General features: G+C 59.8%; 441 protein-coding genes, 2 tRNA genes, 2 pseudogenes and 2 riboswitches (2 of these 447 only partly in view). Of the genes and pseudogenes, 235 read left to right on the top strand and 210 right to left on the bottom strand.

Translation table 11 applies throughout. The features are described from left to right. From ABOK31_RS11915 to ABOK31_RS11905, 3 genes are all read right to left on the bottom strand, one after another. A protein-coding gene (locus ABOK31_RS11915) for an ABC transporter permease (RefSeq protein WP_349956176.1) crosses the window boundary here: on the bottom strand, positions 1-278 show its start. Its footprint begins 616 nt before the window's first position; the window shows 278 of its 894 coding nt (coding positions 1-278); it begins with the start codon at positions 276-278; its stop codon lies beyond the left edge, outside the window. Then, positions 271-1,278, bottom strand: coding sequence for an ABC transporter permease (locus ABOK31_RS11910; protein WP_349956175.1), 1,008 nt, complete (start codon positions 1,276-1,278; stop codon positions 271-273). The genes ABOK31_RS11915 and ABOK31_RS11910 overlap by 8 nt, the downstream gene beginning before the upstream one ends. A gap of 247 nt (positions 1,279-1,525) precedes the next feature. Further along, positions 1,526-3,061 (bottom strand): ABC transporter substrate-binding protein, encoded by a 1,536-nt coding sequence (locus ABOK31_RS11905; RefSeq protein WP_349956174.1) that lies wholly within the window; start codon positions 3,059-3,061, stop codon positions 1,526-1,528. Between the two features lie 357 nt (positions 3,062-3,418). Here ABOK31_RS11905 and ABOK31_RS11900 point away from each other — a divergent pair, with 357 nt between their 5' ends. The 3 genes from ABOK31_RS11900 to ABOK31_RS11890 all read left to right on the top strand — a co-directional run bounded on the left by ABOK31_RS11900 (position 3,419) and on the right by ABOK31_RS11890 (position 8,550). Next, the gene (locus ABOK31_RS11900; RefSeq protein ID WP_349956173.1) at positions 3,419-5,572 is read left to right on the top strand and encodes an indolepyruvate ferredoxin oxidoreductase subunit alpha; all 2,154 of its coding nucleotides are present in this window, start codon (positions 3,419-3,421) and stop codon (positions 5,570-5,572) included. Between the two features lie 9 nt (positions 5,573-5,581). Next, positions 5,582-7,141 carry an indolepyruvate oxidoreductase subunit beta family protein gene (locus tag ABOK31_RS11895; RefSeq protein ID WP_349956172.1) on the top strand — a complete coding sequence of 520 codons (1,560 nt, stop codon included), beginning with the start codon at positions 5,582-5,584 and terminating at the stop codon, positions 7,139-7,141. Between the two features lie 98 nt (positions 7,142-7,239). Then, positions 7,240-8,550: an MFS transporter gene (locus tag ABOK31_RS11890; RefSeq protein ID WP_349956171.1), complete on the top strand. Its 1,311-nt coding sequence runs from the start codon at positions 7,240-7,242 to the stop codon at positions 8,548-8,550. Positions 8,551-8,581: 31 nt separating this feature from the next. Here the strand turns inward: ABOK31_RS11890 and ABOK31_RS11885 are convergent, their stop codons facing one another. The 3 genes from ABOK31_RS11885 to ABOK31_RS11875 form a co-directional block, all read right to left on the bottom strand. Continuing rightward, the gene (locus ABOK31_RS11885) at positions 8,582-9,088 is read right to left on the bottom strand and encodes a MarR family transcriptional regulator (protein ID WP_112340509.1); all 507 of its coding nucleotides are present in this window, start codon (positions 9,086-9,088) and stop codon (positions 8,582-8,584) included. Positions 9,089-9,112: 24 nt separating this feature from the next. Then, positions 9,113-10,702, bottom strand: a complete 1,590-nt coding sequence (locus tag ABOK31_RS11880) for an NAD(P)/FAD-dependent oxidoreductase (RefSeq protein ID WP_349956170.1) — start codon at positions 10,700-10,702, stop codon at positions 9,113-9,115. A gap of 72 nt (positions 10,703-10,774) precedes the next feature. Then, on the bottom strand, positions 10,775-11,557 hold the full coding sequence (locus ABOK31_RS11875) for a cyclase family protein (RefSeq protein ID WP_174172057.1): 783 nt from the start codon (positions 11,555-11,557) through the stop codon (positions 10,775-10,777). Positions 11,558-11,956: 399 nt separating this feature from the next. Between ABOK31_RS11875 and ABOK31_RS11870 the strand changes: the two genes are divergently transcribed. Further along, a complete protein-coding gene (locus ABOK31_RS11870; RefSeq protein ID WP_349956169.1) occupies positions 11,957-13,525 on the top strand; it encodes an NAD(P)/FAD-dependent oxidoreductase in 1,569 nt (522 codons plus the stop codon). A gap of 97 nt (positions 13,526-13,622) precedes the next feature. Continuing rightward, positions 13,623-14,138, top strand: a complete 516-nt coding sequence (locus ABOK31_RS11865) for a MarR family transcriptional regulator (RefSeq protein ID WP_174172059.1) — start codon at positions 13,623-13,625, stop codon at positions 14,136-14,138. Positions 14,139-14,201: 63 nt separating this feature from the next. On the opposite strand, the gene ABOK31_RS11860 is transcribed toward ABOK31_RS11865, so the two are convergent. The 7 genes from ABOK31_RS11860 to ABOK31_RS11830 form a co-directional block, all read right to left on the bottom strand. Then, positions 14,202-14,876: an amino acid ABC transporter permease gene (locus ABOK31_RS11860; protein WP_174172060.1), complete on the bottom strand. Its 675-nt coding sequence runs from the start codon at positions 14,874-14,876 to the stop codon at positions 14,202-14,204. A 94-nt stretch (positions 14,877-14,970) separates the two neighbouring features. Next, entirely contained in the window at positions 14,971-15,768 is a 798-nt protein-coding gene (locus ABOK31_RS11855) for an ABC transporter substrate-binding protein (protein WP_349956168.1), read from the bottom strand. Positions 15,769-15,850: 82 nt separating this feature from the next. Next, positions 15,851-17,059: a pyridoxal phosphate-dependent aminotransferase gene (locus ABOK31_RS11850; protein WP_349956167.1), complete on the bottom strand. Its 1,209-nt coding sequence runs from the start codon at positions 17,057-17,059 to the stop codon at positions 15,851-15,853. Between the two features lie 194 nt (positions 17,060-17,253). Continuing rightward, positions 17,254-18,030, bottom strand: a complete 777-nt coding sequence (locus ABOK31_RS11845; protein ID WP_349956166.1) for an aldolase/citrate lyase family protein — start codon at positions 18,028-18,030, stop codon at positions 17,254-17,256. A gap of 164 nt (positions 18,031-18,194) precedes the next feature. Next, positions 18,195-19,475, bottom strand: a complete 1,281-nt coding sequence (locus ABOK31_RS11840; RefSeq protein WP_349956165.1) for a cysteine desulfurase-like protein — start codon at positions 19,473-19,475, stop codon at positions 18,195-18,197. 101 nt (positions 19,476-19,576) lie between these two features. Then, positions 19,577-20,293: a GntR family transcriptional regulator gene (locus ABOK31_RS11835; protein WP_349956164.1), complete on the bottom strand. Its 717-nt coding sequence runs from the start codon at positions 20,291-20,293 to the stop codon at positions 19,577-19,579. 84 nt (positions 20,294-20,377) lie between these two features. Continuing rightward, complete coding sequence (locus ABOK31_RS11830) at positions 20,378-21,325, bottom strand: DMT family transporter (protein WP_349956163.1); 948 nt, start codon at positions 21,323-21,325, stop codon at positions 20,378-20,380. 139 nt (positions 21,326-21,464) lie between these two features. On the opposite strand from ABOK31_RS11830, the gene ABOK31_RS11825 reads away from it, so the two are divergent. After that, the gene (locus ABOK31_RS11825; RefSeq protein WP_349956162.1) at positions 21,465-22,226 is read left to right on the top strand and encodes a helix-turn-helix transcriptional regulator; all 762 of its coding nucleotides are present in this window, start codon (positions 21,465-21,467) and stop codon (positions 22,224-22,226) included. 110 nt (positions 22,227-22,336) lie between these two features. On the opposite strand, the gene ABOK31_RS11820 is transcribed toward ABOK31_RS11825, so the two are convergent. Further along, on the bottom strand, positions 22,337-23,221 hold the full coding sequence (locus ABOK31_RS11820) for a sigma-70 family RNA polymerase sigma factor (RefSeq protein ID WP_349956161.1): 885 nt from the start codon (positions 23,219-23,221) through the stop codon (positions 22,337-22,339). A 133-nt stretch (positions 23,222-23,354) separates the two neighbouring features. Between ABOK31_RS11820 and ABOK31_RS11815 the strand changes: the two genes are divergently transcribed. Beyond that, positions 23,355-23,813 (top strand): carboxymuconolactone decarboxylase family protein, encoded by a 459-nt coding sequence (locus ABOK31_RS11815; RefSeq protein ID WP_174172069.1) that lies wholly within the window; start codon positions 23,355-23,357, stop codon positions 23,811-23,813. Positions 23,814-23,867: 54 nt separating this feature from the next. Here ABOK31_RS11815 and ABOK31_RS11810 read toward each other — a convergent pair whose 3' ends face one another. Then, complete coding sequence (locus ABOK31_RS11810; protein WP_174172070.1) at positions 23,868-24,779, bottom strand: LysR family transcriptional regulator; 912 nt, start codon at positions 24,777-24,779, stop codon at positions 23,868-23,870. Positions 24,780-25,012: 233 nt separating this feature from the next. Here ABOK31_RS11810 and ABOK31_RS11805 point away from each other — a divergent pair, with 233 nt between their 5' ends. The 6 genes from ABOK31_RS11805 to ABOK31_RS11780 all read left to right on the top strand — a co-directional run bounded on the left by ABOK31_RS11805 (position 25,013) and on the right by ABOK31_RS11780 (position 35,353). Beyond that, positions 25,013-25,825, top strand: coding sequence for an alpha/beta hydrolase (locus ABOK31_RS11805; protein WP_174172071.1), 813 nt, complete (start codon positions 25,013-25,015; stop codon positions 25,823-25,825). Between the two features lie 171 nt (positions 25,826-25,996). Further along, a complete protein-coding gene (locus ABOK31_RS11800) occupies positions 25,997-27,187 on the top strand; it encodes an efflux RND transporter periplasmic adaptor subunit (RefSeq protein WP_349956160.1) in 1,191 nt (396 codons plus the stop codon). A 119-nt stretch (positions 27,188-27,306) separates the two neighbouring features. Continuing rightward, the gene (locus ABOK31_RS11795) at positions 27,307-30,504 is read left to right on the top strand and encodes an efflux RND transporter permease subunit (protein WP_349956159.1); all 3,198 of its coding nucleotides are present in this window, start codon (positions 27,307-27,309) and stop codon (positions 30,502-30,504) included. A 257-nt stretch (positions 30,505-30,761) separates the two neighbouring features. Next, positions 30,762-31,646, top strand: a complete 885-nt coding sequence (locus tag ABOK31_RS11790) for an NAD(P)-dependent oxidoreductase (protein WP_174172074.1) — start codon at positions 30,762-30,764, stop codon at positions 31,644-31,646. Between the two features lie 7 nt (positions 31,647-31,653). Beyond that, a complete protein-coding gene (locus ABOK31_RS11785) occupies positions 31,654-33,438 on the top strand; it encodes an IlvD/Edd family dehydratase (protein ID WP_349958935.1) in 1,785 nt (594 codons plus the stop codon). Positions 33,439-33,583: 145 nt separating this feature from the next. Further along, positions 33,584-35,353 (top strand): EAL domain-containing protein, encoded by a 1,770-nt coding sequence (locus ABOK31_RS11780; RefSeq protein ID WP_349956158.1) that lies wholly within the window; start codon positions 33,584-33,586, stop codon positions 35,351-35,353. Positions 35,354-35,378: 25 nt separating this feature from the next. Here ABOK31_RS11780 and ABOK31_RS11775 read toward each other — a convergent pair whose 3' ends face one another. Further along, complete coding sequence (locus tag ABOK31_RS11775) at positions 35,379-36,401, bottom strand: YeiH family protein (protein ID WP_349956157.1); 1,023 nt, start codon at positions 36,399-36,401, stop codon at positions 35,379-35,381. 116 nt (positions 36,402-36,517) lie between these two features. Here ABOK31_RS11775 and ABOK31_RS11770 point away from each other — a divergent pair, with 116 nt between their 5' ends. Next, complete coding sequence (locus tag ABOK31_RS11770) at positions 36,518-37,399, top strand: LysR substrate-binding domain-containing protein (protein WP_349956156.1); 882 nt, start codon at positions 36,518-36,520, stop codon at positions 37,397-37,399. Positions 37,400-37,471: 72 nt separating this feature from the next. On the opposite strand, the gene ABOK31_RS11765 is transcribed toward ABOK31_RS11770, so the two are convergent. Next, on the bottom strand, positions 37,472-38,281 hold the full coding sequence (locus tag ABOK31_RS11765; RefSeq protein WP_174172078.1) for a DeoR/GlpR family DNA-binding transcription regulator: 810 nt from the start codon (positions 38,279-38,281) through the stop codon (positions 37,472-37,474). Between the two features lie 312 nt (positions 38,282-38,593). Between ABOK31_RS11765 and ABOK31_RS11760 the strand changes: the two genes are divergently transcribed. Together ABOK31_RS11760 and ABOK31_RS11755 are read left to right on the top strand one after the other, a co-directional pair. After that, positions 38,594-39,472 (top strand): choline kinase family protein, encoded by an 879-nt coding sequence (locus tag ABOK31_RS11760; RefSeq protein WP_349956155.1) that lies wholly within the window; start codon positions 38,594-38,596, stop codon positions 39,470-39,472. 6 nt (positions 39,473-39,478) lie between these two features. Then, a complete protein-coding gene (locus ABOK31_RS11755; protein WP_349956154.1) occupies positions 39,479-41,929 on the top strand; it encodes an FAD-dependent oxidoreductase in 2,451 nt (816 codons plus the stop codon). A gap of 28 nt (positions 41,930-41,957) precedes the next feature. Here ABOK31_RS11755 and ABOK31_RS11750 read toward each other — a convergent pair whose 3' ends face one another. Continuing rightward, the gene (locus tag ABOK31_RS11750) at positions 41,958-42,287 is read right to left on the bottom strand and encodes a hypothetical protein (RefSeq protein WP_349956153.1); all 330 of its coding nucleotides are present in this window, start codon (positions 42,285-42,287) and stop codon (positions 41,958-41,960) included. A gap of 38 nt (positions 42,288-42,325) precedes the next feature. On the opposite strand from ABOK31_RS11750, the gene ABOK31_RS11745 reads away from it, so the two are divergent. Further along, complete coding sequence (locus ABOK31_RS11745; protein WP_174172082.1) at positions 42,326-42,796, top strand: hypothetical protein; 471 nt, start codon at positions 42,326-42,328, stop codon at positions 42,794-42,796. 68 nt (positions 42,797-42,864) lie between these two features. On the opposite strand, the gene ABOK31_RS11740 is transcribed toward ABOK31_RS11745, so the two are convergent. After that, on the bottom strand, positions 42,865-43,404 hold the full coding sequence (locus tag ABOK31_RS11740) for an AAA family ATPase (RefSeq protein ID WP_174172083.1): 540 nt from the start codon (positions 43,402-43,404) through the stop codon (positions 42,865-42,867). Between the two features lie 380 nt (positions 43,405-43,784). Between ABOK31_RS11740 and ABOK31_RS11735 the strand changes: the two genes are divergently transcribed. From ABOK31_RS11735 to ABOK31_RS11720, 4 genes are all read left to right on the top strand, one after another. Next, on the top strand, positions 43,785-44,426 hold the full coding sequence (locus ABOK31_RS11735; RefSeq protein ID WP_349956152.1) for a septation protein IspZ: 642 nt from the start codon (positions 43,785-43,787) through the stop codon (positions 44,424-44,426). A gap of 89 nt (positions 44,427-44,515) precedes the next feature. After that, positions 44,516-45,217, top strand: coding sequence for a uracil-DNA glycosylase (gene ung, locus ABOK31_RS11730; protein ID WP_349956151.1), 702 nt, complete (start codon positions 44,516-44,518; stop codon positions 45,215-45,217). A 166-nt stretch (positions 45,218-45,383) separates the two neighbouring features. Further along, complete coding sequence (locus ABOK31_RS11725; protein ID WP_349956150.1) at positions 45,384-46,316, top strand: VOC family protein; 933 nt, start codon at positions 45,384-45,386, stop codon at positions 46,314-46,316. A 14-nt stretch (positions 46,317-46,330) separates the two neighbouring features. After that, the gene (locus ABOK31_RS11720) at positions 46,331-46,942 is read left to right on the top strand and encodes an alpha/beta hydrolase (RefSeq protein ID WP_349956149.1); all 612 of its coding nucleotides are present in this window, start codon (positions 46,331-46,333) and stop codon (positions 46,940-46,942) included. A 53-nt stretch (positions 46,943-46,995) separates the two neighbouring features. On the opposite strand, the gene ABOK31_RS11715 is transcribed toward ABOK31_RS11720, so the two are convergent. Then, positions 46,996-47,580 (bottom strand): hypothetical protein, encoded by a 585-nt coding sequence (locus ABOK31_RS11715; RefSeq protein ID WP_234910090.1) that lies wholly within the window; start codon positions 47,578-47,580, stop codon positions 46,996-46,998. A gap of 86 nt (positions 47,581-47,666) precedes the next feature. Here ABOK31_RS11715 and ABOK31_RS11710 point away from each other — a divergent pair, with 86 nt between their 5' ends. The 5 genes from ABOK31_RS11710 to rutF all read left to right on the top strand — a co-directional run bounded on the left by ABOK31_RS11710 (position 47,667) and on the right by rutF (position 51,094). Further along, positions 47,667-48,563: a DMT family transporter gene (locus ABOK31_RS11710; RefSeq protein ID WP_349956148.1), complete on the top strand. Its 897-nt coding sequence runs from the start codon at positions 47,667-47,669 to the stop codon at positions 48,561-48,563. Positions 48,564-48,624: 61 nt separating this feature from the next. Then, on the top strand, positions 48,625-49,014 hold the full coding sequence (locus ABOK31_RS11705; RefSeq protein WP_349956147.1) for a RidA family protein: 390 nt from the start codon (positions 48,625-48,627) through the stop codon (positions 49,012-49,014). After that, a complete protein-coding gene (locus ABOK31_RS11700) occupies positions 49,014-49,520 on the top strand; it encodes a VOC family protein (protein ID WP_349956146.1) in 507 nt (168 codons plus the stop codon). Before ABOK31_RS11705 ends, ABOK31_RS11700 begins: the two co-directional genes overlap by 1 nt. Positions 49,521-49,644: 124 nt before the next feature. Further along, positions 49,645-50,373: a class I SAM-dependent methyltransferase gene (locus tag ABOK31_RS11695; RefSeq protein ID WP_349956145.1), complete on the top strand. Its 729-nt coding sequence runs from the start codon at positions 49,645-49,647 to the stop codon at positions 50,371-50,373. A gap of 181 nt (positions 50,374-50,554) precedes the next feature. Beyond that, on the top strand, positions 50,555-51,094 hold the full coding sequence (gene rutF, locus ABOK31_RS11690; RefSeq protein ID WP_174172092.1) for an NADH-dependent FMN reductase RutF: 540 nt from the start codon (positions 50,555-50,557) through the stop codon (positions 51,092-51,094). A gap of 18 nt (positions 51,095-51,112) precedes the next feature. Here rutF and ABOK31_RS11685 read toward each other — a convergent pair whose 3' ends face one another. Genes ABOK31_RS11685 through ABOK31_RS11675 form a run of 3 tightly spaced genes read right to left on the bottom strand, consistent with a single transcriptional unit; the run spans position 51,113 to position 52,845 of the window. Then, positions 51,113-51,886: an alpha/beta hydrolase gene (locus tag ABOK31_RS11685; protein WP_349956144.1), complete on the bottom strand. Its 774-nt coding sequence runs from the start codon at positions 51,884-51,886 to the stop codon at positions 51,113-51,115. A 28-nt stretch (positions 51,887-51,914) separates the two neighbouring features. After that, complete coding sequence (locus ABOK31_RS11680; RefSeq protein WP_349956143.1) at positions 51,915-52,214, bottom strand: AzlD family protein; 300 nt, start codon at positions 52,212-52,214, stop codon at positions 51,915-51,917. Continuing rightward, on the bottom strand, positions 52,207-52,845 hold the full coding sequence (locus ABOK31_RS11675; protein ID WP_349956142.1) for an AzlC family ABC transporter permease: 639 nt from the start codon (positions 52,843-52,845) through the stop codon (positions 52,207-52,209). The genes ABOK31_RS11680 and ABOK31_RS11675 overlap by 8 nt, the downstream gene beginning before the upstream one ends. 253 nt (positions 52,846-53,098) lie before the next feature. On the opposite strand from ABOK31_RS11675, the gene ABOK31_RS11670 reads away from it, so the two are divergent. Next, positions 53,099-53,557 carry an Lrp/AsnC family transcriptional regulator gene (locus ABOK31_RS11670; protein WP_349956141.1) on the top strand — a complete coding sequence of 153 codons (459 nt, stop codon included), beginning with the start codon at positions 53,099-53,101 and terminating at the stop codon, positions 53,555-53,557. A gap of 46 nt (positions 53,558-53,603) precedes the next feature. On the opposite strand, the gene ABOK31_RS11665 is transcribed toward ABOK31_RS11670, so the two are convergent. Beyond that, the gene (locus ABOK31_RS11665) at positions 53,604-54,608 is read right to left on the bottom strand and encodes an NAD-dependent epimerase (RefSeq protein ID WP_349956140.1); all 1,005 of its coding nucleotides are present in this window, start codon (positions 54,606-54,608) and stop codon (positions 53,604-53,606) included. A 71-nt stretch (positions 54,609-54,679) separates the two neighbouring features. Beyond that, positions 54,680-56,002: a UDP-glucose/GDP-mannose dehydrogenase family protein gene (locus tag ABOK31_RS11660; protein WP_349956139.1), complete on the bottom strand. Its 1,323-nt coding sequence runs from the start codon at positions 56,000-56,002 to the stop codon at positions 54,680-54,682. Positions 56,003-56,329: 327 nt separating this feature from the next. Here ABOK31_RS11660 and ABOK31_RS11655 point away from each other — a divergent pair, with 327 nt between their 5' ends. From ABOK31_RS11655 to ABOK31_RS11640, 4 genes are all read left to right on the top strand, one after another. Then, the gene (locus tag ABOK31_RS11655) at positions 56,330-57,187 is read left to right on the top strand and encodes a GNAT family N-acetyltransferase (protein WP_349956138.1); all 858 of its coding nucleotides are present in this window, start codon (positions 56,330-56,332) and stop codon (positions 57,185-57,187) included. 191 nt (positions 57,188-57,378) lie between these two features. Beyond that, entirely contained in the window at positions 57,379-58,176 is a 798-nt protein-coding gene (locus tag ABOK31_RS11650; protein WP_234910091.1) for a methyltransferase domain-containing protein, read from the top strand. 204 nt (positions 58,177-58,380) lie between these two features. After that, positions 58,381-59,676, top strand: a complete 1,296-nt coding sequence (locus ABOK31_RS11645) for an adenylosuccinate synthase (protein WP_174172100.1) — start codon at positions 58,381-58,383, stop codon at positions 59,674-59,676. Between the two features lie 61 nt (positions 59,677-59,737). Further along, complete coding sequence (locus tag ABOK31_RS11640) at positions 59,738-62,128, top strand: hypothetical protein (RefSeq protein WP_349956137.1); 2,391 nt, start codon at positions 59,738-59,740, stop codon at positions 62,126-62,128. Positions 62,129-62,213: 85 nt separating this feature from the next. On the opposite strand, the gene rpoH is transcribed toward ABOK31_RS11640, so the two are convergent. Both rpoH and ABOK31_RS11630 read right to left on the bottom strand, forming a co-directional pair. Next, a complete protein-coding gene (rpoH, locus tag ABOK31_RS11635; RefSeq protein ID WP_015340865.1) occupies positions 62,214-63,122 on the bottom strand; it encodes an RNA polymerase sigma factor RpoH in 909 nt (302 codons plus the stop codon). Positions 63,123-63,489: 367 nt separating this feature from the next. Further along, the gene (locus tag ABOK31_RS11630; protein WP_349956136.1) at positions 63,490-64,521 is read right to left on the bottom strand and encodes an RluA family pseudouridine synthase; all 1,032 of its coding nucleotides are present in this window, start codon (positions 64,519-64,521) and stop codon (positions 63,490-63,492) included. A gap of 50 nt (positions 64,522-64,571) precedes the next feature. Between ABOK31_RS11630 and ABOK31_RS11625 the strand changes: the two genes are divergently transcribed. Then, entirely contained in the window at positions 64,572-64,949 is a 378-nt protein-coding gene (locus ABOK31_RS11625; RefSeq protein WP_174172103.1) for a hypothetical protein, read from the top strand. 10 nt (positions 64,950-64,959) lie between these two features. Next, positions 64,960-65,790: an RNA methyltransferase gene (locus ABOK31_RS11620; protein ID WP_349956135.1), complete on the top strand. Its 831-nt coding sequence runs from the start codon at positions 64,960-64,962 to the stop codon at positions 65,788-65,790. A 19-nt stretch (positions 65,791-65,809) separates the two neighbouring features. Here the strand turns inward: ABOK31_RS11620 and ABOK31_RS11615 are convergent, their stop codons facing one another. Together ABOK31_RS11615 and ABOK31_RS11610 are read right to left on the bottom strand one after the other, a co-directional pair. Further along, positions 65,810-67,021, bottom strand: a complete 1,212-nt coding sequence (locus tag ABOK31_RS11615) for a hypothetical protein (RefSeq protein WP_349956134.1) — start codon at positions 67,019-67,021, stop codon at positions 65,810-65,812. Positions 67,022-67,205: 184 nt separating this feature from the next. Continuing rightward, positions 67,206-67,817 carry an EipA family protein gene (locus tag ABOK31_RS11610; RefSeq protein WP_174172204.1) on the bottom strand — a complete coding sequence of 204 codons (612 nt, stop codon included), beginning with the start codon at positions 67,815-67,817 and terminating at the stop codon, positions 67,206-67,208. Between the two features lie 302 nt (positions 67,818-68,119). On the opposite strand from ABOK31_RS11610, the gene chpT reads away from it, so the two are divergent. After that, positions 68,120-68,776 (top strand): histidine phosphotransferase ChpT, encoded by a 657-nt coding sequence (gene chpT / locus ABOK31_RS11605; RefSeq protein WP_174172106.1) that lies wholly within the window; start codon positions 68,120-68,122, stop codon positions 68,774-68,776. 202 nt (positions 68,777-68,978) lie between these two features. Then, complete coding sequence (locus tag ABOK31_RS11600) at positions 68,979-69,341, top strand: response regulator (RefSeq protein ID WP_174172107.1); 363 nt, start codon at positions 68,979-68,981, stop codon at positions 69,339-69,341. 138 nt (positions 69,342-69,479) lie between these two features. Here the strand turns inward: ABOK31_RS11600 and ctrA are convergent, their stop codons facing one another. Beyond that, positions 69,480-70,181: a response regulator transcription factor CtrA gene (ctrA, locus tag ABOK31_RS11595; RefSeq protein WP_004116994.1), complete on the bottom strand. Its 702-nt coding sequence runs from the start codon at positions 70,179-70,181 to the stop codon at positions 69,480-69,482. A gap of 441 nt (positions 70,182-70,622) precedes the next feature. Between ctrA and ABOK31_RS11590 the strand changes: the two genes are divergently transcribed. Continuing rightward, positions 70,623-70,979 carry a flagellar export protein FliJ gene (locus tag ABOK31_RS11590; protein ID WP_174172108.1) on the top strand — a complete coding sequence of 119 codons (357 nt, stop codon included), beginning with the start codon at positions 70,623-70,625 and terminating at the stop codon, positions 70,977-70,979. Between the two features lie 233 nt (positions 70,980-71,212). On the opposite strand, the gene ABOK31_RS11585 is transcribed toward ABOK31_RS11590, so the two are convergent. From ABOK31_RS11585 to cysQ, 3 genes are all read right to left on the bottom strand, one after another. Continuing rightward, the gene (locus ABOK31_RS11585) at positions 71,213-71,494 is read right to left on the bottom strand and encodes a GNAT family N-acetyltransferase (protein WP_349956133.1); all 282 of its coding nucleotides are present in this window, start codon (positions 71,492-71,494) and stop codon (positions 71,213-71,215) included. 306 nt (positions 71,495-71,800) lie between these two features. Next, complete coding sequence (locus ABOK31_RS11580) at positions 71,801-72,076, bottom strand: DUF1153 domain-containing protein (protein WP_004107124.1); 276 nt, start codon at positions 72,074-72,076, stop codon at positions 71,801-71,803. 302 nt (positions 72,077-72,378) lie between these two features. Continuing rightward, complete coding sequence (cysQ, locus tag ABOK31_RS11575) at positions 72,379-73,173, bottom strand: 3'(2'),5'-bisphosphate nucleotidase CysQ (RefSeq protein ID WP_349956132.1); 795 nt, start codon at positions 73,171-73,173, stop codon at positions 72,379-72,381. Between the two features lie 327 nt (positions 73,174-73,500). Here cysQ and ABOK31_RS11570 point away from each other — a divergent pair, with 327 nt between their 5' ends. From ABOK31_RS11570 to ureG, 24 genes are all read left to right on the top strand, one after another. Then, complete coding sequence (locus tag ABOK31_RS11570; protein ID WP_349956131.1) at positions 73,501-74,751, top strand: sarcosine oxidase subunit beta family protein; 1,251 nt, start codon at positions 73,501-73,503, stop codon at positions 74,749-74,751. A 13-nt stretch (positions 74,752-74,764) separates the two neighbouring features. Next, positions 74,765-75,040 carry a sarcosine oxidase subunit delta gene (locus ABOK31_RS11565; protein ID WP_174172112.1) on the top strand — a complete coding sequence of 92 codons (276 nt, stop codon included), beginning with the start codon at positions 74,765-74,767 and terminating at the stop codon, positions 75,038-75,040. After that, a complete protein-coding gene (locus tag ABOK31_RS11560) occupies positions 75,037-77,994 on the top strand; it encodes a sarcosine oxidase subunit alpha family protein (RefSeq protein WP_349956130.1) in 2,958 nt (985 codons plus the stop codon). The genes ABOK31_RS11565 and ABOK31_RS11560 overlap by 4 nt, the downstream gene beginning before the upstream one ends. A 7-nt stretch (positions 77,995-78,001) precedes the next feature. Then, positions 78,002-78,556 carry a sarcosine oxidase subunit gamma family protein gene (locus tag ABOK31_RS11555; RefSeq protein ID WP_349956129.1) on the top strand — a complete coding sequence of 185 codons (555 nt, stop codon included), beginning with the start codon at positions 78,002-78,004 and terminating at the stop codon, positions 78,554-78,556. 219 nt (positions 78,557-78,775) lie between these two features. Then, complete coding sequence (locus ABOK31_RS11550; protein WP_174172115.1) at positions 78,776-81,202, top strand: FAD-dependent oxidoreductase; 2,427 nt, start codon at positions 78,776-78,778, stop codon at positions 81,200-81,202. 307 nt (positions 81,203-81,509) lie between these two features. After that, positions 81,510-82,412 (top strand): branched-chain amino acid ABC transporter permease, encoded by a 903-nt coding sequence (locus tag ABOK31_RS11545; protein ID WP_075851394.1) that lies wholly within the window; start codon positions 81,510-81,512, stop codon positions 82,410-82,412. Between the two features lie 4 nt (positions 82,413-82,416). Further along, positions 82,417-83,808, top strand: a complete 1,392-nt coding sequence (livM, locus tag ABOK31_RS11540) for a high-affinity branched-chain amino acid ABC transporter permease LivM (RefSeq protein WP_349956128.1) — start codon at positions 82,417-82,419, stop codon at positions 83,806-83,808. Continuing rightward, the gene (locus ABOK31_RS11535) at positions 83,808-84,680 is read left to right on the top strand and encodes an ABC transporter ATP-binding protein (protein ID WP_174172118.1); all 873 of its coding nucleotides are present in this window, start codon (positions 83,808-83,810) and stop codon (positions 84,678-84,680) included. The genes livM and ABOK31_RS11535 overlap by 1 nt, the downstream gene beginning before the upstream one ends. Beyond that, entirely contained in the window at positions 84,680-85,408 is a 729-nt protein-coding gene (locus ABOK31_RS11530) for an ABC transporter ATP-binding protein (protein ID WP_174172119.1), read from the top strand. Before ABOK31_RS11535 ends, ABOK31_RS11530 begins: the two co-directional genes overlap by 1 nt. Positions 85,409-85,432: 24 nt before the next feature. Continuing rightward, positions 85,433-85,786, top strand: coding sequence for a DUF6867 family protein (locus ABOK31_RS11525; protein WP_174172120.1), 354 nt, complete (start codon positions 85,433-85,435; stop codon positions 85,784-85,786). Between the two features lie 185 nt (positions 85,787-85,971). Further along, positions 85,972-87,093, top strand: coding sequence for a branched-chain amino acid ABC transporter substrate-binding protein (locus tag ABOK31_RS11520; RefSeq protein ID WP_075851389.1), 1,122 nt, complete (start codon positions 85,972-85,974; stop codon positions 87,091-87,093). Between the two features lie 148 nt (positions 87,094-87,241). Next, a complete protein-coding gene (locus ABOK31_RS11515) occupies positions 87,242-88,213 on the top strand; it encodes a D-glycerate dehydrogenase (RefSeq protein WP_349956127.1) in 972 nt (323 codons plus the stop codon). Positions 88,214-88,322: 109 nt separating this feature from the next. Then, positions 88,323-89,018 (top strand): class I SAM-dependent methyltransferase, encoded by a 696-nt coding sequence (locus ABOK31_RS11510; protein WP_349956126.1) that lies wholly within the window; start codon positions 88,323-88,325, stop codon positions 89,016-89,018. Between the two features lie 188 nt (positions 89,019-89,206). Next, on the top strand, positions 89,207-90,028 hold the full coding sequence (locus ABOK31_RS11505; RefSeq protein WP_349956124.1) for an urease accessory protein UreD: 822 nt from the start codon (positions 89,207-89,209) through the stop codon (positions 90,026-90,028). Positions 90,029-90,166: 138 nt separating this feature from the next. After that, the gene (locus ABOK31_RS11500; RefSeq protein WP_349956123.1) at positions 90,167-90,469 is read left to right on the top strand and encodes an urease subunit gamma; all 303 of its coding nucleotides are present in this window, start codon (positions 90,167-90,169) and stop codon (positions 90,467-90,469) included. A 7-nt stretch (positions 90,470-90,476) separates the two neighbouring features. Next, positions 90,477-90,731 (top strand): DUF1272 domain-containing protein, encoded by a 255-nt coding sequence (locus ABOK31_RS11495; RefSeq protein ID WP_349956122.1) that lies wholly within the window; start codon positions 90,477-90,479, stop codon positions 90,729-90,731. 10 nt (positions 90,732-90,741) lie between these two features. Beyond that, positions 90,742-91,047 carry an urease subunit beta gene (locus ABOK31_RS11490; RefSeq protein ID WP_174172125.1) on the top strand — a complete coding sequence of 102 codons (306 nt, stop codon included), beginning with the start codon at positions 90,742-90,744 and terminating at the stop codon, positions 91,045-91,047. 27 nt (positions 91,048-91,074) lie between these two features. Further along, positions 91,075-91,500 carry a lysozyme inhibitor LprI family protein gene (locus tag ABOK31_RS11485; RefSeq protein WP_174172205.1) on the top strand — a complete coding sequence of 142 codons (426 nt, stop codon included), beginning with the start codon at positions 91,075-91,077 and terminating at the stop codon, positions 91,498-91,500. Between the two features lie 17 nt (positions 91,501-91,517). After that, positions 91,518-92,141, top strand: a complete 624-nt coding sequence (locus ABOK31_RS11480) for a Urease operon accessory protein (RefSeq protein WP_174172206.1) — start codon at positions 91,518-91,520, stop codon at positions 92,139-92,141. 3 nt (positions 92,142-92,144) lie between these two features. After that, positions 92,145-93,857 carry an urease subunit alpha gene (gene ureC, locus ABOK31_RS11475; RefSeq protein ID WP_349956120.1) on the top strand — a complete coding sequence of 571 codons (1,713 nt, stop codon included), beginning with the start codon at positions 92,145-92,147 and terminating at the stop codon, positions 93,855-93,857. Positions 93,858-94,132: 275 nt separating this feature from the next. Further along, positions 94,133-94,993 (top strand): GGDEF domain-containing protein, encoded by an 861-nt coding sequence (locus tag ABOK31_RS11470; protein ID WP_174172127.1) that lies wholly within the window; start codon positions 94,133-94,135, stop codon positions 94,991-94,993. A 78-nt stretch (positions 94,994-95,071) separates the two neighbouring features. Continuing rightward, entirely contained in the window at positions 95,072-95,557 is a 486-nt protein-coding gene (gene ureE, locus ABOK31_RS11465) for an urease accessory protein UreE (protein ID WP_349956119.1), read from the top strand. A 6-nt stretch (positions 95,558-95,563) separates the two neighbouring features. Beyond that, entirely contained in the window at positions 95,564-96,250 is a 687-nt protein-coding gene (locus tag ABOK31_RS11460; RefSeq protein ID WP_349958932.1) for an urease accessory protein UreF, read from the top strand. Positions 96,251-96,356: 106 nt separating this feature from the next. Next, entirely contained in the window at positions 96,357-96,968 is a 612-nt protein-coding gene (gene ureG / locus ABOK31_RS11455; protein ID WP_174172130.1) for an urease accessory protein UreG, read from the top strand. Positions 96,969-97,006: 38 nt separating this feature from the next. Here ureG and ABOK31_RS11450 read toward each other — a convergent pair whose 3' ends face one another. The 7 genes from ABOK31_RS11450 to ABOK31_RS11420 all read right to left on the bottom strand — a co-directional run bounded on the left by ABOK31_RS11450 (position 97,007) and on the right by ABOK31_RS11420 (position 106,101). Continuing rightward, positions 97,007-100,327, bottom strand: a complete 3,321-nt coding sequence (locus ABOK31_RS11450) for an efflux RND transporter permease subunit (RefSeq protein ID WP_349956118.1) — start codon at positions 100,325-100,327, stop codon at positions 97,007-97,009. A gap of 13 nt (positions 100,328-100,340) precedes the next feature. Next, the gene (locus tag ABOK31_RS11445; protein WP_174172132.1) at positions 100,341-101,531 is read right to left on the bottom strand and encodes an efflux RND transporter periplasmic adaptor subunit; all 1,191 of its coding nucleotides are present in this window, start codon (positions 101,529-101,531) and stop codon (positions 100,341-100,343) included. Positions 101,532-101,919: 388 nt separating this feature from the next. Further along, complete coding sequence (locus tag ABOK31_RS11440) at positions 101,920-102,888, bottom strand: ABC transporter substrate-binding protein (protein WP_174172133.1); 969 nt, start codon at positions 102,886-102,888, stop codon at positions 101,920-101,922. A 56-nt stretch (positions 102,889-102,944) separates the two neighbouring features. Next, the gene (locus ABOK31_RS11435; protein WP_349956117.1) at positions 102,945-104,078 is read right to left on the bottom strand and encodes an ABC transporter permease; all 1,134 of its coding nucleotides are present in this window, start codon (positions 104,076-104,078) and stop codon (positions 102,945-102,947) included. Continuing rightward, a complete protein-coding gene (locus ABOK31_RS11430) occupies positions 104,075-104,962 on the bottom strand; it encodes an ABC transporter permease (protein ID WP_349956115.1) in 888 nt (295 codons plus the stop codon). The genes ABOK31_RS11435 and ABOK31_RS11430 overlap by 4 nt, the downstream gene beginning before the upstream one ends. 2 nt (positions 104,963-104,964) lie before the next feature. Further along, entirely contained in the window at positions 104,965-105,300 is a 336-nt protein-coding gene (locus tag ABOK31_RS11425; RefSeq protein WP_174172136.1) for a hypothetical protein, read from the bottom strand. Positions 105,301-105,309: 9 nt separating this feature from the next. Next, the gene (locus tag ABOK31_RS11420) at positions 105,310-106,101 is read right to left on the bottom strand and encodes an ABC transporter ATP-binding protein (RefSeq protein ID WP_174172137.1); all 792 of its coding nucleotides are present in this window, start codon (positions 106,099-106,101) and stop codon (positions 105,310-105,312) included. A gap of 124 nt (positions 106,102-106,225) precedes the next feature. Here ABOK31_RS11420 and ABOK31_RS11415 point away from each other — a divergent pair, with 124 nt between their 5' ends. Continuing rightward, positions 106,226-106,639 carry a cupin domain-containing protein gene (locus ABOK31_RS11415; RefSeq protein WP_349956113.1) on the top strand — a complete coding sequence of 138 codons (414 nt, stop codon included), beginning with the start codon at positions 106,226-106,228 and terminating at the stop codon, positions 106,637-106,639. Positions 106,640-106,774: 135 nt separating this feature from the next. Here the strand turns inward: ABOK31_RS11415 and hydA are convergent, their stop codons facing one another. Together hydA and ABOK31_RS11405 are read right to left on the bottom strand one after the other, a co-directional pair. Beyond that, the gene (hydA, locus tag ABOK31_RS11410; RefSeq protein WP_174172139.1) at positions 106,775-108,229 is read right to left on the bottom strand and encodes a dihydropyrimidinase; all 1,455 of its coding nucleotides are present in this window, start codon (positions 108,227-108,229) and stop codon (positions 106,775-106,777) included. Between the two features lie 48 nt (positions 108,230-108,277). Then, positions 108,278-109,531, bottom strand: coding sequence for a Zn-dependent hydrolase (locus ABOK31_RS11405; protein WP_349956112.1), 1,254 nt, complete (start codon positions 109,529-109,531; stop codon positions 108,278-108,280). A gap of 308 nt (positions 109,532-109,839) precedes the next feature. On the opposite strand from ABOK31_RS11405, the gene ABOK31_RS11400 reads away from it, so the two are divergent. Then, positions 109,840-110,484, top strand: a complete 645-nt coding sequence (locus ABOK31_RS11400; protein ID WP_174172141.1) for a TetR family transcriptional regulator C-terminal domain-containing protein — start codon at positions 109,840-109,842, stop codon at positions 110,482-110,484. An 88-nt stretch (positions 110,485-110,572) separates the two neighbouring features. On the opposite strand, the gene ABOK31_RS11395 is transcribed toward ABOK31_RS11400, so the two are convergent. The 5 genes from ABOK31_RS11395 to ABOK31_RS11375 all read right to left on the bottom strand — a co-directional run bounded on the left by ABOK31_RS11395 (position 110,573) and on the right by ABOK31_RS11375 (position 116,084). After that, complete coding sequence (locus ABOK31_RS11395) at positions 110,573-110,659, bottom strand: SEC-C metal-binding domain-containing protein (protein WP_349958930.1); 87 nt, start codon at positions 110,657-110,659, stop codon at positions 110,573-110,575. A 285-nt stretch (positions 110,660-110,944) separates the two neighbouring features. Continuing rightward, positions 110,945-112,258: an NAD-dependent dihydropyrimidine dehydrogenase subunit PreA gene (gene preA, locus ABOK31_RS11390; RefSeq protein ID WP_174172142.1), complete on the bottom strand. Its 1,314-nt coding sequence runs from the start codon at positions 112,256-112,258 to the stop codon at positions 110,945-110,947. 13 nt (positions 112,259-112,271) lie between these two features. Further along, positions 112,272-113,630, bottom strand: coding sequence for an NAD(P)-dependent oxidoreductase (locus tag ABOK31_RS11385; protein ID WP_174172143.1), 1,359 nt, complete (start codon positions 113,628-113,630; stop codon positions 112,272-112,274). 480 nt (positions 113,631-114,110) lie between these two features. Then, entirely contained in the window at positions 114,111-115,061 is a 951-nt protein-coding gene (locus tag ABOK31_RS11380; RefSeq protein WP_174172207.1) for a sensor histidine kinase, read from the bottom strand. A 228-nt stretch (positions 115,062-115,289) separates the two neighbouring features. Further along, positions 115,290-116,084: a response regulator gene (locus tag ABOK31_RS11375; protein WP_174172144.1), complete on the bottom strand. Its 795-nt coding sequence runs from the start codon at positions 116,082-116,084 to the stop codon at positions 115,290-115,292. A 261-nt stretch (positions 116,085-116,345) separates the two neighbouring features. Here ABOK31_RS11375 and ABOK31_RS11370 point away from each other — a divergent pair, with 261 nt between their 5' ends. Continuing rightward, entirely contained in the window at positions 116,346-116,552 is a 207-nt protein-coding gene (locus tag ABOK31_RS11370; RefSeq protein WP_174172145.1) for a NepR family anti-sigma factor, read from the top strand. A gap of 12 nt (positions 116,553-116,564) precedes the next feature. Continuing rightward, positions 116,565-117,116, top strand: a complete 552-nt coding sequence (locus tag ABOK31_RS11365) for an RNA polymerase sigma factor (RefSeq protein ID WP_004107036.1) — start codon at positions 116,565-116,567, stop codon at positions 117,114-117,116. A gap of 96 nt (positions 117,117-117,212) precedes the next feature. Here the strand turns inward: ABOK31_RS11365 and ABOK31_RS11360 are convergent, their stop codons facing one another. The 7 genes from ABOK31_RS11360 to ABOK31_RS11330 all read right to left on the bottom strand — a co-directional run bounded on the left by ABOK31_RS11360 (position 117,213) and on the right by ABOK31_RS11330 (position 122,241). Then, the gene (locus ABOK31_RS11360; protein ID WP_174172146.1) at positions 117,213-117,617 is read right to left on the bottom strand and encodes a hypothetical protein; all 405 of its coding nucleotides are present in this window, start codon (positions 117,615-117,617) and stop codon (positions 117,213-117,215) included. Positions 117,618-117,626: 9 nt separating this feature from the next. Beyond that, a complete protein-coding gene (locus ABOK31_RS11355) occupies positions 117,627-117,977 on the bottom strand; it encodes a hypothetical protein (protein WP_349956111.1) in 351 nt (116 codons plus the stop codon). 169 nt (positions 117,978-118,146) lie between these two features. Next, on the bottom strand, positions 118,147-118,938 hold the full coding sequence (locus ABOK31_RS11350; protein ID WP_349956110.1) for a heme ABC transporter ATP-binding protein: 792 nt from the start codon (positions 118,936-118,938) through the stop codon (positions 118,147-118,149). Positions 118,939-118,945: 7 nt separating this feature from the next. Further along, a complete protein-coding gene (locus tag ABOK31_RS11345) occupies positions 118,946-120,019 on the bottom strand; it encodes an iron ABC transporter permease (RefSeq protein ID WP_349958928.1) in 1,074 nt (357 codons plus the stop codon). Between the two features lie 37 nt (positions 120,020-120,056). Continuing rightward, the gene (locus tag ABOK31_RS11340; protein ID WP_349956109.1) at positions 120,057-120,992 is read right to left on the bottom strand and encodes a hemin ABC transporter substrate-binding protein; all 936 of its coding nucleotides are present in this window, start codon (positions 120,990-120,992) and stop codon (positions 120,057-120,059) included. Between the two features lie 10 nt (positions 120,993-121,002). Further along, positions 121,003-122,058: a ChuX/HutX family heme-like substrate-binding protein gene (locus ABOK31_RS11335; protein ID WP_349956108.1), complete on the bottom strand. Its 1,056-nt coding sequence runs from the start codon at positions 122,056-122,058 to the stop codon at positions 121,003-121,005. Between the two features lie 9 nt (positions 122,059-122,067). Next, positions 122,068-122,241, bottom strand: coding sequence for a hemin uptake protein HemP (locus ABOK31_RS11330; protein ID WP_174172209.1), 174 nt, complete (start codon positions 122,239-122,241; stop codon positions 122,068-122,070). 193 nt (positions 122,242-122,434) lie between these two features. Between ABOK31_RS11330 and ABOK31_RS11325 the strand changes: the two genes are divergently transcribed. From ABOK31_RS11325 to ABOK31_RS11305, 5 genes are all read left to right on the top strand, one after another. Further along, entirely contained in the window at positions 122,435-122,902 is a 468-nt protein-coding gene (locus tag ABOK31_RS11325) for a hypothetical protein (protein WP_174172151.1), read from the top strand. Between the two features lie 4 nt (positions 122,903-122,906). Then, positions 122,907-124,157, top strand: a complete 1,251-nt coding sequence (locus ABOK31_RS11320; RefSeq protein WP_349956106.1) for a TonB family protein — start codon at positions 122,907-122,909, stop codon at positions 124,155-124,157. A gap of 201 nt (positions 124,158-124,358) precedes the next feature. Continuing rightward, positions 124,359-124,757, top strand: coding sequence for a DUF2325 domain-containing protein (locus ABOK31_RS11315; protein ID WP_349956105.1), 399 nt, complete (start codon positions 124,359-124,361; stop codon positions 124,755-124,757). Continuing rightward, positions 124,754-125,032, top strand: a complete 279-nt coding sequence (locus ABOK31_RS11310; protein WP_349956104.1) for a hypothetical protein — start codon at positions 124,754-124,756, stop codon at positions 125,030-125,032. Before ABOK31_RS11315 ends, ABOK31_RS11310 begins: the two co-directional genes overlap by 4 nt. Before the next feature lie 18 nt (positions 125,033-125,050). Next, a complete protein-coding gene (locus ABOK31_RS11305) occupies positions 125,051-125,365 on the top strand; it encodes an antibiotic biosynthesis monooxygenase (protein ID WP_349956103.1) in 315 nt (104 codons plus the stop codon). A 39-nt stretch (positions 125,366-125,404) separates the two neighbouring features. On the opposite strand, the gene ABOK31_RS11300 is transcribed toward ABOK31_RS11305, so the two are convergent. From ABOK31_RS11300 to ABOK31_RS11290, 3 genes are all read right to left on the bottom strand, one after another. Then, a complete protein-coding gene (locus ABOK31_RS11300; RefSeq protein WP_349956102.1) occupies positions 125,405-125,782 on the bottom strand; it encodes a DUF423 domain-containing protein in 378 nt (125 codons plus the stop codon). A gap of 7 nt (positions 125,783-125,789) precedes the next feature. Next, the gene (locus ABOK31_RS11295; protein ID WP_349956101.1) at positions 125,790-126,179 is read right to left on the bottom strand and encodes a group II truncated hemoglobin; all 390 of its coding nucleotides are present in this window, start codon (positions 126,177-126,179) and stop codon (positions 125,790-125,792) included. 90 nt (positions 126,180-126,269) lie between these two features. After that, the gene (locus tag ABOK31_RS11290) at positions 126,270-127,313 is read right to left on the bottom strand and encodes a substrate-binding domain-containing protein (protein WP_349956100.1); all 1,044 of its coding nucleotides are present in this window, start codon (positions 127,311-127,313) and stop codon (positions 126,270-126,272) included. Positions 127,314-127,448: 135 nt separating this feature from the next. Here ABOK31_RS11290 and ABOK31_RS11285 point away from each other — a divergent pair, with 135 nt between their 5' ends. From ABOK31_RS11285 to ABOK31_RS11220, 14 genes are all read left to right on the top strand, one after another. Next, positions 127,449-128,492, top strand: a complete 1,044-nt coding sequence (locus ABOK31_RS11285; protein WP_349956099.1) for a Gfo/Idh/MocA family oxidoreductase — start codon at positions 127,449-127,451, stop codon at positions 128,490-128,492. A gap of 4 nt (positions 128,493-128,496) precedes the next feature. Further along, the gene (locus ABOK31_RS11280; protein WP_349956098.1) at positions 128,497-129,390 is read left to right on the top strand and encodes a sugar phosphate isomerase/epimerase; all 894 of its coding nucleotides are present in this window, start codon (positions 128,497-128,499) and stop codon (positions 129,388-129,390) included. Between the two features lie 236 nt (positions 129,391-129,626). Beyond that, complete coding sequence (locus ABOK31_RS11275; RefSeq protein ID WP_349956097.1) at positions 129,627-130,895, top strand: extracellular solute-binding protein; 1,269 nt, start codon at positions 129,627-129,629, stop codon at positions 130,893-130,895. A gap of 71 nt (positions 130,896-130,966) precedes the next feature. Then, positions 130,967-131,872, top strand: coding sequence for a sugar ABC transporter permease (locus ABOK31_RS11270; protein WP_349956095.1), 906 nt, complete (start codon positions 130,967-130,969; stop codon positions 131,870-131,872). 1 nt (position 131,873) lies between these two features. Further along, positions 131,874-132,749 carry a carbohydrate ABC transporter permease gene (locus tag ABOK31_RS11265; RefSeq protein WP_349956094.1) on the top strand — a complete coding sequence of 292 codons (876 nt, stop codon included), beginning with the start codon at positions 131,874-131,876 and terminating at the stop codon, positions 132,747-132,749. 93 nt (positions 132,750-132,842) lie between these two features. After that, positions 132,843-133,931 (top strand): sn-glycerol-3-phosphate ABC transporter ATP-binding protein UgpC, encoded by a 1,089-nt coding sequence (gene ugpC / locus ABOK31_RS11260; RefSeq protein ID WP_349956093.1) that lies wholly within the window; start codon positions 132,843-132,845, stop codon positions 133,929-133,931. A gap of 94 nt (positions 133,932-134,025) precedes the next feature. Continuing rightward, on the top strand, positions 134,026-134,589 hold the full coding sequence (locus ABOK31_RS11255) for a TetR/AcrR family transcriptional regulator (RefSeq protein WP_349956092.1): 564 nt from the start codon (positions 134,026-134,028) through the stop codon (positions 134,587-134,589). Between the two features lie 18 nt (positions 134,590-134,607). Further along, entirely contained in the window at positions 134,608-134,949 is a 342-nt protein-coding gene (locus ABOK31_RS11250; RefSeq protein WP_095435559.1) for an SMR family transporter, read from the top strand. A gap of 164 nt (positions 134,950-135,113) precedes the next feature. Next, on the top strand, positions 135,114-135,899 hold the full coding sequence (locus ABOK31_RS11245) for a ThuA domain-containing protein (protein ID WP_349956091.1): 786 nt from the start codon (positions 135,114-135,116) through the stop codon (positions 135,897-135,899). An 8-nt stretch (positions 135,900-135,907) separates the two neighbouring features. Next, positions 135,908-136,951, top strand: coding sequence for a Gfo/Idh/MocA family oxidoreductase (locus ABOK31_RS11240; RefSeq protein ID WP_174172161.1), 1,044 nt, complete (start codon positions 135,908-135,910; stop codon positions 136,949-136,951). Between the two features lie 142 nt (positions 136,952-137,093). Further along, positions 137,094-137,921 carry a methyltransferase domain-containing protein gene (locus ABOK31_RS11235; RefSeq protein WP_349956090.1) on the top strand — a complete coding sequence of 276 codons (828 nt, stop codon included), beginning with the start codon at positions 137,094-137,096 and terminating at the stop codon, positions 137,919-137,921. Positions 137,922-137,964: 43 nt separating this feature from the next. Beyond that, positions 137,965-138,054, top strand: a riboswitch (Fluoride riboswitch). Positions 138,055-138,169: 115 nt separating this feature from the next. After that, complete coding sequence (locus ABOK31_RS11230) at positions 138,170-139,540, top strand: voltage-gated chloride channel family protein (protein ID WP_349956089.1); 1,371 nt, start codon at positions 138,170-138,172, stop codon at positions 139,538-139,540. Between the two features lie 23 nt (positions 139,541-139,563). Then, entirely contained in the window at positions 139,564-139,953 is a 390-nt protein-coding gene (gene crcB / locus ABOK31_RS11225; protein WP_349956087.1) for a fluoride efflux transporter CrcB, read from the top strand. Between the two features lie 298 nt (positions 139,954-140,251). Next, a complete protein-coding gene (locus ABOK31_RS11220) occupies positions 140,252-141,097 on the top strand; it encodes an aspartyl/asparaginyl beta-hydroxylase domain-containing protein (RefSeq protein WP_174172165.1) in 846 nt (281 codons plus the stop codon). Between the two features lie 82 nt (positions 141,098-141,179). Here the strand turns inward: ABOK31_RS11220 and ABOK31_RS11215 are convergent, their stop codons facing one another. From ABOK31_RS11215 to ABOK31_RS11195, 5 genes are all read right to left on the bottom strand, one after another. Continuing rightward, complete coding sequence (locus ABOK31_RS11215) at positions 141,180-142,898, bottom strand: flotillin domain-containing protein (RefSeq protein ID WP_174172166.1); 1,719 nt, start codon at positions 142,896-142,898, stop codon at positions 141,180-141,182. After that, positions 142,895-143,548: an OB-fold-containig protein gene (locus ABOK31_RS11210; RefSeq protein WP_174172167.1), complete on the bottom strand. Its 654-nt coding sequence runs from the start codon at positions 143,546-143,548 to the stop codon at positions 142,895-142,897. The genes ABOK31_RS11215 and ABOK31_RS11210 overlap by 4 nt, the downstream gene beginning before the upstream one ends. 3 nt (positions 143,549-143,551) lie before the next feature. Then, a complete protein-coding gene (locus ABOK31_RS11205) occupies positions 143,552-144,697 on the bottom strand; it encodes a PspA/IM30 family protein (protein ID WP_349956086.1) in 1,146 nt (381 codons plus the stop codon). Between the two features lie 258 nt (positions 144,698-144,955). Then, positions 144,956-148,279 (bottom strand): thiamine pyrophosphate-dependent enzyme, encoded by a 3,324-nt coding sequence (locus ABOK31_RS11200; RefSeq protein ID WP_349956085.1) that lies wholly within the window; start codon positions 148,277-148,279, stop codon positions 144,956-144,958. A gap of 222 nt (positions 148,280-148,501) precedes the next feature. After that, the gene (locus tag ABOK31_RS11195; protein ID WP_174172170.1) at positions 148,502-149,497 is read right to left on the bottom strand and encodes a sterol desaturase family protein; all 996 of its coding nucleotides are present in this window, start codon (positions 149,495-149,497) and stop codon (positions 148,502-148,504) included. Positions 149,498-149,630: 133 nt separating this feature from the next. Between ABOK31_RS11195 and aac(6') the strand changes: the two genes are divergently transcribed. Continuing rightward, complete coding sequence (gene aac(6'), locus ABOK31_RS11190) at positions 149,631-150,071, top strand: aminoglycoside 6'-N-acetyltransferase (protein WP_349956083.1); 441 nt, start codon at positions 149,631-149,633, stop codon at positions 150,069-150,071. Positions 150,072-150,095: 24 nt separating this feature from the next. Here aac(6') and ABOK31_RS11185 read toward each other — a convergent pair whose 3' ends face one another. Then, positions 150,096-150,758, bottom strand: coding sequence for a GNAT family protein (locus ABOK31_RS11185; RefSeq protein ID WP_349956082.1), 663 nt, complete (start codon positions 150,756-150,758; stop codon positions 150,096-150,098). 91 nt (positions 150,759-150,849) lie between these two features. Next, positions 150,850-151,533, bottom strand: coding sequence for a pyridoxamine 5'-phosphate oxidase family protein (locus ABOK31_RS11180; RefSeq protein ID WP_349956081.1), 684 nt, complete (start codon positions 151,531-151,533; stop codon positions 150,850-150,852). A gap of 94 nt (positions 151,534-151,627) precedes the next feature. On the opposite strand from ABOK31_RS11180, the gene ABOK31_RS11175 reads away from it, so the two are divergent. Beyond that, complete coding sequence (locus ABOK31_RS11175; RefSeq protein ID WP_349956080.1) at positions 151,628-153,055, top strand: PLP-dependent aminotransferase family protein; 1,428 nt, start codon at positions 151,628-151,630, stop codon at positions 153,053-153,055. Here ABOK31_RS11175 and ABOK31_RS11170 read toward each other — a convergent pair. Next, positions 153,045-153,908, bottom strand: a complete 864-nt coding sequence (locus ABOK31_RS11170) for an AraC family transcriptional regulator (RefSeq protein ID WP_349956079.1) — start codon at positions 153,906-153,908, stop codon at positions 153,045-153,047. The two genes, ABOK31_RS11175 and ABOK31_RS11170, sit on opposite strands and share 11 nt — an antisense overlap. A 134-nt stretch (positions 153,909-154,042) precedes the next feature. Between ABOK31_RS11170 and ABOK31_RS11165 the strand changes: the two genes are divergently transcribed. After that, the gene (locus tag ABOK31_RS11165; RefSeq protein WP_349956078.1) at positions 154,043-154,978 is read left to right on the top strand and encodes a phytanoyl-CoA dioxygenase family protein; all 936 of its coding nucleotides are present in this window, start codon (positions 154,043-154,045) and stop codon (positions 154,976-154,978) included. 88 nt (positions 154,979-155,066) lie between these two features. Here ABOK31_RS11165 and ABOK31_RS11160 read toward each other — a convergent pair whose 3' ends face one another. The 6 genes from ABOK31_RS11160 to ABOK31_RS11135 form a co-directional block, all read right to left on the bottom strand. Further along, positions 155,067-155,648: a histidine phosphatase family protein gene (locus ABOK31_RS11160; RefSeq protein ID WP_349956077.1), complete on the bottom strand. Its 582-nt coding sequence runs from the start codon at positions 155,646-155,648 to the stop codon at positions 155,067-155,069. Positions 155,649-155,881: 233 nt separating this feature from the next. After that, positions 155,882-156,088 (bottom strand): hypothetical protein, encoded by a 207-nt coding sequence (locus ABOK31_RS11155; protein ID WP_349956076.1) that lies wholly within the window; start codon positions 156,086-156,088, stop codon positions 155,882-155,884. Continuing rightward, entirely contained in the window at positions 156,085-156,831 is a 747-nt protein-coding gene (locus tag ABOK31_RS11150) for a COG4280 domain-containing protein (RefSeq protein WP_174172179.1), read from the bottom strand. The genes ABOK31_RS11155 and ABOK31_RS11150 overlap by 4 nt, the downstream gene beginning before the upstream one ends. After that, positions 156,828-156,968, bottom strand: coding sequence for a hypothetical protein (locus ABOK31_RS11145; protein ID WP_349956075.1), 141 nt, complete (start codon positions 156,966-156,968; stop codon positions 156,828-156,830). The genes ABOK31_RS11150 and ABOK31_RS11145 overlap by 4 nt, the downstream gene beginning before the upstream one ends. Next, complete coding sequence (locus ABOK31_RS11140) at positions 156,965-157,864, bottom strand: MurR/RpiR family transcriptional regulator (protein WP_349956073.1); 900 nt, start codon at positions 157,862-157,864, stop codon at positions 156,965-156,967. The genes ABOK31_RS11145 and ABOK31_RS11140 overlap by 4 nt, the downstream gene beginning before the upstream one ends. 145 nt (positions 157,865-158,009) lie before the next feature. Then, complete coding sequence (locus tag ABOK31_RS11135; protein ID WP_349956071.1) at positions 158,010-159,047, bottom strand: LLM class flavin-dependent oxidoreductase; 1,038 nt, start codon at positions 159,045-159,047, stop codon at positions 158,010-158,012. A 203-nt stretch (positions 159,048-159,250) separates the two neighbouring features. On the opposite strand from ABOK31_RS11135, the gene ABOK31_RS11130 reads away from it, so the two are divergent. Next, positions 159,251-159,628: a cupin domain-containing protein gene (locus ABOK31_RS11130; RefSeq protein ID WP_174172182.1), complete on the top strand. Its 378-nt coding sequence runs from the start codon at positions 159,251-159,253 to the stop codon at positions 159,626-159,628. Between the two features lie 60 nt (positions 159,629-159,688). Here ABOK31_RS11130 and ABOK31_RS11125 read toward each other — a convergent pair whose 3' ends face one another. After that, positions 159,689-161,368 (bottom strand): phosphoethanolamine--lipid A transferase, encoded by a 1,680-nt coding sequence (locus ABOK31_RS11125; protein ID WP_349956068.1) that lies wholly within the window; start codon positions 161,366-161,368, stop codon positions 159,689-159,691. Between the two features lie 231 nt (positions 161,369-161,599). On the opposite strand from ABOK31_RS11125, the gene ABOK31_RS11120 reads away from it, so the two are divergent. Then, the gene (locus ABOK31_RS11120) at positions 161,600-161,986 is read left to right on the top strand and encodes a response regulator (protein WP_349956066.1); all 387 of its coding nucleotides are present in this window, start codon (positions 161,600-161,602) and stop codon (positions 161,984-161,986) included. A gap of 12 nt (positions 161,987-161,998) precedes the next feature. Here the strand turns inward: ABOK31_RS11120 and ABOK31_RS11115 are convergent, their stop codons facing one another. Together ABOK31_RS11115 and ABOK31_RS11110 are read right to left on the bottom strand one after the other, a co-directional pair. Next, positions 161,999-162,709, bottom strand: coding sequence for a phosphatase PAP2 family protein (locus tag ABOK31_RS11115; protein WP_349956064.1), 711 nt, complete (start codon positions 162,707-162,709; stop codon positions 161,999-162,001). A 270-nt stretch (positions 162,710-162,979) separates the two neighbouring features. Further along, a complete protein-coding gene (locus tag ABOK31_RS11110; protein ID WP_174172185.1) occupies positions 162,980-163,357 on the bottom strand; it encodes a VOC family protein in 378 nt (125 codons plus the stop codon). Positions 163,358-163,719: 362 nt separating this feature from the next. Here ABOK31_RS11110 and ABOK31_RS11105 point away from each other — a divergent pair, with 362 nt between their 5' ends. Further along, on the top strand, positions 163,720-164,112 hold the full coding sequence (locus ABOK31_RS11105; protein WP_174172186.1) for a YciI family protein: 393 nt from the start codon (positions 163,720-163,722) through the stop codon (positions 164,110-164,112). Positions 164,113-164,143: 31 nt separating this feature from the next. Next, positions 164,144-165,415, top strand: coding sequence for an RNA polymerase sigma factor (locus ABOK31_RS11100; RefSeq protein ID WP_349956062.1), 1,272 nt, complete (start codon positions 164,144-164,146; stop codon positions 165,413-165,415). A gap of 32 nt (positions 165,416-165,447) precedes the next feature. On the opposite strand, the gene ABOK31_RS11095 is transcribed toward ABOK31_RS11100, so the two are convergent. Continuing rightward, positions 165,448-166,848 (bottom strand): MFS transporter, encoded by a 1,401-nt coding sequence (locus tag ABOK31_RS11095; protein WP_174172188.1) that lies wholly within the window; start codon positions 166,846-166,848, stop codon positions 165,448-165,450. A 120-nt stretch (positions 166,849-166,968) separates the two neighbouring features. On the opposite strand from ABOK31_RS11095, the gene ABOK31_RS11090 reads away from it, so the two are divergent. Together ABOK31_RS11090 and ABOK31_RS11085 are read left to right on the top strand one after the other, a co-directional pair. Beyond that, positions 166,969-167,964 carry a LysR family transcriptional regulator gene (locus ABOK31_RS11090; RefSeq protein WP_174172189.1) on the top strand — a complete coding sequence of 332 codons (996 nt, stop codon included), beginning with the start codon at positions 166,969-166,971 and terminating at the stop codon, positions 167,962-167,964. A gap of 21 nt (positions 167,965-167,985) precedes the next feature. Continuing rightward, positions 167,986-168,504: a GNAT family N-acetyltransferase gene (locus ABOK31_RS11085; RefSeq protein ID WP_349956061.1), complete on the top strand. Its 519-nt coding sequence runs from the start codon at positions 167,986-167,988 to the stop codon at positions 168,502-168,504. Here ABOK31_RS11085 and ABOK31_RS11080 read toward each other — a convergent pair. Beyond that, complete coding sequence (locus ABOK31_RS11080; RefSeq protein WP_349956060.1) at positions 168,501-168,962, bottom strand: cupin domain-containing protein; 462 nt, start codon at positions 168,960-168,962, stop codon at positions 168,501-168,503. The two genes, ABOK31_RS11085 and ABOK31_RS11080, sit on opposite strands and share 4 nt — an antisense overlap. Positions 168,963-169,317: 355 nt before the next feature. On the opposite strand from ABOK31_RS11080, the gene ABOK31_RS11075 reads away from it, so the two are divergent. After that, complete coding sequence (locus ABOK31_RS11075) at positions 169,318-170,418, top strand: porin (RefSeq protein ID WP_174172192.1); 1,101 nt, start codon at positions 169,318-169,320, stop codon at positions 170,416-170,418. 302 nt (positions 170,419-170,720) lie between these two features. Beyond that, entirely contained in the window at positions 170,721-171,032 is a 312-nt protein-coding gene (locus ABOK31_RS11070; protein ID WP_234910094.1) for a hypothetical protein, read from the top strand. A gap of 162 nt (positions 171,033-171,194) precedes the next feature. Here ABOK31_RS11070 and ABOK31_RS11065 read toward each other — a convergent pair whose 3' ends face one another. From ABOK31_RS11065 to xylF, 5 genes are all read right to left on the bottom strand, one after another. Continuing rightward, positions 171,195-172,307: a DUF2806 domain-containing protein gene (locus ABOK31_RS11065; protein ID WP_349956059.1), complete on the bottom strand. Its 1,113-nt coding sequence runs from the start codon at positions 172,305-172,307 to the stop codon at positions 171,195-171,197. 265 nt (positions 172,308-172,572) lie between these two features. After that, positions 172,573-172,646, bottom strand: a tRNA-Arg gene (locus ABOK31_RS11060). A 161-nt stretch (positions 172,647-172,807) separates the two neighbouring features. Continuing rightward, complete coding sequence (locus tag ABOK31_RS11055; RefSeq protein WP_174180699.1) at positions 172,808-173,590, bottom strand: ATP-binding cassette domain-containing protein; 783 nt, start codon at positions 173,588-173,590, stop codon at positions 172,808-172,810. 15 nt (positions 173,591-173,605) lie between these two features. Then, a complete protein-coding gene (locus tag ABOK31_RS11050) occupies positions 173,606-174,934 on the bottom strand; it encodes a sugar ABC transporter permease (protein ID WP_349956058.1) in 1,329 nt (442 codons plus the stop codon). Positions 174,935-175,220: 286 nt separating this feature from the next. Beyond that, positions 175,221-176,261: a D-xylose ABC transporter substrate-binding protein gene (gene xylF / locus ABOK31_RS11045; RefSeq protein ID WP_349956057.1), complete on the bottom strand. Its 1,041-nt coding sequence runs from the start codon at positions 176,259-176,261 to the stop codon at positions 175,221-175,223. Between the two features lie 224 nt (positions 176,262-176,485). On the opposite strand from xylF, the gene ABOK31_RS11040 reads away from it, so the two are divergent. After that, positions 176,486-177,727 carry an ROK family transcriptional regulator gene (locus ABOK31_RS11040; RefSeq protein ID WP_174180693.1) on the top strand — a complete coding sequence of 414 codons (1,242 nt, stop codon included), beginning with the start codon at positions 176,486-176,488 and terminating at the stop codon, positions 177,725-177,727. Between the two features lie 54 nt (positions 177,728-177,781). Here ABOK31_RS11040 and ABOK31_RS11035 read toward each other — a convergent pair whose 3' ends face one another. From ABOK31_RS11035 to iolG, 4 genes are all read right to left on the bottom strand, one after another. After that, on the bottom strand, positions 177,782-178,405 hold the full coding sequence (locus ABOK31_RS11035; RefSeq protein WP_174180691.1) for an ATP-dependent Clp protease proteolytic subunit: 624 nt from the start codon (positions 178,403-178,405) through the stop codon (positions 177,782-177,784). Between the two features lie 44 nt (positions 178,406-178,449). After that, on the bottom strand, positions 178,450-178,809 hold the full coding sequence (locus ABOK31_RS11030; protein ID WP_349956056.1) for a hypothetical protein: 360 nt from the start codon (positions 178,807-178,809) through the stop codon (positions 178,450-178,452). Further along, entirely contained in the window at positions 178,806-179,120 is a 315-nt protein-coding gene (locus ABOK31_RS11025) for a metalloregulator ArsR/SmtB family transcription factor (protein WP_174180763.1), read from the bottom strand. The genes ABOK31_RS11030 and ABOK31_RS11025 overlap by 4 nt, the downstream gene beginning before the upstream one ends. A 157-nt stretch (positions 179,121-179,277) precedes the next feature. Next, on the bottom strand, positions 179,278-180,270 hold the full coding sequence (gene iolG, locus ABOK31_RS11020) for an inositol 2-dehydrogenase (protein WP_349956054.1): 993 nt from the start codon (positions 180,268-180,270) through the stop codon (positions 179,278-179,280). 231 nt (positions 180,271-180,501) lie between these two features. Here iolG and ABOK31_RS11015 point away from each other — a divergent pair, with 231 nt between their 5' ends. Further along, positions 180,502-180,765 carry a hypothetical protein gene (locus tag ABOK31_RS11015; RefSeq protein WP_174180685.1) on the top strand — a complete coding sequence of 88 codons (264 nt, stop codon included), beginning with the start codon at positions 180,502-180,504 and terminating at the stop codon, positions 180,763-180,765. On the opposite strand, the gene ABOK31_RS11010 is transcribed toward ABOK31_RS11015, so the two are convergent. Continuing rightward, complete coding sequence (locus ABOK31_RS11010; RefSeq protein ID WP_349956053.1) at positions 180,766-181,227, bottom strand: hypothetical protein; 462 nt, start codon at positions 181,225-181,227, stop codon at positions 180,766-180,768. Positions 181,228-181,288: 61 nt separating this feature from the next. After that, positions 181,289-182,296 (bottom strand): LysR family transcriptional regulator, encoded by a 1,008-nt coding sequence (locus ABOK31_RS11005; protein WP_349956052.1) that lies wholly within the window; start codon positions 182,294-182,296, stop codon positions 181,289-181,291. Between the two features lie 273 nt (positions 182,297-182,569). On the opposite strand from ABOK31_RS11005, the gene chvE reads away from it, so the two are divergent. From chvE to ABOK31_RS10965, 8 genes are all read left to right on the top strand, one after another. After that, positions 182,570-183,634 carry a multiple monosaccharide ABC transporter substrate-binding protein gene (gene chvE, locus ABOK31_RS11000; RefSeq protein ID WP_174180679.1) on the top strand — a complete coding sequence of 355 codons (1,065 nt, stop codon included), beginning with the start codon at positions 182,570-182,572 and terminating at the stop codon, positions 183,632-183,634. A 105-nt stretch (positions 183,635-183,739) separates the two neighbouring features. Continuing rightward, the gene (mmsA, locus tag ABOK31_RS10995) at positions 183,740-185,278 is read left to right on the top strand and encodes a multiple monosaccharide ABC transporter ATP-binding protein (protein WP_349956051.1); all 1,539 of its coding nucleotides are present in this window, start codon (positions 183,740-183,742) and stop codon (positions 185,276-185,278) included. After that, the gene (gene mmsB, locus ABOK31_RS10990) at positions 185,275-186,483 is read left to right on the top strand and encodes a multiple monosaccharide ABC transporter permease (protein WP_092711890.1); all 1,209 of its coding nucleotides are present in this window, start codon (positions 185,275-185,277) and stop codon (positions 186,481-186,483) included. Before mmsA ends, mmsB begins: the two co-directional genes overlap by 4 nt. Positions 186,484-186,601: 118 nt before the next feature. Further along, positions 186,602-187,600, top strand: coding sequence for an AraD1 family protein (gene araD1, locus ABOK31_RS10985; protein ID WP_349956050.1), 999 nt, complete (start codon positions 186,602-186,604; stop codon positions 187,598-187,600). Positions 187,601-187,666: 66 nt separating this feature from the next. Further along, positions 187,667-189,100 carry an aldehyde dehydrogenase family protein gene (locus ABOK31_RS10980; RefSeq protein ID WP_349956049.1) on the top strand — a complete coding sequence of 478 codons (1,434 nt, stop codon included), beginning with the start codon at positions 187,667-187,669 and terminating at the stop codon, positions 189,098-189,100. 63 nt (positions 189,101-189,163) lie between these two features. Then, complete coding sequence (araD, locus tag ABOK31_RS10975; RefSeq protein ID WP_174180672.1) at positions 189,164-190,909, top strand: L-arabinonate dehydratase; 1,746 nt, start codon at positions 189,164-189,166, stop codon at positions 190,907-190,909. A gap of 135 nt (positions 190,910-191,044) precedes the next feature. After that, complete coding sequence (locus tag ABOK31_RS10970) at positions 191,045-191,290, top strand: type II toxin-antitoxin system prevent-host-death family antitoxin (protein WP_174180670.1); 246 nt, start codon at positions 191,045-191,047, stop codon at positions 191,288-191,290. Beyond that, entirely contained in the window at positions 191,287-191,697 is a 411-nt protein-coding gene (locus ABOK31_RS10965) for a type II toxin-antitoxin system VapC family toxin (protein WP_174180668.1), read from the top strand. Before ABOK31_RS10970 ends, ABOK31_RS10965 begins: the two co-directional genes overlap by 4 nt. 10 nt (positions 191,698-191,707) lie before the next feature. Here ABOK31_RS10965 and ABOK31_RS10960 read toward each other — a convergent pair whose 3' ends face one another. The 3 genes from ABOK31_RS10960 to ABOK31_RS10950 are packed head-to-tail and all read right to left on the bottom strand — an operon-like array spanning position 191,708 to position 194,896. Further along, complete coding sequence (locus ABOK31_RS10960) at positions 191,708-192,526, bottom strand: transglutaminase family protein (protein WP_349956048.1); 819 nt, start codon at positions 192,524-192,526, stop codon at positions 191,708-191,710. 12 nt (positions 192,527-192,538) lie between these two features. Next, complete coding sequence (locus ABOK31_RS10955) at positions 192,539-193,480, bottom strand: alpha-E domain-containing protein (RefSeq protein ID WP_349956046.1); 942 nt, start codon at positions 193,478-193,480, stop codon at positions 192,539-192,541. A 6-nt stretch (positions 193,481-193,486) separates the two neighbouring features. Then, positions 193,487-194,896: a circularly permuted type 2 ATP-grasp protein gene (locus tag ABOK31_RS10950; RefSeq protein WP_349956045.1), complete on the bottom strand. Its 1,410-nt coding sequence runs from the start codon at positions 194,894-194,896 to the stop codon at positions 193,487-193,489. A gap of 398 nt (positions 194,897-195,294) precedes the next feature. Between ABOK31_RS10950 and ABOK31_RS10945 the strand changes: the two genes are divergently transcribed. Continuing rightward, positions 195,295-196,188, top strand: a complete 894-nt coding sequence (locus ABOK31_RS10945) for a DMT family transporter (protein WP_349956044.1) — start codon at positions 195,295-195,297, stop codon at positions 196,186-196,188. A 71-nt stretch (positions 196,189-196,259) separates the two neighbouring features. Next, positions 196,260-196,802, top strand: coding sequence for a GNAT family N-acetyltransferase (locus ABOK31_RS10940; protein WP_349956043.1), 543 nt, complete (start codon positions 196,260-196,262; stop codon positions 196,800-196,802). 39 nt (positions 196,803-196,841) lie between these two features. On the opposite strand, the gene ABOK31_RS10935 is transcribed toward ABOK31_RS10940, so the two are convergent. The 3 genes from ABOK31_RS10935 to ABOK31_RS10925 form a co-directional block, all read right to left on the bottom strand. Further along, positions 196,842-198,560, bottom strand: a complete 1,719-nt coding sequence (locus tag ABOK31_RS10935; RefSeq protein ID WP_349956042.1) for a DEAD/DEAH box helicase — start codon at positions 198,558-198,560, stop codon at positions 196,842-196,844. A gap of 330 nt (positions 198,561-198,890) precedes the next feature. Next, positions 198,891-199,205 (bottom strand): hypothetical protein, encoded by a 315-nt coding sequence (locus ABOK31_RS10930; RefSeq protein ID WP_095435501.1) that lies wholly within the window; start codon positions 199,203-199,205, stop codon positions 198,891-198,893. A 147-nt stretch (positions 199,206-199,352) separates the two neighbouring features. Further along, entirely contained in the window at positions 199,353-200,939 is a 1,587-nt protein-coding gene (locus ABOK31_RS10925) for a trimethylamine methyltransferase family protein (protein ID WP_349956041.1), read from the bottom strand. A 216-nt stretch (positions 200,940-201,155) separates the two neighbouring features. Between ABOK31_RS10925 and ABOK31_RS10920 the strand changes: the two genes are divergently transcribed. Then, entirely contained in the window at positions 201,156-203,984 is a 2,829-nt protein-coding gene (locus ABOK31_RS10920; protein ID WP_349956040.1) for a response regulator, read from the top strand. 52 nt (positions 203,985-204,036) lie between these two features. Here ABOK31_RS10920 and ABOK31_RS10915 read toward each other — a convergent pair whose 3' ends face one another. Then, positions 204,037-204,864, bottom strand: a complete 828-nt coding sequence (locus ABOK31_RS10915) for an oxidoreductase (protein WP_349956039.1) — start codon at positions 204,862-204,864, stop codon at positions 204,037-204,039. Positions 204,865-204,947: 83 nt separating this feature from the next. Between ABOK31_RS10915 and ABOK31_RS10910 the strand changes: the two genes are divergently transcribed. Continuing rightward, positions 204,948-205,877 (top strand): AraC family transcriptional regulator, encoded by a 930-nt coding sequence (locus ABOK31_RS10910; protein WP_349958926.1) that lies wholly within the window; start codon positions 204,948-204,950, stop codon positions 205,875-205,877. A gap of 44 nt (positions 205,878-205,921) precedes the next feature. Here the strand turns inward: ABOK31_RS10910 and mnmD are convergent, their stop codons facing one another. Then, complete coding sequence (gene mnmD / locus ABOK31_RS10905) at positions 205,922-206,656, bottom strand: tRNA (5-methylaminomethyl-2-thiouridine)(34)-methyltransferase MnmD (RefSeq protein ID WP_349956038.1); 735 nt, start codon at positions 206,654-206,656, stop codon at positions 205,922-205,924. Between mnmD and ABOK31_RS10900 the strand changes: the two genes are divergently transcribed. The 8 genes from ABOK31_RS10900 to ABOK31_RS10865 all read left to right on the top strand — a co-directional run bounded on the left by ABOK31_RS10900 (position 206,655) and on the right by ABOK31_RS10865 (position 212,380). Continuing rightward, positions 206,655-207,839, top strand: a complete 1,185-nt coding sequence (locus tag ABOK31_RS10900; RefSeq protein WP_349956037.1) for an FAD-binding oxidoreductase — start codon at positions 206,655-206,657, stop codon at positions 207,837-207,839. The two genes, mnmD and ABOK31_RS10900, sit on opposite strands and share 2 nt — an antisense overlap. Positions 207,840-207,942: 103 nt before the next feature. Then, positions 207,943-208,650 (top strand): DUF1045 domain-containing protein, encoded by a 708-nt coding sequence (locus tag ABOK31_RS10895; RefSeq protein ID WP_349956036.1) that lies wholly within the window; start codon positions 207,943-207,945, stop codon positions 208,648-208,650. Between the two features lie 116 nt (positions 208,651-208,766). Further along, positions 208,767-209,690, top strand: coding sequence for an allantoinase PuuE (gene puuE / locus ABOK31_RS10890; RefSeq protein ID WP_349956034.1), 924 nt, complete (start codon positions 208,767-208,769; stop codon positions 209,688-209,690). Between the two features lies 1 nt (position 209,691). Beyond that, entirely contained in the window at positions 209,692-210,189 is a 498-nt protein-coding gene (gene uraD / locus ABOK31_RS10885) for a 2-oxo-4-hydroxy-4-carboxy-5-ureidoimidazoline decarboxylase (RefSeq protein ID WP_349956033.1), read from the top strand. 223 nt (positions 210,190-210,412) lie between these two features. Then, positions 210,413-210,775: a HepT-like ribonuclease domain-containing protein gene (locus ABOK31_RS10880; protein ID WP_349956032.1), complete on the top strand. Its 363-nt coding sequence runs from the start codon at positions 210,413-210,415 to the stop codon at positions 210,773-210,775. Positions 210,776-210,782: 7 nt separating this feature from the next. Continuing rightward, positions 210,783-211,283, top strand: a complete 501-nt coding sequence (locus tag ABOK31_RS10875; RefSeq protein ID WP_349956031.1) for an ureidoglycolate lyase — start codon at positions 210,783-210,785, stop codon at positions 211,281-211,283. After that, positions 211,280-211,636, top strand: a complete 357-nt coding sequence (gene uraH, locus ABOK31_RS10870; protein ID WP_349956029.1) for a hydroxyisourate hydrolase — start codon at positions 211,280-211,282, stop codon at positions 211,634-211,636. The genes ABOK31_RS10875 and uraH overlap by 4 nt, the downstream gene beginning before the upstream one ends. A gap of 3 nt (positions 211,637-211,639) precedes the next feature. Beyond that, positions 211,640-212,380 (top strand): metallophosphoesterase family protein, encoded by a 741-nt coding sequence (locus ABOK31_RS10865; RefSeq protein WP_349956027.1) that lies wholly within the window; start codon positions 211,640-211,642, stop codon positions 212,378-212,380. On the opposite strand, the gene ABOK31_RS10860 is transcribed toward ABOK31_RS10865, so the two are convergent. Genes ABOK31_RS10860 through ABOK31_RS10850 form a run of 3 tightly spaced genes read right to left on the bottom strand, consistent with a single transcriptional unit; the run spans position 212,377 to position 216,109 of the window. Next, positions 212,377-213,516, bottom strand: coding sequence for an alpha-hydroxy acid oxidase (locus tag ABOK31_RS10860; RefSeq protein ID WP_349956025.1), 1,140 nt, complete (start codon positions 213,514-213,516; stop codon positions 212,377-212,379). The genes ABOK31_RS10865 and ABOK31_RS10860 overlap by 4 nt on opposite strands. Before the next feature lie 47 nt (positions 213,517-213,563). After that, a complete protein-coding gene (gene guaD, locus ABOK31_RS10855; protein ID WP_349956024.1) occupies positions 213,564-214,871 on the bottom strand; it encodes a guanine deaminase in 1,308 nt (435 codons plus the stop codon). Beyond that, positions 214,868-216,109, bottom strand: coding sequence for a urate hydroxylase PuuD (locus ABOK31_RS10850; protein ID WP_349956023.1), 1,242 nt, complete (start codon positions 216,107-216,109; stop codon positions 214,868-214,870). The genes guaD and ABOK31_RS10850 overlap by 4 nt, the downstream gene beginning before the upstream one ends. A gap of 214 nt (positions 216,110-216,323) precedes the next feature. On the opposite strand from ABOK31_RS10850, the gene ABOK31_RS10845 reads away from it, so the two are divergent. Further along, the gene (locus ABOK31_RS10845) at positions 216,324-216,659 is read left to right on the top strand and encodes a hypothetical protein (RefSeq protein ID WP_174180453.1); all 336 of its coding nucleotides are present in this window, start codon (positions 216,324-216,326) and stop codon (positions 216,657-216,659) included. A gap of 3 nt (positions 216,660-216,662) precedes the next feature. On the opposite strand, the gene ABOK31_RS10840 is transcribed toward ABOK31_RS10845, so the two are convergent. Further along, the gene (locus ABOK31_RS10840) at positions 216,663-217,559 is read right to left on the bottom strand and encodes a LysR substrate-binding domain-containing protein (protein ID WP_349956022.1); all 897 of its coding nucleotides are present in this window, start codon (positions 217,557-217,559) and stop codon (positions 216,663-216,665) included. Between the two features lie 102 nt (positions 217,560-217,661). On the opposite strand from ABOK31_RS10840, the gene ABOK31_RS10835 reads away from it, so the two are divergent. Then, on the top strand, positions 217,662-217,865 hold the full coding sequence (locus tag ABOK31_RS10835; protein ID WP_174180450.1) for a hypothetical protein: 204 nt from the start codon (positions 217,662-217,664) through the stop codon (positions 217,863-217,865). Positions 217,866-218,027: 162 nt separating this feature from the next. Here the strand turns inward: ABOK31_RS10835 and xdhB are convergent, their stop codons facing one another. The 3 genes from xdhB to ABOK31_RS10820 all read right to left on the bottom strand — a co-directional run bounded on the left by xdhB (position 218,028) and on the right by ABOK31_RS10820 (position 222,689). Next, on the bottom strand, positions 218,028-220,367 hold the full coding sequence (gene xdhB, locus ABOK31_RS10830) for a xanthine dehydrogenase molybdopterin binding subunit (RefSeq protein ID WP_349956021.1): 2,340 nt from the start codon (positions 220,365-220,367) through the stop codon (positions 218,028-218,030). Positions 220,368-220,370: 3 nt separating this feature from the next. Then, a complete protein-coding gene (gene xdhA / locus ABOK31_RS10825) occupies positions 220,371-221,840 on the bottom strand; it encodes a xanthine dehydrogenase small subunit (protein WP_174180447.1) in 1,470 nt (489 codons plus the stop codon). A gap of 72 nt (positions 221,841-221,912) precedes the next feature. Next, positions 221,913-222,689, bottom strand: a complete 777-nt coding sequence (locus ABOK31_RS10820) for a 3-hydroxybutyrate dehydrogenase (RefSeq protein ID WP_174180445.1) — start codon at positions 222,687-222,689, stop codon at positions 221,913-221,915. A gap of 233 nt (positions 222,690-222,922) precedes the next feature. Between ABOK31_RS10820 and glpK the strand changes: the two genes are divergently transcribed. From glpK to map, 9 genes are all read left to right on the top strand, one after another. Then, positions 222,923-224,425 (top strand): glycerol kinase GlpK, encoded by a 1,503-nt coding sequence (gene glpK, locus ABOK31_RS10815; protein ID WP_349956020.1) that lies wholly within the window; start codon positions 222,923-222,925, stop codon positions 224,423-224,425. A gap of 178 nt (positions 224,426-224,603) precedes the next feature. Further along, the gene (locus ABOK31_RS10810; RefSeq protein ID WP_349956019.1) at positions 224,604-225,413 is read left to right on the top strand and encodes a membrane-anchored protein; all 810 of its coding nucleotides are present in this window, start codon (positions 224,604-224,606) and stop codon (positions 225,411-225,413) included. 166 nt (positions 225,414-225,579) lie between these two features. After that, a complete protein-coding gene (locus ABOK31_RS10805; RefSeq protein WP_234910128.1) occupies positions 225,580-226,419 on the top strand; it encodes an LD-carboxypeptidase in 840 nt (279 codons plus the stop codon). 79 nt (positions 226,420-226,498) lie between these two features. Beyond that, a complete protein-coding gene (locus tag ABOK31_RS10800) occupies positions 226,499-226,873 on the top strand; it encodes a YciI family protein (protein WP_174180439.1) in 375 nt (124 codons plus the stop codon). Next, complete coding sequence (locus ABOK31_RS10795) at positions 226,870-228,126, top strand: RNA polymerase sigma factor (RefSeq protein ID WP_349956018.1); 1,257 nt, start codon at positions 226,870-226,872, stop codon at positions 228,124-228,126. Before ABOK31_RS10800 ends, ABOK31_RS10795 begins: the two co-directional genes overlap by 4 nt. A gap of 100 nt (positions 228,127-228,226) precedes the next feature. Continuing rightward, on the top strand, positions 228,227-228,697 hold the full coding sequence (locus ABOK31_RS10790) for an SRPBCC family protein (RefSeq protein WP_349956016.1): 471 nt from the start codon (positions 228,227-228,229) through the stop codon (positions 228,695-228,697). 30 nt (positions 228,698-228,727) lie between these two features. After that, positions 228,728-229,156, top strand: coding sequence for a DoxX family protein (locus ABOK31_RS10785; RefSeq protein ID WP_349956015.1), 429 nt, complete (start codon positions 228,728-228,730; stop codon positions 229,154-229,156). 149 nt (positions 229,157-229,305) lie between these two features. Beyond that, positions 229,306-229,818, top strand: a complete 513-nt coding sequence (locus tag ABOK31_RS10780) for a GNAT family protein (protein ID WP_349956013.1) — start codon at positions 229,306-229,308, stop codon at positions 229,816-229,818. Between the two features lie 171 nt (positions 229,819-229,989). Further along, positions 229,990-230,742 carry a type I methionyl aminopeptidase gene (map, locus tag ABOK31_RS10775; RefSeq protein WP_349956012.1) on the top strand — a complete coding sequence of 251 codons (753 nt, stop codon included), beginning with the start codon at positions 229,990-229,992 and terminating at the stop codon, positions 230,740-230,742. A gap of 9 nt (positions 230,743-230,751) precedes the next feature. Here the strand turns inward: map and ABOK31_RS10770 are convergent, their stop codons facing one another. Beyond that, positions 230,752-231,336, bottom strand: a complete 585-nt coding sequence (locus tag ABOK31_RS10770) for a PadR family transcriptional regulator (RefSeq protein ID WP_349956011.1) — start codon at positions 231,334-231,336, stop codon at positions 230,752-230,754. Positions 231,337-231,763: 427 nt separating this feature from the next. Between ABOK31_RS10770 and sbmA the strand changes: the two genes are divergently transcribed. After that, positions 231,764-233,029: a peptide antibiotic transporter SbmA gene (gene sbmA, locus ABOK31_RS10765; RefSeq protein WP_349956010.1), complete on the top strand. Its 1,266-nt coding sequence runs from the start codon at positions 231,764-231,766 to the stop codon at positions 233,027-233,029. Between the two features lie 177 nt (positions 233,030-233,206). On the opposite strand, the gene ABOK31_RS10760 is transcribed toward sbmA, so the two are convergent. Beyond that, the gene (locus tag ABOK31_RS10760; protein ID WP_349956009.1) at positions 233,207-234,187 is read right to left on the bottom strand and encodes a polysaccharide deacetylase; all 981 of its coding nucleotides are present in this window, start codon (positions 234,185-234,187) and stop codon (positions 233,207-233,209) included. A 179-nt stretch (positions 234,188-234,366) separates the two neighbouring features. On the opposite strand from ABOK31_RS10760, the gene ABOK31_RS10755 reads away from it, so the two are divergent. From ABOK31_RS10755 to der, 3 genes are all read left to right on the top strand, one after another. Continuing rightward, positions 234,367-234,948, top strand: coding sequence for an NnrU family protein (locus ABOK31_RS10755; protein WP_349956008.1), 582 nt, complete (start codon positions 234,367-234,369; stop codon positions 234,946-234,948). A 98-nt stretch (positions 234,949-235,046) separates the two neighbouring features. After that, a complete protein-coding gene (locus tag ABOK31_RS10750; RefSeq protein ID WP_174180419.1) occupies positions 235,047-235,730 on the top strand; it encodes a tetratricopeptide repeat protein in 684 nt (227 codons plus the stop codon). Between the two features lie 11 nt (positions 235,731-235,741). Beyond that, entirely contained in the window at positions 235,742-237,172 is a 1,431-nt protein-coding gene (der, locus tag ABOK31_RS10745; protein WP_174198166.1) for a ribosome biogenesis GTPase Der, read from the top strand. 39 nt (positions 237,173-237,211) lie between these two features. Here the strand turns inward: der and ABOK31_RS10740 are convergent, their stop codons facing one another. Further along, complete coding sequence (locus tag ABOK31_RS10740) at positions 237,212-237,652, bottom strand: MarR family transcriptional regulator (protein WP_174180415.1); 441 nt, start codon at positions 237,650-237,652, stop codon at positions 237,212-237,214. A 191-nt stretch (positions 237,653-237,843) separates the two neighbouring features. Here ABOK31_RS10740 and ABOK31_RS10735 point away from each other — a divergent pair, with 191 nt between their 5' ends. Continuing rightward, positions 237,844-239,247: an FkbM family methyltransferase gene (locus tag ABOK31_RS10735; protein WP_349956007.1), complete on the top strand. Its 1,404-nt coding sequence runs from the start codon at positions 237,844-237,846 to the stop codon at positions 239,245-239,247. Positions 239,248-239,308: 61 nt separating this feature from the next. On the opposite strand, the gene ABOK31_RS10730 is transcribed toward ABOK31_RS10735, so the two are convergent. The 7 genes from ABOK31_RS10730 to ABOK31_RS10700 form a co-directional block, all read right to left on the bottom strand. Continuing rightward, the gene (locus ABOK31_RS10730) at positions 239,309-240,418 is read right to left on the bottom strand and encodes a glycosyltransferase family 1 protein (protein ID WP_349956006.1); all 1,110 of its coding nucleotides are present in this window, start codon (positions 240,416-240,418) and stop codon (positions 239,309-239,311) included. Between the two features lie 123 nt (positions 240,419-240,541). Next, complete coding sequence (locus ABOK31_RS10725; protein WP_349956005.1) at positions 240,542-241,459, bottom strand: sugar kinase; 918 nt, start codon at positions 241,457-241,459, stop codon at positions 240,542-240,544. Positions 241,460-241,558: 99 nt separating this feature from the next. Then, positions 241,559-242,545, bottom strand: a complete 987-nt coding sequence (locus ABOK31_RS10720) for an oligopeptide/dipeptide ABC transporter ATP-binding protein (protein WP_349956004.1) — start codon at positions 242,543-242,545, stop codon at positions 241,559-241,561. Further along, on the bottom strand, positions 242,538-243,533 hold the full coding sequence (locus tag ABOK31_RS10715) for an ABC transporter ATP-binding protein (protein WP_349956003.1): 996 nt from the start codon (positions 243,531-243,533) through the stop codon (positions 242,538-242,540). The genes ABOK31_RS10720 and ABOK31_RS10715 overlap by 8 nt, the downstream gene beginning before the upstream one ends. 1 nt (position 243,534) lies before the next feature. Further along, the gene (locus ABOK31_RS10710; RefSeq protein WP_075851149.1) at positions 243,535-244,452 is read right to left on the bottom strand and encodes an ABC transporter permease subunit; all 918 of its coding nucleotides are present in this window, start codon (positions 244,450-244,452) and stop codon (positions 243,535-243,537) included. Continuing rightward, positions 244,449-245,372, bottom strand: coding sequence for an ABC transporter permease subunit (locus ABOK31_RS10705; protein WP_174180404.1), 924 nt, complete (start codon positions 245,370-245,372; stop codon positions 244,449-244,451). The genes ABOK31_RS10710 and ABOK31_RS10705 overlap by 4 nt, the downstream gene beginning before the upstream one ends. A gap of 51 nt (positions 245,373-245,423) precedes the next feature. Beyond that, a complete protein-coding gene (locus ABOK31_RS10700; protein ID WP_349956002.1) occupies positions 245,424-247,004 on the bottom strand; it encodes a peptide ABC transporter substrate-binding protein in 1,581 nt (526 codons plus the stop codon). A 292-nt stretch (positions 247,005-247,296) separates the two neighbouring features. Between ABOK31_RS10700 and ABOK31_RS10695 the strand changes: the two genes are divergently transcribed. Continuing rightward, entirely contained in the window at positions 247,297-248,943 is a 1,647-nt protein-coding gene (locus ABOK31_RS10695; RefSeq protein ID WP_349956001.1) for an alpha-glucosidase family protein, read from the top strand. Here ABOK31_RS10695 and ade read toward each other — a convergent pair whose 3' ends face one another. The 7 genes and pseudogenes from ade to ABOK31_RS10660 all read right to left on the bottom strand — a co-directional run bounded on the left by ade (position 248,944) and on the right by ABOK31_RS10660 (position 256,661). After that, complete coding sequence (gene ade / locus ABOK31_RS10690; protein WP_349956000.1) at positions 248,944-250,641, bottom strand: adenine deaminase; 1,698 nt, start codon at positions 250,639-250,641, stop codon at positions 248,944-248,946. It abuts the gene before it with no gap. 93 nt (positions 250,642-250,734) lie between these two features. Then, complete coding sequence (locus tag ABOK31_RS10685; protein ID WP_174180396.1) at positions 250,735-252,063, bottom strand: aspartate aminotransferase family protein; 1,329 nt, start codon at positions 252,061-252,063, stop codon at positions 250,735-250,737. 354 nt (positions 252,064-252,417) lie between these two features. After that, positions 252,418-252,735 (bottom strand): metalloregulator ArsR/SmtB family transcription factor, encoded by a 318-nt coding sequence (locus ABOK31_RS10680; protein ID WP_015340680.1) that lies wholly within the window; start codon positions 252,733-252,735, stop codon positions 252,418-252,420. A gap of 394 nt (positions 252,736-253,129) precedes the next feature. Beyond that, positions 253,130-253,594 (bottom strand): annotated as a pseudogene (locus ABOK31_RS10675) (pyridoxamine 5'-phosphate oxidase family protein); the annotation flags it as partial. A 36-nt stretch (positions 253,595-253,630) separates the two neighbouring features. Continuing rightward, complete coding sequence (gene choV / locus ABOK31_RS10670) at positions 253,631-254,680, bottom strand: choline ABC transporter ATP-binding protein (RefSeq protein ID WP_174180392.1); 1,050 nt, start codon at positions 254,678-254,680, stop codon at positions 253,631-253,633. Next, positions 254,677-255,522, bottom strand: coding sequence for a choline ABC transporter permease subunit (choW, locus tag ABOK31_RS10665; protein ID WP_092712785.1), 846 nt, complete (start codon positions 255,520-255,522; stop codon positions 254,677-254,679). The genes choV and choW overlap by 4 nt, the downstream gene beginning before the upstream one ends. Positions 255,523-255,704: 182 nt before the next feature. Continuing rightward, a complete protein-coding gene (locus ABOK31_RS10660; protein ID WP_092711776.1) occupies positions 255,705-256,661 on the bottom strand; it encodes a choline ABC transporter substrate-binding protein in 957 nt (318 codons plus the stop codon). Between the two features lie 234 nt (positions 256,662-256,895). Between ABOK31_RS10660 and ABOK31_RS10655 the strand changes: the two genes are divergently transcribed. The 4 genes from ABOK31_RS10655 to ABOK31_RS10640 all read left to right on the top strand — a co-directional run bounded on the left by ABOK31_RS10655 (position 256,896) and on the right by ABOK31_RS10640 (position 260,377). Further along, the gene (locus tag ABOK31_RS10655; RefSeq protein ID WP_174180390.1) at positions 256,896-257,477 is read left to right on the top strand and encodes a thymidine kinase; all 582 of its coding nucleotides are present in this window, start codon (positions 256,896-256,898) and stop codon (positions 257,475-257,477) included. 82 nt (positions 257,478-257,559) lie between these two features. Further along, positions 257,560-257,946 carry a cytochrome c family protein gene (locus tag ABOK31_RS10650; protein WP_349958924.1) on the top strand — a complete coding sequence of 129 codons (387 nt, stop codon included), beginning with the start codon at positions 257,560-257,562 and terminating at the stop codon, positions 257,944-257,946. A 69-nt stretch (positions 257,947-258,015) separates the two neighbouring features. Further along, complete coding sequence (locus tag ABOK31_RS10645) at positions 258,016-259,038, top strand: hypothetical protein (RefSeq protein ID WP_349955999.1); 1,023 nt, start codon at positions 258,016-258,018, stop codon at positions 259,036-259,038. Between the two features lie 199 nt (positions 259,039-259,237). Next, positions 259,238-260,377: a DUF2333 family protein gene (locus ABOK31_RS10640; protein WP_174180383.1), complete on the top strand. Its 1,140-nt coding sequence runs from the start codon at positions 259,238-259,240 to the stop codon at positions 260,375-260,377. A 101-nt stretch (positions 260,378-260,478) separates the two neighbouring features. On the opposite strand, the gene ABOK31_RS10635 is transcribed toward ABOK31_RS10640, so the two are convergent. Continuing rightward, entirely contained in the window at positions 260,479-261,210 is a 732-nt protein-coding gene (locus tag ABOK31_RS10635; RefSeq protein WP_174180381.1) for a LuxR C-terminal-related transcriptional regulator, read from the bottom strand. 565 nt (positions 261,211-261,775) lie between these two features. Here ABOK31_RS10635 and ABOK31_RS10630 point away from each other — a divergent pair. Then, positions 261,776-262,741 (top strand): hypothetical protein, encoded by a 966-nt coding sequence (locus tag ABOK31_RS10630; RefSeq protein ID WP_174180379.1) that lies wholly within the window; start codon positions 261,776-261,778, stop codon positions 262,739-262,741. Positions 262,742-262,759: 18 nt separating this feature from the next. Here the strand turns inward: ABOK31_RS10630 and ABOK31_RS10625 are convergent, their stop codons facing one another. Next, positions 262,760-263,272 (bottom strand): TIGR00645 family protein, encoded by a 513-nt coding sequence (locus tag ABOK31_RS10625; RefSeq protein WP_113347606.1) that lies wholly within the window; start codon positions 263,270-263,272, stop codon positions 262,760-262,762. 168 nt (positions 263,273-263,440) lie between these two features. Between ABOK31_RS10625 and ABOK31_RS10620 the strand changes: the two genes are divergently transcribed. Both ABOK31_RS10620 and ABOK31_RS10615 read left to right on the top strand, forming a co-directional pair. Next, entirely contained in the window at positions 263,441-265,123 is a 1,683-nt protein-coding gene (locus ABOK31_RS10620) for a formate--tetrahydrofolate ligase (RefSeq protein WP_174180377.1), read from the top strand. A 160-nt stretch (positions 265,124-265,283) separates the two neighbouring features. Continuing rightward, positions 265,284-266,129, top strand: a complete 846-nt coding sequence (locus ABOK31_RS10615) for an rRNA adenine N-6-methyltransferase family protein (RefSeq protein ID WP_349955998.1) — start codon at positions 265,284-265,286, stop codon at positions 266,127-266,129. Between the two features lie 43 nt (positions 266,130-266,172). Here the strand turns inward: ABOK31_RS10615 and ABOK31_RS10610 are convergent, their stop codons facing one another. After that, on the bottom strand, positions 266,173-266,973 hold the full coding sequence (locus ABOK31_RS10610; RefSeq protein ID WP_234910127.1) for an extensin family protein: 801 nt from the start codon (positions 266,971-266,973) through the stop codon (positions 266,173-266,175). A gap of 319 nt (positions 266,974-267,292) precedes the next feature. On the opposite strand from ABOK31_RS10610, the gene ABOK31_RS10605 reads away from it, so the two are divergent. The 5 genes from ABOK31_RS10605 to ABOK31_RS10585 all read left to right on the top strand — a co-directional run bounded on the left by ABOK31_RS10605 (position 267,293) and on the right by ABOK31_RS10585 (position 275,486). Then, positions 267,293-269,506 (top strand): TonB-dependent hemoglobin/transferrin/lactoferrin family receptor, encoded by a 2,214-nt coding sequence (locus ABOK31_RS10605; RefSeq protein ID WP_349955997.1) that lies wholly within the window; start codon positions 267,293-267,295, stop codon positions 269,504-269,506. Positions 269,507-269,925: 419 nt separating this feature from the next. After that, a complete protein-coding gene (locus ABOK31_RS10600) occupies positions 269,926-271,449 on the top strand; it encodes an ABC-F family ATP-binding cassette domain-containing protein (protein ID WP_174180371.1) in 1,524 nt (507 codons plus the stop codon). A gap of 254 nt (positions 271,450-271,703) precedes the next feature. Continuing rightward, positions 271,704-273,893, top strand: a complete 2,190-nt coding sequence (locus tag ABOK31_RS10595) for an anthranilate synthase (protein ID WP_174180369.1) — start codon at positions 271,704-271,706, stop codon at positions 273,891-273,893. 131 nt (positions 273,894-274,024) lie between these two features. Next, entirely contained in the window at positions 274,025-274,732 is a 708-nt protein-coding gene (locus ABOK31_RS10590) for a TIGR02117 family protein (protein WP_349958922.1), read from the top strand. Between the two features lie 118 nt (positions 274,733-274,850). Continuing rightward, positions 274,851-275,486, top strand: coding sequence for a glyoxalase superfamily protein (locus tag ABOK31_RS10585; RefSeq protein WP_349955996.1), 636 nt, complete (start codon positions 274,851-274,853; stop codon positions 275,484-275,486). Between the two features lie 38 nt (positions 275,487-275,524). On the opposite strand, the gene bluB is transcribed toward ABOK31_RS10585, so the two are convergent. Then, positions 275,525-276,265: a 5,6-dimethylbenzimidazole synthase gene (bluB, locus tag ABOK31_RS10580; protein ID WP_349955995.1), complete on the bottom strand. Its 741-nt coding sequence runs from the start codon at positions 276,263-276,265 to the stop codon at positions 275,525-275,527. A 406-nt stretch (positions 276,266-276,671) separates the two neighbouring features. On the opposite strand from bluB, the gene ABOK31_RS10575 reads away from it, so the two are divergent. Continuing rightward, positions 276,672-277,586, top strand: a complete 915-nt coding sequence (locus ABOK31_RS10575) for a cation diffusion facilitator family transporter (protein ID WP_174180362.1) — start codon at positions 276,672-276,674, stop codon at positions 277,584-277,586. A gap of 1 nt (position 277,587) precedes the next feature. Further along, positions 277,588-278,052, top strand: coding sequence for a preQ(1) synthase (queF, locus tag ABOK31_RS10570; protein WP_015340658.1), 465 nt, complete (start codon positions 277,588-277,590; stop codon positions 278,050-278,052). A 56-nt stretch (positions 278,053-278,108) separates the two neighbouring features. Here the strand turns inward: queF and ABOK31_RS10565 are convergent, their stop codons facing one another. Then, positions 278,109-278,909 carry a DUF2076 domain-containing protein gene (locus tag ABOK31_RS10565; protein WP_174180361.1) on the bottom strand — a complete coding sequence of 267 codons (801 nt, stop codon included), beginning with the start codon at positions 278,907-278,909 and terminating at the stop codon, positions 278,109-278,111. A gap of 231 nt (positions 278,910-279,140) precedes the next feature. On the opposite strand from ABOK31_RS10565, the gene ABOK31_RS10560 reads away from it, so the two are divergent. Then, complete coding sequence (locus ABOK31_RS10560; RefSeq protein WP_349955994.1) at positions 279,141-279,728, top strand: ATP-dependent Clp protease proteolytic subunit; 588 nt, start codon at positions 279,141-279,143, stop codon at positions 279,726-279,728. A gap of 208 nt (positions 279,729-279,936) precedes the next feature. Here ABOK31_RS10560 and ABOK31_RS10555 read toward each other — a convergent pair whose 3' ends face one another. Genes ABOK31_RS10555 through ABOK31_RS10545 form a run of 3 tightly spaced genes read right to left on the bottom strand, consistent with a single transcriptional unit; the run spans position 279,937 to position 282,293 of the window. Then, positions 279,937-280,320: a VOC family protein gene (locus tag ABOK31_RS10555; RefSeq protein ID WP_349955993.1), complete on the bottom strand. Its 384-nt coding sequence runs from the start codon at positions 280,318-280,320 to the stop codon at positions 279,937-279,939. Next, positions 280,286-281,485: an MFS transporter gene (locus ABOK31_RS10550; RefSeq protein ID WP_349955992.1), complete on the bottom strand. Its 1,200-nt coding sequence runs from the start codon at positions 281,483-281,485 to the stop codon at positions 280,286-280,288. The genes ABOK31_RS10555 and ABOK31_RS10550 overlap by 35 nt, the downstream gene beginning before the upstream one ends. A gap of 22 nt (positions 281,486-281,507) precedes the next feature. Then, the gene (locus ABOK31_RS10545) at positions 281,508-282,293 is read right to left on the bottom strand and encodes a DeoR/GlpR family DNA-binding transcription regulator (RefSeq protein WP_349955991.1); all 786 of its coding nucleotides are present in this window, start codon (positions 282,291-282,293) and stop codon (positions 281,508-281,510) included. Positions 282,294-282,491: 198 nt separating this feature from the next. Here ABOK31_RS10545 and ABOK31_RS10540 point away from each other — a divergent pair, with 198 nt between their 5' ends. Together ABOK31_RS10540 and leuA are read left to right on the top strand one after the other, a co-directional pair. Then, positions 282,492-283,676, top strand: coding sequence for a benzoate/H(+) symporter BenE family transporter (locus ABOK31_RS10540; RefSeq protein ID WP_349955990.1), 1,185 nt, complete (start codon positions 282,492-282,494; stop codon positions 283,674-283,676). Positions 283,677-284,004: 328 nt separating this feature from the next. Beyond that, positions 284,005-285,711: a 2-isopropylmalate synthase gene (leuA, locus tag ABOK31_RS10535; RefSeq protein WP_349955989.1), complete on the top strand. Its 1,707-nt coding sequence runs from the start codon at positions 284,005-284,007 to the stop codon at positions 285,709-285,711. A gap of 69 nt (positions 285,712-285,780) precedes the next feature. Here the strand turns inward: leuA and ABOK31_RS10530 are convergent, their stop codons facing one another. The 5 genes from ABOK31_RS10530 to ABOK31_RS10510 form a co-directional block, all read right to left on the bottom strand. Next, positions 285,781-287,625, bottom strand: coding sequence for an ABC transporter ATP-binding protein (locus ABOK31_RS10530; protein ID WP_349955988.1), 1,845 nt, complete (start codon positions 287,623-287,625; stop codon positions 285,781-285,783). 273 nt (positions 287,626-287,898) lie between these two features. Next, a complete protein-coding gene (locus ABOK31_RS10525) occupies positions 287,899-288,102 on the bottom strand; it encodes a hypothetical protein (RefSeq protein WP_174180334.1) in 204 nt (67 codons plus the stop codon). A 100-nt stretch (positions 288,103-288,202) separates the two neighbouring features. After that, positions 288,203-289,042 carry an anti-sigma factor gene (locus tag ABOK31_RS10520; protein ID WP_349955987.1) on the bottom strand — a complete coding sequence of 280 codons (840 nt, stop codon included), beginning with the start codon at positions 289,040-289,042 and terminating at the stop codon, positions 288,203-288,205. A 3-nt stretch (positions 289,043-289,045) separates the two neighbouring features. After that, positions 289,046-289,558 carry an RNA polymerase sigma factor gene (locus ABOK31_RS10515; RefSeq protein WP_349955986.1) on the bottom strand — a complete coding sequence of 171 codons (513 nt, stop codon included), beginning with the start codon at positions 289,556-289,558 and terminating at the stop codon, positions 289,046-289,048. 400 nt (positions 289,559-289,958) lie between these two features. After that, positions 289,959-290,897, bottom strand: a complete 939-nt coding sequence (locus ABOK31_RS10510; RefSeq protein WP_174180328.1) for a metallophosphoesterase — start codon at positions 290,895-290,897, stop codon at positions 289,959-289,961. A 50-nt stretch (positions 290,898-290,947) separates the two neighbouring features. Here ABOK31_RS10510 and ABOK31_RS10505 point away from each other — a divergent pair, with 50 nt between their 5' ends. After that, complete coding sequence (locus tag ABOK31_RS10505) at positions 290,948-291,439, top strand: NUDIX domain-containing protein (protein ID WP_349955985.1); 492 nt, start codon at positions 290,948-290,950, stop codon at positions 291,437-291,439. A 15-nt stretch (positions 291,440-291,454) separates the two neighbouring features. On the opposite strand, the gene ABOK31_RS10500 is transcribed toward ABOK31_RS10505, so the two are convergent. After that, positions 291,455-292,444, bottom strand: coding sequence for a glutathione S-transferase family protein (locus tag ABOK31_RS10500; RefSeq protein ID WP_349955984.1), 990 nt, complete (start codon positions 292,442-292,444; stop codon positions 291,455-291,457). Between the two features lie 350 nt (positions 292,445-292,794). Here ABOK31_RS10500 and ABOK31_RS10495 point away from each other — a divergent pair, with 350 nt between their 5' ends. After that, the gene (locus ABOK31_RS10495; protein ID WP_349958920.1) at positions 292,795-293,391 is read left to right on the top strand and encodes an N-acetyltransferase; all 597 of its coding nucleotides are present in this window, start codon (positions 292,795-292,797) and stop codon (positions 293,389-293,391) included. 33 nt (positions 293,392-293,424) lie between these two features. Here ABOK31_RS10495 and ABOK31_RS10490 read toward each other — a convergent pair whose 3' ends face one another. From ABOK31_RS10490 to ABOK31_RS10470, 5 genes are read right to left on the bottom strand one after another with little or no spacing between them, the layout of a single operon-like run. After that, complete coding sequence (locus tag ABOK31_RS10490) at positions 293,425-293,850, bottom strand: GNAT family N-acetyltransferase (protein ID WP_349955983.1); 426 nt, start codon at positions 293,848-293,850, stop codon at positions 293,425-293,427. A gap of 2 nt (positions 293,851-293,852) precedes the next feature. Further along, the gene (locus tag ABOK31_RS10485; RefSeq protein WP_349955982.1) at positions 293,853-295,925 is read right to left on the bottom strand and encodes a hypothetical protein; all 2,073 of its coding nucleotides are present in this window, start codon (positions 295,923-295,925) and stop codon (positions 293,853-293,855) included. A 1-nt stretch (position 295,926) separates the two neighbouring features. Then, positions 295,927-298,752 (bottom strand): DUF4159 domain-containing protein, encoded by a 2,826-nt coding sequence (locus ABOK31_RS10480; RefSeq protein ID WP_349955981.1) that lies wholly within the window; start codon positions 298,750-298,752, stop codon positions 295,927-295,929. After that, positions 298,749-299,669: a DUF58 domain-containing protein gene (locus tag ABOK31_RS10475; RefSeq protein ID WP_349955980.1), complete on the bottom strand. Its 921-nt coding sequence runs from the start codon at positions 299,667-299,669 to the stop codon at positions 298,749-298,751. The genes ABOK31_RS10480 and ABOK31_RS10475 overlap by 4 nt, the downstream gene beginning before the upstream one ends. A 26-nt stretch (positions 299,670-299,695) precedes the next feature. Next, the gene (locus ABOK31_RS10470; protein ID WP_174180298.1) at positions 299,696-300,709 is read right to left on the bottom strand and encodes a MoxR family ATPase; all 1,014 of its coding nucleotides are present in this window, start codon (positions 300,707-300,709) and stop codon (positions 299,696-299,698) included. Between the two features lie 167 nt (positions 300,710-300,876). On the opposite strand from ABOK31_RS10470, the gene ABOK31_RS10465 reads away from it, so the two are divergent. Genes ABOK31_RS10465 through ABOK31_RS10455 form a run of 3 tightly spaced genes read left to right on the top strand, consistent with a single transcriptional unit; the run spans position 300,877 to position 303,388 of the window. After that, a complete protein-coding gene (locus ABOK31_RS10465) occupies positions 300,877-301,500 on the top strand; it encodes a DUF1285 domain-containing protein (RefSeq protein ID WP_349955978.1) in 624 nt (207 codons plus the stop codon). After that, complete coding sequence (locus tag ABOK31_RS10460; RefSeq protein WP_349955976.1) at positions 301,497-302,132, top strand: CoA pyrophosphatase; 636 nt, start codon at positions 301,497-301,499, stop codon at positions 302,130-302,132. Before ABOK31_RS10465 ends, ABOK31_RS10460 begins: the two co-directional genes overlap by 4 nt. After that, positions 302,129-303,388, top strand: a complete 1,260-nt coding sequence (locus tag ABOK31_RS10455) for a CCA tRNA nucleotidyltransferase (RefSeq protein ID WP_349955975.1) — start codon at positions 302,129-302,131, stop codon at positions 303,386-303,388. Before ABOK31_RS10460 ends, ABOK31_RS10455 begins: the two co-directional genes overlap by 4 nt. A gap of 39 nt (positions 303,389-303,427) precedes the next feature. Here ABOK31_RS10455 and ABOK31_RS10450 read toward each other — a convergent pair whose 3' ends face one another. From ABOK31_RS10450 to hemF, 3 genes are all read right to left on the bottom strand, one after another. Next, the gene (locus tag ABOK31_RS10450) at positions 303,428-303,613 is read right to left on the bottom strand and encodes a DUF1059 domain-containing protein (protein ID WP_075851104.1); all 186 of its coding nucleotides are present in this window, start codon (positions 303,611-303,613) and stop codon (positions 303,428-303,430) included. 131 nt (positions 303,614-303,744) lie between these two features. After that, positions 303,745-304,023 (bottom strand): hypothetical protein, encoded by a 279-nt coding sequence (locus ABOK31_RS10445; protein ID WP_349955974.1) that lies wholly within the window; start codon positions 304,021-304,023, stop codon positions 303,745-303,747. 195 nt (positions 304,024-304,218) lie between these two features. After that, complete coding sequence (hemF, locus tag ABOK31_RS10440) at positions 304,219-305,130, bottom strand: oxygen-dependent coproporphyrinogen oxidase (RefSeq protein WP_349955973.1); 912 nt, start codon at positions 305,128-305,130, stop codon at positions 304,219-304,221. Between the two features lie 171 nt (positions 305,131-305,301). Here hemF and ABOK31_RS10435 point away from each other — a divergent pair, with 171 nt between their 5' ends. Further along, the gene (locus ABOK31_RS10435; protein ID WP_075851865.1) at positions 305,302-305,562 is read left to right on the top strand and encodes a hypothetical protein; all 261 of its coding nucleotides are present in this window, start codon (positions 305,302-305,304) and stop codon (positions 305,560-305,562) included. Positions 305,563-305,650: 88 nt separating this feature from the next. Here the strand turns inward: ABOK31_RS10435 and ABOK31_RS10430 are convergent, their stop codons facing one another. Together ABOK31_RS10430 and ABOK31_RS10425 are read right to left on the bottom strand one after the other, a co-directional pair. Beyond that, positions 305,651-306,802: a hypothetical protein gene (locus ABOK31_RS10430; RefSeq protein WP_349955972.1), complete on the bottom strand. Its 1,152-nt coding sequence runs from the start codon at positions 306,800-306,802 to the stop codon at positions 305,651-305,653. Positions 306,803-306,896: 94 nt separating this feature from the next. Continuing rightward, complete coding sequence (locus ABOK31_RS10425; protein WP_174180286.1) at positions 306,897-307,376, bottom strand: tRNA (cytidine(34)-2'-O)-methyltransferase; 480 nt, start codon at positions 307,374-307,376, stop codon at positions 306,897-306,899. A 396-nt stretch (positions 307,377-307,772) separates the two neighbouring features. On the opposite strand from ABOK31_RS10425, the gene ABOK31_RS10420 reads away from it, so the two are divergent. After that, positions 307,773-309,623 carry an ABC transporter ATP-binding protein gene (locus ABOK31_RS10420; RefSeq protein WP_174180284.1) on the top strand — a complete coding sequence of 617 codons (1,851 nt, stop codon included), beginning with the start codon at positions 307,773-307,775 and terminating at the stop codon, positions 309,621-309,623. A gap of 108 nt (positions 309,624-309,731) precedes the next feature. On the opposite strand, the gene ABOK31_RS10415 is transcribed toward ABOK31_RS10420, so the two are convergent. Beyond that, on the bottom strand, positions 309,732-310,343 hold the full coding sequence (locus tag ABOK31_RS10415; RefSeq protein WP_349955971.1) for a LysE family translocator: 612 nt from the start codon (positions 310,341-310,343) through the stop codon (positions 309,732-309,734). A gap of 361 nt (positions 310,344-310,704) precedes the next feature. Between ABOK31_RS10415 and ABOK31_RS10410 the strand changes: the two genes are divergently transcribed. Then, a complete protein-coding gene (locus ABOK31_RS10410; RefSeq protein WP_349955970.1) occupies positions 310,705-312,567 on the top strand; it encodes an ABC transporter ATP-binding protein in 1,863 nt (620 codons plus the stop codon). A gap of 21 nt (positions 312,568-312,588) precedes the next feature. Here the strand turns inward: ABOK31_RS10410 and ABOK31_RS10405 are convergent, their stop codons facing one another. After that, entirely contained in the window at positions 312,589-313,536 is a 948-nt protein-coding gene (locus tag ABOK31_RS10405; RefSeq protein WP_349955969.1) for an endonuclease/exonuclease/phosphatase family protein, read from the bottom strand. A gap of 469 nt (positions 313,537-314,005) precedes the next feature. On the opposite strand from ABOK31_RS10405, the gene petA reads away from it, so the two are divergent. From petA to ABOK31_RS10385, 4 genes are all read left to right on the top strand, one after another. Next, positions 314,006-314,584: a ubiquinol-cytochrome c reductase iron-sulfur subunit gene (gene petA / locus ABOK31_RS10400; protein WP_075851094.1), complete on the top strand. Its 579-nt coding sequence runs from the start codon at positions 314,006-314,008 to the stop codon at positions 314,582-314,584. Positions 314,585-314,598: 14 nt separating this feature from the next. Continuing rightward, on the top strand, positions 314,599-315,873 hold the full coding sequence (locus ABOK31_RS10395) for a cytochrome b N-terminal domain-containing protein (protein WP_174180275.1): 1,275 nt from the start codon (positions 314,599-314,601) through the stop codon (positions 315,871-315,873). Between the two features lie 22 nt (positions 315,874-315,895). After that, positions 315,896-316,762, top strand: coding sequence for a cytochrome c1 (locus ABOK31_RS10390; RefSeq protein ID WP_174180273.1), 867 nt, complete (start codon positions 315,896-315,898; stop codon positions 316,760-316,762). 116 nt (positions 316,763-316,878) lie between these two features. Then, positions 316,879-317,421 carry an adenine phosphoribosyltransferase gene (locus ABOK31_RS10385; RefSeq protein ID WP_349955968.1) on the top strand — a complete coding sequence of 181 codons (543 nt, stop codon included), beginning with the start codon at positions 316,879-316,881 and terminating at the stop codon, positions 317,419-317,421. A gap of 47 nt (positions 317,422-317,468) precedes the next feature. On the opposite strand, the gene ABOK31_RS10380 is transcribed toward ABOK31_RS10385, so the two are convergent. Both ABOK31_RS10380 and ABOK31_RS10375 read right to left on the bottom strand, forming a co-directional pair. Continuing rightward, entirely contained in the window at positions 317,469-317,936 is a 468-nt protein-coding gene (locus tag ABOK31_RS10380; RefSeq protein ID WP_174180269.1) for a MaoC family dehydratase, read from the bottom strand. Further along, positions 317,933-318,397 (bottom strand): MaoC family dehydratase, encoded by a 465-nt coding sequence (locus ABOK31_RS10375; protein ID WP_174180267.1) that lies wholly within the window; start codon positions 318,395-318,397, stop codon positions 317,933-317,935. The genes ABOK31_RS10380 and ABOK31_RS10375 overlap by 4 nt, the downstream gene beginning before the upstream one ends. Before the next feature lie 184 nt (positions 318,398-318,581). Between ABOK31_RS10375 and ABOK31_RS10370 the strand changes: the two genes are divergently transcribed. Next, on the top strand, positions 318,582-319,703 hold the full coding sequence (locus ABOK31_RS10370) for a hypothetical protein (RefSeq protein WP_174180265.1): 1,122 nt from the start codon (positions 318,582-318,584) through the stop codon (positions 319,701-319,703). 121 nt (positions 319,704-319,824) lie between these two features. Here the strand turns inward: ABOK31_RS10370 and ychF are convergent, their stop codons facing one another. Beyond that, positions 319,825-320,928 carry a redox-regulated ATPase YchF gene (gene ychF, locus ABOK31_RS10365; RefSeq protein WP_349955967.1) on the bottom strand — a complete coding sequence of 368 codons (1,104 nt, stop codon included), beginning with the start codon at positions 320,926-320,928 and terminating at the stop codon, positions 319,825-319,827. 228 nt (positions 320,929-321,156) lie between these two features. Between ychF and clpS the strand changes: the two genes are divergently transcribed. Continuing rightward, entirely contained in the window at positions 321,157-321,468 is a 312-nt protein-coding gene (gene clpS / locus ABOK31_RS10360) for an ATP-dependent Clp protease adapter ClpS (protein ID WP_112334317.1), read from the top strand. 15 nt (positions 321,469-321,483) lie between these two features. Here the strand turns inward: clpS and ABOK31_RS10355 are convergent, their stop codons facing one another. From ABOK31_RS10355 to ABOK31_RS10335, 5 genes are all read right to left on the bottom strand, one after another. After that, on the bottom strand, positions 321,484-321,957 hold the full coding sequence (locus tag ABOK31_RS10355) for a GNAT family N-acetyltransferase (RefSeq protein WP_174180261.1): 474 nt from the start codon (positions 321,955-321,957) through the stop codon (positions 321,484-321,486). A 1-nt stretch (position 321,958) separates the two neighbouring features. Continuing rightward, the gene (gene pth / locus ABOK31_RS10350; RefSeq protein ID WP_174180259.1) at positions 321,959-322,675 is read right to left on the bottom strand and encodes an aminoacyl-tRNA hydrolase; all 717 of its coding nucleotides are present in this window, start codon (positions 322,673-322,675) and stop codon (positions 321,959-321,961) included. A gap of 73 nt (positions 322,676-322,748) precedes the next feature. Continuing rightward, positions 322,749-323,480: a transporter substrate-binding domain-containing protein gene (locus ABOK31_RS10345; RefSeq protein WP_174180255.1), complete on the bottom strand. Its 732-nt coding sequence runs from the start codon at positions 323,478-323,480 to the stop codon at positions 322,749-322,751. Positions 323,481-323,494: 14 nt separating this feature from the next. After that, entirely contained in the window at positions 323,495-325,861 is a 2,367-nt protein-coding gene (locus tag ABOK31_RS10340) for an EAL domain-containing protein (RefSeq protein ID WP_349955966.1), read from the bottom strand. 245 nt (positions 325,862-326,106) lie between these two features. Further along, on the bottom strand, positions 326,107-326,724 hold the full coding sequence (locus ABOK31_RS10335; protein ID WP_349955965.1) for a 50S ribosomal protein L25/general stress protein Ctc: 618 nt from the start codon (positions 326,722-326,724) through the stop codon (positions 326,107-326,109). A 301-nt stretch (positions 326,725-327,025) separates the two neighbouring features. Here ABOK31_RS10335 and ABOK31_RS10330 point away from each other — a divergent pair, with 301 nt between their 5' ends. The 3 genes from ABOK31_RS10330 to ABOK31_RS10320 all read left to right on the top strand — a co-directional run bounded on the left by ABOK31_RS10330 (position 327,026) and on the right by ABOK31_RS10320 (position 331,300). Continuing rightward, complete coding sequence (locus ABOK31_RS10330) at positions 327,026-328,468, top strand: hypothetical protein (protein WP_349955964.1); 1,443 nt, start codon at positions 327,026-327,028, stop codon at positions 328,466-328,468. A gap of 110 nt (positions 328,469-328,578) precedes the next feature. Next, positions 328,579-330,039 carry a hypothetical protein gene (locus ABOK31_RS10325; RefSeq protein WP_349955963.1) on the top strand — a complete coding sequence of 487 codons (1,461 nt, stop codon included), beginning with the start codon at positions 328,579-328,581 and terminating at the stop codon, positions 330,037-330,039. Between the two features lie 25 nt (positions 330,040-330,064). Then, positions 330,065-331,300, top strand: a complete 1,236-nt coding sequence (locus ABOK31_RS10320; RefSeq protein WP_349955962.1) for an MFS transporter — start codon at positions 330,065-330,067, stop codon at positions 331,298-331,300. A 14-nt stretch (positions 331,301-331,314) separates the two neighbouring features. Here ABOK31_RS10320 and ABOK31_RS10315 read toward each other — a convergent pair whose 3' ends face one another. From ABOK31_RS10315 to lgt, 6 genes are all read right to left on the bottom strand, one after another. Then, positions 331,315-332,247: a ribose-phosphate pyrophosphokinase gene (locus ABOK31_RS10315; protein ID WP_075851078.1), complete on the bottom strand. Its 933-nt coding sequence runs from the start codon at positions 332,245-332,247 to the stop codon at positions 331,315-331,317. A gap of 105 nt (positions 332,248-332,352) precedes the next feature. Next, positions 332,353-333,237, bottom strand: a complete 885-nt coding sequence (locus tag ABOK31_RS10310) for a hypothetical protein (protein WP_349955961.1) — start codon at positions 333,235-333,237, stop codon at positions 332,353-332,355. A 55-nt stretch (positions 333,238-333,292) separates the two neighbouring features. Next, the gene (locus tag ABOK31_RS10305; RefSeq protein WP_174180239.1) at positions 333,293-334,444 is read right to left on the bottom strand and encodes a Xaa-Pro peptidase family protein; all 1,152 of its coding nucleotides are present in this window, start codon (positions 334,442-334,444) and stop codon (positions 333,293-333,295) included. A gap of 1 nt (position 334,445) precedes the next feature. Beyond that, positions 334,446-335,228 (bottom strand): peptidoglycan editing factor PgeF, encoded by a 783-nt coding sequence (gene pgeF, locus ABOK31_RS10300; RefSeq protein ID WP_349955960.1) that lies wholly within the window; start codon positions 335,226-335,228, stop codon positions 334,446-334,448. Positions 335,229-335,364: 136 nt separating this feature from the next. Then, a complete protein-coding gene (locus ABOK31_RS10295; protein WP_349955959.1) occupies positions 335,365-336,462 on the bottom strand; it encodes a class I SAM-dependent methyltransferase in 1,098 nt (365 codons plus the stop codon). A 76-nt stretch (positions 336,463-336,538) separates the two neighbouring features. Beyond that, positions 336,539-337,426, bottom strand: a complete 888-nt coding sequence (gene lgt, locus ABOK31_RS10290; protein WP_174180746.1) for a prolipoprotein diacylglyceryl transferase — start codon at positions 337,424-337,426, stop codon at positions 336,539-336,541. A 264-nt stretch (positions 337,427-337,690) separates the two neighbouring features. On the opposite strand from lgt, the gene ABOK31_RS10285 reads away from it, so the two are divergent. The 4 genes from ABOK31_RS10285 to ABOK31_RS10270 all read left to right on the top strand — a co-directional run bounded on the left by ABOK31_RS10285 (position 337,691) and on the right by ABOK31_RS10270 (position 340,046). Next, entirely contained in the window at positions 337,691-337,951 is a 261-nt protein-coding gene (locus ABOK31_RS10285; RefSeq protein ID WP_069612652.1) for an accessory factor UbiK family protein, read from the top strand. A gap of 390 nt (positions 337,952-338,341) precedes the next feature. Then, complete coding sequence (locus ABOK31_RS10280) at positions 338,342-338,842, top strand: YbjN domain-containing protein (protein ID WP_041677603.1); 501 nt, start codon at positions 338,342-338,344, stop codon at positions 338,840-338,842. Between the two features lies 1 nt (position 338,843). Next, positions 338,844-339,683, top strand: coding sequence for a pyrroline-5-carboxylate reductase (proC, locus tag ABOK31_RS10275; protein ID WP_349955958.1), 840 nt, complete (start codon positions 338,844-338,846; stop codon positions 339,681-339,683). A gap of 21 nt (positions 339,684-339,704) precedes the next feature. Further along, a complete protein-coding gene (locus tag ABOK31_RS10270; RefSeq protein WP_349955957.1) occupies positions 339,705-340,046 on the top strand; it encodes a tRNA-binding protein in 342 nt (113 codons plus the stop codon). A gap of 33 nt (positions 340,047-340,079) precedes the next feature. Here the strand turns inward: ABOK31_RS10270 and ABOK31_RS10265 are convergent, their stop codons facing one another. From ABOK31_RS10265 to ABOK31_RS10240, 6 genes are all read right to left on the bottom strand, one after another. After that, the gene (locus ABOK31_RS10265) at positions 340,080-340,661 is read right to left on the bottom strand and encodes a DUF1349 domain-containing protein (protein WP_174180229.1); all 582 of its coding nucleotides are present in this window, start codon (positions 340,659-340,661) and stop codon (positions 340,080-340,082) included. Positions 340,662-340,673: 12 nt separating this feature from the next. Further along, positions 340,674-342,056, bottom strand: coding sequence for an ATP-binding protein (locus ABOK31_RS10260; RefSeq protein ID WP_174180227.1), 1,383 nt, complete (start codon positions 342,054-342,056; stop codon positions 340,674-340,676). A 24-nt stretch (positions 342,057-342,080) separates the two neighbouring features. Further along, entirely contained in the window at positions 342,081-342,782 is a 702-nt protein-coding gene (locus ABOK31_RS10255; protein ID WP_174180225.1) for a response regulator, read from the bottom strand. Between the two features lie 76 nt (positions 342,783-342,858). Continuing rightward, positions 342,859-343,329: a MarR family transcriptional regulator gene (locus tag ABOK31_RS10250; RefSeq protein WP_174180744.1), complete on the bottom strand. Its 471-nt coding sequence runs from the start codon at positions 343,327-343,329 to the stop codon at positions 342,859-342,861. 470 nt (positions 343,330-343,799) lie between these two features. After that, positions 343,800-344,063: a hypothetical protein gene (locus ABOK31_RS10245; protein WP_092711633.1), complete on the bottom strand. Its 264-nt coding sequence runs from the start codon at positions 344,061-344,063 to the stop codon at positions 343,800-343,802. Positions 344,064-344,310: 247 nt separating this feature from the next. Next, entirely contained in the window at positions 344,311-344,949 is a 639-nt protein-coding gene (locus ABOK31_RS10240) for a DUF1236 domain-containing protein (protein ID WP_174180223.1), read from the bottom strand. Between the two features lie 246 nt (positions 344,950-345,195). On the opposite strand from ABOK31_RS10240, the gene ABOK31_RS10235 reads away from it, so the two are divergent. Continuing rightward, a complete protein-coding gene (locus ABOK31_RS10235; protein WP_174180221.1) occupies positions 345,196-345,840 on the top strand; it encodes an MBL fold metallo-hydrolase in 645 nt (214 codons plus the stop codon). A gap of 63 nt (positions 345,841-345,903) precedes the next feature. Here ABOK31_RS10235 and ABOK31_RS10230 read toward each other — a convergent pair whose 3' ends face one another. From ABOK31_RS10230 to ABOK31_RS10215, 4 genes are all read right to left on the bottom strand, one after another. Further along, positions 345,904-346,341: a BA14K family protein gene (locus ABOK31_RS10230; protein ID WP_174180219.1), complete on the bottom strand. Its 438-nt coding sequence runs from the start codon at positions 346,339-346,341 to the stop codon at positions 345,904-345,906. A 148-nt stretch (positions 346,342-346,489) separates the two neighbouring features. Next, positions 346,490-346,705 (bottom strand): cold-shock protein, encoded by a 216-nt coding sequence (locus ABOK31_RS10225; protein WP_004116423.1) that lies wholly within the window; start codon positions 346,703-346,705, stop codon positions 346,490-346,492. 498 nt (positions 346,706-347,203) lie between these two features. After that, positions 347,204-348,094 carry a DMT family transporter gene (locus ABOK31_RS10220; RefSeq protein WP_349955952.1) on the bottom strand — a complete coding sequence of 297 codons (891 nt, stop codon included), beginning with the start codon at positions 348,092-348,094 and terminating at the stop codon, positions 347,204-347,206. A gap of 99 nt (positions 348,095-348,193) precedes the next feature. Beyond that, complete coding sequence (locus tag ABOK31_RS10215) at positions 348,194-349,354, bottom strand: PQQ-dependent sugar dehydrogenase (protein WP_349955950.1); 1,161 nt, start codon at positions 349,352-349,354, stop codon at positions 348,194-348,196. Between the two features lie 520 nt (positions 349,355-349,874). Here ABOK31_RS10215 and ABOK31_RS10210 point away from each other — a divergent pair. After that, complete coding sequence (locus ABOK31_RS10210; protein ID WP_349955949.1) at positions 349,875-351,077, top strand: pyridoxal phosphate-dependent aminotransferase; 1,203 nt, start codon at positions 349,875-349,877, stop codon at positions 351,075-351,077. Positions 351,078-351,219: 142 nt separating this feature from the next. Here ABOK31_RS10210 and ABOK31_RS10205 read toward each other — a convergent pair whose 3' ends face one another. Further along, the gene (locus ABOK31_RS10205; protein WP_349955947.1) at positions 351,220-352,323 is read right to left on the bottom strand and encodes a calcium:proton antiporter; all 1,104 of its coding nucleotides are present in this window, start codon (positions 352,321-352,323) and stop codon (positions 351,220-351,222) included. 229 nt (positions 352,324-352,552) lie between these two features. On the opposite strand from ABOK31_RS10205, the gene ABOK31_RS10200 reads away from it, so the two are divergent. Then, positions 352,553-352,834 (top strand): DUF2188 domain-containing protein, encoded by a 282-nt coding sequence (locus ABOK31_RS10200; protein WP_092711617.1) that lies wholly within the window; start codon positions 352,553-352,555, stop codon positions 352,832-352,834. Here the strand turns inward: ABOK31_RS10200 and ABOK31_RS10195 are convergent. Continuing rightward, complete coding sequence (locus tag ABOK31_RS10195; RefSeq protein WP_349958918.1) at positions 352,831-353,346, bottom strand: GrpB family protein; 516 nt, start codon at positions 353,344-353,346, stop codon at positions 352,831-352,833. The two genes, ABOK31_RS10200 and ABOK31_RS10195, sit on opposite strands and share 4 nt — an antisense overlap. Beyond that, positions 353,346-354,254 (bottom strand): LysR family transcriptional regulator, encoded by a 909-nt coding sequence (locus ABOK31_RS10190; RefSeq protein WP_349955945.1) that lies wholly within the window; start codon positions 354,252-354,254, stop codon positions 353,346-353,348. Before ABOK31_RS10190 ends, ABOK31_RS10195 begins: the two co-directional genes overlap by 1 nt. A 92-nt stretch (positions 354,255-354,346) precedes the next feature. Between ABOK31_RS10190 and ABOK31_RS10185 the strand changes: the two genes are divergently transcribed. Next, the gene (locus tag ABOK31_RS10185) at positions 354,347-355,324 is read left to right on the top strand and encodes an SDR family oxidoreductase (protein ID WP_349955943.1); all 978 of its coding nucleotides are present in this window, start codon (positions 354,347-354,349) and stop codon (positions 355,322-355,324) included. 133 nt (positions 355,325-355,457) lie between these two features. On the opposite strand, the gene ABOK31_RS10180 is transcribed toward ABOK31_RS10185, so the two are convergent. From ABOK31_RS10180 to trxB, 4 genes are all read right to left on the bottom strand, one after another. Next, positions 355,458-356,570, bottom strand: coding sequence for an alkene reductase (locus ABOK31_RS10180; RefSeq protein WP_349955942.1), 1,113 nt, complete (start codon positions 356,568-356,570; stop codon positions 355,458-355,460). A gap of 133 nt (positions 356,571-356,703) precedes the next feature. Beyond that, the gene (locus tag ABOK31_RS10175) at positions 356,704-356,997 is read right to left on the bottom strand and encodes a metalloregulator ArsR/SmtB family transcription factor (protein ID WP_174180204.1); all 294 of its coding nucleotides are present in this window, start codon (positions 356,995-356,997) and stop codon (positions 356,704-356,706) included. Between the two features lie 564 nt (positions 356,998-357,561). Then, the gene (locus ABOK31_RS10170; protein ID WP_174180202.1) at positions 357,562-358,458 is read right to left on the bottom strand and encodes a LysR family transcriptional regulator VtlR; all 897 of its coding nucleotides are present in this window, start codon (positions 358,456-358,458) and stop codon (positions 357,562-357,564) included. A gap of 23 nt (positions 358,459-358,481) precedes the next feature. Next, entirely contained in the window at positions 358,482-359,456 is a 975-nt protein-coding gene (gene trxB, locus ABOK31_RS10165; RefSeq protein WP_174180200.1) for a thioredoxin-disulfide reductase, read from the bottom strand. Between the two features lie 238 nt (positions 359,457-359,694). Between trxB and ABOK31_RS10160 the strand changes: the two genes are divergently transcribed. From ABOK31_RS10160 to ABOK31_RS10150, 3 genes are read left to right on the top strand one after another with little or no spacing between them, the layout of a single operon-like run. Then, positions 359,695-360,162 (top strand): Lrp/AsnC family transcriptional regulator, encoded by a 468-nt coding sequence (locus ABOK31_RS10160; protein ID WP_015340578.1) that lies wholly within the window; start codon positions 359,695-359,697, stop codon positions 360,160-360,162. Between the two features lie 4 nt (positions 360,163-360,166). Further along, positions 360,167-361,075 (top strand): glycosyl transferase, encoded by a 909-nt coding sequence (locus tag ABOK31_RS10155; RefSeq protein WP_174180198.1) that lies wholly within the window; start codon positions 360,167-360,169, stop codon positions 361,073-361,075. Between the two features lie 55 nt (positions 361,076-361,130). Further along, the gene (locus ABOK31_RS10150) at positions 361,131-362,054 is read left to right on the top strand and encodes a glycosyltransferase family 92 protein (protein ID WP_349955940.1); all 924 of its coding nucleotides are present in this window, start codon (positions 361,131-361,133) and stop codon (positions 362,052-362,054) included. 9 nt (positions 362,055-362,063) lie between these two features. Here the strand turns inward: ABOK31_RS10150 and ABOK31_RS10145 are convergent, their stop codons facing one another. From ABOK31_RS10145 to ABOK31_RS10120, 6 genes are all read right to left on the bottom strand, one after another. Further along, entirely contained in the window at positions 362,064-363,143 is a 1,080-nt protein-coding gene (locus ABOK31_RS10145) for a glycosyltransferase family 4 protein (RefSeq protein ID WP_349955939.1), read from the bottom strand. Between the two features lie 6 nt (positions 363,144-363,149). Beyond that, positions 363,150-363,626: a transcription elongation factor GreA gene (gene greA, locus ABOK31_RS10140; RefSeq protein ID WP_075851048.1), complete on the bottom strand. Its 477-nt coding sequence runs from the start codon at positions 363,624-363,626 to the stop codon at positions 363,150-363,152. 252 nt (positions 363,627-363,878) lie between these two features. Further along, positions 363,879-367,364 (bottom strand): carbamoyl-phosphate synthase large subunit, encoded by a 3,486-nt coding sequence (gene carB, locus ABOK31_RS10135; RefSeq protein ID WP_349955938.1) that lies wholly within the window; start codon positions 367,362-367,364, stop codon positions 363,879-363,881. 230 nt (positions 367,365-367,594) lie between these two features. Next, complete coding sequence (locus tag ABOK31_RS10130; RefSeq protein ID WP_174180183.1) at positions 367,595-368,764, bottom strand: glutathionylspermidine synthase family protein; 1,170 nt, start codon at positions 368,762-368,764, stop codon at positions 367,595-367,597. A gap of 11 nt (positions 368,765-368,775) precedes the next feature. Then, the gene (locus ABOK31_RS10125; RefSeq protein WP_349955937.1) at positions 368,776-369,357 is read right to left on the bottom strand and encodes a DUF1190 domain-containing protein; all 582 of its coding nucleotides are present in this window, start codon (positions 369,355-369,357) and stop codon (positions 368,776-368,778) included. A 355-nt stretch (positions 369,358-369,712) separates the two neighbouring features. Continuing rightward, a complete protein-coding gene (locus ABOK31_RS10120) occupies positions 369,713-370,531 on the bottom strand; it encodes a LytTR family transcriptional regulator DNA-binding domain-containing protein (RefSeq protein ID WP_174180179.1) in 819 nt (272 codons plus the stop codon). A gap of 86 nt (positions 370,532-370,617) precedes the next feature. On the opposite strand from ABOK31_RS10120, the gene ABOK31_RS10115 reads away from it, so the two are divergent. Both ABOK31_RS10115 and ABOK31_RS10110 read left to right on the top strand, forming a co-directional pair. Further along, on the top strand, positions 370,618-371,109 hold the full coding sequence (locus tag ABOK31_RS10115; RefSeq protein WP_174180177.1) for a DUF2306 domain-containing protein: 492 nt from the start codon (positions 370,618-370,620) through the stop codon (positions 371,107-371,109). Positions 371,110-371,202: 93 nt separating this feature from the next. Continuing rightward, complete coding sequence (locus ABOK31_RS10110; RefSeq protein WP_174180175.1) at positions 371,203-372,123, top strand: neutral zinc metallopeptidase; 921 nt, start codon at positions 371,203-371,205, stop codon at positions 372,121-372,123. 51 nt (positions 372,124-372,174) lie between these two features. Here the strand turns inward: ABOK31_RS10110 and ABOK31_RS10105 are convergent, their stop codons facing one another. Beyond that, complete coding sequence (locus ABOK31_RS10105) at positions 372,175-373,167, bottom strand: aldo/keto reductase (protein WP_174180173.1); 993 nt, start codon at positions 373,165-373,167, stop codon at positions 372,175-372,177. A 123-nt stretch (positions 373,168-373,290) separates the two neighbouring features. On the opposite strand from ABOK31_RS10105, the gene ABOK31_RS10100 reads away from it, so the two are divergent. The 4 genes from ABOK31_RS10100 (at position 373,291) to ABOK31_RS10085 (ending at position 377,831) form a co-directional block, all read left to right on the top strand. After that, positions 373,291-374,202: a LysR family transcriptional regulator gene (locus ABOK31_RS10100; protein WP_349955936.1), complete on the top strand. Its 912-nt coding sequence runs from the start codon at positions 373,291-373,293 to the stop codon at positions 374,200-374,202. A 161-nt stretch (positions 374,203-374,363) separates the two neighbouring features. After that, positions 374,364-375,620 (top strand): TCR/Tet family MFS transporter, encoded by a 1,257-nt coding sequence (locus tag ABOK31_RS10095; protein ID WP_174180170.1) that lies wholly within the window; start codon positions 374,364-374,366, stop codon positions 375,618-375,620. Positions 375,621-375,768: 148 nt separating this feature from the next. Continuing rightward, on the top strand, positions 375,769-377,166 hold the full coding sequence (locus tag ABOK31_RS10090) for an MATE family efflux transporter (RefSeq protein ID WP_349955935.1): 1,398 nt from the start codon (positions 375,769-375,771) through the stop codon (positions 377,164-377,166). Between the two features lie 92 nt (positions 377,167-377,258). Further along, the gene (locus ABOK31_RS10085) at positions 377,259-377,831 is read left to right on the top strand and encodes an EVE domain-containing protein (protein ID WP_349955934.1); all 573 of its coding nucleotides are present in this window, start codon (positions 377,259-377,261) and stop codon (positions 377,829-377,831) included. Positions 377,832-377,949: 118 nt separating this feature from the next. On the opposite strand, the gene carA is transcribed toward ABOK31_RS10085, so the two are convergent. Further along, on the bottom strand, positions 377,950-379,158 hold the full coding sequence (gene carA, locus ABOK31_RS10080) for a glutamine-hydrolyzing carbamoyl-phosphate synthase small subunit (protein ID WP_174180740.1): 1,209 nt from the start codon (positions 379,156-379,158) through the stop codon (positions 377,950-377,952). A gap of 128 nt (positions 379,159-379,286) precedes the next feature. Between carA and ABOK31_RS10075 the strand changes: the two genes are divergently transcribed. Both ABOK31_RS10075 and ABOK31_RS10070 read left to right on the top strand, forming a co-directional pair. Further along, complete coding sequence (locus ABOK31_RS10075) at positions 379,287-379,454, top strand: hypothetical protein (protein ID WP_349955933.1); 168 nt, start codon at positions 379,287-379,289, stop codon at positions 379,452-379,454. A gap of 4 nt (positions 379,455-379,458) precedes the next feature. Further along, positions 379,459-379,911, top strand: a complete 453-nt coding sequence (locus tag ABOK31_RS10070; protein ID WP_174180163.1) for a GatB/YqeY domain-containing protein — start codon at positions 379,459-379,461, stop codon at positions 379,909-379,911. On the opposite strand, the gene ABOK31_RS10065 is transcribed toward ABOK31_RS10070, so the two are convergent. Together ABOK31_RS10065 and ABOK31_RS10060 are read right to left on the bottom strand one after the other, a co-directional pair. After that, positions 379,886-380,794 carry a hypothetical protein gene (locus tag ABOK31_RS10065; protein WP_349955932.1) on the bottom strand — a complete coding sequence of 303 codons (909 nt, stop codon included), beginning with the start codon at positions 380,792-380,794 and terminating at the stop codon, positions 379,886-379,888. The genes ABOK31_RS10070 and ABOK31_RS10065 overlap by 26 nt on opposite strands. A 349-nt stretch (positions 380,795-381,143) precedes the next feature. Further along, a complete protein-coding gene (locus ABOK31_RS10060; protein WP_174180159.1) occupies positions 381,144-381,377 on the bottom strand; it encodes a hypothetical protein in 234 nt (77 codons plus the stop codon). 569 nt (positions 381,378-381,946) lie between these two features. Between ABOK31_RS10060 and dnaG the strand changes: the two genes are divergently transcribed. Both dnaG and recQ read left to right on the top strand, forming a co-directional pair. Further along, positions 381,947-383,932 carry a DNA primase gene (gene dnaG, locus ABOK31_RS10055; protein ID WP_174180157.1) on the top strand — a complete coding sequence of 662 codons (1,986 nt, stop codon included), beginning with the start codon at positions 381,947-381,949 and terminating at the stop codon, positions 383,930-383,932. Between the two features lie 7 nt (positions 383,933-383,939). Continuing rightward, positions 383,940-385,820, top strand: a complete 1,881-nt coding sequence (gene recQ / locus ABOK31_RS10050) for a DNA helicase RecQ (RefSeq protein ID WP_349955931.1) — start codon at positions 383,940-383,942, stop codon at positions 385,818-385,820. Positions 385,821-385,846: 26 nt separating this feature from the next. Here recQ and ABOK31_RS10045 read toward each other — a convergent pair whose 3' ends face one another. After that, the gene (locus tag ABOK31_RS10045; protein ID WP_349955930.1) at positions 385,847-386,617 is read right to left on the bottom strand and encodes an SDR family oxidoreductase; all 771 of its coding nucleotides are present in this window, start codon (positions 386,615-386,617) and stop codon (positions 385,847-385,849) included. A 261-nt stretch (positions 386,618-386,878) separates the two neighbouring features. Here ABOK31_RS10045 and ABOK31_RS10040 point away from each other — a divergent pair, with 261 nt between their 5' ends. The 10 genes from ABOK31_RS10040 to ABOK31_RS09995 all read left to right on the top strand — a co-directional run bounded on the left by ABOK31_RS10040 (position 386,879) and on the right by ABOK31_RS09995 (position 399,584). Next, positions 386,879-388,066 carry a glycine C-acetyltransferase gene (locus tag ABOK31_RS10040; RefSeq protein WP_349955929.1) on the top strand — a complete coding sequence of 396 codons (1,188 nt, stop codon included), beginning with the start codon at positions 386,879-386,881 and terminating at the stop codon, positions 388,064-388,066. Positions 388,067-388,087: 21 nt separating this feature from the next. Continuing rightward, positions 388,088-389,125 carry an L-threonine 3-dehydrogenase gene (tdh, locus tag ABOK31_RS10035; RefSeq protein WP_174180149.1) on the top strand — a complete coding sequence of 346 codons (1,038 nt, stop codon included), beginning with the start codon at positions 388,088-388,090 and terminating at the stop codon, positions 389,123-389,125. A 449-nt stretch (positions 389,126-389,574) separates the two neighbouring features. Then, positions 389,575-391,635: an RNA polymerase sigma factor RpoD gene (rpoD, locus tag ABOK31_RS10030; protein ID WP_349955928.1), complete on the top strand. Its 2,061-nt coding sequence runs from the start codon at positions 389,575-389,577 to the stop codon at positions 391,633-391,635. 99 nt (positions 391,636-391,734) lie between these two features. Then, on the top strand, positions 391,735-392,535 hold the full coding sequence (locus tag ABOK31_RS10025) for an APH(3')-II family aminoglycoside O-phosphotransferase (RefSeq protein WP_174180146.1): 801 nt from the start codon (positions 391,735-391,737) through the stop codon (positions 392,533-392,535). Between the two features lie 236 nt (positions 392,536-392,771). Then, positions 392,772-394,214, top strand: a complete 1,443-nt coding sequence (locus tag ABOK31_RS10020; RefSeq protein ID WP_174180144.1) for a DUF930 domain-containing protein — start codon at positions 392,772-392,774, stop codon at positions 394,212-394,214. Positions 394,215-394,352: 138 nt separating this feature from the next. Then, entirely contained in the window at positions 394,353-395,330 is a 978-nt protein-coding gene (locus tag ABOK31_RS10015) for a DMT family transporter (protein ID WP_174180142.1), read from the top strand. Positions 395,331-395,425: 95 nt separating this feature from the next. Continuing rightward, entirely contained in the window at positions 395,426-396,232 is an 807-nt protein-coding gene (locus tag ABOK31_RS10010; protein ID WP_174180141.1) for an AraC family transcriptional regulator, read from the top strand. An 80-nt stretch (positions 396,233-396,312) separates the two neighbouring features. Continuing rightward, a complete protein-coding gene (locus ABOK31_RS10005) occupies positions 396,313-397,044 on the top strand; it encodes a phenylalanine--tRNA ligase beta subunit-related protein (protein ID WP_349958829.1) in 732 nt (243 codons plus the stop codon). A gap of 95 nt (positions 397,045-397,139) precedes the next feature. After that, on the top strand, positions 397,140-398,369 hold the full coding sequence (locus tag ABOK31_RS10000) for an MFS transporter (RefSeq protein ID WP_349958826.1): 1,230 nt from the start codon (positions 397,140-397,142) through the stop codon (positions 398,367-398,369). A gap of 288 nt (positions 398,370-398,657) precedes the next feature. After that, positions 398,658-399,584, top strand: coding sequence for a LysR substrate-binding domain-containing protein (locus tag ABOK31_RS09995; protein ID WP_349958825.1), 927 nt, complete (start codon positions 398,658-398,660; stop codon positions 399,582-399,584). Between the two features lie 14 nt (positions 399,585-399,598). Here ABOK31_RS09995 and ABOK31_RS09990 read toward each other — a convergent pair whose 3' ends face one another. Next, entirely contained in the window at positions 399,599-399,991 is a 393-nt protein-coding gene (locus ABOK31_RS09990) for a GNAT family N-acetyltransferase (protein ID WP_349958824.1), read from the bottom strand. Between the two features lie 144 nt (positions 399,992-400,135). Between ABOK31_RS09990 and ABOK31_RS09985 the strand changes: the two genes are divergently transcribed. The 4 genes from ABOK31_RS09985 to ABOK31_RS09970 all read left to right on the top strand — a co-directional run bounded on the left by ABOK31_RS09985 (position 400,136) and on the right by ABOK31_RS09970 (position 402,060). Further along, complete coding sequence (locus ABOK31_RS09985) at positions 400,136-400,489, top strand: DUF1428 family protein (protein ID WP_174180132.1); 354 nt, start codon at positions 400,136-400,138, stop codon at positions 400,487-400,489. A gap of 83 nt (positions 400,490-400,572) precedes the next feature. Then, positions 400,573-400,998, top strand: coding sequence for a secondary thiamine-phosphate synthase enzyme YjbQ (locus ABOK31_RS09980; protein WP_349958822.1), 426 nt, complete (start codon positions 400,573-400,575; stop codon positions 400,996-400,998). Positions 400,999-401,165: 167 nt separating this feature from the next. Continuing rightward, positions 401,166-401,471 carry a hypothetical protein gene (locus tag ABOK31_RS09975; protein ID WP_174180127.1) on the top strand — a complete coding sequence of 102 codons (306 nt, stop codon included), beginning with the start codon at positions 401,166-401,168 and terminating at the stop codon, positions 401,469-401,471. Positions 401,472-401,721: 250 nt separating this feature from the next. Next, positions 401,722-402,060, top strand: coding sequence for a hypothetical protein (locus ABOK31_RS09970; protein WP_092711544.1), 339 nt, complete (start codon positions 401,722-401,724; stop codon positions 402,058-402,060). Positions 402,061-402,185: 125 nt separating this feature from the next. On the opposite strand, the gene ABOK31_RS09965 is transcribed toward ABOK31_RS09970, so the two are convergent. Then, positions 402,186-402,929, bottom strand: a complete 744-nt coding sequence (locus tag ABOK31_RS09965) for an SIMPL domain-containing protein (protein WP_349958820.1) — start codon at positions 402,927-402,929, stop codon at positions 402,186-402,188. Positions 402,930-403,091: 162 nt separating this feature from the next. On the opposite strand from ABOK31_RS09965, the gene ABOK31_RS09960 reads away from it, so the two are divergent. Both ABOK31_RS09960 and ABOK31_RS09955 read left to right on the top strand, forming a co-directional pair. Beyond that, positions 403,092-403,167 (top strand) — tRNA-Ile (locus ABOK31_RS09960). A gap of 179 nt (positions 403,168-403,346) precedes the next feature. Continuing rightward, positions 403,347-403,862, top strand: coding sequence for a hypothetical protein (locus ABOK31_RS09955; RefSeq protein WP_349958818.1), 516 nt, complete (start codon positions 403,347-403,349; stop codon positions 403,860-403,862). Between the two features lie 115 nt (positions 403,863-403,977). Here ABOK31_RS09955 and ABOK31_RS09950 read toward each other — a convergent pair whose 3' ends face one another. Beyond that, the gene (locus ABOK31_RS09950) at positions 403,978-404,478 is read right to left on the bottom strand and encodes an N-acetyltransferase (protein ID WP_349958816.1); all 501 of its coding nucleotides are present in this window, start codon (positions 404,476-404,478) and stop codon (positions 403,978-403,980) included. Between the two features lie 12 nt (positions 404,479-404,490). Further along, complete coding sequence (locus ABOK31_RS09945; protein ID WP_349958815.1) at positions 404,491-406,410, bottom strand: hypothetical protein; 1,920 nt, start codon at positions 406,408-406,410, stop codon at positions 404,491-404,493. 117 nt (positions 406,411-406,527) lie between these two features. Between ABOK31_RS09945 and ABOK31_RS09940 the strand changes: the two genes are divergently transcribed. The 7 genes from ABOK31_RS09940 to ABOK31_RS09910 all read left to right on the top strand — a co-directional run bounded on the left by ABOK31_RS09940 (position 406,528) and on the right by ABOK31_RS09910 (position 413,030). Then, positions 406,528-406,782, top strand: coding sequence for a hypothetical protein (locus ABOK31_RS09940; RefSeq protein ID WP_174180117.1), 255 nt, complete (start codon positions 406,528-406,530; stop codon positions 406,780-406,782). A 344-nt stretch (positions 406,783-407,126) separates the two neighbouring features. Beyond that, positions 407,127-407,357 (top strand): hypothetical protein, encoded by a 231-nt coding sequence (locus ABOK31_RS09935; protein WP_174180115.1) that lies wholly within the window; start codon positions 407,127-407,129, stop codon positions 407,355-407,357. A gap of 96 nt (positions 407,358-407,453) precedes the next feature. Then, positions 407,454-409,214, top strand: a complete 1,761-nt coding sequence (locus ABOK31_RS09930) for an ABC transporter permease subunit (protein ID WP_349958814.1) — start codon at positions 407,454-407,456, stop codon at positions 409,212-409,214. A gap of 21 nt (positions 409,215-409,235) precedes the next feature. Further along, on the top strand, positions 409,236-410,567 hold the full coding sequence (locus ABOK31_RS09925) for a nitrate/sulfonate/bicarbonate ABC transporter ATP-binding protein (protein WP_174180111.1): 1,332 nt from the start codon (positions 409,236-409,238) through the stop codon (positions 410,565-410,567). A 176-nt stretch (positions 410,568-410,743) separates the two neighbouring features. Continuing rightward, positions 410,744-411,103 (top strand): hypothetical protein, encoded by a 360-nt coding sequence (locus ABOK31_RS09920; RefSeq protein ID WP_349958812.1) that lies wholly within the window; start codon positions 410,744-410,746, stop codon positions 411,101-411,103. Positions 411,104-411,311: 208 nt separating this feature from the next. Next, a complete protein-coding gene (locus tag ABOK31_RS09915; protein ID WP_174180107.1) occupies positions 411,312-412,376 on the top strand; it encodes an ATP-binding protein in 1,065 nt (354 codons plus the stop codon). 3 nt (positions 412,377-412,379) lie between these two features. Next, positions 412,380-413,030: a response regulator transcription factor gene (locus ABOK31_RS09910; protein WP_349958811.1), complete on the top strand. Its 651-nt coding sequence runs from the start codon at positions 412,380-412,382 to the stop codon at positions 413,028-413,030. 69 nt (positions 413,031-413,099) lie between these two features. On the opposite strand, the gene ABOK31_RS09905 is transcribed toward ABOK31_RS09910, so the two are convergent. From ABOK31_RS09905 to ABOK31_RS09895, 3 genes are all read right to left on the bottom strand, one after another. Further along, a complete protein-coding gene (locus tag ABOK31_RS09905; RefSeq protein ID WP_349958810.1) occupies positions 413,100-413,495 on the bottom strand; it encodes a DUF4440 domain-containing protein in 396 nt (131 codons plus the stop codon). 46 nt (positions 413,496-413,541) lie between these two features. After that, the gene (locus ABOK31_RS09900) at positions 413,542-414,066 is read right to left on the bottom strand and encodes a hypothetical protein (protein WP_234910122.1); all 525 of its coding nucleotides are present in this window, start codon (positions 414,064-414,066) and stop codon (positions 413,542-413,544) included. A gap of 184 nt (positions 414,067-414,250) precedes the next feature. Then, positions 414,251-415,039 (bottom strand): S24 family peptidase, encoded by a 789-nt coding sequence (locus ABOK31_RS09895; protein WP_349958809.1) that lies wholly within the window; start codon positions 415,037-415,039, stop codon positions 414,251-414,253. 361 nt (positions 415,040-415,400) lie between these two features. Here ABOK31_RS09895 and ABOK31_RS09890 point away from each other — a divergent pair, with 361 nt between their 5' ends. The 4 genes from ABOK31_RS09890 (at position 415,401) to ABOK31_RS09875 (ending at position 417,095) form a co-directional block, all read left to right on the top strand. Further along, positions 415,401-415,607, top strand: a complete 207-nt coding sequence (locus ABOK31_RS09890; RefSeq protein ID WP_174180100.1) for a hypothetical protein — start codon at positions 415,401-415,403, stop codon at positions 415,605-415,607. Positions 415,608-415,699: 92 nt separating this feature from the next. Further along, a complete protein-coding gene (locus tag ABOK31_RS09885) occupies positions 415,700-415,984 on the top strand; it encodes a hypothetical protein (protein WP_349958808.1) in 285 nt (94 codons plus the stop codon). Between the two features lie 54 nt (positions 415,985-416,038). Further along, positions 416,039-416,455 (top strand): hypothetical protein, encoded by a 417-nt coding sequence (locus tag ABOK31_RS09880; RefSeq protein WP_174180096.1) that lies wholly within the window; start codon positions 416,039-416,041, stop codon positions 416,453-416,455. Beyond that, positions 416,430-417,095, top strand: a complete 666-nt coding sequence (locus ABOK31_RS09875) for a DUF6362 family protein (protein WP_349958807.1) — start codon at positions 416,430-416,432, stop codon at positions 417,093-417,095. Before ABOK31_RS09880 ends, ABOK31_RS09875 begins: the two co-directional genes overlap by 26 nt. A 61-nt stretch (positions 417,096-417,156) precedes the next feature. Here ABOK31_RS09875 and ABOK31_RS09870 read toward each other — a convergent pair whose 3' ends face one another. Beyond that, positions 417,157-417,855, bottom strand: a complete 699-nt coding sequence (locus ABOK31_RS09870) for a 50S ribosomal protein L11 methyltransferase (protein WP_349958916.1) — start codon at positions 417,853-417,855, stop codon at positions 417,157-417,159. Between the two features lie 549 nt (positions 417,856-418,404). Between ABOK31_RS09870 and ABOK31_RS09865 the strand changes: the two genes are divergently transcribed. From ABOK31_RS09865 to ABOK31_RS09845, 5 genes and pseudogenes are all read left to right on the top strand, one after another. Next, the gene (locus ABOK31_RS09865) at positions 418,405-418,752 is read left to right on the top strand and encodes a hypothetical protein (protein WP_349958805.1); all 348 of its coding nucleotides are present in this window, start codon (positions 418,405-418,407) and stop codon (positions 418,750-418,752) included. Continuing rightward, a complete protein-coding gene (terL, locus tag ABOK31_RS09860) occupies positions 418,709-420,193 on the top strand; it encodes a phage terminase large subunit (RefSeq protein ID WP_349958803.1) in 1,485 nt (494 codons plus the stop codon). The genes ABOK31_RS09865 and terL overlap by 44 nt, the downstream gene beginning before the upstream one ends. Positions 420,194-420,240: 47 nt before the next feature. After that, positions 420,241-421,155: pseudogene (locus ABOK31_RS09855) on the top strand (phage portal protein); the annotation flags it as partial. 67 nt (positions 421,156-421,222) lie between these two features. Next, positions 421,223-421,552, top strand: a complete 330-nt coding sequence (locus ABOK31_RS09850) for a hypothetical protein (RefSeq protein WP_349958915.1) — start codon at positions 421,223-421,225, stop codon at positions 421,550-421,552. 118 nt (positions 421,553-421,670) lie between these two features. Beyond that, entirely contained in the window at positions 421,671-422,528 is an 858-nt protein-coding gene (locus tag ABOK31_RS09845) for a TIM barrel protein (protein WP_349958802.1), read from the top strand. Between the two features lie 93 nt (positions 422,529-422,621). On the opposite strand, the gene ABOK31_RS09840 is transcribed toward ABOK31_RS09845, so the two are convergent. From ABOK31_RS09840 to ABOK31_RS09830, 3 genes are all read right to left on the bottom strand, one after another. Further along, positions 422,622-422,828: a hypothetical protein gene (locus ABOK31_RS09840; protein WP_174180083.1), complete on the bottom strand. Its 207-nt coding sequence runs from the start codon at positions 422,826-422,828 to the stop codon at positions 422,622-422,624. Positions 422,829-423,138: 310 nt separating this feature from the next. Further along, positions 423,139-423,435, bottom strand: coding sequence for a hypothetical protein (locus ABOK31_RS09835; RefSeq protein ID WP_075850977.1), 297 nt, complete (start codon positions 423,433-423,435; stop codon positions 423,139-423,141). A gap of 132 nt (positions 423,436-423,567) precedes the next feature. Next, positions 423,568-424,455: a polysaccharide lyase gene (locus ABOK31_RS09830; protein WP_349958913.1), complete on the bottom strand. Its 888-nt coding sequence runs from the start codon at positions 424,453-424,455 to the stop codon at positions 423,568-423,570. Between the two features lie 415 nt (positions 424,456-424,870). On the opposite strand from ABOK31_RS09830, the gene ABOK31_RS09825 reads away from it, so the two are divergent. Continuing rightward, positions 424,871-426,031, top strand: coding sequence for a polysaccharide biosynthesis protein GumK (locus ABOK31_RS09825; RefSeq protein WP_349958801.1), 1,161 nt, complete (start codon positions 424,871-424,873; stop codon positions 426,029-426,031). A gap of 4 nt (positions 426,032-426,035) precedes the next feature. Here ABOK31_RS09825 and ABOK31_RS09820 read toward each other — a convergent pair whose 3' ends face one another. Continuing rightward, positions 426,036-427,544: an oligosaccharide flippase family protein gene (locus tag ABOK31_RS09820; protein ID WP_349958799.1), complete on the bottom strand. Its 1,509-nt coding sequence runs from the start codon at positions 427,542-427,544 to the stop codon at positions 426,036-426,038. A gap of 92 nt (positions 427,545-427,636) precedes the next feature. On the opposite strand from ABOK31_RS09820, the gene ABOK31_RS09815 reads away from it, so the two are divergent. Together ABOK31_RS09815 and ABOK31_RS09810 are read left to right on the top strand one after the other, a co-directional pair. Beyond that, complete coding sequence (locus ABOK31_RS09815) at positions 427,637-428,575, top strand: ATP-grasp fold amidoligase family protein (RefSeq protein WP_349958798.1); 939 nt, start codon at positions 427,637-427,639, stop codon at positions 428,573-428,575. A gap of 59 nt (positions 428,576-428,634) precedes the next feature. After that, complete coding sequence (locus ABOK31_RS09810; protein ID WP_349958797.1) at positions 428,635-429,123, top strand: heme-degrading domain-containing protein; 489 nt, start codon at positions 428,635-428,637, stop codon at positions 429,121-429,123. A gap of 45 nt (positions 429,124-429,168) precedes the next feature. Here ABOK31_RS09810 and ABOK31_RS09805 read toward each other — a convergent pair whose 3' ends face one another. After that, a complete protein-coding gene (locus ABOK31_RS09805) occupies positions 429,169-430,425 on the bottom strand; it encodes an AGE family epimerase/isomerase (RefSeq protein ID WP_174180071.1) in 1,257 nt (418 codons plus the stop codon). A 267-nt stretch (positions 430,426-430,692) separates the two neighbouring features. Between ABOK31_RS09805 and metH the strand changes: the two genes are divergently transcribed. Then, positions 430,693-434,469, top strand: a complete 3,777-nt coding sequence (metH, locus tag ABOK31_RS09800; RefSeq protein WP_349958795.1) for a methionine synthase — start codon at positions 430,693-430,695, stop codon at positions 434,467-434,469. Positions 434,470-434,598: 129 nt separating this feature from the next. Here metH and ABOK31_RS09795 read toward each other — a convergent pair whose 3' ends face one another. Together ABOK31_RS09795 and ABOK31_RS09790 are read right to left on the bottom strand one after the other, a co-directional pair. Beyond that, complete coding sequence (locus tag ABOK31_RS09795) at positions 434,599-435,363, bottom strand: GntR family transcriptional regulator (protein WP_015340412.1); 765 nt, start codon at positions 435,361-435,363, stop codon at positions 434,599-434,601. Then, on the bottom strand, positions 435,360-436,244 hold the full coding sequence (locus tag ABOK31_RS09790; RefSeq protein WP_349958911.1) for a BadF/BadG/BcrA/BcrD ATPase family protein: 885 nt from the start codon (positions 436,242-436,244) through the stop codon (positions 435,360-435,362). The genes ABOK31_RS09795 and ABOK31_RS09790 overlap by 4 nt, the downstream gene beginning before the upstream one ends. Before the next feature lie 544 nt (positions 436,245-436,788). Here ABOK31_RS09790 and ABOK31_RS09785 point away from each other — a divergent pair. The 5 genes from ABOK31_RS09785 to ABOK31_RS09765 all read left to right on the top strand — a co-directional run bounded on the left by ABOK31_RS09785 (position 436,789) and on the right by ABOK31_RS09765 (position 442,131). Next, positions 436,789-438,048, top strand: coding sequence for an ABC transporter substrate-binding protein (locus tag ABOK31_RS09785; RefSeq protein ID WP_349958792.1), 1,260 nt, complete (start codon positions 436,789-436,791; stop codon positions 438,046-438,048). Between the two features lie 201 nt (positions 438,049-438,249). Next, the gene (locus tag ABOK31_RS09780) at positions 438,250-439,203 is read left to right on the top strand and encodes a sugar ABC transporter permease (protein WP_349958790.1); all 954 of its coding nucleotides are present in this window, start codon (positions 438,250-438,252) and stop codon (positions 439,201-439,203) included. 12 nt (positions 439,204-439,215) lie between these two features. Next, positions 439,216-440,055, top strand: a complete 840-nt coding sequence (locus ABOK31_RS09775; protein WP_174180061.1) for a carbohydrate ABC transporter permease — start codon at positions 439,216-439,218, stop codon at positions 440,053-440,055. After that, complete coding sequence (locus ABOK31_RS09770) at positions 440,052-441,116, top strand: Gfo/Idh/MocA family oxidoreductase (RefSeq protein ID WP_349958787.1); 1,065 nt, start codon at positions 440,052-440,054, stop codon at positions 441,114-441,116. Before ABOK31_RS09775 ends, ABOK31_RS09770 begins: the two co-directional genes overlap by 4 nt. 10 nt (positions 441,117-441,126) lie before the next feature. Next, positions 441,127-442,131: an ABC transporter ATP-binding protein gene (locus ABOK31_RS09765; RefSeq protein WP_349958785.1), complete on the top strand. Its 1,005-nt coding sequence runs from the start codon at positions 441,127-441,129 to the stop codon at positions 442,129-442,131. Between the two features lie 65 nt (positions 442,132-442,196). On the opposite strand, the gene ABOK31_RS09760 is transcribed toward ABOK31_RS09765, so the two are convergent. Beyond that, complete coding sequence (locus tag ABOK31_RS09760) at positions 442,197-442,802, bottom strand: TetR/AcrR family transcriptional regulator (RefSeq protein WP_349958783.1); 606 nt, start codon at positions 442,800-442,802, stop codon at positions 442,197-442,199. A gap of 120 nt (positions 442,803-442,922) precedes the next feature. On the opposite strand from ABOK31_RS09760, the gene ABOK31_RS09755 reads away from it, so the two are divergent. The 4 genes from ABOK31_RS09755 (at position 442,923) to phnF (ending at position 445,333) form a co-directional block, all read left to right on the top strand. Then, a complete protein-coding gene (locus ABOK31_RS09755) occupies positions 442,923-443,369 on the top strand; it encodes a Tautomerase enzyme (protein ID WP_174180053.1) in 447 nt (148 codons plus the stop codon). A gap of 70 nt (positions 443,370-443,439) precedes the next feature. Then, positions 443,440-443,832 (top strand): VOC family protein, encoded by a 393-nt coding sequence (locus ABOK31_RS09750; protein ID WP_349958909.1) that lies wholly within the window; start codon positions 443,440-443,442, stop codon positions 443,830-443,832. An 84-nt stretch (positions 443,833-443,916) separates the two neighbouring features. Beyond that, positions 443,917-444,603 (top strand): class I SAM-dependent methyltransferase, encoded by a 687-nt coding sequence (locus ABOK31_RS09745; RefSeq protein ID WP_349958780.1) that lies wholly within the window; start codon positions 443,917-443,919, stop codon positions 444,601-444,603. Between the two features lies 1 nt (position 444,604). Then, positions 444,605-445,333: a phosphonate metabolism transcriptional regulator PhnF gene (phnF, locus tag ABOK31_RS09740; protein WP_349958779.1), complete on the top strand. Its 729-nt coding sequence runs from the start codon at positions 444,605-444,607 to the stop codon at positions 445,331-445,333. 21 nt (positions 445,334-445,354) lie between these two features. Here phnF and ABOK31_RS09735 read toward each other — a convergent pair whose 3' ends face one another. The 7 genes from ABOK31_RS09735 to ABOK31_RS09705 all read right to left on the bottom strand — a co-directional run bounded on the left by ABOK31_RS09735 (position 445,355) and on the right by ABOK31_RS09705 (position 451,574). Further along, positions 445,355-445,705, bottom strand: a complete 351-nt coding sequence (locus ABOK31_RS09735; RefSeq protein ID WP_349958777.1) for a VOC family protein — start codon at positions 445,703-445,705, stop codon at positions 445,355-445,357. A gap of 58 nt (positions 445,706-445,763) precedes the next feature. Continuing rightward, positions 445,764-446,240, bottom strand: coding sequence for a 6,7-dimethyl-8-ribityllumazine synthase (locus tag ABOK31_RS09730; RefSeq protein WP_075850959.1), 477 nt, complete (start codon positions 446,238-446,240; stop codon positions 445,764-445,766). A 90-nt stretch (positions 446,241-446,330) separates the two neighbouring features. After that, a riboswitch (FMN riboswitch) is annotated at positions 446,331-446,477 on the bottom strand. A gap of 106 nt (positions 446,478-446,583) precedes the next feature. Beyond that, entirely contained in the window at positions 446,584-447,645 is a 1,062-nt protein-coding gene (locus tag ABOK31_RS09725) for an ABC transporter ATP-binding protein (RefSeq protein ID WP_174180044.1), read from the bottom strand. Positions 447,646-447,656: 11 nt separating this feature from the next. After that, positions 447,657-448,445, bottom strand: coding sequence for an ABC transporter permease (locus tag ABOK31_RS09720; RefSeq protein WP_174180042.1), 789 nt, complete (start codon positions 448,443-448,445; stop codon positions 447,657-447,659). Then, positions 448,442-449,335, bottom strand: a complete 894-nt coding sequence (locus ABOK31_RS09715; RefSeq protein WP_349958775.1) for an ABC transporter permease subunit — start codon at positions 449,333-449,335, stop codon at positions 448,442-448,444. The genes ABOK31_RS09720 and ABOK31_RS09715 overlap by 4 nt, the downstream gene beginning before the upstream one ends. Before the next feature lie 73 nt (positions 449,336-449,408). After that, complete coding sequence (locus tag ABOK31_RS09710; protein WP_174180038.1) at positions 449,409-450,512, bottom strand: extracellular solute-binding protein; 1,104 nt, start codon at positions 450,510-450,512, stop codon at positions 449,409-449,411. Between the two features lie 189 nt (positions 450,513-450,701). After that, positions 450,702-451,574, bottom strand: coding sequence for a MurR/RpiR family transcriptional regulator (locus tag ABOK31_RS09705; protein WP_095435308.1), 873 nt, complete (start codon positions 451,572-451,574; stop codon positions 450,702-450,704). Positions 451,575-451,754: 180 nt separating this feature from the next. On the opposite strand from ABOK31_RS09705, the gene ABOK31_RS09700 reads away from it, so the two are divergent. Continuing rightward, positions 451,755-452,522: an N-formylglutamate amidohydrolase gene (locus tag ABOK31_RS09700; protein WP_349958772.1), complete on the top strand. Its 768-nt coding sequence runs from the start codon at positions 451,755-451,757 to the stop codon at positions 452,520-452,522. A gap of 126 nt (positions 452,523-452,648) precedes the next feature. Continuing rightward, positions 452,649-453,728: the 5' portion of an amino acid permease gene (locus ABOK31_RS09695; protein ID WP_174180034.1), read on the top strand. Its footprint extends 492 nt past the window's final position; 1,080 of the gene's 1,572 nt are visible here — the first part of the coding sequence; the start codon lies at positions 452,649-452,651; its stop codon lies beyond the right edge, outside the window.

Genomic DNA, 453,728 nt, shown 5'->3' with positions numbered 1-453,728 from the left:
AAGATGGCGCGGGAGAGCACGTCGCGGCCGAGATCGTCCGTGCCCAGCAGGAAGCCGGGATCGGAGCCCTCGATCCATGCCGGCGGCAGGGTGCCGGACATCAGATCCTGCTCCAGCGGATCTTTCGGCGCGATGTAAGGCGCAAAGATCGCGAGCACGAGGAGGATGAGAATGAAGCCGCCGCCGAAGATCACCTTCGGCTCGGACAGCAGCGCCCGGATGCGTTTCGCCATTCTGGAGGGCGAGCGCGGCATGGCGGGCGAGGTGACGTCAGCCATGGGCGAGCCTCGGATTGAAGGCCGCGACCAGAAGATCGACCGCCAGATTGACGAGAATGAAGAGAGCGCCGAAGACCAACACCAGCCCCTGGATCAGCGGCAGGTCGCGGTTGATGACGGCATCGATCGCCATATTGCCGATGCCGGGATAGGCGAAGATGCGCTCGACGATGACGGTGCCGCCGATGAGGAAGGTAAATTGCACGCCGGTCAACGCGATGGTCGGACCGACGGCATTGCGCAGCGCTTCCTGCAGCACCAGCCGCAGCTCGGACATGCCCTTCAGCTTGGCGAGCAGGATATAGTCCTGCACCATGGCCTCGGAGAGTGCGGCTTTCAGCACGCGGGCGATGATGGCAGCCAGCGGCAGGCCAAGCGCCAGGACCGGCATGACCATATGCGCGCAGATATCGGCGAAGATATTGAAGCGAAGCGTCACCAGGCTTTCGAGGAGATAGAAAGGGGTCGCAAACTGTGCGTCGATGCTCGGATCGATGCGGCCGGAAAGAGGGAAAAGCGGAAAGAGCACCCCGAGGACGAGAACCAGCGCGAGAGCCCAGACGAAATCCGGCACGGCAAGGAAAAGGCCGTTGAGGCTGTCGATCACGGGCTCGAAAATCGTGCGGCGGGCAAGGGTGCCGACGATGGCGACAGCGCCGCCGAGAAGAACCGCCAGCGCCAATGCTGCGAAGGCCAGTTCCAGCGTTGCGGGGAGACGCTCGCCGAGCAGGGACAGCACATCGCGTTTCAGAGAGATCGATGTCCCGAAATCACCCGTCAGAACTGCTTTCAGCCACAGCCAGAATTGCGTGGTCAGACTGGCATCGAGGCCATAATGGGCGCGGAGTGCTGCGATATCAGCTGGGCTTGCACCCGGCGAGATCATCATCGCGATCGGATCGCCCGGCACGACGCGCAGCAGGACGAAGACGATCACCGCTACTCCGAAGAGTGTGATTGCGGCCATGATCAGCCGGTTGAGAATGGAGACTGCTATCATGCGTTATGAGTTCCGATCGCACGGCTATGGCGATAACAAGTCCTATGCCCCTCATCCGCCCTCCTGAGCGCGTGTCGAAGGGCTGGCACCTTCTCCCCGCTTTGGCGAGGAGAAGGGGATAGACGCACCCATAGCCTTCCTTCCGACTACCGTCTCAGACGAGGATGTAGAGGTCGTCCCCTCTCCCCGCTCCTTCGACAAGCTCAGGACGGGGAGAGGGGTAGCCACATAATCAAAGCCCGACGCATCAAGCCTTCGACACGAGCGTCGGCTGCAGGGCGCCGGAGACGTTCGGCGTGACCTTCAAGCTCGATTTGTAGACGATCGGCTGGGCATATTGCAGCAGCGGGATCACATAGCCCTGTTCGGCAATGTATTTGATCGCCGCTTTCCACCCGGCAATGCGTTTCGTCTCGTCCTTTTCCACCCAGAGCGGTCCCAGCATGTCATCGACATCCTTGGTCTTCCAGGCCGAGTGCGGCGAGGGGCCGAACATGGCAAAGCCGGTCGAGGTCGTCGGATCGCCGATGGCGTTGCCCCAGTTATAAAAGGCGGCCGGGCCGAGCTGATGAGCGGCGCGCAACTCGTAGTGCTTGGCGATCTCGTAGACTTCGATTTCAGCCTGGATGCCGACCTTGCGCCACATGCCGACGATCGCCTGGATCATCTCATAGTCCTTCGGCTTGAAGCCTCGGGTCGTCTTGATGCCGAATTTGACTGGCTTTTCAGGCGAATAGCCGCTGGCGGCCAGAAGCTTCTTCGCCTGTTCCGGATCGTAAGGGATTTTGACGGAGGCGTCGTAGGCTTCGTATTCCGGCGCTTCCAGTGTCGAAAGCGGATTGCCGTAGCCGCGCAGGAGCCGCTTGATGATCGCGTCCTTGTCGATCGCCATGTTGGCGGCCAGGCGGACATTCTTGTCGAGCATCGGATCGACGTTGCTGATGAAGATCATGCCGATGTCGGAGATCGGGGTGGCGACGCCGGCCAGGCCGGATTTTTTCTTCAACCGGTCGAAATCCTCATAGGGGATTTCCAGCGTCACGTCGGATGAGCCGGATTCGATTTCCGCGACGCGGCTCGTCGTATCCGGCACGAACTTGAAGATGACGGTATCGAAGGCAGGCTTGCCGCCGAAATAGTTGGGGTTTGCCTTCAGGCGCAGATAGGAGTTGCCCTCATAGGCATCCACCATATAGGGGCCAGTGCCGATCGGCTTCTTCTCGAAGCCCTGCGCGCCCACCTTGGTGTAATAGTCCTTCGGCAGGATATAGCCGGTGAGGAATGCCATCCATTTGAAATAAGTCGGCTCGAAACGGACGACATCGCCGGTGATGCGGTTGCCTTCCACCTTGTAATTATTGGCCGTCGACCAGATGAACTGGATCGGGTTGCCGGTGTCCTGCTTGGCGGCGCGCTCCAGCGACCAGACGACATCATCAGGCGTGAACTTGGAGCCGTCGTGCCAGGTCACGCCTTCGCGAACATCCATCCAGACCTTGGTCTTGTCATCGTTCCAGCCCCAGGCGGTCAGCAGGCCGGGCTGGAATTTCAGATCCGGTCCCTGGCCGATATACTGGTCGAAGATCGAGCGGTAGATCGCCTGGATCGTCGGGTTGACGGCAGACGGGCCGGTCGTCGGGTCGAAGGATGGCAGGTTGACGTTGAATGCGATGGTCAGCGTGCCGGCTTCTCCTGCTTCCACAGGCGTTCTGCCGGCTAAAATCCCAGTAATGAATGCTGCTGCGCCGAGGCTCAGGGCCTCGCGCCGAGTAAGCGTTGTCATGGTCACTCCGTTCCCCTGTTAAGCGACAGAAAAGCATGACGCCCGACTGCCGCTGGCGATTTATTGTCGGAATGTTTTAATCTTAAAATACGTCTTTCAGAGCGGCAAGCGCTTTCTCTGGTGCTTTCAAAGAATCCGGCATCTATTTTGCGCCTAAATTCCATGCGTGTGCATATATCTATGTTGCTGGCTGCCGTTCGAAGCTTCTGATCTCGGAAAACGGATGCGCTGGCACCACCGTGGATCGGCAATCCATTCAGCTGCATCTCATATTTGTTCGTTGACAGTTCAAGGAAGTTCAAAATATGATTTTGCAAATGATTTAAAACAAGCCCACAAGGGTAAAGGGGTAACGTCATGGCCGAGCGATCGTTTGCGCGCGAGGTCGAGGATCTGAAGCTCGGGGAAGGTGATATCTTCCGCGGCGAGGGTATTCTCGCGATCACCAAGGCACTTCTGCAGTCCGGTGTTTCCTATGTCGGCGGCTATCAGGGCTCGCCGATCTCACATCTCATGGACGTGCTGGCCGACGCCAAGGACGTGATGCAGGATCTGGGGGTTCACTTCGAGACGTCGGCCTCGGAGGCGGCTGCGGCCGCCATGCTGTCTGCCTCCGTCATGTATCCGGTGCGCGGCGCCGTCACCTGGAAATCGACGGCCGGCACCAATGTCGCCTCGGATGCGCTGTCCAATCTGTCTTCGGGCGGGGTGACGGGCGGCGCGCTCATCATCATCGGCGAGGATTATGGCGAGGGCTCTTCCATCATGCAGGAGCGCAGCCATGCCTATGCAATGAAATCGCAGATGTGGCTGCTCAATCCGCGCCCGAACCTGCCCTCGATCGTGCAGGCGGTCGAAGAAGGGTTCGAGCTTTCGGAAGTATCGAACACGCCCGTCATGCTGCAGGTGGGTATCCGCAGCTGTCATGTGCATGGCCAGTTCGTCGCCAAGGACAACAAGAGGCCGGCCTATACGCTGAAGCAGGCGCTTGAAAATCCGGTTCGCGACGTCAACCGCATCGTGCTGCCGCCGGCCTCCTTCATGCACGAGAAGGAGAAGCTGGAGAAGCGCTGGCCTGCTGCCGTCGATTTCATCAAGAGGCGTCAGCTCAACGAGTATTTCGGCCCCTCGGAAGGCGATGTCGGCATCATCCTGCTTGGCGGCATGTATAACGGCGTGCTGCGCGCGCTGCAGCAACTCGGGCTTGCTGATGTCTACGGCAACTCCGCCGTACCGCTTTACGTCCTCAACGTCGCCTATCCGCTTGTTGATGACCAGATCGCCGAATTCTGCGCCAACAAGAAGGCGGTACTGATGGTGGAGGAGGGGGCGCCGGAATATATCGAGCAGTCCCTGAATACCATCCTGCGCCGCCGCGATATCCAGACCAAGGTCGCGGGCAAGGACGTCCTGCCGATGGGTGGCGAATATACAGCACCCGTGCTGATGAAGGGCATCAAGAATTTCCTGGAAATCCATCAACGCGTATTGCTCGGCAACCAGCCGCCGCTGCCGGACCCGACGCCGGTCCTCAACGATCCGAAGATCAAGGCGTTGGCCGAAGTGGTGCCGCCGCGGCCGCCCGGCTTCTGCATCGGCTGTCCGGAGCGGCCGATCTTCGCCGCCATGAAGATGGTCGAGAGCGAACTCGGCCAGCATCACATCTCCGGCGATATCGGCTGTCACCTCTTCTCTATCCTGCCGCCTTTCAATATCGGCAGCACGACGATGGGTTATGGGCTTGGGCCGGCGGCAGCGTCTGCTTTCAATGTCGCGGCCGACAAGCGCGTGATCTCGGTCATGGGCGACGGTGGCTTCTGGCACAACGGCCTTGCGACGTCAGTCGGCAATGCCGTCTTCAACAAGCAGGATGGCGTCATCCTCGTCGTCGACAACTATTATTCGGCGGCGACCGGCGGGCAGGACATACCGTCCTCGCGTGCGCTGAACCCGCGCCGCAAGACCAACAATTCCATCGTCAATGCCGTCAAGGGGATCGGTGCGACCTGGGTACGCCAGATTGACCGCACCTATGATGTCGCCAAGATGCGCGATACGCTGCGCGAGGCTTTGACCTCGAAGGAACCGGGGCCGAAGATCATCGTCGCCTCCTCGGAGTGTATGCTCAACAAGCAGCGCCGCGTGAAGCCGCAATTCGCCAAGGCCGTCAAGGACGGCAAGCGCATGGTCAAGGAGCGCTTCGGCGTGGACGAGGACGTCTGCACCGGCGATCACGCCTGCATCCGTCTTTCCGGCTGTCCCTCGCTCTCCGTCAAACATACGGATGATCCGCTGAAAGATGATCCGGTGGCGGCGATCGACAATAATTGCGTCGGCTGCGGCAATTGCGGCGAGGTTTCCGAGGCGGCGGTGCTCTGTCCCTCCTTCTATCGTGCCGACATCATCCACAATCCGACGGGTTGGGATCGCTTCGTCGCCCGCATGCGCTCCAGTATTATCGGCTGGTTGCAGGCGCGTCGCCGCGCCGGCCGCATCGTCTTTTCAGATTGAGAGGGCGATATGAACGAGCATGTGAGCATGAGTGATCTCGGTACCAGCAGACTTTCCACGGATAAGCCGCTGTCGCTTGCCATCCTCGCCATGGGCGGGCAGGGCGGCGGCGTGCTCGCCGACTGGATCGTCGGTCTTGCCGAGGCTGAGGGCTGGATGGCGCAGACGACGTCCGTGCCTGGTGTTGCCCAGCGAACGGGCGCGACGATCTACTATATCGAGATGCTGCCGGCTCGCGACGGGCACGAGCCGATCTTTTCGCTGATGCCGACGCCTGGCGATGTCGATGTCGTCATGGCCGCCGAGTTGATGGAGGCTGGCCGCTCGGTGCTGCGCGGTCTCGTCACGCCGGACAAGACCTTGCTGATCGCATCGACGCACCGCTCCTTTGCGGTTGCGGAAAAGGAAAAGCCCGGTGATGGCATCGGCAATGCCGAGGTGGTGGTCGATGCCACGGATTTCGCCGCCAAGCGCACCATCGCTTTCGATATGGAAACGATGGCCGTCAGGAACGGCAGCGTGATTTCGGCCTCCATGTTCGGCGCTCTGGCCGGCTCCGGTGCGCTGCCGTTCGGCAAGCAGGCTTTCGAGGCAATGATCCGCGCCGGCGGCAAGGGCATCGAGCCAAGTCTCAAGGCCTTCAATGCCGCCTTCGATAGGGTCAAGGAAAAGCCGCGCGATGCGGTTTCAGCAACGCCGCCGAAGCATTTCGACGCGCTGCCTGACACGGCCGGTCATCCGGCACTTGACCGGCTGGTCAATCGTATTCGTGCCGAATTTCCGGAAGTTGCCTGGCTGCTGCTGTTTGCCGGTGTTAAAAAGCTGACCGACTATCAGGACCCGGCCTATGCCGACGAATATCTGAGCCGTGTCGCGGCACTCCATGCGCTTGATCGCAAGGCCGGCGCCGCCAGCAAGGATTTCGCCTTCACCGTGCAGGCGGCGAAATACGTCGCGGTGGCGATGGCTTACGACGATGTCATTCGCGTTGCCGATCTTAAGGTTCGCGGCTCGCGCTTCGAGCGGGTGCGCAAGGAGGTCGGCGCCAAGGACGACCAGATCGTCTACATGACCGAGTACATGCATCCGCGCATGGATGAGGTCTGCGGTACGATGCCGAAAGGCATGGGGCTTTGGATCGAAAACCGGCCGCGCCTGTTTGCCCGGCTCGACCGCTTCATCAACAAGGGAAGGCGCGTTCAGACCGGCACACTGTTCTGGTTCCTCGGCCTCTACATGGTCTCGGCACTGCGCCGCATCCGTCGCGGCACGCTGCGGCACGCACGCGAGGTGGAGCATCGCGAGGCCTGGCTGACAGCGGCATGCAATCTGCTGACGGTGAATTACGATCTCGCCGTCGAGGTGCTCGGCAACCGCCGCCTCGTCAAAGGCTATTCCGATACGCATGCGCGCGGGCTTTCCAAGTTCAATCGTGTCATGTCCGCCTTGCCGCTTCTTCGCGATCGCGAGGATGGAGCCGCCTGGATGAAGCGGCTGCGCCAGGCCGCACTTCTGGACGAAAACGGCACGGCGCTCGACGGCGCGCTGAAGACGGTCGGGACGCTGTGACACGGTCAAGTCGACGGACGGCGCAAGAATCAACCCGCGCTCACTCCGGACGCAAATAATATCGGCCAAGACCGATAATTCCAAAAGGGAACAGTCGCATGGACACTCTTCGAAATGGCGCTGCGAAGGACCTTTCGAGTCCTCGCGGCGTAGAGATCTCGCATGCCAAAAGCCTTGTCGTCGTGCTCATCTGCTGGCTGGCGATCTTTGCAGAGGGCTATGATGTCGGCGTTCTCGGCGCCATTCTGCCGGCGCTGTCCACGGACAATGTCTGGCACCTCACGCCGCTTCAGCTCGGCGCGTTGGGCAGCTACACCGTCTTCGGCATGCTTGTCGGCGGCATCGTCGTCGGAACGCTCAGCGAGCTTTATGGCCGCAAGCCGATGTTTCTTGCCTGCCTCTCGCTGTTTGCCGTCTGCACGGCTATCACCGCATGGTCTCCGACCCCGACATGGTTCGGCGTCAGTCGTTTTGCCGCCGGTCTCGGCCTCGGCGGCATCATTCCTCTGGCTGCGGCACTGACCATCGAATATTCGCCGACCGCGAAGAAGAATCTCAATTATGGCATCATGTATTCCGGCTATTCGCTCGGCCTGTTCGCCGCCGCGCTCGTCGGCAGATGGCTGCTGCCGGACTATGGATGGCGGCCCGTCGTCCTCGTCGGCGCGCTGCCTGTGCTGTTCGTGCCCATCATGGCGTCGTTGCTGCCCGAGTCGCTTGATTTCCTCGTCGCGAAGGGGCGCAGCGAGAATGCGAAGCGGCTTGCTGCCCGGCTTGGCGTTTCCGTTCCTGCGGGAAGCGCGCCCAGGGAAACCGGCCTCGGCTGGCGCGCAGTGTTGGGTGAGATCTTTTTGCCGAGAAACGCCTTCGCCACCGCCTGCTTCTGGATCGCGCTGTTCATGGGGTTGCTCCTCGTCTACGGGCTGGCCCAGTGGCTACCGCAGATCATGCGCAAGAGTGGCTATGATCTGGGCGACAGCCTGCTGTTTCTGGCGGTCTTCAGCTTCACCTCGGCGATTGGCGGCATCGTGCTCGGTCAGTGGGCGGATCGTTTCGGCGTGCGGCTGACCGTGACGCTGTCCTATCTGCTAGGCGCCGTCGGCATCGCGCTTCTCGCCTTCAAGGGTCCCATCTGGCTGAACTATACGGTCGTCGCCATTGCCGGTTTCGGTACGGTCTCGGCATCGCTGATCCTCACCGGCTATCTTGCCGCTTACCTGCAGCCTTTCGTGCGAGCGGCCGGCACCGGCTGGGCGTTGAGCTTTTCGCGCATCGGCGCGCTATCCAGCCCGCTGATGGGCGGATACATCGCCAGCCTCAATGTCGGCCCGGAATGGAATTTTTACGTGTTCGCGATCGTTGCCGCGATCGCCGCACTGGCGACGTCGCTCATTCCGAACAGGCGATAATTCGATCGAGAGGAGTGCCGTTTGGGCCGGCTCAAATCTCGTGCTTGCGGATGTTGTGCAGCACTTTATGCAGGGTCGAGATGAAGGTGCGATATTCGGCTTCATCGACACCGTCGAACATCTGCAGGAACAAGTCGTACATGGTCGGCCAGACCTTTTCGAAGGCCGCACGGCCTTCCTCGGTGATCGAGACATCGCGGATGCGCATGTCTTCGGCTCGGGGCTGGCGACGGATATAGCCCTGCTGTTCGAGAGAGTCCAAGGTGCGGCTCATCGTCGATTGCTCGGTGACGGCAAAGACGGAGAGCTCGTTGATGGTGACGCTGGAGGAGACGCTGAGGACGGCGAGCGCACGCATTTTGGCGGTCGTCATATCGTATTCGCGCAGCTCTTCAGAAAGATTGGCGTTCCAGCGCGCCATCAGCCGGTTCATGAGATAGGGCGCGAAGTGATTGAGGCCGATTTCGCCCATGGTCGGGCGCTTTGCGTTCTCATCCCGCTTGCGCCTCAAAACGGTGCCTGAAAACCGTTCCTCCATCGACGATACTCCTCCGGAAACGTTTTACTTCAGCGACGATGCGAGCAGGAAGCCGGAGCCCCCACCAAGGCCTGGACCGGGATGCGCCGAAGCGCCGATGTGGTAGAGGCCCGATATGTGGGTGCGGTGGTTAACAGATGACTTGAATGGACGCCAGATGAAAAACTGGTCGAGGCCGCAATAGCCGCCGTAAGGGTCGCCGCCGACGAGGTTCATGTTCATCGCTTCGAGATCACCCGGCGAATAGGCGCGACGTGCGAGCCTTATGCTCGCAAAATTCTCGATGTGGCTCGCAAGCAGCGCTTCGATACGGTCGGCGTAGAGCTCGCGCACATCTTCCGTCCAGCGGCCATCCTCCGGCGTTGCGATTTGGCCTGCGGCATCGCCCTTGATATGGCGCGGCGCTTCTGGCAACTGCAGCCAGAGGATCGATTTTCCGTCCGGCGCGCGGCTGGGATCGAGCGCGACGGGCTGGCCGACGCAGACGGTGGGCTCGGCTGGCAACAGCCCGCGTTCGCATTCGTTGGCGGCGCGCGATACGCCGTCGAGGCCGGGTGTCAGGTGCAGCAGCGCCACCTTCCCGAGTTCGGCATTGGCTTTCCAGCGCGGCGGCTCGGAAAGCGCGTAGTGTATCTGCATGTCGCCCTTGCCATAGCGATAGCTGGCAACGCCCGATTTGACCTCCGGCGGCAGCGGATCCGGCCAATCCTTCATCAGCCGTTCGTAAAGCTGGTTGGGGGTTGTCGAGCAGATTACCCCGGCCTTCGCCTTCAACGTTTCGCCATTTGCAAGACGCACGCCATCGGCACTGCGATTGTGGTCTGGAATGATGGCCGCGACATCGGCATTCACACGAATTTCACCGCCATTGTCGGAAATCAGTCGTTCGAAGGCCGTCAGCAGTTTGTCGGCACCGCCCTTGACGATCGGCGCGCCGCCCAGCTCCAGCGCAAAGCCGATCACCTTCAGCATTTCGGCGGAATAGGCGCTTTCGGGGCCGAGGCCGCAATGAAGCACCCAGGGCGCCCACAGAGCGTGAATATCCTCGGATCTGTAACTGGTTTCGAGATAGCCGCGCGCCGGCGTCAGGGCGTCGCCAAACCAGGCCGCAAGCTTGCGCAACCCGCGGTTCCAGCCCTGCTTTGCAACGGTCTTCAGGGTCGAGCTCGACCATAGCGCGCCGCCGAGCAGGGAAAACAGGAATGGCGCCTCGGCGGCAAGCGCTTCCATCTCACGCGAGAAGGTCTGCCCGTCGCCGAGCGACAGTTCGTCGAAGGTAGCGATATTTCGCCGCCGGTCCTTGGAGAAGATCACATGCGAACCGTCGGGCCGCAGCACGCCTGTCGGAAGGTCGGCATGGGCGAACTCCAGGCCCCGCGCTTCCAGATCCTTGCCGATGGCGCCATAGGCCGGCGAGGTGAGGAACAGCACCATGGTCGTCGCCATGACGTCGTGAATGAAGTCAGGCTCGGTGATCTCCTCGGTGCGAAGACAACCGCCTATGCGGTCGTTGCGCTCGAGAACGAGCACCTTGTGACCCTTTTTGCCGAGCATCGCGGCGGCGACAAGCGCATTTATGCCGCTGCCGACGATGATGTAGTCATGATCGCCCATTGCTGCCGCCCCTCATTGGCAAGATGAACGGAAAGGAGGAGCCCGCCCTCAGGCTCCTGCCTCTACAGCCTGTCATGCAATCAATGCCAGTGCGCGAACCGGCGAACCGGTGCCCTTGACGAACTTCAGCGGAGCGGCGATCAGGACGGCGCCCTTGGCCGGAAGCTGATCGAGGTTCGAGAGGCTCGCTAGGCCATAGCGATTGGCCTTGTGCATGAGGTTGTGCGCCGGGAAAGGTGGGTTCATGCCGCCGGCGGAACCGGCATCTGTGCCGATCGTTTCCGAACCCCAGCCGATGATGCCCTTGGTGAGCAGATATTCGATCGCCTCGGCCGTCGGGCCGGGAGAATGCGGGCCGTTCTCATCGGCATTCAGGAAGGTTTCGGTCGAGCCGTTGCGCTTGTACCAGTCGGTGCGTAGCAGCACCCAGCTGCCGGGCTCGATCGCGCCGTGCTGGGCTTCCCATTCCTTGATGCTGTCGACCGTCAGCAGATAGTCGGGATTTGCCGCGGCTTCCTTCGAGCGGTCGATGACATTGACCGGCGCCACGAAGTTTTGCGGCGGGATGGTGTCGGTCGTGTTGTTCGGGTTGTCCTTGCCGGTGATCCAATGGCAGGGCGCATCGAAATGCGTGCCGGTGTGCTCGCCGAGTTCCAGCCAGTTCCAGGCCCAGAACGGGCCATCCTGGTTATATTCGGAGATCGTATGGACCTTGACGTTGGGCGTGTTCTTGCCGAACTGTGGCGGCAGGTAGAGCACCGGCGTATCCGGGCCGAGCGGCGCGGTTAGATCGACGACCTTGACGGAGCCCGAAAGCAGGGCCGAGGCGAGGCTGGCGAGTGTGGTAGCGGTCATATTTTTGAGTTCCCCTTGTTGTCGCGTGATCCCATGCAAAGAGCCTTTTTGCGGGTCTTTTGTTCAGGATCAGGCATGAAGTCGGTATCGCCAGGCGCGGGGTGCCTTTCCTCCTGGCACCGGCTCCGCGCGGCGGCGGAATGAAGGGAGCCTATGTCACAATATATGATATTGCAAGCATTCTGACATACTCCCGAAGGGCAAAATGGGTACGTCTTCCAGTGATAACAGGGCGCGCGTAAATGGCTGAAAATAAAGAAATAATCTCAATGAAATTTGGTAGGAATCCATTTTGGGTTGCGCTTCTCTGCGGCTATTCGTGCCAATAGGTGCTTGAAGCTTAAAGCTCAAGATGTATGCATGTGACAATAATAATAACCGACGAAAGAGGGGCAAGCGATGAGCTATGATGCGATCATAGTGGGAGCCGGTCACAATGGCCTGGCGGCGGCGGTGCATTTGGCCGCCAAGGGCTGGAAAGTCGCCGTCATCGAGGGCAATGCGGAGCCTGGCGGTGCAGTTAAAACCCGTGAGGTGACGCTGCCCGGTTTTCGGCACGATCTCTGCGCGATGAACCTCTCCATGTTCGCCGGCTCGGCCTTTTTTGCGCAGTATAAGAACGAGCTGCAGGCCGAGGGGCTGGGCTTCGTGCCGGCTGCGGATTGCTTCGCCAGCGTCTTCCGTGACAACACCTATCTCGGCGTCAGCACCGATCTGGAAAAGACCGCCGGCGCGATCGCCGATATCTCCCCGCAGGATGCCGCTGCCTGGCGTCATATGCTCTCGCAGTTCGGTGCGGATGCCCCGCATATCTTCGGTCTGCTCGGCTCGCCTATGCCTTCCATGGCCGCCGTCAAGGTCGTCTGGAAAGCCTGGCGGGAGAAGGGGATGGGCTGGGTCTACGACACGGCGTGCATGCTCTTTGCCTCGCCTCGCGATTTTCTTGATGCCCGCTTTCAGAACACCAAGCTCAAGACGATGATGGCCGCCTGGGGGCTGCATCTCGATTTTGCCCCCGATGTCGCCGGCGGTGCGCTGTTTCCCTATCTCGAATCCATGGCCAATCAGGCCTTCGGCATGGTGATCGGCAAGGGTGGGGCCGATATCATCATCAACTCGATGGCGGCCGTGCTGAAAAGCAAGGGCGGCGAGCTGATGCTCGGCACGCGCGTCGACAAGATCGTCACGGCGGGCGGCAAGGCGACGGGCGTGGTCCTTGCCGATGGCCGCCGCTATGAAGCAAAGCGCGCCGTCATCGCCAATGTCCACCCGCAGATCCTGTTCGGCAAGCTCCTGGATCAGGACCCGGCGCGCCGGGAGTTCGACGGCAAGGTCAAGCGCTTTCGCGCCGGACCCGGCACGATGATGATCCATCTGGCGCTGTCGAGCCTTCCGGACTGGACGGCGGGCAAGGCACTGCAGAATTTCGCCTATGTGCATATCGCGCCCGATCTCGAGATGATGTCGCGTGTCTATGCCGAGGCGATGGGCGGCCTGCTGCCGGTCGAGCCTGCCTTGGTGGTCGGGCAGCCGACGGCGATCGATCCGTCGCGCGCGCCGGCCGGCCAGCATGTGCTCTGGATACAGGTGCGTGTTCTGCCGGCGGAATTCCATGGCGATGCCGCCGGCCAGATCAGCGGCGCGGGCTGGGACGAGATCAAGGATGCCTATGCTGAGCGCGTCCTCGACATCGTCGAGCGCTATGCGCCGGGCTTGCGTGGCAAGATACTGGGCCGCTCGGTCTTTTCGCCGGTCGATCTCGAACGCGAGAATCCGAATCTTGTCGGCGGCGACAACCTTTCGGGCAGCCATCATCTCGACCAGAATTTCCTGTTCCGCCCCGTTGCAGGCTATTCGCGATACAAGACGCCGGTGGCATCGCTCTATATGTGCGGTGCCTCGACATGGCCGGGCGCGGGGACGGGTGCCGGTTCCGGTTTCATGTTGGGGAAAATGCTGGCCAAGTGACGGTCACATGACTTGACGCTCGAACCTTTGACATTTCAAATATCGTTCCCTAGATCGCTTAGATTGATGATGCGGAACGATAGGCCGAGGCGACGTCATGACAGAGTCCGAGAGTGCAACCGTTGATCTGGAGATCATTGTTCAGGGAGCGCAGGAAGGCAAAAAGCTCGAATTGCGGCTCTGGCTGCGTATGCTGTCGACAACCAAGCTGATCTCGCAGGAAATCCGCCGTCGGCTGCGCAATGAGTTCGGCGCAACCCTGCCGCAATTCGACCTGATGGCGCAGCTCTATCGCGAACGCGAGGGATTGCGGCTCGGAGAGCTGTCGAAGCGCACCATGGTCACCAACGGCAATGTCACCGGGCTTGTCGAACGGCTGGAAGCGGACGGCCTCGTGCTGCGCGTGACGCCCGACGGGGACAGGCGGGTGACGGTCGCGAAGCTGACGGAGAAGGGTGAGACGTCGTTCAGCGCCATGGCTGCGGCCCATGAAGGCTGGCTACGCGACATGATGGCGGATGTCGATCCCGCCATCGTCAGCGAGCTGTGGCGGGATATCGGCGCGGTGAAGTCATCGGTGAGCAACCATCTTTCAGGCAGCGATTTCGATTGATGTAAAGCATGTCGCGCAAAAGTGTATAGCGGTTTTGCGGTAACGACAGGCTTCAACGAGGACCTATCTGGCGCGCTCGTTCTTGAACTTCTTCTCGAGCACGCTGACGAGGCGCACCATCGGCCAGAGCAGGATGATGTAGATCAGCGCGGCCATGATGAGCGGCGAGGGGTTGGCGTAGAAACCCTGAGCATTCTGTCCCTCTTTCAGCAGTTCGGGCAGCGCCACGGTCGAGGCGAGCGACGTATCCTTGAACATCGACACGCAGTTGCTCGTCGTCGGCGGAATGACGATGCGGACCGCCTGCGGCAGAACGACCTTATAGAGCGTAATCAGGAACGGAATGCCGAGGGCTGCGGCGGCCTCGAACTGGCCGCGCGGCACGCTTTCGATGCCCGAGCGAAAGACTTCGGCCGAATAGGCGGCAAGCACGATCGAGAAGCCGAGGATCGCCGACCACCAGGCCGAAAAGCTGATGCCGACGAAGGGCAGCGCGTAATAGATCAGGATCAGCACGACCAGCATGGGCATGGCGCGCATGATGTCGATATAGGCGATCATCAGAAGCTGCAGCGGCTTCGGGGCATAGAGGCGAATCAGACTAACGACGAGGCCGCTGGTCACGCCGATCAGGATGCTGACCACGCCGAGCGCGATAGTCATCCAAAGCCCGCGCAGGAGCTGCGGGAAAGCCGAGATCATGACGTCGGAATTGAGGAAGGTATCGACGAAAGACATTGGCGCTCCCGTGTGCAGGACGAAGATGAGATTTGCTTACATTTACGCCGGCCGTGGTGGCCGGCGTAAAGTCATATCGAGGATGATCTTTTGATCACGCCTTGGGGATTGGCAATTCGGTGACGGTGGAGGAGCCTGCCGGTGCCTTGCCGCCGAACCACTTCTCGTGGATCTTTTCGAGCGTGCCGTCCTTCTTCATCGCAGTGATGGCATCGTTGATCTTGGCGACGAGCGGCGAATCCTTGGTCATCATCAGGCCGTACTGCTCTCCGGTCTTGATGCGATCCTTGATGGCGAAGCCCTTGGTCTTGACGAAGAGATACTGCATGCCGGGGATGTCGCTGACGACGGCGTCGATGCGGCCGGCGCCGAGATCGAGGAACATATCCTGCTGCGAATTGTAGCCCTTGACGTCGGCAAAGCCTTGTGCGGCCCTGTTATCGTTGACCCATTTCTCACCCGTCGAGCCGGAGAGGACGCCGACGGTCTTGCCCTTGAGATCGGCGAGCGTCTTGATCGAGCTGCCTTCCTTGGTGGCGACACCCATGTCGGAGTCGTAATAAGGCTGCGTGAAGGACTGCGACTTCAGTCGTTCCGGTGTGATCGTGATGGACGAGATCGCCACGTCGATGCGCTTCGAGCTGGTTGCCGCGAATAGGGCCTGGAAGCCGTAGTCGGCGATGTTGGTCGTCATGCCGGCGCGCTTGGCCGCTTCGTTGACGATATCGACCTCGAAGCCTTCGAAGCCGCCATTTGCGGTCTTGTATTCGAAGGGCGGGTTGTTCGGATACGAGCCGACATTCAAGACATCGGCGGCATAGGCAAAGTGGCTTCCGCCGGCCAGGCCAACGGCGGTCACAAGGACCAGCAGACTGCGACGAGTAATGGGCATTTTCTTGGTCTCCCTCTGGTTATGGCTGCGGGCTTTTCCTCTCACCCGCGGTATTCCCCGTCCGCCCGCACGGGCGGCCGTATCATGTCATCGCGTTGACCATGCGATCGAGCGCGATGCGCATCTGCTCGGTTTCGCGGAAGGTGCACATGCGCAGGAAGGCTCGGGACGCATCGCCGAAGTGATATCCAGGCGCCAGGCCGACGCGGGCCGTTTCGAGGATGCGCTCGCAGAGCGCCGTCGCATCCGGTTCGCCCTGTAGCGCGAAGAAGGCGTACATGCCGCCGCGCGGCTTCTCCGGCAGGATCATGCCCGGTATCTTCGGCAGCTTCTCATAGGCCAGATCGAGGCCGGCCTTGATGCGTGCGCGGATTTCTGAAACCAGCGGCTCGCCTTCACGCAGAGCGGCGGCGGCACCGGCCTGAACCATGGCCGAGGTGCCGCTGTTGATATATTGCGTCATGGCGCCGAGCTGGTCGGCAATGGCAGACGGGTGCGTCAGCCAGCCGACGCGCCAGCCGGTCATCGCCCAGGCCTTGGAAAAGCTGTTGATCGCGATCACACGATCGCCATCCTCGGCCACCTGGAGGATCGAAGGGGCAATCTCGCCGTCGAAATAGAGGCGGGCATAGACCTCGTCGGAGATGATCCAGATGCCGGTGCGGCGGCCGAAATCCAAGAGCGCCTGCATTTCTTCGCGTGAGGCTGTCCAGCCAGTCGGATTGGAAGGCGTCGAGAGGAAGATAGCGCGGGTGCGGGCATCGCAACGGGCAAAAAGCTTGTCGAGGTCGAGGCGCCAGTCGGTGTCGAAATCGAGCGACACGGCGCGGGGCTCGCCGCCGATCAGGTGGATGGCGTTGTGGATGTTCGGCCATTGCGGCGCGACATAGACGACGTTGGTGCCGACATCGACGAGCAGTTCGAGCGCCATATAGAGCGCCTGCATGCCACCGGGCGCGACCGTGGTGCGCTCGATCGGGATGGGGCGGCCGTGCCAGTGCGTCTGATAGTCCGACAGGGCTTCGTTCAGCGTCGCGAGCCCCCGCATATTCGGAACGTAGAAGGTGGCGCCGTCGTCGAGCGTCTTCTTAGCAGCATCGCGGATGAACTCCGGCGTCACGATATCGCCTTCGCCGAACCAGAGCGGAATGACGCCGCCAAGTTCGCGGGCGCGTTTGGCCAGGACGGCGATGTTGTCGGTGCGCATGTCGCGGATCTGAGCGCGAATGCCTTCGAGGGCATCGCGGCCTGATATCGCGTTCGGCAGGTTATGCTGCGGTAGAAGAGACAAGGAATTTCCCCTGGGAATTCGGTATTGAAGGGTTCAAACGGCTGCGGCAGCTTTCACTTGAGCAACCCCTCAATTTCGAATGGTTATCCAAAAACAACTGCATTTCAAGGACAAATTTTAAGCTTAAAAAGTCTACCTTCCTGCTCGGTTTTCCGTTGCCCTTCCATGCGGTAACTCTCTGATAAAAATCAGCTTTATTTCTTCGCTCCGCCATGTTTTCCCGCTCTTGCGGCATCGACGCCGGCAGCCAGGCTTGCACCGAGAAACATCGTGTCGCTTGCCAGCATGAAGAAGCTTATGCCGGCTTCCGACCATGCGCCGATATCGTCCGCCGAAGGGCGGAAGATGCCGACCGTTCGGTCGGCAGACAGGGCGGTCTTTGTGATTGTGTTGATCGCCGCGTCGAGCCTGTCCTTGCCCGCGGGACCCATAGCATCGATCGAGACGGAGAGATCGCCGGGGCCGATGAAGATCAGGTCGATGCCATCGACGGCCGCGATCTCGGCGATATTGGCAAGCCCCTCGGCCGTTTCGACCTGGATGGCAAGCACGAGTTCGGCGTTGGCCTTGGCGAGGTAATCCGTAATGCGGTAACCATAAGCGGCCGCACGACCCGGACCGACGCCGCGCGCGCCGAGCGGGGGATAGCGCGTGGCCTTGACGGCGGCGCGGGCCTGCTCCGCCGTCGAAACGCGGGGCACGAGAACGCCTGCGGCACCCGCATCCAGAACGGCCGCGATATCTTCAGCCGCATGGCCGGGTACGCGAACCATTGCGGGAACGCGATGGACGTCGGCTGCGCGGATCAGATCCTCGATGCGCTCGCGGCTGATCTGCGAATGCTCCCAGTCGATGCAGAGGAAATCGACGCCGGAGGCTGCCGTGACTTCGATGGCGACGGGATGCGGAATGGCCGCAAACGTGCCGACGAGCAGCTTCTGTTCCATACAGTTCCGGCGGAAATCGCTCATCGGCATCCTCATATTTCAGCGGCCCTCCCCACGAGGGATAGGCCGAAAAGACACAGGGCAATCTGCCCCGAATTTCGGGGCAGCTTCCGTGCCGATCTGGCACCGGCACGGAGGCATTGCGGTGGCGGAGTTGTTCGGGCGCCGCCACCGCTCACAGGCACGGCTTACTTGCGCCGCGCCATGATCTCGGTCAGGGCCGCGTCGAACCGAGCGATCTCTTCGACCTTGTTATAATGCACCAACGACACGCGGATGGCACCTGTTTCCATGGAAAGGCCAAGGCGCTTCATCAGGCGCGGCGCAAACATGTGGCCGTCACGCAGGCCAATGCGTTGCTTGCCCATCTCGTCGGCAAATTCCTGTGGCGTGATGCCTGGCATGTTGAAGCAGATCGTGGGAACGCGCTGCTCAAGGCGGCTCTCGTCGGAGATGCCGTAGATCACCGCGCCGTGACGCTTGAGCACCGCGATCATCTCGCGCGAAAGCATCAGTTCGTACCGGCGGATCGCGCCCATGGCGGCGGCGAGCGCCTCACGGCGGCTATGGTTGCCATCACGCAGGAAACGGCGGCCGAGACCTTCCAGATATTTGACCGCGGCATTCATTCCGGCGACGTTCTCATAGGTGAAGGTGCCGACCTCGATCTTGTAGGGCGGTACATCCGGAATGAAATCCTCCTTGAATGTGGGAAGCTTGACCAGCGCGTCATAGCGGCCCCACAGGAAGCCCATATGCGGCGAGAAATTCTTGTAGCCGGAGCAGACGAGGTAGTCGCAGCCCCAGGCCTGCACGTCGATCAGGCCATGCGGGCCGTAGTGGACGCAATCGAGGAAGGTTTCGGCGCCGGCGGCGGCGGCCAGTTTGCAGACGGCGGCGACATCGACGATCGTGCCGATGGAATGGGCCGTCACGGTGCAGGCGACGAGGCGGGTCTTGTCGTTGAGCAGCGGCTTCAGATCTTCCACATGCAGCGTGCCGTCCTCGCGCATACGCCACCAGACGATCTTGGCGCCATCGGCTTCCAGCGCCATCCAGGTGGCGATGTTGGCGTCGTGATCCATGTCGGTGACGACGATTTCGTTGCGATTGCCGAGCAGCTTGGCAATGCCGAGGCTCACAAGCCGAATGAAGGATGTGGCGTTCTGGCCGAAGGAGATTTCTTCCGGGCGATAGGCATTAACAAGCATGGCGACGCTTTCGCGCGCTTCTTCCAGATTGCGGTCGACGCCCTGGCTATGCTGGTATTTCGCCATACGCTGGACGTTGAAATCGATCAGGTGGTTGGCAACCGCATCGACCACCGTCTGGGGCACCTGTGCGCCGCCCGCATTGTCGAGAAAGACGAAATCGCCGGCCTTCTGGATGGCCGGGAACATGGCGCGGACCTCGTCGACCGGGAAGCTGTTGTGACCGACGAATTGCGATGCGGAAGCGGCGGAGCTCATGGGGATCTCGCTCTGGATGTTGGGATTGAAACCTCTATTTTGATCATTTGATCACAAAATACTTTAAGGTTCAATCAAATTTCTCGCTTTCTTTTTTGGGTTTAGCGGCGGGCCGAGCCCTTGCGCGGCTCGTCCTGCGTGGCCGGACAATAATCCTGCAGGATTTCATGGGTACGCCTGATATCGGCGACGACGCCGTCCCGGGCTGCGGTGAAGTCGCCGGCTTTCAGAGCCTTGACGATGGCAACATGCTCGCCGGCAGGGTCGAGCTCGCCGCTGCGCATCAAAGGCTCCACGGAGGCGGAGAGCATGCGCATGTAGGGGCCGAAACGCAGCCACAAGGTTTCGATGAGCTGCAGCAGCACTTCGGAGCCGGAGGCGCGGTAGATGGTGAAGTGGAACTGCTGGTTCTTGGCCATCAGCTCGTAGACGTTGGCGCCGAGGCCGATCACATGCTGCTCGCCGGCGATGCGCTCGAGCGTTGCAATGTCCGTCGGGGTGAGGTTCGGTATGCCCAGTTCGGCGGCCAGGCCTTCGACGGCGATGCGGGCGCGGCAGAGATCGTCCAGGCGGCCGAGGGTGACGATCGGAATGCGGGCCGAGCCGTTGGCCGCGACCTCCAGGGCATTTTCAGCGGCCAGCCGGCGCAGAGCCTCGCGCACCGGCATGTTGCTGGTTCCGAAGGTTTCGGCGAGCGAGGCTATGGTCAGCGTCTGGCCGGGGTCGAAATTGCCGGCCATCAGCGCGTTTCGCAGCTGCTGATAGACGCTCTCCTGGATCGTCGTTCTGGAGGACACCGGTTCCAGGGCTATGCGCACGCTCGCTTCCTTTTCGCTTCGCAGGACTCGTTCATGGTAGAACGAAGGGCAGGCGAAAGGAAAGAGGACTCCCGGATCGGGCGATCAGGCTTCCTCCGCTTCCCAACCTGCCTCATCGACCGGCCCATCCTTCACCGGAGCCTTGCGTAAGCCAAGGACGACGCCGATGAGGGCGAGCGCGCCGCCGATCGCATGATAGAAATGCAGCTGTTCTCCGAGAAGCGCCCAGGCCAGAGCCGCAACGATGATCGGCAGAAGATTGATCAGCAGCGAGGTGCGGCTGGCTCCAAGCTTGTGGATGCCGATCATCCAGCAGAAAGGGGCGACCAGCGAAGTCGGGATCGCGGCATAGAGGATCAGCGGCAGATTTGTCGTCGTAATCGGCGAGATATCGCCCATCAGGAAGATCGGGATCAGCAAAAGGGTCGAAAAGCCGATCTGCCAGAAGAGCTGCTGCCACATCGAAAGCGGCATTGCCCAGCGCCTTAGCATGACACCGTAGAGCGCATTCGAGAGAACAGCGACGATCATCAGGCCGTCGCCGATGTGGAAGCCGCCATCGACCAGCCGCATGGGCTTACCTTGCGAGGTCAGATAGATGAGCCCGATCAAAGAGATGGCGCCACCTGCAATGCTTGCTGCGGTCAATTTTTCAGAGGCCAGCAGGCTTGCGAAAAACGTCGACAGTAACGGCATCAGGGCGAGCATGACACCCATGTTGACGGCGGAGGTGGTCTTGGCCGCCTCATAGGCGAGGCTCTGATAGATCACCATGCCGAGCGCGCCGAGAATAGCGAGTTTCAGCGAATGCTCACGCAATAGTGCGCGGTTACGCCATGCCGCGCGGCCAACGAAGGGCAGGAGCACGACGAAGGCGAGCAGCCAGCGATAGAAGGAGATGGAGCCCGGCGAAATTACGCCGGCGGATGCCTTGGTGACGACGGTATTGCCGGACCAGATCAGCACCGTCAGCAGCGGCGCAAGTCCGGCCGCACTGATTATGGATGCGGAAGCGTTCGGCTGGGTGCTCATGTGAATGGTCTCTCGTCGTCTTCTGACTTGGGGCGAAACGAAGGAGGGCGAATAGGGTTCGCCATCCCAAAGACTTTGTACTGCCTGTCCGAATTCTGGTATATAGCGATAATAAGACAAACAGTAGCGAAATGAGGACATGTCCAGCAGGCCTCCACGCATCGAGGGCGATCCGCCGAACCCGGTTTCCTTCCGCACCGAGAATTACAGAGCGGGCACGGTTTTCCCCAAAAAGAGCCAGCCCTGGGGCGAGCTCAATTATGCGATTACCGGCGTTGCCGATTTCGACATCGAGGGCGTGCGCTATCTGTCGCCGCCGCATTACGCCATCTGGCTGCCGCCGGAGACGATGCACGGCGCCGCGATCCAGCACGATCTGCGCTACGCGACCGTCTATGTCGAACGCGCTCTTTGCGCGAACCTGCCGTCCAAGCCTTCTACGCTCAGCATCAGTCCGCTGCTGAAGGCGATCCTGGCGGATTTCGCGGCGCGCGATGTCACCATGCCGGAAACGGCGGAGGACCTGCGGCTCGCGCGGGTTCTGGTCGATCAGATCCGACTGGCGCCGCGCTGCGAGAGCTATTTGCCGATTTCCGACGATCCGTTGCTCGGCCCGGTGCTCAATGCCCTGCAGTCCGCTCCCGGCGACCGACATTCTCTTGCGGAGTGGGCACGCAGAATGGGGACGACGGAACGTACGCTGTCGCGCCGGTGTCAGGACGATCTAGGCCTTTCCTTCAACGAGTGGCGACAGCGATTGAAGCTCGTTGCCGCGCTGTCGATGGTCGAGGCCGGCGAGCCTGTACACCGGATCGCAACGCAGCTGGGCTACAGCAACGCATCGGCCTTCATCGCCATGTTCCGCCGGATGACCGGCACGAGCCCGACGCGGATGCGATAGATCTTAGCGCATTTCCAGGAAAGTGCGCGGCGGTTTTCCGTCCGGAATGCGCGGGGAAATAAGAAGATAAGATAGAGCGTTTTCGCGTTCCGGAGAACAGCGGAAATACTCTACGGCTCGATCAAAACGATCTCCAGCTTGCGCAGTTCTTCCGGATCGGCCATCGCGTCGATGATAGTAATCATGCCATCTGCATTGAGGGTGCAGCGAAGGGCGATACGCAGCTGCCCGCCGATAACAACGATGGCACCGACTGCGCCGTTGATGACCGCCAGCCGGGCTCCCCGTGCGCGGCCCTGGAAGGTCTTGGCAACGTCGGCGCGCCCGCGGATTTCGCCGGCAGATCCCATACTGGCCGCAACCGCATCCGGCCGGAAGACGGCTTCGGGATCGAGGACGGCGAGCAGTGCCTGCAGGTCGCCGTCACGCGAGGCGGTGAAAAAGGCGTCAACGACGTGGCGCTGGCGGGTGAGATCGGCCTCCGTCGTCGATGGCGTGTCCTGCACGCGGCGGCGGGCACGGCTCGCGAGCTGGCGCGTCGCGACCGTAGTGCGTCCCAGAATCGGAGCGATATCGTCGAAGGACACGTCGAACATATCGTGCAAGACAAAAGCAAGCCGTTCGGCCGGATTGAGCTTTTCCAGGACCACCAGCAGAGCGAGGCCGATGGAGTCCGCCAGCAGAGCGTCCTGTTCCGGGTCGGTGCCATTGCCGGCCTCATGCACCACCATGGGCTCGGGAACATGGATGGTCAGTGGCTCCTCGCGGCGGGATTTGCGCGACCGCAGCAAATCGAGGCAGATGCGGGCCGTCACCGTCGTTAGCCAGCCGCTCAGATTTTCGACGTCGGACGTATCGCTCCTCATCAGGCGCAGCCACGTCTCCTGCACCGCATCTTCCGCCTCCGTGCGCGAGCCGAGCATGCGATAGGCGACGGCGCGCAGATGCGGCCGGTTCGCCTCGAATTTCTCCGCCTGCCATTTTTTTTCGTCCATCGGTCACATCTCCTCATCCTGCTCCGTCAAACCCATGACGAACGAAATCCGGCCGGTGTGACATCGGATCGGCAGGAAAGTGCATCGTCGGGAGATGAGCCGCAACAGGCTCTCGCAACAAGAGGAAAGAAACATGCAAGCTCGTATGAAGAACCCCGCCCTTGTCCTGCCCGAAACCCTGCAGGCTCTTTTGGCTGTCAGCAATTCGATTAAGGATCGCGGCCTCTCGGAAAATACTATGGACCTCGTGCATCTGCGCGTGAGCCAGATCAATGGCTGCAGCGTCTGCACCGACATGGGCTTTCGCAAGCTGCAGAAAGCCGGTGAGACGGTGGAACGCATCGTCGGTGTCTCCGCCTGGCGGGAGATGCCCTATTTTTCCGATGCCGAACGCGCCGCTCTGGCGCTCGGGGAAGCCATCACCCGGCTCGCCGACCGGCCAGACGCCGTCACCGACGAGATCTGGAACGAGGCCACGCGGCACTACGACGAGAAGGCACTCTCTGCCCTCATTGTTGCGATCGCGATCGACAATGTCTGGAACCGGCTGAACTCGACGGTTCGTCAGCCGGCGGGTGCTTCCTGGAACTGATTGTCCGCAACTGGCGCCACCTTCTTCCGAGAGGGAAGAAGGTGGTCTGCTTTTTCAAGCTTCGCCGACCCGCGAGGTTGCCAGCAGCTTCGCTAGCCAGTCGACGAAAACGCGGACCTTGTTGCTCAGGTGCCGGTTGGGTGGATAGACGATATGCATGGGCAGCGTCGGCCGTGTCCAACTGGAGAGGACGGGCACGAGATCACCTTTGGCAAGGGCATCCCGCGCCATGAAGCTTGGAACTTGCGCGATGCCGAGGCCGGTCATGGCTGCTTGCAGATAGCTGCGGCTGTCATTGACCGAGAGGATGTAGCGCGGGGTAATTTCCAGCGACTCGTTGCCGTGTTCGAACAGGAAAGGAATCGTTCGGCCGGTTTGCGCGCGGAAATAGCTGACCGCGTAGTGACTGGTTTCCAGCTCTTCCGGCCGCTCGGGGATGCCGTGCTTCTCGATATAGAGCGGAGCCGCGCAGGTGACGAGATGGATCTCGCCGACGCGACGGGCGATCAGCGACTGGTCGCTCGGCATGCCGGCGCGCAGCGCGCAGTCGACATTCTCGGCGAGATAGTCGACCAGCCGGTCGCCAACGCCGAGGTCGATATGAATATCGGGATAGCGCTGATGGAAATCGCAAAGCGCCGGCATGACGATCTTCTCGGCGAAGGCGCCGGCCATTTCGACACGCAGGCGGCCGCTCGGCAGGCTCTGCGAATTGCTGATGCTGCCGTCCAGTTCCTCGATTTCAGAGAGGATCTGAATGGCGCGCTCATAATAGAGGGCACCATCCGTCGTCACCATGACGCGGCGGGTGGTGCGATTGAGGAGCTTGGCATGCAGATGCGCTTCCAGCGACTGGATGAGCGTCGTCACCGTCGCCTTCGGCATGGAGAGGGCTGCTGCGGCGCGGGTAAAGTTACCCGTCTCCACCACGCGCGCGAATGCCCGCATTGCTGATAACTGGTCCATTCCATGATGTCCCTCGACCTTGATGAAAAGAGGTCGATTGTTTGTAATTGTGAATAGTCTGATCGAATATAGGCTACTTATTCTCAGAGCGGAATAACAATATGTTGTTTCGTAAGTTGTTGCAATGCGGCACGGGGGGCGCTGAACCGCATAATCGGGAATATGGTTGCAAAGCACGTCAAACGGCTTTTGGATTGGGTCATATTCGCTGAAACAGACAGGGATTTGGGTCGATGAGTGCGCCGTGGAAAGATGTTGTGCTGGAAAACGTGCCTACGGGGCCGGTGGCAGCTCGGATCTACAACGGTGAAGGTTTGAAGAAGGCAGCACCCCTCGTGCTTTATCTGCACGGCGGCGCCTTTCTCGATACTGATCATGCGACCAACAGACCGGTGGCGGCAAGCCTCGCAGAGGCCGGGGCCATCGTGGTTGCGGCGGATTATACGAGCTGCAATCAGAATGCTTTTCCGAAGGTGCTGGAATGCGCCTACGGGCTTCTCGCTTACCTCAGCAACAAGCGGAACATGCTTGCGCTGGGTGGAGCGAAAAAATCGCTGCTGTTTGTCGCCGGAGAGGAATCGGGTGGCAATGTTGCAGCGGGCGTCGCTTTAAAGGCGCGCGATCAGATACCCGGTTCGTTGGACGGACAGGTGCTGATTTCGCCTTTACTCGATCCATTCATGGGATCGAAATCTTTCCTCCAGGCGGAGGAAAGCGGCATGCGCGAGCGCTGGACAGAGGGTTGGAACCGATACCTGGGTTTCCTGGGCGGTGTCTGTCACCCTTATGCAGCGCCTCGATACTGTTCGCGGCTTTCGGGCCTCGCGCCGGCATTGGTGCTCACGGCCGAGGACGACCCGCTCCGCGACGAGAGCATGGAATACGGCAGTCGGCTGAAAGCGGCTGGCGTCCGTGTTCGCCAGCAAGTCCTCCCCGCCGGGACAGGCTGGCCCACTCTCTACGGCGGGCAGTCGAAGGACAGGGCTTCGTGGCAGCAGGATATCTGCTGTTGTTTCAAGGGTTTTGTCGAAGACGTGCAGGCTTGATCGACTAAGAAATCCAGTCCGCAAGGGTTAAATGCGGGATTGGACTGACGTCGAAGGCATGAGACCGAAGCGATGGTCACGCGGATGCGCGGTGCTTCGGCCCCTGATTTTATAGAGACGACAGGAATTTGCGGTCCCGTGTCCCAAGACGGGGCCAAAGGAGAGACTAACATGAAGTCCAACGGTAAGAGCTGGGCCCTGTGGGGCGCCGGCATGGGTGTTGCTGCGGCTGTTGCAGGCGCGGCCTTCTATCTGGAGCTGCCGCGCGGCGCTCAGGCAACCGAGGCGGCGAGCCAGGCGGCACCGCCGGCTGTCCCCGTTACGGTTGCTGCCGTCGAGCCGCGCGACATCACGTCCTGGCAGGAGTTTTCCGGCCGGCTCGAGGCCATTGACCGCGTCGAGATCCGGCCGCGCGTGGCTGGTGCAATCCAGTCCGTGCATTTCCGCGAAGGCGCCCTGGTCAAGCAGGGCGACCTGCTTGTCACGATCGATCCCGCTCCCTATGAGGTGGCCGTCGCTCAGGCACAGGCGCAGGTTGGCGCGGCGAAGGCCACTCTTAATCTGACCAAAGTCGAGGTCGATCGCGGCCAGAAGCTCTTCGACAACAAGACGATCTCGCAGAGCGATATGGACACACGCGCCAGCAATTACGCTGCGGCGGAAGCCAATCTGAAGGCGGCGCAAGCAACCTTGCAGACGGCGCAGTTAAATCTCGACTATACGCAGGTCCGTGCCCCGATCGCTGGTCGTGTCGGCAAGATCGCCGTTACAGTCGGCAACCTTGTTGCTGCCGGCGCCTCCTCCACGGCGCTGACGACGCTCGTTTCGGTCGATCCGATCTATGCGAGCTTCAGCGCCAATGAGCAGACCGTGACCCAGGCTCTCTCCGAACTGCCGGCTACCGGCGGCGCGGTTCCGCCGGTCGAGCAGATTCCGGTACAGATCGGCACGGCAAGCGATAATGGCACGCCCATCAAGGGCAAACTGCAACTGATCGACAACGAAGTCGACGCGGCAAGCGGCACCGTCAGCGTTCGCGCCGTGTTCGACAATCCCGGTGGCCGCCTCATCCCCGGCCAGTTCGTGCGGGTCCGCATGGGCCAACCGAAGGCCGAGACCAAGCTCGTCATCAGCGACCGCGCAGTCGGCACCGACCAGGACAAGAAGTTCGTCTTCGTGGTTGATGGCGACAACAAGGTCAATTACCGGCAGGTCCAACTCGGTTCGCTGGCCGATGGCGAGCGCGTGATCGAGGACGGCCTGAAAGTCGGCGAAAAGGTCGTTGTCAACGGGCTGCAGCGCATCCGTCCCGGTGCGGTCGTCGCACCGCAGTTGGCAGAGAAGGTCGCGACCGCTCAGTAAGACTTTGCCTTCTGCCCGTGGGGAGAAGGCCGACATCCGAATTCACATGATCCGCCGGCGGCTCCTAGCTCGCCGGGCAGGGATTTTGCATCCGCTTTCACCCCGTAGAGGGCTTTGATATGAACATCTCCAGATTCTTTGTCGACCGCCCGGTCTTTGCCGGTGTTCTTTCGGTCCTCATCGTGGTCGCCGGCCTGATCGGCCTCAGGGCGCTGCCGATCTCCGAATATCCGGAGGTCGTGCCGCCGTCGATTGTCGTGCGCGCCACCTATCCTGGCGCCAACCCGACCGTTATTGCGGAAACGGTGGCGACGCCGCTCGAAGAGCAGATCAACGGTGTCGAGGGCATGCTCTACATGTCCAGCCAGGCAACGTCCGACGGCGTTCTCAACGTGACGGTAACCTTCAAGCTCGGTACCGATCCCGACAAGGCGCAGCAGCTCGTGCAAAACCGGGTTTCGCAGGCTGAGCCACGCCTGCCCACCGAAGTGCGTGCCCTCGGCATCACGACCGTCAAGAGCTCGCCCGACTTCATCATGGTCGTCAACCTCGTCTCGGACGGGGCCGACCACGACATCACCTATCTGCGAAACTACGCAACCCTGAACGTCAAGGATCGGCTCGCCCGCATCGAAGGCGTCGGGCAGGTGCAGGTCTTCGGCGCCGGCGACTATTCCATGCGCGTCTGGATCGATCCGCAGAAGGCGGCCGAGCACAATCTTGCCGCCAGCGACATCAGCAATGCGATCAGCTCGCAGAACGTCCAGGCTGCGGCCGGCATCATCGGTGCCTCGCCCAGCCGGCCGGGCGTGGATATGCAGCTCAACGTCAATGCTCAGGGCCGCCTGCGCACACCCGAGGAGTTCGGCAACATCATTGTCAAGACGGGGGCCAATAGCGAGATCACTCGCCTTCGCGACGTCGCTCGCGTCGAACTGGGTGCGGAAGACTATACGCTGCGTTCGCTGCTCGACGGCAAGCCGGCCGTCGCCGTTGCGGTTCTCCAGGCACCCGGTTCGAATGCGATCGAGATCGCGAACAATGTGCGCTCGACCATGAACGAGCTGCAGAAGGCCATGCCGGCGGGCGTCAAGTACGATATCGTCTACGATACGACAAAATTCGTCCGCGCCTCGATCGAGAAGGTGATCGACACGCTGCTCGAAGCCATCGCGCTAGTCGTCCTCGTCGTCATCCTGTTCCTGCAGACATGGCGCGCCTCGATCATCCCGCTGATCGCCGTTCCGGTGTCGATCATCGGCACCTTTGCGGTGATGTACGTCTTCGGATTCTCGATCAATGCACTCAGTCTGTTCGGCCTGGTGCTGGCGATCGGTATCGTCGTGGACGACGCGATCGTGGTCGTGGAAAACGTCGAACGCAATATCGAGAACGGGCTCAGTCCGCGCGACGCCACCTACAAGGCCATGAAGGAAGTCTCCGGTCCGATCATCGCGATCGCGCTGGTGCTCGTCGCGGTCTTCGTGCCGCTCGCCTTCATCTCCGGCCTGTCCGGCCAGTTCTACCGCCAATTCGCGCTGACGATCGCCATCTCGACCGTCATCTCGGCCTTCAACTCGCTTACCCTGTCTCCGGCACTGGCATCCCTGCTCCTGAAGGGTCATCATGCGCCGAAGGATCGGTTGACGCGGGTCATGGACGCGGTCTTCGGCTGGTTCTTCCGTGGTTTCAACCGGGCGTTCGGAGCCGGTTCGAAATACTACGGCAAGGGCGTCGGCGGCCTGCTGTCGCGCAAGAGCATCGTAATGGTGATCTATCTCGCGCTGGTGGGAGCGACCTATAGCCTGTTCACAACGGTTCCAGGCGGTTTCGTGCCGTCACAGGACAAGCAGTATCTGATCGGCTTCGCACAGTTGCCGGATGCCGCAAGCCTCGACCGCACGGAAGACGTGATTAAGCGCATGACTGATATCGCGCTGAAGCAGCCGGGCGTCGCCAATGCGATCGCCTTCCCGGGCCTGTCGATTAACGGCTTCACCAATTCCTCGAATGCCGGTATCGTTTTCGTCACGCTGAAGGACTTTGATGAGCGCAAGACGCCCGACCTTTCGGGCGGGGCGATTGCCATGGCGCTAAACCACAAGTTCGGTGCCATCCAGGATGCCTTCATCGCCATGTTCCCGCCGCCGCCAGTCAACGGTCTCGGCACGACAGGCGGCTTCAAGCTGCAGATCGAGGATCGCGCCGGCCTCGGCAACCAGACGCTCGACCAGGCGGCCAAGGCAGTGATCGCCAAGGCCTACCAGACACCGGAACTCGCCGGCATCTTCTCGAGCTTCCAGATCAACGTGCCGCAGCTTTTCGCCGATCTCGACCGCGCCAAGGCCGAGCAACTCGGGGTCTCCGTCACCGACGTCTTCCAGACGCTGCAGATCTATCTCGGTTCGCTCTATGTGAACGACTTCAACGCCTTCGGCCGCACCTACAGCGTCCGCGTGCAGGCCGATGCCAAGTTCCGCGCCCAGCCGGAAGATATCGGCCAGTTGAAGGTTCGTTCGGCATCGGGTCAGATGATCCCGCTTTCGGCTCTGCTGAAGGTCGATGCCACCACCGGTCCAGAGCGTACGAACCGCTATAACGGCTTCCTTGCCGCCGACATCAATGGCGGCCCGGCGCCCGGCTTCTCGTCGGGTCAGGCACAAGCGGCGATCGAGAAGATTCTGCATGAGACGTTGCCCGCCGGCATAGACTTCGAGTGGACGGATTTGACCTACCAGCAGATTCTGGCTGGCAATTCCAGCATCGTCGTCTTCCCGCTGGCGCTGCTGCTGGTCTTCCTGGTGCTGGCCGCCCAATATGAGAGCCTGACCTTGCCGCTCGCCATCGTCATGATCGTGCCGATGGGTGTATTGGCAGCGCTGACCGGCGTTTGGCTCATGGGTGGGGACAACAACATCTTCACCCAGATTGGTCTGGTGGTGTTGGTGGGCTTGTCGGCGAAGAACGCGATCCTGATCGTGGAATTCGCTCGCGAGCTGGAGTTCGAAGGCCGCACGCCGGTTCAGGCAGCGATAGAGGCCAGCCGCCTGCGTCTGCGTCCGATCCTGATGACTTCCATGGCCTTCATCATGGGTGTCGTGCCGCTGGTCACCTCGACCGGCGCTGGTGCCGAGATGCGCGCCGCCATGGGTATCGCGGTGTTCTCGGGCATGATCGGCGTCACCTTCTTCGGCATCTTCATGACGCCGGTGTTCTACGTGCTGATCCGCCGCGTCACGGGCAACCGTCCGCTGAAGCAGCACCCGCACAACGACAACGAACATTCGGCGGAGGTACTCCCGATCGCCGCCGAATAGGGGCCGTGCCGACAGTACTCCAGTGCTCGACAGGCCATGGGCGGGACCGAAAGGTCCCGCCTTTTCCTTATTCGGCCTTTGAAGAATCTGCCGCAAGCATGCCGATTTCCTTTGCATGCTGGCACCATAGGTTTATCAAGCTCTTGGACGATTTGATTGACGTACATCGGGCGTGAGGAGTGGCCCGTTGGCGCAAGGGCCGAAAGAGCGATAGCATGCAGATGCGAGGCCCGCGCGTTCCATTCGGAGGATAGGCTATGAGCGGCAGGAAGATCGCTTTTCTCGGTACGGGATTGATGGGAGCGCCGATGGCACGGCGGCTGCTGGCCGCCGGTTTTGCCGTGACGGTCTGGAACCGCGACCGGAGCAAGGCGGAACCTCTGGCCGCCGATGGCGCGACCGTTGCGGATACCGCGGTGGAGGCGGCGCGGGGAGCCGAGGTGGTTTTCACCATGCTCACCAATGGCGGCGCCGTCGGTGAAGTCCTGTTCGGCAGCGGCGTGGCCGATGTGCTGGAGTCTGGAACGGTTGTTATCGACAACAGCTCGATATCGCCGGCTGTTGCCCGCGAACATGCCTTCAAACTCGCCGAGCGCGGCATCCGTCATATCGATGCGCCGGTCTCCGGCGGCGTGGTCGGCGCGGCTGCCGGAACGCTCGCAATCATGGCGGGCGGCGATGCCGGCGTCATCGACAGTGTGCGCGATATCATGGCGCCTCTCGGGCGCGTAACCCGCGTCGGCCCAAGCGGGACAGGCCAGCTCGCAAAACTCGGCAATCAGCAGATCGTTGCGGTGACTATCGGTGCCGTCGCGGAAGCGATGCTACTGGTCGAGGCCGGCGGGGGCTCGCGCGAAGCGTTTCGTGACGCCATTCGCGGCGGCTTTGCCGAAAGCCGGATTCTGGAGCTGCATGGCCAGCGCATGATCGAGCGCAATTTCGAGCCGGGCGGAACCGCCCGCAACCAATTGAAGGATCTCGATACGGTGCTGGCGGCGGCGCAGAACCTGTCACTTCATCTGCCGTTGACCGAGGTCGTTCGGGCCGAGTTTGCCGAATTCGTGGAGAATGGCGGCGGCGAGCAGGATCACAGCGGCCTGCTGCAGCATCTGGAAGACAAGAATGCCCAAGGAAAGGCGTGAGGAAGAGATGAGCGACAAGGGTGCATCCAAGCGTCGTCTGCGTTCGCAGGACTGGTTCGACAATCCGGATCATATCGATATGACGGCGCTGTATCTCGAGCGCTTCATGAACTACGGCATTACCCCGGAAGAGCTGCGGTCCGGCAAGCCGATCATCGGCATCGCCCAGAGCGGTAGCGATCTCACGCCCTGCAATCGCCATCACCTCGATCTCGCCAAGCGCGTGCGCGACGGTATTCGCGATGCCGGCGGCATTCCGATCGAGTTTCCGACGCATCCGATCTTCGAAAACTGCAAGCGCCCGACGGCGGCGCTCGACCGCAATCTTGCCTATCTCGGCCTGGTGGAAGTGCTCTATGGCTATCCGCTCGACGGCGTCGTGCTGACGACCGGCTGCGACAAGACCACGCCGTCGGCGCTGATGGCGGCCTCGACCGTCAATATCCCGGCGATCGTTCTCTCCGGCGGCCCGATGCTCGATGGCTGGCATGAGGGCGAGCTTGCCGGCTCTGGCACCGTGATCTGGCGCTCGCGCCGCAAGCTCGCGGCTGGCGAGATCGACGAGGAAGAATTCATGGAGGCGTCGCTCGCCTCGGCGCCCTCGATCGGTCATTGCAACACCATGGGAACGGCTTCGACGATGAATGCCATGGCCGAAGCGCTCGGCATGTCGCTGACCGGCTGTGCCGCCATTCCCGGCGCCTATCGCGAGCGCGGGCAGATGGCCTACCGCACCGGACGGCGGGCGGTCGAACTGGTTCTTGCCGATATCAAGCCTTCTGACGTGCTGACGCGCGAGGCCTTCCTCAATGCTATCAAGGTCAATTCCGCTATCGGCGGTTCGACCAATGCGCAGCCGCATCTGGCCGCCATGGCCAAACACGCCGGCGTCGAGCTTTATCCCGATGATTGGCAGGTGCATGGCTTCGACATTCCGCTGCTTGCCAATGTGCAGCCGGCGGGTGCCTATCTCGGCGAGCGCTTCCATCGTGCCGGCGGCGTTCCGGCCATCATGTGGGAGCTGCTGCAGGCCGGCAAGCTGGATGGCAGCTGTCCGACGGTGACGGGCAGGACGATGGCGGAGAATTTGAAGGACAGAGAAGCGACCGACCGCGAGGTCATCCGCCCTTTTGCAGAGCCGCTGAAGGAGCGTGCCGGCTTCCTGGTGCTGAAGGGCAATCTGTTCGACTTCGCCATCATGAAGATGAGCGTTGTCTCCGAGGAGTTCCGCAGCCGCTACCTGCAGGAGCCAGGCCACGAAGGTGTGTTCGAGGGCAGGGCGGTGGTCTTCGACGGCTCCGAGGATTATCACAAACGCATCAACGATCCAGATCTCAGCATCGACGAAAAAACCATTCTCGCCATCCGCGGCGCCGGACCGATCGGCTGGCCGGGATCGGCCGAAGTCGTTAACATGCAGCCGCCGGATCATCTTCTTAAAAGAGGCATCAAGAGCCTGCCGACGATCGGCGATGGCCGTCAGTCGGGCACGGCCGACAGTCCCTCCATTTTGAATGCCTCGCCGGAAAGTGCTGCGGGCGGCGGGCTTGCCTGGCTCAGGACTGGCGATATCATCCGCATCGATTTCAATCAGGGACGCTGCGACATGCTGGTGGACGAGGCAGAGATCGCGCGTCGCAAGGGCGACGGCATCCCGGCGGTGCCGCCGGATGCGACGCCGTGGCAGCGCATCTATCGCCGTTCGGTCACGCAGCTTTCCGACGGAGCCGTGCTGGATGGCGCCGCCGATTTCCGCGGCATCGCCGCCAATCCGCCGAGGCACAATCATTGACAGGCGTCGGCCGCCGGCAAGGATTGGAGCTCTGCTGTTAATTTGGGTAGCTTGCGCAGCCATTAAAGTTCGCGAAAGGGAGTAGTGCAACTATAATTGGCTGCGATTAGTTAGTCTCTTCAGTTTCCGAAGGGGGTGGTGCTCTTTGGCAGGGACGACATCAGGACGAAGCGAAGAAGAGTTCCAGGACCTTTTGAGGAGGCTGGAGCTGGCGCTGGAGGCGTCTCAAATCGGTGTCTGGCAGCATAATGTCAACGAGCAGGAACTGCTTTGGGACTCGCAGATGCACAAGCTCTACGGGACCGGGCTTCATGAGCGCAGGGTTTCCTCCGACGTCTGGATGAATGCGCTGCATCCCGAGGATATCGAAGGGGCTATCCACGATTTCGATATCGCGCTGGCCAGGAAGGGTTTCTACAATTCCCAGTTCCGCATCATCCTGCCGGGAGGCGAGGTACGCCATCTGCGTTCGCGCGCGCATTATTATGAGGATGCCGAAGGGGCGCCTTCCTTCATCGGCGCGGAATGGGACGTCACTGCTGACGTCCTGCTCAATCGCGAGTTAACCGGCCAAAAAGCCATCGCCGAAGCCCGCGCCGTTGCATTGGAGCACAGTCGTGCGCGCATAGAGCATGCCGCCGACCACGATTATCTCACAGGCCTTCCAAATCGCCGCTATTTCGACCGGCGTCTGGCCGAGTTGCACAACGATGCATCTGTCGGGACCTTGGCGATCCTCCATATCGATCTCGATGGGTTCAAGGAGATCAACGACAAATGGGGCCATGCGGCTGGTGATGCCACGCTGCAGAGCGCAGCCGCCCGCATTTCCGGAGCGATAACCGCCAACGACATCGTCGCCCGCATCGGCGGCGACGAGTTTGTGGCCGTGCTGGTCAATATCGGCAGTGTCGAAAGGCTTCAGGCCATCGCCGACGATATTTTATCGCGATTGCGTCGCGAAGTGCGTTTCGGCAACGAGATGCTGAAGATCGGCGCGTCCATCGGTGTGGCGATAGGCCAGACGAGCGGCGCAGGCAATCTGTTGGCAGAATCCGATGTCGCCCTTTTTCAAGCCAAGAAACTCGGTCGCAACCGGGTGGAGTTCTTCACGCCGCAGCTCCAGTCCGATCTGCATGCAGAACGCCGTCTGGCCGACGAGTTGCGATTGGCGCCGGTGCTGCGGCAGATCGAGCCCTTCTATCAGATTCAGGTGGATGCGCAGAGCCGCCGCATCGTCGGACTGGAGGCGCTGGCACGTTGGCGGCATCCGGGAAGGGGATTGCTGAGCCCCGTGGCCTTCCTCAAGGTCGCCGATGAATATGGATTTACCGCGGAGATCGATGCGGCTGTGCTGAAGCGCGCACTGGCGGATCGGGCAGCCTGGGTTTCGCAGGGCCTTTCACCGCCGCGTATTGCCGTGAATATCTCCGGTCGCCGGCTTGCCGATCCCGACCTGATCGACGGTTTGAAGGCGCTCAGAATACCGCGCCACGCCATCGCCTTCGAGCTGGTGGAGACCATCTTTCTGGATGAGCCCGATGAGGCGGTGCTTGCCAATATCGCCGGTATCAAGGAAATGGGAATCGATATCGAGATCGACGATTTCGGCTCTGGTCATGCTTCGCTGATCGGCCTCGTCAAGCTGAAACCGAAGCGACTGAAGATAGACCGGCAGCTGGTGACTGCCGTAACGGTGTCTGCGGAGCAGCGTCGTCTTGTCGGCTCCATTATCGAAATCGCACGCACATTGAATGTCGAGGTGGTCGCCGAAGGGGTCGAGACCGAGGATCATGCGCGCGTTCTGGCTGAAGTCGGCTGCGACGAGCTTCAGGGCTATGCTATCGGCTATCCTTCTTGCGAAAGCGAGACCGCGGCTTTGCTGAAATCAGCCGAGGCATCGAGCCTGAGCTGATCTTCCGCCAATCTTGTGGCGTATGCTACTGAATCTGCAGGGCGAGGATCAGACCATAGCTGATGGCGCCCAGCGTCAACAGCGATAGCGTCGCTGCCGCGATCACCCGACCGCCGGCATGGGCGACGGAGCGGATGTTGACCGACAGGCCAAGCGCTGCCATGGCGATGACGGTCAAAATGCCGGAAACAGTTTCCATCGGCGTCACCAGCGCATCCGGGATCAGCCCGAAGGAGCGTAGCGCCATCAACCCCAGGAAGCCGCAGATGAACCAGGGGACCAGCGAATGGTGGTGGCCGCTGCGTCCATCCGTTCCTGCCGCCTCTGTCTTGGTGATGATGCCGAGTAGGAAGATGACCGGACCCAGCATCAGGACGCGGACGAGCTTGACGAGCGTCCCGGTCTGGACAGCGAGCAGGCCGACTGGCGCGGTCGCTGCCAATACTTGCGGTACGGCATAGACTGTCAATCCGGCGAGGGTTCCGTATTGCGGCACACTCATGCCGAAGTGGAAGTAGAAAAGCGGCAGCAGGAACACGGCGGCGATGCCAAGCACAGCGGTGAAGGCGAGTGCCGCGGCGATCTCGCGCGAATCGGCCTCGATCACCGGGGCAACGGCGACGATCGCCGAGTTGCCGCAGATCGAATTGCCGCAGGCGATCAGCGTCGCGAGCTTCGGCGGCAGGCCGAGCGCCCGGCCGATCATATAGGTGGCGGCGATCGACAGCACGACGACGATGGCAATGCCCGCGATCAGCCAGACGCCGGCGCCGCGAATCGCCGAGAGGCTGATCGAGGCGCCGAGAAGCACGATGGCGATTTCCAGAAGGAACTTGGCGCTGAAATCGATGCCCGGCTTCATCGCCGGCTTCAGCGGCTTGATCGTGCAGACGGCGATGCCGAGCGCGATGGCAAGCACCAGGCTTTCGATCCAACGGCCACCGAGGAGGCTGGTTTCAACATGCTCGGCGGCATAGGCCAGAAGGGCCACGGCCGAGGTGAGTGCAAGGCCGGGAAGGATGGTGTTTGCGCGTTGAGCAAGGGACATGGCGTGCCGTCATTCGTTTCTTGTAATTTGGTGACGGCTGGAAAGTCTCATCTGTCGATGTCGACATCCATCGAATATTATCCTATGTTTTGTTCGATAAATTAGAATGATTTCCCATGACCTTTGAACAACTCGCCATTTTCGTCGCCGTTGCTGAGCGAGAGCATCTGACCAATGCTGCCGAAGCGATCCATCTGACTCCCTCCGCCGTCAGCTCGGCGATCAAGAACCTCGAAGCTTATTACGGCGTCGAACTTTTCCATCGCGTCGGGCGGCGCATCGAGCTGACGGAGACGGGCCGGTCCTTTCTCGGCGAAGCCAAGGCGACGCTGGCGCGCGTGCGATCCGCTGAACTCATGCTCTCGGAATTGGGCGGGCTGCAGCGCGGCCGGCTCAGCCTCTATGCCAGCCAGACAATCGCCAGTTACTGGCTGCCGCCTCTGCTGATGCGGTTCCATCGCGATTATCCCGGCATCGAGCTGGATCTGACGATCGGCAATACCCGCACCGTCACCGAGGCTGTCATTGATGGTGCGGCCGAACTGGGTTTCATTGAGGGTGAAGTGGATGCGCCGGCGCTGTCGATGAAGGTCGTGGCACAGGACGCGCTCGTCATCGTCGTGCCCCCGCATCACCCCTGGGCAGATGGTCGGCAGCTGACTGCCGCCGACCTTGCTACCGGCACATCCTGGGTGATGCGAGAGGAGGGTTCTGGCACGCGTTCGGAATTCGAAAATGCGGTCGCGAGGCTCGGGGCTTTGCCGCGCGATCTTGAGGTGGCGCTTGTCCTCCCCTCGAATGAAGCCGTGCTGTCCGCGGTCTGCACCGGGCAAAGTGCCGCTGCCATTTCCAGTGCCGCAGCAAGAGCCTATTTGGGGCAGGGGCTGCTGGTTCAGGCAATATTCGATCTACCCGCCCGCAGTTTCCGGCTGCTACGGCACAAGGAGCGCCATGCGAGCAAGGCCGCCCAGACGCTTGAGGCGATGTGCAAGGGCTGACGCCAGTTCGGTCAATTTATTCCTTAACGCTTTGCGGACGGAAAACCGCTGCGCGCTTTTCCTGAAAATGCTCTATCGCCGCTCCCCACCTTGCCGGTTGGCGATGACGAGCTCGATCTCGTTGCGTTCCAGCATAGCGCGAATGTCTGATGGCGGGGCATCGTCTGTGACCAGCGTGTCGTAGGTTGCGGGTTCGCTGAGGACGATGGGTGCGGTGCGGCCGAACTTGGCGCTGTCGGCGACGACGATGCGGTTTTCGGCGCGGCTTGCCGCTTCCCGTGAATATTCCGCTTCCTCGAGATCGTGCAGCATGAAGCCCGAGGTCGCGTTGATGGCGCCGACGGAAAGGATGGCGTGGCGCACGTTGAAGCGACGCAGGAAATTGGCAGCTTCCATACCGAAGGTGCCGCCGTCGTGACCGCGCAGTTCGCCACCCGCAAAGAACACGCGGTTGCCATTACGGGTCGCAAGCGCATGGGCGACGGCGACGGCATTGGTGACGACGAAAAGGTTCTGATGCTTCTGCAGCGCGACGGCAATGAAGGCGGTGGTCGAGCCGACGTCGAGGAAGAGCGCATCGCCATCCTCGATCATCGAGGCGACTGTGGCGGCGATCATCCGCTTGGCTTCGGCATTCTCGTTCATCCGCAGATGCAGCGGCGGCTCGTTCATGGAGTCCTTGATGTGGACCCCGCCATGCACTTTCGTTACGAGGCCGTTGGCTTCCAGGCTGCGGATGTTGCGGCGGATGGTCTCCTCGGAAACGCCCAGCCGCTCGGCCAGGAACTGGATGCGGCTCGCACCGCCGGCCAGGCGCAATTCTTCCAGTATCTCGCGCTCGCGATGATTGGCGTGCAGCGGTGGTTGGGATATGCCCGACATGGTTCCTGATCCTGTTGTGGGTATTGATCCCAAACTTCCGTGGCTCTCGACTGGCTAGTCCTGTTGCCGCCGGAGGCCATAATCCGCGCAACCTTTGTCCGGTTGCCTCGCGCCTGAGTTTTTAAGACAAATCTCACCTACGGTGAAGCGCAGTCTTTAGGATATCCATAGCTCATCCAATTGGAGATGGTCGCTCGATTCCAACAAAAAACCAAATATTCGTTTCATTTTGTGGGGTGGTTCTTGACAGCTTTGTTTTTGTGGGGAACCCTCCGCATTTAAAGGATGCTCAGCAGCAGGACCGGAGGGGGAATGACTGCGACGGCGGAAGACAGGATACATTCTCTCAGCATCTGGCGCGGGCCGATCGACATCGAACCGCTCGTGGGCGGCATTACCAATCGCAACTATCTGGTCGGCCATGACGGTCGACGCTTCGTCGTGCGGCTGGGGTCGGACATTCCCGTTCACCACATCAGCCGCGCCAACGAGGTGGCGGCGAGCAGGGCTGCGCATGCAGCCGGTCTTTCGCCTGCTGTAATCCATCATGAGCCGGGCATACTGGTGCTCGACTATATCGATGCCAAGCCGCTGTCTGCCGAGGATGTAAGTCACCCCTCATTCGTGGTGCGGGTCGTTTCGCTCGTTCGCTCCTGCCATCGCGATGTAGCGAGGCACTTTCGCGGGCCGGCGGCGATTTTCTGGGTCTTCCATGTAGTCAGGGATTACGCGGCTGTGCTGGAGGCTGGTGGCAGTCGGCATAAGGCACTTTTGCCTTCCTTTCTGGAGATTGCCGAACGTCTTGAAGGCGCAGCCGGCCCTTTCGAGATCGCCTTCGGCCACAATGATCTGCTGGCGGCGAATTTCCTCGATGACGGCAAGCGGCTGTGGTTGATCGATTGGGATTATGCCGGCTTCAACACGCCGCTTTTCGATCTCGGCGGCCTTGCCTCCAACAATGAATTCTCGGAAGTGCAGGAAGAGGCGATGCTGGAGGCCTATTTCGAGGCCGGCGTCAGCGAAGATCTGCGCCGGCGCTATCGGGCGATGAAATGCGCTTCGCTTCTGCGCGAGACGATGTGGAGCATGGTTTCGGAAATCCATTCCGACATCGAATTCGATTATTCTTCCTATACAGCTGAAAACCTGCGGCGGTTTGAGAGTGCCTGGCAGGATTTTCGCAATTCTTGAGGTGACGTGATGAAGGAACTGCCTGCTACCGCAAAAACCGTCGTCATCGGCGGCGGCATCATCGGCTGCTCGACCGCTTATCATCTCGGCAAGCTTGGCTTTACCGATACCGTGCTTCTGGAGCGCAAGAAGCTGACCTCGGGCACGACGTTCCACGCCGCCGGTCTCGTCGGCCAACTGCGCACCAGCGCCAATATCACGCAGATGCTTGGTTACTCCGTCGATCTCTACAAGAAGCTCGAGGCGGAGACGGGGCTTGCCACCGGCTGGAAGATGAATGGTGGCCTGCGTCTTGCCTGCAACGAGGAGCGCTGGACAGAGGTGAAGCGGCAGGCGACGACCGCACAATCTTTCGGCCTGCAGATGCATCTGCTGACGCCCAAGGAGGCTTTCGATCTCTGGCCGCTGATGGATGTCGACGACCTCGTCGGTGCCGCGTTCCTGCCGACCGACGGGCAGGCCAATCCCTCCGATATCACTCAGGCGCTCGCCAAGGGCGCCCGTATGAGCGGCGTGTCGATCTTCGAGGATACCGAAGTTCTCGATCTGGAGATCGACAAGGGCCGTATTCGCGCCGTCATCACCGAGAGCGGCCGTATCGAATGCGAGCGCGTCGTCGTCTGTGCGGGGCAGTGGACGCGGACCTTCGCCGCCCGTTTCGGGGTCAACGTGCCGCTTGTCTCGGTGGAGCACCAGTATCTCATCACCGAATCCTTCGGCGTGCCCTCCAACCTGCCGACGCTGCGCGATCCGGACCGGCTGACCTATTACAAGGAGGAGGTCGGCGGGCTGGTCATGGGCGGCTACGAGCCCAATCCCATTCCGTGGGCGCTCGATGGCATCCCTAGGGATTTCCATTACACGCTGCTCGACAGCAATTTCGATCATTTCGAGCAGATCATGGAGCAGGCGCTGGTGCGCGTGCCGGCGCTGCAGACGGCCGGCGTCAAGCAGCTGCTTTGCGGGCCGGAGAGCTTTACGCCCGACGGCAATTTCATTCTCGGTGAGGCACCGGAACTGAAGAATTTCTTCGTCGGCGCCGGCTTCAACGCTTTCGGTATCGCCTCTGCCGGCGGTGCCGGCATGGCGCTTGCCGAGTGGGTTGCCAAGGGCGAGCCGCCTTACGATCTTTGGCCCGTCGATATCAGGCGCTTCGGCCGTCCGCATTTCGACACCGACTGGGTGCGCACCCGCACGCTGGAGGCCTATGGCAAGCATTACACCATGGCATGGCCTTTCGAAGAGCATTCCAGCGGCCGGCCCTGCCGCAAGTCGCCGCTTTACGATCGGCTGAAAGCGCAGGGCGCCTGCTTCGGCGAAAAGCTCGGTTGGGAGCGGCCGAACTGGTTTGCCGATCTCTTCGCCGGCGAGGAGCCAAAGGACGTCTACACTTACGGCCGGCAGAACTGGTTCGATGCCGTCGGACGGGAACATAAAGCCGTTCGTGAGGCGGCTGTTATCTTCGACCAGACCTCCTTTGCCAAATTCGTGCTGAAGGGCAGGGATGCCGAGGCGGCTATCTCGTGGATCGCCGCTAATGATGTGGCAAAGCCCGTCGGTGCTTTGACCTATACCCAGATGTTGAACGACCGGGGCGGCATCGAATGCGATGTCACCGTTGCCCGCATCGCCGAAAACGAATTCTACATCACCACGGGCACGGGCTTTGCCACGCATGATTTCGACTGGATCGCCCGCAATATTCCGTCCGAGATGCATGCGGAGCTGGTGGATGTCACCTCCGCCTATTCCGTACTGTCGCTGATGGGGCCGAAGGCGCGCGTGATCTTGCAGGCCGTGACCTCGGCCGATGTTTCGAATGCGGGATTCCCCTTCGGCAAGGTGAAGACCGTCGGTATCGCCGGTTGCCCGGTGCGGGCGCTGCGCATCACCTATGTCGGCGAGCTTGGCTATGAGCTGCATGTGCCGGTGGAATATGCCGCGACCGTCTATGACGTGCTGATGGCCGCCGGCCGCGAGCACGGCCTCGTGAATGCGGGCTATCGCGCCATCGAAAGCTGCCGTCTGGAGAAGGGTTATCGAGCCTGGGGTTCGGATATCGGGCCGGACCATACGCCGGTCGAGGCCGGGCTTGCCTGGGCGGTAAAGACGAAGAAGGATATCGCCTTCTGCGGCAGGGAGGCGATCGAGCGCCAGCTGGCCTCCGGGGTGAAGAAGATGCTCGCCTGCTTCGTGCCCGACGATCCAGAGATCGTGCTTCTCGGTCGGGAGACGATCTATCGCGATGGGCAGCGCGTCGGCTGGCTGTCGAGCGGCGGCTACGGCTACACGATCGGCAAGGCGATCGGCTATGGTTATGTCCGAGACCCCAACGGCGTCACGGAGGATTTTGTGCTGTCCGGCCGCTATGAGCTCGATGTCGCGCAGAGCCGCGTGCCGTGCCAGGTGTCGCTGAAGCCGCTTTACGATCCACAGATGGTGCGGATCAAGGGGTGATTGCGGAAGGTGCGAAGAAGTTGCTGCTTCATTGTTGTTCCGGCGTGTTCCCGCCGTGGAATTTGCCGAAGTGACGTGCGGCAAACAAGGCGAGTGCAAGCGCGCCGAGGCCAATGGCGAGCGCATCCAATCCGTTGTTCCAATTCAATGAGCCCGGCCGGACGAGAAGCAGGTACGCGACCACGAGATTGGCGAATCCCCACAACACATTGACGGTCGATGAGGAAAGTCCCACGCCACGCGGTTTGGCGAAAGGTGATTGAAACGGTCTGCCGAGAACGCCGCTCACCAGATGCGGAACCGCGTTCATGAGAAAGCCGCCGCCGCCGAACAGAAGCAGATAGTGGAGCAAATTCATGTTGAAGGTTCCGCTTGGCAAGTTCGTGGGTGATAGTCTTGGTTACGGCGATGTGGAGCTGTCCCAGACAATATCCGGCAGGAGGTCTTCGTTCGCTTGCAGAAACGGCCTTAGGCGGCTGGGCTCTGCGCGACTGGCTCGATCGGCAGATCGGTGCCGGAAACATCAGCGCCGGGACCCATGACAACGATGCCTTCACCGGCGATCCGCCCCGCAAGCTGACCGTTGAAAACGAGATTCCCGTCATTGACGACGTTGCGACCGATCCGGCCGGAAACGACGGCGTTCCCCCCGGCTTCAATAATCAATCCGCCGAGCAGGCCACCGGATGCAATCAGTTTCCCACCTGGTTTGACATGGGTAACTCCGGTGACGGTGTTGCCGACAATCATAATCTTGGTCACAACCAGGTCACCAATATGCTGGCCCATTTCAGCTACTCCCTCGACGTTATCGAACAGATAGTCAGCGGAGCTTACGGTTTTTCATGGCTCTCGCAATGGGTTTGATTGGCCGTCATCGCAAGTAAGCTTGCCAAATCAAGCGCAGCCTCAGATCGACTCGAATGTTTCTGCGCCTATTGTCTCGTTGGCAAATCCCAGGCCTGATAAAGGCCATTGAGAGCCTCCGCCGTATGGCATTCTACCGTTGGCAACTCGGATTCCTGCAGGATTTTCGCGTATTTGACGCCGCTGTTGCGGGTCTTCACGAGTATCCAGTGGATCATCTCCCATTTGATGCTGTCTTTGGCGCCTTCGAGATGGCCTGCGCGGTTCGCGCTGTTGATGAGCGTGCGCTTGAGATAGCGCGAAAAGCGTAGCCAGTGATTGGAGCTGATGAGGATCGCTCCGGTGGCTCGGGCAAAGCGCTGCGGCATGAGGCGCGTATAATTGCCTTCCATAATCCACTGCTCGCCAAGAATGGCCGCATCGTGCAGCGCGGCGAATTCTGCTTCGGGACGCTGCTTCCAATCGGTGTTAGGCAGATGATGAAGCTGATCGAGATGGATCGTTGGAAAGCCAAGCTTTTTGGAGAGCGCAACCGCAAGGGTTGACTTGCCAGCATTGGAAGGGCCGAGCACGACGATGCGCTCGCCAAGGGAATGCAAGGGAAGCATGGGGCACCGGTCGAAAAATTGGGATGGCCTCCAATGGCTGAACTAAGTGCGGTTGTCAACGATCTGCAACCTTGTCGCTGCTATTGGTAGCAATCGTCGAGTACGATCAAACCCAAGCCGGTTCGTCCGCCAGGAATTGTGATCTCGCCATTTCCTGACCACATCGCCGCACTCCCGCAGTCGACATGCCGACAACAGGCCGAGTAGGGAGACGATGGCGGAAGCGGGCGGCACGCTGGAGAAGGGCTGGAAAGAGGCGCTGCCTGGCGTCAGGCTCCAGCGTTTGTCTCTGTACTGAGGGTGATCTCGTGGATGTCCTTGATCGAGGCAATCCGGCGCTCTATGAATTTTCTCAGATGTTGCAGTGAGGCGAGGATGCGGTGAGAAACTTTTTCGATGCCGCCAGGCTGTTGCTTGCCGATCTGGCCTCCAGTCTGTTGTTCGTCATTCTGCTGTCGTTGACGCACAATGCCACGCTTTCGACCTGTCTGGCGATTGCGCTTGGTCTTCTCCAGATCGGAATTCAGTTCATTCGCGGCAAGCCTATCGAGGTCATGGAGTGGCTCAGTCTTTTTCTGGTCATTGCGGCCGGCATGGCGACACTGCTGACGAATGATCCACGTTTCGTGCTGTTCAAGCCGAGCGTGATCTATGCGATCATCGGTGTAGTGATGCTGAAGCCGGGCTGGATGAACCGCTATCTGCCGGCGATTGCACGCACGGTCGCGCCCGATGTTGCCACTTATGTGGGTTTTGCCTGGGCCAGCCTGATGTTCCTGTCCGCTGCGCTCAATGCGCTCATTGCAATTGCGTTTACCCTATCCACATGGGCGGTCGTCATGCCGGCCTTCGGTATCGGCAGTAAAGTGGTGCTGATGCTGGCCGGGTTTGCTGCGATCCGTTTCACGGTGCGGCGACGCGTGCGCGCCATGCCCGAGGCCGAACGGGACGCTTTGTTGATATCGACGGGAGAGAAGGCACAATCGCGGTCGCTGGCGACGTCAGCCGCCGGAAAGCTGTGATCTGCTTGCGGCAGCGGAAGTCCTTTCCTTGACACGTCGGTACTTTCGTCCTCAATCGGCATGCTGACAACTGACGGAGGCGAAGGACGATGGCGGAGGCGAACATCAAGCTTGAGGAAAGCTGGAAAGAGGCGCTGTCTCCGGAGTTCGAGAGTCCCTACATGCAGCAGCTCAAGGCGTTTCTCGTCGAGGAAAAGCAGCGTGGCAAGGTGATCTTCCCGCGCGGTAGCGAATATTTTCGGGCGCTGGATCTGACGCCCTTGGATGAGGTGCAGGTCGTCATCCTCGGGCAAGACCCTTATCACGGTTTCGGACAGGCGCATGGGCTTTGCTTCAGCGTGCGCCCCGGCGTGCGCATTCCGCCGTCACTGGTCAATATCTACAAGGAGCTGGAAACCGATCTCGGCATTCCGCCGGCGCGCCACGGCTTTCTGGAAAGCTGGGCGAAGCAGGGCGTGCTCCTGCTCAACAGCGTGCTGACGGTCGAGGAATCGCAGGCCGCATCGCATCAGGGCAAGGGCTGGGAGCGTTTCACCGACGCGGTCATCCGCAGGGTCAACGACGAATGCGATGGTGTCGTCTTCATGCTCTGGGGCTCCTACGCGCAGAAGAAGGCCGCCTTCGTTGATACCGAGCGCCATCTGGTGCTGAAATCCGTCCATCCTTCGCCGCTGTCGGCCCACAATGGCTTCTTCGGCTGCCGGCATTTTTCCAAGGCCAATGCCTATCTCGCCGAGCACGGTCGAGAGCCGATCGACTGGGCTTTGCCGAGCAATCCTGAGGCTCAATAAGCATTTTTCTTTAAGTTCTGCGATGTATCAGTGAACAAATCGAGTTTATCGTTCACTCTTTGAAGACAATCCGTTTGGCACTTGAGGGCTATCGGAGCACCGCCTGTGAGACCATCTTCTGCCCATGAGAAACGCCTGCCGGTGCAGGCGAGACAAGGGGTTTAAGATGCTCAACCAGATCAAGGGTCTTCACCACGTTACCTCGATGGCGGAAGACGCCCGCACCAACAACAAGTTCTTCACGGATACGCTCGGCCTTCGCCGCGTGAAGAAGACCGTGAATTTCGACGCTCCCGATGTCTATCACCTCTATTATGGTGACGAGGTCGGTACGCCCGGCACGATCATGACCTACTTCCCGTTCCCGAAGATGGCGCGCGGCCGGCCGGGTACCGGCGAAGTCGGCAATACCGTCTACTCCGTTCCGGAAGGCGCCATCGGCTACTGGACCGAGCGGCTCGGCCAGCATGGCGTCGAAGGCCTGAAGGCCGACGAATCCTTCGGCCAGAAGCGCCTGCATTTTGCCGGCCCGGATGGCGATGGCTTCGCTCTCGTCGAAGTCAAGGACGACAATCGTCTGCCCTGGACGCATAACGGCGTCGATGCCGAACACGCCATTCGAGGCTTTCATTCCGTTGCGATGCGGCTCAGGGATGAGGGCGCCACGGCCGAACTGCTGAAATATATGGGCTATGAAGTCGTCGATACGCATGAAGGCGTCAAGCGGCTTGCCATCCCCGGCGGCAACGGTGCCGACTATGTCGATCTCGAGACCATGCCGAACATCAACCGGGCGCTTCCGGGTGCGGGCTCCGTCCACCATGTCGCCTTTGCCGTCGAGAACCGTGCAAAGCAGCTTGAAGTGCGCAAGGCGCTGATGGGCACGGGCTATCAGGTGACCCCGGTCATCGACCGCGACTACTTCTGGGCGATCTACTTCCGCACGCCAGGCGGCGTGCTGTTCGAAGTCGCAACCAACGAACCCGGCTTCAACCGCGACGAGGATACGGCTCATCTCGGTGAAGCGCTGAAACTACCCGAGCAGCATGCGCATCTGCGCGGCCTGATCGAGCAACATCTGGAGCCGCTGGAAGGCTAATCGGAGGAAGGTCTATGACTGATACGAGTTATGTGCACCGGCTGAAGGCCGGTGCATCCGGAAAGCCGATTTTCTTCACGTTCCACGGCACCGGCGGCGATGAGAACCAGTTCTTCGATTTTGCTGCCCGGCTGTTGCCCGAGGCGACGATTGTCTCGCCGCGCGGCGATGTCTCGGAATATGGTGCGGCGCGTTTCTTCCGCCGCACGGGCGAGGGGGTCTATGACATGGCCGATCTTGCCCGCGCGACGGAAAAGATGGCGGCCTATGTCTCGGAACTGGCGGCTGAGTACAGCGCATCGCAGGTGCTTGGCCTCGGCTTTTCCAACGGTGCGAATATTCTCGCCAATGTTCTGATCGAGCATGGGGGTCTCTTCGATGCCGCCGTATTGATGCATCCGCTGATCCCGTTCCAGCCGAAGGACAATACGAGGCTGGAGGGCAAGCGGGTGCTGATCACGGCAGGCGAGCGTGACCCGATCGCGCCCGCTCCAGTCACGAAGGCGCTGGCCGATTATTTTACCAGGCAGGATGCTGAGGTCACGCTCGAATGGCATTCGGGCGGCCACGACATCAGGCCCAACGAGATCGAAGCAATCCGCGCTTTCCTTGCGCCTTACGCCTAGGACCTGCGCAAAACACCGGGCCGCGCGGCAGACGACCTCTGATGCACGGCCTGCTATTTGCCGATTAGACGTATCATCGCTTTTGCTTGCGAGGCGGCCGAGAGTTTTCCCTTTTGGTCGATATAATCGGTTCCGCAGAAGCGGTTGAGATTGGCGAAATCCATGCTGTCCGGTTGCGCATGTCTTGCTTCGGCAATGACCATGCGCCAGGCGCAGCCGAGCATTTTGTCGGGCTGGATTGCCTGATCGCAGCCTGTGCTCAGGCATAGAGCGACATGTTTCTGTGCTCGGTATCCGCCTGCTATGGCTTCTTCGTAATCGGCCTTCCAGCTATCGCGGGTGTGTTCGCAGCGGGCGGGATTGCTGCTCTGGCTGCATTGCACAGTCTTGTCGACATAGGTTTGCGCCGGCGGCCAAAGCGGACCGTCGACCAGGCTGACGCAGCCGCACGCAAACAAGGTGGCTGACAGCAGACGCAATTGATTCTCCTTCGACGAAGCCGCCAGAACCGTAGAGCGATCGCAAATATGTGCAAGATCAATGTGATCTTGCCAACAGCGACGGGGAGACGGTACCCCTTGATTGCTTGCAGCAACGTGTAGCGTGACCTTCCTGCAACCCTTGCCATCTTCCGGCATCCGCGACGCGCAACGGCGCAAGCTTTGCTTGTGGGCATCATTGCCGCCCGCTAATGCTCTGCCGCTATAGGGCGGGGGATTTCATCGTGACGCTGGCGGAACAGCAACAATACAGGCTCGGTGTGATTTATGTGGCGCTTTCGGCGCTCGCCTGGTCGACGTCTGGTCTCTTTGTGCGTGCAATCCATGCCGATCTGATGACTATCCTGTTCTGCCGCGGCATCGTCTCCGGTCTCGGCGTGTTCGCGCTGTTTTTCTATATCGAGCGTCGCAACGCCCTTCGCGTCCTGAGGTCCATGCGCGGGCCCTCATTGGCGGCGACGATCTTTTCCACCGCCTCGATGATCAGCGGCATCGGTTCGATCTATTATACGTCGGTTGCGGATGCCATGGTCATCTATGCGACCGTGCCTTTCGTCACGGCCGGTGTCGCCTTTCTCTTCATCGGCGAGCGTCCCAATATGAGGACGCTGGTTGCCAGCGGCATCGCCTTCATCGGCGTGCTCGTCATGCTTTCCGGGCATGGGAATGACGGCGGCAGCTGGCTCGGTAAGGGGCTTGCCGCCATCATGACGCTGACGGTCGCCGGCCTTGCCGTCGTCATGCGCCAGCATCGCAATGTGCCGATGCTGCCGGCCATGGCGCTTTCCGCCTGGCTGTGTTCCTTCATTACCTTCTGGTTTGCCTCGCCGCTTTCGATCTCCGGTCAGGATCTCGGCCTGATCATCGCTTTCGGTATTATCCAGAACGCCATGGGCCTCAGCCTCTACACTTTCGGGTCGCGGCTGGTGCCGGCCTCGGATGCGGCTCTGCTGACCGCGCTTGAAGTACCGCTGACGCCGCTCTGGGTCTGGATGGTCTTTGCCGAGCGCCCTTCGACGGCGACACTCATTGGCGGTCCGATCGTGCTTGCCGCGCTGTTCGGACATATCCTGCTGGAAGTACGGCGAAATCGCGCGGTGACATCGACACGGGCGCACTGACCGTCTTGCCCCTTTCATCTCAAAATGCTGAAATCGGCTCAGTCATCAGGAGTCGGAATCGATGAAAAAGGTCTTCAATCCCGCATCCGTCCGCCGCCCTTTCGGCAATTACAATCATGGCCTGCTGGTGCCGCCGGGCGCCAGCCTTCTGGTTACCTCCGGGCAGCTCGGGATCGGTCTTGACGACCGTATCCCGCATGATGTCACGGCCCAGGCGGAGCTGTGCTTCCAGGCAATCAATGCCATCCTTGACGATGCCGGCATGAGCTTTGCCGATGTCATCCGCATCGCCGGGTTCGTCACCACGCGCGAGGATTTTCCCGCCTATATGGCCGTGCGGGACCGCTATATTCAGGATCCTAAACCGGTTTCTACACTGCTGATCGTCGGCGGGTTTACCCGGTCCGAGTTTTTGGTCGAGGTCGAGGTCACGGCGGCGAAGGTGATGTGATGACGAGCGGTCATCCCGAGCATTCGGCCGATCCGTCCATGCCTCGCATTCTGGGGCTTTACGAGACGCATCTGACGGTCGCTGATCTCCAGCGCTCGATCGCATTCTATCGCGACCTCCTGAAGCTGGAGGTCGCGACCGTCATCGAGAACAGGAATGTCGCTTTCCTGTGGATCGACGATAAAAGGATGGGCATGCTCGGTCTCTGGGAAACAGGCAGCGCTCCGCTTAGAATGCGTCTCCACATCGCGTTCAGAATCTCTCTCGACGATGTCCTTCGCTCCGCCGTCACTTTGAAGGCCCATGGCGTTCAGCCGAAGGGCTTCAATGGCGAGCCGCTCGATGAGCCGGTCGTTATCGGTTGGATGCCAGCTATCTCGCAGTATTTTTCCGACCCTGACGGGCACTCGATCGAGTTCATCCATGTGCTTGAGGATGAGGCTGATCCGGGTTTCGGTGTGAAGCCATACTCGCAATGGCTGTCGCGGCCGAAGCCGGCAGTTTGATCGGCACCGGCCGAACCCCTGGTAACCGGCTCTTCGCCGGTCTCCTTATCGTCTATGCGGGGGAGACGAGCAAATACCGCCGATACGGCCAATCGCAGGCCGTGCAGAGGCATGGAAGACGAGCATGACACAGAATATCTACGACGATCCGGGTTTCTTCGAAGGCTATAGCCGCCTGCAGCGTTCCATCGACGGGCTGGCGGGTGCGGCCGAGTGGCCGGCGATCCGTGCCTTGATGCCTGCCATGAAGGGTCTCGATGTTGTCGATCTCGGTTGCGGTTTTGGCTGGTTCTGCCGTTGGGCGGCCGAGCAGGGGGCGGCCAGCGTGTTGGGGCTCGATGTCTCCGAGAAAATGCTGGAACGTGCCCGCGCGGAGACGACGGATGCGCGTGTTCGCTATGATCTAGCCGATCTGGAGAGGCTCCAGCTTCCCAAGGTTGGTTTCGATCTCATCTACAGTTCGCTCGCCTTCCACTATATCGAGGGTTTTGCCGGATTGCTGGCGACGATCCGTCAGGCACTGAAGCCCGGCGGCCGGCTGATCTTTTCGATCGAGCATCCGATCTACATGGCGCCACGGCAACCGGCATGGCTCGATGATGCCGAGGGAGGTCATATCTGGCCGCTCAGCGCCTATCAGATCGAAGGGCCGCGGGTGACGAACTGGCTTGCCGAGGGTGTCGTCAAGCAGCACCGCACCATGGGCACGACACTCAACCTCCTGATCGGGTCCGGCTTTACCATCGGCCATGTCGAGGAATGGTCTCCAAGCGATGAGGATCTCGCTGCTCATCCGGATTGGGCGATCGAGCGCGAACGGCCGATGTTCCTCCTGATCTCCACCCGGACCTGACGTGTGCTTCAGCATGTCGTGGCCGCTTCGAATCCGGGGACGGTCTATTTTTCTTTTTGTTGATAGATTTTATAGAAAATTAATTGCTCGCGAAGGACCACTTCCGCAAAATGTCGTTTCTTGAGGAGCATCCTCCCCGTCGATAGTGTGGGTTGACCGGCGCGAGTTAGGGGACAGTGCGATGAACATGAAAACCTCCGTGGCAATCGAGAAGGCGGTGCCTGTGGCCGATCCCGATATCGCGCGCACCGAGTTTCGCAATGCGATGGCGCGCATGGCGGCGGCGGTGAATATCGTCACGACCAATGGCCCGGCCGGACTTGCCGGCTTTGCCGCGACCGCCGTCTGCAGCGTCACCGACAGTCCGCCGACCTTGCTCGTCTGTCTCAATCGAGGCGCTTCCGTTCATCCCGCCGTCACGCAAAACGGCGTGCTCTGTGTCAATGTCCTGTCGGAGGCGCATCAGGATCTGTCGCGGCTTTTCGGCGGCAAGACCCCGGTTGCGGAGCGCTTTGCCGCTGCCGCATGGTCTGAATTGTCGACTGGCGCGCCGGCGCTTGAAGATGCTCTCGTCTCGTTCGATTGCCGCATTGTCCGACAGGCCGATGGCGGGACACATGATATCCTGTTCTGCGAGGTCGACGCGATCCGCCAACGCAACAGCGGCCAGGGGCTCATCTATTTCGACCGAGCCTATCATCCTGCGGGTCAGGCCGAGTAAGCCGGCTTTCCCGTCGTTTCACGCCAGAAAGTTCTCGATCGCCTTTATGACCAGGGCTGGGTGTGCGCGATGCGGAGAATGGCCGGTATCCGGGAGGATATAGACCGATCCGCGCTCTGCAGCGATACGGTGTGGATGAGCTTCGGAGCCATACTCGTCACGCTCTCCATGAATGGCAAGTACCGGGCAATGCAGCTTTTCAAGGGCCGGATCGAGAGTCCACTCGGCGCGTTCAGGAGCAAGCCAGGTGTCGATCCACGCATGCAACACCCAATCGGTCTTGCTGCCGTGATATTTGGCAAGCCGGGCGAAGGTCTCCGCCGACGCGAATTCCCCTTGTGCAGCTCTGATGCCCTCCAGGGTCCTCTCCTCGACGAAAGCCTGAGCGGCAATTGTGATGACCGCCTGGCAGCGCTGGCTAAAGCGCGCTGCCGTTTCGACCGCCATGCCGCCGCCGACGCTGTGCCCGCAGGCGATGAACTCTCGAATGGAGAATTGCTGGCACAGCAACGGCACGACCTGCTCGGCCTCTAGCGCAATGAAGTTCTGCTGCAAAATGTCCTTGCGGGCATCGGACCGGCCGAAGCCCAGTCGATCATAGGCGATCACGCGGCGATTAAGGGAATGCGCGAGTTGCCTCGGAAAATCCCTCCAGAGCGTGACGCATCCGAGTGAGTCATGAAACAGGATGATCGGGTGCCCAGTGGTCGGGGCGCGTGGTGTCCATGAGGCGGCGTAGAGACGTCCGGCAGGACTCTCTATCCAATGTTCCTCTTCCACGAATTCTTTCATTGTTCACATCACCTAAAGAGTGCCGGTGTCAGGCCAGCATGTGTCGAAGGATGCCCGCCGAAGCAATAGCGATTACCACGGTCGGCAGCACGGGCAATCGGGTTGCCGCCAACATCGTGATGAAAAGGGCGATCAGATCTGCTGGCCGCCCGGTGACGAAGTCCGGTGCGATGACCGTAATCAGGACGCAGCCCGGGGCGTTCTCCATGACGGTCCGCAAACGAGGGCTGAGGGTCCGGTTGCGCAGGAAGAGATACCCTCCGACACGCGTAAGGTACGTGACCATCGCCATGCAGACGATGGCGCTGACATATAAAGGATCAAGCATCGGTTCGCGCCAACAGAAATGCAGAGAAGACACCGGAGAGTGCCCCGGCGGGAACATACCACGCCCCCGGAAGTACGAGGTATGTGGTCGCCGCAACCAACAGGCTGACCAGCCAGGGAAGGGCAGCCCTGGTGCCTTTCCACATCCCGGCAAGCATCACGAGAAATACGGCGGGGAAAGCCATATCAAACCCGTATCGCGTGACATCGCCGAGAACGGGGCCTACGAGTGCGCCTATGGTCGTGAAGATGATCCAGCTGAAATAGAGGCCGAGAGCAACGCCGAAGAAATAGCCAGGGCTCAAGCTCCCGCCGGACTTCTTCGCGTCGGCCAGGCCTATTGCCCAGCTCTCATCGCACATGAAAAACAAAGCCGTCAGCGCTTTTCTCTTCGAGAAGTGGCGGATGAAGGGGGCGAGCGCCGCGCCCATCAGGAGATGGCGGCTGTTGATCAGAAATGTGATCGCGACAATCAGCAGGATGTGCGGGGGAGACGTCCACAGCTCGACGGCTGCGAATTCCGACCCGCCGCCGAAGTTCAATCCCGTCATCAGGGGCACCTCCGCGGCGCTGAAGCCTTTGGCGGTCGCCTGTGCTCCGAGCACGAGTGCGAAGGGCACGAAGCCCAACATCACCGGTATCGAATCCCTGAAGCCTCGCCATCCTTCCGAGCCTCTTTGGGATCGGATACTGGCATCACCGGAAGCATAGTCCGTCACCTGCAAAACCTTCTGATCTCGAAATGTTGTCGCCTTTGGCATTGGCGGCGTTGAAGGGCGGACAATAGCGCAGTAACCCGCGATTTTGGTTGCGTTTTACCGTCAAAATTCTCAAAGATTGGCATAGCGTGCCAACAATAGTGAATTTCGTAGCGGAGAAGTCCAAGTGAAGCTTGATTCCCTTGATCGTGCCATACTGCGCGTTCTGCAGCAGGATGGCAAAATCCAGAACACCGAGCTTGCTGCCAAGGTGGGTTTGTCTCCCTCTCCCTGTCTGAGACGGGTCAAACTGCTGGAAGAGGCCGGTATCATCAAACAGTACGTTGCTATCCTCGATGCTGCGAAGCTCGATATGGGCTTCACCGTTTTTGTCCGCATATGGCTTTCCAGCCAGGACGAGGAGACGACGACGGCGTTCTATGAGGCGGCGGAAAAGCTGTCGCAGGTGGTCGAGTGCCATCTGATGGCGGGCGACTGCGATTTTCTTCTACGGGTCGTCGCGCCGGATCTGGAGGGATATAGGCGGTTCCAGATGGAACATCTCGGCCGCATCAAAGGGGTCAGGAACATCAAGACCGAAATTCCGATGCAGAAGATCAAGCAATCATGGCAAGTGCCGATTTGATGGCGATGCCCTGTTCAGTGCAGGGAGCCGCCCTTGGCGGCATTTCTCAGTAATTTTCCTGATACCACTCGACAAAGCGCTTTACGCCTTCGTCGACTTCGATCTGCGGTTTGAAGCCAGTCAGCGCCACCAGCAGGTCCGGAACGGCATAGGTGTTGTGGACGTCGCCGGGCTGCATCGGCAGCATCTTGCGGATCGCCTTCTTGCCGAGCATCGTCTCGATGGTCTCGACGAAGGTCATGAGTCCTACGGGCTGTCCGCCGCCGATGTTGACCACCCGGAAGGGGGCGTTTTTCGACAGTGTGTCGATGATCGTCTCCGATATGATGCGGTTTTCCTCCGACGGCACGACACCGATGAGGCGGACGATGCCTTCGACGAGATCGTCGATATAGGTGAAATCGCGGCTCATCTTGCCTTCGCCGTAGATTTCGATCGGCCTGTCATTGCGGATGGCGTCCACGAACTTGAAGAGAGCCATGTCCGGGCGGCCCCAGGGGCCGTAGACCGTGAAGAAGCGGAAGGCAGTCGTCGGCACATTGAAGAGATGGGCGTAGCTGTGGGCCATCAACTCCATGCTCTTCTTGGTGGCCGCATAGATCGTCATCTGCTCGTCGGCCTTGTCGCTTTCGGCAAAGGGGATCTTTTCGTTGGCGCCGTAGACAGACGAGGTTGAGGCCAGCAGCAGGTGCTTCGGCTGCAGGTTTCTCGCCAGTTCCAGGATGTTGAACGAGCCGACGAGGTTGGAATCGACGTAGGAACGCGGATTTTCGAGGCTGTAGCGCACGCCGGCCTGGGCGGCGAGGTGGACGATCACGTCGGGTTCGGCAAGTTCGGCCGCATGATCCAGCGCCGCCTTGTCCTCCAGCATGCCCGTCACGGCCTTGAAGCCGTTGGAGCGTGCGAGGATTGCGGTGCGCTTCTCCTTGAGCTTGATGTCATAATAGGGCGTCATGCCGTCGAAGCCGACGACGAAATGACCCTCGTCAAGCAGGCGCTTGGCAAGGTGGAATCCGATGAAGCCGGCGGTGCCGGTGATGAGGTAACGCATTGATCGGCCTTTGCTTAAAGCATTTCCAGGAAAAGTGCGCAGCGGTTTTCCGTTCGGAATGCGTAGACGCCCTAAAGTGTGTCGTCGCTCGAGGGTCTGCCGACGCTTGTATAGGCAAAGCCGTGCTTTGTGACCTCGTCATGGCGATAGATGTTTCTGAGGTCGACGAGGACTGGCGCCTTCATGACGGACTTCAGCCGGGCAAAGTCGAGTGCGCGGAATTGGTTCCATTCTGTCACGATGACGAGCGCGTCGGCGTCGCGGGCAGCGCCATAGGCATCCTCGGCATAGGCGATGTTGTCGATCACCAGACGGGCATTCTCCATGCCTTCCGGATCGTAGCCCGTCACGGTGGCGCCGGCATCCTGCAGCGTCTGAATGATGGAGATTGCCGGGCTGTCGCGCATGTCGTCGGTGTTTGGCTTGAAGGTCAGGCCGAGGACTGCGACCGACTTGCCTCGGATATCGCCGCCCATGGCCGTGACTACCTTGCGGCCCATGGCGCGCTTGCGGTTGTCGTTGATCGACACGGTCGTTTCGATCAGGCGCACGGGGCTGTCGTAATCCTGCGCCGTCTTGGCGAGCGCCAGCGTGTCCTTCGGGAAACAGGAGCCGCCGTAGCCGGGACCCGCATGCAGGAACTTTGAGCCAATGCGGCCGTCGAGGCCGATGCCGCGCGAGACCTCCTGCACATTGGCGCCGACCTTCTCGCAGAGATCGGCCATCTCGTTGATGAAGGTGATCTTCATGGCGAGGAAGGCGTTGGCGGCGTATTTGATGAGTTCGGACGTCCGGCGGGAGGTAAAGAGCAGCGGCGCCTGGTTGAGGTAGAGCGGCCGGTAGACTTCGGTCATGACGCCGCGGGCGCGTTCGTCGTTGAGGCCGATGACGATGCGGTCAGGACGCTTGAAGTCCTCGATGGCGGCGCCTTCGCGCAGGAATTCTGGGTTGGAGACGATGGCGACATCGGCATCCGGATTGGTTTCACGCACGATGCGTTCGACCTCGTCACCAGTGCCGACAGGCACGGTCGACTTGGTCACGATGACGGTGAAGCCCTTGACGTGCTCGGCAATTTCGCGAGCGGCGGCATAGACGTAGGAGAGGTCGGCATGGCCGTCGCCGCGGCGTGAAGGCGTGCCGACGGCGATGAAGACGACGTCGCTGGCGGCAACGCTGGCCTCTACCTCCGTAGTAAAGGAGAGGCGGCCGGCGCGGACATTGTCTGCAACGAGCTGCTCGAGGCCCGGTTCGAAGATCGGTATTTCGCCGCGCCGCAGCGCTTCGATCTTGCTCGTGTCCTTGTCGACGCAAATGACATCATGGCCGAAATCGGCAAAGCAAACACCCGATACGAGCCCCACATAACCCGAGCCGATCATCGTGATGCGCATGAAATTTCAATCCTTTTGCTGGCGCCGGGCTTCGCGTCGAAACGCAAAGGCGGCATGGGCGATCGTCTGCGCTTATACACAGGATCGTGGGTGACGCCTATATGCGATGCCCGGTTTAGGAGAATTGCGACAGAAGTGTCACAAAAGCTTGTTTGTTTTCCTGTTGTGCTATTGGCGCGTTTGCCTCTTTTCTCAAGTGAAACGAAGCCTTTGTACTTTAAGCTTATGATTGCCTATTGCTTGTGATTGGTAGCATGTTGCCACATGATGAATTGGGCGCGGTCGCTCTGCGGGGTGACGGTGTAGTGGGCGGTTCGGGACTATTGCATGAAATCGACTTTTGCCGTGCGGACAATGCGGGCTGGCGAGCTGGAGCTTGCTCTGGAATGGGCTCGGCAAGAGGGCTGGAATCCCGGTATTGACGATGCGCTTGCCTTCTGGGAGGCGGACCCGTCCGGCTTTCTGATCGGCGCCATCGGCGAGGTGCCTATCGGCTGTATCTCTGTCGTCCGCTATGGCGAGGCTTTCGCTTTTCTTGGCCTTTACATGCTTCATCCCGAGTATCGTGGGCGGGGATATGGCAAGCAGCTTTGGAACAAGGGCATGATGCTTGCCGGCAATCGCACCGTCGGGCTGGATGGCGTCGTCGCGCAACAGGAAAACTACCGGCGGCACGGTTTCGAGATGGCCTATCGGACGCTGCGGTATGGCGGCATCCCCAAAGTGCCCGAGGTGGATGAACAGCAGGCAAAGCAGGTGGTGCCGGTTGCTGATGGCAAGCTCGATGGGCTGGTGCACTATGATGCGGAAATCTTCCCTGGCCTGCGTCATTCCTTCATCCGGGCCTGGTGCGGTGCTCCCGAAAGGCGCGCATCCTTCATCGTTGGCGGTGGCAGCAGGGTTCGCGGCTATGGCACGATCCGCCGCTGTTTCGAGGGTTACAAGATCGGTCCGCTGTTCGCCAACAAGCCGGAGGTCGCGCTTGCGTTGATGAGCAAGCTGCTGGCAAAGACCAAGGGCGCTCCGGTCTATCTGGATGTACCGGTCGATAATGTCCAGGCGATCAGGCTCGCGGAAAATTGCGGTCTGTTACCGGTCTTCGAGACGGCGCGCATGTATCGCGGCCAGGCGCCGGCAATCCCGCTCGATCGTGTGTTCGGCGTCACGACGCTGGAACTCGGATAGCGGCTCCTGCGCCGTCATCTACGGCCTTCGCGGATATTAACCTTAATAGATGATTACTGGATCAGTTGGAGGTTAACTCAGCCTTGGCAGGCTGCATGTTCAGTATAGCTGTTGTATAGATCATTGGGGGCGCCAAGGGGGAATTGAACAATGAATGTTCATTTTCTTGTTGGAGTCCGGCTATGCATGTCATGGAAAGTATTAACCGGCAGACCTGGCGTAATCCCTGGGCCTTGCGCGACTATCGCCGCAGCAGCGGCTATCTCAATGAAGGCGAGCGCACCGCCTTTACTATCGCTGCCCCGCAGACGGGCAGGGGGCGCATTCTCGATATCGGTGTCGGCGGGGGCCGCACCGCCCAACTCTTGCGTGGTTTCGCAAGCGATTACATCGGCGTCGACTACACGCCGGAGATGGTCGAGCTTTGCCGAAAGAACCATCCAGACCTTCGTTTCGAGCATATGGACGCTCGCGATCTCTCAGCATTTCGAGATGCCAGCTTCGATATGATCGTCTTCAGCTACAACGGCATCGATTCCGTCGATGCGGCGGGGAGGCTAACCATCCTGAACGAGGTGGCGCGCGTTCTTGTTTCGGGCGGTGCTTTCGTCTTTTCGACCTTCCACCGCGGCTGGGGTGGCTTCGATCACCGCGTCGACTATCGCCGGCTGGAATGGACGTCCAATCCGGTGCGGCTCGGGCTGCGAACCCTGCGCTATGTCGAAGGCCGCATTTCCGGCACGCTGCGCCAGCGTCGGCTAAGGCCGCTCGAGGAGCGAGATGGCGAACATGCGATCCTGCTGCATGGCGCTCATGATTTCGGCGTCATGGTCTATGCGACGACGCCGGCGCAGGTGCAGTCGCAGCTTGCCGACGCGGGCTTTGCCATGCCGGTGCTGCTGCTTGATCTCGATGGCAAGTCGATCGGTGCGGTGGCATCGGCCGAACACGAATATTTCCACGTCGTCGCCCACAAGCCGGGCCTTTGACAGGGACGGGCATCGGTCGGATAAGGGCAACCAAGAGGCTCTGTCCGGCCGATAGCCGGGAAAATTCCTGTTGGAGGTGCTGATTCGTCATGCAAAAAGCCGAATCTCCTGAGACAACAGGGTCGCTTTCCCAAAAACAAAGCTTTATAGATGCGCGGGTTTGAGCAAGGCGCGCCGCCGCGCGCAGGAAGCGGGAATGGATAAATGACGAATGTTGTAGTGATCGGCTCGCAATGGGGTGACGAAGGCAAAGGCAAGATTGTCGACTGGCTTTCGGAACGCGCCGATGTGATTGTACGCTTTCAAGGCGGCCATAATGCCGGTCATACGCTTGTCGTCGATGGCGTCAGCTACAAACTCGCGCTGCTGCCTTCCGGCCTCGTGCGCGGCAAGCTCAGCGTCATCGGCAATGGCGTCGTCGTCGATCCTCATCACTTCGTCGCCGAAGTGGAAAAGCTGCGCGCCCAGGGCATTGCCGTCACGCCTGATGTTCTGCGCATCGCTGAGAATGCGCCGCTGATCCTGTCGCTCCATCGCGATCTGGATGCCATGCGCGAAGATGCTGCTTCCAACAGCGGCACCAAGATCGGCACGACACGCCGCGGTATCGGCCCGGCCTATGAAGACAAGGTCGGCCGCCGCGCCATTCGCGTCATCGACCTTGCCGAGCCGGAAACGCTGCCGGCCAAGATCGACCGGCTCCTGACACATCACAATGCACTGCGCCGCGGCATGGGCGTCGATGAAATCTCCTTCGATGCCCTGCACACCGAGCTGAGCTCTGTTGCAGAGCATATTCTTCCCTATATCGATCAGGTCTGGCGCCTGCTCGACGAGCAGCGCAAGGCCGGCGCCCGCATCCTTTTCGAAGGTGCGCAGGGTGCGCTGCTGGACAACGACCACGGCACCTATCCCTTCGTGACCTCCTCGAACACAGTTGCCGGCCAGGCCGCAGCCGGCTCTGGCCTCGGCCCAACGGCTCTCGGCTATGTGCTCGGCATCACCAAGGCCTACACGACCCGCGTCGGCGAAGGCCCGTTCCCGTGCGAGCTGCATGACGAAATTGGCAAGCACCTGTCGACCGTCGGCCGCGAAGTGGGTGTCAATACTGGCCGTCCGCGCCGCTGCGGCTGGTTCGACGCCGTGCTGGTACGCCAGACGGTAAAGACCTCCGGCATTACGGGTATCGCACTCACCAAGCTCGACGTTCTCGACGGCTTGGACGAGCTGAAGATCTGCGTCGGCTATAAGCTCGACGGCAAGGAAATCGACTACCTGCCGGCAAGCCAGGCAGCGCAGGCCCGCGTCGAGCCGATCTACATCACGCTCGAGGGCTGGAAGGAATCGACCGTCGGCGCCCGTAAGTGGGCCGATCTGCCGGCACAGGCGATCAAGTATGTGCGTCAGGTGGAAGAGCTGATCGGCGCGCCGGTGGCGTTGCTTTCGACCAGCCCGGAGCGCGAGGACACCATACTTGTGACTGACCCTTTTGAGGGCTAAAGTTGCGTATCTATGACGAATCCCGGCCCGGCTGCACACCGGGCATCATGAGAAAGTACTGATGGCGGATTTTGTAGCAGTTATTCGACGGGCCGTTGATGGCCTGACGGACAATACTCCCGAGATGCGGGTCAAGGTTTACGATAGAGCTCGTGGTGCCGTGCAACGGCAGCTTGAGAGCATGAAGCCGCGCCCGCCCGAGGAAATGCTGCGCCGCCAGCTCGACAAGCTTGAGGCCGCGATCGTGGAGGTCGAGGCCGAACATGCCGAGGCCCTGCCGGGCGGTGAGGAGCCAGCGGTTGCCGAAGCGCCGGTGCCGCCTGAGGAGGTTGCTCCCGAACCCGTTCAGGACCATCACGCGGCCGAGGATGTGCATCCAGAGCCGCATGCGGAAGAGCCTGCACCAGCTCCGGCCGAAGCGCATGCTCATGAAGAACCCGGCGTCGCGCAAGCCGACCACGAGCAACATGCTTATGAGGAGCCGGCTGCACATGTCGAGCCGGATCATGCGCATGAGCATCAGCCGGCAGAGGAATGGCGCGAACCGCATCACGAAGAAGAGCCCCATGCTCCGGTTGCGGAACATGCAGCCGTCGAACATCACGCCGAGGTTCACGAGGAGCCGACCCCCGACCCGGTTTATCATGAAGAGCCGAAGGGCCATGGGAACGAGCCGCAGCACCATGTGGAAGAGGCGCCGGCAGTCGTTGCCGAGCCTGCGCCCGTGCAACCTGTGCCGCCGAAACCGGCCGACGATGTCATAAGCCAGGTCGAGCAGATTTGGGCCGAAGTCGATGCGCCGTCCTCCCATGTCGCACCCGAGCCGGCCGCCTCGCATGACAACGAGCCGGTTATGCCGGCCGCGGCTTTTGCGGAGGCACCCTTCGGCCAACCCGTCGAGGGACCTGTCAACGCTAAGGCGGCTGCCACCAACACGGGCTTTGCCTGGGACGCAGATGTCTTCGAGGAAATGCAGTCTGCACCGGCTGCTTCCAAGCCGGCACAGCAGCCTGCTCGGCAAATGCCGGAGAATGCCTTTGACGATGTCGATCTCTTTGCGGATGTGCATCCGTCCAGGAAGCCGGCGTCCGAGGTGGATGCAGCCAATGATGGCTGGCGCGAGCTCAAGGAGCTTGCGGGTTTCGACAAGCGCGCTGAAGACGAACGAGGCGGCGGCCCTGCTGTTCCGCCCGATCTCGACCAGGCGATGGCGGCGAAGCTGCAGGGCCGCAGCTTCCGCATGGAGCCGAAGCGCCGTCGTATCAATGTCACCGGCATCATCGTTACGCTCGTCGGCCTTGCGGTCGTCGGAGGCGGCGGCTACGCAGCCTGGCTGAACCGCGATGCGCTCAACAACATGGTGACGAAGCTCGTCAGCTCCGCTCCGAAGAATGCGACGACACCTGCGGCTTCGGATACGGCAAGCAGCAATCCCCCCCCGAGCAACGGCAATGCCGCAGCTCCCGCCCAGCAGGCGGCTGCACCGCAGCAGACCAACACGGCCGCTCAGCAGCCGACAGGCGCCGGCAACACGGATGTCGCGGCATCGGGTAGCGACCCGAATACGGTCAATACGAAGTTCACGCAGCGTCTTCTGGCCAACGGCACGGAAGAGGATGAAGGGCCGGCTCCGAACGGGCAGCCCGGCGTCGTGGAAGGCAAGTCCGTAGCCGAACAGAACGTTGCCTCTGCGGCACCCGCTGCCACAGCAACGCCGCCGGCCGCCAACAATGCCGGTGCCGCCGCTCCGCAGACTCAGACGCCCGCCACCGCCGCGCCGAATACGCCATCTGCCTCGACGGATCAGCAGGCACCCGCTGCCAACCAGCAGCAACAATCCGCCGCCAACCAACCGCCACCCGTGACACAGCAGGCGGCTCCGGCGACCGACGGGCAGAAAGTTTTCCTCTATGAGGAGCGCCTCGGACAGACGTCGCCCACGGCTTTCCAGGGCACGGTCACCTGGTCGCTTCAGGAAGGCAAGGGGCCTGACGGCCGGCCGGAGCCTTCGGTGCAGGGTCTTATCACCGTCCCGGATCGTGGCCTGACGGCGACGATCACGGTCTCGCGGAATTCGGACTCCTCGTTGCCCGCCAGCCATCTGATCGAGCTTGCCTTCCAGGTGCCGCCGAATTTCGAAGGTGGCGCGATCGATAACGTTCAGCGCGTAGCATTGAAGGCGACCGAGCAGGATCGCGGCGATGCGTTGATCGCGGTTCCGGCCAAGGTGACTGACGATGTCTACATGGTGGCGCTCAACGATTTCCCGGATGCGCGCAAGACCAATCTCGATCTTTTGAAGAATCGCAACTGGATTGATATCCCGGTCGTCTATCGCAACGGCCGTCGCGCCTTGCTGACCATGGAAAAGGGGCCGACCGGCACGGATGCCTTCAACAAGGCGATTTCGGAGTGGCAGGCGCTTGGCGGCGTCGCGTCGAGCGGCCAGTAAGCCAACCGGACATCAATGGATATGGAAAAGGCGGGCTTTCGGCCCGCCTTTCTTTTATCGGTCAAAATCTTTTGTGAAGGAAACGTTACGCAGTCGCTTCGACAACGCGCAGTGCCTTGGCGCGTTCCAGCGCATCCTTCTGGACGGCTTCCTGCACCTTTTCGAAGGCGCGAACCTCGATCTGGCGCACGCGTTCGCGGCTGATGTCGAACTCGGACGACAGGTCCTCCAGCGTCACCGGTTCTTCGGCAAGGCGGCGTGCCTCGAAGATGCGGCGTTCACGGTCGTTCAGGACACCCATGGCGCGCGCCAGCATGCGGCGGCGCGTGTCGAGCTCGTCCTGTTCGATCAGCACGTCTTCCTGGCTGTCGTGGTCATCGACAAGCCAATCCTGCCACTGGCCGGAATCACCTTCGGAAGCCTTGATCGGTGCGTTCAGCGAAGCGTCGCCGGACAGGCGGCGGTTCATCGAAACGACTTCCTCCTCGGAGACGTTCAGCTTGGTGGCGATCTCGGTGACGTGTTCCGGCTTCAGGTCACCGTCGTCGATGGCCTGTATGCGGCCCTTCAGGCGGCGCAGGTTGAAGAACAGGCGCTTCTGGTTGGCCGTCGTGCCCATCTTCACCAGCGACCACGAGCGCAGGATATATTCCTGGATCGAGGCCTTGATCCACCACATGGCGTATGTTGCTAAACGGAAGCCGCGTTCCGGGTCGAACTTCTTGACGGCCTGCATCAGGCCGACATTACCTTCCGACACGACTTCGCCGATCGGCAGGCCATAGCCGCGATAGCCCATGGCGATCTTCGCCACGAGGCGCAGATGGCTGGTGACGAGCTTATGCGCAGCCTGACGGTCGGCATGTTCCGCATAGCGCTTGGCGAGCATGTACTCTTCCTGCGGTTCCAGCATCGGGAACTTGCGGATCTCGTCGAGATAACGATTGAGGCCGGCTTCTCCGGCTGCGATGGACGGTAAGGTATTACGGGCCATGATTGTGCACCCTCCTATTCGAGATTTGGTTCCTTCTGGGGGCGTATTTTGCGCGCCTTCTGCGAAGCGGACCAAGGCGTACGGGTCCGGGGACCCCGCACTGAACCAATGTAAAGATAAGTACGGCGAAACGGTGATTCAAGGAGGTGGTCACGCAAGTGTTATAGCAGCGTGACCGCAGGTCTCGCCGTGACATCGCCCTTGGGGTTATCCTCCCGAATAGTCCGATGCCACGTGGCATGACCACATCGACCTCCCAAACGCGGTCGCGTTTCCGGTCAGCACAGGCGCTCGGACTTCGGTCCTTCATAGTTGTTATTATAAGGCGATAGGCTGCGGCCGTCCAGCCACGACGCTGCAAAGCCTATTAGCTATTCCCTCTAAGCGTCTCAACCAGCTCTTCCATATCATCAGGCAGCGGTGCCTCGAAATGCATGACCTCGCCGGTGCGCGGATGTTCGAATTGCAGCATGTAGGCATGGAGCGCCTGGCGCGTGAAGCGATGGACGGCCTGCTTTGCAGCGTCCGGCAGGAGATTGGCCTTGGTCTTGAAGCCGCCGCCATAGACGGCGTCGCCGAGCAGCGGGTGGCCGATATGGGCCATGTGCACGCGGATCTGGTGCGTGCGGCCGGTTTCGAGGTGACATTCGATCAGCGAGGCAAGCGCGATCGCGTCCTGTCCTTCGTGAAAGCGCTCAAGCACCTCGTAGTGCGTGATGGCTTCATCGGCATCGTTTGAATCCGGGCGCTTCACCGCGCGACGCGTGCGGTCGCTGCTCGAGCGACCGAGAGGCGCGTCGATCGTGCCGACGAGCTGACGGGGGCGACCCCAGACGATTGCCTGATAGGCACGCTCGAGCGAGCTCGTGCGGCCATGATCGGCAAATTGCTGCGAGAGATGCCGGTGGGCGACATCGTTCTTGGCGACGACCATGACGCCGGTCGTATCCTTGTCCAGACGGTGAACGATCCCCGGCCGGCGTACGCCACCGATGCCGGAAAGGCTGTCGCCGCAATGGTGGATCAACGCATTGACCAGCGTGCCCGTCCAATTGCCGGCGGCGGGATGAACGACCAGTCCGGCGGGCTTGGAGATGACGATGACGTCCTCGTCCTCGTAAAGCACGTCGAGAGGAATATCCTCGCCTTGTGGCGTCGGATCTTCCGGCTCGGGCAGGGTGATCTCATAGACGTCGCCGGGACGCACCTTGCGCTTGGCATCCGTCACCGGGGTGCCGTTGAGTGTGACGGCGCCGTCCTTGATGAGGCCCTGCACGCGGCTGCGGGAAAATTCCTCGCCAATCTCGGCCGTCAGCCATGAATCGAGCCGTCCTTCGGCAGTTTCATCGGCGGTTAGGACTTTTCTATTGCTCGCGGCTTCTTTAAAGGGGTCGCTCAAACATATTTCTCCGGCGCACAAAGCGCTCTTCAGGAAGCAAGGACGCATCGATGACGAATCTCGAGCCAGACGATCAAGAGGAAAAGCCCCTCGATCCGGCCCTGGAGAAAGTCCGACGCAAGATGATCCGCCTGCAGATCGTCTCTGCGGCTGTCATGGTGGTGAGCCTTATGGCTGTCTTCGGCGCCGTTGTCTACAAGACGATGAAGCCGGCGACCAAGCCCGCAGGGCAGGCGGCTTCCGGCATCCCCTCCGATGCTCCTGTTGCCGTCACGGCTCTGCTGCCGGCTGGCTTTACTGTCCAGTCCACGGCGCTGTCGGGCAATCAGGTGTTGTTCTACGGTACGCTTGCCAGCGGCCAGCGCCAGGCGATCGTCTTCGACTACAGCGTCGGCCGCATCGTGTCGACCATATCGCTGTCGAACTGACGGCCCGACGATGACGAGCGCGCGGCTCATCGAGATCACACATCCCGACGATCCGCGCATCGCCGAGTTCCGGGATATCCGCGAACGCGATCTTACGGGCCGCGACAGCCGCTTCATAGCGGAAGGGACCGTCGTGCTGCGGCTTCTGGCCGGCGCGCATGCGGCGGCTGGGGATTTCGTTGCTGAGAAAGTGCTGCTGCTCAAAAACCGGGTTGCCGGCTTGAGTGACATTATCGACACTTTCCCATCGGATGTCCCGATCTATGTCGCCGACGCCGAGGTGCTCGATGGCATTGTCGGCTTCCATCTCCATCGCGGTGTTCTGGCCTTGGGGCGCAGAACAGCAGAAGACGGGGTGAGCAGCCTTCTCGACCGTCTCCCGCAGCAAGCGCTGGTGCTCGCCGGCTGCGGCATTTCCAATCACGACAATATGGGCTCGATGTTCCGCAATGCAGCGGCCTTCGGTGCGGCTGCAGTGCTGCTGGACGAAAGCTGCTGCGATCCGCTTTATCGCAAGGCGCTGCGGGTTTCGGTCGGTTCGATCCTGACCGTGCCCTATCGCCGGCAATCAAGCGGCGTCCAGCTGCTTGCGGCGCTTGCCCAGCGCGGCTTTGCGATCTGGAGCCTGTCGCCGCGGGGGAGAGTCGACATTCGCGATGTGCCGGCTTCAGAGCGCATGGCGCTCGTGGTCGGTACGGAAGGGGATGGCCTGCCCGAAAGCATTCTCTCCGCTTTCGGCAGTGTGCGGATTCCGCAGGCGCCGGGATTGGACAGCCTCAATGTCGCGACGGCGAGCGGCATCGCCCTTTTCGAGATGGCCGTGAAAAACGGGCGCATCTGAGCAGGTTGAACCTCAGCGCCTAGGGATGCTTCGGCAGTATGGCGACGACGCGGTCGGCAAGGCTGATGCGTGCGCCCGGTTCAGCGGGATTTCGATCCTTCGGCAGCAGACCGAAGATCGGCGAGCCGTCTCCTTCCTTGAGCGCCGTCAGCGCCACCATGTTGGCGGCGATCTTGGCGATCTCCTCGCGCATGGCATCGTCTTGCGCTGGCGTACGGGCCTTCAGCAGGCGGTCCGACAGGGCTGCTGCCCGATTGCGAACCTCTTCCGTCATTTGAGCGATTTCGTCTTCCACTGTTCGTTCCGGTTCCGCCGCCTGCGCCGGCTCGGCTATGGCCCCTTGCTCATCAGCGCTGCCCGCAATTATCGATGCGGCAGCAAGCTTCGGCGTTCTTGCCGGCTTTTTCGGCGGCGTCAGGCCGGCGGCACGCAGAGCCTTGCCGGCTTCTTTCGATTCCTTGACAGCGGCCTCCAGCCGCTCCCTGAGGCGAACGACATCCTGGGCGTGGCGTTCGATCGCGGTTTCCTTATCGGCACTGCCGGCGATCTCGCGGTTAAGGCGTTCCTCGAGCCGCTTGTTCTTGTCGTTTTCCTGCCGCAGCGATTGTTCGGCATCGGCGGCGCGCAGGCTTGTCGCGTTCAGATCCTGGCGCAGCGTATCCCGCTCGTCCCGCAACGTGTTGATGCGCAGCTTCAGGCTCTCAATCTCGGTTTCGCGCGTTGCGAGATCGATCCTGAGATTGTCGGCGTCGGCGCCCATTTTCGTCATCCGTTTGCGCAAGCCGTCGATATCGGCTTCCTTCTCGGCGCTGGCCTGCTCGGCGGTATGGATGCTCGATTTCAGCTGGCTGATATAACTTTCTTCATGGCGCAGGCGTGAGCGCAGTTCGCCCGCTTCCACCTCCAGATCGTCGATGCGCGTCTGCAGCTCCGCGCCTCCAGCTGAGAGCCGGCTCGCTTCCTGCTGAAGCTTGCCGTTCTGGATCTGCAGCGCGACGGTCTTGTCGCGCTCCTGCGTCAGGGCATGTTCGGTCCGGGCGTTTTCGGCGGCGAAGAGGGCACGCGCCATGTCTTTCTGCGCACGCACTTCCTGCGGGCTCAAGGGCATGGTCGCCTTCAGGCGTTTCTCAGTGAACCAGACGATGCGACGATGGATTGCCGGCGCGATGAGAAAGACCAGTAGAGCGGCCGTCAGAAAGCCCAATCCGAACAAGAGAGCAAATTGAATCACGGCGCAGCCAGTATCCTGGAGTTATGTTCGATCTTGGTGAAATGATTAATCATGGGTTAGCCATGCGGGCAAGCGTTTAACGCGGATATGGTTTATCGGCGGGGAGACGAATTTACGGAAAGAAAAGGCCCGCGATCCGGCGGGCCAAGTCTGCGCTGCTTGGGAGACGATATAATCAGCAGGATCAGAAGGGATTCCAGGTCGGGTTCGGCGTGACCTTCAGATAACCCATGTTGATGCCGAGGCGTGCGCCGAGGCCGGTGCGGATCGGAACGAGCACGATGTTGTTGTTCTTCAGGACCGTCATGCCGAAGCCTGCGACCACGAAGGCCTGGCCACTGACGCCGCCGAAGCGGGTATAGACGCTGTTGATGCTCGGCAGATCATAGACCAGCATCATGACGCGGGTGCCCTGGCCACCGTAGTCGAAGCCCAGCGAAGGTCCCTGCCAGTAGAGCGGATGCTCGCCGGCATTCTTGGTGTTGAGCTGACCTTCGCCATAGGTCAGGCCTGCCAGGAACGCGCCGGAGCCTTCCTGGCCGAGGATATAGCCGTTCGGCAGGCCATATTGCTGGAACGCCCGCTCGATCACCTTGGCAAGGCCGCCGCTGGTGGAGCCGAAGAAGGAGTGGCCGGCATCGACGATTTCCTGCGCCGAATATTGATTGGTGGGCGCGGCAGAGGCCTGACGGACCGGCAAGGCGAAGCTCACGAATGCGACAATGGCCAGGATCAGGCCGAGGCCGAGCGTCCTGGTGCCGGGGCTTGGCATTCTCTTGAGGAGTTCATAGCGCATGAAAGTCATCCGTTCATCATGGTCGGTGCAACAGAGATGAGCGATCGACGCATTCGCCTTGAATGCGTCAAGCATGGCACATCCCCATTTTCAGACCATTCCGCCCATCTATCGCAGTCCGAATCGCGTGCGAAAAAGTCTGATGGTGATGAATGCATTTTGCGTCGATGGTCTTAACAATCGGTTTACCAAATATGGTGTCATTATGGCGCGCGGTACACTGGCTGCGAAACCCTCGGGCAACCTTACCGTGGCAAGGTGGAACTACTCGCTTTGCCCTGTCAGCATTCAGGAGACAATGAATGTCGAAAAATCCCAATCTCACTCTGACCGGTCCGGATCTGGCCGCGCTGCTGTGCAGCCGCGTCTGCCATGACGTGATCTCGCCGGTCGGGGCGATCAATAATGGCCTGGAGCTGCTCGACGAGGGTGGTGCCGATGCCGACGCGATGGACTTGATCCGCACGAGTGCGCTCAACGCTTCCGTCCGCCTGAAATTCGCGCGCCTTGCTTTCGGCGCATCCGGTTCGGTCGGTGCTTCGATCGACACCGGCGAAGCGGAACGTGCTGCCAAGGATTTCGCCGCGGCCGAAAAGAAGACCGAGGTCAGCTGGGTTGGGCCGCGCGCCATCATCGCCAAGAACCGCGTGAAGCTGCTGCTCAATCTCTTCCTCGTTGCTTATGGCGCCATCCCGCGCGGCGGCAATATCGAAGTGACGCTCGAAAATCCGGAATTCGATGCGAAGTTCACGATCACCGCCAAGGGGCGGCTGATGCGTATACCGCCGAAATTCGCCGAGATTTGCTCCGGCACGCTGGAGGAAGCCGTCGACGCTCATTCGATCCAGCCTTACTACACGGTGCTTCTGGCCGACGAGAGCGGCATGGAGCTTTCCTATACCGCGACGCCGGAAGAACTGACTTTCGTGGCGAGCATGGCTGCTCAAGCTGCTCAATAAGCGAATCGATCCGCTCGCATTCTTGCCCGCAGTCGACCGTCGGCTGCGGGTTTATTTTTTCGTGTATCGAAAATTCGGTGCAATCTTGGGGTTGTCCGCTCAATTGATAATGTAGCGGTAACGAATCCTTAGCTTGCTGCTCCTATCGTTTCAATTTGAAGCCGACGTCGGAGGATGACGGCTGATGCCAGGGAGCTCACACATGCAGCGGTTCATGATAACGGATACATCGGATGTCGTACGCAAGGTCGGCAAACGGATCCTGTCCGAGCTGGATTTTCTCGTGAGCGAAGCCGGCGACGCCCGCGAAGCGTTGATGCGCTGCCAGGCCGAAATTCCGGACTATCTGATCGTCGATGCCGGCATGGAAGGGGCGCTCGAGCTCATCACCAGCATTCGCGCCATGCCGAATGGCAAGAACGTGAAGATCTATTATTGCGTTGTCGAGGCCGATCTTCGCAAGCTGATGGCCGGAAAACGCGCGGGCGCCACGGATTTTCTGCTGAAGCCCTTCGATCGCAAGATCCTGACCGCCATCTTCGGAAATCGCGCCGCGGCCGCCTGATTTCAGCGAGACATATCGGACGAGGATAGCCGCCCTTTCGAGGCGGCTATTATTTTGCGCTTCATTTTGAGGCCAATAAAAAATCCCGCCTCAAGAGGCGGGATTTCTGTATGCCGGCGGTAAAGACGGGGAGGCGGCTCAGGCGCTTTCGGCGAAATCGTTGCTATCGGGCTCGCGCAGCACGTAGCCGCGACCCCAGACGGTTTCGATGTAGTTGGCGCCGCCGGCAGCATTTGCCAGCTTCTTGCGGAGTTTGCAGATGAAGACGTCGATGATCTTCAGTTCCGGCTCGTCCATGCCGCCATAGAGATGGTTGAGGAACATTTCCTTGGTGAGCGTCGTGCCCTTGCGCAGCGAGAGCAGCTCCAGCATCTGATATTCCTTGCCGGTCAGATGCACGCGCTGGCCGCCGACTTCGACGGTCTTGGCGTCGAGGTTGACGATGAGTTCGCCGGTCATGATGACAGACTGGGCATGGCCCTTGGAACGGCGGACGATGGCATGAATACGGGCGACCAGCTCATCCTTATGGAAAGGCTTGGTCATATAGTCGTCGGCGCCGAAGCCGAGGCCGCGAACCTTGTCCTCGATGCCGGCCATGCCGGAGAGGATGAGGATCGGCGTCTTGACCTTCGAAAGGCGCAGAGTGCGCAGCACTTCGTAGCCAGACATATCGGGAAGATTGAGATCGAGAAGGATGATGTCGTAATCGTAGAGCTTTCCGAGATCGACGCCTTCTTCACCGAGATCGGTGGTGTAGACGTTGAAACTTTCGGATTTGAGCATCAGCTCGATGCTCTGCGCTGTCGCGCTATCGTCTTCAATGAGTAGAACCCGCATAATTGTCCCCTTTACCGCCGCCGAAAGGTCGTCAGCCCCTTAACGCGATACCGATCAAATCACTGCTTGATTTGGAAGCTGCCATGTAATGGTTAACAAATTCTGATTCACTCTGGCAAGTCGTATCGAATTTATTAAATAATTTTTCCATTGCACTGTTTTCCAACGACAATCAGTAAAATCGACTCCTAAAGTATTGCATTAACAACCAACGCCAAGTGATTCATCCGACTCACCAATGCCGATATGCCGAATTCCGACCACAACATTTACCGAGCCTTAAATCATTGCGCCTATCATTAACGATGCCCGTAAACGAAAGGTTACCAGCGGTAGGCTTTTATTAAGATCGCTGGAAATTTTTTTAACCAAGCCGTCTCAAAGCGGTTCGGCGGGCGCGAATATCGAGAGCCGGGGTCTCGCATCACGGGAGTAATGCGTATGAAGTCACGTGAGAGCCTTGTTCGCCTGAAAGAGTTTCAGGTGAACGAAAAACGCCGTCAGCTGCAGCAACTGCAGATGATGATGGCGGAGTTTGACCGCATGACGAAGGAACTGGAAAGCCAGATCGTCGTCGAAGAGAAGAAGTCCGGCATTTCCGATCCGAGCCACTTTGCCTACCCGACCTTTGCCAAGGCTGCCCGCCAGCGTGCGGACAATCTGCAGGTGTCGATCCGGGAGCTGCAGGTTCAGGAAGAAGCGCTGGAAAATTCGCTCGAGGAAATGCAGGCCGAATATGCCAAGGCCGCTGCGCTCGAAGAGCGTGATGGTTTGGGTCCGGCACGGGCCCGCGCCTGAGATCGCAATTCCGTCTCCTCCTTCGGATCAAGCATTATTGCGTTCCGGTACGGGGTCCATCTTCGGAATGCGAGGGGTATGATGGAAGCGCATGAAAGCTGCGCATGACTGGCCGTGACGGGGCCGGCCATGCGCAGCTTTTGCGTTTTCGAAGATCAATCCGACCGAGTGGACGGATTGCTGTGCCCGATTCGTGTCGGTGAGCTGCGCGAAAGCGCTCTGTCCTGTCGATGCTAGATATTGACGACGTCGCGCCAGTCATCATGACGTTGCGCTTGGGCCTTGAAGAAGGGGCAGAGCGGGATGATCTTCCAGCCGCCATGCCGCGCCTCCTCGACGGCGTGAAGCGCCAGCGCCTGGCCAACCCCCTTGCCGCGCAAGGCGTCCGGCACGCCGGTATGATCGATAATGATCAGCTTCGGGGATGTGCGGGAAAAGGTCATCTCCGCCTCGTGGCCCTCGACCATTGCGACGTAACGGCCGCCGGATGCGTTGTTTTCGTTGCGGATATCCATGATTTTCTCCCTTGTCGCGTCTGATGCAACAAGGATTGCATGTGCTTCGACGTCTGCCAACCGCCGAGATTGTTAACGGATCGTCTCCGTTTAAGCTGGTGCCAGAAATACGGACCGGCCAAGCTGCTAGGCGACTGGGCGCTGAGAACGCCCCTGCTTCTGGGCCTGCACCAATAAGTCCATTCTTGAAACGTCGTCGGAATGTGACATCGCATCTTCGAGATGCGCTGCTCCAAATAATTCGGGCCTCTTTTTAGAAAAGAGGCCCGAACACAAAGTCGAATTAAGGTGGTGCTGTCGCTGCTGTCAGTGGCGATACTGCTGTATGCGGGTCGTCCGGAGGCCAGCCAGGCCATGGGTATTGATGGACGACTGCCAGGAGAGGAACTCTTCGACGGTCAACGTATAACGTTCGCAGGCTTCTTCCAAGCTGAGCAGACCACCACGCACGGCGGCGACAACCTCAGCTTTACGACGAATGACCCAGCGGCGCGTATTCGGCGGCGGAAGGTCTGCTATCGTCAGCGGGCTGCCATCGGGGCCGATGACATACTTCACTCGGGGACGTATCATTTCGGTCATTGGACTCTCTACACACACTCAAGACCACGTGTGGCACTCTAGCTCGCCACATTTAAAAATTGCCTAAGCACATGGTAAGACTTTGCTAAGAATTTTAATGAATGTGGCGGAGGGCTGATTTGCGTATGTCCTGCCTGAGCAAAATGCCCAAAAGCCCCTGTTATTTCAGGGTAAATCGCATTCATTCTATGATTTTTCGTCAGTAAGAACTTACGTTTCCGGGCCGAAATCTCAGGGGACGGTATACTGCTCTCAGACTCGGGAGCAGGCGCAAAAATTGTTTTTTACTTGCAAAAATAAACTTACGCCGACACGCCGTGCTTCTGTCCGCCCCAGCAGATGAAGTGCGGATTGGCGAAGTCGGCGTCCTCACTCTGGTCGGTCTTGCCATAGGTCAGAAGGCCACCTTCGACCGTGACCGTCTTGCCGCCCGCCGCCCGCAGCACGGCATCGCCGGCTGCCGTATCCCATTCCATGGTGCGGCCGAAACGTGGATAAACATCGGCCTTGCCCTCGGCGAGCAGACAGAACTTCAGCGACGAACCGATCGATGTGCAGCCGGAGACCGCATTGTCGGTGAGAAAGCCTTCGGTTTTCGCATTGCTGTTGCAGCGGCTGGCAAGCGCCGTCAACTTGGCCGGAGGTTCGCGCACGGCGATGGTCAGGCGGTCGGCAACGGAAAATTGCTCGTCGACGATCAGCTTGCGGGCTCTGCCGGGCTCGCCGGTAAAGGCGACACCGAGCGCCGGTGCGTAGACGATGCCGATCAGGGGGATGCCGTCCTCGACGTAGGCGATGTTGACGGTGAACTCGTCGCGGTGCTCGATGAATTCTCGGGTACCATCGAGCGGGTCGACCAGAAAGAAGGCGCGGCCTCGCACATCGGGAATCTTGCCAGCGGAAACCTGCTCCTCGGCAATGGCCGGGATATGGGGAAAATCGCGTTCGAGGTGCCTGAGAATGATGTGTTCGGCGCGCTCGTCGGCCAGCGTGACGGGGCTCATATCCTGCTTCAGGGCAACCGCGTAGCCGGCACGGTAGACCTCCAGAATGGCCTTTCCTGCTTCAAGCGCCGCCTTTTCGAATGTTGCAAGCATTTGCGTCTTCGTCTTCCGCGCGCTGTCCGCGCCTGAACTCTCCGGACATTATATATAGGAAGTTGCGATTGCGAAGTTTAGACTTCCGATGCCCCGGCTTTCTTCGCCTTAACGCTTGAGCGAGGGTTTAGCAACAGAGCTTTGTCCGACTTTCCAGGCAGGCTGGATTCTCGGCGGTCCGGCGACATATTTGTGAGGGCAAGCGTCGCTTGTCACTGCGCATTCGGAAAAGATCATGTTCTGTTTGCGAAGCTTTTTCGCTCTTTCGGGACTTGTCGTTTTTATTGCATGTGCGAATGTGCCGCCGGGTAGTATCGGGATGAATGCATGCGATATTCGGCATATCAGCTTCTAAAACAGGCGTTTTCGGGCAATCGTCATTGGCAGCCGGTGTGGCGGACGCCGGAGCCGAAGCCACATTACGACGTCATTATCGTCGGCGGCGGCGGACATGGCCTCGCAACGGCCTACTATCTCGCCAAGGAATTCGGCATCACCAACGTCGCCGTGCTGGAAAAGAGCTATATCGGCTCCGGCAATGTCGGCCGCAACACGACGATTATCCGTTCCAACTACCTGCTGCCCGGCAACGAGCCATTCTACGAGTTTTCGATGAAGCTCTGGGAAGGGCTGGAGCAGGACTTCAACTATAATGCCATGGTGTCCCAGCGCGGCATCGTCAACCTGTTCCATTCCGATGGCCAGCGCGACGCCTATGCCCGGCGCGGCAATGCCATGCGCATGCACGGGGTCGATGCGGAGCTTCTGAACCGTGAGCAGGTTCGGCGCATGATGCCGTATCTGAACTTCGATCATGCCCGCTTCCCGATCCTCGGCGGCCTCTTGCAGCGTCGCGGCGGCACGGCGCGGCACGATGCGGTTGCCTGGGGCTATGCGCGCGGCGCCGACAGCCGCGGCGTCGATCTCATCCAGCAATGCGAGGTGATCGGCATCCGCCGTGAAAACGGTATCGTCACCGGCGTCGAGACCAATCGCGGCTTCATTGGCTGCAACAAGCTGGCGCTTGCGGCGGCCGGCCACACATCGATCCTCGGCAACATGGCCGATCTCGAGCTGCCGATCGAAACCCATGTGCTTCAGGCTTTCGTGTCCGAGGGGCTGAAGCCCGTCATCGACAATGTCATTACCTATGGCGCGGGACACTTCTATATCTCGCAGTCCGACAAGGGTGGTTTGGTCTTCGGGGCCGATATCGACTACTACAGCTCCTATGCGCAGCGCGGCAATCTCGCCACCGTCGAGCATACGATGGAGGAGGGGGTGGCGCTCATCCCCGGCCTGTCGCGCGTCCGCGTGTTGCGCACCTGGGGCGGCGTCATGGACATGAGCATGGACGGCTCGCCGATCATCGATCGCACGCCCATTGAAAATCTCTATCTGAACTGCGGCTGGAACTATGGCGGCTTCAAAGCGACGCCGGCCTCGGGCTTCTGCTTCGCGCATCTGATCGCCAAGAACGAGAGCCACGATGTCAGCCGTCTTCTGCGTCTCGACCGCTTCGAGCGCGGCTTTGCGATCGACGAAGGCGGCAAGGGTCCGCAGCCGAACCTGCATTGAGGGCACAATACCAATGGCAAGCTTGATCAACTGCCCGCATTGCGGCGTGCGACCCAAGGAAGAATTCTCCATTCGCGGCGCCTCCGTCGTCCGCCCGGCGCCGACCGCGCCGGACGAGGACTGGAACCGTTACGTCTTCATCCGCGACAATGAACGCGGCCGTATTGAGGAATATTGGCATCACAGCGCCGGGTGTCGCCGCTGGCTGGTCGTCGAGCGCAGCAATGTCACCCATGAGGTCTTTTCCGTTACCGACGCCGAGGACAAGGCGAAGGAGGCGGCACGATGACGGCCTATCGTCTGTCGACCGGCGGTCTCGTCAATCGCAGCCGGCCGCTTTCCTTCCAGTTCGACGGCAAGGAGATGAAGGGACTGGAGGGTGATACGCTCGCCGCCGCTCTGCTCGCCAACGACCAGCTGCTGGTCGGGCGCAGCTTCAAATATCATCGGCCGCGCGGCATCCTGACAGCTGGGTCGGCGGAGCCCAACGCGCTCGTCACCATCGGCAAGGATGGCCGCACCGAGCCGAATACGCGCGCCACCGTCGCCGAGCTCTATCAGGGCATGGCGGCCGTGAGCCAGAACCGCTGGCCGTCGCTGAAGCACGACTTCGGCTCGGTCAACAGCCTGTTGTCGCCGTTCCTCGGGGCGGGCTTCTACTACAAGACCTTCATGTGGCCGGCCGCCTTCTGGGAGAAGGTTTATGAGCCGATCATCCGGCGCGCTGCCGGCCTCGGCAAGGCCGTCATGCAGGCCGATCCGGACCGCTATGAGAAGGTTTGGGCACATTGCGACCTGCTTGTCATCGGTTCCGGTCCGGCGGGCCTGATGGCGGCTCTGACCGCTGCCCGCGCCGGCTTGCGCATCGTGCTGGCGGATGAAGGTTTCCGTCTCGGCGGCTCACTGCTTTCGGAAAGGCTGACGATCGGTGGTGCTCCTGCCGATATCTTCGTCCAGGCGACGCTTGAAGAACTGCAGAGCTTCGAGAACGTGACCTTGATGCCCCGCACTACCGTGTTCGGCTGGTATGATGGCAATGTTTTCGGCGCCGTCGAGAAGGTTCAGAAGCATGTGGCGATGCCATCGCCGGATCTTCCCGTGGAGCGTCTCTGGCGCATCGCCGCCAAGCGCGCCATTCTTGCCTCCGGTGCCGAAGAGCGGCCGCTGGTGTTCGGCGGCAATGATCGTCCGGGCGTGATGATGGCCGGCGCCATGCGCAGCTACCTTAACCGTTATGGCGTCGTTGCCGGGCAGAAGGTTGCCGTCTTCACCAATGGCGGCTCGGGCTATCGCACTGCGGCCGACCTCGCCGCCGCAGGCGTCGAGATTTCGGCGATCCTCGATACGCGCGTCGCATCGGCCGACGCTGCTCCCCAGGGTGTCCGCGTCGTGCATGGAGCAAGCGTGCATGCGACCAAGGGTAAGCATCGCATCAGCGGTGTCATTGCCGATCGCGGCGGACTTGATGAGTTGATTGTCTGCGATGCGCTGGCCATGTCGGGTGGTTGGTCGCCGATCATCCATCTTGCCTGCCAGCGCGGCGCCAAGCCGATCTGGTCGGACGAAAAGCAGGCGTTCATGGCGCCGATCATCGGCGGCGAACTGGAGATCGCCGGCTCGGCTGGTGGTATCGAGAGCGTTTCAGGCTGTCTCGCCGATGGTGCGGAAAAGGCACGGCTGATCGTCGAAAGCCTCGGCCGCGCGGCGCATGCTGCCGATCTGCCCGAAGTCGAGGGAGACTATGATCCGTCTTTTGCTGCGATCTGGCATGTGCCTGGCGCGAAGGACAAGGCATTCGTCGACTTCCAGAACGACGTCCATGCCAAGGATCTGGGCCTCGCCCTGCGCGAGGGCTTCGGCCATGTGGAACATGCCAAGCGCTATACGACGAGCGGCATGGCGACGGATCAGGGAAAGCTCGGCAATGTCAACGCCGCCGGCATTATCGCCGGCATGCGCGGCGTCAGCCCGGCTGCCGTCGGCACGACGACCTTCCGGCCGTTCTATACGCCTGTCTCCTTCGGTGCGCTTGCGGGCACGGCGCGCGACAAGCACGCGCAGCCGGTCCGGGAATCGCCGCTGCATGGCTGGGCGAAGAAGAATGGCGCGGCCTTTGTCGAGGCCGGCCTCTGGTATCGTTCGTCCTGGTTTGCCCGACCGGGCGAGAAGGGCTGGCGCGACAGTGTTGACCGCGAGGTGCTGAACGTCCGCAACAATGTCGGCATCTGCGACGTGTCGACGCTCGGCAAGATCGAGATTTTCGGCAAGGATGCGGCGGAGTTCCTCAACCGTCTATATTCCAACGCTTTTCTGAAACTGCCGATCGGCAAGGCACGCTATGGCCTGATGCTGCGCGAAGACGGCATGGTTTTCGACGACGGCACGACGAGCCGGCTGACACCAGACCATTTCTTCATGACGACCACGACGGCAATGGCCGGCGAGGTGATGACGCATATGGAATTCTCAGCGCAGACGCTTTGGCCGCAGCTCGATGTTCGCTTCGTCTCCTCCTCCGATCAATGGGCGCAGATGGCGATTGCCGGTCCAAAGGCACGGCTGGTGCTGGAGCAGATTGTCGAGGATGATATTTCCGACGCCTTCTTCCCGTTCCTCGCCGCCGCCGAAGTGCTGTTGAAGGGTGGGCTTAGGGCGCGTCTGTTCCGCATCTCCTTCTCGGGCGAACTGGCCTATGAGTTGGCGGTGCCGGCCGGCTATGGCGAGGCGGTTGCGGATGCGATCATGGAGGCGGGCAAAGCGCACGGCATCTGCCCTTACGGCGTCGAAGCGCTCAACGTGCTGCGTATCGAGAAGGGGCATGTCACTCATAGCGAGCTCGATGGGCGTACGACGCCCGACGATGTCGGGCTTGGCCGCATGCTGTCGACGCAGAAGCATGATTTCATCGGCAAGAGGCTGTCGACACGCTTTGGTCTGACCGCCGCCGACCGCGGCCAGCTTGTGGGCCTGAAGCCGATCGACACCGCGAAAGAGTTCCATGCCGGCGCGCATATTTTGAAGGAGGGCGCCCGACCCTCGACCGTGAACGATCAAGGCTATGTTTCCTCGGTCTGCTTCTCGCCCATTCTCGGTCACTCGATCGCGCTGGCTTTCCTGAAGTCGGGCCGGGAGCGCATCGGCGAGCGCGTGACAGTCTGGGACGGATTGCGCGGCGAGGAAGTGGCGGCAGAGGTCTGCAGCCCGGTCTTCATCGATCCGGACAACAAGAAGCTTCAGGGATGAGGGATCGATGAGCGTCGCTTTTCAGAACAGGCATGTGCTGGAAGATCATATTTCCGGCTTCGAGGCTGCAGCCAATCCGAATCATCTCGCGGTGGTGCGCCGCCCGGCCATCTTCTCCGTGCTTGGCAGGGCGGGAGATCAGGACGGCGTTTTGGCAAGCCTGAAGGCGTTGAAGGACGTATCGGTTCGCGATGCCGGACCTAGAGAATGGTTCGTGGTATCGGAGACGCTCGGCGCCGATAGTATGGCGCGGGATCTCTTCACGCTCGATCCGGCTCGTGCCTCCTTCTTCGAGCAAAGTGACGGGCGCGTACTGCTCCACATTTCCGGCCCCAACGTCCGTCGCATCCTCGCCAAATGCGTCGCCGTCGATTTGCATCCGCAGGTTTTTGCCGAGGGCCATTCGGCCAATATGCTCTGCTGTCATGTCAGCGCCAATGTTGCGCGCACTGGCCCCGATCGCTTCGAAATCATCGTGCCGCGTTCCTATGCCGGCAGCGTGTTCGAAGAGATCATGGAGATGGGCCGCGAGTTCGCGCTTACGGCGGGCTTCACCGACTGAAAAGCCTTATGTTGCCTGATGTCGAATGCCTTGCTGGCCAGCTTGCGCATGTGATGGCCGATGGCGCGATCCGAACAATTGCGATGGCGCAAACAGGCATATCGGTTTCGCAGTTCGGGCTATTTGGCCTATCGGATAGTCTCTAGGTTTCCTCTCAAATACGGCCGGTCGCACGGGAAGACACCCGACGGCTTCGTGCCGAAAACAGGGGATTCCCAGATGAAAAGCCATGCCAAGGTCGTCGTCATCGGTGGCGGTGTCGTCGGATGTTCGGTGCTCTATCACCTGACGAAATTCGGCTGGAAGGATGTGGTGCTGCTCGAGCGCTCCGAACTGACATCCGGCTCGACCTGGCATGCCGCCGGCGGCATGCATACGATCAACGGCGATCCAAACGTTGCCAAGCTACAGAAATATACGGTCGAGCTCTACAAGGAGATCGAGGAATATTCCGGCCAGGACATCGGTCTGCACCTGACCTCCGGCCTGATGCTGGCCGCCACGCCGCAGCGCTTCGACTGGTTGAAGTCCATTCTCGCCAAGGGCCGCTACAATGGCCTTGAAGCGACGCTGCTGACGCCGAAGGAAGCGCATGAGATGATGCCGCTTCTCGACCCCGATCAGTTCGTTGGCGCGCTTTACGATCCCGTCGAAGGCCATCTCGACCCCTATGGCACCACACATGCCTATGCCCGTTCGGCCAAGAAGAACGGTGCCGAGATCTACCTGCATACCAAGGTGGAAGAGCTGGTGCAGCGCGAGGATGGCTCCTGGCGCGTCATCACCAACCAGGGCGAGATCATCGCCGAGCATGTGGTCAACGCCGCCGGCCTCTGGGCGCGCGAAGTCGGCCGCATGGTGGGGCTCGAGCTGCCGGTGCTCGCCATGGAGCATATGTACCTCATTACCGAGGACATGCCCGAGGTCATCGACTTCAACAAGACGACAGGCAAGGAGCTGATGCACTGCGTCGACTTCGACGGCGAGATCTATCTGCGCCAGGAGCGGCAGGGCATGCTGATGGGCACCTATGAAAAGGCATGTCGCCCATGGTCGCCGGTGACGACGCCCTGGGATTTCGGCCACGAGTTGCTGGCCGAGGATATCGAGCGCATCACGCCGGAGCTGGAAGTCGGCTTCCGCCATTTCCCGGCCTTCAACAATGCCGGTATCAAGCGGATCATCAACGGCCCGTTCACCTTCTCGCCGGATGGTAATCCGCTTGTCGGCCCGGTGCGCGGGCTTCGCAATTACTGGTCGGCCTGCGCCGTCATGGCCGGCTTCAGCCAGGGCGGCGGCGTCGGTCTCGCGCTCGCCAACTGGATGATCTACGGCGATCCGGGCTTCGACGTCTTCGCCATGGACGTTTCCCGCTATGGCGACTACGCGACGCTCGCCTATACGAATGCCAAGGTGCGCGAGAACTATGCCCGCCGCTTCTCGATCCGCTATCCGAACGAGGAGCTGCCGGCCGCGCGCCCGCTGCTGACGACACCGATCTACGACAAGTTGAAGGAGGCCGGCGGCGTCTTCGGTGCTTACTACGGTCTCGAACAGGCATTGTGGTTCGCGCCGAAGGGTGAGGTCGATCAATTCTCCTGGCGCCGTTCCAACGATTTCGATGTCGTCGGCGCCGAAGCCAAGGCAGTGCGCGAGAGCGTCGGCCTGATGGAGACCTCGGGCTTTGCCAAATATTCGGTCAAGGGACCGGGCGCCGAAGCCTTCCTCGACAGGCTACTGACCTGCCGTATCCCGGCCGTGGGTCGCATGACGCTGGCGCCGATGTTGAAGCATGACGGCAAGCTGATCGGCGATTTCACGCTGGCGAAGCTCGGTGAGGGGGATTTCCTTCTCATCGGCTCCGGCATTGCCGAAGCCTATCATATGCGCTGGTTCGAAAGCCTGTTGCCGAAGGATGGTTCGGTCGAGCTGAAAGCACTCGGTCTTTCGCTGCTCGGCCTCTCGATTGCTGGTCCGAACGCCCGCAAGCTGCTGCAGAAGCTGACCCATCAGGATCTCTCGACTGCCGTGTTCCCCTTCATGTCGATCCGCCGCATGGATATCGGCATGGCGCCCGCGATTGTCGGCCGCGTCTCCTATACGGGCGATCTCGGCTATGAGATCTGGATGAAGCCGGAGCATCAGCGTTATATCTTCGACCTTCTGATGCAGGAAGGCGCCGAGTTCGATATCCGCCTCTTCGGGCTGAGAGCGCTGAATGCGCTGCGCCTCGACAAGTCCTATGGCAGCTGGGCACGCGAATACCGGCCGCTCTACGGGCCGTTCGAGGCCGGTCTCAACCGATTCGTGGCGCTGTCCAAGGAAGCTGATTTCATCGGCAAGGCGGCTGCCGCCAAAGAGAAGGCGGAGGGTGGCACCTTGCGGCTGCGCACCTTCATCCTTTCGGCGGGGGATGCCGACGTCATCGGCGACGAGCCGATCTATCACAATGGCGCGGTTTGCGGCTGGGTGACGTCGGGTGGCTATGCGCACGGCTCCGGCCTTTCGGTCGCCGTCGGTTATGTGCCGAAGGAAATCGCCGACGAGACGCAGGGATGGTCGATCGAATTGCTCGGCGAACTCTTGCCGGCAAAGCTGCAGGCCGAGCCGCTGTTCGATGCGGATGGCGCCAGGATGCGCGCGTAAAGTCGCGGTTCAGACGACTATTATGGCGGGCCTGACGAGGTCCGCCTCTGACAAAAGCTCTTCAAAGCGCACGCGTCGCTTGACGGTTTTGGCTAATTTTGAGCCACGACCTGCCGCTTTCGTGTCATTTTTGGTCGGATTCGCATCAGCGCACGGCGATTTGAAAAGAATTTGTCAATTTCTCGCCTTTTTGGCTTCACATTTCCTTCGAAACCAGTATGGAATCGCGGCCATAGGCCTCTAGAAGGAACCTAAAAAAGTAATAAGAGATGTGGTCGTATGACGCCGCATCCAGGGGAAATGACATATGGATTATTTTATCCAGCAGCTCTTAAACGGGCTGACTCTCGGGTCGATCTACGGCCTGATCGCCATTGGTTATACCATGGTTTACGGCATCATCGGCATGATCAACTTTGCCCACGGTGACGTTTTCATGCTCGGCGGTTTCGCTGCTCTCATCACCTATCTGGTTCTCGTTTCGCTCTTCGCCGGCCTGCCGGTTGCGATCATGCTGCTTGTCATGCTGATTGTCGCCATGCTGATGACGAGCCTGTGGAATTGGGTGATCGAGCGGGTGGCTTATCGGCCGCTGCGCGGTTCGTTCCGCCTTGCGCCGCTGATCACGGCGATCGGCATGTCGATCGTTCTGTCGAATTTCATCCAGGTCGCACAGGGTCCGCGTAACAAGCCGATCCCGACGCTTGTGGGTGATGTCTACAACTTCGGCGGCGTCTCGCTGTCCCTGAAGCAGATCATCATCTTCATCGTTACCGTCGTGTTGCTGGCCGCCTTCTGGTATATCGTCAACAAGACGGCGCTTGGGCGTGCTCAGCGGGCGACCGAACAGGACCGCAAGATGGCGGCGCTGCTCGGCATCAATGTCGATCGCACCATCTCGATCACCTTCATCATGGGTGCGGCATTGGCTGCCGTCGCCGGCACGATGTATCTGATGTATTATGGCGTCGCCAACTTCACGGACGGCTTCGTGCCGGGTGTCAAGGCCTTCACGGCTGCGGTTCTGGGCGGCATTGGCTCGCTTCCGGGCGCTGTTCTCGGTGGTCTGATGATCGGCTTCATCGAGTCGTTCTGGTCTGGCAATTTTCCCATCGCGTATAAGGATGTCGCGACATACGGCATCCTTGCTTTCGTTCTGATCTTCAAGCCGACGGGCATCCTCGGGCGGCCGGAAGTCGAAAAGGTATAACGCCATGGCAAATTCAAACTTCGTTGCAGGCAAGACCGCACCCGGCCTTGTCCAGAAGGGGATTACGGACGCCCTCTGGACCGCTGTCATCGCCTTCGGCATGTTCGTCCTCTATATCGGTCTCAAGACCGATCAGAACATGGACAACAAGCTGATCATCGTGCAGCGCTGGGGCCTTCTGGCGATCATCGTTGCAATCGCTGCCGTCGGCCGCTTTATCATGACGGTCTTCGTTCAGCCTTACCTGGCCGCGCGAAAGGCCGCCAAGGCCAAGGTGGTTGAGGTGGAGGGCGAACCCAGCTTCGCCGCCAGGCATTTCAACAAGATCGCGCTCGTGCTCCTGCTCATCTATCCGTTGGCGGCAGTGGCGATCTTGGGTCCGCAGGGGTCGCTGACCTATGTCGACAATTTCGGCATTCAGATCCTTATCTACGTGATGCTCGCCTGGGGTCTGAACATCGTCGTCGGCCTCGCCGGCCTGCTCGACCTCGGTTATGTTGCCTTCTACGCGGTCGGTGCCTATTCCTACGCGCTGTTATCGATGCATTTCGGCCTGTCCTTCTGGCTGCTTCTGCCGATATCGGGCCTTCTTGCAGGGCTCTGGGGCATGATCCTGGGCTTTCCGGTCCTACGTCTGCGAGGTGACTATCTGGCGATCGTCACGCTGGCCTTCGGCGAAATCATCCGCATCGTGCTGACCAACTGGACCGATGTGACACAGGGCAGCTTCGGCATCTCCAACATCACCAAGGCGTCGCTCTTCGGCATCTATACCTTCGATATGAAGGATCCGCACAACTTCGTCCGCAGCTTCGGTCTGCCGATCTCGTCTGCCTGGTACAAGATCTTCCTGTTCTACGTCATCCTGTTGCTCTGCATGCTGACCGCCTATGTGACGATCCGCCTGCGTCGGATGCCGATCGGACGTGCGTGGGAAGCGCTGCGCGAGGATGAAATCGCCTGCCGCTCGCTCGGCATCAATACGGTGACGACGAAGCTCACGGCTTTTGCCACCGGCGCGATGTTCGGCGGCTTCGCAGGGTCGTTCTTCGCGGCACGTCAGGGTTTCGTCTCGCCGGAATCCTTCGTCTTCCTCGAATCCGCCGTGATCCTTGCCATCGTCGTTCTCGGCGGCATGGGATCGCTGAAGGGCATCGCGATTGCCGCGATCGCCATGGTCGGCGGCACCGAGCTGCTGCGCGACATGGATTTCCTCAAGCTGATCTTCGGGCCGGACTTCACCCCGGAACTCTACCGCATGCTGATCTTCGGCCTTGCCATGGTGGTCGTGATGATCTTCAAGCCGCGCGGCTTTGTCGGCACGCGTGAGCCAACCGCCTTCCTCAAGGAGCGAAAAGCGATCTCCGGCAGCTTTACCAAGGAGGGCCACGGCTGATGAACGCTGTGACCACAACCCCCGACGACATTCTGTTGAAGGTCGATCACCTGTCGATGAAGTTCGGCGGCCTTATGGCGATCAACGACTTCTCGTTCGAAGCGAAGCGCGGCGACATCACGGCGCTGATCGGCCCGAACGGCGCCGGCAAGACCACGGTGTTCAACTGCATCACCGGCTTCTACAAGCCGACGATGGGTATGATCACGCTCAACCAGAAGGCCGGCAAGGAATACCTCCTGGAGCGGCTTCCGGATTTTCGGATCACGCGCGAAGCCAAGGTGGCGCGTACCTTCCAGAACATCCGCTTGTTTTCGGGCCTCACCGTGCTCGAAAACCTGCTGGTCGCGCAGCACAACAAGCTGATGCGTGCCTCCGGCTATACGATCCTCGGTCTGCTCGGCATCGGCCGCTATCGTTCCGAGGCGAAGAATGCGATCGAGCTGGCGCGTTTCTGGCTGGAAAAGGCTGATCTCATCGATCGCGCCGACGATCCCGCCGGCGACCTGCCTTATGGAGCGCAACGTCGCCTGGAAATTGCCCGCGCCATGTGCACGGGTCCGGAACTTCTTTGCCTGGACGAGCCGGCCGCCGGTCTCAATCCTCGCGAGTCTCTGGTCCTGAACGAATTCCTGCGCAGCATCCGCAAGGACACCGGCACATCGATCCTGCTGATCGAACACGACATGTCCGTGGTCATGGAAATTTCCGACCATGTCATCGTGCTCGAATATGGGCAGAAGATTGCCGACGGCACGCCGGATGAGGTCAAGAACGACCCTCGAGTGATCGCTGCCTATCTGGGCGTCGAAGATGAGGAAGTGGAAGAGGTGATTGCCGAAGTCGAGCACCTCCAAGAGGGTGAACATTGATGGCGGCGCAACCACTTCTGAAAGTCGCGGGTGTCGAAACCTATTACGGCAATATCCGCGCTCTTGCCGGCGTCGACATCGAAGTCAACAGCGGCGAGATCGTCAGCCTGATCGGCGCCAACGGTGCCGGCAAATCGACGCTGATGATGACGATCTGCGGCAGCCCGCAGGCGCGCACCGGCTCGGTCACCTTCGACGGCCGCGATATCACGCGCATGCCGACGCATGAGATTGCCCGGCTTCGCATCGCGCAGTCGCCGGAGGGGCGGCGCATCTTCCCGCGCATGACGGTCTACGAAAACCTGCAGATGGGGGCGAGCCTCGACAAGCTCAAATACTTCAGCGAGGACGTCGAGAAGATCTTCACGCTCTTCCCGCGCCTGAAGGAGCGACAGTCGCAGCGCGGCGGTACGCTTTCGGGTGGCGAGCAGCAGATGCTCTCGATCGGCCGTGCGCTGATGGCACGCCCCAAGCTGTTGCTTCTCGACGAGCCGTCGCTCGGTCTGGCGCCGCTGATCGTCAAAGGCATTTTCGAAGCCATCAAGGTCCTGAACCAGACTCAGGGGCTGACCGTGTTCCTCGTCGAGCAGAACGCCTTTGCGGCGCTGAAGCTTTCAGACCGCGCCTATGTGATGGTCAACGGCCGGGTGACGATGAGCGGTTCGGGCAAGGAACTGCTCGCCAATCCGGAAGTGCGCGCCGCCTATCTCGAAGGCGGACATCATTGAGTTTCGTTTCGCGGAGAATTTGAGATGCAGGGACTTCTCTTCGACAGCGATACCGGCGGCCGCATGGTCATCCGCGCTGTTATCGTCATCCTGGGTTTCTGGACCGCATGGCGCGCCGGCCGCGCCGTCGCGTCCAACTGGGAAACCTATCCGCTTGTCGTCATCTACAGCTTTCTGATCGGCCTTGGCCTGCAGTTTCTGCATCATGCGCTGTTCAGCGGCCCGGTGTTCGACGTCACTATCTACATCATCGACGTCGTACTTCTGCTCGTCTTTGCGACGGCGGGGTACAGGTATCGGCGTACCGATCAGATGGTGAATAATTATTACTGGCTCTATGAAAAGACCTCGGCCTTTTCTTGGAAGAAGAAGAATTGACAGTGCGCCTAAACTAGGCACAGTCTGCGTACAACCAAGAGCGTCACCCAGCCCATAAAAAACAGACGGGAACGGGCCGGGTCATGCTTCCAGAGTTCGGAATGCAAGCGTTACCGGCGTGATGATTGGTGGGTATCGCGCAGGGCAGATCAAACGGAACCCGCTTAAAAATTGGGAGTAATAATATGAAGAAGTATCTTCTGTCGGCGGTGGCTTTGTCGGCGATGATCGCTTTCGGCGGCGTTGCGAAGGCAGACATCATTGTTGGCGTTGGCGGTCCGTTGACGGGCCCGAATGCTGCGTTTGGCGCGCAGCTTCAGAAGGGTGCAGAGCAGGCAGCTGCCGACATCAATGCAGCCGGCGGCATCAACGGGGAAAAGATCAAGATCGAACTCGGCGACGACGTCTCCGACGCCAAGCAGGGTGTTTCGGTTGCCAACAAGTTCGTCGCTGACGGCGTCAAGTTCGTTGTCGGTCACTTCAACTCGGGCGTTTCCATTCCGGCTTCGGAAGTCTACGCTGAAAACGGCATCCTGCAGATCACTCCCGCTTCGACCAACCCGCAATTCACCGAACGCGGCCTGTGGAACACCTTCCGTACTTGCGGTCGTGACGACCAGCAGGGCGAGGTTGCCGGCAAGTATATCGCCGACAATTTCAAGGGCGCCAAGGTTGCCGTCGTTCATGACAAGACCCCGTATGGTCAGGGCCTGGCTGACGAAACCAAGAAGAACCTCAACGCCGACGGCGTGAAGGAAGTTCTTTATGAAGGCATCACCCCCGGCGACAAGGACTACTCGGCCCTCATCGCCAAGATGAAGCAGGCTGGCGTCGACTTCGTATACTACGGCGGTCTGCATACCGAAGCCGGCCTCATCATGCGTCAGATGGCCGACCAGGGCGTGAAGGCTCACTTCATGTCGGGTGACGGTATCGTCTCGAACGAGCTGGCCTCGATCGCTGGCGATGCGGTTGACGGCACGCTGATGACCTTCGCTCCGGACCCGCGCAAGAACCCGGCTTCCGCCGATCTCGTCGCGAAGTTCCGCGCTGCCGGCTACGAGCCGGAAGGCTACACGCTCTACTCGTACTCGGCTCTGCAGGTTATCGCTGCCGCCGCCAAGGCTGCGGGTTCCAACGATCCGATGGCAGTTGCTGACGCGATCAAGGCAAAGGGTCCGTTCAAGACCGCTATCGGCGACCTCGGCTTCAATGCCAAGGGCGACATCACCCGCCCGGACTACGTCATGTACAAGTGGTCCAAGGGTTCTGACGGCAAGTACAACTACGCCGAAATCGCGAAGTAAGCTTTGCGATGCCGGTTTTCCGGCATAGGCAAGATCTGGAAAGCCCGGCCATTGGCCGGGCTTTTTCACATTCGCGATATCGGTTCGCCATTTCCTTCATGCCGAAGCTGCTTTAAGTCTGCCCCCGTATCGGCAGGAGGATCACAGTATGAGCAAACCCCGTATTCTTGTGACCCGGCGCTGGCCGTCGGCGGTCGAGGCGGTGCTTTCGGAGCGTTTCGACACCACTCTGAACAAGGATGACGTAGCGCTGGACGCGGCGCAGCTGCGCGAGGCGTTGCTCAGCTATGACGCCGTCCTGCCGACCGTTTCCGACAAGCTTCCGGCCCCGCTTTTCGAGGGAGAGGCGATCCGGACGAAGATCCTCGGCAATTTCGGCGTCGGCTTCAATCACATCGATATCAAGGCTGCCAAGGAAAAGGGCGTAGTCGTCACCAACACGCCAGGCGTGCTGACGGACTGCACGGCCGATATCGCCATGCTGCTGCTTCTTTCGGTTGCCCGGCGTGGCGGCGAAGGCGAGCGCGAAGTCAGAGCCGGCGGCTGGAGCGGCTGGCGACCAACGCATCTGGTCGGTACCAAAGTGACGGGCAAGACCGTCGGCATCATCGGCTTCGGCCGTATCGGTCGTGCCTTCGCGCAACGTTGCCATTTTGGCTTCGGCATGGATGTCGTTTTCTACAACCGCTCCGCCATCGATCCCATGGAGGCCGCACGCTATGGCGCCGTGCAACTGCAGACGGTCGAGGATGTTTTGGACGTCTCCGATTTCGTCTCTCTGCATTGCCCCGGCGGCGCCGAGAACCGCCATCTGATGAATGCGGACCGCCTTGCCGCCATGAAGCCCGGCGCCTTCCTGATCAATACCGCAAGGGGCGATGTCGTCGACGAGACGGCGCTGATTGCGGCGTTGGAGCAGGGAACGATCCGCGGCGCCGGCCTCGATGTCTATGAAGCGGAGCCGCATATTCCGGAGCGGCTGCGGGAAATGGACAATGTCGTGCTCCTGCCGCATCTCGGCAGCGCCACGGAAGAAACGCGCACGGCCATGGGCATGAAGGTCGTCGACAATATCACTGCTTTTTTTGCCGGAAGGGAGCTGCCGGACCGCGTGGTCTAGGTGGGACCGCGGCGATACAACATTGCCCGAGAGGTCGCGCGTCCATAAGGTGACGGCGCCAACCACCTGAAGTGCTGTCATGCATGCCGCTTTCCGGCAAGGAGGAACAGTGTCTGAGAATGACTATGATGCGTTCGCAGCCGCCTATCAGGCCGACAACGAGAACAATGCCTGGAATGCCTATTATGAGCGGCCCGCAATTCTCTCGCTTGCCGGCGACGTTGCCGGACTTCGCGTCCTCGATGCGGGTTGCGGAGGCGGTGCTCATGCGGCAGCTCTGGTCGATCGAGGAGCGATCCTGACCGGTGTCGATGCGAGTGCCGGCTTGCTCGAAATCGCACGGCGTCGCCTGGAAGGGCGGGCGCGATTGTTGCTGGCTGATTTGAACGAGCGGTTGCCTTTCGAAGACGGCGCGTTCGATTTGGTCATGGCCTCACTTGTCATGCATTACCTGCACGATTGGTCGCGGCCTCTTTCGGAATTCCGACGCGTCTTGTCCGATGGCGGTCGTCTGATTTTTTCGACGCATCATCCGTTCATGGATCATGATCCGGCCAGCGGTGAGAGCTATTTCGAGACCTATAATTTCAGCGAGACGTGGCATCGCGGCGGCAAGGACATCACCATGCGGTTCTGGCACCGGCCGCTCCACGCCATGTTCGATGCGTTGAAATCGGCTGGATTTCGGATCGATGTCGTGAGCGAGCCGCAGCCGGACGCGAGGGTCAGCACTCTTTTCCCGGACGCATTCAAGAGCCTGACGACCAAGCCACGCTTCCTCTTCTTCATGGTGGTGAAGGCATAGTGCGACTCTTTCGGCAGCGGTGACGATCATTGCCTTTCTTTTCGGCGTTTGACGAAAAATGCGGCTGACGCGATCGGCGTCGGGCCGATATTGCGGGAGATCGCATAAGGCACAGGAATTGCTTGCATTTATTCCTTGCCGGGCTTCAATGGCCGGGCTTTGGCATGATGTGATATGTGGAGAAGCTGATGGCAATGACGGCGGCAAGCACAAGACCGCAGAGGGCGCGAGGTCGCGGCCATCTTGCGGCCAAGTCGCTTGGCGGTCGCACGCGCCTTGCCGAGCTCTTCCAAGAGGGGGCGGCGAAGATCAGGCTGCCAGAAACCTTCGATCATTCCATGGAGGCCGTCATCATCAACACTGCCGGCGGTCTGACCGGCGGCGACCGGATGGACTGGAGCATTGTCGCCGCGCCGGGCACGCGCATCGATGTGACGACGCAGGCCTGCGAAAAGATCTATAAGGCGTCGACTGGCACGGCCGAGGTTGAAACCTCGATCAGGGTCGGTAGCGGCGCTCGGGTCGATTGGCTGCCGCAGGAGACCATCCTGTTCGACCGCGCCTCGCTTTCGCGTTCGCTAAATGTCGAGCTTGACGATAGGGCCGAATTCCTCGCCGTCGAGGCGATCTTGCTCGGGCGGAAAGCCATGGGTGAGGCGATGGAGCAGGGGTTGTTCCGTGATCGTTGGCGCATTCGCCGTGGCGGGCGGCTTGTTCACGCCGAGGAACTGCGGCTGGATGGCGATGTGGCCGCCTTGACGGCGAAAATGGCGGTGCTTGGAGGGCAGGTGGCCTTTGCGACCTTGCTCTATGTCGGCCCGCTGGCCGAAACCTACCTCGGCCGGATCAGGCCGCTCCTCGAAACCCATATGGGAGGCGCCAGCCACTGGGGCGAGAAGCTCGTCGTGCGGCTTGTCGCTGCTGATGGTTTCGCGCTCAGAAAAATCCTCATTCCGATCATTTCCGCCTTGCGCAATGGAGCGCCTGTGCCGAAAGTCTGGAACCTATAGTCCCTGGAGCTGGATGATTTTAGGTCTGCTTGACCTAAAATCATCCAGCTCCAAAATCAAAGAAATAGAGCATGATGCCGAAAACCGCTCACACCTTTCGGCATCATGCTCTGACAACAGCAATCACATAGGTAGGCGATGAACCTCACTCCGAGAGAAAAAGACAAGCTGCTGATTTCCATGGCGGCGATGGTGGCGCGGCGGCGGCTGGAGCGTGGCGTCAAGCTCAATCATCCCGAAGCCATCGCGCTGATCACGGATTTCGTAATCGAGGGCGCGCGGGACGGACGGCCGGTCGCCGAACTGATGGAGGCCGGCGCCCATGTCATCACCCGCGATCAGGTGATGGAAGGCATTGCCGAGATGATCCATGATGTTCAGGTCGAGGCGACATTTCCCGACGGCACCAAGCTTGTGACCGTCCACGAACCCATTCGGTGAGGTTGCCATGCTGGAGCTGAGGCCCAATTGCGAATGCTGCGACAGGAATTTGCCGCCGCAGAGCAAGGAAGCGATGATCTGCACTTTCGAGTGCACCTTCTGCGCCGATTGTGTCGACAGCGTATTGGGCGGCGCTTGTCCGAATTGCGGCGGCGACTTCGTCCAGCGTCCCATCCGCCCGATAGCCTTGCTCGTCAAATATCCCGCTTCGACCAAGCGTGTTCTAAAAGCAGAGGGATGCGCGCCCGTCCGGGTCGCATGAGGAGAAAACCATGATCCCAGGCGAAATCATCGCTGCGAGCGGCGACATCGAACTCAATGCCGGAGCGCCGACCGTGACGCTCGAAGTTTCCAATACCGGTGACAGGCCGGTGCAGGTCGGCAGCCATTATCATTTTGCCGAAACCAATGCCGGGCTTTCCTTCGACCGCGACCAGGCGAGGGGCATGCGGCTCGATATTCCCGCTGGAACCGCCGTGCGTTTCGAGCCGGGTCAGACACGCTCGGTGACGCTGATCCCGCTATCGGGCAAGCGCGAAGTCTACGGCTTCCGTCAGCAGGTCATGGGCAAGCTATAGCTTTTGGGGGGTTTGACGTTGATTAAAATGCTTGCGCCCGCTGCAGCTCTTGCTGCGGCCCTGATTTGTGGTCCTGCCTTTGCGCAGAACAATCCGGATGAACCGAAGGTCGATTGCGCCAAAGCAGAGGCGCAGACGGATCTGAATATTTGCGCTGCGCTCGATTTCGACACGGCCGACAAGGCGCTGAACGCGCAATACAAGAAGACGCGTGCTGCGATGGTCGCCATCGACGCGGATCTGGACGACGACATGAAGGGCGCCGAAAAGGCGCTCATCAAGGCGCAGCGTGCCTGGGTGGACTATCGCGACGGCGAGTGCGAGGCACAGGGATTTCAGGCGCGAGGCGGCTCGATGGAGCCCATGCTCGTTTCCGGCTGCAAAGCGGATCTGACCAAGAAGCGCACCAAGGAGCTGAAAGACCTCGCCGATGGACCGGAGGGTGATCAGTGATTTCCAGGCGTAGCGTGATGATCGTCGGCAATGGTGAGGTTGCGGCAGGCGCCGCAGCTGTCATCGATGCCGCCGATCTTGTGATCCGTTTCAACGATTGCCGCTCGATGGGCGCCGGCGGCAGCCGGACCGATGTCGTTGCGGTGTGCAACACAGGCCGGCCGGCGCGCGCCATGCTCGGCTCGGCCGAGTGGCGCAAGAGCCCTGCCGTTGCTTCCGCGTCGGAAATCTGGAGCGTGCGCGATCCGATCAAATTCGAGGCGCTGCGAGCACCGCTGGCGATCTCGCATCCTGAACTCGACGATTTCTGCGACGATTATACCGACCAGTTCACCGCCTTCTGTCAGGCAACCGGCAAGCGACATGTCGTGATCGGTCAATCCATTCACGAAGGTGTCGATGCGGCGCTCGCAGAGCATGATCCCGGCTCCTACGTGGTACCGAGCAGCGGCCTGATCGTGATCGCCGAAGTGATGGCACGTTATCCAGACGACGATATCGCCATTACCGGCTTCAGCCACACGGGCTGGGAAGAGCATCCCTTTGCCGCCGAGAAGCGGCTGGTGGACGCCTACATATCCCTCGGCCGCCTGCGGCGACTTACCGATACGAACCTCCTCTCTGCCTCCCAAGGAGATTGATTGATGCCCTACAGGATTTCCCGCGCCGCCTATGCCAGCATGTTCGGACCGACCGTCGGCGACAAGGTGCGTCTGGCCGATACCGAATTGTTCATCGAGGTGGAGAAGGATTTCACCACCTATGGCGAGGAGGTGAAGTTCGGCGGCGGCAAGGTCATCCGCGACGGCATGGGGCAGAGCCAGGTGACCCGGGCAAACGGTGCCGTCGATACCGTCATCACCAATGTGCTGATCCTCGACCATTGGGGGATCGTCAAGGCGGATATCGGCTTGAAGGACGGCCGCATTGTCGCGATCGGCAAGGCCGGCAATCCGGACATGCAGCCCGGTGTCAACATCATCGTCGGACCCGGCACGGAGGCAATCGCCGGCGAGGGCAAGATCGTGACTGCCGGCGGCATGGACAGCCACATCCATTTCATCTGCCCGCAGCAGATCGAGGAAGCCCTGATGTCGGGCGTCACCACCATGCTTGGCGGCGGCACCGGGCCGGCGCACGGAACGCTGGCAACGACCTGCACGCCGGGGCCTTGGCATCTGGCGCGCATGATCGAATCCTTCGACGCTTTTCCGATGAATATCGGCCTGTCCGCCAAGGGCAATGCATCCGTGCCTGCCGCCCTGGAGGAAATGGTGCTCGGCGGAGCCTGTGCGCTCAAGCTGCATGAGGATTGGGGCACGACGCCGGCCGCGATCGACTGCTGCCTCAGCGTTGCCGACGAATACGACGTGCAGGTGATGATCCACACGGATACGTTGAATGAAAGCGGTTTCGTGGAGGATACGATCGGTGCCATCAAAGGTCGCACGATCCACGCTTTCCACACGGAAGGAGCGGGTGGCGGTCACGCACCTGACATCATCAAGATCTGCGGCCAGTCGAACGTCATCCCTTCTTCGACCAATCCGACGCGACCCTATACGGTTAATACAATAGCCGAGCATTTGGACATGCTGATGGTCTGCCATCACCTGTCGCCGTCGATTCCCGAGGATATCGCCTTTGCCGAAAGCCGTATCCGCAAGGAGACGATCGCGGCGGAGGATATTCTTCACGATATCGGCGCCTTCTCGATCATTTCGTCCGACAGCCAGGCCATGGGGCGTGTCGGTGAAGTGGCGATCCGCACCTGGCAGACCGCCGACAAGATGAAGCGCCAGCGCGGCCGCCTGGCGCAGGAGACGGGCGACAACGACAATTTCCGTGCGAAACGCTATATCGCAAAATATACGATCAACCCGGCGATCGCGCACGGCGTCAGCCATGAGGTCGGCTCGATCGAGGTTGGCAAGCGTGCCGATCTGGTACTCTGGAATCCGGCCTTCTTCGGCGTGAAGCCGGAGATGGTTCTGCTCGGCGGCTCCATTGCAGCTGCTCCCATGGGCGACCCGAATGCCTCCATCCCGACGCCGCAGCCGATGCACTACCGGCCGATGTTCGGTGCCTATGGCAAAAACCGGACGAATTCCTCCGTGACCTTCGTTTCGCAGGCGGCTTTCGATGCCGGGCTTGCCGGCAAGCTCGGGGTCGCAAAGACGCTGCTGCCTGTCAGGAACACCCGCGGCGGCATCTCCAAGGCATCGATGATCCACAACAGCCTGACGCCGCATATCGAGGTGGACCCGGAAACCTACGAAGTGCGGGCCGATGGCGAGCTTCTGACCTGCGAGCCGTCAACCGTGCTGCCGATGGCACAGCGCTATTTCCTCTTCTGAGGATATTTCAGTCATCGATTATTGGCAGATACGAAAAACCCCGGTTTCCCGGGGTTTTTCGTATGCTGCACGCTGGACGCAACAATATCAATGACATGACGCGTCGGTGCTCCCGCCACCCATTTCTATCGGCAGGCCGGATTTTGTGCATGCATTTCCCCGGCTGTTCACAACTTGGGAAATGCACCACATTTTAATCATTCCGTTAAAGACCTGGAAGCGTCTTAGCCCCTATCTCACATGACTGAAATGATGGGCTGAGGAAGGTGAATCGCATGAAGCAATGGATTTCGCTGCAGGCCGAGCTCGGTAATTTTCAGCAGCGACGTGCGATTTTTATTTTCGCGCTTAAGATGAGTTTCGTTGCGGTCATCATGTCGCTGGGAATCATCCTGGTGCTGCTTTTTGTGCTGCAATGGCTCGATCTTCTGCCGCTGCCGATCTTCGAGGCGTTGCGCTTTGGTGTTCTGCTGGCATGGATTATCGGAGGCACCGTATCCGGCGCGCTCGCGGTGCTGGCAGGCTTTTCCATCCATAGGCTCGCGGTCTCCCGCGCTGAATTCGAGCGGTTGAGCCGCACCGACATGCTGTCCGGCCTGCTCAATCGCCGTGCCTTTACCGAGGCGTTGAATATGGCCGGAGACGGTGCTTCGCTGGCGATTTTTGATCTGGATCGATTCAAGACGATCAACGATCGGTTCGGGCATGCATCTGGCGATGCGGTAATCGTTGCGGTGTCGCGGTTATTTTCCGATACCTTCACCGGAGAAGACGTGATTGCACGGCTCGGCGGTGAGGAATTTGGCGTCATCATCCACGGCGGAGATACGGCCGAGCGCATCGCGCGCGTTGAGGAGATCAAGGAGCAGATTGCCGAACATCCGATCGCCATTGAAGGCGGATCGGTGAAGATCACCATCTCCGCCGGGATTGCCGATATCGGCAAGGATCGCAAGACGGAGACCGTCTATGCCGCCGCCGACAAGGCACTTTATCTTGCCAAGACGCTCGGCCGCAACCGCGTTATGCACGAGCGCGAGCGTCTGTCGCAGGTCTGGCATCGCTGTGCCACCGAGCAGGAGCAGGAGGCGACGACGGATGTCAGGGAGCTGCAACGCTACGTGCAGCGGATGTGAGGCGCCCGCGCGTCATTGATGCTTGCGCGGGAGGCGACTATTTTGCATGGTCCGATAAAGTATTAAACTGGAACAGTCATGCTACGCGTCACCTCCTATCTGCCGGCCGGCACCCCTTCCTCCAATCCGATCGATCGTGTCGTGCTGCCGCATGATCTCAGGCATCTGCGCCGCAAGCTGCTGCATCTCGAAAACGGAGAGATGGTCATGCTCGATCTCAAGGAGCCGGTGCTGTTTGCGAGCGGCGATCTGCTGGTGCGCGAGGATGGCGAGCTGATCGAGATCGTTGCCGCCGACGAGAAGCTTTTCGAGATCCGCCCGCGCGATCGCAGGCATCTGATCGAGCTTGCCTGGCATCTGGGCAACCGGCATCTTTCGGCTCAGATCGAGGAGGAACGTATCCTGATCCTGCGCGATCATGTGATCCGCGCCATGCTCGAGGGACTGGGGGCTGTCGTGACCGAGGTCAGCGAGCCCTTCCAGCCCGCTCGCGGCGCCTATCACTCCCATGGCAGCCATTCGCATGGCCACGGGCACGATCACCACAACCATTCCCACGATTGAACCGTGATGACCAATACCGCGGTTTCCGACGATGGCGACCTGCCGGCGCTCCTGCGGCTGATGACTTGGCTGTCGCCAGCGTTTCCTGTTGGGTCGTTCGCCTATTCTGGCGGTCTTGAGCGCGCGGTGCATGACGGACTGGTTCGTGACAGTGCCGGTCTCAATGACTGGATTGCCGCGCTCATTCAACATGGCTCCGCGTGGAATGATGCAGTGCTGCTGGTCGAGGCGCATCGGGCGGGTGCGGACAGGCTGCGGCTTGCGGCGGTTGCGGAGCTTGCCGAAGCATTGGCCGGCTCGAAGGAACGGCATAACGAGACCATGCTGCTTGGCGATGCCTTTCTCTCGGCCGCGGCTGCGTGGCCCAACGATATCTTTTCCATGCTCCCGGCAAAGACCGCCTATCCGGTTGCGGTCGGCGCAATTGCCGGCGCACATGGTATTTCCGCGGAAAAGGCTGTAGCCGCCTTTCTGCATGCCTCGGCCTCGCAGATGGTGTCATCCGGCATCCGCCTTGGCGTCAGCGGGCAAAAGGATGGTGTTGCTATCCTTGCACGGCTCGAGGAGCTCTTCGCCGCTGTGGCGCGACGGGCGGCGCAATCCAGTCTCGACGATCTCGGAGCGGCTGCCGTGCAGGCAGATATTGCCAGCCTGCGCCACGAGACCCAGGCCACGCGGCTCTTTCGGTCATGATGAGTGCCACCTGGAAAATACTGAAATTGAAGCATCGTCTACGTCATTCGCCGCTGTGCGACCGCCCGACGCTTGGCTATGCTGTTGCTTTATCGGAGTTGCGAGCATGAAATCGAGACATGGACCCTTGCGCGTCGGCATCGGCGGCCCGGTCGGTTCCGGCAAGACGGCGTTGACGGAGAAGCTGTGCAAGGCGATGCGCGACGACTATTCCGTCGCCGTCGTCACCAACGACATTTACACGACCGAAGATGCGGAAGCGCTGGTGCGCATGCAGGCGTTGCCTTCGGATCGCATCGTCGGCGTCGAGACCGGCGGATGCCCGCACACGGCCATCCGCGAAGATGCGACGATCAATCTGCAGGCTATCGCCGGTCTGAGCGAGCGGCTTCCTGATCTCGACGTCGTCTTCATCGAATCCGGCGGTGACAATCTGGCCGCAACCTTTTCGCCCGATCTTGCCGATATCACCATCTACGTGATTTCGGTGTGCCAGGGAGAGGAAATTCCGCGCAAGGGCGGCCCCGGCATCACCAAATCCGACCTTCTTGTCATCAACAAGAAGGATCTGGCGCCCTTCGTCGAGGTCGATCTCGATGTGATGGACCGCGATGCCAACCGCATGCGCCAGGCGCGTCCCTTCGTCTTTTCCGACATGAAGCGGGGCGAGGGCGTCAATAAGATCGTCGATTTCCTAAAGGAACAGGGCGGCCTTTGAGCCGCCCCGTCATTATCTCCATATCCGCTGAGACTGGTCTACTCCGCCGCGAAGGGCGGCAGCTTTAGGACGTTCGTGCCCACGGACCTGCTTCTGCCATCCTTGTTCTCGATGGCCTCGAGCCGCTCTTCCAGGCTGGTGAGCGATTGCCGGTTTTCGTTGACGGCGACGGCCAGGCCTTCCTTGGTCACCACTTCGTCATCCGCATCCTTCCTGCCGACAAGCCTGCCGAAGAGGTAGCCGAGCAGGCGGGACAGATCGTCCATGATCAGGAAGAAGGACGGCACGACCACCAGGCTGAGCACGGTGGAAACGATGATGCCGCCGATCACCGCAATCGCCATCGGTGCGCGGAACGAACCGCCTTCGCCGACACCGAGAGCCGATGGCAGCATGCCGGCCGACATGGCGATCGAGGTCATGATGATCGGGCGGGCACGCTTGCGGCCGGCTTCGACGACTGCCTCCAGCCGCGGCATGCCCTGATGCATCATTTCGATGGCGAAATCGACGAGAAGGATGGCGTTCTTCGTCACGATGCCCATCAGCATGAGAATGCCGATCATGACGGGCATGGAAAGCGCATTGCCGGTCATGATCAAGGCCAATGCCACGCCGCCGATCGCCAAGGGCAGCGACAGCAGAATGGTGAAGGGCTGGATCACGTCCTTGAACAGCAGGATCAGCACGGTCAGGACGAGCATCAGGCCGAGCAGCATGGCGTTGCCGAAGCTCTGCTCCATCTCCTTCTGGACCTTGGTATCGCCGCTTTCGGCCAGATGCACGGTTGCCGGGATCTTGGCGTTGCTGACGATCTCGAGGAAGTGGTCGGACGCCGTATCCAGCGCCACGCCCTGCGGCAGGTCAGCGCCGATGGCGACGACGCGGAAGCGGTTGTTGCGCTTGATCGAGGACAGGCCTTCCGAATAGTCGATATCGGCAACGCTCGACAACGGCACGGTGGTGCCCGTTGACGTCTTGATGCGCAGGGCACGGATCGCCGCCAGATCGCGGCGCATGCCGAGCGAAGCCTGAACGCGGATCGGAATTTGGCGATCGTCGAGCGAGATCTTCGCGAGCGAGGCGTCGATATCGCCGATGGTCGCCACGCGGATTGTGTCGGAAATCATCTGCGGCGTGATGCCGAGGCGCGCCGCCTCGTCCTTGCGCGGATAGATCTGCAGCTCAGGACGGGGCAGGGCACCGTCGGCGCTGACATTGGCGAGCGCCGGATCGGTGCGCAGCTTGGCTTCCAGAATGCCGACCGCCTGGTTCAGATCCTTCTCGCTGCGCGAGAGGAAGTTATAGGTCAAGTCGCGGTCGCCACGGTCGTTCAGCTTGGTTATGCGGACGTCGGGGATCGAACGAAGCTTGGCAAAGACTTCCTTTTCGATATCCCATTGCGGGCGCACGCGGCCATGGACCGTGACCTTCGGCAGGTGGGGGCCAATGATGGGCAGCGAACCCAGCACATCGTTCACCAACTTCTTCGCCAGCGACTGGTCGAGTTTGCCGAGCGTCAGCGTCACTGTTGCGCGGCGCAGCTCCAGATCGCCCTTCGGCGAAGCGCCGCCGAGCACGAAGACGCTTTCGACCCCGTCTATGCCTTTCACACGGCGATAGATCTCGTTGGTTGCCTGTTCCGTGTCGTCAAGCCGGGCGTTCGGCGGCAGTTCCGCCGACAGCACGATACGCGAGGCGTCTTCCGGCGGGATGAAACTGCCGGGAACGAACATGATGAGAGCGAAGACCGAAGCGACCGAGAAGGCGAAGGCGGCAAGCAGCGTCGGGTAGCGCGTGTACCAGCGCTTCGTCGTCAGCCGCACCAGCCAGCTATAGCCGCGCATGAAGCGGCCGTCATTGTCGTGATGGTCGTCGACACCATCTTCGGCGCGCATCAGATAGGCGGCCATCATGGGTGTGATCAGACGCGCCACCAGCAGCGAGAAGAACACCGAGAAGGCGACCGTCAGGCCGAACTGGATAAAGTATTGGCCCGGGATGCCCGGCATGAAGGAGACGGGCACGAAGACTGCGATGATGGTGAAGGTCGTTGCGATAACGGCAAGGCCGATCTCATCGGCAGCGTCGATGGCGGCGCGATAGGGCGTTTTGCCCATCTTGATGTGGCGGGCGATGTTCTCGATTTCGACAATGGCGTCGTCGACGAGAATGCCTGTTGCCAGCGTCAATGCCAGGAAGCTGACAAGATTCAGCGAGAAGCCGATCTGGTTCATGATCCAGAATGTCGGGATCGCGGAGAGCGGCAGAGCAACCGCCGATATCAGCGTCGCCCGCCAGTTCCGCAGGAACAGGAAGACGACGATGACGGCCAGTATGGCGCCTTCGATCAGCGTGTGCATCGCGGATTCGTAGTTGCCATAGGTGTAGTAGACGGAGTCGTCGATCATCTCGATCGAGACGTTCGGATTCTCGGCGCGAACCTTGTCGAGCGTGTCTGCCACCGTCTTGGCGACGCTCACCTCGCTGGCGCCCTTGGCGCGGAATACGCCGAAGGTGACGACGGGCGCGCTGTTGAACCGCGAGAACGACTTCGGTTCCTGATAGGTGTCCTTGATGGCACCGAGGTCTGAGAGCTTGACGAAGCGGCCGTTGGTCAGCGCAATCGTCGTATCGGCGAGCTGGGCGACATTACGGGCGTCGCCGAGCACGCGGATCGCCTGCTCGCTGCCGGCAACCTGGCCGCGGCCGGAGCCGAGGTCGATGTTGGTGCTGCGAAGCTGCTGGCTCACCGAAAGCGCGGTGATGCCATAGGCGTTCAGCTTGTTGGGATCGAGCTCGATGCGCACTTCGCGATCGGCGCCGCCATAGCGGTCGACGCGGCCGATACCCGGCTTGCCCTGCAGCGCGCGCTTGACCGTATCGTCCACGTACCAGGACAGCTCTTCGAGCGTCATGTTCGGCGAGGACACGGCGAAACTCTGGATCGCCTGGCCGACGACATCGACCTTGGAGACGATGGGCTCATCGATGGTCGACGGCAGGTTGCCGCGGATGCGGTCGATGGCATCCTTGGTATCCTGAACGGCCTGCTCGGTCGGCACCTCCAGGCGGAAGACGACGACGGTCTGCGATTGGCCGTCGGTGATGGTCGATTGTATCTCGTCGATGCCGTTGATGCTGGCAACGGCGTCTTCGATCTCCTTCGTCACCTGCATTTCGAGCTCGGCCGGCGAGGCGCCGCTCTGCGTCACGGTGACGTTGACGATGGGCACGTCGATGTTCGGGAAGCGGGTGATGGGCAGATTGAAGAAGGCGTGCGCGCCCACCACCATCAGCAGAAAGAAGCCGAGGAGCGGGGCGACCGGATTTCGGATGGACCAGGCGGAGAAGTTCATCTTGCCGTCTCGTTCAGTTGGAGGCTTGCGACGCGTCGCGCACGGGCGTGATGTGATCGCCGTCGCGAACATAGGCACCAGCTTTGGCCACGACTTCGTCACCGGCTTTCAGGCCCTTGACGATCTCGACATAGCCTGCGTCCTGAATGCCGGTCTCGACAGTCACGAACTTGACCACGCCATTTTCGACCTTGCGGGCGGAAGAACCGTTTTCCTCGCTGTTGACCGCCGTCAGCGGCAGCGCGACGCCATCTTCCTGACGAATGATGATCTCGGCGCTGCCATACATGCCGGCGCGAGCCTTCTCGCCGTCGTCGATCGTGATATGCACCGCACCGAGGCGGGTGACGGGATCGACGATCGGGGCAACAAGACGAACGGTTCCGGCAAGCTTTTCGCGGCTGCCGGAAAGCGCGATCAAGGCCTTCTGCCCGGTCGAGATCCTGGTGATGTCACTCTCGGAGACATCGACCACGAGCTCGAGCTGGCTGTCGCGGATGATGGTGAAAAGCGGGTCGCCATTGCCGTTGGCTATGGCGCCGACGCGAGCATTACGCGAGGCGACGGTGCCGGCGACCGGGGTCTTGATGCCGGTGCGGGCGAGCTTCAGGTCCGTGTCGGCGATCTGGCTATCGGTGACTTTCAGGTCGGCCTCGGCAACGGCGATTGCCTGCTCGGCGGAAACCACGCGCGCCTTGTTGGCGGCGGCCGAAGCATTGGCCTGCTCCACCGAGGAGGTCGACATCGTGCCCTTGGCGCCCATCGCAACGGCGCGGACGCGCTGCAATTCGGCCTCTTCCGCATTGGCGCGGGCTTCGGTGAGTTGTGCGTGCAGCTGCGCAAGGCTTGCCTCGCCCTTGGCCCGCGTCGCCTGCATCTGGCTCTTTTGCAGGATCAGCGCGTCATCGTTCAGCGTGGCGAGCGTGCTGTCGGCTTCGACCTTGTCGCCGACATCGGCATTCAGCGAGCGGATCGAGAGACCGTCCACCTGCGGCTGGATATAAACTTCTTCGACGGCCTTCACCGTGCCGGTCGCGACGACTTTGTCGGTCAGGTGGCGCATCGTGGCTGTGGTGATGACGATTGCAGGCAGGTTCTGTTTCGGCGTGGTGACGGCGGGCTGCTCTGCCAAGGCGGCGGGTGCGGCCAGCAGGGAAAGCAGGATGGCAGTCGTGCTCAGAAGTCTAAACGGCGTGAGGGCCATGCGTGCGGTTCCAGTTCGGCCTTTGGTCAAAGGGATTTCGCTACTTTCCGTCGCGAACACGGGGGATCACTGCATGCGAGCCGGCTTCCCCGGCGGATCTATATCCGTCATGCCTGCAGGTTCCTCATCCTAAAATCGCCCCTGTAGATGGGAGCGGTTTTCAATTTTCGCAAGATCACGAGAAAATGATTTCGCGGGTATTTCTATCGCTCGCAACCTTGCGAAGCAATCACGGCATTGTGATGTCTGCATTCGAATAGTTGATGGTCGACGGCTTTTCAGGCAATTGCCGCGAGAAAGCCAGCCTTTTGTTGCTGCTGTTACAAAATGAAAAAAACGCGCGGGACCGGAAGCTCCGCGCGTTTCCATGATTTGACGTGCCCTGAGACTATTTCAGAGCGGCGTCGGTGATTTCGTGCGTGTAGGCGCCAGTCGGCTTCTTGTTGATGATCTTCTGATCGAGCAAGGCTTCGACCGTACGGTCATAGGTCTTCATGTCGAGCTTGCCGTTGCCGATCAGCTTGGCGACTTCGCCTGCCATGCGCTTCTGGTGGTTTTCATCCTGGCCGCCATTGTCCATGACGATTTCGGCGGCTTCATCCGGATGCTCGACGGCATATTTCCAGCCCTTCAGCGAAGCACGGACGAACTTCACCATGTCGGCCTTGAACTTCGCATCCTTCAGCTTGTCTTCCTTGACGTAGAGGCCGTCTTCCAGAAGGTCGTTGCCGAGCTTGGTGTAGTTGAAGACGGTCAGGTCTTCGGCCTTGAAGCCGGCATCGATCGCCTGCCAGTACTCGTTATAGGTCATGACGGAAATGCAGTCGGCCTGCTTCTGGACGAGGGGCTGCACGTCGAAGCTCTGCTTCAGAACGTTGACGCCATCCTTGCCGCCGTCGGTCTTCAGGCCGAGCTTATGCATCCAGGCGAAGAAGGGATATTCGTTGCCATAGAACCAGACGCCGAGGGTGTGACCCTTGAAATCCTTCTCCGTCTTGACTGGGCCGTCCTTCGGGCAGATCAGCTCCAGACCGGATTTTTCGAAGGGCTGGGCGATGTTGATGAGCGGCACGCCCTTTTCGCGGGCAACCAGCGCACCGCCCATCCAGTCGACGATCACGTCGGCGCCGCCGCCGGCGATTACCTGCTCCGGAGCGATATCAGGCCCGCCCGCCTTGATATCGACATCGAGGCCTTCTTCCTTATAGAAGCCCTTGTCTTTGGCGACGAAGTAGCCGCCGAACTGAGCCTGGGCCACCCATTTCAGCTGCAGGGTCACCTTGTCCGCCGCCATCGCGGCCTGGGTGGCGGCAAGCGTCATGGCGCTTGCCATCAATGCAAACATTATTTTTTTCATATCTTCACCCTTTTCCCTCTGGAGTTATGCCTCGATCCCTTGGAAGGGATCCTGGATTACGTCTGCCCACCGCGGATAGACGGATGCCAGAACGTCACCATTCGTTCGATGATGGCGACGATACCGTAGAAAACGGAACCTGCAACCGCGGCAACCGCGATCTCGGCCCAGACCATGTCGAGGTTCAACCGACCGTTTTCGGTTGAAATGCGAAAGCCCATGCCCGACATGGGCGTGCCGAAGAACTCCGCCACGATGGCACCAATCATCGCCAGGGTCGAGTTGATCTTCAGCGCATTGAAAATAAAGGGAGCGGCAGCCGGCAGACGCAGCTTGAAGAGCGTCTGCCAATAGCTCGATGCGTAGGTGCGCATCAGGTCGCGTTCCATGTTGCCGGCGGCGGCAAGGCCAGTCACCGTGTTCACCAGCATCGGGAAGAAGGTCATTATGACGACGACGGCGGCCTTGGATTGCCAGTCGAATCCGAACCACATAACCATGATCGGCGCGACGCCGATGATCGGCAGGGCCGAGACGAAATTACCGATCGGCAGCAGGCCGCGGCGCAGGAAGGCGAAGCGGTCGGCCAGAATGGCGACGATGAAACCGCTGGCGCAGCCAATGATGTAGCCGATGAGGACAGCGGTGAGGATCGTCTGGCGCACATCGATCCAGAGCGTCGGCAAGGAGTTGGCGATCCGGGCGCCGATGGCGCTCGGCGGCGGCAGCAGAACCAGGGAAACGCCGGCGCCGCGGGTGACCGCTTCCCAGATGATCAATATCCATATGCCGAAAATCGCCGGGATCAGCAGCCGCAGCGTATAGTTGCTGGCGGTCGAGTGCGAGCGCATCGATGACAGGACGGAAACGCAGCGCCAGGCCAGCAACCAGGCGGCGGCGATCAGAATGAAGAAGGACGCTTGCGCCTTGCCTTCATTGCCGGAAATTCCCGCAAGCAACAGCCATGCCGCCGCATGCGCGCCGAAGAAGAGGGTCGCAGCACTCAGCTCCTCGGAGAGACGCATGAAGGAGAGGGCAGCGGCAGCGGCTATGAGAACGAATATGACGAAGTTCGTGCCGCTGCTGACGGGTGCCGCGGCATCGGCTGCAAGCAGCGGCAATGCGGGGATCGCCAAAAGACAGAGAAGAATGGCAAGGACGCCCTGCCAGGAGAAATGAAAGGATCTCATGCCGTTCTGCCTCCCATCGAGCGCTCGACGATGCGGGCGGCGACGCTGACGATGCCGACGAGAATTGCCGCGAGGACGGAGCCGGCGACCAGCGCTGCCCATATGTCGATCGTCTGGCTGTAATAGGAGCCTGCCAAGAGCTTTGCGCCGATGCCGGCGACCGCGCCCGTCGGCAGCTCGCCGACGATCGTTCCGACGAGACTTGCGGCGATTGCGACCTTCATCGAGGTGAAGAGGAAGGGGATCGAGGCCGGCACGCGCAGCTTCCAGAAGGTTTGCCAGCTGCTGGCATTATAGGTGCGCATCAGGTCGAGATGCATGATCTCCGGCGAGCGCAGGCCCTTCGTCATGCCGACGGTGACCGGGAAGAACGACAGATAGGTGGAAATCAGCGCCTTGGGGATCAGCCCGTCTATCCCAAGCGCACTGAAGACGACGATGATCGTCGGCGCTATGGCCAGGATCGGGATCGTTTGCGACGCGATGATCCAGGGCATCAGGCTGCGGTCGAGCGCGACGAGATGAACGATGCCCACTGCGAAGAGTACGCCGAGGATTGTGCCGAAAGCAAAGCCAAGAGCCGTCGGAGCCAGCGTCACCCAAGCGTTGTACACCAGACTGCGATTGCTTGTGGGCACCCGCAAGAAGGTGTTTTCGAAAACATTCTGCGCAACCTGATGTGGCGCAGGCAGAGTCGGCTTCGGCTGTGACAGCGTCTTGCCGATGAATTCCACCGTCGTCGGGCTGACATTGCCGCGCCGATCCATATCGCGCTGGAACGGTGCGTTGAGGATGATGGCGAAGACGTACCAGAGCAGGATGATCGCCAGCACGATGGTCGTGATCGGCAGGAACTTGTGCTTGAAGAACTGTTCCTTCTCCATGCTCATGCCCTTCCTTGCGTTGGAAGCAGCATGAGGATCATGGCGACGATGCCAAGGCCTACGCCGGCAAGCTGCTGCAGGCTCAGCCGCTCACCAAAGACGATGAAGGCGATGACGTTGACGACGACGAGCTGCGCGATGGAGGAGGCAGAGATCGCCAGGCCAAGCCCGCCCTCGCGCATCAGCCGCACCATCATCAGATTGCCGACGCAATAGAGCGCGAGCGACAGGATCAGCACCAACATGTTGTTGTTGGCGATGTAGGCGCGCGAGGCGGTTGCACCGCTGATGAAGATCGCCATCGCGCCAACGAGCCACAGGAGGAATTGCGGGTTCATGGCCTAATCCTATTCCTCGTAGCTGTGTCCGGCCCGCAAGCCTTCCCGGACGCGGTGGGCGATTTCGAGAAATTCCGGTGTTTCGCGAATGCCGAGCGGTCGCTCCGCCGGAAGCGTCGATTCGATGACATCGGTGACGCGGCCCGGCCGCGGCGACATGACCACGATCTTGGTGGAGAGGTAGACCGCTTCCGGTATGGAGTGGGTGACGAAGCAGATGGTCTTGTTCGTCTGCTTCCACAGCTTCAGAAGCTGTTCGTTCAGGTGGTCGCGGACGATTTCGTCAAGCGCGCCGAAGGGCTCGTCCATCAGCAGCAAATCGGCATCGAAGGCTAGCGCGCGGGCGATCGAGGCACGCTGCTGCATGCCGCCGGACAGCTGCCAGGGAAACTTATGTTCGAAGCCATTGAGATTGACGAGTTCCAGCGTCCGGGCGATGCGCTTGGCCTGCTCATCCCGGTCATAGCCCATGATCTCAAGCGGCAGGGCGATGTTCTTCTCGATCGTGCGCCAGGGATAGAGGGCCGCAGCCTGAAAGACGTAGCCGTAGGCACGAGCCTTGCGGGCATCTTCCGGCGACATGCCATTGACGCTGATATCGCCCGATGTCTTGCGCTCGAGATCGGCGATGACGCGCAGGAACGTGGTCTTGCCGCAGCCGGAAGGGCCGATGAAGGAGACGAAATCGCCCTTGCGAACATCGAGATCGACATTGCTCAGCGCATGCACCGGCCCATCGTTCGTATTGTAGGTGAGACAGAGATTCCGCGCGGAGACGACGGAGGAAGCGGATAACGTCATTAACACCTACCAGTCCTGTTTTCGCCGCATGGTTGGGGCGGATTGCGTGTTATCCTGTTTGGCATTGCCGCAGTCCGGAAAGGCGAGAGCGCCTTGTGGCTGCCGGACCGAGGGGAGCAATGCCATGAGTGTCTCATCGAAGCCCACCTGCCGTATCGTGCGGCCCGGCGGCACCTATGCCGGAAAACAGGGCTTCAGCTATTTCGAAGGGATTGCCGCCGAGACAGTGGGCTCGACGGGGATTTGCATGCATCTTTTGACCATCCCGCCGGGCGCTCGTGCCAAAGCGCATCTTCACGCCTCGCATGAGACAGCGATCTACGCGATTTCGGGTGAGACGCATTGCTGGTTCGGCGAGCGGCTGGAAGAGCATGTCATCGTTCGCGAGGGCGAGATGTTCTATATTCCGGCCGGCATTCCGCATCTTCCGGCGAATCTCAGCGATCGGCCGGCGACAGCGGTCATCGCCCGCACCGACCCGAACGAGCAGGAAAGCGTGGTCCTGCTGCCGGATCTGGAGCGGTATGTGCCGCGCTAGAGCCGTTTCGTTTTTCTTCGAATCGCGAAAATGCTCTATCCCTTTGTTTTTACGCAATTCCGGACGGAAAACCGCTACGCACTTTTCCTGAAATTGCTCTAGGCGGCCGATGAGCCGAAGCGCCGTGCCCAAGCGTCATACCCCGCTGGCGGGGATGCCGCTGCGCTGCACCTTGCGCGGCGCTGTGACTTCTTTCCAGGTGGAAAGTGCCCGGTTGACGGCGGTGAAGGGGTCGCGCTTGACGAACTCGCCGTGGCCCTCCCTGGTCTTGACCGTGCCTTCCTCGATGGCGACGATGCCGCGCGTCAGCGTATAGCGCGGCAGGCCCGTCACTTCCTTGCCCTCGAAGACGTTGTAGTCGATCGCCGACTGCTGCACCTTGGCGGTGATGGTTTTCGAGCGCTTCGGGTCCCAGACGACGATATCGGCGTCGGCGCCGACGAGGATCGCGCCCTTCTTCGGATAGACGTTGAGGATTTTGGCGATGTTGGTCGAGGTGACGGCGACGAATTCGTTCATCGTCAGGCGGCCGGTGTTGACGCCGTAAGTCCAGAGCATCGGCATGCGATCCTCGAGGCCGCCGGTGCCGTTCGGGATCTTGGTGAAGTCGTTGAGGCCGAAGCGCTTCTGCTCGGTTGTAAACGCGCAGTGGTCGGTTGCGACCACCTGTAGCGAGCCGGAGGCAAGACCGGCCCAGAGGCTGTCCTGATGCTGCTTGTTGCGGAAGGGCGGCGACATGACGCGGCGGGCGGCGTGATCCCAATCCGCATTTGCATATTCGCTTTCGTCGAGCGTCAGGTGCTGGATCAGCGGTTCGCCATAGACGCGCATACCCTTCTGGCGGGCGCGGCGGATGGCTTCGTGGGCCTGCTCGCAGGAGGTATGGACGATATAGACCGGCGAACCCGCCATATCGGCGATCATGATGGCGCGGTTCGTTGCCTCGCCCTCGACTTCTGCCGGGCGGGAATAGGCATGCGCTTCCGGCCCATTATTGCCTTCGGCCAAAAGCTTTGCCTGCATCTGCGCGACCACATCACCGTTTTCGGCATGGACGAGCGGCAAGGCGCCGAGCTCGGCGCAGCGCTGGAAGGAGGAGAACATTTCGTCGTCATCCACCATCAGCGCGCCCTTATAGGCCATGAAGTGCTTGAAGGTGTTGATGCCCTTGTCGCGGACGATGGCTTCCATCTCGTTGAAAACCTGTTCGCCCCACCAGGTGATCGCCATGTGGAAGGAATAGTCGCAGGTCGCGCGGGTGGACTTGTTGTCCCACATATCAAGCGCTTCGAGCAGCGACTGGCCGGGCGAGGGGAGCGCGAAATCCACCACCATCGTGGTGCCGCCGGCAAGGGCTGCGCGGGTGCCGCTCTCGAAGTCGTCGGAGGAATAGGTCCCCATGAACGGCATTTCGAGATGCGTATGCGGATCGATACCGCCAGGCATGACGTAGCAGCCTGAGGCATCCAGCACTTCGTTGCCTGACAGATTCTGCCCGATTTCGACGATCTTGCCGCCTTCGACCTTGACGTCTGCCTTATAGGTCAGATCGGCCGTGACGATGGTTCCACCCTTGATGACTGTGCTCATGGTGCATGCTCCAGATGTGTGAAGTTCCGATGCTGGGAATCGCGGCCGTCAGGCCACGATCTCTGCCGTCTCGACGACTGCGTGGAACAGCACATCCGCACCGGCGGCTGCCCATTCCTTGGAGATTTCTTCCGCCTCGTTGTGCGAGAGGCCGCCGACGCAGGGACACATGACCATCGTGGCAGGGGCGACCTTGGCGGCCCAGCAGGCATCATGACCGGCGCCGGAGATGATATTCATGTGGCTGTAGCCGAGCCTTTCGGCGGCATCGCGCACTGACGTGACGAGCTTGGGATCGAAGGTCACCGGCTCGAAATGGCCGATGGCTTCCACCGAGCAGCCGACGCCGAGGCCATCACAAATCTTTTTCGCTTCCGCTTCGATCTTGGCGCGCATGCGGTCGAGCTTTTCCTTGTCCGGCGTGCGGATGTCGACGGTGAAGACGACCTTGCCCGGCAGGACATTGCGGGAGTTCGGCGAAAAGAAGACCTGACCGACACCGCCGACAGCGCCCGGTTGGTTTTCCATCGCCACGCTCTGCACCATCTCGACGATCCGCGACATGGCAAGGCCGGCATTGACGCGCAGATTCATCGGCGTCGAGCCGGTATGCGCCTCCTTGCCGGTCAGCGTGAATTCCAGCCACCACAGGCCCTGACAGTGCGTGACGACGCCGATGGTCTTGTTCTCGGCTTCGAGGATCGGGCCTTGTTCGATATGATATTCGAAATAGGCGTGCATCTTGCGGGTGCCGACTTCCTCGTCGCCGAGCCAGCCGATGCGCTTCAACTCGTCACCATAGGTTTTGCCTTCCGGATCCTTGCGGCCATAGGCATAGTCCAGCGTGTGCACGCCGGCAAAGACGCCGGACGCCAGCATGGCAGGCGCAAAGCGTGCGCCTTCCTCGTTCGCCCAATTGGTAACGACGATCGGATGCTTGGTCTTGATGCCGAGGTCGTTCATCGTACGGACGACTTCCAGCGCTGCGAGCACGCCGAGCACGCCGTCGTATTTGCCGCCGGTCGGCTGGGTATCGAGATGCGAGCCGACATAGACGGGCAGCGCGTTCGGGTCGGTGCCGGCGCGGGTCGCGAACATCGTGCCCATCTTGTCGACGCCGACGGTCATGCCCGCCTTGTCGCACCAGGTCTTGAAAAGGCTGCGTCCTTCGGCGTCGGCATCGGTCAGCGTCTGACGATTGTTACCGCCGGCAATGCCGGGGCCGATTTTCGCCATGTCCATCAGCGTATCCCAAAGGCGATCGCCATTGATACGCATGTTTTCTCCTGGCGCTGCCACCATGATGCAATCCTCACCTGTTTGTCCTGGGGCATGCAAGGCGCATGCCCGAAATCGTTCCCGTTGGTCTTATTCCAAATTCCCGAGCGCCGTCTTGTTTTTCTTGCCCGGAAAATCGCCAGTTGCCTTTAAGAAACATCTGAAGGATAATTTGACCGATTGGTAAACATTACAACTTCCGTGGCGCGGCTCAAGACGAAAAGCACGAAAATTTCCGATAAAATTTCAGGCGATTGCCTAAAATCGATGCATCGACAGGTGAATGAGGGAACGGCCGAAAGGCTTGGATTTCAAGGAGAAACAGAGCACACATGGCCATCCCCAGAGCCGCCAGGACGCAGCGCCGCACCCGTATCCAGGAAGAGAAAGAGGAAATCATACTGGAAGCCGCGCTGGACGTGTTTTCCGTCAGCGGCTTCCGCGGTTCTACTATCGACCAGATCGCTGAAGTCGCCGGCATGTCGAAGCCCAATCTGCTCTATTATTTCCGCACCAAAGAGGCGATGCACCGGGCCTTGATCGACCGCGTGCTGTTTACCTGGCTGGAGCCGCTTCGTGCCTTCGATGCCAACGGCAATCCGGAAAGCGAGATCCGCTCCTATATTCGCCGCAAGCTCGAAATGGCCCGCGATTTTCCGCGCGAAAGCCGGCTCTTTGCCAATGAGATGCTGCAGGGCGCACCGCATGTGGAAGACGAGCTGCGCGGACCGCTGAAGAGCCTTGTCGACGAGAAGGTGGAGGTTATCCGTGCCTGGGCTCAGGCCGGTAAGATCGCCAAATGCGATCCCTATCACCTGATCTTCTCGATCTGGTCGACCACGCAGCACTATGCGGATTTTGACGTGCAGGTGCGCGCCGTGCTCGGCGACGAGCATTCGGGCGAGGGACGTTTCGAGGATGCCGCCCGCTATCTCGAGCAGCTTTTCGTCGATGGGCTGCGCATTCGTCATAGCTGAACGGCAGCGCAATTCAAAAATTGCGCTGCGCCTGGAGATGATGGACGTCAGCCCCGTTCCCTAAAAGTAGTAATCTCGTTCGATGCCATCATAGCGGCCCGACGTCAGGCAGCAGTTCTTGAAATCGCCTCCGGGAACCGCAGGGACAGGGATCGTTACGGCCGAGTTTTTCGATCAGTTCGACATCGCCATGGACGAATTGCGAACCGGCTTTGACCCGAGTTTCCGATGGGAAAGACTTGCGCCGTTTGGACGTGACCTCAAAAGCTCACGTCGTGGAGGGTTTTGGACTTGCGTGACATGGTCGCCTCCTCTGAGTTGCTGTTCCTGCGATGGTTCGCAGTGCATGTCCTATAACTTGATTTCCATGCTTTTGCGAGGTGCTTGGCGCATCGGCTAAAAAGAAGACGGCCGCAGCAAGCCGCGACCGCCTTTTGAATGCTTGCGGATTTTGTCGTTATTATTCCGCAGCCTGCCGCGCCATCGGGTTGTTCGGATGGGTCGTCCAGTTGGCGTAGTTCGGATCGACAACCTTGCCGGTGCGCTTGTCGAGCGAACCTGCCGGAAGCTCTTCCATGGTAATGCAGTTCTCGACCGGACAGACGTTGACGCAGAGATTGCAGCCGACGCATTCCTCTTCCATCACCTCGAAGCGCCTGACGCCATCAACAAAGTTGGTGATTGCCTGGTGCGAGGTGTCCTCGCAGGCGATATGACAGCGGCCGCACTGGATACAGGCATCCTGGTCGATCTTCGCCTTGGCGATGTAGTTGAGGTTCAGATACTGCCAGTCGGAGACGTTCGGAACGGCGCGGCCGGTGATGTCATCCAGGCTGCGGTGGCCCTTTTCGTCCATCCAATCGGAAAGACCGGTAATCATCTCTTCGACAATCTTGAAGCCGTAGGTCATCGCCGCCGTGCAGACCTGCACGTTGCCGGCGCCGAGCACCAGGAATTCGGCCGCATCGCGCCATGTCGTGATGCCGCCGATGCCGGAGATCGGCAGGCCATAGGTTTCCGGATCGCGGGCGATTTCGGCCACCATGTTGAGCGCGATCGGCTTGACTGCCGGGCCGCAATAGCCGCCATGGCTGCCCTTGCCGCCGACCGTCGGGTTCGGCGCGAAGTTGTCGAGATCGACCGAGACGATCGAGTTGATCGTGTTGATCAGCGAGACGGCATCGGTCCCGCCGGCCTTGGCGGCGCGGGCGGGCTTGCGGATATCGGTGATATTCGGTGTCAGCTTGGTGATGACGGGCATGCGGGTGTATTGCTTGCACCAGCGCACGACCATTTCGATATATTCCGGCACCTGTCCGACGGCGGAGCCCATGCCGCGCTCGGACATGCCGTGCGGACAGCCGAAGTTGAGTTCGATGCCGTCGGCGCCGGTTTCTTCGACCAGCGGCAGGATTGCCTTCCAAGCCTGTTCCTCACAGGGCACCATGATCGACGCGATGAGCGCGCGATCCGGCCAGTTCATCTTCACCTGCTTCATTTCGCGCAGGTTGGTGTAGAGGTCGCGGTCGGTAATCAGCTCGATGTTGTTGAGACCGAGCAGACGGCGGTCGGCGCCCCAGATCGCGCCGTAGCGCGGGCCGTTGACGTTGACAACAGGCGGGCCTTCCTCGCCGAGCGTCTTCCAGACCACGCCGCCCCAGCCTGCCTTGAAGGCGCGCTCGACGTTGTAGGCCTTGTCGGTCGGCGGTGCGGAGGCCAGCCAGAACGGGTTCGGGGACTTGATGCCAACGAAATTATTGCGGAGATCTGCCATGTCGGTTCTCCTTTCAGGCGACTGCAGCGGCCGACTTAGCGGCAGCGAGCGCACGGTTGATGGATTCGGCCGCGTCGCGACCCTGTGCCACGGCCGAGACCGTCAGGTCATCGCCGCCAAGCACGCAGTCGCCGCCGGCCCATACGCCTTCGATCGAGGTCCGGCCTTCGCCGTCGATGAAGATGCGGCCGGCTTCCATGCGCAGTGCGCCGAGGCCTGAGGCTTCGAACGTCTGGCCGATTGCCTTGAAAATCTGGTCGGCGGCAATGACGCCGACATCACCGGTAGCGGTGAGCTTGCCGTCGCGCAGTTCAGTATATTCGACTTCGATGCCGGCAACCTTGCCGTCCTTGTCGAGGATGCGCTTCGGGGCGAGCCAGTGGCGGATGATGACGCCCTTGGAGGCGGCAAGATCCTGCTCGAATTCCGAGGCGTTCATGTGTTCCTTGCCGCGGCGATAACAGATCGTCACTTCTTCAGCGCCGAGCAGCTTGGCCTGTACAGCCGCATCGATCGCGGTCATGCCGCCGCCGAGAACGACGACGCGCCGGCCGATGGCGATATCGGCCTTGCTGCCGGCCTGACGAAGCTCGGCGATATATGCGACGGCATCGGCGACGCCATCGAGGTCTTCGCCTTCGGCGCGCAGCGCATTGACGCCGGCAAGGCCGAGACCGAGGAAGACGGCGTCATATTGTTGGGAGAGGTCGGAAAGGCTGAAATCGCGGCCGAGCGCCTGGCCGTTCTTCACCTCGATGCCGCCGATGGCGAGCACGTAATCGACTTCCTTCTGGGCGAAGTCATCGACCGCCTTGTAGGTGGCGATACCGTATTCGTTCAGGCCGCCGGCCTTTTCGCGGGCGTCGAAGATGGTGACATCATGGCCGTTGACCGCGAGGCGGTGGGCGCAGGCGAGGCCGGCCGGGCCGGCACCGATGACGGCGATCTTCTTGCCGGTGGAAGCGGCGCGCGAATAGAATTGCTTGTTTTCTGCCATCGCCGCATCGGTCGCGTAGCGCTGCAGCCGGCCGATCTCGACCGGGCGCTCTTCGGCAGTATTGCGCACGCACGCCTGTTCGCAGAGCTGTTCGGTGGGACAGACGCGGGCGCACATTCCGCCGAGGATGTTCTGATCGAAGATCGTCTTCGCCGAGCCGATGGGATTACCCGTCGAGATCTGACGGATAAACATCGGAATGTCGATGGAGGTGGGACAGGCCGTCATGCACGGCGCGTCGTAGCAGAAATAACAGCGGTCGGATGCGACCAGCGCCTCGTGTTTGTTGAGGCGCGGATGAAGATCGGAAAAGTTTGCATCATATTCGGCCGGGGTGAGCCTGCCTTTATGAATCCCAGTTTCCAGTCGTCCCATTGAAGTTCCCTCTTATAGTAAACGGCTAGTACTGGAACGGTAACTCAGCTTAAAAAATTTATCAAACGGTAAAATTTTGATCGCAAAGCGTGCCTCGATACGCCCTCCTGCTAGGGAATGGGAACGTTTTCGATCACTGGATCTTGCGATTTAAGCCCATGATTTAGATAGCTTTTCTTCTTTTTCGGAGGAGGCCCGCGAGAGCTTTGGGCCTCGCAATGACTGCGGGCGTCCGCCTGTGATCCGAGGACAGTCATGCCTGCGGTTGCGCTGAAATGTGAAAAGCTGATGAATTTTTTTAGGTCTGAGTGGAACCAAGGCTCCGCAGCATCGTTATGCCCGTGTCCTGATGATGATCGCATCTTCTGATGCACGCCCAATACGTCTCAGGACTCTACTCACGGTCCCCTCCCGATGAGTGCAAAGCAGCCAGTGCGCCGCCCTCGCACTGGCTGTTTTATTTTGCCCCTGCCGTCCGCTTTAGCGGCGCCTCAGGATTTCATATTCAGTTTCGGGAATGGTGAGGCGATAGCCGATGCTGCCGTCATCAATGGCGAAGTCGGCGCGGCCGTTCATGGAGGTCGGCACAACGCGCTCGAGCACCGTACGGCTGAAGCTATTGTCCTCGAATTCATGATCAGTGGGCGCGTAGAAACGCTCGGACCAGGCGACCTCGATCGCCTTCTTACCGTCGAGTTCGGCTTCCTTGCAATTCAGCGTGATGCTCGTGGCGCCCGTCGAGATGGCGCCATGCGATGCGGAGTTGACGATGAGCTCATGCAAGGCAAGCCCCAGATGCACTGCAGCATTGGGCGTCAGATGCGCATTGATGCCATAGATCGGCATAGGCACGCCCGCATCGGGCCAATAGGGGGCGAACTGCTTTTCCGCTAGTTCGAACAAATATGCGCCGCGCCAGCTGGAATCGGTGATGAGATCCTGCGAATTCGACAGGGATTGCAGGCGGCCACGAAATTTGATGAGGAAATTATCGACGGAAAGCGTGTGGCGGGCAGTCTGCGTGGCGATACCCTGAATGATGGCGAGCAGGTTCTTGGAGCGATGCGACAGTTCGCGCAGCAGCGACTTCAGCACTTTTTCGCGGTGGCGGCTCTCGGTGATTTCGGAGATGACGGACAGCACGCCCTGCGGCTTGCGCCCGCCGATGCGTTCCATTTTCAGCTCGTAGACACGTGTGCCATCGCCACTGCTGATCTCAACCTCGGCGGTCGCTGGCTTGCCGCTTTCGAGCACGCCCCGCTTCAAACGCAAAAGGTGCTCGCCATCCTTTTCTCCAAAGAGATGCGAGTCATTGCCGCCTATGACGACAGACGACTGCAGATGGTCCGGCAGATTGTCGGCATAACGGATCGAAAGATTTACATCCTGGAACAGGATGGACACACTGGCGCTCGCAAGCGCCCGCTCCATCAGAGCGGCTTTGCCTTCCAAACTCAAAGGCGCGCCGGGTAATGGTTCAGACGTATTCACCGGCTTGCCTTTCACACGCAATTCGAGAACCCCGCCGATAGGGCATTCTCACTCGTAACAACTTGAACCGACCTATAGAATCGCCCCGGATAACAGTCGGTAAACCGGCCGTTTCGAACACAAACGCCCGGTTATGGTCTTTGTTCCGCCGTAAGGTTTTCACTTGGATCAGGCGGCCACCTTTGTGGTTTCGTTAAAGAAGAGGGCCTGGCTGATGAGGGCCTTCACCATGTCTGGATTGAAAGGCTTGGTCACGAGGAAGGTCGGTTCCGGCCGCTCGCCGGTCAACAGCCGCTCCGGGAAGGCGGTGATGAAGATCACCGGGATGCTGGCGGTCTTGAGAATGTCGTTGACGGCATCAATGCCCGAGCTGCCGTCTGCAAGCTGAATATCGGCAAGCACCATGCTCGGCTTTGTCGCATTATAGAGCGCGACCGCTTCGGAATGGGTGCGCGCGATGCCGGTGACGCGATGGCCGAGGCTTTCCACCATCTGCTCGATATCCATCGCGATAAGCGGCTCATCCTCAATGATCATGATATCGGTTGCCACCTGGCGCGAGATTTCCTGGGAGGCGGTATCGAGCAGGTGCATGGCATCGCTTTCAGAGACGTCGAGGATATCGGCGATTTCCCCGAGGCGGAAACTTTCGACCGATGCAAGCAGGAAGGCCTGACGGGCAAGCGGGGAGACCTTGGAGAGGTTCACGGACGCGCGCTGTTCCCAGGCGAAGGGAGAGGCCGGCTCGGGAATCTGAAGTGTCACGGAACCGAACAGCTTCGTGAACAGTTTATAGAGGGCGACACGGTCGCTGTCCGTGTCCGGAAAGATGGAGATGTCAGCGATGATGGCTTCCAAAACCGCAGCAACATAGGCGTCCCCCGACGTCTGCGTTCCGGTCAAAGCACGTGAATAACGCCGCAAATACGGAAGATGCGGCGCAATGCGTGTGGAAAGTGTCATCAATGGCTCCCGCCTTTATCAAATTCTAATTAAATACAGCCCAGAGGCCGCAATGACTAACAAACGTCAATTGAGTAAAAAAGTTCCTCTTTGTCGGAACTTTTTTTAGGCAGTCGCATTACAATGCTTACAATCGGTCGACCTCAACCTTTACGATTCGTTAGGCAACTGTTTTGAGTGAGGTCAACCGCTCTCCCGGACGGGGAGGCAAGGGCGCGCCTTATTGATGAACGCGAGACAATTGAGAAGCGAGCAGGCCAAATGACTATCCAGAATCACGAGGATGCAGACAAGAAAACTTCTGATCTGCGCGCGATGGATATCCTCGACCCCAACAATCAGATCGGCAACCGATTGCGCTCGTTCTATGCCGCCGTGCAGGACGAGGTCATTCCCGATCGCTTTCTCGACCTTTTAGAGAAGCTCGATCAGGCGGAGAGCCTGGCCTCGGCAAAGGTCTCCGAATAGGAGGTGCGCGCCATGGAAACGCAAACGAGCTTCAAGCGCGAACTTCTCGCCGCACTGCCGAGCCTCCGAGCTTTTGCCATTTCGCTGACCGGTCGCCACGATCGGGCGGATGATCTCGTCCAGGATACGATCATGAAGGCCTGGGCGAAGCAGGACCATTTCGAGATGGGCACGAATATGAAGGCCTGGCTCTTCACCATCCTGCGCAACGAGCTCTATAGCCAGATGCGCAAGAGCGGCCGCGAGGTGCAGGACAGCGACGGCGTATTTACCGAATCGATGGCGACGCATCCCTCGCAATATGGCGCCGTCGACCTGCAGGATTTCCGCAAGGCGCTGGATCAGCTGCCGCCGGATCAGCGTGAAGCGATCATCCTGGTGGGCGCTTCCGGCTTTTCCTACGAGGAAGCCGCCGAGATTTGCGGCTGCGCAGTCGGCACCATCAAGAGCCGTGTCAATCGTGCGCGCCAGCGGCTGCAGGAATTGCTGGATATTTCCGGCGAGGCGGATTTCGGCCCGGATGCCACTTCGGCGCCACTGACCTCCAAGGCATTTGCCTTCTGACAAAAAGGCCCGGTCTTCCGACCGGGCCGCTTCATATCAGGACCAATTCACTCAGTTTCCATGCCGCCGGTCGTTTCCGACTTTCGGGAAAGGCGGTCAATCGTCTTCGTCGCGCGTTCCAAACAGGTTGCCGAAGACGAGTGCGGCAGCAATCGCCGCAGTCATCAGCGGCTGTTTACGAACCAGGCCTAGAACTGCTGCTGCCACGGACTCCATAGCCAGCCGCCGCTCGCGGGCTCGCCGTTTCTCCTGCTGATTGATGATGGCCATGATGACAAGCACGATCAGCCCGAGCAGCAAGGCGCCTGCTGCAATCAGCAGCGCCGAAACCGCCGCGCCATAGATTGTCGCAAGCCAGATGGCTGCGGCCACAAGCGCGAAGCCATAGGCTGTCAGCAGAAGAAGAGCAGCGATGGCAATGAAAATACCGTTGCGCTTGGTTCGCGCAACGGTACGGTTGAATGTGCCCGACAGAAGCAGGCCGAGGATCGGAGCGATCATCCCGCCATCCTAGCGGCGAGACAGAAGCAGAGCAACGGCAAGGCCGAATGCAGCCGCCGCGCCGATGGTGGCGACGGGATGCTGACGTACGGTCCTGCGGACTTCGCGCGAGCCTCTGGTGTAGCCGCGCTGCAGATCGCGCAGCAGCTCCTCGCCGCGAACGGTCAGATCGTCAAATCCGGATTCGGCATTTGCACGCAGCTTCTTGCCTTGCTTGGCACCGCTTTCGCCGATCAGTTTGGCGAAAGCTGCAACTTCTTCCCGCAGCGATTCGATCTGATCCTCGATGCTTGCCTCGACATCGTGCAGGCTGCTGCCATTGCGCTTGCCGCGCGCCGAATGGAGAATGGATGTAGCCATATTCAGCTCCCTTTCGCTTTGCTTGGGCGCCCGGGGCGCCTGTCATCCGCGATGATCGGAGGTCATCCGACACACCAAGAGATACAGCGTTCGGAACATTGGTTCCGATCACCTGCTCTCAACGCGCGGATGCAACAAAAGGTTCCAGACGCTGCCGGATCGGGGATGCTCAGCTGGTGAGCGCGCTGTGGGCGAGGACGAAGGGCGCGCCATCGGCGGGAGTGCGATTGACCCGCAAATTGCAGCCGAACACGTCCTGAAGATGCTGATCCGTCAGCACGTCCCTGACCAGGCCCTTGGCTTGCAATCGGCCGTTTTTCAGCAGGATCATCCGATCGGCGAAAAGCGCGGTCAGGTTGAGATCGTGCATGACGGCAATGACGCCGCCGCCGCGCCGGCAAAAGTGCCGGGCAAGCGTCATGATGGTGAGCTGGTGGCTGATATCGAGGCTGGAGACCGGCTCGTCGAGAAGCAGCCAGCAGGGCTTGCCGTCGATGACAGGCTCGGAAATCTGGCAGAGCACGCGCGCGAGCTGGACGCGCTGCTGTTCGCCACCGGAGAGCTCCTGGTAGAAGCGGCCCTCGAAGCCGCCGAGATCGACGGCGGTAAGTGCCTCCGTCGCGGTGCGGTCGGCCTGCTCCGGATGGCGGTTGCGACCGCTGGTGAGACCCATGCGAACGATTTCGCGGACGGTGAAGGGGAAAGATATAGAGCTTGCCTGCGGCAGGACACCGCGCATTTCGGCAAGCTGCCAGGGTACCAGACTGCCGATTTCGGCGCCGTTCATATACACGGAGCCGCGATAGGCCAGTTCGCCCGATACGGCTTTCATCGTGGTGGTCTTGCCGGAGCCATTCGGTCCGCAGATTGCCGTCAGCGTTCCGGCCTCGGCGGTGAATGAGACATCCTCTACGACCGGCTTGCCGGCAAGCCGGACACTCAGATTGGAGACATCGATCATTCCGGGCTCACAGGCTGAGGCGTAAGCGCTGCCGCAGCAGCATCCACAGGAAGAACGGACCGCCGACGCCGGCAGTCAGAATTCCGATCGGCAGTTCGGCCGGGGAAACGATGGTGCGGGCAACGACATCGGCGATGACAAGCAGGGAGCCGCCGAGCAGTGCCGAGGCGGGCAGCAGGAAGCGATGGTCGGGGCCGATCACCATGCGCAGGATATGCGGCACGACGATGCCGACAAAACCGATGCCGCCGCTGACGGCGACCGAGGCGCCGACTGCCGCCGCAACGCTGATGATGGCGATATTCTTCAGCCGCTGCACTGATATCCCCATGTGGAAGGCGGTCGCCTCACCGAGTGTCAAGGCGTTCAGCCCGCGCGCCATGAAGGGAAGGGGCAGCAGCGAAAGGATGATGATCGGGCCGGCGCCCGCGACCTTGCCCCAGGTGGAGCCTGCCAGCGAGCCCATGCTCCAGAAGGTCAGGTCGCGCAATTGCCGATCGTCGGCCATGTAGATGAGGATCCCGGTCGCAGCGAGGGCAAGCGAGCCGAGCGCGATGCCGGCCAGCAGCATGGTTGCTATGGATGTCTGCCCGTACCGGGTCGCGATCTTGTAAAGCAGTATCGTCGTCGCCAGACCGCCGATGAAGGCGGCGACGGGCAGAGCGAAGATGCCGAGGACATACGCTACGGGGGCAAGCATGCCGCCGCCGAGGACGATCATGGCGACCGCGCCGAGGCTTGAGCCGGCGGAGACGCCGATCAAGCCGGGATCGGCGAGCGGATTGCGGAAGAGGCCCTGCATGACCGCACCCGAAACTGCAAGCCCGCCGCCGATCAGGAAGCCGAGAACGGCGCGGGGCAGGCGGATATCGAAAATGACGATGCGGTCGCGGATGCTGAGCGTGCTTTCCGCGCTGCCGCTCACCATGCCCGCGATCACGTCGATGACCGAAGCATTCGATGCGCCCGTGGTGATCGAGAAGAGAAAGGCGACTGCCGAAACCAAGACGAGACCGACGATGACGAGGATCGCAAGTGCGGTGCGATCCCCTTGGCGACGGCGTGCCGTGGTTTGCGACATCTGCTTCAGCCCTGCCATGGCATCGTTGAATGCCACGTCAGCCTCCGTAGATTGCCGCGTTCAACTCGCGAATGGCGCTGGCCGTGCGTGGTCCAAAGCCGAGCAGATGCAGGCCGTCCATGCGCACGATCGCTTTGTGGCTCGCGGCCGGTGTCAGTGAAATGGCCGGCTGCTTCAGCAGATCCTCATTCGACATCGACAGCGGCCCTTCGCGATCCATGATCAGGATGACGTCGGGCTTGGCTTCGATGATCGCTTCGTCCGTCAGGGACTTGTAGCCGGAAAAGCCGTTGATCGCGTTGATGGCGCCGGTAAGCTTGATGATGCCATCGGCGGCCGTATTGGTGCCTGAGGCCATGATCTTGCCATTCTGGTTGCTCAGTACGAAGAGCACGCGCTTGCGCTCGGCCTCCGGGCGCTTGGCGGAATCATTGATGGCCGCGTCGAGATCGGCCGCGACCTTGTCCTCCAAGGCCTTGGCCTTATCCGGCACGCCAAGCAGCGCGCCGACGATTTCGATCTTCTTTAGGATGCCGTCGCGATCGTAGTGCTGCGGCACGGTTTCGAAAGGCAGGCTGGCATTGCGCAGCACAGCCAGAGCTTCCGGCGGGCCGGAGCCTTCGACGGCGATGATGGCGGTCGGATTGACGGCCAGGATGCCTTCCGGCGATAGCGCGCGCATATAGCCGACATCGGGAAGCTTGGTCGCCTCCTTTGGATAGAGGCTGGTGGAGTCACGGGCGATGAGTCGCTTTTCCTCGCCGAGTGCATAGACGATTTCGGTCACATCGCCGCCGATGGAGACGAGGCGCGAGGTATCTGGCGTCTTGGCCGTTTCGGCGGCGTGCGCGTGGCGCACGAAGCTGCCAAGGCCGGCGATCGGATTGGTCGGAACGAGCGGAAGGGCCATCACCACCATGGTCAGGGCGACTTCCCAAGGCCTGATGCGCTTGAAGTTATTGAACATCGTCATGGGCCATCTCTTATGCGGCGACGCTGGTGCCGGCTCTCGTCAGGTTTTCCATGATGGCGCGCCAATCGGGGCGCTCATCGAAGCCTTCCTTCCGCTTGCCGAAGAATTGGATGATCATTTCGCCCCTGGCGTTATAGGCTTCGAGCGAGGTGACGTGGCCGTCCTTGGTCGGCTTGCGCACAACCCATGCCTCGGCGATGTGGTCCTGACGCAGGTGCAGATGGAAGGTCGGGTCCATGACGTTGATCCAGAGACCCATGGTCTGCACGTTGAAGATCGGGCCGGAATGGATCTGCACGGTGCCCTCGTTGGCAACGAAGCACATGATCGGCAAGCCTTCGCGGACGCAGGCGTGCATCATCTCGGCGACAGCGCCGCCATCCAGCTTCCATGCGTAATCGTCGCCGACGGTGCGGATCGCGTCCTGACGGCCGATCTTCAGCTTTTTCAGCATGCCGAAGAATTCGTGCGTGTCGGTCATGCGGCTCCAGTGGTTGCGCAATTCGTCGCGGCTGACATCGCCATCGGTGGCGCCGTTGTCATATCCCGAGCGATCCTCGACGAATTCCTGCGACTGTTCCTCGATCCGCAGCTCGGCGACCATGGCATGATAGGCCTCGACGTTCGAGGCAGGGCGCAGGTGCACTTTGTGGACGGCATCGCCGGCCTTGTCGAAGAACTGCAGGCTCAGCCTCTTCTGATCGCCGTCGGTCTTGGTGACGGCAAAGCCATGAACCCAGCGCTTCGGGAAGATGCGCAGGTCGATGTTGTCGCCAAGCACGATCGCCGCCTGCGCGCCGAATTTCATGTTCTCATAGACGCCGATCTTTTCATGTACGGCGCTTTCGTTGCGCGACAGGGCCATGATCTCGCCGAGCGAGGCGATCCGGTCGAGAAAACGCTCGACGTTGGCGTCGATACGGATGGCCGAAATACCGACTTCGGCAGCGACGAGAGCCGCTTCGGAAATATTGAGGCGGGCCGCGATGTCGCGCTCGCGCATCTTCGGGTTCTCGGCGCGGAAAGCGCGGATTTCGGCGGGGGTCGGTCGGGTCGTCTCAGTCATCTGTCATGCCTATTTGTTGAGTATCAGCTTGCCTTGGCGCGTAATCTTCAAGCGGTAGATAACGCCCTCATGCTTGATCATGATTTCGGTCTGGCCCCGGAAAATATCCGTGCTGTCGACAATTCTTACCTGCGGTGCAGCCGTGTATTGCTCCGGCGGCGTTGGGGTCTTCTCAGCAATCATCCTGTTTAGTTTTGCCTGAAAATTCATCGGGGGCCGAACCGTTGTGCGGCCAAATTTATCTTGACTCTCATACTCATGGTTTCATAAAGACGCAATAGGAGACCTATAAAGTCAAGTTTAAAAATTTCGACGGTACACGCCACCACCTTTGGCTGGGAAAGCGCACGTCAAAACATATTCAGGAGACAAGTCGATGCTGACGAAAACGATCTTGGCGCTCGCCGCTTCGGGGCTGTTTGCTACGGCATCTTGTGTTCCTGCCGTTGCCCAGGATGCGAATGCGACAGCCGCGCCTGCCTCAGCGGCTCCGGTCGCCGCACACAAGCTGAATGTCGAGCTCAACGCCCTGGCCCCGTCCCAGAAGGGATGCATGATGACCTTCGTTGCCGAAAACGACATGGCGACGCCGATCAACAAGATCTCTTTCGAGCTTGCCTTCTTCAACGACAAGAACGCCGTCGATCGCGTCACCGTTCTCGATTTCCGCGACCTGCCGCTCGGCAAGAAGCGGGTGCGGCAATTCGACATGCCGGGTGTCAAGTGCGAAACGGTCTCCCGCATCATCATCAACGATACGCCGGTCTGCGACGGCCCGGCAGCGGGCGAGTGCAAGGCCGCGTTGACGACCCGCTCGCAGATCTCAGTTCCTTTCGAGGGCTGATGTGATGGCAATGCGCTCGGCGAAAGTTTCCATCGAACGCCGCGCAGATGGCGTCATGAATGACAACTATCCGAGCGTACTGCCCGGCCACGAACTGACCGGCCTCGAGGGTGTCCCGCGACCGCCGGCGGGTGAGACTGTGATGCATTACAGTCGGTTTACCGAAATCAGTTCTTTTCCGGATCATCCGGCGGAGCCTGTCGCCGCCGAGGCAACCGAGCCGTTGCCCATGGATGCGCTCCCCGAAAGGTCGTATCGGGCCGTTTCGGGTCATGGAATGCCGCTTCTCTTTTCTGGCCTGGGCTCATGCCTGTTCCATGCCGCTGTCGTTGCGGCATTGTTGTTCACTTTCGTTGCTACGCCACAAGATGCACAGGAAGAGGCCGGTGATACCGTCAGCGTTATCATGATGGGCAATTCCGATACCGATCAGATGGCTGTGGGTGAGGAAACCCCGCAGACTGAGCCAGAGCAGGTGACCGCCGAAGCCGTGCAGCCGCAGACGATGCAACCGACCGAAGTTACGCCCCAACAAGCCCATCCGCCGCAGCCGGATGTCGTCCAGCCGCAGGAAGTGGAAACGCAGCAGGTGCAAACCGCGGAACCTGTTCAGCCTGTCGAGCAGACACAGCCTGCGGTCGTCGCACCCGAGCAGCCGCAGATTTTGGCGACACAGGCGCCGGCCGAGACGACCGTCGTCCAGCAGGCCGAACCGGTGCAGCCCGTGGAGAACGAGGTCGCCGAAGCTCAGCCGACAGAGCCCCCACCGGAGGTCGTGGCGCCGGTCGAGAAGCCGAAGCCGGTTGAGCGGCGGAAGGAAGTCAAGAAGCCTGTCGCAAAGGTCGCGAAGGTAAAGTCTGGATCACGCGGCGAAAGCCAGGAGAATTCGAAGAAGGGCTCTGTCGACGGGACCGAAACGGCGCAATCCGATAATAATTCACAGGCTAATGCTCGTCGGACCGGTGCAGGTAGTGCTGCCGTCGCCAATTATCCGGGCAAGGTGCAGTCGCGTATCCGGCGGGCTGTGCGTCTCTCATCCAAATACGAACCCGGCATTACCGTGCGTGTGCGCCTCACCATTGGTTCGAGCGGGGATCTGACCTCCCTGTCTATTGCGCGGAGTTCAGGTTTTCCGGAGTTGGACGAAGCAGTCACGAGCGGTATCCGCCGGGCAGCACCGTTTCCGCCGTTGCCTCCGGAATGGGGTAAGCCGAGTTGGTCTTTCACTCAAGAAGTGCAAGTGACCGGGCGATAGGTCTTGCGGGCAGTCGGTCGAGGGTCACTTCAGATACCGTTTGCCGGCTCTGGAAGGGGCAAATGCCAAACATCTGTCGGGCGTTTTAAAATATGATAAAAATTCTCAACTTTATACTTTACTCCAAAACTCATGTTTACTAAGGTCGCCTCGCGCTCGATGGAATCGAGTGTGCAAGAGCAACCAGCAAACGGGTGATGCATGGCGCGTAAGGGGAAGAAGGGTTTTGGCTGCGAGAGCCGCGAAGCGCAGACAACGGCGCAGGTTTCCGGCAAATCCACTCTCGATGTGCGCAGCTTCCTCTATGTGGGCGGTCGCGATTGCCAGGTGGCGCATCTGCGCCAGATCGCCAGTAATTTTGGCGCCGAACTGATCCATCACGATGGCGGTCTGCGCGAGGCGGTTTCGCGCATCGATACCGTCTTGCCATCGGTCGATTGCGTCTTCTGCCCGATCGATTGCATCAGCCATGATGCGTGCCTGCGGGTGAAGACGGGCTGTAAGAAGTTTGGCAAGGCCTTCATTCCCTTGCGCAATGGCAGCAAGTCCAGCCTCGAGCGGGCGCTGCAGACCATGAAAGAACGAGACGCTTCAAGATGATCGATAGTGGCCCTGACGGGTTTATGCTGATCGGCCTGCACAAGCTGGCCGCACAGAATGGTGACGGGCTCGTGCCCGAACTCTATGACTTGCTGATGCGCCGCGCTGAAGAACAGCAGCGTGCAGCGAATGTCGCGTCCTTCCCGGCATGGAAGGCACGGTTGCCGGGAGAGGCGCCGGATCAATCGTTGGACGAGGCGAGCCGCAGCGGCGCGAATGTCATTGCCTTTGCGCCAAGGGTGGATAAGACTGTCGCCCGTCGCAAGAAGGTCTGATCGTCGAACGAGGTTGCCATGTACATCGCCATGAACCGCTTCAAGGTCGTCATCGGTTTGGAAGGCGAATTCGAAGAGGTGTGGAGAGGGCGCGATTCACGGTTGTCGGAGGTGCCCGGCTTTCTGGAGTTTCGCCTTCTGCGTGGCAAGGCGAGCGTGGAGGAGGGCTACACGCTGTTTTCCTCGCACACGATCTGGCACAGCGAAGAAGCTTTCATCAACTGGACGAAATCCGAGCATTTTCGTATGGCGCACCGCAATGCGGGTGATAACAAGCGGCTTTATTGGGGGCCGCCGCAATTCGAAGGCTTTGCTGTCGTTCCCGGCATTTAGGCGGGGATTGTCGCCGGCATAAGTGCCCTGAGGCCGAGGTCACGCCTTCGTGGGGCTTGTCCTGAAGAAAGCGCCGAGCGCTATCGTCGCCCAGCCGGCGATCATGCCCATTCCGCCCGTCGGAGCGGCCATCGGAAACAGCGAGCCACCGCCGAAATGGCGGTTAATCAGGTCACCGGCGAAGATCAGCGTTCCCAATCCCAATAGGACAGCAGCGATCGGCGCAGTGCGGATGCGGTCGTAGCCGGCGTAGAGTGCCAAGAGGGCAGGGGCGTGGGCGAGGCTCATGGTGGAGGCTGCGCCGAGGAAATGCGTGTCGCCGCCATGGGTGGCGGCTGCGGCAAGCGCGACGCCGCCTCCGCCGAGGATGCCGGCGATAAACAGGGCGGCCGGACGGATTATCGTGCCGATGGTCATGTGTTCCTCATTCCCTGTTCTGCATGTGGAAGGCCAGGCGCTCGACCGGCTCCCAGATGATGGCCCGCAGTTTTTCATTCTCGATGGTTTCATCCATGGCGCGGCGGAAGCATAGCAGCCACTCGTCGCGCTCCTTCGGGCCGATGGCGGCAACGAAGTGACGGCTGCGCAGTCGGGGATGGCCGCGCTTTTCGATATAGAGCTGCGGTCCGCCGAGATAGCCGGTCAGATATTCGTAGAATTTCTGCTGTGAGCCTTCGAGGCTCGGTGGGTGCACGGCGCGGCAATTGGCTGCCTCCGGCAGCGTATCCATCAGTTCGTAAAAGCGCGCCGTCAGCGCCCGCACGGTTGGGTCGCCGCCGATCGCTTCGTAAAGTGTGATGGTTTCTTCGCTCAAGCCCCAGCCCCTGTTTGCGATGTCCTACATGGCAACTCACGGGCGCTGCCGCAACCGTCGAAGCGGCCGGTGCGGCGTTTCGGCGCTGCTTTATTTCGTGGTTGTCAGCTGGAACGCGTCGCTTTCGCCGGGGATGAGCTCGAGCGGCCAGACCGTTTGGCGCGACTTCCTGGGATATTCCTGGCTATAAGCGGGCATGCTGGAGAGCAGGATTTCCGCCAGTTCGACGCCAAGGTCGTGCAGCGACGTGCGGAAACAGGTCAGCGCCGGTTGCAGGAATTTGGCGCGCGGCGCCTCGCGAAAGCTGACGACGGCTATGTCGCGGCCTGGAATGATGCCGGATTCCATCACGCGCCGATAAAGGCCGATCGCCATCAATTCGTAGATCAGGATCACGGCCGTCGGTCTGTCTTCGAGGCGCAACAGCTCGTCTGCGACCTGATAGCCGCCCTGCTCGCTCGATTTGGCGCGAATGACCAAGGCCTGATCATAGGCGATGCCGTGTCGTTCCAGCGCCCGGCGATAGCCCTCCACGAAGATGACGCCGAGATTGATGTCGCTCGCTGGCGCGCTGATGGCGATGCGGCGATGCCCATGCGCCACGAGCCGATCGACGGCGCAATTGACGACGCCGTCGAAATCGAGGTCGGCCCAAGGGTGCTGCGCGCCCGAAAGGCTGCGGCCAAGCGCTGCGAAGGGGATCTTCGCCTTGGCGAGCAGATCGAAGCGTTTGTCGACGCGCTGCGTCTCCGAAATGATCATCGCATCGGCGATGCGCCGCGCCACCATGCGTTTCAGATACTCATAAGGGTCTTCCTCATGCGGGCAGGGGAGCATGATCAGATCGAGATTGTGGCGTGAGAACACGCTCTGCAGCCCACCTGTCACGGTCAGAAAGAAATTGTCGCTGTTTTCAACCGTTTCCCTGCTGGACTGGATCATCAGGCCGATGACATTCGTCGTGCCCTGCCGCAGGCTGCGTCCCGATTGGTTCGCGACATAGCCCAATTGTTCGGCGGCGGCGAGCACGCGCTTGCGGGTCTCCTCGTTGACATCAGGCTTGCCGTTCAACGCGCGTGATACTGTGCCGATCGAGATATCGAGATGCTCGGCAAGCTGACGAATTCCCTTCATCGGCCGCGGTTTTCCTCCATGCGCCATTTTCCGTAGTCCTCCTCTATTGACACAGGAAAATCTTTTCGCATAGTATCGTAAACGTTTACGGAGCGCGTGTCATGAGGGGTAATGCACCGCCCGCTGGAGGACATCGTGAAATTTAATGCCATTTTGTGCGGGTGCGGAGCTATGTCCAAAGGCTGGCTCAGGGCCATCGCCTCGACGCCGGCACTTGCCGAATCCATTCAGATTGTCGGTTTGGTCGATCTCAATCGGGCGACCGCTGAAAATCTTGCGAAAGAGTTTTCTCTCGAACATGCCGTCATCGGCTCCGATCTTGCAGAGGTCATCGCTGCGACCAAGGCGGATCTGGTCTTCGATGTCGTCATTCCGGCTGCGCGCTTCGGCGTGGTTTCGACGGCTTTGAAAGCCGGTTGCCATGTCTTGAGCGAAAAGCCGATGGCGACGTCCCTGGCTGAAGGTGCGGAGCTGATCCGCCTTGCCGCCGAGGCGGGCAAGGTGCATGCCATCATCCAGAACCGCCGCTATATCTCCGGCATCCGTCGTCTGCGACGCCTGGTGGAGGAGGGAGCGATCGGCGAGCTGACGGGCGTCCATTGCGATTTCTTCCTCGGCCCGCATTTCGGCGGCTTCCGCGAGGACATGGACAATGTGCTGCTGCTCGACATGGCGATCCATACATTCGATGCCGCCCGCTTCGTGTCCGGCAAGGTGCCGCTTTCGGTCTATTGCGTCGAAAAGAACCCAGTCGGCTCCTGGTACAAGCATGGTGCATCTGCCCATGCGCTCTTCGATTTTTCCGACGATGTCGTTTTCAGCTATCGCGGTTCCTGGTGCGCCGAGGGCCGGCGCACGAGCTGGGAAAGCCAATGGCGGCTGACCGGCAGCAAGGGCATGCTGACCTGGGACGGCGAAGAGAATTTCGAAGCGGCCGTTGCCGGCAACGAGCCGGGGCTGCTGCATGGCTTCACGCCGATCGAGGTTCCCGGGCCGAGGCACGAGGAAGAGACGCACGGCCATGCCAGCGTCATTGCTTCCTTCATCGAAGCGATCAAGACGGGCAAGACACCAGAGACTGCAAGCCAAGACAATATTCGCAGCCTCGCCATGGTTTTAGGCGCGATCGAGAGCGCCAAGACGGGCCGGCGCGTCGATATTTCAGCACAAGGACAGTGACATCATGACAAATCCGGCAAAGGCCATCCGCATCGGCACGATGATCAGAGCGACGAACGAAGACGCCGCCAAGGGCATCGCCAAGATCGCCGATCTGGGCTTCGAAAGCTTCGAGCCGTTCTTCTGGCAGACCACCAACGGCCAGAATCTTGCGGAACTCGGCAAGCGCTGCCGCGACGCCATCGGCGATCGCGATATCACCATCTCGACCCTCGGCATGTTCGGCAATCCCCTTGAAGAGCGTGAGATGGATCTGCAGACGCTGCAGGGCTGGAAGGACTGCATCGACAACGCCCATCATTTCGGCGCCACCTGTGTCGCCGGCTTCACCGGCCGTATCCGCAACCAGCCGCTTACCGACAGCCTGCCGCGCTACAAGCAGGTCTGGAGCGAGCTTGCCAAGCGTGCTGCCGACAAGGGCATCAAGATCGCCTTCGAAAATTGCGCCATGGATGGCAACTGGGCGACTGGCGACTGGAACATCGCGCATAACCCAGACGCCTGGGAGCTGATGTTCAACGAGATCCCGGACGACAATCTCGGCCTTGAGTGGGAGCCGTGCCATCAGATGGTTTATCTGATCGAGCCGCTGCCGCAGATCCGCAAATGGGCGAAAAAGATTTTTCACGTCCACGGCAAGGATGCGACGATCCGCTGGGATGTCATCAAGGAGCATGGCATCTTCGGCAAGGAGAAGTTCGTGTTCATGCGCACGCCGGGCTTCGGCGACAGCAACTGGACCGACATCATTTCCGAGCTGCGGCTTGCCGGCTGGTCCGGTTCCATCGACATCGAGGGCTGGCATGACCCGGTCTATCGCGATGCGCTCGAAATGACTGGCCAGGTTCACAGCCTGAACTATCTCAAGAGAAGCCGGGGCGGTGAATTCGTCGAGTAACGCACGCATTTGCGAATCTGCATCGATTTAGAAGGCAAGTTGTGCGTTAATGAAATGCCCGGAACGGCTGACGCTCCGGGCAAGACGGGCACCTAAACGGAGGAACCGCCGAGCGTCCGCCCCTTGTCCCATGTGACAGGCGGGCGCTTGGTGCAGGTAAGGGAAAAACGCCGATGGCAGCGCGGGCCATGTCGTCGGACAGATACCGTCACGGTTCGCATGGTGGAGGAGAACATATGAATATTTTTTCGAAGCTGGCGATCTCAGCCGGCATGTCGCTTCTGTTGGCTGCCGGTGTGGCGCAAGCCCAGAACAAGACATTTAACGTCTGGTGGTACGAACTGCCGGATACAGCGCAGGCCAAGGCCTGGACCAAGGCGCTCGACGCGCTGAAGGCCAAGCATCCCGATATCACTATCAATTTTGAACAGAAGACCTTCGAACAATTGCAGAAGGCGGGCAGCCTCATCCTCAATTCGGATCAGGCGCCTGACGTTCTGGAGTACAACAAGGGCAACGCCACAGCCGGTCTCGTCGCTTCGCAGGGCCTGCTGACGCCGCTTGACGATCAGTTCAAGTCGCGCGGCTGGGACAAGATTCTCAACGAAACCAACACGCAGCTCAGCAAATACGATGCCAACGGCATCTATGGTTCAGGTCCGATGATCGGCATTCCGGCCTATGCCGAATTCGTCTCGGTCTTCTATAACATCGACATGTTCCAGGCGAACGGCGTGAAAGTGCCGACCACGCTGGACGAATTCGAGGCCGCCCTCGACACCTTCAAGAAGAAGGGCATTACGCCGCTTGCCTATGGCACGGTGGATTCCAACGCGCAGCACCTGCTCTATACGCTGGCGCTGACACAGGCCGACGACACCTGGGTCAAGAACTATCAGGGCCTCAAGGCGCCGCTCGATACCAAGCCCTTCCTGTTTGCTGCACAGAAGATCGTCGACTGGGTGAGCAAGGGTTACATCTCCAAGGATTCGACCGGCCTGAAGGGTACTGGCGGCGCCGATAACCTCTTTTCGTCCGGCAAGTCGCCGATGTTCGTCAGCGGCACCTGGAACAACGGCAATTTCGTCAGCTCGATCAAGAACTTCAAGTGGAGCCAGTTCATCTTCCCGACCGCGAAATACAGCACGGGTTCGACCGGCAGCATGTTCATGGTGCCGAAGAGCGCCAAGAACAAGGATCTCTCCTATGAGTTCATTGATCTTGTCTTGAGCAAGGACAACCAGAACCAGCAGGCCAATCTCGGCGGTGTCGCGATCGCTGCCGATCCGGCTGCCATCACCGATGAGGTCGGCAAGCGCAACGTCGAGCTCTTCAACCAGATCTCCAGCAAGGGTGGCCTCGGCTTCTATCCGGACTGGCCGGTTCCCGGCTACTACGAGCTGCTGATCCAGGCGACGACCGGCCTTGTGAACGGCTCGACGACACCTGACCAATTCGTTGCGCGCCTGAAGAAGGCCTACGACGACGTGCAGGCAGCGCAGTAACACCATCGGCGACAATCACAACGGCGAGACGGCTTTAATGCCGCCTCGCCGTATCGGACTGGAGGATTTCGATGGATAAGTCGAAGAGCGCCGGCAGGGCGGGGTACTATCTCTATATGATCCCCGGCGTGCTGGGGTTTGTTCTTGTCGTGCTCGTTCCGCTGATCGCCAATTTCGCGATCAGCTTCACGACATGGAAGGGCGGCGTCATCCCGCCCCGTTATGTCGGTCTGGAAAACTATCAGCGGCTGCTTCAGGATGCCGTTTTCTGGGGCTCCATCCAGCATACGGTGCTGTTCATCATCTCGATGACGATCGTGCCCATCCTTTTGGGATTGCTGCTGGCGGCGGTGCTGTTCGACTATATCAGCGCTCAGTTCAGCGAGACATGGTCAAGTTTCTTTCGCGCGGGCTTCTACCTGCCGCAGATCCTGCCCTTGACCGCAGCCGGTGTTCTCTGGGGCTGGATTCTCAATCCCATCGGCATCATCAATGCGGTGCTGAAGGCGATCGGTCTCGATTTCATGGCGAAGAATTGGCTGGGGGATGCCAATTATGCGCTCTGGGCGGTGTCCGCCGTGATCGTCTGGGTGCAGGTCGGTTATTGCCTCGTCGTCTTCATGTCCGGTTTGGCTCGCGTCGACCCCTCGCTCTACGAAGCAGCCGAACTCGACAATGCAAGCTGGTTCGGGCGCTTCCGTTCCATCACGATCCCGATGCTCATGCCCGAAATCTTCGTGGTAGCGCTGACGACGCTGATTGCAGCGCTCAAGGTCTTCGCGCCGATCTATGTTCTGACCTCAGGCGGCCCTGACAATGCGACGACGGTGCCGTCGTATCTTTCCTATTACCACTTCTTCACGACGAACCGTGTCGGCTATGCTGCGGCCATCGCGACGCTGCAGACCGTGATGACCATTATACTCGGTATCGTGTTCCTGCGTATGCAATCGAAACAATCCGAGGGAGGGCACTGATATGACCGCCACATCTTCCTTATCCGCTTCGATTGCGTCGACGGGTCATCGCCAGGCAAGAGGCTTCGGTCGCTGGATCATCCTGGCGATCCTGCTTGTCTTCCTTGCCGGAACGCTGTTTCCGTTCTTCCTGGCCGCCTTCAACGCCATCAAGACGCCTGCGGACTACGCCGCCAACGGCCCGCTGGCCTTCCCGCGCAGCTTCGACCTCACGGCGCTCAAGAACTTCTGGGCGACCGTCGATTTCCCCCGCAAGCTCTTCAACAGTATTTTCATCAGCGCATGTACGGCCATACTTGCCGTCGTCCTCAGCCTGCTCAATGCCTATGCGATCGGCATCGGCCGGGTGCGAGGCGGTCAGGCGATGCTCGTCGTTCTGCTGATCGCCATCATGGCGCCGCAGGAATCGCTGGTCTATCCGCTGTACTACATGGCCAAGCAGGTCGGCCTGTTCGATTCCATGTTTTCGGTGATCCTGATCATCGGCGTGCTGCATACCGCCTTCGGGACCTATCTTCTGTCCTCGGTGCTGACGACGTTTCCGCGCGAAATCATCGAGGCGGCGCAGATCGACAATGCAAGCCGCTGGCAGATCCTCTGGATGGTGATTGTACCTGTGCTGCGGCCTACATTGGCCGTGCTGGCGACCTTCTTCTTCATCTGGACCTGGAACGAATTTCTGATTCCCCTGGTGTTCCTGGTCTCCAACAACAACCAGACGGTCTCCGTCGCCATGGGCGTGCTGTCGGGCGCCAATACCCAGGATCCGACGGCAATTGCCGCGGCCTCGCTGCTCGGCATAACGCCTACGATCATCTTCTTCCTGATTTTCCAGCGGACCCTGACGCGTGGCGTCGCGGTAGGTGCGGTCAAATAACCAATGCGGAAGTCCCGCTCCGGCGATAGCTGCCGGGCGGGGCGCGATGAATGGCAAGTTCGATAAATTCGATTTTTCCGCGGGAGGCGTAAAGTGGCAGGTATCAATATCAAATCTCTCACCAAGCATTTCGGTGCCGTGCAGGTTCTGAACGACATCGATCTGACGATCGAGCGCGGCGAATTCGTCGTCTTCCTCGGCGGCTCTGGCTGCGGCAAGTCGACGCTGCTGCGCATGATCGCTGGTCTGGAGTCGATCACCAGCGGCGAAATCTGGATTGGCGGAAAGCGGGTCGACCAGCTGCCGCCCGGCGAGCGTGGTGTATCGATGGTCTTTCAATCCTACGCGCTCTATCCGCATATGACCGTTCGCGACAACATGTCTTTCGGCCTGCGCAACATCAAGACGCCGAAGGCCGAGATCGCCAGGCGCATCGAAGAGGCTGCGAAGATCCTCGAAATGCCGCATCTGCTGGATCGTAAGCCCTCGGCGCTCTCCGGCGGCCAGCGCCAGCGCGTCGCCATCGGCCGCGCCATCGTGCGTGAGCCCGATGTCTTCCTCTTCGACGAGCCGCTTTCCAACCTCGACGCCGGCCTGCGCACGCGCACCCGCGTCGAACTCGCCCAACTGCATGAGCGGCTGGGCGCAACGATGGTGTTCGTGACCCACGACCAGGTGGAGGCGATGACGCTTGCTGACCGTATCGTGTTGCTCAACAACAAGAAGATCGAGCAGGTGGCGTCCCCCGTCGAGATCTATACGCGCCCCGCAACGCGCTATGTCGCGCAGTTCGTCGGATCGCCGGGCATGAACTTCATCAACATAGCCGGTCTGGATGAAGCGGGCGGGCTGGCGACGGCGACGTTGCCGGATGGTTCGGTCATCAGGACGGCGGTCGCGCTCAATGGCCTTGCGAATTCCGGGCTGACGCTGGGCATCCGTCCGGAACACCTGGTCGTCACGACGGCTGAGAAAGGCGATATTGGCGGCCAGGTCGAGACCGTGGAACGCCTCGGCGACCGCTCGCTCGTTCACGTTCGGCTCAAGGACGGCTCGAAGATCATCGGCACCGATCCCGGCATGACGACGATTATGACCGGCTCGCCGATCGCCTTCGCCGTCGAGGCAACCAAGGTCAGCATCTTCGACGAGAAGGATGCGGCTCATCATTCCGTAAACTGAGGAGGAAACACCACGAGATCATCCATAAACAATTAGGTCTAACACCACCGATTAGAGCGTTGACGAAACCGTCCAACTGGTATGTTATGTCGCCATGTCCACTGCGCACCATAGGAAGAAGCAGCCTTTGTTCGTCCGCCAGCAGTTGCTGGAGGTGGCGGCGCGGCTTGCTTCCGAAAAGGGGATGACGGCGGTGACACTGGATGCCGTTTCCGGTGCCTCCGGTGTCAGCAAGGGTGGATTGCTGCATCACTTTCCTAGCAAGAACATGCTTCTGGAAGCACTGTTCGACAGCCTGCTGGAGCGGCTGGATGCTGCGATCGAGGAAGCGATGCGCGCCGATCCGCTGCCGCATGGCCGCTTTACCCGCGCCTACCTGCATGCCTGCCTGGCGCTGCGCGATCAGCCCCAGGGTACCAAGGACTGGGCCCAGGTAACGATGGTGCTGCTCACCGAGCCGCAATTGCGGCAGCGGTGGCACGCATGGGTGCGTGAGCGCAGCGAGGAATATGTCGGCACGGACTCCTCGGTGGACGCGGCAATCGTCAGGTTGGCGGCCGATGGAATTTGGCTTGCTGACCTGCTCGGTAGCCATGACATGGACGAGAGCGCCCGTCAGAGGCTGATCGACCGGCTGATCGAACTCACACAGCTCTAAACTTATCGGAGATATGGAATGGCGAACGCATCGGTCTATGCAATGCTGCTGGTCGCGATCGTGCTTGAAGTGATCGGCACGACGGCATTGCAAATGTCGCAGCAATTCACCCGCCTCGGCCCGACGGTCGTTCTCGTGATTTGTTATACGGCTGCCTTCTATTGTCTTTCGGTAACGTTGCGGGTCATCCCGGTGGGCATCGCCTACGCCATCTGGAGCGCACTCGGCATCGTGCTGATTTCGATGGTGGGCGTGGTGCTTTTCCGGCAGAAACTCGATCTCGCCGCGATCGTCGGCCTCGCATTGATCATCGCCGGCGTGCTCGTCGTCAACCTGTTTTCAAAATCCGTGTCGCACTGAAAACAGAGGTGTTATTCATAGTCGCTTTTGTCTTTGTCAAATCGCTTTGGGCGCATTATGTCTTGCGCTGGATGGGCTGATGGAGGCTTGAAATATGGCGCTTTCCCAAAGCGCTTTGGATCGCATAACCTATTCAATCCTAATGGTATTAGAGGAGTGCCGTAATGACTATTCGTGCCGTCGTTTGGGGCGAGAACATTCATGAGCAGACAAACAAGGTCGTCGCCGAGATCTATCCGGAAGGCATGCACAACACCATTGCCAAGGCGCTGAATGCCGATGCGGGTATCGAGGCAACCACTGCAACGTTGCAGGAGCCGGAACATGGCCTCAGCGAGGCCCGCCTGAAGGAGACCGACGTCCTTCTGTGGTGGGGCCACAAGGACCATGGCGCTGTCAAGGATGAGATCGTCGAGCGTGTCGCAAAGCGCGTGTGGGAAGGCATGGGCCTCATCGTCCTGCATTCGGGCCATTTCTCGAAGGTCTTCAAGCGCCTGATGGGCACGCCCTGCGCGCTGAAGTGGCGCGAGGCCGGCGAGCGCGAACGCTTGTGGGTCATCAACCCCCGCCATCCGATCGCAGCCGGCCTCGGCGAGCATTTCGAGCTTGAGAACGAGGAGATGTACGGCGAGCAGTTCTCCGTTCCGGAGCCGCTGGAAACCGTGTTCATCTCCTGGTTTCAGGGCGGCGAAGTCTTCCGTTCCGGCATGACCTGGCGCCGCGGTGCCGGCAATATCTTCTATTTCCGTCCGGGCCACGAGACCTACCCGACCTATCATAATGGCACGGTCCAGAAGGTTCTGATCAATTCCGCGAAGTGGGCTTACAACCCGCTCGGCACCCAGGCCAACATCCATGATGCGCCGAACGTGCCCGTCGAAAAGGCACTGGAGCCGATCGTCGAACGCGGTCCGAAACTGCACCAAGCCGGCGAAGCCGGTTATCGCTGAGGTATCAGATGCGTCTCATAGTAGTTGGCACGGGCGGCATGGCGAAGAACCATGTGGAGCATTTCGCCCGCATTCCTGGCGTCGAAATCGTCGGCGCCGTCGATACGGATGCGACGAGGCTCACCGCCTTCTGCGATACGTTCGATATCAAGAAGCGTTTCTCGTCGCTCGACGAGGCGCTGGCCTGGGGCGAGTTCGATGCGGCGACCAACGTCACGCCGGACAAGGCTCACCATCCGACGACCCTGCCGCTGCTTGCAGCAGGCAAGCATGTTCTCTGCGAGAAGCCGCTCGCGGAGAATTATGAAAAGGCGCTCGAGATGACGGAAGCTGCCGAAAGGGCAGGGGTCGTCAACATGGTCAACCTGACCTATCGCAATGTCGCGCAGCTTCAGAAGGCACGCGAGATGGTGATCTCGGGCGAGATCGGCACGGTCAAGCATGTGGAGGCGTCCTACCTGCAAAGCTGGCTCGTCTCCAAGGCCTGGGGCGACTGGCGCAGCGAGTCCAAGTGGCTTTGGCGTCTGTCGACGGGCCATGGCTCGAACGGCGTTCTCGGCGATATCGGCATCCATATCCTCGACTTCGCCGCCTATGGCGCAGCGACCGATATCGATCACGTCTTCGCCCGGCTGAAGACCTTTGCCAAGGCTCCCGGCGAGCGTATCGGTGAATATACGCTCGACGCGAATGACAGCTTCTCGATGTCGGTCGATTTCGCCAACGGGGCCCTCGGTGTCGTGCATGCGAGCCGTTGGGCAACGGGGCATCTGAACGAGTTGAAGCTTCGCATCTACGGCGAGCGCGGCGGCCTGGAAGTCTCGCACAGCCCGAACGGCTCGGAATTGCGGGGCTGCCTCGGCGATGATACGGAAACGGCGACGTGGCGCGTTCTCGAAGTGCCACCGGTCCTGACCAACTATCAGCGGTTTGCTGAGGCCGTCATGACCGGCAGCAGCCAGGATCCGAGCTTCAGACATGCTGCGAACTTGCAGCGCGTGCTGGATCTTGCCATGGTGACTGAAGTTGAACGGCGCGAACTGAAGGTCTGATGGCTACAGCGCCACGCGTCACATGTGACGCGCAAAGGTCGCTGTAGTACTCTAAAGCTGCTGCATAATTTTATCCCTATCGATTCCGATCTAAGGAATTACGCAGTAGGCAACCTTCAGGCAAAGCCTTGGGAGTGCACGCATGTCTACCGAGGAAAAAGTTGCCAGCCACTACACGCACGGATCGCTGGAAACGGCGATCCTGCAAAGCCTTTCGGCTGAGGGCAAAGATATCGACAACTTGCGCATCCGCGACCTTGCGGGTGTTGATGAATTCCATCTGGGGCGACATGCGGCCACAGTGGATTTTGCAAGGGATCTCGATCTTTCTGCCGGCCTGCGGCTTGCCGATGTCGGCTCCGGGCTCGGCGGACCTGCCCGCCATTTTGCCGACTCCTACGGATGCATCGTGTCGGGCATCGATCTCACCGAGGAATTCGTTCAGGTCGCCAATTCGTTGACCGCCCGTTGTGGTCTGGCCGATCAGGTCTCCTTCCGGCAGGGGAGCGCATTGGTATTACCCTTCGAGAGCGGCAGCTTCGATCGCGCGACGCTCATTCACGTCGGCATGAACATCGAGGACAAGGCGAGGCTGTTCGGAGAGGTCAGGCGCATTCTCAAGCCAGGCGGCCGTTTCGGTCTTTATGAGATCATGCAGATGCGCGATGGCGCCTTGCCCTTTCCGATGCCTTGGGCGATGGAGCTGGAGACGAGTTTCGTCTGCAGTCCCGATGTCTATCGCCGTCTGCTTGACGAAGCTGGCATGGCGGTGGAACTGGAACAGGATCGCAGTGCCCTGGCGATCCGGCTGGCACATGAGGCGCGCGCCAAGGCTGCGGCGGGCGGAGCGCGGGACCAGGGATTTCGCACGCTGATGGGGCCGCGGGCAGGGGAGCGAAGCGCCAACGTCAACACGTCGGTCGAAGCCGGCCTGCTTGCGCCGATCGAGATGATTGCGCGGGCAATGTGACAGCTGCTGCACATTGACAGCGGGGTGGCTGTTTCTATATTGAAAATCCAACGGTAATGGATTTCTGCCGGGCCATACTGGCCGAACCGCTGCTCTGATTTTTTCCAGGGAAGCTGATGACTCCTACTCAACGCGCCTGAAGGGCGAAGGAGTAGAGTCGTGCGTGTTTTCTTACCGTCATCCCACTCATCTTTCCTATCCACTGTCCCCGCAAGACCGTGTACCGGCTTCGCGGGAGGGGCAAACTAATGTCCGCATCTGCATATTTTCATCATCGCTTTCAACAATTTCGCAGTCTGTTCAAGTGGATAGCTCTCGTCGTCCCGATGGCGGCCGTGGTCGGCTCGCTCTGCGCCCTGTTCCTGTGGGGTCTCGACCGGGCGACTGAGACGCGCTTCGACCATCCCTGGCTGATCTTCCTGATGCCGGTTGCCGGTTTCCTGATGGTGCTGGTTTACCAGCACTTCGGCCGCGGATCTGAGGGTGGTAACAATCTGATCGTCGACCAGATCCATGAGCCCGGCGGCGGTGTGCCGCTGCGCATGGCACCTTTCATCCTGGTCTCGACGGTCCTGACGCATCTGGTTGGCGGTTCTGCCGGGCGTGAAGGGACGGCGGTGCAGCTTGGCGGCAGCATTGCCAGCGCTTTTGCAAAGGTGTTCCGTCTCAGTCATGCCGAAGTCCGCATTCTCCTCATGGCGGGTATCGCCGCGGGCTTCGGCGCAGTCTTCGGCACGCCGATCGCCGGCGCCGTTTTCGCCCTCGAAGTCCTGACGATCGGACGGATGCAATATGAGGCTCTGATCCCGAGCCTTGCGGCAGCGATCGCCGCTGACTGGACCTGCCATGCCTGGGGCATCGAGCATATCCAGTATAAGATCGGTTATCTCGCAGGGACGCCAGCCAGCACCTTCCATCTCGATGCGCTGCTGCTCATCAAGGTCGGCATTGCCGGTGTGATCTTCGGCCTGATGGCGCGCTCGTTCAGCGAGGTCTCGCATGCCGCATCGGCCGCATTCAAGTGGTTCTGCGCCTATGCGCCGCTCAGGCCGGTCATCGCCAGCACGATCTTGATCGGTCTCGTCTATCTTCTCGGCACGCGCGAGTATCTCGGGCTCGGCGTGTGGTCACCCAATCCTGGGGATGCGACGATCCTTGGCTTCTTCGATCCCGCTCATGTCGATTATTGGAGCTGGTTCTGGAAAGCTGCCTTCACGATCGTGACATTAAGTGCCGGCTTCAAGGGCGGAGAAGTGACGCCCTTGTTCTTCATCGGTGCTGCGCTCGGCAATGCACTTGCGGCCATTCTCGGCGCGCCGGCCGATCTCTTCGCGGGGTTGGGTTTCGTCGCCGTCTTTGCCGGTGCCACCAATACGCCGCTTGCCTGCATGATCATGGGCATCGAGCTTTTCGGCGCGACGCATACCGTCTACCTTGCCGTCGCCTGCTTCCTTGCCTATATCTGCAGCGGCCATACCAGCATCTATCTGTCGCAGCGGCTCGGCATCGCCAAGAGCGCGGCCTCGGGAGATATCCCGGCCGATATGCCACTTCGCCATATTCGCGAACGCGGCGTGGAGACGCGGCGGGAAAATATCCATAAGATCGAAAAGGTTTGACGCAAGGACGGCTGGAGGTTGTCGTGCTCTATCTTGTCGTGTTTCTCGGAGCTGGGTTGGGCGGCGCATTCCGTCTCGGTATCAACGAGCTTGCCGCGCGGCTGCTCGGGATAGAATTTCCGTTCGGCACCCTCATCATCAATGTGTTCGGCGCGTTCATCATGGGGTTGCTGACGGAATATTTCGCCTTTCGCGGCGGTATGTCGCAGGAGGTGCGATTGTTTCTGACGACCGGCGTTCTCGGCGGGTTCACGACGTTTTCGACCTTTGCGCTGGAAAGCGTCGTGCTCTGGGAACGTGGCCAATGGATGCCCGCGATAGCCTATGTCGCCCTGTCTGTTTTCCTGTCGATAGGGGCTTTGATAGCAGGGCTTGCAATTGTCCGGCTAATAATTCAGGCTCAAACGGCATAGTGATGAAGGATCGGCAAATTTCGCCGCATTTTTGCCGATTCTGAGGTGAATGCCTCTCGAGAATCGCCGGAGTTTCTGTCCACGACAAACCACCGCTCGTTGCGAACGGACTCTCTTGCGAAATTCGACTAATCAACTCATATAATCGCCTATTACGATCACCGTATAACAGAGGAGTCGGGCGTAAATCAGGAAGTGCCGGGCGGATATCCCAAGTTTTCAGCCTGTTGCCACTTCGGGATTTGCATGCAGCTTCCCAAGCAGAAGACTTCCCTCTGAACGGCCCTTAAAGATAGACATGACGGAGAGTCCCTTGAGCGCACCTGCTCCCACTTCCAACCAATCTCCTGCTCCGGAACAGACTTTCGGCACGGCTGGCATCGCGCCGATGGATCGCCCGAGCGCCATGACGCGCTTCTTCATGGGCATCGTTTCTTGGGCGGAAAGTCTCAATCTGAAATATGCCAAGCTTGGTAATCCGCCGGTCTATGACACCGCGACCTTCCCCTGGGCGGCCGAGATCGAGAAGGATTTTCCCGCCATCCGCGCCGAGTTAGAGAAGGTGTTGCTGCGCCAGAGCGAGCTGCCGACCTTCCAGGATATCTCCACCGACGTGAAGACCATTTCGACTGATACCCGCTGGAAGACCTTTTTCCTTCTTGGCTTCGGCGTGAAGTCCGAGCAGAACATCAATGCATGCCCGAATACCTGGAAAGCCGTGCAGAAGATCCCCGGTCTGACGACGGCGATGTTCTCGATCTTCGAGCCGGGCAAGCATCTTCCGGCCCACCGTGGTCCTTATAACGGCGTGCTGCGCCTGCATCTCGGCCTCATCGTGCCTGAGCCGAACGAGAAGCTCGCGATCCGCGTCGACAAGCAGGTTTGCCACTGGCAGGAAGGCAAGGCGCTGATCTTCGACGATGCCTATGAGCATGAAGCCTGGAACCATTCCGACAAGACCCGCGTCGTGCTCTTCGTCGATTTCGTCAAGCCGCTGAAATTCCCGGCCCGCTTCGTCAACTGGGCCTTGATGAATCTGGCGATCTTCACGCCCTTCATCAAGGAAGGCCTCGACAATCACAAGGAATGGGAAAAGAAGTTCTACGCCGAGGCCGAGGCCTTCAGAAATCGCCCGAAGCCCTGATCTGATCGGCTGATTGATTTAACAAAACCCCGGAATCCCTAAGGAATTCCGGGGTTTTGTGTTTGCTGACGATCAATAGCCGTTAGGCAGGCTTATCCGTCTCTTCGGTGTCGTCGTAATATTCCTCTTCCTCGGGCTGGGCAGCGTTGGTCTTGCCATCAAGATTGCCAAGCAGCGCCGAGATGGCATTGTCGCCATCGAAGCCGGCTTCCTTCAGCAGGCGGTCGAGGATCGGTTTGTTGGCCTGGTAGGAGAGTAGCTGGCCGGCAAGACCTTCGCCAAGGCCGACGCCACTTCCGCCGCCCGTACCGTTGCCATTGCGGCCGAGCATGCCGCCGGTGTCGAAGATGCGGATGTCCGAGATCTTCTCGATTGGCTTGACCGCTTCGGCGAGGGCGGCGGGCACGATGCGGATGCGCTCGCGAGTGATCTCGAATTCGATGATCGCGGGGCTCAGCTTGTTGCGTGCTTCGTTGAGCAGCGCTTCGCTTTCGGCCGTCGCCTTACCGGTTTCCAGAATACCCTTGGCCTTGATGATTGCGGCGTCGGCTTCTGCCGTTGCCAGCGTCTTGATCGCATCCGCTTGGTCGGTCGCTGCCTGCTTTTCAGCTTCTGCGGCGATGGTGACAGCGGTTGCCTGGGTCTGGGCGCGCTTCTGCGCGTCGATCACGGCGATCTGCTTTTCACGGTCGGCAATTTCGACTGCTCGCGCAGTGCCGACCTTTTCTTCGGCGGCGATGGCGAGTGCGCGGGCCGCCTCTGCCTTCGCCTTGGCTTCCGACTCCTCACGGCTCTTGTTGGAGACCGCGATGGCGCTTTCCTGGGCGACGATCTGAATGTCGCGGCGGGCTTCGGTATCGCGCTGCTGCACGGCACGGGTCGAGTCGATGTTGGCGGATTCGCGGGCCTGCTTTGCGGCAGCCTCGCGTTCGGCGATCGCTTGCTCGGCGGCGATGCGGGCTTCCTCTTCGGCACGCTTGGCCGCCTGTTCCTGCTGCGCGGTTTCGGCGCGAGTTGCGGCCGACTTGTTGGCGATGTCGCGCTGCTGGTTCAGCTCGGCCTCGCGTTTCGTCCGCTCGATCGTGAGGGACTGCTGGCGGGCTTCAAGGTCCTTCTGAGCGATCGCGACTTCGGTGTCGCGGACGACCTCGTTACGCTCCTTCTTGCGGGCCTCGGTGACGCGGGTCAGCGCGGCAAGACCATGGGCGTCGAAGAAGTTGTTGGCGTTGAAATGCTTGATATCGGTCTGGTCGAGGCGCGTCAGCGACACGGATTCCAATTCGAGACCGTTGGACTGCAGGTCGGAACCGACTGCATCCTGCACGGCCTTGACGAAATCCATGCGCTGCTCCTGCAAGGCATCGAGGCTCATCGTGGCTGCGACCGAGCGCAAGCTGTCGACGAACTTCGCCTCGATCAGCTGGCGCAGCTGCTCGCTGTCGTTGGTGCGGTTGCCGAGCGTCTGGGCAGCAAGCGCGATCGATGAGCTGTCCGGCTTGACGCGGACATAGAACTCGGCGCCGATATCGACGCGCATGCGGTCCTTGGTGATCAGCGCATCATTCTCGCCGCGCTGGACTTCCAGGCGCAGGGTCTTGAGATTGACGCGGGCGATCGAGTGGAAGATCGGCAGGACGACGGAACCGCCGTCGAGCACGACTTTCTGGCCGCCGAGACCGGTGCGCACATAGGCTTCATCGCGGCTCGAGCGAACGTAGAGCGAGGCAAGGACGAAGCCGATCCCGAGGATCAGGACGAGACCTATGCCTGCTGGAAGAATAAGGTCGTAAAGGCCGTTCATGAATGTTGCTCCGTAGAGGATTTGTCGTCGGACCTCACAAGGTCCGAGGGGGCGGAAACTGCGATGAAGATGTCGGCCTTGCGGTCGACAAGCAGAACTTGGGCGCCGATCGGCAAGGGGCTTTCGCCCTTGGCGGCGCAGGCGCGCAGCTGATGCCAGTTGCCATGTGCGTCCTTGACGCTGACGCGGCCGGGCAGGCCCTGATCCAGAGGGCCGATGGAAACCGTGCCGGTGCGGCCAACGAGGTCGCCGGTGTCGACGGCATAGGTCTCATCGCGCGGCACGATCCTTGCGATCGTGCGTGTCGAGCCCCGGACAAGGGGGATCGTGACGAGGAGCGCGGGAGCCGTGGCGACGACCGCCGGCAGCGGCGTCCAGACGATGTCGGCCACCGTCTGGATGGCAAAACCCGCCACGGCGAAGATGCCGAGCACCAGCATGATCAGGATCAGCAGCGGCACCCCGCCGAGGTTGATCCAGGAGAGCAGGCCGGCGAGCACACCATCATGACCTTCGAAATGCGGTTTGCCGATGAGTTCGCTCAGCGAGAAGCCGAGCAGCATCGACAGGATTTCGACTGCCGTCAGTCCAATCAGGATCATTGCCGCAATGGCAAAGGGCGCACATTCGGGTGCGAGAAACAGGTGCATCGGTTACTGGCCATTGGCCTTGAAGCGGGCAAGGCGTGCTTCGATGGCCTGCTCCCGGTGCAGGCGGTCGAGCTCATCGAGCTCGGCGCTGGTTGAGGGTTCGCCTGAAGGGACGCCGGTCAGCCGCGAGACGGCAGCCGCCGCACGGGCTGCGCCAGCTGCCGGCGTCGGTCGCGGCTGTCCGCCGGTCGCTTCCTCTGGCGTATGGCGCGCAACGCTGCGCTTGAAATCGATCAGGCGTGCTTCCGCCTCGCGGCGGGTCGCAAGGACAGCCTGGAGCGCCTTCTGACCTTCGTCGATCTGGGCGTTTGCATCGGCCAGCGCCTTGTCGAGCGCGGCGGTCTGGGCTTCGAGGTCGATCTGGCGCGCGACGCCGGCCTTGGCGAGGTCTTCGCGATCGGCCGTGATCGCAAGCCGGATCTTTGCTTCAAGCGCGTCGAGATCCTCGACGATCTCGTTGCGTCGCGCCTGGATGCGGTATTCTTCGGCGCGCGCCTTGCCGAGATCGGCACGCGCCTCGTCGGCGGCTGCATCGATCTCGCGCAGCGCCTGCTCGATGACGGCGACCTTGTTGGCGCCTTCTACGGTGTCGACTGCGGCATTGGCGAGGCCTGCGATCAGTCGTCCCATGCGGGAAAGAATGCCTTCGTGCATCGTCATGTTATCCTCCGTTCGGGGAGAGTTTGGTGTTACCCCGATGTGAATCGCGTAGTGGCCGCCATCGGCGATCAGATAGGCGGGGATATTGCTGTCCCAGCCTTTGAAATAGCCGGCCACATCGAAGGGCACGGCAATGCGGCCGTGCACCGTCGAGATTGTCAGGTCTGACGGACCCTTGATGGCAAAGAGCTTTTCATCGAGCGGCAGCCGGTTCCAATCGGCAAGCCCGCCTCGAGTGGCCGCAAAATCACGCAGGCCGAGCGTTACGAGGCGCGCGGGCAGAGCGGTGCGTTCGCGGATGGTCTCATAGGCAAGATCATGAAGCGTGACGAGATTCGCACCGGCTTTATCCGGAACGATTTCCGCCAGGAGTTTCATCATCTGCCCGTATGCGGCAAAGGTCTCGTCCAGAGCCTGCCGCGCTGCGTCATCGGGAGCGAGATCGTATCGCAGACGAGAGCGGTGCGTTGGTACGTGTGCCTTAGCCATGCATTCAAGTAAAGTACCGCTGCGGTGCTTTTCAAGAGATCAAGGCGTTAAACATGAATGAATTGTAATGAATTATGGGCCGTGCAGGTTGCAAAAACTTGATGTCTCACGCTGCCTATAGGCGATCAAACGCTGCGAAGGCTTCGCGCATATGTAGTGATCGTGGGGAGAAAAACCATAGCGAAACGAACAGAGCGGCCAATTGGCCGCTCTGGATCAACTATTATAGATTGAAGCTGCTTGTAGCTGCGCGAGCGGCTACTTCACGGTTCGCACGATTGCAGCACCTGCCGTCATGCCGCCGCCGAAGGCCACGAGGCCGAGGTTGAGCGGTTCGGAGCGTTCATTGGCGACGTGCAGCATGGCAAGCGGAATGCTCGAAGAACTGGTGTTGCCATAGGTCTCGATGACGCTCAGCGCCGGACGGCCGCTGCGTTTGGCAATCGTATCGATGATGCGCTGGTTGGCCTGGTGCGGCACCAGGAGATCGAGATTGGCAAGCTCGATGCCCGCGTCCACGCAGGCGTTTTCGATCGAGCGGGTCATCGAATGTACGGCTTCGGTGAAGACCGAGCGGCCGTTCATGGCGATCACGCCATCATCCGGCAGCGGAACGTAGAGCAGGTCGCCCGGTTCCGGCCGGCCGCTGACGATCGGGCGGCTCGCGGTGAAGAGCGGATTGCGGGCCATGTCGCGACTGGTGACGAGGCTGGCTGTCGCAGCATCGCCGAAGAGGATCGCCGTCGAGAAATCATTCATGTCGAGCAGTGGCGACAGGACTTCCGAGGTGATGATGAGCACCTTGGCGTCGTTCTGCTGGGCAATGAAATCATAAGCCTGCTGCAGGGCGTAGAGATAACCGGAGCAGGCGGCACCCATGTCATAGGCGGCCAGCGACGGCCGCACGCCATCTTCGGCGACGGCAACCGCGACGCGGCTTGCGAGCGACGGCGTGGCAATATCGGGCGTGCCGGTGGCGGCGATCACCAGATCGACATCGTGGATCGACATCTGGTTCTGTTTGAGGAGATCGCGCGCTGCCTTCGTCGCAAGGCTCAGCGTGCCTTCATCGGGGCCGACCCAGAAGCGGCTCTTGATGCCGGTCAGTGCGAAAATCTCGTCGGCGCGGCGGTTCGGCCAGTTGTGGATGATTTCTTCGTTGGTGACGCGGCGGCCGCCGGTGGCGAAGCCTATGCCGTTGATGGCAATCTCGGAGAAGCTGCCGGTATGGCGGCGCAGGGTCGGGATGATATGCGACTTCAGGCGCCGCAGCACGAATTTGTTCTGGATCTCGGAGGCGAGCGCGAAGTTCTGCTCGCTCAGATCGCGATTGGCATCGACGGTCAGAAGCGGACTGTCGGTGGCGATCTGGTCGCCGATCTTGGCGAAGACTTCCTGCACGACACCGCCGATATTGGCGCAGATCTCGACCGAGGCTTTCGTCGCCTCTACGACAGCAACGAGCTGGCCGACCTCGATCTTGTCGCCGGGCTTGACGAGCAGATCCGTCACCAGCACGTTTTCGTCGGCAGGACCGGAGCCGATCGCCTTGATGGCTGCCGTCGGGCCGCTGTCGTCCTCTTCGTGCCAGGTCACCTCGCATTCGAGCACTTCGGCCATCAGGTCGACCAGCTTGCGGTAGGAGGGCAGGGTGTCGAGCTGATTGCGGAAATTGAAGGGGATGTGGGCGTCCGAGCGGGCGAGCCTGCGCACGACGACGGGCACGTCGGTCTTTTCGGTGACGGTCGCGATAATTTCCGCGCCCATGCCGACGGTGCGGTTGTCTTCATGGACGACGATCAGACGACGGGTGCGGCGTGCGCTCGCCAGAACTTCCTTCTCGTCCCAGGGCGAGATCGAGCGCAGATCGATCACCTCGACGGAGAAGCCCTGGGCCTCGAAGGCGCTTGCGGCATTGGCGCAGAGCGAAACGGTGTTGCCGTAGCTGACCAGCGTGATGTCGCGGCCGCGCGCGACATGACGCGACAGGCCGGGATGGACGAAATGCTTGTCCAGATCCTCGGAGGTGCGGCCATCGGAATTGTTGAGGACAGCCTTCGGATAGAGGAAGACCGTCGGGCGCCGCGATTCGAAGGCGGCATTGAGCAAGCCTGCCGCATCGCCGGCGCTGGAGGGCATGACGACGTCGATGCCGGGCGTATGCGCGAGCATCCCTTCGAAGCTCTGGGCATGGAACGGGCCGAGGCCAGGCTTGTAGCCGCCGCAGCTGACCATCAGGATGACGGGTGCTTCCCAGGCGCCATTGCTGCGCCAGAACATGCTGCCCATTTCCGAGACGATCTGGTTATAGGCGAGTGGCAGGAAATCTGCGAATTGCAGGAAGGCGACGGGACGCTGGCCGGCCAGCGCGCGGCCGACAGCGGTGCCGACGATTGTCGATTCGGTGAGAGCGGCGTTGTGCACACGGTCGGGATATTTCGTGCTGAGGCCGCGGGTGACGCCGAAGACATCACCCTTCGGATCCTCGATATCCTGACCGAACAGGACGACTTCGGGATTGGCGGCCAGCTGCTTGTCGAGAACGACATTGAGCGCCTCGCGCATCGTCAGCGTCGATGCATTTTCGTTGCCACGATATTCCGCCTTGCCATCGAACGAGGCGGGATAGGGAGCCTTTGCATCGGGCTCAACCTTCGGGGCGTCTTCCTTACGGGCAAGAGCGGCTTCCGCCTGCACTTCCGCAATCAGGTCCTGTTCGATCTTCTGAAGCGCATCGGCGTCAACACCTGCCTTTTGCAGCAATGCCCGCAGGTTCGGCAGCGGGTCGCGTGAGGAGCCGGCCTCGATTTCGAGCAGGGTGCGATAGGTCTTCTGATCGTCGGCATTGGTGTGGTCGGAAAGGCGCTCGACGTTCAAAAGCACGATGCTCGGCGTGCGGTTGTTGCGGCTGTGGCGGACGGCCTTGCGGAAGGCGTCGCGCGATGCGGTGAGATCATCGCCATCCGTGCGGATGATATCGATGCCATAGAAAGAAGAGGCCGGGCCGGCTGGCAGATCGAAGAAGGTCTGCTTGCTCGTACGCGTTGAAATGGAGAAGCTATTGTCCTCGATAACGAAGACGATGGGGTACTGGCTGCGCACGGCCTCGGCCACAGCTTCGAGGAACTCGCCCTGTTGAGTGGTGCCATCGCCGGCGCAACAGATGGCGATCGGCATGCCGGGCTTGTGCTTCAAGGATGCCGCTACGCCGACGGCGTGCAAGGCATTGTTGCCGACGGGGCCGACGATCGAGGTGATGTTGAGAGCGCGGGAGGATAGATGCGCGCTCATCTGCCGGCCGGCGGAATGCGAATTGGCTGTCGCGAGCAGGCTGGAAAAGAACTCACGAATGGGCATTCCGCGTGCCAGCATCAGGGCCTTGTCGCGATAATGCAGATGCAGCCAGTCGTCGTCCTGAAGGAATTCGTTGAGAAGCGCCGTGGATTCGTGACCGGCGCCGGAAACGTGAAAATGTGCTATTCCTTGCTTGATGAATTCTCGCTCAAGCCGATCTATTTCTCTGGAAATGAAAAATATTCTGTGAAGTTGCTTAAGGTATTCTGTGGCAAACCTCCCTTCCATCTCAATGATTTTCCTGATCTTTCGTCTGAATTAAATGCTGGGGAGTTAGGTAAACCCCCAGCCAGCCTTTTTCAATACACGTTAAATGACAAGATCTTCTCGGTTTGAAACGGAAATACGCATATTGCAGGGCCACATTTTTTCACGATGTTTCTGTCCACAAGGCATGCGCGACAACGCACCCGCCTAAACGCGAAACGGGTGCGTCTTTCACGGGTCATGTCAGCCCGATTTGCGCATCGAGGCGGCGGCGCGTTGCCTTTCGGCGGCGGCTTTTGCCGCCTGTTCTTCCTTGAGAATCAGTTCCTTGGGCTTCTTGCCGATAATCTCCTTGCGGCCCGTCCTGGAGAAGGGCTGCATGAGCTGGGCAAGGAAACCCTTGGCCACCTTGCCCGTGATGCCGATATTGGTCGAGGACGGCCGCGGCGGGTTGTAGAAGGTACCGAGAAGCTGATCCCAGATCACGAGGTTTTCCCCATAATTCGTATTTCCCTCGGCCAGAATCTTGGAATGATGCCAGCGATGGAGGCGAGGTGTTGAGAATATGAGGTCGAGCGGGCCGGTGCGCATGTCGACGTTACAATGTGTGAGCAGACCGATAAAGGCGGTCACCGCACCGATCCAGAGGAAGACCGGCAATGGCGCCCCAAGCAGGTAGAGCGGGATCTGGCCGAGCGCGATCTTGAACAGCGTGTCGATGACGTGGAAACGGCCTGTGTTGATGACCCAAAGACGCTCGACGCTGTGATGCAGCGCGTGGAATCGCCACAGCGACAGATGTTCGTGCGCCAGGCGATGCGCCATGTAGAGGCCGAATTCGGCAACGACGAGGCCGAGTACCACCTGGAACGCCATCGGCCATTGATCCGGCCAGAAATGCGAATGATAGCTTAGCGCCGGCTGCGCGACCGTCGCGACGGCCATCGGGAAAGAGGTGCCGATCGCAGCGGCGATCTGCACGCCGCCCTTGTTCAGCAGCGTATGGGCAATATCGTTGAAGGTCTCGCCATCGCGCTTCTGCCAGGTCTTCTCGTAGGGCATCAACCGTTCGAAAAGGGCAATCACCGCCACTGTCGACAGATAGACGACGTTGAACCAGAGTAGATGCATATTCGACGCGAAGGCGAAATATGCACCGGTCAATCCGGCGCAGAAGATGGCGGGCCACAGCAGGGAGGAAACAGCAGCGTAAAGACGCGAACTGCTTTGAAATGTCATTCCATCGTCCTCAGATTCTGATCAGCGAAAAATTTACGCGTGAATATGTGCGATATGTAGCGTGATGATTGTGGAGTCGAAAGCGAAATTTTTCCGTTCGCCGGCGATGGGCATTTGGGCAGGAGATCGAAACATGCGGATAGAGCAGGCTACTGACGAACATCTGGAGGCGTGGATGCGATTGCGCACCGAGCTTTGGCCCGATAGTTCGTTCGAACATCATCGTGCGGAACTGGCGCAATTTCGCGCCAATGCAAATGCTGTTGCGTTTCTTGCGATCGATTCTGCCGGTCATGTCGTCGGTTTTGCTGAAGCGACATTGCGGCACGATTACGTCAATGGCTGCGAGACCTCGCCGGTCCTGTTCCTCGAAGGCATCTATGTGCTTTCCGAACATCGGCGCGAAGGAGCGGCGGGGGCGCTCTGTCAGGCGGTTGCCGACTGGGGGCTGGCTGCTGGCTGCACGGAATTTGCCTCGGATGCACTGATCGACAATCTTGCGAGCCACGCCTTTCATGCGGCGCTTGGCTTCGTTGAAACCAAGCGCGTCGTCTATTTTCGCAAGCTCCTATAGACCGGAGCCGCGCGAAGTGCAGAGTTACCCGAAGGTCAGCTTCGTCTTCTGATGTCCGGCCTCGTCGAAGTTCTCCGGTGCCAGCCAGCGTTCGTAGCCAGCCTTCAGTCGCGGCCAGTCGGCATCGATCATGGCAAACCAGGCGGTGTCGCGGTTCTGGCCCTTCGCAACCATATGCTGGCGGAAGATCCCTTCGAAAACGAAGCCGAAGCGTTCGGCCGCCCGCTTCGACGGTTCGTTGAGGTTGTTGCATTTCCATTCGAAGCGGCGATAGCCGAGCGTGTCGAAGACGTAGGATGCGAACAGATAGAGCGTCTCCGTCGTCACGCGGCTGCGGGCGATGGCAGGTCCCCAGAGGATGCTGCCGATCTCGATGACGCCATGCGTGTTGTCGATGCGCATCAATGCCTGCCGGCCTTCGGCGCGTCCCGTCCGCTTGTCGATGGTCGCGAAGAAGAGCGGATCGGCGCTGGATGCGGCTTTCTCAAGCCAGGGCGAGAAAGCAGCCTGGTCGGCGGGGGCGTCTTCAAAGAGATAGCGGAAGCGATCGTCCGCTCCAGGCGCTTGCGCCGAGGCCAGCAGGTCCCGGCCATGGCGTACCACGTCAAGCGGCTCGATCTTTGTATAGCGACCTTCAAGGGTAATGCGCTCGGGGCGGGACACGCCCTTCCAGTTCGTGAGATCCATGTCAAAGTCCTTTGGTCATCAAATGCAGCCTAGAGCAAGTCCAGCAAAAGTGCGAAGCGGTTTGTGCCTGGAATTGCGTAAAAACAATGCTCTAACGGAGCCGTCCGGATTGTATCAGCTCCGCCAGGGATTGCGGCAGTTCCATCTCGTCGGGCAAGCCGGGCGCCGGTTGCGGCGGTACCAGACGGCTTTCGATCGGCAGGACGCCGGCCCAGACCGGATGATTTGCCTCGTCGATATCGCCAGGCGGGCCGTTGCGGACCTTGGCCGAAGCCTCCTCGATTTTCATCCACATCACGGAGGTTGCCTTGACCTCCTGTTTGGTCATCGGCCGCAAGCTGTCCCAACGACCGGGAAACAGGTCTTCGACGAAACGGCGCAACGCATCCGTCTTCTCCTCGACATCATCGATCAAGCGAGCCGTGCCGAAGACCATGGCAGAGCGATAGTTGACGGAGTGATTGAAGGCGGAACGGGCCATCACATAGCCGTCCATGATGCTGCAGGTCAGGCAGACCGGCATAGCTTCGGCGGCATGCAGGAAGCGGCTGGCGGCAGAGCCGTGCCAATAGACATAATCGCCCTCGCGCCAATGCAGGGTTGGCGTGACATAGGGCGCGCCATTGATGACATAGCCGATGTGACAGAGGGGGGCCGCATCCAGAATGGCGTGAACATCGGCATGGGCGTGGCTGCCGCGCTTCGGGCTGCGCCGCACACGGGTGCGTTCGGTGGTCGGATAGATATTGCTGTCGGGCGGATAGTGATCGGCCATGTCATCCTCGTCGATTGAGCGTTGATCTCTGCCAGCAAAGAGGTAGGCTATAAACGGCCAGTTTTTTGATTTTTAGCAGACCAGTCGAGGTTTCATGGTAGCGGTGGCGCAATGGCCGGCACTCGACCGGAGTTCGGGTGATCTGGAGGGGCAAGTCTATCGCCTGATGCGCGATCGCATCTTGCAGGGGCAGATGCCGGCGGGGCAGCCCGTGCCGTCGACGCGGGTGCTGGCTCTCTCGCTCGGCGTTGCGCGTTCGACCGTCGTCAATGCCTATGATCGCCTGAAGGCAGAGGGCTATCTGCAATCGGCGACCGGTGCTGCAACGCGCGTTGCAGCCTTTCCGGCGACACCCCTATCCGGACAGGCCGCACCACCGCCGCCAACTTTGCCCCGCGTTACGGAATTCAAGACCGGGGGGCTGTACGAACCCGGAGTGCCTGATGTTTCGGCCTTTCCCCATGCTGCCTGGGCGCGCTGTCTCGGCGCGCGCGGCCGTTCCTTGCGGGTGCATGATCTCGGCTACAGCGATCATGGCGGTATCCGCGAGCTGCGCGAAGCCATCCTCGATCATATCGCGGCGACGCGCGGTGTGGTCGCGCGGCCCGAACAGCTTGTCATCGTGCCATCGACAGGTGCCGCAATCGGGCTTCTCGCAAGCGTGCTGATCTCTCCCGGAGATCCGGCCGGTGACGTGGTCTGGATGGAGGAGCCGGGTTATGCCAGCGCGCAGGCGATCCTGCGGATGGCGGGAGCCAATCTCGTGCCGGTGCCTTGCGATGTGGAGGGTCTCGACATCGCGCAAGGTGCCGGGCCATCGCCGCGTCTGATCTACGTTACCCCTTCGCACCAATATCCGACCGGCGTCACCATGAGCCTGCCGCGCCGTCTCGCCCTGCTCGAATTCGCCCGCGCCAATGGCGCGATCGTGCTGGAAGACGATTACGACAGCGAATTCCAGTACGCATCGCGCCCGATCGCGGCGCTGCAGGGTATCGATCGCGGCGAGGTGGTCGCCTATATCGGCACCTTCTCGAAAACGCTCGCGCCCGGATTGCGTGTCGCCTATGCGGTCATTCCTTCCAGGCTCGTGGCAGCGATCGAGGCGGCGCAGCGGCTCAGAGGCGCCGTCGTGCCTGTTCATATCCAGGCCGCTCTGGCCGATTTCATGCGCGAGGGACGATTTCGCGCGCATCTCAGACATATGAACGCCATTTATGCCGAGCGCATGGCGGCGACGGTCGAGGCACTCAATCGTCATTGCAGCGCCTGGCTGGAGATTGGAGTGGGCGGCGGCGGTCTGCAGCTCGCGAGTTGGTTCCGTGACACCAAGACCGATGATGTCGGTGTCGTACGGACCATCAATTCCAACGGTTTCGCGGTGCGACCGATATCGGCGCTTTATCTCAGCCCGGCGCGACCCGGACTGCTGCTCGGCATCGCTCGCATGGAGGCCCAGGCGGCGGATGCGGCGGCGGTCAAAATTGCCAGGCTGCTTGCGAGTATGTCTGTCAGGGCCTGAGAAACATCGCCCTGTATTCGCGTGGGGTCATGTCCTTCAGCGCCTTGAACTGCCTGTTGAAATTGGCAAGCGAACTGTAGCCGACGGCATCGCTGATGTGATGGATGGCCTGATCGGTGGAGGAGAGGCGGGCGCAGGCGTCGCCGATGCGCATGCGCATGAGATAGTCAGATACCGTCCCGCGGGTGTGGCGGCGAAACATCCGGTGCAGGCCGGAGACGCTGAGCGCCGCGATATCGGCCAGTTCATCGAGGCTGATCGCGCGGGCATAGTGAAGGTGCATATGTATCAGAACGCGGTCGATGCGCTCGCGGCTTTCCTTAAGATCCGATGCCTGTGCCGGCGCGCTTGCGAGCGGCGTCGCCTGCCGGTCTTCTGCGACCCTCACCAGAATGCCGAGCAATGCCAGAAGGCGCTCCACGGGCGGCTTTTCGAAAATGGTTTCGAAGGCGGGGCGGACGGCAGCAGAGGTCGTCTCGGAAAAGCGCAGGCCATTGTCTCCCCGCTGGAGCATCGTTTCGATCGACCGGAATTCGACGGCGCCGCCTGTCATCTGCAACAGCCATTCGCGATTGAACCAGAGCACCAGCGCGATATGCGGCTTTGCTTCCTCGATCTTGGCGCGCGAAACCCAGCTGTGCGGCAGGTTGGGGCCGACAAGCACGAGATCGCCGTCGTCATAATCGCCACTGTGATCGCCGATGAAACGCTGGCCGATGGAATTCAGGGTGAGCGTCAGCTCGAATTCCGGATGGTGATGCCACTGGAAGGGAATGCAGTCTTCGAGCCTACGGTTCAGCATACTCCAGGATGCTTCCGGCGAGCGGGGCAGGACTTCGAGATAGGGCCTCATAGGGCGTCCATAATATCATTGAGGCCAGAATAGTATCAGAATTGGCCAGAGCCGGGCAACATCGAAACTCCGGTTCGAGTTACAACGTCTTCCGTCACCCGAAAACAAAGGGGCCAGCGAGATGGAGGAAACCGATGCAGCCTGCCTTGAAACGAGACGCTCACCCCACCGCTTCTTCAGTCACGACGCAACTGAAGGATATCCAGAAGACCTTGCCGCTCAGGGTGCTGTCGAAGGACGATTGGCAGCATTGGATCACGAAGGGCTATGTGATCGTGCGTCAGGCGGTGCCGGCTGTCAATGTCGAGCGGCTTGCCGACGTTTTGTGGCGTTTTGACGAGAAGGACCCGAAGGACTCCTCCACCTGGTATGCGCCGCAGCGGCGCGAGCACAAGATGAAGGAGCTCAACAACACAGGCATGCTGGAGATCTATAATCACCAGTATCTCTGGGACAACCGCATGGAAAAGCGGATCTACGATGTCTTCGTCGACATCTGGGATCGGGAAGATCTCTGGGTCACCATCGATCGCGCCAATCTCAACCCGCCGAAGAAGGTGAAGGGCAATCCGAACGGCTTCATTCACTGGGATGTCGATACCTCGATCCGCCCGCTGCCGATCGGCGTCCAGGGTGTTCTGAGTCTGAAGAAGCAGGATGGCGATGTCGGCGGCTTCCAGTGCGTGCCGGAGCTCTTCGAGCATTTCTATGAGTGGGAAAAGACCCAGCCGGAAGATCGCGATCCGATGCATCCCGACATGACGGGCCTTTCTGTCGTCAATATCGACATGGAGCCAGGCGATCTGATGATCTTCAACTCGCTGCTTGCGCACGGCGTCCGTCCCAACCATTCGGACAACCGCGTTCGCATGGCGCAATATATCTCCATGCATCCGGCCGAGTACGACAATGTCGCCGAGCGCGAGGAACGCATCCGTCTGTGGCGGGAGCTGGACTCCCCGAAGCGCGACGCCTTTCCCGGCGACCCTCGCGAATGGGAAAAGCACAATGCGACCACGGCTGAACTGACGCCGCTCGGTGAAAAGCTGCTAGGCCTCAAGGCCTGGTAAGTGGTTGTAGGCTGAGTTCTTCAAAGACATTGAGCGGCTTTCGGCCGCTCGAATTCGCGATGGCGATGCAAGAATCGATGCGTGGCCGTCAGATCTCGTTCCAGCGGCGGATGACCGGTTCGGTCAGGTCATGCTCGTAGCCAAGCACGCTGATGCTCGTGGTGTCGAGGATGAAATGCTCACCGCCTTCCGGCGGCAGGCCGACCCAGCGAGCGGCGAAGACGCGCAGGAAATGGGCGCTGGAAAAGATCAGGATGGGGCCGTTAATTGCACGAAGTTCGCCGATGATCCGGTCGGCGCGTGCGCCGACGTCGGCGGCCATTTCGCCGTTCGGGCAGCCGTCGCGAAAGACCTGCCAGCCTGGGCGTTCTGCAAGGATCGCCTTGGTGGTGATGCCCTCGTAGGCGCCGTAATCCCATTCCGCCAGATCATCCTTGACGACGCGGCGATCGCCGAAGCCAGCCAGCGCGCAGGTGTTTTGCGCGCGCTGCGAGGGGCTTGACCAGACGGCGGCGAAATCGATTGATGGCAGGCGACCTGCGAGTTTGCGGGCAGCTTCCTCGCCTGCAGCGGTCAGGGGAATATCGGTCCGGCCGGTGTGCCTGCCGGAAAGGCTCCACTCCGTCTGTCCGTGCCGTACGAGATAGACTTCGGGATAGGCGCTGCTCATGCCGTTTCTCCTTTTCGCTACAGCATCGGCCCGAAAATCGGGATCGATTTTCGGAAAGCCTGATGCGTAGATTCAAACATTGAGAGCGTCCTTTGTGCGTCCGTACGGACGCACGGCGCTCTAGCGTGCGGAAGTCTTCGCATCTGCGAAGGGTTCTGTCGAGAGTTAAGGCTGTTCGATAAGTGTCGTGACAACCCTCTGCAAATCCAAGCTCTTGCAGAGGGTTGTGAATCTCATCGTTTCACGGCGTGGCGGACGCTGTAGAGCAGGATGGCGAGGCAGCCGACCAGCAGGAGAAGGCCGCCCGCGAGCGGCGGCATGGCGAGAAACTCCACTGCTCCGGCAACCACCAGGATGAGGACGAGGCAGAGCGTTGCGAGGCTGCCGTCGTCGATGAACATGCCGATAAGCTCGGACAGGGCGATGCGCAAAACGGTCATTGGGCTGCCTTTGCTGTTGGGTTGCCGCGCATGCCGCGGATGATGGCGTAGGAGGCGAGCGAGACGATCGCGAAGATGGCGATCAGCGCGAGATCCGCTCCCGGCCATTGCGCACCGATGCCTTCGCCGGTCCAAAAGATGCCGAAGCTGGTGAGCATCAGGCCGACGACGAATTTGAGGGTGTTTTCCGGCACGGTCGCGAGCGGGCGATGGACCAGCAGCCCGATCAGCATGACAAGCACGAAGGCGGCAAGCGCGCCGAGGCCGGCGTAGAGCGTGAGGCCATGCGCGCCGCCGACGGCAATGACGATGAAGACGACTTCGACACCTTCGAGCAGCACCGCCTTGAAGGCGGCGAGACCGGCGAGATAATCGGCGCGGCGATCGGTGGACTGCGCCTGCAATGCTGCCGTCTCTTTCGAGAAGGCCGCTTCCTCGTCATGCAGGGCGATGACGCCGAGCGAGCGGAGGATAGCTTTGCGCAGCCAGCGCATGCCGAACAGGATGAGGAGAACACCGACGACGAATTGCAGCGTCTCGATCGGTATCAGCGCAAGCAGCGGCCCGAAGATGAGGACGAGGGCCGCCAATACGGCGAGGGCAAGCGCAGCGCCAGTGAGCGCCGGACGCCAGCTTCGTGTCACGCCGACGGCCAGGACGATGGTGAAGGCCTCCACGACTTCGACGAAGGAGCCGAGGAAAGATGCCGTCACGGTGGAGAGAATGGGTGTGAGGCTGTTCATGAATTGATTCCCGAATGACGGTTAGGGCTTTGAATGTGAATGGTATTTTCCGGACGATTGATCTTCATGTCTTGGATGAGCCGCGGCTTGGCCAAACAGTGGTTCGATGTGCGTGCTACGGCTTCGGCGTCGTTCATTTGCGTTTCCTCGTGCCGCGCTTGCTCCATGTCTTGTCGATGGCGCTGCGCAGCTGGCTGAGCCGGTCAAGGCTGTCGAGGGCGATGTCCTTGCTCCTGGCGGCGAGCGCGACGATCAGGGCTTCGATCAGCACCATTGTGCCGCCATGCATGGCGAGGTGGCCGGCATTGCCGCGCGGGACAGGCAGGATTTCAGCCACCTTGTCGGCAATCAGCAGGCCGAGATCATCGCTGATCAGGATGACCGGCACATCATGCCTGCCGGCCTGCTCAAGCAGCACTTCGACTTCGCGATAGAGCGGCGCATAGGCGATCATCAGAACCACGTCGCCCTTGCCGATCCAGAGCAGGCGATCCGCAAGCGCAATGCCGGAGGCCGAGAGTGCGTTGGTCGGCAGACCGATGCGGTTGAACTGCAGGCTGGCATAGTCCGCCACGGCACCCGAAGGGCCGATGCCGAAGACATGACGTCGCGCTGCGTTCGTCAGACTATCGACGCAACGTTCGAAGCTTGCGGCAAACTCCTCGCGTCGCAGAACGTCCAAAGCCTGTTCGTGCATGCCGATGACGTGGTGAAGTGCATCGCTGGCCTGGCTGCCGGTTTCAGCCAGCGTGCGCTGCATCCGCGTTCCGGGGGACGGTGCTCCGGTCAATTCCTCAAGCAGGGCGGCCCGCAGCGTCGACAGGCTTTCGAAGCCGAGAGCGCGCGCGGTGCGGACAACCGTCGCATCGCTGGTGCCGGCGAGCTGCGCGATCTGGGCGGCCGAATTCAGCAGGGCAGCTTGCTTCTGATCGACGAAAAAGCGGGCGATGCGCTGCTCTGCGGGTGCGAGTGTCTCGATCACACCGAGAACGCGGTCTTCGAAAGTGCGAGGTTTCTGCGTCTTGTCTGCCATCGGCTATCTTTGTAGTGAATGCTACGAATTACATTATCTGTAGCATTTGCTGCGAAAAGATGACAGCGCAAAAGAAAGGGCGCTTCGCCGTGCTGCGAAGCGCCCGCTGACTTGATCGAAAGGCGGGAAGAATATCCGGCCGGGATTATGCCGCGAGTGCAGCGCGCACCGCCGGGATCACCTTCTGTCCATAGAGCTCGATGCAGCGCAGCATCTTCTCATGGCCAAGCGCGCCGGCGCTGTATTTCAGCTGGAAGCGGCTGATGCCGAGCGTCTTGACGACCGGGGCGAGCTTGGCGGCGACCGTTTCCGGCGAGCCGACATAGAGCGAACCCTTTTCGATCTCGTTGTCGAACTCAGCGCGCGTCATCGGCGGCCAGCCGCGCTCGCGGCCGATGCGATCACGCATCGCCTTAAAGCAGGGCCACAGTTCCTCGCGGGCCTGCTCGTCCGTTTCGGCGATATAGCCCGGCGAATGGATGCCTATCGGCTGCACGGGCTTACCGAGCTGTTCGAAGGCGCGGTGATAGAGGTCGACATAGGGCTGGAAGCGATAGGGGCTGCCGCCAATGATCGCCAGCATTAGCGGCAGATCGTAATGAGCCGCACGCACCACCGATTCCGGGCTGCCGCCGACGCCGATCCAGGTCTTCAGCTGACCGCTCTCGATGGTCGGGAAGACCTTTTGATTGCGCAGCGGCGGGCGGATGCTGCCCTCCCAGTTCACCGGCTCGTTTTTAAGCAGGGCCGCGAACAGATCGAGTTTTTCTTCGAAGAGCTGTTCGTACTGCGACAGCTCGAAGCCGAACAGCGGAAAGGATTCCGTAAACGAGCCGCGGCCGAGAATGACTTCGGCACGGCCGTTCGAAACCGCGTTGAGGCTTGAGAAGCGCTGGAACACGCGGATCGGATCGTCCGAGCTCAGCACGGTCACGGCCGATCCCAGATGGATTTTCGATGTGCGGCTGGCGATGGCTGCGAGGATCGTCTCGGGCGAGGAGACTGCGAAATCCTCGCGGTGATGTTCGCCGATGCCGAAGAAGTCTATGCCGAGCTGATCGGCAAGCACGCCTTCCTCGACGACATTGCGCAGCACCTGCGCATGCGGCAACGGCGTGCCCTTGTCGTCAAAGGTCACGTCGCCGAAAGTATCCAGGCCGAATTCGACATTGTTTGTCGTCATGATTTTTCCTGTCATGTGTCGAAATGATAATGTTGAGACAGCATGTAGTGTCGTTGCTGCCCATCAACTACCCGGAAAGTTTCGGCCGAAATCTTCGAGGAATTCGATATGCAGAGGGGGCGGCTGGCGTTGCCTTTGGGCCGGCTGCCACCAATATTAACCTTGGCGATGCCAGGTCGCTGGCGCCTAAATGGAGGAAGCAAATGGTCGTGCTGAAAAAGATCAATCTTACCAAGGCTTTTGCAGCATTCGATGAGACATGGAGTCCGCATATTGGTGGTGACATCAACGATTTTCAGGTGAAGCTTACGAAGCTGGACGGCGCCTTCCATTGGCACCATCATGAAGAAGAGGATGAGCTCTTTCTGGTCGTCAAGGGAACGCTGCGCATGAAGCTGCGCGAGGAAAACGGTGGCGACGTCGTGCTTGGACCCGGCGAATACATTATCGTTCCGCATGGGGTTGAGCACTGCCCGGTCGCCGAACCGACCTGCGAGGTATTGCTTTTCGAGCGCAATACGACACTCAATACCGGCAATGTCGAAAACGAGCGGACGATCCGCGAGCCCAAGCGTCTTTGAGCGACCCCGATGGTCCGGAGGCCTCGCCAGAAAAGAGGCCGCCGGACATCGCGTAGTCTATCAGTTCAGCGCCAGCTTGTTTGACGGCGTGCGGCATGCGGCAAACACGTCCAGGTTCGGATCGTAGACCTTCGTCGACACATCCATCATGCCGAGAACGCTGTGGAAGATGTTGTCGTGAGAGTAGGTGCCCTCCGCAGCGCGCTTGGAGAGACAGGCCATATCGTAACCGGCAGCCTTCGCGAGATCGTCGGCCATCCATACCAGCATCGGCACATGCGTCTGCTGTGAGGGAGCGATGATATAGGGCGTGCCGTGCAGATAGATGCCGTTTTCGCCGAGCGACTCACCATGGTCGGAGAAATAGAGCACCGAGCCGGATACTGTGTTTGACCGCTGCTTCAATTTGTCGATGACCATCGAGACGATGTGATCCGTATAGAGGATCGTGTTGTCATAGGCGTTGGTGATTTCTTCCTGCGAACAGGAACTGAAGTCGTTGGAGCGGCAATCCGGCTGGAACCAGCGGAATTCCTCCGGATAGCGCTGATAGTAGGCCGGGCCGTGGCTGCCGAGCTGGTGCAGCACCAGCACGCTGTCGCCCTTCACCTTGTCGAGCCAGCCATCGATCTTGTCGACGAGAATTTCGTCCTTGCACTCGCCGTCCTTGCAGAAGCGCGGATCGGCGGAAGGCGGCAGATAGGTGTAGGGGACGCGGTTGGCGACGTCGTAGCTGCCGGTGTCGTTATCGAGCCAGGTCACATCGACCTTTGCATGGGTTAGCACGTCGAGCAGGTTCTCCGTCTCAAGCCCCTTGCGATGCGAGTACTGCGCCCGCGTATAGACCGAGAACAGGCAGGGAATGGAGGTTGCCGTCGCCGTCCCGCAACTGCTGGTGTTGGGGAAGTAGACGACATTGCGCTTTGCCAGTTCCGGATTGGTCATCTTGGCATAGCCGCCGAGCGAAAAATTCTGCGCACGGGCCGTCTCTCCGGCGACGATGATCGTCACACGCGGCTTGCCCTTGTCGACGACGCCGACCTTGCGGGCATCCGTGCCCAAAGGCTGAGCAACAACGTTTGCGTTTCTTTGTGTGTCGATGACATACCGCACCGCGCTTGTGATCGGGATCACCGGATTGAGGGTATCCATCAGGTCGCGATGAGCGCGGCCGACGCCCGCGTAAGTCTTGTAGAAGGTCGTCCCGGCGATGACGAAGATCGCCGAGCAGGCGAGGATGACTGCGGTATTGTAGGCAAGCTTCTTGAGGATCGGGCGATGAACGATCCGGACCCACGCGATGACAAGCGACGGCAAGACCCCCGTCAGCAAAACATAGGTGATGAAGCGCGCCGTGATCAGATGGCCGCTTTCCGCGCCTGTCGAAACGGCCGCGTTGCGGATCATTTCCTTGTCGATGATGACGCCGAACTGGTCGTTGAACCAGGAAGATACCGATGCCACCAGAATGAAGAAGATCAGGACGGGCTTCGTAACATATTTGGCGGAGAAGAGTGTGAAGAGCGCCATGATGACCGCGGAAATACCGATGACGAACGCGGCAAAAGCGGCTGGCTCAGCGATAAAATAGCCGTAGGACTTCGTCCAGAACATCCGATTTGTCACAAGAAGTACATAAAGCGTGGCTATAAGACATAATGTGATACTGCCGATTGCTGGCCTGAATTTCTCTTGGCCAGATGATGCTTTTTCGTTGGTCAATGGTTGTCTCCGAGGCATGGGTTATCAGCTGGGCGCCGTTAAACCCATCACTGCCGGGTGTGCTTTGGCTGTTAAAGCCGGCCACCATGGTTACCAATCCTGACATTTACCTGAATGACAAGTTTTTGTGCAGGGCTATTTCGGGCCTGATTTTGATTGTCGTCTCTTTTTGCCGGCTTCGCATCCGAGGTTCAGGTCGCCGTCAGAAATAGGCATCATAGCTGCTTGATTGCAACTGGGGATGCAATCGTGCGGCTTCTATTGGTCGAAGACAATATACTCATAGGAAATGCCGTGCAGGATCATCTGCGTGCGGACGGGTGGTCCGTCGACTGGTCCATGGATTTGGAATCCGCCAGGGTCGTCGTCGCGACCGAAGCCCACGACGTGATGCTTCTCGATCTTCGATTACCCGATGGCAGCGGCCTCGATCTGCTCAAGCTCATGGAAGCGCGCGGGGATACGACCCCGGTTATCGTCATGTCGGCCTATGACCAGCTGTCGGACCAGATGACGGCCATGAATATCGGCGCCGTCGACTATCTCGTGAAGCCCTTTGCGTTGAGCGAGATGGCGGTGCGTGTGCGCAAGGCGGCGAGGCGACGTCGTCTGATCCGCGTGCGCAATGCCGGCTGAGCCACGCTGCTTTCAGGATTGGGCCGGCGTTCCCGACGACCGCAAGAGATCGATGACCGCAATCGCCGCGGCAAAGACCACCAAAGACAGGAGCCAGCCGAGGACTGCGTCGGACAGATAGTGGGCTCCGGTCATTACGCGCATGATCGGCATCATGATCGAGATGACAGCAAGGGGAATGCCGAGCGGAAAACGCAGGCGCGGCGACAACAGCACGACGAGGCAAAGGAGCCAGCCGCCGGACGATGCCTCGCCGGAGACGAAGGAGCAGTTTCCAAGACACCGGCCGGCAAACGAGCCCGCCTGGACGAAATCCAGCGAGCCGCCGAAAAGGTCGGTGGCACGCGGTCTCGGCCTGCCGCTATAGCTCTTCAGCAACGTGTTGACGATAAGACCGCAGCCGATGGCAAGCGATATCAGTGCAGCGATATACCGATCGGTTTTCAGAGTCCGCCAGCCTGCGCCATATTTGCGCCAGGACGAAACCAAGATGGCAATCAGGACGACGATGGCGATGTAGGGCAGGGCAAGCGTGAAATCTCGCACGATCTCGAAGATAGGGTTCTTGGCCAGCGCAAAGACGCCGCAGACTTCATCTGAAATGACAGTGGATGCGCAAGGCTTGGCGGTGAAGACACTCTCGGCAACGACGAGATCGATATCGGGAAACCGATAGAAGACAAACAGCAGCACCCACCAGAGCGCGAAGAGCGCGAGAAACACGAAAAAGGATTTGCCTACAGGCGCAGTCCGTTTTGTGTAAGCAATGGAGTTGTCGTACATCGGAGACGCTGGCCACTGTCTGAACAGGTTCAAAACAAATGCTCGTCCGCATTGTGTAAACGCTTGACGGCCACTATTGGGCGTTTTTTATGATAGGAGCCTGACAGCAGCCTGAAAGATCAAATAGTTAAGAAAATTCCTTGAGGCTCGGCAGCCCCGCTCGAACGATTACGGTGGGTTGACCTTGCTTTCTTTGTCATGTGCTGCGACCTATTCGTCGGTCTTGAAATAGGCTTCCAGCCGATAGCCATCGGGGTCGATAACGAAGGCGGCGTAGTAGAATTGGCTGTAGTCGGGCCGGATGCCCGGCTTGCCGTTGTCTTCGCCGCCATTGGCGATGCCGGCGGCATAGAAGGCGTCGACGGCTGCCTGGCTTGGTGCCACGAAACAGAAATGCAGGCCGGAGCCGCGATCGGCAGGTACGGGACGTTCCACCTGGCTGACCCAGAATTGGGCACGCTCCGCGCCGTATCCGACCGTGCCGTCGAAATTGGTGACGCGCTCGTAGCCAAGGGGGGAGAGGGCTGCGTCATAAAATTTTTGCGCGCGCGCCAGGTCTTTGACGCCGATCGAAATATGGTCGAACATAAAAACAAGCTCCTGCCGTGTTGTCTGCGAAGCTTTGCGGAAGGTACGCTCCGGAGGAAGCGCCAGCTTTCGAAAGTTCCACAGGTCGAGTTCGTCTCACCATCTTGCAACGGTTATGGGAAGTCAACAAAGCGAAGCGATGGCGTGTCGGGTCGCTTGATCCAGGTGTTTCGTCTATAAACGGTCGGAAGGTGCCGTTCTCGGTGAGATAAGCGGATGGGGAGTGGAATTTGTCGATATTCGGCCATGGTCCGAATTTTTTGAAACGACTGTCGATTTCCAGAGAGCTGCTTCGTCGTCAATATGAGCGGGTTTATTGAGCGGCAATGGTGCCGGCGCCTCGCTTCCGGAGGACATTTTCCATGCGTTTCATGTCTATCGTCACATCCACCGATTTCATGCATCCGACGCCGGAGCTTGCCGAAGCCATTCACAAGCTTGCCGATCGGGAAATCAAGGCTGGCCGTATGATCGATACGGCCGGGCTGATGCCGCTTGCGACCGGCGCGCGCGTCACGATCAAGGATCGCAAGCTGAGCGTTGTCGACGGCCCCTTCGTGGAGGCCAAGGAGGTCGTCGGTGGTTATGCGATCTTCGAGCTGCAAAGCAAGGAGGAGGCCGTGGCACTGGCGGTCGAGTTCATGCAGCTGCACAAGGATTTCATGCCCGGCTGGGAAGGCACGTGTGAAGTGCGCGCCTATTTCGAGCCAAATGCCGAGGGTGTATGCGACCCCCTTGCCGAAGCAAGGGCATGATGCTTTCGGTTCGTAGCCGGGGCGGGCGGCCTTGACAGCCGCCGGCACCCACCGAGCGATCCTGGCCGTCTGGCGGATCGAACAACCGCGGCTCATCACCAGCTTGGCGCGATTGCTGCGCGACGTACCGCTGGCCGAAGATCTGACACAGGAAGCGCTGATTACCGCCTTGGAGCGATGGCCGGAAACGGGCATCCCCGAGCGGCCCGGCGCTTGGCTGATGACCACTGCCAGACGTCGGGCGCTGGACCATTTGCGTCGTCGGCGAATGCTCGACCAGAAGCATGAGATGATCGTTCGCGAGATGGAGGAGGAAGAGCAGATCATGCCCGATCTTGACACCCCTCTCGATGACGATATCGGCGATGAAATGCTGCGCTTGATCTTCACGGCATGCCATCCGCTGATCTCGCGCGAGGCACGGGTGGCGCTCGCTTTGCGGATGGTCTGCGGCCTGACGACCGAGGAAATCGCCAGAGCGTTTCTGGTGTCGGAAGCGACGATCGCCCAGCGCATCGTCCGCGCCAAGAAAACATTATCGGAATCAGGACTTTCCTATGAGACGCCACACGGCGAGGAGCTGTCGCGACGTCTCGCCTCGGTGCTGGAGGTCGTCTATCTGATTTTCAATGAGGGTTATACGGCAGCGCGGGGCGAAAACTGGTTTCGGCTGCAATTGTGCAATGAGGCGCTACGGCTCGGGCGAATATTGACGTCCGTGGCGCCGCAGGAGCCAGAGGCTTATGCGCTGCTGGCTTTGATGGAGCTCAATGCCTCCCGCACCGCCGCCCGGACGGATGCCGCCGGCAATCCGATTCTGCTGCTCGATCAAAATCGCGACCGCTGGGATCGGCTGCAGATTCAGCGCGGCCTGAAGGCGCTGATGCGGGTACAGGAGCTTGGAGGTGCTGGCGGGGCCTATGCTTTACAAGCCGCGATCATCGCATGTCACGCAAGAGCAAGAACGGCCGATGAAACCGACTGGAGGCGGATTGCCGATCTCTATGCGGAACTTGCCGGGCTTGTTCCTTCCCCGATCGTTGAACTCAATCGGGCTGTCGCCGTCGGCATGGCCGAAGGTCCTGAGGCGGCATTGGAGATCATTGAGAGCCTCCGCAACGAGCCTGCGCTGAAGGATTATCATCTCCTACCGAGCGTTCGCGGCGATCTTCTCTACAAGCTCGGCCGATACGACGAAGCGCAGCGAGCCTTTGAGGTGGGAGCCGCGCTTGCTGAAAATCAGAGGGAGCGTGATTTCCTGATGCGCCGTGCTGCCGAAGCTGCCGGCACCAGGAAGGATTGACCCGCCGGAGAGGCGGGTCATCTTGCTTTGAGTTATTCGGCAGCCTGATAATTCGCGGCCCTTGTCGCGGATGAGCGCGGGCCGACAGCGGCAAGCAGCGTGATTGCGGCGGAAAGGATCGTCACGAAGCCGATGCCGGCGATGTAAGGATTCCAGCCGAAGCTTGGCGCCGCACTGAAGACTGCCGATGCCGCCGCCAGGATGATGCCGCCGCCGATCTGGAAGGAAGCAAACAGCATGCCCGAAGCCAGCCCGGATTCATCGTCGCCAACGTCAGAGAGGGCCGCGACCTGGATCGACGGATAGGTCATGGCATAGCCGACGCCGAGCAGGATCTGCGAGATGGCGACGAGCACCATCGTATCGATGTGTCCAACCGACAGCACCCAGAAGAGATAGCTGATGGCCTGCAGTCCCACGCCGAAGGTCATGAGCAGGGTCGTGCCGCGATTCTGGCCGATCGTTGCAAAGCGTGGTGCCAGAAACATGACGCAGGTGCCGCCGATGGCGAAGGCGAAGCCGGTCGCAAAGGCCGACCAGCCAACGACGGTCTGGTAATAGAGCGTCGCGATGAACTGGAAGCCGACATAGGCTCCCTGGTACAGCGCGGCGATGGCATTGGCATGGCTCAGCTTGGCGCGGCGGAACATGGCGAGCGGCACCATCGGATCGTGATGGCGCGATTCCACGATCAGGAACAGCACGATCAGGATCAGTGCGGCGAGGAGCGAGCCCCAGGTCGCGAAGGCCTGCCAGCCGTCGGCTGCGGCATTGGTAACACCGAAGACGAAGAGCAGCAGGCCGGGCGTGATCGTCAAGGCGCCAGCCCAGTCGAAGCGGGCGCGCTGGCCGTTTCGCTTATGGTCGGCGGGCAGGACGAGCGGGGCGACGATCAGCGCCAGAATGGCGACGGGAGCACCCATCACGAGCGTCGCGCGCCAACTGATGAGGGTCGCGGCTCCACCCAGCACCATGCCGAGTACGAAGCCGGCAGCACCGGTGGAGGAGAAGACGCCAAGCGCCTTGGCGCGGGCATTGCCTTCTCCGAAGACCGAGAGGAGCAGGGCGAGTGCTGCCGGTGCGGTAAAGGCGGCGGCGATGCCCTTGATCAGGCGGGCGGCGATCAGGGTCGGGGCGCTATCGACGAAGCCGCCGGCAATGCTGGCGGCGGCGAAGACGCCGAGCGACCAGAGGAAGACGCGGCGGTGGCCGAAGAGATCGGCAACGCGGCCGCCGAGCAGCAGGAAGCCGCCATAGCCGAGCACGTAGGCGCTGACGGCCCATTGCAGCGAGGTCGCCTGCATGCCGAGCTCTTTCTGGATTGCGGGCAGGGCCACCCCAATGGTTGAGACGTCCATGGCGTCGAGGAAATTGGCGGCGCATAGCAGCAGCAACGCCAATCCCGCCCCGCTTCGAGTTTGGGAAGAAGTCATCGGGATCGTTCCTTTCTAGGCTGCCACCTCTTGGGAGGTTGAAAGCGGCAGGGAACGAGAAAATGTACATCTTCAAACCCTATTGCAAATTGATAGTAACCATGTCAGGTATTACTCACGATGATGAATGATGCGACTCTTCGGAAAATCGATCTCAATCTGCTGCTCGCCTTCTCCGTGCTGATGCAGGAGCGGAATGTGAGCCGAGCGGCCGAACGGCTGCTGCTTGGTCAGCCCGGACTTTCGGCCGCGCTGCGCCGGCTGCGCGAGACGCTGGATGACGAATTGTTCGTGCGCGTGGGGCGCGGTTTGCAGCCGACGCCGCGGGCGCTTTCGATCGCGCCGGCGATCGAGGATGCGCTGTCCGGCATCGAGCGCGCCATTCGGCCGCCGGCAGCTTTCGATCCGGCGAACTGGCACGGCGAGTTTCGGGTCGGGCTCTGCGACAATCTCGAATCGTCCTTCTTCGGGCCGTTGGTGGCGCGGCTGCGCCAGCTTGCACCGAATGCCCGGCTGACCAGCGTGGCGTTCGACCGGCGCGACGCAGTGCGCCTGCTGGACGAGGGCGCCTTTGACTTCAGCATCTCGGTGCATGACGAACCAGCTTCCTGGCATGTTCGGGCTCCCCTGTTCGCACAGGCTTCGCTCTGCATCTACGATGGCCGGCATCTCAAATGTGCCGCGCCGCTGAGCCTGAAGCATTTCGCCAGCGCGCCGCATGTGACCGTTTCGCTGGAGGGCGCCATATCCACCGGTGTCGACATCGCTCTCGCACGCCTCGGCCATCGTCGTCAGGTGGTGGCGACGGTTCCCCGCTTTTCCGCGCTGCCGACGACGCTGCGGGCCATTCCCGCCATCGCGACGGTTCCCGAGGCGATCGCCCGCTGCATGGCGCAGCTGCACGATCTGACGATTTCGGAGCCGCCGTTCGAGCTGCCTGCCGATCCGGTGACGATGCTCTATCGGCGCGTCGATCAGGCCGACAGCCGTTCTGTGTGGTTCCGCCGCCTGTTCGTGGAAGTGGTGACGGAAGCGCTGGAGGCCAGCGGGTGCCGCATGGGCGTTTCCACGGATGCCTGCTGCTACGATCCACTGCCTCTGGACGAGGCTGTCTGACCCTCAGTGAAAGCGATCGCGATGATCCGGCATACTCAACGTTTGGTCCTGCGTATGCCGGAAGAGCGTGATCTGGATTTCGTCACCGCGCTCTTTGCCCGGCCGGAGCTTGTGGCCCACCGCCCCGAGCCGATGCCGGATTCTCCGGCGGAAAGCGCGCGAAGGCTGGCCCGTGATCGCGCGCACTGGCGTTTGAACGGGTTCGGTCGCTGGGCGGTCGAAACGGATGAGCGATTGATCGGATTTGGCGGCGTTACCGTGTCGACGGAATTCGAAGGGCTCAATCTCTCCTACCACCTGCATCCCGATTATTGGGGAAGCGGCTATGCGACGGAACTGGTGCGGGAGGCTTTGACCTTCGCCTGTCACGATCTGCAAGCAAAGCGCGTCGTCGGGCTCGTGCGTCCTGTCAATGTCGCCTCCCGGCGCGTGCTGGAAAAGTGCGGCTTCGGTTTCGAGCGCGAAGTCATGCTGCACGGCGCGCCGACGCATCTTCTTTCGTACCGGATCACTGCGGCTGATGCAGACGAACCGATTTAGCCGTCAGGGTAGGGCATGCCGTCCTTGTGCACGAAACGGCCATCCGTGCTGGAGCTCATCATGTCGACATCCGAACAGGTGATCAGATCCGTCGGCGAACGCGAGCCGGCCTCGAGATAGATTGCCATGGTGCTCGACTTGTTGATCATGTGATGGCCGTTGCCGGAACCCTTCGGGAAGGCGGCGCAATCGCCGGCGCGCAATACGGTTTCACCATCATCCTCGATCAGCGTCAGCTCACCTTCCAGCACGTAGACGAATTCATCCTCCTCCGAATGCCAGTGCCGCTGGCTCGACCAGTTGCCCGGCGGCAGCCGCATCAGGTTGACGCCGAAATCCTTGAGGCCGCCGGCATTGCCCAATCGCTGTCGGACGCGCTCGGTGGAGTGATCGTTGAAAGGAGCGGGATAACGCGTGCCTTTGATTTCGGGCACGGCTGCAATATCGATCTTCGGCATGATGATCCTGCCTCGATTTGCCATGGATGGATTTGCTGTCTGCGTTGTTTGGATTGTACCAATATTCATCCCCACCAGTCCAGCACCGTATTCCGGCGAAGTACTTGGGAAATCGTCGCTTTTGTCACATCACTGTCATCGTTCGTACACATGTGCGTCGTTTAGGCAACACAGTATATGTACATGCTGTCACATATGTTGGGTGCCTCATTTCGATCCTTGTAAAAGCGAGATCGTGATCGCAACTTCCTGCTCGGAAGCGAAGCGCTGTGCTTCGGACTAGCCACTGAAACTTGACCTCGAACGGCCCCCAGGTTCGTCTGTCGCGCAAGTTCATTTGAAGAATGGAGTTACCATGAACATCAAGAGCTTGCTTATTGGCTCCGCTGCGGCCCTCTGTGTCGTATCCGGTGCTCACGCGGCTGATGCCATTGTCGCGGCTGAGCCGGAGCCGCTGGAATATGTGCGCATCTGCGACGCGTTCGGCGCTGGCTATTTCTTCATACCCGGCACGGAGACCTGCTTGCGGGTCGGCGGCAAGGTCCGCACCGAAGGCCAGTGGAAAGATCCTTACAATCGCGACAGCAACTTCGGCACCAAGTGGCATACCCGCGCCGAACTCAACCTCAATACCGCAACCGACACCGAATATGGTCCGCTGAAGACCGAAACCATCGTCCGTTGGGACTGGAACGACGGCGGCGCCACGACGACGAACCTGCTGTGGGCTTACATCAACCTCGCGGGCTTCACGGTCGGTAAGACGGACTCGCAGTACAACCAGTTCATCGGCTACGCCGGCGACGTTATCCAGGACGACGTCATCTATGACGGTCCATATGAATTGAACCAGCTCACCTACAACTACGACAGCGGCACGGGCTTCACGGGCGTCATCTCGCTCGAAGACAGCAACTCCGGTACGACCACCAGCGCCTATGGTGGAAGCTGGCAGCTCTCCAAGACCGATCACTACGCTCCGAACGTTGTTGCCGGTCTCGGCTACAAGGCTGGCGCATGGCAGTTCCGCGTGGTCGGCGGTTATGACTCCATCGTCGAAGAGGGTGCCATCAAGGCGCGTATCGATGCCGACTTCGGCGTCTTCTCGGCCTTCCTGATGGGCGGCTGGAACACTGACGGCGACAAGCTCAACCAGTATGCCGGCTCGAACCAGAACGTCTCGGCTTGCACCACTTCCGACGGCGTTGTTCACGGCGCAGATTGCGGCTGGGGTGACTGGGCCGTGTGGGGCGGCGTCGGCGTTCCGATCAATGACAAGCTGAAGTGGAACGTTCAGCTTGCCTATACCGACTCCAAGATCTTCGAAGCGACCACGAACGTAAAGTTCAATCCAGTCAAGAACTTGCTGGTCGAGCCGGAGTTCACCTACGTTCACTACGATCTGCCGAGCGATGATACTTTCTCGGGTATCCTGCGCTTCGAGCGGACCTTCTGAGGTTGGTCGGCTTGGCTTGACCTTCATCCGAAATGGGGCCTGGTATTCGCATCAGGCCCTGCTTGTCTCATTCCGAGGCGATTGGGAAATTTAGTTGAGCCAGCATGCTGCCAATCGGCATGATGCAAGGCGAGACGGCTGTCAGCTCGAGCGTATCTGAACCACGAGCTTGCCGAGCGATCGTTCACGATCGCAACCCATACAGCTGACAAAGGGAAGTCGGCTTATTGTCATAAATGTGAAGCTAATGAAGGGATATCTCATCCTTTCTAGCGCTACTTGGTGCCATCAAAGGAAGCCCCATGAAGACGATCATCACTCTTGCAGCAATTGCAATGATGTCTACCAACGCCATGGCCATGTCGGCCTACAATTCGAAGTCGATGACCTGTGCCTCCGTGCATGAAAAGATAGCCCAGGAAGGCTCGATCGTGCTGAGATATCCGTCGCACCAGCCGGGCCTGATGCTGTTCAATCGAACCGTCACGAACTCGATGTCGTGCCTCGGCCAGGGTGCAATGACCAGCGCCAGCGTTCCCACGAGTGACGATCCCAGCTGCAAGATCAAGACCTGCAGTTTCACCACCGGCAAGGGGCCGAACAAGAACCATTAGGTCGTGGAAAAGCCGTTCTCTTATAGAACGAATGCCGGCACGGCGGGAGCTTCCCGCCGGCAGGCGGGTTGAATTGATTACTGCCGCCGGGAGCAGATACCCATTGTCGGCCTGATTTCTATCGCCTCGATCGGATTTGGTCGTGTTGAAGCTCTATTTCTCTTAACTTGCCGTGTAGACCTTCAAGCGACCGGATTCAGCGAACGATAACAGGGCCTCGCGCCAACCGTCGTCCAATGAGTTATCTTCTCTTAACGCGCGAACGTTTTCCTCAACGGAGTTGTAAGTCTGATTGACGGGAGAAATAATAAAGGAGTAGGCGCCCTTGGCGTAGGCGTTTTCATCATATGCGATGGCATGGGACCAATATGTATCATTGGTTAGCCACTCGATATTTTGCTTTCGGGCCGAAAGAACCAGTTCGTCGTCTATTTCAAAAGGAGATTGAAGAATAGATTGGCCTAGTTCGAAGGCTCTGTGGCCCCAACTGTAAACCTGGAGGGTATTGATCCCTCCAAATTTCTGCGGCGCTTCCTTTATCTGTGCAATATATCCGAGTCCCGGTAACGTGTAGGCTTGGTATACCACGCTCTTTATGATCCCAATTTCTTCCAAAATTGGAAAATGTATCGGTTTTTCAAATGGTGCCCAGTTTGCGGGGGCATTAGTGCTGGGATACCCGACCGCAGCCCATACTTTAGCAAATTCTAGAAACATCTCCGCTGTTGGCTGGTCAAATTGCTTTAACAATTCCAGGGCTGGCTTGGAAACGCGCCCCGTAAATTGTTTGGGCGCATTTGCCAGCAGTGCCGCCCACACTGATTGTACAACTTCGCTAGAAACGTCTTTGATGCCCTCAACCCACTCTTGTAGGAAGTCTTCGTCAAGATTCTGCGCTATTTCGTCATGATTTGATCCAGCGGCTATTGTCAGTGCTTTCTCGACGGTTTGATGGATGTTGGCTCGTCGTCGCATTTCGGTTGCCACAAGCCGGTTTCGCATCTGCTCTGCAAGTTCGGGGTCACTTACTAATAGGCTGTCAACCGACGCGATCTGCCGAATATTGCTCTTCGTTTCATGGCGTATTGCTGCTCCTCGAGCGCGTTCTTCCAAGTAGATCTTGGCGGAACTCAGTGCGGGGTCCAGAATTTTCGCTAGGCCTTCAACAATTTTGGCGCCGGTTGGGGAGAGTTTCTCCGCCGCTTTTCCGAAGCCAAAAATGTCGTTGACGTTAATAGATAGCAGTGACTTGTCTGCGCCGTCCTCGTTGGGCATCTGACCACCTAATCGCTTCTAACTTACTTACATGCAGCACAATCATATTGATTCGCGCAATCTAAACGCGCGCAGCAAACACGCTCATCTGTTGATCAGGCTGACTTTAAGCTTGATGCAGACATAAATAGTCTGCCGAAAGGCGAGTCATCAAACTCCGATCCGGATAATTTTAGCCTAGCGTTTAGGACAGCGCTAAGCGTAACGCCACTCTCTATAGGCCCAAAGAAATTGGTAAGTTCACATTTTTGTTGAAGAAGGGATACGCACCCGACAGGATTCGAACCTGTGACCTTTGGAATCGGAATCCAACACTCTATCCAGCTGAGCTACGGGTGCATGCCGTGGCGGTTTGAATCGCCTGTCCGATGGCTGGTTCTTAGCCTAGGAAGCGCTTGGCTTCAATGCGGAAAATTCAGGAAAGCGTGAGATCGGACGTTTTGGTGAGGTGAGGCCGCGGGCTTTTGGCGCGCGGCCTTGTTGTCACGGGCCGTTTCGGCTCATTCCCGCATGGCGCCGGGGCCGGGGGTAGCCTTTGGCGGCACCTTGCCGAGGATGATCATGCCGAGGACTTCGTCCTTGGTGACGTCTTCGGTGCGGGCGTGGCCGACGACCTGGCCGTTCTTCATCACCGAGACGCGGTCGGCGAGGTCGAAGACATCGTGGATGTCGTGGCTTATGAGGAAGATGCCGATGCCTTCCTTCTTAAGCTGCTTGATGAGCTCGCCGACCTGCGCCGTTTCCTGCGGACCAAGGGCCGCCGTCGGCTCATCCATGATCAGGATGCGCGCGTCGAAGAGGATGGCGCGGGCGATCGCGACCGACTGGCGCTGGCCGCCGGAGAGCGCCTTCACCGGCTCCTTGAAGCGCTTGAAGTTGGGGTTGAGGCGCCCCATCACTTCGCGGGCCTTGGCCTCCATCGCGACGTCGTCGAGCGTGCCCCAGCGGGTCTGCAGCTCGCGGCCGAGATAGAGGTTGGCGGCGGCGTCGACATTGTCGGCGACGGCGAGCGTCTGGTAGATCGTCTCGATGCCGTATTTCTTGGCGTCGCGCGGGCTGCGGATATCGACGGGTTCGCCGTTGATCAGGATATCGCCGCTGTCGCGCTTGTAGGCGCCGGAGAGGATCTTGATCAGCGTCGACTTGCCGGCGCCGTTATGGCCGAGAAGCGCCACGACTTCGCCGGGGTAGAGATCCACCGAGGCGTTGTCGACTGCGTGGATGCCGCCGAAGGAGATGGAAATGTTCTTCATTTCCACAAGCGGAGTGGTTTGATCCGTCATGGTTCAGAATTCCTTTTACTTGGCGCGCGAGCGGTAGACGATGTCGAGCCAGACGGCGACTACGAGGACGATGCCGACGACGACGTTCTGGATCGGTGTGTCGACATTGGCGAGGCCCATGCCCGATTGCAGCGATTGCATGACCAGCGCGCCGAGCATGGCGCCTGCGACCGTGCCGCTGCCGCCGGCAAGCGACGTGCCGCCGATGACGGCCGCAGCGATGGTGAAGAGTTCGTAGGTGGTGCCCTGCGAGTTGACCGCCGAATTCAGGCGGGCCGTCGAGATCGCCGCGGCGACGGCGGCAAGGAAGCCCATCAGCGCGAAGATCTTGACGATAACCCAACGCGTCTTGATGCCGGCGAGTTCGGCTGCTTCCGGGTTGCCGCCGATCGCGAAGACATAGCGACCGAAGCGCAGGCGCGTGGCGATGAAGGTCATCACGATGCCGATCAGAACCGCGATGAGAACCGGAACGGAAATGCCATAGGCAATATCCAGACCGCCTTCCGGCCAGGCGATATTGTGTTCCGTGGCGTAGCGCTTGGCGATGCCAACCGGCCAATTATAGCTGTTGAAGAGGTAGACCGTGCCCAGCACCACGATGGAGCCGAGGCCACCGAGGAAATATTCGGCCCAAAGGGGACGGCGCGGAAAGCCGAAGCGCTTTCTCTGGCGGCGCGAGCCGACGATGCCGGCGATGATCATCAGGCAGGCGAGCACGCCGACGATCCAGCTCCAGGTGGCACCGATCGAGCCCGTGGCGCCGCTGCCGCCCATGATGACGAAGGTGGAGTCCATCGGCGCGACGGTCTGACCGCTGGTGACGTACCAGGCAAGACCGCGCCAGACCAAAAGACCGCCGAGCGTGACGATGAAGGAGGGGACATTCATGAAGGCCGTAATCGCGCCCTGGAAGGCGCCGATCGCCGTGCCGATCATCAGGCCGCAAAAGAGGGTGATGATCCAGGTCCAGGAACTGTCGAAGCCGAGATATTGCGGCAGCCACTTGGCCTGGATGACGCCCATGATCATGGCGACGAAGCCGAGGAGAGAGCCGACCGACAGGTCGATGTTGCGCGTGACGATAACAAGCACCATGCCGGTGGCCAAAACCGCGATTTCGCAGGTCTGCACCGAGAGGTTCCAGAGGTTTCTCGCGGTCAGGAACTCGCGGCCGTCGAAGATCCGCAGATAAAGATCGAAGCCGATCCAGATGATCAGCAGCGCTCCGATCATGCCGAGCAGGCGGGTATCGATTTCGGTGGCACGCAGAAAGCGGGTGAACGCGCCGGCTTCTGCATTGCGGGGACCGCTCGATGTGGTGGACTGTGTCATGTCGGCCATCGCTTTGCCGTTCTCCCTCTGTCGGGCGCGGCCTGCGATGCATGCTGGGCTATCGCTGGCAATCGCGCCAATCTCAAAAAATGCGTCATCGCCTGTCCGCCGGTCTTTGTCCGGTCCCCAAAACCGCCATCCGGCGGGCCAAGGGGTCTGCGATAGCGCAACACGCTGGGGGAAGCTTCATCTCCAACTGCAAGGAAGAGTTGTTGGCTTCTAATCCGCATTCGACGCCGCAACGGGGTGCCGCTGCGGCGTCGGTATCTCGATTGGTCAGTCGTTCAAGGACGGCTTATTTGCAGGCCGCGACGGCGCCGGCCTTGACGCCCTGGCAAGCTTCAGCCTTGGAGATCCAGCCGGCGTCGATGACGACGTTCAGGTTGTCCTTGGTGATGGCGATCGGGGTCAGGAAGACGGACTTCATGGCAACATGCTTCGGGCCGCCGTTGAAGGTCTGGACGCCGGAGACCTGATCCATGGTCTTGCCTTTGGCGAGATCGAGCGCGATTTCCGCGGCGCGCTTGCCAAGTTCACGCGAGTCTTTCCAGATGGAAACGGTCTGCGTGCCAAGCGCGATACGGTTCAGGGCTGCCTTGTCGGCATCCTGGCCGGAAACCGGCACGGAGCCTGCAAGACCCTGGGCGTCGAGAGCAGCAACAGCGCCGCCAGCGGTGCCGTCGTTGGAGGCGACGACCGCGTCAACCTTGTTGTTGTTGGCGGTCAGGAACTGCTCCATGTTGCGCTGTGCATTCTGCGGCAGCCAGCCGTCCGTGTAGGCTTCGCCGACATTCTTGATCTTGCCGGCGTCGATGGCAGGCTTCAGCACTTCCATCTGGCCAGAGAAGAGGAAGTCGGCGTTCGGATCAGACGACGAGCCCTTGATGAAGACGTAATTGCCTGCCGGCTTTGCCTTCAGAACTTCGCGAGCCTGCATGCGGCCCACTTCCTTGTTGTCGAAGGTGATGTAGAAGGCGGCCGGATTTTCGATCAGGCGGTCGTAGCCGACAACCGGAATGCCTTCGTCGGCGGCCTTTTCAACGGCCGGGCCGATGGCGTCGGAATCCTGAGCGAGAATGATGAGGGCGTTGGCGCCCTGCGAAATCAGCGATTCGACGTCCGTCAACTGCTTGGAAGCAGACGACTGGGCGTCGGCGGAAATGTACTTGGCGCCGGCTGCTGCCAGAGCCTTCTTGATGGCTGCTTCATCCGTCTTCCAGCGCTCTTCCTGGAAGTTCGACCAGGAAACGCCGACGACGAGATCCTTGGCGAAGGCAGCCGTCTGCATGGTCAAAACGATGGCCGCGCCCGCAGCCAGCTTGATGAAAGCTTTCATGTGATCCTCCCGATTGAATGCGACCGCATGTATCCTGAACTCCCGTCGGTCGCGGCGAAATTGCTGACAAGAAAAGCTTTGGACTTTTTTTCTCGACAGTCGAGAAATTTAGTGTCAGAGATTTTTTCAGCTGTCAACACCCGCATTGTCAGGTTTCATCGGGCATCCGAAAAAGCTATCAAGGGCTGCCGCGGAGGAGGGTTGAATGAGCAGGGAGTTTGCCGATGCTGGCCAAATCGAGCACCGAATTGGTCCGTCAAAAAAACAGCGCTTTGGTCTTGTCGGCGTTGCGCCGGCATGGCCCGCTTGCCCATACCGAGCTTTCTGATTTTACCAAGCTCTCCTCCGCGACCGTATCGGTCATCACGGCGGATCTGGAGCGGGCGCAGATCATCGAAAAGGCGGAACAGCAGGCTGCCAGCGGCCGCGGGCGGCCGCGCGTCTTGTTTTCGCAGCGGCGCGATTGCGGCTATCTGATCGTCGTCGTCATCTCGTCGGATGCCGTGCAATATTCCCTCGTCGATTATACCGGCCGGCTCATAGACCGCTTTACCGAGGACAGGCAGCAGAATGTCGCGGGCGTCGAGCGCTTCGTAGCCGGATTGCGCGAAGCCTTGAACCGCATCGTCACCCGCTCGCAATTGCCGCGCGACAAGGTGCTGATGATATCGATCAGCAGCAAGGGGCTTGTCGATGCTTCGGAGCAGGTGCTGCGATGGTCGCCGATCTTCGGGCGTGAGGAAATCGATTTCGCCGCCGTGCTTCGCGACGAATGGTCGGCGCAGGTCATTCTCGGCAACGAGACCCTCCTGGTGGCGGCGGCCCTCGGGCGGCAGGAAGAAATCGATACGCGTGGTGATTTCCGCGCAATGGCGGCGCTGTCACTCGGTCACAGCATCGGGCTTGGCATCGTGCGCCGGGACTATGAAGGCAATCATCAGATATCGGCGCCGAATTTCGGGCACATGATGCATGTGCCGGGCGGCGGTCTTTGTCGCTGCGGCGCGCGCGGATGCATCGAGGCCTATGCCGGTTTCTATGCCATGTTGCGCATGGCCTTCGACGTGCCGCTCGACACGATCCCGGCGAAGTTCGTTCCGATCGCCGAGCTCGACAAGATCGCCGCGAGCGCACGGCAGGGCGGGCGCCGCAACGTGCTGGCCTTCCGTCAGGCCGGCCTGGCGCTTGGCAACGGCCTTTCGCGTGTCTTGAGCCTGCACGAGCGGATGCCGATCGTCATCACCGGTCCCGGCGTACGATACTATGATCTGTTAATAGAGGGCATAACCGAAGGCTTGGCGGAATCGCATGTCGTGCGTATGGAGGGCATGCCGGAGCTGCGCGTTATCGTCGACGAGCCGACGCTCGTCTTCGAAGGGCATCTGAACCGTGCATTTTCGATCATCGACAATGATATCGTGAAGAGGGGAGCCTCGGTCGTGGAGCTGCGCGACCAGGCTGGTTGAGAAGCGACGCCAGTGCAGGACACTGCCATACTGCCGGCTGCGGCGTTGCTGGAATCAATCCGCCAAGCCTGAAGGCTGGTCTTCCTCGCGAATCTGCAGGATGCGGTCGATGAGGCCCCATTCCAGAGCTTCTTCGGCGGTCATGAAGTAGTCGCGGTCCATGGCACGTTCGAATTCCTCGTAGGAGCGACCGCAATGCTCGGCATAGAGCCGTGTCATGCGGTGTTTCGTTCGCTTGATTTCCTCGGCGTGGATGAGCATGTCGGAAGCTTGGCCCTGGAAGCCGCCCAAGGGCTGATGGATATGGATGCTGGCGTTGGGAAGGGCAGAGCGCTGGCCGGGTTCGCCCGCCATGAGCAGGAACGATCCCATCGAGCGGGCCGTCCCCATGCAGAGCGTATGCACCGGCGCGCGGATGTAACGCATGGTATCGTACATGGCGAGGCCGCTGGTCACGACACCGCCCGGCGAATTGATGTAAAGGCTGATCGGCTTCTTCGGGCTTTCCGCCTCGAGAAACAGCAGTTGCGCGCAGACAAGGGCCGAGACGGTGTCGTTGACCTCGCCATTCAGAAAGATGATTCTCTCGCGCAGCAGGCGGGAATAGATGTCGAAAGACCGCTCTCCTCTGCTGGATTGTTCCACGACCATAGGGACGAGTTGCATCGCTTCGCGCATCGGCGAACTCCAATGTTCTTGAAATTGTTGATAGATCTAGCGCCTCAGGCGGCGCGCATGACGGTCAGGCTGTTGTTGTTCGCCGCAGTCTTTTCAGTCTCACGAAGCCGCGTATCGTCGAGCTCGTGGATGATCCGCAGGCTCGTGCCGCCGCTTGCGTTCAACGATATTCTGAAAGTCACCGTGCTTTCGAGGAAGGGCGGTGCCTCGTCCCGCAGTCTGTAGCGGACCTCTTCGCCCGGCGTGACCAATATTGCCTTGGGATCGGGCAAAGCTTCCTTCGGCAGCCAGCTTTCCCGAAGCTCAGGGGTGCTGATTGCCCGCCAGACTTTTTGCGGCGGCTCGTTGAACTCGTATTCAAGTTCGATGACTCTTTCCCGCAAGGGGATCTTCAGATCGTTCATTGATCCATATCCTTCAACAAAACCTTGAGAGCTTCGATGCGGGCGGGCCAATAGGCGCGATATTTCGCCAGCCACTGGGCGATGAGGGTAAGCCCTTCTGGGTCGACTTCGTAATTCACGAAGCGCCCCTGTCGCTCTTCCCTGACCAGTCCGGCACTCCGCAGAACTGCAAGGTGCTGGGACATGGCAGGCTGGCTGATATCCATGCCTTCGCGCAGGGTACTGGCATTCATGCTGCCTGCGGCCAGCTTCTCGAAGATGGCCCGGCGGGTCGGATCGGCCAAAGCCCGGAATATCTCATTCTCTATCATGCGAACAGATAAGCACGTACTTATGTGATTCGCAAGCGGTTTTTGCATAGGTAATATTGGACGCCGAGCGGAGTGGGCATCACGAAAAAGTCCGCCGCGAATCGCTTCGCGGCGGACTTTTGGGAGGACGGTATTCCCTACGGGAACCGGGGATTGCTTAGTCGATCTTTACCAGGCGGCCTTCCTTGACCGATTGCAGCGCGGCATCGGCCAGCTTCAGCGCGGCCAGGCCATCGGCGCCTGACGGCGTGATGGTCGTGCCCTTTTCGACCGCGGCGATGAAGCTCGCGATCTCGTTGGCATAGGCTTCCGTGTAGCGCGTCATGAAGAAATCATGCAGCGGCGGGCGGGTGTAGCCATCGCCATTGGCGACTTCGATGGAGAAGGGGCGCTGGTTTTCGGCTGCGACCATGCCCTTCGAGCCGTGGATTTCGATGCGCTGATCGTAGCCATAGGTGGCGCGGCGCGAGTTGGAGATGATCGCCTGCTTGCCCGAGGCCGTCTGAAGGATGACGGAGACGCTGTCGTAATCACCGGCTTCGCCGATCGCCTTGTCGACGAGGACTGCGGCGGTCGCTGTGACGGCGACCGGTTCTTCGCCGAGCAGGAAGCGCGCCATGTCGAAATCATGGATCGTCATATCGCGGAAGATGCCGCCAGAGCGCTTGATGTAATCGACCGGCGGGGCGCCGGGGTCGCGCGAGGTGATCGTCACCATTTCGACGGTGCCGATGCGGCCTTCGTCGATCGCCTTCTTGACGGCCATGAAATGTGGGTCGAAGCGGCGGTTGAAGCCGACCATCAGCTTGCCCTTGGTTTCATTGACGACCTTGATGCAGGCCTGGACGCGGGCGACGTCGAGGTCGACAGGCTTTTCGCAGAAGACGGCCTTGCCGGCGCGGGTGAAGCGCTCGATGAGATCGGCATGGGTATCGGTCGGCGTGCAAATGACGACGGCATCGATATCCTTGGCGGCTTCGATCGCTTCGATGGTGCGTACTTCGCAGCCATAGGCGGCGGAAATCGCTTCCGCAGCCGCGGGGAACGCATCCGCGACAGCGACGAGCTTGGCGTTGGCATCGCCGCTGACGGCCTTCGCGTGCACCTTGCCGATGCGTCCGGCACCGAGCAGACCAAATCTGACAGTCATTTCTACCTCCCTGGATTCGGAATAAATGGACCGAATATAAACTTCTATGGAATTTTCATTCCATTTTCCTGCGATGGCGTCAAGCCGCATGGACTTCACAATTTTGAAAATTCCGGTTGGATCCCGGCTTAGCTGAAACCCGCCCGCAAAACCTTATTTTATACGGACGGCTTCACAATTTTCCTGATGATGCGCTAAAGACATGTCTTCTTGAACAGGCAAAAGAGACCCATGCAACTGATCGATCCCAGCCATCCCATCTACAAGCCGCTTTGGGTGCGCATCCTCATCGTGGCCGTCTGCTTTGGCTGGGCAGCCGTCGAAACGCTCGGCTCACAGCCATTTTGGGCGATGCTGTCGGGCGCGCTCGGCGCCTATTCCGCCTGGATGCTGCTCCTCAATTTCAAGCCGCAACCGCCCGAAGCCGCAAGCGAAGCCCGGCCGCAGGACGATGCTGCAGAAGATGATGAGCCGCCGTCGGAGGATAAGAAATAATCACCGCCTGAGGCGGCGTATAGCTTCGTCGACCAGCTGATTGGCGAGCATCATGCGCGTCGTTGCCTGTTCGCGGAAGAGGGCGGCGACGCTATCTGGATGGTTGGCCTTGGCGAAGCTGCGGCGCTTTTCCTGCAGGGCTTCGCGCGTGAGGTCCGGGGTGATGGCGAGCTCGGCAGCGACTTCTTCCCGTGATGTTCGGCTGAGATACTCGGGCATAACAGGCGGTTCCGGCTCTTGCGGCGCAGGTTCCGGGTCCGGCAGGATGATCGGGTCACCGAGATTGTCGCGATAGGCTTCGTCGGGACGTTGTGCGCCGGGCGTCTCGCCGCCGAGCACCGTTGCTGCAAAGCTCACATTCAGGCCGCGGATGCGATGCGCGGCCTCTTCCTTTTCCGTAACCTCCTCTTCGCTGTCGAGGCGGTCGAGCACGGATTGAAACAATGATTGCTTGAACAGCATGCGTGATCTCCACGTCAAACTTGATAGGAGTGGAAGTTGGCGCGGAGCTTATGGCTTGCATTTATGTCGGCGAGAGATGCCGGCTCTCTTCCAGGATCATGTCGTGCAGCAGGCGCGCACTTGGCGGCATGGCGCGTTCGCGGGCGGTGATGAGGCTGTAGGGCCTGACGTCGATATCGAAATCGATTGGCAGGATAGAGGATTCGCCGGCCTGTGACGTCTGCCCGCAGATGAATTGCGCCATGTCGAGCGCAATCGGCGCGATCGCATCCGTCTTGCAGACCACCGCGAGCGTCAGAAGCAGAGACGAGGTATTGACGACGTTTTCCGGCAAGGGCACGCCGGCGGCGAGGAAAATATCCTCCACCTTGCGGCGAAGCAATGTTCCTGGTGGCTGGAATACCCAGTCGTAACCCGCCAGATCATGCAGGCCGGCAACGCCCTTTTCAAGCAGCGGATGTCCGTTGCGAACCACCAGGCAGGCTTTTTCGACGCCGATCTCATGGGCGGTGAACAGGCGCGGATCGAGATCATCCGGGATGCGGCTGATAATGAAGTCGTGGCGGGCGGCCAGCAGCTCGCGCGCGAGCACATTGCTGTTCTCGACCTCGATATTGATCTCTATGCCGGGATAGGTGCGTGTCACACGCTGGATGGCCGGGACGACAAGGCTGATCGCCGGTGCTGTCACCGCCCCCAGAAAGACCGAGCCGCCCCTGCCGGTCCGCAAGGCACCAAGCTCCCGGCCAGCCTCGCGTAGCTCCAGCAGGATCTTGCGCGCCCGCTTGGCCAGGGCAAGGCCGAAAGGGGTCAGCATGACGCCTCTGGCAACGCGCTCGTAAAGCGGGCTTTTGACAATCGACTCCATTTCTGAGAGCATGCGTGAAGCCGCAGGTTGTGACATGTTCATGGACTCAGCGGCCGCGGATATTTGCCCGTGATCCTCGATCGTGACGATCATGCGCAGGTGGTTGAGCTTCAAACCGGCTTTCAGCAGTGCGTCGTCGCGAAAATTGTCGGAATGAATCTCAATGCCATCGCTCACATAATCGTTATATATTTTCTCCATAGCGGCCAAATTTCCCATTCATCGGCAAAAAAGTACTATTTTTTAACATTATACCAAACTTGGTATATGTTTAGCCAGTTATTCTATTTGACAGTTATACGAAATCGTACGAGTTTGCCGATTGTGCGCTGGGTACAGCTCATAAACCGTGAGAGCGTGGAGGAGACCTACTTCGTTTCTCACAATTAGAAGTAAATCATTCCTTCTACGGAACCTGCCGCAGTTTCGGGCGGGCATTTTTTGTCCGCCACATTATCAACAAGGGAGAGAGTAATGAAATCCATTATCTCATTGATGGCCGGCGCTGCGTTCGGCGTCGCTACGCTGGTGGTACCTGCCTTCGCGGCGGACAAGGGCACGGTAGGCATCGCTATGCCGACCAAGGCTTCGGCTCGCTGGATCGATGACGGCAACAACATCGTCAAGCAGCTCCAGGCTGCCGGTTACGGCACCGACCTGCAGTATGGCGACGACGACATCCCGAACCAGCTCTCGCAGATCGAGAACATGGTCACCAAGGGCGACAAGGTCCTCGTCATCGCTTCGATCGACGGCACCACGCTGTCCGACGTCCTGCAGAAGGCTCACGATGCCGGCATCAAGGTCATCGCCTATGACCGTCTGATCCGCAACAGCGGCAACGTCGACTACTATGCAACGTTCGACAACTTCAAGGTCGGCGTTCTGCAGGCTGGCTCGATCGTCGACGCTCTCGGCCTCAAGGATGGCAAGGGTCCGTTCAACATCGAGCTGTTCGGCGGTTCTCCGGACGACAACAACGCCTTCTTCTTCTATGACGGCGCAATGTCGGTCCTGAAGCCTTACATCGACAGCGGCAAGCTGGTCGTAAAGTCCGGCCAGATGGGCATGGACAAGGTCGGCACGCTGCGTTGGGACCCGGCAACGGCCCAGGCTCGTATGGATAACCTGCTGTCGGCCTACTACACCGACGCTCACGTCGACGCCGTTCTGTCTCCGTACGACGGTCTGTCGATCGGTATCCTCTCCTCGCTCAAGGGCGTCGGTTACGGCACCGGCGGCGTGAAGCTCCCGATCGTTACCGGTCAGGACTCGGAAATCCCGTCGGTCAAGTCGATCATCGCTGGCGAACAGCATTCGACGATCTTCAAGGATACCCGTGACCTCGCCAAGGTCACCGTCAGCATGGTCAACGCTCTGATGGAAGGCAAGACGCCTGAAGTCAACGACACCAAGACCTACGACAACGGTGTCAAAGTTGTTCCGTCCTACCTGCTGACCCCGGTCGCAGTTGACAAGACCAACTACGAGAAGATCCTCGTCGATGGTGGTTACTACAAGGCTGACCAGCTGAAGTAATCTTCCGATATACCGGTCAGGGCTCGCTTTAGCGCGAGCCCTGGCTTTGATATTTAAGACGATCGCGCGGTCTGCTATGTTCAGTCGCGGCGTTGGATTTGGACTATGGACGATACCATTCTTGAAATGCAGAACATCACCAAGTCGTTCCCCGGTGTGAACGCCCTGGAAAATGTCAATCTGAAGGTTCGTCAGGGCGAGATACATGCCTTGGTCGGCGAAAATGGAGCCGGCAAATCGACTCTGATGAAGGTGCTCTCTGGCGTCTATCCCGCCGGCACCTACGAAGGCGACATCCATTACGATGGCGCGGTTCGCCAGTTCAAGACGATCAGGGATTCCGAAGATATCGGCATCATTATTATCCATCAGGAGCTGGCGCTCGTTCCGCTTCTGTCGATCGCCGAGAATATTTTCCTGGGCAACGAGGTCGTTGCCAGTGGCATGATCAACTGGCAGGAAACATTTACCCGCACCAAGCGGCTGCTTGCAAAAGTAGGCCTCAAGGAATCTCCGAATACGCTCGTGACAGACATCGGCGTCGGCAAGCAGCAGCTCGTCGAGATTGCCAAGGCCCTGTCGAAGAGCGTCAAGCTGCTCATTCTCGACGAGCCGACGGCATCGCTCAACGAAAGCGATTCCGATGCGCTTCTCAACCTCCTCATGGAATTCCGCAATCAGGGCATCACGTCGATCATCATCACGCACAAGCTCAACGAAGTGCGCAAGGTGGCCGACCAGATCACCGTGCTGCGCGACGGAATGACCGTGAAGACGCTGAACTGTCACGAAGAAGAGATCAGCGAAGACATCATCATCCGCAACATGGTCGGCCGTGAACTCGCCGACCGTTATCCGCCGCGCTCGGTTCCGATCGGCGAGACGATCTTCGAAGTGAAGAACTGGAACGCGTTCCACCAGCAGCATCGCGACCGTCAGGTTCTGCACGATATCAACGTCAATGTCCGCAAGGGCGAAGTCGTCGGCATCGCCGGCCTGATGGGCGCCGGCCGCACCGAATTCGCCATGAGCGTTTTCGGCAAGTCCTACGGCCACAAGATCAGCGGTGAAGTCTTCGTCGATGGCAAGCTTGTCGACACCACCACGGTGCGCCGGGCGATCGACGCGGGTCTTGCCTATGTTACCGAAGACCGCAAGCAGCTCGGTCTCGTTCTTTCGAACAGCATCCTGCACAATACGACGCTCGCCAACCTGCTCGGTGTTTCCAGGGCGACGGTCATCGATGACGTGCGCGAGCTGCAGGTGGCGACCAACTATCGCGCCAAGCTGCGTATCCGCTCGGCAGGCGTCTTCCAGGAGGCGGGCAACCTGTCCGGCGGCAACCAGCAGAAGGTGGTTCTGTCGAAGTGGTTGTTCTCCGACCCGGAGGTCCTGATCCTCGACGAGCCGACGCGCGGTATCGACGTCGGTGCCAAATACGAAATCTATTCCATCATCAACCAGCTTGCCGCCGACGGAAAGGGTGTTCTGATGATCTCATCGGAAATGCCCGAGCTTCTCGGCACTTGCGATCGCATCTATGTGATGAACGAAGGTCGCATCGTCGCCGAATTGCCAAAGGCAGAGGCGAGCCAGGAGAGTATCATGCGCGCTATCATGCGCTCAGGGGAGAAGCATCAATGAGCTCGGCCAACCCAGCCACGGAAAGCAGCCACGTCGTTTCCATCGGCGACCATATCCGCAACAATATTCGCGAATACGGCATGTTGATCGCGCTCGTCGTCATCATGCTGCTGTTCCAGTATCTCACTAACGGCGTTCTGTTCAGGCCGCAGAACCTGACCAACATCGTGCTGCAGAACTCGTTCATCGTCATCATGGCGCTCGGCATGTTGCTGGTCATTGTGGCCGGCCATATCGATCTGTCCGTCGGCTCCGTCGTCGGTTTCGTCGGCGCGGTCGCGGGCGTGCTGGTCGTACAGATGCATATGAATCTTGCGCTCGCGACGGTCATTTGTCTTCTGATGGGGGCCGCGGTCGGCGCCTGGCATGGATATTTCATCGCCTATCACCGCATCCCGTCGTTCATCGTGACGTTGTCGGGCATGCTGGTTTTCCGTGGTTTGACCTATGCCATCATCAATACGACCGGCAACGGCAGCAGCATCGGTCCGTTCCCGCCCGCCTTCCAGATCGTCGCAACCGGCTTCATTCCCGATTTCATGGACATGGGCGGCATCCATTCGACGTCGATCTTCCTGACCATTGCCATCCCGATCGTGATGTTCCTTCTCGCGTGGCGCGGTCGCAGCGTGAATGAGAAGCATGGCATCGATGTCGAGCCCTTCGGCTTCTTTATCGGTCAGAATCTGGTCATCGCCGCCGCAACCATCTTCATCGGCTACCAGATTTCCTCCTATCGAGGACTGCCGAACGTTCTGGTTCTCATGCTGCTGCTGATCGCCCTTTACGGTTTTGCCACGCAGCGCACGACGATCGGCCGCCGCATCTATGCCATGGGCGGCAATGAAAAGGCGACGAAGCTCTCGGGTATCGATACCCGCCGGCTTACCTTCTACACCTTCATCAACATGGGCATCCTTGCCAGCATCGCCGGCATCATCATCGCCACGCGCCTGAACTCGGCAACCGCCAAGGGCGGCGACGGTCTCGAGCTCGACGTCATCGCGGCCTGCTTCATCGGTGGCGCTTCGGCTTCGGGCGGCGTCGGCAAGGTGACGGGCGCTGTCATCGGTGCCTTGATCATGGGTGTCTTGAACCAGGGTATGTCGATCCTCGGCTACCAGACGGACTCCCAGAAGATGATCAAGGGTGCGGTCCTGCTCGCTGCCGTGTTCATCGACGTCTACAACAAGAACAAGGGTTGATCGCTCGAGCGATCAACCGAGGCTTTTAAAACCAAATCCATGACAGAGTCCGGCTCTCGCTGAGAGCCGGAACGGTAAACTGCATCCGTTCTCTGTCTGATAGGAAAGGATGAAAGACATGCTCATCTCGCAGATCAAGGGTTCGAACGGCGAGATCGTCGTTGCCGTGCGCAACGGTCCCGGTGAAGCTGCCAAGGCCGTCGTCAATGGCGGCAGCGTCTACAAGCTTGCGATGGAAGCTGCCGACAGCGGCAAGTCGCTGGCATCGGTCATCGAGGCACATGGTCTCGGCGAGGCGATCGATCTTGAGAAGGCCTATTCCGAAGGCCGTTTCCTGCCACCGATCACGCATCCGGACGCCGCGCACCTGCATCTGACCGGCACCGGCCTGACGCATCTTGGCTCGGCCGCAACGCGCGACTCCATGCACAAGAAGACGACGGAAGCGGCCGAAGAGACGCTGACCGACTCCATGAAGATGTTCAAGATGGGCATCGAGGGCGGCAAGCCGAAGGCCGGCGAAAAGGGCGTGCAGCCCGAGTGGTTCTACAAGGGCAACGGCTATGGCGCTGCGGCTCCGGGGGCAGCACTCGTATCTCCATCCTTCGCGCTCGATGGCGGCGAAGAGCCTGAAATGGCCGGCATCTACGTCATCGCCAAGGATGGCACGCCGTTCCGTATCGGCTTTGCGCTGTCGAACGAATTTTCCGATCACGTCACCGAGCGGATCAACTATCTTTATCTCGCCCATTCCAAGCTGCGTCCGGCGAGCTTCGGTCCGGAAATCCGCATCGGCACAGCGCCTGAGGATATTCGCGGCACGTCCCGCATCAAGCGCGGCGACAAGGTGATCTTCGAAAAGCCGTTCCTGTCGGGCGAAGCGAACATGTCGCATACTTTCGCGAACCTCGAATATCACCACTTCAAGTACGGCATCTTCCGCGTTCCCGGCGATGTGCATGTGCACATGTTCGGCACGGCGACGCTCTCCTTTGCCGAAGGCATCAAGCCGGAAGTCGGCGACGTCTTTGAAATTGAGGTTGGCGAATTCGGCCTGCCGCTGCGCAATCCGCTGGCAGTCGATGCCGAGGAAGAAGTGGCTGTTCGTCAGCTCTAATTTGTCGAGCCCGGCCGCAAGGGATCGGCCGGGTACTTTCAATACGATCCAGGAAGGCATGACGCCATGAGCATTCATCAGAACTTGATCGCCGGCGAGTGGACGGGGACGAACGGTAGCGAGAACATCAACCCGTCAGATACGAACGAGGTCGTCGGCCTCTATGCGAGCGCAAGTGCGCAGGATGTCACGGACGCGATCGCTGCTGCCAAGGCTGCCTTTCCGGCCTGGTCGCGCTCCGGCATTCTCGAGCGCCACACGATCCTGAAGAAGGCCGGCGAAGAGATCCTCGCCCGCAAGGACGAACTCGGCGCGCTGCTCGCCCGCGAAGAAGGAAAGACGCTTCCCGAGGCGATCGGCGAGACGATCCGTGCCGCGCAGATCTTCGAGTTCTTTTCTGGTGAGGCGCTGCGCCTGGCGGGTGAGGTATTGCCCTCCGTGCGCCCGAACATCGGTGTCGAGATCACCCGTGAGCCGCTCGGCGTCATCGGGGTCATCACCCCCTGGAACTTCCCGATCGCCATTCCCGCCTGGAAGATCGCGCCTGCGCTTTGCTACGGCAACACCGTCGTCTTCAAGCCGGCGGATCTCGTGCCCGGCTGCTCCTGGGCGATCGTCGACATCCTCAACCGCGCCGGCCTGCCCAAGGGTGTCTTGAACCTCGTCATGGGCAAGGGTTCGGTCGTCGGTCAGGCGATGCTCGACAGCCCGGTTCTCTCGGGTATCACCTTCACCGGCTCCGTCGGTACCGGCAAGCGCGTCGCGCTCTCCTCCGTCGAGTATGGCCGCAAGTACCAGCTGGAAATGGGCGGCAAGAACCCCATGGTGGTGCTTGACGATGCCGACCTGACGGTTGCCGTCGAGGCTGCTGCCAATTCAGCCTTCTTCTCGACCGGCCAGCGCTGCACGGCCTCGTCGCGCCTCATCGTCACCGAAGGCATTCACGACCGGTTCGTGGCGGCACTGACGGAGAAGCTGAAGACGCTCAACGTCGATAACGCCATGAAGGCTGGCACGCATATCGGCCCGGTCGTCGATGCCAAGCAGCTGAAGACGGATACGGACTATATCGAGATCGGCAAGCAGGAGGGCGCCAAGCTCGCCTTCGGCGGCGAGCTCGTCAGCCGCGACACCCCCGGCTTCTACCTGCAGCCGACGCTGTTCACCGAGGCGACGAACCAGATGCGCATCAGCCGCGAAGAGATCTTCGGGCCGGTCGCATCCGTCATTCGCGTTAGGGATTACGACGAAGCCCTGGCCGTCGCCAACGATACGCCGTTCGGCTTGTCTTCCGGCATTGCCACGACGAGCCTCAAGCATGCGACGCATTTCAAGCGCAATGCGGAAGCGGGTATGGTGATGGTCAACCTGCCAACGGCGGGCGTCGATTTCCATGTGCCCTTCGGCGGCCGCAAGGGCTCGTCCTTCGGTCCGCGCGAACAGGGCAAGTATGCCGCCGAATTCTTCACCACCGTCAAGACCGCTTACACGCTGGCCTGACCATCGATTTCAAGGCCCGGGCGCGAACGAGGCGGCCCGGGTGGCGCAAAAGGTATTGAGACAATGAAAAAGAAAGCTGAATGGCCGCGCAGACTGCGTTCCTACGACTGGTTCGGCGGCACCGGCAAGAATGCGATCATGCATCGCTCCTGGATGAAGAACCAGGGCCTGCCGGCTGATACGTTCGACGGCCGTCCGATCATCGGTATCTGTAACACCTGGTCGGAGCTGACGCCCTGCAACGCGCATCTGCGCGATCTGGCAGAGCGCGTGAAGCGCGGCGTTTACGAAGCCGGCGGTTTCCCCGTCGAATTCCCGGTCTTCTCCGTCGGCGAAAGCACATTGCGCCCGACGGCGATGATGTTCCGCAACCTGGCGGCCATGGACGTCGAAGAAGCGATCCGCGGCAATCCGGTCGATGGCGTCGTGCTGCTCGGCGGCTGCGACAAGACCACGCCGAGCCTGCTGATGGGCGCGGCTTCCGTCGATATCCCGGTCATTCTCGTTTCCGGCGGCCCGATGCTGAATGGCAAGTGGCGCGGCAAGGATGTCGGTTCCGGCACGGCGATCTGGCAGTTCTCGGAAATGGTGAAGTCTGGTGAGATGTCGCTGGATGAATTCATGGATGCGGAGCAGGGCATGGCCCGCTCGGCCGGCAGCTGTATGACCATGGGTACGGCCTCGACCATGGCGTCGATGGCAGAAGCGCTCGGCATGACCTTGCCCGGCAATGCCGCCATCCCGGCCGTCGATGCGCGTCGCCGTGTCATCTCGCAGCTCTCTGGCCGTCGCATCGTCGACATGGTCAAGGAAGACCTGAAACCATCAGACATTCTGACCAAGGAAGCCTTCGAAAACGCGATCCGCGTCAACGGCGCCGTCGGCGGCTCCACCAACGCTGTGTTGCACCTCTTGGCGCTTGCCGGCCGCATCGGCGTCGACCTGTCGCTGGACGATTGGGATCGCCTCGGCCGCGAAGTGCCGACGATCGTCAACCTGCAGCCGTCGGGCAAACACCTGATGGAAGAGTTCTACTATGCCGGCGGTTTGCCCGTCGTCATCAAGGCGGTCGGCGACATGGGCCTGCTGCACAAGGACGCCATCACCGTAACCGGCGATACAATCTGGGCCGGTGTCAAGGATGTCGTCAACTACAATGACGACGTTATCGTGCCCCGCGAGAAGGCGCTGACGCAGTCGGGCGGTATCGCCGTTCTGCGCGGTAATCTCGCGCCGAAGGGCGCTGTCCTGAAGCCGTCGGCTGCTTCGCCGCATCTGATGCAGCACAAGGGCCGTGCCGTCGTCTTCGAAAGCATCGAGGATTACCACGCCCGCATCAACCGCGAGGATCTCGACATCGACGAGAACTGCGTCATGGTGCTGAAATATTGCGGCCCGAAGGGTTATCCGGGCATGGCCGAAGTCGGCAACATGGGCCTGCCGCCGAAGGTGCTGAAGAAGGGTATCACCGACATGATCCGCATCTCCGATGCACGCATGTCCGGCACGGCCTACGGCACCGTCATCCTGCACACGGCTCCGGAAGCTGCCGATGGCGGCCCGCTGGCGCTGGTCCAGAACGGCGACATCATCGCCGTCGACGTTCCCGCCCGCACGATCCAGCTTGAAGTGTCGGATGAGGAACTGGCAAAGCGTCGCGCCGCCTGGGTTTCCCCGGTCAAGCCGCTTAACGGCGGTTACGGCGGTCTCTATGTGAAGTCGGTCATGCAGGCCGATACCGGCGCAGACCTCGACTTCCTCGTCGGCCCGCGCGGTTCGGAGATCCCGAACAACCGCGACAGCCACTAAAACTTATCTTCTGGAAATGGAAAAGGGGCGGGACGAGAGTTCCGTCCCTTTTCCATTGCAGGGATTTCGGAGCGGCATTGACTATTTTGTATTAGATGACCATATTTCATGTACATCTGTACGGGAATAGTGTCCATGTCTGTCAAATCTGTCGGTGCAGCCGAATTCAAGGCAAAATGCCTTCATCTGATCGATCAAATGGGCGATGACGGAGAGCCCATTATCATTACGAAGCGCGGAAAGCCCGTCGCTCTGTTGACACCTGCGCCGGAGAAGTCGGATCGCCCCAGCATCATCGGCGCGATGAAGGGCAGTGTTCTCCAATATGACGATCCGTTTCTGCCTGCTGTCGATGCTGAAGAATGGGATGCGACGCATTGATCGTCATCGATACGCATGTTCTGATCTGGGCTATGCATGACGATCCGCGGCTGAGCACTCGGGCTCGTGAGCTTATCGATGAAACGACGTCGCGCAGTCGCATTCTGGTCTCGGCGATCACGCCCTGGGAAGTCGCCATGCTGGCCGAGAAGGGGCGTATTGCACTTGGCGACGATGTCGGCCGTTGGCTCGCCATGGCACTCGCTTTACCCGGTTTGCAGCTTGCTCCCATAGAGCCGCAAATCGCGGTGGATAGTGTTCGCCTGCCGGGCGAGTTCCATGCCGATCCGACCGACCGGATTATTGTCGCGACAGCACGCTTCCATCGTATCCCGTTGCTGACGGCCGATCAGGCAATCATCCACTATGGCGAGAAAGGCCATGTCGAGGTTTTGCCGGCGGGATGAATTGTGCCTGTCAGCTCTGGCTCTGGCTTTGCCCCTGGCTCGCCACCGATACCTTGACCGTCAGGGTTTCACCCGGCGTGCCGATCCGCATGCCTGAAACAGGGGCTGCGTCGCGATAGCACAGGCCTGTTGCGATGCGGACGTAGCGAGCGTCGGGGCAGACATCGTTGGCGGGGTCGAAGCCAACCCAGCCGAGGCCGGGAATATGCGCCTCGGCCCAGGCATGCGTGGCGGCCTGCTCGTTCTTGCCTTCCATCATCAGATAGCCGGAGACGTAGCGCGCCGGGATCTGCAATGCACGGGCGCCGGCAAGGAAGATATGGGCGTGATCCTGGCAGACGCCGCTCTTTGCCTCCAGGGCCTGTTCCGCCGTCGTTTCCGTGTTGCTGGTGCCCGGCTTATATTCCACCGTCTCGTGGATTGCCGTCATCAGCGCATGCATCCTGCCGAGCTCGTTGTCGCCGGAAACGCCGCGCAACAGCTCCTTCGTCAGCTTTCCCGCCTTCGTGCGCGGCGAGTCCCGCAGGAAAAGCCAAAGCGGGCTGAAGCCCTGATGCAGCCCGATGACGCCGTTGAGATCCTGGGTTTCAACTTCGCCTGACGCGATGATCTTCGTCGTGTCCTGCTGGCCGTCGAGGGAAACGAGCGTGGTGCGATTGCCGAACTGGTCGTCATACTCCACCTCGGGCTTGGCGCCCTCGACCGTCAGCTTCCAGTCGATCACCGTTTGTCCGGTGCCGGTCAACGGCGTCAGGTGGAGCCGCTGCAGGGAGAATTGCGCCGGCTCGTCGTAGCGATATTCCGTGATATGGCTGATCGTCAGTCTCATGATATCGCCCGCCTATTCGTAGAACCGGTAGCCGTCGGAGATCTCGGCGCCCAGCTTGTTGTTGCGGGCAACGAAATCCTCGAGGAACTCATGCAGGCCCTGGTCCATGATGCGCTTGATCGTCAGCCGCTGCAGCGACTGGCGGATGGCTTCTGCCGTATCGTGGGCCGGCAGCCGTTTTTCATATTCGGCGCTGAGGTAGCCTATGTTGCTGACGATCTTGTCGTAGCAATAGGCAAGGGAGCGCGGCATTTGGCCATTCAGGATCAGGAAGTCGGCAATATTCGCCGGCTTATATTCTGGGTCGTAGGCCCATTTATAAGCCCGGTGCGCCGAGACCGATCGCAGGATCGATTCCCATTGCGCATTGTCGAGCGAGGAGCCGACATGCGAAACGGAGGGCAGCAGCACGTAATATTTCACGTCGAGGATGCGGGCCGTATTGTCGGCGCGCTCGATGAATGTGCCTATGCGGGCGAAGTTATAAAGCTCGTTGCGAAGCATCGAGCCGTGGAAGGCACCGCGGATCAGGCCGGCGCGCTGTTTGATGACGTCGATCGTCTCGGGCAATTCCGCCGTCTTCAGCTTCTTGCCGAGCAGTGTCTTCAGCTCGATCCAGCATTCGTTGGTCGCTTCCCAGGTGTCGCGGGTCAGCGCCGTGCGCACCATGCGGGCATTGTTGCGGCCGTATTCGATACAGGACATGACGCTCGACGGATTGGAGCGGTCGCGCATCAGATAATCGATCGCGTCGGTGCCGGTCAGCTTGCCATGCACTTCGTTGTAGTCTTCGCGCACACCGGCGCTTTGCAGGACGCCGTCCCAATCGTCATCGGCGGCATCACTGCGGGTCAGCGACATGCGCTGGCCGGCATCGACCAGGCGGGCTATGTTTTCGGCGCGCTCGATGTAACGGAACATCCAGTAGAGGCCATTCGCGGTTCTTCCCAGCATGTCCGTTCAGTCCTCCAGAACCCAGGTGTCTTTGGTGCCGCCGCCTTGGCTGGAGTTGACCACCAGCGAGCCTTCCTTCAGCGCCACGCGGGTGAGCCCGCCTGGGATGATCCGCACCTTGTCGGAGACGAGGACATAGGGCCGCAAATCGACATGCCGTGGCGCAATACCCTTGTTGACGAGGATCGGCACGGTCGACAGCGAAAGGGTTGGCTGCGCGATGTAATTGTTCGGCTTGCTCTTGAGCTTCTCGGCAAAGGCCGTGCGCTCCTTCTTCGTAGCCGTCGGTCCCACGAGCATGCCGTAGCCGCCGGAGCCATGCACTTCCTTGACGACGAGATCGGCGAGGTTATCGAGCACATATTGCAGGCTCTCCGGCTCCGAACAGCGCCAGGTCGGCACGTTCTCAAGGATCGGCTTGCGGCCAGTATAGAATTCGACGATCTCGGGCATGTAGGAATAGATCGCCTTGTCGTCGGAAATGCCGGTGCCGGGCGCATTGGCGATGGTGATATTGCCGGCGCGATAGACGTCCATGATGCCGGGAATACCGAGCGCGGAATCCGGGCGGAAGGTGAGGGGATCGAGGAAATCGTCATCGACGCGGCGATAGAGCACGTCGATCGCCTCATAACCGCGCGTCGTGCGCATCTTCACCTTGCCGTCGATGACGCGCAGATCCGAGCCTTCGACCAGTTCCACGCCCATCATGTCGGCGAGGAAGGAATGCTCGTAGTAGGCGGAATTGTAGATACCCGGAGTGAGGACGGCGACACGCGGCTTGCCCTTGCAGCCGGGAGGGGCGAGGGATGCCAGGCTCTGGCGCAGCAGGAGCGGGTAGTCTTCGACGCGCTGCACCTTGTTCTGGTGAAACAGTTCGGGGAACATCTGCATCATCGTCTCGCGGTTTTCCAGCATGTAGCTGACACCGGAAGGCGTGCGGGCATTGTCCTCAAGCACATAGAACTGGTCTTCGCCGGTGCGCACGATATCGGTGCCGACGATGTGGGTGTAGACGCCACCCGGCGGGCGGAAGCCGATCATCTCGGGCAGGAAGGCGTCGTTCTTCTCGATCAGCTCGCGCGGGATGCGGCCGGCGCGGATGATTTCCTGCTTGTGGTAGATGTCGTGGAGGAAGGCGTTGAGGGCGACGACCCGCTGTTCGATGCCCTGGGCGAGCTTGCGCCATTCGCGGCCTGATATGATGCGGGGGATGATGTCGAAGGGGATGAGCTTTTCGGAGGAGTCTGCATGTCCGTAGACCGCGAAGGTAATGCCCGTTTTTCGGAAGATCGTTTCCGCGTCGCGGGATTTGGCAATGAGATGGCCCCTGTCCTGGCCTGAGTACCACTCGAAGTATTTCTCGTAAGGCGCGCGCGGACTTTCATCCGCAGTAATCATTTCATCAAATGCCAAAGGTGCGGTCCCCGTGTTTTTACCCATTTGAATACAACGGTTTTTACAATGCAAGAACTATGCGCAGTTGCCATCGTGAATTTCGTAATATCGAAAAATGCCGGATTTACAGGCATTTAAGAGTAGCATGACTGTTGTTTGCCGGGTCTTGTCGCAATGTTCGGATCAAAATTTGAGCATCTGCTTCTTTTGCGGACTGAACGTCTGGGTAGTGGCCGGCGTTTCTGAAACCAGGGCGGTGGTTCGCCGGATGTGAAGAAAAATTGATTGCTGTTTTCAGCAGATCGATTTTGACCGCTCAACCGCCATCGGCTATCAGCCTTCAGCCCCTCCGCGCGACACCCTGAGTTCGACCAGGATTCCGGCTCCGAAGCGCCAAACATATCGGTCCGATTTCCATGTCCCTCGATAAACTCGCGCCGGCGATTTTCGTCCTCCTCTGGTCCACTGGTTGGATCGTCGCCAAATATGCCTCGCTGCATGCGGGACCGTTCACCTTCCTGATGATCCGCTACAGCCTGTCGGCGCTCGCCTTCGTGCTGCTCTGTTCGATCACCGGCGCCAGATGGCCGCGCGATTGGTCGAGCGTGTTTCGGGCTATCTATTCCGGCATTTTCCTGCACGGCATCTATCTGGGCAGCCTTTGGTGGGCGATCGCCGTGGGCGTACCGGCCGGCATTTCCGGCATCATCGCAGCGCTGCAGCCGCTGATGACCGCCATGGCCGCGCCGTTTCTCGTCGGCGAACGGCTGCGGCCGATCCAGAAGGTTGGTTTGGTACTTGGTTTCCTCGGCATCGCCATCGCGATCTCGCCGAAGCTCCTGGCGACGGATACGGCCAATCTCTGGCAATCCGCCATTCCCCTGATCGTCAATCTGCTGGGAATGGTATCCGTGACCTATGGCACGCTCTATCAGAAGAAGCACCTGCAGACCGGCGACCTTAGAACCATCGCGACATTGCAATATGTCGGCGCCTTGATCGTCACCGTGCCGCTCGCCTTCATCGTCGAAGGCCTGCGTTTCGACGGCACGCATGAGGCCATTCTCGCGATGCTCTGGTCGGTCTTCGGCCTGTCGATGGGCGCCGTCGGCTTGCTGCTGTATCTGATCCGCCGCGGGCAGGTATCGCGCGCCGCATCGCTGATCTACCTGATGCCGCCGGCCGTCGCCATCGAGGCGGCGATCGCCTTCGGTGAGCCACTGACGCTGCCGATCATCATCGGCACGGTGATTGTTGTGATCGGCGTTTACCTCACCAACCGGCGCGCGGCGGAAGTAGTGCCGGAATAGGCTGTGCCCCTTGCGGCGTCGGTATTTTGGCGCGACATTCCGAATAGAGCCCGCTGGCTGAGGAGCCATTGATGGCGATTGAGATTCGGCCTGCTGTTGAAGGTGATTTGCCAGGTATTGCCCGAGTCGTGGTCGATGCCTGGAGGGCGACTTTTGCCGGGCTGCTGCCGGAGGATTTCCTCAAGGGCATGTCCTATAGCCATCAGGAGCAGCGCCATCGCCGTTATCTGGGTCATGCCGGCATCATTTATTACGTGGCGGAAGACGAGAAAGGTGAGGTCGTCGGATTTGCGAGCGGAGGCTCAAGCCGGGATTCGGGCTTCTCGCACGAGGCTGAAGTTTATGCGCTTTATCTTCTGCCTGCCTATCAGCGCCGCAAGATCGGTTCGGCTCTCTTTGCTAAGGTGGCGGGAGATCTTGGAGATATGGGGCACAAGGGATTGCTGGCGCTGGCATTGGAGAACAACCCAAACAGGGTTTTCTATGAGCGCCTGCGCGGTCAGCCTGTGTCGACGGAGCCGCTTACACTCGGCGGAACCGCAGTCGGTCAGATCGCATATGTGTGGGATGATATTCCGGCTTTGATGGAAAGCCTTCGCGGCTCGGCGGGATAGCCAAAGAAAAAGGGGGCCAATCGGCCCCCTCTAACTTTATCAGGCACGCTCGCGGCGCTGACCGCCGTTGCCGGGGCCGCGGCGGCGCATGCGGCCGTTGCCGCCATTGCGCTGTTCGCCCTGGGCGCCGCGTTCTTCGTTGTGGCGGCCTGCAGGGCGGCCATGGGAATGGCGCTGACCGCGATGGGCACCGCCCTCATGGGCGCCGGCATTGCCATTGGCCTGGCCGTTGTGCTGCTGCTTGCGAGCGGGACGGAAGTCCGAGGTCGAGACGAGATCGTTGTCGGGTTCCGGACGCGGCGTCGGCTCGTTGCGGCGTTGGCCGCGGAAGTCGGCATTGCGATTGTTTTCGCGCTGCGGACGATCGTTGCGTGGGCGGCGTTCCTGACGCTCGCCGTTCTGACCGCGGGCTTCACCGCCTTCGCTGTCAAAGAACGGACGACGGGCCGGACGTTGCGGGCGGCCTTCGCCGCGCTCGCGTCCCTGGCCGTTCTGGCCTCTGCCCTGACCGCCATTGCCGTGATTACCATTACCCTGGCCGCCGCGACCCTTGCCGCGAACGGGACGGCCGCGATCGGCCGGAGCTTCGCCGCTGGCGACGGCAATCTCGATGCCCATCAGGCGCTCGATGTCGCGCAGCAAGCGGATTTCATCCGGCGCGCAGAAAGCGATCGCGATGCCGTCGCGGCCGGCGCGCGCGGTGCGGCCGATGCGATGGACATAGGCGTCTGGAACTTCTGGCAGGTCGAAGTTGTAGACATGCGAAACGCCGGGGATATCGATGCCGCGGGCGGCGACGTCGGTGGCGACGAGAACGCGGACCTCACCGTCACGGAAACCCTTGAGCGCGCGCTCGCGCTGGCCCTGGCTCTTGTTGCCGTGGATGGATGCAGCGGCGAAGCCGACGTGATCGAGATGCTTCATCAGCTTCTCGGCGCCATGCTTGGTGCGCAGGAAGACGATGGCGCGGCCGTCCGGATTGGCGGAGATCGTTTCCTTGAGGATCTCGGTCTTGTGGTTCTGGCCGGCAACGAAGTGGACATACTGCTCCACCTTGTCGGCTGCCTTGCCCGGAGGCGAAACTTCGACCTTGACCGGATTGCTCAGGTAGTCGGAAGCGAGATCGGCGATTGCCTTCGGCATGGTGGCCGAAAACAGCAGGGTCTGGCGCTTGGCCGGAACAAGCTTGGCGATCTTTCGCAGGTCGTGGATGAAGCCGAGATCGAGCATCTGGTCGGCTTCGTCGAGGACGAGATGGGTGACATGGCCGAGCGAGAGGGCGCGGCGATTGATGAGGTCAAGAAGGCGGCCGGGGGTGGCGACGAGGATATCGGTGCCGCGCTCGAGCTGAAGCTGCTGCTTGTTGATCGACGCGCCGCCGACTACGAGGTTAATGCGCAGCGGCGACTTGCGGACGAAGAGCTTGAGGTTGTCGGCGATCTGGTTCACCAGCTCGCGGGTCGGAGCGAGGATCAGGGTGCGGACGGTGCGGTTGTCGGGGCGCTTGGCCTCCTTCAACAGCATTTCGATGATCGGCAGGCCGAATGCGGCCGTCTTGCCGGTGCCGGTCTGGGCGAGGCCGATGAGATCGCGGCCCTGGAGAACAAGCGGGATGGCCTGTGCCTGGATTGGTGTCGGCGTCGCGAAGTTGTTCTGCGACAGCGTATCGACGATCTGCTTGGAGAGACCAAGCGAGTTAAAATCGGTCAATTCAATACCTTTCGGGGGCGCCAAAGCAAATAGGCCGGGTCGCACCATGCGGTCCGGTCTGTCTCTGGCGTCAAGAACCCCGCGTGAAGTGGGAACTTGTAAGTTGGAAATAGCTTTCCAGCGCATCCGGCCGCAGCGCTTGGCGCGGCCTCATTCATAAAAGCGCTTTTGTCCTTCTCTTGCGTACAGATTGTCCCGCAGGGCACGCTCACGCGGCGGCCGGAAGGTGAAAGCTGGAGCGCATTTGGTCTTAAATGCCGCCAATGTCAAGGGGTGTGGGCGAAAGCTTTTCAACAGGCAGACGAAAATGCCGCCGGAAAACCGGCAGCATCTGAAATCTTATAGGGCTCCGAACGGGCGGTGTAGCGATTACGAGCCTTAACGGCAGACTTCGACACGATAGGGCCGGCCCCAGCCGTCATGGCGCCATGCCCAGTAGCAGCTGGGATAGGGGCGCACATAGACCCGTTCATAAACCGGGCCGTCGTAGTAGGCAGGATAGGCCGGATAATAAGCCGGGTAGGCCGGCCGCGCGGCCCCGGCTACCAAGGCGCCGCCGACGACACCCGCGGCAAGACCGCCGAAGAAGGCGCCGCGATCGGAGGCACTGGCAGTGGTGGTGGTTACGGCGGCGGCGCTGCCAAGCGTCAGCGCGATCAAACCGGCCGTCGTTAATGTGCGAAGCACAGACATTGACATCCCTTTCCCAAAAAAACACGGGGCTCCCAGCCGAAGCCGATTAGACGTTGCGTGCGAAAGGGGGCGAAGTCGCGGCTAAAAAGTGGGCCGCGACATTAAATTTCGTTCATGATTTGAGGCGTAAAAGCCCTTTGTTTTCAACTAGAAATCGGTGGGAACGCCGCCCTCTGCCTTACGCCTGGCGACAAAGGCATCGAGCTCTTCCTCGATTGCCGGATCGAGCGGGGGGCGTTCATAACGCGCCAGCGTTTCCTTGTAGACGCGGTTGGCGTGATCGTAAGTTGTGGGCCGCCCGGCTTCCGTCCAGGTTTCGTTGTTGCGCCAGTCCGAGAGAATCGGCGAATAGAAGGCGGTTTCGTAGCGGGCAAGTGTGTGCGCCGTGCCGAAATAGTGGCCGCCGGGGCCGACATCGCGCACGGCATCCAGCGCCAGCGCATCGGCGCTGACATCGAGCGGCGTCAGGAATTCCGCGACCATCTGCAGCATGTCGACATCGAGGATGAATTTTTCGAAGGAGGCGGTAAGCCCGCCCTCGCTCCAACCGGCCGCATGCAGCACGAAATTGCCGCCGCCCTGCGTCAGCGCCCAGAGTGACAGCGCCGATTCGTAGGCGGCCTGGGCATCGAGCGTATTCGAAGCATTCGTGTTGGAGGTGCGATAGGGGATGCCGTAGCGGCGGGCGAGCTGGCCGCCGGCAATCACGGCCTTCATATATTCCGGCGTGCCGAAAGCGGGCGCGCCTGTCTTCATATCGACATTGGAGGTAAAGCCGCCATACATGACCGGCGCGCCCTTGCGCACCATCTGCGTGAAGGCGATGCCGCAGAGCGCTTCGGCATTCTGCTGCACCAGCGCGCCGGCGATCGTTACCGGCGCCATTGCGCCCGCTAGCGTGAACGGCGTTACCACCACCACCTGGCCGCGCGACGACATTTCGATGATGCCCTGCAGCATCGGTCCGTCGAGACGCAGCGGCGAAGAGGAGTTGATGATGGTGAAGAGCGAGGGTTCGCGCTCCATCTGTTCCATACTGATGCCGCGGCCGATGCGGGCGATCTCGATGGCATCCAGATTGCGCTGCTTACCGAGCGAATAGCAGTGGAAAGCCTTGTCGGTGAGCTTCACGATATCGGAGAGGCAGTCGAGATGGCGCACCGAGGCATGGATATCGATGGGTTCAACCGGATAGCCGCCAGTCATGTGGGTGACGTCGAAAGACTGGGCAAGCTTGATGAGCTTGCGGAAATCCTCCTGATTGCCGGCTCTTCTGCCGCCTTCGCGGTCGGCAACGAAGGGGGCGGAGGCAACCTGCGCGAAAACGAGATTGCGGCCGCCGATCTCAACGTTTCTGAGTGGATTGCGCGCATGCAGCGTGAAGGTCGAAGGAACGGAAGCGATCAGCTCCATGATCATGTTGCGATCGAAGCGCACGCGTTCCTTGCCTGGCGTGACATCGGCGCCCGCTGCCTTCATGCGCTCGCGCGCTTCCGGCAGGATGATATCCATGCCGATCTCTTCGAGGATGGTCAGCGATGCCTCGTGAATATCGTCAAGCGCTTCGGGCGACAGCAGTTCCGTGCGAGCGAGATTGTTGACGAGATTGAGGTACTTCGTGCCGTTCGATTTGCGGCTGCGTTCAGCTCCGCGCCCCCCGGCCCGCCGCCGCCGTTCGCCCGTCGCCGTTGCGATCTGCGCTTCGTTCAAGGTCAGGCTTCCTTCGTCGCTCATGGCGCTCGCTCCCAATTATCCGTTGACGGATTCTTGGCAGAGTTTCCCCCGATGTGCCGCCGTCGTTTGCGACCAAGACATGACCGTTATAGGATAGCGCATAGTCTGAACGCGACGTCGGAGCGATGGTTAAACATGGTTAACGCCTTGTTAAAGCCAATCATGCTAGAGCGTCGTTTCGTGAACTATCATGCGCGGTGAAAAGAGAGGCTCCGTTTGACCCTGGACGGTGAACTGCTTGACATAGCGTGCCGCCGGATCGCCAGTCTGGACAGGCCCGCCTACATCAAGAACAGCGAGCTTCGTTACGTTGCCGTCAACGATGCCTATGCGCGGTTTTTCGCGCACGATATTTCCGATTTCATCGGCAATCGCAGCCATGACCTCCTGGACGCCGGCGAAAGTGCCGACATAGAGGACAGGGAGCGCCGCGCGCTGGTTTTCGGTTCGGAGGAGGTGGCGCTGTGCTTCGATGCGTCGGGGCGCCAGCGCTCGCGCATCCAGATCGAGAGTTTTTCCCCTTCGGAAGACCGCGTTTATATTTTCGGTGTGTTTCTTGAAGCGCCTGCCAAGACGCTGCATCAGGATCTGGACAACATTCTTCGCTCGATGCCGATCGGTGTCCTGATCCACGACAGCGACTACATCGTGGAATACGTCAATGACGCCTTCTATGACATTTGGGAGTTCTCGAAGGACGATCGCTTTGAAGGCCGCCCCTATCGGGATCTCATCGCCAAGCACTATGAACTGGCGCGTTTCGGGTTCGACGGCCGCAGCATCGACGACATCTATCAGGAACGTCTGGCGGCACTGCGCAAGGCAGGTGAGCATCTGCAGACGGAGATGAATTTTGCCGATGGCAAGTCGGTCATCATCGACGCCCGTCGCATTTCCAACGGCCGGACGCTGATGTCCTACACGGATATTTCCTCCGTCAAGCAGCAATTCCAGGAGATCACCGAGACCCGGCTGGCGCTGGAGCGTCTCGGCGAGCTCATGGCCGATGCCATGCAGGCCATGTCCCAGGGGTTGCTGATCGTCCAGGACGGCGCGATCATGCTCGCCAACGACCGGCTGAAGACTATGCTGAAGCTGCCGGCGGAGCTTCTGGAAGTCGGCAAAGACTGGTCTGCCGCGTTCGATTACTGCGGGAAACGTGGTGATTTCGGCGATGATGCCGAGGCGGTGCGGACCTCATGGGGAGAAAGCATTGCGGCCGGCAAGCCGATCTCCTGCGTGTTCCAGATCACCGGCGACCGCTGGATGCAGCTCGACGCCGCCATCGGCGAGCATCGTCGCTGGACGGTGGTGCTGACCGACGTTACCGAGATGAAGGAGCGCGAGGCGGATTTGCAGTTGCTTCTGGCGCGCAGCAATGCTGCGGACCGGGCGAAATCCGAGTTTCTGACCCATATGAGTCATGAAATCCGCACGCCGATGAACGGCGTTCTCGGCATGGCGGAACTGCTCGGCAAGACCGATCTCGATGCGCGGCAAAAGACCTTCGTCGATATCATCGTCAAATCGGGCAATGCGCTGCTGACCATCATCAACGATATTCTCGATTTTTCCCGCATCGATACCGGCGAAATGCATCTGCGCAAGATGGCATTCGATCCTGCCGAGGCCGTCGAGGATATTGCGACCCTGCTGGCGGCGGCGGCATCGGAAAAGAATATCCAGCTGATGGTGCGCATCGCTCCCGGCGTACCGGCAGGGATGCTCGGTGACGCCGGCCGTTTTCGGCAGATCGTGACCAATCTCGTCGGCAATGCGATCAAGTTCACCGAGCGTGGTCATGTGCTGGCGGAGTTGGACAGCCAGCCGGCTCCGGGCGACACCGTATTGCTCGTCCTCCGTGTCGAAGATACGGGCATCGGCATTCCCGACGAAAAGCTCGATACGATCTTCGACAAGTTCTCGCTGGCGGATTCTTCCTTTGCGCGCCGGCTTGAGGGATCGGGCTTGGGGCTTGCCATCACGGCCGGCCTCGTCGATCTTTTCGGTGGCTCGCTGTCGGTGGCGAGCGAATGGGGCAGAGGATCAGTCTTCACGGTCCATCTGCCGATGCCATTGGTTGCCGCGCGCGGCAAAGTCGCGGAGCTGCCGGCCAATGTGAGGGATGCCCGAGTCCTGATCGTGGAAGACGATGCGATCCATCGGCGCATCTTGACCGAACAGTTGGCGCAATGGGGTTTTGACGGGCATGTCGCCGAGGATGGCAAGACCGCGCTCGCCATTCTGGATGCTGCCTTCGATATGGGCGTATCGGTCGATGCGATCATCGTCGACTACAGCATGCCCGGCATGAATGGCTATCAGGTCGCGAGCGCGGTGCGCGCCGATCCGCGTTTCGATACGCTGCCGATCGTGTTCCTGACGTCGATGGGCGTCGCTGGCTGCGACAGGGAGTTCGCCGCCGTCAATGGCCAGGCGCATCTGATGAAGCCTGTGCGCGCCAATGTGCTGCGCGGCACGATCATCGATGTCGTGCGCGCATCGCGACGGAAGAAACTGGGGGAGCGATCGGCTCCCGTTGAACGTCGGCTTCCGATAGAGACGGAAGCTGCAGCCGCGATCGAGGCCACCGATCGGATGACGCAAGCCAAACCCGGCAATGCCATCGACGTCCTCGTGGCCGAGGACAACGAAGTGAACCAGATCGTCTTCACGCAGATCCTGCAGGCCACCGGCCTGCGGTTCCTGGTTGTGGAGAACGGCCAGGCAGCCGTGGACGCATGGCGTCAATTGCGGCCGTCGTTGATCCTCATGGATGTATCCATGCCAGTCATGAATGGTCATCAGGCGACCCGTATGATCCGGCAGTTCGAAACTCAGGCCGGGCAGGGGTGGCATGTGCCCATCGTCGGGGTCATGGCGCAGGCGCTGGATGTCGATCGCATCACATGCATGCAGTCGGGCATGGACGATTGCATGTCCAAGCCGATCAGCCCCGAACTTCTCGAAACGAAGATCCAGCGCTATCTGGGCGATACCGCTTTCCAGGCGGATCGCTCCAAGAACCAGGGTTCAGATCGATAGACAGGGTGCAAGGCTGGATGGCGGCTTCCCGCCATTGCGAAGGTCGGCGCTCTCAGCCATCGGTCGAAACGGTAACGGATTTCCATGCTTCGATCTCCTGCTTGAGGCTCTCGATTCTGCCCGACACAAATCCAAGAGCATCGCTGCCGAGCAGGAGCTGCGGCGGCGGAGCGTCGGATTCGATCAGGCCCAGAACGGCTGCGGCGAGCTTGTCGGGATCGCCGAGTTGCTTGCCGCTTTTGGATTGCCGCGCCTGCCGGATCGGGTCGAACAGCGCATCATAGTCCGTGATTGATCGCTCGCTCCGGACCATCGAGCGTCCGGCCCAGTCGGTCCGGAAGGAGCCGGGGCAAAGGGCGGTGACACGAACGCCGAATGGCGCCATTTCCGCGCGCATGACTTCGGAAATGCCCTGAAGGGCGAACTTGCTTCCGCAGTAATAGGCGATTCCGGGCATGGTGATCATGCCGCCCATGGAGGTGACGTTGACGATGAAGCCGCTACGTCTTTCGCGGAAGCGCGGCAGGAAGGCCTTTGCGACCGCAACGGCGCCGAAGACGTTCACGTCGAACTGGCGGCGCATTTCTTCGAGAGGCGACTCCTCGAGGATTCCCTCGTGACCGTAGCCGGCATTGTTGATCAGCACGTCGACAGGCCCATGGTCGTCTTCGGCCTGTCGGACGACGTCTGCAATCCGGTCGAATTCCGTCACATCGCACAGGATGGACCGTGCCATCGGCAAGCGTTCCTCGAATGCCGCCTGTGACTGTTCCGAGCGGACAGTGCCGATAACCTTATGGCCCTGGCTGCTCGCGGCGGCTGCGATCGCGAAGCCGAAGCCGGAGTTCGCGCCGGTGATGAAGAAGGTCTTCTGTGACATGATTGGTGTTCTCTTCTTGATTGGTCGATAGTCATGACTGATAATCTTTCAGACTGCCGTCAGCGATCGCGAAAACTATGAGTATCTTGCCAAATCCTATGAAACAGAAAGACGAAGGGTCGAGGCGCCGGGAGTTGGTGGAGCTGGCGGGACTTCTTGCGCCCGGTCAGGGATACAATCCGACGGCGCTTGCCGGAGTCCGCATTCTCAGAACAGAGGCGGTCCTTTGCGATGTCCCCGTGCTCTACAAGCCGGGCGCGGTATTCGTTCTGCAAGGCCGAAAGCAGGGCATGCTGGAAGGCGAGATCTATCTCTACGATGAGGAGCATTATCTGGCCGTGTCGGTGCCCGTTCCGTTCCGGATGGAATCGTCAGCCAGCGCAGAACGCCCTTTGCTTGCTGTTTATCTCGAGTTCGACATGCTTCTCGCTGCCGAGATCGCCTCTGACTTGGGGGCGAGGCAGTCCGAACCAGTGGCCGGTGCAGTGAGAAGCCTGATATCGAGCAGGATGGAGCCGATGATCGAGGATGTCGTGCTGCGTTTGCTGCGGGCGCTGCGCGATCCCGTCGAGCTTGCGGTTCTGGGCGCCGGCATATTGCGCGAACTGCACTACCGGGTCCTCGTCGGCCCGCAGGGCGGCGCGATGATCTCAGCCCTTCAGCAACAGGGCGTTTCCGGGAAGATCGTGCAAAGCCTGACCCGATTGCGTGAAACCTACAGTTCCGAGATTTCGGTTGCCGCGCTGGCGCGTGAAGCGGGGATGAGCGTTCCCTCCTATCACGTCCATTTCAAGGCCCTGACGGGCAGCAGTCCGATCCAATATGTGAAGGCGATGCGGCTTCACGAGGCGCGGTTGATGATCGCGCGTCAAAGCGGGACGATTGCGGAGGTGGCGGCGTCGGTCGGCTACGTCAGCCCCGCTCAGTTCAGTCGGGACTTCAAACGGCACTTCCGGCGGACGGCCTCGGAAGAGGCCAAATGGGTTCGTCAGCATCTTGGTGAGCTCATCTGAGCCCTTAAGATGCTGACGCCTGGCTCGGTACTTGAGCGCCGGGCTCAGGCCTGCTTGAGGCCGCAAAGCATTTCGCGCTTGCCAGCAAAGCCTTGGCGCCGCTCCACGATAAATCCGGCGGCTTGCAGGTTTCGCCGTACGAAGCCGGCGGCTGCATAGGTGGCGAAGGTGCCGTTCGGAACCGTCTTGTCGTAGAGCGTCTGCATCAGTTCCGGCGACCACATGTCGGCGTTGCGCGACGGTGCGAAGCCATCGAGATACCAGGCATCGAAGCCCGGCCGGGCGTCGCGCACGCCTTCAAGGGCCGGCCCGCAGACGACGCTGAGGCGCGTATTCGCACCGAGCTTCAGCGACACGACACCCTGTGGGTGGTCCGGCCAGGCGGCGGCAAGCGCCCGGCGCTCGCCGTCGATTTCGGGCCAGTGCGACAGCGCGCGGTCGATCTCTTCGGCCCGCATGGGGTAGAGTTCGAAGGACATGAAGTGCAGGTTCGCACCCGGAGCGGCCAGCTGCCGCCATTGGCGCCAGGTCTCGCAGAAGTTCAGGCCGGTGCCGAAACCGAGTTCGCCAATGAGAAAATCTTGCCGACCCTGCCAGCGGTCGGGCAGGCGATTGCCGGACAGAAAGACGTGGCCGCATTCCAGCCTACCGTCCGTCTGGCAATAAAAATGGTCGCCAAATGCGGTCGAATAGGGCATATCGCCGTCGCGCCATTCGAGCTCCGGGCTTGCCGCATTGGTTTCGGACGCTGCGGTCCGATCGGAAACTGGATCTGTCATGGAAAGAGCCGATAATCCTCTGAGACCTGCCGGTCAATCGTCCGTCGATCTGCTGATCGTTGGGGGCGGGATTATGGGCCTGTGGGCCGCCGTTCGTGCCGAGCGCCTTGGCATTCGGTCGCTGCTCGTTGACGCCGGCCAATTCGGACAAGGGGCGAGCGGCGGCCTGCTCGGCGCGCTGATGCCGCATATGCCGGATAAATGGTCGGAGAAGAAGCAGTTTCAGTTCGACGCGCTTGTCGCGCTGGAGGAGGAGATTGCGATCTTGGAGGCGGAGACCGGGCTTTCGGCAGGCTATCGTCGCGCCGGTCGCCTCATTCCGTTGCCGAAGCCGCATCTGAGGCAGATCGCGCTTGGTCATTCCCAAGATGCGGAAACGCATTGGCGGCATGGCGCGCGCCGGTTTCATTGGCATGTGCTAAATGCTGCACCTGTCGAGGGCTGGATCGAGCCTTCGCTCGCTGAAAGCGGATTTGTCTACGATACCCTGGCCGCGCGCGTCGCTCCCCGCGCTTTACTGGAGGTGCTTTGCAAATTTCTGGCCGGGGCGCGGCACGTCCGGCTCGCCGAGGGCGTTGCCGTCGACAGCATCGACCCGGACAAAGGTCTGGTACGCACGAATGAGGGCGACATTCGCTTCGGCCGTTGCATCCTTTCGGCCGGCTACCGCTCGTTTCCAATCCTTGATGAATTGACGGAGGGACGCAAAGCCTCGCTCGGCCAAGCGGTCAAGGGACAGGCGGCGATGCTGAAGGCCGATGTCGGCGGTGGCTTGCCCGTTATCTTCCGTGATGGCCTCTATATCGTCCCGCATGAGAATGGTTTGGTCGCGGTCGGCAGCACGAGTGAGAATCGGTTCGACAATCCCCTGTCGACCGATGGGCAACTCGACGATCTGCTTGCAGCGGCACGTGCCATGGCGCCGGTGCTTGCCGGTGCGGAGGTGGTCGAGCGCTGGGCGGGCCTGCGTCCAAAGGCCGTGGACCGCGATCCGATGGTGGGTGCGCATCCCGATCACCCCGCGTTGATTGCGCTGACGGGTGGCTTCAAGGTGAGCTTTGGGCTGGCGCATCGGCTGGCAGAGGCAGCCGTGCGGGAGGCGGCGGGCGCGCCCGGTTGCTTCAAGTTGCCGCAGAGTTTCACTTTAGCAAGTCATATTTCAGTCATTTCACATAAAACGTGAATTTACGCCTCTTTCGGGTCGTCAATCTGTCACGCAAATCACCTATCTCCTTGGCCATCGGTGCCGGTTCGGTCCGCCTGATGTTACGCCCTGGAGGAATTTTATGCGGTATGCCATTTGCTTCACACCGTCTGCGAGTGATCCGCTGACGCTTGTGGCGGCGAATTGGCTCGGCCGCAACGTCTATTCTGGCGAGATGGTCGACCCGCCTGCGATCCGCGGGCTCGGCATCCACGAGATCGCTTTCTACACCGCAGTTCCGCGCCGCTATGGCTTCATGGGTTTGCTCAAGGCGCCGTTCCGGCTGGCCGAAGATATGTCAGAGGCAGCGCTGCTGCGCGACCTGATGCGGTTTTCCGGCACGGTTGCGCCCTTCGAAATTCCAAGGCTTGAGGTCGCGCGGCTCGGCGGTGCACTAGGCCTCGTTCCTTCCGTGCCAAGCCAGCAGATGCATTTCCTGGCGGCATCGCTGGTGCAGACCTTCGATCAATACAGGGCTCCCCTGAGCGAAGCGGAAATCGAGCGCATCGATCCGGATAGCCTGTCGGCGACGCAATTTGCCAATCTGCATCGCTGGGGGCATCCGCATGTCATGGACGAGTTCCGCTTCCAGATGATGCTGACGGGCACGGTTAGCCCCGCCGACATGGTGCGCATCGAGCGTGCTTTGCGCGAATTCTTCGAGCCGGCCCTGGCTGCGCCCGTTCCCGTAGCCAATATCGCGCTTATGATGGAAGACGGGGCGGGCGGTCCTTTCCGTGTGCACTCGCTGCATCCGATGGGAAAGGTCAGCGCCCGCAAGATCGCCTAGATTGGCGACTGGCGCGCGCCAATACCTCGCTTTGAAGCGAAAGTGATTTTCCCAGTTTCCGTCTCGACTTTCCCGGCATGGATGCTACCGTTCCTCGATCAGAGAAGGTGCATCTAATGTCGGAAATCTATCCCCGTAATCTCATCGGCTACGGCCGCAATACGCCGGACCCGAAATGGCCTGGCGACGCACGCGTCGCCGTGCAATTCGTGATCAACTATGAAGAGGGTGGGGAAAGCTGCATTCTCGACGGTGATGCCAGCTCTGAAAACCTGCTCTCCGAGATCGTCGGGGCGGCTTCATGGCCGAACCAGCGCAATCTCAACATGGAATCGATCTATGAATATGGTTCGCGCGCCGGCTTTTGGCGGCTATGGCGCATGTTCACCGAACTCAAGGTGCAGGCGACCGTCTATGGCGTGACGCTTGCCATGGCCCGCAACCCGGAAGCGGTTGCCGCCATGAAGGAAGCCGGCTGGGAAATTGCCAGCCACGGCTATCGCTGGCTGGAATATAAGGACTTTTCAGAGGATCTGGAGCGCAAGCACATTCTCGAGGCCGTGCGGCTACATACCGAACTCACCGGCGAGCGGCCCTACGGCATGTACCAGGGCAAGCCGTCCGATAATACGCTGCGGCTCGTGATGGAGGAGGGCGGTTTCCTCTATTCCTCCGATTCCTATGCCGATGATCTGCCCTTCTGGGTCGATGGTCTGAACGGCAAGCCGTTCCTGATCATCCCCTATACGCTCGAAACCAACGATATGCGCTTTGCGACGCCGCAGGGTTTCAATTCGGGCGACCAGTTCTTCACCTATCTCAAGGATGCCTTCGACACGCTCTATGAAGAGGGCAAGCAAGGCAGCCCGAAGATGATGTCCGTGGGTTTGCATTGCCGCCTTGTCGGTCGTCCTGGCCGCGCCGCTGCACTGCGGCGGTTCATCGAATATGTGCAGAAGCACGATAAGGTGTGGATCCCGAAGCGGATCGAGATCGCCAACCACTGGTATGAGAATCACCTTCCTGGAGGCGCGCGCTGATATGATCTCGCGGGACGATTTTGTCGGCCGCTTCGGCGGCGTCTTCGAACATTCGCCTTTTGTCGCTGAGCGCGCCTATGATCAGGGCGCTATCGCCGAACCATTGACCTCAGGCGGCGTACATTCAGCCCTGGCGCGGGCCTTCCGCGCTGCCAGCGAGGCGGAGCGGCTTGGCGTTCTGCAGGCTCACCCTGATCTTGCGGGCCGGCTGGCGATTGCCGGCCAACTGACCGAGGATAGTCGCAAGGAGCAGGCCGGGGCCGGGCTCGATCGGCTGAGCCCCGAGGAGCATGCCCGATTTACCGAGCTCAATTCGGCCTATGTGACCAAGTTCGGTTTTCCCTTCATCATCGCAGTCAAGGGACTCGGCAAGGACGATATTCTCGCAGCCTTCGAAACCCGGATCGGCAATGGTCGGGATGCTGAATTTGCGACGGCCGCCGCTCAGGTCGAGAAGATCGCTCTTTTGCGCCTGCAGTCCATGCTTCCCGAAGCCTGATGCGCGGCCTGCGGGCCGCCTCTTTCCTATCCGCGCTTTCGCGCAAATTTCCCCTGGAACGTAAACGTTGTTTTTCAGCGCACTCATGGCCTAGTATCCGATGGTGGGATGCTGCGATGAGGCGGTGGAAAGCATTGTTCATGGACAGAAGCGAATGGACGACAGGTAACGCCGGGCGGCGTGGTGCGAAGACATTGTGCATCGTCTGCGAAGTGAAGCCGGCATGAGTTTGGATCGGCTGATCACGTATCTGGATCGCATGCAGCGGGCTGCCTTCGAAGCGTGTCAATTTCTTCAGGGAATCGATCAAGCCGCATTTCTCAAGACTGTCGAAAAACAGCGCGCCATCGGCATGAATCTCCTGCTGGTCGGCGAGGCGGCCGCGCGCATTGCGGAGGAATATCCGGAGTTTGTCGTTGACCATCCGGAGCTGCCTTGGCATGTGATGCAGGACTTCCGGAATCGGATTGCGCAAGGGTATGTCGACATCGAGTTGACGGCCCTGTGGGACATCGCCCACAAATCTCTTCCGGAGTTGCTCCTGCAACTGGACTCCATTCGCCATTGGCGAGCGGAAGGCGAATAATCAGTCAATGACACAGCATCTAGACATCCTTCCTTTGACAAAGGCCACGTTCGCACCCTTCGGCGATGTGATCGAGGCCGATCCTGCAACCATGCGATATATCAACGGTGGCACGACCGAGCGTTTCCATGCATTGTCGAATGCCGAAGCTGCCGGAGACGGGGCGCGGGTGATCCTGAATCTCTTTCGCGGCCAGCCGCGCGCCTTTCCCTTCTCGATCGACATGATGGAGCGCCATCCTTTCGGCAGCCAGTGCTTCGTGCCGCTGAACGGCCGGCCGTTCCTCGTCGTTGTTGCAGAGGATGATGGCGGCAAGCCGGGTCGGCCGCAGGTTTTCCTGGCGCGAGGCGACCAGGGCGTGAATTACCGGGTCAATGTCTGGCATTTTCCGCTGATGGCGCTCGACGAGCAGAGCGATTTCCTTATCGTGGATCGCGATGGGCCGGGAAACAATCTCGAGGAATATTTCTTCGAGACGCCCTTCATTATTGGAGCACCAACGCTATGACCGGACTGACCACTCATGTGCTCGATACTGCTCTCGGCAAGCCGGCCGAAGGCCTGGTGATCGATCTCTTCAGGATCGAAGGCGACGCCCGCACGCACTTGAAGATGGTCACGACCAATGCCGATGGGCGCGTGGATGGCGGTCCCATCCTGATCGACGACAGTTTCGTCGCTGGCACCTATGAATTGCTGTTCCGCGCTGGAGACTATCTGCGTGCCAGCGGCACCAAGCTGCCGGAGCCGGCTTTCCTCGATCTTGTGCCGATCCGGTTTGGCATCGCCGACACGATGGCGCATTACCATGTGCCGCTGCTGATTTCGCCCTATGGCTATTCCACCTATCGCGGGAGCTGAGATATGCGTTTTGCAGCTATCGCGGATATTCACGGTAACCACCTTGCGCTCGAAGCGGTGCTTGCGGATATCCGCAGGCAGGGTATCAGCGATATCGTCAATCTTGGCGATTGCTTTAGCGGGCCACTGACGGCGGGAAAAACGGCGGACCTGCTGTTGGAGCTGAATGCGCTGACCGTGCGCGGCAATCATGATCGGTATCTGATCGATCGGGCGCCCGAGGCGATGCATGTTTCAGATCGGGCTGCGCATTCCGAACTGACGGAACGCCATCTCGAATGGCTGCGCGCCTTGCCCGTCAGTGCGATCCATCTGGATGAGGCCTATCTTTGCCATGCGACGCCGGCTGATGACAATGTCTATTGGCTCGAATCCGTCTCGCCGGACGGTCAGGTCTATCTGAAGCCTTTGGAGGAGATCGAGGCGCTGGCCGCCGGTATCGATTTTCCATTGATCCTGTGCGGTCATAGTCACATTCCACGCGCCGTTCGCCTTTCCGACGGCCCCCTGATCGTCAATCCCGGCAGTGTCGGCTGCCCGGCCTATGATGACGATCTGCCCTATTATCACAAGGTAGAGGCCGGTCATCCCTTTGCCTCCTATGCCATTCTGGAAAAGACAGGCGACGCGTGGCTGCCGGCCTTCCGGCAGGTCGCCTACGATCACATGGCGATGGCGAAGCTTGCGTCGCAGAATGGCCGCGAGGAGTGGGCGAGCGGCCTGGCGACGGGCTGGCTGCGTTAGAAATCAGCCAGGATCGACCGATCCACGGCCTTGATATCCCGCTTGCCGCAGAGCGCCATGGAAATATCCAGCTCCTTGCGGATGATTTCGAGCGCAAGCGTCACGCCTTCCTTGCCCATGGCGCCTAGGCCATAGAGGAAGGGGCGGCCGATGAAGGTGCCCTTGGCGCCGAGGGCTACGGCCTTCAGCACATCCTGGCCGGAGCGGATGCCGCCGTCCATATGCACTTCGATCTTGTCTCCGACAGCATCGACGATCCGTGGCAGCATGCTGATGGAGGAATGCGCGCCATCGAGTTGCCGGCCGCCATGATTGGAGACGATGATGGCGTCGGCGCCGGTGTCGACGGCGGCCCTTGCATCCTCGACATCGAGAATGCCTTTGATGATAAGCGGGCCGCCCCATTGCTCCTTGATCCAGGCGACATCGCTCCAGGAGAGCTTGGGGTCGAACTGCGAATGCGTCCAGTGCGACAGCGTCGTCATGTCGGAAATATCCTTGGCATGACCGATGATATTGCCGAAGGAGCGGCGCTTGGTCTTCAGCATACCCATGCACCAGACGGGCCGCGTCGTCATCTGCCAAAGATTCTTCACCGTCATCTTCGGCGGCGCAGACAGCCCGTTGCGGATGTCGTTATGGCGCTGGCCGAGGATCTGCAGGTCGGCCGTCAGCACCAGCGCCGAGCATTTCGCCGCCTTGGCGCGCTGGATGAGGTTCAGGACGAAATCGCGGTCCTTCATGACGTAGAGCTGGAACCAGAAGGGCTGCTTCGTGACCGATGCAATGTCCTCGATCGAGCAGATACTCATGGTCGACAGCGTGAATGGAATGCCGAATTCCTCCGCGGCACGCGCCGCCAGCATCTCGCCATCCGCATGCTGCATGCCGGTAAGGCCGGTCGGGGCCAACGCCACCGGCATGGAGGCCTTTTGCCCGACCATGGTGGTTGCCAGCGACCGGTCGGACATGTCGACGAGGACGCGCTGGCGCAGCTTGATCTTGGCAAAGTCCGCTTCGTTCGCCTGATAGGTCGATTCCGTCCACGAACCTGAATCGGCATACTGGAAAAACATTTTCGGCACGCGCCGCTGCGCAAGCGTTTTCAGTTCGGCGATGGTCAGCGGCGCGGTCATAGCTCTTTGCCTTCTGGATGGTTACATGGAGGCGGGTTCGGATTGCCTCATTGCAGGATCGATTTCATTGGCTTTCCGGCGACGTAGGTTTCGACGATGGCGCGGTCGTCGCCCATGGTCTGCAGCAGGAACAGCTCTTCGGTGAGGCTCTTCGTGACCTCCATCTTCAGCGCCATGGCCGGCGTTGCTGCGGCGTTGAGGACGATAAGGTCGGCTTCGGTGCCGGCGTCGAGCGTGCCGATCTTGTCAACGAGAGAGAGGGATTCGGCATTCCCGCGCGTCATGTAATAATAGCTCTCCAGCGGGTTCAGGCGCTCGCCGAGCAGTTGTTGGATCTTGTAGGCCTCATCCATGGTGCGCAGCATGGAGTAGCTGGAGCCGCCGCCGATGTCGGTGGCGACACCGATGCGCACGGGCTTTTCGCGGCGTGCCAGCGCCTTCAGCGGGAAGAGGCCGGAGCCGAGGAAGAGGTTTGAGGTCGGGCAATGCACGGCGACCACACCGGCCTCGCTCATGGCATCGGCCTCGCGCTCGGAGAGATGGATTGCATGGCCGAACAGGCTCTTCGGGCCAAGCAGACCGTAGCGCGCATAGATATCGGTGTAGTCGATCGCTTCCGGATAGAGCTCGCAGGTAAAGGTGATCTCGTCGTGGTTCTCGGAAAGATGCGTCTGGATATGCAGATCCGGGAATTCGCGGGCGAGCGCCGCAGTCGCCTCCATCTGCGCCGGTGTCGAGGTGATGGCAAAGCGCGGCGTGATGGCGACATGGTTGCGGCCCTTGCCATGCCAGTCAGCGATCACCTGACGGGTCTCGTCGTAGCCCATTTCAGGCGTATCGAGCAGGCCCTGCGGCGCATGGCGATCCATCATCACCTTGCCGCCGACCATGCGCATGTTGCGGCGCATGGCTTCGGCGAAATAGGCGTCGGCAGAAGTCTTGTGCACCGAGCAGTAGGCGACGGCCGTCGTGGTGCCGTGGCGGATCATCTCGTCATAGAAATGCTTGGCGATCCGCTCTGCATGGGCGCTTTCGACGAAGCGGCATTCCTCGGGGAAGGTGTAGGTGTTCAGCCATTCCAGGAGGTTGGCGGCATAGGAGGCGATCACCTGCATCTGCGGGAAATGCAGGTGCATGTCGATGAACCCCGGCAGGATCAGATGCGGGCGGTGGTCGATTTCGACGACGCCGTCCGGCGCCTGCGCCTTTATATCAGCATAGGGGCCGGTCGCGACGATCATGCCGTTCTCGATCAGCAGGCCGCCATCGCTTTCGTAAGCGTAGCTGTCTGTATCATCGAGGCTTTGCGGCAGGCGCTTGAAGGAAAGCAGTCGGCCGCGCAGAAGGGTGGTCATTGGCTTTTTTCTCCGATGGAGCTTTCGAACCAGGCGACCAGCAATTTGCGTTCCTCGGGCGTCACCTCGGTGACATTGCCCGGAGGCATGGCATGGCTGCGTCCGGCCTGAATATAGATCTCCCGGGCATGCATAGCGATTTGCTCGTCATTTTCCAGCATTACGCCTTTTGGCGGCCGAACAATCCCCTCATAGACGGGTTCGGCCGAATGGCACATGGTGCAGCGCGTCGAAACTATCTCTTTGACGGACGAGAAATGTATATCCGAGGCAAACGGCCGGAAGGCGGGAGGAATTGCATTGGTCTCCTCCTTCTCCCCGGTCAGCACCTTTGGAACGGTTGAAAGCCACATGATGATAATGAAGAGGACGACAGTGACGATCCAGGTCCAGGTTGGATGACCCTTGCGGGCATGCGTCGTGTTGAACCAGTGACGGATGGTGACCCCCATGAGGAAAACCAGCGCCGCGATCACCCAATTATAGGCCGTGCCGAAAGCCAACGGATAGTGGTTCGACAGCATGAAGAAGATGACAGGCAGCGTCAGATAGTTGTTGTGCAGCGAGCGCTGCTTGGCGATACGGCCATATTTAGGGTCGGGCGTGCGGCCGGCAATGAGGTCTGCAACAACGATCTTCTGGTTGGGAATGATGATCATGAAGACGTTGGCCGACATGATCGTCGCGGTGAAGGCGCCGAGATGCAGGAAGGCGGCGCGGCCGGTGAAGAGATGCGTGTAGCCCCAGGCCATGAAGACCAGGACGGCATAAAGCACGATCATCAGTCCCCAGGTATTGTTGCCAAGCGGGGACTTGCAGAGCAGATCATAGACGATCCAGCCGCCGGCGAGCGAAGCCAGTGAAATCAGGATCGCGACGGGAACGCTGACATCGAGCACATGCCGGTCGATGAGGAAGAGATTGGCGCCGCCGTAATAGACGATGCACAACATCAGGAAGCCGGAAATCCAGGTGAAATAGCTTTCGTATTTGAACCAGGTCAGATGCTCCGGCATCTGCGCGGGTGCCACCAGATATTTCTGGATATGATAGAAGCCGCCGCCGTGAACCTGCCATTCCTCGCCATAGGCGCCGGGCGGAAGATGCGGGCGCTTCACCAGCCCGAGATCGAGCGCGATGAAGTAGAAAGACGAACCGATCCAGGCAATGGCGGTTATGACGTGGAACCAGCGGGCGGCAAAGGCCAGCCATTCCCACGCGATGGCGTATTCATACATTCAGTTCCCCTTTTTCTTCCTCCGACTCCGCACCTTGCAAAATGTTGGCGACGGAGGGAAGGGGAGAGTTTGATGCGTCAGCAAAAAGCCACGCTCTTGTTTGGCGCCCCGGCCGCATTAGATCAGATTATGGCCGTTTTTAATAAAACGCCCTCGGCTGCTTGGAGCGGGCCGTGTCCGCGGCAGCCGTCTACTTTTCGACGGAGAATTGCCCATGCGTGGTATTCTGACGTTCGTATTTTTTCTTCTTTCCGCAGCCTTCGCCCTGGCGCATGATGCGCCTTCCGGATGGTCCTACGATCCCTATTGTTGTAATGGCGACAGCACGACCGGCGACTGCGAGATGATCCCGTCGCGCACGGTCACCATCGTGCCAGGTGGCTATAGGGTGACGCTCAATCCCGGTGACCATCGCTACATAACGCATGCGCATATCTTCAATCTGCCGCAGAACAAGGCGATGCATTCGCCTGACGGGGCTTATCATCTCTGTCTGTTTCCGGACGAGAACACGCCGCGATGCTTCTATGCGCCTGACATGTCTGATTGAGCGCTATTCCAGCGGCATGCCGAATTCGCCGAGGATCCAATCCCTGAACGCGCGGATTCGCGGCGTGTGGCGTCTGTTTTCGGGATAGGCGATCCAATAATCGGACTCGTCGGTGGAAAGGATATTGAAAGGCTGGATCAATCGTCCGGATGCGAGATCGTCGGCGTAGAATTCCGGAGTGAGAACCGCAACGCCCTGGCCGGCTATGGCGGCGCTCGCCTCGAAAGACTGGGCGCCCAGCCTGCTGCGCGGTCGGCCCTGAAGACCGGGATCGGGAACGCCAGCCTCCTTAAACCATTGGACCCACCACGGATCACCGGCATCGATGATGCGTAGCTTCAACAGGTCAGCCGGCTCGTGTATGCCGCCGACTGTCTCTGCCAGAGCGGGGCTCAGCATTGGCGTGAAATAGACCTTCATCAGCAGATGCGTGCGCAAGCCCGGCCATTTCCCGCGGCCGGCCCGGATGGCGATATCGGAGGGCTCGCGGGCGAAATCAATGACCGAGGCGGACGTATCCAGCCGGACGGCAATATTGGGGTGCTTGAGCTGAAATGACCCAAGGTGCCGTGCCAGCCATTGCGAGGCGAAAGTTGGCGTCGAGTGGATGTGTAGCGTCGTCTCGGCCTCGCCGCTGATCGAGGCCATGGCTTCCTGCAGCATGGCAAAGGCTTCGGCCACTTTCGGCGCCAGCTGCTCCCCCGTTTCCGTCAACAGGATCTGCCTCGGTCTGCGCAGAAACAGCGGCTCGCCAGTGATCTCCTCCAGCAGTTTGATCTGATAGCTGACGGCAGTCTGCGTCATGCCGAGCTCTTCGCCAGCGCGCGTGAAACTGCCAAGCCGGGCGGCGGCCTCGAAGACACGGAGCGCATTCAGCGGGAAGCGCCGGGACAGTTTCATGGATAAGTTCTCTTTATGTGTGAAGACGATAGTTCGATTGGAATTTCAGCATTTTTCGCGACAAACTGCAATTCATATCGTTGATTTGACTGAGGTGTTGTCATGGATTGCTATGTGATAGAGCCGGTAGATGCAGCCAAGCCCACGCTCCTGGCGCGTCTTTTGGAGTCGGTGACGCAGGTCTTCCTGAAGCATGGCGAGCCGTCGCCGAATCTGGATCTCGATGAGATGCCGGATCGGCTGAAGCGCGACCTTGGATTTCTGGACGGGCGTGAGCCGCATTATGACGACAGGCGGCTGCTGTAGCGGTGGGTGAAGGTTGCCGAGGGCTCGCCTGATGCTAGGTTCCGGTCACGAGTTGAGAGCTAGGGAGTGTGCTGAGGCTGCATACTCCTCGAAACGCGATTTTCTCGTTCGGTGGCAGATTTCCTGTTTGCGACCGCAGCAATGAAAGCCACGGCCAAAGAATCACATCCCCTTCAACCGTTCGACTGCCATCAGCACCCGCTCGGGCGTCGCCGGGGCATCGAGGCGAGGGCAGACGCGGTAGTCCGCGACGCTGGCGACCGCCATCGATAGTGCCTCCAGCACCGAGATCGGCAGCATGAAAGGCGGCTCGCCGACGGCCTTCGAGCGGCCGATGGTGGCCTCCGTATTCTCCGACCATTCCGCCAGGCGGACGTTGAAAATCTTTGGCCGATCGGAGGCGAGGGGGATCTTGTAGGTGGAGGGTGCGTGTGTGCGCAGCCGGCCCTTGGGGTCCCACCAGAGTTCCTCGGTCGTCAGCCAGCCCATTCCCTGCACGAAGGCGCCCTCGACCTGGCCGATATCGATCGCCGGATTGAGGGAGCGACCGACGTCATGGAGGATATCGGCCCGGTCGATCAGATATTCGCCGGTCAGCGTGTCGATCGAGACCTCCGAGCAGGCGGCGCCATAGGAGAAATAGTAGAAGGGAGTGCCGCGGCCGGCCTTGCGATCCCAGTGGATCTTCGGCGTCTTGTAAAAGCCGGCAGCCGAAAGCTGGATGCGGGCGAAATAGGCCTGCTTGACGAAATCCGGGAAGGGAATTTCTTCTTCGCCGACGCGCACGCGGTTCGGCAGGAACTGCACTTCCTCGGCGCCGACGCCCCATTTTTCGGCCGCGAAGGCGACCAGCCTTTCCTTGATTTGGCGGGCGGCATCGAAGGCTGCCATGCCGTTCAGGTCCGAGCCGGAAGACGCGGCCGTTGCCGAGGTATTCGGCACCTTGCCTGTTGTCGTCGCGGTGATCTTCACCCGGTCGATATCGACCTGGAAGCTGTCGGCCAGAACCTGCGCCACCTTGGTATAGAGGCCCTGGCCCATCTCGGTGCCGCCATGGTTCAGGTGAATGGAGCCATCCTGATAGATATGCACCAATGCACCGGCCTGGTTGAAGGCGGTCATGGTGAAAGAGATGCCGAATTTTACCGGCGTCAGCGCGATCCCCTTGCGGATGAAGCGGCTGGAGCGGTTGAACTCGATGATGGCGTTGCGGCGTGCCTGATAGTCGGAGGTCTGCTCCAACTCGTCAACGATGCGGTTGATGATGTTGTCGGTGACCTCCTGATGATAGGGGGTCAGCGTCCGGCCGGAGCCCGGCTGTCCGTAGAAATTGGCGCGCCGGATTTCCAGCGGGTCCTTGCCGAGCGCATAGGCGATCTCCTCGATCATGCGCTCGCCGCCAACCATGCCCTGCGGGCCGCCGAAGCCGCGGAAGGCGGTGTTGGAAACGGTGTGCGTCTTCAGCGGTTTCGAGACCAGATGGACATGCGGGTAGAAATAGCTGGAATCCGCGTGGAAGAGCGCACGGTCGGTGACCGGGCCGGAAAGATCGGAGGAAAAGCCGCAGCGCGCGGCATAGGTGGCGTCGACGGCATGGATGCGGCCTTCATCGTCGAAGCCGACTTCGTACTCCACCAGGAAGTCGTGCCGCTTGCCCGTGGCGCTCATGTCCTCGTCGCGGTCGGGCCGGAATTTCACGGCGCGGCCGAGCTTCTTGGCGGCGACGGCTGCGAGCGCTGCAAACTGGTTGCCCTGCGTTTCCTTGCCGCCGAAGCCGCCGCCCATGCGGCGCACATTGACGGTCACGGCGTTCGACGGGATGCCGAGGACATGGCCGACGATGTGCTGGATTTCGCTCGGATGCTGCGTTGAGGACCAGACGGCAACGTCATCGTCTTCGCCGGGGATCGCCATGGCGATATGGCTCTCGAGATAGAAATGCTCCTGGCCGCCGATGCGCATCTGCGCCTTGATGCGATTGATGGCATTGGCCATCTCGGTCTTGGGTTCGCCGCGCTTCAAGGTCATCGGCTCGTAGACGAGCGGTGCGCCATTGGCGAGCGCGCCGTCGATATCGCTCCAATGCGGCAAGTCGCGATAATCGATCTTGGCGAGGCGGGCGGCGCGACGGGCGGCATCCCGGGTTTCGGCGATAACGGCGAAGATCGGCTGGCCGTGGAACTCGACCTTCGTTTCGGCAAGCAGCGGCTCGTCATGCATGCCGTTGGAGCTGGTGTCGTTGACGCCGGGAATATCGGCGCCGGTGAAGACCCAGACGACGCCAGGATAGGCACGAACGGCTGAAAGATCGATGCCGGCGATCTCGGCATGGGCGCGGTCGGAAAGGCCGAGCGCGCCGTGCAGCAGGCCGGCGGGTTCGGGAATATCGTCGATGTAATCGGCGGCTCCGGTCACATGCTTATGCGCTGAATCATGCTTCAACGAGCCGTGCATGGAGCCGTTGATGACGACCTTGCGTTCTTCGAAAGCGGATTTGTCCATGGCTCAGGCCTCCGCCGTCGCGAAGCGCTTCAATTCCTGCGGCGCACCGGCCGTCTCAAGATAGAAGCGGATGAGAAGATTCTTGGCGGTCAGCTGGCGATATTCGGCCGACGCACGCCAGTCGGATAGCGGCGTATAATCGCTGTCGAAGGCGTCGCGCGCGGCTGTGACGGTCGCCTCCGTCCAGGGCTTGCCGATCAACTCAGCCTCGACGGCACGGGCGCGCTTCGGCGTGCCGGCCATGCCGCCAAAGGCGATGCGGATGTCGGCAACATTGCCCGCGGCGTCCAATGACAGATGGAAAGCGCCGCAGGCGGCCGAAATATCCTCGTCACGGCGCTTGGAGATCTTGTAGACGGCGAAATGCGCATCGTCGGCCGGATAGGGTACGAAGATGCCCTCCACGAACTCGCCGGGATGCCGGTCCTGCTTGCCGTAATCGATGAAGAAGTCTTCGAGCGGCAGGCTGCGCGCGCCTGCCGTCGAGCGCAGTTTCACCGTAGCGCCGAGCGCGATCAAAGGCGGCGGCGTGTCGCCGATCGGCGAGCCGTTGGCGATATTGCCGCCGATGGTGCCCATGTTACGCACCTGCTCGCCGCCGATGCGGTTGATGAGGTTGGCAAAAGCCGGGATCTTTTCGGCGATAACGGCAAAGGCGCGGCTGTAGGTGACGCCGGCACCGATGCTCAGGCCTTTGTCTTCGACCACAATCTTCTGCAGATCTGTCAGATGGTTGATGAAGACGACTGGATTGAGCCGGCGCATCTGCTTGGTGACCCAAAGGCCGACATCAGTCGAGCCGGCAACGACGGTCGCTTTCGGCTCGTCGGCGAGCACCTGCGCCAGCGCTGCAACGGAACCGGGCACGATGAGACGATCCTCGCCCTCGGCAATCTCGATGGTGTCGCCGCCCTGCATCGCCCAGAGGCGGGCGATGATATCGGCTCGTGTCTTTTCGAGGGGATCGAAGAGCGCGCTCGGCCGCTTCTGGCTGACCTGCTCGGCCGCCTTGACGATCGGCTCGTAGCCCGTGCATCGACAGAGATTGCCCTGGAGCGACTTCTCAATCTGCGCCCGGCTCGGCTTTTCCGTGGTCAGCCACAGACCATAGAGCGACATGATGAAGCCAGGCGTACAGAAACCGCATTGCGAACCGTGGCAATCGACCATGGCCTGCTGCACCGGGTGAAGCGTGCCGTTCTGGGCTGCAAGATGCTCGACGGTGACGACATGGGTTGCATGCAGCGAGCCGATGAAGCGGATGCAGGCATTGACGGATTCATACTGAAGCCCGCCATCGATGAGGCGTCCCACAAGCACCGTGCAGGCGCCGCAGTCGCCTTCTGCACATCCTTCCTTCGTTCCCGTCAGGCGCCGCTGGAGGCGCAAGAAGTCAAGCAGCGTCTCGGTGGGGCGCAGGCTAGATAGCGTTATATCCTCGCCGTTGAGGATAAAGCGGATGCGGTCGCTCATGTCGTTCCCGTTTATTGTCTGTTTGGTCAGGGCCGGAGGCGCTCATACGAATCCGGCCCTAACCGTCTATGGTTATTCCGCGGTCCAGCCACCGTCAATCGAGACATGCGTACCGGTCACCTGGCGTGCCTCGTCGCTTGCGAGGTAGAGCGACAGGGCGCCGATTTCTTCGGCCTTGACGAACTCATGCGTGGGCTGGGCCTTGAGAATGACCTCGTTCTTGACCTGCTCCTCGGTCATGCCGCGGGCCTTGGCCGTGTCCGGGATCTGCTTTTCGACAAGCGGGGTCAGGACATAGCCGGGGCAAATGGCGTTCACCGTGACGCCGAATTCGGCAAGCTCGAGCGCTGCCGTCTTGGTCAGGCCGAGTATACCATGTTTTGCAGCGACATAGGCTGATTTGAAGGGTGAGGCGACCAAGCCATGCGCCGAGGCGATATTGATGATGCGTCCGTATTTCTTCGCTTTCATCAGCGGAATGGCGGCGCGGATGGTGTGGAAGGAGCTGGAGAGATTGATCGCGATGATCTGATCCCACTTCTCGATCGGGAAATCCTCGATCTTCTCGACATGCTGAATGCCGGCATTGTTGACGAGAACATCGACGCTGCCGAAGGTGGAGTTGGCGGTTGCGATCAGATCGGCGATCTCGGCTGGCTTCGTCATGTCGGCCGGATGATAGATCACCTTGCCGCCGCCGGAGGCTTCGAGCTTCGTCTTGATCGCATCGATTTCCTCGGGTTTTCCGAAGCCGTTGATGACGACGTTATCGCCCTTGGCGGCGAAGGCCGTCGCGATGGCGAGGCCGATACCGCTCGTGGAACCGGTGACGACAACTGTTCTAGCCATGATCTTCTCCTTGGACAGCGCAGCTTCCTGCTGCAGTGCAAAACGATCTCAGCCTAGTCCTAAACCTCAGGATATGGCAATCGCACTGCCACCGACAGTTTTCGCGGCGCCCTTGGCGGGATGCAACGAACGGGAAAGCGCATATTTCAGCGAAAAATTTCGTTTTGCTTTCTTTTCACATTCGTTTTGCTCGCGTATCTGTTGTTTCGGGACGCAACAGGCGGGAGGAATGCATGAGCGGTTATGTCTTGGCGATCGATCAGGGGACGACGTCGACGCGGGCCATCGTTTTCGACGGCAGGATGAAGGTTGCCGGTGTCGGACAGAAGGAATTCACCCAGCATTATCCGAAACCCGGCTGGGTCGAACACGATCCGGAGGAGATCTGGTCGTCTGTCCTCGTGACCGTCCGCAAGGCGATCGAAGCCGCCGGCATCACCGCCAAGGATATTGCCGCGCTCGGCATTACCAACCAGCGCGAAACCGTCGTCGTATGGGATCGCGAGACGGGCAAGCCGATCCACAATGCCATTGTCTGGCAGGACCGCCGCACGGCGAGCTATTGCGAGAAGCTCAAGCGGCAGGATCTGGAAAAACTCTTCACCCGCCGCACCGGCCTGCTGCTCGATCCCTATTTCTCCGGCACCAAGCTTTCCTGGCTGCTCACCAACGTGAAGGGCGCGCGTGCGCGTGCCGCCAAGGGTGAGCTTTGCTTCGGCACCGTCGATACCTTCCTGATCTGGCGGCTGACAGGCGGTAAGAGCTTTGTCACCGATGCCACCAATGCATCGCGGACGCTGATGTACAATATTGCCAGCAACGAATGGGATGGCGAACTACTGGATATCCTTCGCGTTCCCGCCGCGATGCTGCCCGAGGTGAAGGATTGCGCTGCCGATTTCGGCGTGGCCGATCCCTCGCACTTCGGCGCGGCAATTCCGATCCTCGGAGTTGCCGGCGATCAGCAGGCGGCGACGATCGGCCAGGCCTGCTTCGAGCGCGGCATGATGAAATCCACCTATGGCACGGGCTGCTTTGCGCTTCTCAATACCGGGACAGACATGGTGCGGTCGAAAAACCGACTGCTGACCACCATCGCTTACAGGCTGAATGGCGAAACGACCTATGCGCTAGAAGGCTCGATCTTCATCGCAGGCGCCGCCGTGCAATGGCTGCGTGATGGCCTGAAGGCCATCCAGCGTGCCTCGGATTCCGGTGAGATGGCGGCCAAGGCAGATCCGCTGCAGGAGGTCTATCTGGTACCGGCCTTCACCGGCCTCGGTGCACCGCATTGGGACCCGGACGCACGCGGCGCGATCTTCGGGCTGACGCGCAATACCGGACCCGAGGAAATCGTCCGGGCGGCGCTGGAGGCGGTCTGCTATCAGTCGTGCGATCTCTTGGATGCCATGCACAAGGATTGGCGCAACGGCAGCGGACAGGAGACAGTGCTGCGCGTCGACGGCGGCATGGTCGCCTCCGACTGGACGATGCAGCGGCTTGCCGACCTGCTGGATGCGCCGGTCGACCGCCCGACGATCCTCGAAACGACGGCACTTGGTGCAGCATGGCTTGCGGGCAGCCGCGCCGGCGTCTGGCCGGATCGGGCCGGCTTTGCCAAGGCTTGGGCGCGAGACAAGCGTTTCCAGCCTGACATGGATGACAAGACCCGAAACGCGAAGCTGAAAGGCTGGAAGAACGCGGTCTCGCGCACCCTGAGTACACGGCAGGGGTGATCAGCCTTCATTGACCGCTCACCCTAGGTTATGTTCTGTAAGATTTCTTTATTTTGCTTATATAAACGCGCGCAGCGATACTCGCATTATTCGTGGTTCGGGGAGAGTTCCGGACCGCCTTTCGCCGGACAGAGCCGTTCGAGGACGGACGCCTTCTTAAGAGACGATAAAGCGAATAATGGCTGCTCAATTTTCTGAACTGAAAAAACATTACTATCGGCAGATCAAGTATCATCTGACCCGACCGAAACCGCCGATCCTGACGGAACGCTTCAGTGGCCCTGTTCTCGTTGTTGGTTCGGCGCCGGTCTCGAACAAGCCCATGGATTTCGATGAGAGCTTCCGGGTCATCACCATCAATGGCTCGCAGACGGTGACGAAGGGCTGGGGCATAGAGGTCCCCGACGTCACGCTCGTCCAGTTCAATCAGATCGAGGGAACGAATACAAACGCCGTCGAGGTGCGCCGCGTGCTGAACGGCGAGCGCACGAAGATGCTCTACGTCCTGTTATGGCGGAAGGAGTTTCAGCGGCTGGAAGATGGGTTGAAAGCCTTCAATTACGGCTACGACAAGCTTGAGATCGTCGATCGCTACAAGCGCATGGCACTGCTCGACCGGGTCGGCGGGGTAAAGTGCAGCGAACTCGGTGCGGACGACAAATGCTCCAACGGTATCAATGCCGTGCTCTTCGCGCTTTATAACGGCGCGACCGAAGTCATCATTACAGGCATCAATCCCGATTCCGGCGGGCATGTCTACAACACCGAAAATCTCGCCCGATTGCACGTTCGCAAGGACCGTGAGGTTCTCGAACGGCTTTTGAAACGCGGTTATCCAGTGTTCACAAGCGATCCGGCCGTGTCGCGATCGATCGGCCTTCCTTTATGGAAGGGCAGGGCAGAGGTCGGGCGCGTCCAGGAAGCGGCTGCCAAAACGACGAGAGCGGAACTGAAGCAGACGGTTGCCGCGAATCCCTCGCTGGGCTGATCCCGCCGCAGTCTAGCGACGGCTGACGGCTGTCATCGATTCATGCCAAGATCACGGTATAGAATCACTCGATTGCACAGAGGTCAGTCCAATGCTGATGCCGCCGCCACTACGGCAGGGCGACAAGGTGCGTTTTGTGTCGCCAGCAAGCCCGCCCGAGAGGGATATGGTTCTGAGGCATGCCGAAATATTGAAAGGCTGGGGGCTGAACGTCGATTTCGGCGAACACGCCTTTTGCAAACGGGACTATCTTGCCGGCACGGACGAGGAGCGGCTGGCGGATCTCAATGATGCACTTCGCGATCCCGAGGTTCGGGCGATCTTCACGACGCGCGGCGGCAAGGGATCATATCGGATCGCCGACAAACTGGATTTTGCCGCGGCCCGGCGCGACCCGAAATTCGTTATCGGCTTCAGCGATATCACTGCATTGCATCTCAGCTTCCTGAAGAATGGCCATCAGATCGGCATTCATGGAGCCTTCTTTTGCGGGCCGAATGACGATGGTGTCAGCCCCTATACACGCGAGGCACTATGCCGGGCGATGATGACGACCGAAGATATCGTCATCGATGTCCGTCCGGACGAGCCGACCTTCCGCCTGACGACAAGCGGAATGGCCAGGGGGCGACTGATCGGTGGCAATCTGGATATGGTTGCGACTTCGGCCGGCTGGGCGCTGCCGGATCTCAACGGCGCGATACTGCTGCTCGAAGCCGTCAATCTGTATCGCGGGCAGGTGGATCGGCTCATGACGATGCTGCGCAAGGCGGGGCACTTAGATGGATTGGCGGGTGTCGCCATCGGCCAGTTCACGGATTTCGAATTCGATCGCCGCTATTCGGTGATCGATATCCTGCGCGAGCATCTGGCCGAGCTGAACGTGCCGGTGCTTGGCGGCTTGCCGCTCGGACACGGCGACAGCCCTGCGAGCGTTTTCATTGGGGCCATTGCGGAGTTCGATGCGAATGCCGGTATCCTGGCGATCCGGCGTGGGAACGCCTGACGTTCCCTTCAATATTTTTTGACGCAGCCTGTCGGAGCAGATGATACTCCTTCGTCTTTACAGGAGAAGGAAGTCACTCATGCTCTATGCGATCCTATGCTACAACGACGAAGATACCGTATTTGCCTGGTCCAAGGAGCAGGAGGAGGCGACCATGGCGCGGCTGATCGCCGTGCAGGAGCCGCTCAGACAGGCCGGCAAGCTTGGCCCGGTCGCGCGACTGATGCCGACAACGGCGGCAACGACCCTGCGTAAGGGCAAGAACGAGCCACTCGTCATCGACGGCCCCTTTGCCGAAACGAAAGAGCAGTTGCTGGGTTTCTACGTCATCGATTTCGAGACGCTCGACGAAGCCATCGATTTTTCGAAAGAGCTTGCCGAAGCCAATCCCGGCGTCGGATCCTATGAGATCCGTCCACTCTATCTCTTCAGACCTGGGACGGCTGCGACATGACGGATATTGCCTGGATCGACATCGCGCTTATCAATGCCCGGCCGCAGGTGCTGGGTGCGCTGCTGCGCTATTTCCGCAATCTCGATACCGCCGAGGAGGCCTTCCAGGAGGCCTGTCTCCGGGCCTTGAAGACCTGGCCCGACAAGGGGCCGCCGCGCGATCCCGTCGCCTGGCTGATCTTCGTCGGGCGCAATAGCGGCATCGATACGGTGCGCAAGCAGGCGAAATTGCAGAGCCTGCCGGACGAAGAAGCGATCTCCGATACGAGCGATGTCGAAAGCGACCTGGCCGAACGGCTCGATGGTTCCGGATATCGCGACGATATTCTCCGGCTGCTGTTTATCTGCTGTCATCCGGATCTGCCGGCGACACAACAGATCGCGCTGGCGCTGCGCATCGTTTCCGGCCTTTCGGTGCAGCAGATCGCCCGCGCCTTCCTCGTCAGCGACAGTGCGATGGAGCAGCGCATTACGCGGGCGAAAGCGCGCGTGGCCGCAGCCGGCGTTCCCTTCGAGACGCCGGGCGCGGTGGAGCGGAGCGAGCGGCTGGCGCTGGTCAGCGCCATGATCTACCTCATCTATAACGAAGGCTATTCGGCCGGCGGCACGCATCGCGAAGCCGCTGCCTTCGCCGACGAGGCGATCCGGCTTGGCCGGCTGCTTCTGCGGATCTTTCCCTCCGAGCCGGAGACCATGGCGCTGCTGGCGCTGATGCTCTTGCAGCAATCGCGCAAGGCGGCACGGTTCGATGCCGACGGGCAGATCATCCTTCTGGAAGATCAGGATCGTTCGCTCTGGGATCGGACATCGATAGACGAGGCGCTCGCCCTTCTCGACAAGGCGATCCGCCATCGTCAGCCCGGACCCTATCAGGTGCAGGCAGCAATCGCTGCGCTGCACTCCCGAGCAAAACGGGCTGAGGATACGGACTGGGAAGAGATCAATCTTCTCTATCAGATGCTGGAGCGGTTGACGCCGTCTCCGGTCGTCACGCTCAATCGTTCGGTGGCGCTCTCGAAGCTCAAGGGGCCGGAAGCGGCTCTGGCGCTGATTGCCACGCTGGAAGCACAGCTTGACAGCTATTTCTATTTTCATGGCGTCAGAGGTGGCCTGCTCGCGCAGCTCGGTCGCTCGCAGCAAGCGCGTGTCGCTTTCGACAGGGCGATCGCGCTCGCCCGTTCGCCCGCCGAAGCAGCCCATATCCGCCATCAGCTCGATCGTCTGAGCGCGGATGCCGTTACCGCTGCAAAATAATCGAAAAATCTGCGTCCGCGCTGTCGGGAAACGGCGGTCTCGAACGTCATTGAAGTATAGGCCGAGCAGGCCGCGTCAAACAGTAAAGAGGAACGGAACCATGACTGAGCAGACCCCGCGCCACGAGCTTTCGCTGACCCGCGTCATCGATGCGCCGCGCGAGAAGATCTTTCGTTGCTGGACCGAAGTGGAGCTTATGAAACAATGGTTCGCGCCCCTGCCGTGGACGGTATCGGCAGCAAGCGTCGACGCGCGTACCGGCGGCTCAAGCTCGATTACCATGCGCAGCCCGGAGGGTGAGGATTATCCAGGCAACGGCGTCTATCTGGAAGTCGTTCCCAATGAGAGGATCGTCTTCACCGACGCCTTCGCCAGCGCTTGGGTGCCCTCGGCAAAGCCCTTCATGGTCGTGACGATCCAGCTCGACGATCTCGGTGGCGGCAAGACCCGCTATACCGCGACCGTCCTGCATTGGTCGGCCGAGGATCGCGAAGCGCATGAGAAGATGGGCTTCCATCAGGGATGGGCGCAGTGCGCCGATCAGCTCGCCGCATTGGCGGCGAAGATCTGAATTTCCGATAGAATTCCGGGGGATATGACAATGTCTTATGCAGTCGATTCATCCGTGCCTTCGGTCACGCGCGCGCAGCGCGTGGCCGGCATGATCCTCAGCGGGCTCATCATCGCCTTTCTCGTGTTCGATGGTGTCATCAAGCTCGTTCCGCTTCCGGTCGTCACGGAGACGATGGCCGGGCTCGGCTATTCCGCCGATCCGGCGCTTGCGAGGCTTCTCGGCGTCATCACGCTTGGCTGCGCCATTCTCTATGCGATCCCGAGGACTTCGGTTCTCGGCGCCATCCTCCTGACGGGCCTTCTCGGCGGGGCGATCGCGACACATCTGAGGGTCGGCAGTCCGATCTTCTCGCATCTGCTATTCGGCGTTTATCTCGGCGTGATCGCCTGGGGCGGACTTTATCTTCGTTATGAAGCGGTTCGGAAAATGATTCCGTTCTTTCAGCGAAGCTTTTGATTTCGGATTCGATTTGCTAAGGCTCACTCCTCCGGAGCACCTCGACATTCACTGAAATTCCGAGGTGCTCTCTGTTTGTTTCTGCGCAATTCCGGACGGAAAACCGCTCTACACTTTTCCTGGAATTGCTCTGGCGAGGGGAGCGAGCCATGCCGCAAGTGATCATCGCACCGGTCAGGCAATCGGATGCGGACGAGCTGATCGCCGCCAATATCGCCAGCCGCGCCCACCATGTACCATGGGCCTATCCTTTCCTCGATCGCGACGGTTTCGACGCATGGTTCGGCCAGACGGTGACGGGGCCGAATATCGGTCTGGTGGCGCGCGATTCTGGCTCCGGCGGTATCGTCGGCGTCGTCAATATCAGCCAAATGGTCTGGGGCGGCTTTCGCAGCGCCTTTCTTGGCTATCACGGCATGGTGGGTTTCGCCGGCCAGGGGTTCATGACTGAAGCGGTGCGTCTTGCCGTCGAGCATGCTTTCGATGCGGTCGGCCTGCATCGGGTAGAGGCCAATATCCAGCCGGGCAATCATCCTTCGATCGCGCTGGTCAAGCGGCTCGGCTTCCGCAAGGAAGGGTTTTCGCCCAAATATCTGAAGATCGGCGGCGTCTGGTGCGATCATGAGCGCTGGGCAATGCTGTCGGACGATCCGCGGTCCTGACCTCTTTCGCAATTCGCCCGACCTCTTTCGCAATTCGAAAGTCGCGCTATCTGGCAGAAAGCCTGAGAAAGCCCCGAGAAAAACGTTGACTGCCGGGAGGGAAGGGGCGAAAGCGACCTTGAGCCTCTCGCCGAACCGTTGCCGAGAGAGCAGGAGTGCCGGAAGCCGTAGATGATCGTTTCGACCGAAGAAGAACTGACCAAGCTGAAAGATATCGGCCGTATCTGCGCCAACGCGCTGCACGCCATGGCGGCGGCACTCGAGCCGGGCATCACCACGCTGGAGCTGGATGCGATCGGCCGCAAGGTGCTGGAGGATGCCGGCGCGCAATCGGCGCCGGAGCTGGTCTACAAGTTTCCCGGCGCGACCTGTATCAGCGTCAACGAGGAGGTGGCGCATGGTATTCCCGGCCCGCGCGTCATCAAGGCAGGGGATTTGGTCAATCTCGACGTATCGGCCGAGAAGGACGGTTTCTTTTCCGACACCGGTGCATCCTTTACCGTGCCGCCGGTCAAGCCGAAGATCGAACGCCTCTGCCGGGATGGCAAGCGGGCACTCTGGGTCGGTCTCAATCAGGTGCGCAGCGGCGCACCGCTATCAAAGATTGGGCAGGCCGTCGGCGCCTTCGCGCAAAAGAACCGCTATACTTTGATCGCCAATCTCGCCAGCCATGGCATTGGTCGCTCTCTGCACGAAGAGCCCGCCGAGGTTTCCACCTGGGCGGATCCTTCCGAGACCCGGATCATTGAAGATGGCCTGGTCTTCACCGTCGAGCCGTTTCTCTCGCTCGGTGCGACCTGGGCAGAGGGCGGCGATGATGCCTGGACGCTCTATGCCGATCCGCAGGCGCCGACGGTTCAGTACGAACACACGATCATCGCCACCCGCAATGGGCCCGTCATTTTGACATTGCCGGATAAGTGAAGATCCGGCTCAGTCGCCGGACTTTGGTTCGCCCTCAGCTTTCGTTTCGCCGCGGATGATGTCGGCGGCGGCACGCTCGAGGATTGCCGCGATGCGTGCGCCTTCGGCCTTGCTCCACGGGAACTTCGAGCGAAGGGCCGAGCGCAGCAGATGGCGGGCGCGATGGACGTCGCCGGCGTCATGGCGATCGAACGGATTGTCACGGCCGTCCTCATCGCCGCCGTCGAAGACCTCACGGACGCGGGCCATCTTCTCGCCGATGGATGTAAGCTTGGCGAGCGTTACCTCGACCAGATCACGATTATCGTCGACGCGCTTCTGGCCGCTCTCGGTGATGCGGTAGAGCTTCTTCGTGCCGCTGACCTCGACTTCGGCCTGGCCGGTTTCTTCGAGATAGGTCAGCGCGGGATAGATAACGCCCGGGCTTGGCACATAGAAGCCGCCGGAGCGCTCTTCGAAGGTCTTGATCAGTTCATAGCCGTGGCGGGGCTGCTCGGAGAGCAGGGCAAGAATGATGAGCTGCAGATCGGCTGCATCGAACTTACGGCCGGTGCGAAACCCGCCGCCGAACATGCCGCCCTTGAAGCCTCTCATGAAGTCTCTCCTGTGCTCGCCGCGCGATTCACGGCCTCGACCATGTCGTAGGATATATGCCTCGACGATGTCAAAGCCATCTCCGTCCATATGGCGGTCTCTAAAACCTCTCATGTCGTTTCTCCTTGAAGTGTGAGAGTTTATATCGTTAGTCATGTCGTAAGATATATATCGTAAGATAGCATTCTGCAAGAGGGGCGATAAGCGGATGAAGCGATGGGAGAAAGGAGACGCGCTCTTGTGGGGGAGGCGCTCATCTAATGGGTGAAAATTCGCCGCTGAACAACTGCATCACGATCATGGGATAAGCGGTTACATCTACGTAAGAATAGGGCTCTGCCGGTTGCCGCTCCCGGCGAACTGTCTTAGGCTCGCCGCAAATTGACGCCATTTGCGGTCGTTCGAACAAACAGGAAGCCTAACCGTCGTGTTTCATTCTTTCTTCCCGAATCCGAGATTGTTTTTTTCCTCAGCGGTCGTTTGGGCGCTCGTCTGCGTCTTCCTATGGTATTTTGTCGGCGCGCATGTCGTGGCGTCCATGGGTTATCCGCCGCTGCAGGAAGAGCAGCAGCCGGTCGGAGCGGCGTTCTTTGTTGCTCCTACTAATTTCTTGTTTTACCTTTATTTTATTCTCTGCGCCGCGGTCTTTTGCGGCTTTTGGCATGTTGTTTCGAAGAGCAACCCCTGGATCGCCTGGTCGGTGTGGGGCTCGGCCTTCATCGTCTTCATCACCTATTTCGGTGTTCAGATCGACGTAGCGGTAAACGTCTGGCGCCGGCCTTTCTTTGACCTCCTGCAAAATGCGCTCGGCGGAAAGCCCGGCGTTACGGATGGCGATTTCTATGGATTGCTGTGGGCGTTCACGCAGCTCGGCCTCGTGGGCGTCGCGGTGAGCGTCGTTTCATCGTTCTTCCTGAGCCACTATCTCTTCCGCTGGCGTTGGGCGATGAACAATTTCTACATGTCGAAGTGGGAAAAGCTCCGGCACATCGAAGGTGCATCGCAGCGCGTCCAGGAAGACACGATGCGCTTTGCGACCAATCTCGAAGGGCTCGGCGTCAGCCTGATCGGCTCGGTCATGACACTCATCGTCTTCCTGCCGATCCTGCTGGAACTGTCGAAATACGTGACTGATCTGCCGATCATCGGCGCAATTCCATATTCACTCGTCTGGCTGGCTCTGATTTGGTCGGTATTCGGCACGTTCCTGCTGGCGCTCTTCGGGATCAAGCTTCCGGGGCTGAACTTCCGCAATCAGCGCGTTGAGGCCGCTTATCGAAAGGAACTTGTCTACGGCGAGGATCGCGACGATCGTGCGCAGCCACCCACCGTGAAGGAACTCTTCTCCAACGTCCGCCGCAACTATTTCCGCATGTATTTCCACTATGCGTATTTCAACGTGGCCCGTTATTCCTACGGCCAGCTCGATGCGATCTTCCTCTATTTCGTGCTGGTGCCGACCTTCGTGGCGCATAAGATCACGCTTGGCATCTGGCAGCAGATCGCCACGGCCTTCGGCCAGGTCAGCAACTCATTCCAGTATCTCGTCAGCTCCTGGACGACGATCATCGAGCTTCTCTCGATCCACAAGCGTCTGAAGGCCTTCGAAGCTGCTATCGATGACGAACCGCTGCCGAAAATCGATCAGCGTTATCTGGACCAAGATCAATCCGTCATCCACGCCGACGGCTGATACAAAAAGGCCCCGGAAACGGGGCCTTTTTCAATGGCAAGGATATGGGGTTTTAGGCTTGCGAGATAATGGAAGGACTTCCCTTTGCCGCACCTCCGGCCCTTCGCTTTGGCTCAAGGCGCTCGTCGCTGCAATCGATCCACTGGATCGCTCGCTTGGGCTCTGCCCGACCGCTCCTCACCCCTGCTGCGGCTTGCCCCTTGCGACTATCAGCGGGATGGCTTCGGAATAGCTGACGCAGGCAACATCTTGTCTGTGGCAGACATCGCTGACGAAGCGGTCGAGGGCGCGCCAATAGGCGCCATCGTTCATTTCAACGAAATGGAAGCCGAGCTGCAGCGGAATGCGCTCGCCGTCATATTGCTTGCTGAAAGCAGCCTCGAAAGCTTCGAAGGTGCGATCCTCGTAGGTCTTGGCGTTTGCCTTGTCCTCGACGCCCTTGGAATGGCGGACATAGAGATTGTAGTCCATGCCGATGACCAGGCGATGCTCGGGTCCCTCGGGGATCAAAGGCAGGCCGAAGCGATAGATGCCATCGACCACCTGCGGCAGGGTAGGTCCTTTGGTGACGAGGCTTGCATCATATTGGAAGCCCATTTCCTTTTCCGCCGGCACAAGGCCGTCGCTGGTGGAAAGGTAGGGCGCGCGGAATCCCTTCACGTCGTGGGTGGCGAAGTCTTCCCAGCCCTGGGGTTCCTTGTCGGCAAGGCCGACATTCTTCCAGGCGTCGCGAAGCGCGATCCGCGCATTCATGAACTCTTGGCTCCAGTCAGCAGCACTCCAGCCCTTGCCGTCAAAATGGCCGCAGGCATGACTTGAGATGTCGTGGCCTTCCTGATGCGCGCCCCAGATGTTGGCGATGCGGGTGCGAACATCGTCCTCGCTCTTGGCGAAGCCGACATTCGATTTGCCTGGCCGCTGCTTCGGCCCCTGATAGGCTTTGGCCTGGGCCTTGTTCATCAGGAAGGTGCAGGAGAGAAAGTAGGTAAAATGTGCGCCGTTGCGCGAAGCGATCTCACGGCTCCTGGTCCAGAGCGCATTGTCATGAGCACCATCGAAGGAAATCATGACGAGTTGCTTGGGCTTGCCATCGGCTTGCGCGGCTGCGGGCAGGCCCAGGGAAAGGGCGATGGAGAGACAGGTAGCAAAGCGAAACATGGGCACCGAATACTGATTGGATCGAGCACGGCTTGCCAGGGATCGTCTGGCGGTATCGGATGGCGTGCTCCGGGTCGCTTCCTTCCTTTCGCCTAAATGCGGCGAAGCTGCGGTGATGCTGGCATTTTTTTGCGGCAGCCGATAAGGATGTGACTACAAGACCATAGAGGATTTCATCCATGGCATTGCTCATTCTCGGCATTGTTCTTTTTCTCGGCCTCCATCTGATCCGCGTTGTGGCGCCCGCCCTGCGGACCTCATTGATCGCAAGCCTCGGCGAAGGGGGCTGGAAGATCGCCTATTCGATCGCGAGTATCGTCGCGCTGATCGTCCTGATCTATGGCTTCGGCCAGGCGCGCGACATGACACCGGTCTGGTCACCGCCATTCTGGATGAGCCACATCACCATCCTGCTGATGCTGTTTGCGATGATCTGTCTTGCCGCCTCGCTGCTGCCGGCGGGGCATATCGCGGTCAAAACGAAGCATCCGATGGTGCTGTCGGTGAAGATCTGGGCACTGGCGCATCTTCTGTCCAACGGCGACGGTGCGGCCATCCTGCTCTTTGCCGCCTTCCTGGCTTGGGGCGTGATCCTGCGCATTTCGCTCAAACGGCGTGAGCGGGCCGGCGAAATCACGTTGCGTCCCTTCGTCTCGGCGAAATACGATCTCTACGCGATCATCATCGGCGCAGTGGTCTGGGCCTTGATCATTTGGAAGCTTCATGCGTGGATTATCGGGGTTTCGCCGCTCGTTATGTGACGATTTCTGCCGTTCCCCCTTACATCAGCCGCAAAATGGAGTAGAAGGCCCAACTAAACTCTAAGCTTTGAACTATTTGGCCTGGGCCGGAGACGAGAATGGCATTTAATGACGATAGCTTCATCCGCGAGGTGAACGAGGAACTGCGCTCGGACCAGCTGCGGTTCATATGGCGCCGTTTTGGCAAGCTCATCATCGGTTTGGCCGTGCTCGTCGTTCTCGCTACCGCAGCCTATAGCGGCTATCGCTATTGGGCCGGCAATCAGGCCGGCAGCGGCGGTGATCAGTTCCTTGCCGCGCTGACACTTGCCGATCAGAACAAGACGGATGAGGCGCTGGCCGCATTCGCCGCCATCGAAAAGACTGGCCCTGGCTCTTATCCGGTGCTGGCACGCCTGCGTTCTGCGACACTGCAGGCGCAGAAGGGTGACAAGGCCGCTGCCATCGCCACGTTCTCGGCAATCGGCAAGCAGACGGACCTTCCGGTCGTTATCCGTGATGCGGCTCGTCTGCGTGCAGCCTATCTGCTTGTCGATACCGGCACTTATGACCAGGTTGCCGCCGAAGCGCAGGAGCTTGCCGTCCCGGCCGACGCCTTCCGCCATTCGGCGCGCGACGTTCTTGGTCTTGCCGCCTACAAGGCCGGCGATTTTGCCAAGGCCCGGCAGTGGTTCCAGGCGATCGTCGACGATCCGCAGAGCCCGCGCAATGTTGCCAACCGTGCCCAGATGCTGCTTGATCTCATCACTGCATCCGGCAAGGCTCCGGTCGCAAAAGGCTGAAGGATCGCTAAATGAGCTTTACGGTCGCGATCGTCGGTCGCCCGAATGTCGGCAAGTCCACGTTGTTCAACCGTCTGGTTGGCAAGAAGCTGGCGCTCGTCGACGATACGCCGGGCGTCACGCGTGACCGCCGTCCCGGTGACGCCAAGCTGATAGACCTGCGTTTTCGCATCGTCGATACGGCCGGTCTCGAAGAGGCCCAGGATGAATCGCTTCAGGGCCGCATGCGCGCCCAGACCGAAGCGGCGATCGATGAAGCCGATCTGACGCTGTTTGTCGTCGATGCCAAGATGGGGTTGACCCATGTTGACAAGACGCTGGCCGAAATGCTGCGCAAGCATGGTCGCCCCGTCGTGCTCGTTGCCAACAAGTCCGAGGCGCGCGGTTCCGATAGCGGCTTTTACGATGCCTATGCGCTCGGTCTTGGCGAGCCATGCCCGATCTCGGCCGAACATGGCCAGGGGATGATGGATCTGCGTGACGCGATCGTCGAGGCGATCGGCCATGAGCGCGCCTTTCCTGAGGCGGACGACGACGAGGCGGAGACGAATGTCAGCATTCCGCGCGCCACGGTCGGCGAAGATGGCGAGGAGATCGACGAAGAACCGGCTTACGACGAGACGCGCCCTCTGCGCGTTGCGATCGTCGGCCGCCCGAATGCGGGCAAGTCGACGCTCATCAACCGCTTTCTCGGCGAAGACAGGCTGCTGACTGGCCCGGAAGCTGGCATTACCCGCGACTCCATCTCCGTCGACTGGAGCTGGCGCGGTCGTACCGTCAAGATGTTCGATACTGCCGGCATGCGCCGCAAGGCAAAGGTGACCGAGAAGCTGGAAAAGCTTTCGGTAGCCGACACGCTGCGCGCGATCCGTTTCGCCGAAACCGTGGTCATCGTCTTCGACGCGACCATTCCCTTCGAGAAGCAGGATCTGCAGATCGTCGACCTCGTGATCCGCGAAGGCCGCGCCGCCGTGCTCGCCTTCAACAAGTGGGATATGATCGAGGATCGCCAGGCCGTGCTTGCCGATCTGCGCGAAAAGACCGACCGGCTATTGCCGCAGGCGCGCGGCATTCGCGCCATACCGATTGCCGGCCAGACGGGAGAGGGGCTCGACCGCCTCATGCAGGCGATCGTCGATACGGACAAGGTCTGGAACAAGCGCGTCTCGACTGCACGCCTCAACCGCTGGCTCGAGACGCAGCAGGTTCAGCATCCGCCACCGGCTGTCTCCGGCCGCCGCATCAAGCTCAAATACATGACGCAGGTGAAGGCGCGTCCGCCAGCCTTCATGATCTCGTGCACACGCTCGGATGCGCTGCCGGAGTCCTATGTGCGCTATCTGATCAACGGTCTGCGTGCAGACTTCGCCATGCCCGGCGTGCCGATCCGCATCCATTTCCGCTCGTCGGAAAATCCCTACGAAAACAAGAAGAAGCGGTAATTCGCTTAAGCGCCCTATCGGGAGATGAGGCGCGTCAAATCAGGCAGCGTTCCTGCTGAGTGCCTCACGCAGCGTTGTGATTTCCGCCTTCAGCCGTGCCAGCTCGTCGACCGTTTGCTCGGTGGCATCGAGAATGCACGGGGGAACGGTTGCTGCCTTCTTCTTCAGCGCCTTGCCTTCGCTGGTCAGCTGAATCAGTACCTGGCGCTCATCTTCCTTGCTCCGGATGCGTTTGATAAAGCCGGCGGCCTCCAGACGCTTCAACAGCGGTGTCAGCGTGCTTGATTCCAGGAACAGCTTTTCACCGATACCACCGACGGTCTGGCCGTCTTCTTCCCATAGCGTCACCATGACGAGATATTGCGGATAGGTGAGATTGAGCGCGTCCAGCATGGGTTTATATAGCCGGTTCATCGCATGGTTCGCCGAATAGAGCGCGAAGCAGATGAAGTTATCCAGCTTTAACGGGTTGTCGGTCATCTCAAGTACTCCCTGAGAGGTCTAATGTAAGTCGTGCGATAAATAATTGTACACCCAAATTTATGCTTGGGCTACGGGTTTCTTCCGCTTTTTGGAAAGGCAGCTTGCAGGAGAGCAGGCTCCCGCAACCTCTAGACTATCATCTGTACCTTTGAAGATAGTCATTGCTGTAGTTCTCAAATTCGATCCACGTGGACATCAGCTGTATAGAATACCCAGCAGCTGCGGACATATTATGTCTCATTCATACTGAACGCGCCGATGTTGCCGTCAATCAAAAGTTGTTCTTGTCAAACATAGGCTTAGTGGTCACTCTCCCGCCACACCGAAGTCCGGCGGGGTCTTGTTTGTCTATGAGACGCCCACTTTTGTCTCCGTCGCCGAGAAGGAAACTGACCTTGTTTTATTCTGAGATCGGACAGCTTGAAAAGATACATGGAGATGAGCGCGTATCTGCCAGGAAGGGGGAGGCGGGATGGGTGCTCTATGGCCCCTATGCAATCCTTTCTCCCGGCCATTACGTCGTCGAGTTCGATATCGAGGGTGATCCATCGGCGCCAGCGGAAGCGGTCTGTTGCAGCATCGATGTCGCGACCGAATTCGGTACTCGGCTGCTGGCACAAAAGGAGCTGACCGAAGCTGATTTGCGGAGATCGGGCAAGCGCGTTGCCCTGGAGTTTGATGTGGATGCGGAAGATGTCTTCGAATTCCGGGTCGCTTCAACCGGAATCGGAGCGCTCGCCGCGCGTGCCCACCGTCCACTCAAGCGAATTGATCGCCAAAGCGGCAAGATGCTGGACATCATCCTACCGGAAATGGCCAATCCGTTTTTCCTTGCTCATCTCGACGAGTTCAATTTCTTCGAGAAGAACGGATTTACCTTTCAGGTCACGGCGCAGAAGATTATCGCTGAATTTTCCGGAACCCGGTTCCACGTCAACAATGCCGAAGACTTCCAGGTTCTGAGTGAGATTTTCATTCACAACGAATATAATTTCATCACCGGGCGCGACAAACTTGTCATCGACATCGGCATGAACGCCGGTCTGGCATCGCTCTTCCTGGCGAGGGATCCCTCGGTGCGGGAGGTACATGCATTCGAGCCGTTTTCGCTGCCCTATACCAGAGCGTTGAGGAATTTTGCGCTAAACCCGACGACGGCCGCCAAGATCAGGCCCAACCAATTCGGACTGGGCGAAAAAGACGACCAGATGGAGGTCATGGTCCGCCCCGATGCGACGATCGGAATCTCCGTGAGAGGAGCGGATACGGGCAGGCCGGAGACGATCCATATCAAGGAAGCGGCCGATATCATCGGGCCGCTTGCCGAGCACGCTCGAAGCGCCGACATGGATCTCGTCATCAAAATGGATTGCGAGGGATCGGAGTTTGGAATTTTTGAGGCCCTGGCGAGGCATGGTCTTTTCGGATCGATCAATGCCATGGTGATCGAATGGCATAAATGGTGGTCCAAAGATAAGAACCAGATGACGCTCATCGCTCCATTGCTCGATGCAGGCTTCATCGTGCTGGATAAGACGCAGCTGTCCAATCCCCATGCGGGGTTATGCTATGCCGTCAGGGCAGCGCGGTGATCGTTGATGGCATGTGAGCCCGGAGCTGCATTTTCAGTGGCGATGCCGATCGTCCGGGAATTCAATGGTTGGGGTGGACCTGCAGACGACCTCGGTGGTTGGCAATTCGGACATTGCCGATGAACTGCGCGGTAGCGGCCTCCCAGGAATAGTTGAGTGCCAGCGAGCGGGCAGCATCGCGGGAGCAGGAGAGTGCGGCAAGGCAGGCTGTCGCCAGATCCGCATCGACGACGCCGGCTGTCCTGTCTCCCCCCAGGATGTCTGCGGGGCCGGTAACCGGATAGGCCGCGACCGGAACGCCGCTCGCCAGTGCCTCCAGGATGGCATTGCCGAAGGTGTCGGTCTTCGATGGGAAGACGAAGACGTCGGCCTGCGAATAGGCGTGTGCCAATTCCTCGCCGAACTTCGCTCCCAGAAAATGCACATCCGGGTAGAGCTTCTGCAGTTCCGCCCGCGCGGGACCATCGCCCACCACCACTTTCGATCCAGGCAGGTCGAGATCGAGGAAAGCGGGCAGGTTCTTTTCCAGCGCCACGCGACCGACAGTCATGAAGATCGGACGAGGCAGGCCGAAGGGGTTGTCCTCCAGCGGGTGCGGCCGAAAAAGGCGGGAATCAATGCCGCGGCTCCAGGGCAGCAGATTGTGAATGCCGCGCAGTTTGAGTTCGCTTGCAAGGCTTGGTGTCGCAACCATGCAGCCGTAGCCGGCATTGTGAAACCATTTGACGAATGCGTAGAGCCAGCTTTCCGGTATCGGCAGGCGGGCGGCCACATATTCCGGAAAGCGGGTGTGATAGCTCGTGGAAAAAGGCATGCCGTTTCTTAAGCACCAGCGCCTTGCCGTGAGCCCGAGGGGACCTTCGGTGGCAATGTGGACATAAGTCGGCCGGAGTGCTTCTATTCTTGCGGCGATCTTGCGATAGCTGGAGATCGAAAGCCGGATTTCCGGATAGGTCGGGCAAGGGATGTTGCGAAAGCCGTCCGGCGTGATCATCGAAACCTCGACGCCCATGCGCGTCAGTTCCCGATTGGTGTTCTCGATGGAGCGGACGACGCCGTTGACCTGCGGGTGCCAGGCATCGCTGACGATGAGCAGCCGTTCGGGTACCGCGACAGGTGTCGCCGCCTGCGCCCAGGTGGTTTGATCAATGTCTGACAAGCGTTGCAACATGCCCAAAACAGTCCATCCGCACCGCATCCTCATGATGACGGTGCCAGCGATTGCGGTGTTTCAAACATGATTCCCGCGCCCACTCTATTGTGGGGGGTGTCCATGATGGAAATATTACAGCGTTTAGTGGATGGATTTCAGCTTCTCGGGTGCGACGAGCGCACCGTATTCCTGAATGACTTTTGCCGCGATTTTTGCGGCGAAGCCGGCTGCGGCAACGGCATCCTTGTGCTGCAGATAGTGAGCCAGAAATGCGCCGTTGAAGCTGTCGCCGGCGCTGGTCGTATCGATCACCTTGACGACCTTGACCGCTGGGACGAGCGTCTCGTCTGCGCCGTCGCCAATGGTCGCGCCGTCGGCGCCATTCTTGACGATGACCATGGCGGCTCCGTATTGCCGGTAGCGGCGTATGGTGGCGGCGATCGAATCGTCGCCGAAATGGGCGGCTTCATCATCGAAGCTCGGCATGACGAGTGTCGCGGCGCGCGCACCCTCTGCAATCATCGTGTGCATCGCGTCGAGGCTGGACCAGAGGCGCGGCCGCAGGTTGGGATCGAAGGCGACCAGCTTACCGGCAGCCTTGGCGCGGCGCAGTTCTGCAAGCAGGGTGAAGGCGTCTTCGCGCGACAGGATCGCCAGCGTGATGCCGGAAAAGTAAAGTACGTCGGAGGCTTCGATTGCGGTGCGCAGGGCATCGCCATCGGCAGCAAGCTGGCGGGCGGCAGAACTGTCGCGCCAATAGCTGAAAGAGCGTTCGCCGTCTTTCAGATTGATCATGTAGAGGCCCGGCGTCTTGCCGCGGAGGCGGCGGATGCTTTCCGTGCCGATGCCGGCGCCACTCATGAAGGCGACCATCTCGTCGGACATGGCATCGTCGCCGAGTGCGGTGAAATAATCGATCGCCCAGTCTGCCGGCAGGCAGGCGCGGGCATACCAGGCGGTGTTGAAGGTGTCGCCGGCAAAGCCCTTGCGCAGGTGTCCGTCATCGGCCTGCGACAGTTCCACCATGCATTCGCCGATCGATAGAAAACGCCCGCCCAAGACTGCCTCCTGCATTTTGTCTTGGTGCTGCATACGCGCAAGCGGCGGCTGGGGCAAGGTGGACGGCGGCAGCCGCCGTCCACTTTTCCTAGAACTGCCTTATGGCCGATCCATATGATAGCAAGCTGCCGTTTGGCCCGGACGCACCTGCTCGGTCGGCGGCATTTTCGTGCGGCAGACATCGGTCGCTTTCCAACAGCGGGGCGAGAAGACGCAGCCCGGCGGTGGGTTGAGCGGCGAGGGCGGATCGCCCTGCAGGCGGATGCGCTCGCGGCCGCGTGCCAGTTTCGGGTCGGGGATCGGCGCGGCAGAGAACAGCGCCTGCGTATAGGGATGCGCCGGATGGTCGAAGACCGTCGCGGCTTCGCCCGCTTCCACCACCTTGCCGAGATAGAGCACCAGCACGTCGTCCGAGATCAGGCGTACGACGGAAAGGTCGTGGCTGATGAAGATCAGGGTCAGGCCGAACTCCTTGCGCAGGCGGCGCAGAAGCGTGATGACCTGGCCCTGGATCGAGACATCGAGGGCCGAGACCGGCTCATCGCAGATGATGAGCTTCGGCCGGGTGATGACGGCACGGGCGATGCCGATGCGCTGTGCCTGGCCGCCCGAGAACTCGTGTGGGTAACGGTTGATCATCTCGGGGACGAGACCGACGGCCGCCATGATCTCGCGAACGCGATCCTGACGGTGCGCGCGGCTCAGTTTCGGTTCGAAGACGGTCAGTGGCTCGGCGATGATGTCACCGACGGTCATGCGCGGATCGAGCGAGGCGATCGGGTCCTGGAAGATGATCTGCATGTCGCGGCGGGCGGCGCGCATCTCCTCCTCGGTGAGATCGAGCAGGTTGCCGCCCTGCCACATGATACGACCCTTCTGCGCCTTGATGAGCCGCAGGATCGAGCGGCCGAGCGTGGACTTGCCGCAGCCGGACTCGCCGACGATACCGAGTGTGCGTCCGGTCTTCAACTCGAAGCTGACATCGTTGACGGCCGTCAGGATCATCGGCGGCTTGAAGAGGGATTTCGACGGCAGCTCGAATTCGGTCGTCAGATGCTCGACCTTCAGAAGCGTTTGCTCAGCCATGGACGAGGCTCCGTTCCTGATTAGCCGAAAGGGGATGGAAGCAGGCCGTGCAGCGTCGCGACGCAAGTTGAGCGAGCGGCGGCGCCGCATCCAGACAGTCGTCCTGCACATGGGCGCAGCGCGGCGAGAAGGCGCAGCCGCGCGGCAGGTGCATCAGGTTCGGCGGTCGTCCGGGGATGACGGTGAGATCGTCGACATCCTGGTCGGGGCGCGGGATCGCCGAGTGGAGCGCTGCCGTATAGGGATGGGCCGGACTTTCGAACAGCTCCTCCACCGGCGCTTCCTCGACGATGCGACCGGCATACATGACGGCGACGCGGTCGGCGAGGCCGGCAACGACACCCAGGTCATGAGTAATCATGACGAGCGCCGTGTGCATTTCCGCCGTCAACTCGTTGAAAAGATCGAGGATCTGCGCCTGGATCGTCACGTCGAGCGCCGTCGTCGGCTCGTCGGCAATGAGGAGCTTCGGCTTGGTGAGTAGCGCCATGGCGATGACGATGCGCTGGCGCATACCGCCGGAAAGCTCGTGCGGATAGAGGTTGAAGCGCCGCGTCGGATCAGGGATGCCGACCCGCTTCAGCATATCGAGCGCCGCTGTTGAGGCCGCACGCGCCGTCAGGCCGCCATGGACCTCCAGCTGCTCCGTCAACTGCCTGGATATGCGCAGCGACGGGTTGAGGGCCGTCATCGGGTCCTGGAAGACCATGGCCATGTCCTTGCCACGCACATGGTCGAGTTCGCGCGGCTTCAGGGTCAGCAGATCCTTGCCGTCGAGCAGCGCCTGGCCGCTGGTGCGGCCGTTCTTGGCGAGCAGGCCCATCAGGCCGAGGAAGGTCTGGCTCTTGCCGGAACCGGATTCGCCGACGATGGCGATGCGTTCGCCGCGGCCGACTTTCAGGTTCATCTTCGATACGGCTGCCACTTCGCCTTCTGGCGTGCGGAACGTGATCGAATAGTCTTTGAGTTCGAGAAGTGTCTCTGTCATGTCAGCGATCCTTCGGATCGAATGCGTCGCGCAGACCGTCGCCGATGAAGAGCAGGCTCATCAGCAGCGCGACCAGGAAGCCGGCCGGGAAGAACAGCAGCCAGGGCGTCGTCTCCATGCCGGCAGAGCCTTCGGCAATCAGCGTGCCGAGAGACGTCAGCGGCTCCTGAACACCGAAGCCGAGATAGGAGAGGAAGCTCTCCGTCGCAATGATTTCCGGGATGGTCAGCGTCGCATAGATGACGACCGGGCCGACGAGGTTCGGCACGATGTGCTTGAGGATGATCTTGAACGACCGCTGCCCGGAGGCGCGGGCGGCCTCGATGAATTCCCGCTGCTTGATCGACAGGGTCTGGCCGCGCACGATGCGGGCCATGGTGAGCCATTCCAGCGCACCGATCGCCGCAAACAGAAGGTAGACGTTACGGCCGAAGATCACCATCAGCAGGATGACGAAAAGCACGTAGGGCAGGGCGTACATGATATCGACGAAGCGCATCATGATTGCATCGACGCGGCCGCCGAAATAGCCGGCGACTGCGCCGTAGAGCACGCCGATGACGACCGAAACGAGGGTCGCCACCAGAGCAACGGTCAGCGAGACGCGTGTACCGTAGAGCGTGCGGGCCAACAGGTCACGGCCATTGCCGTCGGTACCGAAATAGTGGCCCGCGGCAAAGTCCGGAGCGCCGCGGAACGAGTTCCAGTCCGGATCCTCGTAGTTGAAGGGCAGGAAATACGGGCCGAATATGGCGACCAGCACCAGCACTGCCAGCACGATCAGCGAAAGTGCTGCCGCCTTGTTGCGCAGGAGGCGACGCATGGCATCGCCGGTGAGGGAGCGCCCCTTGGGTGCGAGCCCTTCTGCCGAAAGCAATTCCGCTTCCAGCAATTCTCTCTTGGCGGAATTGAGGATCATCGCATTCTCACTTTCGGATCGAGCCAGGCATAGGCGATGTCCACCAGCAGGTTGAGGACCACGATCAGGACCATGTAGAAAATGACCGTGCCGAGAACCATGCCGTAGTCGCGGTTCAGCGCCGCTCCGACAAAGTAGCGGCCGACGCCGGGGAGACCGAAGATGCTCTCCACGACCAGCGAACCGGTGAGCAGGTAGCTTGCTGCCGGTCCGAGATAGGAGACGACGGGCATCATGGCCGGCTTCAATGCGTGCCGCATGATCGTCAGCCGCGGGCCGATGCCCTTGGCCTTGGCGGTGCGGATGAAGTTTTGGCTCATGACCTCGATCATCGAGCCGCGCATCAGGCGTGAGATGCGTGCCGCATGCGGCAGCGTCAGTACGATGATGGGCAGGATCAGGAACTTGATCGAACCATCGCCCCAGCCGCCGACCGGCAGCCAGCCGAGCGTGTTGCCGAAGACGAGCTGAAGGATGGGGGCGATGAGGAAGCTTGGCATGACCAAGCCGATGAGGAGACCTCCGCCCAGCCAGTAGTCGGCCGCGCGGTTTTGATAGAGCGCCCCAAGACAGCCTATGAAGACGCCGACGACCGTTGCAAGCACGAAGGCGACGCCGCCGATAGTCAGCGTATAGGGGAAGCCGGACATGATCTGCTGGGTGACGGTGAAGTCCTGATTGGCGAAGGAGGGGCCAAGGTCGCCCTTCATGACGTCGCCGACATAGATCAGGTATTGCTCAACCAGGGGCTTGTCGAGGTTGTAGTGAGCCGCAAGGTTGGCTTTGACTTCGGGCGGCAATGGCCTTTCGCCATCGAAAGGGCCGCCAGGAGCGAGGCGCAGAATGAAAAAACACACTGTCACGGCAATCCACAAGACAGGGATTGTCGACAGCAAACGACGGAGAGCGTAGCCAAACATGGTCTTAGACGGCTCCCTCCCGGTTGTGTCCGGGAGGGAGCCTGTTCCCAATTATTCTTTAACCGACAGCCAGCGCGTGCGGTGGATGTCTTGGATGTTGTCGACGAAGCCCTGGACCTTCGGGGCGACGATGTTCTGGGAAACGTAGTAGTAGATCGGGATTGCGGCGCTGTCGTCGAGGGCCAGCTGTTCGGCCTTCTTGTAGATCTCGGCGCGCTTCTTCAGATCGATCTCTTCGTTGCCCTGCTTGATGAGGGCATCGTAATCCTTGTTGCTCCAGCGGCCGTAGTTCATTTCGACGCCGGTGGACAGCAGGTTCAGGAAGTTGATCGGGTCGTTATAGTCGGCGAGCCAGCCGGCGCGACCGATCTGCACCTCGCCGCGCTGCATTTCATCGTAATGCACCTTGGTTTCGGTGTTGTAGAGCTCGATATCGACGCCAAGCGGCTTCCACATGGCGGCGATCGCAACGGCGATGCGCTTGTGGTTGTCGTTGGTGTTGTAGCGCAGCTGTGTCTTCAGCGGATGGTCTGGACCGAAGCCTGCTTCCTTCAGCAGCTTCTTGGCCTCTTCGACCTTCTGCTTGTAGGGCTCGTCCTTCCAGCTGACATAGGCCGGCTCGCCGTAATTGGCCGTGCCCGGCGGTACCCAGGAATACATCGGCAATTCACCGGTTCCGAGGATCTTCGGGCCGATGACCTCACGGTTGACGGCCATGGAGAGAGCCTGGCGGACGCGCTTGTCGTTGAAGGGCGGCTTGGTGGCGTTCAGGACGTAGTAGTAGGTGCCAAGGAAGGGCACCACATGCGCCTGGCCGGGAAGGTTCTTCTGTATCCACTCGAACTGGTCAGCGGGGAACGAGGTGAGGATATCGAATTCGCCGGCACGATAGCGCTTCAGGGCAGCGGCCTGATCTTCCAGCGTGTAATAGTTGACGTTGTCGATCTTCACGTCCTTGGCGTCGTAATACTGGTCACTCTTGACCATGCTGACGTGCGAACCAGGCACCCATTCGGTGGGCTTGTACGGGCCGTTGGTGACGATGTTGCCGATCTTGACCCACTGGTCGCCCTTGGCTTCCACGACGTGCTTGGGCAGCGGATAGGCCGTGTAGTGCATCAGGGCGTTGAGGAAGTAGGGGGTGGGATTCTCGAGCGTGATTTCCAGCGTCTTGTCGTCGATCGCCTTGACGCCGAGCTGGGTCGGATCCTTGATCTCGCCCTTGTTGATCTTTTCCGCGTTCAGGATCGTATATTGCAGATAGGCGTACTGTGCGGCGGTCTTCGGGTCCATCAGGCGCTGGAAGGCAAAGACGAAGTCCTGTGCCGTCACCGGCTGGCCGTCTGACCACTTGATGCCGTCACGCAGCTTGAAGGTATAGACCTTCTGGTCGGGGGAAATGGTCCAGCTTGCGGCCTGGCCAGGAATGGGGTTGTCCTTGGGATCCTCGGTCACCAGTCCTTCGAAAATATCGCCGTCGATGCGGTTTTCCCAGTCGCCGGAAATTTTTTGCGGGTCGAGCGAAGTCGGGTCGCCGCCGTTGTGGATATTCAGTGTGGCAGCATGCGCGGAGAAGCTCAATACCGTGCTGACGAGAGCTGTCGCGAGGAATTTTCTGGTGAAATGAGTCATACCTTTTCCCACCTTTCTGGAGTTATTATCCTTGTTTTACAAGGGTGTTTTTGATCCCGCAGGTGACCTGTACGTGCAGGTCAATGCGGGAAGTTATCGAAAGCGACGTCGCTTTCAAGTCAAAAAAAGTCGGGCATGCTTAGCGTGTGAACTTTCATATTGATAATTCGCTAAAATTGATACTGCGAATTTATCCGCCCGTTGGTTGAACTTCCCAGCAAGCCGATTGCAGCTTGCCGCCCGCGCCCGAGTGTGCAAACTGGAGAACCTTGTGCGATATCGAGGCGGTTTGATGAAATCGACGAATGACGTGGCGGGAGCCGACTGGTGGCGCGGGGCTGTGATCTATCAGGTCTATCCGCGGTCGTTTCAGGACACGGATGCCAACGGGCTCGGCGACATCAGGGGGATAACCCGGCGCTTGCCTCACATTGCCGCACTCGGGGTCGATGCGATCTGGCTGGCGCCTTTCTTCACCTCGCCGATGGCCGACATGGGCTATGACGTCGCCGATTATTGCGACGTCGATCCGATTTTCGGCACGCTTGCCGACTTCGACGAGATGATGGCGGCAGCGCACGAGCTGGGGTTGAAGGTCATCATCGACCAAGTGATCTCGCACACGTCGGACCGGCATCCCTGGTTCGTGGAGAGCCGGGAAAGCCGCGACAATCCCAAGGCGGAGTGGTATGTCTGGGCCGATCCGAAGCCAGACGGCACGGCGCCCAACAACTGGCTGTCGATCTTCGGCGGACCCGGCTGGGAGTGGGACGGCGTGCGCCGGCAATATTACCAGCACAACTTCCTGACCTCGCAGCCGGATCTGAACTTCCACCATCCGGAGGTTCAGGACGCGGTGCTTTCGGCCGTGAAATTCTGGCTGGACCGAGGCGTGGACGGTTTCCGCCTGGATACGGTCAATTACTATTTCTGCGACAAGAAGCTCCGGGACAATCCGGCGGCGCTCGTCGCATCGAGCGGGCTCGATGCTCCCGAAAGCAACCCTTACGGGATGCAGAACCACCTCTACGACAAGACGCAGCCGGAGAATATCGGCTTTCTGAAGCGGTTCCGGGCATTGCTCGATCAGTATGAAAACCGCACGACCGTCGGCGAAGTGGGCGACGGCGCGCGCTCGCTGGAGACGGTCGCGGCCTATACCAGCGGCGGCGACAAGCTGCATATGTGCTACACGTTCGACCTTTTGGGGCCTGATTTCACGCCGGCGCATTTCCGCCGCTGCGTCAGCGATTTTCAGGATAATGTCGTTGACGGCTGGGTCTGCTGGGCCTTTTCCAACCATGACGTCCAGCGTCATGTCAGCCGTTTTGCCGAGAATGAGGAAGAGCAGCCGCGTGTCGCAAAGCTCGCGATTTCGCTGCTATCAACCCTGCGCGGTTCGATCTGCCTCTATCAGGGCGAGGAATTGGGTCTGCCCGAGGCGGAGCTTGCCTTCGAGGATCTGCGCGATCCCTACGGCATTCGCTTCTGGCCGGCCTTCAAGGGGCGTGACGGATGCCGCACGCCGATGCCCTGGGAGGCGAGCCGCGCCCATGCCGGCTTTACGACGGCCGACAAATCGTGGCTGCCGGTTCCCTATCAGCACGCGGCGCTCGCCGTCGACAAGCAGGAAGCCGACGGGGATTCGGTGCTGCATCACTATCAGCGGACACTGGCCTTCCGTGCGGAACATGCCGCCTTGCGCGATGGTGATATGACCTTCCTCGACACGGAAGAAGACGTTCTCGCGTTCACGCGCTCCGAGGGAGAGGAGACGCTGCTCTTCGTCTTCAATCTCTCCCGCAAGCCCATGAAGGTCGCCTTGCCGAAAGAGATCAAGCTTGGCAAGACGATCGCCATGCCAGGGTTTGGCACGGCGGATGCCGGAGCGGCGGTGGCGCTTGATGCGCTTGATGTCTATTGCGGCAAGCTTGCCTGATCAGCCGATCAGCATGAACTTGTCGACATCGACAAGGCCCTTGTCCGATATCTTCAGATGCGGGATCACGGGCAGGGGCAGGAAAGCAAGCTGCAGGAAGGGTTCTTCCAGCGTCGCGCCAAGGGCATAGGCCGCCTGACGCAGATGGTGCAGCGTGTCGCGCACGCTTTCGTAGGGCTCGAGGCTCATCAGGCCGGCGACCGGCAGGGAGATCTCGCCGGTCACGACGCCATCCTCGACGACGACGAAGCCGCCGTTGATGTCGCTGAGGCGGTTGGCGGCGAGCGCCATGTCATCCTCGTTGACGCCGACAACGCAGATATTGTGGCTGTCATGGCCGACGGTCGAGGCGATGGCGCCCTTCTTCAACCCGAACCCCTGGACGAAACCGTTGGCGTGGTTGCCGTTCTTGCCATGCCGCTCGATGACGGCGACCTTGATGACGTCGTTGCCGGGATCGATATCGGTCTGGTTGCCCTTGGTCGGCAGGCGATAGCGGCGATGTTCGGTGATGATCTTGCCTGGTGTCACGCCGATGACGGAGCTTTCGCCTTCGCTGACCGGGACGCCGAAGTCGGCAGCGTTGATCGGGCGGGCCTTGACGCTATCAAGGCCGACCGGAGCAATGGCATTGCGGGTCGCGAAGAGTTCGGCCGTCACCTGTCTGCCGGAGGAGAAGACGATCTCGGCCTTGCAGTTTTCGAGGCTGTCGATGACGACGAGATCGGCGCGCCAGCCGGGCGCCACGAGGCCGCGATCGCGCAGGCCGAAGGCGCGGGCGGCCGAAATCGAGGCGGCGCGATAGATCGCCAAGGGCTCGACGCCATGCGCAATTGCCGTGCGGATCATGTAATCGAGATGGCCTTGTTCGGCGATATCAAGCGGATTGCGGTCGTCGGTGCAAAGCGCGAGGTGGGGTGACAGGCGCTCGGTGATGATGGGCATCAGCGCATGCAGATCCTTGGAGACGGAGCCCTCGCGCACGAGAATATGCATGCCCTTGCGGATCTTTTCCAATGCCTCTTCTGCCGTGGTGGATTCGTGCTCCGTGCGAATGCCTGCGGAGAGATAGCCATTGAGGTCATTGCCGCGCAGCAGCGGCGCGTGGCCGTCGATATGGCCGCCCTGGAAGGCTTCGAGCTTCGCCATGCAGACGGGATCCTTATGGACCACGCCGGGGAAATTCATGAATTCGGCAAGGCCGATCACCTGCGGATGATTACGGAAGGGCAAAAGCGTTTCGATCGGCAGATCGGCGCCCGATGTTTCCAGATGCGTCGCCGGCACGCAGGAGGAGAGCTGGACGCGGATATCCATGATCGTTTCCAGCGAACAGTCGAGGAAGTATCGGATGCCTTCGGTGCCGAGAACATTGGCGATCTCATGTGGATCGCAGATGGCTGTGGTGACGCCATAGGGCAGGACGCAGCGATCGAACTCGAGCGGGGTTACCAGCGAGGATTCGATGTGGAGATGCGTGTCGATGAAGCCCGGGACGACGATGCGGCCGGAAATATCGATCTCCTGACGGCCTTGATAATCGCCGCAGGTGCCGACGATGCGATCGCCGCAGATGGCGATATCCGAGGCCACCAGCTCGCCCGTCACCAGATCGAAGAAACGGCCGTTTTTCAGAACAATGTCCGCAGGCTCCCGACCGACGCCCTGGTCGATATAGCGTTCGAGTTTGGTGGTCATGTTTGTCCCTCGCATATGGATCGCCCCTCATGCCAGTTCTTTTGCTGATGCAAAAGGAGGCGTGAGGGGCGGAGATGTATTCGAGCTTATGCCTTAGATATTATTCTGCAAGATCTCGCGAAGCTTGCCGAACAGCTCGTCGATATGGTGCTTTTCGATGATCAGCGGCGGTGAAAGCGCGATGATGTCGCCGGTGGTGCGGATCAGGAGGCCCTTTTCATAGGCCTTCAGGAAGGCGGTGAAGGCGCGCTTGGTGGGTTCGCCGGCGATCGGGTCGAGCTCGATGGCGCCGATCAGGCCGGTGTTTCTGATGTCGATGACATTCGGGCAGTCCTTGAGCGAATGCAGGGCGTCGGCCCAGTAATCGGAAAGCTCGGCTGCGCGGGTGAGCAGGCCTTCTTCCTTATAGGTGTCGAGTGTTGCAAGCGCCGCGGCCGAGGCGATGGGGTTGCCGGAATAGGTGTAGCCGTGGAAGAACTCGATCATGTGCTCAGGCCCCTGCATGAAGGCGTCATGGATCTCCGAGGTGACGAAGACCGCGCCCATCGGGATGACGCCGTTCGTCAGGCCCTTCGCCGTGGTGATGATATCAGGCTTCACATCGTAATACTGAGCGGCAAAGGGGGTGCCGAGACGGCCGAAGCCGGTGATGACTTCGTCGAAGATCAGCAGGATGCCGTGCTTGGTGCAGATTTCGCGCAGCTTCTGCAGGTAGCCTTTCGGCGGAATGAGTACGCCGGTGGAGCCGGCGACCGGTTCGACGATGACGGCCGCGATGGTCGAGGCGTCATGCAGCGTGACGATGCGCTCCAGCTCGCTGGCAATATCACCGCCATGCTCGGGCTCGCCGCGGGTGAAGCTGTTCTTGCCGGGGAGATGGGTGTGCGGCATGTGATCGACGCCGGTGAGCAGCGTGCCGAACATCTTGCGGTTCGTGACGATGCCACCGACGGAGATGCCGCCGAAGTTGACGCCGTGATAGCCGCGCTCGCGGCCGATGAGGCGGAAGCGCGAGCCGTTGCCCTTCACGCGGTGGTAGGCAAGCGCGATCTTCAGGGCCGTCTCGACCGACTCCGAGCCGGAATTGGTATAAAGGACATGGTCGAGGCCTTCAGGAGCGATATCCACCAGGCGGTTCGCCAGCTCGAAAGCTTTTGGGTGGCCAAGCTGAAAGGCGGGAGCATAGTCGAGCTCGCCCGCCTGCTGGCCGATGGCTTCGGTAATTTTCGGCCGGCAGTGTCCCGCGTTCACGCACCACAGACCTGCTGTTCCGTCCAGTACCTGCCGACCGTCGTGGGTGGTGTAGTACATATCCTTGGCGCTGACGAAGAGGCGCGGTTCCTTCTTGAATTGGCGGTTGGCCGTAAACGGCATCCAGAAGGCGCGCAAATCGTTGGGGGTGGCATTCAAACGGTCCGACATGCTGTTCTCCAATGGCCATTCGGGGGCTCATTTCCCGACCGCGGCGCTGCGCCGCGCGATTATATTTACTGCTTGGTCAAATTATCAGCCGGCCCTTTTGCGTCAAGGCAAAGATGGGGGCGGAGAAGGGAGGTTGGCTATCCGGCGAGGATTGGATCGCTGCGCATCGACGTGGCGGAAGAAGAATTGTCCGTAGACGTGATACGGGCTCGTCCAGACATGAAAAAACTGGCAAATCCGAAGATTTGCCAGTTAAAGCAGTAAAACACCTGGTAATGAAAGCAAGTCGATCCTTCAGGGTCTAAAGTGTCCCCCACGGATCGTCTGTCGACAGGCCATGAGCTTTTAAGGCTCTTAAGCAGCCGATCTACTTTTTTCCGGCTCGCAATAAATGTCTTCCAGCGTTTCAAGAACACGGATCACCGATTCCGATGTGCTGGAGTAGTAAATGGTTTGAGCGTCACGACGCGTCTTGACCAGCTTCTGAGCGCGAAGCTTCGAAAGATGCTGCGAAAGTGCTGATTGGCTCAGTCCGACCTGATTGGCAAGAACGCCAACAGGAACTTCACCCTTAACGAGACTGCAAAGGATCAAAAGACGCTTCGGGTTCGCCATTGCTGATAATAATGCTGCCGCAACATTAGAGTGTTCGGCCAAATCTCTTGTCTTCATCTGTTAATCTTCCCAATGCGGAGCGTACATCAGAAACTGTGCTATTTCCAACCCGGCCCTAACCGATATCTAACAATACCAAGAGGGGTCGAAGATTGTATATACCTAAATTTAAGGTATCGAGTATGCTGTTTTAGGTATGTACGTATGATGCCTCGGCGATAGTGCGAAGGTCTCCAACGTCCCATCCAGGGGCTTAATTAGACCAAAATAGGTCGATTCTTATCGTTTCGGAGCCGCAAATATGCCAATTTTGGTCACCGCGGATTTGCAACCTGTCAATATTGGCCGTTTCTACGTTAAGCTGTCTACCTACTAATTCTCGCACTATTGTATGATTTTATTACCGCTGAGTTTTGTTGTCGGTTCGAAGCGCCGTCAGGTCCGCTGAGGACAAGATATAGGCCCTTCCGAAGCCGCCGTTCAGGCTGGCATCAAGCGGAACGAGGCGGAAAAAGCAGAAATCCGGAAAGTCGATATAGAGCTTGGATTTCGGGTGGCGATCGAGAAAAAGCGTTCGAATGCGATCGTGAGCTTGGCTTTGCCGATCGATGCGCTCCGCGTTGCAGCGTAAGGTCAGGCGAGGATGGGCGAGAGGGTCGCCCTTGCCGGGATCGCCAAAGAGCGCGGAAGCGCGGCTGTCCTTCATCAAAGCCTTGGTATGTGAGGAGAGACCGGAGACCAGAATGACCGGCGCGCCGTCGGCATCCGTGGCGACCAGGACGCGGCTGACGGAGGGAAAGCCGGTTTCGGGGTCGATGACGGCCAAGGCTGCATGTGCGGCTTTGTGCATGAGGTCGCGCGCCTGAATGCGCGCATCCTCGTTCGTTTCCCGGATCACCGATGGTTTATCGTTCATTAACGGCTCCATGAATTGAGGAGCAGTTGCGAACGACTACTCCTTTCGCCGGTGGCTGGTCAGGCCCGACACGACGTCTTGCGCCGAGATCGTTCCAATAATCGTGCCGTTGTCAACAACGCCGATGTTGCCCGGCTGACGTGTCAGGGCGTCAAGAATATCGACAAGCGGCGTCGCGGCGGTTGCCGTGGCGGTGACGGAACCGGCATTGGCCGAATGTCCGACGCCTTGCTGCATGATGTCCCGTGCCGTCAGCATGCTGATCGGGTTCATGTGCTGCACGAAGTCGGCCACATACTGATCAGCCGGATTCTTGACGATCTCCTGCGGTGTTCCGCACTGGATGATGTGTCCGCTTTCCATGATGGCGATACGGTTGCCGATGCGGAATGCTTCATCCAGATCGTGGCTGACGAAGAGGATCGTCCGCTTCAGGCGGCGCTGGAACTCCAGGAGCTCGTCCTGCAGGCGGGTGCGGATCAGCGGGTCGAGGGCGGAGAACGGCTCGTCCATAAGCAGGATCGGGGCACCGGTCGCGAAGGCACGTGCCAGGCCGACGCGTTGTTGCATGCCGCCCGAGAGTTCGTTGACCTTGCGATTGGCCCATTGCGCGAGGTTGACGAGCTGAAGCTGCTCGTCGACGCGCTTCTTGCGTTCTGCTTCCGGCACACCGGCAAGCTCAAGCCCGAAGCCGACATTGTCGGCGACCGTGCGCCAGGGCAGAAGCGCGAACTGCTGGAAGACCATGGAGACGGTGTGCATACGCAGGTCGCGCAGGGCCTTTGGGCTGCAGGAATAGGGGCTGACCGCGCCGTTCTTCGTGTTGACGGAGACCTCGCCGCGCACAACCGGCGCCAGGCCATTGACGGCACGCAGCAGCGTTGATTTGCCAGAGCCGGACAGGCCCATGAGTACCAGGATTTCGCCTTCCTCGATTTGCAGCGAGGCATTGGCGACACCGAGCACCATGCCGGTAGACTTGCCGATCTCGTCGCGCGACTTGCCTTCGTCGACGAGTTTCAGCGCGGCATCGGGACGATCGCCGAAGATGATGCTGACATTTTTGAAATCGACGGCGACGGTCATGAGCGGTCTCCTTCGCCGGGCGCGCGGAACATACGGTCTAGAATGATCGCCAGGATGACGATGCAGGCACCGGAATCGAAGCTCTTGGCGACGTTGACGCTATTCAGCGCGCGCAGAACCGGCACGCCTAGGCCGGGGGCGCCGACGAGTGCGGCGATCGAGACCATCGAGAGCGACAGCATGATCGTCTGCGTCAGGCCTGCCATGATCTGCGGCGTGGCAAAGGGCAACTCGACCTTGCGCAGAACCTGGCGCGGCGTCGCGCCGAAGGATTCGGCTGCTTCCACCAGCGAAGGGGGAGTGGAAATAATGCCGAGGCGGGTCATGCGGATCGGTGCGGGAAGAGCAAAGACGACGGTGGCGACCAGGCCCGGGACCATGCCGAGACCGAGCAGGATCATTGCCGGCACAAGATAAACGAAGGTAGGGATGGTTTGCATCAGATCGAGGATCGGCCGCATGATGGCGTAAAGCCACGGACGTCGGGCTGCCGCGATACCGAGGGGGACGCCCACCAGCATGCACACGAAGGTGGAGGCCAGCACCAGCGCCAGCGTCTCGGTCGTCTCTTTCCAATAGCCCTGGTTGATGGTGATCAGCAGGCCGATCAAGGTGAGGACCGTGATCGTGACGCTCCGGCGCATCCAGTAGGCGATTGCCGTGAAGACAACGACGACGATCAGTGGATGCGGTGCCTGCAAGACGAACAGCAGTCCGTTGATTCCATGCGCGACAACGAAGGAAAGGCCGTCGAAGAACCATGTGACATTGCTCGTCAGCCAGTCGACGACGGCTTTGGCCCATGGCCCGATGGGGATGCGGTAATCGGTTAACCAGTTCACGTCTTTGCCCACGATTGGGGGCGGCGTTTCCGATTGTTACGTATGCTGCCGGAGGTGCCGCCGAAGAATAACGGTCTGTCACGCCACACAAGCCGTTGTCCGGGTGGTGGCGGGACGCGAAAGCAAGCAGTCCATCCTGGGAAGAGAAAGGGGCGGTTTAGCCGCCCCTGCATCCACCCGCGTTACAGGCCGAGCTTGGCCTTGACCGCTGCCAGGCCGTCACCGCCATCCTTGGTGGTGACGCCGGCAAGCCATGGCGTGATTGCAGTCGGATTGGCCTTCAGCCATTCCGTCGCCGCCGCTTCCGGTTCCTTGCCGTCATTCAGGATCTTGCCCATGATTTCGTTTTCCATCGGCAGCGAGAAGACGAGATTTTTAACAAAGGTGCCGACGTTCGGGCATTCCTGCAGATAACCGGCCCGGACGTTGGTATAGACGGTCGCACCACCGAAGTTCGGTCCGAACACGTCGTCACCGCCAGTGAGATAGGTCATCTTGTAGGTGGTGTTCATCGGATGCGGAGCCCAGCCGAGGAAGATGATCGGCTTGCCTTCCTTGTCGGCGCGGGAAACCTGGGCAAGCATGCCCTGTTCGGAGGACTCGACCACTTCGAAGCCCTTGAGGCCGAAGGTGTTCTTGTCGACCATGTCGATCACCAGGCGATTGCCGTCATTGCCCGGCTCGATGCCATAGATCTTGCCGTCGAGATCGTCCTTGTGGGCGGCAATGTCCTTGAAGTCCTTGATGCCGAGATCTGCGCCCTTCTGGTTGGTCGCCAGCGTATACTTGGCGCCTTCCAGATTGGCGCGGACGGTCTCGACCGATTTGTCCGCAGCGAAAGGTTTGATGTTTTCGGCCATGGAGGGCATCCAGTTGCCGAGGAAGACATCGATGTCCTTGTTCTTCAGGGACTGATAGGTCACCGGCACGGCCAGTACCTTGACGTCGGTATCATAGCCAAGCGCCTTCAGAAGAATGGAGGCGGTGGCCGTTGTAGACGTGATATCGGTCCAGCCCACATCGGCGAAGTGCACGGTGCTACAGCTTGCCGGTTCTGCTGCGGAGGCCGTGGTGGCGCCCAATGTCAGTGCGGAGAGAGTTGAAGCGAAAGCGATTGCAGTAAGGGTCATTTTTATCATTGCGTGACTCCCAGTCTAACGTTCCCAAGCAACCACCAATAACCGACATTTTCAAGCGACCACAGTGTATTTGCGGCGGTTTGAGGGGGCTGAATGCGACGCCGGTCTTTTTCTGTCCGCCGGTGACTAAGGCTTTTGCCCCTCGGGCGAGGCGCGCCTGAATCCTGTGGTTTTCGCCGCGACCATCTTTTCTTATCGCCCTGGAGCACCCATGAAGCATTCAAGGAGAATGTCATGGCCAAGCTGTACTTCCATTATTCGACGATGAATGCCGGCAAATCGACGATGCTGCTGCAGGCCGCTTATAATTATCAGGAGCGCGGCATGCGCACCGCAGCCTTCATCGCAGCCCTCGATGATCGCGCCGGGCGTGGCACGATCGCCTCGCGCATCGGCCTGACGATGGATGCGTTGCCCTTCGAAACCAGCGACGATCTCTATGTCATGGTCGATGAAATGCATGCGAGCGAGCCGCTTGCCTGCGTCTTCGTCGATGAGGCGCAGTTTCTGACGCGCGAGCAGGTCTGGCAGCTTGCCCATATCGTCGACCGCCTCGGCCTTCCGGTCATGACTTACGGGCTGCGCACGGATTTCCACGGGCGCTTGTTTCCGGGTTCGCAGGAACTGCTGACCATCGCCGACGAATTGCGCGAGGTGCGCACCATTTGCCATTGCGGGCGCAAGGCGACGATGGTCGTGCGCCTGGACGCCGCCGGCAAGGTCGTTCACGAAGGGGCGCAAATCGAAATCGGCGGCAGCGATAAATATGTCTCGCTTTGCCGTCGCCATTGGGAAGAGGCGATCACCTGCGAGTGAAGCGCGTGCAAGCCTTCGATAGCATTGCGGACTCTCTTCGGCATATGCTCATCTGTCGAGATTGAGCTGATCTGGAGGGATGATGAAATTGCTATGTCTGATGTCGATGGCCATTGTGCTTGCCTCGACCTCTTCCGTGCTTGCGGATGGCGATGCGGTCGCGGGCGCCGTCGTTTTCAAGAGATGCGGTGCCTGTCATACGGCGACCGGGCCTGACAATCGCGTCGGCCCTTCGTTGATGGGCGTCGTCGGACGAGCCGTCGCAAGCAAGCCGGATTATGCCTACTCGCCGGCGATGAGGGCATTCGGCGCGGATGGCAAGGTCTGGGATGAAGCGCTGCTGCGGAAATATCTGCCGGCGCCGCAATTCCTCGTCAAAGGCACCCGGATGGCGTTCCCCGGTCTGAAAAGCGAAAAAGACCTCGACAACCTTATTGCCTATCTGAAGAATCCCGCCGCTGCCCAATAGTTTTCGTGCATTTCCTTCGCCTCAGGAAGCGGCTAGTCTCGCGCCAGAGGTAGGGGAGGGAATGCTTTCATGGTCAGGCCTCATTCCTTCGATGTCATGCTCGACAAGGCGCGAACGACGCTCGATGACGCCATGAACGACGCGAATTCGGCAGTGGCGACGCTCGCCGGTCACGCCAGGGAGGGCGAGCGCGTCGAAGTCGTCAATTTTCCCGTCGAAGAAGCGTCCGTCCGCGAAGCGGTCGAACTGCTCGACCGTTGGAAATCGGTCACCCTGTCGCTGGTCAAGAAACTGGATCATGCGACCGAGGAGGCGGATCTGCAGCATCGGCGATTGTTCAACGAGAAGCTCGGCCTTGAAAATGCAAGCCTGCTCAACCGGACACTGGCGCGCGGACCCATGAAGCCGGAGGCTATCATCGCCGATCTCGATACGGTCCTGGCTGCATCAGCTGAACTCGATCTTCTTTTCAAGCAGGCAAGACCCGTATTCTCCCGATACTTCCATGGCTGCGAACTCCAACTCGAAGGCGTGATCGAACGTCGGCGGAAACTCGATTTCGATATAGAGGAGACGCAGCGCCGGGCCGATGTCCTGGCGGAAAAGCTCATGTATCAGCGGCGCAACCGCCCATCCTCGCGTCATGCCGATCTGCAGTCCGAACTCGAAGCGGATTATCGTGCTCTGGTGGCGGAGCAGGATAATATTCGGCGGCAAGAACAGGAGCTGCAATCCCGCCGAATGGTGCGACAGCGCCTCATAGACATTTATGAAGGGCTGGCGACTGCTCTGAATGGACAGATCGCCGCCATCGGCGCCATGGCTGCTAAGCTGAGCGTCGATATCGAGCAGCGGATCGCCTTGCTTAAGGCGCTGGCGACAGAAGTGGTGCCAGCATCGGCCACTGTTTCGCGAACGGCAGCGGTTGAGAGCCTGATCCAGGCGTTCGAGGCGAATGTGCTGGCGGGGCATGACCTTGCCGTGCGCAAGGCTCATGTCGATGCCGTCTTCAAAAGACGGCTGGAGCCGCATCTGTTACCCGTGTCCACAGACCTGAGCGGAGTAACGGAAGAGGCGCAACCTGAGGGTTGATTGCCGTTCGGCACTGAAAATTCCATGCGGACGGTTGTTGTTTTTCCCAAGAACACATATTTGCTGGAACGTGAATGGCGATAAGGACTTAATGATCCGAGGACCGCGGTGATTGTCGCGGCGTCCATTGCGCATGTTTTAGTGTGGTGCGTCCTTTGCGTGTCGGCGGGATGCGCGGTACCGTTTAGGAGGCGTGTCCATGCTTGACTCGATCACGGCGTTCTTCAAGCGGATTTGGGCCGCTATCGTACGATGGCTGGGATTGGTTTTCGTCGGGCTTAGCTGGCCATTTCTCGCAGCGCATGGCTGGTATCGGCAGCGCAACTGGCTGATCAAGCTGCCGGTTGCCGCCTTCGTGGCGCTGATGGCGCTACTTTATATCTATTTCGTTTGGCAAACGCAGGTATGGACCGGTTTCAACACGGCCTATCCGGACGTCTACAAATTCTCCGAGCGCAAATATTCGGCTGGGCAGGAGTTGCCGGCGACGGACGGCCAGCAGGCCGCCGCAACCGCGCCCAAGACCTGCCAAACCTCGGCTGTCGTCGATGTCGCAACCGATCTCATCGACTTCAACGTCAACCAGAATGCCTGGATATCTTCGATGCTGCTCTACAAGGCCGGCTTCTTCGGTATCTCATGGGATGACACGCCCTTCCTCGACAACAAGGCGTCTTTTCAGCGGGGCGTCAATTCCGTGGTTCGCCGCACCTCGGCCGAATTGGTCGATACGATCGGCCGCGTGCGCGGAACCTCCGGCATCAACAGCGATCTGCAGAAGGCGCGCGGCAACTTGCAGTTCGACGAGTCGAGCTGGTATTTCGGCCTGCATCCCTTCGGACCGAAAACGCCGAGCCCAAGCTATTATCGCGCCGCAATGACCAACCTGCGCAGCTTCAATGGCGACCTCGGCAACTGCAAGGCAATTTTTGACGGGCGCGCCGACAATCTCCTGCAGTTCGTCGACCACATAGCCAACGATCTCGGCAGCACGGCAGACATATTGGCGAAGCGCGCCGCGGATCACAGCTATGGCTGGCTGGACATGCGGGCCGACGATCGCTTCTGGTTCGCCTATGGTCAGCTCTACGCGAGCTATGGCATTCTGACCGCAGCCCGTTCGGATTTCCAGCAGGTGATCGCCGAGCGCAATGTTGGCACGCTTTGGGCTGACGTCACCACGCAATTGCAGGCAGCCTTGCGTATTCAACCCTTCATCATTTCCAATGGGCCGGAAGATAGCTCTTTCATGCCGAGCCATCTCGCGACCATGGGCTTCCATATTCTGCGGGTACGTTCAAGCCTCGTCGAAATCCGTACGGTTCTGGGCGGTCGCTAAACAAGGAATGGACTGCCCATCCGTTTCGGCGCGATGGTCGCGCATCAACGCTGAGCCCAGTCGTTGGGCTCGGTTTTGAGAGTGCTTGAATGAGGGCCTGCTTAGCTGATCAGCTTCAGGCGGATGGCTTTTGCGACGAGCTGCGTGCGGTTGACGCAATCGAGCTTCTTGATCGCATTCATCATATAAGCGTTGACCGTATGGTCGGAGAGGGTGAGGATCTGGCCGATCTCTACGGAGGTCTTCCCTTGAGCGGTCCAGCGAACCACTTCCAGCTCACGTGCCGAGAGAGAATGCGGCGTGGCACTATCGTTGCGCTTGAGGCAATTATAAGCATCGAGCGCCTGCAGCATGATCAGGGTGAGCTCGTTGATCTCACTCTGGCCAAGACTATTGCGATTGCCCATGAACCAGAAGACGAGGCGTTGACCATCCGGGGCGTTGACCGGAATGATGACGCTCATCGGGCAATTGTAATTGATCAGGAGCGCGCGAAGTTCGCGTGGTAGATCGGCGTCGGGTTCGGCGTCCTTTTCCAGCAGGTGCCAGGAGCGCGGCATTACCGAGTCGCGCGTGCGCAATAGCATTGGACAGCGGCGAACGAGCTGATGGCGATCGAATTCACGTACGAACTGGGCCGGCATCGTCCCTTCGATGAGCAACGGCGTCATCATCGTGTCGTCGGGAACCGGGGCGTTCATCAGAGCCATATGGCTGAAGCCAAAAGCTGACCCGGTCCGTTCCAGGGCCAGTGCAAAGGCCGCTTGTGTCCGAGCAGCAGCAAGCTCGGCAGAAAGCAGCAATTGTCTCTCGGCAGTAATGATATAGGACATATGAGTTGAAGCGCCCACAGCGTGTTATCGTTATCAAATACCGGATTTATGAGTGAATGCTAGACGCAAAAATACCACAGGACCAGAAATAATTTCATTTTCATATATTTTAATATTCAGACATGTAAAATTACAGAAATCTTCGCCCAAAATGGTCATTAAGCGTAAAAATAGCGTTTCCACTGGCCTAATTTCGACGAAACCGTACATTTTGCGTTGCGCTCGGCAGTTGAGGAGCAGCCGGCTGGGACGCATTTACCAGGCCAAAATGAGGTCTGAATGTGCGTTTTGGACCGCGCGGCCCGGGTTGCCAGAGAGGCAGGACTTGATCCAAAACTGTCCTATGCTTAGCGTTATGATTAACTGTTTATAACGAGTATAAGTTCGGTTCCATCTCATGTTGCTGAGATCCGACGGCGCCCATTTTCTTGTCGCCAGCTCTTGCAAGCGTGCAAGTAGTCAGGAGTTTCATCAAATGATGCGTTGCCGCGTCGGCGCGCCTTGCGAAGGCCCAAAGCGGTTGCTATCGGTCTTGCAAAAGTAATCGCTTGCAGGCGTATAGCTCATGAATTTTCGCTTCTTCCCGCAGCTTGCGGCGCGCTGTTGTCAAACGCTGTTGTGGTTCGTCACCAGCGTTTCGCTTCTGCTTGTTTCGCCTGTGCTTGCCGAAGCGGCTGGTGTCGCCGGTGGCACCCCGATGCAGTTTTTGCTCGTTCATGGCGAGATGGGCCAATGCCGGGCCGATAGCACTTGTCCAGACTGGATCTCCGCCGAAGGGCAGATCATGGCGGACACGCCGAGGAAGCTGCAGAAAATCCTGAAGCAGATCGGCAATCGCAAATTGCCCATCGTCGTCAGCTCGCCAGGTGGCGATGTCAAGGCGGCGATGGAGATGGCTCGCATCATTCGCAAGCAAAAGCTTTCGATCGCAGTTGGCCGCACCCGCTCGCGGGCGTGCCCCTATGCCGAGCCGATCTGCTCTGCGGCTTTTGCCAAGGACGGTTCGATCACAGGGCAGCCATTCTCTTATGGGGCAATCTGCTTTTCGGCCTGCCCGCTGTTTTTTGCAGGCGGCGTTCAGCGCGTTTCCAGCCCCTTCGCGCTGCTCGGGGTTCATCAGATCACTACCACCTACAGCGAAGTGCGCGTCCAGTACCGCACCGAATATGAGATGGTAGACGGCAGGCGCAAGGTCATTTCCAAGAAGGAGATCGGCCGCAAATTCGTCGGCAAATATGACACGACGAAGCTCGACAAGGCGCAAAGAGCCAGGCTGGTCAGCTTCCTCGACAAAATGGGTGTAGACCGGGGACTTGTCGATCTGATGCTTGGAACCGACCCGAATGGCATTCATCTGATTTCGCAGATGGACGCGTTGAGGCTGAAGCTGACGACGGAGCTTGCCGATGCCGATGCCCTGGTCTCGGCTCGCAACTGCAAGGAAAATCAATCGATTTCCGATTGTGTTGCGCCGGCTCCGTCGACGACCGATGCACCGATGACCAGCGCATCGGCAATGGCCGGCAAGTAGCTGCCGCTCCGGCCTCAGCTATCCTTTGGCTTTGGCTTTCGCCATGATCTTCTCCAGGAAGCCGAGCAACAGTGCCGAGACGACGAAGGCGAGGTGGATGATCGTGAACCACATCAGCTTGGCGTTGTCGTATTGGGTGGCGTTCAGGAAGATCTGCAGCAGGTGGATCGAGGAAATGGCGACGATCGAGGACGCGACCTTGATCTTGAGGCTGCCTGAATCGAGCTTGCCGATGAACGAGACCTCGCCCTGGTCTTCGGCCTCGTCAAAGCGGCTGACGAAATTCTCGTAGCCCGAAATCATTACCATGACGATCAGGCTTGCCACCAGTGCGGCATCGATGAGGCCGAGAATGGCCAGGATCATGTCGGCTTCGTCATATGCAAAGACGTTGATCGCAACCTTGTAGAATTTATAGGCAAAGGAAACGGCGTAGACGGCGAGCGAGGCGGCGAGGCCGAGATAGAAAATCACCAGGAGCCAGCGACTGGAGAGGATGATGCGCTCGACCAGCAATTCCAGGGACTTCATATCTTTTTCTTTCCTTCTCGGTTTTCATTGGATGCCGAAAATAGGCATGTCGCCGTCTTGAGACAAGGCGGTGCGTTTCGACAAACAGAGTGCTTTGCCACTATTCACACTCGATACATATTGGTTTATCCCGACAGGGAAATGACCGTATGTTTGGGGGCGAGACTTATGGCGACGACCGTGGCATCCGACATCGAGATTGCGCGCGCGGCAAAGAAGCTGCCGATTACGGAGATCGGTGCAAAGCTCGGCATTCCGGCGGAAGATCTTGCACCTTACGGCTACGACAAAGCAAAGATCGGTGCCGGGTTCATTGCGGCGCAGGCCGACAAGAAGGACGGCAAGCTGATCCTCGTCACGGCCATCAATCCGACACCGGCGGGCGAGGGCAAGACCACCACGACGGTCGGCCTTGGCGACGGCCTGAACCGGATCGGCAAGAAAGCGGTGGTCTGCGTGCGCGAGGCGTCGCTTGGCCCATGTTTCGGCGTGAAGGGTGGTGCGGCGGGCGGCGGCTACGCGCAGGTCATCCCGATGGAGGACATCAACCTCCACTTCACCGGCGATTTCCATGCGATCACGTCGGCCCACAATCTGCTGGCCGCGCTGATCGACAACCATATCTACTGGGGCAACGAGCAGAATATCGACATCAGGCGCATCACCTGGCGCCGCGCAATGGACATGAACGACAGGGCGCTGCGCGATATCGTCTCGTCGCTCGGCGGCGTTGCGAACGGCTTTCCGCGCGAAGGCGGCTTCGACATTACCGTCGCCTCGGAGGTGATGGCGATCCTCTGTCTGGCCTCCGACCTCAAGGATCTGGAAAAGCGGCTCGGCAACATCATCATCGGTTATCGCCGTGACCGCACGCCCGTCTATGCCCGCGATCTGAAGGCTGACGGCGCCATGGCCGTGCTCCTGAAGGATGCGATGCAGCCGAACCTCGTGCAGACGCTGGAGAACAATCCGGCGCTGGTGCATGGCGGCCCCTTCGCCAATATCGCCCATGGCTGCAATTCGGTGATCGCCACGCGCACGGCGCTGAAGCTCGCCGATTATGTGGTGACGGAAGCGGGCTTCGGCGCCGATCTCGGTGCCGAGAAATTTTTCGACATCAAATGCCGCAAGGCTGGGCTATCGCCGGATGCCGCCGTCATCGTCGCGACCGTGCGGGCCTTGAAGATGAATGGTGGCGTGAAGAAGGACGATCTCGGCAAGGAGAATGTCGAGGCTTTGGTCAAGGGTTGCGCCAATCTCGGCCGGCATGTCGCCAATGTCCGCAAGTTCGGTGTGCCCGTCGTCGTCGCCATCAATCATTTCATCTCCGACACGGAAGCCGAAATCGAGGCGCTGAAGAATTATGTGGCACGCCTCGGCGCCGAGGCGATCCTCTGCAGGCACTGGGCCGAGGGCTCGGCTGGCATCGTCGATCTCGCGCACAAGGTGGTGGAGCTTGCCGAATCCGGCCAGGCAAAGTTCCAGCCGCTCTATCCGGACAATCTGCCGCTTCTGGAGAAGATCGAGATCGTCGCCTCGAAGATCTACCATGCCGGCGAGGTCACGGCCGACAAGACCATACGCGATCAGCTGCGGTCCTGGGAGGATCAGGGCTACGGCCATCTGCCCGTCTGCATGGCGAAAACGCAATATTCCTTTTCGACCGATCCGAACGTCCGCGGCGCCCCCGAGGGCCACATCGTTTCCGTTCGCGAGGTGCGGCTTTCCGCCGGCGCAGGCTTCGTCGTCGTCATCACCGGCGAGATCATGACCATGCCGGGCCTGCCGAAATCGCCGGCAGCCGAGAGGATTTTCCTCAATGATCAGGGCTACATCGAAGGACTGTTTTAAGTTCAGAATTCGATTCAACTTGCCGCTTGCAGGGCACCGGTTCGGCAGCTGCACCCGAAATTGTTGTCATCCAATTTTGGTAGGATATCTAACGTATTGACCTTGTCGCACTCTGAACAAGATCGGCACGGTCTAAGCATCGTTAAGACGGAGCCGGATCGTGACCGCTGATAACCGCGCAAGTTTGGATGAGATACGGGATTTCCACGCGAAGATGATGGCAGCGGCCAGCAGTTCTTCGGACGAAAGGCTGGAGCGCGCCTTCCGCCTCGTCAGACGCGAGGCGTTCATGGGGCCGGGACCCTGGCAGATCGTCGTCAACCGACGCCATCTTGAAACGCCGAGCGACAATCCCGTTTTTCTCTATCAGAATGTTCTGGTCTCGTTGGACAAATCCAAAGGCATCAACAATGGCGAGCCGTTTCTCCACGCGGCTTTTCTTGGCGCCGTCGCTCCGCAGCCCGGCGAGACGGTCATCCAGATCGGTACGGGGACGGGATATTACACTGCCATCTTGTCGACGCTTGTGACACCGGGCGGTCATGTCCATGCCGTCGAGATCGACGAGGCATTGGCCAGCCGCACGCGTGACAATCTCTCATCGTTCGAGGGTATTTCCGTCATCTGCGCCGATGCGACCGTGCTGGAGCTTCCGGAGGCCGATCTGATCTATGTGAATGCCGGCGTCGTGGCGCCGCCGATATCGTGGCTGCAGGCATTGCGGCCGGGAGGCCGGATCATCGTGCCCTGGCAGGCGAACGACAAGGTGGGACTTGCCGTCGTGATTACACGCGGGGAACAGGGGTTCAGCGCTCGGGCCTTGATGCCTGCCTATTTCATCCCCTGTATTGGGGCTTCTGATCCGATGCAATCCACGAAAACTCCAAATGGCGGTGAGGCTCGCTCCATCCAGTCGGTTTGGCTCACTCAGGATCGAGCGCCGGATGAAACGGCGGTGGCGATCTATAGAGACCTATGGTTCTCGAATGCAGGCCTCGGGGTTTGACGAGGTTCAAAGATCGCGGCACGGCCTATCCCGCGACGCGTTTCTAGTGGCAATAACGAAAGCCGCCGTTCCTTTCGATGACATCGAGATGAAAATGGGTCTCGTGGGCAGCGTCGCTCTCCGGGTCCAAAACGGTCGTGAAGTAGAGGCAGGCAGAGGCGCTGGCTGCACGCTGGAAGGCGCCCGTCAGCGTCGGGTCCTCGCGTCGCGGCTCGATTGCGATGGTCTTGCCGTTTTCGAAGGTGAAGCTCGCGACATCGATGGCATTACCGCGGGCATGTTCGGAAATCTTGCCGGTGGAAGCATTGTTGCGCAGCCGGCAGACATAGGTCGACGCCTGATTGATGGTGACGATCTTGCCATTGTCCAATGCCGCGGCCGATGGGATGACACTTTCCTTCACCCATTGGGCTAGGGCGAGAGCCGCTTCGCAGCGCATTTTTCCTTCGGGCTTGAACTCTATGCCCGGCAGTGGGGAGCTAAGCGCGATCGGCTTGTCGATGCCGCAGCCATTGCCGTCGTCGATGCGGGCGATCTCCTTGAAGGTCGCTCCGATGGCGGTCAGCTCTTTCAGGCAGGCCTGGTGCTCCTCGTCCGGTTCGGAAGCGATAGTCAGAGGCGGACGGGGAGGACCCTGCATCTGCTGGCCAGTTGTCTGCTCCTCCGGCTGTGGCGCCGGCTTGTCTTCCGGCTGAGCCGTCGGCTTTTCCGCCGGAAGGACAGGGCTGCCCGGTGATGCAGCGGGTTTTTCTGCCGGGATCGGCGGTTCGCCATTTGGCCGAACCTGTTCCTTAGCCGGCTTTTGCTCGGGTATGGGGCCGGTCTGCGGAAGAGAGGCGGCCATGAGAAGAGTGGTGGTAGAGACTAATGAAACGATTCTAAACAGCATCAAGTAATTCAGCCAATTCTAATGATGATGCTGATAGAACGCGCGAGGCTGTCATTTCGTTGCAATTCAGCAACGTTTGCCTCTTGTCTTAAAAGATGACAATTTTATTCATGATTATAGGCGCCGTATATATTGACAATAATACTCATGTTTTTTATGCGGCAGAAAGAAGGCGGAATATTTCCGCCCGTTAACAAGATAACCTAGCCAGCCCCTTGCCTGCTTTCGACGCAGCAACCAGCCAGCCCGGTGAAGCAATTCGAAAGGAATGGTTATGGTTGTCCGGCGCTCCCGCTCGGCTCTCTTGGCATGCACCGCGTTTCTGGCCCTCGGGCTGGCCACGACATCTTTTGCGCAGACCGCAGCCCAGAATGATGAGGCGGCCAAGGGCGATCGCGTCACCAATCTGAAACCGATCGTCGTGAAGGGCAAAGGCAAGGCAAGCAAGGATGTGCTGGCCGATTCCCCGACCGCCAGCGAGACGACGGCCAAGGAAATCGACGAGAACCAGATCACGCGCATCGAGGATCTCGGCCGCAGCACGGAGGTCGGCGTCGGCTTCAACCGCACCACCGGCGGCGTCAACATTCGCGGCCTCGGCGACGACCGTGTCTTGACCACGGTCGACGGCATTGCAATCCCCTTCATGCTCGATGTCGCCCGTGGGGCGGACGGCGGCGCCAATAGCTTCGATTTCAACGCGCTTTCGAGCGTCGATGTCGTGCGCGGCGCCGATTCCAGCCGCGCTGGCTCCGGTGCTCTGGGCGGTGCTTTCGTGCTTCGCACGCTGGAGCCGGAAGATCTGATCGCACCCGGCGCGACCTGGGGCGGCGTCTTCAAGTTCGGCTATAATGGTGATGATCGCAGCATCGGGGGTTCGGCAGCGGTCGCCAAGCGCATCGACAATACGGCCGTTCTTTTCGAGGGCGGCTACACGCACGGCCACGAGCTTGAGAACAACGGCGATATCGGTGGCTATTCGACCGCGCGTACCAAAGCGGATCCGGCCGACTACAATCAGAGAAGCGGTCTCTTCAAGATCCGCCAGTATACCGATATCGGCACCTTCGGGATCACGGCTGAGCATTACAACAAAGACAAGACCATCGATGCGATGCACTCGCAGAGCCTGACCGGGAATCTCCGTCCAGGCAACTACGATACGACCGACAATACGGAACGTAACCGCGTTTCGCTCGACTACAAATATGACGCTGAAAGCGCAGATTCGCTTGTCGACACGGCCAATGCCGTCTTCTATTGGCAGAACCTCCTGCGCGAAGAAGGCGTTGAGGGCTACCGCTATACCTCCGTCATCGGCGACTATTGGCGCCGCAATGAAATGGAAGACCGCAGCATCGGCTTCAACGGCAATGCCTCCAAATCCTTCGACACCGGCGATCTGCACCACAAGGTCACTTTCGGTCTCGATACCGCTTTCGGCAAGGTGCATCAGTATTCTGCAGGTAAAGATGCCTGCGGTCCCGCCCGCTGGGCCTTCTCTTGCTCGTTCCTGCACACCAACCAGTCTGATATGCCCGACGTCGACAGCAAGCGTGTCGGTGCCTTCATTGACGACAAGATCGAGTTCGGCTCCAGCAACTTCTCTCTGACGCCGGGCCTGCGCTTCGATTGGTATGATTACTCGCCGAAGAACACGGGCGCCTATCGCGACAGCGCCAACTATCAGGGCCTGCCATCCGGCCAGTCGGACAGCCGTTTCTCGCCGAAGCTGCGTGCATCCTACCAGCCGCAGGACAATGTCGAGCTCTACGCACAATGGGCCATGGCTTTCCGCGCACCTAATGTCAGCGAGCTCTACGTGAACTACGGCGTGTCCGGCGGCTATGTCAGCTACGGCAATCCAGACCTGAAGCCGGAAACCAGCAACGGCATCGAAATCGGCACTAACCTCGGTGACGATGATTTCGGCGGTCATATCGGCGCGTTCTACAACAAATATAAGAACTTCATCGACTCATCGAGCCGTGTCGATCCGACCGGCACCTATCCGCTCGGGATCACCGAATACTTCAACCGCGCCAACGTCCGCATGTTCGGTGTTGAGGTCAACGCGCACAAGAAGTTCGACAACGGCATCCACGTCAAGGGCGCGCTTGCCTATGTGAACGGCAAGGATTCGGACAGCGGTGAGTGGATCAATTCCGTGGCTCCGGCCAAGGCGGCCTTCACTATCGGCTATGCGGCTGACGTCTGGGGAACGGACTTGACTTTCATCACCGCGACCAGCGAGCCGAAGAAGACCGGAGACAATTTCCGCACCCCCGGTTACGGCATCTTCGATCTGACGGGTTGGTGGGAGCCGGAGCAGGTGAAGGGACTGTCGCTGCGCGCCGGTGTCTACAACATCTTCAACAAGACCTACTACGACTCGCTCAACGTGGCGTCCACGGGTCTCACGCAGCCTTCGGCTTATTATTCCGAGCCTGGCCGGACCTTCAAGCTGACGCTGACGCAGAGGTTTTGAGCCGTTACATCGATGCAGCAAACTTGGGCGATGCTTCGGCATCGCCTCTTTTTTGCCCTCTAGCGTGGCATCTGGAGCTTTGCGCAATTGTAAATCGCAACGTTCGGTGTTATTCGAGCGACGCAGTCTTTAACCGTCGAGAAAAAAGAGAGGAGGACCGTATGACCAAGATAGTCTGGCATATTCGCCAGTTCGGTCCGACTCGTGCCCTGCAGATGCGTTTGCAGGGCTGATCAGAGGCTGTTTCTCACTCATTCCTTCTGGTCTGCCCATTGGGCGACGTGAGCCGGCGTATTTGCGCGGCCGCGTCATGACATGTTTTCGAGCATTGGCCTGCTTGGGCCTGGGGCATCGGTTTAGCGCGGCAAAAGGAGCCGCCGGCGATGCCTTGAGATGCTCGATCGAGACCGGAAAAGACCATGACTCTGATCAATCTCCGCAATCTGGGCGTCACCATGAGTGCGCCGCTGTTTTCCAACCTCAACATCACGGTGGATGCGGGCGACCGCGTCGGCATCGTTGCCGCGAATGGGCGTGGAAAGACCACGTTGCTCAATTGCCTGGCCGGCAGGCTGGAGCCGACGACGGGCGACATCACCCGTGCTCGGGGCTTGCGCGTCGGCTATGTCGAGCAGAATGTGCCGGCGAGCCTGCTGGACGTTTCCTTCTATGACGCCGTCCTTCAAGCCTTGCCGAAAGAGCAGGTCGAGAGCGAAAGCTGGCGCGTCGACGTCACTCTCGACTCGCTTGGCGTGCCTGCGGCTATGCGGGAGAGGGCGCTTGCCCAACTCAGCGGCGGCTGGCAGCGGCTGGCCATGCTTGCCCGCATCTGGGTGACGGAGCCCGACGTGCTGCTGCTCGATGAGCCGACCAACCATCTCGATCTCGCCAAGATCGCGTTGCTTGAGGATTGGCTGAATGCCTTGCCGCGCGACGTGCCCGTCATCATCGCCAGCCACGACCGCGCTTTCCTCGATGCTGTCTGCAACCGGACCCTGTTTCTGCGTCAGGACCAGCCGCAGACCTATGCCTTACCCTATAGCCGGGCGCGGGCGGCGCTGGATGAGGTCGATGCCTCGGACGAGCGTCGTTATCAGAAGGAGATGAAGACGGCGCAGCAGCTGCGCAAGCAGGCGGCCAAGCTCTACAATCTCGGCGTCAATTCCGGCAGCGATCTCTTGACCGTAAAGACGAAGCAGCTGAAGGCACGGGCGGAGAAACTGGAGGATAGCGCCAGACCTGGCTACCGCGAGCGCTCTTCCGGCTCGATCAAGCTCGCCAATCGCGGCATCCACGCCAAGGTGCTTCTGACGCTTGAAGATGCCGCGGTGACGACGCCTGATGGGACGTTGCTGTTCAAGACCGGACAGCAGTGGATTTGCCAGGGCGATCGCATCGTGCTTCTCGGGCAGAACGGCGCGGGCAAGACGCGGTTCGTAGAGATGATCCGCAAGGCCATTGCCGATCCATCGAGCGGCGATGCGATCAAGCCGACGCCCTCTCTTGTGCTCGGTTACAGCGACCAGGCGCTCTCCAATCTCGGCCAGAAGGACACGCCGCTCGGCATGGTCACGCGCCTGTTCGAACTTGGAGAGCAGCGTGCCCGCACGTTGCTGGTCGGTGTCGGCATCAACATCGATATGCAGGGCAAGGAGATCGGCCGTCTGTCTGGCGGGCAAAAGGCGCGGCTTGCCATGTTGGTGCTGCGGCTGACCAATCCCAACTTTTACCTCCTGGACGAGCCGACCAACCATTTGGATATCGATGGCCAGGAGGCACTGGAGGGCGAACTGACGGCAAACGAGGCAAGCTGCCTTCTCGTCTCGCACGATCGCAGCTTCGTGCGCTTGGTCGGCGATCGCTTCTGGCTGATCGACCGGAAACGATTGGTCGAAGTGGATGGGCCGGAAGAGTTCTTTGAAGCGGCCAGGGTACAGGAATAGGCGAAGGATGGGCAGAGACGAAAAATCGTTTCTGCCCATCGCCGAGATTGCGGCTTGCGCATCGCGGCATCTCACGCTAACAATTCCCGCCATGAACATGGCTTTGAACAACATTGCAGTTTGGTGGTGGGCACGCTGAGGCGGCCTCGACCAATCGTGTTCAAAGACGACGAGTGAGCCGCCCGAGATTTCGAGGCGGCTTTTTTGTTATATCGGCCGCCTGTCATCCGGGCCTGACAACGGAGTGAGGAACAATGGTAACGATCCTTCGGGATGATGGTGCGGAAATCTACGAGACGAAGGGCGGCATCACCGTCACCCGGCAGCGTCGGCCGACGCCCTATGCGGACGCCGTATCGTCTTACATCGACAAGCTCGACGAGCGCCGCGGCGCGGTATTTTCGTCGAACTACGAATATCCCGGCCGCTATACGCGTTGGGATACCGCCATCGTCGATCCGCCCCTCGGTCTTTCCTGCAATGGGCGCGATGTCTGGATCGATGCCTATAACGAGCGCGGCGAAGTTATTCTCGGCTTCATCGCGGAGAAGCTGAAAACGGTTTCGGAAGTTGTTCTCGGCGCTTCGACGCCGCGCCGGCTCGATCTCACGGTAAAGACGCCGGATCGGGTCTTTACCGAGGAAGAGCGCTCGAAGATGCCGACAGTCTTCACGGTGCTGCGCGCGGTCACCGATCTCTTCTATTCACAGGCTGACGCCAGCATCGGCTTTTACGGCGCCTTCGGCTACGATCTGGCCTTCCAGTTCGACGCCATCAACCTGAAGCTCAAGCGCCCGGACGATCAGCGCGACATGGTGCTCTACCTGCCGGACGAAATTCTGGTGGTCGACAACTATTCAGCCAAGGCCTGGATCGATCGTTATGATTTCGCCAAGGACGGCCAATCGACGGAGGGCAAGTCCGGTGCGATCGCATCCGAGCCGTTCCGCCACACCGACGCGATTCCGCCGAAGAGCGATCATCGCCCGGGCGAATATGCCGAGCTGGTGGTCAAGGCGAAGGAGAGCTTCCGCAAGGGCGATCTCTTCGAAGTCGTGCCCGGCCAGAAGTTCATGGAACGCTGCGACAGCAAGCCCTCAGACATTTCCAAGCGTCTGAAGGCGATCAACCCGTCACCCTATTCCTTCTTCATCAACCTCGGCAATCAGGAATATCTGATCGGCGCGTCGCCAGAAATGTTCGTGCGCGTGTCCGGCCGCCGTATCGAGACCTGCCCGATTTCGGGTACGATCAAGCGCGGAGACGATCCGATCGCCGACAGCGAGCAGATCCTGAAGTTGCTGAACTCCAAGAAGGACGAGTCGGAACTCACCATGTGCTCCGACGTTGACCGCAACGACAAGAGCCGCGTCTGTGAGCCGGGCTCGGTCAAGGTCATCGGCCGCCGGCAGATCGAGATGTATTCGCGCCTGATCCACACGGTCGACCATATCGAAGGCCGCCTGCGCGACGACATGGATGCTTTCGACGGCTTTCTCAGCCACGCCTGGGCCGTCACCGTCACCGGCGCACCGAAGCTGTGGGCCATGCGCTTCATCGAGAGCCATGAAAAGAGCCCGCGCGCATGGTACGGCGGCGCGATCGGCATGGTCGGCTTCAATGGTGACATGAACACCGGCCTGACGCTGCGCACCGTCCGCATCAAGGACGGCATTGCCGAGGTGCGGGCCGGAGCGACGTTGCTCAACGACTCGATCCCCGAGGAAGAAGAAGCCGAAACCGAACTGAAGGCCTCTGCCATGCTTTCCGCCATCCGTGATGCCAAGACCGGCAATTCCGGCAAACAGCAACGTGACGTCGCTTCCGTCGGCAAGGGTGTGAAGATCCTGCTCGTCGACCACGAAGACAGCTTCGTACATACGCTTGCCAACTACTTCCGCCAGACGGGCGCGACGGTTTCGACCGTGCGTACGCCGGTGCCGGAAGAGGTCTTCGACCGGCTCGATCCGGATCTGGTCGTGCTGTCGCCAGGTCCCGGCAATCCGAAGGATTTCGATTGCAAAGCGACCATCAAGAAGGCGCGGGCACGCAACCTGCCGATCTTCGGCGTCTGCCTGGGTCTGCAGGCGCTGGCCGAAGCGTATGGCGGCGAATTGCGCCATCTGGCGATCCCGATGCACGGCAAGCCCTCGCGCATCCGCGTGCTGGAGCCGGGACTGGTCTTCTCCGGCCTTGGCCGCGAAGTGACGGTCGGACGCTATCACTCGATCTTTGCCGATCCGTCGAGCCTGCCGCGTGATTTCATGATCACGGCCGAGAGCGAAGACGGCACGATCATGGGGATCGAGCATGTGAAGGAGCCGATCGCGGCCGTACAGTTCCACCCGGAATCGATCATGACGCTCGGCGGCGATGCCGGCATGCGGATGATCGAGAATGTCGTGGCGCATCTGGCGCGGCGGGTGAAGACGAAGGCCGCCTGAGGCCAGCGTTTAGAGCTCTGATGTTTGATAGCCCCATGCACTCGGAAAAAGTGCATGGGGCTATTTCATGCCTTGAAAGAGCCAACAAACCGCTGAAGAGATTGATTGTTGGCGGGGGCTTTCAGTCGGTGATCTCAAAGATATTCAAGGGCGTTTTCTCCGCCGTTCTCGCCGTCGTGCTTCTCGTCGGCCTCGGCATCATCGTGCCGCGGCCGCTCTGGCATAATGGGTCGACTGAGAAAGCCGAGCGATCCCATCAAATCCTCATGCTCAGCAATCCCATCCATACGGACATTGCCATTCCCGTCGATGGCGATCTCCTCACCCGTTTCGCCTTCCTGCGAACGGCCGGGCTCGATCTCGACAATCCCAATCTGCGCTATCTCATCTTCGGCTGGGGCGGCCGGAGCTTCTATACGGAAACGCGGACCTGGGCTGATTTGAAGGCAGGTCCTGTGCTGAAGAGCTTCGGGCTCGACCGCTCCGTCATCCATGTGGAACTGGCGGGCGATATCCCGCTGGATGCGCCACCGGTCACGGCAATCGACATCGATGCCGAAGGTCTTGAGCGGCTGAAGCAATTCATCCTCGGTAGCTTCGTGCAGGCCGATAATGGGCCGGTGCCTCTACTTGGCGGCAATTACGGCCCAAACGATGCGTTCTTCGAAGCGCGCGGTTATTTCAACGCGCTGATGGGATGCAACACCTGGACTGCCGCAGCACTTAGACAGGCGGGGTTAACCTCCGGCCTTTGGACATCCTTGCCCTGGATGCTGCGAATGTCTTTACGGCTGCATAATGACGACGGGCGCTTTGCGGCAGGCAATCACTCGTTTTGAGGCAGTTTGACTTGCAACAGGTTGTACCCTAATCATGACCCCGTTCCTGTGGGGCACATCGGCATTGGGCCGAAAGGGCTAAGCCCGCCCGCTGATATCACTCAGCAGGAGTCTGCCCATGCCAACCCTCGACACCTACCGTAAACAAGCCAAGCTCTTGATGCGCTGGCACCGTGATCGCGACTATTCCATTGGCGGGAGAGTTCGAATACTCGACCGTTTCAAGGCACTGACGGATCGCGAGATCCTGGCGATGAAGTTTCCTTTGACGCTGGCGCAAGAGATCGTTGCGGTCGAAGCGGGCCACAAGAATTGGGCAGAGTTGAAGGCGGTGGCGGTGGATGCGCCGAAGATGCCGGCCGCTACAGCGGAACCGCCGGTTTTCAAGAGCATCGTTCCGATCCTCTTCGTGCGGGATGTGATTGCGAGTGCGACCTTCTTCAGGGAGAAGCTGGGTTTCTCAGAGGATTTCATGCACGGCTCGCCGCCGTTCTACGGGGCGGTGTCGCGCGGCGGTATCTGGATTCACTTGCGGCTCGTCTATGAACCCTATTTTGCAGCTGCTGCGGCGAAAGAGGGGGCGCTGATCCTCGCTTCGATCGAGGTCTCGAATGTCCAGGGATTGTTCGAGGAGTTCAAGGCGAGGGGCGTGGAGTTTGCACAACCGCTCACCAAACAGGCTTGGGGCGGCACTGATTTCCATGTGCGCGACCCGGATGGCAACGTCATTTCTTTCGTCACGTTTCGATCCTGAGGCTTGGATCTGACGGGGCTGCCGGAAATCGACCGCCTTTACATGTCCTCGCAGTCCTGCCAGCCTTCCTCGAAGACGAGCTTGTCGAGGGGCAGGCGCTCGCGCCATCCCTTCACGGCAAGCTCCGGCATGTCGTAGAGCTCGTCGACATAGCCGACACAGAGCCAGGCAACGATCTTGACGTGCTCGGGTATGCCGAGGATCGTCTTGATGGCATTCTCATGGAAGATGCTGACCCAGCCGACGCCGACGCCTTCGGCCCTTGCGGCAAGCCAGAGGTTCTGCACGGCGCAGACCGTCGAATAGACATCGGTATCCGGATTATGCGTGCGGCCGAGCACGACCGGTCCGCCGCGTTTGGTGTCGCAGGTGATGCAGATGCTGAGCGGTGCCTTGCGGATGCCTTCCAGCTTCAGCCGTTGATATTGAGCGCGACGATCACCCTCGAACATCGCGCAGGCCTCCTCATTGGCCTGATGGAAGGCCTGCCACACACGCTCGCGCGTCTCGTCCTGACGGATGAGGACGAAATTCCACGGCTGCATGAAGCCTACGGATGGCGCAGAATGGGCCGCCTCGAGCAGACGCCTGACGAGATCGTCGGGCAAGGGATCAGGCCGGAACTGGTCGCGGACGTCGCGCCGGGTCTCGATCGCGCGATAGACGGCGTCGCGCTCCACCTCCGAAAACGCGCCGGATGCGACCAGGTGATCCGACACGCCTGCAGGGGCGTCGGCGATGGAAGGTGCGGCATCGGCAGTCTTTTCAAGAGCGGGCATGTTCAACCATGATTTTCATAAGAGGCGGCGGCGCATCGGCCAATACCATCGACCCTTGCACGCCAGGCTGAAGCACAGCTTAGTGCCGGATCGCAAGCCAAACTACCAGCACGATTTTTCGCAGGCGAGCGCATTATCGGCTTCCAATTGTCGCGGAACGGCGGTTTGGGAAAAGTCCTACTCGTCTTCTGCAAACTAAATGCCCAACCGGCGTTTCTCTCAATCCGCACATCGGGACGAATTGTCGTGCGAAAAGGGCGGCCGCCTTTGACAAACGCGAAGTCCTGGCCCATATGGAGCGTCAATGAACCGCCTGCGCGAATTTCGCGCGGGCGGTTTTGCATTTCAACGGCGCCTTTTTTGCAATTCATTCGCATAAGCATGGCGCGGGACACTGGAGAAGGGCATGAGCGCTCAAGGAAACGATACGATCAGGCGGCTCGCGCTTTGGGGCATTCCGCTGTCGCTCGGCGTCATGGGGCTGAAGATGCTGGCCTGGTGGCTGACGGGCTCGGTGGCGCTTCTGTCCGATGGCCTGGAATCGCTGACCAATGTCGTTGCGGCCTTCATCGCCTTCTTCGTCATCCGCTATGCCCAGAAGCCGGCCGATCACGATCATCCCTTCGGCCATCATAAGGCGGAATATCTTTCCGCCGTTACCGAAGGCGTCATGATCGTTGTCGCCGCACTGATGATCGTGCAGGAAGCGGTCGGGCATCTCGGCAATCCGCAACCGATACAGGCGCCGGTACTGGGTCTCGCCATCAACTTCGTCGCCGGCGTCATCAACGCCGTCTGGGCGGTCACCTTGATCCGCGCCGGCCGGGCACATCGCTCGCCGGCTCTGACGGCAGATGGCCAGCACATCATGTCCGACGTCTATACCTCGGTCGGCGTGCTGATCGGCCTGCTCCTGGCGATCGGCAGCGGTTATCCGATCTTCGACCCTGTGCTCGCTATTCTCGTTGCCATCAACATTCTCTATCAAGGCTGGAAGGTCATCTCCCATTCTATCGATGGGCTGATGGACAAGGCTGTCCTGCCGGCGGAGGAGGTCGTCATCAAGGATGCGATCGCCAGGAATGCCGAGGGCTCGCTTGGCGTGCACGACCTGAAGACGCGCAGGGCGGGGGCGGTGACCTTCGTCGATTTCCATATGGTCGTGCCGGCCGCTATGCCGGTACGCGAAGCGCATCGCATCTGCGACCGCCTTGAAGATGCCATACGGGCGATCCATGCGGGCGCCGAAATAACCATTCATGTGGAGCCGGAGGGTGAGAAGGCCCATGGTATCCGCGTCAAAGTGATCAAGGAGACCTGAGATGCCAAAGACCGATGTGTCCGGCCTGTCGATGCTCGGCAACCAGACGGAGACTGCCAGCAATCCGGAAGAAGCCGTGCTGGAGAAGGTGCCGTCGGGCCATGCCGGCACCGATTATGTCGTGCGCTTCACCGCGCCCGAGTTCACGTCGCTCTGCCCGATGACGGGACAGCCGGATTTCGCCCATATCGTTATCGACTACATACCGAACGAATGGCTTGTCGAATCGAAGTCGCTGAAGCTCTTTCTGCATTCCTTCCGCAATCATGGCGCATTCCATGAGGATTGCTCGATCTATATCGCCAAACGCCTGGTGGATCTGCTGCAGCCGAAATGGCTGCGCATCGGCGCCTACTGGTATCCGCGCGGCGGCATTCCGATCGACGTCTTCTGGCAGACCGGCAAGCCGCCAGAGGGTGTTTGGCTGCCGGATCAGGGCGTCCAGCCCTATCGCGGTCGAGGCTGAATAAAAAAGCCGCCATCCTTGGATGGCGGCTTTTGTATCAGGATAGAAACTTTGTTTCAGGCAAACGAGCTGTCGTCGTCGCCGTTGTCGAACGAATCGTCATTGGCGTCGTCCTGAGCGTCCTGAGCAGCATCCTGGGCGTAATCGGCCGCGCTCTGATCATTCTGATCGCTATTATCGTCATTGCCGAAATAGTTGTTGTTGATGATGGTTTCCTGCACCGGCTGTTCGGCTGCCGTGCCTCCGAAGAGACCACTGCCGGCATTTCCGCCGAAAAGGCCGCCGCCAGTTCCGCCGAGATGCGGGCTGAAGAGGCTGGAAAGGGATTCTGCCAGCATTACACCGCCGGCCACGCCGGCCGCGGTGCCAAGCGCACCGCGCAAAAAGCTGCCGCCGGCTGAAGGTGCTGCGGCCTGCTGGCTCCATGGGCCAGACGGCTGCGGTTGCGGCTGGCCAGCCCAAGGGCCGGGCTGAGGCGCATTGCGGGCATAGTCGTCATAAAGGCGACCCTGCTGCGGATTGCCGCCCTGCGGCGCTGCCGTGCGCTGTTGCTGGCCGCCGCCGAAAAGCGAGCCAATTCCGCCGAGGAAACCGCCGCTCTGGCCTTGCTGGTGATTGTCGGCACCCTGCTGCTCGAGCTCGTGCACACGGGCTTCAAGCTGCTGGATGCGGTCAGCCGCAGCCTTCATGCCCTGTTCCTGCATGATGACGGCCTGCGCCAGGAAATAGGGCGCATAGGGCTGGTCGCGGACCGACTGATTGATGAGGGCCTCTGCATCGGCGTCGCGCTGGGTATTGGATGCACCGCGTACGCGATCGAAGAGAGAGGCGAGCAATTGACGTTCTTCTGGCGACATGATGGCCTCCTTGGCTATCTGTGCTTCAAATTCGGGGCGCGATCTCTAACCGCGCTGACCTGACGTAGGATCAAATCTCGGCTTTTCAAAGCCATTCAAGTTACATTTCGGTAATCCGCAACCATAACACCATGTTGTCAGTCGCTATTCCCGCCTTGTCTTTTTCCGGCATTGTTTTACGCATTGAGTCGCACTATGTGCGGTGAACGACGCATCATGCTGGAGAGTTGAATGAACGACGAAGACGAACAGGAAGACAAGAAGACCGAGCAGCCCTTGGGCAAGGACGCGGAGGCGAATCTTTTCAAGTCGCGTTCGATCTTCATCTATGGCGGCATCACGCAGGAACTCGCGCAGAAGGTCTGCTCGCAGCTCGTGGCGCTTTCCGCCGCCAGCGACGATGATATCCGCATCTATGTGAATTCGCCCGGCGGCCACGTCGAGTCAGGCGATTCCATTCACGACATGATCAAGTTCATCAAGCCGAAGGTCTGGATGATCGGCACGGGCTGGGTCGCCTCCGCCGGAGCGCTGATCTACGTCTCCGCTCCCAAGGAGCGCCGCATTTGCCTGCCGAACACGCGCTTCCTGCTGCACCAACCGTCGGGCGGCACACGCGGCATGGCCTCCGACATCGAGATCCAGGCACGCGAAATCATCAAGATGAACGATCGTCTGAACAAGATCTTCTCGGAAGCCACCGGCCAGCCGATCGAAAAGATCGCCAAGGACACGGATCGCGACTACTGGCTCTCCGCCGAGGAAGCCAAGGCTTACGGCCTGGTTTCGCGCATCGTGACCTCGCAGGCAGAAATCTGATCTAGCGGGTTTTTCCGATTGAATTGAGCGCCCTTGCTTGCCGGAAGGCAGGCGAGGGCGTTTTCGTGCCGGGTCAGCTTTGATCGAAGGCTAAAAGCTGGCGGCAGAAATCTCTGCCGCCAGCGTTCGCCACTCGGGAGGTTGCAACGTTTCCTGGGGTGGCGAACTCCGAACGGCAAATGATTGCTCCCGCGCGGCTTAGGCAGGCCTATAGGGTAATCTCGATTGGCGTTCCCTCGGGCATCGTGATGACAGCTTCGTAGAAGCCGTCGCCGGTGGTGCGTGGCGGGGATTTCAGGCAGCCGTCCGCCTTGCAGCGCTCGGCCAAAGCGTCGATCGCAGTTTTGCTGCCGAGCGATATGGCAATATGGTCCCAGCCGATGCGTTCACCCAGCGGATCTCCGGGAAGCCAGGGGCCGGTCATCAGCTCGATCTGGTCGTTGCTTCCAGGCAAGGAAACGAAGCGGGAGATGAAGCCTGGGCGGCGCTCGCTTCGATAGGGCTCACCGACCGCCGCGCCGAAATAGGTCTTCCAGAAATCGACGGCGGCATCGAGATCAGGCGTCCATAGAGCGGTATGAGCGATCCGCATCCGTCTCCTCCTGTTTCTGACTGCGCGGTTCCTGATTGCGGGTCACGATGCCGGCGCAGAGCGGTGCGACGCAAAGCAATAGAGCGAGCATCCAGAAGGCGCCGGGCAGGCCCACATGATCCGCGGCGAAACCGACGCCCGCGGGGCCGACCAGCACGCCCGCATATCCGGTCATGGTGATTGCTGCCACAGCCAGGCCTGCCGGCATGACCTTTTGCGTGCCGCCCTTGCGGAAGAGCACCGGCACGATATTTGAGGCGCCAAGGCCGATCAGCAGGAAGCCGCACATCGCAAGGATCGAAATCGGGCTGATCAATAGGATGGCAAAGCCTGCGACTGCGATCACTCCGCCCCACAGCATGATCGCCCTGTCTCCGACCCTTGCGGTGATGGCATCGCCGCTCAGGCGGCCTACCGTCATCGCGATGGCGAACAGCATGTAGCCGAGGCCGCCGTGGCTTGCATCGACCAGACCTTGCGTTGTCAGCAGCAGGGCACTCCAGTCGAGGATCGCGCCTTCGACGAGGAAGGTGATGGCGGCAAGGGCCGCCAGCAGCAGCACGAAGCCGCGGGGCATGACGAAGAGCGGAGCGTCTTCCGATTGAACTGTCCGCAACAGTCGCGGCCATGCGACGACCATGGCAACCACCATCACGGCTGAACTTAACAGCGTGGCGACGAGCGGGCCGGCCTTGGCGGAGAGGAGCAGGGTGACGAGCAGGGAGCCGATAAAGCCGCCGATGCTGAACAGCGCATGGAAGCCGGACATCAAGGGTCGGTCCGCGCCTTTCTCCACTTCGACGGCGTGAATGTTCATGGCGACGTCGAGCGATCCGAGGCAGGCGCCGAACGCCGCCAGCGCAAGGCCAAGGGTGAACGGCGTGCTGGCGATAGCCAGCATCGGCAGAATGATCGCGAGGCCGAAACCGCCCGCGATGATGATCGGCTTGCTGCCATATCGTGCGCTCAACATGCCGGTTGCAAGCATCGCCGCGACCGAACCCAGACCCAGGCAAAGCAGCAGCATCCCCAGCACGCCATCGTCGACCCCGAGACGAGCCTTGGCGAAGGGGACGAGTGGAGCCCAGCAGGCCAGGGCAAAGCCCCCGACCAGAAAGGCAAGTCGTGTTGCCAGCCGGGTTTCCGGCCGATCGGTGGATTGCATGGTCATTCCTTGTCTTTCGAGATCAGGAGGATGAAGTGACGTCGCTTGCCTTGACGAGCGAGAAGCCGGCTTCGATGGCCGCCTTCTCATCGTCGGCAGGCAGCTCATCCTCGATAACAAGCCAATCGATATCGGCAGCGCCGCCAATGCGGTGCGGCGCGCGTTCGTGAAATTTCTCCGAGGTAATCAACGAGATGCGCGCTGCGCTTCTCTTGAGCAGCGTCCGTTTGAAGATCGCATCTGCATGTTCGTACACGCTGATGCCGCTTCTTGCCGAAACGGCGCAGATGCCCAGGAAACAGCGGTCGATGTTCATGGCTTCGATGGCTGCGACGGCGGATGCATCGACGCTGCCGCCGACGACGGGATCGACCGCGCCGCCAATCAGGACGAGCGGGATATCGCCGCGCTTCATGACGGCACTGGCGATGTCGATGGAATTGGTCGCGATCGTCGCTTCCAGGTTTTTCGGGAGAAGATCGATCATCGCGAGATTGGTGCTGCTGCTGTCGATAAACAGAAACTCGCCCGGCTCGATCATCGCGACAGCGGCCTTGGCCAAGGCTCTTTTTCGACCGGATTCCTGTCCGACGCGTGCGACCATCGGTTGCGATGGTGTCAGCAGGGGGAGCGCGCCGCCATAGACGCGGCGGCATTTGCCCTCCGCGGCGAGCGCTCGCAGATCGCGGCGGACGGCATCTTCGGACACGTTGAATTCGGCCGCCAACGATGTGGCAACGATCTGCCGCCCCTCAGCAAGCCGCGCTTCGATGACGTCCCGGCGGGACAATGGGAGTGAATTGCTCATGAGCTTGAATTAACGTGCATAAATAAGAGAGTCAATGTGCACGTTCATGCACGATTTAACTCTGCGTCGATATATTCCGCGAGCGATTTGTCTAGTGACACTGTCATTTTGCTCGAAAACAGCACTTGCACGCCCGATGCTTGTGATGCTCCATGCGCTTTCAATCGATCCTCGCGTGCTCTTCGAGTCTCCATCGCCATGCTCAAAGATTTTTCCGTTCAAAGCCTGTTCATGGGATGCCTCACGGCCTTCGTCGGCTTTGCCAGTTCTTTTGCCGTCGTCTTTCATGGCCTGCAGGTGGTGGGCGCCTCGGATGCACAGGCTGCCTCAGGGCTGACGGCGCTTTCCGTTGCGATGGGCCTCTGCGCGATCATGCTCAGCATGGCGACGAGGCTTCCGATCAGCATCGCCTGGTCGACGCCGGGAGCCGCACTGCTGGCGAGCGCAGGAGCGATCGAAGGCGGCTTTCCAGCAGCGGTCGGTGCGTTCTTCATTTGTGGCATATTGATTGTCATTGCCGGGCTGTTCCGGCCTTTCGGCCGTGCCGTTGCCTCCATCCCGGCGCCGCTCGCCAATGCGATGCTTGCCGGCGTGCTGCTCGGCCTCTGCTTTGCACCGGTGAAGGCGATCGCCTTCAATCCTGCCTTCGGTCTGCCGATCATCCTTGCCTGGATCGTCGTCGGCGCGTTCAAGCGGCTATGGGCGGTGCCGGCGGCACTTGCGGCCTTTGCCCTGGTGCTGGCCTTCGGCGTGAAGATACCGGATGGCGCCTCTGCCTCGCTCGAACATTCGCTGCTTCCGACGGTCGAATTCGTCAGGCCGGTCTTCACGCTTGCCGGCATCGTGTCCATCGCGCTACCGCTGTTCATCGTGACGATGGCGTCGCAGAACATTCCCGGCATCGCGGTGCTGAAGGTGCATGATTACGATCCGAAGCCGGGCCCGTTGTTTGCCGTGACCGGCGTGTTCTCGTTGCTTGCCGTTCCCTTCGGCGGCCATGCCGTCAATCTCGCGGCGATCACCGCGGCTATGTGCGCCGGACATGATGCCCACGCCGATCCCAAGCGGCGCTATTGGGCGGCGATCATCGCCGGTATCGGCTATGTGATCCTTGGATTGCTGGCGAGTGCAGTCACGGCTTTCGTGGCCTTGGCGCCGCCGATCCTCATCGAGGCGGTCGCCGGGCTGGCGCTTGTCGGCGCGCTGTCGAATTCGGCGCTCAATGCCTTCCAGCAACCCGAATCGCGCGAGGCGGCGGCTATCACGTTTCTCGTGACGGCATCGGGCGTTTCCTTCGGCGGTATCTCCGGCGCTTTCTGGGGCCTGATCGCCGGCGGGCTGATGATGGCGCTGTCGCGTGGCGTGCAGATGCTGAAGAAGTGAGCGAGGGGTTGCTTCTTTCCGATCCGGCGGCTATAAGCGCGGCCATGAAGTTGACTGGCGCAAAGATTTCCGAACAGATTGCACGTGGGCGCGTTGCCCTGCGTGACAATACACGCGCCCTCACTTCGCTTCTCCTCCTCGGCCTTACGCGCGGTTGCCGGGTCCTTTGAGGAGCGCCCGGCGGCCGAAAAGCCCGCTGGCCATCGCTCCTCGCGACTTACCCTAAAATCGACAGCTTACCCGCAAAGGGTCCGCATTTATCATCGCCAAGCCGCATCCGATCGGCTAAGACGCGGGATAAAATGACGGGAAAGGAAGAGACGAGACCATGGACGCGAACAGCCATTCCCCCAAAGGCATGCCCGAAGCGACGGTGAAATACCGCGCCTATCCGCAGATCAACATTCCCGACCGGACCTGGCCGTCCAAGATCATCACCAAGGCGCCGATCTGGTGTTCGGTCGACTTGCGCGACGGCAATCAGGCGCTCGTCGACCCGATGGGCCACGATCGCAAGGCGCGCATGTTCCAGCTGTTGCTGGATATGGGCTTCAAGGAAATCGAGATCGGTTTCCCCTCGGCCTCGCAGACCGACTTCGATTTTGCCCGTTGGTGCATCGAGCATGGCAATGTGCCCGCCGACGTGTCGCTGCAGGTTCTCGTCCAGTGCCGTCCGGAATTGATCACGCGCACCTTCGAAGCGTTGGAAGGCGCCAACAAGCCGATCGTGCATTTCTACAATTCCACCAGCGAATTGCAGCGCCGCGTGGTGTTTGCCAAGGATGTGCAGGGCATCAAGCAGATCGCCGTCGACGCGGCGAAGATGATCAGCGACATGGCCGCCAAGGCCGGCGGCGGCTATCGCTTCGAATATTCGCCAGAGAGCTTCACCGGCACCGAGCTGGATGTGGCGCTGGAGATCTGCAACGCCGTCATCGATGTCATGAAGCCGACGCCTGATAACAAGTTGATCATCAACCTGCCGTCGACGGTCGAGATGGCGACGCCGAACATCTATGCCGACCAGATCGAATGGATGTGCCGCAATCTCGACAACCGCGAAAACCTGATCATTTCGCTGCATCCGCATAATGACCGCGGCACGGGCATCGCCGCCGCCGAGCTGGCGCTGATGGCTGGCGCCGACCGTGTCGAGGGCACCTTGTTCGGCAATGGTGAGCGCACCGGCAATGTCGACGTCGTCACCATGGCGCTGAACATGTTCACGCAAGGCGTCGATCCGGAGCTGGATTGTTCCAACATCGAGCGCATGAAGGAAGTCTTCGAATATTCCAACCAGATGGCGATCGGCGAGCGCCATCCTTATGTCGGCGAACTGGTCTATACGGCTTTCTCCGGCTCGCATCAGGATGCGATCAACAAGGGCATGAAGGCCGCCAAGGTCGCCAACGATCCGGTCTGGGAAGTGCCGTATTTGCCGATCGATCCGCAGGATGTCGGCCGTACCTATGAGGCGATCATCCGCATCAACTCGCAGTCCGGCAAGGGCGGCATCGCCTACATCATGCAGCAGGACTACGGCCTGAACCTGCCGCGCAATCTGCAGGTGGAATATCGCGAGGAGATCCAGCGCATCACCGACGAAGAAGGCAAGGAATTGCCTTCCAAGCGCATCTACGAGCATTTCATCGAGCGTTACGTGACCCAACCTGAAGCGCCGCTTCGCTTCATCGATCACCATACTTTCGCCGATCCCGAGCACAAGGGACAGCGCATCGTCGCGGCGGAGATTACCGACAAGGGCGAGGTGAAACGCATCGAGGGGCGCGGCAACGGCCCGATCGACGGCTTCATCAACGCGCTCTCGATCTATCTTGGCATTCCGATGTCCGTTGAGGATTATTCCGAGCACTCGCTCCAGCACGGCTCGAATGCTTCGGCAATCTCCTATGTCGAGATCTCCTATCCGGGCGGCAAGCTTTTCGGTGCCGGCATCAACACCAATATCGTTGCCGCGTCTCTCGAGGCGATCGTATCGGCGGCAAACCGCGTACTCGCCATCAAGGTGGCATAAGGCTCAGGCTTAGTTGCGGCTCTGGCTTGAAAAGCCCCCTCGATTGTCGAGGGGGCTTTTTATCGTCCGTCAATCGGCAGCCGGCTCGTCGCCCTCGATGAAGCCGCCGGATTGGTGCGACCACAGCGTTGCGTAGATGTCATTCCGGGCGATCAGCTCCGCATGTGTGCCGTCCTCGACGATGCGGCCGTGGTCGAGCACGACGATGCGATCCATGCGCGCGATGGTCGACAGGCGATGTGCGATGGCGATGACTGTCTTGTCTTCAATGATGCCATAAAGCGTATCCTGGATTTCGGCTTCGACTTCCGAATCGAGGGCAGATGTTGCCTCGTCGAGCACCAGGATCGGGGCGTCCTTGAGGATGGCGCGCGCAATTGCGACGCGCTGCCGCTGACCGCCGGAAAGCTGAACGCCACGTTCGCCGGCATGGGCATCGAGGCCGGTGCGCCCCTCCAGATCCTGAAGCTTTGCAATGAAGTCGCTTGCGGCCGCCTTCTCGGCCGCAGCGAGAATCGCTTCCTCCGAAAAGCGGGGATTGCCATGGGCGATGTTCTCGCGAATGGAGCGGTGAAGAAGCGATGCCTCTTGGCCGACCACGGCAATCTGCCGGCGCAGGCTATCCTGCGTCATTTGCCGAATATCCTGCCCGTCGATTTCGATGATGCCTGCCTCCGGATCGAAGAAGCGCAACAACAGGTTGACCAGGGTCGATTTGCCGGTGCCGGAGCGACCGACTAGGCCGACCTTCTGACCGGCCTCAATTCGCAGCGAAATGCCGCCCAGTCCGCCATTTCCCTTGCCGTAGTGATGCGCGACCTGCCGGAAGACGATCTCGCCCTTCGTGACGGCAAGCGGCTTGGCGTTCAGCGCGTCGGTAATGGCAAGCGGCTGTGAGACGGTCAACAGTGATTGCCGCATCGCTCCGAGATGGGCAAAGAGCGAGGAAACGGCGTCCAGCATCCATTCGGCCATGCCGGTTATGCGGAAGCTCAGCGCAAGCGATGCCGCGATCAGCCCCAACGGCGCGCCGCCGGACTGCCAGAGGACGACCGCATAGCCGACGAGCGCGACGATGAGGAAGCTGCCGAGGAACAGCATGCTCGAATTGACCAGTACTTCGAGCCTCTGCACCTGGACGAATGTTTTGCGTGTTTGAGAGAAACGGCGATGGGCCTCTTTATCTTCCGCCTTTGCATCGGCAAAAAGCTTGATGAGGTCGATATTGGCATAGCTGTCCACCAGCATGCCGGTCAGTTCGGCATAGGCTCCCTGGTATTGTGCAGAGGCCGTCTGCAGGCGAGGGATGACATAGGCCATCAGGCCGAGATAGCAGAGGAGCCAGACCGCCAGAGGCCAGATGAGGCGCGCGTCGATCGAGGCCATCAGCCAGAGCGAGCCAGCCACATAGATCGCGACAAAGGAGAGTGTGTGCAGGACCTGATAGGCCGCACCCGTCGCTGCTGTACCTATGTCGCGCACCTGGCTGGCGATGCGCCCGGAAAAATCCTGGCGAAACCAGCCGACTGATTGCCGAAGGACATGACGATGAGCCCGCCAGCGAAACAGGGTCTCGGCATTCGGCCGGAATGCGATGTCATCAAGGCTTTCGCGGAGATAGCCGGTAAGCGGCCGTCCGATCAGGACGAGGGCCGCCGCAGCGAGCAGGCCAAACCCTTCGGACGCCCAGAAATTCTCACGGTGGGCGGCGGCAAGATTGTCCACCAGCCGGCTGCAATAGCCGATGAGCCAGATCTCGATGATGGCGCCGATCACGGTCAAGCCGAGGCTCATCGCCATGACTGCGCGAAACGGGCGAAGATTGGTTAGGAGATAGCGCCAAGCCTTGGGTGATGGTTGCGGCTCGTCATGATCCTGAAATGGATCGACAAGCTCTTCGAAGCGACGAAACATGAGTGCCTTCCACGGGCGAATGATAGCAATCTGATGGTCGGGCCGATTAAGCAGCCCTTCACGGCACTGCTTTTCAGCGGTGGTTTCCTGTGCCGTGATTTTTCATCAGAGTGCTCTCCTCATTGGTCGCTGCAACCTCTATAGCGTGTATCGGTGCCGATGTCAGCACCAATTGTACCATGATCGTTCGACATCGGGAGGCGAGCACCGTCCGCGCCTATGCGGCCTGCGTCGAGGTCATCCGAGGATATGTGTTTCAATGGTGCGTTTTGCTCAGGCTTTGCCCTTGGCAAGCTCATCCCGCTGCTTCGTCAGGCGCTCGAGCTCTTCTTCCTGTTCGGCTATCCGCTCAGACGCCCGCTCTTCGTCGGCGGCGCCGGAAAAGGCTGCTGCCTGTTCGATCAGTTCGCGAAGATTTTCCCTTATCGCCGCGATACGCCTGTCGATTTCGGGAATGGTCAGCAGAACGTCAGACATGTCGAAACTCCTGCAAGAATATCGGGCTCATGCGGTTATCGCCACTCATTATCCATCGACCGGCTGATAGCTGCAAGTCGCAAGTCGGATGGAATATCCGTCAGATTTCCGAGGATACCCGATTGGCGATCTGGTCAAGCATCGCATCCGAGGAGGGGCCGACGATCGCATAGGTCGTGCCGTTGCGGTGCCAGGATACGATGCTGATATCGTCCTTGATGGTTTCGCTGAAATCGTCGTCGGCAACGCCGTCCGTCTTGGTAAAGCAGATGGCGACGACATCGCCGTCAAGGTTCTTGTAGATCAGCTGGCCGACCGGCTTGCCGCCGGCGATGAACATACGCGCGCCCTGGAAGACGAGACCATCGGCAGCAAGATCCGGAAAGTTGAATTTGACGCCGACCGTGCTTGTCAGCCATTTGGCGATCTCGTCCAGCTGGCTTGCCTGCAGTTCGACCATATGCTGCGGCTGGCGCGAATAGATGCGGTGATAGGCGGCGATATCATCCAGCCAATTGCGTGTCATAACCTGTGTCGGGATCGGCGGCGGACTTGCCGGGACGTCAGCGGGTTGCATGCCGAAGAGATAGCCGATACCGCCGCCGACGGCGAACAGGATGAGGGCAGCGGCCAGCGATTGCTTGCCGGTAGGCGCCAATTTCAATGATTGCCGGGTGAGGCGCGGAGAGGGATCCCGGGTCTTCGGAGGCTGAGCGCTCTTGATGGAGCGAACGAGCGCCAGCGGCACCGGCTCCTTCAAAACCTCGTCAAACGCCTTGCGACCGACATCGGAGCCGTGCTTCAGCTCATCGAAAATACGCCGTGCATCCGCGTCGGAAGCGATGAGCTTTTCCAGCTCTTCCTTTTCTTCGCGGCTCATCTCACCATCCATGAAGGCGGACAAGCGGACTTCGAGCGGCGTTTTCTTCATGTCTTGCAATACTTAAAACCTTCGAGGCGAGCGACTATGACCCTGGGAGGCAAGGTAAAGGCGCGCACTGGAGAGCCTTGACATCACTGCCGACAAAGGGATGCCGAGGATGTCGGCGGCCTGCTTGTAGCTGTGCCCCTCGACGTCGACCAGCAAAAAGACACTGGCAAGTCCTTCTGGCAAAGATGTGACAAGACGATGCGCTTCGCCGGCTTCCACCAGATTTAAGTGGGTTTGGGATACCGGCTCACCCTGTTCCAGTGCATTGCCCTTTGCGGCAGGGCGCAGCTTGTGGCGCCGGGCCTCATCGACCCATTGATGCCGGGCCATCGTATAAAGCCAGCTTTCCAGCTTGCCGCCGCTGTTCCAGAGATGAAACTTGGCGATGCCACGCTGACAGACGTTTTGGACAAGCTCATCCGCCTCGGCCAGATCACCGGTCAGCGTCACGGCAAAGCGGCGAAGCTTCGGAAGAAGGCCGACCAGATCGCGTCTGATATCAATGGCTGCTACCGGCGTTGGCATGATCGTTCCAGGAAGGCGTTGGGGGTTGTTACATCGACGATTTGCTTCCGCGATGGACGGCCTTCCCCGTAAGAAAGGTGATGCGAGCAGAATAATCGTCCTGTGCTGGTATGAACCATTTCTGTGCCGTTTCGCAAGTCTTCAAAAAGCATCCGCGCGATTGACTGACATTCTTACCGCGATGATCTCACAATGTATCGGGCAGCACTGTCCCGATGCTGCCCAAGCCTTCCAAGATACGGCATCCAGGCCGAATACAAGCCCCGAGAGCCGGCATGCGATGCCCCTTGTCACAACCTCAAAATCCGTCCGGTATTCCGAGATTCCAACGGTTCGATTGTAGCTCCGTATCTTAGAAAACGCTATCGAAACGATGCGGACGACGACGCCAAAAGGCTCATCACGTCGCCAGAATATCGAAGCCTTCAGGATCGACGCCATTGCCATTGTCGTTGAGGCTGAAGCGCTCCGCCTTCAGCTCCCACGCGCCCGGACGGCCGCCAATGGTGAAGAGATTATAAGCGGCGCGCGGCTTCAATCCGCCGACCCCTTGCGATGCGGAGGCGATCCCGACGACGGGGACCGGACCCATTTGGCCGCGCAGCCAATGCAAGGTGTTGAGGTGCGTGTGGCCGTGCAGAACAAGTTCGGCGCCGCCGGTCGAGATGACAGCCGCAAAACGGCGAATGCCGATCATCCGCTTGTAGAAGCTGGTTGCACCCCGAATCGGTGGGTGATGGATCATGACGACACGAAAGAGCCCGGCATCCCCGGCTGCGCGCAGGATGTTCACCGTCTCGCGCGCCTGGCGTGAGGAGTAGAAACCGCTTGCGGCAAAGGGTGGAGTGGCGACGGCCGTGGAGCATCCCACAAGTGCGACCTGCCCCCGGATACGCAGATAGGGGAAAATGCGCTGGTCTTCCGGCCATTCGGCGGGAGCGCGATCGCCTTTGACATAGGGATACCAGGAGCGCATGGCCTTTTCGTAGGCTCCGGGCACGTAGGCATCGTGATTGCCGGGAACGACCGACGTGTGAAGGGGATCCCCCACGGTCTTCAGCCATTCGGCGGCTGTCTGGATCTCCATGCCGCTCGCGAGATTGACGAGATCGCCGGTTACGGCCAGATGATCGGCCTGCTTCGCCTTGATGTCGTCAAGAAGCAGGTCGAGCGTGCCGCCAAAAAGATGCTTGCGCCGGTTCCGGTGCCAGTTCACAAATCCGGTAATGCGTTTGGAGGCGAGTTCTCTGATCGAAAGACGTGGTAGCGGACCAAGGTGAACATCGGAAATATGCGCGAGCTTGAACATGGGATGAGACATAGCCCACTCTATTGTCAAAACAAATACATCCCCAGTCCGATTGAAGATCGGGATGCCGGGGTTCAGGCATGAGCGAAGACAAGCGACGTGACGAAAGGCAGAGTTTGGCGGTGCGTTTGTTCGGCCGTGCGCTGCATGTCTATTTTGTGCTGACCCGCAGCATGACGCTTGGTGTACGTGCAGCCTGCTTCGATCCCGAAGGGCGGATTTTTCTGGTGCGCCATTCCTATATTGCCGGCTGGCACATGCCCGGCGGCGGCGTCGAACGCCATGAGACGGTGGAGCAGGCGCTCGAAAAGGAGCTGCGCGAGGAAGGCAATCTGGTGATTTCGGGCAAGCCGCAACTCTTCCACGTCTATTTCAACAATCGCACCAGCAAACGCGATCACGTCGTCTTTTATCGCGTGGAAGTCACCCAAACCGTGCCGCGCAAGCCGGATCGCGAAATCGTCGAAAGCGGCTTCTTTCCAGTCGATGCTTTGCCAGCTGGCACGACGAAGGCAACCTATCGTCGGCTCAAGGAGTTGGAGGGAGCAGCGGCTCCCTCCAGCTATTGGTAGCTTCAGGCGCTTGGGTCAGGCGGCTTTTGCCAGCCGCTCGCGCCCATGCGGGCGATCGAAATCCAGTTCCGGGCCGATCGGCACGATGCCTGTCGGATTGATTGTCCTGTGGCTGCGATAGTAGTGGTTCTTGATGTGCGCAATGTTTACCGTCTCGGCAACGCCGGTGATCTGATAGAGATCCCGGAGATAGGCCGAGAGGTTGGCATAATCGGCGATGCGGCGGATATTGCATTTGAAATGTCCGACATAGACGGCGTCGAAGCGGATGAGCGTCGTGAACAGCCGCCAGTCGGCTTCAGTCAACCGATCTCCGAACAGATAGCGCTGTGTTGCCAGCCGCTGGTCCAGCCTATCGAGGGTTTCGAAGAGACGGAGCGCGTTTTCCTGGTAAGCTTCCTGCGTCGTCGCAAAGCCTGCCTTGTAGACGCCGTTGTTGACGGTGTCATAGACCTGCTCGTTCAAAGCATCGATATCGGCCCGCAGATCGGTGGGATAAAAATCCGCCGTGGAGTGGGTCAGGCCATCGAATGCCGTGTTGAACATGCGGATGATTTCGGCCGATTCGTTGTTGACGATCGTGCCAGTCTGCTTGTCCCAAAGAACGGGAACGGTCACGCGGCCGGAATAATGCGGATCGGCCTTGACATAGACCTCCCAGAGCTTCGTCGCGTCGAAGAGATGGTCGACGGTGCCGCCGTCTTTCCCCTTGAATTCCCAGCCGTTTTCAACCATCAGCGGATCGACGATCGAGACGGAGATCAACTCCTCCAGCTTCTTCAGCCTGCGGAAAATCAGGGTTCGATGTGCCCAGGGGCAGGCGAGCGAGACATAGAGATGATAGCGCCCGGCCTCTGCCTTGAAGCCGCCGTTGCCTGTGGGGCCGGCGCTGCCATCTGCGGTCACCCAGTTTCGAAATTGCGACGCGGCGCGTTTGAAATGGCCCTTCGTCTCCTTGGTATCATACCAGGCGTCGTGCCAGACGCCGTCCACCAACATGCCCATTGCTCGATCCTTTCGGGAAACTGCCGAAATCTATGTATCTGAAGATACGGCATGCGCGCCGGATTTCGAGACGGCAAATGATGAACACTGCGTCATAGGTGCGGTCGGCTGCCTCATGCAGGGCGCCGGACTCGATAAAAGACATGATGCCGACACGATCTTGCATGAATGAACGGCAGGATGCATTTTGCATTGGACGCGCCGAATATTTCCTGCTATCCGGCTTTTCACACTTTAAGGACCCCTTGTCATGAAGGTAACCAGAAGCCTGCGACGACGCCGATGATCTTGAACGCTCGATGAGCGCTTTCGGGAACAATATCGTCCGTCTATCTGGTTTTCTTGGGCTAATGTACAAGCACGATCTGGTCTACCTCACCGAGGATGCGTCGCACGACGCTGCTATCGAACTCATCAACGAAGAAGCTTTCGGTCCGGGACGGTTCACCCGTGCCGCTGCTCGTATTCGCGAACAGGGGCCGCATGACCTGTCGCTGTCCTTCATCTGCGCCGATGATGGCGAGACGATTGCCTCCGTGCGGATGACGCCGGTGCTGGCCGGATCGGTCAAGGGACATCTGCTTGGCCCGCTTGCGGTGCGTCCGTCGCACAAGAACAAGGGCATAGGCCGCGAGCTTGTGCGGATCGCGGTGGCTGCTGCCAAGCGCAAGGGATCGGAGGCCGTCATCCTCATCGGCGACCCGCCCTATTATTGTCCGCTCGGCTTCGAGAAGGTCGCCTATAACGCCTTGACTTTCCCGGGGCCTGTCGATCCCAATCGGGTGCTGGTCGTGCCGATTGCCGGGGATACGCATGCGCGCCTGCACGGTTCGATCATCTGGCGCGATGATCCCGATCCGGCTATCGCGGCCGAAGACGACGATCTGGATGATATCGTGCAGCTCACGGCGGATGATATCGTGCAGCTCACGGCGATCGCCGTGTAAAGTGCTATCGACGAAAGATCGCCCTGCTTGATATCAGCGAGGCGACAACTTCTTCTGCAGAAAGACCCGGCTGCGACCGGCCGGGAAATCCGGCAGTTCGCCAAAAATGGCATAGCCTTGCCGCTGGTAGGCTTTCAGCGCCTGCGGATTGAAGGTATCGATCCACGCGCCGAAACAGCCGCGCGCGCTTGCCTCCGTTTCCGCCGCCTCCAGGAGCTTTCCGGCCATGCCTTGGCCGCGCAGGCTTTCCGGCACGAAAAGCCATTGCGTGAACAGCCATCCCCAGGCGGTGTAGCCGGATATGCCGCCAATGGTCTTGCCGGCATCGTCACGGATCAGAACCGCCAGGGATTGCCGCCCGGACGGGCCGACGTCGATGGTGTTGAAAGCCGTCAATCCTTCGCTAATGGCGGCGAGTTCGCTTTCTGACGGAGTGTCTGTCACATCGATCTTCATCACATTCACCGTCCTTCGCGCCACCATGTGGCAGAGAAGGCAAAGAGGAGGGCCGCAAGACCGGCAAAGCCGGCAAACAGCGGCAGGGTATTGATGCCCTTCAAGACGGTTTCATCGGTCATGCGGATGGTCAAGCGCTGGCCGTCGGCGACACGCACCGCGCCGCGCACCGGCAGGACCTGCGGCACCGTCACGCTACCATTGGCACCGGCAACGCGAGTGACGAGACCTTTGGTCTTCTGTGCCAGCGGTTTCAGCGTCTCGGTGGTCGAGATCATCGCCTTGAACTCCGGAGCATCGATGGCGCCGATATGAACCAGTGTCGACAGATTGCCGTTGGCGATCTGGTAGAGGCCGATCTCGTTCATATGCTTCTCGGCCTGATAAAGACCTGGCTGCGTCTGCTTGAGCGGCAGGGTCTCACTCTTGCCCGATGGCGTTTTGATCGTGGCGGGGCCGGGATCGTCGCCGATGGTCTGGCGCGTCACCTGCAGCGTGCGGCCAGCCGCATTTGCCGTCAGCGCTTCTTCTTCCAGCGCCGGCTCCTTCAAGAGCCAATGGGCGATGCGGCGATAGAGCGACACATGCGGGCCGCCGCCTTCGAAGCCGCGCGCCCAGAGCCAGCCTTCGTCCGAGAGCAGCATGGCGACACGGCCCTGGCCGACACGGTTCAGCACCAGCAATGGGCTGTTGTCGGCGCCGACCATGACGGTCTGGCCCTGCGGCTTCTCGACGTCGACGCTGCGGAACCAGCGGCCCCAATGCGGCGGTTCGGTGTCGGAGCCATCCAGACCGCGCGTCACCGGGTGCTTGCGGCCCTGATCCGACAGGCGCGGATAAAAGGCCTTCTCGATCATCTGGCCGGTCGGCTCGGCCGGCAGCACCGAAGCAAGCGGCGTCAGCGCGATCGAACTGCCGCCGGCATGTTCGGGACCAGCTGCCACAAGCAGGGCGCCGCCGTTTTCGACATATTGCGCCATGTAATCATAATAGATCGTCGGCAGGACGTTCTGACGGTCCTGATAGCGATCGAAAATGATCAGGTCGAAGGAACTGATCTTGTCGACGAAAAGCTCGCGCGTCGGGAAGGCGATCAGCGACAGTTCGTTGATCGGCGTGCCATCCTGCTTGTCCGGCGGGCGCAGAATGGTGAAATGCACGAGATCGACCGACGCATCCGATTTCAACAGGTTGCGCCAGGCGCGCTCGCCGGCATGCGGTTCACCCGAAACGAGGAGAACGCGCATGTTCTGGCGGATGCCTTCGATCAGCTGGACCGTTTGATTGTTGATGCCGGTGACTTCGCCCGGCACGTCGGCCACGGCAAATTCGAGGACATTGTTGCCGGCGCGAGGCACCTTGAAACTAAAGGGTGTATCCTGGCCGGGCGTTGCCTGCAGCGTGGCGATCTCGTCGCCATTCATCTTGACCGTCACCGCTGCGGTGCCGCCCGGGCTTTTGCCGTCGTCAACGACACGAAACACGAGTTGCTGCTCTTCATTGACGAGACCGAAGCGAGGTGCGCGCACGATTTCAATGCGGCGATCGAATTCATCCGGCTTGCCTGTTATCAGCCCGTGGATCGGCGCGTCGAAGCCGAGCTGCTGATTGACGCCGGGGATATCGTGAATTTGGCCGTCGGTCAGGAAGATGGCGCCGCCGATACGGGCCGGAGGGACGTCGGCGATCGCCGAGGAGAGGGCGGAGAAAAGCCGTGTCGACGGCGAATCCGATTCCACCGGATCACGGAACTCGACGATGCGGGGCTCTATGCGCGGGAATTGCGCCAGCCGATCCTTGAGCATCGCGAGCGCTTCATCCGTCATCTTCGCGCGTTCCGGCGTCTGCTGACTGAGGCTGCGGTCGACGACGACGGGGACGATCGTCGTCAGCTGATCGCGATCCTCCTGCATCAGCACCGGGTTGGCGAGTGCCGCCAGCAGGGCGATGCCTGCCAAGGCGCGAATCCAGCCGCCGCGCAGGCGCCTGTAGATGGCGAGCGCCGCGATGGCGAGCGTCAGCACCGCCAAAGCGGCAAGCACGGGCCAGGGGAGGAAAGGGGCAAAACCGATATTCATACTATTGCCCCAAGCGCTGCAGAATATCGGGAACGTGGACCTGATCGGACTTATAGTTGCCGGTCAGCATGTACATCATGATATTGACGCCGGTGCGATAGGCATATTCGCGCTGGGTCTCATCCGGCGGCACGGTCGGCAGCAGCGGCGAGCCGTTGTCATCGACGGCCCAGGCGCCCGCAAAATCATTGCCCGTGATCATGATCGGCGTCACTCCGTCGGAGGTGGCGACGGCGTTTGCGTCGCGGCGCGCATCCTGACGCGCCTCTACCCAGAGCGGGCTGTCGGCATAGCGGCCGGGAAAGCTCGACAGCAGGTAGAAGGATTTGGTCAGCACATGACCTGCAGGCACCGGCTCCAGCGGAGGGATGTCGAGATTGGCAAGGATCTGCTGCAGCCGCTGGCCATTCGGGCTCGGCGACGAGGTGTCGCCCATCGTGTCGATGGCATCACGCGTGTCGAAAAGGACGGTGCCGCCATTGCGCATATAGGCGTCGATGCGGTTGATGGCATCGTTGGACGGCATCGGCGCGGTTGCTGAAATCGGCCAGTAGATAAGCGGGTAAAAGGCGAGCTCATCCTTGGCGGGATCCACGCCCACCGGCGGGCCGGGTTCGAGCGTCGTGCGATAGGTGAGGTAATCGGAGAGGCCGGCAAGCCCGCGCTCCGAAATATGATCGACGTCCGTTTCGCCAGTGACGATATAGGCAAGATGTGTCTTATCCAGCCGCGAGAAGATGGCATCGTCGCCCGGTTTGGAATCGTTGGCGAGCGCGCCTGTCGGATGCAGGAACACGGCGAGCGAGGCGGCCAGCAGCAGTATCGCCGCACCGCCAGCAATCGTCCTGGCCGATCTGCCCAGGCGCGGGAAGGCGCCATTCATGAACAGCACGATAATGCTGTCGGTCAGCAGCAGGAGGAAGGCGAGGGTGAAGAGGATCGGCTTTGCCGACCATGCTTCGCCGCCGATCAGGCCTTCTTGTGCGATTGTACCAGCTGCGGAGGCATCCAGCGGCTTAAGTGCCGTGCCGCTCGGCAAGGTATTGAGCGCGCTAAAGCCCTCTTCGGAACCATAGAGGCCGGGCGGGTTGTCGAAACTGGCGATTGCCGCTCCGTTGCTGATCGGTTCCAGCGGACGAGCGCTGCCGATCTCGCTGGTGAGCACACCCTTGGCGGTCAAAAGCCGGAAAGGCGGCATGGCTTCGCTCGCCTTGGAGGCAGCCCCTTGCCCCGAGGCGACGCCACCGGCACGCGACAGCTGCACGATACGGCGCAGCATCTCGACGAAATCGCCTGATATCGGCAGATCGGACCATTGCGGCTCAGCGCTGACGTGGAAGAGCACGATGCGGCCGGCCTGCATCTGTTTTTCGGTCACCAGCGGCGTGCCGTCGGCAAGGCTTGCCCAGGTGCGTTCGGCAAGATCCGGCGTCGGCTCGGCCAGAACCTGCCGCTTGATCAGGACATTGTTCGGTTTCGGCATGCCGGCGAAGGGACCGAATGATGGGAAGTCGGCAAGCGGCTGCGGCTCGGCCCAGGAAAGCGCGCCGCCGAATGTACGTTCGCCCTGCCGTAACGTGACGGGAACAAGAGGATCGTCAGCGGGTGCCGCGGCGAGGCGCGGTCCGGCGAAGCGGACAAGCGTGCCGCCATTCTCAATCCACTTCTGCAGCGGCGCATAGGTTTCCTGCGGCAGGCGGCCGACATCGGCCATGATGATGACCGAGGGATTGCCCGCGAGCAATTGGGGGATCGACTTTGCCAGATCGGCGCTGTTGGGCTGGGTCAGATCGGCATAGGGTTGAAGCGCACGCTGGATATAATAGAGCGGTGACAGGATCGGCTGGAATTCGTCGGCGGCCTGACCGGAGAGGAGCGCCACGCGGCGGCGGCGAAAACCGTCATCGAGCAGATAGACGCTGCCGGCGCTTGCCTGGCGGTCGATGCTGATGCGGGCGAAATCATTGCGCATTTCGAAGGGTGCGGCGATTGAACCGGTCGCAACCGTCTGCCCGCCCGCGAAGTCAAGCGAACCAGCGGCGATCGGCCGTCCCTGATTGTCCTGTGCAGTCAGCCCAAGGCGCATCGGGCCGGTGCCGTTCAGCCGCGTTGCCGTAACGGTCATGTTGCTGGCGGTATTGGCCGCGCCGGTAAGCGCGACGATGTCCTGGCCGTTGCCTTCGATCAATCGCAGTTCGCTCGGTTGAAGGGCGGCCAGCCGGCTGACGATATCGTCCTTTTCCTTGCTCTCGACGCCGTCGGAGATGAAGGCGATCGTGCCCGGCTTCGTGCCGTTGAGCGCCGCCTTCACGGCGTCGGCCGCGCGCTGGCGGTCCGGCACCAGCGGCCGCGGATTCATCGCATGCAGCTTGTCGCGGGCCGATGTCGCAGCGCCCGGCGTCGCGTCATTGCCTTGCTCGGCAGTGAAGGAGATGGAGACAGGAATGCCCTTGGCATCGGCATCGTCGATCAGCGCATCGGCGGTGCGCACGCGGCGTTCCCAATCCGAAACGCTCGCCCAGCTATTGTCGATCATCAGCACCAGCGGACCGTTGCTCGAGAGCGTGTTGGTGCGCGGATTGAACATCGGATTGGCGATGGCGAGAATGACAAGAGCGGCAAGCAGCATGCGCAGCAGCGTCAGCCACCATGGGCTACGTGCCGGTGTTTCCTCGCGCTTGAGGATGCTCGCCAGGATGCGGAGCGGCGGGAAGACTTCCGCTCGCGGCTGCGGCGGGGTCAATCGCAGCAGCCACCAGATGACGGGGAGCAGGATGAGGGCTCCGAGGATGGCCGGCGAGGCGAATGCGAAGGAGAGGCCGCTCATGGCTGGCCTCCGGACGCGACCCTGGCGGGCATGCCTGAGAGATACATGTGCACCGCAACCAGCGCTTCGGAGGCCAGCCTGTCGGTGCGGTGGCTGACGAAGGTCCAGCCGAGATGGCGCAGCGACTGGCCGAGGTTTTCGCGGCGGGCGAGATAGGCGCGCTGATAGTCGTCGCGCAGGTTTTCCGCGCGGCCGGCGATCAGCTTCGAGCCGGTTTCGGGATCGCTGAATTCGGTGCGTCCGCTATAGGGAAAAAGCTCTTCGGCGGGGTCGGCGATCTCGATTACGTGACCGCGCAGGCCTCGGCGCGCCAGCGGACCGATCCTGCCCATGACACTGTCGGCATCGTCGAGAAAATCGCCGATCAGCACGATATCGCTCCAGCCGCGGATCATTGCCGTCTGCGGCAGGCCGCCTTCAAGCGGCGTGTGCATCAGCGTGGCCGCCAGACGCTCAGCGGCGTTGCGGGTCGAAACCGGTTCCATGATGCCGGGGCAGCCGATGCGCTCGCCGGAACGGGACAGGATTTCCGCCAGCGCCAGCATGATGACGAGCGCACGGCCTTCCTTGGAAGCATGGCCATAGGTCGACTTGTACATCATGGACGGCGACAGATCGGCCCAGAGCCAGATCGTGTGGGCGGCTTCCCATTCATGATCGCGGATATAGGTATGATCGTCGCGGGCCGAGCGGCGCCAATCGATGCGTGACAGGCTTTCGCCTTCGGTATAGGGACGGAACTGCCAGAAATTCTCGCCGATGCCGCGTTTGCGTCGCCCATGCCATCCGGCAATGACCGTGTTGGCGATGCGTTTGGCCTCGACGAGGCAATCCGGCACGAGGGCGGCGCGACTACGGGCTCGGGAGAGGGCATCATTGCCTGAGGTCGGTCTGACGGTCTGTCCGATGGATGCCACGCGCTATACTCTCCTCGACATCCGGGTCACGACTTCGACTGTTTGACCAGCCCTGAAATGACATCGCGGACGGACATGCCTTCGGCGCGGGCTGCGAAAGTCAGCGCCATGCGGTGTTCCAACACTGGCTCGGCAAGCGCATGAACATCGTCGATCGACGGCGCAAGCCGGCCCTCGTAAAGGGCGCGGGCGCGGGCGCAGAGCATCATTGCCTGGCCGGCGCGTGGGCCTGGACCCCAGGCGACGTGCTTGTCCGTCGAGGCATTGCCCTGGCCGGGGCGGGCGGAACGCACCAGGGACAGGATCGCATCGACCACGCCGTCGCTGACGGGCATCTGGCGGATCAGTTGCTGGATTTCCAGAAGGCGCTCGGCATCGATGACGGCCTGCGGCGTCGCTTCGCTCAAGCCGGTGGTTTCGAGCAGGATGCGGCGCTCGTCGGCAAGCTCGGGATAATCGACATCGACCTGCAGCAGGAAGCGGTCGAGCTGGGCTTCCGGAAGCGGGTAGGTGCCTTCCTGCTCCAGCGGGTTCTGCGTTGCGAGAACGTGGAACGGGGCGGGAAGGTCGTAGCGCTGGCCGGCGATGGTGACGTGATATTCCTGCATGGACTGCAGCAAAGCCGACTGCGTGCGCGGCGAGGCGCGGTTGATTTCGTCGGCCATCAGCAATTGTGCGAAAACCGGGCCTTTGACGAAACGGAAGGAGCGGCGGCCGGTATCGTCCTGATCCATCACTTCGGAGCCGAGAATATCCGAGGGCATCAGGTCCGGCGTGAACTGCACGCGGTTGGAGGCAAGGCCGAGCACGGCGCCGAGCGTCGTCACGAGCTTGGTCTTGGCAAGACCCGGCACACCGACCAGCAGGGCATGACCGCCGGCGAGCACCGCGAGCAGCGTGTTCTCCACGACGCTTTCCTGGCCGAAAATGACCTTCGACACCTCTTCGCGGATGCGGGCGATATCGCTCAGCGCCTTTTCGGCTGAGGCGATGATGGCCTGCTCGTCAAGGGTCGTTTCGGTCGATTTGATCATGCCCATTTGCGTCTCCAATGGCAGAAAAACGGTGCGCGTGATTCGCAGACGTTACACATTTGCCTCATAATCAATACAACTTATCGCCAGCAAGACGGCTGACAAGCACGTTTCAAATGACTATCTCGTGAGAACTGTCATATTCCTGACTAACGACCAACCGGGACAGAAGAATGGCAACCGAGGAAATCAGGACATCGGGCGATGCCGCAAGCCTCGCGGCGCTGATTTCGCGCGCGGCCGGCGATAGCGGCGGCTCCAAGAAGGGCTTGCCGCCCGTCGATCGCTGGAATCCGCCGTTCTGCGGCGATATCGACATGGAGATCCGCGCCGACGGCACCTGGTTCTATCTTGGGACGCCGATCGGCCGTGCGCCGCTCGTTCGGTTGTTTTCCACAGTTCTGCGCAAGGATGACGACGGTAAGACCTATCTCGTCACGCCTGTGGAAAAGGTGGGCATTCGCGTCATCGACGCGCCGTTCGTGGCCGTCGAGATGAGCGTGACGGAGCGCGAGGGCAGGCGCGTGCTGACCTTCCGCACCAATGTCGGCGATGTCGTCGAAGCGGGCAGGGATCATCCGATCCGCTTCGTCATCCGCGGCGAGAACGACGAGCTGAAGCCCTATCTGCATGTCCGCGGGCGCCTGGAGGCTCTGGTCACGCGTGCGGTCATGTACGATCTCGTCGAGCTCGGCGAACCGGTCGAAATCGCCGGACGGGAAATCTTCTGCGTGCGTTCCGGCAGCTCCATCTTTCCCGTCATGCCGGTTGCCGAACTGGATGCACTCACTCGATGAATGAATTCCCCCTTTATTCCGCAGACGAGTTCCGCCGTCGCGCGCTCCACCAGAGCGGTGGGCCGGTGGAGCTTGCCTGGCGCGATCACGGCGATCATCTCCTCAATCCCGAGACCATATCGCAGGTCGCGGATCTCAAACTCAAGGACGCTGCCGTGCTCGTGCCCGTCGTCGACAGCGGCGACGATGCGAAGGTGATCTTTACGCTCAGGACCTCGACCCTGCGTAAGCATTCCGGCCAGATCGCCTTTCCGGGCGGAGCCATCGATCCGGAGGACGCGTCGCCGGAAATGGCGGCAGTGCGCGAAGCGGGCGAGGAAATTGGACTTGCCGACATTTTCATCGAGCCGGTGGCGCGGCTGCCACACTATCTGGCGGCGACCGGCTTTCGCATCACGCCCATTCTTGCCGTGGTGAAACCCGGTTTTCATCTGGCTCTCAATCCGACCGAGGTGGAGGACGCCTTCGAGGTGCCGCTCTCCTTTCTGATGGACCCCGACCACCACGTGACCGACACCATGCTCTGGCAGGGGACGGAACGCCATTTCTATCGCATGCCCTATGGGCAGCGCATGATCTGGGGCATTACCGCGGGCATCGTCCGCACGCTTTATGAAAGGCTCTATACATGACGTCCGTTGCCGATCAGGCCTGGTTTCGCGATGAGGCACTGCAGCGGGTGCTGGCGCTGCTCGATGCCGATGGCGGCGAGGGGCGCGTGGTCGGTGGCGCCGTCCGCAACAGCCTGATGGGGTTGCCGGTCGCCGATATCGACATAGCGACCACCCTCCTGCCGGAAACGGTCGTGGAAAGAGCAGAGGCGGCCGGGATCAAGGCGGTACCAACCGGCATCGCGCATGGAACCGTCACTTTAGTCATCGATGGAAAGCCGTTCGAAATCACCACCTTGCGGCGCGATGTTGAAACGGACGGACGTCGTGCCGTGGTTGCCTTCAGTAAGGATTGGCAAGCCGATGCCGAGCGGCGGGACCTGACGATCAACGCGCTTTACGCGTCCGCCGATGGCAAGGTCGTGGATCTCGTCGGCGGGCTTGCCGATCTGGAGCGGCGCAACATACGCTTTATCGGCGATGCGGCGACACGGATTGCCGAAGATCACCTGCGGATTCTGCGCTTCTTCCGCTTCTTTGCCTATTATGGCAGCGGCCGCCCGGATGCGGACGGCTTGCGCGCTTGTGCTGCCGCAAAATCGAAGATTTCAACGCTCTCTGCCGAGCGTGTCTGGTCCGAGATGAAGAAGCTGCTGGCGGCTGAGGACTTGGGCAGGGCCCTGCTCTGGATGCGCCAGATCGGCATATTGACCGAGGTGCTGCCGGAAACCGAGAAGTGGGGCATCGACGCCATTCCCGGGCTCGTCGCCGCCGAACAGGCTCTTGGCTGGGCGGCGGAGCCTCTATTGCGGCTTGCCGCCATCGTGCCTCCCGATGCGACAAGGCTTGCCAAGCTTGCCGAGCGGCTGCGCCTCTCGAAGGCCGAAGGCGCTTACCTTCAGGCCTGGGCGAACGCACCCGTCGTCAAGGACGATATTTCGGAAACGGCCTTCGACCGCCTGCTTTATCGCCATGATCCGACCGGCGTTGCTGTTCGACTGAAGCTGGCGCTGGCCGTTGCCCGGAGCAAGGCGGAGGGTGATTTCGAGGAGATGGCGCGCGTCGCGCGGCTCGGGAAGTTGCTGGCGCGTTTGGTAAAATGGAAGAGGCCGGCTTTCCCGCTCAATGGCGCGGATGCGCTTGCCGCGGGTGTCACCGCCGGGCCGCGCGTAGGCGAGCTGTTGGCCAAGCTCGAGCAGGAGTGGCTCGATGCGAATTTTGCGATGAACCGGGCGAGCCTTCTCACCCGACTCAAGGATTTGGCCAATGCCTCATAATGAGGTCTGATTGGCGGGACTGACTGGCCGGGCCGCCAATCAGGCTGCGTTGGCCTCGTCGCGAATTCGTGCCTTGATATTGTCGACCATGTTTTCGCGGATGATGGTTTCGCCATGCGCTTCGCGCATGTGCTCGACGGCGCGGCGAACAACCTCGGCGTCATCCTTGGCGCGAGTATGCCAGGCGCAACCGGGTACGAGCGTACCACATTCGAACAGTCGCATATCTTCCTCCTCATTTCTCAATAATTTCCCATCCCTTCATGCGAAGGGCATGAAGGCCTTAACGCAACGGATGAGAAAAGGTTTCTGCCGTCCGGCAAGTCTCTCGCTTGCCGGAGGCGGTGTTCCGGACATCAATCCGGCATTGCCCAGGATTTGAAGCAATCCGACGATTGATATTGGGTGATGGGTGCTTGCCTGGCGGAACGATCGGCCGCGAAGCGAGCGATATCGCTCGGTGATTTGCCTGCCAATTGCATTCTTACCTGCTCGATGAAGCAGGAAAGCGGCAAATCGGACCCGCTGCGGGTTCGCATATCCTCGGCCAGTCGGATGATGAACTCCGGACTATCGACTGTGCGCGAAAGTTTCTGTTCTTTCGAAGCTTCCGTGACTTGTTTGTCTGCTGCCATTACAACCTCCTCCGATTGAAACGAGCATTAGGTCACTTAGGCACTCCTCTCGCCGATTTCAGGGCGTTGTCTGATCATTTAATGTTGAACGCCTCAAGCGCATCGCGATCGTTTGGATTCATTCTCTGCGCTTGAAGTTCGAAGCTTTCTCTACGCTGCTATTGCAAAATCGCCGCCTGTTTTGCGCGACGTGTCTCAGGGCCAACGCACCACGGGCGGCAGAGACGACAGGATCGACTCCACGTTGCCGCCTGTCTTCAGTCCGAATATTGTACCCCTATCGTACAACAAATTGAACTCCACATAGCGCCCACGGCGAATTAATTGCTCGTCGCGATCCTCTTCCGTCCATGTTTCATTGAAATTGGAGCGAACGATGCGCGGATAGACCATCGTGAAGGCACGGCCAACGTCCCGGGTGAAGGCGAAATCGGCATTCCAGCCGCCGGCTTCTTCGGTCGAATGCAGCCAGTCGAAGAAGATGCCGCCAATGCCGCGTGGCTCGTTGCGGTGCTTGAGGAAGAAATATTCGTCGCACCAGCTTTTGTAGTGCTGGTAGTCGGCGACGGCGTGGCGGTCGCAGACGATCTGCATGGCGCGGTGGAAGAGGGCGCTGTCGGGATCTTCCCGGGTGCGGCGGCGATCGAGCACCGGCGTCAGGTCGGCGCCGCCGCCGAACCACTGGCTCGTCGTCACCACCATGCGGGTGTTCATATGCACGGTCGGCACGTTCGGATTGACGGGGTGGGCGATCAGCGACAGTCCCGACGCCCAGAAACGGGGGTCTTCCTCGGCACCCGGAATCTGGCTGCGGAAGTCGGGGGAGAATTCGCCATAGACAGTTGAGGTGTGGACGCCGACCTTTTCGAAGACGCGACCTTCCATCATCGACATGCGGCCGCCGCCACCCTGGCCCTTGTCCCTCTGCCAGTCCTTGGCGACGAAACGGCCCGGTTCCTGGTCGGAAAGGGGGCCGGTCAGCTCGTTCTCCAGCTGTTCGAATTCTGCGCAGATCGTGTCGCGCAGGCCCTCGAACCAGTGTCGTGCTGCCTCTTTCTTTTCTTCAATATCCTCGGGTAATCCCTTGGGAAGATTGGGTCGTTCCATTCATGCTCTCCGACGGTGCGAGCAGCCGGCGGCCCGCGATTCGCACTGTATGTATCGTGATTTGGAATATCAGCAAGATTGCGGCGCAGCCAGTGCAGCAACGTCGCAGGAGAATCGACTCGCAAATTTCACAATGCGGTATTATGTTCCCTCTCTCAAAGGCGAGGTTTTATCATGAGGATACCTGGACCGCCGCCCCTGGATGGGTTGAGAAACAGAATATTCCGTTACCGGCAGGAGCATCCCGCCGGCGGAAAGAGTGAATTCGTTCGCGAGACCTTTTGTCTGAGCCGCCCTGAAGCGCGTGAAAAGGCGCGCGAATGGTTCGACGAATTCCCCAAGGCTGCTTATTGGACCGAAGTCGAAAGCTGGCGTCAGGTCGATGGGGATCGCATCGAATTCACCATGCGGCGCCTGCCATCGGCGGATTGAACTGAACGACATGGCTGTCTGTAGCGCCGCGCTCTTGAGCCGCGGCGCGTTCCCGTGCTTGCGACCGGCTTGCCCTTTTGGCCCCTGCTCAATGCGGCTTGGGTGATTGCCCATCATCCGACGGGTCGGATGATGGAGGCTGGGCTCCGGACTTCGCGGTTGCGGAGAAAGCCTTCTTGACCTTCTCGATCGTTGCCGTGTTTCCGCCTGGCGCCGGAGTTGCGGCAGGCTTTTTCTCCATGCCTGTCGGCGTGGCCACGGTGCTGAGCGCTGCCGCCTCGTGCTCCTCCGCCTTCGGGTCATCGACCATCGGCGATTTCGCGAGAATCTCCATCAATGTGATCGTCACCGGCAGATGGCCGCCGAGATCGGTGTTCGTGTGGTGCCATGCATGTGCAACGCGCTGATCGGCATGAATGAAGCGTCGGGAGTTGATTTCGCCGAACCAGTCCCACTCTCCCATCACATCGACGACATCGGTGAAGACGGGCGGCATGGCGATGCGGGTGCCGATCGTCACGATCTTCGTATGTCGCGCCAGTTCGGTGACCCGCCCTTCATCCTGTTTCCAGAGGTTATGCAGTGCGGCTGACAGCACGAGGTTACCCTTGGAGTGGCCCGTCAGCAGGCGGAAGGAAAGGCGGGGATCGGCAAGAAGCGCCTGCACGGTTCTCGTATCGAGACTGGTGCGGGCAGCAGCCGTCTCGGCCTGCGCGCCGACCTTGGGGCGGCCGGCGAGGTCGTCCAGGCTTTCGAGAAAGGGCCGCAGGCCTTTCAGATGGCCGAAGAAGAACAATCCGCCGAAGGCTTCGGTGATGACGTCGGCTATGCCGTAGCCGGAAACGACGACTGCGACGGGCGCGTCCACTGCATCTGCTACATTGCGGGCGAAGGCGGCCGCACCAAGGGCTGAACCGCCTATGCCGGCGACGGCGAGCGCCCGGGCATCGGCGCCACCACGCAGGACGAATTCATCGATGGTTTCGCAGAGAGTGAGAGCTCCAAGTCCGCTTGGAGGAACGAGCATGATCGCGCCTTCGGCAGCCAGAGAGTCGCTGATATAGAAGGCTTCCTCCGGCGTGATCACCGTGACGTCGTAGAAGAGCGCATCGAGCGCGAGATTGCGCTGGCGCAGGCCTTCGAGAGCAAGGTTGCGGGCAGGAGAGCGCTGCAGCCGTTCGGGGAGGCTCATGCTGCGTGCGAACTGCGTAAGGGAAAGCGTGAATGCCGTCTGGAACATGGGTCACCTCGCCAAGGCTGCCTGAGTTAGAGCATTCCAAGACCAAGCTTCTCACACTTTATTCGGCGTGCCAACGGCTATTCGGGTGCGACATTCAGGCTCGGGCCGAGAGCGGCGACCATTCTATCTGCCGCAGCGCTTCACCTGAAATCATCGCGGCGGACATTGCGACATTGATGGAGCGTTGGCCCTCGACCATGGGGATCAGGATGCGGCCGTCAGCTCTATCGTGGACATGGTCAGGCACGCCGGCGCTCTCGCGGCCGAAGAGGAGAATATCGTCGTCGCGGTAAGCAAAATCCGTATAGCGCTGCGCCGCTTTCGTTGAGGCCAGGACCAGCCTCCGTCCGCTTTCCTGCCTCCATGCCTCGAAGCGCTCCCAATTGACGTGCCTCGCCAGGGTGACTGCGGCGAGGTAGTCCATGCCGGCGCGCTTCAGGTTACGATCGGATATGTCGAAGCCGGCCGGCTCGATGATGTCGACGCCGAGGCCGAGGCAGGCGGCGAGCCGCAGGATCGTGCCGGTGTTGCCGGGAATGTCGGGTTGGTAGAGGGCGATGCGCAGTTTTGTCATGCGCTGCAACTAGCGAAATTGCCAGGACTTGTCTTCGACTTTTCGCGAGCCCGTCATTTCCGTGATGCCTCCCATAAGCAGAATTGAAGGATTCAGCCCATTTTTCAGGCATATTTCGCTTTTCAAACAAGAAAAGTCGCGTTAAAAGGCAAGCGCTCTGCAACTTGCGAAAGAAGGAGGCTCAGATGGATAACTCGTTTGTAATGATGCGCCTCCGTGCCGTGAAGCCACGGATGTATTGAGAGCGCTGTAAGGCGCGTATTCGCAAGTACCCCCCTTCTTTAAAATCATTGCGCGGCCAACATGGCCTCGTCGTTTTACCGCCCGACCACCATATATGCGTGCGATCCTTAGGCGCAGTGGGTGGTCGAAGGGTCGAGTCTTTGGAGCATTTCAATGTTTAGCTGGTTCGAACGCCGACTAAATCCATTCCCGAACGAGGTGCCGGATACTCCGCCGCGCGGCCTCTTCGCCTTCTGCTGGCACTATTCCAAGCCGGCGTTGCCGTGGTTGATCGCCATGAGCATCCTCACCATGTCGATCGCGATTGGCGAGGTGGCTCTGTTCCAGTTCCTCGGCGATATCGTCGACTGGCTGACACATGCCGATAAGGCGACCTTCCTGCAGACGGAATGGCCCAGGCTGTTCTGGATGGGGGCGATGGTGCTGGTCGGCCTGCCGTTTGCCGCGATCCTCGACAGCTTCATCATGCACCAGGTGCTGCTCGGCAATTATCCGATGATCGCGCGCTGGCAGATGCACCGCTTCCTGCTGCGCCACAGCATGACCTTTTTCGCCAACGAGTTCGCGGGCCGTGTCGCCACCAAGGTGATGCAGACCTCGCTTGCCGTGCGCGAAACGGTCATGAAGATCCTCGATGTCTTCGTCTACGTGTTCACGTACTTCCTGTCGATGATCCTCGTCATCGCGGCGGCCGACTGGCGGCTGATGATCCCGATCCTGGTCTGGCTTGGCGTCTATGTCGCCATCGTCGCCTATTTCGTGCCGGTGCTGCGCAAGATCGCCGCACAGCAGGCCGATGCGCGCTCGATGATGACGGGCCGCGTGGTCGACAGCTACACCAACATCGCCACGGTGAAGCTGTTCTCCCATGCTGGCCGCGAGGAGACGTATGCCAGGGCCGGCATGGAGGAATTCCTCGATACCGTGCACAAGCAGATGCGCAAGGTGACGCTGTTCCACGCCTCGGTCTATTTCAACAACTGCGCGGCGCTGTTCATCGTCTCGGCACTGTCGATCTGGTTCTGGCTCAGCGGTTCAATCTCGGTCGGCTCCATCGCCATTGCCATCGGCCTTGCCATGCGCGTCAACGGCATGTCGCAATGGGTGATGTGGGAGGTCTCGGCGCTCTTCGAAAACATCGGCACCGTCTATGACGGTATGGAGATGATGTCGAAGCCGCACGATATCATCGACAAGCCGGCGGCATCCTCGATCGTCGCCAAGCAGGGCGCGATCCGCTTCGACCATATTCGCTTCCACTATGGCAAGGCGAAGGGTGTCATGGAGGATCTGAGCCTCGATATCCGCGCGGGCGAAAAGGTCGGTCTTGTCGGCCGCTCCGGCGCCGGCAAGACGACGCTGATGAACCTGCTGCTGCGCTTCTACGATCTGGAGAGCGGCCGCATCACCATCGACGGCCACGATATCGCGGGCGTCACGCAGGACAGCCTTCGCTCGATGATCGGCGTGGTGACGCAGGATACATCGCTGCTGCACCGCTCGATCCGCGACAATATCGCTTACGGCCGTCCGGACGCGACCGATGAGGAAATCATCCAGGCAGCCAAGCGTGCCAATGCCTGGGACTTCATCGAAGGTCTGGTCGATATGCATGGCCGCACGGGGCTCGACGCGCAGGTCGGCGAGCGGGGTGTCAAACTGTCGGGTGGTCAGCGCCAGCGTATCGCGATCGCCCGCGTCTTCCTGAAGGACGCGCCGATCCTGGTGCTCGACGAGGCAACCTCGGCGCTCGATTCCGAAGTGGAAGCGGCGATCCAGGAAAACCTCTTCGCGCTGATGCACGGCAAAACGGTGATTGCAATCGCGCACCGCCTGTCGACCCTGACCGAGATGGACCGCCTCGTCGTTCTCGACAAGGGCCGGATCATCGAGATGGGCACGCACCAGGAGTTGGTCCAGGAGGGTGGCATCTACGCCGAGCTCTGGAGCCGGCAGTCCGGTGGCTTCCTCGCCGACCACGACGAAGTCGAGGCGGCGCAATAATGGAATGGGTAATTGGGGCGCTACGGCGCCCCAGTTGCTATTTTCCTGAGCGACTATTTTCTAGAAATCTAAAACGTAACAAAGAAGTCTGGAAGACGACGCTGCGAGCTAACGGCTCGCAAGAGCAAGCTGCATTGCGAGCAATCCGAAAGCGGTCGCGAAGCTTCGGCGCATCCATGATTGAACGGTTGGATTTGAAACGATATGGCGGCGCAGATAGGCCGCGAACACGCCATAGCCTGCGAAAATAACGAAGGTGAGTGCCATGAATACCAGGCTCAGCTTCAGCATCAACGCAATCGGACCTGGCTGATCCGGCCTCACGAATTGAGGCAGGAAGGCGAAGAAGAAGATCGATAATTTGGGGTTGAGCAGGTTGATCAGGATTGCCGAGGCAATCACCTGCCCGGTACTCTTGTCGGCTGGCGCACCGTCGATGCGCAAAATACCCCGTTCCAGAAACATAGACCAGGCCATGTAAAGCAGATAGGCCACTCCGAGCCATTTGAGCGCCTGAAACGCCACGGCGCTGGTATGCAGGAGTGCGGCAAGGCCACTTATCGCGGCAAGCAAATGCGGGATGATGCCAAGCGTGCAGCCGAATGCGGCAATTATGCTCGCTCTCGCACCGCCCGATAATCCGGCAGCCAGCGTATAGATTGCTCCGGTGCCGGGGGACGCGACGATGATGAGGGTCGCTATCAGGAACTCCATGCTCATGCGCTAGCCCTCATGGAAGGATGGCACATCGGCGGCAAGGCTTGAGTCGATGTGTTTCTTTCAAGCGGCGATCCACGCAAGACGTCCGGGCGGTTCGTCGGAGGTCTGATGCGCGTTGATGATGGATGTTGCGGATACGTCGCGTCGGTCTTAGCGGAAATAGCAGGCATGAATTTCACTCGGTGATGACTTTGAGCAATATCGCCTCGTCATCTTCTCCGGTCTTGAATGAAATTGCAGGTCAATCGCTAGCTCGCGCTCACCACTCAAATCATAAGGCACCGTATTCTAACGAAAATGTAACCTTCTCAATGACGCACCTTTACTTTCCGGATCTCCGGAAATTCCCTATATCGCTTCCATGCTCATCCGTTCCGTGTTCCGTCTGTTCGAGACGTGGATTGACCCCTATTACCGCAGCGGCGATCTTCGGCCGCCGCGGTCGCTCAGTGCCTTCATCTGGTACTATGTCGGCCAGGCCAAGGGACCCTTCCTGGCGATGGCAGCGCTCGGCGGCGCGGTTGCGATGCTTGAAGCCGCGCTCTTCTGGTTCGTCGGGCATCTCGTCGACATCCTCGACAAGGTGAAGCCGGGCGAGGGGTGGAGCGGACTGCTTGCCGGCCATGGTGGGACGTTGCTCGGCATGGTCTTCGTCGTGCTCGTCGTGCGCTTTGTCGTCGTCAGCCTCGGCGCATTGGTCGAAGAGCAGGTCGTCGTCCCTGGTTTTCTCAACCTCGTGCGCTGGCAGGCCTACCGGCATGTCGCAAGACAATCGGTCGAGTTCTTCCAGAACGATTTTTCCGGCCGCGTCGTCACCAAGGTCTGGTCGGCGGGGCAGGCGACGGGCGATCTGGTCGTGTCGCTGCTGCAGGTCGTCTGGTTCATCATCATTTATGCCGTCTCGACCATTGCGCTGGTCGGCGGGCTCGACTGGCGGCTGGCGCTGGTGATTGCGGTCTGGATCGGCGTCTTCTCCCTGCTCGCCCGCCACTTCGTGCCGCGCATCCGGCAGCATGCCCGCAATGCGGCGGAAGCATCGTCGATGTTGAACGGCCGTATGGTCGACGCCTATGCCAATATCCAGACGTTGAAGCTGTTCGGGCGGGAGGAGCAGAACGACCATTACATCCGCAACGGCTTCGACCGCTTCCAGGCGGCCGTCATGCCGTTTACGCGGCTGTTGACAGGCGTGCGTTCGTCGCTGGCGCTGCTATCGGGTGTGATGATCACCACCATCGGCGCGCTTGCCGTCCATCTCTGGCTGATGGGCGAGATTTCTACCGGCGGCGTCGCCTTCACGCTCAGTATGGTGCTGCGGCTGAATATGCTTTTCGGTCGCATGATGTCGCAGTTCAACGCCATCATGCGCAATCTAGGCACGATCCAGAATTCGGCCGAGATGATCTCCGAGCCCATCGGTCTGGTCGATCTGTCTGATGCCAAGGATCTGGTCGTTACCGGTCCTGAAATTCGTTTCGACGATGTGACGTTTCACTATGGGCGCGGCGGCGGCATCATCGACAATTTCTCCCTCAACGTACGTGCGGGGGAGAAGGTCGGCATTGTCGGCCGCTCGGGAGCGGGCAAGACGACGCTCGTCAACCTGTTGCTGCGCTTCTACGATCTGGAGGGAGGCCGCATCCTGATCGACGGCCAGAATATCGCCGCCGTTCGACAGGAATCGCTGCGTGGCGCGATCGGCATGGTGACGCAGGATACCGCGCTCCTCAATCGCTCCATCCGCGACAACATTCTCTTCGGTCGGCCCGATGCCGGCGACGAGCAGATGGTGGAGGCGGCCCGCCGGGCGGAGGCGGATCGTTTCATTACCGCTCTTGAGGATCAGAAAGGGCGTACCGCCTATGCCGCCCATGTCGGCGAGCGCGGCGTCAAGCTTTCAGGCGGCCAGCGCCAGCGCATTGCGATTGCGCGCGTCATGCTGAAGGACGCGCCCATTCTCGTGCTCGATGAGGCGACATCGGCCCTGGATTCAGAGGCAGAGGCCGTGCTGCAGTCCAATCTGGACGGGCTGATGAAGGGCAAGACCGTTCTTGCGATCGCGCACCGGTTGTCGACGATTGCCAAGCTCGACCGGCTGATCGTCATCGACAAGGGCGAGATCATCGAGGAGGGCACGCATGATGAGCTGATTGCGCGCGGCGGCCTCTATTCCGAACTCTGGGCACGCCAATCCGGTGGCTTCATCGCCGCGGATGCCGACTGATCTACGTCGAGACACCTGGGATCATTGATGCCGAGGCACACTAAACTCGGTCATCAAGCCGAAATGGTTCGAGCCCATCGCGTCGCGGATCTGCTTTACCGATATCAGCCGAAGCGGCGCGCGGGCAAAGACGTGATCGATGGTGATCCCATAGGCTCCTGCTGCAATCGGCCAGGTGGCGGGCTCGGGGAAAGCATGGCGAAGGCCGGTTGCCGCCAGAAAATCGCGCATGTCGGGGGTGATGACCGAGGCGTTGAAATCTCCCGCGAGGATCAATGGCCCTTTCACGTCGTTGAGGGCAGGGGCTAGGAGACCAAGCTCGATCTGGTGGAACGCATCGAAATAGGGCTTGCTCAGATGAACGGAGGCGAAATTGACGGGCTGGCCGTCCATGTCGATGGTCGCCAGGATAAAGCGATTGTCCCAAAGGCTGCCGAGGCTGCGCATCATCTGGGTCTGGAACGGCCTTTTCGACAGCAGCAGGGAATCGCAATCGGTGGTCATCACGCCGCAGCCGATGCGGTTGGGATAGACTTTCAAGATGCGGTCCATCTCGGAAAAGACCGGTCCCGCCTCGAAGATTTCGACGACGTCGGCTTTCGAGGCTATGATGAGATCGGCGATGCGGGGACCGTTTTCGAAATTGCTGTCCTCGATGTTGAAGGAGAGCAATCTGAAATGGCCGCCGCTTGCCTCTGCCGAAGCGACGAGCGAAGACGTGGTGTATTCCTGCAGCATGAGGACCGAGTGCACCAGCAGGATGATTCCAGCCGCGCTTAGGAACAGCGCATACCAATGGCGCTTGAAGGCGAATGCGATCAAGGCAAGCAGGATCGCGAACAGGCTGATATGGGTCTGCAGACTTTCGAAAAAGGCCAGCAGCCAGGAATCGGCCACGTAACGCGCCGCAAGAATGCCGACCGCCAGTGTGGCGAGAACGCATAGAACGCAATAGATCGTGTGTCTCATGAGAAGTTCTCGTGCTTCATTTTCCGCTGCTTTGTATGCGCAAGACAACGAATGCAATCCTCCATAAATCGCGAGGGAAATCCATTTGGATTTAAGAGGTAAAGCGTAAGTCCTGTGAGGGGGCGAACGTGCCGATACTATGTCGCCTTCTGCAATGCAGCATTGAAATCACTGTCTATTTTGCCCTGCAATATGAGAAAGTACTATAGAAATCCCCAGGTTTTTCATGGGCTTAACTTTTCGCGTTGATGCAGGAAGAGTTTAGGCCCCAGCCTTGCGACGCAATAGCGCAGTTTTGCCGCGACATTGTGCCCTTACCCCTTGCCAAGACTGGACATAATTTGCGATCAAGCTTAGAACGCAGCGGGTTACGGAGGAATCTATGGCGGAATTATGGTCGCGTTGATTCGCCGTTAGTGAGAGGGGTACCACGGTTTTGCCGTGGTTTGCGGGAAGAGGATGTGCAGCCTTGAGCGAGCATAGTACGACAGTTGAGTCCACCGGCGAGCCGACTCGTCGCGATTTCCTTTATTTGACGACAGGTATGGCCGGCGCGGTGGGTGCCGTTGCCGTTGCATGGCCTTTTATCGACCAGATGCGGCCGGATGCATCGACGCTCGCTCTTGCATCCATCGAAGTCGATGTGTCGAGCCTTGAGCCTGGCATGTCGCTGACGGTGAAATGGCGCGGCAAACCTGTCTTCATCCGTAACCGCACGCAGAAAGAAATCGACGATGCCAAGGGCACGCAGCTTTCGGACCTGAAAGATCCGGTCGCTCGCAACGCCAATCTGCCGGCTGATGCCCAGGCAACCGATCTTGCCCGTTCGGCTGGCGACGGTAAGGAAAACTGGCTTGTCATGATCGGCGTCTGCACCCATCTCGGCTGCATTCCGCTCGGTCAGGCAGGGGAATATGGCGGGTGGTTCTGTCCCTGCCATGGCTCGGTCTACGATACCGCGGGCCGCATACGCCATGGGCCTGCACCGATGAATCTTGCGATTCCGCAATATGCGTTCACGTCGGAAAAGAAGATCAAGGTCGGTTGAGGGGGAGCTGAAACATGAGTGGTCATTCGTCTTACGAGCCATCGACAGGGCTCGAAAAATGGGTCGACGCGCGGCTTCCGCTGCCGCGCATGGTCTATGATAGTTTCATCGCCTACCCGGTCCCGCGCAATCTGAACTATGCCTACACGTTCGGTGCCATGCTGGCCGTGATGCTGGTCCTGCAGATCCTGACCGGTGTCGTGCTTGCCATGCACTACGCGGCCAACACGGCGATCGCCTTCAATTCGGTCGAAAAGATCGTCCGCGACGTCAACCATGGCTGGCTGTTGCGCTATATGCATGCCAACGGCGCCTCCTTCTTCTTCGTTGCGGTCTATCTGCACATCGCCCGCGGTCTCTACTACGGCTCCTACAAGGCGCCGCGCGAAATCCTCTGGATTCTTGGCGTGATCATCTACCTCCTGATGATGGCGACCGCGTTCATGGGCTACGTTCTGCCCTGGGGCCAGATGTCTTTCTGGGGTGCGACCGTCATCACCGGCTTCTTCTCGGCCTTTCCATGGGTCGGCGATTGGATCCAGACCTTCCTGCTCGGCGGCTTTGCCGTCGACGACCCGACGCTCAACCGCTTCTTCTCGCTGCACTATCTGCTGCCCTTCATGATCGCCGGCGTCGTCATCCTGCACATTTGGGCGCTGCATGTGACCGGCCAGACGAACCCGACCGGCGTCGAAGTCAAGCTTAAGACCGATACCGTGCCCTTCACGCCCTATGCGACGCTGAAGGATGCGCTTGGCGTCTCCATCTTCTTGCTGGTTTTCGCCTACTTCGTCTTCTACCTGCCGAACTTCCTCGGCCATGCCGACAACTACATTCCGGCCAACCCGCTGAAGACACCGGCTCACATCGTTCCGGAATGGTACTTCCTGCCGTTCTACGCGATGCTGCGCTCGATCACCTTCAACATCGGCCCGATCGACTCCAAGCTTGGCGGCGTTCTGACGATGTTCGGTGCGATCATCGTGCTGTTCTTCCTGCCCTGGCTCGATACGTCGAAGATCCGCTCGGCGGTCTATCGTCCCTGGTACAAGCTGTTCTTCTGGCTGTTCATCGCCGACGCCGTCCTGCTCGGCTGGCTGGGCTCGCAGCCTGCGGAAGGCATCTACACCACGGCTGCGCAGTTCGCGACGCTGTTCTACTTCCTCTTCTTCCTCGTCATCATGCCGGTGCTTGGCATTGTCGAGACACCGAGGCGCATTCCAAATTCAATTACGGAAGCGGTTCTTGAGAAACAGGGCGGTAAAGTTGCCGCTCCGGTTCAAGCATAACCGGCGATAGAGGAAGAAAACGATGAAAAAACTTGTTGTCGGCCTTCTATCCCTGGCGCTTATCGGCGGTTCGGCCACCGTTGCCGCCATTGCAGCGGAAACGAAGCCTGCCGCCGAAGCCGAGACGCCGCATTATCCGCTGAAGGAGCCGCGCGAGCAGCATTGGACCTTCTCAGGCCCGTTCGGCTATTATGACAAGGCGCAGCTCCAGCGTGGTCTCAAGGTCTATACGGAAGTCTGTTCCGCCTGCCACTCGATGAAGCTGGTGGCTTACCGTACGCTGGGAGACCTCGGCTATACGGAAGCTCAGGTGAAGGCCTTTGCTGCCAACTACGAAGTGCAGGATGGCCCGAACCCTCAGGGTGAGATGTTCACCCGTAAGGCGCTTCCGTCTGACCATTTCAATTCGCCGTTCCCGAACGACGAGGCTGCCGCTGCGTCCAACAACGGAGCCGTGCCGCCCGACATGTCGCTGCTTGCGAAAGCACGCGAAATCGAGCGCGGTTTCCCGCAGTTCATCTTCGATATCTTCACGCAGTATCAGGAAGGCGGCCCGGATTATATCTACTCGCTGCTGACTGGCTATGAAGAGCCGCCGGCCGGCTTCACCGTACCGCAGAACTCGCACTACAATCCGTATTTCGATGCGGCCGCGACCTTTGCGATGCCGAAGCCGCTTTCGGACGGGCAGGTGACCTATGACGACGGTTCGCCGCAGACGGTGGACCAATATGCGCGCGACGTGGCTGCCTTCCTGATGTGGACATCCGAGCCGCATCTGGAAGATCGCAAGCACCTCGGCTTCATGGTTATGGTATTCCTGCTGATCTTCTCCACGCTGATCTATCTCACGAAGCGCTCCGTCTATGCCAAGGCCGGCGCTCACTGAGTATTGCGATGTTTCAATGAAAAGGCGGCCCGTCGAGGCCGCCTTTTTTGTTGGTATAGCGCCCGGGTCTTGATAGGGTGCGGCCGGCCCTATCATAGCCTGAGAGTACATATTTCATGAACACTATCGCTTCGGAGCTCGCCGCCAGCATCCGTTCCATTCCGGACTATCCCAAGCCCGGTATCATCTTCCGCGACATCACGACGATGCTTGGCGATGCCAGGGCATTCCGTCGCGCCGTGGATGCGCTGGTGCATCCCTATGCCGGCTCCAAGATCGACAAGGTCGCCGGGATGGAAGCGCGTGGCTTCATTATCGGCGGCGCGGTCGCGCATCAGCTGTCGTCCGGCTTCGTGCCGATCCGCAAGAAGGGCAAGCTTCCGCACGATATCGTCCGCATCGCCTACAGCCTGGAATATGGTGTCGACGAGATGGAGATGCATCGCGATGCGGTCAATCCGGGCGAAAAGGTCATTCTGGTAGACGACCTGATCGCGACCGGCGGCACGGCCGTCGGCGCCACGAAGCTTCTGCGCCAGATCGGCGCCGAGGTCGTTGCTGCCTGTTTCGTCATTGACCTGCCAGACCTTGGCGGCCGCAAGAAGCTCGAAGAGCTTGATGTGCCGGTTCATACGCTGGTGGAATTCGCCGGTCACTGATCGGTCTGGAAGATTGGCGGGGCCGCTACGAGCGGCCCCGCAGATTTCTATTCAAAGGCCAGCACAGTGCTTTCGAAGCGCAAAGCCAGAAGGCCATCCTGGTTCACCCCGTCGCAGGCGAGCGTGTAGAGCGTCCAGCCGGGGCGAGAGGCCAGCGGGCGGCTGCCGAGGATCGCCACGCCATAGGTGATCGTATCGCCGGCAAAGACCGGCCGCAGCCATTGCAGCTTTGTGAAGCCGGGCGAAGGGCCCAGACTGGGCGGCGTCTTGCCTTCGGCGGTCAGCCGGGCCGTTTCGGATTTCCAGAAATCGACGAAGTTGCGCATCCACATGGAGCAGCTATGCCAGCCGGAGGCGCACAGGCCGCCGAACAAGGAGTGCTTGGCTGCTTCCGCATCCATATGGAAAATCTGCGGATCGAAGCGCGAGGCGAAATGGACGATGCCTTCCGGCGTGAACGTATGGCTGCCGATCTCGAAGCGTTCCCCGATGGCATAGAGGTCGCTCATCTTCATGCCGAAACCTCCGCGCCGGCGCGCATGCGGATCATGGTCGCGTTTTCCCCAAGGCAGACGAGTTCGCCGCGCTGGTTCTCGACCTCATGATGGAATTTGACGATGCCGATGCCGGGGCGGGAGCGCATGGGGCGAGCCTCGACCACGATGGATCGGCCCGACAGGGTATCCCCAGCCAGAACAGGCTTCTTCCATTCCATGAAGTCGATGCCCGGCGCGCCCTGCGCATCGGCGGCGAGGATGTAGGAATCGCACATCATGCGCATGAACACTGCCGACGTATGCCAGCCGGAAGCGGCAAGGCCGCCGAGAATGCTGGCGCGGCCGGCTTCCTCGTCCAGATGCATCGGTTGCGGATCGAATTCGCTGGCGAATTCAATGATCTCCGCCGCCGTCATATGCTTGGGGCCGAGCGCAAATTCTCGTCCCAGCTGGAAGTCTTCGTAGACGAGTTTCGTCATATCTTCTGTCGTCCTCCACGTCCAATCCATCGGCCATCGCATGGCCCGCGGTGGTGGCGCAAGCACTTTTATGTCCAATATAAGGGAAGGTCGGCGGTGATTGTCCGTTGGTTGCCGACAGCCCTTGATTGTGCGACGGCGATATGTTGAGGCTTGGTGGTGACGAAATGAAGCGAGAGCAAGAATGAGCGAACTCAAGGTCGCACTGGAAGATGCCGCAGGCGAGGGGATTATTTCCTCGGGCCAGGCCGAGCAATTGCTGCCCTATCTCACCGCGAGGAATATCGGCACGCTGTCTGTTCAGGCTCTTTCATCACAGCGCCGGCAGGATGATCCCAACCCGCTGGAGGATACGGAAGCGCCGCGCTTTGTGCGAGGCTTTCACGATGTGCTCATCACCATCGGCGTCATCGTGCTGCTCATCGGGCTATGGGGATTGGCGAACCGCTATGCGCCCCTGCTGGCGATCGTCGTGCTCGCCGAGATCCTGGTGCGCCGCCAACGGCTGGCGCTTCCCGCCGTGGTCTTGACCGTCGCGCTTGGCGTCTGGGTTTTCTATACGGTGGTGAGCTATGTCAGCTCCACACCGGCGCTGAGCAATAATTTCACGATCGGCGCAATCGTCCTGGTGGCGCCATTCCCGCTGTCGCTCGCCTTGTTTTACTGGCGCTACCGCGTGCCGCTGTCGCTGGCTCTATTCCTGTTTTCGCTGTTCGGTTTGTTTCTTGCCGCGGTCTTCTATGTCGCCGGTACGGTGACGGGGTCGTCGAACGTGCCGGCTGATTACCCCATCCAGACGATGATGATCTTGCTGGTGACGGCTCTCGGCAGCTTTGCATTGGCGATGCGCTACGACCTCAGCGATCCGCAGAGAGTGACGCGCCGCTCCGACGTCGCCTTCTGGCTGCATCTCGCAACGGCGCCGGCCTTGCTTTACTCGACGATCCTGCTGGCGTTGCGTCTCGAGCTTGCCAGCAGCGGTACCGTCTTCACCAATCTCACCGATGCGCTCTTCGGGGGCTATCTGCAAGCGGTGACCGTCCTCGTGGCGGTTCTGGTGATGATGCTGATCGGTCTGGTCATCGATCGCCGCGCCTTCGTGACCGCCGGCCTCGTATCGCTGGGCCTCGCGACCGCGGCCATTCTCAGGCACAACAATGCCGGCCTCGACAAGGTGGGCTTCCTGGTGCTGATGATTGTCGGTCTGGTCGTGCTTGTGATCGGCATCGGCTGGACCGATCTGCGTCGCATCGTCGTGCGGCGCCTGCCTGCCGGCCTGCAGGCGAGATTGCCGGCGCTCCGATAGAGCGTTTCCGCTTTTCCTCGAAAAGCGAAAACGCTCTATCCCTTTGTTTTAACGCAATTCCGGACGGAAAACCGCCATACGCTTTTCTGGAATTGCTTAGGCGCCGGCATTCGAAAAGCGATCAGGTGTTGAAGCGGAAGTGAATGACGTCGCCGTCCTGGACGACATATTCCTTGCCTTCGTCGCGGGCCTTGCCGGCTTCCTTGGCGCCGGTTTCGCCGTTGTAGGCGATGTAATCGTCATAGGTGATGGTGTTGGCGCGGATGAAGCCGCGCTCGAAATCCGAATGGATGACGCCGGCGGCCTGCGGTGCCTTGGTGCCTTGCTCGATCGTCCAGGCGCGCGTTTCCTTCGGTCCCACGGTGAAGTAGGTGATGAGGTGAAGCAGCTTGTAGCCGGCGCGGATCAGGCGGTCGAGGCCGGCTTCGTCGAGGCCGAGCGCGGAGAGGAATTCCGTCGCCTCTTCGTCCGGCAGCTGCGCCACTTCCGCCTCGATGGCGGCGGAGATGATGACGACTTCCGAGTTCTGCTCCTTGGCCATGGCGGCAACAGCCGCCGTGTGCTCGTTGCCCGTCGCCGCATCGCCCTCGGCGACGTTGCAGACATAGAGCACGGGGTGCGAGGTCAGAAGGTTCAGGCTCTTCAGGATACGAGTTTCCTCGGCATCCAGCTTCGACAGCAGCGTGCGGACCGGCTTGCCTTCCTGCAGCAATGCGAGCGACGCATCCATGATCGGCAGCATCGCCATGGATTCCTTGTCCTTGCCGGTGGCGCGCTTGCGCGTCTGCTCGGTGCGGCGCTCGAGGCTCTCGAGGTCGGCGAGCATCAGCTCGGTCTCGATCGTCTCGGCATCGGCGACCGGATTGATACGGCCTTCAACGTGGGTGATGTCGCTGTCTTCGAAGCAGCGCAGAACATGCACGATGGCATCGACTTCGCGGATATTGGCGAGGAACTGGTTGCCGAGGCCTTCGCCCTTCGATGCGCCGCGCACGAGGCCGGCGATATCGACGAAGGAGATACGCGTCGGGATCAGTTCCTTCGACTTGGCGACGTCGGCAAGCTTGCGCATGCGCGGATCGGGAACGGCGACTTCACCCGTGTTCGGCTCGATCGTGCAGAACGGATAGTTGGCCGCCTGTGCTGCCGCCGTCTTGGTCAGCGCGTTGAACAGAGTGGACTTGCCGACATTCGGCAGCCCGACGATACCGCATTTGAAACCCATGGCACCTTGTCCATATCTTGAAAATCTTTGCAGTGCGTATGGGGGAAGGGCCGTTGCGGGTCAAGTCTCGGGCGGCCAAAGAGCCACTTTTCTGCCGAGAGAAGGGCTGCGAGCGGGCAACGGCCATATTGTCTCCCTGACACGACCATCCTTGAAGGATGTGGTGCGCTGCACTATAATCTTCTCATTAGCCCAAAACTCTTTCCCCTGTCGTCAACGGTGATGCCGATGAGTGACAATGATGTTGTCCTGAAACCAAAGCCTAAAACCAAGCCGAAGGTCGAAAGGCCGAAGCTCTACAAGATCATTCTCGTGAATGATGATTACACGCCGCGGGAATTCGTCATCATGGTGCTGAAGGCTGTCTTCCGCATGAGCGAGGAGACCGGCTATCGCGTCATGATGACGGCACACAAGCTCGGAACCTGCGTCGTCATGGTCTGCGCGCGCGACGTTGCCGAGACGAAGGCGCAGGAGGCGGTCGATCTTGCCAAGAGCGCCGGTTTCCCGCTGATGTTCACGACCGAGCCCGAGGAATAGGCACGGGCGTACTTGCTAGGCATGGCGGCGAATCTGGAAGCCGGTCTTGTCCTGGGTAAATCCGCAATTGGCGTAAAAGCGCAGCGTCGCCGGGTCCTTCGATCCGGTCAGCAGCATCGCCTTGTAACAGTTCTTCTCCCAGGCGCTGGCTACGGCTGTACGGATGACCTTGCCGGCGAGGCCGCGCTGACGGTAATCGGCGCGTGTCACCACATTCTCGATCAGCGCATAGGGCATGCCGCCGCGCGTGAGATTGGGGATGACGATCAGTGTCACGGAGGAGACGGCTTTTTCGCCATCGAAGGCCGCAAAGATCGTCATGCCGGGATGGGCAAGGATATCAGCAAAGCGGTGCTCGGCCAGCTGCAGTTCCAGCATGGGATCTTCGGCGTTCAGGTGCTGGTAGAGCGCAAGGAGTGTCGGCAGGTCGGCGCTCGCGACCGGGCGTATGACGATATCTGCGGCGGTGTCGACAGGTGCGTTCGGCATCTCAATTGTCCTTCTTGCCGAACATCCTCTTCAGCATTTCCGCCATGGGGCCGGTTTCCGGGATCTTCGGCTGGCTGTGGGTGCGCGCCTGATGAATATGGGATTTGGCCGGCGCCTTCTTCTCCGGCTTCGGAGCGTCATCCTCCGCCTTGCCGCCCAGGGCAAGCGCGATCTTGTTCATCAGCTGTGAATCCTCGCCGCGCACCAGCATGTCGGCATTGTCGGCGAGCGCATCGAACAACGGTTCCAGCCAGCTTTGATCCACCTTGGCGAAATCGCCGAGAACGTGATTGTGCACGAGCTCCTTGGCGCCGGGATGGCTGATGCCGAGACGCAGTCGGCGGTATTCCTTGCCGCAATGGGCGTCGATCGACTTGATGCCGTTATGGCCGCCATGACCGCCGCCAGTCTTCAGCCGCGCCTTGCCGGCCGGTAGGTCGAGCTCGTCATAAATGACAACCAGATCGGACGGCTGGAGCTTGTAGAAGCGCATGGCTTCGCCGACGGATTCGCCCGAGAGGTTCATGAAGGTCTGCGGCTTGATGAGCAGCACCTTCTGTCCGCCAAGCTCGCCTTCCGCAATCTCCGCCTTGAACTTTTTCGACCACGGCGAAAAGCTGTTGCGGCGGTAGATCGCGTCCACAGCCATGAAGCCGATATTGTGACGGTTGCCCTGATATTTGGCGCCGGGATTGCCGAGGCCCGCGATGAGAAGCATGCGCTTCACCCCTTGGAAAATGCCGATGCCCTTCACGACAAGGATTTGACGGCAAAGTCAAGGCGAGTTGTGGTCAGTCGTCAAGGTGCAGGCCGTACTTCAGAAAAATCTGCTTCTGCGTTCCATTGGCGATCAAATCATTCAGCGCCTTCTGCATCCTGTTCAGAAGCTCGGGCGGGAAATCCTTCTGGCAGGCGATCCCCATGGGCTGCTGGGAGAGCACGGCCACCTTCTCCACCGCATCGCCTTCCTGCTTCAGCTTGTCGAAATAGAACTCCGAGATCGGCATCAGGTCGATACGGTCGCTCATCAGTTTCTTGAGCGTGGCCTTGAAATCGCTGCCCACATCGATGCGCGGGAAATTGTTCCGGCGCAGGATCGCTTCCGTATAATCCTCGCGCCAGGTGCCGACGAGATATTTCCTGGCTTCGGCGATGTTGCCGGCAGTAACGCTGGAGCCGCTATGCTTGATCAAAACGTTACGGTCGATCAGCAGCGGCTGCACCCATTTGAAGAGCTTGTCGCGTTCTTCGTTGTGGGCTGCGACGAATACGCAGGTCATGGGTTCCATCAGCGCCTGGTTATAGGCTCGCGCCCAGGGCATGATGTCGATCGTGTAGTCGACGCCGATATCGGTCATCACCTTCCGCACCTGTTCGGTGGTCGCTCCGACGACGGTCTTGCCCTCGCGATAGTTGAACGGCGGATAGTCCTCGGTGGTGAAATGAACGGTCTCAGCGTGAACCTGACTGATAGGGGATAGCGAAAACAGGCTGGTTGCAATCATGATCAGCGGCTTTCGCATGCGGTTCCTCATCGCTATGACGCTTGCGCTACGGGGGAGGGATGGTCTTGATGCAGCGCGGCCAGCGTTCTCACCAGATTGTCCGGGTGCAGCGGCCGATAGAACAGATAGCCCTGGCCATAGTCGATACCCATGGTGCGCAGGGTTGCGCATTCTTCCTCGGTCTCCACGCCTTCCGCAATCACTGTGCAGTTCATCTTGTGCGATAGTGTGGTGATGCTTTCGACCAGCATGCGGCTCTTGGCGCTGACATCGGAGGCAGTATCGTTGATGGCGCGGATGAAGGATTGGTCGATCTTGATGATGTCGACCGGGAAGCGATTGATATAGCTCAGTGACGAATAACCCGTACCGAAATCGTCGAGCGCGATGCGGCAGCCGTAGCGGCAGATCTCGTTGATCACCATGCGCGTCTCCGGATTGTCATCCATGAGCACGGCCTCGGTGATTTCGACGACGATGCGCCGCGCGGCAATTTCGTAGCGCGACAGCAGGGCAGCAATGCGCAGCGGCAATTCCTGCTCGAACTGCAGCGGCGAGAAGTTGATGGCGAGATAGGTATCCTGCATGCCCTCGATCCGCGAGAGACGTGCAAAATCGGCGACAGCCTTCTCCATGATGCGGTTGCCGATGCGAATGATCGAACCGGTCTCTTCGGCGACCTCGATGATGCGGCCAGGAGGCAGGATGCCTTTTTGCGGATGGTGCAGGCGCATCAGTGCCTCGAAGCCGGCGATCGAGCGGTCGTCTATATTCACGACGGGCTGCAGATAGGCTTCGAACCAGTCTTCGTTGAGGCCGGTTTCGATATGGTTTTCCAGTTCGGCGCGGCGGCGGGAATCGTCCAGCATGCCGTTGTCGAAGATTTGTGCGCCATTCTTGCCATCGCGCTTCTTGGCATACATGGCGATATCGGATTTCAGCAGCAGTTCGGCCGCATTGGCGGCCTGGCGCGGATAGATCGCAATGCCGATGCTGGCGCTGAGGCGCGCATCGCCGATGAAGGGTGCCTCGAAGACCTCGGCGATGAGGGCTGCCATGTCGATCGCTCTTGCTTCCGCATTCTCGGCCAGCAGCAGCATGGCAAATTCGTCGCCGCCGAGGCGTGCGGCGATATCACCTGGCTTCAGGCATTTCTGCAGGCGCGATACCAATTCGCGCAGTGCCGCATCGCCGGCGGCATGGCCCATATTGTCGTTGATCCATTTGAAGCGATCGAGATCGATGAAGAGGCAGGCGAGCTCGCGTCTGCGCAGATCGGCTTCATTGATCTTCGCGTCCAGCGCACTCTCGAAGCCCTGGCGATTGAGAAGGCCGGTCAGATGGTCTGTAATCGCCTGTCGCAGGTTACGATCTTCTGACTGCTTGAGTTCGGTGACGTCGGTCATGACGGAGAGCGACAGACCGTCCTGGATCGCGGTTGTTTCGAGGATCAGGACATCCATGACCCGCCCCTCCTGGCAGAGGAATTTCACCGTTACGGCAAGGCGGGCGGCACTGTCGGGGTTGCCGCGTTTGCGCTCGATATATTGCGCGCGCGAATCTGGCAGGATCAGGCTTGCAAACTCGCGGCCGATGACGTCGGCGCGATCGTAGCCCGTGGTGGCAAGCCAATAATCGCTGACGGCAGCGATGCAATCATCCTTGTCGAGCGAGAAAAGCATGGCGGGCGTCAGATTATAGGTGTCGGTCGCCCGGCGATGGGCCAGCTTAAGTTCATTTTCCTCGCGCTGGAGTTTGCTCTGCATATCGTTGAAGCTGCTGGCAAGCCGGCCCATTTCGTCGTTTGACTGCCAGTCGACGTGGTGACGCGAGCCGAGCCGCCGCGTGGCCTCGATGGCATGCGTCAACCGCATCAGCGGTTGGATGACGAAGATGCGGTTGCCGATCAATGCCGCGCCGAAGACCGTCAGCACGGCGAAGATGAAGATGGAGATGAAGACGATCTCCTCGCTCTTCAGGCCGTCGAAGAGGCCGAGCTGAGGATAATAGACTGTGATTGTCCCAAGTCGCTTCGCACCATCGACGCCGTTGTAGATGATTGGCCGGTCAACGGATTCCAGATTGCCCTTGTAAGATTTCGGGATGGTCGATTGCGTAACATCGAGCTGGCCGGAAAGATCGCGGACGTTGACACGGACGATCGCACCTTCGGCGACAGTCGTCGCGCTGATCTGGGTTACGCTGTCTTCGTCCAGGTCCCATAGCGGCTTTGCGAGGGCCTGGGCATTGGCGACGAGGAGAACGGTTATGTGATCCTTGATTTCCTTTTCGGCGCGTTCGGACGACAGAAAAAGGAAAAGCACGAAGAGCGGCGCTACGAAAACCAGCAGCGCACCGCAAACGATCGCGAAAAACCTGTTTTCGACCGAATGGCTCATAGTTCCGTTAGCTCCCCAGTCATAGACCGGCGGATTTTGGGGGCGCCGCTTTCTACAACTCTTTCGCGCAGGTTTTCATGAATCCGTTAAATGTTGCTGAAACTCTGGGGTTAATGGAAATCAACGATAGTATAGATTCCAAGACATTCTTATTTTTACTTTCTCTAATATTTATTTCCGGGCATGAAAAAACCCGCCGTCCCGAAGGGGAGGCGGGTCTCAATGCTTCAGCTCGAAGATGCCAATCAGGCGTTGGCTTCTTCGCCGCCTTCTGCTTCTTCTTCAGCAAGGCCGGCTGCCGGGGCAACGATCGTTGCGATCGTGAAGTCGCGGTCGGCGATGACCGGGGTCACGTTCTTCGGCAGCTTGACGGCCGAGATGTGGATGCTGTCGCCGCTCTTCAGGCCGCTGAGGTCAACGGTGAAGAATTCCGGGATCGCATCTGCCGGGCAATGGACTTCGACTTCGTGGCGAACGATGTTCAGCACGCCGCCAGCCTTGAGGCCCGGGGACTTCTCATGGTTCTCGAAGTGAACCGGGATTTCAACGGTAACTTCGGTGTTGCCGGAAACGCGCAGGAAGTCGACGTGTACCGTGAAGTCACGGACCGGATCGAGCTGGTAGTCCTTCGGCAGAACCTTGATCTTCTTGCCGCCGACGTCGATCGTTGCGATCGTCGTGAGGAAACCGCCGGCGTGAATGCGCTTCGTCACCTCATTGGTGTTGAGAGCGATGGAAATGGGGGCCTGCTTGTCACCATAGATGACAGCGGGGATCAGACCATTGCGGCGAAGTTCACGGGCGGACCCCTTACCAACCCGTTCGCGCGCCTCGGCCTTGAGCTCGTAGCTTTCGTGGCTCATAGCTATTCCTTTCGAGGTTATTTGGAGAGTTCATCCGGTCGGTCATGCGCCGTATCGATTGAACTGGAGGAGGGCGTGCCCTGCCTCATCCGCGTTGCCTCCAAGGGTGTCTACGCGGACGCGTGGCGTATAATACAAAGCGATCAAAGGTGCAAGCACCTCCGGAATGCGAAGCCTTGTGGTGACATTGCAACTGCCGCGAATAAGCCTGCGGCGCCATTTCTATCAACGACTTGACATATACCCTCGGCCCCATCAACAGTCGAATCCAATCGATTGGGGTCAGAAGGAGAGGTCGGGCATGCGTTCAAGAGCAATCGCCGCCGCGGTTTTTTCCATGGGTCTTGCCAGCGCGGCACAGGCAGCCGACGTCAACGAGCAAGGTGCCAAGGAACTCCGCAACGTCCTGACCCATTCGCTTTCGCAGGACCTTGCCCGCAGCGATTTCGTGACCGTCAAGCCGGCGGGCGATCAATATGAGATTACCTATGATCTTGCGAAGTTTTTTGACAAGATCAATTCGAGCGCGTTTTCGGTGACGGGTTTCAAGCCGCTCTCCCTTTTTGCGCAGCCCGTCGAACAGGGGCGGTGGCATCTGACGGGCGACAATAGTCTCGATGTAGCCCTGCATTCGCCGACCTCGGACGTCGCTTATTCCATCGCCTCCAGCTCCTTTGACGGTATTTTCGATCCCACGATCGAGATGATGCGATCGATGGGGATCAAAAGCAGCGGTGTGAAATTCTCGAGCGCCGGCAGCGGCCCGAAAAGCGGGCGCAAGATCGATGCCACTATCGACAGCGCCTCGTTTGCTCATACAGTCACCGACAGCAGTGAGGCGGGCAAGGTCGATCTGCAAATGCAGGGCACGCTGCAGCGCTTGAATGAGCAAATTGCCGTAAGGCCGGATGGTTTGCCCATAACCCTCAGCGCCGACAGCGTCGCCACCAGCGCCACGGCCACCAGCCTGCCGGCGCAGGATCTGCGTGCGCTCATCCGTTTCTTCGTCCAGCACGTCAAGGCTAAGCAGCTTTCGGACAGCGGCAGCGAGAAGTTCGAGCAGCTGGTGCACCGCGCCCTGCCGGTTTTCGGCTCGCTCAGCAAGACCGTGACGGTGAACAATGCCTTGGTGGCCACAGAGAAGGGCAAGGTCGGCGTCAAGCGTATCGACTACAGTTTCAAGATGGATGGTCTGACCAAGGCGTCCAACGTTAATCTGGAGCTACGGGCCGAGCAGTTCACACCGGATGCGGATCTTGTTCCTGCTGCCTTTACGCCCTTCCTGCCGGCAACATTGGATATTCAGCTCGGCGTGCCCAATATCAACTTCGCCGGCCTCATCGATGCCGGGCTCGATTCGATTGCCACAAAAGCGACACCGGTTTCCGGCGAGGCGCTGAAGCGCACGATGTTCCCGAGCGGCTATGGAACGCTGGAGTTTCCGAAGATCAGCGCAAAGTCCGATGTCTACGACGTCGAGGTTTCCGGTGAGCTAAAGGGTTCGACCAAGGCGCATTCCGGCATTTCGCTGCAGGCGACGATCCTGGCGCGCGATTTCGACAAGACGGTTGCCGCCATTCAGGAGGTCGCCAAGGCCCAGCCTCGTTTGAACAGCGTTTCCTTCAGCCTGTTGGCCGCCAAGGGTTTTGCCAAGACAGACCCGGACGGCCGTCTGCGCTGGGACGTCACAATGGATGAAGACCGGACGGTAACGGTCAACGGACAGGTGATGAAGAAGCCTTGAGGTTTGAGGGTAAGCCCATGTATCAGGGCGATGATCAAGTTCCATGCGAAAGGCCGGTCGGCTCTTTCCAGATTTCCACGTTTCTTTTCCATCATATTTGGGGGTGAATTATGCGTTTCAAAGCGGTTGCCACGGCGGCTGTTCTCGCTGCCGGCGTGGCCGGCGTTGTGCAGGCTGCCGACGTCAGCGAACAAGGGGCCAAGGATCTTTACGGCAATCTGACCTATTTCCTGCCCGATGATATCACGAAGAGCGGTGCGATTTCGGTCAAGCCGGTCAGCACGCACTACGAAGTCACCTATGATGTGCAGAAGCTTCTCGACAAGCTGAACGTAAGCGGTTTCGACATCAGCGGCCTCAAGCCGTTGATGATGCTGGCAACGCCGCTCGATAGCGGCCTCTGGAACATCGAAGGCAACAACGCCTTCGATGTGACGGCCCGTTCGAAGCCCGGCAGCGGCCCCGATGGCGAATTTCGCTATGCCTTGGCATCATCGACTTTCCAGGGCGTTTTCGATCCGGCGCTTCATTATCTGCGGTCCATGGATATGAAGGGTAGTGGCATCACCCTATCGACAAAGATCACCGACGAAAACAAAAGCGTCCAGAAGAATGACGCTACGGCCGACAGCATCGTCTATGCTCTGTCATCGGCTGACAGCGGTGAGCCGGGCAGGCTCGATCTCAAGATGAACGGCAGCCTGCAATCACTTTACGACAAGATCTCGTCCGACGACGCGACGCTCGGAGAAATCAAGATCGCGGCGATCGATTTCAACATGGGTGCGACGAAGCTGCCCCTGAAGGCCGTCAACTCCCTGCTGCAGTTCGTCTCCGAGCACAAGGATCAGAAGACGCTTTCCGATGCCGATAGCAAGGCAGTCAAGGCTTTGCTGATGGATGCCATGCCGATCGTCGGTTCCTTCGAAGAGTCCGTCGCCATCAAGGATATCGCGGTCACGACACCGTTCGGCAATGGCGGCCTGCAGAAGATGGGCTATTTCTTCAAGGTAGCCGGGCCAGCCAATGCCATGAATGCCGACTTCGGGCTGAATGCCGAGAAGCTTGCCCTGGAAACGGGTCTGGTGCCTGAAGACTATATTGCCTTCATTCCCGATGCGGCCGATATCCAGGTGCAGGTGCCGAACCTGAATTTCTCCGCTTTGGCGGATGTTTTCCAGCAAGCCGATTTGAAGAATCCGGACAGCGACACGGCGATGGACGAGAAGCTGCAAAAGGCCATGTTCCCCGATGGGACGATGACCATCAACTTCCCGAAGATCAGCGCCGTCTCGGGCCTCTATGATGTCGAGGCTTCCGGCAGCCTGCGTGGCTGGCTGACCGAAAAGGACCGCGTCGCCATGAAGATGACGGTTCTTGCCCGCGATCTCGACAAGACGATTGCTGCCATCCAGGAAGCTGCAAAGACGAAGGCCGATCTTTCTCAGCTCTCTTTCGGCCTGATGATGGCCAAGGGTTTTGCCAAGACGGATACCGACGGACGCTCGCGCTGGGATATCGATCTTTCCGACGACGGTCACGTGACGGTCAATGGCCAGGTCATGAAGTAAGCCACTCCGAAGTCAGAATGCGCTCATGTTTGTCCTGAAGCCGCTGAGCCAGCGCTCGATCTCTCTTCTATGGACCGGCCAGGTGCTGGCGGCTACAGGCTCCGAATTCTACATGGTCGCAGTCGTCTGGATTGCGGCCGACTTCATCGGCAGCAATGCGGGATATGTTTCCGCATTGCAGTCTGGGGCGCTGCTGTTTGGCAGCCTGTTCGGGGGTATCGTCACGGATCGCTGGCGGCACAGCACGACGATGATCACCGCCGACCTGCTGCGCGCGGCTTTATTGCTGACACTATCGCTGGCGGGGATTTTGCATCTGATGAGCCTGCCGCTGTTGATCGTGCTTGCCGGAAGCATCGCGTTGCTGACGTCGACATTCGATCCGTCGCTGCAGGCGACCCTGCCAATGATTGCGGTCGATGCCGAGGTTCGGCACGCAACGAATGGCCTTTTCGACGCCACGCGCCGCATGGCGCGCATTCTCGGTCCGAGCCTGATCGCGCTCGTGAACGGGCTCCTGCCGAAATCTCAGTTCTTCACGGTCACCGCCGGCACTTTCATACTCTCGGCGCTTGCCGTGTGGCTGGCGGTGGCGAAGCTCCCCACGGCATCGCGGCGTCGCGATTTCTCCGGAATGCCGGCCGTCGTGGACGGCGTTCTTGGTGGGTGGCGCGCAGCGCGTGGCCATGCGGCGATCCTCTATGGCATGTTTACCAATTTGATGGGAAACGTCGCCTGGGCGATGGGGGTCCTGCTTGGCATGATCTTGCACTTGCGCGAAACCAGCGCCGATCCGCTGACCGACTACAGCCTGATGATGACGGCTTACGGCGTCGGCAACCTGACCACCAATCTGATCCTCGGCAGCGTCAAGCCACGCCGGCCGGTCGTCTGGATCATCGTGGCGAAGCTCATCTTCGGATCGGGAGTTTTCCTGCTGCCGCTGATGCATGATCGGATATCGCTGATGCTCGTGGCGTGCTTTGCGGCGATCAACGGACCCTTCGAGAACCTTGCCATGCTGCATCTGATGCAGACGCGCAGCGAGCCGCATCGTCTGGCGCAGGTCTACCGTCTATTGATGTGCGCGATCTTCACCGGCCTGCTTCTGGCCTACCTGATGTCGCCGACCCTGTTTGCATGGTTCGGCATCGGGCCTTCGATCATGGGCTCGGGGGCGGCCGTCTTCATCTCGGGTCTGGTGGGAATCGGCCTGCTCGCATGGAAACAGGCGCATCCCGCGCGAGCAAAGGCCACCTGAGGCGGCCACAAGCTTCAGTCGAACAGGCTCGAAACCGATTCTTCCTGGCTGGTGCGGTTGATGGCTTCGCCGATGAGGCTCGCCGTCGTGATCACGCGGATATTCGGCGCCGACAGCACGGCGGTCGTCGGCTGGATGGAATCGGTAATCACCAATTCCTTCAGTTTCGAATTTGCGACGCGGGTCACGGCGCCGCCGGAGAGAACACCGTGCGTGATATAGGCGGTGACGCTGGTCGCGCCGTTCTTCAACAGCGCTTCGGCGGCGTTGCAGAGCGTGCCGCCGGAATCGACGATATCGTCGATCAGGATACAATCCTTGCCGGCCACTTCGCCGATGATGTTCATCACTTCGGATTCACCCGGGCGGTCGCGGCGCTTGTCCACGATCGCCAGCAGACAGTCGAGCCGTTTGGCGAGCGCGCGGGCACGCACTACGCCACCGACGTCAGGTGAGACGACCATGACGTTGCCGATATCGTAGTTGACCCTGATATCGTGTGTCAGGATCGGCAGCGCATAAAGATTGTCCGTCGGGATATCGAAGAAGCCCTGGATCTGGCCAGCATGCAGATCGAGCGTCAGAACGCGATCGGCGCCAGCCTCGGTAATGAGGTTTGCCACGAGCTTTGCCGAGATCGGCGTGCGCGGACCGGCCTTACGGTCCTGGCGGGCGTAGCCGAAATAGGGAAGGACCGCCGTGATGCGCCGTGCCGACGAACGGCGCATGGCATCGATCATGATCAGCAGTTCCATGAGATGGTCGTTGGCTGGAAACGATGTTGGCTGGACAACAAATATGTCCTCGCCGCGTACATTTTCCTGGATCTCTACGAAAATCTCCTGGTCGGCGAAGCGCCTGACACTGGCCTTGCCCAAGGGAACGTTGAGATAATTGCAGATCGCTTCGGCAAGATGCCGGTTCGAATTGCCTGCGAAAACCTTCATTGTGGCCCGCCTATTACCAACCTAATAGCCGCGCTTTTAACCGCCTTGCTCTCGAATGCAAGGGGGAGAGGCGTGTTAGCTTTCATATTTCTGAAAAGCTTGTGGCTATCCACCGTTGGATTCGCGCCAGGAATTGAATTCCGACATGGTTTTGGTGGCAATTTTCTGCATGACGGTCGGAGGAACGGCCGACCAGGGGTCGCCGCGTTTCAGGGGCGCGCTTTCCGACCCCTGGATGCGGTGGACGCGGTTGCCGTTACTGTCCAGCACATCCCAGACGTAGGTCACGGAAATCTGCGGGCCGTCTTCAAAGGCGGAAAGATAGCCCTTGAGGATATAGGCGGCGCTGGAATCGCTTGAGCTCTTGATCGTCAGGCCGAGCGAACGGGCGTCGGCGCCAAGCTGACGCGACAGCGGCGTAACGGCTTCCACAGGAGCGCCGATGATCGGCAGGAAACGGACGCTGTTGCCGCCGGCCGCAGCCGTGGGCGGCAGCGATGCCTGTTGCTGATCCGGCTGCTGTTGTTCCGGCTGAGGGTCGTCGGCAACCTGTTGCTGCTGCTGGGGCTGTGGATTGTCCGACAGGCGCCGGTCGGCCTCGCGCTGCTCGTCGGCCTCCGAAAACTGATTGTCGGCCGGCGGAGCGACGGAGGCGGTCCGGGAACCGTCGAGCGGGCGGGAGGCGTAAGGATTGTTGCCGCTCGATCTTAGCGCCGTGGCCTGTTCGTCGAGCGTGCCGCTTCCGCCGTAGCTTTGCTGCTGATAGGCCTGCTGGGAGGTTTGCTGCTGATAGCCGTAGCTGTCCTGCGTGTCCTGATAGACCTGGCGGCGGGGGGGCGCGGAAGCCATGCGCTCGACATCGCGTTGGGTGACCGGGCTGGAGCCCACATCGCCGATGGCTTCGGGCGGCGTCAGGGCGTCGGTGGTATTGCAGGCGGAGAGCGCGAGGCAAAAGCCGGCGACAGTCAACGTTATCCTGACCAGTCCCATTGACGCGATCCTTTCTCCCGACGGTCTGACCATCCAGGATCGCTATATTACGCCCCTAACGGTTAAGAAATTCGAGAGGGTGGCGGGAAAGGGCTTTCGGAGCCTGCGAGGTCGTCAGATAGGTCTGCCCGAGGGTCATGGCGGTACCGCTGTCGGAATCCATGATGATCATGTGCACGAAGAGCGACATGTTCTCCTGAATCTCCAGCGGATTACCCATATGGAACATTTCATGCTCCATCCATGACGGCGAGAAGCGGGCGCCGAGAGAGTAGCCGCAGGCGTTCAGCCGGTGGCGGGCAAGGCCGCGCTCGTCCATGATCTTCGCATGCATGTCGAAGACGTCGCCGAAAGTGTGTCCCGGCATCAAGATCGTTTCGATCGCCTGCAGGGTTTCCAGGCAGGCGCTATAGAGCTCGCGATGGCGATGGCTGGGAGTGCCGATGACGACCGTGCGCATCATGGCGGCATGATAATGGGCATCGACACCGGACCATTCGAGCGTCAGCTGGTCGTTGGCGTCGAGTTTGCGGCGGCCGGATTTGTAGCGGCAGAGCAGGGCCTCCGCGCCCGAGCCGATGATGAATTCGTTGGCGGGATAATCACCGCCGCCGGAAAAGACAGCTCCCTGCATGGCCGCGAGAATGTCTGACTCGTCCGCACCGGCCTTAGCCAGAGACAGGGCTGCATCGAGAGCGTCGTCGGCCAGTGCTGCGGCGCGTTCGACATGAGCGATTTCCGCCGGGCTCTTCGTCAGCCGGAGGCGGCTGATGAGATAGGAGGCGTCGATGATCTGGCCGAAGCTCGCTAATTGATGGTCGAGCAGCCGGGCGACGCGACCCGTCATGCCATGGGTATCATATTCGATGCCGATACGGGCGCCGAGAAGATCGAGATCGGATAGAAGCTCCTTGAGATCGAGCGTCGGATCGGCGTTGATGCGATCGACCCAGATACGGATGTCGGTGATGACAGAGGTAAGTTGTGCCTGGCGAAGATCGGCCGAGCGCGTCAGAAGCGTCAGCGATCCGTCCGCCTTGACGACTAGCGTCTGGAAGAAGCAATAGCCGAACGTATCGTAGCCGGTCAGCCAATACATGCTCTCCTGTGCGAAGAGCAGCATGGCGTCGAGTTTTTCCTCCTGCATTCTCGCCAGCAGCCGTGCCAGACGAGCATCGAATTCGCTGCGTTCGAAATGCAGGGCCATATCAAGCTGCCTTTCCGATGGCGATGGCAGAAATCTGCCGTCCGTAATCCGGCTCCTTGGCATGCGTCGTGCGCCGATAGGAGAAGAAGCGCTCCGGATCCGGATAAGTGCAGAGGTTCAGGCTTTCGGCGGTGACGCCAGCCTTGCTCAGCCGATCGACCGTGAGGGACGGCAGATCGAACATGGCATGGCCGTCGCGTTCTGAAGGGGCGAAATATTTGGCATAATCAGGATCGTGAGCAAGAAAGCGTTCGACGAATTCGGGGCCGACCTCATAGCTCGCCTGACTGATCGAGGGGCCGAGGCAGGCAATGATTGCCTCGCGCCTTGCGCCGAGCGCGACCATGGCGTCGATGGTGTTTTCCAAGACACCGGTCAGCGCGCCCTTCCAGCCGGCATGAGCGGCGCCAATGACCCGATTTTCCGGATCGGCGAAGAGTATGGGGCCACAATCGGCCGCGAGCACGCCGATTGCGATGCCCGGTGTCGCCGTCACCATTGCATCGGCCTGCGGCCGGCTGCCGTCATAGGATGCGTCGATGGTCACGACATCCGGCGAATGGACCTGATGCACGGTGGCTAGCTGTTCGACGGACAGACCGAACCAGTCGGCGACGCGGCGGCGGTTTTCCTGCACATGGTCACGATCGTCATGCGAGCCGAGGCCGACGTTCAGCCCGCGATAAAGACCTTCCGAAACGCCGCCGGCGCGGGTGAAATAGCCATGGCGAATGCCAGCAGCCTCGGCGGCGCCCAGCAGCGTGCTTGCAAGTGGTGTCGGCAACTGCAGTGTCCCTTGATGTCTTGGTTCAGCCTGTCGTGCGATGAATAACGCAGCCGCGGCGAAGCAGTTCGATTTGACTGGGATGTTGGCCCAGTCCGGCGCGCGCTGTCAATCCGTAGGGATCAATGGCCAGGTTTCAGCTGACGGGACGAAAGGGCAGGAGGTCGATTGCCGGACTGGAGACCGCCAGCACCTTGAAGAGTTCGCCCATCTTGCCTTCGCCGGCGCCGGCCAACCTTTCCACGGCGACACGGATGTTCTCCTGGATTGCCGCGTCCTGGTCTCTGCCAAGTGCCGCCGCCCGCTCCAGCAGGCCGAGCCCGATAAGGAAATCGCCCTGATGACAGCAGCCATTGATGTGCATGCCGGAGGCGAGGGCGGTTTGTGCCAGATGCTGGAAATCGACATGGCTGGTGAGGTCCGCTTCGCCCGGATGCTCCAGCGGCGGATCGTATTCGTGCATGCGCACGGCCTGAAGCGTGTCGCCGAAGCCTGTCGCCATATGGCCGTAGTCGATGGCAAGCGCGGTGCCGCCATAGGTTACCAGCCTGTCGCAGATCGCCGTCATAACGGCCTGGCGAGCAGGCGCAATTTCGAAAATCGTGCCGATCGGCGGCGGGCCACCCTCTGGAAGAAGGGAAGGATCAAGCGTAGCGATGCCGGCCGTGAAGCTCAACTCGTCATTGACGTCGAGGCCGACCGTGCGCTCGCGGAAGCCGTTGGCGGTGCGGACGAATTGACGGATGGGAATGGCGTCGAAGAGCTCGTTGGCGGCGAGCAGGGTGAAACCTTCAGGCACCTCGCCGAAATCCGTATGCCAGGAGATTTTTGCACCATAGGCATCGAGGGTCTGGCGCTGGAAGCCCTGCAGGCGTTCGCTGGTTTCGACGAGATGTACCGTCATGGCATCATAGAGCGGCGGGGCCAGCTTGCCGATGACGCGCAGCATGTCGGACATCATCGTGCCGCGGCCCGGACCGATTTCGACGAGGCGCACTTCAGCGGGCGTTCCATGCCGCTGCCAGGCATGCACCATGAAGACGCCGATCATTTCGCCGAATAGCTGGCTGACTTCGGGCGCGGTAACGAAATCGCCGGATTGGCCGAAGGGTTCACGCGTCTTGTAATAACCATGCACCGGATCGGCGAGGCACAGCGAAAAATAATCCGTGATGCTCAATGGCCCGTTCGTGCGGATGATGGTTTTGATTTTTTCCCCAAGCGCCGTCGTCATTCTCTGCTTTCGCTAGTGCGTGATCCTGAAAGACTGGGAGCCTTTCTAGCCAGGACCACGCGATATTAACCCCACTTCAAGCCATCTGCCTTGCCGCTGCCTGCCGTGCGCGGATGACTGCCCACAGGCCGATGGCGACCATCGGAAGCGACAGCACCATGCCCATCGTCAGCCAGTTCGTGCCGAGCAGATAGCCGAGCTGCTCGTCAGGCTGACGGAAGAATTCGACAAAAATACGCGAGAAGGCATAGCCGATGACAAAAATACCGCTGACCGTGCCCGGCTTCTTCAATGCCAGTGCCCAACGCGTGAGGATGAAGAGCACGAGGAACAGTATAATGCCTTCGATGCCGGCCTCGTAAAGCTGGCTGGGGTGGCGCGGATCGGGACCTGCAGGACAGACGCCGTTATGGGCGGCGATTACATGCGGGCTGCAGAAGACCATCGCCCAGGGGACGTCGCTCACGCGGCCCCAAAGCTCGCCGTTGATGAAATTGGCGATGCGGCCGAAGAACAGGCCGATCGGCGCGACGGCGGCGACGATATCGAACAGGCTCCAGGCCGGGATCTGGTTGCGTCTTGCAAACAAAATCATGGCGATAGTTGTGCCTATTAATCCACCGTGGAAGGACATGCCGCCATTCCAGACCTCGATGGCGCGGATCGGATTGGCCAGCACCGGATCGAGATCGTAGAAGAGGATATAGCCGATGCGACCGCCGAGGACGATGCCGAAGGCGACCCAGAGGATGAAGTCATCCAGATGCTGGCGCGTCATCGGCGCGGTATCGTTCAGCCAGAGCCTGCCGTTATCGACCAGCCGCCGTGCATAGAACCAGCCGAGCAGAATGCCGGCGACATAGGCAAGCCCGTACCAATGGACGGAAATCGGGCCGAGAGAGACGGCCACGGGGTCGATGTCCGGAAACGGCAGGATGGCGGCGAGATTGGCGGATGTCAGCAAGATCGTCAGGCCCGTTGCAGCATGTTCCCGAAAGCACCGTGCCATTTCGGGGCGGGATCATGCTAAATATCCAAAATGTGCGCGGAACATGGCGCTCGCTATCGAAACGGTCAAGTCGATTGTTGATCCGCCCGAGATGGCAGGTTCGGTTGTCCAGTCCTATCTCAATTTGCTTGCATCGGCCCCTTGGAAATCCTACCTCAGCACTATCTGGCCCATATCGATGCCTGACCGTTGAGGGCCGACGGCCGCAAGGAGATTGCCATGAGCACTGGACCGAACCGAATCTTGGATGAATTCGCCAAGCTGATGACCGATGCCGCCGGTGCTGCCCAAGGCGTGCGCCGCGAGATCGAGACCGCCTTCAATGCCCATGCCGAGCGTTGGCTGAACAGCATGGATATCGTCAAGCGCGAGGAATTCGAAGCCGTTCGCGAAATGGCGATCAAGGCGCGCGACGAAAACGAGGCGCTGCTTGCAAGAATCGAAGCGCTCGAAGCCAAGCTTGCCTCCAAGGGCAAATAAGCCTGGACTTCTGTTTGCGGATCGGCGCGGCACCCGTTTGCCGTGCCTTTTTCCTCTGAAAATTTCCGTCTGTTTTTCCACCTGTGGACATAGGCAAAAAAGCCAATCGCCAGAGTCGGTTATGACTCCCTTCTGAATAGACGTCGGAAGAGCTTTCCACAGTGCCGTTTCCAAAATCGCCGTTCAGGGGCTGGCATGCCGGGCATGCCGCTATACACTGATTTTAAATGATGATTCGAAACGGACTTGGTAAGCCCCGGGCATGGTGGAAGCGTTAGTCTGGCAGCCGTTCAACATCATCCCGAGTATGTTTCCGGAGTAAAATTGTTTGCGTTCTTTCAGTGTTGAGCCACGGGAAAACTGCAACCGATCCGGTCAAGAAGGTGCTGCATGAGCCTTATGGAAATGGAAGCCGAACGACAATCGAATCCGGTCGACATGATCGAATTCGTCGCTGCCAACAACGACTGGTCGTTCGAACGGTCCGGCGAAGATGAGCTCGCCATGACCGTCGAAGGGCGATGGACCGACTATCACGTCTCGTTCTCCTGGATGGAGGAATTCGAGGCGCTGCACATAGCCTGCGCGTTCGATGTCAAGGTTCCAGACCCGCGCGTCAACGAGGTGATCAAGCTGCTGTCCTGCATCAACGGGCAGGTGCTGATGGGTCATTTCGATCTGTGGCGGCAGGAAGATATCGTCATTTTCCGCCAGTCGCTGCTCTTGTCCGGCGGGGCCGAGCCGACCAACCGGCAGGTTGAGGTGCTGCTTTCCAATGCGCTTGATACTTGTGAAGCCTACTATCAGGCTTTCCAATTCGTGGTATGGTCTGGCCTTGACGCGAACCGCGCCATGGAAGCCGTGCTCTTCGAAACGGTAGGCGAAGCGTGACATGACAGGTGAACAATCCGCCAATGCATTTGCATCCTCCGGGCCGATCGTCCTGATCGGCGCGGGTAATATGGGTGGCGCATTGCTGACGGGGTGGCTGAAGAACGGCGTGCCGGGATCATCGGTTATCGTCGTCGATCCCAATCCGTCCGAAGCGATGCGGAAAATGATTGCGGATGCCGGCGCAAGCCATGTCACCGAAGTTCCGAAAGGCGCGACGGCGGGGGTTCTCTTCATCGCCGTCAAGCCGCAACTGATGGACGCGGTTCTGCCGCCGTTCAAGCCGCTTGTGGGGGAGGCGACGGTCGTCGTCTCGATCGCGGCCGGCAAGACTATCTCTGCGCTTGAAACGCATCTAGGCGAAGCGGCGATGGTGCGCGCCATGCCGAACACGCCCGCCATGGTCGGGCGCGGTGTGACGGGTGCTTTTGCCAATGTGCGCGTGAGCGATCGCCAGCGGCAGCTGGTCCAGAACCTGTTGAAAGTATCCGGCCCGGTCGAATGGGTGCCCGGCGAAGCCGATATCGATTCGGTGACTGCGGTTTCGGGCAGCGGGCCTGCCTATGTTTTCTATCTCGTGGAATGCATGGCGGAGGCGGGCCGGAAGCTCGGCCTGCAGGCGGACCTCGCCATGCGACTTGCACGGGAAACCGTCGCGGGGGCTGGTGAACTGTTGCACCAGTCTCCCGACGACGCTTCGCGCCTGCGTCAGAACGTGACCTCTCCTGGTGGGACGACCGCGGCGGCGCTGAGTGTCTTGATGGCGGAGGATGGTATGCAGCCCTTGTTCGATGCGGCTCTTGAAGCGGCGCGCAAACGGGCGCAGGAACTGGCCGGCTGAATTTTCGATAAAGGGCAGGACATGACGGAAGAGATCACCTATGGCGATTTCGAGCGGGTGGATATCCGTGTCGGAACGATCATCGAAGCGGAGACTTTTCCCGAAGCGCGCAAGCCTGCTTACAAGCTCAGGATCGATTTCGGGCCGGAGATCGGTATCAAGCGCTCCTCAGCACAGATCACCGCGCACTATACGCCGGAAGCTCTTGTCGGCCGGCAAGTGCTGGCAGTGGTCAATTTTCCGCCACGCCAGATCGGGCCGGTTCGCTCCGAGGTTCTGACGCTCGGTTTTGAGGACGATTCCGGCGCGATTGTTCTGGCAGCCGTGACCCAGCCGGTGCCGAACGGCAAGAGGATGATGTGAGCGGCACCCCTTTCGAAATCGAAAGGGAAAGGTTTAGTGAATATCCCTCGATACCGGGTCGGTCAGGCTGAAGTCGAGGAATTCCGCCTCGAAGCCTTCGCGCTGCGGCGAGCAAAAGGCCGGGCCGACCAATACCTCCTCCAGCGTCGGATCGAACCAGGCAAGCCTTGCCATGCGCCACTCATCCATCCGGTCTGTGCGGTACTGGATGAAGAGAGCATCGCCGTTGCGCGTGACCCGCGCGGACATGGCATCGAACTCATGATCGAGCCGGAAGGCGGACCAATCAGAATTGCCATTGGTGACGACGACGCTGAAATGCCGGGCGCCGTCGGTATATTCTATCCCGCATTTCATCCAATGCCTGGCGTCGTGGCGGATCATCAGGCCGGCCTGATCGTAGAGCTCGCGATAATGCCCGACGAAGGTAACTTCGGCGGTGAAATCGCCGCGGCGGGGCATTCCGAGAAAATGGCCATCGTCGCGGTGGAAGCCGTAATAGGTCTCCTGCCAGAAATCGGTCTTGCTGCCGGATTGGACGAACAAGCGTCCGCGGTTCACTTCCCACATCGGCGGCGTGTTCAGCCAGTGCATGCCATCGATATCGATCGGCATATGCTCTCTCCCTCAGGCAGGAATGCGGATGGTCGCGCGCAAGCCCCCGAGCGGGCTGTCGCCGAGCGTGACGTTGCCGCCATGGCTGCGGGCGATGTCGCGCGCGATGGCAAGGCCGAGGCCTGTGCCTGACTTGTCGAGATTGCGGGCGGAATCCAGCCGGAAGAACGGTTTGAAGACGTCATCCCGTGCCGCGACCGGAATGCCCGGGCCATCATCATCGAAGATGATCGTCAGCCATTTGGCGCTGTGTCGGGCTTCGATGCGAAGGCTGTTGGCGTAGCGCCGGGCGTTGGTGGCGAGGTTCGTCACCAGGCGGGTAAATGCATTCGGCCGGACGGAAATCTGATCCTCGCCGTCGATGGAGAAGCTCATGGATTTTCCATGCAGCGTGAAGTCCTGCTGGATCTTCTCGAGGATATCGCTGAGCTTGAATTGCCCGACATCTTCTTCGGCCTCGCCGCGCGCGAAGGCCATATAGCCCTCGAGCATGCTTTGCATATCCTCCACATCTTCGCTGAGGCCGACAAGATCCGGATTTTCACCGACAAGGGCGAGCTGCAGCTTAAAGCGGGTGAGGACCGTGCGCAGATCGTGGCTGACGCCGGATAGCATCGCCGTACGCTGCTCGATCTGCCGTTCGATGCGCTCGCGCATCAGGATGAAGGCGAGACCCGCGCGGCGTATTTCGTCGGCACCGCGGGGAGAGTAGTTTTCCAGCCGCTGTCCCTTGCCGAAGCTTTCGGCCGCCTGAGCCAGAGCGAGGATCGGGCGGATCTGGCCGCGCAGGAAGAGGACTGCGATACCGATCAACACCAGCGAGGTGCCGACCATCCAGAGGATGAAGATATGCGTGTTCGACGCATAGGTCTGGCTGCGTTTGGCGAAGACGCGCAGCACCTTGTCGGGCAGCTTGATGCGGATCTCGACCAGACTGGAGTTGCCGACCGTATCGATCCAGAAGGGCAGGTTGATCTGATCGCGTATCTCGTCGCTGAGGATACCATCGAGGATCGAAAAGAAAGGCTTTTCGCCGGGCGGCGGCAGCTCGCCACCCGGTTCGATCGAAATGGCGAGATCGAGCTTCTGGCGGGCCATCTGGGTGATGGCGGAATAGTCGGCATCCTGCGGATAGGTCTGGATGATGGTGATGATGGCGGCGATGTCGCGCGTGGTCGCCATCGACAGGCGCTGTGTCACCATCTGCCAGTGGCGCTCCATGAAGACGATGGTGACGACGGCCTGCAGGATGATCATCGGCAGGATGAAGATCAGCAATGAGCGGGCGTAGAGGCCAGTCGGCAGCACGTAGCGACGCATCCAGCGCGAAAGCCACCGCAGCCCGTTGGACGGCGTGTGCTCCTGGTCGCGCCTGATTGAATCGAATGCCACCATCGCCACTGATCCTCGGAACCAAATTCAGTCTATGCTAAGGCGGTAGCCGATGCCACGCACCGTCTGCAGCCAGATAGGGTTGGCCGGGTCATCTTCAATCTTGCGGCGCAGCCGGTTGATCTGCACATCGATCGTCCGCTCGCCCACTTCTGCGTCATTGCCGATGAGCTCATGGCGCGGGATCGTCTCGCCGGCGCGCTTGGCGAAAAGCAGCATGATTTCCTGCTCGCGATCGGTAAGGCGAATGAGTTCGGCCGACTTCTTGAGCTCCTTGCGGGTCAGCGAAAACGTGTATGGCCCGAACATGACGAGTTCGATCTTCGGCGAATCGGCGGGTGCGTTGCGGCGCAGGATGTTGTTGACGCGCAGCACCAGTTCGCGCGGGTCGAAGGGCTTTGGCAGATAATCGTCGGCGCCGGCTTCCAGGCCCGCTATACGGGAATCGGCTTCGGCAAGTGCCGTCAGCATGATGATCGGAATATTCTTGATGGCACGCAGGCTCGCCGTCAGCGCAATGCCGGATTCGCCGGGCATCATCACGTCCATGATAATGAGATCGAAATCCAGCCCTTCCAGCTTGCGGCGGGCTTCGGCACCATCGGCGGCAGCCGTTACGCGGAAGCCCTTCTCCATAAGATAACGGTTGAGGAGGGCGCGGATACGGGTATCGTCGTCCACGACCAGAAGATGTGCTGCGTCATCCGAGATTGCTGCTTTTGTCGTCATTCGGTTCGTCTCGATCCTGTCCTACCCATCGATTGAGTTGACGCATTCCGCACCGGCCCCACGGGCGGGATTGCCGTCATTTCCCGGTCTGCATTCCCCTCAGGAAACGCTTCACGCTTTCGCGCGTCGCTTCCGACGCGCCTTCGAATGCCCTTTCAATGCGGCGCGATTGCGGCTCGGCCAACGCCAGCGCCAGATCGCGGCCTGCCTGCGTCGGGTACAGCTTGCGCTGCCGCCGGTCCTCCGGACCCGCGACTTGGCGAATATAACCCGAATCGATCAATTGTTTGAGAACCCGCGCCAAACTCTGTTTGGTGATCTGCAATGTTTCCAGAAGGTCCGCAACCGTCATGCCGGGTTCGCGGTTAACGAAATGGACGACGCGATGATGGGCCCGGCCGAAACCGCTCTTGACGAGGATCTGGTCCGGATCGGAGACAAAATCGCGGTAGGCGAAGAAAAGCAGCTCGATAATCTCGAAATCGATGCTTCCCGCATTCTGCATCGGCGTGGCCAGCAGCTCCGTCTTTGCCGCATTCTGGCTCATCTGTCGTGGCACCGTGACATTTCCTTTCTTATTATGGAGCATTCGGGAAACTTCCGCAAAAATATGTCAGCTCTATTGACGCATTTTTACGTCGTTGCCCGCCTTCGCACAATGCCGTGTGGCTCGAACAAGACTGTCCTATCGGGAAATTAAGCGCGGTCCCGCAAAAACTCCAACATATCCTGTATTTTTATCTGTCGCCACTCGCGCATAAGGGGCAAATGTGTCTGAAAGCAACCCAGAGGTGAGGCTGCGAGATCGCCTGAGGACAATAGGACGAGAGATAGGCGCCCTGGCCGGAGGGCCGCACATATCCGGCCATCGAGGACGGCAACCATCGTGAAGGCGGCATCTTTTCCGCGCCACCCACTTTAAGGCACGGGCGAGGTACGCCTGTTGCCAAATGGAATTGCGTATCAATCCGCACAAGCCGGGCAGTTTTCAGGCCCGGCTTGTGCGATCCGATCTAGTTACGACTTGCGGCCGAGAACGGCACCGACGATCGCGGAGAGCACGCCGCCAGCGACCAACGAGGATATGCCTTGCGCGATGAGGCCTGTAAGAGCTTCGCTGCCGATCAGGTTCAGGATCAGGCCGCCACCAAGGCCACCCACGGCCCCGGCGATCGTCCTCGCAATGAGATTAATCCCGTCTTGCTTCAAAACGGCACTCGCGGCGTTGCCACCGATCGCACCGGCAATCAATTGCGTGATGATAGGCCCTAGACTTTCCATGACTGCCCTTCTCCCATAGTTCCGGAGACGCTTCCGGATGCCCTCTCGCGGCGTCCCGGATCGATGCCAGGGAGCGGCGATAATCCTCATCGATATTAGGATTACATCATGCACGGATCGCTGGAAATAGAAGGGCAACTCAAACGGGAGAATTCTGCAATAATTTCAGGGGAAATCCGTGATTTGGACATGCGGCCGTCCCGCCGCATGTCAATTTTCGCCATCTTATGCGGTCTTGCAGGGCGAATCAGCGATAGACATAGACGATGCGGCGCGTACCCGGATCGACCAGTACGGGTTGGTGGTTTACCTCGACGTAGCTGTATTGGTAATCTGGGATGCGGTGCACTTCCACGCTTTGCGGAACCGTGGCGCCGACTGCGAGATCTCCACTCAACTGAACCGTATCGACCGGATTATCATCTATATAGGTCCGGACTTCCTCAGGCGGGGTGATTGCGACCACATCGCCACCGTTCTGATCGACGGGACCCAGCAATTGGTCGTTCGGACCGGGCTGAATGCGCTGGACGCTGCCGGTCTGGACCGGATCGGTCTGTTCATAGGTGATGGTGGGGATGCCCAGATCATCCCGGTGATCCTGGACGACGACCGAGGCGCCATTCTGTTCGACGCTCAGATATTGTGCATAGACCCAGCCGCGCATGCCATTGACGTCGACCCGGCACCAGCGGCTACCTTCGACACAGCCGTCCAGCGTTGCTTCGGACCCTCGTGTGGCGACGCCGACCGTCGGGAATTCCGCACCCGGCCCGGAACGAACTTCTATATCCGTGGCGGTGGTCGCGGCCATCTCGGCCTGGGCAAGACCCGCACTGCCGAGAAGGACGACGCCTGCCAGCAACAGATTTCTTTTCAAGGACATTGGTTTTCTCCTTCTGTCTTGAAAGACTTATCTTCAACGCCTCGAGTGCCTGAGTGTTCCGGTTTGCCGGACGCCAACGGACTATCGTTCGACGGGAAGGGAAAACAACCATTTGAAATGGATGAATATTCTCGAATCTCGAAGTTCGATCGCCGGCGTTCGCTCGAGTTTAAAGGTTCAGGGGCTGTTTTGCCGGATGTTTGCCGCTATACCGACAGTCCGACGATCAAACAGACGAGGCGCTCCATGGGCATGCTCCAGGCCGGCATCATTCCGGTGACCCCTTTCGAACAGAACTGCACTATCCTGTTCGATCCGGAGACAAAGGAGGGCGTGGTGGTCGATCCGGGCGGCGATGTCGATATCATCCTGCAGACGGTACGCGAGAACGGCATCACCCTGAAGGCTATCTGGCTCACGCACGGCCATATCGATCACGCCGGCGGCGCCGACGAGGTGCGCGAGGCGCTCGGCATCGAGGTGATCGGCCCGCATGAGGACGATCGGTTCCTACTTGAGGATATCGAGGCCAAGGGCAAGATGTTCAACATCAGCGGCGTGCGCAACGTCATGCCGGACCGCTTCCTCAAGGAGGGCGACAAGGTCTCCTTCGGCGAGCATGAGTTCGAGGTTTTCCATTGCCCAGGCCATGCGCCCGGCCATGTCATCTATGTCAACCGCAAGCAGGGCTTTGCCCATCTCGGTGACGTGCTGTTCAACGGCTCGATCGGCAGAACCGATCTGCCCGGCGGCAATCACCAGCAGCTCTTGGAATCGATCCGTGACAAGGTCTTCCCGCTGGGCGATGAAGTCGGTTTCATCTGTGGCCACGGGCCAGGCAGCCGGATTGGCGACGAGCGTCGCACCAATCCTTTCCTGCGCGGACTATAAAGAAAGCGCCGCTCGAAAGCGGCGCTTTGGTTCCTCGTCTTATGATCCCGGTCCGGCCGGAAATCAGTCGGCCGTGCAGAAATGGCGCATGCCGTCATAGCCGACATAAGTGCCGGAACGGCTGTCGAAGCTTCTGTAGCGGTCATAGCAATAGCGCATCCATGCGGGCGACCAGGGACGCATGCCGTATGCCGGAGGCGGCGCATCATAGCTGACGTCACGCTCGACATAGACGCGGCGCGGTGCCGGGCGATAATAATAGCCGGGAGGAGGCGCGTCATAGCCAGGATCGACATAGACCGGAGACGGCTCGACGTAGCGCGGCTGGCTGGCAATGGCGGATCCGACGATCAGGCCGGTTGCCAGCCCGGCAGCGCCGAGCGCCCAACCATCACGGTTACGATGGCGCCAATATTCATCGGCGGAAACAGCGCTGATGGATGTGACCGTCAATGCCGCGGCGACGGCGGACATGACGAGCGTTTTGCCGAGTATGGTCATTGGCCTATCCTCTAACGGAAGCGGGACAAAAGTCGTTCCCGCTCTTTCATGGGAGGCAAATTATACGTGGCAAACTGAATGCAGACTGAATGACAAAACCCGGCATTGCTGCCGGGCCTCAACTCGAATTTGATAGCCGTAAGGTGTCTTAGCCAGCAATCTGCAGATTGACGGCCTTTGGTCCCTTGCCGCGGCGATCCGGTTCCGTGTCGAAGCTTACCTTCTGGTTTTCCGACAATCCTGCCAGACCAGAAGCCTGAACTGCAGAAATGTGTACAAAGATGTCCGCGCCACCCTTGTCCGGTTTGATGAAACCGAAGCCCTTATCGGTATTAAAAAACTTTACAGTGCCAGTCTCGGCCATGCCTCAGGTCCTTTTCTCTCTGCCCACCATCCACACGGGCAGCATTACTTGTGTTGCCCTTGCGGGCGCTTGCAGGCAGTTCTCGAAATTTGAAGGAAAAGGTCCCCGTAACTCGGCATGATCTCGATGCGATGTTTGCCACCCCGCTTCTTGATCAAGCTGACCGGAATATTAGCGTTTCCGGCGCGCAATTCTATTAGGACTTCCCATGCTCTAAAAATGCCCGAACACCATTGAGAGTGCTGTGTTTATGGGAAATTGGCAAGCAAAAGTTTTTTAACGTGGCACAACGGGCACAATACCGTAACGCGAGTATGTTAAGGCGATTCGCAAATTTTCCCACTTTGAAACAAGTTTCTAAGGGTTTTGCATCGCTCGCGATATAGTTTTGGTGAAATTTCCCCAAATCCGCTGGTGTGAACGGCCATTTTCGATTGTTCGAAAAATTTTGGCAAGCCATGCCGTCAAGCGGCTAAAAGCGCGCATTTCCGGCGTTTTTTATGCTGTTGCGGCACGCCGGCGAGCCAATTCCGGCACCAATTCCACGGCCAGCATCGCCGTAAACATCAAGGCGCAGCCGGCATAGCCGAGCGGGCCGATGGTCTCGCCGAGCAGCAAGGCGCCGAGCGAAGCCCCGAACAATGCCTCCGACGACAGGAAGATCGCGGCCTGAGGCGCCGTTGTGTAGCGCTGGCCTATGATCTGCAGCGCGAAAGCGAGGCCTGAGGAGAAGATGCCGACATAGAGGATCTCGCCGAGTGCTGCGCGGATATCGGCGATGCTGATCGGCTCGATGGCGACGGCAACTGCAAGCGCAAGGACGGCGGTGACCGCAAATTGCGTGGCGGAGATGCCAAGCGGGCGGCCGGTGTCGTTGACGACCGAGCCGGCAAGCGTGATTTGCGCTGCCCAGAAGAGGGCGCAGACGACGGTCAGGAAATCGCCCACGGTGAGGCGCGAGAATGAGCCGCCCGAGAGCAGATAGATGCCGCAAAGCGCCATCAATGCCGCGGGCCAGATGACCCAATGCGGCGAGCGACGCAGAAAGATAACGGCGATCAGCGGCACGAAGACCACGTAAAGGCCGGTGATGAAGCTGGAATTCGTGACGGTCGTCGTCAGAAGCCCGAGCTGCTGCGTTGCCGCTCCGCCAAAGAGGGCGATGCCGATCAGGAGGAAGGAGAGCCAGTTGCGAGACGTCAGCGGCTTTGCGGCTTTCCTGTTCTCCATCCACACGAAGGGTAGGACGACCATGGTGGCTACGGCGAATCTGAGGCCGATGAACCAGAATGGTCCGATGGCCTTCATGGCTGTCGATTGCGCAACAAAACCGCCGCCCCAGATCGCGGCGGCAAGCAACAACAACAAATTCGCCTGTATGCGAGACATCTGCATCCTGCGGGAAGGGGAGGAAAGAGTGAGGCGACCGTTAGCAGCTGCTTTTACTTGCGGCAAGGGCGAAAGCTGCCCGAAACGGAGCGTTGAGGGCTAATTTGCCGCCCTCGAAACCCTCAGAAGCGTGCCGTTGTCCTCGTCTGTCGTGATCAGCAGCGCACCATCGGGCGCGACCGTGATATCGCGCAAGCGCCCGAATTTGCCGTCAAACATACGTTCCTGTTCGGTGATTTTGCCCTTGCCGTCCCGATTCAGGCGCGACAGCAGCTCGAACTTCAGCGCTGTCACAAGGAATTCGCCGTTCCATTCGGGAAACATCTTGCCGCGATAGACGACGATGGCGCCGGGGGCGATCGACGGGTCCCAATAGAAGCGGGGTTGCTCCATGCCCGCTTTTGCCGTGCCGATGCCGATCTTCGTGCCGTTATAATTGACGCCATAAGAAATAACGGGCCAGCCGTAGTTCTTGCCGGCTTCAGGCGTGTTGATCTCATCGCCGCCCTTGGCACCGTGCTCGACCGTATAGAGTCTGTTTGTCTCGCTGTCGAAGGTGATGCCCTGCGGATTGCGGTGGCCCTTCGACCAGATTTCGGGCAAGGCGCGCTTGCTGTCGCTGAACGGATTGTCGGCGGGGATGCTTCCATCGGCTTCGATATGGATAATGGAGCCGGCATCGTCGTGAAAGTCCTGGGCGCGATCCTGCTGGCCACGATCGCCGAGGCTGACGAAGAGGCTGCCGTCGCGGGCAATCGCGATGCGCGAGCCGTACTGGATATTGCCGCGCGAGAGCTTGTTCATCAGGAAAATGCGCTTCACGTCCGTCAGCCGAGTTTCGTCAGGCGACAATCTGGCGCGAAAGACGGCCGTGCCGCTTCCGCCGTCACCGGCTCCAGAGGCCGTGAAATAAAGGGTGCGATTACCGGAGAATTTCGGGTCGAGCTCAACATCGAGCAGGCCGCCCTGGCCGCGCGCGTAGACCTCAGGCATGCCTGATATGGGCGTGGAAACCTTGCCGTCACGGACAATCCGCATGCGACCCGGGCGTTCGGTGACGAGGTAGGCGCCATCCGGCAGCACTTGGACTGCCCAGGGATGTTCGAGCCTTGTCGCTATTGTCTCGACCTTGACGTCCACCTTTTGCGTCTTGATGGTCAGAGCCGGTTCGGCAAGTGCCGATGTTGCTGACAGCAGTGCGCCGGCCATCAGGGCGATCGAAAATTCCGTTCTGCCCACTCCCGTTCTGGCGTCGCGCATCTGTTCGACCTCCCCAATAGGCTTGCTTTTGCAAGGTGGGACCGTTCGGTTGCCATTCAAGGCTGGTTGCGGAGCCGATAACGTCTTTGTGTTCTCGCTTCCGATGAGAGGAAGCTTTTCAGCTCTTCCGAGCCCGTCTGCAGGTGGAGGTGTTTCCCGCGCAAGGGGGTGTCCAGCTTGCCTTATGAGAATCGGATGTTGAGGAAGTATCTGATCCGTATTGGAAATTTCCACCGTCTTCAGAATCTGATTCAGGCGCTTCGCGTGATGATTCAAGTTGAGAGGGGCTGCGGGTTCCCGGCTGCGGTCGGTCCGACCTTGGCGAAAGCGGCGCGCGGGTCTCTTGGGCAAGCTTCTAGCCGGATAAGAAAAGCCAACGCGAACGACCCGGAAAGCCATGAAATAAAGCCACTGTGACGCCTTTGTGCTTGAAACGTCGGCCCATATTCGACATAGAGCTTAGCGCAGAAATCTGGTCCACAGGCTTTCTGCCATTTTCAACCGAATAGGACCGATCACCATGGCCTTTCTTGCCGACGCTCTTTCCCGTGTAAAGCCTTCTGCCACCATCGCCGTTTCCCAGAAAGCGCGCGAGCTGAAAGCAAAAGGACGCGACGTGATCGGCCTCGGCGCCGGTGAGCCCGATTTCGATACGCCCGATAATATCAAGACGGCGGCCATCGACGCGATCAATCGCGGCGAGACGAAGTACACGCCGGTTTCCGGCATCCCGGAACTGCGCAAGGCGATCGCCGCCAAGTTCAAGCGCGAGAACAATCTGGACTATGCTCCCGAGCAGACCATTGTCGGCACGGGCGGCAAGCAGATCCTGTTCAACGCCTTCATGGCGACGCTGAACCCCGGCGATGAAGTCATCATCCCGACGCCTTACTGGGTTTCCTACCCGGAAATGGTGGCGCTGTGCGGCGGTACGCCGGTTTTCGTCGCGACGACGCAGGCCAACAGCTTCAAGCTGCAGCCCGCCGATCTCGAAAAGGCGATCACGCCGAAGACCAAGTGGTTCATGTTCAACTCGCCGTCCAACCCGTCGGGCGCCGCCTATTCGCATGATGAACTGAAGGCGCTGACGGACGTGCTGGTCAAGCATCCGCATGTCTGGATCCTGACCGACGACATGTATGAGCACCTGACCTATGGCGAGTTCAAGTTCGCCACGCCGGTCGAAGTCGAGCCGAGCCTCTATGATCGCACGCTGACGATGAACGGCGTTTCGAAGGCCTATGCGATGACCGGTTGGCGTATCGGTTATGCTGCCGGTCCGCTGCAGCTCATCAAGGCGATGGACATGATCCAGGGTCAGCAGACTTCTGGCGCGACGTCGATTGCCCAGTGGGCTGCCGTCGAAGCGCTCAACGGTCCGCAGGACTTCATTCCGCGCAACAAGAAGATCTTCGAAGGTCGCCGTGATCTCGTCGTATCGATGCTGAACCAGGCGAAGGGCATTTCGTGCCCGGTTCCGGAAGGTGCCTTCTATGTCTATCCGTCCTGCGCCGGCCTGATCGGCAAGACGGCTCCGACCGGCAAGGTTATCGAGACGGACGAGGATTTCGTCTCCGAACTCTTGGAATCGGAAGGCGTTGCCGTCGTACACGGTTCGGCTTTCGGCCTCGGCCCGAACTTCCGCATCTCCTATGCGACCTCGGAAGAGCTGCTCGAAGAAGCTTGCCGTCGCATCCAGCGCTTCTGCGGCGCCTGCAAGTAAGCGGGTCATAATCGCTCAATTGAAAAGCCCGCCAGAGATGGCGGGCTTTTTCATATTCAGGTTGCCGGTTTCATCTTCATCCGTTGATTCAAGCGTTTCGCAATTTGAATCCGCCAGTCGGCGCAAGTCCTTGAAATTGGAATCAAAGACCGAGCGTCGTCAGCATGATGAAGGTGGCGAAAAGAATGAAATGGGTCATGCCCTCGATGGCGTTGGTTTCGCCGTCGTTGAGGTTGATCGCGGCGACGATCAGCGTGATCATCACCATGACCGTCTGCACCGGCGACATCGCCATGATGAAGGGCTGGCCGGTATAGAGCGCAATCGCCTCCATAACCGGCACCGTCAGGATGACGGTCGAGAGCGAAGCACCCAGGGCGATGTTGACCGTCGCCTGCATACGGTTTCTAAGCGCTGCGCGCAAAGCCGTTAGAATTTCCGGCGCTGCCGAAATGGCGGCGACGACGATAGCCGCGATGGCGGGCGGTGCGCCCGTGCCCTTGAGGCCGGTATCCATGAAAGCCGACATGAATTCCGCCAGCACACCGATCAGCACGACGCCGATCAGGATTGTCACGATCGAGGTAGTCGTGGACTCCTCATCATGATGCTCTTCATCATCGGCGGTGGCGAGCTTCTTTTCCGTGCGTGGATAGCTGTAGCTGAAGAAATAGCTGTGCTTGCCTACCTGCATGCGCAGGAAGAGCGCATAAAGGGCGATCATCGCGACGATGGTGAAGGCGGAATAATAGTGCCATTTCGCATCGGGAATGAATTCCGGCACGATCATCGAAATGCCCATGGCGGTCAGGATCATCACGCCATAGGTTCGGCTGGAATCGTCATTATAGGGCTGTTCGCCATGCTTCAGCCCGCCGAGAAGGGCGGCAAGGCCGAGGATGCCGTTGATATCGAGCATGACGGCGGCATAGATCGTGTCGCGCACCAGCGTCGGCGAACTCTCGCCGCTCATCATGATGGCAAGGATGATCACTTCGACCGCAACGGCCGAAAGGGTCAGGATCATCGTGCCGTAGGGGTCACCGACCTTGACGGCGAGGGTCTCGGCATGATGGGCAACACGCATGGATGCCAGTACAATCGTTGCGATCAATGCCGCGGCTGCGACCATCGCTGCGCCTTGGCCCATTTCCAGTATGGAATGCTCGCCGATATAGGCAATAACGGCAATCGCCAATGCCACGAACAGGGCTTTTTCCTGCTTAAACCACTTCGCTGTGAACACTTTCCCCACCTTTGCGCCGATTCACGGTTGCACTCTAAAGCAAGGATTTCGCACATCAAGCTTGCAAGGAAGAGGGCGAAATTTGCAGTTAACGCGGTTTAATGGAATACTGCGCGGATAGGTCTGCCCAACCACAATGCCGCGGCATTCTCGAACCCGTCTCAGATGCACGCGATTCTGCCGGCAACGTCCGGTTCGAAGGTCTTGGCAGATGAGAAGGAGGGTCTGAATGGTCAAGGTCGTTTACGAAATCGTGCCGCATGACGGTGGATGGGCTTACCGCTTCCGAGACGTTTATTCGGAAGCGTTTCCAACACATTCCGAAGCGGTAGAGGCAGCCAGGATCGTGGCGGCCGAACAGCAAATCGGGGGAGATTCAGCCGAAATCAGTTGGCAGGACGAGAGCGGCAAATGGCATGAGGAATATGCCGATGGCGGTGATCGCCCCGAAACTGAGGTCATCGACGGCCAGATGCATTTCCCGCCGGTCGATACTGCCCCTGGCGCTTAGCCCTTCGGTTTATTTGATGCCTTTTCCATGATCGCGTCGATGAAGTGACGCTTCTCGGTGGTGTAGCGATCGCCGTCATGCCGATGGATTTCGGCGAGCTCCAGTTTCAGCGCTGCATAGGCCGTGGCTTCTGCCGGGTGCGCACGAAGATAATCCCGAAAGATCACCCTGTGCTCGTGCGTCCGGTTGTTGGGCGGGCAGAGATAGATGCGTTCCGGCGGTCTGCCGTCGCGCCGCATGAAGGCCCAGACATCGTCGTCATAGCGATTGCCGCGTGGTTCGTAGCCTTGGTCGAGAAGGCGCTGTGTTGCCACGGGGATATCGGCAGCACTACGCAGGATGATGTCGACGTCGATCAGCGGTTTTGCGGCGATGCCGGGAACGGATGTGCTACCGATGTGCTCTATCGTGACCGCGTAGGGCGCCAGCAATCGTTCGAGCTTTTCGCGAATGTGTTCGAAATCCTCCGGCCATGCACGGTCGTAAGGCACCAGTTCAACCGCCGATCCCATCATGCTTCCCGATTGTTTTCCTTGATATGATCGAGCAATCCCTCGACGAGAGCGTCGAACGTTACGCGACAGCGTGGTGATGTCTTGAGATTTTCGTGCATGACGACCCAGGTGTCGATCGACACTTCAATCTCCGGCAACACGCGCACGAGGTTCGGATCGCGGTTTGCCAAGGGGATTTGAAGGAAGCTGATGCCCATGCCGGCGCGCAGTGCATTATGGAGCGCGATGCTGTGATCGGAACGAAAGCTGAAGGTGGCGCCTTCGAGCATCGGATAGCGCTTCGTCATCATGCGTATATAGGCAGTCTGGCGGTCAAAGCCGATGAGCTTGTGCCTGCGCAATTCCCCGACGGTTTCAGGCTTCCTGTTGTGTTGGACATAGTCGCGATGCGCGAACAGGCCGAGTGAGACGATGCCGATATGTCGAGCCAACAACGCCTCCTGCGCCGGCGCGACCATGCGCACGGCGATATCGGCTTCACGCTGCAGCAGATCCTCCACGGCATCGGAGGCAGATAGCTCCACGTTCAGATCGGGGTAACGCGCTTGCAGCCTGGCAAGAATCGGCGGCAATACTTCGACACCGATGACCTCGCTGGCGCTGATGCGCACTGTGCCGCTGACCTCGTCCTTCGAGCTGGACGCCGCACGCAGTAGGGCTGCGGTGGTACTTGCCAGTGTCTCGGCGTAAGGCTTCAGAACGAGGGCGGTATCGGTCGGCAGCAGACCCTGCTGCGACCGCGTGAACAATTCCGCGCCGACCGATTGCTCCAACGCGTCGATATGACGGCCGACCGTCGGCTGTGTCAGGCCGAGTTCGCGGGCAGCGGCCGACAGCGAGCCGTGCTCCAGCACGGCGAGAAATGTGCGATAGAAATCCCAGCTTGGATCAGAATGTAATGTCATACATTTATGTATAGCATCTGCAGATTTTTCGGCAATTTCGTTTATCGTCGGCGCGAAGCATAGTCAGCTCATCGAAACCGATGGAGATGACCATGAGCAACCAGACAGAAAATAACAAAACGGCCCTGATACTCGGCGCTACCGGCGGCATTGGCGGCGCTGTCGCGGAAGGGCTTGCCCTTCGCGGCTGGCGTATCCGGGCACTGAACCGCAATGCGGCCGAGGCCGCCAGCCGCCAGCCGGAGTTCGACTGGTTCCAGGGCGATGCCATGCAGGCGGAGGATGTTCTGAAGGCCGCGCAAGGTGCGGATGTTATCGTGCATGCGGTCAACCCGCCCGGCTATCGCAATTGGGGCAAGGTCGTCCTGCCGATGCTCGACAATACGATCGCCGCCGCCAAGGCGGTCGGTGCGCGCATCGTGCTGCCCGGCACGGTCTATAATTTCGGTCCCGATGTGTTCCCGAATGTCACGGAAGACAGCGCGCAACGGCCGAAGACCCGCAAGGGCGCCATCCGCGTGCAGATGGAGCGGCGTCTGAGGGCGGCAGCAGAGCAGGGCGATACCCCTGTCATCATCGTACGCGCCGGCGATTTCTTCGGCGGCGCCCGCGCCAACAGCTGGTTTTCTCAAGCCATGGTGACGCCGGGCAAGCCTATCAGCTCGATGACCTATCCGGGCAAGCGCGGTGTCGGCCATCAATGGGCCTATTTGCCTGATGTCGCCGAAACCATGATCCGGTTGATCGAGAAGGGCGACCAGCTGCCGGCCTTCGCCGTCTATCATATGCGTGGCCATTGGGATGGAGACGGAAGGCAGATGATCGAAGCCGTGCAGCGTGTGCTTGGACATAGGGTGAAGGTGAAGTCGTTTCCCTGGTGGATGGTGCCGCTGGCCGCTCCCTTCGTGACATTGATGCGGGAACTGCGCGAAATGAGCTATCTATGGGACGTGCCGCTGCAGATGCGGAATGACAAGCTCGTGGCTGCACTCGGCGAAGAGCCTCATACGCCGATCGATGAGGCGGTTCGCAGCAGCCTGGCGTCGATCGGTTGCCTGCAAGCTGCGTGAGGAGATCTTTACCGCGCGGATGCCTGTTCGGCCTGGCTCGTTGCACCCGCTTCAGAAGCCGATATGGAAAGCCCCCGCAGCATGAGTTGCGAGGGCTCTTTGTCGAAAGCGCAATCTGGTTGGGAAGCCCTAATCAGGCTGCTTCGTCGAGCGTCGGATAATCGGCATAGCCCTTGGCGCCGCCGCCGTAGAGCGTTGCCTGATCCCACGTCGCAAGCGGTGCGTTTTCCTTCAGGCGGCGAACGAGATCCGGGTTCGAAATAAACGGCTTGCCGAAGGCAACGACATCGGCCTTGCCGCTATCGACGGCTTCGATCGCCATTTCACGGGTGTAGGCATTGTTGAGCATCCAGCCAGCCGTGCCGCCTGCAGCCTTATAGGCCGTGTGCAGCGCATCGTAGTCGAAAGGCAGGAAGTCGCGCTTGCCGCCGGTCTGGCCTTCAACGACGTGGATATAGGCGAGGCCGTATTTCGCCAGGCCTTCAACGACCTTAGTGAAGAGCTGCTGCGGGGCGGGATCGCTGGCGTCGCCAGAGGGCGTGACCGGCGAGATGCGGATCGCCGTGCGGCCTGCGCCGATTTCCTTGGTGATGGCATCGACCACTTCGAACAGGAAGCGGGTGCGGTTCTCGATCGAGCCACCATACTGGTCGGTACGGTCATTGATGTCGCCACGCAGGAACTGGTCGATCAGATAGCCGTTGGCGCCATGGATCTCGACGCCGTCGAAACCGGCATCGATCGCAGCGCGGGCGGCCTTGCGGTAATCTTCGATGATGCCCGCTATTTCGGAGGTTTCGAGTGCGCGCGGCTCGGAAACGTCGGCAAAGCCGCCGGTGCCATCGCTGTTGACCAGATAGGTTTTGGAGTTTTCAGCGCGCCTGGAGGTCGACGAGACCGGCTTGCCGCCATTCGGCTGCAGGGTGGTATGGGAGATACGGCCGACATGCCACATCTGCACGACGATCTTGCCGCCATTGGCGTGTACCGCGTCCGTCACCTTCTTCCAGCCGTCCAGTGCTTCCTTGCTGTAGAGACCGGGAACGTCGGCGTAGCCTTGACCCTGATGGGTGATTGCCGTTGCCTCGGTGATGATCAGGCCCGCGGTCGCGCGCTGGGCATAATATTTGACATTCAGATCGTTCGGCACAGCATTCGGCGAGCGATTGCGCGTCAGGGGCGCCATGACGATGCGGTTGGCGATGGAAATATCGCCGAGCTTCGTCGGTTCGAACAATTTGGTCATGGGGTAGTCCTTTCTATGAGGGAGAGAAGAAAGAGAGGAGGAGGGGATCAGGAAGAGGTAGGTGCCTCTTCTTTTTCGGTTGCGCCGATGGCGAAGGAATTGAGCGCGAGCACGAGGAGCGCATGACGCATCTTCACAGTTCCTTCTGCATGGCTTCGAGGAATTCGGCGATGGTCTCCTCGTTGCGCTTGTAGAAAATCCATTGGCCGAGGCGTCGCGTCGTCACCAGACCGGCGCGATGCAGCGTGCTCAAATGGGCCGATACGGTCGACTGTGACAGGCCGCAGCGTTCGAACTGGCTGGCGCAAACGCCAAGCTCCAGCGGGTGTTCCTGGGTCGGGAAATGAGCGTACGGGTCTTTCAGGTGGTTGAGGATTTCGAGCCGGGCCGGATGGGCCAGAGCCTTCAATATCTCGTTCTTGTCCATGGCGTTCACCGCATGAATATCGAATAATTTCGATTTATGTATCGATGCTTTTCGATATATCAAGGGCGGCGCAGAACATTATTTTCTGCAAGGCAGCCGGAGCGTGTGCTTAGAAAATGGGCAAAAAAAGAGGGCCACCGGTATAAACCAGGGCCCTTATAGGTGTGAAGGTCAAAACCTCCAGAGGGGAACAGCCAATGCGGTGGAACTGGGAGGAAAAGCCACCGTGTGCATCAGCTGAGTGCGTTATGATGCTAATTTGTGCAGTGCGCAATGCTTTTTTGTGCATGGCAGTTATGCGTTTGCTACGTCAGCAGCAAAAGGGCAAAAAAAAGGGCCTCCGGAGTAAACCAGGGCCCTATAGGTATGAAGGTCAAAAACCTCCAGAGGGGAACAGCCAATGCGGTGGAACTGGGAGGAAAAGCCACCGTGTGCATCAGCTATGTGCGATATGGTAGTTAAATGTGCAGGCTTCAACTCTCATTTGTGCATATCAGCTATGCGTCATATGCGTGGCTGATATACTAGCCGTAAAAAGAGTTCGTTATCAGTGGCTTACCTTCGTCAGAAATTCCAGTTACGAGCTTTCGCCACGATAAAATCACGAAAAACCTTGAGCTTGGCCGCGTTCTTCATCTCGTCAGGATAGCAGAAATAGGTGTCGAAGGATGGCACATCTGCATTGATCGCCAGTTGAATGAGGCCGGGGTCACGACCGACGATATAGTCCGGCAGCACGGCGATGCCGATACCGAGCAGGCAGGCCCGCTTGATCGACGTCTGGCTGTTGATCTGCAGATGCGGCACGCGCTTATTGTCGGATGAGCGGCCGGCGATCTCCAGCCAGTTGACGTCAAGCAGGTAATTCGGTGCCGGCTCGCCGAAGCTGATGATGCGATGCTCGTCCAGATCCTCAACCGACTGCGGTTCGCCGTAGCGGTTGATGTAGGAGGGGGCGGCATAGACGTGCATGTGCACGGTGAAGAGCTTGCGTTGGATCAGATCCGATTGCTGCGGCTGGCGCAGACGAATGGCGCAGTCTGCGTGGCGCATGTTCACGTCCAGCTCTTCGTTGTCGAGGATGAGCTGGATCGACATGTCGGGATAGAGCTGCAGGAATTCCTGGATCTTGTCGGTCAGCCAGCCCTGGCCGAGGCCGACCGTCGTAGTAACCCGTAGCTTGCCGCTCGGCTTGTCGGTCGTCTCGGTCAATTGCATCTTGACCGTTTCGAGCTTCAGCAGAACGTCATGGGCGGTGCGGTAGAGCAACTCACCCTGTTCCGTCAGGATGAGGCCGCGCGCATGGCGATGAAAGAGTTTTATGCCGACATCCTGCTCGAGAGCGCTGACTTGTCGGCTGATGGCGGATTGGGACAAATGCAACTTGTCGGCCGCATGCGTGAACGAACCCGCTTCGGCAGCCGCGTGAAAGATACGCAGCTTGTCCCAATCCAATGGCATGCCGTTTCCCCTCATCGGCTGCATCACTCCGCAGCCACGGCGACGGGCATGTGCCCGGTCAAGTAGCGTTCTGCCTCAAGCGCGGCCATGCAGCCCATCCCCGCTGCTGTGATCGCCTGCCGGAACGTATCGTCGGTCACGTCACCGGCGGCATAGATTCCCTCCACGTTTGTCGCGGTCGAATCCGGTGCGGTCCAGAGATAACCATTGTCTTTCAGTTTCAGCTTGCCCTTGAACAGCTCGGTTGCCGGCGCATGGCCGATGGCAACGAAGACGCCGTCGATCGGCATGTCGGTGATGGCGCCAGTGCGCGCATCGCGCAGGCGGGCCCCCGTGACCGATGGCGGCATCGGCGGCTTGGCCGGCGTGCCGGTGATCTCGGCAACCTCGGTATTCCAGAGTATCCTCACGTTTGCCTTGGCGAACAGACGCTCCTGCAGGATCTTTTCCGAACGGAAAGTGTCGCGGCGATGCACCACAGTCACCGATTTGGCGATGTTGGAAAGGTAAAGCGCTTCCTCGACGGCGCTGTTGCCGCCGCCGACCACGATCACGTCCTTGTTGCGATAGAAGAAGCCGTCGCAGGTGGCACAGGCAGAGACGCCGAAGCCCTGGAAATGCTGCTCGCTTTCGATACCGAGCCACTTTGCCTTCGCGCCGGTAGCAATGATGAGCGTGTCGGCGGTCCAGACCTGGCCGCTGTCGGTATGGGCGACGAAAGGACGCTTGCTGGTATCGACTTCCGTCACGAGGTCGTTGACGATCTCGGCGCCGACATGCTGGGCCTGCTGCAGCATCTGCTCCATCAGCCATGGCCCCTGGATCGGATCGGCAAAGCCCGGATAGTTCTCGACATCGGTCGTGATCATCAGCTGGCCGCCTTGTTCGAGACCGGCGATCAGAACCGGCTGCAGCATCGCGCGCGCGGCATAAACCGCGGCGGTGTAACCGGCTGGGCCGGAACCGATGATGAGCACCTTCGTGTGGCGGGCAGGCATAGTCAGTCCTTTCAATTTCGGCGATTGGGAAACCGCGGCTTCAAGCGCGCAAAGCAGGCGATTTCGCGATCCGCTGCTTCATTTATGATTGCCTTATGCATTTATTCAAGGGCAGCCTTGCATTACACACAGAGCAAATCTGCTTTGTGTAAGAATCAACTACGCGAGAGAAACTTTCTTGCGTATTTTCCTGCCTTATATAGAAGCTGGCGAGGGGGAATTAAAGAAAGGCAAAAAAGTGCTTCGCGCTGAGCTCGATGCCATCGATATCAAGATTCTGCGGGAACTCCAGCGGGATGGACGCATGACCAACGTCGAGCTCGCAGACCGGGTTGGCATTTCGGCACCGCCATGCCTGCGCCGCGTGCGCAAGCTGGAAGAGGCAGGCGTTATCGAAGGCTATCACGCCATGTTGAACAGCCCGAAACTGGGCTTCGATCTCGTGGCCTTTTGCATGGTCGGCCTCAAGCATCAGTCGGAAGCGAACCTCAAGGCTTTTGCCAGTGCAACTTCGGCATGGCCGCTGGTTCGGCAGGCATGGATGGTGTCCGGCGACAGTGATTTCCTGCTGCACTGTGTTGCGGAAAATCTCACGCGGTTCCAGGATTTCGTCATCGAGGTTCTGACGGCGAATGAACATGTCGACACCGTGCGCACCATGCTGACCATCAGGCAGGTCAAGAAGCTGGGTCTGGTGGAGCTTTAGGCGAATGGCGGATCGCCCCTGGCATCGATCGCTGATCAAATCCGGCGTGCGCCTTTTCCTGGGTGGCTCGCGGGCTCATGTGCAGGATTGGTTTCCGGGACTCAGCATCGTCCGCAGCCAGAATGTCAGCGAGGTGCTTTACCGGGGCGTCAAGGTCGCGAGCCTTGCCGGCATGGACCGCCTGCGCGAACGTTGCGGCGATGCGGTCTATATCGTCGGCTCTGGTCCATCAATTCGCGATTGCAATCTGAGCGGTCTGGAATTCCGCAGCGCCATTCTTCTGAACGGTGCTATTGGCCTATCGGGCGATCGGATTTCCGAGCCATTGGCAATCGCCGTCGAAGATGAGCGTTTTGTCTGGCGGCATCTCGACATGCTGCGCGAGAAGGTGGCTCCCGGCGCGCTTTGCCTGTTTTCCGTGGCGGTGCTGCGCGCGCTTTGCGAGATCGACAAAAGCTGGCTGGCGGACAAGACCATCATCCTGATCGACGACATCCGCAAGCCCTATGGCGCGCGCCGCCGCTCGGTCGAGGATCTCAAGAAACTACAATATGTACGGCTGGATGCCGAGGGTTCTGCAGGTTTTTCGCTCTCGCCGGATCGTGGGGTCTTTCTGGGCGGGTCCGTTGCCGTCTCGGCTCTGCAATTCGCCCTTTACTGCGCAAAGCATCAAGTTGGCTTTTTGGGGATCGACATATCCAATGCTGGCGAGCCCCGCTTCTACGAGACCGCCGGCGATACTGCCTTTTCTGGCATTGCGCGCGCCGAAGGCCGCATCATCGAACATCTCGCCTTTGCCCGGCGAATTGCGGCGGAGCGCGGTGTTTCCTTTGTCAATTATTCTCCCATTTCGGCGCTGCTGAAATATGATTTCGGTTATGACGACAGGTTTGCCGTGAAGCCGAAGACGTGATGCCTGCTTGAGAGGGCGGCAACGGTCGTGCCGGATTGAAATTGAGGTTGCAGGAATGAAGCTTACGCGCTGGCTGAAGCCCAAAGCGTCCGATGCAAAGAAACTCTCCATCGATCCGCCCGAACCAAGGGCAGGGCGCCACGGCGTCGCCATTGCCGCCTGCGTGAAGAACGAGGCCCGCTATATTGAGGAATGGGTGCGCTTCCACCAAGCGGTCGGTATTCGCCACTTCTATATCTATGACAACGGCTCAACGGATGAGACCTGCTCGTTGCTTCGAAGCCTGCTCAATGAAGAAGCGCTGACGATCATTCCCTGGGCCGGGCGGATGCGCGATGCGGCGACGTCGGTGGTGCTGAACGGGCAGGTCATCACTTTTGCGCACGCAATCCTGAATTTTGGTGGCGACTACCGCTGGATGGTTTTCATCGATGTCGACGAGTTCCTTCTGCCGAAGCAGGCTGCGACCGTCGAACAGGCGCTGGAAGCGGTGGGCGATTTTCCGAATGTCTCGCTGCCCTGGCACATGTTTGCCTCCAGCGGCCATGATACGCCGCCGGACGGGCCTTTGGCGCTGAACTATACGATGCGTGGCGCCGATCCGATGACATCAAAGGAAAATGTCAGCAATTTCAAATGTATCGTCGATCCGTGTGAAGTGACCGAGGTCAGCGTGCATCAGTTCCAAACGCGTGCTTATGGCGATCTGACCGCCAATGACGCCGGCGAGCGGTTTACGCGGCGGGCGCGTAAGTCGCCCGAGTTCTATTCCAACCGTTTTCTCCAGCTGAACCACTACTATACGAAATCCCGGCAGGAACTGATGGAGAAGCTGGCACGGGGATGGACCTATGACAGCAGTGCGACGAAATATCGGGACAAGGTCCTGTCCATCGTCAAAAGCATCGAGGAAGATATGGTAGAGGATCGCTCGATGATCGATTTCATCGAGCACAACCGCATCGCTCTTGATCGCTGATCGAACCGTTCACTTGTTGGCGACGAGCAATCGCTTGTAGACGTCGCCGATGGCGGTCGCTTCCTTTTCCAGCGCGAAATCGCTGCGTACATGGCGTACGGCATTCTCGCCTTGGAGAAGGGCTTCCTCCGGATTGGCAAGGTAAAAGGCGATCGCTCTGGTCAGGGCTTCGCCATCCCCTGCAGGCACGACAGCGCCGGTTTCGTCCGGCACGATCATCTCGGCATAGGCACCGGCATCCGATGCGACGACAGCCGTGCGGGAGGCCATGGCTTCGAGCGGTGTCAGGCCAAAACCTTCATTGCGGGAAGGGGCGACATAGAGGGTGGCGCGGCGATACCAGGGCTTGATGTCGTCGACCTCGCCCATGAAGCGGATGCGGTCGCCGAGGCTTGCGGCTGCCACCATCTTCTCCAGCTCATCGCCGAAGCTTCGATGCTCTGATGTTACGCGGCCGCAGACCACCGCCGTCCAGTCCGGGTATTGCGGCAAGAGCTCGATCATCGCCTTGACGAAGAGATCCGTGCCCTTCTGGTGACGGACGCGGCCGAAGCAGCCGATCAAATAGGTGCCGGGCAGGCCGGTAGCCGCCATGCGGTCATCAGGCTTTTCCGGCGGATGGAAGCTGTTGAGGTCGACGCCGTGCTGGATGACGGTGTGCGGCACTTCGAGAAAACTGCCGGAGCGCGTGCTGGTGGCGATCACGGCATCCATGCGGCGAATGAGCCAGCGCGTATAGCCGGTGTGGCGGCGTTGGGCCGCCGATGTGAAGACCAGCTTCAAACGCATGCGCAGAACGGAGCGCAGCAGCAAGCCGACAAGCATCTCATTGTTGCGGCGGGCATGCCAGATGCGCACGCGATAGCGGCGTGGCTTCATCCAGAGGCCGGGCAGGCGCAGCCAGCCGAGCCTTGGAAGGCCTTCCGGAAGGCCGGGGCCGAGCGTTGCTATATGATAACCGAGCTCGACCTGCTTGGGGATGAGCTGCACGATCGTCGAGGTAACGCCGGAAAGCCGGCGTTTGAAATTCGTTGCTATGATTTCGATCTCGCGGAGATCGCTCGCATGCGCTGACTCGCGATCGCGCACGGGCGATCAGCCCCAGGTGATGGAGAGAATTTCGTAGCCCTTGGCGCCGCCGGGTGCATTGACCTCGATGGAATCGCCGACTTCCTTGCCGATCAGGGCGCGGGCGATCGGGGAGGAGATGGAGATGCGGCCTGCCTTCACATCGGCTTCCTGATCGCCAACGATCTGGTAGATCTTCTCTTCTTCCGTGTCTTCGTCGACAAGCTTCACTTTGGCGCCGAACTTGATCTTCGAGCCGGACATTTTGGTGAGATCGATGACTTCGGCACGCGCCGTCAGGTCTTCGAGTTCAGTGATGCGGCCTTCGTTGTGGCTCTGGGCTTCCTTGGCTGCATGGTACTCGGCGTTTTCGGACAGGTCGCCATGGGCGCGTGCTTCTGCAATTGCCTCGATGATTCGCGGGCGCTCTTCCTGCTGACGCCAGCGCAGTTCTTCCTGCAGCTTGACGAACCCGTTCTGCGTCATCGGTACCTTTTCAACCATTTTTCTTGTCCTTCACTCCCTGTTGCTCTGCTGCAGACACAAAAGAAAACAGGTCCCGAAGGGGTACTTCGGAACCATCCAGAGCCGTTATTCTGTCACCTATAGCAGATTGCGACAGACGAAAGCCAGAAAATTCGAAGGTTTAAGGAAAAGCTCCTGTTGAAGCTCCTTGACCATTCGACCGGCTGACGGGGCCGCAAAGAACGTGAGCCGGCTATCCTGCTCACGCTCCTTACTATCGAATGAGCTGCTTCAGAAATAGCTCTGCAGCGGCTGTACTTCGAGGTTGCCGGCCTTCAGTGCCTTGATCGCCATAGCTGCTGCTTCGGCGCCGGCCATGGTGGTGTAGTAGGGCACTTTCTGCATCAGCGTCGCGCGACGAAGCGACTTCGAATCCGAGATCGCCTTGTTGCTGTCGGTCGTGTTGATGACGAGCTGGACCTGACGGTTGCGGATGGCATCCTCGATATGCGGACGTCCCTCAAGCACCTTGTTGATCTTCGTCGCTTCTATGCCGTTTTCGGCCAGGAAGCGCTGGGTTCCGCCGGTTGCAAGCACTTTGAAGCCCTGTTCGGCCAACATGCGGATGGCGGGCAGCACGCGCGGCTTGTCGTCGTCGCGAACCGAGACGAACACCGTTCCGTCACGCGGCAGTTCGACGCCGGCGCCGAGCTGCGACTTGGCGAAAGCGAGCGCGAAATCGGTGTCGAGGCCGATGACTTCGCCCGTCGAACGCATTTCCGGTCCGAGCAGGGTATCGACGCCGGGGAAGCGAGCGAAGGGGAAGACGGCTTCCTTGACGGCGATGTGCTTCAGCTTGCGCGGATCGGGCTTTTCGCCATAGGCGGCAAAGGTCGCATCCAGCTTCTCGCCGGCCATGACGCGGGCCGCGATCTTGGCGATCGGCGCGCCGATGGTCTTGGCGACGAAGGGGACCGTGCGCGAGGCGCGTGGGTTGACTTCGAGCACGTAGACCGTGCCGTCCTTGATCGCGAACTGGACGTTCATCAGACCGCCGACATTGAGCGCCTTGGCCATGGCCTTCGCCTGGCGTTCCAGCTCATCGATCATGGCAGGCGACAGCGTGCGCGGCGGCAGCGAGCAGGCGGAGTCGCCCGAGTGGATGCCGGCTTCTTCGATATGTTCCATGATGCCGGCGACGTAGACGTCGGTGCCGTCGGACAGGCAGTCGACGTCGACTTCGATGGCATTGGCAAGATAGCTGTCGAAGAGCAGGGGGTTCTTGCCGAGCAGCGTGTTGATCTGGCCGGTCTTGTCGTTCGGGTAGCGCTGCTTGATGTCTTCCGGCACCAGTTCCGGAACGGTGTCGAGCAGGTAGCTCTGCAGCTGGCCTTCCGAATGGAGGATCTGCATGGCGCGGCCGCCGAGAACGTAGGACGGGCGCACGACCAGCGGGAAACCGATTTCGGAGGCGACGAGGCGCGCCTGCTCGACCGAATAGGCGATGCCGTTGTTCGGCTGGTTGAGGTCCAGCTTCATCAAGAGCTTCTGGAAGCGGTCACGGTCTTCGGCAAGATCGATCGCATCAGGCGCGGTACCGAGGATCGGGATGCCATTCTTTTCGAGCGCTTCGGCGAGCTTCAGCGGCGTCTGGCCGCCGAACTGGACGATGACGCCGACCACTTCGCCCTTTTCCTGCTCCGCGCGCAGGATTTCGATGACGTCTTCGGCTGTCAGCGGCTCGAAATAGAGCCGATCCGACGTGTCGTAGTCGGTCGAAACCGTCTCTGGATTACAGTTGATCATGATCGCTTCGTAGCCTGCATCCTTCAGCGCGAAGGCGGCATGGCAGCAGCAATAGTCGAATTCGATGCCCTGACCGATACGGTTCGGGCCGCCGCCAAGGATGACGACCTTCTTGCGGTCGGAAACCTGCGCTTCGGAGCGGGCGGCGCCGACGAAAGGCGTTTCGTAGGTCGAATACATGTAGGCCGTCGGCGAGGCGAATTCAGCGGCGCAAGTGTCGATGCGCTTGAAGACCGGACGCACGTTCAGAGAGTTACGGAACTCGGCCACTTCCTTCGGGCGCTTGCCGGTCAGCGTCGCGAGACGCGCGTCGGAGAAGCCCATGGCCTTCAGCATGCGCAGGTTGGCGGCATCCTGCGGCAGGCCGTGCTCGCGGATACGCACTTCCATGTCGACGATGTTCTTCAGCTGCTCGAGGAACCAGGGGTCGATCTTGCAGCCTTCATGCACTTCTTCGATGCTCATGCCCTGGCGCAGCGCCTGAGCGACCATGCGCAGGCGGTCCGGAGTCGGCGTGCCGATGGCGGCGCGGATGGCGTTCTGGCTGCCTTCGCCTTCCTCGATGCCGGGGATTTCGATCTCGTCGAGGCCCGTCAGGCCGGTTTCAAGGCCACGCAGAGCCTTCTGCAGCGATTCGGCAAAGGTGCGGCCGATCGCCATGACTTCGCCGACCGACTTCATGGCCGTGGTCAAAACAGGCGAGGCGCCGGGGAACTTCTCGAAGGCGAAGCGCGGGATCTTGGTGACGACATAATCTATCGACGGCTCGAAAGAGGCCGGGGTCGCGCCGCCGGTGATGTCGTTTTCGAGTTCGTCCAGCGTATAGCCGATGGCGAGCTTGGCGGCGATCTTGGCGATCGGGAAGCCGGTAGCCTTCGATGCCAGCGCAGACGAACGCGAGACGCGCGGGTTCATTTCGATGACGACGAGGCGGCCGTCCTTCGGATTGACCGCGAACTGAACGTTCGAACCGCCGGTTTCGACGCCGATCTCGCGCAGGACCGCGATCGAGGCGTTGCGCATGATCTGATATTCTTTGTCGGTCAGCGTCAGCGCCGGAGCAACGGTGATCGAGTCGCCGGTGTGGACGCCCATCGGATCGATGTTTTCGATCGAGCAGATGATGATGCAGTTGTCCGCGGTGTCGCGGACGACTTCCATCTCGAATTCCTTCCAGCCGAGCACCGATTCCTCGACCAGCACTTCCGTGGTCGGGGAGGCATCGAGGCCGCCGCCGACGATTTCGAAGAACTCCGAGCGGTTGTAGGCGATGCCGCCGCCGGTGCCGCCGAGCGTGAAGGACGGGCGGATGATGGCGGGCAGGCCGACATGGTCGAGCGCCTGGGCGGCAATTGCCATCGCATGGCTCATATAGCGCTGCTTGCGGTCGCTCTCGCCGAGGTTCCACTGGTTTTCCAGCGCATCGAGCGCCTTGTCGAGTTCGGCACCGTTAAGCTGTGCCTTGAGCTTGCTGCGCTCGGCCTCATGCGTCTTGCGGTCAGCATCCTTGATGTCGGTGGCGTTGGCCAGCATGGAACGCGGGGTTTCGAGGCCGATGCGGGCCATGGCCTCACGGAAGAGGGCGCGGTCTTCAGCCATGTCGATGGCGGCGGGCTTGGCGCCGATCATCTCGACGTTGTAGCGATCGAGCACGCCCATGCGCTTCAGCGACAGAGCGGTGTTGAGCGCCGTCTGGCCGCCCATCGTCGGCAGCAGCGCGTCCGGGCGTTCCTTGGCGATGATCTTGGCGACGACTTCAGGCGTGATCGGCTCGACATAGGTCGCATCCGCCAAGCCCGGATCGGTCATAATCGTTGCCGGATTGGAGTTGACGAGGATGACCCGGTAGCCTTCCTCTCGGAGTGCCTTGCAGGCCTGTGTTCCCGAATAGTCGAATTCGCAAGCTTGCCCGATAACAATCGGTCCTGCACCGATAATGAGGATCGATTTGATATCTTGGCGCTTCGGCATGGGCTCTCATCCGTTTTTTCGTTGCGCAAAAAGCCGGCCAGGGTGGGAGATCACCGGTCGGGGCGCATGGGCAATATTTTCAGGCTAGAAGCGGCTTATAGGCAAATGTATTTGTAAACGGAACCCCATAAATGGCGGAATCGACATGAATTCTGCCAAGATCGTCGCGGGGCGACGAAATGATGAGCCACACGGACAGCGCGATAGTCCGCGCCAGCCGCTTCTATCGGCTAGCCCTCAATATAATGAGGCACGAAGCGTGAAGTATCACGCGTGATGGGGGTGTCATCCTCGCGAATGCCGATACCCGCCGGCTGGCCGGCAACGACCCAGGAGCCGATGACAGTCCAATCGTCGCCGAAACGGGGGAGCAAGTGCATCGCCTGCCTTATATATCCTTCTTCGCCGTACGGTCCTTCGACCTGATATATGCCGGCACCGGCTTCGTGATTGACGAGCGTTACATTCGCGCCTTCGCGCGATAGCAACGGTTTGCGGACATACCGCTCGCCGAGATCGCCGATCTGCGCATCGTCCTCGAAATAGGCGGGCAGAAGGTTTTCATGACCGGGGAACATGTCCCATAGAACCGGTAGCAGTCCCTTGTTGGACAAGGTCAGCTTCCACAGCGGCTCAATGACGCGCGTCGGGGTGAGCGGCAGATGGCGGCCGAAAGGTTCGCGCACCATATCTTCGAGGGGATAAAGCTTGAACAGGCAGTCGATAGGCTCGTCCTGAAGGTCGATCAGCTGATGCTGCTCGTCGACGCCGATATCGGGCATGGCGATAAGCTTCGTTTTGCAGCCCGCCTGAGCGGCGCAATCGACGAGATAGTTCAATGTCACAAGGTCTTCTTCGGATTCCAGCATGCCGGCGAAGTGCATGCGCCCCGAAGGTGCAGCAAGAATACGTATCGCATCGATCAGGCGTTCATGTACTGAATTGAACTGGTCTGCCGAAATTGGGAGTTCGCCGCGCCGCTTCATATCTTCCAACCAGCGCCATTGGAAAACAGCGCTTTCGAATAGACTAGTCGGTGTATCGGCATTGAATTCGAGAAGCTTCGCCGGACCGCTTCCGCTATACGAAAGGTCGAAGCGACCGTAGAGATCATGTTCACGATTGCGCCAGGATCGTAATATTGCGTCGTGATAGGCTGACGGAATCGCCATGCGGCGCATCAACTCTTCGTCTGAGGCGATCCTTTCCGCCGCAGCATAGGACATTTCCAGCAACTCGGCCGAGGGCGCCTCGAGTTTTGTCTCGATTTCGTCGAGGGTGAAAGCATAGGCATGCCGCTCATCCCAATAGCGTTCGCCGTACATGGAATGGATCGCAAAGCCGCAGGCTTCGGCGTCGGCCTTCCAATCCGGCCGTTCGTTCATCACAACGCGTTTCATTCATTCACCCGTCAGCCCGAAAGATGGAAGCCGCGAAAGCCCCAACCACCGCGTTCTACTGCGCCGCTCGAACGGCTGGCACGTTCGGAGGATTTTCCCCAAGGGCCGCTGCCACCGCCGCCGCTGGAAGAAGACGATTGTGTGTTGTCGTCCTTTCTTTCCGCATATTTCGTTTTTCCAAGCAGCATGCCATTGGCAAGGCTTCGCCCGGTCGCCGTTCGAAAGTCGGTGCTCCCAAGCGGCTGGTATAGCGCCTTGGTATCAAACGATCTGGCGGCGCTGCCGACGAGATAGCCGGCCAGCAGGGGAATGAAGTGACCAGTGCCGGACTGATGTGTGCTGGTCGTTGGCTGGCAATTACTGACGCCATAGTCCTTTTCGCAGTTTGCAGCTGTTTCATAGGCAGGCGCATTCTGCTGGCGTTCCGCTTCGGCAGAGGCAAAGTCAGATCGACATTCATCGACGGAAAAGACTTTGCCCGCGATGCACGCGTTGACGTCTTTGTAAATCTGAACCGTATCTTCCTTCTCGCCACAGCCCGTCAATGCTGCTGTTCCCATGAGCAGCAAAGACACACTCATCGATCGCTTCATAAAACCCCCTGCGCAGTGCGCGTTCAGGCACCCACATCGTTCAGGATCGCCCGCATAGGTCGATCAGCCGCAAGCCACGCTGAGACGGCGTCGCGGTTGTCCACATATGTAAGAGATACAACGTAAAGAATATCGGCGCGAAATCTGAGTTAGGTGCGAATCGCCTGCATTTAAAGAATGCACGCGCGAGTTCGATCGATTTTTTTAGATCAATGGTTGTGACCGTAAAGAATATCTTTCCAGCTTTCATAAGTTGCGATGACTCTATGCATTTGGAGGGCGCCACCTTTGTCTCCGAGCCCGCCTCTGCAGAAGCGGCCTTGTGGATTGAAAGGATTCGGCAATCCGGCGGCCATCAACCGAAACGACGCCGGACACCTTCGGCATAAGAGCGGCTGACGGGCATCTCCATTCCGTCGCGCGCGACGACGAAAAGCTTGCCATTGTCGCGTTTCAGGCTGACGACTTGATCGGTCGCGACCCAGTGCGATCGGTGCAGTCGGATGCCTTCTATATTGCCGATTTCCATCAGGGCGTCGCCGAAGCGCAGCAGGACAAGCTCGCGGCCGCGTGTTGTGACGACCTCGGTGTAATGGTCGCGAACGGTGAGTCTTATCAGCGCTCCGCGGTTTTCCGGCTTCAAACGCGCGAGAATCGGCGGCTGCGGTGCCCGGGGCCGGATCTCAGGCATGGATATTGTCGTCGGTTCCGTGAGATCCGTTTCCGCAGTTGCCATCGCGATCTGTCGATGCATGGTCAGATAGGTGAGTATGCAGAAGAGGGCGCAAAGCGGTATGGAGCCCAGCGACTGACGCAGACTGCCGCTCACCGTGGGCAAGGTGCCGAAGAATGCGAAATCGACAAGCGTAATGCCGAAGCCGATCGGCAATGCGGCGACGACGGAGCCGATCATCATCCGCGCGAACATGCTTGCCATATATCTCCGTAGCAGGGTTTCGGCGACGACGGAAAACACGATTGCGATGGACCACGCCATCGCATGAAGGGCGAGCCAATAGCCCAGTCTTGCTCCTGGCATCAGCCGGTCGAGGGTGCCGTATGGTCCGGTCAAGGCAAAGATCAGGATGATCGTGACGAAGGTCGCCCAGAAGCGTGGTGAACGCTGGATGACCTGCAATTCACGAAGCGTGGACTGCAGAAAGGTGTGATCCACGAAGATTTCCCGTTCTTTGGCGCAATTTCGGTTGAGAGAACAATACTATCACGGAAAGGCTCGATAAACTCAATCGGACAGAGATCATGACCTTCGAGCCGCTTCTTGATGCCCCAATCGCGATCCAGATCCATGTCGCGGCGGTCGTTCCGGCCGCATTGCTCGGAGCCTATCTCCTTCTCAGGCCCAAGGGGACGCCGAGGCATCGCCTGCTCGGCAAGATATGGCTGGTCCTGATGGTGGTGACCGCGCTATCGAGCTTCTTCATTCACCAGATCAATATGTTCTACGGCTTCAGCCCGATCCACCTGCTCTCCATATTCGTTCTTTTTGGTTGTTGGGGGGCGATCGCCAATGCACGCAAACACGATATCGAAGCGCATAGGCGCATCGTCAGAAGCCTTTACTTCGGTGGCATCGTTGGCGCCGGAGCTTTTACCTTCCTTCCGGGGCGGATCATGAACAAGGTGGCCTTCGATGGCGATGAAACGGCGCCGCTTCTGGTCGCGATAGGTATAGCGATCGCGCTTTTATGGCCCATGTCCAAAGAAATATGGCGGCGGCGGCGTTTAAGCTAATGTTCTGTCGATAGCCAACTGGCTTTGTTACACTTCCTGGATATATAAATGCCTCAAGGGACTTTGATTTTAGGCATCGCCAGGAGGTGCGCTATGGATTGGAAGGGGCGTCGGCAATCCGACAATATCGAGGACGAACGTGGCTCATCGCCCATGAGCGGCGGCGGTGGCGGCGGTTTTCGATTCCCGGGCGGAGGGATCGGCGGCGGCGGTTTGAGCTTTCGCACCATCATCGTGCTCATCGTGATCTTCCTGATCCTGAGAGCCATGGGCGTCGACGTCATGGGCCTGCTGCAGCAGACCGGCATGCTGGAGGGGGGTGGCTCGGGATATCAGCAGAGCACTTCCACCGGCAGTGGCAGTGGTCAACCGGCCAATGACGAGATGAAGCAGTTCGTCGCGACGGTCCTTGCCGATACGGAAGACACCTGGACCGGCATCTTCAAATCGATGGGTCAGACCTATACGGATCCGAAACTGGTGCTGTTTTCCGGCAGCTTCCCTTCGGCTTGCGGTCAGGCTTCGGCGGCGACAGGTCCCTTCTATTGCCCGAGCGATCAGAAGATCTATCTCGACATGGCCTTCTTCCAGCAGATGAAGGACCAGTTCGGCGCATCCGGCGATTTCGCGCAAGCCTATGTGATCGCGCATGAGGTCGGCCACCATGTTCAGGACCAGCTTGGCATCCTGCCGAAGTTCAACCAGGCCCGCCGCAACATGAGCGAGGTGGATGCCAACAAGATGTCGGTGCGCATCGAACTCCAGGCCGATTGCTTCGCCGGCATATGGGGCAAGTTCACGCAGCAGAAGGGCATCCTGCAGACCGGCGATCTCGAAGAGGCGCTCAATGCCGCACAGCAGATCGGCGACGACACGCTGCAGAAGCGCACGCAGGGCTATGTCGTTCCCGACAGCTTCAACCACGGCACCTCGGCGCAACGCATGAAGTGGTTCAAGCAGGGCTTCGATTCCGGCAAACTTACAGATTGCGATACGCTGAACAATCCGGTCTGATATTGCTTGCCCGCTGCCGTAATGTCGGTCAGCGGGCAAACCTCTATTGTCTCATTTCTCGCTGTCGAGATGCGTCAACTGCGCTTCCGGATAGCGGCCGCCGGCTGCGGCGTCTTTCGGGATCGCGCGTTCGATCACAGCCATATCGGCTTGTGACAATTCAACCGAGAGCGCTCCCAGGGCTTCGGTGAGGCGATCGCGACGGCGGGCGCCGATGATCGGGACGATCTCCTTGCCCTGGGCTGCGACCCAGGCGATGGCGATCTGGGCGACGCTGGCGTCCTTTGCCTCGGCGATCTCACGTAACGCTTCCACGAGCTCCAGATTCTTTTCGACGTTTCCTGCCTGGAAACGCGGGCTCATCGCACGAAAATCGCCCTTCTGGACATTGTCTTTCTGCCAGTGGCCGCTGATGAGGCCGCGTGAAAGAACGCCATAGGCCGTTGTGCCGATGCCGAGTTCGCGGCAGGTCGGCAGGATCTTGTCTTCGATGCCGCGCGAGATCAGTGAATATTCGATCTGCAGATCGACGATCGGATGAACCGCGGCAGCACGGCGAATGGTGTCCGCTCCGACTTCCGACAGGCCTATATGCCTGATGTAGCCTGCCTTGATGAGATCCGAAATCGCACCGATCTGATCTTCGATCGGCACATTGGGATCGAGGCGGGCAGGGCGGTAGATGTCGATATGGTCGACGCCGAGGCGCTGCAGCGAATAGGCGACGAAATTCCGGATCGCCGCCGGTCGGGCATCGTAGCCGAGCCATGCGCCGGAGGGATCGCGCAGAGCACCGAACTTGACGCTGAGCAGGAAATCGTCCCGCTTCAGCTCCTTTATGGCTTCGCCGATCAGCATCTCATTGTGACCCATGCCATAGAAATCGCCGGTATCGAGCAGGTTGATGCCGGCATCGAGCGCGGCATGGATAGTGGCGATGCTCTCGGCGCGATCGGATGGGCCATACATGCCCGACATGCCCATGCAGCCGAGGCCGAGCGCCGATACCTGCGGCCCGGTTTTTCCCAATTGATGCTTTTCCATCGTCGTTCTCCTTGGTCGGAGGCGCGCTCTCATCTCCAGAGGCCTCTATCTTACAGGTTTACTCCATCGCTCTCTGTGCGATAATCCGGATAAATTGAAACAGGTTGTTTGGAATTTTGCACAATGGACGACTTGCCGCTGGCCGATCTGGTTGCCTTCACCGCCGTCGCCCGCGAGCGCAGCTTTCGCGAAGCGGCGCGCAAGCGGAGCGTTTCGGCCTCATCGTTGAGCGAAGCGGTGCGCCGGCTGGAGGAACGGCTGGCGGTTCGCCTGCTCAATCGCACGACCAGGAGCGTGACGCCGACGGAGGCGGGGGAGCGGCTGATGGAGCGTCTGACGCCGGCCATGAGCGAGATTGCGGGCGCTCTCGACGATATCAACAGCTTCCGCGATAGCGTTGGCGGAACGTTGCGGCTGAATGTGCCGACCGTCGCGGCCATGGTGGTCATGCCCGACATCATAAGCCGCTTTCTCAACGAATATCCGGCGATTTCAGTCGAAATCGTTGCCGAGGACAGTTTCATCGATGTCGTGGCGGCCGGCTATGATGCTGGCATCCGCTATGACGAACGGCTGGAAAAGGACATGATCGCTGTGCCGATCGGGCCGCGGCAACAATATTATGTTACTGCCGCTGCCCCGAGCTATCTAGCTGCCAACGGGACCCCCAAGCATCCGCGCGACATACTCGAGCATCGCTGCATCCGTCATCGATTCCTGAGTCGCTCGGTGGCTCCCTGGGAGTTCGAGAGGAATGGCGAAACGATCTTCATTGCCCCGTCGATGGTTGTCGCAACCAATTCGATCGATATCGAGCGCAGCGCGGCGGCGGCGGGACTGGGCATCATCAGAACATTCAAGGAATTCCTTGCGCCGCAAATTGCCAGCGGAGAACTGGTGCCGATCCTCGAGGAATGGGACACGGCCTTTTCCGGCCCGTTTCTCTATTATGCTAGCAGACGGCATATGCCGACGCCGCTCAGGGCCTTCGTCGACTTCCTGAATCGCGAGCAACGACGGGGTCGCGACACATAGTCGCTTTTCTGCCAAGGATCAAAAAAAAGCGGTCAACAAATCAATAAGATTGAAGCGTTCACGGATTGTTTCCGCCAAAATCTTTATGTATGGGGAACGCTCCAGTTTTTCGTTCACGTTCTGTCTCTTTCATGGAGGCGGAGCCGCCAGAAGGCATCTCCATGATCGATCAGAAATTCGCCCGTCGAGGCCTGTTCCTCGTCTTCCTCATTCTCTTCCTCGACGTTATCGGCATCGCGATCATCATGCCGGTGATGCCGAAATACCTGGAAGAGTTGACGGGTGCGTCGGTCAGCACGGCGGCGACCGAGGGCGGCTGGCTGCTGCTGGCCTATGCCGCCATGCAGTTCCTGTTTTCGCCATTGATCGGCAATTTGAGCGATCGCTTCGGTCGCCGTCCGCTTCTCCTCGCGTCGGTATTGACCTTTGCGATCGACAATTTTATCTGCGCGATTGCCGGCTCCTACTGGATGCTGTTCGTCGGTCGTATCCTTGCCGGCATCAGCGGCGCAAGCTTTTCGACCTGCTCGGCCTATATCGCCGATATCAGCAATGACGAGAATCGTGCGAAGAATTTCGGCCTGATCGGCATGGCTTTCGGCGTCGGCTTCGTGCTTGGCCCCGTCATCGGCGGCTTCCTCGGCGAATTCGGTCCGCGCGTGCCCTTCTATGGTGCGGCCGCTCTGGCCTTCCTGAATTTTGTCGGCGCCTATTTCCTATTGCCGGAAACGCTGGATGCCAAGCATCGCCGGCCCTTCGAGATCGGCCGGGCCAATCCGTTCGGCGCGTTGAGGCAGATGCGGCGCTACCAGGGCATCGGCTGGGTCTGTGTCGTGATGTTCCTGAATTGGCTGGCACATGGCGTCTATCCAGCGGTCTGGGCTTTCGTCACCTCCTATCGCTATGACTGGAGCGAGGGACAGATCGGCTTCTCCCTCGGCGTCTATGGCATCGGCGCTGCCATTGTGATGGGCCTTGTTCTGCCGCGGCTCGTGCCCGTGCTTGGTGAATGGAAGACGGCGATGCTCGGGCTGATATTCTCTTGCCTCGGCCTGATGGGCTATGCGTTCGCATGGCAAGGATGGATGGTCTATGTGGTGGTGGTCCTGACTGTCATCGAAAACGTCGCGGATGCGCCGCTTCGTTCCATTGCAGCCAGCAAGGTTCCGCCTTCCGCGCAGGGTGAATTGCAGGGAGCGCTCGGTAGTCTGACGAGTATCACTGCTATCATCGGGCCGGTTCTGTTTCCCTATCTGTTCCAGTATTATACCGCGCCGACCGCACCCGTCGTCTTCGCCGGTGCGCCCTTCATCATGAGCGCAATCCTGGTGGTCGCCGGGCTTGTCGTGCTAGTGACGAAGGTACGCAAGACGGAGCCGAAGGCGGTTGCGCAATCGCAGGCTGGCGAGGCGGCCTAAAAAATCATCAGATATTTTGATGTTCTGATGAATTCTTTAGCATCGTGGGCTTGTCTGCTGGCTTTTTAAGCTAAGTTGCGTTAATGCGGCGGGCTCGCGCACCCTTGGGTAGGGCGGCTCGCGCGATTCTAAAGATCGAGTCTTCGCTATGGATATGCCGGTACCTGCGCGCCCGCTCGCGCATGACAATGATAATTCGTGGTCGGCACATGTCCGCGCAACGCTTGCGCTGGGCATTCCGCTGATTGGCGCGCAGTTGGCGCAACTCGGGATCAACACCACGGACGTAATGATCGTCGGTCGGCTCGGCGCCGAGCAGCTGGCGGCGATGGTGCTTTCCGCGCAGTTTCTGTTCACGATCCTGATTTTCGGCTCGGGCTTCTCCATCGCGGTCGTGCCGCTAGTGGCGCAGGCCTATGGCAAAGGCGATGTCGTCTCGGTGCGCCGCGCACTGCGCATGGGCCTGTGGGTCGTCACCGCCTATTGGCTGGTGGCGCAGCCGGCCTTCTTCTATTCCGAGGAGATCCTGCTTGCGGCGGGACAAAAGCCCGATGTCGCGAAATTGGCGAGCGGCTATATCGATATCGGCCATTTCGCCGTATTGCCGGGTCTGCTTTACAACGTGATCCGCGCGCTGGTGAGCGCTATCGGCCGCGCCGGCATCATCCTCAAGGTCACCATAGCCATGCTCGTCATGAATGCCGTGCTGGCCTACATCCTCGTGCTCGGCCATTTCGGCCTGCCGGCGATGGGCCTGCATGGTGCGGCCATTGTCTCGGTCGCCGTGCAGACGGCCGGTTTCCTTTTTATCGTTGGTTACGTGCAGGCCCATGAGGAAACGCGTCGCTATGAGATCTTCGTCCGGTTCTGGCGGCCCGACTGGCATGCTTTGTGGGATGTCATCCGACTGGGCTTTCCGATCGGTGTGACGGTTCTGGCTGAGGTCAGCCTGTTCACCGCCGCATCGCTGTTGATGGGCCAGATCGGTACGATCGAACTTGCCGCCCACGGTATCGCTCTGCAGTGGGCATCCATCGCCTTCATGATCCCGCTCGGCCTCAGTCAGGCGGCGACCGTACGCGTCGGTGTCGCCCACGGGCAGGGCGATCATCTCAGCCTTAGGCGCGCGGCCATCGTGGTCCTCGTCGTCTCGAGCTGCATCGCGCTCTGCGGCAGCATCCTGTTTGCGACTGTGCCATCCTGGCTGGCGGGCTGGTTCCTTGACATCCACTCGGCCGATGCGCCGCAGGTGCTTGCCTTTGCCGCACCGCTGATCGTCGTCGCGGGCCTCTTCCAGCTTGTCGACGGGCTGCAGTCGATCGCAAGCGGGCTGCTGCGCGGCTTGAAGGACGCGCGCGTGCCGATGATCATGGCGCTGATCGCCTATTGGCCGATCGGCTTCTTCCTGGCCTGGTTGCTGGCGTTTCCGCTCGGTTTCGGCGGCATCGGCATCTGGTTCGGCTTCCTGCTCGGCCTTGCTTCAGCAGCGGCCATGCTTTGCGCCCGGTTCTACATTCTGGTGCGGACGGAAAAGGCTGCCGCTTGATGGCGGCAGCCATCCTTGCGCTGCGAGACTACTGACAAAAATTGACAGCATGATCGTCTATATCTGTCTCATACCAGAGACGGGAGACGACCATGATATTCAAGGCAAGCAATCGTAATGATGCCGCGCTTTTCCCGCGGGAAGATCAGATCAATCGGGGGGCAGCTATACGCCTCCTGCCACACGCCAACACCTCGTCCCGGCAGCCGGAGCCGGAACAGAAGTCCTACTGGCTGGCAGTGGCCAGTGCCGAGCACGTGCGCATCGGGCGCCAGCATGGCTTCATGCAGGTGAACCACGGCAAGCGAGCCCCCCTGAAGCGCATCAAGCCGGGTGACGGCATCGTCTACTACTCTCCTTCCGTCAAGATGGGCGAGAGGGACGGCTTTCAAAGCTTCACCGCTATCGGCTTTGTCCGCGAAGGTGAGCCATATCTTGCCGAGATGGGCTGCGGAAAGGCCTATCGCAAGGATGTGGACTGGCTGGACGCGCCCGAACAACCGCTTCGTCCTCTCCTGGGCTGGCTCGATTTCACCCAGGACAGGAATTGGGGCTACAAGCTGAGATTCGGCCTCGTCGAGTTCGGGCAATCCGACTTCGAGTTCCTCGAGGAAATCCTGATGAGCGAGCTTGAAGTGGTCAAGCAGCGTCGCCTGCAAGCCTAAGCTCCAACAGGCATGAACCGATGTGACGAGAGACCTCCCAAGTTGACGCGCAAAAGGAAAAGCCCCGGATTGATCATCAATCCGGGGCTTTTCTCATACGATCGGGTGGTCGACGCTATCAGGCGCGCTCAGCTAGGGCCGCTTCGCCCTTCTTTTCGCGCACCAGATTGATGAAGCGACGGAAGAGGTAGTGGCTGTCCTGCGGACCGGGAGAGGCTTCCGGGTGATGCTGAACCGAGAAGACCGGCTTGCCCGCTACGCGCAGGCCGCAATTGCTGCCGTCGAAGAGCGAAACGTGAGTCTCCTCAACACCTTCCGGCAGCGAATTGGAGTCGACTGCGAAGCCGTGGTTCATCGAGACGATCTCGACCTTGCCCGTCGTATGGTCCTTCACCGGATGGTTGGCGCCGTGATGGCCCTGGTGCATCTTTGCGGTCTTGGCACCGAGCGCGAGGCCAAGCATCTGATGGCCGAGGCAGATGCCGAAGAGCGGGATTTCCGACTTCAGCAGATCCCTGATGACGGGCACGGCATATTCGCCGGTTGCAGCCGGATCGCCGGGGCCGTTGGAGAGGAAGATGCCGTCCGGGTTCAGGCCGAGAACTTCGTCGGTCGAAGCGGTTGCCGGCAGAACGGTGACCTTGCAATCGAGGCCGGCGAAGAGGCGCAGAATGTTGCGCTTGACGCCGTAGTCGAGGCAGACGACGTGGTACTTCGCGTCGGCGGCGCCGAGCTCGCCATAACCCTCGTTCCAGACCCAAGGTGTCTGCGACCATTGCGAGGACTGGCCGGAGGAGGCGACCTTGGCAAGGTCGAGACCTTCGAGGCCGCTCCAGGCCTTGGCGTCCGCCTTCAGCTGGTCGATATCGAAGACACCGTTGACATCATGGGCGATCACGCCGTTCGGCATGCCGTTTTCGCGGATCCAGGCGGTCAGTGCGCGCGTGTCGATGCCGCAAAGACCGATGATGCCGCGCGCCTTCAGCCATTGGTCGAGATGCTTGGCGGCGCGGTAGTTCGAAGGGTCGGTGATATCGGCCTTGAAGATGACGCCGACGGCGCCATGACGGGCGGCGGGCGTCAGATCTTCGATATCTTCGTCGTTGGTGCCGACATTGCCGATATGCGGGAAGGTGAAGGTGACGATCTGGCCGAGATAGGAGGGATCGGTCAGGATCTCCTCGTAACCCGTCAGCGCCGTGTTGAAGCAGACTTCGGCCTGGACCTTGCCGGTCGCGCCGATGCCCTTGCCTTCGATCACGGTGCCATCGGCAAGAACGAGAAGAGCGGTCGGCTTTTCGGTGGTCCAAGGGGCTGTGGCGGTCATAGTCATCCCGTTTCCGGCGTCGAGCGCGGCCTTGAACAGACCGTCGGCTTCCGCCATGTTTGTAGCAAGGTACAGCCGGCGACCCAGGTCGCGGCTTGAGATCTTCCTATCGATCTAATGTGCAGGTGATGGACATAGCTAAACAAGGCGAGCCGGTCAATGCGCGCTTTTGCTTTCCTATCAAGGAATTCGGGCTTTCGGCCGCAATTGCATTGATCGACACTGTTGGTCTAGAAGACAGCAACATGACATCGGTGGCCGGGGCGATCGTCGCCGGCCTGCTTCAAGGAGTTTAGAGACATGATCCGCGAGACCCTTTCCAATGCCCAGAAGGACGCGATGAAGGCAAGGGATACGGCGAGGCTTTCGACCGTCCGTCTGATTCTTGCTGCTATCAAGGACAAGGACATCGCCAATCGCGGTCTCGGCAAGGAACAGGCGAGCGAAGATGAAATTCTGCAGCTGCTCGCCAAGATGATCAAGCAGCGCGAGGAATCGGTGAAGATTTACATCGAAGGCGGTCGTCCGGAGCTGGCCGACAAGGAGCGCGAAGAGATTGCCGTCATCCAGGGCTTCATGCCCGAGCAGCTTTCCGAAGAAAAGGTGCGCGAGATCTGCGTCGCCATCGTCGCGGAGCTCGGCGCACAGGGCCTGAAGGATATGGGCAAGTGCGTGGCCGCCCTGCGTGAGCGCTATGCCGGACAGATGGATTTTGCCAAGGCTTCGGCTATCTTGAAGGAACTGCTGAAGTAAAGGCGAACTTTGCCCTCGGCATGCGCGCTCGCCGCAGGCCGAGGGTCGTTTGCCAGGCCGCGTCTATGATGGCGAATTTCTCGGCCTGATAGTTCCGATATTGCTGGATGAAGCCGGTGGACAGCCAGAGCTGGCTGCGCCCTGAGGATCCCGTCCAGCCGACGCTCTGCATCTTTATGGCCTTGTTCATGAGCCGTTTTGCATTCGTCCTGGAGATGAGGAAGCGATTGCAGATGTCCGTGAAAGCGATGTGTCCGACGATCGCTTTCTGAGTAGCAGGATTGATCGCCCCTACGCGAGAGATCAGATAATCCATGATCACGCCGCCGGAATTCGCCCAGGTAAACAGATCGAATGTCTCGCCCGGATGGCGCAGGTCGTCGCTTTCGATGATACCCGCGGAAATCGCCGGCTGCAGCACGCCGATGAGCTCCGGTTGCTTGGCAAACAGCGTATTGCGCTTGCCGCCATCCAAACGGTCCAGCACGGAAAGGTGGATGCTAAGCCATTTCGCGAGCTGCCTTGCGGCCTCTTCCGTGGGCTGCATTGGCCGTGCGCGCCGATCGCTCGTGACGGGCAGGTAGTGCAGGAAACCGAGAGCCAGCATCTCCTGAATGAAGCTGAGCGCGGTGTTGTGGCTGGCGATTTCGTGTTCGACGATATAGTTGGCGAAGCGATTGGCGTGAATTCCGGGCGGTTCTCCGTCGATGCCGCCGCAATATAGGGCAAAGCCGGCGAGCGCCATCAGCCAGCGTTGCTGTGAAGCAAAGACAGAGCATACGCGCTGATTCTCATCATAAGTGGATATAATCTCTCGTGTATAACCGAGGATTTCCGTGAAAAATTTCGGGTCCTGAGCAAGTTCCTTCGCGCATAAAGACATGCAACCGTCTCCGATCAACTGAACAAAGTTTCAAATTGTCTGACGAGATAATTACTAAGATCGCATATACGTAGATAATAAAAGATATCGATCGATATCGTTGCGTCAAGATACTCGCGGCGACGAACCAAAGATGTTCCGCAGCATATGTTGACTACTCGTGTTGTCGCGAAATTGAGCTGGCCCAAAATTAGAGAAGGCAGGAGCTGGGGGAGCTCCTGCCTTCTTGCGCTTTGCTGACGTTTGATGACGCAGGGTGGGGCCCAAAAATCAAACGTCTTTTGCAAAGGCACTCAGGTGGGGCGGCGCCGGGGGTAGGGATGGTGCCCCACCTGAGTATCTGCTGAACTTATCTGAAAATCCTGATCTGCTGGGGCAAAGCCAATGCCTGCGGCGGCAGTTCGGACATTTGAACCTTTACGCCTGCCGTAAGGGCAGGAACTTTCATATTCGCCGGCAGCTGATATCCCGCACCGGCATAGAGCACATTCTTTTCGCTGGCGCTGCCGGTCATCATGGCCGAGCTATAGGTAGCTGTGGCGAAGATGGCTGCTGCTGCCAAGGGTACGATAAGGATGCGCATTTCCCTCTCCTAAACTGAAAGCCCGTACCTGGTGGCTTCCGGTTCGTCAGGGCGTCTCGGCATGTCGCGTCGCAAAGAAGTTTCTTCGCCGGCTTGTCTCGCCCTGTGAGAAGAACGCTATTGCGGCGCACACCAACAATCAAATTACAAAAAAATAATGTTTGGCTTACGAACCTTGCCGCAAATGCGCCTTCAGAGAGTGTCGCCTCGACGCGATTGCTTTGCAGCCATTGATTGTCTGTGACGTCTTTCTTGTTCGTGTTTGCCGACTATAGGCTGTGCAAGCCTTTGCTTTTTCGCAGATTTTTGCGTACGAAATAGTTACTCCCCTGGGCGCAGCTACGCCAGTTCCGGTCATGCTGAAGGAATTTTGGGGCGCTTCGGACCTGTCAAACGCAGCCTGGGATTTCGACAGGAATGCGAATAAATGCGTCGCCGCGTTCACGGAGTTGTGATCGAAGGACGAAAATGCAATCGCCGACAAAGGGCTGTGAATAGCGTGGGAGGCGGCCGGGTCGTCGTGGCAATGCCCGATATTCCTGTTTATATGGGATGAGCCAGAGGTAGCCATGCGATTTTCCAATACGTTTCTCGACGAGATTCGCGACCGCGTTTTGATTTCGGACGTGATCGGCCGTCGTGTGACCTGGGATCGGCGCAAGACGAATGTGCCGCGCGGCGATTACTGGGCCTGCTGCCCGTTTCATGGCGAGAAATCGCCGAGCTTCCACTGCGAGGATCGCAAGGGGCGCTATCATTGCTTTGGCTGTGGCGTGACTGGTGATCATTTCCGCTTCCTGACCGAGCTCGAGGGATTGAGCTTTCCGGAAGCGGTGCAGCAGATCGCCGATATGGCCGGCGTTCCCATGCCCGTTGCCGATCCGATGGAGGCGAAGCGCGAGAAGGAGCGCACGTCGCTGCTCGATGTCATGGAGATGGCGACTCAGTTCTTTCAGGATCAGCTGCAGACCGCCAATGGCGCGAAAGCGCGGGCCTATCTGCGCGACCGTGGGCTCAGCGGCCGCACGATCGAAACCTTCCGCTTGGGGTATTCGCCGGATAGCCGCAATGCGCTGAAGGAGCATCTGGCCGGCAAGGGCGTGCTGAAGGAGCAGATGGAAGCCTGCGGCCTCGTCGTGCACGAGAACGTGCCGGTTTCCTACGATCGCTTCCGCGACCGCATCATGTTTCCGATTCTCTCTTCCAGGGAAAAGGTGATCGCTTTCGGCGGCCGCGCCATGTCGCCGGATGCGCCGGCGAAATATCTGAACTCCAACGAGACCGAGCTCTTTCACAAGGGCAATGTACTCTACAATTTCACGCGCGCGCGTCGTGCATCCCAAGGTGCCGATGGTGCCGGCACCATCATTGCGGTCGAAGGCTATATGGATGTCATCGCGCTGCATCAGGCTGGCGTCGAGAATGCGGTTGCGCCGCTCGGCACGGCGCTGACGGAGAGCCAGCTCGATCTCCTCTGGAAGATGACGCCGGAGCCGGTGCTCTGCTTCGACGGCGATGGCGCCGGTATCCGCGCCGCCAATCGCGCCGCCGATCTGGCGTTGCCGCATATCAAGCCGAACCGGACCGTGCGCTTTGCTCTGTTGCCCGATGGCAAGGATCCAGACGATCTCGTGCGGCAAGACGGACGTGCGCCGTTCGACAAGGTGCTGGCGCAGGCAAAGCCGCTGGCCGACCTGATATGGACGAGGGAGGCCGGCAGCGGCGCTTTCGAGACGCCGGAGGCGCGAGCGGAGCTGGAAGCGCGGTTGCGACGCATTGTTTCGGTCATCGGCGATGAAGATGTGCGCCGCCATTATCAGCAGAATATGCGCGAGCGGCTGAACGGGCTGTTCCAGCCGCAGTTCCAGCGAGGTGGCCAGCCGGGGCGTGGTTTTTCCCGTGACGGCAATGGCCGTAACTTCGCAGGACGTGGCGGACAGGCTCGCGCTGGGGCCGCGGTGGCAACGACGGCATCCGATCGTTTGCAGCGCTCGGCCATGATCAAGGGGCATCAGGATATTCCAAGCCTTCGCGAAAGCGTGCTTGCCTTGACCATCGTCAACCATCCGGCGCTACTGCAGGACGAATATGACGAGATCGCTGCTATCGATTATGACAGCCGCGAGCTTCAGCGGCTCTGGTCCGCGGTTCTCGGGGCGGCTGCAACTCTGGTCGGGCCTCAGCTCGTCCGTGAGCGACTGCTCGAGCAATTGGAAGAACAGGATTTCGGCGCCCTGCTGAAAGGTTTGGAACAGCAGATTCGCAATGCCCGTCTGTGGACGGCAACCGAAGAAGCCGCCATGGAGGATGCGCGCGAGGGCTATCGCCAGGCGCTTGCGCTCCATAAGCGTTCGAAAGCATTGCGCTGGCACAAGATCGAGCTGGAAGGCGCTATTGCAGAGGCGACCGAAGAAGGCGACGGTGAAGCGATCGAGCCGTTGATTCGCGCCCTGCAGGAAGTGCAGCTCGAGGCGCTGCGTCTGGAAAATCAGGAAGCGATCATCGATGGCTTCGGCGTCCTGTCCGGTCGTGTCAAAGGTGCCGCTGGAAAATAGGGAATAGATGCCTCAGCCTGAAAGACAAGAGCCGCGATTTTCCGCAGACGACGCATTGTTCGGCGAGCGCACCGGTGCGCCGGCGCCGCTCGATATATTGAAGCGTGTCTATGGCTACTCGGCCTTTCGCGGCAAGCAGCAGCAGGTGGTGGAGCATGTCGTTTCCGGCGGCGACGCCGTCGTGCTGTTTCCGACCGGTGCCGGCAAGTCGCTGTGTTTTCAGATCCCCGCGCTTTGCCGCGATGGTATCGGCATCGTCGTCTCGCCGCTGATCGCCCTGATGCGGGATCAGGTAGAGGCGATGAAGCAGCTCGGCATCCGGGCGGCGGCCCTGAATTCGTCCCTGTCGCGCGAAGAGGCGAGCGATGTCTATCGCGCCATTTCCGCGGGCAAGCTCGATCTGCTCTATGTGACGCCGGAACGCATCGCGACGGAAGGCTTCTGCCAGATGCTCGGCAGGGCCAAGATCGCGCTTTTCGCGATCGACGAGGCGCATTGCGTCTCTCAATGGGGCCATGATTTCAGGCCGGAATATCGGGATCTTGGCAAGCTTGCCGAGCTTTTTCCCGGTGTTCCGCGCATCGCGCTGACGGCAACGGCCGATCCGCATACCCGCGACGACATCATCGAGCGGCTGGCTCTCGACGACGCCAAGGTCTTCACGACCAGCTTCGACCGCCCGAACATCACCTATGAGATTGTCGAGCGCGATCAGCCGCGCCAGCAATTGCTGCGCTTTCTCGACGGCCATCGCGGCGATAGCGGCATTGTCTATTGTCTGTCGCGCGCCAAGGTCGAGGATACGGCCGAGTGGCTGAACGGACAGGGTGTTCGCGCGCTCCCTTACCATGCCGGCATGGATCGGGCGCTTCGTGATGCCAATCAGGATGCCTTCCTGAAGGAGGAAGACCTGTGCCTGGTGGCAACGGTCGCCTTCGGCATGGGCATCGACAAGCCGAATGTGCGCTATGTCGCCCATCTCGATCTGCCGGGTTCCGTCGAGGCTTATTATCAGGAGACGGGTCGTGCTGGGCGCGATGGCCTCTCTTCGAATGTCTGGATGGCCTATGGCATGGCCGATGTCATCCAGCGGCGTCGGATGATCGACGAGGGCGGCGCGTCCGAGGAAATCAAGCGGGTGGAACGGGCAAAGCTCAATGCGCTGCTCGCGATCTGCGAAACGGCAGGATGCCGGCGACAGTCGATCCTCGCGCATTTCGGCGAGGCGCATGGCGGCGGTTGCGGCAATTGCGATACGTGCCTGAAGCCTGTCGAGACCTGGGACGGCACGGAAGCGGCGATCAAGGCGCTCGCTGCGGTCTATCGTACCGGCGAACGTTTCGGCACCGGCCACGTCATCGATGTGCTCATCGGCACGGTCAACGAGAAGACCGAGCGCTTCGGCCATGTCGACATGCCGGTTTTCGGCGCTGGAAAGGATATTCCTTCCCGCACCTGGCAATCGATCTTCCGACAATTATTGGCAAACGGCTTCATCAGCATCGATCACACGGCCTTCGGCGCCATGAAGCTCGAGGAGCAGGCGAGGGCGGTTTTCAAGCGCGAGCGGCAGGTGTTCTTCCGCAAGGATCGGCCCGAGCCGGGCCGCCGCGGCAAGAAGGCGGGGCGACCGGAGAAGCAGGCGCATGGTCTTGCCGGCGAGAACCAGCTCCTCTTCGATGCGCTGCGCGCCGAGCGCACCCGGATCGCCAAGGAATTGGGCGTGCCGCCCTATGTCGTCTTCCCGGATACGACGCTGATTGCCTTTGCGACCGAGCGGCCGGACAGCCGCAAGGCGCTGCTTGAGATTTCCGGTGTCGGACAATCGAAGCTTGAACGCTACGGCGATGCGTTCCTCGCCGTAATTTCGGAATTCACTAGCCGGTGACATGCTGACGCTCGGCTGTCGACGCGTCACATCCGCACGGTCATGCCGCCGTCGACGGTCAGGACATGGCCGTTGACGAAGGACGCCGCGTCGCTGGCAAGGAATAGCGCTGCTCCGGCGATCTCGTCCGGCCGCCCCCAGCGCTGAACGGGGATGCGCTGGCGCACGAACGGGGTCAACTCTTCGTTCGCGGCCATCGCGGCGTTGGTCTCCGTTGCGAACCAGCCTGGCGCAATGGCGTTGCTGGTGATGCCGTGAGGGCCAAACTCCACCGCCATGCCGCGCATGAGACCCGTCAGCCCCTGCTTGGCGGCGGGGTAGACACAATCGCCCGGCATGACGACCTGTCCGCTGATCGAGGTTACCGAGATCAGTCGCCCATGATTATTTCGTTTCATTAGGCGCGCGGCATCGCGGGAGAGCATGATGGAGGCGGCGAGATCGGTGTTGAGCAAGGCGAGGATCGCCTCGTCGTCGAAATCGGCCAGCGAGCGTCTGTCGCGGGCACCAACGTTGTTGATCAATATGTCGAGCCGGCCGTGGCTTTTCTCGATGTCATTCATTGCCGCGCCCTGCGCGTCGCGGTCGGCAATGTCGAAGGCGGCGGCTTCCGCCGAGCCACCTTTCGCCTGGATGGCCTCGACGGCCGTGTTCAGCGTCGCCGCGGTCCGTCCGTTGATGATGACGTGAGCGCCGGCATCGGCGAGTGCCTTTGCCATCTCGAATCCGAGGCCACGTCCGCCTCCGGTAACGAGGGCAATCCGCCCCGCGAGGGAGAATCTGTGAAATATGCTCATGGCTCTCCCTTATCTTGAGACCGCTTCAATCTGCCGTAAAATATTGGACTCAGTCAAGTAATTTTTGCGACAGCAATCGCTGAAATCGGGCCAAAAAGTTGCGCGCAAGCCGGTCGGTTTGACAGATAATATCGAAACTGCGCCCTATCGCGCCGACGTCACCGTGTTGCGCATTTTTGCCGCTGCTGGATGCAGCAAGCGGCCAGATCCTATGTTATTCCTTGATTAATTAGGCACTTTGACCAGCATCGGAATGCGACCATGACTTCAGCGTTCATATCCCATCTGCGCAACGAACTTCTCGGCCTGAAAGAAGCCGGCCTCTACAAGGCCGAGCGCGTCATCACCTCCAAGCAGGCCGGCGAGATCGCCGTGCTTGGCGGCGCGCGCGTCCTCAATTTCTGTGCCAACAACTATCTCGGCCTCGCCGACAACGAGGAGCTCGCTGAGGCCGCGAAGAAGGCGCTCGATCGCTATGGCTACGGTATGGCCTCGGTTCGCTTCATCTGCGGCACCCAGGAGGAGCACAAGCAGCTCGAGGCGCGGATCTCGGCCTTCCTCGGCATGGAAGCGACGATCCTTTATTCGTCCTGCTTCGATGCCAATGGCGGGTTGTTCGAGACGCTGCTGTCGGAAGAAGATGCCATCATCTCGGATGCCCTCAATCACGCCTCGATCATCGATGGGGTGCGGCTCTCCAAGGCGAAGCGCTTCCGCTACGCCAACAACGACATGGCGGCTTTGGAAGAAGAGCTGAAGAAGGCCGAGGGCAGCCGCTTCAAGCTGATCGCGACAGACGGCGTCTTCTCCATGGACGGCATCATCGCCAATCTCGGCGGCGTCTGCGATCTGGCGGAGAAATATGGCGCGATGGTCATGGTCGATGACAGCCATGCGGTTGGCTTCGTCGGCAAGTATGGCCGGGGATCGGCTGAGCATTGCGGTGTCGAAGGCCGGGTGGACATCATCACCGGCACGCTCGGCAAGGCGCTCGGCGGCGCGTCCGGCGGCTACACCTCTGCCAGAGGCGAGGTCGTCGAATGGCTACGGCAGCGTTCGCGCCCTTATCTCTTCTCGAACACATTGGCGCCCGTCATCGCGGCTGCCTCGTTGAAGGTCTTCGATCTGATCGACAACGGCGGCGAGCTGCGGGCGCGGCTTCAGGGCAATGCAGAGCTCTTCCGCAGCGAAATGACGAAACTGGGTTTCACGCTTGCCGGCGCCGATCACCCGATCATTCCCGTGATGCTCGGTGACGCGAAGCTTGCGCAGGACATGGCGGCACTGATGCTGAAGAAGGGCGTCTACGTCATCGGCTTTTCCTTCCCCGTCGTGCCGAAGGGCCAGGCGCGTATACGAACGCAGATGTCGGCCGCCCATTCGAAGGCCGATGTCGAAAGGGCGATCGCAGCCTTCGCGGAAGCCGGAAAAGAACTCGGAATCATTTGAATTGGTTGGAGAGAACCGATCATGTCGAACATGATGAAAGCGTTGGTCAAAGCCAAGCCGGAAGTCGGGCTGTGGATGGAGCATGTCCCGGTTCCGGAGGTCGGGCCGAACGATGTCCTGATCCGAGTCAGGAAGTCGGCGATCTGCGGGACCGATGTGCATATCTGGAACTGGGATCAATGGGCGCAGAAGACCATTCCGGTGCCGATGGTCGTTGGTCATGAATTCTGCGGCGAGATCGCCGAAATTGGTTCGGCCGTCACGAAATATCACGTCGGCGAGCGCGTCTCGGGCGAAGGCCACATCGTCTGCGGCAAATGTCGCAATTGCCGGGCGGGTAGGGGCCATCTTTGCCGCAACACGCTCGGAGTCGGCGTCAATCGTCCCGGCTCCTTCGGCGAATTCGTCTGCATTCCCGAATCCAACGTCGTACCGATCCCCGACGACATTCCGGATGAAATCGCCGCGATCTTCGATCCGTTCGGCAATGCGGTCCACACCGCGCTCTCCTTCGATCTCGTCGGCGAGGACGTGCTTGTGACTGGCGCGGGACCGATCGGCATCATGGGGGCGATGGTCGCCAAGCGCTCCGGCGCGCGCAAGGTCGTCATCACCGACATCAATCCGACCCGGCTGGCGCTTGCCCGCAAGGTCGGTATCGATCATGTCGTCGATGCTTCCAAGGAGAACCTTGCCGATGTGATGAAATCCGTCGGCATGACCGAAGGCTTCGACGTCGGCCTGGAAATGTCGGGTGCCGCGCCCGCCTTCCGCGACATGATCGACAAGATGAATAATGGCGGCAAGATCGCCATTCTCGGTATTGCGCCGGCCGGCTTCGAGATCGACTGGAACAAGGTCATCTTCAAGATGCTGAACCTGAAGGGCATCTACGGCCGCGAGATGTTCGAGACCTGGTACAAGATGATCGCCTTCGTTCAGGGCGGTCTCGATGTATCGCCCGTCATCACCCACCGTATCGGCATCGATGATTTTCGCGATGGCTTCGAAGCCATGCGTTCGGGCAACTCCGGCAAGGTGGTTATGGACTGGAATTGATGCTATTCGGACACACTTCCGGCCTCGGCAATACCTGCCGATGCTGGAAATGTGAGGCTTTGTTTAGAATGCTCTTGTCATCGCGCGGGGACTTCCTAAATACGGGAAACAATTAATTGCGGCGTGCGAAGCCTGTGGATAAGGCTTTTTCACGTATTTAACGGGCTTTTTTGCTGGAAAAGCTTGACGAGAACTAAAATTCTGGGAATCACCGTTTGACTTCGGAAAGAACGGTAAACTGGATCGAGCGGATCACCTAATATCATGGCCGGAAATCCAAACGCAATCCAGCTTTGCACTCCGGTGGCGGTGATCGTGGTTAATCGGGCATTAAAGGTCATTCCGTTAGGTGTTCGTCGGTGAGTCGCGGCTGGTGCAGGGCGCGCCAGCCAGAGTGATTGTTTCACCGCGTGTAAGTTTGCAGCGTCAGGGAAAGCGACGATATAGAGATGGCAACAAAGGTCAAAGAGAACGAAGAAGCTGAAGTCGAACGCGACGGCACCTCCGACGGCCCACTTCTCGATCTTTCCGATGACGCGGTCAAGAAGATGATCAAGGCCGCGAAGAAGCGCGGCTACGTGACGATGGACGAGCTCAACGCCGTTCTTCCGTCCGAGGAAGTGACGTCTGAACAGATCGAAGACACGATGGCCATGCTTTCGGACATGGGCATCAACGTCATCGAGGACGAAGATGTCGAAGAGGCCGGCGCCGCAGCGAGCGACGACGACGATGCCGGTGGCGACGATGAAAGTGAAGGCGGCGAGCTGGCCCCCTCCACTGGTTCCGCGCTTGCGACCGCCAAGAAGAAAGAGCCGACCGACCGCACGGACGACCCGGTGCGCATGTATCTGCGCGAAATGGGTTCCGTCGAGCTTCTGTCGCGCGAAGGCGAAATCGCGATTGCCAAGCGCATCGAGGCTGGCCGCGAAACCATGATCGGCGGCCTCTGTGAGAGCCCGTTGACGTTCCAGGCGCTGATTATCTGGCGCGACGAACTCAACGAAGGCACCACGCTGCTGCGCGAGATCATCGACCTCGAAACCACCTATTCCGGTCCTGAGGCCAAGGCCGCACCGCAGTTCCAGAGCCCCGAGAAGATCGAGGCTGACCGCAAGGCTGCCGAAGAGAAGGAAAAGGCACGCCGCGGTCGCGCTCCTTCCGGTGACGACGACATCACCAATGTCGGCGGCGAAGGCCTGCCGATCGAGGAAGAGGAAGAGGACGAAGACGAATCCAACCTCTCTCTCGCCGCGATGGAAGCCGAGCTTCGTCCGCAGGTGATGACGACGCTCGACATTATCGCCGAAACCTACAAGAAGCTGCGCAAGCTGCAGGACCAGCAGGTCGAACAGCGCTTGTCGGCTTCCGGCACGCTGTCTTCCGCCCAGGAGCGCCGCTACAAGGAACTCAAGGATGAGCTGGTCAAGTCGGTCAAGTCTCTGTCGCTGAACCAGAACCGCATCGACGCTCTCGTCGAGCAGCTCTATGACATCAACAAGCGCCTCGTGCAGAACGAAGGCCGCCTGCTGCGTCTTGCTGAATCCTATGGCGTCAAGCGCGATAGCTTCCTGGAACAGTATCAGGGCGCCGAGCTCGATCCGAACTGGATGAAGTCGATCGGTAATCTGGCCGCCCGCGGCTGGAAGGAATTCGCCAAGAGCGAAAACACCACGATCCGCGACATCCGCCAGGAAATCCAGAACCTTGCGACCGAAACCGGTATTTCGATCTCGGAATTCCGCCGCATCGTTCACATGGTGCAGAAGGGCGAGCGCGAAGCGCGTATCGCCAAGAAGGAAATGGTCGAAGCCAACCTGCGCCTCGTCATCTCCATCGCCAAGAAGTACACGAACCGCGGCCTGCAGTTCCTCGACCTCATTCAGGAAGGCAATATCGGCCTGATGAAGGCGGTCGATAAGTTCGAATATCGCCGCGGCTACAAGTTCTCGACCTACGCCACATGGTGGATTCGTCAGGCGATCACCCGCTCGATCGCCGACCAGGCACGCACCATCCGCATTCCGGTGCATATGATCGAAACGATCAATAAGATCGTTCGTACCTCGCGCCAGATGCTGCACGAAATCGGCCGCGAGCCGACGCCGGAAGAATTGGCCGAAAAGCTCGCCATGCCGCTCGAAAAAGTGCGCAAAGTGCTGAAGATCGCCAAGGAGCCGATCTCGCTCGAAACCCCGGTGGGTGACGAAGAAGATTCGCATCTCGGCGATTTCATCGAGGACAAGAACGCGCTTCTGCCGATCGACGCCGCCATCCAGGCGAACCTGCGCGAAACGACGACCCGTGTTCTGGCATCGCTGACGCCGCGCGAAGAACGCGTACTGCGCATGCGCTTCGGCATCGGCATGAACACCGACCATACGCTCGAAGAAGTCGGTCAGCAGTTCTCGGTGACGCGCGAACGTATCCGTCAGATCGAGGCAAAGGCGCTGCGCAAGCTCAAGCATCCGAGCCGTAGCCGTAAGCTCAGAAGCTTCCTCGACAGCTGAGGCCTGGCGCAAGCCGAAATCGGCAGTTTACAAAATATGGCCCGGTTCGCGAAAGCGAGCCGGGCTTTTCATTGACGATAGGGGCATCGAGGGGTGAGCATGGCGAGCAAGCCGCAATTCATGGAAACATCCATTCCGGTCCGTCTGCGCGATGCGTTGGCTGGATACGAATGGCGGCAGGATGCACTCGGCCGCTCCTCGGCCCATGTCTTCCGGCTTGAAGCCGATGGACGCGCGCCTGTTTATCTCAAGACCGAGCCGGTTGATCCCTTGGGCGAGCTGGCGGGTGAGGTTGCAAGGCTGCAATGGCTGACCTCTCGGGGCCTTGCCTGCCCGGAAGTTATCGCCCACGAGCAGGAGGACGAGCGTGAATGGCTTTTGATGAGTGCTCTTCCCGGCAGAGATCTCGTCAGCGCGGCGCGGTTACAGCCGATCGAACGCGTGCGACTTCTCGCGGATGCTTTGCGGCGATTGCACGCTGTCGACATCGCTGCATGTCCCTTCGATCACCGGCTGGAGAACAGAATTGGCGCTGCAAGGGCGCGCTTGCTTGCCGGACGCGTCGACGAGAACGATTTCGATGAGGCCCGGTTGGGAAGGTCGACAGAGGATCTTTTCCGTGAGCTTGAGGCCAAGCGACCGTCAACGGAGGATTTCGTCGTCACCCATGGTGATGCATGCCTTCCGAATTTTGTAGTCGATGGCGATAGATTCAGCGGCTATATCGATTGCGGCCGTCTCGGCATTGCCGATCGTCATCAGGATATTGCGCTTGCCTGCGGCAGCATCGAATACAATTTCGGGGAGGAATTGGTTGCCGAGTTTTTGAAGGTCTATGGCGATTTTGAACCGAAAGCCGAAAAGATGGCATACTATCAGCTGCTGGATGAGTTCTTCTAGCGGTGGATGCGGTCGTCTTTGCACCGGGTGATCACGCAGGTTTGTTTTTGCGCCATTGCGGATCGCGCGGAGGCCTGACAAGTTCGATTTCGACCGAGGCCTCTTTCCCGGCGCGTGGTCGGGTACCATATGTCAGCGACCGGAAAGTCTTCGGATCTGTTTGCCGATAAGGATCGAATGAATCGATGCGTTGTTTTCGCCTGATTGCTTTCTCTTCCCGAGCCATCCGCTGAACGATGGAAAAGGTGGCGGAAAAACGGGATAGGGAGATAAGGCCGGGCTTTGTCCTGTCGATCCTTCTGCACGTCCTGTTTGTCGCGGTGTTTCTGCTGCCGCTGCTGCCGGCGCCGCCCGAGGCGAAGCCCGAGCAGAGCGTCAATGTCGAGCTCGTGCCGCAGCAGGATGAAAAGAAAGAGCTGGCAACGAAGGAGAATGAAAAGCCCGACCAGCCTCCGAAGCCGACGCCAAGACCAGACGAGAAGCCGGCGCAACAAACGGCAGAAGCTCAACAGGAGCCTCAGCAGCCCGAGGGAAAGAAAGCGGACGAACAGCCCCCAAAGCAATCCGATCCCAACGGCAAGAAGCAGGCAGAGAAGCCTGCATCCAAACCTGACGAGGCCAAGGCGGATAAGCCGGTAGAGCAGGCGAAGTCTGAGCCCAAACCCGATGATCCCGCCACTGACAAGCCCGTCGAGAAGGCGGAGCAACGGCCCTCTGCGACCGAGACTCCGCTTCCAGACATGAAGGGTGATCAGAAGGACGCAAACACCACGCAGCAGGCAGACGCTTCGGAACAGTCGAAGGACGATACCCCTCCAACGCCTCCGAACGATGCTGCGGCTGAACAACAGGCGGCTGCGCAAGCCGAGGCCCAAGCACAGGCGGCACAACAGGCGCAGGAAGCCCAACAACAAGCTGACGCCAAGGATCAGCAGACAAATGTGGCTCAACCGCCGGCAAGCGACTCGGCCGCCAAAGCCTCGTCGACCGCACCAGACGTGCTGGCGACCAACGAGCCTTCGGATTCGCAGGTGCAGCAGCCGCAGGCCCCAGCGGTAGATCAGAATGATCCGCAGGCACAAGCTGCCGCACAGGCACCATCATCCGATCCGCAGCAGCAGTCTCCGGCCGGGCAGGCCAAGGATGAGGCGAAAGACCCGCCTCAGATTGTCGTTCCGGCAGTGAGGCCATCTCCAGCACAGCAGAGTGCTCAAAGCCAATCTGCCGCTTCCAGTAGTCAAAGCGATCCGACGAGCGGCACTGCGTTGGTCACTGAGCCACAACCGCCAAAATCGCTTGTACCGAAGAGAGCTATTCAGGCGAAGAAGCTCCATTCGGGCGAGGAAATAGCGCGTCTATCTAAAAGCGACTACGATGCTTGGAAGAAGCTGTCACGACGTGATCGGGTGCGTTATCTTTGCAATTCCGAGGAGCTTTTGCAATTTCGTCATGATCTGCAAGCCTTTGGTCTCGCGAATTCAGCTCTTTCGCCGGCGATGCTGTCTGAAATCAGCTTATTTGGGGACGGGGCCGCGGTTCAAACGCCCAATGGCTGGCTGCGAGTGGCGTTTACATGTGAAGTGGATAGCGATGCTCTTAAAGTGGTTGCTTTTTCCTATACGCTCAGAGGGAAGATTTCTTCTAGCCAGATGAATAAATCCCTTTTTCTCGGAAACTGACGTTGCGTAGTCGCCTCAAACGTCCGGTTGAAACAATAGTTTATTCCCAACCCAATCGAAATTTAGCCCATTTCATCATACAATTGCCTGTATCTCACTGATTCAGTGTCCTCCCATCGCACTTTTCTCAAGATTCCGATGTCCTCGATTACAGCCGATTCCAGTTCCGCGGCCGTGGGCCGTTCCGCCCTGCGTGGTGTCCTTGTGGCATTCGCGTCCTACGCCGTCTTCGCTTTCAGCGACGCCTCGATCAAAATCCTTCATGGAGTGATCCCCTCCTATCAGGTCGCCTTCATCGGCGCGTTGTTTGGCTTTGCCGCCGTTCCGTTTCTGAAGAAGCGGGAGGATGGCTGGCTCGATATGGTGAGGACAACGAACCGTCCCTTGTGGCTGCTGCGCTTCGTCTGCGGCGCGACCGGCGCCATCTGCTCCGTCATTGCCTTCACGATGCTGCCGATGGCGGAAGCCTTTGCGCTGCTCTTCCTGCTGCCGTCCTTCGTGACCATTCTTTCCGTGATCTTTCTCAAGGAAGATGTGCGCTGGCAGCGCTGGACGGCCGTCATTCTCGGTTTCGTCGGGGTGCTGATCGTTCTGAGGCCCGGCTTTCGCGAGCTTTCGGTCGGGCACCTCTGCGCGGCGATCGGCGGTCTTGCGGCGGCAATCTCCATCGTCATCAACCGCGCGCTTGGTTCGAAGGAGAAGCGCATTTCGCTCTATGGCGCAGGCCTCTTCGGAACGCTCATCGTCAGTGGCTTCCTCATGATCTCCGAAGTCACCATGCCGACGCCGACGCAGTGGATTTTTCTGGCGAGCTACGGCCTGCTCGGTGCATTCGGCAACGTCCTGCTGCTGACGGCCGCGCAGATGGCGCCGGCCAATCTTGTCGCGCCGCCGCAATATAGCCAGATGCTGTGGGCGATCGCCTTCGGTTATCTGTTGTTCAATGACAGTATCGACACGCCTATGGCCCTCGGTATCGTCCTCATCATCTTTTCCGGTCTGCTGACGCTGGCGCGGGAGCGCAAGCGCGGCACGCCGCTGCCGACCGCAGTTGCCGGCAATACGCAAGCGGCATTGGCGACGGCGGAGGATGAAAAGGTGGGCGGAGGCGCTTAAAGCGTTGCTTCCGGATTGCGGGCGAGCAACATTGCCGCATTGGAGGCGATACCATCGCTGGCGCGACGATACTGGCGGTATGGAAGGCGATATTGATGAAGTCAGGCCAATTCCGAATATACCGCTCTCGCCTTGCCGGCATCGAGGCAGTCCGGGCCGAGACCGGCCACAGCTTTCCCAAGCATACGCATGATCAGTTCGGCATTGGGGTTATCGAGGCTGGCGCGCAGGTTTCACTGAGCGGGCGAGGGATAGTGCAGGCCGAGGCCGGGGACGTCATCAGTGTCAACCCGAACGAGGTGCATGACGGCATGCCCGTCGGCGAGAGCCGCGCCTGGTCCATGCTCTATTTCGATCCCCGGCTGATCGGTGACTTGTTGCGCGATGTTAGTGAGGGCAGGTTCGGTGCGATGGAATTTCCGGCACCTGTCATCCGCGAGGGTGGGATGGGCGGGCATTTCAAAACTCTGTTCTCGCTTCTGATCGAAGACGCGACCGAGGGTTCCCTCCTGCGAGATGGGTTGCTGCTGTCGCTTCTCGCTGCCGTAATGCGTGAAGGAACCGGCGGTTTGCGTGCGGATGCGGTGCCCGCTGATGTAAACAGGGCGCGTGAGCTGATCGATGACGATCCCGCTGCTCCCTTGACCCTCGCCGAACTGGCAGAATTGTGTGGCTTGAGCCACTTCCGTTTCCTGCGTGCTTTCACCAAGGCGACGGGACTGACGCCGCATGCCTATCTCATGCAGCGTCGCATTCACGAAGCGCGGCGGCTGATTGCGGGGGGCACGTCCCTCGCGGAAGTGGCCTTTGCCAGCGGCTTTTCCGATCAGAGCCATATGACGCGCCTCTTCGTCCGCAATTTCGGCGTTTCGCCAGGCGCCTATGCCGCGGCCATCCGCTGAGTTTCTGCAATTTTATTCAAGACCGGGGGATAATGACGGGGTTTTCTGCGGCACCAAGCAAATGCCTATAAGGAGATGCCATGTTTTTCCGCCATTCGAACGAGATGTGGGGCGAGTTTCCAGAGCTGGTTCCCGGCGTGTTGTTCGCCGAAGGGATCACCTCGACTGTCGATGTCGACGATCGAATTGCCAAGTATCATGCGATTGCCGCAGATCGGCTGATGCAAGGCCCTGAGGGCGAGATGGCAGAAATCCAGGCCTGGCGACGGAGTTTCTCCAAGATGGGATTGAAGCCGACACAATATCGTTGCGCATCCGAAGCTCTGCTTCGCCGATTTCGCCAGGAAGGGGCGTTGCCGCGGCTGCATCCGCTTGTCGACGTCTGCAATGCCATTTCGATCGCTTTCGGCATTCCCATTGCCGTTTTCGATCTCGCGAAAATATCTGACGATCTCGAAGTGCGGCATGCGAGCGGCAGTGAATCCTATTTGACCTTTTCCGGCGAGATGGAGCATCCGGAGGCGGGGGAGGTGATCTTCGCCGATGGAGCAGGGCAGGCGCATGCCCGACGCTGGACCAATCGCCAGAGTGGTTTATCCGCGGTGCGCCATGATACACGTTCGGTGCTGGTCGTCGCTGAGGCGCTGCACGAATCGGCAGACTGTGATGTTCCAAAGCTGGTTGACGCGATCGCAGTGGAGTTGGTCGCCATCTGGTCGATCGAGGCCAAGCGGGGCCTCCTCAGCCCGTCCTCACCGCGATTTGATCTATCGTCCGCGATGAATTTGCAACTGCAGCAAAAACGAGATTGACAGAGAGCGCGTTCAGGCAGAGCAGGGGGCTGTAGAATTTTCGACTGTTGAGAAGCGTGTCTGCGAGCGTCCGTGCCGGCAGACGAAGAAGGCTCATGGATACCCTGCAGAATCTTGACCGGCCAAGCGTGCTCGGTCACCCCGGCTATCGTTCATTCGCCGCATCGCGCGTCTTTTCCTCGATAGGCTTTCAGTCGGTGACTGTCGCCATGGGCTGGATGATCTACGATCAGACCCATAGCGCCTTTTTCCTCGGCCTCGTCGGCTTCTGCCAGTTTCTGCCGATGGTCATCCTGACCTTCGTCGTCGGGCATGTTGCCGATCGGTTCGACCGGCGCCGTATCGGCCTTGCCTGCCAACTGATCGAGGCGCTGACCGCGCTCGTCCTTGCCATGGCCGTCTGGTTTCATTGGATAGGACCTGCCGGCATTCTGGCTGCCGTTGCCGTCATGGGTGCGGCCACGGCCTTCGAGCGTCCGACCATGGCGGCGCTTTTGCCCAATATCGTGCCGACGTCGCTGCTGCAGGTCGCCATCGCCACGTCGACCTCGATGATGCAAACGGCTTTCATCATCGGGCCGTCGCTCGGCGGCCTGCTTTATGGCGCCAGCCCTGTCGCTCCATTTGCCGTTTCCGCCGTGCTTTATGTCATCGCGAGCATCAATGTCATTTCGATCCGGGTCGAACGGGAGCAGCCGTCGTCACGCGAGCCGGTGACGCTGAGGTCCGTCTTTGCCGGCGTTTCTTTTATCAAGAGCCGTCCGGTCATGCTCGGCACGATCTCGCTCGATCTCTTTGCCGTGCTGCTGGGTGGTGCGACGGCGCTGCTGCCGATGTTTGCGCGCGATATCCTGCATGCCGGTCCCTGGGGGCTTGGCCTGTTGCGCGCTGCGCCGGCGATCGGCGCGCTGGTCATGTCGATCTGGCTGGCACGCCGGCCGCTACAGAGCGATGTCGGCAAGAAGATGCTGTTTGCGGTGCTCATTTTCGGAGTGGCCACCATCGTCTTTTCGCTGTCGAGCAACATCATCCTTTCGGTCGCCGCGCTCTTCGTCGTCGGCGCTTCGGATACCGTCAGCGTCGTCGTGCGCAGTTCGCTCGTGCAGCTCTTGACGCCGGATGCCATGCGTGGCCGCGTCAATGCCGTGAATTCGCTGTTCATCGGCACGTCCAATCAGCTTGGCGAATTCGAATCGGGCATGCTTGCCAGTGCACTTGGACCTGTGTTGACTGGCATTGTCGGCGGCGTCGGGACCATTGTCGTAGTGCTGCTCTGGATGCGTCTCTTTCCGGACCTGACCAGGGTGAAGACGCTCAGAGGCTAGCGACGTCCATCATTGGATCGCTCTTCCGCAAGGTTGCTTATCCCGACATCCCGCAACAGATGTTGGTTTGCCTGATATAGCGTGTCGCGCTTCTGGCCACCTTCCATATGCGATCGTCGTTCTGTTCCTCCTTGTCGGATCAGGAGCCGCAAGATCCAGTGTTTCCAGCTTCTAGCATGAAGAATGCTCATCTATTTTTGACCTCGAAGTGTTCAGTCACTAGACAGATGCGCTTGGAATATGGTGGTGTATAATGAATCCTTGCGCTGTAAAGCATGAGGGATTTTCATGGGAAAGAGGCCGCTACCACCGCTCTCGGTGCTTCAGACATTCTGCGCCATTGCCGAGACTGGCGGCTTCGGCCGTGCTGCGGAACGGATAGGGCAGACACAGACGGCGGTCAGCCATCAGCTTGCGCAGCTGGAAGGATGGATCGGCGGGCGCTTGTTCGACCGCGGCCGAAATGGGGCGCGGCTGACACCCCTCGGTGCACGCCTGCATCCTGCAATTTCAGGCGTGATCACCGAGCTGGAGGCGGCGCTCTACCAGGCGCGCGCGAGTATTTCGGTCCGCGACGTCGCGATCTCCGTCTCGCCTGAGTTTTCCAGCCAGTGGCTGGCCGCGCGGCTGCCGGATTTCTGTCAGCGTTATCCGGAGGCCGAAGTGAAGCTCGCCGTCGGCTATCAGCGTCCGGATTTTCAGCCTGGTGGCGCCGATCTTGCAATCTGGCTCGGCCGCGCCGATGCGGGACTAGCCTGCGAAGAGCTGCTGACGGATGAGGAGATCGTCGTCAGTTCGCCCGACCTCTCCGCGCGATTGCCGCCGCGCCAAGCCATAAGGGCTGCTCCGCTCCTGCGCTATGCCGGCATGCGGCATACGATCCTTGACTGGCAGCGCTGGTACGAGCAGATCATCAGCGGGCTGGATGGCGAAGCAAATCCGAATTTCGATATGGCCAGAGCGGTCGAGGAGGCGCCTTTGTTCAGTTCCTTCGCCGAGATGCTGGAGGCTTGCCGGCAGGGACGAGGCTTTGCTCTCGTGCGAAGCTCGCTGGTGGCCGGCGACCTCGCCGAGAAAAAGCTGGTCAGGTGCTTTGTGGAGGTGCAGCCGGCGGCCGTCAGCTACAATCTGGTCTATCCGCCGAACGCCTTGCTGAACCCGGCAGCGGCTCTGTTCCGAAGCTGGCTGCTCTCACAAATCCGGTCGGCAAGCTAGCGGATGATGATCCGTCAATCGCGCAGCCGAATGAGGCCGGCTTCGGTGGGAACAAAGCCGAGCTTTCGATAAAAGCCGGTAAGACGCGGCTCGAAATCGACATGCAGCCATTCCGCGCCGCGCTCGCGAGCAAGGGCCTTCGCTCGTTCGACCAGAGCGCTTGCTATACCTCCACGCCGAAATTCCGGATCGACGCAGGTGTCGAGGATGAAGGCATGAACGCCGCCGTCCCATGCGACATTGACGAAGCCCACCAATCTTGCGCCGGCGAATGCACCCACATGCGCGAGGTTTCGGGAGAGAATGGGCTGGAAATCCCGCGGGGAGGAGCTGTCCCATGCGGTTGCCCACAGGGCGTTGAGCGCCTCATTTTCGAGCTTGGGATCATTCTGGTATTCTATCCTCATTGGCAATCCTTCGTAGGATCGTTCAGCGAATTCGCGGCCGCTTCCGATCAACCGGCAGGCGTGCGGAAAATATCTGCCGCCAATGTCGGATCTGATTGCCGTCAACCGTCTTCCAAAGGTGAACATAGAACAGAGGAGGCAGAAATGTCCTATGTCGATGGCTTCATCCTTGCCGTGCCGAAAGACAAGATTGAAGCATACAAGGCGCAGGCGCGCAGGGCCGGCGATGTCTGGCGGGAGCATGGCGCGCTCAGCTATGTCGAGGCCATAGGCGACGATGTGCCGTATGGCGAACTTACTTCTTTCCCGCGTGCCGTGCAGGCGAAGGAAGACGAGGTCGTGGTGTTCTCATGGATCACCTACGAATCGCGAGAGAGCCGCGACGCAGTATTGGCGAAGGTCATGGCCGACCCGCGTTTGAAGGATGACATGCAAAACATGCCCTTTGACGGCAAACGCCTGATCTATGGCGGTTTCAACATCATCATCTCGCTATAGCCTCATGACAGTGGCCGGACTTGACATTCCGGCCGCTGCGCCCGACCTGATGCGGATCGCTACCGCCATATTCGGGGAATGCCATGCCGCAAACCGTTGTCACGCTCTCCACCCACGGGCAGGGGCTCTATGAATTTACCGATAAGGTGGCGGAATTCGTCCGCACCGCTACGTCCGGTGGCGAAGGGCTTCTGACCGTCTTCGTCCGCCACACTTCCTGTTCCCTCCTGATTCAGGAAAATGCCGATCCTGACGTGAAGACGGACCTCAAGGCCTTCTTCAGCCGGCTCGTGCCGTCATCGTCCGATCCCTCGATGCGCTGGATCGTGCACACGATGGAGGGGCCGGACGATATGCCGGCGCATATCAAGGCCGCGCTGATGCAGGTCTCGATCGGCATTCCGGTGATGCACGGCCGGCTGGCGCTCGGCACCTGGCAGGGCATCTATCTTTTCGAGCATCGTGACCGGCCGCATCGGCGCGAAATCGTGCTGCATCTTTCCGTGTGAATTTTACCCGGCGCTACGTCAATTGGTTGTTAACCGTCATGAATACAATCTGAACGGACAGTTCGCGTTCGGTTCAGCTTGGCTGACCTAACGTGGCCTCAATCCCAAAGGTATTGGCCCACACGGGATTGCAACGATCCGCAGCAAGGATTTGAAGGAGAAGCACCATGACCAATCTTTTCGCCAAGGCAGGTATTGCAGCTATCATCGCGCTCGGCGCCATTTCCGCAACGGCCGTCACGGCCTCCGCCAACGATTTCCATCCCGGTGTTCAGCAGGCTCGCTATGACCATCCGCGCGGTCGCATGTGCTCGCCGCGCCTCGCCGTCGAGAAAGCACGCGACATGGGTCTGCGCCGCGCCCGCATCGACAATGTCACGCCGCGCCGCGTCGTCGTCGAAGGCTTCGGCCGCCGTGGCCCGGATCGTGTTGTGTTCGCCAATGCACCGGGTTGCCCGCTGATCCGCCGCTGATCGCAGCGCTCCCCCCAAGTTTTCCACATCTATTCGATGGATTCGAAGCCGCCTCCGAAAGGGAGGCGGCTTTATTTTTTATGTTGTGCTATTATCGGGCATCTGGTTTCCCTTTAGCGTTCAATGTAGCTGAATAGTGGATGAATGGCCGATTCTGGGCTCATTCAGCATAGTGCCGTTACCTCTCGGGCACTCGCTCAGTAAATATTGCAGACATGAGAGAGAAGCCTTCTGCTTCATGGAGAACATAATGAAACAAATGTTGGCAAAGTTGGGGGTCGCCGCCTGCGTCGCAGTGACTGCGTTGTCGGGCACGGCGGATTTTGCCTCCGCACAGGGTGTGGACATCTATGTCAACCCGGGCCGTCATCGCCCGCCACCGCCGGATTATGATCGCCCGCCGCCGCGTTTTGATCGCCGTGGCTGCGATCCTCGGCAGGCCGTGGACGTTGCTCGCAGCTATGGCCTGCGCCGCGCCCGCGTCGTGGACGTAACGCCGCGCCGCGTCGTCGTTGACGGTTTTGGCCGCCGCGGTCCGGATACGATGATGTTTGCCAATGTTCGCGGTTGCCCGCTCCTGGGCCGCTGATAAGCAAAGCGGGCGCCCAAGGCGCCCGCTTTTCATTTTCTGACCTTTTCGCCTTTTGGCGGGGGCCGCGGAACCGCCCTTTACTCGATCCGACCGGATTTGAGCGAAGGGCGGTTTTGTTTTGGTTACTGCTGGATCGCGTAGGTGATGCTCACCGATGCGTTGTATTCGTTTTCGCCGGTTGCGACGGGAACGGCCTTGTCCATCGGGGCGGATGCGGCCATGGCACGCATATAAGGCTGCGGCGGCGCTGCAATGCCACCCTCGTGGATGGCGACGACGCGACCAAGCTTGACACCGGCGGCATCGGTCAGGGTTTTCGCCTTGGCGGCGGCATCGGCGACCGCCTTTTTGCGCGCTTCTTCGAGTACGGCATCCGGCTTGTCGTTGACGAACCGGATATCGCCGCCCTGGTTGACACCGAGCTTGACCGCCTGGTCGAGCAGCCCGCCGAGCTTGGAGAGATCACGCACGCGAACGGTCAGGCCGTTGGTCACCTGATAACCGGTCAGAACCGGCGGCTGATTATGGCCATCCTTGTCGTTCGGATAGGTATATTGCGGCTGAATTGAAAAGCCCGAGGTCTGCAGATCGCGCTCGGCGATGCCGCTTTCCTTCAGCGTTGCCAGCACGGCGCCCATGGCTTTGTTGTTCTGGTCGAGCGCATCCTGGGCTGCCTTAGCCTGCTGAACGACTGCGAGCGTCACGACAGCCATATCCGGGGCGATCGATGCATGTCCTTCGCCGGTGACGGTAATGACCGCCTCGCGCGGCTTGGCATCTTCGGCAAAGGCTGCAGCCGCAGGCACGAAGAAAGTGGCGCTGACAAGAGCGGCAAGAGTAAAATCTCTGGTTTTCGTCAGAAGCATGGTTCGTTCCTTGGTTGATAATCCCTCAAGATCCGCTTTTGCGGATTGATTGTGAAGGTATTACGGCAGTCCCTTGTCGGAAAACAGAAATTGGGTTAGAGCCAAGTCGGCTTCGGGGAACCATTGCTCCGGAGTCGCAAGCGCTGAGTCTTTTCTTGCGCCGGGCCTGTAGCTCAATGGTTAGAGCCGGCGGCTCATAACCGCTTGGTTGGGGGTTCGAGTCCCTCCGGGCCCACCATTTATTTTTGCTTTCAATTGTTCATCTCTTGGTTTGCAGCCGGTTGAGCCAGCCGGGTCCCGGGACGACCTCGGCAACGGAGAGCATTTCTTGGAAACTTGCAAGCTTCGGACAAGAGAGGCGTGCAACCTTAAATATCATCCATCAAAAGATGGAATACTTTTGATATGCAGGTTTCCATGAACAGGCACAACATCCAGATTTCCTCGCAGACGGCTTCGATTTTAAGCGATGTCGGCATGATGAAAGACGAAAAGACGAAGGCCGCCACGACCGGCGCTGCAATCGGCAATAGCAACTCTCTCAATTCGTCGTCTTCGTCGCTGCAGTCTTCACTCGCGGCTTCAGCTTTGGACAAGGCTGCGAGCGGGATGGAATTCAGATATAGCGGCCCGAACCTCGCCGCCGTCACCGCTACAGATCAGTGGGCGAAGGAATGCGGATTGAGCGGTGGCTATGACCTCAATGAAATCCTGACAGATCAGGATAAGGCGGTAAGCGGCTTCGATCCAAATGACCTGACACCGAACGCCGCCGCCATGGCGTTGGCCGACGCTCGCTACTCGGGCAGGCTTAACGGAGACATCAGTTCAGAGTTCATATCCAGCTTGCAAAACTATTATGATCTCTCCGATGCGACTATCCAAGGGATGCAAGATCGCTTCAATAATCTAGTCAACAATACCTCCGAATAGTCCCTGTTCGCGTGAGGTCTCCTTCGTCCGCTCCTGTGCCGGCTGCGGTTGCCAGTAGAATGCCGGCTGTGGGGCTGAGGCCGGAACCGAACCTCTTCTCGGAGACTCGGCTCTTCTACGCTGCTTCAAACCCTGCATGATACACGACGGCACCTTTTGGGGCCGGTCCCTTGAACACGATCCGCTGAAAATATCCGGTCGGTACGTCGGCATAATGAAGGGTTTCGTCGCTGGTGAAGCCGAAACGGGTGTAGTAGCGGGGATCGCCGAGAACCACGCAGCCGTTGGCGCCGCGCGCTCTCAACTGGGCCAATCCGTTTTCAATCAAAGCCTTTCCGATACCCCTGTCTTGCCGGTCGGGGCGGACGGATACCGGCCCAAGGCCGAACCATTCTTCGGCTCCGGATTCGATAGTGACAGGCGAGAAGGCCACGTGGCCGACGATCTCATCGTTCTCAACGGCGACAAGGGAAAGGGTCAGTGCACCGGCCGTTCGCAGCGCATCGATGATTGCCGCCTCCGTGCCGGAGCTATGGGCCTCCCCCTCGAAGGCGGCGGAGGTGATTGCATGAATGGTGTCGATATCTTCGGGCTCTTCTGCGCGGATGCGAGTCAACGATATCACCATTCAAAAACCCGCCTTTTTCAGACCTTCGCGATATAGATCCCTGTGCCATTGCTCTTTGCTCGGGATGAGTGACAGCCATCTATCCACATCGAAATCGGGATTGGCCTCGCGGACGCGGCGGACGAGCCTGCGCGCTTCGTCCTGATGACCCAGCATCGCCAAACTTGCAGCCGCGAGCCTGTCAGCAAGGCTGGGATCGATCATCTGGCCGATATAGTCGAGCGCGGTTTGGAATTGGCTGAGAGCATAATTTGCCCCAGCGGCAGTCCAAAGGTAGGAATCCGGATTGATGGGATTGAGTTCCATCGCACGCTGGATTTTTTCCAGAGCGAGACCGGGGCGGGAGAAATGGACCAGCGTGTCCGCGTGGTCGGCGATGACATCAGCGTGATGTGGGCTAAGGGCTTCCGCCACCTCCAACGCTTCCACGCTTTCTTCGATGGCTCCCAGAAAGAGCTTGGCGATGCCAAGCTCGCGATAGCCGTCCGGCAAGTCGTTGCGAATTGAGACGGCACGTGCCGCAAAATCCTCTGCCGATTTCAGCAATTCGTCATCACCGCGTGCGGTTAGCAGCCATTCCTTGGAATAGGTACGAGCGACGGAGCTGAGTGCCGGTGCGAAATCGGTGCTCTCGCGCAGGGCGGCTTTCAGCTCCTTACGGGCGCGCCGCATGTTCGGCAGGGTCAAGCGATGGAGATATTGCTGTCCAACAAGATATTGATGGTAGGCGGCGGGGTTGTCCTCGAAATAGGCACGCTCCATCTCATGCCGCTCGACTTCCGCAGCGGCGGCGAGCACGATCTGCCGCGAGATTTCGCGCTTATTGCGCGCGAGATCCAGCGTGCCGAATTTAAAGCACTCGGCCCACAGGATCTCGCTGCCCGGCAGGGCGATGAGTTGTGTGAAGAGCGAAAGGTCGTCATCCGGCCCGCTCAATCGGGTTTCCAGGACGTAATTGATGTCATATCGCTCGAAAAGCGCGGCTTGATCGTCGGCTTGGCGGCCGATCTGGATAGCGGAGTAGGGGGCAATCACCCGCAAGCTGTGCAGGGCGCAAAAGCCTAGCGTGATGTCTTCGACGAGCGAGGAGGCGATCATGGTGGCAGCGCCATCGGGGCTGTCGTTGCCTGGCGGCAGCAAGGCGAGGCGAGGTATGCGCAAGATGGGCTGCGTTGCAGCATCCTGCTCGGATACGGCGGTCGAATGCGCGGGAGTAGCTGATGTCGGAGGGCGAGGCGATGCCGTCAAGGTTGCCGGCCATGGCGAGACGAGATCCCTGCGCCGCGCGAATATGCGCTTGAGCTGTTCGACGCCGCCTTCGGCGTCAAATGCCTTCAGCAATATACGATGTGTGGCCTCGTCCTGCGGCTCGGCTTCGAAAAGAAGGAGAGCGGCCTCCTTGATGAGCGCTATATCGTCGGAGGCGACCGGAGGCTTCACAGCGACATCCAGCGTTTCCTTCAGTATGGCGAGGTGCCGCCTTCTTTCGCTCTCCCGCCAATCGATGAACGCTCTGGTTTGACAGTTGGCTCTTTCCAGGAATTTTAGTTGCGAGCGCTCCATCAAGGAGGCGATGTGCTCGGCTGGATTCCTGGTCGTGCTTACGCGCGTCGGGGGAATATCGCTCGTGAGCGAACCATTTGCGATGTGGATGTCGGTATCGTTAAAGGTCAGAAGTTCAACGTTCAAGTCCGATTGCCGGCTCTTGATACGGGAAACGAGCTTGCGAAGGTTTGTCAGCGAATTGGCCAAGTCACCTTCACCCCAGAGAAATCGCGCCATGCTTGTTCTGCTGACGGATTTGCTGTCACTGGCGAGCAGATAGGCAATAATCAGAAGCGCCTTCTTCGGGAACGCTATTTGGTGTTCGTTGCTATCCAGAAGAGCAATTTCACCAAAAGTTCTGAGTAAAAATTTCATCGCGCCTTCTATATTGCTTTAGATATATAATGGCCGTCGTCTTTCGGCGTCTCGCCTGAATAAACGCCGAAACGACAATGGAATCGTTTATATATTCCTGATGCAACGCATGAATATTTGCAAATTAACTATTCTCTTGCCTCTATTTTGAAAGTTATTGTTGCACAAAAGCTTGGTTTTTCGGCTCCATTTCCCATGGCGCGCGGGAAGGCCGTTTCACATATGAGTTCGCGGGGAAACACTTCAGCTTGGTCGAGCGATATCTTCCTCGATGCGGCCGGCCGATCGGAAAAATTGATTGCCGCTGCAAGGCCCAGCGATTTGCTGATTTCTACATTCTCGCTGGCGGCGAGGACCGTTGAACCCGGTTGAACACCGGGTTTCCGTTATTCGCCGCCGAGCTGCCCGCCATCGAGATCGCGCGGCATATACTTTGGTATAATGGCGGTGCACCATCGCCTGATTGACCGCTCTCGGTGGTTGTGACAATACGGCCATGTCTTCGCAGCGCAATGCAAAGGCTAACGAAACCAACAGATCAAGAAACCAATGGACAGCTACCCTAGTCGCTGTCCGGTTGTGGCATCATGCTGCATCCGGACGGTCATCTCAACAACCTGGACCGCTGCCGGCATTCGCCGGGCGAGCGCCGGTCGGGCCTAGCCTGTCCGGCTCGCCCTTCGGATCTGCCGTCAGGCGGGCCGAGGAGGTGAGCCATGAACAACATCGTTCTTTTCCGCGCACGCAAGTTCGCAACCAAGTTTTCCGCCCCAAATGCTTTCGCCGTTTCGACCGGCAGCCGTCCGGTTGAACGCTCCGCATCGTCGCAGCGTCCGCGTCTGATCGCCGTCTGGCACACCAACTCCCAGACCGGGAAGCTGGAGTGCTTCTGGACGACCGAGAGCGAGCCTGTCCTCGACGAGGACGGCAGCCGTCGCGCGGCCTAAGCGTCCACCTCAAACAAACGCACCGGTGGTGTCGCAGATGCGGCGCCACACGGCCGCACCCTCCTTGATAACATCCTGTTCCCAAAGGGTTATGACATGGTTTTCCTTGCTAACGATCGACGCGAGCGTAGTGCCGTTGCTGCGTTGGCCGGTGCACGTATTCTGCCGAATGGCTATGATCTCGCCGCATTCGCCTTCATTGCAGCTGCCGCCTATCTGACACTTCACGGCGTCGCGGAGATGCGGGCGCCGCTCGCCGGTCTATCCACGGCACCGCTGTCGCTCGACCCGGCCTATCTGCCCGAATATGCGCTGCGCACAACCCTGCGCATGATGGCAGCCATCGTTGCCTCCCTTATCTTCACCTTCATCGTCGCGACGCTTGCCGCAAAGAGCCGCCGCGCCGAGAAGATCATCATTCCGGCTCTCGACATTCTGCAATCGGTGCCGGTGCTCGGCTTTCTGACCTTCACCGTCACCTTCTTCATGGGGCTTTTCCCCGGAAGCCAGCTTGGTGCGGAATGCGCTTCGATCTTTGCGATCTTCACCAGCCAGGCATGGAATATGGCCTTCTCCTTCTATCAGTCGCTACGGACGGTTCCGCGCGATCTTGATGAGGTCAGCCGCGGTTTCGGCCTGTCGAGCTGGCAGCGCTTCTGGCGGCTGGAGGCTCCCTTTGCGGCACCCGGTCTCGTTTGGAATACGATGATGTCGATGTCCGGCGGCTGGTTCTTCGTGGTTGCATCCGAGGCGATCACGGTGGGCAATACCACCGTGCAGCTCCCGGGGCTTGGCTCCTGGCTGGCAGTTGCCATCGACAAACAGGATTTCGCCGCTGTAAGCTGGGCAGTGCTCGCCATGGCGGTCGTCATCCTCCTGTACGATCAGCTGCTTTTCCGCCCGATCGTCGCCTGGGCAGACAAGTTTCGCTTCGAGCAGACGGCCGGACAGCAGAAGCCGCGCTCCTGGGTCTATTCGCTGATCCGTCGTACGCGCCTCCTGAAGTACGTGACCACACCTTTGGCTGCCGTATGGGATCGACTGATGCTCGTGCGGCTGTTGCCAATGTCGCGTGCAGCCGCAAAGGAGCGAGGCGGGCGGCGTGCCGTCAGCTGGGCTATCGACATTGCCTGGTATGCGCTGATCGCTGTCGTCGGTGCCTGGAGCGTCTGGGATGCGGTTTCTTATCTCAGCCAGACGCTCTCCTGGGGCGATGTCTGGATCGCTTTTGCCGGTGGGTTCGTGACGCTCATTCGCGTTGTCGTTCTTATTGCGGTCGCCAGTGTTATCTGGGTTCCGATCGGCGTCTGGATCGGTCTGCGTCCCGCTGCCGCGGAGCGCGTCCAGCCTCTGGCGCAGTTCCTGGCGGCCTTTCCGGCAAACGTGCTCTTTCCCGTTGCGGTGGTTGCCATCGTTGCGACAGGCGCCAGCCCGAACATCTGGCTGTCGCCGCTGATGGTACTCGGGACACAATGGTACATCCTGTTCAACGTCATCGCCGGTGCGAGCGCATTTCCCACTGATCTGCGGGAAGCATCGTCGGTCTACCGGTTGCGCTCATGGACCTGGTGGCGGCGTGTGATGCTGCCTGGAATCTTTCCCTACTACATCACGGGAGCATTGACGGCTTCCGGCGGCTCCTGGAATGCGAGCATCGTCGCTGAACTGGCGAGCTGGGGAAACACGAAACTCGAAGCCTTCGGGCTTGGATCATACATCGCCAAAGCGACGGAAGCGGGTGACTTTCCGCGGGTCATCCTTGGTATTGTCGTCATGTCGATCTTCGTCACGCTCTTCAACAGAACACTCTGGCGGCCGCTTTATGTCTTCGCCGAACGCCGCATGCGCCTCGATTAATTCAAGATCGGAGAACCGAATATGGAAAACGTTGTCATCTCCAAGAAGACCGATATTGCAAGGAATGCGCCGCTGGTTCTCGCCAAGCAGGTGTGCCAAGCCTACGACAAGGGGGCATCCGGCTCGCTCGTCGTGCTCGAAAATGTCGATCTTCAGCTCTATCCCAATGAAATTGTCGGCTTGCTCGGCCGTTCCGGCTCCGGCAAATCTACGCTGCTGCGTGCGATTGCCGGCCTGATCCGCCCGAGCAGAGGGGACATCACCTTCGAAGGCCGGCCGGTCGTCGGCCCCAACTCCGATGTTGCCGTGGTCTTCCAGAGCTTTGCGCTCTTTCCCTGGCTGACCGTGCTGCAGAACGTCGAACTGGGGCTGGAAGCTCAAGGCGTTGCAGCCTCGGAGCGACGCAAGCGCGCCCTTGCGGCCATCGACCTCATCGGTCTCGATGGGTTCGAAAGCGCCTATCCGAAGGAGCTGTCGGGCGGCATGCGCCAGCGTGTCGGTCTTGCCCGCGCGCTCGTCGTCCGTCCGAAGGTTCTGCTGATGGACGAACCCTTTTCGGCGCTCGACGTGCTGACGGCGGAAACGCTTCGCACCGATCTGCTTGATCTGTGGTGCGAGGGCCGGATGCCGATCGAGTCGGTCCTGATGGTGACCCACAATATCGAAGAAGCCGTGCTGATGTGTGATCGCATCCTGATCTTCGGATCGAATCCCGGCCGCGTCATCGCCGAGATCCATGTCGATCTGCCGCAGCCGCGCAACCGTCTCGATCCGGCCTTCCGTATGCTGGTGGAAGATATCTATGCACGGATGACGGTAAAGACTGGTGCGCCCACGCGCGAGGGCCTTTTCCCCGGCACAGGTATCGCCATGGCGCTGCCGCGCGTGTCGACCAACCTGATGTCAGGCCTAATAGAGACAGTCGCCGCCGAGCCCTATCGCGGGCAGGCCGACCTGCCGCCGCTGGCCACCCATCTGCATCTCGGCATCGATGACCTCTTTCCGGTTGCGGAAACGCTTCAGCTGCTGCGTTTCGCCGATCTGGAAGGGGGCGACATCAAGTTGACGGCGCAGGGCTTACGTTTCTCCGACAGCGACGTCGATGAACGCAAGAAACTCTTCGAACAGCATCTTGCGAGCTACGTGCCGCTGGCTGCCCATATTCGTCGCGTACTCGACGAGCGGCCGACGCATCGTGCGCCCGCACGACGCTTCCGCGACGAGCTGGAGGATTACATGTCCGAGGATTATGCCGAAATCACGCTCAAGGCCGTTACAAACTGGGCGCGCTATGCGGAATATTTCGCCTATGACGAAAACGCCGATTTGTTCACGTTGGAGAACCCAAGTTGAGACCTTCAGCTGGAACGAATGTGAAAGGGTCGCCGCCGGCTGAGGCGGCGACCAGCCTCCTTGCATTTCTGGATTTGATAGGCCGCCGAGGCAGGACGTAGCGCATGAAATCCATCGGATCGCCAGCTTTGGCGATCTGGGATCGCGCAGCCTGTCCGGCTGCGGGATGGATTGACATGCCCAGAGACAACGAAGAACTCGGTCGCTTCCTGGAAGCGCTCAGCAGGAACAAGTCAAATGGGGCAGAGAAGGGAAAGCGGCGCCGTTCCCAGACGCGCTTCAGCGCACGGACAGCACGGCTGAAGGATCTCATCGGTCTGGCATACATGATGGCGCTTCTCTGGGGTGCACATTGGCTCATGCGATCGGCGACACGCTTGTTCTTCAATGGATTTTTGTCTGCCAACAAGACACGCACGCTGCTCCGCTGGGCAGCTCGCCTCAACAGGGCGAGTCTCGCCACTCTCCGGCGTAGCCAGCGCCGGCGTCTCGCCAGCCGCTATGCCGGAAACGACAACGATGACCGCCGTGCTTGATCAGGCCGCAGTCTCCTTGAGTGCAGCACCGGTATCTGGCGCTGTTTGCAATGGCTGGGTGCGTGCGAGCCTAAGCTCTCGTCAGCTGCGGGGAATGTTATACGAGAGGCAGGCCAAGGAATGCGGCTGTTGTCTTGAGGCTCAGGGTCAGGCAGTTTGCAGCTTCTGCACGCAACGCTGTGGGAACGCTGATGCAGGGATGCAAGGGATGAGGCGCGAATTTCTGAAGTATCTTTTCGAAATGCCCCTGCTTTGGCTCGGCATTGCGATCCTCGCCGGTCTCATTTTCATCGGCGATACCGTCACGGATCTGGAGATCGCCTTTGCCGTTCTCTATGTTTCGGTGATTCTGCTGGCGGTCTATTCCGGTCGAACCGGGGCTATCGCGATGGTCGGGATTGCATGTGCCGCTCTGACCGTCATCAGCTATTTTTTGACGAGCCACGGCGCTTCGCAGGCCGGCCTGATCAATAGTACACTTAGTCTGGTCGCGATCGGTGCGACCACCTACCTGGCAATCAGGATCGAAATGCTCGACGCCAGGGCGAGGCAGGCACAATCGGAGCTCGCGCGTATGTCGCGTCTCATGATCGTGGGTGAGTTGGGTACATCGATAGCCCACGAAGTCAGCCAGCCGATCACGGCAATTGCCGCCAATGGCAATGCCGCGCTTCGATGGCTTTCTGCAACACCGGCCGATCACGACGAAGCTCGCCGCGCCATCGAGCGAATTGTAGCGGATGCCGGGCGAGCAGGGGATGTCATCGGCCGCGTCCGCAGGCTCGTGGCGCGCTCGTCGCCGTCTAGCGACGCGATCGATCTGGTCGAGGCGATCAATGATGTACTGGAACTCGTGCGCAGCGAGATCCGTCGGAATCAGATCCTATTTCGCACCGAATTGGCGGGCGATCTGCCATTGGTGGCTGGTGATCGTGTTCAGCTTCAACAGGTGATCCTCAATCTCATCATGAATGCGATCGAAGCTCTGGCGGAGGTCGATGCGGAAACCCGCGAGCTGCTCGTCAGCGCCGCGGCAGACGAACGGAAAGTGACCGTCAGCGTGCGTGATACCGGTGGCGGCATGCCGGCCGAAATGCTCGACAGCATATTCGAAGCCTTTTACACGACCAAACCGAAGGGCATGGGAATGGGGCTTGCTATCAGCCGGTCCATTATCGAGGCACATGGTGGGACCATCTATGCGGCGCCGAACTTTCCGCACGGAGCCGTCTTCGGTTTCACCTTGCCGCTCGGCGGAAAGGCAAAGGGGTAGGGAATGCAGGGACAGCAGTCGACCGTTTTCGTAATCGACGACGATCCATCCGTGCGCGATGGACTGGACAGCCTCCTGCGCTCCGTTGGCTATGATACGCGTGGCTTTGCATTGCCGCGGGATTTCTTGGTGTCTCCCGGGCCTCAAGGGCCAGCCTGCATCGTGCTGGATGTTAGGATGCCGGATGCGAGCGGTCTTGATTTTCAGGATGAACTTGCGCGGATGGGATATCCGATCCCGATCATTTTCCTCACCGGACACGGCGATGTGCCGATGTCCGTCAGGGCGATGAAAGCGGGCGCGGTTGAGTTTCTTCTAAAGCCGTTCCGGGAGCAGGATCTGCTCGATGCGATCAGGCAGGCGCTTGAAATCGATCGCGCCCGGCTGCGCAAACAGGCGGCGGAGGTCGACCTTCTCGAGCGGTTTTCAACGCTCACACCGCGCGAACGCGAGGTGATGGCGCTCGTCGCGCGAGGCCTCCTCAACAAGCAGATCGCCGCCGAGATCGGCCTCAGCGAAATCACCGTGAAGGTCCATCGCGGTCAGGCCATGCGCAAGATGCGGGCTGATTCCGTCGCCGACCTCATCCGTATGGCAGATAGCTTGGGGTTGACAGATGGTAAAGCCAACGATGCAGCGCCTGGGCTCCGCTAATCTTACCGCGTTTGTCCCTATCGCAAGGATTTCATGGCTCGCAAGTGCGGTGCCGCCTGCGTCATCGGTTCAGCCTTGCGGAGTGGTGAGCGTTCCCTGATGAAAGAGCATCTGCCATCGTCCATCGATACGCTGCCAGATCGAGCTCCTTAGAGTGTGTCGCTCCAAGCCCTTCTCTCCAGCCTGTCGGATGCTTCGATAGGTGACGAGGACGGCATCCGGCGAGATCGGTCGGAAGGCATAGTCGCGTGAAATAATTGATGGAGAGGCTTCTTCCGTCTTTTCTGCAGCCAGGCGGGCGATTAGCTCATTCCTATCGTCATAGACCGTTCCGGAACTTCCGAATTCAACGAAGCCTTCCGCCAGCAGTTCTGCCACGCTCGCCGGCGATTGCCGGATTTCAGGGAGATGCAGCTTCTGCTCAAGTAGGCGGATCTCTTCAAGCTCGTATTGGGAGATATCCATAGTTCAGCGCCCTCCATTGAGTGTTGGTGCTCGGCTGCAATGGGCTTCAATGTGTTGGTGCGAGCATCTCCAGGTTCTTTTCCTGCCTGATTTTGTGGCTCTGGTCATGGTCGGCTTCCCGGGATTGTTCCAATTCAATGGCGAAAAGTTCGGCGGCATGACGGCCTGCCTGCGTCCCGTCGTCTTCGATGACTGCGGCTATTCGCCGAAACAATTCCGACTCGAAGCCACCTACATTGTTCGAGGCATTCGGCCGCGCCAGTCGCGCACCGCCATCCAATCTGATTGCGGATACGTAGAACTCGTCTTCGTAATCGGCTCCCGCCGATCTTAATTCAGCGCGCCCGTATAATAGCAATCCGGTTTCCCAACGATCGCATAGGCGGATGCTGAGTTCATCGAACGAATATTCGCAGGAAAATTCCGGAGCGTACACTGTCATTCCCCCCATCTTGACCCCTATCTTGGCAATGCCGGTGTCCCTCAAGGCATCTGCCCGAGCGATGATGAAAGCATTCGACTTCTCGGCATGAATGACATTCTCCCTTCGACGGCTTAGCAGCCTTTTCAATCGTTGCGCCTGGCACGTCCGGTTTCGCTGACTTCGGGCTGGATTTTGCGCTGCCCGGGCTCATTCCATTCAGGGCCAATGGCTCTTATCGATGAGATTGGCATTCAACATGATATATGTCAACATTATTTATGTTTGTTTGTGTGCCTGGAACACCAAAGGTGTTTGTATCCCATATTGCTTTCTATTTGCGGGCAATGTGACCGCAGATTCGGCCAATAATGGTCAGTCGATCCAGTTCGACGGTGAAGGTCTCTAGCGCTGGATTATCGGAAATGATCTTGACCTGGCCCGGATGGGTGAAGGGAACTCGCTGCAGGCGCTTGATCTGCGGTTCGGTATAGCCATCGCTGATCGCGTAAACCGTATCGGTGGTCATTTGGTTCTGCGAGAGATCGACGATGACGCGATCGCCCGGCATGTAGGTGGGCTGCATGGAATCGCCGACGACTTCCATGATAATCGTATGGTTCGGCGAAGCTTTCGCCTCGTTTCGCAGATAGCCGGTGGGGATGAGCCATTCCGCGACGATCTTGTGTCCGGCCACATTGCCAGCGCCAACGGGGAGATTGATGACTTCGCCGACTATGCCGCTACCGGCGCCAAGTTTGACGTCCACTTCCGGTGTTGCGCCTTCGATCTGCGGCTTCCAGTGTTCGCGGCTGTAGCTGAGTTCGTCGCCGCTCTCGGCAAATCCATCCTGATCCTGCTCGTCGGGGTCGAATGACATGACGATGTTCGCTGTCGAGCGCGCGGCTTTGCGTAGGCCTTCACCAGTCAGCAGATAGGCGGCTGTCGTGCCGAATTTCTTGGCATAGCGATTGGCGACTTCGGCGCTGAATTCGTTCTGACCATTTTCGTGTGCGCGATAGGTGGACAGGCTCACGCCCAGCGCTTCTGCCGCCTTCGTGGCTGATGGATAACTTGCGGCTTCGCGGGCCGCTCTTAGTCGTTCGCCCATGGATTTCTGCATCTCTAGACCCTTGCAAAATTTCCGACATAAATCATGTTGACATCGTCATTATTATCAACATAATTCGTGTCTATCAAGCGGGCGGCGGCATAATCCGCAGCTTGGCTGTCAAAGGGATCAACGCTGCATATGGCAGGTGATGTTTTGGGGATGAAGGCATGGTCACAGGCAGTAGGAGGAGAACGGCAGCTTTTCGCACAGGATATTTCGATCGCTTCTGGGGATGCCCTGGCTGCCTCCGAATTCTGTCGATCGCAGAGATTATCGAGCTGCATTGCGAGGCTTGTGATGCAGCCGTCGAGCCGGTGGAGATGGCAGAGGCGAAGTCCGCAATGCAAGCAACCGAGTAGGAGACATTGTCATGATCGAAATGCTTCAGGGCCTTCTCGCTTGCACCGGCGCCGCATTGTTTTTCGTCGCCATGGTGATCGCGGTGAAGTCGGTTATTTCGAAGTCGCCAATGCCATCCCGCGAGGATGAAGATTCCGGTGCTCCGGAGGGAGATCAATTTCACTTCCGCATCGTTGAAGACCCATGCTCGAGCTCAGGTAGCCGGCACGACCGATGAAACTTCGCAGGCGGCAGGCGAGCACTGAAACATAAAAATCCAATCGGAAACTCTACAGATAGACCTGGCCGAGCGAGCCGGGGGAGGTTGATATGAACGCATTTCAAATCGGAACAGAAGCCATTCCCGGCGGCCATCTCGGCTGGATTCGCAAGGTTCACCGGGCGACAAACGAGATCCTCCGGGATAGTCGGGGTGAACCGATCGTCTTTGCGACGCAGGATGCGGCAAAGGCTGCGGCCGGCGAGGCGATGGTCGCTTATCTCAATACGCCGATGCTGCGTGACGGAGCACGGGTCGAGGCCCTTTCCAAGGCGGAAGCCTTCTTCAAGCCCAAACCGGCGAACATTGCCGGTGCGACCAAAGGCGTCATGTGATCCCACGGGAATGGATGAGGCATCAAATTCACCAACGAAAGGAGTTAAACTGTCATGACCAAAGGCAGGCTAGACCTTCTTCTCGATGGGCTCGGCATCAAGCTGGTTCCTGTCCATCGGCGTCGGGCGCCCGCGGAGAGCCATGCGCGCGGTACGATGCAGGAAATCCGAGGTCGCTATGGCGATGGCCATCTGGTCTTCGTTCTGAGGTGTATCCGGCAGACTGGAGGCAATCGCGACGAGCTCTGGTCCGACACGATCGGCGCGATCTCCGATGTCCTTGCACAACGCCAGGATTGGGCGCTGCAGCGTCCAGGCGATCTCTTAGGCGCCTTCGACGATATCGCGCTCGCGACATTGCGAACGGATGCGGTGGCGCGGCGACCTTGGCCCGTTCGGGCGACATTGCGCACGCTTATTTATCAGGAATTGGAGAAGCGACTTGATGCACCAGTCCGCCTTGCCGTTTGACGACCTGTCCCATCGCGCGGCCGAGATCGCCGACTTGAGCCTGATCATCCGTGCACGTTTCGTCGAGGCTGCAGACACGATGGTTCATCTCGATGTGCGCGGCGTCCGGCCTGACGGGATGCGAACGCTCTGGCCGGAGGTTTTGCCCGAATCGATGGATCATGCCGATATCCGCATTCGCTATCGTCCGAGTGCTGCGGCTATCAGCCGGGCAGAGGAGGTCTTGCAAGAATGGCTGCGCGTTCATGTCGGAGACGACGAGCGGCGTATCCTGCTTTCGCGATGGTCCATTTGCCTTGCCGCGCCTTATATTGCCGGTTCGTTTCGAGATTTCTGCGCTCGGACCGGACGCGTCCGGCGCACGGCCGAACGGCGCATTCAGAGCGAATTCCAGACGCTCGCCGGCGTGCTTCTCGCTGCCTCACCCATGCTACAGGAGCCGGATTGGTCGCGCATATCGCCGATGATGCCAAATGTGCCCGGCGGGCTCGATCGGGTAAAGCCTAAGGCGCCCAAACATGAAACACATTGGCTGCCGGATGATGCACGGCCCGTCTTCGATGCGGCAAGTTCTGAACTTGCCGAACTGGCTAAACGATTGGAGCGCGGGAACCGCCGGCGCGCCAGGATGAAAGTCTAGTCTCAGCGGCAATGCGGTCCGAACCCTCATTATCGCTAAATATCTCCGACCGGTGATATCTCTATTCGAAGGCAAAGACGCCGGCTGGGCCGGTCCTTGTTGTATCCTTGCCGAAATCCGAGACCGCGTATTCTGCGAGAAGCCGAAGCCGTGCCGTCGGCAGATGAGCGCGCCATGGATCGCCGATCAAAATCGTGATTCCTTGCGCCAGGCAGCGATCCAGAAATGCTATGACACTCTCCGCAAGTGCTGCGTCATAGAAAAGATCCCCGATGCATATGACGTCGACTTCAGGCGGCTCGCCTTTCGTCAAATCAGCGCGTATCGCATCGATCACTACGTGATTGAGTGTCGTATTGAGTTCGATTGCCGAGATTGCGTAGGGATCGACGTCGGCGGCATATACTTTCGCTGCGCCGGCCTTTGCTGCTGCAATCCCCACAATTCCTGAACCGGCGCCAAGATCAAGCACATGGCGACCGGCCACGCTTTCCGGCCTGTCGAGAAGATAACGGGCCAGGACCAGGCCTCCGCTCCAGTAGTGTGCCCAGTAGGGCGAGCCGAATTGTGGATCTCGTTCCGCGAGGCGCCGTAACCCGCTTTGTGGGTCTGCTTTATGCAGGTGAATATCCGGAATGCCGGGAACGGGCCGGACCGGGAGATTAGCGGTGATAAATGGCCGAACCCAGTCCTGGTCCACGGAATCAACCGATCCGCTGTTCGGCACTGTTCCTTGTCTACGCTTCGCCGGGATTCTCATCAAATGCATTGCTGTTCGCATGCAAAGCGCAGTTAGTGTCGGGGTGCGTCGTAGGGTCATGTGATCTGCTGCTATTTGGAGAAGGTGGGCGGCCATCGTTTCTGCCGTCGTCTCTCTCGCCGATAAAATGACAAGGATTTCATCGGCATAGCTCTCGTATTCATCACGGGGTCCCTCCGCATCTCGAATACCGATGGGGTCCCACTCCTGCAGGAGTACGGCGCGGATTTGATCAAGCGCCTCTCTCGACTGAATTCGATCGCGCATTTCTGGTATTTCAAAGCCAACGGGTGAGGATTGAGGACTATATCGTTCAATTCGTCGGACTGCAGGGTGCAATATTTTCCTGCGATTTCAATCTATTATTTGTAATGTCCGTCAAAGTCCTCATTCCTTGCGCGGTGGTCGGCCTTCAAGGGTGTCGCCAACTGGACCGTTTTGGGGTATCTATTTTGACATGATGAGAACAGTTGCAGCGACGCACTGACGATCGCAAGCGATGTTTCGAACCGCTTGTTTTCTTTCAAAATTCCATCGGAAATCTGAAGCATGACCAATGCCGACAAGCCGGTCGCGCCGCGCAAATCGCGTGCGCGCCGTCGCAAGGCCGTTTCCGCCGAAGACACGCCGCTTGATTACATGCTGAAAGTGATGCGTGACGATGAGGCGGATCAGAAGCGGCGCGATGAAATGGCAAAGATAGCGGCCTCCTATGTTCACCAGAAACCTAGCGAGCGCTCTGGCGCCGGGGCCAAGGGAGGCCGCGGCGTCACCATCGACTTAACCAATGCCACGGATGAGCAGCTTGCGATACTCGAATCCCTCTTCGGTCCGCTTGCCGGATCCGGCGACGATGATAGCAGCAATCCAGGGGGAGAAGGCGAGGCGGAGCGCTGAGCGCCAACGGATCGAGGGCGCCGCCCGGATTGCCTTGGATGCCGAACGAATTCGGGCCAACTGCCAATCGCTGACGGGATTCGTTCGGGAGGCCTGGCACGTTGTCGAGCCCTCCGTTGACTATGTTCATGGCTGGCATATCGATGCCATCTGCGAGCATCTTGAGGCAGTGACCACAGGTGAGATTATCCGGCTATTGATCAATGTCCCGCCGGGCACGATGAAATCGCTCCTATGCGGCGTCTTCTGGCCGGCATGGGAATGGGGGCCGAAAGGCAGATCGCAGCTGCGTTATCTCGGAGCCTCTTACTCGGAACATTATGCCAAGCGCGACAACAGGCGCATGCGCGATCTCGTCGCTTCCGAATGGTATCAGGCGCTGTGGAGCGATCGGGTCAAGCTGACGAGAACCGGCGAGATGGCTTTCGCCAATACCCGCACGGGTTCGCGTCAGGGTGTGCCGTTTTCGAGGTTGACCGGCGGTCGCGGCGATCGTGTCATCATCGACGATCCGCATTCAGTGGATGGGGCTGAATCCGAGGCAGAGCGTCTGTCTACCGTTCGGACATTTCGTGAATCCGTGCCGACGCGCCTCAACGATCCTCAGCGCTCGGCGATTGTCGTCGTCATGCAGCGGCTGCACGAGGCGGATGTATCCGGCACAATCCTGGCGCTCGGGCTCGGTTATGAGCACCTGATGCTGCCGATGGAATTCGAACCAGAGCGCCGTTGCCGCACGTCGATTGGATTTGTCGATCCGAGGACGGAGGAGGGCGAACTACTATTTCCGGAGCGTTTTCCTCGCGGGGTTGTCGAGCGAGACAAGGTCCCGCTTGGCTCCTATGCGGTCGCCGGCCAGTTCCAGCAACGGCCGGCGCCACGTTCCGGTGGTCTGTTTCAGCGCGGCGATTTCGAAATCGTCGAGGCGCTGCCTTCCGGTGCAAAGCGTTGCCGTGCATGGGATTTCGCCGCTTCGAAGGTGCGGCCTGGTCGCAAGCCTGACTGGACCGTTGGTTTGCGGATGGCTTTGGTCGGTGGTGTTTTCTATGTCGAAACCATTGCGCGCGGACGCTGGTCGCCCGCCGAGGTTGAGCGCAATCTCAAGAACGCGGCATCCCAGGACGGGCCGACGGTGACGATCCGGATGCCGCAGGACCCCGGCGCGGCCGGCAAGGCTGATGCGGAAACCAAGATCAAACTGCTCGCGGGTTTTCCTGTGAAAGCCATATCTCCGACCGGTGATAAGGCGACGCGCGCCAAGCCAGCATCGGCGCAGGCAGAGGCGGGAAACGTCAAGCTTCTGCGAGGAGACTGGAACGAGGCATTTCTCGATGAGGTCTGTGCCTTTCCGAATGGGCAGTTCGACGATCAGGTCGATGCGTTTGCCGATGCCTTGAACGAGCTCGCACTGAGTTCCTCTTTCAGCTTCACGAATTTCTAGGCTCGCTGGCGCGGGTCTTTCATCACATCGCTATCAAAGGACAATCCATGGGGCAGGTATTCTCGATGGTTCGCGACGGCTTGGTGAGCCTTGCATCCCGCATGGGCACCGAACGCGACAAGGCGGCATCGGTTTTCTACACGCAGCCGATCCTGACGGACGAGCAGATCATCGCCGCCTATCGCGGTTCCTGGCTGCCACGCAAGATCGTCGATATTCCGGCGCTGGATAGCTGCCGGAGATGGCGGAACTGGCAGGCTGCGAGCGATCAGATCGGATTGATCGATGCCGAAGAGCGTCGCCTCAATCTACGCGGCAAAGTGCTGGAGGCATCGACGAAGGCGCGCCTTTTCGGCGGCGCAGCGCTGTTCATCGGCTCTGAGCACGCCGATCCTGCACTGCCGTTCGAGATGGAGCGGATCGGTAAGGGTGGTCTCAGGCACCTGACCGTCCTGACGCGCCGCCAATTGGCTGCTGCAGATATCGACAGCGATCCAGCTTCCGAATGGTACGGCAAGCCGAAATTCTACACGTTGACCGGTGCCAATGGCATGCAGGTGACCATCCATCCATCGCGGCTCGTCATTTTCAAAGGGGCAATGACGCCCAACGAAGGGTTGGGTGGGCTGGGCAACCATGCCTGGGGTGAAAGTGTGCTGGCCGCGACCTTCGACGCAATCAAGAATGCCGACAGCACGGCGGCCAACATAGCCAGCCTCGTCTTCGAGGCCAAGATCGACATTATCAAGGTCCCGCAATTCTCTGCCAATATCGGCAATCAGGCCTATGAAGATGCCGTGCTGCGTCGCTATGCGCTCGCCAACACCATCAAGGGGGTTAACGGGACGCTGATCCTCGATTCCGAAGAGGAATACGACAGCAAAAGTGCGCCGCTTTCCGGCCTCACAGATATTCTGATGGCCTTCCTGCAGATCGTTGCCGGTGCGGCCGACATTCCGGTCACGCGATTGCTTGGTCAATCGCCGGCGGGGATGAATGCGACGGGCACCGCCGATATGAAGAAAAGCGATGACGTTACACGAATTTCTGGATGCTTTGGGCATCAAAGTCGGAGTTGTCATCGCTGGTCTTTCTGGCGGCATTTTGCGTGGCCTCTCCAGGCGCCGATATACCACGCGAGAGATCGTTGCATCGCCGATCTGCGGCGCACTTGCCGCCACCTATCTGACGGAGCCGGCGCTTTTCTATCTGCGTGCTATCAACTGGCCTTTGCCGCAGAAGGATGTCGCAGCCATGAATGCCACGGCTTTCGTCGTCGGCATATGCGCCATGTGGATCGCCGATCTGGTTTTTGACGCTATTTCCAGATGGGTCAGAGGAGGCCGTGAAACACCGTAGTCGTGCGATGTTTTCGTGTGACAAAGGGGCACATAGGAGCGGGCAGCTATTGCATATTTTCGATTGATATCCGCACAATCCAGCCTATTTCTTGATTACCTTTTACGACCAATAAGAGATGGGGCGTCTTGTGGTTGATTTGTCGGATCGTTTTGCGGTTTCAAGCTGGTCCCTGCATCGGGCGCTCGGCTCCACTTATCCCTATAAGCCCGCTGATCAAGCATATCCGGCAGGTCAGCCGACATATGGGCAGGGTACGATAGAATTGATCGATGTGCCGCAACAGTGCGCCGATCATGGCATCTTTCGGCTTGAGATATGCTCCTTCCATTTGCCGAGCCTTCTTCCTGGCTATCTCGGTGATTTTCGTAAGGCTATGGACGAGGCTGGCGTAAAGCTTCAGACGCTGCTCGTTGAATATGGAGATCTCAGCAATTCTGAAACTGCCCGGCGCGATGCGGAATGGATGGCTGGATGGATTGACGTTGCCGTGGCTCTTGGGGCTGAAAACATGCGCGTGATTGCCGGAAAGGCTCAGCCGACAGATCAGGCTTTGACGCTTGCGGAGACCCATCTGCGGCGGCTGACTGAATTGGCTGCCGCGGCGGGCGTGCGTCTCGTCGTGGAGAATTGGTTCGACTTGCTGCCGGGACCGACGGAGGTCAATCGAATTCTCGATGCTCTGTGCGGTGAAGTCGGCCTCAACGGAGATTTCGGCAACTGGGAGCGAGACGGCAAATACGAGGATCTCGCAAAGATCATGGGCCGTGCTGAACTCTGTCATGCAAAGGGACGTTATTCAGCAGCGGGCCTCGATACAGAGGATTATATTCGCTGCATTAAACTTTCCAACGCGGCGGGCTATCAGGGTCCTTTCACGCTGATCTACGACTCTACATATCATCAGGACGAATGGTCCGGGATTCTCGAAGAGCGAGACTGTATCGCCAATGTCTTCAAAGAGAAGTCGGTGTAAAATAGCAGTCACTCCCGCCGCATTTTGTAAATGCGCTACCTAGGTAAATTGTGCTTAGGCTTTAAAAATAAAGCTGGATGTCTGGGCAAGACATCAATGAGAATCGTGGCTGTGCAATGCGCCAAGCAACTGATCTTGTGTTTGATAGCCGGCATTATAGAGGTCAATGGCCACATTGGCTGCCGACAGACCTTCCTGACTTTGTAATTTGATACTGCGTTCGGCACACCACGCAAAAAGTGCGCCTGCGAGGACATCGATGTCATCGGAGTAAAGCGGCGCATTGACCATCATAGACATTCGCTACACCATTCATTGTTGGAGCTTGGTATCGGGTGGGGTGAAGCGAACACTGCTTTGGTTTTAGAAATTTGCAACCGAGTTCATCGGGCGACGTTAACGGCAGCCTGATATGGGACAGGCTGGGTGTGTCTTAACGTGACACAGGCCTATTGTTGGGCACATTATTGCTGGTTTTGATGCCCACCAAGTGGTGCCGCAGAACGGGTAAGTCTGTCACCTGTATCGTGTGGCGCAACAAATAAGAGGGCGCCGAGCGTAATTGCCAGCGCCACTAAGAGAGATAACACGAGTCTTGGCCTAGAAGGCATCATTGATGGATTGGATGCGACGCCTTAACCGCGGCTTCGATCAACTCTTCGGCGTATAAAAGTGCCGATGCCGTATCTTCTCCGTCAAGTTTCAAGTCCTTGCATTTGTGATGCATGGCTCTGCGAATCTGGGCCAGCAACGCTGCATCGATATCGACTTCACCTTCGTCGAACACATGTGTCAGTGCGGACTGCGCGACAATTTCCAAGACCGCAACTCGCCCCTCAATTTCACCCAGCGAGGGTATTGCGTTCCTCTTCACATGCTGTTTGCAATCGCGATGGGTAGTAAGCATTTCGGTCACCTCCTTCACGAAAGAAGATAACTATCGAGAAAGGAAAAAGTTCGGCCATTTCTCAAAAAAAGCGCACTCTCGGAGTGCGCCTGGCCATGTTGATCTAGAGGCAACACATCCTCAATAGCCTTGTCACTTCATGGGGCAAAGGCTGGGGTCCGACAATACATCGGCGCAGTGGGGCGAACGACGAAAATCATCGTAGTAAAGGGTCCACACAGTGGTATCGGCGGCACGATAGGGACCAAATTTGAAATATTGATTCTTTCCCAGTCCGTGATCGGCATGTCCTATATGGCCGGTAACCGTAACGATCCATTTGTTGTTGGCGAATATCTCAACGCGGCCTGAGCCATCCGGGCCTGGTTTGCTGTAAATGGCAAAATCTATCCAGCCTGATGCCGGGGTCGGCAACTTGTTGCCACGATTTATTACTTTGATGGCGTTTGTGCAGCCGGTAAATTCTTGCCCGTCGGACTCGCCCCAATTGTCATCCGTGGCCACCAATGCACGCATTTGATTGGTATCGGGACGAAACCAGACCGGTGCTTCTTCGTCGCCGCAGGCTTTGCCGTTACCTTCGGGCTCGTGTTTCTTGATGGGTGCAACATAGTTGGTTTCAACGGTTGCAAAGAGTTTGCCGTTGTTGAGCCGTAGTGCGAGGAAGGGGCTGAAATCCCCTTTGGCGTTCGGCCCGATTTCTCGCTTCCATTGTGCTATAAGGTAGCGATGGTCGCCTGAGGGTATGGGATCGGCGAATTTTACGGCGAAACCGTACCAAACCCCCTGGTCGTATGGAACGCGATACTTGGTGCGCTCCCAGATTTCCGCTCTCTCGCTGCAGTTTGCTTTACCCGGTGGGCAGAATGGTCTGACGCTCAACTTCAATGCGCCCGTTCCAGTATGCTTCACTTCCGATTGAAATTCGATCGTTCCAGCCTTTTGCTCGAAATTGTCGCGATAATAAAGATGGCCGGATGGGGCGAAATCTGTGCCGTCGAAACCGTCACGCAGCACCATTTGCGACGGGCTATCGGCCAGAACCGGTGTTGCGGCACAGGTGCAGGCCAATATAGCGGGTAGTGCGTACTTTGCATTCATGCTGGAGTATTCCTGTGCCGAGACATTCGTAAAGCTTTATCAATGACCTGTTCGCTTCCCGCAGGCAAGCGAGGGCAGCGCCACTTCAAGTCTGGATTGATGACCCTCAAGTGATTTCCGATCAAATCCGAGCGAGCTACAGCCTGTGAATGTGATGATTGATGGTACAACTTTAACCGCATGTTAGACGCTTTGCGGTTCATATCCCCGCAGAATTGGGCTTTGGTTGCGGCTATCAATGCCCCGGACATGATTGTTCGTCGCTGCGACCTCATCGACGTTTGGATGTCGGTCATGACATAAACCGGCTGAGGGTCGCTGTTGGGGACCGCCTTTGGCAAATGGTAAACTAGAGCTGGCCGGTCGAGAGGCGCAGCTAGGACGAAAAATCGTGATCTTGACGTCGCATGCGTTTTTGCGCGGCTATCGCAAGGCGTCAATTCACTTTATCGCATCTCGTTGGGCCGAACAGGGGCATGAAGTTCATTTTCTCACTATCGGCCACAGTTGGCTCACTTTGCTCAAGGATCGCCGGCGCTTTCGTGCTTTGTCTCAAGATCAGGCGAACCGATTTCAGACCATCGCCGTTAATTTGAGAGCCGGCGCCTATCTCCCCCCATTACATGCTTTCAGTTCCGGTAACCGCCTTCTCAATGCGGCTAGCTCGGCGCTCTTTTGGCTCTATGGCAGCTATTTCCCGCTCTTTGCGCGCCACGCTATAGCCCACGCAGACCTGGTTTTGGTAGAGAGCGGTTCCGCACTCGCTTTCTTAACCAAGGTCAGAAAACTAAATCCAAAGGCGCGGATTTTGTATTTTTGTCGCGACCTGCTGAGAACCATCGGGGCTGCGTCGGCGCTACAGGATATCGAAGCTCGGCAGATCGCCCACTTTGATGCGATTTGCGTTCCTTCACAGCGGCTTGGGGCCATGCTCCCCCCGGGCGGACGTGTGTGTACTATCCCACAAGGCGTTGATGCGGCTCTGTTCGATCGCGAACAGCCATCTCCTTATATGCCCGGCAGCCGCAATGCGATTTCCATCGGCAACATGCTTTTTGACCAAACTTCCGTCGCGGCAATGGCTGCTGCTGCGCCGGATGTGGATTTCCATGTTTTTGGTGCCACATGGAATGGTTGGGTGCGACCGAATATCACGATTTATGGCGAAAGGGACTTTGAGAGCATCATCCCTTACCTGCAACATGCCGATTTTGGTATTGCTCCCTATCGCTTGACCGCTGATGAGGTTTATCTTGCGGAATCGAGCTTGAAACTTGCGCAATATAGCTATTGCGGCCTGCCGATCCTGTTACCTGATCTTGTTCCGTTTACTCGCGCCAATGGCATTGCCTATCGATTGGATGGCGAGGTCGCCTGGCGAGAGAAGATCGATGCAGCGCTGGCGATGCAGCGTTCGGCGGCTTTCCGCGACGGAATAATGACCTGGGACGAAGTTGCGCGGCAAACTCTGGTTGCCGCATATGAAGCCCAATGATCGCTCAGCCGGGTGCAAGGAAGCTTAGCAGTCTGCCCGCGAAGAGGCGTGATCCACTCGGTAATTTTCCACCGACCGTCGCCATCAGAATTTGTATGTCTTCGGGCGTAATCAAGCGCAAGAAACGAATGGCCAGCAGATAGATAATTGCTCCGGCAGGAATGGCACTTAAAAGTGCCGGCAGCCCATCGAGGCTGTAAACGCCGAGGCTTGCTGCGCCCGCACAGAGAGATGCCGCGAGAACCGTTTTCGCCAACGCGGTTAAAGGGACAGTGACTCGGACATGTTTCCAGGCCAGCCAGCCAAGCAACGCAAACGTCAGTGTCACCGTCATCGCGCGAGCCAGAGCTGCGCCTTCCAAGCCGAGGGACGGCACGAGAGCGGTCAGCAAGAGTATCGTTGTTACAGCGCTTGCAATCTGCGCGCGGAGCAAAATGGCGCTGCTCCCAGATGCGCTGATGATACCCCAGGGGATCACGGACATGCCGGCAAGCCATACGAAGGCTAGCAGTGTGGCTGCAGCCGGTACGGCGGGCTCGAAAGCATCGCCGAAGATCAACGGTAAAAGCTCGGGCATGACGACTGCGCCACCCATGCTGATCGGCAGCATGACCAGGGCGACTATGCGGATGACACGCCCATAAGCTGCATCAAGTGACTGCCGATCGCTTTTTGCATGGGCTTCGGTGAAGTTGACGATTAATGCCGGCGATATCTGGAGCATGATCTGTTCGATGAGGCCGGCCAGACCAAGTCCGGCAGCGAGGTAGCCGATACTGGTCGGGGAGAGAAATATCCCGAGAAAGAGGAACTCAATGCGGGAGAGGATGATGATCTCGACGAGATCGCTGAACCAGATGTACCGGCCATAGCGCAACATTTCCGGCGATAGTGTTTCCCGCGAGTATTTTGCGGCGGGGTCGACATAGTCGCGCAATTTCAATGCTTGTGGCAGGTAGCGGGCGACATAGCCTATCAAGGCCCCCGTCGGGCCGAGCAACCAGGCTCCGATGAATACAAGTGGGACCTGCATAGCTCCGCCCAGCAAAGTGGTGCGGGCGGTTTGACCGAACCGATTTCTTCCGCGTGCCACGGCCGTGGAGAATACGTAGAACGCATAACTAAGAAAGAGGAGCCCGGTGACCAGCCAGAACCACGCATGCTGAGCATCGCGATGGGCATAGGTGATCGCGGCAAAGAGGAGAATGCCCGCGCCGACCATGCTGACCGATATAAGGAAACTGCGGAGTGCAGTCAGGACCAGCGCTTTCCATGTATCGCCATTGCCCGCGAGATCGCCCGCATTGCGCAGCAAGGTCTGAGGCAGGCCCATGTCAGCCAATGCGGCAGCTGATGTGGCGATCCATAATGCGTAGGCGACTTTGCCGGATCCAGCAGGACCAAGCAGGCGGGCTGCGATGATGCTGCTCGCAAAGCCCGCGGCAAGTGAGATGGATGTTGCTGCCAGGCTAATCAGCGAGCTTTTGAGGAGATTGGATACGAACGCGCTCATGCCATCTATCTTGGGGGCTTACGCATAACCTTGTGTTAAAGGGCGGCTGATAGTTTTCACTTGCTTTCTAGTTGAAATTCGAGACCGTCACCATGACAGATCGAGCCGCCGACCGAGATGGATTTCTCATTCCGGGATATCTGCAGAAGGGATTGCGCGAGCGCGCGCACAACCTTCTTTGGCGGCTTATGTCGCCTTTGCCCGATAAGCCCTATTGCGCGCTTAAATATCGCGCCATCCGCGGCAAATTCCCTAATTTGTCATCCCCTCAAACCTTTACCGACAAGGTACAAGCACGCAAACTATATGATCGCAACCCGCTTTTTCCACGTTTCGTGGACAAGGCCGATGCAAAAGTGCTGATTGGGGAAAGGGTTGGCAGTCAGTATGTTATCCCGACGCTTTGGGTTGGGAGCGATCTGGCCTCGGTGGATTGGTCGGAGATTTCGTTGCCGGCCGTTGTCAAGCCGACCCACGCGAGTGGTGTGGGGCGATTCCTCTACGGCGAGGCTGATGTGGATCGGCTCCTCAAGAACGATCCATCGGCAGAGTGGCTCGCAATCGATCATGCGTCCTACAACAGAGAGTGGGCTTATAGCCAACTGAAGCCTCGTATTCTCATTGAAAGCATGCTGCTCCTTGATGGGCGAGTTCCTTGGGATTACCGGCTCTTTACGTTCGGCGGGAAGGTCTCGCATATTGAGATCGACATACGCGAAAATGGTCGAGGCTATTCGTGCAACTACACGCCCGACTGGCAAAAGCTGCCGTTCTATGATCGGGATTATCTCGGTCTCTATCCAGGCGAAGTTGCGCGTCCGCCGCGACTCGAGGAGATGATTCACGTCGCTGAAACGGTCGCTCGTGATATCGATTTCGTTCGCGTCGATCTCTATGCGTCGGCGGAATGGGTCCGTGTGGGGGAACTGACCTTCTATCCAGGTGGAGGTTTCGAGGCATTCGAGCCGAAAGAATATGACTTCTCGATCGGCCAGAAGTGGCAGCTTGGCTTCGAAATACCGAAGAGATAGGTGGACAAATCGTTCTCTCCGCGTTTCATAGGCCGATCCATTTTTATAGAAGGTTTTCCATGACGATCGACCAGGACCTTGCTCGTATCGAACTGCAAGAGGAAACGCTGCGTTTCGATGCTTTTGACCTTTCAACCGCTTGGGTACTTGGCAAGCTACTGCGCGACCTCGCCAGCGAGCGCAACATGGGCGTTGCTATCGACATCACGCTGCATTCCATGCCGGTTTTCTACATAGCTTTGCCCGGGTCCACTCCTGACAACTCCAACTGGATTCGCCGGAAGCGCAACATGGTGCTGCGCTATTTTCGCAGCAGCTATGCCTGCACCTTGCGGCTGCAGCAGCAAGGGAAGACTATCGAGGACAACGGGCTTTCAAGTGCCGACTTTGCCGCGTCCGGCGGCAGTTTCCCCATTTTCGTCAACGGCACAGGCTGTATCGGTGCTGTCACCGTTTCCGGGCTGCCGCAACGCGAGGACCACAATCTCGTTGTCGAGGCGCTGGCTCTCACTCTCGGTCACGAGCTTCACAATCTCAGCCTCGCATAGAGGGTTGAGGCGGCGCCAGCTTTCGAGCGGACGCCGCTGTCAATCTTAGATTTTGCCGCCAGCTTCGGCGATGACCTTGGTCAGGCTGCCCGTTGCGGGGAAGAGAGGGATCAGGCATGCCTGCAAGGCATGGTAGATATCGCCCTTGCCGGGGAACAGGGTATGAGCGGGGACGAGATCTTCCGTCAGCTCTTCGTGCCAGCCGCCATTGACGTGATCGATGAAGGCCTGGCCGATCACGCTCCAGATCTTGCGGTAGCTTTCTTCGTGGAAATCGCTCGGGACGTGTTCGTTCAGATAGTGAGCGGCACCGGCGCCTTCGCAGGCGGGCCACCAGAGCTTGTTGCGCTTTGCCGGCACATCTTCCCAGTCGAGCGTATAAAAGAACCCGTTCTTCTCACTGTCCCAGCCGAGTGACATGGACTGGGAGAAGAGGCCCTTGGCCGCTTCCGGCATCCAGTCATGACGCTTTTCCCCCAACGACCAGAGCTGCAGGATGAGGCGTGCCCACTCCAGCCAATGTCCGGGCGTCGTGCCCGACGGGCGGAACATCTCGTTACCGCGGTAATTCTTGTCGAGCAGCCAATCGGCGTTGAAATGTTCGGCGACACGCCAGCCGACAGAGCCCGCCGAGCGGCGGATGACGAGATCGGCGATGCTTTCCGCCTTTTCGAGATATGCCTTGTCGCCGGTTGCTTCGAAAGCGGCCATCAGCGCCTCCGTCAGATGCATGTTGGAGTTCTGGCCGCGATAGGTGCCGCCGTCGATCAACGACCAATCCCGATTAAATTCCTCGGCAATCGCCCCGTGCTTTGCCTCCCAGAACTTCGTATTCAGGATCTCGGTGACATCGGCGAGCATACCATCAGCCAACGGATGGCCGATCGACTTTGCGGAAGAGGCTGCGAGCAATACGAAAGCGTGACCGTAGCCCTGCTTGCTGGAATCGACAGGGCCGTCATTGTTCAGCGACCAAAAGTAGCCGCCATGCTTCGTGTCGCGATGATTGTTCCACAGATAGGTCATGCCGTGATCGACAATCTCGTTTGAGCCGGGACGGCCAAGCAGCGATCCGATCGAGAAGCAATGCACCATTCGGGCAGTCGAATGAATGCCGCGCACAGGATTTACTGAATCCAGCGGTTTACCGGCATCATCCATGTCATAAAAGCCGCCCTTGGGATTGACGGCGCGATACTGGAAGAAGTCAAAAAGCGCATCGGCCTGGTCTAGCAACCAACGCCGATGATAGGCGCGCGTGTTCCAGTTTCCGAGCGTTGCGGGTTCAACCTGTATGTTCATGCCGTCCTCCTGGGATTCTTTCTTCAAGCCTATAGCTCTGGCCGATAGAGCTGTCATTGCATAACAGATGAAACTGTGTCGCTGTCCTCATCTTGTCCATGGGGCGTGCCGGCAATCGGTTGTGATCGCTCTTATTTTCCGAAAATACGTCGAACTATGGCAGCATCGTCCTTGCGATGATGCCACTTCAAGCATAGATATGTTGACATAAAGATGTCTTTATGTGATCTGGTTGCGGAGTCGCAATCAGGCCAGAGGAATTCGCTTATGTTTGACAATCTTTTTGGTTCGGAAACGGCGAAGCGCGACGGCAGCGAGGTGTTCAAGGCCTTGCGACAAGCGGCGAGTGAGCGAATTCTCGTGCTTGACGGTGCCATGGGCACACAGATTCAGGGCCTTGGCTTTGATGAGGACCAGTTTCGCGGCCATCGGTTCATCGGCTGCGCATGTCATCAGAAGGGTAACAACGACCTTCTCATTCTGACCCAGCCTGATGCGATCGAGGAGATCCACTATCGCTACGCCAAGGCTGGTGCCGATATCCTGGAGACCAATACCTTCTCTTCTACCAGCATTGCGCAGGCGGACTATCAGATGGAAGGTGCGGTCTACGACCTCAACAAGGAAGGCGCGGAAATCGTCCGCCGTGCCGCGATCCGCGCCGAACGCGAAGATGGCAAGCGCCGCTTCGTGGCCGGTGCGATCGGTCCGACCAATCGAACAGCGTCCATTTCCCCTGATGTCAACAACCCCGGCTATCGCGCGGTGACGTTCGATGATTTGCGCCTGGCTTACGGCGAGCAGATCGACGGCCTGATCGACGGCGGCGCTGATATCATCCTGATCGAGACGATTTTCGATACGCTGAACGCAAAGGCGGCGATCTTTGCCTGCGAGGAGCGTTTCGAGGCCAAGGGTATCCATTTGCCCGTCATGATTTCGGGCACGATCACGGATCTCTCCGGCCGTACGCTGTCGGGTCAGACGCCGTCGGCATTCTGGAATTCAGTGCGCCATGCCAACCCGTTTACGATCGGCCTCAATTGTGCGCTCGGCGCCAACGCGATGCGGCCGCATCTGCAGGAGCTTTCCGCAGCTGCGGATACCTTCATCTGCGCTTATCCGAATGCCGGTCTGCCGAACGAATTCGGTCAATATGACGAGACGCCCGAGATGATGGCGGCACAGGTCGAGGAGTTCGCCCGCGAAGGCCTAGTCAATATCGTCGGCGGTTGCTGCGGCTCCACTCCCGAACATATTGCCGCGATTGCCCAGGCGGTTTCGAAGTATCAGCCGCGTCAGCTTGCCGAACATCGCCCGTTCATGTCGCTCTCCGGGCTGGAACCTTTCGAGCTCACCAAGGACATCCCGTTCGTCAATGTCGGCGAGCGCACGAACGTCACCGGCTCCGCAAAATTCCGCAAGCTGATCACCAATGCCGATTATACGGCAGCGCTTGCCGTGGCGCGCGACCAGGTTGAGAATGGTGCACAGGTCATCGACATCAACATGGATGAGGGCCTGATCGATTCGGAAAAGGCCATGGTGGAGTTCCTGAACCTCATCGCCGCCGAACCGGATATCGCCCGCGTTCCGGTCATGATCGACAGTTCGAAGTTCTCGATCATCGAGGCGGGCTTGAAATGCGTTCAGGGCAAGCCGATCGTCAATTCGATCTCCCTCAAGGAAGGCGAGGAGAATTTTCTCAAGCAGGCCCGGTTGATGCGCATGTACGGCGCGGCGGTCGTCGTCATGGCCTTCGACGAGACAGGTCAGGCAGATAGCTACGAGCGCAAGGTCGAGATCTGTTCTCGCGCCTACAAGCTCCTGACGGAAGTGGCGGGCCTGCCGCCTGAAGATATCATCTTCGATCCGAATATCTTTGCGGTCGCGACGGGTATCGAAGAGCATAACAATTATGGTGTCGATTTCATCGAGGCGACGCGGACGATCCGCAAGACGATGCCGCTGGTCCATATTTCCGGCGGCGTCTCGAACCTTTCCTTCTCGTTCCGCGGCAATGAACCCGTCCGCGAGGCCATGCATGCCGTGTTCCTCTACCACGCCATCCAGGCGGGCATGGACATGGGTATCGTCAATGCCGGGCAGCTTGCCGTGTACGACAATATCGACCCCGAATTGCGGGAGGCCTGTGAGGACGTCGTGCTCAACCGCCGTCCGGACAGCACGGAGCGCCTGCTTGAGATTGCCGAGCGTTTCCGCGGTGCCGGCAGCAAGGAGGCGAAGGCGCAGGATCTTTCCTGGCGCGAATGGCCGGTCGAGAAGCGGCTCGAACATGCGCTGGTCAACGGCATTACCGAATATATCGAAGCCGATACCGAGGAAGCGCGTCAAGCTGCCGAGCGGCCGTTGCATGTCATCGAAGGCCCGCTGATGGCCGGCATGAATGTCGTTGGCGATCTCTTCGGTTCGGGCAAGATGTTCCTGCCACAAGTCGTGAAGTCCGCCCGTGTCATGAAGCAGGCCGTTGCCGTCTTGCTGCCCTACATGGAAGCCGAGAAGCTTGCCAACGGCGGTGATAGCGAGCGGAAGTCCGCCGGTAAGATTCTGATGGCGACCGTCAAGGGTGACGTGCACGACATCGGCAAGAACATCGTCGGCGTGGTGCTCGCCTGCAACAATTACGAGATCATCGACCTGGGCGTCATGGTGCCGGCCACGAAGATCCTGGAGACAGCCGTAGCCGAAAAAGTCGATATTATCGGCCTCTCAGGGCTGATCACGCCGTCTCTCGACGAAATGGTACATGTTGCTTCCGAGATGGAGCGGCAAGGCTTCGAGATCCCCTTGTTAATCGGTGGTGCCACGACCAGCCGTGTCCATACCGCGGTGAAAATCCATCCGGGCTATCACCGGGGGCAAACCGTCTATGTTACGGATGCGAGCCGCGCCGTTGGCGTCGTATCAGCGCTGCTGTCGACCGATGCGCGGCAGGGCTATATCGATACCGTTCGGGCTGAATATTCGAAGGTCGCTGCCGCCCATGCGCGCAGCGAGGCGGAAAAGGTACGGTTGCCGATCGCAAGGGCGCGTGAAAACGCCGAGAAAGTGGATTGGTCGAGCTACAAGCCGGTCAAGCCGCAGTTTTTCGGGACGAAGGTATTCGAGAATTACGATCTTGCCGAACTGGCAAAATATATCGACTGGACCCCGTTCTTCCAGACCTGGGAGCTGAAGGGGCGTTTCCCGGCAATTCTCGAAGACGAGAAGCAGGGTGAGGCGGCGCGGCAGCTCTATGGCGATGCGCAGGCGATGCTGGAAAAGATCATTGCGGAAAACTGGTTCCGCCCGCGTGCGGTCATCGGCTTCTGGCCGGCGGGTGCCGTTGGCGATGACATCAGGTTGTTCACAGATGAAAGCCGCAGCGAGGAACTCGCCACTTTCTATACGTTGCGTCAGCAGCTGTCGAAGCGTGATGGCCGACCGAATGTCGCTCTGTCGGATTTCGTGGCGCCGGCCTCCAGTGGCGTCGGTGATTATGTCGGCGGCTTCGTCGTCACGGCCGGTATTGAAGAAGTCGCGATCGCCGAACGCTTCGAGCGTGCCAATGACGATTACTCCTCGATCCTGGTGAAAGCACTGGCCGACCGCTTTGCGGAAGCCTTTGCCGAGCGGATGCACGAGCGGGTGCGGCGGGAGTTCTGGGGTTATGCTCCGGATGAGACTTTCTCAAGCGAGGAACTCGTTCTCGAAGCTTATGCCGGTATCCGCCCGGCACCCGGCTATCCGGCTCAGCCTGACCATACCGAAAAGGACACGCTTTTCCGCCTGCTGGACGCCGAAGCGACAACCGGCGTGAAGCTCACGGAAAGCTATGCGATGTGGCCGGGCTCGTCCGTCTCGGGCATCTATATAGCTCACCCGTCCTCCTACTACTTCGGCGTTGCCAAGGTGGAACGCGATCAGGTGGAGGACTATGCCGGCCGCAAGGGCATGCCGGTGGCCGAGGTAGAGCGCTGGCTCGGCCCGGTCCTCAATTATGTGCCGGAGAAGCGCGAGGCCGCGGTCGACGACGCAGCCTGATTGCGAGTCGTTTCAAAGGCTTGCACTGCTTCGCTCAGAATTTGATTCTGCATGCAAAAGCCGCCCCAGTCATCTTGGCTGGGGCGGCTTTTTTTGATTCCGGCATTTTTTCGGTCTCGCGGATCTGAGCTAGTTCGCGCCGATCGTCAGTTCCGCGACGAAATCATAGGCATCGCCGCGATAGAGCGATCGTGTGAATTCGACGGCCCGGCCGGAGCCGAGATAGGAGATACGCTCGATCGAGAGGCCGGCAGCGCCGACGGGAACACCGAGCAGCCCCGCATCCGCCTCTTTCATGTTGGTCGCCGATATGCGCTGAACGGCGCGGACGGGACGCACCTGACGCTTTTCCAATTCCGCATAGAGCGATGTCGTGACCACCGATGGATCCGGCAGGAATTCGCCGGAAACGCTGGCGTGCTCGATCGCCAATGGCTGATCGTCGGCAATACGGAGACGGCTCAGCCGCGATACCCTGGTGTCGGCGGCAAGACCGAGAATCATCATTTCATCCGGGGAGGGCGTGTGGATGCCCTTATGCAGCCATTCGGAACGAGCCGTCATCCCGCGCCGGGCCATGTCCTCAGTAAATGATGTCAGCTGCGACAGCCGCTGCTCCACCTTGGAAACAGGTTTTGCGACGAATGTTCCCGAGCCGTGACGGCGGACGAGAATACCTTCGGCCACAAGATCGTCGATGGCCTTGCGGACGGTAACGCGGCTGACGGCGGCGAATTCGGCAATATCGCGCTCCGGTGGAAGCGCATCCCCATGCTTCAGCCTGCCGACCTTCACGGCCTCTTCGAGCGTGCGCCGTAGCTTGACGTAAAGCGGGCCTGTGCCGCCTCCAGAAAGGCGCTCCGGCGAGAAGATCGCGCTCAAATCTTCGGTCATGCCTTGTTTTCCTCTCCACCCCGCAGCAATTTCGCCGCCAATTCTACGGCTCCCCGTAGAACGTCCCCTCTTGGTTCAGCGAGAATCGCTTTGTGGCGTTCATCAAGCCAGGGACGATAAGCTTGGGCAAGGCCGCCGAGAAGGCAGATCGAAGGGCATTCCGGCCAAAGCAGCGCATCGAGGCTCTCGGTTATGGCTTTCGCTGCCGTCTTGACGATGTCGATGGCGACGGCATCCTCCATCCCGGCATATTCGAAGATGACCGGCGCATAGCGGGCAAAATCCTTGGGCTTGGAGGCATGCGCAAACTCGACGATGCGCTCCGGATCATTGCCGTATTCGGCCATGATCGATGCCGTGAGCGCCGAGCCGGCTGTCACCTTGTCATGGGCCAGGACAGCTCTCTCGAGCAAATCTCGTCCAAGACGAGCGCCACTTGCCTGGTCGCCTATGACAAAACCCCAGCCGCCGATGCCCCAGATCCTGCCCTCGCGACGAGCATTATAGACGGAACCGGTACCGAAGGCGCCGATGACACCATCGGCGTCGCCGAGAGCGCCTTGAAGCGCTGTCGTCGCATCCGTGACGACGCGCGTGCTTGCAAAGGGCAGCGCGCCTTCGACCTTTTTGCCGTAGTTGCCGACATTGGCGCCTGCCGTTCCGATAACGGCCGGCAGCGTCTGCAGCAGTCCGGGAGCGAGCCCGGCGTCGATCAAAGCCTGCTTTGCCGAGGTGACAATATGGATCAGTGAGTTTTCCAGATCGGAGAGAATGTTCGCCGCGCCAGCCTTGCCGGTGCCAAGCACCTGCCCACTATGATCTATCACAGCTGCGCGGCAACTCGTGCCGCCACCATCGATACCAATTGCAAACTGCCCCATCATGCCTCCGGATGCCGCCTGTTCCCCGTTTTTCCATACAATACCAAAAAAATACCATTTACCAATAGGCAAGGCGGGCATTTTTGTCCGATAATATCCTATTGAATTCCCACAATAAATTAATAAGCCTCAATCTTTTTACACCTGAAAGTTAAATTCGGCTGGACAATTGGTATTTTTTTGGACTTAATTCGGAGCAAGGGAACAGTACGAACGGACATCGGCAAAGCTGGCAGAAAAACAACAGCCAGTAGGTGAAGTGGAAGGGCGCGCATCTCGTCGTTGCGTCAGGCTGCCAGGGATCAGGAGGATCTCGCTTCGACGTCGTTATAATTTTCCCGCGTAGTTCTTGCAGCGTCTCCGTTTGATGGCGGCGGGCGGCAATTGATCGGGCTGATAGGGCCGGCGCCTTTGAAGCCTTTTGCATGGAGGGGTCGGCAGTATTGGCGGTCCCTATGGAGCGCTGACCGTTTCCTCGGACAGGCCAGCGGATTTTCAGATCGAGAACAGCGCCTTGCTATGGCGCGGAAAACAGGAGAGGGAAATGAAAACCAATGTTCTGAAAGGCTTGCTTCTCGCATCGAGCCTGCTGACGTCAGTTAGCCTTGCGCACGCGGCCGATGTGACGCTGACGGTTGAAAGCTGGCGTAACGACGACCTGCAGATCTGGCAGGAAAAGATCATCCCGGCTTTCGAAGCGAAGAACCCGGGCATCAAGATCGTCTTCTCGCCGACGGCGCCGACCGAATACAACGCATCGCTGAACGCCAAGCTCGATGCCGGCTCTGCAGGCGACATCATCACCTGCCGCCCGTTCGATGCTTCGCTCGACCTCTTCAACAAGAAGCATCTTGCCGATCTGACCAAGCTTAAAGGCCTGGAAAACTTCTCGGCTGTCGCCAAGGCCGCGTGGTCGACCGACGACGGCAAGTCGACCTTCTGCGTGCCGATGGCTTCGGTCATCCACGGCTTCATCTACAACAAGGATGCCTTCGACAAGCTCGGCCTCAAGGTGCCGACGACGCGCGACGAGTTCTTCGCCGTTCTCGACAAGATCAAGGCCGACGGCACCTACATTCCGATGGCTATGGGCACGAAGGACCTCTGGGAAGCCGCAACCATGGGCTACCAGAACATCGGCCCGAACTACTGGAAGGGTGAGGAAGGCCGCAAGGCTCTGATCGCTGGCAAGGAAAAGCTGACGGACGCACCGTGGGTCGATCCTTACAAGGAACTGGCAAAGTGGAAGCCCTACCTCGGTGACGGCTTCGAAGCTCAGGGCTACGCTGACAGCCAGAACCTCTTCACGCTCGGCAAGGCTGCGATCTATCCGGCCGGCTCCTGGGAAATTGCTCTCTTCAACACCCAGGCGCAGTTCAAGATGGGCGCATTCCCGCCGCCGGTCGCAAAGGCTGGTGACACAGCCTATATCTCCGACCATCCGGATATCGGCGTCGGCTTGAATACGAAGAGCAAGCATCAGGAAGAAGCCAAGAAGTTCCTCGACTGGGTCGCTTCCGACGAGTTTGCTACCATCTATGCCAACTCGCTGCCGGGCTTCTTCAGCCTGAACTCGCATCCGGTGAAGATGAGCGATGCGCTCGCGCAGGAATTCGTTTCCTGGCGTGACAATCACAAGTCGACCGTTCGTTCGACCTATCAGATCCTGTCGCGCGGCACGCCGAACCTGGAAAACGAAACCTGGACCGAGTCCGCAAACGTGATCAACGGCACGGACACTCCGGAACAGGCCGGCGCGAAGCTCCAGAAGGGCCTCGACAGCTGGTACAAGCCGGGCAAGTAATCACTGCTTGATACGGGCGAGGGGTCTTTCGGGCTCCTCGCCCTTTTCGTTGTTTGGATGATTGGATGGGCGATCGTTTTCGCTTCTGCATTCGACACGCCCGATGTCGCTTCCATTCGGCTGAAGAGCCGAGGCAGCGGGTGGATTTGAACCTTAGAGCTGCTGCGTCGGCATGCAGCCAAGAAAAACAGGCAGAAAGCCATGAGCGACGCTGCGACATCAGATGCCCTTGAGGTGACGCCGATCAGGCGCTCCAAGCGCTGGCACATCCTCGTCTTCCTTTTCCCGGCCTTCGTCGTCTATACGGCGGTCATGATCCTGCCGCTGATCGAGACATTGCGCCTGTCGCTCTACAATGTTGTCGACAACCAATCTGTCTTCGTCGGCCTGAACAATTTCAAGGTGTTGTTCGGCGATGACCGCTGGTCGCATGATTTCTGGAATGCGCTGCGCAACAACCTGATCTTCTTCGTCATCCACATGTGCGTGCAGAATCCGATCGGTGTCGCGCTGGCTGCACTCCTGTCGCTGCCGAAGCTGCGTTTCGTCGCCTTCTATCGCACGGCCATATTCCTGCCGACGCTGCTTTCCTTCGTCGTCGTCGGCTTCATCTGGAAGCTGATCCTCTCGCCGCTCTGGGGTGTTGCGCCCGAGCTTCTGAATGTCATCGGTCTGAAATCGTTCTTCGCCCCGTGGCTCGGCAGGCCGAGCACGGCGCTGATTACCGTCGCGCTTATCTCGGTCTGGCAATATGTCGGCATTCCGATGATGCTGATCTATGCCGCGCTGCTCAACATCCCCGAAGAGGTGATCGAAGCCGCTGAATGTGACGGAATTACCGGCTGGAGCCAGTTCTGGAAGATCAAGCTGCCGCTGGTGCTGCCGGCAATCGGCATCATCTCGATCCTGACTTTCGTCGGCAATTTCAACGCGTTCGACCTGGTCTATACCGTGCAAGGGGCTTTGGCGGGACCGGATGGCTCGACCGATATCCTCGGTACGCTGCTTTACCGCGTGTTCTTCGGCTTCCAGCTGCAGCTGGGTGACCGCTCGATGGGGGCGACGATCGCGACGGTGATGTTCCTCATCATTCTGGCCGGCGTCTCCTTCTATCTTTTCATCGTGCAGCGGCGCATCCGTCGCTATCAGTTCTGAGGAGCGCGACCCATGTCCAAGGCACGCACTTCCCTTGTCCGCACCGGCTTCGTCCATCTGGCGCTCATCGCCTACACACTCGTCGCCATTTTTCCGGTGTTCCTGACGGTCATCAACTCCTTCAAGGATCGCGCCTCGATTTTCCGGGCACCCTTGAGCGTCCCGACGCCGTCCTCCTTCAGCATGATCGGCTATGACACCGTTCTGAAGCAGGGGGATTTCTTCACCTATTTCCAGAACAGCTTCGTCGTGACGATCGTCTCGATCATCCTGACGCTGCTGTTTGGAGCGATGGCCGCATTCGCGCTGTCGGAATACCGTTTCCGCGGCAATACGGTCATGGGGCTTTATCTGGCGATCGGCATTATGATCCCGATCCGTCTTGGCACGGTCGCGATCCTGCAGGGCATGGTCGCCGCCGGCCTCGTCAACACGCTGACGGCGCTGATCCTGGTCTATACCGCGCAAGGCTTGCCGCTGGCGATCTTCATCCTGTCCGAGTTCATGCGGACGGTTTCCGACGATCTGAAGAATGCCGGTCGCATCGACGGTCTCAGCGAATACGCGATCTTCTTCCGTCTGGTGCTGCCGCTGGTCCGTCCGGCGATGGCGACGGTGGCAGTTTTCACCATGATCCCGATCTGGAACGATCTGTGGTTCCCGCTGATTCTGGCGCCGAGCGAAGCGACCAAGACGGTGACGCTCGGATCGCAGATCTTCATCGGCCAGTTCGTTACCAACTGGAACGCGGTGCTGGCAGCCCTGACGCTCGCCATCCTGCCAATCCTCATCCTCTACGTTATCTTCTCGCGTCAACTCATTCGCGGCATTACATCCGGAGCAGTCAAGTGAGCCCATCTGAAAAGCCGATCCGCGTTCTCGTTGCCGGCCTTGGCAATATGGGCCGCAGCCATGCGCTGGCCTATCACCACAATCCGGGCTTCGAGATTGTCGGCCTGGTCAACCGCTCCAAGCGCGAACTGCCTGAGGAGCTGCGGGGATATACGGTCCATCCGGATTTCGAGACCGCGTTGAAGGAGCTGAAACCGGACCTCTGCTCCATCAATACCTATTCCGACAGCCATGCCGATTTTGCGGTCATGGCCTTCGAAGCCGGCTGCCACGTCTTCGTCGAGAAGCCGCTGGCGACGACCGTCGAAGATGCCGAGCGTGTGGTCGCGGCTGCGAAAAAGGCCGGCAAGAAGCTGACGATCGGCTACATCCTGCGCCATCATCCCTCGTGGATGCGGTTGATTGCCGAAGCGCGTAAGCTCGGCGGCCCCTACGTATTCCGCATGAACCTCAATCAGCAATCGAGCGGTCCGACCTGGGAGACGCACAAGGCGCTGATGCAAAACACGTCGCCAATCGTCGATTGCGGCGTACATTATGTCGACGTCATGTGCCAGATCACCGACGCCAAGCCCGTCGAGGTACGTGGGATGGGTCTGCGGCTGACGCAGGAAATCAAGCCGGACATGTATAATTACGGCCATCTCCAGGTGATTTTCGAAGACGGTTCTGTCGGCTGGTACGAAGCCGCCTGGGGTCCGATGATCTCGGAGACGGCTTTCTTCGTAAAGGATGTGATGTCGCCGAACGGCTCGGTCTCGATCGCCATGGATCAGAATGCCAAGTCCGATGATATCGACATGCACACGAAGACGTCGGTTATCCGGCTGCACAACGCCGAGACTGGCCCGAACGGCCAGTTTATCCGGCCGGATCAGGATCTGCATATGGATGGCGAACCGGGCCATCAGGAGCTCTGCGACTTCGAGCAGGCCTTCATGCTGAAGGCCATCCGCGAGGATATCGACCTCAATCGCCATATGGACGATGCCGTTCAATCGCTGCGCATATGCCTTGCCGCCGATGAGAGCGTGCGCACCGGCAAGCCTGTTTATCTATAAGGACAAGACTGTGGGATCGCTTCAACTGAAATCCATCCGCAAGGCCTACGGTACGCATGACGTGCTGAAGGGTATCGACCTCGAAGTGCAGGATGGTGAGTTCGTCATCTTCGTTGGTCCTTCCGGCTGCGGCAAGTCGACCCTTCTGCGCAGCATTGCTGGCCTGGAGGACGTGACCTCCGGTGCCGTGCTGATCAATGGCCAGGATGTGACGGTGACGCCGCCGGCCAAGCGCGGCATTTCGATGGTGTTCCAGTCCTATGCGCTCTATCCGCATCTGACTGTGAAGGACAATATGGGGCTTGGCCTCAAGCAGGCCGGTACCGCGAAGGCCGAAATCGAAAGCCGCGTCGGGAAAGCTTCCGGTATGCTGTCGCTCGAGCCCTATCTGGCTCGCCGTCCTTCAGAGCTTTCCGGCGGCCAGCGCCAGCGTGTCGCCATCGGCCGCGCCATCGTGCGCGAACCCGAGCTTTTCCTTTTCGATGAGCCGCTGTCGAACCTCGATGCGGCGCTGCGTGTCCAGACCCGCCTCGAAATCGCCCGGCTGCATCGCAGCCTGAAAGCGACGATGATCTATGTCACTCACGACCAGGTCGAGGCGATGACGCTTGCCGACAAGATCGTCGTGCTCAATGCCGGTGCGATCGAGCAGATCGGTTCGCCGATGGAGCTTTATAACCGCCCGGCCAACACCTTCGTTGCCGGCTTCATCGGCTCGCCGCAGATGAATTTCATCCCAGCAGAACGGCTCGGCGAAAGCGGTGCCAAGACCGTCGGCATCCGCCCCGAACATATCACGCTGTCGCGCGATCAGGGCACATGGGCGGCCAAGGTCATCCATGTCGAGCATCTCGGTGCCGATACGATCATCTACCTCGAATCCGAGGCCACCGGCCTTCTGACCGCGCGTCTCTTCGGCGAACATAGATATGAGCCGGACGAGATGGTCTATGCGACGCCGGATGCAAGCCAGATGCATCGTTTCGATGCGAACGACAAGGCGATCCGGGCGTAAATGGCCCGCCGAGGCGGAGCGGCAAGCTTCGCCTCGGCTATTCCTTCATCACGTGAATTGCATCGTCATTCGCCTTGTGGCCGCGAAGGATTGCCGGCCGTCAGGGCAGCCCGTTCAATGACTTCGGCTATGTGCACGGAAAGGGTGGGATCGGAGACGGCGCGGGCAAGCGTCAGACCACCGCTCAGCGTTGCGAGAAGAACGATGGCACGATCCTCCGCCGTTGTTTCGCCAGGGTTTGCGCTTTCCGGCAGGCCGGCGGCAACATCCGCGATCAATTTTCTCAACTCTACCGTATAGACGCCGCGTGTTTCTTCATCGGCACGCATCACATCGGGGGAAAGGCTCGGCAGCGTGCAGCTATCGCCGAGATCGCAGGTCCGCTTGTAACCGAGATAGAAGCTGGCAAGTGCCTTCAACCAGTCTTTCGGCTGATTTTGCCTGAGCACCAGGATCGCTTGGCGCAACTCTTCCAATCCTTCCACGACAGCGGTGCGAAACGCTTCGCTCTTGGACTTGAAATGTCCGTAGAAGGCGCCGTTGGTGACGCCGGCCGCTTTCGTCAGCGCATCGATGCCCGCGCCGCCATAGCCTTCCTTGCGAAAGACTTGCCCTGCCGCCGCGACGACCCGCGTCCGGGTTTCTTCCTTATGTTCGGCGCTATAGCGCATTATCGCCTCCATTAAGAGTGATCTCTCTTTATCTATTGCGTAGAGAGTGATCGGTGTGTATCGTTAAAGAGTGATCGGTATATATCAATTGCCGTCACAGGTCCAACAAGGAGATATCCCATGCCCATTACACTCACCGTATCCGAAGGGTTGCTTTCGTCCGAAGCGCAGGCGCAAGCTTTTGCTGGATTGACGGATGCAGTCCTCGATGTTGCCGGCTTGACCGGGAATGCATTCATGACGGCCAATGTCATCGGGTCGATCAACGTGCTTCCGGCCGAACACGTGCTGGCAGCCGGAAAGCCCGTTGCCGCGGCCTTCATCGAACTCAAGCTGCCCGAAATCGCGCTCGCGACCGCCGAAGCCAAGTGCGCTTTCATTGCAAGAGCGACTGATGTCGTCGAACAGGCGGCCGAAGGGCGGATCAAGCGCGAGCATATCTGGTCGAATATAGTTTATGCGCCTGAAGGCGCCTGGGGCATTGCGGGCCAAAGCTACAGCAATGCTGATCTGGTCGGCGCCATTGCGAGCGCCGCAGCGCCCGAGGTCGAAGCTCATCGCGCTTGAGTTGAAGCAATTGGCATCAATACCGGGCGGCCGCGTGGGCCGCTCGTCCGACAACAAGGGGAGTCAGGAGTTGCAACTCGCCAATTATCTGTTTTTCACGACGCATTGTGAGGACGCGCTTGCCTTCTATACGGCCTGCGGGCTTGGCCAAGTGACGCTGTTGGTCCGTCATGGTGCGGATGGGATACCGCTTGCCCGCGAAGCAATGCGGGGCAGGGTAATGCACGCTCGCTTCGAGGGGCCAGGCGTCTTGTTCTTCGCCTCCGACAATCATGACGCCGAGCCGATGCGCGGCTCTGCGCACATGCTCATGATGGATGATCGCGGTAGCACTGGCGAGATTTTTGCCCGGCTTGCCGAGGGCGGTACCGTAACGACGCCGCTCGCCGTGCAGCCTTGGGGCAGCTACTACGGCAAGCTGACGGATCGGTATGGCGTGCAATGGATGGTCGATTGCGTGTAGTAGTCCGGTCGTCCGGACGAATTCATATGATTGTCATGAGACGTGGCTATCAAGGGGGCAGTCCACTCCAACAGCGAGAGCATCATGACGAGCGCAGCAACGACTTATGCAACCTGGCACAAGGAACCGCAGGGCGACGCCGCAATGGCGGAATCGCACAGCCCCTATTGGCGGCATTTCATCGAAACGGTGCCGGAGCGGGATTTCTCCTCGAAGACTGTCCTGGACTTCGGCTGCAATCGCGGTGGTTTTTTGCGGCTGCTTTATGCCATGCGGCCGTTCCGACGCGGCGTTGGCATTGATATCGCTTCGGAGTCCGTGGCTGCCGCTGTCGAAGCTGTCGGCAATATGCCGCTGCAGTTTCATGTGACGACCGATTTATTGCCTTTTGCCGACAGCTTCGATGTGGCCTTCAGCTATGAGGTGATCTATCTGCTGCCGGAACTGAAAGAGCATGCCGAGGGGATGTTCCGGGCCATGCGCGATGGGGGCGTCTATTACGCGGTGACCGGGTGCCACAATGAAATGCCGCTTTGGCCGAAATGGCTCGAACTGATCGGCAACAACAGCAATGCGCCGATGCAGGATCGCTCGCCACAGGACTATATCGAGGCGTTCACGACGGCCGGCTTCGATGTTTCCGTCAGGCGTTTCGGCTATGACGGTTTCGTGCGCGCGACGAAGGACCGCAAATACTATCCGAGCATTCTCGATGCGTTGAGCTATCCGGCCGAATACAAGCTTCTGTTCCGGCTCGAGAAGCGCATCTGACATGGAGACGATCGATCGCAAGGGCGGCAGCGCCCTCTGGCATCAGATCGGCGAGATCCTGGCGGCTGATATTGCCACCGGGACTTTCGCGCCAGGAGAGAAATTGCCGACCGAGCCTGAGCTGATGCAGCGCTTCGGTGTCAGCCGCTTCACCGTGCGTCAGGCGCTGGGCCATCTGGAGCAGCGCGGACTGGTGCGTGCCGAGCAGGGACGGGGAACCTTCGTTCATAGGGGCGTGCTCGACTATACGCTGTCGAAGCGCACCCGTTTTCACAAGAACCTGATCGAGCAAGGTTTCGAGCCGGGCGGCGAGTTGCTCGTCCACGAAATCGTGCCGGCGACGGAACGCGTTGCCAGCTATCTGAAGCTGGCGGTTGGGGCACTGGTCATCCATCGTCGCGGCGTGATGACGGCCGATAGCATTCCGGTCGAATTGGGCGATTCCTATTATCCGGCTGACCGTTTTCCCGATTTCGACAAGGCCAGATTGCAGCATCCGACAATCTCGGCGGCACTCGCGAGCTATGGCGTTACCGACTACGAGCGCTTGCAGACGGAGATCGAGGCGCGCATGCCGACAGCCGAGGAGGCGCGGATCTTGCGCCAGCCGAAATCAACACCGCTGCTGGTGACGCGCAAGGTGGATGCGGATGCGGCGGGTATGCCGATAACCTACTCGGAATCGGTCTGGCCGGCTGAACGCACCACGTTCAATCTCGATTTGCGATAGAGAGCGTCCGCGAGCTTTGCGTCAGCGGTGGGAGAGGATGTTGACGACCTTGCCGAAGGGATCGCGGACATAGAAACGGCGAACGCCCCAGGGCTCGTCCGTAAGGTCATACAGTATCCCGAAGCCCATGGATGTGGCGCGCTGATAGAGTCCGTCGACATCGTCGACTTCGATGGAGAGATCGGGGACGAGTGTTCCCGAACCGCCTTCGCTGGCGACGCTGATCTGCGGAACCGTTGCCGCTTCGGAGGCGAAGGTGACGATCCAGCCGTGATCCATGACGACGTCGAGGCCGAGCAGGTCATGGTAGAAGAGACGGGCCGTGGCGGGATCGGCGGCAGGGAGGTTAGGGATGATGCGTAGGACGGTCACTGACGTTTCTCCCTTGTGATGTGGAGGCGGGCTTTGGCCGCGCCTCCACTACGCTGGTTCAGACCGTGACGGCCGGTAGCAGCTTGGCGCGTTCGCTGAGGATATGGCGGCAGGCGCTGGCCACTTCGCGGCCCTTGATGATGAAATGTTCCTTGAAGAACTGGATATGTGCTTCCGACTCCTGGAAATGATGCGGCGTCAGAACCGCCGAGAGGATCGGCACACCGGTATCGAGCTGGACGCGCATCATTGCGTCGAGGACCGTGTTCGCAACGAATTCATGGCGATAGATGCCACCGTCGACAACGAAAGCGGTGGCGACGATCGCGGAATAGCGGCCGTTGCGGGCAAGGGTCTGCGCATGCAGCGGAATTTCCAGTGCGCCGGGCACGTCGAAGATATCGATCGGCGATGCGCCTTCCACCGTCTGCCATTCGGCAACGAAGGAGTCGACCGAGCGGTCGACGATGTCAGCATGCCAGCGAGCCCGAATGATCGCGATGCGGCTCGGCTGGGTAGAAATCGAAATGGTCATGAATTTTGCCTTTCAAGGGTTGTTGTCAATTATCCCTTGGGCGAACACGCATGAACGCAGCACTCCCCGCGCGGAGGAGGGTACGACCCTGCTTGCTCTCTTCCATCCGGACTATACCGTCGGCTCCGGCCTCTCACCGGATCTGCTGACCCTTCCGAAAACTCGGAAGGCGCTCGCGGGCTCGGGGAAAATCCCCATACCGCCGGTGGGGAATTGCACCCCGCCCTGAGAACGCCTGGACTATAGATGCTTTCCCTCATGGAAATCAAAGAAAAACGCCGGGCTTTTGACCCGGCGTTTGCAAATAATTTTTCAAACTAGCCCTATGAGGCGAGGCGGCTTCTCAATCCTGGATGACCAGCAGGTCGGAGGAGGCGAAGCGCAGCGTCACCTTCTCGCCAACGCTCGGAGGCATCATGCCGGGGCTGTTGAACATGTCGAAGGAAATCGTGTTGCCAGCGACGTTCATACGAGTGCGGATGACGGAGCCCAGGAAGTGTGCCGAGGAAACCTCGCCCGTCAGCGCCGTGTCGCCCTTGGCCGATTCCGCCAGTGAGCCGGCTTCCGGACGCAGGGCGAGCGATACGGTATCGCCCGGCTTGTAGGCCGTGACCGACTGCTTCAGGGTCACGCCCTGATCACCGATCATGATCCGGTTGCTGTCGGGATCGACGACCTTGCCCTCGATCAGGTTCAGCGTACCGACGAAGGAGGCGACGAAGCGCGTTGCCGGCGTGTTATAGATCTCGAACGGCGTGCCGATCTGGTCGGCGCGGCCGGCATTCATGACGACGATGCGATCGGAGATCGACAGAGCTTCTTCCTGATCGTGCGTCACGAAAACTGTGGTGATGCCCAGCTGCTGCTGGATGGCGCGGATTTCCTCGCGCAGTGATACACGGATCTTGGCGTCGAGGGCCGAGAGCGGCTCGTCGAGCAGGAGGACCTGCGGCTTGACCGCGATGGCGCGGGCGAGCGCCACGCGCTGCTGCTGGCCGCCGGACATCTGATAGGGATAGCGGCCGGCGAGGTGATCGAGCTTGATGAGAGCAAGCATTTCCTTGACGCGCTTGTCGATGTCGGGCTTCGCCATCCCGGCGACCTTGAGGCCGAAAGCGACGTTGTCGTGCACCGTCATGTTCGGGAACAGCGCGTAAGCCTGGAACACCATGCCGATATTGCGCTGGTTCGGTTTTAACGCCCGCTGATCCTTGCCGTTGATCGACAGGGTGCCGGCGGTCGGTGTTTCGAAACCGGCGATCATGCGCAGCACGGTCGTCTTGCCGCAACCCGAAGGTCCGAGGAAGGAGATGAATTCTCCCTTCTCGATGTTCATATTGAAATCGTGAACGACGTGGATATCGCCGAAGGACTTCTTGATGTGGGTGAGTTCGAGAAAAGCCATGGTGAGGAGCCTTACGCCTTAATCGGAGCCAATTTGGAGAAGCGGGAAACGAGCTGCAGGAAGCCCATGCTGAGCCAGGTCACTGCAAGCGCGATGATGGCCAGTGCCGAGGACTGATAGGCCTGGTTGGCGCCGACGAGCTGCATGTAGGGGCCGAAAGCCGGCCGATTAAGCAACGATGCCATCGTGAATTCGCCCATGACGATCGCCAGTGTGATGAACGCGCCGGAGAGAACGCCACTCATGACATTGGGGAAGATGCAGCGGAACATGATGGTCGTCCACTTCGCGCCAAGGCTTTCCGCCGCTTCCGTCAGGGTGCCGACGTCGATCGTGCGCATCGCCGTATCGACCGAACGATACATATAGGGGAGCGACAAGACAATATAGGAGCAGACCAGTAGGAAATTCGTGGTCTGCTCGAAGCCCGTCAGAGGCAGGATCGAGGACGAATTATAGAGACGCAAATAGCCGAAGACGATGACGATTGCCGGGATGACCAGCGGCATCAGGGTGATGAATTCGACGATCGGGCGTAGCTGCGGCAAACGAAGCCGGACCCAATAGGCCGTGGGAACCACGAGCAACATGCCGACGATGATGGTCAGCACGGCCATGAGCATGGAATAGCCGAACGCATAGAGAAAGTGCGAGTCGGAAAAGACCGAAGCGTAGGCGTCGAAACTATAGGCGTCGCGGCGCATGCGCAGCGAGAATTCCAGCGTGCCGATGAGCGGGACGATGAAATAGATGGCGCCGATGACGACCGCGATCCAGGCGAAGAATTTCTGCAGCTTCATTTCTGCCACCGTTCTGCGCGCATGCGCATGATGATGTAAATGACGTTGGAAATGCCTGTTATGACGATCATGCCGAGAGCCATCGCATAGCCGAGATTGGCGTTATGCAGGACGTCGCCGCGGATCTGTGCATAGAGCTGGATCGGGATGATGTTCAGCGAGCTGCCCGTCAGCGCGATGGCCGTTGCGATGGCGCCGAAAGCGTTGGCAAACAGCAGCAGTGTCGTGCCAAGCAGGCTCGGCCAGAGGATGGGCAGCGCCACCATCAGCCAATATTGCCAGTTGGTGGCTCCGAGGATGGAGGCGGCTTCGCGCCATTCCTTCTTCATGCCGTCCAGGGCGGGCGTGATGATCAGCACCATCAGCGGAATCTGGAAGTACATGTAGGTGACGGTCAGGCCAATGAAGCTGTAGAGATTGAAGCCCGTCGCATAGAGGTTGAAGCCCAACCAGTCTCTCATCAACACGGTGACGAGGCCGAGGCGGCCGATCGTGGCGATGAACGCGAATGCCAGGGGCACGCCGGCAAAGTTGGAGGCAACGCCGGAAAAGGTGAGAAACGTGTGGCGCACCCAGCCCGGCAAGCCGCCCATGACCAAGGCCCAGGCAAGGTAGAAGCCGATCAGGGCGCCGCCGAGCGAAGACGTGACCGACACCTTGATGCTGATCCAGTAGGAATCCCAGATCGACTTGGTGAACAGATCGCCGATGTTCTTCAGCGTCAGGCTGCCGTCGGGCGTCAGAAAGGCGCCGGCGATCAGGTAGATCGTCGGGAGAATCAGAAACAGCAGCGCGAAGATCAGGAAGGGCGCTATGCCCAGCCAGTCGACAACCACGCGTTTGTTGATCAGGGGGGGACTGCTGATCGTTGATGTTGTCACGGTGCTCATGATTGGCCCAATCCGCGGCGTCAAAAAAACGGAAAACCTCCCCGCTTGAGCGGGGAGGTCGTGTCAGGTTTGATTACTGTACGTTCGAACCGACGACGGAATCCCACTTGGTGGTGATGGCGGCCTTGCCTGCATCCTGCTCGTCGAGCGTCGGGAATACGGCCTTTTCGTAGGCAGCGGCCGGCGGCAGCTTGTCGAGAAGTTCCTGCGGGACCTTCTTGTTCTTCGCCAGGTCGTTGAAGCGGATCGGGTGGCAATAGCCCTTCAGCCAGCCGATCTGGCCTTCGTCGGAATAGAGGAACTCCATCCAGAGCTTTGCAGCGTTCGGATGCGGAGCGAAGGCCGAGATCGCCTGGACGTAAACGCCTGCGATAACGCCCGAAGCCGGAACGGTGACGTCAACCGGCGGGTTGCCGTTCAGGCTGTCGCGCCAGGAAAGACCGTTGTAGTCCCATGCGACGACGATCGGGGTAGCGCCCTGTGCGAGCGAAGCGGACTTGCCGATGACCGGAACGAAATTGCCTGCCTTGTTCAGCTTGGCGAAGTAGCCGAGACCGGCTTCACCGACCTTGGTGGCGTCCTTCTCGCCGGCAGCGAGGCCGGCGGCGTAGACGGCCTGAACGGCCTGGTTCGAGGTGCGCGGGTCACCTGCGAGCGAAACAGTGTTGGCATATTCCGGCTTCAGGAGGTCAGCCCAGTCCTTCGGCGGGTTCTTTACGACGTCCTTGTTGGTGACGAAGGAGAGAACGCCGTAGTAGTCGCCGTACCAGTAGCCTTCGGAATCCTTGGCGCTGTCCGGAATGGAATCCCAGGTGGAAACCTTGTAAGGCTGCAGCAGGCCTTCCTTCTTGGCGGTCGGGCCGAAAGAGAGACCAACGTCGATCACGTCCGGAGCCTGCGGGCCGGTATTGCCCTTGTTGGCGCGGATTGCTTCGACTTCATCGCCCGAGCCGGCATCCGGGTTCAGTTCGTTGACTTCGATACCGTACTTCGCCTTGAATGCAGCGATCAGGTCACCATAACCGCACCAGTTGTGGGGCAGGGCGATGGTGGTCAGCGTGCCTTCCTTCTTGGCGGCAGCGATGAGATCGGCGCTCGGTTCTGCGGCCGCAATAGCCGTCGAAGCGACGAGCATCGCGGTGGAGATTGTCAGAAGACGATGAATTTTCGAGATCACTGCATTTCCTCCTTTTGGGTTTTCAGTGTCTGGCGTTGCTGTTAATGACGTTACATGAAGGTTGTGTGACGACTTCAAAGCGTTGCGTTTGCTGAAAACGCAGTCGATTTTTGCTTCTAATCGACAAGTATGACAGTCGCTGTATTTCACGCTGCTCCACGAACCGTTATTTTGTGTTTTCATTCCCCTTCAGCTTAGCTTGCGAAACAACTTTGTTTGTTCGAAAAGACCTTCCAGTGTCTTCATGCGCTCGCTTGTCTCGTCCCATGTCGAGCTTTGCACGGCTTCGATTAGGGCTTCGACGATAAAGAGAGTGACAACCGACGAATCCCAAGCGGACGGCGCCTCGATCTGCACGCGAAACGTGTATTTCGCATGCTTGGCGGCAGGCGTTGCCCACTGGTCGGTGAAGACGATGATTTCGGCGCCGCGGCGGCGGGCGGCGGCGGCCAGATTGACCATTTCCTGCTCGTAACGCCTGATGTCGAATATGACGAGCAGATCGCCCGGATTCATGTTCAGGACATATTGCGGCCAGGTGCTTGAATTGGAAGAAAGCAGCGTCGTGTTGGGTCGGATGACCTGCATATGGGTGAAGAAATACTCGGCAAGCGCCCCCGTAATGCGCCCCCCCACGAAATAGAGGCCGCGTTTCCTCTCCGACAGCAGTGCCGCAACGCCGTCGAACGTCGCCACATCGATATCCGACAGGGTCTGTCGCAGGTTGCCCATGATAGCGTCGGCGAAACGATTGAGGATATGCGTGCCTGGCGCATTAGACGCCCAGCGATCGTGCTTCGTCAGCGGGTTGGAGATCGTTGCCTCGACCTCTTGATGAAGATGGGCCTGGAAGTCCGGATAGCCTTTGTATCCGAGCTTCTGCACCATGCGCGCGACCGTCGGTGTCGAAACCCGCGCATTCTCTGCAACGGTGGTAATGCTGCCCAGCCCGGAAACGGGATAGTTGTCGAGCAGGCTCTTGGCGAGCTGCTTTTCGGCGCGCGTCAGCGTGTCAAAGCGCGCGTTGATCACGTCCGAAACTGTCTTCGACGCATTGTTCACTCGATTTTTGCTCCCCGGGACGGTCTGATGCCGCTTTCCTCTCAGGATATAACAACGCTGTCACATTTCGAGTCAATGTCACAAATGAAGAAATAATTTCAGTTTCCAGTTGACAGCGACGAAAACCTGAAGAATTCTTTTCTTATAAACATTTTATTAATCGGCAATGGGGCGTCTCCGATGCTTGCGCAGCAAGGCATTTTGACGAAGGCGGACGGCGATTGTGTTGCGGTCGAAAGACCGGACGGAAGCAGTGCGGTCCTGCTCGTCTGCGAGCATGCCTCTTTCGCGCTTCCGGAGCGGTTCGGCGATCTTGGGCTTTCCGTCGAGGCGCTTTCCAGCCATATCGCCTGGGATCCGGGCGCACTCGCGGTTGCAAGAGGAATTTCCGCCGGCTTGAATGCCACCTTGGTTTTTCAGCGCTTCTCCCGGCTGATTTATGATTGCAACCGGCCGCCGGAAAGCGCTGGTGCCATGCCGGAGACGAGCGAGATCTATACAATCCCCGGCAATCAGCATCTGGGCGAGGCGGATAGGCAGGCGCGTACGGAAGGGCTCTACATTCCGTTTCACGATCGCATTCGGGCGCTCTTGAAGGAGCGGGCGGCGCGCGGACAAAAAACCGTGATCGTGACAATCCACAGTTTCACGCCGGTCTATAATGGCAAACCACGGGCAGTGGAGCTTGGCATTCTGCATGACGAAGACCGTTGGCTGGCCGATCGCATGCTGGATGCCTCGGCTGAGGCGCCGCTCTATCAGACAGAGCGCAACCAGCCTTACGGACCTGAAGATGGTGTGACCCATACGTTGAAGCTGCATGGGCTCGCCAATGGTCTGCATAACGTAATGATCGAGGTCCGCAACGACCTCATTCGAGATGACGTCGGCCAAGGGGTCATGGCCGATTATCTGACGGGGCTTCTCCAGAGCAGTCTGGAAGCCTGAGCATAAAAGAAAAAGACCCCGGGGAGCAGTTCAACTGCGATCGGGCCGCATGGCAAAACGCCAGCGGTCAATGTGACACATGGTTCTCCGCAATCCCGCGGACGACCGGGCTTTAGGGGGAATGGCATGTCTGATTATTCAGAGTTAGACAAAAAGCAGGATATTCATATTCTGCACTCCATGGGCTATGCCCAGGAGCTGGAACGGCGCATGAGTTCATTCTCGAATTTCGCCATTTCCTTCTCCATCATCTGCATTCTATCAGGCGGTATCAACTCGCTCGCACAGGCAACGTCGGGTGCAGGCGGTGCCGCAATCGGTATCGGGTGGCCGCTTGGCTGCCTGATTTCGGGTGTTTTCGCGCTCTCGATGGCGCAGATTTCCTCGGCCTATCCCACCGCCGGTGGCCTCTATCACTGGGGTTCGATCCTCGGTAACCGCTTCACCGGCTGGCTGACGGCTTGGCTCAATCTTCTTGGCCTGATCACCGTGCTTGGCGCGATCAATGTGGGTACCTGGGGCTTCTTCAGCGGCTCCATCGCCCCCTGGTTCGGCATCGCCGTCGATACCAACACTTCGGCCGGTTTTGCCAACCAGATCATTTTCGTCGCCATCATCACCGGCCTGCAAGCCTTGATCAATCACTTCGGCATCAGGCTCACGGCAAAACTGACCGACATGTCCGGCTACCTGATCTTCGCTGCCGCGATCGCGCTGACCATCGTCTGCCTGATCGGCGTGAAGAGCTGGGACATCAGCCGCATCTGGACCTTCACCAACTATTCCGGCACGCCGGAAGGTGATGCTTCCGTTTGGCCGAAGATGGACAATATCTGGTACGTCTTCGCCCTTGGTCTGTTGTTGCCGATCTACACGATCACGGGTTATGACGCCTCTGCGCATACGTCCGAAGAGACCGTAAAGGCCTCCAGCTCCGTACCGCGAGGCATGGTCTCCTCGGTCTGGTGGTCGTCGTTGTTCGGCTACATCATGCTGCTGGCCTTCCTCCTGGCGATCCCGGACATGAACGAGGCATCGAAGCAGGGCTGGAACGTCTTCTTCTGGACGATCAACAGCATCACCAACCCCGTCGTCGCCAACATCCTCTATGTTGCGATCTTCATCTCGCAGCTGCTGTGCGGCCTTGCGACCGTGACATCCGCATCGCGCATGATCTATGCCTTCTCGCGTGACGGCGGCCTGCCA

Origin of the sequence: Rhizobium sp. ZPR4 (genome assembly GCF_040215725.1) — a bacterium.
In the GTDB taxonomy this organism is placed as follows: domain Bacteria; phylum Pseudomonadota; class Alphaproteobacteria; order Rhizobiales; family Rhizobiaceae; genus Rhizobium; species Rhizobium rhizogenes_D.
Note: the sequence above shows the minus strand (reverse complement) of the source record. Positions and strands in the feature narration are given on the sequence as shown.

Bases quoted from the DNA above. Each gene is read 5' to 3' on its own strand.
- ABOK31_RS11910 (WP_349956175.1), bottom strand. From the start codon at position 1,278: ATGATAGCAGTCTCCATTCTCAACCGGCTGATCATGGCCGCAATCACA.
- ABOK31_RS11905 (WP_349956174.1), bottom strand. From the start codon at position 3,061: ATGACAACGCTTACTCGGCGCGAGGCCCTGAGCCTCGGCGCAGCAGCA.
- ABOK31_RS11900 (WP_349956173.1), top strand. From the start codon at position 3,419: ATGGCCGAGCGATCGTTTGCGCGCGAGGTCGAGGATCTGAAGCTCGGG.
- ABOK31_RS11895 (WP_349956172.1), top strand. From the start codon at position 5,582: ATGAACGAGCATGTGAGCATGAGTGATCTCGGTACCAGCAGACTTTCC.
- ABOK31_RS11890 (WP_349956171.1), top strand. From the start codon at position 7,240: ATGGACACTCTTCGAAATGGCGCTGCGAAGGACCTTTCGAGTCCTCGC.
- ABOK31_RS11885 (WP_112340509.1), bottom strand. From the start codon at position 9,088: ATGGAGGAACGGTTTTCAGGCACCGTTTTGAGGCGCAAGCGGGATGAG.
- ABOK31_RS11880 (WP_349956170.1), bottom strand. From the start codon at position 10,702: ATGGGCGATCATGACTACATCATCGTCGGCAGCGGCATAAATGCGCTT.
- ABOK31_RS11875 (WP_174172057.1), bottom strand. From the start codon at position 11,557: ATGACCGCTACCACACTCGCCAGCCTCGCCTCGGCCCTGCTTTCGGGC.
- ABOK31_RS11870 (WP_349956169.1), top strand. From the start codon at position 11,957: ATGAGCTATGATGCGATCATAGTGGGAGCCGGTCACAATGGCCTGGCG.
- ABOK31_RS11865 (WP_174172059.1), top strand. From the start codon at position 13,623: ATGACAGAGTCCGAGAGTGCAACCGTTGATCTGGAGATCATTGTTCAG.
- ABOK31_RS11860 (WP_174172060.1), bottom strand. From the start codon at position 14,876: ATGTCTTTCGTCGATACCTTCCTCAATTCCGACGTCATGATCTCGGCT.
- ABOK31_RS11855 (WP_349956168.1), bottom strand. From the start codon at position 15,768: ATGCCCATTACTCGTCGCAGTCTGCTGGTCCTTGTGACCGCCGTTGGC.
- ABOK31_RS11845 (WP_349956166.1), bottom strand. From the start codon at position 18,030: ATGAGCGATTTCCGCCGGAACTGTATGGAACAGAAGCTGCTCGTCGGC.
- ABOK31_RS11840 (WP_349956165.1), bottom strand. From the start codon at position 19,475: ATGAGCTCCGCCGCTTCCGCATCGCAATTCGTCGGTCACAACAGCTTC.
- ABOK31_RS11830 (WP_349956163.1), bottom strand. From the start codon at position 21,325: ATGAGCACCCAGCCGAACGCTTCCGCATCCATAATCAGTGCGGCCGGA.
- ABOK31_RS11825 (WP_349956162.1), top strand. From the start codon at position 21,465: ATGTCCAGCAGGCCTCCACGCATCGAGGGCGATCCGCCGAACCCGGTT.
- ABOK31_RS11820 (WP_349956161.1), bottom strand. From the start codon at position 23,221: ATGGACGAAAAAAAATGGCAGGCGGAGAAATTCGAGGCGAACCGGCCG.
- ABOK31_RS11815 (WP_174172069.1), top strand. From the start codon at position 23,355: ATGCAAGCTCGTATGAAGAACCCCGCCCTTGTCCTGCCCGAAACCCTG.
- ABOK31_RS11810 (WP_174172070.1), bottom strand. From the start codon at position 24,779: ATGGACCAGTTATCAGCAATGCGGGCATTCGCGCGCGTGGTGGAGACG.
- ABOK31_RS11805 (WP_174172071.1), top strand. From the start codon at position 25,013: ATGAGTGCGCCGTGGAAAGATGTTGTGCTGGAAAACGTGCCTACGGGG.
- ABOK31_RS11800 (WP_349956160.1), top strand. From the start codon at position 25,997: ATGAAGTCCAACGGTAAGAGCTGGGCCCTGTGGGGCGCCGGCATGGGT.
- ABOK31_RS11795 (WP_349956159.1), top strand. From the start codon at position 27,307: ATGAACATCTCCAGATTCTTTGTCGACCGCCCGGTCTTTGCCGGTGTT.
- ABOK31_RS11790 (WP_174172074.1), top strand. From the start codon at position 30,762: ATGAGCGGCAGGAAGATCGCTTTTCTCGGTACGGGATTGATGGGAGCG.
- ABOK31_RS11785 (WP_349958935.1), top strand. From the start codon at position 31,654: ATGAGCGACAAGGGTGCATCCAAGCGTCGTCTGCGTTCGCAGGACTGG.
- ABOK31_RS11775 (WP_349956157.1), bottom strand. From the start codon at position 36,401: ATGTCCCTTGCTCAACGCGCAAACACCATCCTTCCCGGCCTTGCACTC.
- ABOK31_RS11770 (WP_349956156.1), top strand. From the start codon at position 36,518: ATGACCTTTGAACAACTCGCCATTTTCGTCGCCGTTGCTGAGCGAGAG.
- ABOK31_RS11765 (WP_174172078.1), bottom strand. From the start codon at position 38,281: ATGTCGGGCATATCCCAACCACCGCTGCACGCCAATCATCGCGAGCGC.
- ABOK31_RS11760 (WP_349956155.1), top strand. From the start codon at position 38,594: ATGACTGCGACGGCGGAAGACAGGATACATTCTCTCAGCATCTGGCGC.
- ABOK31_RS11750 (WP_349956153.1), bottom strand. From the start codon at position 42,287: ATGAATTTGCTCCACTATCTGCTTCTGTTCGGCGGCGGCGGCTTTCTC.
- ABOK31_RS11740 (WP_174172083.1), bottom strand. From the start codon at position 43,404: ATGCTTCCCTTGCATTCCCTTGGCGAGCGCATCGTCGTGCTCGGCCCT.
- ung (WP_349956151.1), top strand. From the start codon at position 44,516: ATGGCGGAGGCGAACATCAAGCTTGAGGAAAGCTGGAAAGAGGCGCTG.
- ABOK31_RS11725 (WP_349956150.1), top strand. From the start codon at position 45,384: ATGCTCAACCAGATCAAGGGTCTTCACCACGTTACCTCGATGGCGGAA.
- ABOK31_RS11720 (WP_349956149.1), top strand. From the start codon at position 46,331: ATGACTGATACGAGTTATGTGCACCGGCTGAAGGCCGGTGCATCCGGA.
- ABOK31_RS11715 (WP_234910090.1), bottom strand. From the start codon at position 47,580: ATGCCGGAAGATGGCAAGGGTTGCAGGAAGGTCACGCTACACGTTGCT.
- ABOK31_RS11705 (WP_349956147.1), top strand. From the start codon at position 48,625: ATGAAAAAGGTCTTCAATCCCGCATCCGTCCGCCGCCCTTTCGGCAAT.
- ABOK31_RS11700 (WP_349956146.1), top strand. From the start codon at position 49,014: ATGACGAGCGGTCATCCCGAGCATTCGGCCGATCCGTCCATGCCTCGC.
- ABOK31_RS11695 (WP_349956145.1), top strand. From the start codon at position 49,645: ATGACACAGAATATCTACGACGATCCGGGTTTCTTCGAAGGCTATAGC.
- rutF (WP_174172092.1), top strand. From the start codon at position 50,555: ATGAACATGAAAACCTCCGTGGCAATCGAGAAGGCGGTGCCTGTGGCC.
- ABOK31_RS11685 (WP_349956144.1), bottom strand. From the start codon at position 51,886: ATGAAAGAATTCGTGGAAGAGGAACATTGGATAGAGAGTCCTGCCGGA.
- ABOK31_RS11680 (WP_349956143.1), bottom strand. From the start codon at position 52,214: ATGCTTGATCCTTTATATGTCAGCGCCATCGTCTGCATGGCGATGGTC.
- ABOK31_RS11675 (WP_349956142.1), bottom strand. From the start codon at position 52,845: ATGTTGGGCTTCGTGCCCTTCGCACTCGTGCTCGGAGCACAGGCGACC.
- ABOK31_RS11665 (WP_349956140.1), bottom strand. From the start codon at position 54,608: ATGCGTTACCTCATCACCGGCACCGCCGGCTTCATCGGATTCCACCTT.
- ABOK31_RS11660 (WP_349956139.1), bottom strand. From the start codon at position 56,002: ATGCGCATCACGATGATCGGCTCGGGTTATGTGGGGCTCGTATCGGGT.
- ABOK31_RS11655 (WP_349956138.1), top strand. From the start codon at position 56,330: ATGAAATCGACTTTTGCCGTGCGGACAATGCGGGCTGGCGAGCTGGAG.
- ABOK31_RS11650 (WP_234910091.1), top strand. From the start codon at position 57,379: ATGGAAAGTATTAACCGGCAGACCTGGCGTAATCCCTGGGCCTTGCGC.
- ABOK31_RS11645 (WP_174172100.1), top strand. From the start codon at position 58,381: ATGACGAATGTTGTAGTGATCGGCTCGCAATGGGGTGACGAAGGCAAA.
- ABOK31_RS11640 (WP_349956137.1), top strand. From the start codon at position 59,738: ATGGCGGATTTTGTAGCAGTTATTCGACGGGCCGTTGATGGCCTGACG.
- rpoH (WP_015340865.1), bottom strand. From the start codon at position 63,122: ATGGCCCGTAATACCTTACCGTCCATCGCAGCCGGAGAAGCCGGCCTC.
- ABOK31_RS11625 (WP_174172103.1), top strand. From the start codon at position 64,572: ATGACGAATCTCGAGCCAGACGATCAAGAGGAAAAGCCCCTCGATCCG.
- ABOK31_RS11620 (WP_349956135.1), top strand. From the start codon at position 64,960: ATGACGAGCGCGCGGCTCATCGAGATCACACATCCCGACGATCCGCGC.
- ABOK31_RS11610 (WP_174172204.1), bottom strand. From the start codon at position 67,817: ATGCGCTATGAACTCCTCAAGAGAATGCCAAGCCCCGGCACCAGGACG.
- chpT (WP_174172106.1), top strand. From the start codon at position 68,120: ATGTCGAAAAATCCCAATCTCACTCTGACCGGTCCGGATCTGGCCGCG.
- ABOK31_RS11600 (WP_174172107.1), top strand. From the start codon at position 68,979: ATGCAGCGGTTCATGATAACGGATACATCGGATGTCGTACGCAAGGTC.
- ctrA (WP_004116994.1), bottom strand. From the start codon at position 70,181: ATGCGGGTTCTACTCATTGAAGACGATAGCGCGACAGCGCAGAGCATC.
- ABOK31_RS11590 (WP_174172108.1), top strand. From the start codon at position 70,623: ATGAAGTCACGTGAGAGCCTTGTTCGCCTGAAAGAGTTTCAGGTGAAC.
- ABOK31_RS11585 (WP_349956133.1), bottom strand. From the start codon at position 71,494: ATGGATATCCGCAACGAAAACAACGCATCCGGCGGCCGTTACGTCGCA.
- ABOK31_RS11580 (WP_004107124.1), bottom strand. From the start codon at position 72,076: ATGACCGAAATGATACGTCCCCGAGTGAAGTATGTCATCGGCCCCGAT.
- cysQ (WP_349956132.1), bottom strand. From the start codon at position 73,173: ATGCTTGCAACATTCGAAAAGGCGGCGCTTGAAGCAGGAAAGGCCATT.
- ABOK31_RS11570 (WP_349956131.1), top strand. From the start codon at position 73,501: ATGCGATATTCGGCATATCAGCTTCTAAAACAGGCGTTTTCGGGCAAT.
- ABOK31_RS11565 (WP_174172112.1), top strand. From the start codon at position 74,765: ATGGCAAGCTTGATCAACTGCCCGCATTGCGGCGTGCGACCCAAGGAA.
- ABOK31_RS11560 (WP_349956130.1), top strand. From the start codon at position 75,037: ATGACGGCCTATCGTCTGTCGACCGGCGGTCTCGTCAATCGCAGCCGG.
- ABOK31_RS11555 (WP_349956129.1), top strand. From the start codon at position 78,002: ATGAGCGTCGCTTTTCAGAACAGGCATGTGCTGGAAGATCATATTTCC.
- ABOK31_RS11550 (WP_174172115.1), top strand. From the start codon at position 78,776: ATGAAAAGCCATGCCAAGGTCGTCGTCATCGGTGGCGGTGTCGTCGGA.
- ABOK31_RS11545 (WP_075851394.1), top strand. From the start codon at position 81,510: ATGGATTATTTTATCCAGCAGCTCTTAAACGGGCTGACTCTCGGGTCG.
- livM (WP_349956128.1), top strand. From the start codon at position 82,417: ATGGCAAATTCAAACTTCGTTGCAGGCAAGACCGCACCCGGCCTTGTC.
- ABOK31_RS11535 (WP_174172118.1), top strand. From the start codon at position 83,808: ATGAACGCTGTGACCACAACCCCCGACGACATTCTGTTGAAGGTCGAT.
- ABOK31_RS11530 (WP_174172119.1), top strand. From the start codon at position 84,680: ATGGCGGCGCAACCACTTCTGAAAGTCGCGGGTGTCGAAACCTATTAC.
- ABOK31_RS11525 (WP_174172120.1), top strand. From the start codon at position 85,433: ATGCAGGGACTTCTCTTCGACAGCGATACCGGCGGCCGCATGGTCATC.
- ABOK31_RS11520 (WP_075851389.1), top strand. From the start codon at position 85,972: ATGAAGAAGTATCTTCTGTCGGCGGTGGCTTTGTCGGCGATGATCGCT.
- ABOK31_RS11515 (WP_349956127.1), top strand. From the start codon at position 87,242: ATGAGCAAACCCCGTATTCTTGTGACCCGGCGCTGGCCGTCGGCGGTC.
- ABOK31_RS11505 (WP_349956124.1), top strand. From the start codon at position 89,207: ATGGCAATGACGGCGGCAAGCACAAGACCGCAGAGGGCGCGAGGTCGC.
- ABOK31_RS11500 (WP_349956123.1), top strand. From the start codon at position 90,167: ATGAACCTCACTCCGAGAGAAAAAGACAAGCTGCTGATTTCCATGGCG.
- ABOK31_RS11495 (WP_349956122.1), top strand. From the start codon at position 90,477: ATGCTGGAGCTGAGGCCCAATTGCGAATGCTGCGACAGGAATTTGCCG.
- ABOK31_RS11490 (WP_174172125.1), top strand. From the start codon at position 90,742: ATGATCCCAGGCGAAATCATCGCTGCGAGCGGCGACATCGAACTCAAT.
- ABOK31_RS11485 (WP_174172205.1), top strand. From the start codon at position 91,075: ATGCTTGCGCCCGCTGCAGCTCTTGCTGCGGCCCTGATTTGTGGTCCT.
- ABOK31_RS11480 (WP_174172206.1), top strand. From the start codon at position 91,518: ATGATCGTCGGCAATGGTGAGGTTGCGGCAGGCGCCGCAGCTGTCATC.
- ureC (WP_349956120.1), top strand. From the start codon at position 92,145: ATGCCCTACAGGATTTCCCGCGCCGCCTATGCCAGCATGTTCGGACCG.
- ABOK31_RS11470 (WP_174172127.1), top strand. From the start codon at position 94,133: ATGAAGCAATGGATTTCGCTGCAGGCCGAGCTCGGTAATTTTCAGCAG.
- ureE (WP_349956119.1), top strand. From the start codon at position 95,072: ATGCTACGCGTCACCTCCTATCTGCCGGCCGGCACCCCTTCCTCCAAT.
- ABOK31_RS11460 (WP_349958932.1), top strand. From the start codon at position 95,564: ATGACCAATACCGCGGTTTCCGACGATGGCGACCTGCCGGCGCTCCTG.
- ureG (WP_174172130.1), top strand. From the start codon at position 96,357: ATGAAATCGAGACATGGACCCTTGCGCGTCGGCATCGGCGGCCCGGTC.
- ABOK31_RS11450 (WP_349956118.1), bottom strand. From the start codon at position 100,327: ATGAACTTCTCCGCCTGGTCCATCCGAAATCCGGTCGCCCCGCTCCTC.
- ABOK31_RS11445 (WP_174172132.1), bottom strand. From the start codon at position 101,531: ATGGCCCTCACGCCGTTTAGACTTCTGAGCACGACTGCCATCCTGCTT.
- ABOK31_RS11440 (WP_174172133.1), bottom strand. From the start codon at position 102,888: ATGAAAAAAATAATGTTTGCATTGATGGCAAGCGCCATGACGCTTGCC.
- ABOK31_RS11435 (WP_349956117.1), bottom strand. From the start codon at position 104,078: ATGAGATCCTTTCATTTCTCCTGGCAGGGCGTCCTTGCCATTCTTCTC.
- ABOK31_RS11430 (WP_349956115.1), bottom strand. From the start codon at position 104,962: ATGGAGAAGGAACAGTTCTTCAAGCACAAGTTCCTGCCGATCACGACC.
- ABOK31_RS11425 (WP_174172136.1), bottom strand. From the start codon at position 105,300: ATGAACCCGCAATTCCTCCTGTGGCTCGTTGGCGCGATGGCGATCTTC.
- ABOK31_RS11420 (WP_174172137.1), bottom strand. From the start codon at position 106,101: ATGACGTTATCCGCTTCCTCCGTCGTCTCCGCGCGGAATCTCTGTCTC.
- ABOK31_RS11415 (WP_349956113.1), top strand. From the start codon at position 106,226: ATGAGTGTCTCATCGAAGCCCACCTGCCGTATCGTGCGGCCCGGCGGC.
- hydA (WP_174172139.1), bottom strand. From the start codon at position 108,229: ATGAGCACAGTCATCAAGGGTGGAACCATCGTCACGGCCGATCTGACC.
- ABOK31_RS11405 (WP_349956112.1), bottom strand. From the start codon at position 109,531: ATGGTGGCAGCGCCAGGAGAAAACATGCGTATCAATGGCGATCGCCTT.
- ABOK31_RS11400 (WP_174172141.1), top strand. From the start codon at position 109,840: ATGGCCATCCCCAGAGCCGCCAGGACGCAGCGCCGCACCCGTATCCAG.
- preA (WP_174172142.1), bottom strand. From the start codon at position 112,258: ATGGCAGATCTCCGCAATAATTTCGTTGGCATCAAGTCCCCGAACCCG.
- ABOK31_RS11385 (WP_174172143.1), bottom strand. From the start codon at position 113,630: ATGGGACGACTGGAAACTGGGATTCATAAAGGCAGGCTCACCCCGGCC.
- ABOK31_RS11380 (WP_174172207.1), bottom strand. From the start codon at position 115,061: ATGGAGCGGGCGCTTGCGAGCGCCAGTGTGTCCATCCTGTTCCAGGAT.
- ABOK31_RS11375 (WP_174172144.1), bottom strand. From the start codon at position 116,084: ATGACACTTTCCACACGCATTGCGCCGCATCTTCCGTATTTGCGGCGT.
- ABOK31_RS11370 (WP_174172145.1), top strand. From the start codon at position 116,346: ATGACTATCCAGAATCACGAGGATGCAGACAAGAAAACTTCTGATCTG.
- ABOK31_RS11365 (WP_004107036.1), top strand. From the start codon at position 116,565: ATGGAAACGCAAACGAGCTTCAAGCGCGAACTTCTCGCCGCACTGCCG.
- ABOK31_RS11360 (WP_174172146.1), bottom strand. From the start codon at position 117,617: ATGATCGCTCCGATCCTCGGCCTGCTTCTGTCGGGCACATTCAACCGT.
- ABOK31_RS11355 (WP_349956111.1), bottom strand. From the start codon at position 117,977: ATGGCTACATCCATTCTCCATTCGGCGCGCGGCAAGCGCAATGGCAGC.
- ABOK31_RS11350 (WP_349956110.1), bottom strand. From the start codon at position 118,938: ATGATCGATGTCTCCAATCTGAGTGTCCGGCTTGCCGGCAAGCCGGTC.
- ABOK31_RS11345 (WP_349958928.1), bottom strand. From the start codon at position 120,019: ATGTCGCAAACCACGGCACGCCGTCGCCAAGGGGATCGCACCGCACTT.
- ABOK31_RS11340 (WP_349956109.1), bottom strand. From the start codon at position 120,992: ATGACGATGTTCAATAACTTCAAGCGCATCAGGCCTTGGGAAGTCGCC.
- ABOK31_RS11335 (WP_349956108.1), bottom strand. From the start codon at position 122,058: ATGACTGAGACGACCCGACCGACCCCCGCCGAAATCCGCGCTTTCCGC.
- ABOK31_RS11330 (WP_174172209.1), bottom strand. From the start codon at position 122,241: ATGATTGCTGAGAAGACCCCAACGCCGCCGGAGCAATACACGGCTGCA.
- ABOK31_RS11325 (WP_174172151.1), top strand. From the start codon at position 122,435: ATGCTGACGAAAACGATCTTGGCGCTCGCCGCTTCGGGGCTGTTTGCT.
- ABOK31_RS11320 (WP_349956106.1), top strand. From the start codon at position 122,907: ATGGCAATGCGCTCGGCGAAAGTTTCCATCGAACGCCGCGCAGATGGC.
- ABOK31_RS11315 (WP_349956105.1), top strand. From the start codon at position 124,359: ATGGCGCGTAAGGGGAAGAAGGGTTTTGGCTGCGAGAGCCGCGAAGCG.
- ABOK31_RS11310 (WP_349956104.1), top strand. From the start codon at position 124,754: ATGATCGATAGTGGCCCTGACGGGTTTATGCTGATCGGCCTGCACAAG.
- ABOK31_RS11305 (WP_349956103.1), top strand. From the start codon at position 125,051: ATGTACATCGCCATGAACCGCTTCAAGGTCGTCATCGGTTTGGAAGGC.
- ABOK31_RS11300 (WP_349956102.1), bottom strand. From the start codon at position 125,782: ATGACCATCGGCACGATAATCCGTCCGGCCGCCCTGTTTATCGCCGGC.
- ABOK31_RS11290 (WP_349956100.1), bottom strand. From the start codon at position 127,313: ATGAAGGGAATTCGTCAGCTTGCCGAGCATCTCGATATCTCGATCGGC.
- ABOK31_RS11280 (WP_349956098.1), top strand. From the start codon at position 128,497: ATGACAAATCCGGCAAAGGCCATCCGCATCGGCACGATGATCAGAGCG.
- ABOK31_RS11275 (WP_349956097.1), top strand. From the start codon at position 129,627: ATGAATATTTTTTCGAAGCTGGCGATCTCAGCCGGCATGTCGCTTCTG.
- ABOK31_RS11270 (WP_349956095.1), top strand. From the start codon at position 130,967: ATGGATAAGTCGAAGAGCGCCGGCAGGGCGGGGTACTATCTCTATATG.
- ABOK31_RS11265 (WP_349956094.1), top strand. From the start codon at position 131,874: ATGACCGCCACATCTTCCTTATCCGCTTCGATTGCGTCGACGGGTCAT.
- ABOK31_RS11255 (WP_349956092.1), top strand. From the start codon at position 134,026: ATGTCCACTGCGCACCATAGGAAGAAGCAGCCTTTGTTCGTCCGCCAG.
- ABOK31_RS11250 (WP_095435559.1), top strand. From the start codon at position 134,608: ATGGCGAACGCATCGGTCTATGCAATGCTGCTGGTCGCGATCGTGCTT.
- ABOK31_RS11245 (WP_349956091.1), top strand. From the start codon at position 135,114: ATGACTATTCGTGCCGTCGTTTGGGGCGAGAACATTCATGAGCAGACA.
- ABOK31_RS11240 (WP_174172161.1), top strand. From the start codon at position 135,908: ATGCGTCTCATAGTAGTTGGCACGGGCGGCATGGCGAAGAACCATGTG.
- ABOK31_RS11235 (WP_349956090.1), top strand. From the start codon at position 137,094: ATGTCTACCGAGGAAAAAGTTGCCAGCCACTACACGCACGGATCGCTG.
- ABOK31_RS11230 (WP_349956089.1), top strand. From the start codon at position 138,170: ATGTCCGCATCTGCATATTTTCATCATCGCTTTCAACAATTTCGCAGT.
- ABOK31_RS11220 (WP_174172165.1), top strand. From the start codon at position 140,252: ATGACGGAGAGTCCCTTGAGCGCACCTGCTCCCACTTCCAACCAATCT.
- ABOK31_RS11215 (WP_174172166.1), bottom strand. From the start codon at position 142,898: ATGAACGGCCTTTACGACCTTATTCTTCCAGCAGGCATAGGTCTCGTC.
- ABOK31_RS11210 (WP_174172167.1), bottom strand. From the start codon at position 143,548: ATGCACCTGTTTCTCGCACCCGAATGTGCGCCCTTTGCCATTGCGGCA.
- ABOK31_RS11205 (WP_349956086.1), bottom strand. From the start codon at position 144,697: ATGGCTAAGGCACACGTACCAACGCACCGCTCTCGTCTGCGATACGAT.
- ABOK31_RS11200 (WP_349956085.1), bottom strand. From the start codon at position 148,279: ATGGAAGGGAGGTTTGCCACAGAATACCTTAAGCAACTTCACAGAATA.
- ABOK31_RS11195 (WP_174172170.1), bottom strand. From the start codon at position 149,497: ATGACATTTCAAAGCAGTTCGCGTCTTTACGCTGCTGTTTCCTCCCTG.
- ABOK31_RS11185 (WP_349956082.1), bottom strand. From the start codon at position 150,758: ATGGATCTCACGAACTGGAAGGGCGTGTCCCGCCCCGAGCGCATTACC.
- ABOK31_RS11180 (WP_349956081.1), bottom strand. From the start codon at position 151,533: ATGGCCGATCACTATCCGCCCGACAGCAATATCTATCCGACCACCGAA.
- ABOK31_RS11175 (WP_349956080.1), top strand. From the start codon at position 151,628: ATGGTAGCGGTGGCGCAATGGCCGGCACTCGACCGGAGTTCGGGTGAT.
- ABOK31_RS11170 (WP_349956079.1), bottom strand. From the start codon at position 153,908: ATGAGGCCCTATCTCGAAGTCCTGCCCCGCTCGCCGGAAGCATCCTGG.
- ABOK31_RS11165 (WP_349956078.1), top strand. From the start codon at position 154,043: ATGCAGCCTGCCTTGAAACGAGACGCTCACCCCACCGCTTCTTCAGTC.
- ABOK31_RS11160 (WP_349956077.1), bottom strand. From the start codon at position 155,648: ATGAGCAGCGCCTATCCCGAAGTCTATCTCGTACGGCACGGACAGACG.
- ABOK31_RS11155 (WP_349956076.1), bottom strand. From the start codon at position 156,088: ATGACCGTTTTGCGCATCGCCCTGTCCGAGCTTATCGGCATGTTCATC.
- ABOK31_RS11150 (WP_174172179.1), bottom strand. From the start codon at position 156,831: ATGAACAGCCTCACACCCATTCTCTCCACCGTGACGGCATCTTTCCTC.
- ABOK31_RS11145 (WP_349956075.1), bottom strand. From the start codon at position 156,968: ATGAACGACGCCGAAGCCGTAGCACGCACATCGAACCACTGTTTGGCC.
- ABOK31_RS11140 (WP_349956073.1), bottom strand. From the start codon at position 157,864: ATGGCAGACAAGACGCAGAAACCTCGCACTTTCGAAGACCGCGTTCTC.
- ABOK31_RS11135 (WP_349956071.1), bottom strand. From the start codon at position 159,047: ATGACGACAAACAATGTCGAATTCGGCCTGGATACTTTCGGCGACGTG.
- ABOK31_RS11130 (WP_174172182.1), top strand. From the start codon at position 159,251: ATGGTCGTGCTGAAAAAGATCAATCTTACCAAGGCTTTTGCAGCATTC.
- ABOK31_RS11125 (WP_349956068.1), bottom strand. From the start codon at position 161,368: ATGCCTCGGAGACAACCATTGACCAACGAAAAAGCATCATCTGGCCAA.
- ABOK31_RS11110 (WP_174172185.1), bottom strand. From the start codon at position 163,357: ATGTTCGACCATATTTCGATCGGCGTCAAAGACCTGGCGCGCGCGCAA.
- ABOK31_RS11105 (WP_174172186.1), top strand. From the start codon at position 163,720: ATGCGTTTCATGTCTATCGTCACATCCACCGATTTCATGCATCCGACG.
- ABOK31_RS11095 (WP_174172188.1), bottom strand. From the start codon at position 166,848: ATGACTTCTTCCCAAACTCGAAGCGGGGCGGGATTGGCGTTGCTGCTG.
- ABOK31_RS11090 (WP_174172189.1), top strand. From the start codon at position 166,969: ATGATGAATGATGCGACTCTTCGGAAAATCGATCTCAATCTGCTGCTC.
- ABOK31_RS11085 (WP_349956061.1), top strand. From the start codon at position 167,986: ATGATCCGGCATACTCAACGTTTGGTCCTGCGTATGCCGGAAGAGCGT.
- ABOK31_RS11080 (WP_349956060.1), bottom strand. From the start codon at position 168,962: ATGCCGAAGATCGATATTGCAGCCGTGCCCGAAATCAAAGGCACGCGT.
- ABOK31_RS11075 (WP_174172192.1), top strand. From the start codon at position 169,318: ATGAACATCAAGAGCTTGCTTATTGGCTCCGCTGCGGCCCTCTGTGTC.
- ABOK31_RS11070 (WP_234910094.1), top strand. From the start codon at position 170,721: ATGAAGACGATCATCACTCTTGCAGCAATTGCAATGATGTCTACCAAC.
- ABOK31_RS11065 (WP_349956059.1), bottom strand. From the start codon at position 172,307: ATGCCCAACGAGGACGGCGCAGACAAGTCACTGCTATCTATTAACGTC.
- ABOK31_RS11055 (WP_174180699.1), bottom strand. From the start codon at position 173,590: ATGACGGATCAAACCACTCCGCTTGTGGAAATGAAGAACATTTCCATC.
- ABOK31_RS11050 (WP_349956058.1), bottom strand. From the start codon at position 174,934: ATGGCCGACATGACACAGTCCACCACATCGAGCGGTCCCCGCAATGCA.
- xylF (WP_349956057.1), bottom strand. From the start codon at position 176,261: ATGAAAGCTTTCATCAAGCTGGCTGCGGGCGCGGCCATCGTTTTGACC.
- ABOK31_RS11040 (WP_174180693.1), top strand. From the start codon at position 176,486: ATGCTGGCCAAATCGAGCACCGAATTGGTCCGTCAAAAAAACAGCGCT.
- ABOK31_RS11035 (WP_174180691.1), bottom strand. From the start codon at position 178,405: ATGCGCGAAGCGATGCAACTCGTCCCTATGGTCGTGGAACAATCCAGC.
- ABOK31_RS11030 (WP_349956056.1), bottom strand. From the start codon at position 178,809: ATGAACGATCTGAAGATCCCCTTGCGGGAAAGAGTCATCGAACTTGAA.
- ABOK31_RS11025 (WP_174180763.1), bottom strand. From the start codon at position 179,120: ATGATAGAGAATGAGATATTCCGGGCTTTGGCCGATCCGACCCGCCGG.
- iolG (WP_349956054.1), bottom strand. From the start codon at position 180,270: ATGACTGTCAGATTTGGTCTGCTCGGTGCCGGACGCATCGGCAAGGTG.
- ABOK31_RS11015 (WP_174180685.1), top strand. From the start codon at position 180,502: ATGCAACTGATCGATCCCAGCCATCCCATCTACAAGCCGCTTTGGGTG.
- ABOK31_RS11010 (WP_349956053.1), bottom strand. From the start codon at position 181,227: ATGCTGTTCAAGCAATCATTGTTTCAATCCGTGCTCGACCGCCTCGAC.
- ABOK31_RS11005 (WP_349956052.1), bottom strand. From the start codon at position 182,296: ATGGAGAAAATATATAACGATTATGTGAGCGATGGCATTGAGATTCAT.
- chvE (WP_174180679.1), top strand. From the start codon at position 182,570: ATGAAATCCATTATCTCATTGATGGCCGGCGCTGCGTTCGGCGTCGCT.
- mmsA (WP_349956051.1), top strand. From the start codon at position 183,740: ATGGACGATACCATTCTTGAAATGCAGAACATCACCAAGTCGTTCCCC.
- mmsB (WP_092711890.1), top strand. From the start codon at position 185,275: ATGAGCTCGGCCAACCCAGCCACGGAAAGCAGCCACGTCGTTTCCATC.
- araD1 (WP_349956050.1), top strand. From the start codon at position 186,602: ATGCTCATCTCGCAGATCAAGGGTTCGAACGGCGAGATCGTCGTTGCC.
- ABOK31_RS10980 (WP_349956049.1), top strand. From the start codon at position 187,667: ATGAGCATTCATCAGAACTTGATCGCCGGCGAGTGGACGGGGACGAAC.
- araD (WP_174180672.1), top strand. From the start codon at position 189,164: ATGAAAAAGAAAGCTGAATGGCCGCGCAGACTGCGTTCCTACGACTGG.
- ABOK31_RS10970 (WP_174180670.1), top strand. From the start codon at position 191,045: ATGTCTGTCAAATCTGTCGGTGCAGCCGAATTCAAGGCAAAATGCCTT.
- ABOK31_RS10960 (WP_349956048.1), bottom strand. From the start codon at position 192,526: ATGAGACTGACGATCAGCCATATCACGGAATATCGCTACGACGAGCCG.
- ABOK31_RS10955 (WP_349956046.1), bottom strand. From the start codon at position 193,480: ATGCTGGGAAGAACCGCGAATGGCCTCTACTGGATGTTCCGTTACATC.
- ABOK31_RS10945 (WP_349956044.1), top strand. From the start codon at position 195,295: ATGTCCCTCGATAAACTCGCGCCGGCGATTTTCGTCCTCCTCTGGTCC.
- ABOK31_RS10940 (WP_349956043.1), top strand. From the start codon at position 196,260: ATGGCGATTGAGATTCGGCCTGCTGTTGAAGGTGATTTGCCAGGTATT.
- ABOK31_RS10935 (WP_349956042.1), bottom strand. From the start codon at position 198,560: ATGGTGCGACCCGGCCTATTTGCTTTGGCGCCCCCGAAAGGTATTGAA.
- ABOK31_RS10930 (WP_095435501.1), bottom strand. From the start codon at position 199,205: ATGTCTGTGCTTCGCACATTAACGACGGCCGGTTTGATCGCGCTGACG.
- ABOK31_RS10925 (WP_349956041.1), bottom strand. From the start codon at position 200,939: ATGAGCGACGAAGGAAGCCTGACCTTGAACGAAGCGCAGATCGCAACG.
- ABOK31_RS10915 (WP_349956039.1), bottom strand. From the start codon at position 204,864: ATGTCACAGAAGACCTTCTTCATCACCGGCGCGAACTCCGGCTTCGGC.
- ABOK31_RS10900 (WP_349956037.1), top strand. From the start codon at position 206,655: ATGGAAAGAGCCGATAATCCTCTGAGACCTGCCGGTCAATCGTCCGTC.
- mnmD (WP_349956038.1), bottom strand. From the start codon at position 206,656: ATGACAGATCCAGTTTCCGATCGGACCGCAGCGTCCGAAACCAATGCG.
- ABOK31_RS10895 (WP_349956036.1), top strand. From the start codon at position 207,943: ATGCGGTATGCCATTTGCTTCACACCGTCTGCGAGTGATCCGCTGACG.
- puuE (WP_349956034.1), top strand. From the start codon at position 208,767: ATGTCGGAAATCTATCCCCGTAATCTCATCGGCTACGGCCGCAATACG.
- uraD (WP_349956033.1), top strand. From the start codon at position 209,692: ATGATCTCGCGGGACGATTTTGTCGGCCGCTTCGGCGGCGTCTTCGAA.
- ABOK31_RS10880 (WP_349956032.1), top strand. From the start codon at position 210,413: ATGAGTTTGGATCGGCTGATCACGTATCTGGATCGCATGCAGCGGGCT.
- ABOK31_RS10875 (WP_349956031.1), top strand. From the start codon at position 210,783: ATGACACAGCATCTAGACATCCTTCCTTTGACAAAGGCCACGTTCGCA.
- uraH (WP_349956029.1), top strand. From the start codon at position 211,280: ATGACCGGACTGACCACTCATGTGCTCGATACTGCTCTCGGCAAGCCG.
- ABOK31_RS10865 (WP_349956027.1), top strand. From the start codon at position 211,640: ATGCGTTTTGCAGCTATCGCGGATATTCACGGTAACCACCTTGCGCTC.
- ABOK31_RS10860 (WP_349956025.1), bottom strand. From the start codon at position 213,516: ATGACCGCGCCGCTGACCATCGCCGAACTGAAAACGCTTGCGCAGCGG.
- guaD (WP_349956024.1), bottom strand. From the start codon at position 214,871: ATGACCACCCTTCTGCGCGGCCGACTGCTTTCCTTCAAGCGCCTGCCG.
- ABOK31_RS10850 (WP_349956023.1), bottom strand. From the start codon at position 216,109: ATGTATGAATACGCCATCGCGTGGGAATGGCTGGCCTTTGCCGCCCGC.
- ABOK31_RS10845 (WP_174180453.1), top strand. From the start codon at position 216,324: ATGCGTGGTATTCTGACGTTCGTATTTTTTCTTCTTTCCGCAGCCTTC.
- ABOK31_RS10840 (WP_349956022.1), bottom strand. From the start codon at position 217,559: ATGAAACTGTCCCGGCGCTTCCCGCTGAATGCGCTCCGTGTCTTCGAG.
- ABOK31_RS10835 (WP_174180450.1), top strand. From the start codon at position 217,662: ATGGATTGCTATGTGATAGAGCCGGTAGATGCAGCCAAGCCCACGCTC.
- xdhB (WP_349956021.1), bottom strand. From the start codon at position 220,367: ATGGACAAATCCGCTTTCGAAGAACGCAAGGTCGTCATCAACGGCTCC.
- xdhA (WP_174180447.1), bottom strand. From the start codon at position 221,840: ATGAGCGACCGCATCCGCTTTATCCTCAACGGCGAGGATATAACGCTA.
- ABOK31_RS10820 (WP_174180445.1), bottom strand. From the start codon at position 222,689: ATGGCTAGAACAGTTGTCGTCACCGGTTCCACGAGCGGTATCGGCCTC.
- glpK (WP_349956020.1), top strand. From the start codon at position 222,923: ATGAGCGGTTATGTCTTGGCGATCGATCAGGGGACGACGTCGACGCGG.
- ABOK31_RS10810 (WP_349956019.1), top strand. From the start codon at position 224,604: ATGGCTGCTCAATTTTCTGAACTGAAAAAACATTACTATCGGCAGATC.
- ABOK31_RS10805 (WP_234910128.1), top strand. From the start codon at position 225,580: ATGGTTCTGAGGCATGCCGAAATATTGAAAGGCTGGGGGCTGAACGTC.
- ABOK31_RS10800 (WP_174180439.1), top strand. From the start codon at position 226,499: ATGCTCTATGCGATCCTATGCTACAACGACGAAGATACCGTATTTGCC.
- ABOK31_RS10795 (WP_349956018.1), top strand. From the start codon at position 226,870: ATGACGGATATTGCCTGGATCGACATCGCGCTTATCAATGCCCGGCCG.
- ABOK31_RS10790 (WP_349956016.1), top strand. From the start codon at position 228,227: ATGACTGAGCAGACCCCGCGCCACGAGCTTTCGCTGACCCGCGTCATC.
- ABOK31_RS10785 (WP_349956015.1), top strand. From the start codon at position 228,728: ATGTCTTATGCAGTCGATTCATCCGTGCCTTCGGTCACGCGCGCGCAG.
- ABOK31_RS10780 (WP_349956013.1), top strand. From the start codon at position 229,306: ATGCCGCAAGTGATCATCGCACCGGTCAGGCAATCGGATGCGGACGAG.
- map (WP_349956012.1), top strand. From the start codon at position 229,990: ATGATCGTTTCGACCGAAGAAGAACTGACCAAGCTGAAAGATATCGGC.
- ABOK31_RS10770 (WP_349956011.1), bottom strand. From the start codon at position 231,336: ATGAGAGGCTTCAAGGGCGGCATGTTCGGCGGCGGGTTTCGCACCGGC.
- ABOK31_RS10760 (WP_349956009.1), bottom strand. From the start codon at position 234,187: ATGTTTCGCTTTGCTACCTGTCTCTCCATCGCCCTTTCCCTGGGCCTG.
- ABOK31_RS10755 (WP_349956008.1), top strand. From the start codon at position 234,367: ATGGCATTGCTCATTCTCGGCATTGTTCTTTTTCTCGGCCTCCATCTG.
- ABOK31_RS10750 (WP_174180419.1), top strand. From the start codon at position 235,047: ATGGCATTTAATGACGATAGCTTCATCCGCGAGGTGAACGAGGAACTG.
- der (WP_174198166.1), top strand. From the start codon at position 235,742: ATGAGCTTTACGGTCGCGATCGTCGGTCGCCCGAATGTCGGCAAGTCC.
- ABOK31_RS10740 (WP_174180415.1), bottom strand. From the start codon at position 237,652: ATGACCGACAACCCGTTAAAGCTGGATAACTTCATCTGCTTCGCGCTC.
- ABOK31_RS10730 (WP_349956006.1), bottom strand. From the start codon at position 240,418: ATGTTGCAACGCTTGTCAGACATTGATCAAACCACCTGGGCGCAGGCG.
- ABOK31_RS10720 (WP_349956004.1), bottom strand. From the start codon at position 242,545: ATGGCTGAGCAAACGCTTCTGAAGGTCGAGCATCTGACGACCGAATTC.
- ABOK31_RS10715 (WP_349956003.1), bottom strand. From the start codon at position 243,533: ATGACAGAGACACTTCTCGAACTCAAAGACTATTCGATCACGTTCCGC.
- ABOK31_RS10710 (WP_075851149.1), bottom strand. From the start codon at position 244,452: ATGATCCTCAATTCCGCCAAGAGAGAATTGCTGGAAGCGGAATTGCTT.
- ABOK31_RS10705 (WP_174180404.1), bottom strand. From the start codon at position 245,372: ATGTTTGGCTACGCTCTCCGTCGTTTGCTGTCGACAATCCCTGTCTTG.
- ABOK31_RS10700 (WP_349956002.1), bottom strand. From the start codon at position 247,004: ATGACTCATTTCACCAGAAAATTCCTCGCGACAGCTCTCGTCAGCACG.
- ABOK31_RS10695 (WP_349956001.1), top strand. From the start codon at position 247,297: ATGAAATCGACGAATGACGTGGCGGGAGCCGACTGGTGGCGCGGGGCT.
- ade (WP_349956000.1), bottom strand. From the start codon at position 250,641: ATGACCACCAAACTCGAACGCTATATCGACCAGGGCGTCGGTCGGGAG.
- ABOK31_RS10685 (WP_174180396.1), bottom strand. From the start codon at position 252,063: ATGTCGGACCGTTTGAATGCCACCCCCAACGATTTGCGCGCCTTCTGG.
- ABOK31_RS10680 (WP_015340680.1), bottom strand. From the start codon at position 252,735: ATGAAGACAAGAGATTTGGCCGAACACTCTAATGTTGCGGCAGCATTA.
- choV (WP_174180392.1), bottom strand. From the start codon at position 254,680: ATGACCGTCGCCGTCGATTTCAAAAATGTCAGCATCATCTTCGGCGAT.
- ABOK31_RS10660 (WP_092711776.1), bottom strand. From the start codon at position 256,661: ATGATAAAAATGACCCTTACTGCAATCGCTTTCGCTTCAACTCTCTCC.
- ABOK31_RS10655 (WP_174180390.1), top strand. From the start codon at position 256,896: ATGGCCAAGCTGTACTTCCATTATTCGACGATGAATGCCGGCAAATCG.
- ABOK31_RS10650 (WP_349958924.1), top strand. From the start codon at position 257,560: ATGAAATTGCTATGTCTGATGTCGATGGCCATTGTGCTTGCCTCGACC.
- ABOK31_RS10645 (WP_349955999.1), top strand. From the start codon at position 258,016: ATGGTCAGGCCTCATTCCTTCGATGTCATGCTCGACAAGGCGCGAACG.
- ABOK31_RS10640 (WP_174180383.1), top strand. From the start codon at position 259,238: ATGCTTGACTCGATCACGGCGTTCTTCAAGCGGATTTGGGCCGCTATC.
- ABOK31_RS10635 (WP_174180381.1), bottom strand. From the start codon at position 261,210: ATGTCCTATATCATTACTGCCGAGAGACAATTGCTGCTTTCTGCCGAG.
- ABOK31_RS10630 (WP_174180379.1), top strand. From the start codon at position 261,776: ATGAATTTTCGCTTCTTCCCGCAGCTTGCGGCGCGCTGTTGTCAAACG.
- ABOK31_RS10625 (WP_113347606.1), bottom strand. From the start codon at position 263,272: ATGAAGTCCCTGGAATTGCTGGTCGAGCGCATCATCCTCTCCAGTCGC.
- ABOK31_RS10620 (WP_174180377.1), top strand. From the start codon at position 263,441: ATGGCGACGACCGTGGCATCCGACATCGAGATTGCGCGCGCGGCAAAG.
- ABOK31_RS10610 (WP_234910127.1), bottom strand. From the start codon at position 266,973: ATGGCCGCCTCTCTTCCGCAGACCGGCCCCATACCCGAGCAAAAGCCG.
- ABOK31_RS10605 (WP_349955997.1), top strand. From the start codon at position 267,293: ATGGTTGTCCGGCGCTCCCGCTCGGCTCTCTTGGCATGCACCGCGTTT.
- ABOK31_RS10600 (WP_174180371.1), top strand. From the start codon at position 269,926: ATGACTCTGATCAATCTCCGCAATCTGGGCGTCACCATGAGTGCGCCG.
- ABOK31_RS10595 (WP_174180369.1), top strand. From the start codon at position 271,704: ATGGTAACGATCCTTCGGGATGATGGTGCGGAAATCTACGAGACGAAG.
- ABOK31_RS10585 (WP_349955996.1), top strand. From the start codon at position 274,851: ATGCCAACCCTCGACACCTACCGTAAACAAGCCAAGCTCTTGATGCGC.
- bluB (WP_349955995.1), bottom strand. From the start codon at position 276,265: ATGCCCGCTCTTGAAAAGACTGCCGATGCCGCACCTTCCATCGCCGAC.
- ABOK31_RS10575 (WP_174180362.1), top strand. From the start codon at position 276,672: ATGAGCGCTCAAGGAAACGATACGATCAGGCGGCTCGCGCTTTGGGGC.
- queF (WP_015340658.1), top strand. From the start codon at position 277,588: ATGCCAAAGACCGATGTGTCCGGCCTGTCGATGCTCGGCAACCAGACG.
- ABOK31_RS10565 (WP_174180361.1), bottom strand. From the start codon at position 278,909: ATGTCGCCAGAAGAACGTCAATTGCTCGCCTCTCTCTTCGATCGCGTA.
- ABOK31_RS10560 (WP_349955994.1), top strand. From the start codon at position 279,141: ATGAACGACGAAGACGAACAGGAAGACAAGAAGACCGAGCAGCCCTTG.
- ABOK31_RS10555 (WP_349955993.1), bottom strand. From the start codon at position 280,320: ATGCGGATCGCTCATACCGCTCTATGGACGCCTGATCTCGATGCCGCC.
- ABOK31_RS10550 (WP_349955992.1), bottom strand. From the start codon at position 281,485: ATGCAATCCACCGATCGGCCGGAAACCCGGCTGGCAACACGACTTGCC.
- ABOK31_RS10545 (WP_349955991.1), bottom strand. From the start codon at position 282,293: ATGAGCAATTCACTCCCATTGTCCCGCCGGGACGTCATCGAAGCGCGG.
- ABOK31_RS10540 (WP_349955990.1), top strand. From the start codon at position 282,492: ATGCTCAAAGATTTTTCCGTTCAAAGCCTGTTCATGGGATGCCTCACG.
- leuA (WP_349955989.1), top strand. From the start codon at position 284,005: ATGGACGCGAACAGCCATTCCCCCAAAGGCATGCCCGAAGCGACGGTG.
- ABOK31_RS10530 (WP_349955988.1), bottom strand. From the start codon at position 287,625: ATGTTTCGTCGCTTCGAAGAGCTTGTCGATCCATTTCAGGATCATGAC.
- ABOK31_RS10525 (WP_174180334.1), bottom strand. From the start codon at position 288,102: ATGTCTGACGTTCTGCTGACCATTCCCGAAATCGACAGGCGTATCGCG.
- ABOK31_RS10515 (WP_349955986.1), bottom strand. From the start codon at position 289,558: ATGCCAACGCCGGTAGCAGCCATTGATATCAGACGCGATCTGGTCGGC.
- ABOK31_RS10505 (WP_349955985.1), top strand. From the start codon at position 290,948: ATGAGCGAAGACAAGCGACGTGACGAAAGGCAGAGTTTGGCGGTGCGT.
- ABOK31_RS10500 (WP_349955984.1), bottom strand. From the start codon at position 292,444: ATGGGCATGTTGGTGGACGGCGTCTGGCACGACGCCTGGTATGATACC.
- ABOK31_RS10495 (WP_349958920.1), top strand. From the start codon at position 292,795: ATGTACAAGCACGATCTGGTCTACCTCACCGAGGATGCGTCGCACGAC.
- ABOK31_RS10485 (WP_349955982.1), bottom strand. From the start codon at position 295,925: ATGAATATCGGTTTTGCCCCTTTCCTCCCCTGGCCCGTGCTTGCCGCT.
- ABOK31_RS10480 (WP_349955981.1), bottom strand. From the start codon at position 298,752: ATGAGCGGCCTCTCCTTCGCATTCGCCTCGCCGGCCATCCTCGGAGCC.
- ABOK31_RS10470 (WP_174180298.1), bottom strand. From the start codon at position 300,709: ATGGGCATGATCAAATCGACCGAAACGACCCTTGACGAGCAGGCCATC.
- ABOK31_RS10465 (WP_349955978.1), top strand. From the start codon at position 300,877: ATGGCAACCGAGGAAATCAGGACATCGGGCGATGCCGCAAGCCTCGCG.
- ABOK31_RS10460 (WP_349955976.1), top strand. From the start codon at position 301,497: ATGAATGAATTCCCCCTTTATTCCGCAGACGAGTTCCGCCGTCGCGCG.
- ABOK31_RS10455 (WP_349955975.1), top strand. From the start codon at position 302,129: ATGACGTCCGTTGCCGATCAGGCCTGGTTTCGCGATGAGGCACTGCAG.
- ABOK31_RS10450 (WP_075851104.1), bottom strand. From the start codon at position 303,613: ATGCGACTGTTCGAATGTGGTACGCTCGTACCCGGTTGCGCCTGGCAT.
- ABOK31_RS10445 (WP_349955974.1), bottom strand. From the start codon at position 304,023: ATGGCAGCAGACAAACAAGTCACGGAAGCTTCGAAAGAACAGAAACTT.
- hemF (WP_349955973.1), bottom strand. From the start codon at position 305,130: ATGGAACGACCCAATCTTCCCAAGGGATTACCCGAGGATATTGAAGAA.
- ABOK31_RS10430 (WP_349955972.1), bottom strand. From the start codon at position 306,802: ATGTTCCAGACGGCATTCACGCTTTCCCTTACGCAGTTCGCACGCAGC.
- ABOK31_RS10425 (WP_174180286.1), bottom strand. From the start codon at position 307,376: ATGACAAAACTGCGCATCGCCCTCTACCAACCCGACATTCCCGGCAAC.
- ABOK31_RS10420 (WP_174180284.1), top strand. From the start codon at position 307,773: ATGTTTAGCTGGTTCGAACGCCGACTAAATCCATTCCCGAACGAGGTG.
- ABOK31_RS10415 (WP_349955971.1), bottom strand. From the start codon at position 310,343: ATGAGCATGGAGTTCCTGATAGCGACCCTCATCATCGTCGCGTCCCCC.
- ABOK31_RS10410 (WP_349955970.1), top strand. From the start codon at position 310,705: ATGCTCATCCGTTCCGTGTTCCGTCTGTTCGAGACGTGGATTGACCCC.
- ABOK31_RS10405 (WP_349955969.1), bottom strand. From the start codon at position 313,536: ATGAGACACACGATCTATTGCGTTCTATGCGTTCTCGCCACACTGGCG.
- ABOK31_RS10395 (WP_174180275.1), top strand. From the start codon at position 314,599: ATGAGTGGTCATTCGTCTTACGAGCCATCGACAGGGCTCGAAAAATGG.
- ABOK31_RS10390 (WP_174180273.1), top strand. From the start codon at position 315,896: ATGAAAAAACTTGTTGTCGGCCTTCTATCCCTGGCGCTTATCGGCGGT.
- ABOK31_RS10385 (WP_349955968.1), top strand. From the start codon at position 316,879: ATGAACACTATCGCTTCGGAGCTCGCCGCCAGCATCCGTTCCATTCCG.
- ABOK31_RS10380 (WP_174180269.1), bottom strand. From the start codon at position 317,936: ATGAAGATGAGCGACCTCTATGCCATCGGGGAACGCTTCGAGATCGGC.
- ABOK31_RS10375 (WP_174180267.1), bottom strand. From the start codon at position 318,397: ATGACGAAACTCGTCTACGAAGACTTCCAGCTGGGACGAGAATTTGCG.
- ABOK31_RS10370 (WP_174180265.1), top strand. From the start codon at position 318,582: ATGAGCGAACTCAAGGTCGCACTGGAAGATGCCGCAGGCGAGGGGATT.
- ychF (WP_349955967.1), bottom strand. From the start codon at position 320,928: ATGGGTTTCAAATGCGGTATCGTCGGGCTGCCGAATGTCGGCAAGTCC.
- clpS (WP_112334317.1), top strand. From the start codon at position 321,157: ATGAGTGACAATGATGTTGTCCTGAAACCAAAGCCTAAAACCAAGCCG.
- ABOK31_RS10355 (WP_174180261.1), bottom strand. From the start codon at position 321,957: ATGCCGAACGCACCTGTCGACACCGCCGCAGATATCGTCATACGCCCG.
- pth (WP_174180259.1), bottom strand. From the start codon at position 322,675: ATGCTTCTCATCGCGGGCCTCGGCAATCCCGGCGCCAAATATCAGGGC.
- ABOK31_RS10345 (WP_174180255.1), bottom strand. From the start codon at position 323,480: ATGCGAAAGCCGCTGATCATGATTGCAACCAGCCTGTTTTCGCTATCC.
- ABOK31_RS10340 (WP_349955966.1), bottom strand. From the start codon at position 325,861: ATGAGCCATTCGGTCGAAAACAGGTTTTTCGCGATCGTTTGCGGTGCG.
- ABOK31_RS10335 (WP_349955965.1), bottom strand. From the start codon at position 326,724: ATGAGCCACGAAAGCTACGAGCTCAAGGCCGAGGCGCGCGAACGGGTT.
- ABOK31_RS10330 (WP_349955964.1), top strand. From the start codon at position 327,026: ATGCGTTCAAGAGCAATCGCCGCCGCGGTTTTTTCCATGGGTCTTGCC.
- ABOK31_RS10325 (WP_349955963.1), top strand. From the start codon at position 328,579: ATGCGTTTCAAAGCGGTTGCCACGGCGGCTGTTCTCGCTGCCGGCGTG.
- ABOK31_RS10320 (WP_349955962.1), top strand. From the start codon at position 330,065: ATGTTTGTCCTGAAGCCGCTGAGCCAGCGCTCGATCTCTCTTCTATGG.
- ABOK31_RS10315 (WP_075851078.1), bottom strand. From the start codon at position 332,247: ATGAAGGTTTTCGCAGGCAATTCGAACCGGCATCTTGCCGAAGCGATC.
- ABOK31_RS10310 (WP_349955961.1), bottom strand. From the start codon at position 333,237: ATGGGACTGGTCAGGATAACGTTGACTGTCGCCGGCTTTTGCCTCGCG.
- ABOK31_RS10305 (WP_174180239.1), bottom strand. From the start codon at position 334,444: ATGGCCCTGCATTTCGAACGCAGCGAATTCGATGCTCGTCTGGCACGG.
- ABOK31_RS10295 (WP_349955959.1), bottom strand. From the start codon at position 336,462: ATGACGACGGCGCTTGGGGAAAAAATCAAAACCATCATCCGCACGAAC.
- ABOK31_RS10285 (WP_069612652.1), top strand. From the start codon at position 337,691: ATGAGCACTGGACCGAACCGAATCTTGGATGAATTCGCCAAGCTGATG.
- ABOK31_RS10280 (WP_041677603.1), top strand. From the start codon at position 338,342: ATGAGCCTTATGGAAATGGAAGCCGAACGACAATCGAATCCGGTCGAC.
- proC (WP_349955958.1), top strand. From the start codon at position 338,844: ATGACAGGTGAACAATCCGCCAATGCATTTGCATCCTCCGGGCCGATC.
- ABOK31_RS10270 (WP_349955957.1), top strand. From the start codon at position 339,705: ATGACGGAAGAGATCACCTATGGCGATTTCGAGCGGGTGGATATCCGT.
- ABOK31_RS10265 (WP_174180229.1), bottom strand. From the start codon at position 340,661: ATGCCGATCGATATCGATGGCATGCACTGGCTGAACACGCCGCCGATG.
- ABOK31_RS10260 (WP_174180227.1), bottom strand. From the start codon at position 342,056: ATGGTGGCATTCGATTCAATCAGGCGCGACCAGGAGCACACGCCGTCC.
- ABOK31_RS10255 (WP_174180225.1), bottom strand. From the start codon at position 342,782: ATGACGACAAAAGCAGCAATCTCGGATGACGCAGCACATCTTCTGGTC.
- ABOK31_RS10250 (WP_174180744.1), bottom strand. From the start codon at position 343,329: ATGAGCCAGAATGCGGCAAAGACGGAGCTGCTGGCCACGCCGATGCAG.
- ABOK31_RS10245 (WP_092711633.1), bottom strand. From the start codon at position 344,063: ATGGAAAGTCTAGGGCCTATCATCACGCAATTGATTGCCGGTGCGATC.
- ABOK31_RS10240 (WP_174180223.1), bottom strand. From the start codon at position 344,949: ATGTCCTTGAAAAGAAATCTGTTGCTGGCAGGCGTCGTCCTTCTCGGC.
- ABOK31_RS10235 (WP_174180221.1), top strand. From the start codon at position 345,196: ATGGGCATGCTCCAGGCCGGCATCATTCCGGTGACCCCTTTCGAACAG.
- ABOK31_RS10230 (WP_174180219.1), bottom strand. From the start codon at position 346,341: ATGACCATACTCGGCAAAACGCTCGTCATGTCCGCCGTCGCCGCGGCA.
- ABOK31_RS10225 (WP_004116423.1), bottom strand. From the start codon at position 346,705: ATGGCCGAGACTGGCACTGTAAAGTTTTTTAATACCGATAAGGGCTTC.
- ABOK31_RS10220 (WP_349955952.1), bottom strand. From the start codon at position 348,094: ATGTCTCGCATACAGGCGAATTTGTTGTTGTTGCTTGCCGCCGCGATC.
- ABOK31_RS10215 (WP_349955950.1), bottom strand. From the start codon at position 349,354: ATGCGCGACGCCAGAACGGGAGTGGGCAGAACGGAATTTTCGATCGCC.
- ABOK31_RS10210 (WP_349955949.1), top strand. From the start codon at position 349,875: ATGGCCTTTCTTGCCGACGCTCTTTCCCGTGTAAAGCCTTCTGCCACC.
- ABOK31_RS10200 (WP_092711617.1), top strand. From the start codon at position 352,553: ATGGTCAAGGTCGTTTACGAAATCGTGCCGCATGACGGTGGATGGGCT.
- ABOK31_RS10195 (WP_349958918.1), bottom strand. From the start codon at position 353,346: ATGGGATCGGCGGTTGAACTGGTGCCTTACGACCGTGCATGGCCGGAG.
- ABOK31_RS10190 (WP_349955945.1), bottom strand. From the start codon at position 354,254: ATGACATTACATTCTGATCCAAGCTGGGATTTCTATCGCACATTTCTC.
- ABOK31_RS10185 (WP_349955943.1), top strand. From the start codon at position 354,347: ATGAGCAACCAGACAGAAAATAACAAAACGGCCCTGATACTCGGCGCT.
- ABOK31_RS10180 (WP_349955942.1), bottom strand. From the start codon at position 356,570: ATGACCAAATTGTTCGAACCGACGAAGCTCGGCGATATTTCCATCGCC.
- ABOK31_RS10175 (WP_174180204.1), bottom strand. From the start codon at position 356,997: ATGGACAAGAACGAGATATTGAAGGCTCTGGCCCATCCGGCCCGGCTC.
- ABOK31_RS10170 (WP_174180202.1), bottom strand. From the start codon at position 358,458: ATGCCATTGGATTGGGACAAGCTGCGTATCTTTCACGCGGCTGCCGAA.
- trxB (WP_174180200.1), bottom strand. From the start codon at position 359,456: ATGCCTGCCCGCCACACGAAGGTGCTCATCATCGGTTCCGGCCCAGCC.
- ABOK31_RS10155 (WP_174180198.1), top strand. From the start codon at position 360,167: ATGGCGGATCGCCCCTGGCATCGATCGCTGATCAAATCCGGCGTGCGC.
- ABOK31_RS10150 (WP_349955940.1), top strand. From the start codon at position 361,131: ATGAAGCTTACGCGCTGGCTGAAGCCCAAAGCGTCCGATGCAAAGAAA.
- greA (WP_075851048.1), bottom strand. From the start codon at position 363,626: ATGGTTGAAAAGGTACCGATGACGCAGAACGGGTTCGTCAAGCTGCAG.
- carB (WP_349955938.1), bottom strand. From the start codon at position 367,364: ATGCCGAAGCGCCAAGATATCAAATCGATCCTCATTATCGGTGCAGGA.
- ABOK31_RS10130 (WP_174180183.1), bottom strand. From the start codon at position 368,764: ATGAAACGCGTTGTGATGAACGAACGGCCGGATTGGAAGGCCGACGCC.
- ABOK31_RS10125 (WP_349955937.1), bottom strand. From the start codon at position 369,357: ATGAAGCGATCGATGAGTGTGTCTTTGCTGCTCATGGGAACAGCAGCA.
- ABOK31_RS10115 (WP_174180177.1), top strand. From the start codon at position 370,618: ATGACCTTCGAGCCGCTTCTTGATGCCCCAATCGCGATCCAGATCCAT.
- ABOK31_RS10110 (WP_174180175.1), top strand. From the start codon at position 371,203: ATGGATTGGAAGGGGCGTCGGCAATCCGACAATATCGAGGACGAACGT.
- ABOK31_RS10105 (WP_174180173.1), bottom strand. From the start codon at position 373,167: ATGGAAAAGCATCAATTGGGAAAAACCGGGCCGCAGGTATCGGCGCTC.
- ABOK31_RS10100 (WP_349955936.1), top strand. From the start codon at position 373,291: ATGGACGACTTGCCGCTGGCCGATCTGGTTGCCTTCACCGCCGTCGCC.
- ABOK31_RS10095 (WP_174180170.1), top strand. From the start codon at position 374,364: ATGATCGATCAGAAATTCGCCCGTCGAGGCCTGTTCCTCGTCTTCCTC.
- ABOK31_RS10090 (WP_349955935.1), top strand. From the start codon at position 375,769: ATGGATATGCCGGTACCTGCGCGCCCGCTCGCGCATGACAATGATAAT.
- ABOK31_RS10085 (WP_349955934.1), top strand. From the start codon at position 377,259: ATGATATTCAAGGCAAGCAATCGTAATGATGCCGCGCTTTTCCCGCGG.
- carA (WP_174180740.1), bottom strand. From the start codon at position 379,158: ATGACCGCCACAGCCCCTTGGACCACCGAAAAGCCGACCGCTCTTCTC.
- ABOK31_RS10075 (WP_349955933.1), top strand. From the start codon at position 379,287: ATGGACATAGCTAAACAAGGCGAGCCGGTCAATGCGCGCTTTTGCTTT.
- ABOK31_RS10070 (WP_174180163.1), top strand. From the start codon at position 379,459: ATGATCCGCGAGACCCTTTCCAATGCCCAGAAGGACGCGATGAAGGCA.
- ABOK31_RS10065 (WP_349955932.1), bottom strand. From the start codon at position 380,794: ATGTCTTTATGCGCGAAGGAACTTGCTCAGGACCCGAAATTTTTCACG.
- ABOK31_RS10060 (WP_174180159.1), bottom strand. From the start codon at position 381,377: ATGCGCATCCTTATCGTACCCTTGGCAGCAGCAGCCATCTTCGCCACA.
- dnaG (WP_174180157.1), top strand. From the start codon at position 381,947: ATGCGATTTTCCAATACGTTTCTCGACGAGATTCGCGACCGCGTTTTG.
- recQ (WP_349955931.1), top strand. From the start codon at position 383,940: ATGCCTCAGCCTGAAAGACAAGAGCCGCGATTTTCCGCAGACGACGCA.
- ABOK31_RS10045 (WP_349955930.1), bottom strand. From the start codon at position 386,617: ATGAGCATATTTCACAGATTCTCCCTCGCGGGGCGGATTGCCCTCGTT.
- ABOK31_RS10040 (WP_349955929.1), top strand. From the start codon at position 386,879: ATGACTTCAGCGTTCATATCCCATCTGCGCAACGAACTTCTCGGCCTG.
- tdh (WP_174180149.1), top strand. From the start codon at position 388,088: ATGTCGAACATGATGAAAGCGTTGGTCAAAGCCAAGCCGGAAGTCGGG.
- rpoD (WP_349955928.1), top strand. From the start codon at position 389,575: ATGGCAACAAAGGTCAAAGAGAACGAAGAAGCTGAAGTCGAACGCGAC.
- ABOK31_RS10025 (WP_174180146.1), top strand. From the start codon at position 391,735: ATGGCGAGCAAGCCGCAATTCATGGAAACATCCATTCCGGTCCGTCTG.
- ABOK31_RS10020 (WP_174180144.1), top strand. From the start codon at position 392,772: ATGGAAAAGGTGGCGGAAAAACGGGATAGGGAGATAAGGCCGGGCTTT.
- ABOK31_RS10015 (WP_174180142.1), top strand. From the start codon at position 394,353: ATGTCCTCGATTACAGCCGATTCCAGTTCCGCGGCCGTGGGCCGTTCC.
- ABOK31_RS10010 (WP_174180141.1), top strand. From the start codon at position 395,426: ATGAAGTCAGGCCAATTCCGAATATACCGCTCTCGCCTTGCCGGCATC.
- ABOK31_RS10005 (WP_349958829.1), top strand. From the start codon at position 396,313: ATGTTTTTCCGCCATTCGAACGAGATGTGGGGCGAGTTTCCAGAGCTG.
- ABOK31_RS10000 (WP_349958826.1), top strand. From the start codon at position 397,140: ATGGATACCCTGCAGAATCTTGACCGGCCAAGCGTGCTCGGTCACCCC.
- ABOK31_RS09995 (WP_349958825.1), top strand. From the start codon at position 398,658: ATGGGAAAGAGGCCGCTACCACCGCTCTCGGTGCTTCAGACATTCTGC.
- ABOK31_RS09990 (WP_349958824.1), bottom strand. From the start codon at position 399,991: ATGAGGATAGAATACCAGAATGATCCCAAGCTCGAAAATGAGGCGCTC.
- ABOK31_RS09985 (WP_174180132.1), top strand. From the start codon at position 400,136: ATGTCCTATGTCGATGGCTTCATCCTTGCCGTGCCGAAAGACAAGATT.
- ABOK31_RS09980 (WP_349958822.1), top strand. From the start codon at position 400,573: ATGCCGCAAACCGTTGTCACGCTCTCCACCCACGGGCAGGGGCTCTAT.
- ABOK31_RS09975 (WP_174180127.1), top strand. From the start codon at position 401,166: ATGACCAATCTTTTCGCCAAGGCAGGTATTGCAGCTATCATCGCGCTC.
- ABOK31_RS09970 (WP_092711544.1), top strand. From the start codon at position 401,722: ATGAAACAAATGTTGGCAAAGTTGGGGGTCGCCGCCTGCGTCGCAGTG.
- ABOK31_RS09965 (WP_349958820.1), bottom strand. From the start codon at position 402,929: ATGCTTCTGACGAAAACCAGAGATTTTACTCTTGCCGCTCTTGTCAGC.
- ABOK31_RS09955 (WP_349958818.1), top strand. From the start codon at position 403,347: ATGAACAGGCACAACATCCAGATTTCCTCGCAGACGGCTTCGATTTTA.
- ABOK31_RS09945 (WP_349958815.1), bottom strand. From the start codon at position 406,410: ATGAAATTTTTACTCAGAACTTTTGGTGAAATTGCTCTTCTGGATAGC.
- ABOK31_RS09935 (WP_174180115.1), top strand. From the start codon at position 407,127: ATGAACAACATCGTTCTTTTCCGCGCACGCAAGTTCGCAACCAAGTTT.
- ABOK31_RS09930 (WP_349958814.1), top strand. From the start codon at position 407,454: ATGGTTTTCCTTGCTAACGATCGACGCGAGCGTAGTGCCGTTGCTGCG.
- ABOK31_RS09925 (WP_174180111.1), top strand. From the start codon at position 409,236: ATGGAAAACGTTGTCATCTCCAAGAAGACCGATATTGCAAGGAATGCG.
- ABOK31_RS09920 (WP_349958812.1), top strand. From the start codon at position 410,744: ATGCCCAGAGACAACGAAGAACTCGGTCGCTTCCTGGAAGCGCTCAGC.
- ABOK31_RS09915 (WP_174180107.1), top strand. From the start codon at position 411,312: ATGAGGCGCGAATTTCTGAAGTATCTTTTCGAAATGCCCCTGCTTTGG.
- ABOK31_RS09910 (WP_349958811.1), top strand. From the start codon at position 412,380: ATGCAGGGACAGCAGTCGACCGTTTTCGTAATCGACGACGATCCATCC.
- ABOK31_RS09905 (WP_349958810.1), bottom strand. From the start codon at position 413,495: ATGGATATCTCCCAATACGAGCTTGAAGAGATCCGCCTACTTGAGCAG.
- ABOK31_RS09895 (WP_349958809.1), bottom strand. From the start codon at position 415,039: ATGCAGAAATCCATGGGCGAACGACTAAGAGCGGCCCGCGAAGCCGCA.
- ABOK31_RS09890 (WP_174180100.1), top strand. From the start codon at position 415,401: ATGATCGAAATGCTTCAGGGCCTTCTCGCTTGCACCGGCGCCGCATTG.
- ABOK31_RS09885 (WP_349958808.1), top strand. From the start codon at position 415,700: ATGAACGCATTTCAAATCGGAACAGAAGCCATTCCCGGCGGCCATCTC.
- ABOK31_RS09880 (WP_174180096.1), top strand. From the start codon at position 416,039: ATGACCAAAGGCAGGCTAGACCTTCTTCTCGATGGGCTCGGCATCAAG.
- ABOK31_RS09875 (WP_349958807.1), top strand. From the start codon at position 416,430: ATGCACCAGTCCGCCTTGCCGTTTGACGACCTGTCCCATCGCGCGGCC.
- ABOK31_RS09870 (WP_349958916.1), bottom strand. From the start codon at position 417,855: ATGAGAATCCCGGCGAAGCGTAGACAAGGAACAGTGCCGAACAGCGGA.
- ABOK31_RS09865 (WP_349958805.1), top strand. From the start codon at position 418,405: ATGACCAATGCCGACAAGCCGGTCGCGCCGCGCAAATCGCGTGCGCGC.
- terL (WP_349958803.1), top strand. From the start codon at position 418,709: ATGATAGCAGCAATCCAGGGGGAGAAGGCGAGGCGGAGCGCTGAGCGC.
- ABOK31_RS09850 (WP_349958915.1), top strand. From the start codon at position 421,223: ATGACGTTACACGAATTTCTGGATGCTTTGGGCATCAAAGTCGGAGTT.
- ABOK31_RS09845 (WP_349958802.1), top strand. From the start codon at position 421,671: ATGGGGCGTCTTGTGGTTGATTTGTCGGATCGTTTTGCGGTTTCAAGC.
- ABOK31_RS09840 (WP_174180083.1), bottom strand. From the start codon at position 422,828: ATGTCTATGATGGTCAATGCGCCGCTTTACTCCGATGACATCGATGTC.
- ABOK31_RS09835 (WP_075850977.1), bottom strand. From the start codon at position 423,435: ATGCTTACTACCCATCGCGATTGCAAACAGCATGTGAAGAGGAACGCA.
- ABOK31_RS09830 (WP_349958913.1), bottom strand. From the start codon at position 424,455: ATGGTGCTGCGTGACGGTTTCGACGGCACAGATTTCGCCCCATCCGGC.
- ABOK31_RS09820 (WP_349958799.1), bottom strand. From the start codon at position 427,544: ATGAGCGCGTTCGTATCCAATCTCCTCAAAAGCTCGCTGATTAGCCTG.
- ABOK31_RS09815 (WP_349958798.1), top strand. From the start codon at position 427,637: ATGACAGATCGAGCCGCCGACCGAGATGGATTTCTCATTCCGGGATAT.
- ABOK31_RS09810 (WP_349958797.1), top strand. From the start codon at position 428,635: ATGACGATCGACCAGGACCTTGCTCGTATCGAACTGCAAGAGGAAACG.
- ABOK31_RS09805 (WP_174180071.1), bottom strand. From the start codon at position 430,425: ATGAACATACAGGTTGAACCCGCAACGCTCGGAAACTGGAACACGCGC.
- metH (WP_349958795.1), top strand. From the start codon at position 430,693: ATGTTTGACAATCTTTTTGGTTCGGAAACGGCGAAGCGCGACGGCAGC.
- ABOK31_RS09795 (WP_015340412.1), bottom strand. From the start codon at position 435,363: ATGACCGAAGATTTGAGCGCGATCTTCTCGCCGGAGCGCCTTTCTGGA.
- ABOK31_RS09790 (WP_349958911.1), bottom strand. From the start codon at position 436,244: ATGGGGCAGTTTGCAATTGGTATCGATGGTGGCGGCACGAGTTGCCGC.
- ABOK31_RS09785 (WP_349958792.1), top strand. From the start codon at position 436,789: ATGAAAACCAATGTTCTGAAAGGCTTGCTTCTCGCATCGAGCCTGCTG.
- ABOK31_RS09780 (WP_349958790.1), top strand. From the start codon at position 438,250: ATGAGCGACGCTGCGACATCAGATGCCCTTGAGGTGACGCCGATCAGG.
- ABOK31_RS09775 (WP_174180061.1), top strand. From the start codon at position 439,216: ATGTCCAAGGCACGCACTTCCCTTGTCCGCACCGGCTTCGTCCATCTG.
- ABOK31_RS09760 (WP_349958783.1), bottom strand. From the start codon at position 442,802: ATGCGCTATAGCGCCGAACATAAGGAAGAAACCCGGACGCGGGTCGTC.
- ABOK31_RS09755 (WP_174180053.1), top strand. From the start codon at position 442,923: ATGCCCATTACACTCACCGTATCCGAAGGGTTGCTTTCGTCCGAAGCG.
- ABOK31_RS09745 (WP_349958780.1), top strand. From the start codon at position 443,917: ATGACGAGCGCAGCAACGACTTATGCAACCTGGCACAAGGAACCGCAG.
- phnF (WP_349958779.1), top strand. From the start codon at position 444,605: ATGGAGACGATCGATCGCAAGGGCGGCAGCGCCCTCTGGCATCAGATC.
- ABOK31_RS09730 (WP_075850959.1), bottom strand. From the start codon at position 446,240: ATGACCATTTCGATTTCTACCCAGCCGAGCCGCATCGCGATCATTCGG.
- ABOK31_RS09725 (WP_174180044.1), bottom strand. From the start codon at position 447,645: ATGGCTTTTCTCGAACTCACCCACATCAAGAAGTCCTTCGGCGATATC.
- ABOK31_RS09720 (WP_174180042.1), bottom strand. From the start codon at position 448,445: ATGAAGCTGCAGAAATTCTTCGCCTGGATCGCGGTCGTCATCGGCGCC.
- ABOK31_RS09715 (WP_349958775.1), bottom strand. From the start codon at position 449,335: ATGAGCACCGTGACAACATCAACGATCAGCAGTCCCCCCCTGATCAAC.
- ABOK31_RS09700 (WP_349958772.1), top strand. From the start codon at position 451,755: ATGCTTGCGCAGCAAGGCATTTTGACGAAGGCGGACGGCGATTGTGTT.